The organism is Alteromonas sp. MB-3u-76, assembly GCF_002831605.1.
Lineage (GTDB): Bacteria > Pseudomonadota > Gammaproteobacteria > Enterobacterales > Alteromonadaceae > Alteromonas > Alteromonas hispanica.
In genome coordinates this window covers 2,306,856-2,768,228 of the sequence record NZ_CP025115.1, presented here as the reverse complement: position 1 = coordinate 2,768,228, position 461,373 = coordinate 2,306,856, and the positions used below count along the sequence as shown (strand labels likewise).

At 44.0% G+C, this 461,373-nt stretch carries 374 protein-coding genes, 6 tRNA genes, 1 other RNA gene and 2 pseudogenes (1 of these 383 cut by a window edge); 208 read left to right on the top strand and 175 right to left on the bottom strand.

Annotation, left to right across the window (positions count from 1 at the left end; all coding sequences use genetic code 11):
- Window positions 1-399 precede the first annotated feature (399 nt).
- From CW735_RS12270 to CW735_RS12255, 4 genes are all read left to right on the top strand, one after another.
- On the top strand, window positions 400-1,041 hold the full coding sequence (locus tag CW735_RS12270) for a hypothetical protein (RefSeq protein ID WP_100972403.1): 642 nt from the start codon (window positions 400-402) through the stop codon (window positions 1,039-1,041).
- Window positions 1,042-1,219: 178 nt separating this feature from the next.
- Complete coding sequence (locus tag CW735_RS12265) at window positions 1,220-2,065, top strand: DUF3307 domain-containing protein (protein WP_100972401.1); 846 nt, start codon at window positions 1,220-1,222, stop codon at window positions 2,063-2,065.
- Between the two features lie 113 nt (window positions 2,066-2,178).
- A complete protein-coding gene (locus CW735_RS12260) occupies window positions 2,179-4,182 on the top strand; it encodes a DNA topoisomerase III (protein WP_100972399.1) in 2,004 nt (667 codons plus the stop codon).
- A 117-nt stretch (window positions 4,183-4,299) separates the two neighbouring features.
- A complete protein-coding gene (locus CW735_RS12255; RefSeq protein ID WP_100972397.1) occupies window positions 4,300-5,775 on the top strand; it encodes a M20 family peptidase in 1,476 nt (491 codons plus the stop codon).
- Between the two features lie 55 nt (window positions 5,776-5,830).
- On the opposite strand, the gene CW735_RS12250 is transcribed toward CW735_RS12255, so the two are convergent.
- Window positions 5,831-6,415, bottom strand: coding sequence for a chemotaxis protein CheC (locus CW735_RS12250; RefSeq protein WP_100972395.1), 585 nt, complete (start codon window positions 6,413-6,415; stop codon window positions 5,831-5,833).
- Window positions 6,412-6,777 carry a response regulator gene (locus CW735_RS12245; RefSeq protein WP_071979252.1) on the bottom strand — a complete coding sequence of 122 codons (366 nt, stop codon included), beginning with the start codon at window positions 6,775-6,777 and terminating at the stop codon, window positions 6,412-6,414. The genes CW735_RS12250 and CW735_RS12245 overlap by 4 nt, the downstream gene beginning before the upstream one ends.
- Before the next feature lie 481 nt (window positions 6,778-7,258).
- Between CW735_RS12245 and CW735_RS12240 the strand changes: the two genes are divergently transcribed.
- The 3 genes from CW735_RS12240 to CW735_RS12230 all read left to right on the top strand — a co-directional run bounded on the left by CW735_RS12240 (window position 7,259) and on the right by CW735_RS12230 (window position 11,540).
- Window positions 7,259-8,038 (top strand): ferredoxin--NADP reductase, encoded by a 780-nt coding sequence (locus CW735_RS12240; RefSeq protein ID WP_100972393.1) that lies wholly within the window; start codon window positions 7,259-7,261, stop codon window positions 8,036-8,038.
- A gap of 116 nt (window positions 8,039-8,154) precedes the next feature.
- Window positions 8,155-9,447 (top strand): amidohydrolase, encoded by a 1,293-nt coding sequence (locus CW735_RS12235; RefSeq protein ID WP_442857490.1) that lies wholly within the window; start codon window positions 8,155-8,157, stop codon window positions 9,445-9,447.
- A gap of 284 nt (window positions 9,448-9,731) precedes the next feature.
- Window positions 9,732-11,540 (top strand): putative bifunctional diguanylate cyclase/phosphodiesterase, encoded by a 1,809-nt coding sequence (locus CW735_RS12230; protein ID WP_232368279.1) that lies wholly within the window; start codon window positions 9,732-9,734, stop codon window positions 11,538-11,540.
- Between the two features lie 109 nt (window positions 11,541-11,649).
- Here the strand turns inward: CW735_RS12230 and CW735_RS12225 are convergent, their stop codons facing one another.
- The 3 genes from CW735_RS12225 to CW735_RS12215 all read right to left on the bottom strand — a co-directional run bounded on the left by CW735_RS12225 (window position 11,650) and on the right by CW735_RS12215 (window position 16,482).
- On the bottom strand, window positions 11,650-13,581 hold the full coding sequence (locus tag CW735_RS12225) for an EAL domain-containing protein (protein ID WP_100972389.1): 1,932 nt from the start codon (window positions 13,579-13,581) through the stop codon (window positions 11,650-11,652).
- 292 nt (window positions 13,582-13,873) lie between these two features.
- Window positions 13,874-15,823, bottom strand: a complete 1,950-nt coding sequence (locus tag CW735_RS12220; protein WP_100972387.1) for a monovalent cation:proton antiporter-2 (CPA2) family protein — start codon at window positions 15,821-15,823, stop codon at window positions 13,874-13,876.
- A complete protein-coding gene (locus CW735_RS12215; RefSeq protein ID WP_100973255.1) occupies window positions 15,820-16,482 on the bottom strand; it encodes an NAD(P)H-dependent oxidoreductase in 663 nt (220 codons plus the stop codon). The genes CW735_RS12220 and CW735_RS12215 overlap by 4 nt, the downstream gene beginning before the upstream one ends.
- A 277-nt stretch (window positions 16,483-16,759) precedes the next feature.
- Here CW735_RS12215 and CW735_RS12210 point away from each other — a divergent pair, with 277 nt between their 5' ends.
- A complete protein-coding gene (locus CW735_RS12210; RefSeq protein WP_100972385.1) occupies window positions 16,760-18,031 on the top strand; it encodes a diguanylate cyclase in 1,272 nt (423 codons plus the stop codon).
- Window positions 18,032-18,153: 122 nt separating this feature from the next.
- On the opposite strand, the gene CW735_RS12205 is transcribed toward CW735_RS12210, so the two are convergent.
- From CW735_RS12205 to xdhA, 7 genes are all read right to left on the bottom strand, one after another.
- The gene (locus CW735_RS12205) at window positions 18,154-19,485 is read right to left on the bottom strand and encodes a urate hydroxylase PuuD (RefSeq protein WP_100972383.1); all 1,332 of its coding nucleotides are present in this window, start codon (window positions 19,483-19,485) and stop codon (window positions 18,154-18,156) included.
- On the bottom strand, window positions 19,472-20,809 hold the full coding sequence (guaD, locus tag CW735_RS12200; protein ID WP_100972381.1) for a guanine deaminase: 1,338 nt from the start codon (window positions 20,807-20,809) through the stop codon (window positions 19,472-19,474). Before guaD ends, CW735_RS12205 begins: the two co-directional genes overlap by 14 nt.
- 5 nt (window positions 20,810-20,814) lie before the next feature.
- Complete coding sequence (gene uraH, locus CW735_RS12195) at window positions 20,815-21,147, bottom strand: hydroxyisourate hydrolase (RefSeq protein ID WP_071979249.1); 333 nt, start codon at window positions 21,145-21,147, stop codon at window positions 20,815-20,817.
- Window positions 21,148-21,270: 123 nt separating this feature from the next.
- The gene (uraD, locus tag CW735_RS12190) at window positions 21,271-21,774 is read right to left on the bottom strand and encodes a 2-oxo-4-hydroxy-4-carboxy-5-ureidoimidazoline decarboxylase (protein WP_071979248.1); all 504 of its coding nucleotides are present in this window, start codon (window positions 21,772-21,774) and stop codon (window positions 21,271-21,273) included.
- Between the two features lie 3 nt (window positions 21,775-21,777).
- Window positions 21,778-22,647: a xanthine dehydrogenase accessory protein XdhC gene (gene xdhC / locus CW735_RS12185; RefSeq protein ID WP_071979247.1), complete on the bottom strand. Its 870-nt coding sequence runs from the start codon at window positions 22,645-22,647 to the stop codon at window positions 21,778-21,780.
- Window positions 22,644-25,046 (bottom strand): xanthine dehydrogenase molybdopterin binding subunit, encoded by a 2,403-nt coding sequence (gene xdhB, locus CW735_RS12180; protein WP_100972379.1) that lies wholly within the window; start codon window positions 25,044-25,046, stop codon window positions 22,644-22,646. Before xdhB ends, xdhC begins: the two co-directional genes overlap by 4 nt.
- On the bottom strand, window positions 25,039-26,478 hold the full coding sequence (gene xdhA, locus CW735_RS12175; RefSeq protein ID WP_071979246.1) for a xanthine dehydrogenase small subunit: 1,440 nt from the start codon (window positions 26,476-26,478) through the stop codon (window positions 25,039-25,041). The genes xdhB and xdhA overlap by 8 nt, the downstream gene beginning before the upstream one ends.
- A 427-nt stretch (window positions 26,479-26,905) precedes the next feature.
- Here xdhA and CW735_RS12170 point away from each other — a divergent pair, with 427 nt between their 5' ends.
- From CW735_RS12170 to CW735_RS12160, 3 genes are all read left to right on the top strand, one after another.
- Window positions 26,906-27,550: a TetR family transcriptional regulator C-terminal domain-containing protein gene (locus tag CW735_RS12170; protein ID WP_071979245.1), complete on the top strand. Its 645-nt coding sequence runs from the start codon at window positions 26,906-26,908 to the stop codon at window positions 27,548-27,550.
- Between the two features lie 3 nt (window positions 27,551-27,553).
- Window positions 27,554-28,492: an allantoinase PuuE gene (gene puuE, locus CW735_RS12165; protein ID WP_100972377.1), complete on the top strand. Its 939-nt coding sequence runs from the start codon at window positions 27,554-27,556 to the stop codon at window positions 28,490-28,492.
- A 126-nt stretch (window positions 28,493-28,618) separates the two neighbouring features.
- Window positions 28,619-28,873 carry a DUF3862 domain-containing protein gene (locus tag CW735_RS12160; RefSeq protein ID WP_071979243.1) on the top strand — a complete coding sequence of 85 codons (255 nt, stop codon included), beginning with the start codon at window positions 28,619-28,621 and terminating at the stop codon, window positions 28,871-28,873.
- A gap of 85 nt (window positions 28,874-28,958) precedes the next feature.
- On the opposite strand, the gene CW735_RS12155 is transcribed toward CW735_RS12160, so the two are convergent.
- Complete coding sequence (locus CW735_RS12155; protein ID WP_100972375.1) at window positions 28,959-30,290, bottom strand: NCS2 family permease; 1,332 nt, start codon at window positions 30,288-30,290, stop codon at window positions 28,959-28,961.
- A gap of 624 nt (window positions 30,291-30,914) precedes the next feature.
- Here CW735_RS12155 and CW735_RS12150 point away from each other — a divergent pair.
- The gene (locus CW735_RS12150) at window positions 30,915-31,916 is read left to right on the top strand and encodes an adenosine deaminase (RefSeq protein ID WP_100972373.1); all 1,002 of its coding nucleotides are present in this window, start codon (window positions 30,915-30,917) and stop codon (window positions 31,914-31,916) included.
- A gap of 110 nt (window positions 31,917-32,026) precedes the next feature.
- On the opposite strand, the gene CW735_RS12145 is transcribed toward CW735_RS12150, so the two are convergent.
- On the bottom strand, window positions 32,027-32,392 hold the full coding sequence (locus tag CW735_RS12145; RefSeq protein WP_100972371.1) for an Hpt domain-containing protein: 366 nt from the start codon (window positions 32,390-32,392) through the stop codon (window positions 32,027-32,029).
- A gap of 387 nt (window positions 32,393-32,779) precedes the next feature.
- Between CW735_RS12145 and CW735_RS12140 the strand changes: the two genes are divergently transcribed.
- Window positions 32,780-33,709 (top strand): GGDEF domain-containing response regulator, encoded by a 930-nt coding sequence (locus tag CW735_RS12140; RefSeq protein ID WP_100972369.1) that lies wholly within the window; start codon window positions 32,780-32,782, stop codon window positions 33,707-33,709.
- A 266-nt stretch (window positions 33,710-33,975) separates the two neighbouring features.
- Complete coding sequence (locus tag CW735_RS12135; RefSeq protein WP_100972367.1) at window positions 33,976-36,027, top strand: response regulator; 2,052 nt, start codon at window positions 33,976-33,978, stop codon at window positions 36,025-36,027.
- Window positions 36,028-36,051: 24 nt separating this feature from the next.
- On the opposite strand, the gene CW735_RS12130 is transcribed toward CW735_RS12135, so the two are convergent.
- The 13 genes from CW735_RS12130 to CW735_RS12070 form a co-directional block, all read right to left on the bottom strand.
- A complete protein-coding gene (locus CW735_RS12130) occupies window positions 36,052-37,269 on the bottom strand; it encodes a purine nucleoside permease (RefSeq protein WP_232368278.1) in 1,218 nt (405 codons plus the stop codon).
- A gap of 91 nt (window positions 37,270-37,360) precedes the next feature.
- A complete protein-coding gene (locus CW735_RS12125) occupies window positions 37,361-39,796 on the bottom strand; it encodes a TonB-dependent siderophore receptor (protein ID WP_100972365.1) in 2,436 nt (811 codons plus the stop codon).
- 272 nt (window positions 39,797-40,068) lie between these two features.
- A complete protein-coding gene (locus CW735_RS12120) occupies window positions 40,069-41,589 on the bottom strand; it encodes a uracil-xanthine permease family protein (protein WP_100972363.1) in 1,521 nt (506 codons plus the stop codon).
- 527 nt (window positions 41,590-42,116) lie between these two features.
- On the bottom strand, window positions 42,117-42,482 hold the full coding sequence (locus CW735_RS12115; protein WP_100972361.1) for a DUF861 domain-containing protein: 366 nt from the start codon (window positions 42,480-42,482) through the stop codon (window positions 42,117-42,119).
- Window positions 42,483-42,591: 109 nt separating this feature from the next.
- Window positions 42,592-43,827, bottom strand: a complete 1,236-nt coding sequence (locus tag CW735_RS12110) for an allantoate amidohydrolase (RefSeq protein WP_100972359.1) — start codon at window positions 43,825-43,827, stop codon at window positions 42,592-42,594.
- Entirely contained in the window at window positions 43,820-45,067 is a 1,248-nt protein-coding gene (locus CW735_RS12105; RefSeq protein ID WP_100972357.1) for a pyridoxal-phosphate-dependent aminotransferase family protein, read from the bottom strand. Before CW735_RS12105 ends, CW735_RS12110 begins: the two co-directional genes overlap by 8 nt.
- Window positions 45,068-45,079: 12 nt before the next feature.
- A complete protein-coding gene (locus CW735_RS12100) occupies window positions 45,080-45,898 on the bottom strand; it encodes a sulfite exporter TauE/SafE family protein (RefSeq protein WP_071979233.1) in 819 nt (272 codons plus the stop codon).
- 31 nt (window positions 45,899-45,929) lie between these two features.
- Window positions 45,930-47,516, bottom strand: coding sequence for a gamma-glutamyltransferase family protein (locus CW735_RS12095; protein ID WP_100972355.1), 1,587 nt, complete (start codon window positions 47,514-47,516; stop codon window positions 45,930-45,932).
- A 114-nt stretch (window positions 47,517-47,630) separates the two neighbouring features.
- Window positions 47,631-48,854 (bottom strand): amidase, encoded by a 1,224-nt coding sequence (locus CW735_RS12090; RefSeq protein WP_232368277.1) that lies wholly within the window; start codon window positions 48,852-48,854, stop codon window positions 47,631-47,633.
- Between the two features lie 128 nt (window positions 48,855-48,982).
- Complete coding sequence (locus CW735_RS12085; protein ID WP_100972351.1) at window positions 48,983-49,816, bottom strand: MurR/RpiR family transcriptional regulator; 834 nt, start codon at window positions 49,814-49,816, stop codon at window positions 48,983-48,985.
- Window positions 49,817-49,911: 95 nt separating this feature from the next.
- Complete coding sequence (locus CW735_RS12080; protein WP_232368276.1) at window positions 49,912-50,961, bottom strand: DUF3080 family protein; 1,050 nt, start codon at window positions 50,959-50,961, stop codon at window positions 49,912-49,914.
- A 120-nt stretch (window positions 50,962-51,081) separates the two neighbouring features.
- Window positions 51,082-51,831, bottom strand: coding sequence for a pteridine reductase (locus CW735_RS12075; protein WP_100972349.1), 750 nt, complete (start codon window positions 51,829-51,831; stop codon window positions 51,082-51,084).
- A gap of 22 nt (window positions 51,832-51,853) precedes the next feature.
- Window positions 51,854-52,747, bottom strand: coding sequence for a fructosamine kinase family protein (locus CW735_RS12070; RefSeq protein WP_100972347.1), 894 nt, complete (start codon window positions 52,745-52,747; stop codon window positions 51,854-51,856).
- Between the two features lie 649 nt (window positions 52,748-53,396).
- Here CW735_RS12070 and thrS point away from each other — a divergent pair.
- From thrS to CW735_RS12030, 8 genes are all read left to right on the top strand, one after another.
- Entirely contained in the window at window positions 53,397-55,313 is a 1,917-nt protein-coding gene (gene thrS, locus CW735_RS12065; RefSeq protein WP_071979228.1) for a threonine--tRNA ligase, read from the top strand.
- A gap of 114 nt (window positions 55,314-55,427) precedes the next feature.
- The gene (infC, locus tag CW735_RS12060; protein ID WP_071979227.1) at window positions 55,428-55,967 is read left to right on the top strand and encodes a translation initiation factor IF-3; all 540 of its coding nucleotides are present in this window, start codon (window positions 55,428-55,430) and stop codon (window positions 55,965-55,967) included.
- Window positions 55,968-56,084: 117 nt separating this feature from the next.
- The gene (gene rpmI / locus CW735_RS12055; RefSeq protein ID WP_071979226.1) at window positions 56,085-56,282 is read left to right on the top strand and encodes a 50S ribosomal protein L35; all 198 of its coding nucleotides are present in this window, start codon (window positions 56,085-56,087) and stop codon (window positions 56,280-56,282) included.
- A gap of 17 nt (window positions 56,283-56,299) precedes the next feature.
- On the top strand, window positions 56,300-56,656 hold the full coding sequence (gene rplT, locus CW735_RS12050) for a 50S ribosomal protein L20 (protein ID WP_071979225.1): 357 nt from the start codon (window positions 56,300-56,302) through the stop codon (window positions 56,654-56,656).
- A 315-nt stretch (window positions 56,657-56,971) separates the two neighbouring features.
- A complete protein-coding gene (gene pheS / locus CW735_RS12045; RefSeq protein ID WP_032095097.1) occupies window positions 56,972-57,952 on the top strand; it encodes a phenylalanine--tRNA ligase subunit alpha in 981 nt (326 codons plus the stop codon).
- Between the two features lie 12 nt (window positions 57,953-57,964).
- On the top strand, window positions 57,965-60,352 hold the full coding sequence (pheT, locus tag CW735_RS12040; protein WP_071979224.1) for a phenylalanine--tRNA ligase subunit beta: 2,388 nt from the start codon (window positions 57,965-57,967) through the stop codon (window positions 60,350-60,352).
- Between the two features lie 3 nt (window positions 60,353-60,355).
- Window positions 60,356-60,655 carry an integration host factor subunit alpha gene (gene ihfA / locus CW735_RS12035; protein ID WP_100972344.1) on the top strand — a complete coding sequence of 100 codons (300 nt, stop codon included), beginning with the start codon at window positions 60,356-60,358 and terminating at the stop codon, window positions 60,653-60,655.
- Window positions 60,656-60,767: 112 nt separating this feature from the next.
- Complete coding sequence (locus CW735_RS12030; RefSeq protein WP_071979223.1) at window positions 60,768-61,328, top strand: hypothetical protein; 561 nt, start codon at window positions 60,768-60,770, stop codon at window positions 61,326-61,328.
- Between the two features lie 8 nt (window positions 61,329-61,336).
- Here CW735_RS12030 and ybaK read toward each other — a convergent pair whose 3' ends face one another.
- Entirely contained in the window at window positions 61,337-61,804 is a 468-nt protein-coding gene (gene ybaK / locus CW735_RS12025) for a Cys-tRNA(Pro) deacylase (protein WP_100972342.1), read from the bottom strand.
- Window positions 61,801-64,185: a penicillin acylase family protein gene (locus tag CW735_RS12020; protein WP_100972340.1), complete on the bottom strand. Its 2,385-nt coding sequence runs from the start codon at window positions 64,183-64,185 to the stop codon at window positions 61,801-61,803. The genes ybaK and CW735_RS12020 overlap by 4 nt, the downstream gene beginning before the upstream one ends.
- 152 nt (window positions 64,186-64,337) lie before the next feature.
- Here CW735_RS12020 and nagZ point away from each other — a divergent pair, with 152 nt between their 5' ends.
- The gene (gene nagZ / locus CW735_RS12015) at window positions 64,338-65,363 is read left to right on the top strand and encodes a beta-N-acetylhexosaminidase (protein WP_100972338.1); all 1,026 of its coding nucleotides are present in this window, start codon (window positions 64,338-64,340) and stop codon (window positions 65,361-65,363) included.
- Between the two features lie 36 nt (window positions 65,364-65,399).
- On the opposite strand, the gene CW735_RS12010 is transcribed toward nagZ, so the two are convergent.
- Complete coding sequence (locus CW735_RS12010) at window positions 65,400-66,023, bottom strand: hypothetical protein (protein ID WP_157812685.1); 624 nt, start codon at window positions 66,021-66,023, stop codon at window positions 65,400-65,402.
- A complete protein-coding gene (locus CW735_RS12005; RefSeq protein ID WP_100972334.1) occupies window positions 65,974-66,339 on the bottom strand; it encodes an MBL fold metallo-hydrolase in 366 nt (121 codons plus the stop codon). The genes CW735_RS12010 and CW735_RS12005 overlap by 50 nt, the downstream gene beginning before the upstream one ends.
- A 124-nt stretch (window positions 66,340-66,463) precedes the next feature.
- On the opposite strand from CW735_RS12005, the gene CW735_RS12000 reads away from it, so the two are divergent.
- Entirely contained in the window at window positions 66,464-67,225 is a 762-nt protein-coding gene (locus CW735_RS12000; protein WP_100970740.1) for an IS5 family transposase, read from the top strand.
- A gap of 21 nt (window positions 67,226-67,246) precedes the next feature.
- Here the strand turns inward: CW735_RS12000 and CW735_RS11995 are convergent, their stop codons facing one another.
- From CW735_RS11995 to CW735_RS11965, 7 genes are all read right to left on the bottom strand, one after another.
- The gene (locus CW735_RS11995) at window positions 67,247-67,489 is read right to left on the bottom strand and encodes a hypothetical protein (protein WP_100972332.1); all 243 of its coding nucleotides are present in this window, start codon (window positions 67,487-67,489) and stop codon (window positions 67,247-67,249) included.
- Window positions 67,489-67,743 (bottom strand): hypothetical protein, encoded by a 255-nt coding sequence (locus tag CW735_RS11990; RefSeq protein WP_332249008.1) that lies wholly within the window; start codon window positions 67,741-67,743, stop codon window positions 67,489-67,491. Before CW735_RS11990 ends, CW735_RS11995 begins: the two co-directional genes overlap by 1 nt.
- Before the next feature lie 62 nt (window positions 67,744-67,805).
- Window positions 67,806-67,994 carry a hypothetical protein gene (locus CW735_RS11985; RefSeq protein WP_100972330.1) on the bottom strand — a complete coding sequence of 63 codons (189 nt, stop codon included), beginning with the start codon at window positions 67,992-67,994 and terminating at the stop codon, window positions 67,806-67,808.
- Window positions 67,995-68,107: 113 nt separating this feature from the next.
- A complete protein-coding gene (locus CW735_RS11980) occupies window positions 68,108-68,623 on the bottom strand; it encodes a cob(I)yrinic acid a,c-diamide adenosyltransferase (protein ID WP_071979217.1) in 516 nt (171 codons plus the stop codon).
- A 12-nt stretch (window positions 68,624-68,635) separates the two neighbouring features.
- Window positions 68,636-70,471, bottom strand: a complete 1,836-nt coding sequence (locus CW735_RS11975; protein WP_100972327.1) for a CsiV family protein — start codon at window positions 70,469-70,471, stop codon at window positions 68,636-68,638.
- A gap of 1 nt (window position 70,472) precedes the next feature.
- Window positions 70,473-73,976, bottom strand: a complete 3,504-nt coding sequence (mfd, locus tag CW735_RS11970; protein ID WP_100972325.1) for a transcription-repair coupling factor — start codon at window positions 73,974-73,976, stop codon at window positions 70,473-70,475.
- A gap of 70 nt (window positions 73,977-74,046) precedes the next feature.
- Window positions 74,047-74,646, bottom strand: a complete 600-nt coding sequence (locus CW735_RS11965) for a PilZ domain-containing protein (RefSeq protein ID WP_100972323.1) — start codon at window positions 74,644-74,646, stop codon at window positions 74,047-74,049.
- A gap of 261 nt (window positions 74,647-74,907) precedes the next feature.
- Here CW735_RS11965 and CW735_RS11960 point away from each other — a divergent pair, with 261 nt between their 5' ends.
- Entirely contained in the window at window positions 74,908-76,353 is a 1,446-nt protein-coding gene (locus CW735_RS11960; RefSeq protein WP_100972320.1) for an FtsX-like permease family protein, read from the top strand.
- 89 nt (window positions 76,354-76,442) lie between these two features.
- Entirely contained in the window at window positions 76,443-77,006 is a 564-nt protein-coding gene (locus CW735_RS11955) for a phosphoribosyltransferase (RefSeq protein ID WP_071979212.1), read from the top strand.
- 208 nt (window positions 77,007-77,214) lie between these two features.
- On the opposite strand, the gene CW735_RS11950 is transcribed toward CW735_RS11955, so the two are convergent.
- The 5 genes from CW735_RS11950 to CW735_RS11930 all read right to left on the bottom strand — a co-directional run bounded on the left by CW735_RS11950 (window position 77,215) and on the right by CW735_RS11930 (window position 82,483).
- Window positions 77,215-78,642 (bottom strand): ATP-binding protein, encoded by a 1,428-nt coding sequence (locus CW735_RS11950; protein WP_100972318.1) that lies wholly within the window; start codon window positions 78,640-78,642, stop codon window positions 77,215-77,217.
- 9 nt (window positions 78,643-78,651) lie between these two features.
- Window positions 78,652-79,833, bottom strand: coding sequence for an FIST signal transduction protein (locus tag CW735_RS11945; protein ID WP_100972316.1), 1,182 nt, complete (start codon window positions 79,831-79,833; stop codon window positions 78,652-78,654).
- 288 nt (window positions 79,834-80,121) lie between these two features.
- Complete coding sequence (locus CW735_RS11940; RefSeq protein WP_071979209.1) at window positions 80,122-80,766, bottom strand: energy-coupling factor ABC transporter permease; 645 nt, start codon at window positions 80,764-80,766, stop codon at window positions 80,122-80,124.
- Window positions 80,767-80,825: 59 nt separating this feature from the next.
- Window positions 80,826-81,632 (bottom strand): exodeoxyribonuclease III, encoded by an 807-nt coding sequence (gene xthA / locus CW735_RS11935; protein ID WP_071979208.1) that lies wholly within the window; start codon window positions 81,630-81,632, stop codon window positions 80,826-80,828.
- Window positions 81,633-81,826: 194 nt separating this feature from the next.
- Window positions 81,827-82,483 carry a biliverdin-producing heme oxygenase gene (locus CW735_RS11930; RefSeq protein ID WP_071979207.1) on the bottom strand — a complete coding sequence of 219 codons (657 nt, stop codon included), beginning with the start codon at window positions 82,481-82,483 and terminating at the stop codon, window positions 81,827-81,829.
- Window positions 82,484-82,689: 206 nt separating this feature from the next.
- Between CW735_RS11930 and CW735_RS11925 the strand changes: the two genes are divergently transcribed.
- Together CW735_RS11925 and CW735_RS11920 are read left to right on the top strand one after the other, a co-directional pair.
- Window positions 82,690-83,088, top strand: coding sequence for a DUF2750 domain-containing protein (locus CW735_RS11925; RefSeq protein WP_071979206.1), 399 nt, complete (start codon window positions 82,690-82,692; stop codon window positions 83,086-83,088).
- A gap of 51 nt (window positions 83,089-83,139) precedes the next feature.
- The gene (locus CW735_RS11920) at window positions 83,140-83,547 is read left to right on the top strand and encodes a SufE family protein (RefSeq protein ID WP_071979205.1); all 408 of its coding nucleotides are present in this window, start codon (window positions 83,140-83,142) and stop codon (window positions 83,545-83,547) included.
- Between the two features lie 117 nt (window positions 83,548-83,664).
- Here the strand turns inward: CW735_RS11920 and CW735_RS11915 are convergent, their stop codons facing one another.
- Window positions 83,665-85,011, bottom strand: a complete 1,347-nt coding sequence (locus CW735_RS11915) for a glycosyltransferase (protein ID WP_100972314.1) — start codon at window positions 85,009-85,011, stop codon at window positions 83,665-83,667.
- A 407-nt stretch (window positions 85,012-85,418) separates the two neighbouring features.
- Here CW735_RS11915 and CW735_RS11910 point away from each other — a divergent pair, with 407 nt between their 5' ends.
- Entirely contained in the window at window positions 85,419-86,264 is an 846-nt protein-coding gene (locus tag CW735_RS11910; RefSeq protein ID WP_071979203.1) for an HDOD domain-containing protein, read from the top strand.
- Between the two features lie 30 nt (window positions 86,265-86,294).
- On the opposite strand, the gene CW735_RS11905 is transcribed toward CW735_RS11910, so the two are convergent.
- On the bottom strand, window positions 86,295-87,110 hold the full coding sequence (locus CW735_RS11905) for an acyl-CoA thioesterase (RefSeq protein WP_071979202.1): 816 nt from the start codon (window positions 87,108-87,110) through the stop codon (window positions 86,295-86,297).
- Between the two features lie 169 nt (window positions 87,111-87,279).
- Between CW735_RS11905 and CW735_RS11900 the strand changes: the two genes are divergently transcribed.
- Both CW735_RS11900 and CW735_RS11895 read left to right on the top strand, forming a co-directional pair.
- Window positions 87,280-88,605: a spinster family MFS transporter gene (locus tag CW735_RS11900; RefSeq protein ID WP_071979201.1), complete on the top strand. Its 1,326-nt coding sequence runs from the start codon at window positions 87,280-87,282 to the stop codon at window positions 88,603-88,605.
- Window positions 88,606-88,679: 74 nt separating this feature from the next.
- Window positions 88,680-89,483: an alpha/beta fold hydrolase gene (locus CW735_RS11895; RefSeq protein ID WP_083595366.1), complete on the top strand. Its 804-nt coding sequence runs from the start codon at window positions 88,680-88,682 to the stop codon at window positions 89,481-89,483.
- 18 nt (window positions 89,484-89,501) lie between these two features.
- On the opposite strand, the gene glgC is transcribed toward CW735_RS11895, so the two are convergent.
- Both glgC and CW735_RS11885 read right to left on the bottom strand, forming a co-directional pair.
- On the bottom strand, window positions 89,502-90,767 hold the full coding sequence (gene glgC, locus CW735_RS11890; RefSeq protein WP_071979199.1) for a glucose-1-phosphate adenylyltransferase: 1,266 nt from the start codon (window positions 90,765-90,767) through the stop codon (window positions 89,502-89,504).
- A 457-nt stretch (window positions 90,768-91,224) separates the two neighbouring features.
- Window positions 91,225-92,393 (bottom strand): IS3 family transposase gene (locus CW735_RS11885; RefSeq protein ID WP_100970886.1). Its coding sequence is split into 2 segments (ribosomal slippage): window positions 91,225-92,144 and window positions 92,144-92,393, totalling 1,170 coding nucleotides; the frame shifts between segments, so codons are not numbered across the junction.
- A gap of 194 nt (window positions 92,394-92,587) precedes the next feature.
- Between CW735_RS11885 and CW735_RS11880 the strand changes: the two genes are divergently transcribed.
- Window positions 92,588-93,121 (top strand): SRPBCC family protein, encoded by a 534-nt coding sequence (locus CW735_RS11880; protein WP_071979198.1) that lies wholly within the window; start codon window positions 92,588-92,590, stop codon window positions 93,119-93,121.
- A 114-nt stretch (window positions 93,122-93,235) separates the two neighbouring features.
- Window positions 93,236-94,396 carry an MFS transporter gene (locus tag CW735_RS11875; RefSeq protein ID WP_071979197.1) on the top strand — a complete coding sequence of 387 codons (1,161 nt, stop codon included), beginning with the start codon at window positions 93,236-93,238 and terminating at the stop codon, window positions 94,394-94,396.
- Here CW735_RS11875 and CW735_RS11870 read toward each other — a convergent pair whose 3' ends face one another.
- From CW735_RS11870 to CW735_RS11840, 7 genes are all read right to left on the bottom strand, one after another.
- Window positions 94,397-95,401, bottom strand: coding sequence for a transposase (locus CW735_RS11870; protein ID WP_071979196.1), 1,005 nt, complete (start codon window positions 95,399-95,401; stop codon window positions 94,397-94,399).
- A 361-nt stretch (window positions 95,402-95,762) separates the two neighbouring features.
- Window positions 95,763-96,662, bottom strand: a complete 900-nt coding sequence (locus tag CW735_RS11865; protein WP_071979195.1) for a hydroxymethylglutaryl-CoA lyase — start codon at window positions 96,660-96,662, stop codon at window positions 95,763-95,765.
- 14 nt (window positions 96,663-96,676) lie between these two features.
- Complete coding sequence (locus CW735_RS11860) at window positions 96,677-98,695, bottom strand: acetyl/propionyl/methylcrotonyl-CoA carboxylase subunit alpha (RefSeq protein WP_071979194.1); 2,019 nt, start codon at window positions 98,693-98,695, stop codon at window positions 96,677-96,679.
- Entirely contained in the window at window positions 98,695-99,486 is a 792-nt protein-coding gene (locus tag CW735_RS11855) for an enoyl-CoA hydratase/isomerase family protein (RefSeq protein WP_100972312.1), read from the bottom strand. The genes CW735_RS11860 and CW735_RS11855 overlap by 1 nt, the downstream gene beginning before the upstream one ends.
- An 11-nt stretch (window positions 99,487-99,497) precedes the next feature.
- Window positions 99,498-101,105: a carboxyl transferase domain-containing protein gene (locus CW735_RS11850; RefSeq protein ID WP_071979192.1), complete on the bottom strand. Its 1,608-nt coding sequence runs from the start codon at window positions 101,103-101,105 to the stop codon at window positions 99,498-99,500.
- A gap of 227 nt (window positions 101,106-101,332) precedes the next feature.
- A complete protein-coding gene (locus CW735_RS11845; RefSeq protein WP_071979191.1) occupies window positions 101,333-102,502 on the bottom strand; it encodes an isovaleryl-CoA dehydrogenase in 1,170 nt (389 codons plus the stop codon).
- Entirely contained in the window at window positions 102,499-102,906 is a 408-nt protein-coding gene (locus tag CW735_RS11840; protein ID WP_100973252.1) for a MerR family transcriptional regulator, read from the bottom strand. Before CW735_RS11840 ends, CW735_RS11845 begins: the two co-directional genes overlap by 4 nt.
- A gap of 510 nt (window positions 102,907-103,416) precedes the next feature.
- On the opposite strand from CW735_RS11840, the gene CW735_RS11835 reads away from it, so the two are divergent.
- From CW735_RS11835 to CW735_RS11820, 4 genes are all read left to right on the top strand, one after another.
- Window positions 103,417-104,592, top strand: coding sequence for a thiolase family protein (locus tag CW735_RS11835; protein WP_100972310.1), 1,176 nt, complete (start codon window positions 103,417-103,419; stop codon window positions 104,590-104,592).
- A gap of 107 nt (window positions 104,593-104,699) precedes the next feature.
- Window positions 104,700-105,590: an alpha/beta hydrolase family protein gene (locus tag CW735_RS11830; RefSeq protein WP_100972308.1), complete on the top strand. Its 891-nt coding sequence runs from the start codon at window positions 104,700-104,702 to the stop codon at window positions 105,588-105,590.
- Window positions 105,583-106,818 carry a kynureninase gene (gene kynU / locus CW735_RS11825; protein WP_100972306.1) on the top strand — a complete coding sequence of 412 codons (1,236 nt, stop codon included), beginning with the start codon at window positions 105,583-105,585 and terminating at the stop codon, window positions 106,816-106,818. Before CW735_RS11830 ends, kynU begins: the two co-directional genes overlap by 8 nt.
- A gap of 108 nt (window positions 106,819-106,926) precedes the next feature.
- Window positions 106,927-108,372, top strand: a complete 1,446-nt coding sequence (locus CW735_RS11820) for a diguanylate cyclase (protein ID WP_100972296.1) — start codon at window positions 106,927-106,929, stop codon at window positions 108,370-108,372.
- Between the two features lie 85 nt (window positions 108,373-108,457).
- Here CW735_RS11820 and CW735_RS11815 read toward each other — a convergent pair whose 3' ends face one another.
- Together CW735_RS11815 and sbcB are read right to left on the bottom strand one after the other, a co-directional pair.
- Complete coding sequence (locus CW735_RS11815) at window positions 108,458-110,113, bottom strand: DUF342 domain-containing protein (RefSeq protein ID WP_071979185.1); 1,656 nt, start codon at window positions 110,111-110,113, stop codon at window positions 108,458-108,460.
- 150 nt (window positions 110,114-110,263) lie between these two features.
- Window positions 110,264-111,694: an exodeoxyribonuclease I gene (sbcB, locus tag CW735_RS11810; protein ID WP_071981197.1), complete on the bottom strand. Its 1,431-nt coding sequence runs from the start codon at window positions 111,692-111,694 to the stop codon at window positions 110,264-110,266.
- Window positions 111,695-112,112: 418 nt separating this feature from the next.
- Between sbcB and CW735_RS11805 the strand changes: the two genes are divergently transcribed.
- The 5 genes from CW735_RS11805 (at window position 112,113) to CW735_RS11785 (ending at window position 119,392) form a co-directional block, all read left to right on the top strand.
- A complete protein-coding gene (locus tag CW735_RS11805; RefSeq protein WP_071979184.1) occupies window positions 112,113-112,532 on the top strand; it encodes a CBS domain-containing protein in 420 nt (139 codons plus the stop codon).
- A 263-nt stretch (window positions 112,533-112,795) separates the two neighbouring features.
- Complete coding sequence (locus CW735_RS11800) at window positions 112,796-114,127, top strand: Na+/H+ antiporter NhaC family protein (protein ID WP_100972294.1); 1,332 nt, start codon at window positions 112,796-112,798, stop codon at window positions 114,125-114,127.
- A gap of 287 nt (window positions 114,128-114,414) precedes the next feature.
- Complete coding sequence (hrpA, locus tag CW735_RS11795) at window positions 114,415-118,320, top strand: ATP-dependent RNA helicase HrpA (protein WP_100972292.1); 3,906 nt, start codon at window positions 114,415-114,417, stop codon at window positions 118,318-118,320.
- Between the two features lie 130 nt (window positions 118,321-118,450).
- Window positions 118,451-118,753, top strand: a complete 303-nt coding sequence (locus tag CW735_RS11790) for a PilZ domain-containing protein (protein WP_071979181.1) — start codon at window positions 118,451-118,453, stop codon at window positions 118,751-118,753.
- A gap of 426 nt (window positions 118,754-119,179) precedes the next feature.
- Window positions 119,180-119,392 (top strand): DUF2061 domain-containing protein, encoded by a 213-nt coding sequence (locus CW735_RS11785; protein ID WP_071981196.1) that lies wholly within the window; start codon window positions 119,180-119,182, stop codon window positions 119,390-119,392.
- A gap of 79 nt (window positions 119,393-119,471) precedes the next feature.
- Here the strand turns inward: CW735_RS11785 and CW735_RS11780 are convergent, their stop codons facing one another.
- On the bottom strand, window positions 119,472-120,665 hold the full coding sequence (locus CW735_RS11780; protein WP_100973251.1) for a class I SAM-dependent rRNA methyltransferase: 1,194 nt from the start codon (window positions 120,663-120,665) through the stop codon (window positions 119,472-119,474).
- Window positions 120,666-120,951: 286 nt separating this feature from the next.
- Between CW735_RS11780 and CW735_RS11775 the strand changes: the two genes are divergently transcribed.
- Window positions 120,952-121,929, top strand: coding sequence for an NAD(P)H-quinone oxidoreductase (locus CW735_RS11775; RefSeq protein WP_071979180.1), 978 nt, complete (start codon window positions 120,952-120,954; stop codon window positions 121,927-121,929).
- A 19-nt stretch (window positions 121,930-121,948) separates the two neighbouring features.
- Here CW735_RS11775 and rnhA read toward each other — a convergent pair whose 3' ends face one another.
- Window positions 121,949-122,428: a ribonuclease HI gene (gene rnhA, locus CW735_RS11770; protein WP_071979179.1), complete on the bottom strand. Its 480-nt coding sequence runs from the start codon at window positions 122,426-122,428 to the stop codon at window positions 121,949-121,951.
- Window positions 122,429-122,553: 125 nt separating this feature from the next.
- On the opposite strand from rnhA, the gene dnaQ reads away from it, so the two are divergent.
- The 9 genes from dnaQ to CW735_RS11725 all read left to right on the top strand — a co-directional run bounded on the left by dnaQ (window position 122,554) and on the right by CW735_RS11725 (window position 129,523).
- Window positions 122,554-123,273 carry a DNA polymerase III subunit epsilon gene (dnaQ, locus tag CW735_RS11765; RefSeq protein ID WP_100972290.1) on the top strand — a complete coding sequence of 240 codons (720 nt, stop codon included), beginning with the start codon at window positions 122,554-122,556 and terminating at the stop codon, window positions 123,271-123,273.
- A gap of 216 nt (window positions 123,274-123,489) precedes the next feature.
- A complete protein-coding gene (locus tag CW735_RS11760; RefSeq protein WP_100973250.1) occupies window positions 123,490-124,893 on the top strand; it encodes a TIGR03503 family protein in 1,404 nt (467 codons plus the stop codon).
- 220 nt (window positions 124,894-125,113) lie between these two features.
- Window positions 125,114-125,190, top strand: a tRNA-Asp gene (locus tag CW735_RS11755).
- A gap of 28 nt (window positions 125,191-125,218) precedes the next feature.
- Window positions 125,219-125,295 (top strand) — tRNA-Asp (locus CW735_RS11750).
- Between the two features lie 43 nt (window positions 125,296-125,338).
- A tRNA-Asp gene (locus CW735_RS11745) sits at window positions 125,339-125,415 on the top strand.
- A 43-nt stretch (window positions 125,416-125,458) separates the two neighbouring features.
- A tRNA-Asp gene (locus CW735_RS11740) sits at window positions 125,459-125,535 on the top strand.
- 425 nt (window positions 125,536-125,960) lie between these two features.
- The gene (locus CW735_RS11735; RefSeq protein WP_100973249.1) at window positions 125,961-127,511 is read left to right on the top strand and encodes an EAL domain-containing protein; all 1,551 of its coding nucleotides are present in this window, start codon (window positions 125,961-125,963) and stop codon (window positions 127,509-127,511) included.
- 87 nt (window positions 127,512-127,598) lie between these two features.
- Window positions 127,599-128,291, top strand: a complete 693-nt coding sequence (lolD, locus tag CW735_RS11730; RefSeq protein ID WP_071979177.1) for a lipoprotein-releasing ABC transporter ATP-binding protein LolD — start codon at window positions 127,599-127,601, stop codon at window positions 128,289-128,291.
- Between the two features lie 5 nt (window positions 128,292-128,296).
- Complete coding sequence (locus CW735_RS11725) at window positions 128,297-129,523, top strand: lipoprotein-releasing ABC transporter permease subunit (protein ID WP_100972288.1); 1,227 nt, start codon at window positions 128,297-128,299, stop codon at window positions 129,521-129,523.
- Window positions 129,524-129,692: 169 nt separating this feature from the next.
- On the opposite strand, the gene CW735_RS11720 is transcribed toward CW735_RS11725, so the two are convergent.
- Entirely contained in the window at window positions 129,693-131,039 is a 1,347-nt protein-coding gene (locus CW735_RS11720; protein ID WP_100972286.1) for a dicarboxylate/amino acid:cation symporter, read from the bottom strand.
- Between the two features lie 115 nt (window positions 131,040-131,154).
- Here CW735_RS11720 and CW735_RS11715 point away from each other — a divergent pair, with 115 nt between their 5' ends.
- Window positions 131,155-133,704 (top strand): Ig-like domain-containing protein, encoded by a 2,550-nt coding sequence (locus tag CW735_RS11715; protein ID WP_100972284.1) that lies wholly within the window; start codon window positions 131,155-131,157, stop codon window positions 133,702-133,704.
- 170 nt (window positions 133,705-133,874) lie between these two features.
- Complete coding sequence (locus CW735_RS11710; RefSeq protein ID WP_100970794.1) at window positions 133,875-135,245, top strand: IS4-like element ISUnCu9 family transposase; 1,371 nt, start codon at window positions 133,875-133,877, stop codon at window positions 135,243-135,245.
- Between the two features lie 83 nt (window positions 135,246-135,328).
- On the opposite strand, the gene astB is transcribed toward CW735_RS11710, so the two are convergent.
- Window positions 135,329-136,669: an N-succinylarginine dihydrolase gene (gene astB / locus CW735_RS11705; protein WP_100972282.1), complete on the bottom strand. Its 1,341-nt coding sequence runs from the start codon at window positions 136,667-136,669 to the stop codon at window positions 135,329-135,331.
- Between the two features lie 377 nt (window positions 136,670-137,046).
- Between astB and topA the strand changes: the two genes are divergently transcribed.
- The 3 genes from topA (at window position 137,047) to CW735_RS11690 (ending at window position 140,819) form a co-directional block, all read left to right on the top strand.
- Window positions 137,047-139,722: a type I DNA topoisomerase gene (topA, locus tag CW735_RS11700; RefSeq protein ID WP_100972280.1), complete on the top strand. Its 2,676-nt coding sequence runs from the start codon at window positions 137,047-137,049 to the stop codon at window positions 139,720-139,722.
- A 23-nt stretch (window positions 139,723-139,745) separates the two neighbouring features.
- Window positions 139,746-140,285 carry a DUF2058 domain-containing protein gene (locus CW735_RS11695; protein ID WP_071979171.1) on the top strand — a complete coding sequence of 180 codons (540 nt, stop codon included), beginning with the start codon at window positions 139,746-139,748 and terminating at the stop codon, window positions 140,283-140,285.
- Between the two features lie 84 nt (window positions 140,286-140,369).
- Window positions 140,370-140,819: a GNAT family N-acetyltransferase gene (locus tag CW735_RS11690; RefSeq protein ID WP_100972278.1), complete on the top strand. Its 450-nt coding sequence runs from the start codon at window positions 140,370-140,372 to the stop codon at window positions 140,817-140,819.
- 88 nt (window positions 140,820-140,907) lie between these two features.
- Here the strand turns inward: CW735_RS11690 and CW735_RS11685 are convergent, their stop codons facing one another.
- On the bottom strand, window positions 140,908-141,801 hold the full coding sequence (locus CW735_RS11685) for an AraC family transcriptional regulator (RefSeq protein ID WP_071979117.1): 894 nt from the start codon (window positions 141,799-141,801) through the stop codon (window positions 140,908-140,910).
- Between the two features lie 181 nt (window positions 141,802-141,982).
- On the opposite strand from CW735_RS11685, the gene exaC reads away from it, so the two are divergent.
- Window positions 141,983-143,503: an acetaldehyde dehydrogenase ExaC gene (gene exaC / locus CW735_RS11680; RefSeq protein ID WP_071979116.1), complete on the top strand. Its 1,521-nt coding sequence runs from the start codon at window positions 141,983-141,985 to the stop codon at window positions 143,501-143,503.
- A gap of 480 nt (window positions 143,504-143,983) precedes the next feature.
- A complete protein-coding gene (locus tag CW735_RS11675; RefSeq protein ID WP_100972276.1) occupies window positions 143,984-146,317 on the top strand; it encodes a TonB-dependent receptor in 2,334 nt (777 codons plus the stop codon).
- A gap of 226 nt (window positions 146,318-146,543) precedes the next feature.
- On the opposite strand, the gene CW735_RS11670 is transcribed toward CW735_RS11675, so the two are convergent.
- The 5 genes from CW735_RS11670 to rne all read right to left on the bottom strand — a co-directional run bounded on the left by CW735_RS11670 (window position 146,544) and on the right by rne (window position 155,035).
- A complete protein-coding gene (locus CW735_RS11670; protein ID WP_100972274.1) occupies window positions 146,544-147,218 on the bottom strand; it encodes a response regulator transcription factor in 675 nt (224 codons plus the stop codon).
- The gene (locus CW735_RS11665; RefSeq protein ID WP_100972272.1) at window positions 147,218-148,846 is read right to left on the bottom strand and encodes a sensor histidine kinase; all 1,629 of its coding nucleotides are present in this window, start codon (window positions 148,844-148,846) and stop codon (window positions 147,218-147,220) included. The genes CW735_RS11670 and CW735_RS11665 overlap by 1 nt, the downstream gene beginning before the upstream one ends.
- A gap of 281 nt (window positions 148,847-149,127) precedes the next feature.
- A complete protein-coding gene (locus tag CW735_RS11660) occupies window positions 149,128-150,201 on the bottom strand; it encodes an ecdysteroid 22-kinase family protein (protein WP_232368274.1) in 1,074 nt (357 codons plus the stop codon).
- A 322-nt stretch (window positions 150,202-150,523) separates the two neighbouring features.
- The gene (locus CW735_RS11655) at window positions 150,524-151,558 is read right to left on the bottom strand and encodes an IS110 family transposase (RefSeq protein WP_100970746.1); all 1,035 of its coding nucleotides are present in this window, start codon (window positions 151,556-151,558) and stop codon (window positions 150,524-150,526) included.
- A 162-nt stretch (window positions 151,559-151,720) separates the two neighbouring features.
- Window positions 151,721-155,035: a ribonuclease E gene (rne, locus tag CW735_RS11650; protein WP_100972270.1), complete on the bottom strand. Its 3,315-nt coding sequence runs from the start codon at window positions 155,033-155,035 to the stop codon at window positions 151,721-151,723.
- Window positions 155,036-155,825: 790 nt separating this feature from the next.
- Between rne and rluC the strand changes: the two genes are divergently transcribed.
- Both rluC and CW735_RS11640 read left to right on the top strand, forming a co-directional pair.
- Window positions 155,826-156,767 (top strand): 23S rRNA pseudouridine(955/2504/2580) synthase RluC, encoded by a 942-nt coding sequence (gene rluC, locus CW735_RS11645; protein WP_071979113.1) that lies wholly within the window; start codon window positions 155,826-155,828, stop codon window positions 156,765-156,767.
- A 67-nt stretch (window positions 156,768-156,834) separates the two neighbouring features.
- Window positions 156,835-157,521 (top strand): HAD family hydrolase, encoded by a 687-nt coding sequence (locus CW735_RS11640; protein WP_100972268.1) that lies wholly within the window; start codon window positions 156,835-156,837, stop codon window positions 157,519-157,521.
- 37 nt (window positions 157,522-157,558) lie between these two features.
- Here CW735_RS11640 and CW735_RS11635 read toward each other — a convergent pair whose 3' ends face one another.
- A complete protein-coding gene (locus CW735_RS11635; protein ID WP_100972266.1) occupies window positions 157,559-158,206 on the bottom strand; it encodes a Maf family protein in 648 nt (215 codons plus the stop codon).
- A 268-nt stretch (window positions 158,207-158,474) separates the two neighbouring features.
- Here CW735_RS11635 and yceD point away from each other — a divergent pair, with 268 nt between their 5' ends.
- The 14 genes from yceD (at window position 158,475) to CW735_RS11565 (ending at window position 169,889) form a co-directional block, all read left to right on the top strand.
- A complete protein-coding gene (yceD, locus tag CW735_RS11630; protein WP_071979110.1) occupies window positions 158,475-159,008 on the top strand; it encodes a 23S rRNA accumulation protein YceD in 534 nt (177 codons plus the stop codon).
- A gap of 3 nt (window positions 159,009-159,011) precedes the next feature.
- The gene (gene rpmF / locus CW735_RS11625) at window positions 159,012-159,182 is read left to right on the top strand and encodes a 50S ribosomal protein L32 (RefSeq protein WP_071979109.1); all 171 of its coding nucleotides are present in this window, start codon (window positions 159,012-159,014) and stop codon (window positions 159,180-159,182) included.
- A gap of 15 nt (window positions 159,183-159,197) precedes the next feature.
- Window positions 159,198-160,223, top strand: a complete 1,026-nt coding sequence (gene plsX / locus CW735_RS11620; RefSeq protein WP_100972265.1) for a phosphate acyltransferase PlsX — start codon at window positions 159,198-159,200, stop codon at window positions 160,221-160,223.
- On the top strand, window positions 160,220-161,185 hold the full coding sequence (locus tag CW735_RS11615) for a beta-ketoacyl-ACP synthase III (protein ID WP_071979107.1): 966 nt from the start codon (window positions 160,220-160,222) through the stop codon (window positions 161,183-161,185). Before plsX ends, CW735_RS11615 begins: the two co-directional genes overlap by 4 nt.
- Window positions 161,186-161,287: 102 nt before the next feature.
- Complete coding sequence (gene fabD, locus CW735_RS11610) at window positions 161,288-162,217, top strand: ACP S-malonyltransferase (RefSeq protein ID WP_100972263.1); 930 nt, start codon at window positions 161,288-161,290, stop codon at window positions 162,215-162,217.
- Window positions 162,218-162,226: 9 nt separating this feature from the next.
- Window positions 162,227-162,967 carry a 3-oxoacyl-ACP reductase FabG gene (gene fabG, locus CW735_RS11605; RefSeq protein ID WP_071979105.1) on the top strand — a complete coding sequence of 247 codons (741 nt, stop codon included), beginning with the start codon at window positions 162,227-162,229 and terminating at the stop codon, window positions 162,965-162,967.
- A gap of 199 nt (window positions 162,968-163,166) precedes the next feature.
- A complete protein-coding gene (gene acpP, locus CW735_RS11600; protein WP_032095800.1) occupies window positions 163,167-163,406 on the top strand; it encodes an acyl carrier protein in 240 nt (79 codons plus the stop codon).
- An 81-nt stretch (window positions 163,407-163,487) separates the two neighbouring features.
- Window positions 163,488-164,726 (top strand): beta-ketoacyl-ACP synthase II, encoded by a 1,239-nt coding sequence (gene fabF / locus CW735_RS11595; RefSeq protein ID WP_071979104.1) that lies wholly within the window; start codon window positions 163,488-163,490, stop codon window positions 164,724-164,726.
- A 131-nt stretch (window positions 164,727-164,857) separates the two neighbouring features.
- Window positions 164,858-165,778, top strand: a complete 921-nt coding sequence (pabC, locus tag CW735_RS11590) for an aminodeoxychorismate lyase (protein ID WP_083595221.1) — start codon at window positions 164,858-164,860, stop codon at window positions 165,776-165,778.
- Window positions 165,778-166,851 (top strand): endolytic transglycosylase MltG, encoded by a 1,074-nt coding sequence (mltG, locus tag CW735_RS11585; RefSeq protein WP_100972261.1) that lies wholly within the window; start codon window positions 165,778-165,780, stop codon window positions 166,849-166,851. Before pabC ends, mltG begins: the two co-directional genes overlap by 1 nt.
- A gap of 61 nt (window positions 166,852-166,912) precedes the next feature.
- Window positions 166,913-167,536 (top strand): dTMP kinase, encoded by a 624-nt coding sequence (gene tmk, locus CW735_RS11580; protein ID WP_100972259.1) that lies wholly within the window; start codon window positions 166,913-166,915, stop codon window positions 167,534-167,536.
- Between the two features lie 3 nt (window positions 167,537-167,539).
- On the top strand, window positions 167,540-168,421 hold the full coding sequence (locus tag CW735_RS11575) for a DNA polymerase III subunit delta' (protein WP_100972257.1): 882 nt from the start codon (window positions 167,540-167,542) through the stop codon (window positions 168,419-168,421).
- A gap of 121 nt (window positions 168,422-168,542) precedes the next feature.
- Window positions 168,543-169,322, top strand: coding sequence for a TatD family hydrolase (locus CW735_RS11570; protein ID WP_071979099.1), 780 nt, complete (start codon window positions 168,543-168,545; stop codon window positions 169,320-169,322).
- A 9-nt stretch (window positions 169,323-169,331) separates the two neighbouring features.
- Complete coding sequence (locus CW735_RS11565; RefSeq protein ID WP_071979098.1) at window positions 169,332-169,889, top strand: pyridoxamine 5'-phosphate oxidase family protein; 558 nt, start codon at window positions 169,332-169,334, stop codon at window positions 169,887-169,889.
- Window positions 169,890-170,008: 119 nt separating this feature from the next.
- Here CW735_RS11565 and CW735_RS11560 read toward each other — a convergent pair whose 3' ends face one another.
- Window positions 170,009-170,644, bottom strand: coding sequence for an SDR family oxidoreductase (locus CW735_RS11560; protein ID WP_100972255.1), 636 nt, complete (start codon window positions 170,642-170,644; stop codon window positions 170,009-170,011).
- Window positions 170,645-170,746: 102 nt separating this feature from the next.
- A complete protein-coding gene (locus CW735_RS11555) occupies window positions 170,747-173,695 on the bottom strand; it encodes a ligand-binding sensor domain-containing diguanylate cyclase (protein WP_071981186.1) in 2,949 nt (982 codons plus the stop codon).
- Window positions 173,696-173,909: 214 nt separating this feature from the next.
- On the opposite strand from CW735_RS11555, the gene CW735_RS11550 reads away from it, so the two are divergent.
- Window positions 173,910-174,818, top strand: coding sequence for a substrate-binding periplasmic protein (locus CW735_RS11550; RefSeq protein WP_083595220.1), 909 nt, complete (start codon window positions 173,910-173,912; stop codon window positions 174,816-174,818).
- A 35-nt stretch (window positions 174,819-174,853) separates the two neighbouring features.
- Window positions 174,854-175,219: a DUF4870 domain-containing protein gene (locus CW735_RS11545; protein WP_071979095.1), complete on the top strand. Its 366-nt coding sequence runs from the start codon at window positions 174,854-174,856 to the stop codon at window positions 175,217-175,219.
- A 166-nt stretch (window positions 175,220-175,385) separates the two neighbouring features.
- Here CW735_RS11545 and CW735_RS11540 read toward each other — a convergent pair whose 3' ends face one another.
- Together CW735_RS11540 and CW735_RS11535 are read right to left on the bottom strand one after the other, a co-directional pair.
- A complete protein-coding gene (locus tag CW735_RS11540; protein ID WP_232368273.1) occupies window positions 175,386-175,769 on the bottom strand; it encodes a YchJ family protein in 384 nt (127 codons plus the stop codon).
- Between the two features lie 219 nt (window positions 175,770-175,988).
- Window positions 175,989-176,426, bottom strand: a complete 438-nt coding sequence (locus tag CW735_RS11535; protein ID WP_100972251.1) for a deoxyguanosinetriphosphate triphosphohydrolase — start codon at window positions 176,424-176,426, stop codon at window positions 175,989-175,991.
- 247 nt (window positions 176,427-176,673) lie between these two features.
- On the opposite strand from CW735_RS11535, the gene CW735_RS11530 reads away from it, so the two are divergent.
- The gene (locus CW735_RS11530; protein WP_232368272.1) at window positions 176,674-177,117 is read left to right on the top strand and encodes a YqaA family protein; all 444 of its coding nucleotides are present in this window, start codon (window positions 176,674-176,676) and stop codon (window positions 177,115-177,117) included.
- Here the strand turns inward: CW735_RS11530 and CW735_RS11525 are convergent.
- The 5 genes from CW735_RS11525 to CW735_RS11505 form a co-directional block, all read right to left on the bottom strand.
- Window positions 177,075-177,746, bottom strand: a complete 672-nt coding sequence (locus CW735_RS11525; RefSeq protein WP_071981184.1) for a sulfite oxidase heme-binding subunit YedZ — start codon at window positions 177,744-177,746, stop codon at window positions 177,075-177,077. The two genes, CW735_RS11530 and CW735_RS11525, sit on opposite strands and share 43 nt — an antisense overlap.
- Window positions 177,747-177,754: 8 nt before the next feature.
- The gene (gene msrP, locus CW735_RS11520) at window positions 177,755-178,762 is read right to left on the bottom strand and encodes a protein-methionine-sulfoxide reductase catalytic subunit MsrP (protein WP_100972249.1); all 1,008 of its coding nucleotides are present in this window, start codon (window positions 178,760-178,762) and stop codon (window positions 177,755-177,757) included.
- Window positions 178,763-179,439: 677 nt separating this feature from the next.
- Window positions 179,440-180,783 (bottom strand): anti-phage deoxyguanosine triphosphatase, encoded by a 1,344-nt coding sequence (locus CW735_RS11515; protein ID WP_100972247.1) that lies wholly within the window; start codon window positions 180,781-180,783, stop codon window positions 179,440-179,442.
- Between the two features lie 19 nt (window positions 180,784-180,802).
- Window positions 180,803-181,402, bottom strand: a complete 600-nt coding sequence (gene yfbR / locus CW735_RS11510; protein ID WP_100972245.1) for a 5'-deoxynucleotidase — start codon at window positions 181,400-181,402, stop codon at window positions 180,803-180,805.
- A 1-nt stretch (window position 181,403) separates the two neighbouring features.
- Window positions 181,404-182,624: a pyridoxal phosphate-dependent aminotransferase gene (locus tag CW735_RS11505; RefSeq protein WP_071979090.1), complete on the bottom strand. Its 1,221-nt coding sequence runs from the start codon at window positions 182,622-182,624 to the stop codon at window positions 181,404-181,406.
- A 269-nt stretch (window positions 182,625-182,893) separates the two neighbouring features.
- Between CW735_RS11505 and CW735_RS11500 the strand changes: the two genes are divergently transcribed.
- Window positions 182,894-183,688 carry a DUF2189 domain-containing protein gene (locus tag CW735_RS11500; protein ID WP_071979089.1) on the top strand — a complete coding sequence of 265 codons (795 nt, stop codon included), beginning with the start codon at window positions 182,894-182,896 and terminating at the stop codon, window positions 183,686-183,688.
- A gap of 362 nt (window positions 183,689-184,050) precedes the next feature.
- On the top strand, window positions 184,051-184,371 hold the full coding sequence (locus CW735_RS11495) for a DUF3718 domain-containing protein (protein WP_083595218.1): 321 nt from the start codon (window positions 184,051-184,053) through the stop codon (window positions 184,369-184,371).
- Between the two features lie 92 nt (window positions 184,372-184,463).
- Here CW735_RS11495 and CW735_RS11490 read toward each other — a convergent pair whose 3' ends face one another.
- The 5 genes from CW735_RS11490 to CW735_RS11470 form a co-directional block, all read right to left on the bottom strand.
- Window positions 184,464-187,559: an efflux RND transporter permease subunit gene (locus tag CW735_RS11490; RefSeq protein ID WP_100972243.1), complete on the bottom strand. Its 3,096-nt coding sequence runs from the start codon at window positions 187,557-187,559 to the stop codon at window positions 184,464-184,466.
- Window positions 187,556-190,948 carry an efflux RND transporter permease subunit gene (locus CW735_RS11485; protein ID WP_100972241.1) on the bottom strand — a complete coding sequence of 1,131 codons (3,393 nt, stop codon included), beginning with the start codon at window positions 190,946-190,948 and terminating at the stop codon, window positions 187,556-187,558. Before CW735_RS11485 ends, CW735_RS11490 begins: the two co-directional genes overlap by 4 nt.
- Window positions 190,949-190,974: 26 nt before the next feature.
- Window positions 190,975-192,105, bottom strand: a complete 1,131-nt coding sequence (locus tag CW735_RS11480) for an efflux RND transporter periplasmic adaptor subunit (protein ID WP_100972239.1) — start codon at window positions 192,103-192,105, stop codon at window positions 190,975-190,977.
- 239 nt (window positions 192,106-192,344) lie between these two features.
- The gene (locus tag CW735_RS11475; protein ID WP_071979085.1) at window positions 192,345-192,740 is read right to left on the bottom strand and encodes an OsmC family protein; all 396 of its coding nucleotides are present in this window, start codon (window positions 192,738-192,740) and stop codon (window positions 192,345-192,347) included.
- A 64-nt stretch (window positions 192,741-192,804) separates the two neighbouring features.
- Window positions 192,805-193,788, bottom strand: a complete 984-nt coding sequence (locus CW735_RS11470; RefSeq protein ID WP_071979084.1) for a CvfB family protein — start codon at window positions 193,786-193,788, stop codon at window positions 192,805-192,807.
- Window positions 193,789-193,853: 65 nt separating this feature from the next.
- Between CW735_RS11470 and CW735_RS11465 the strand changes: the two genes are divergently transcribed.
- Genes CW735_RS11465 through CW735_RS11450 form a run of 4 tightly spaced genes read left to right on the top strand, consistent with a single transcriptional unit; the run spans window position 193,854 to window position 197,115 of the window.
- Window positions 193,854-194,579, top strand: coding sequence for a 5-oxoprolinase subunit PxpA (locus CW735_RS11465; RefSeq protein ID WP_100972237.1), 726 nt, complete (start codon window positions 193,854-193,856; stop codon window positions 194,577-194,579).
- 19 nt (window positions 194,580-194,598) lie between these two features.
- Entirely contained in the window at window positions 194,599-195,312 is a 714-nt protein-coding gene (locus CW735_RS11460; RefSeq protein WP_100972235.1) for a 5-oxoprolinase subunit B family protein, read from the top strand.
- Window positions 195,284-196,252, top strand: coding sequence for a biotin-dependent carboxyltransferase family protein (locus CW735_RS11455; protein ID WP_232368271.1), 969 nt, complete (start codon window positions 195,284-195,286; stop codon window positions 196,250-196,252). Before CW735_RS11460 ends, CW735_RS11455 begins: the two co-directional genes overlap by 29 nt.
- Entirely contained in the window at window positions 196,249-197,115 is an 867-nt protein-coding gene (locus CW735_RS11450; protein WP_100972231.1) for a D-amino acid aminotransferase, read from the top strand. The genes CW735_RS11455 and CW735_RS11450 overlap by 4 nt, the downstream gene beginning before the upstream one ends.
- A gap of 193 nt (window positions 197,116-197,308) precedes the next feature.
- On the opposite strand, the gene fur is transcribed toward CW735_RS11450, so the two are convergent.
- Window positions 197,309-197,734: a ferric iron uptake transcriptional regulator gene (fur, locus tag CW735_RS11445; protein ID WP_071979079.1), complete on the bottom strand. Its 426-nt coding sequence runs from the start codon at window positions 197,732-197,734 to the stop codon at window positions 197,309-197,311.
- Window positions 197,735-198,046: 312 nt separating this feature from the next.
- Between fur and CW735_RS11440 the strand changes: the two genes are divergently transcribed.
- Window positions 198,047-200,044: a methyl-accepting chemotaxis protein gene (locus CW735_RS11440; RefSeq protein ID WP_100973246.1), complete on the top strand. Its 1,998-nt coding sequence runs from the start codon at window positions 198,047-198,049 to the stop codon at window positions 200,042-200,044.
- Window positions 200,045-200,099: 55 nt separating this feature from the next.
- Here the strand turns inward: CW735_RS11440 and fldA are convergent, their stop codons facing one another.
- From fldA to CW735_RS11415, 5 genes are all read right to left on the bottom strand, one after another.
- Window positions 200,100-200,624, bottom strand: coding sequence for a flavodoxin FldA (gene fldA, locus CW735_RS11435; RefSeq protein WP_071979077.1), 525 nt, complete (start codon window positions 200,622-200,624; stop codon window positions 200,100-200,102).
- A 30-nt stretch (window positions 200,625-200,654) separates the two neighbouring features.
- Entirely contained in the window at window positions 200,655-200,873 is a 219-nt protein-coding gene (locus CW735_RS11430; RefSeq protein WP_071979076.1) for a DUF2788 domain-containing protein, read from the bottom strand.
- 185 nt (window positions 200,874-201,058) lie between these two features.
- Entirely contained in the window at window positions 201,059-201,826 is a 768-nt protein-coding gene (locus tag CW735_RS11425) for an alpha/beta fold hydrolase (RefSeq protein WP_100972228.1), read from the bottom strand.
- A gap of 112 nt (window positions 201,827-201,938) precedes the next feature.
- Complete coding sequence (locus CW735_RS11420) at window positions 201,939-202,337, bottom strand: H-NS histone family protein (RefSeq protein WP_100972226.1); 399 nt, start codon at window positions 202,335-202,337, stop codon at window positions 201,939-201,941.
- A gap of 537 nt (window positions 202,338-202,874) precedes the next feature.
- On the bottom strand, window positions 202,875-204,524 hold the full coding sequence (locus CW735_RS11415; RefSeq protein WP_100972224.1) for an electron transfer flavoprotein-ubiquinone oxidoreductase: 1,650 nt from the start codon (window positions 204,522-204,524) through the stop codon (window positions 202,875-202,877).
- A 370-nt stretch (window positions 204,525-204,894) separates the two neighbouring features.
- Between CW735_RS11415 and CW735_RS11410 the strand changes: the two genes are divergently transcribed.
- Together CW735_RS11410 and CW735_RS11405 are read left to right on the top strand one after the other, a co-directional pair.
- Window positions 204,895-205,647: an electron transfer flavoprotein subunit beta/FixA family protein gene (locus CW735_RS11410; RefSeq protein ID WP_100972221.1), complete on the top strand. Its 753-nt coding sequence runs from the start codon at window positions 204,895-204,897 to the stop codon at window positions 205,645-205,647.
- Complete coding sequence (locus tag CW735_RS11405) at window positions 205,644-206,570, top strand: electron transfer flavoprotein subunit alpha/FixB family protein (protein WP_100972219.1); 927 nt, start codon at window positions 205,644-205,646, stop codon at window positions 206,568-206,570. The genes CW735_RS11410 and CW735_RS11405 overlap by 4 nt, the downstream gene beginning before the upstream one ends.
- A gap of 107 nt (window positions 206,571-206,677) precedes the next feature.
- On the opposite strand, the gene CW735_RS11400 is transcribed toward CW735_RS11405, so the two are convergent.
- Window positions 206,678-206,986 carry an isoamylase early set domain-containing protein gene (locus tag CW735_RS11400; RefSeq protein ID WP_100972217.1) on the bottom strand — a complete coding sequence of 103 codons (309 nt, stop codon included), beginning with the start codon at window positions 206,984-206,986 and terminating at the stop codon, window positions 206,678-206,680.
- Window positions 206,987-207,297: 311 nt separating this feature from the next.
- On the opposite strand from CW735_RS11400, the gene CW735_RS11395 reads away from it, so the two are divergent.
- From CW735_RS11395 to CW735_RS11380, 5 genes and pseudogenes are all read left to right on the top strand, one after another.
- Window positions 207,298-208,539: an efflux RND transporter periplasmic adaptor subunit gene (locus tag CW735_RS11395; RefSeq protein ID WP_100972215.1), complete on the top strand. Its 1,242-nt coding sequence runs from the start codon at window positions 207,298-207,300 to the stop codon at window positions 208,537-208,539.
- Complete coding sequence (locus CW735_RS11390; protein ID WP_100972213.1) at window positions 208,539-211,700, top strand: efflux RND transporter permease subunit; 3,162 nt, start codon at window positions 208,539-208,541, stop codon at window positions 211,698-211,700. The genes CW735_RS11395 and CW735_RS11390 overlap by 1 nt, the downstream gene beginning before the upstream one ends.
- A gap of 46 nt (window positions 211,701-211,746) precedes the next feature.
- A pseudogene (locus CW735_RS20140) lies at window positions 211,747-213,062 on the top strand (S9 family peptidase); the annotation flags it as partial.
- A 141-nt stretch (window positions 213,063-213,203) separates the two neighbouring features.
- On the top strand, window positions 213,204-213,944 hold the full coding sequence (locus CW735_RS20135) for a prolyl oligopeptidase family serine peptidase (protein ID WP_442857510.1): 741 nt from the start codon (window positions 213,204-213,206) through the stop codon (window positions 213,942-213,944).
- Between the two features lie 239 nt (window positions 213,945-214,183).
- On the top strand, window positions 214,184-214,540 hold the full coding sequence (locus tag CW735_RS11380) for a hypothetical protein (protein ID WP_071979066.1): 357 nt from the start codon (window positions 214,184-214,186) through the stop codon (window positions 214,538-214,540).
- Between the two features lie 112 nt (window positions 214,541-214,652).
- Here the strand turns inward: CW735_RS11380 and CW735_RS11375 are convergent, their stop codons facing one another.
- Window positions 214,653-216,929: a TonB-dependent receptor gene (locus tag CW735_RS11375; RefSeq protein WP_100972211.1), complete on the bottom strand. Its 2,277-nt coding sequence runs from the start codon at window positions 216,927-216,929 to the stop codon at window positions 214,653-214,655.
- 163 nt (window positions 216,930-217,092) lie between these two features.
- Complete coding sequence (locus tag CW735_RS11370; RefSeq protein WP_100972209.1) at window positions 217,093-218,082, bottom strand: GlxA family transcriptional regulator; 990 nt, start codon at window positions 218,080-218,082, stop codon at window positions 217,093-217,095.
- Window positions 218,083-218,219: 137 nt separating this feature from the next.
- Here CW735_RS11370 and CW735_RS11365 point away from each other — a divergent pair, with 137 nt between their 5' ends.
- The 5 genes from CW735_RS11365 (at window position 218,220) to CW735_RS11345 (ending at window position 223,218) form a co-directional block, all read left to right on the top strand.
- Entirely contained in the window at window positions 218,220-220,022 is a 1,803-nt protein-coding gene (locus CW735_RS11365) for an acyl-CoA dehydrogenase (protein WP_100972207.1), read from the top strand.
- 66 nt (window positions 220,023-220,088) lie between these two features.
- Window positions 220,089-221,096 (top strand): NADP-dependent oxidoreductase, encoded by a 1,008-nt coding sequence (locus tag CW735_RS11360; protein WP_100972205.1) that lies wholly within the window; start codon window positions 220,089-220,091, stop codon window positions 221,094-221,096.
- A complete protein-coding gene (locus CW735_RS11355; RefSeq protein ID WP_100972203.1) occupies window positions 221,093-221,860 on the top strand; it encodes an SDR family NAD(P)-dependent oxidoreductase in 768 nt (255 codons plus the stop codon). Before CW735_RS11360 ends, CW735_RS11355 begins: the two co-directional genes overlap by 4 nt.
- 52 nt (window positions 221,861-221,912) lie before the next feature.
- A complete protein-coding gene (locus tag CW735_RS11350) occupies window positions 221,913-222,674 on the top strand; it encodes an SDR family oxidoreductase (RefSeq protein WP_100972201.1) in 762 nt (253 codons plus the stop codon).
- Between the two features lie 82 nt (window positions 222,675-222,756).
- On the top strand, window positions 222,757-223,218 hold the full coding sequence (locus CW735_RS11345) for a YaiI/YqxD family protein (protein WP_071979059.1): 462 nt from the start codon (window positions 222,757-222,759) through the stop codon (window positions 223,216-223,218).
- A gap of 73 nt (window positions 223,219-223,291) precedes the next feature.
- On the opposite strand, the gene CW735_RS11340 is transcribed toward CW735_RS11345, so the two are convergent.
- Window positions 223,292-224,458, bottom strand: coding sequence for an iron-containing alcohol dehydrogenase (locus tag CW735_RS11340; RefSeq protein ID WP_100972198.1), 1,167 nt, complete (start codon window positions 224,456-224,458; stop codon window positions 223,292-223,294).
- Between the two features lie 143 nt (window positions 224,459-224,601).
- On the opposite strand from CW735_RS11340, the gene CW735_RS11335 reads away from it, so the two are divergent.
- A complete protein-coding gene (locus tag CW735_RS11335) occupies window positions 224,602-224,961 on the top strand; it encodes a hypothetical protein (protein ID WP_100972196.1) in 360 nt (119 codons plus the stop codon).
- 167 nt (window positions 224,962-225,128) lie between these two features.
- Window positions 225,129-225,416, top strand: coding sequence for a hypothetical protein (locus CW735_RS11330; protein ID WP_100972194.1), 288 nt, complete (start codon window positions 225,129-225,131; stop codon window positions 225,414-225,416).
- Here the strand turns inward: CW735_RS11330 and CW735_RS11325 are convergent.
- Window positions 225,402-226,358 (bottom strand): IS1595 family transposase, encoded by a 957-nt coding sequence (locus tag CW735_RS11325; protein ID WP_157812624.1) that lies wholly within the window; start codon window positions 226,356-226,358, stop codon window positions 225,402-225,404. The genes CW735_RS11330 and CW735_RS11325 overlap by 15 nt on opposite strands.
- 112 nt (window positions 226,359-226,470) lie before the next feature.
- Between CW735_RS11325 and CW735_RS11320 the strand changes: the two genes are divergently transcribed.
- On the top strand, window positions 226,471-227,172 hold the full coding sequence (locus tag CW735_RS11320; protein WP_232368268.1) for a serine hydrolase domain-containing protein: 702 nt from the start codon (window positions 226,471-226,473) through the stop codon (window positions 227,170-227,172).
- 36 nt (window positions 227,173-227,208) lie between these two features.
- Here CW735_RS11320 and CW735_RS11315 read toward each other — a convergent pair whose 3' ends face one another.
- Both CW735_RS11315 and CW735_RS11310 read right to left on the bottom strand, forming a co-directional pair.
- A complete protein-coding gene (locus tag CW735_RS11315) occupies window positions 227,209-227,631 on the bottom strand; it encodes a DUF4019 domain-containing protein (RefSeq protein WP_100972190.1) in 423 nt (140 codons plus the stop codon).
- Between the two features lie 263 nt (window positions 227,632-227,894).
- Window positions 227,895-228,269 carry a TonB family protein gene (locus CW735_RS11310; protein WP_100972180.1) on the bottom strand — a complete coding sequence of 125 codons (375 nt, stop codon included), beginning with the start codon at window positions 228,267-228,269 and terminating at the stop codon, window positions 227,895-227,897.
- Window positions 228,270-228,815: 546 nt separating this feature from the next.
- Here CW735_RS11310 and CW735_RS11300 point away from each other — a divergent pair.
- A complete protein-coding gene (locus CW735_RS11300) occupies window positions 228,816-228,986 on the top strand; it encodes a TA system antitoxin ParD family protein (protein ID WP_100972176.1) in 171 nt (56 codons plus the stop codon).
- 26 nt (window positions 228,987-229,012) lie between these two features.
- Entirely contained in the window at window positions 229,013-229,129 is a 117-nt protein-coding gene (locus tag CW735_RS11295) for a type II toxin-antitoxin system RelE/ParE family toxin (RefSeq protein ID WP_100972174.1), read from the top strand.
- Window positions 229,130-229,174: 45 nt separating this feature from the next.
- Here the strand turns inward: CW735_RS11295 and CW735_RS11290 are convergent, their stop codons facing one another.
- Window positions 229,175-229,831: a DUF4386 family protein gene (locus tag CW735_RS11290; RefSeq protein WP_100972172.1), complete on the bottom strand. Its 657-nt coding sequence runs from the start codon at window positions 229,829-229,831 to the stop codon at window positions 229,175-229,177.
- A gap of 135 nt (window positions 229,832-229,966) precedes the next feature.
- On the opposite strand from CW735_RS11290, the gene CW735_RS11285 reads away from it, so the two are divergent.
- A complete protein-coding gene (locus CW735_RS11285; RefSeq protein WP_100972170.1) occupies window positions 229,967-231,121 on the top strand; it encodes an IS110 family transposase in 1,155 nt (384 codons plus the stop codon).
- 470 nt (window positions 231,122-231,591) lie between these two features.
- On the opposite strand, the gene CW735_RS11280 is transcribed toward CW735_RS11285, so the two are convergent.
- Window positions 231,592-232,059 carry a YciI family protein gene (locus CW735_RS11280; RefSeq protein WP_100972168.1) on the bottom strand — a complete coding sequence of 156 codons (468 nt, stop codon included), beginning with the start codon at window positions 232,057-232,059 and terminating at the stop codon, window positions 231,592-231,594.
- 152 nt (window positions 232,060-232,211) lie between these two features.
- Entirely contained in the window at window positions 232,212-232,718 is a 507-nt protein-coding gene (locus tag CW735_RS11275) for a GNAT family N-acetyltransferase (protein WP_100972166.1), read from the bottom strand.
- A 660-nt stretch (window positions 232,719-233,378) separates the two neighbouring features.
- On the opposite strand from CW735_RS11275, the gene ltrA (CW735_RS11270) reads away from it, so the two are divergent.
- Window positions 233,379-234,728, top strand: a complete 1,350-nt coding sequence (gene ltrA / locus CW735_RS11270; RefSeq protein ID WP_100970866.1) for a group II intron reverse transcriptase/maturase — start codon at window positions 233,379-233,381, stop codon at window positions 234,726-234,728.
- Between the two features lie 76 nt (window positions 234,729-234,804).
- Here ltrA (CW735_RS11270) and CW735_RS11265 read toward each other — a convergent pair whose 3' ends face one another.
- Window positions 234,805-235,494 carry a DUF3800 domain-containing protein gene (locus CW735_RS11265; protein WP_100972163.1) on the bottom strand — a complete coding sequence of 230 codons (690 nt, stop codon included), beginning with the start codon at window positions 235,492-235,494 and terminating at the stop codon, window positions 234,805-234,807.
- Window positions 235,495-235,785: 291 nt separating this feature from the next.
- The gene (locus tag CW735_RS11260) at window positions 235,786-236,247 is read right to left on the bottom strand and encodes a hypothetical protein (protein ID WP_100972161.1); all 462 of its coding nucleotides are present in this window, start codon (window positions 236,245-236,247) and stop codon (window positions 235,786-235,788) included.
- Window positions 236,248-236,932: 685 nt separating this feature from the next.
- On the opposite strand from CW735_RS11260, the gene ltrA (CW735_RS11255) reads away from it, so the two are divergent.
- Complete coding sequence (gene ltrA, locus CW735_RS11255; RefSeq protein WP_100970866.1) at window positions 236,933-238,282, top strand: group II intron reverse transcriptase/maturase; 1,350 nt, start codon at window positions 236,933-236,935, stop codon at window positions 238,280-238,282.
- Between the two features lie 131 nt (window positions 238,283-238,413).
- On the opposite strand, the gene pyk is transcribed toward ltrA (CW735_RS11255), so the two are convergent.
- A complete protein-coding gene (pyk, locus tag CW735_RS11250; protein ID WP_071979901.1) occupies window positions 238,414-239,850 on the bottom strand; it encodes a pyruvate kinase in 1,437 nt (478 codons plus the stop codon).
- A gap of 330 nt (window positions 239,851-240,180) precedes the next feature.
- Window positions 240,181-241,032, bottom strand: coding sequence for a MurR/RpiR family transcriptional regulator (locus CW735_RS11245; RefSeq protein WP_071979900.1), 852 nt, complete (start codon window positions 241,030-241,032; stop codon window positions 240,181-240,183).
- Between the two features lie 283 nt (window positions 241,033-241,315).
- On the opposite strand from CW735_RS11245, the gene zwf reads away from it, so the two are divergent.
- The 5 genes from zwf to CW735_RS11220 are packed head-to-tail and all read left to right on the top strand — an operon-like array spanning window position 241,316 to window position 246,941.
- Window positions 241,316-242,809 carry a glucose-6-phosphate dehydrogenase gene (zwf, locus tag CW735_RS11240; RefSeq protein ID WP_100972159.1) on the top strand — a complete coding sequence of 498 codons (1,494 nt, stop codon included), beginning with the start codon at window positions 241,316-241,318 and terminating at the stop codon, window positions 242,807-242,809.
- Between the two features lies 1 nt (window position 242,810).
- A complete protein-coding gene (gene pgl, locus CW735_RS11235; protein WP_071979898.1) occupies window positions 242,811-243,503 on the top strand; it encodes a 6-phosphogluconolactonase in 693 nt (230 codons plus the stop codon).
- 10 nt (window positions 243,504-243,513) lie between these two features.
- Window positions 243,514-245,340, top strand: coding sequence for a phosphogluconate dehydratase (edd, locus tag CW735_RS11230; protein WP_071979897.1), 1,827 nt, complete (start codon window positions 243,514-243,516; stop codon window positions 245,338-245,340).
- The gene (locus tag CW735_RS11225; RefSeq protein ID WP_100972157.1) at window positions 245,340-246,293 is read left to right on the top strand and encodes a glucokinase; all 954 of its coding nucleotides are present in this window, start codon (window positions 245,340-245,342) and stop codon (window positions 246,291-246,293) included. Before edd ends, CW735_RS11225 begins: the two co-directional genes overlap by 1 nt.
- 3 nt (window positions 246,294-246,296) lie before the next feature.
- Window positions 246,297-246,941, top strand: a complete 645-nt coding sequence (locus tag CW735_RS11220) for a bifunctional 4-hydroxy-2-oxoglutarate aldolase/2-dehydro-3-deoxy-phosphogluconate aldolase (RefSeq protein WP_071979895.1) — start codon at window positions 246,297-246,299, stop codon at window positions 246,939-246,941.
- Between the two features lie 98 nt (window positions 246,942-247,039).
- Here the strand turns inward: CW735_RS11220 and CW735_RS11215 are convergent, their stop codons facing one another.
- Together CW735_RS11215 and gap are read right to left on the bottom strand one after the other, a co-directional pair.
- A complete protein-coding gene (locus CW735_RS11215; protein ID WP_100972155.1) occupies window positions 247,040-247,894 on the bottom strand; it encodes a D-hexose-6-phosphate mutarotase in 855 nt (284 codons plus the stop codon).
- A gap of 158 nt (window positions 247,895-248,052) precedes the next feature.
- A complete protein-coding gene (gene gap / locus CW735_RS11210) occupies window positions 248,053-249,048 on the bottom strand; it encodes a type I glyceraldehyde-3-phosphate dehydrogenase (RefSeq protein ID WP_100972153.1) in 996 nt (331 codons plus the stop codon).
- Window positions 249,049-249,286: 238 nt separating this feature from the next.
- Between gap and malQ the strand changes: the two genes are divergently transcribed.
- The 5 genes from malQ to msrB all read left to right on the top strand — a co-directional run bounded on the left by malQ (window position 249,287) and on the right by msrB (window position 258,295).
- A complete protein-coding gene (gene malQ, locus CW735_RS11205; protein ID WP_100972151.1) occupies window positions 249,287-251,485 on the top strand; it encodes a 4-alpha-glucanotransferase in 2,199 nt (732 codons plus the stop codon).
- A 96-nt stretch (window positions 251,486-251,581) separates the two neighbouring features.
- Window positions 251,582-253,780, top strand: a complete 2,199-nt coding sequence (gene glgB, locus CW735_RS11200) for a 1,4-alpha-glucan branching protein GlgB (protein ID WP_100972149.1) — start codon at window positions 251,582-251,584, stop codon at window positions 253,778-253,780.
- Between the two features lie 119 nt (window positions 253,781-253,899).
- The gene (gene glgX / locus CW735_RS11195) at window positions 253,900-255,996 is read left to right on the top strand and encodes a glycogen debranching protein GlgX (protein ID WP_232368267.1); all 2,097 of its coding nucleotides are present in this window, start codon (window positions 253,900-253,902) and stop codon (window positions 255,994-255,996) included.
- 123 nt (window positions 255,997-256,119) lie between these two features.
- A complete protein-coding gene (gndA, locus tag CW735_RS11190) occupies window positions 256,120-257,673 on the top strand; it encodes an NADP-dependent phosphogluconate dehydrogenase (RefSeq protein ID WP_071979890.1) in 1,554 nt (517 codons plus the stop codon).
- 223 nt (window positions 257,674-257,896) lie between these two features.
- A complete protein-coding gene (msrB, locus tag CW735_RS11185; protein WP_071979889.1) occupies window positions 257,897-258,295 on the top strand; it encodes a peptide-methionine (R)-S-oxide reductase MsrB in 399 nt (132 codons plus the stop codon).
- Window positions 258,296-258,513: 218 nt separating this feature from the next.
- On the opposite strand, the gene CW735_RS11180 is transcribed toward msrB, so the two are convergent.
- Window positions 258,514-259,224, bottom strand: coding sequence for a DUF2989 domain-containing protein (locus CW735_RS11180; protein WP_232368266.1), 711 nt, complete (start codon window positions 259,222-259,224; stop codon window positions 258,514-258,516).
- Between the two features lie 306 nt (window positions 259,225-259,530).
- Between CW735_RS11180 and CW735_RS11175 the strand changes: the two genes are divergently transcribed.
- From CW735_RS11175 to CW735_RS11145, 7 genes are all read left to right on the top strand, one after another.
- Complete coding sequence (locus tag CW735_RS11175; protein WP_071979888.1) at window positions 259,531-260,976, top strand: glyceraldehyde-3-phosphate dehydrogenase; 1,446 nt, start codon at window positions 259,531-259,533, stop codon at window positions 260,974-260,976.
- A gap of 181 nt (window positions 260,977-261,157) precedes the next feature.
- The gene (locus CW735_RS11170) at window positions 261,158-262,291 is read left to right on the top strand and encodes a M14 family metallopeptidase (RefSeq protein WP_071979887.1); all 1,134 of its coding nucleotides are present in this window, start codon (window positions 261,158-261,160) and stop codon (window positions 262,289-262,291) included.
- A gap of 105 nt (window positions 262,292-262,396) precedes the next feature.
- A complete protein-coding gene (locus tag CW735_RS11165; RefSeq protein ID WP_071979886.1) occupies window positions 262,397-264,055 on the top strand; it encodes an alanine/glycine:cation symporter family protein in 1,659 nt (552 codons plus the stop codon).
- 255 nt (window positions 264,056-264,310) lie between these two features.
- Window positions 264,311-264,637, top strand: coding sequence for a zinc ribbon domain-containing protein (locus tag CW735_RS11160; RefSeq protein WP_071979885.1), 327 nt, complete (start codon window positions 264,311-264,313; stop codon window positions 264,635-264,637).
- The gene (locus tag CW735_RS11155; protein ID WP_071979884.1) at window positions 264,638-264,931 is read left to right on the top strand and encodes a YeaC family protein; all 294 of its coding nucleotides are present in this window, start codon (window positions 264,638-264,640) and stop codon (window positions 264,929-264,931) included.
- The gene (locus CW735_RS11150; RefSeq protein WP_100972147.1) at window positions 264,921-267,764 is read left to right on the top strand and encodes a DUF349 domain-containing protein; all 2,844 of its coding nucleotides are present in this window, start codon (window positions 264,921-264,923) and stop codon (window positions 267,762-267,764) included. The genes CW735_RS11155 and CW735_RS11150 overlap by 11 nt, the downstream gene beginning before the upstream one ends.
- On the top strand, window positions 267,765-267,983 hold the full coding sequence (locus tag CW735_RS11145) for a hypothetical protein (RefSeq protein ID WP_071979882.1): 219 nt from the start codon (window positions 267,765-267,767) through the stop codon (window positions 267,981-267,983).
- Window positions 267,984-268,137: 154 nt separating this feature from the next.
- On the opposite strand, the gene CW735_RS11140 is transcribed toward CW735_RS11145, so the two are convergent.
- Together CW735_RS11140 and CW735_RS11135 are read right to left on the bottom strand one after the other, a co-directional pair.
- Window positions 268,138-268,386 (bottom strand): hypothetical protein, encoded by a 249-nt coding sequence (locus CW735_RS11140; RefSeq protein ID WP_071979881.1) that lies wholly within the window; start codon window positions 268,384-268,386, stop codon window positions 268,138-268,140.
- Window positions 268,387-268,453: 67 nt separating this feature from the next.
- Complete coding sequence (locus tag CW735_RS11135; RefSeq protein WP_071979880.1) at window positions 268,454-268,630, bottom strand: DUF1328 domain-containing protein; 177 nt, start codon at window positions 268,628-268,630, stop codon at window positions 268,454-268,456.
- Between the two features lie 260 nt (window positions 268,631-268,890).
- On the opposite strand from CW735_RS11135, the gene yfbR (CW735_RS11130) reads away from it, so the two are divergent.
- On the top strand, window positions 268,891-269,541 hold the full coding sequence (gene yfbR / locus CW735_RS11130) for a 5'-deoxynucleotidase (protein ID WP_100972138.1): 651 nt from the start codon (window positions 268,891-268,893) through the stop codon (window positions 269,539-269,541).
- 101 nt (window positions 269,542-269,642) lie between these two features.
- Here the strand turns inward: yfbR (CW735_RS11130) and CW735_RS11125 are convergent, their stop codons facing one another.
- From CW735_RS11125 to CW735_RS11070, 12 genes are all read right to left on the bottom strand, one after another.
- Window positions 269,643-270,287, bottom strand: coding sequence for a phosphoribosyl-AMP cyclohydrolase (locus CW735_RS11125; RefSeq protein ID WP_100972136.1), 645 nt, complete (start codon window positions 270,285-270,287; stop codon window positions 269,643-269,645).
- Window positions 270,288-270,507: 220 nt separating this feature from the next.
- A complete protein-coding gene (locus CW735_RS11120; protein WP_100972134.1) occupies window positions 270,508-271,086 on the bottom strand; it encodes a CC0125/CC1285 family lipoprotein in 579 nt (192 codons plus the stop codon).
- Window positions 271,087-271,111: 25 nt separating this feature from the next.
- On the bottom strand, window positions 271,112-271,396 hold the full coding sequence (locus CW735_RS11115) for a hypothetical protein (protein WP_232230476.1): 285 nt from the start codon (window positions 271,394-271,396) through the stop codon (window positions 271,112-271,114).
- An 88-nt stretch (window positions 271,397-271,484) separates the two neighbouring features.
- On the bottom strand, window positions 271,485-272,003 hold the full coding sequence (locus CW735_RS11110; RefSeq protein WP_100972132.1) for a hypothetical protein: 519 nt from the start codon (window positions 272,001-272,003) through the stop codon (window positions 271,485-271,487).
- 12 nt (window positions 272,004-272,015) lie between these two features.
- Window positions 272,016-272,348 (bottom strand): DUF883 domain-containing protein, encoded by a 333-nt coding sequence (locus CW735_RS11105; RefSeq protein WP_071979875.1) that lies wholly within the window; start codon window positions 272,346-272,348, stop codon window positions 272,016-272,018.
- A gap of 161 nt (window positions 272,349-272,509) precedes the next feature.
- Complete coding sequence (locus tag CW735_RS11100; RefSeq protein WP_100972130.1) at window positions 272,510-274,645, bottom strand: response regulator; 2,136 nt, start codon at window positions 274,643-274,645, stop codon at window positions 272,510-272,512.
- An 11-nt stretch (window positions 274,646-274,656) separates the two neighbouring features.
- Window positions 274,657-275,109, bottom strand: a complete 453-nt coding sequence (locus tag CW735_RS11095; protein WP_071979873.1) for a response regulator — start codon at window positions 275,107-275,109, stop codon at window positions 274,657-274,659.
- Window positions 275,099-276,625, bottom strand: a complete 1,527-nt coding sequence (locus CW735_RS11090; RefSeq protein WP_100972128.1) for a sensor histidine kinase — start codon at window positions 276,623-276,625, stop codon at window positions 275,099-275,101. Before CW735_RS11090 ends, CW735_RS11095 begins: the two co-directional genes overlap by 11 nt.
- Window positions 276,622-276,855: a hypothetical protein gene (locus CW735_RS11085; RefSeq protein ID WP_071979871.1), complete on the bottom strand. Its 234-nt coding sequence runs from the start codon at window positions 276,853-276,855 to the stop codon at window positions 276,622-276,624. The genes CW735_RS11090 and CW735_RS11085 overlap by 4 nt, the downstream gene beginning before the upstream one ends.
- Before the next feature lie 14 nt (window positions 276,856-276,869).
- Entirely contained in the window at window positions 276,870-278,204 is a 1,335-nt protein-coding gene (locus CW735_RS11080) for a sigma-54-dependent transcriptional regulator (RefSeq protein ID WP_071979870.1), read from the bottom strand.
- A gap of 627 nt (window positions 278,205-278,831) precedes the next feature.
- On the bottom strand, window positions 278,832-279,764 hold the full coding sequence (locus tag CW735_RS11075) for a LysR family transcriptional regulator (RefSeq protein ID WP_071979869.1): 933 nt from the start codon (window positions 279,762-279,764) through the stop codon (window positions 278,832-278,834).
- 96 nt (window positions 279,765-279,860) lie between these two features.
- Window positions 279,861-280,211 carry a rhodanese-like domain-containing protein gene (locus CW735_RS11070; protein WP_100972126.1) on the bottom strand — a complete coding sequence of 117 codons (351 nt, stop codon included), beginning with the start codon at window positions 280,209-280,211 and terminating at the stop codon, window positions 279,861-279,863.
- A gap of 174 nt (window positions 280,212-280,385) precedes the next feature.
- Here CW735_RS11070 and CW735_RS11065 point away from each other — a divergent pair, with 174 nt between their 5' ends.
- A complete protein-coding gene (locus CW735_RS11065; protein WP_100972124.1) occupies window positions 280,386-280,697 on the top strand; it encodes an ArsR/SmtB family transcription factor in 312 nt (103 codons plus the stop codon).
- A 61-nt stretch (window positions 280,698-280,758) separates the two neighbouring features.
- On the opposite strand, the gene CW735_RS11060 is transcribed toward CW735_RS11065, so the two are convergent.
- Window positions 280,759-281,502 carry a PRC-barrel domain-containing protein gene (locus CW735_RS11060; protein WP_100972117.1) on the bottom strand — a complete coding sequence of 248 codons (744 nt, stop codon included), beginning with the start codon at window positions 281,500-281,502 and terminating at the stop codon, window positions 280,759-280,761.
- A 212-nt stretch (window positions 281,503-281,714) separates the two neighbouring features.
- Window positions 281,715-282,068 (bottom strand): DUF413 domain-containing protein, encoded by a 354-nt coding sequence (gene maoP, locus CW735_RS11055; protein WP_071979865.1) that lies wholly within the window; start codon window positions 282,066-282,068, stop codon window positions 281,715-281,717.
- A gap of 363 nt (window positions 282,069-282,431) precedes the next feature.
- Between maoP and CW735_RS19760 the strand changes: the two genes are divergently transcribed.
- The 6 genes from CW735_RS19760 to CW735_RS11030 all read left to right on the top strand — a co-directional run bounded on the left by CW735_RS19760 (window position 282,432) and on the right by CW735_RS11030 (window position 291,790).
- Window positions 282,432-282,599, top strand: coding sequence for a hypothetical protein (locus CW735_RS19760; protein WP_198033554.1), 168 nt, complete (start codon window positions 282,432-282,434; stop codon window positions 282,597-282,599).
- Window positions 282,600-282,724: 125 nt separating this feature from the next.
- Window positions 282,725-283,564 (top strand): LysR family transcriptional regulator, encoded by an 840-nt coding sequence (locus CW735_RS11050; protein ID WP_071979864.1) that lies wholly within the window; start codon window positions 282,725-282,727, stop codon window positions 283,562-283,564.
- A 10-nt stretch (window positions 283,565-283,574) separates the two neighbouring features.
- Window positions 283,575-283,925 carry a DUF2750 domain-containing protein gene (locus CW735_RS11045; protein WP_100972115.1) on the top strand — a complete coding sequence of 117 codons (351 nt, stop codon included), beginning with the start codon at window positions 283,575-283,577 and terminating at the stop codon, window positions 283,923-283,925.
- A gap of 221 nt (window positions 283,926-284,146) precedes the next feature.
- Entirely contained in the window at window positions 284,147-285,520 is a 1,374-nt protein-coding gene (locus tag CW735_RS11040; protein WP_083595268.1) for a ribonuclease J, read from the top strand.
- 188 nt (window positions 285,521-285,708) lie between these two features.
- Entirely contained in the window at window positions 285,709-289,881 is a 4,173-nt protein-coding gene (locus tag CW735_RS11035; protein ID WP_100972113.1) for an EAL domain-containing protein, read from the top strand.
- A 229-nt stretch (window positions 289,882-290,110) separates the two neighbouring features.
- Window positions 290,111-291,790 carry an AMP-binding protein gene (locus CW735_RS11030; RefSeq protein ID WP_071979861.1) on the top strand — a complete coding sequence of 560 codons (1,680 nt, stop codon included), beginning with the start codon at window positions 290,111-290,113 and terminating at the stop codon, window positions 291,788-291,790.
- Window positions 291,791-292,069: 279 nt separating this feature from the next.
- On the opposite strand, the gene CW735_RS11025 is transcribed toward CW735_RS11030, so the two are convergent.
- Complete coding sequence (locus tag CW735_RS11025) at window positions 292,070-292,729, bottom strand: dUTP diphosphatase (RefSeq protein WP_071979860.1); 660 nt, start codon at window positions 292,727-292,729, stop codon at window positions 292,070-292,072.
- A 539-nt stretch (window positions 292,730-293,268) separates the two neighbouring features.
- Between CW735_RS11025 and recC the strand changes: the two genes are divergently transcribed.
- From recC to CW735_RS11000, 4 genes are all read left to right on the top strand, one after another.
- A complete protein-coding gene (gene recC, locus CW735_RS11015) occupies window positions 293,269-296,904 on the top strand; it encodes an exodeoxyribonuclease V subunit gamma (protein WP_071979858.1) in 3,636 nt (1,211 codons plus the stop codon).
- Window positions 296,901-300,785, top strand: coding sequence for an exodeoxyribonuclease V subunit beta (recB, locus tag CW735_RS11010; protein WP_100972111.1), 3,885 nt, complete (start codon window positions 296,901-296,903; stop codon window positions 300,783-300,785). Before recC ends, recB begins: the two co-directional genes overlap by 4 nt.
- A gap of 1 nt (window position 300,786) precedes the next feature.
- Window positions 300,787-302,778 (top strand): exodeoxyribonuclease V subunit alpha, encoded by a 1,992-nt coding sequence (gene recD, locus CW735_RS11005; protein ID WP_071979856.1) that lies wholly within the window; start codon window positions 300,787-300,789, stop codon window positions 302,776-302,778.
- A 65-nt stretch (window positions 302,779-302,843) separates the two neighbouring features.
- Entirely contained in the window at window positions 302,844-303,260 is a 417-nt protein-coding gene (locus CW735_RS11000; protein WP_071979855.1) for an energy transducer TonB, read from the top strand.
- Between the two features lie 89 nt (window positions 303,261-303,349).
- Here the strand turns inward: CW735_RS11000 and CW735_RS10995 are convergent, their stop codons facing one another.
- A complete protein-coding gene (locus tag CW735_RS10995; RefSeq protein WP_083595267.1) occupies window positions 303,350-303,736 on the bottom strand; it encodes a hypothetical protein in 387 nt (128 codons plus the stop codon).
- A gap of 242 nt (window positions 303,737-303,978) precedes the next feature.
- Here CW735_RS10995 and CW735_RS10990 point away from each other — a divergent pair, with 242 nt between their 5' ends.
- The 3 genes from CW735_RS10990 (at window position 303,979) to CW735_RS10980 (ending at window position 306,304) form a co-directional block, all read left to right on the top strand.
- Window positions 303,979-304,296 carry a hypothetical protein gene (locus tag CW735_RS10990; protein ID WP_071979853.1) on the top strand — a complete coding sequence of 106 codons (318 nt, stop codon included), beginning with the start codon at window positions 303,979-303,981 and terminating at the stop codon, window positions 304,294-304,296.
- 187 nt (window positions 304,297-304,483) lie between these two features.
- On the top strand, window positions 304,484-304,705 hold the full coding sequence (locus CW735_RS10985; RefSeq protein ID WP_071979852.1) for a TIGR02450 family Trp-rich protein: 222 nt from the start codon (window positions 304,484-304,486) through the stop codon (window positions 304,703-304,705).
- Between the two features lie 63 nt (window positions 304,706-304,768).
- Window positions 304,769-306,304: a BCCT family transporter gene (locus CW735_RS10980; RefSeq protein WP_071979851.1), complete on the top strand. Its 1,536-nt coding sequence runs from the start codon at window positions 304,769-304,771 to the stop codon at window positions 306,302-306,304.
- Window positions 306,305-306,411: 107 nt separating this feature from the next.
- Here CW735_RS10980 and CW735_RS10975 read toward each other — a convergent pair whose 3' ends face one another.
- Together CW735_RS10975 and CW735_RS10970 are read right to left on the bottom strand one after the other, a co-directional pair.
- Complete coding sequence (locus CW735_RS10975) at window positions 306,412-307,587, bottom strand: saccharopine dehydrogenase family protein (protein ID WP_100972109.1); 1,176 nt, start codon at window positions 307,585-307,587, stop codon at window positions 306,412-306,414.
- A gap of 168 nt (window positions 307,588-307,755) precedes the next feature.
- Window positions 307,756-308,958 (bottom strand): aminotransferase class I/II-fold pyridoxal phosphate-dependent enzyme, encoded by a 1,203-nt coding sequence (locus CW735_RS10970; RefSeq protein WP_100972107.1) that lies wholly within the window; start codon window positions 308,956-308,958, stop codon window positions 307,756-307,758.
- A 330-nt stretch (window positions 308,959-309,288) separates the two neighbouring features.
- On the opposite strand from CW735_RS10970, the gene CW735_RS10965 reads away from it, so the two are divergent.
- On the top strand, window positions 309,289-311,652 hold the full coding sequence (locus CW735_RS10965) for a zinc-dependent metalloprotease (RefSeq protein WP_232230644.1): 2,364 nt from the start codon (window positions 309,289-309,291) through the stop codon (window positions 311,650-311,652).
- 235 nt (window positions 311,653-311,887) lie between these two features.
- Here the strand turns inward: CW735_RS10965 and CW735_RS10960 are convergent, their stop codons facing one another.
- A complete protein-coding gene (locus tag CW735_RS10960; RefSeq protein ID WP_157812624.1) occupies window positions 311,888-312,844 on the bottom strand; it encodes an IS1595 family transposase in 957 nt (318 codons plus the stop codon).
- A 20-nt stretch (window positions 312,845-312,864) separates the two neighbouring features.
- Here CW735_RS10960 and CW735_RS10955 point away from each other — a divergent pair, with 20 nt between their 5' ends.
- Together CW735_RS10955 and CW735_RS10950 are read left to right on the top strand one after the other, a co-directional pair.
- Complete coding sequence (locus CW735_RS10955; RefSeq protein WP_100972105.1) at window positions 312,865-313,872, top strand: IS110 family transposase; 1,008 nt, start codon at window positions 312,865-312,867, stop codon at window positions 313,870-313,872.
- A 337-nt stretch (window positions 313,873-314,209) separates the two neighbouring features.
- Complete coding sequence (locus tag CW735_RS10950; RefSeq protein ID WP_100972103.1) at window positions 314,210-315,367, top strand: succinylglutamate desuccinylase/aspartoacylase domain-containing protein; 1,158 nt, start codon at window positions 314,210-314,212, stop codon at window positions 315,365-315,367.
- Window positions 315,368-315,524: 157 nt separating this feature from the next.
- Here CW735_RS10950 and CW735_RS10945 read toward each other — a convergent pair whose 3' ends face one another.
- Both CW735_RS10945 and CW735_RS10940 read right to left on the bottom strand, forming a co-directional pair.
- On the bottom strand, window positions 315,525-318,548 hold the full coding sequence (locus tag CW735_RS10945; RefSeq protein WP_100972101.1) for a S41 family peptidase: 3,024 nt from the start codon (window positions 318,546-318,548) through the stop codon (window positions 315,525-315,527).
- The gene (locus CW735_RS10940; protein WP_157812683.1) at window positions 318,538-318,759 is read right to left on the bottom strand and encodes a PD40 domain-containing protein; all 222 of its coding nucleotides are present in this window, start codon (window positions 318,757-318,759) and stop codon (window positions 318,538-318,540) included. The genes CW735_RS10945 and CW735_RS10940 overlap by 11 nt, the downstream gene beginning before the upstream one ends.
- 419 nt (window positions 318,760-319,178) lie before the next feature.
- Here CW735_RS10940 and CW735_RS10935 point away from each other — a divergent pair, with 419 nt between their 5' ends.
- The 3 genes from CW735_RS10935 to CW735_RS10925 all read left to right on the top strand — a co-directional run bounded on the left by CW735_RS10935 (window position 319,179) and on the right by CW735_RS10925 (window position 324,244).
- A complete protein-coding gene (locus CW735_RS10935) occupies window positions 319,179-320,213 on the top strand; it encodes an ADP-ribosylglycohydrolase family protein (protein WP_232368429.1) in 1,035 nt (344 codons plus the stop codon).
- A gap of 280 nt (window positions 320,214-320,493) precedes the next feature.
- Window positions 320,494-323,088, top strand: coding sequence for a zinc-dependent metalloprotease (locus CW735_RS10930; RefSeq protein ID WP_100973242.1), 2,595 nt, complete (start codon window positions 320,494-320,496; stop codon window positions 323,086-323,088).
- A 121-nt stretch (window positions 323,089-323,209) separates the two neighbouring features.
- On the top strand, window positions 323,210-324,244 hold the full coding sequence (locus tag CW735_RS10925) for an IS110 family transposase (RefSeq protein ID WP_100970746.1): 1,035 nt from the start codon (window positions 323,210-323,212) through the stop codon (window positions 324,242-324,244).
- Window positions 324,245-324,463: 219 nt separating this feature from the next.
- Here the strand turns inward: CW735_RS10925 and CW735_RS10920 are convergent, their stop codons facing one another.
- The gene (locus tag CW735_RS10920) at window positions 324,464-325,219 is read right to left on the bottom strand and encodes a HesA/MoeB/ThiF family protein (RefSeq protein WP_071979847.1); all 756 of its coding nucleotides are present in this window, start codon (window positions 325,217-325,219) and stop codon (window positions 324,464-324,466) included.
- Window positions 325,220-325,358: 139 nt separating this feature from the next.
- Between CW735_RS10920 and moaB the strand changes: the two genes are divergently transcribed.
- The 7 genes from moaB to CW735_RS10885 all read left to right on the top strand — a co-directional run bounded on the left by moaB (window position 325,359) and on the right by CW735_RS10885 (window position 330,393).
- Entirely contained in the window at window positions 325,359-325,865 is a 507-nt protein-coding gene (gene moaB, locus CW735_RS10915) for a molybdenum cofactor biosynthesis protein B (protein ID WP_071979846.1), read from the top strand.
- Window positions 325,862-326,350 (top strand): cyclic pyranopterin monophosphate synthase MoaC, encoded by a 489-nt coding sequence (moaC, locus tag CW735_RS10910; RefSeq protein WP_071979845.1) that lies wholly within the window; start codon window positions 325,862-325,864, stop codon window positions 326,348-326,350. The genes moaB and moaC overlap by 4 nt, the downstream gene beginning before the upstream one ends.
- An 85-nt stretch (window positions 326,351-326,435) precedes the next feature.
- Window positions 326,436-326,672: a MoaD/ThiS family protein gene (locus CW735_RS10905; protein WP_232230475.1), complete on the top strand. Its 237-nt coding sequence runs from the start codon at window positions 326,436-326,438 to the stop codon at window positions 326,670-326,672.
- A 2-nt stretch (window positions 326,673-326,674) separates the two neighbouring features.
- Window positions 326,675-327,148 carry a molybdenum cofactor biosynthesis protein MoaE gene (locus CW735_RS10900; protein ID WP_083595266.1) on the top strand — a complete coding sequence of 158 codons (474 nt, stop codon included), beginning with the start codon at window positions 326,675-326,677 and terminating at the stop codon, window positions 327,146-327,148.
- Window positions 327,149-327,158: 10 nt separating this feature from the next.
- Entirely contained in the window at window positions 327,159-328,484 is a 1,326-nt protein-coding gene (gene modA / locus CW735_RS10895) for a molybdate ABC transporter substrate-binding protein (RefSeq protein ID WP_100972097.1), read from the top strand.
- Window positions 328,472-329,179, top strand: coding sequence for a molybdate ABC transporter permease subunit (gene modB, locus CW735_RS10890; RefSeq protein ID WP_100972095.1), 708 nt, complete (start codon window positions 328,472-328,474; stop codon window positions 329,177-329,179). Before modA ends, modB begins: the two co-directional genes overlap by 13 nt.
- Complete coding sequence (locus CW735_RS10885) at window positions 329,179-330,393, top strand: ATP-binding cassette domain-containing protein (RefSeq protein WP_100972093.1); 1,215 nt, start codon at window positions 329,179-329,181, stop codon at window positions 330,391-330,393. The genes modB and CW735_RS10885 overlap by 1 nt, the downstream gene beginning before the upstream one ends.
- Here the strand turns inward: CW735_RS10885 and hemN are convergent.
- Window positions 330,380-331,789, bottom strand: a complete 1,410-nt coding sequence (gene hemN, locus CW735_RS10880; RefSeq protein ID WP_100972091.1) for an oxygen-independent coproporphyrinogen III oxidase — start codon at window positions 331,787-331,789, stop codon at window positions 330,380-330,382. The genes CW735_RS10885 and hemN overlap by 14 nt on opposite strands.
- Before the next feature lie 145 nt (window positions 331,790-331,934).
- Here hemN and CW735_RS10875 point away from each other — a divergent pair, with 145 nt between their 5' ends.
- From CW735_RS10875 to CW735_RS10845, 7 genes are all read left to right on the top strand, one after another.
- Complete coding sequence (locus tag CW735_RS10875) at window positions 331,935-332,693, top strand: SGNH/GDSL hydrolase family protein (RefSeq protein WP_157812682.1); 759 nt, start codon at window positions 331,935-331,937, stop codon at window positions 332,691-332,693.
- Window positions 332,694-332,865: 172 nt separating this feature from the next.
- Window positions 332,866-333,516, top strand: coding sequence for a DsbA family oxidoreductase (locus CW735_RS10870; RefSeq protein WP_100972087.1), 651 nt, complete (start codon window positions 332,866-332,868; stop codon window positions 333,514-333,516).
- Window positions 333,517-333,728: 212 nt separating this feature from the next.
- On the top strand, window positions 333,729-334,415 hold the full coding sequence (locus tag CW735_RS10865) for a histidine phosphatase family protein (protein ID WP_100972085.1): 687 nt from the start codon (window positions 333,729-333,731) through the stop codon (window positions 334,413-334,415).
- A gap of 11 nt (window positions 334,416-334,426) precedes the next feature.
- The gene (locus tag CW735_RS10860; RefSeq protein ID WP_071979837.1) at window positions 334,427-335,641 is read left to right on the top strand and encodes an acyl-CoA dehydrogenase family protein; all 1,215 of its coding nucleotides are present in this window, start codon (window positions 334,427-334,429) and stop codon (window positions 335,639-335,641) included.
- A 9-nt stretch (window positions 335,642-335,650) separates the two neighbouring features.
- Complete coding sequence (locus CW735_RS10855) at window positions 335,651-336,712, top strand: phosphotransferase family protein (protein WP_071979836.1); 1,062 nt, start codon at window positions 335,651-335,653, stop codon at window positions 336,710-336,712.
- A gap of 44 nt (window positions 336,713-336,756) precedes the next feature.
- On the top strand, window positions 336,757-337,731 hold the full coding sequence (locus tag CW735_RS10850; RefSeq protein WP_100972083.1) for an NADPH:quinone oxidoreductase family protein: 975 nt from the start codon (window positions 336,757-336,759) through the stop codon (window positions 337,729-337,731).
- Window positions 337,732-337,896: 165 nt separating this feature from the next.
- Entirely contained in the window at window positions 337,897-338,931 is a 1,035-nt protein-coding gene (locus CW735_RS10845) for an IS110 family transposase (RefSeq protein WP_100970746.1), read from the top strand.
- A gap of 806 nt (window positions 338,932-339,737) precedes the next feature.
- Here the strand turns inward: CW735_RS10845 and CW735_RS10840 are convergent.
- Window positions 339,738-340,502: an SDR family NAD(P)-dependent oxidoreductase gene (locus CW735_RS10840; RefSeq protein ID WP_100973241.1), complete on the bottom strand. Its 765-nt coding sequence runs from the start codon at window positions 340,500-340,502 to the stop codon at window positions 339,738-339,740.
- Window positions 340,503-340,540: 38 nt separating this feature from the next.
- Entirely contained in the window at window positions 340,541-341,449 is a 909-nt protein-coding gene (locus tag CW735_RS10835; RefSeq protein WP_071979834.1) for a haloalkane dehalogenase, read from the bottom strand.
- 244 nt (window positions 341,450-341,693) lie between these two features.
- Between CW735_RS10835 and CW735_RS10830 the strand changes: the two genes are divergently transcribed.
- From CW735_RS10830 to CW735_RS10810, 5 genes are all read left to right on the top strand, one after another.
- Window positions 341,694-343,814, top strand: a complete 2,121-nt coding sequence (locus CW735_RS10830; protein WP_071979833.1) for a 3-hydroxyacyl-CoA dehydrogenase NAD-binding domain-containing protein — start codon at window positions 341,694-341,696, stop codon at window positions 343,812-343,814.
- A gap of 11 nt (window positions 343,815-343,825) precedes the next feature.
- A complete protein-coding gene (locus tag CW735_RS10825) occupies window positions 343,826-345,007 on the top strand; it encodes an acetyl-CoA C-acyltransferase (protein WP_100972081.1) in 1,182 nt (393 codons plus the stop codon).
- A gap of 9 nt (window positions 345,008-345,016) precedes the next feature.
- Window positions 345,017-346,816: an acyl-CoA dehydrogenase C-terminal domain-containing protein gene (locus tag CW735_RS10820; protein WP_071979831.1), complete on the top strand. Its 1,800-nt coding sequence runs from the start codon at window positions 345,017-345,019 to the stop codon at window positions 346,814-346,816.
- Between the two features lie 138 nt (window positions 346,817-346,954).
- Window positions 346,955-347,989 carry an IS110 family transposase gene (locus CW735_RS10815; protein WP_100970746.1) on the top strand — a complete coding sequence of 345 codons (1,035 nt, stop codon included), beginning with the start codon at window positions 346,955-346,957 and terminating at the stop codon, window positions 347,987-347,989.
- A 229-nt stretch (window positions 347,990-348,218) separates the two neighbouring features.
- Window positions 348,219-349,133, top strand: a complete 915-nt coding sequence (locus CW735_RS10810) for an alpha/beta fold hydrolase (RefSeq protein ID WP_100972079.1) — start codon at window positions 348,219-348,221, stop codon at window positions 349,131-349,133.
- Window positions 349,134-349,215: 82 nt separating this feature from the next.
- Here the strand turns inward: CW735_RS10810 and CW735_RS10805 are convergent, their stop codons facing one another.
- Window positions 349,216-349,614, bottom strand: a complete 399-nt coding sequence (locus CW735_RS10805; RefSeq protein WP_100972077.1) for a DUF3718 domain-containing protein — start codon at window positions 349,612-349,614, stop codon at window positions 349,216-349,218.
- A gap of 294 nt (window positions 349,615-349,908) precedes the next feature.
- Window positions 349,909-350,811 (bottom strand): LysR family transcriptional regulator, encoded by a 903-nt coding sequence (locus tag CW735_RS10800; RefSeq protein ID WP_100972075.1) that lies wholly within the window; start codon window positions 350,809-350,811, stop codon window positions 349,909-349,911.
- Between the two features lie 209 nt (window positions 350,812-351,020).
- Between CW735_RS10800 and CW735_RS10795 the strand changes: the two genes are divergently transcribed.
- Window positions 351,021-351,467 (top strand): MaoC family dehydratase, encoded by a 447-nt coding sequence (locus CW735_RS10795; RefSeq protein WP_100972073.1) that lies wholly within the window; start codon window positions 351,021-351,023, stop codon window positions 351,465-351,467.
- Window positions 351,468-351,589: 122 nt separating this feature from the next.
- On the opposite strand, the gene CW735_RS10790 is transcribed toward CW735_RS10795, so the two are convergent.
- Window positions 351,590-351,748, bottom strand: a complete 159-nt coding sequence (locus CW735_RS10790) for an entericidin A/B family lipoprotein (RefSeq protein ID WP_071979827.1) — start codon at window positions 351,746-351,748, stop codon at window positions 351,590-351,592.
- 59 nt (window positions 351,749-351,807) lie between these two features.
- Window positions 351,808-352,713: pseudogene (locus CW735_RS10785) on the bottom strand (mechanosensitive ion channel family protein).
- 409 nt (window positions 352,714-353,122) lie between these two features.
- On the opposite strand from CW735_RS10785, the gene CW735_RS10780 reads away from it, so the two are divergent.
- The 5 genes from CW735_RS10780 (at window position 353,123) to CW735_RS20130 (ending at window position 357,291) form a co-directional block, all read left to right on the top strand.
- Complete coding sequence (locus tag CW735_RS10780) at window positions 353,123-355,852, top strand: TonB-dependent receptor plug domain-containing protein (protein WP_100972069.1); 2,730 nt, start codon at window positions 353,123-353,125, stop codon at window positions 355,850-355,852.
- 203 nt (window positions 355,853-356,055) lie between these two features.
- Window positions 356,056-356,358, top strand: a complete 303-nt coding sequence (locus CW735_RS10775) for a 4a-hydroxytetrahydrobiopterin dehydratase (RefSeq protein WP_071979825.1) — start codon at window positions 356,056-356,058, stop codon at window positions 356,356-356,358.
- A gap of 193 nt (window positions 356,359-356,551) precedes the next feature.
- Window positions 356,552-356,628, top strand: a tRNA-Met gene (locus tag CW735_RS10770).
- A gap of 54 nt (window positions 356,629-356,682) precedes the next feature.
- A tRNA-Met gene (locus tag CW735_RS10765) sits at window positions 356,683-356,759 on the top strand.
- Between the two features lie 346 nt (window positions 356,760-357,105).
- Entirely contained in the window at window positions 357,106-357,291 is a 186-nt protein-coding gene (locus CW735_RS20130; RefSeq protein ID WP_100972067.1) for an MHYT domain-containing protein, read from the top strand.
- Between the two features lie 30 nt (window positions 357,292-357,321).
- Here CW735_RS20130 and istB (CW735_RS10755) read toward each other — a convergent pair whose 3' ends face one another.
- Both istB (CW735_RS10755) and istA (CW735_RS10750) read right to left on the bottom strand, forming a co-directional pair.
- Window positions 357,322-358,107, bottom strand: a complete 786-nt coding sequence (istB, locus tag CW735_RS10755; RefSeq protein ID WP_269529678.1) for an IS21-like element helper ATPase IstB — start codon at window positions 358,105-358,107, stop codon at window positions 357,322-357,324.
- Window positions 358,108-358,121: 14 nt separating this feature from the next.
- A complete protein-coding gene (gene istA / locus CW735_RS10750) occupies window positions 358,122-359,648 on the bottom strand; it encodes an IS21 family transposase (protein ID WP_083595408.1) in 1,527 nt (508 codons plus the stop codon).
- A 289-nt stretch (window positions 359,649-359,937) separates the two neighbouring features.
- Here istA (CW735_RS10750) and CW735_RS10745 point away from each other — a divergent pair, with 289 nt between their 5' ends.
- The 8 genes from CW735_RS10745 to rpsO all read left to right on the top strand — a co-directional run bounded on the left by CW735_RS10745 (window position 359,938) and on the right by rpsO (window position 370,976).
- Window positions 359,938-363,162, top strand: coding sequence for an MHYT domain-containing protein (locus tag CW735_RS10745; protein ID WP_100973240.1), 3,225 nt, complete (start codon window positions 359,938-359,940; stop codon window positions 363,160-363,162).
- Between the two features lie 12 nt (window positions 363,163-363,174).
- The gene (locus CW735_RS10740; protein ID WP_100972065.1) at window positions 363,175-364,179 is read left to right on the top strand and encodes a response regulator; all 1,005 of its coding nucleotides are present in this window, start codon (window positions 363,175-363,177) and stop codon (window positions 364,177-364,179) included.
- Between the two features lie 341 nt (window positions 364,180-364,520).
- A complete protein-coding gene (gene rimP, locus CW735_RS10735) occupies window positions 364,521-364,979 on the top strand; it encodes a ribosome maturation factor RimP (protein WP_071981274.1) in 459 nt (152 codons plus the stop codon).
- A 45-nt stretch (window positions 364,980-365,024) separates the two neighbouring features.
- On the top strand, window positions 365,025-366,521 hold the full coding sequence (gene nusA / locus CW735_RS10730; RefSeq protein ID WP_071979822.1) for a transcription termination factor NusA: 1,497 nt from the start codon (window positions 365,025-365,027) through the stop codon (window positions 366,519-366,521).
- Window positions 366,522-366,545: 24 nt separating this feature from the next.
- The gene (gene infB / locus CW735_RS10725; RefSeq protein ID WP_071979821.1) at window positions 366,546-369,128 is read left to right on the top strand and encodes a translation initiation factor IF-2; all 2,583 of its coding nucleotides are present in this window, start codon (window positions 366,546-366,548) and stop codon (window positions 369,126-369,128) included.
- A gap of 90 nt (window positions 369,129-369,218) precedes the next feature.
- The gene (gene rbfA, locus CW735_RS10720) at window positions 369,219-369,620 is read left to right on the top strand and encodes a 30S ribosome-binding factor RbfA (RefSeq protein ID WP_071979820.1); all 402 of its coding nucleotides are present in this window, start codon (window positions 369,219-369,221) and stop codon (window positions 369,618-369,620) included.
- Entirely contained in the window at window positions 369,621-370,592 is a 972-nt protein-coding gene (gene truB / locus CW735_RS10715; RefSeq protein ID WP_100972063.1) for a tRNA pseudouridine(55) synthase TruB, read from the top strand.
- 114 nt (window positions 370,593-370,706) lie between these two features.
- The gene (gene rpsO / locus CW735_RS10710) at window positions 370,707-370,976 is read left to right on the top strand and encodes a 30S ribosomal protein S15 (protein WP_032096567.1); all 270 of its coding nucleotides are present in this window, start codon (window positions 370,707-370,709) and stop codon (window positions 370,974-370,976) included.
- A gap of 185 nt (window positions 370,977-371,161) precedes the next feature.
- Here the strand turns inward: rpsO and rluF are convergent, their stop codons facing one another.
- From rluF to CW735_RS10695, 3 genes are all read right to left on the bottom strand, one after another.
- The gene (rluF, locus tag CW735_RS10705; protein ID WP_100972061.1) at window positions 371,162-371,899 is read right to left on the bottom strand and encodes a 23S rRNA pseudouridine(2604) synthase RluF; all 738 of its coding nucleotides are present in this window, start codon (window positions 371,897-371,899) and stop codon (window positions 371,162-371,164) included.
- A gap of 26 nt (window positions 371,900-371,925) precedes the next feature.
- Window positions 371,926-372,741 carry a hypothetical protein gene (locus CW735_RS10700; protein ID WP_100972059.1) on the bottom strand — a complete coding sequence of 272 codons (816 nt, stop codon included), beginning with the start codon at window positions 372,739-372,741 and terminating at the stop codon, window positions 371,926-371,928.
- Between the two features lie 231 nt (window positions 372,742-372,972).
- Window positions 372,973-374,526, bottom strand: a complete 1,554-nt coding sequence (locus CW735_RS10695; protein WP_071979816.1) for a bifunctional GNAT family N-acetyltransferase/carbon-nitrogen hydrolase family protein — start codon at window positions 374,524-374,526, stop codon at window positions 372,973-372,975.
- A 215-nt stretch (window positions 374,527-374,741) separates the two neighbouring features.
- Between CW735_RS10695 and CW735_RS10690 the strand changes: the two genes are divergently transcribed.
- Both CW735_RS10690 and CW735_RS10685 read left to right on the top strand, forming a co-directional pair.
- On the top strand, window positions 374,742-375,431 hold the full coding sequence (locus CW735_RS10690) for a 2OG-Fe(II) oxygenase (protein WP_100972057.1): 690 nt from the start codon (window positions 374,742-374,744) through the stop codon (window positions 375,429-375,431).
- Between the two features lie 292 nt (window positions 375,432-375,723).
- On the top strand, window positions 375,724-377,478 hold the full coding sequence (locus CW735_RS10685) for a response regulator (protein WP_100972055.1): 1,755 nt from the start codon (window positions 375,724-375,726) through the stop codon (window positions 377,476-377,478).
- A gap of 236 nt (window positions 377,479-377,714) precedes the next feature.
- Here CW735_RS10685 and CW735_RS10680 read toward each other — a convergent pair whose 3' ends face one another.
- The 10 genes from CW735_RS10680 to CW735_RS10635 form a co-directional block, all read right to left on the bottom strand.
- Complete coding sequence (locus CW735_RS10680) at window positions 377,715-378,047, bottom strand: DUF6488 family protein (protein ID WP_071979814.1); 333 nt, start codon at window positions 378,045-378,047, stop codon at window positions 377,715-377,717.
- Window positions 378,048-378,073: 26 nt separating this feature from the next.
- Window positions 378,074-378,613 (bottom strand): hypothetical protein, encoded by a 540-nt coding sequence (locus CW735_RS10675; protein ID WP_071979813.1) that lies wholly within the window; start codon window positions 378,611-378,613, stop codon window positions 378,074-378,076.
- Window positions 378,614-378,633: 20 nt separating this feature from the next.
- Window positions 378,634-379,329, bottom strand: coding sequence for a HupE/UreJ family protein (locus tag CW735_RS10670; protein ID WP_071979812.1), 696 nt, complete (start codon window positions 379,327-379,329; stop codon window positions 378,634-378,636).
- Window positions 379,319-382,462 carry an efflux RND transporter permease subunit gene (locus CW735_RS10665; RefSeq protein WP_100972053.1) on the bottom strand — a complete coding sequence of 1,048 codons (3,144 nt, stop codon included), beginning with the start codon at window positions 382,460-382,462 and terminating at the stop codon, window positions 379,319-379,321. The genes CW735_RS10670 and CW735_RS10665 overlap by 11 nt, the downstream gene beginning before the upstream one ends.
- An 11-nt stretch (window positions 382,463-382,473) precedes the next feature.
- On the bottom strand, window positions 382,474-383,715 hold the full coding sequence (locus CW735_RS10660) for an efflux RND transporter periplasmic adaptor subunit (RefSeq protein ID WP_071979810.1): 1,242 nt from the start codon (window positions 383,713-383,715) through the stop codon (window positions 382,474-382,476).
- A gap of 8 nt (window positions 383,716-383,723) precedes the next feature.
- Complete coding sequence (locus tag CW735_RS10655; protein WP_071979809.1) at window positions 383,724-385,007, bottom strand: TolC family protein; 1,284 nt, start codon at window positions 385,005-385,007, stop codon at window positions 383,724-383,726.
- 27 nt (window positions 385,008-385,034) lie between these two features.
- Window positions 385,035-386,030, bottom strand: coding sequence for a M56 family metallopeptidase (locus tag CW735_RS10650; RefSeq protein ID WP_071979808.1), 996 nt, complete (start codon window positions 386,028-386,030; stop codon window positions 385,035-385,037).
- 5 nt (window positions 386,031-386,035) lie between these two features.
- Entirely contained in the window at window positions 386,036-386,416 is a 381-nt protein-coding gene (locus CW735_RS10645; RefSeq protein ID WP_071981273.1) for a BlaI/MecI/CopY family transcriptional regulator, read from the bottom strand.
- Window positions 386,417-386,819: 403 nt separating this feature from the next.
- Window positions 386,820-389,393, bottom strand: coding sequence for an ExeM/NucH family extracellular endonuclease (locus CW735_RS10640; RefSeq protein ID WP_071981272.1), 2,574 nt, complete (start codon window positions 389,391-389,393; stop codon window positions 386,820-386,822).
- 317 nt (window positions 389,394-389,710) lie between these two features.
- Entirely contained in the window at window positions 389,711-391,030 is a 1,320-nt protein-coding gene (locus tag CW735_RS10635) for a DUF2252 family protein (protein WP_071979807.1), read from the bottom strand.
- A gap of 280 nt (window positions 391,031-391,310) precedes the next feature.
- Here CW735_RS10635 and ahpC point away from each other — a divergent pair, with 280 nt between their 5' ends.
- From ahpC to CW735_RS10620, 3 genes are all read left to right on the top strand, one after another.
- Window positions 391,311-391,868 (top strand): alkyl hydroperoxide reductase subunit C, encoded by a 558-nt coding sequence (gene ahpC, locus CW735_RS10630; RefSeq protein ID WP_442855912.1) that lies wholly within the window; start codon window positions 391,311-391,313, stop codon window positions 391,866-391,868.
- A gap of 137 nt (window positions 391,869-392,005) precedes the next feature.
- The gene (gene ahpF / locus CW735_RS10625) at window positions 392,006-393,595 is read left to right on the top strand and encodes an alkyl hydroperoxide reductase subunit F (RefSeq protein ID WP_100972051.1); all 1,590 of its coding nucleotides are present in this window, start codon (window positions 392,006-392,008) and stop codon (window positions 393,593-393,595) included.
- A 126-nt stretch (window positions 393,596-393,721) separates the two neighbouring features.
- Window positions 393,722-394,756, top strand: a complete 1,035-nt coding sequence (locus CW735_RS10620; RefSeq protein WP_100970746.1) for an IS110 family transposase — start codon at window positions 393,722-393,724, stop codon at window positions 394,754-394,756.
- A 282-nt stretch (window positions 394,757-395,038) separates the two neighbouring features.
- Here CW735_RS10620 and efpL read toward each other — a convergent pair whose 3' ends face one another.
- The 3 genes from efpL to CW735_RS10600 all read right to left on the bottom strand — a co-directional run bounded on the left by efpL (window position 395,039) and on the right by CW735_RS10600 (window position 397,066).
- A complete protein-coding gene (efpL, locus tag CW735_RS10615; RefSeq protein WP_100973239.1) occupies window positions 395,039-395,605 on the bottom strand; it encodes an elongation factor P-like protein EfpL in 567 nt (188 codons plus the stop codon).
- Between the two features lie 442 nt (window positions 395,606-396,047).
- Window positions 396,048-396,650, bottom strand: a complete 603-nt coding sequence (locus CW735_RS10605; RefSeq protein ID WP_232230473.1) for a demethoxyubiquinone hydroxylase family protein — start codon at window positions 396,648-396,650, stop codon at window positions 396,048-396,050.
- Window positions 396,650-397,066 (bottom strand): DUF4149 domain-containing protein, encoded by a 417-nt coding sequence (locus CW735_RS10600; protein WP_071979803.1) that lies wholly within the window; start codon window positions 397,064-397,066, stop codon window positions 396,650-396,652. Before CW735_RS10600 ends, CW735_RS10605 begins: the two co-directional genes overlap by 1 nt.
- A gap of 239 nt (window positions 397,067-397,305) precedes the next feature.
- On the opposite strand from CW735_RS10600, the gene CW735_RS10595 reads away from it, so the two are divergent.
- From CW735_RS10595 to CW735_RS10585, 3 genes are all read left to right on the top strand, one after another.
- Window positions 397,306-398,391 (top strand): SMP-30/gluconolactonase/LRE family protein, encoded by a 1,086-nt coding sequence (locus CW735_RS10595; RefSeq protein WP_232368264.1) that lies wholly within the window; start codon window positions 397,306-397,308, stop codon window positions 398,389-398,391.
- A gap of 246 nt (window positions 398,392-398,637) precedes the next feature.
- Window positions 398,638-400,308 (top strand): S41 family peptidase, encoded by a 1,671-nt coding sequence (locus CW735_RS10590; RefSeq protein WP_100972047.1) that lies wholly within the window; start codon window positions 398,638-398,640, stop codon window positions 400,306-400,308.
- A gap of 164 nt (window positions 400,309-400,472) precedes the next feature.
- The gene (locus CW735_RS10585) at window positions 400,473-400,853 is read left to right on the top strand and encodes a hypothetical protein (RefSeq protein ID WP_157812681.1); all 381 of its coding nucleotides are present in this window, start codon (window positions 400,473-400,475) and stop codon (window positions 400,851-400,853) included.
- A gap of 137 nt (window positions 400,854-400,990) precedes the next feature.
- Here CW735_RS10585 and CW735_RS10580 read toward each other — a convergent pair whose 3' ends face one another.
- The gene (locus CW735_RS10580; protein ID WP_100973237.1) at window positions 400,991-403,279 is read right to left on the bottom strand and encodes a YgiQ family radical SAM protein; all 2,289 of its coding nucleotides are present in this window, start codon (window positions 403,277-403,279) and stop codon (window positions 400,991-400,993) included.
- A gap of 169 nt (window positions 403,280-403,448) precedes the next feature.
- On the opposite strand from CW735_RS10580, the gene CW735_RS10575 reads away from it, so the two are divergent.
- Entirely contained in the window at window positions 403,449-403,919 is a 471-nt protein-coding gene (locus CW735_RS10575) for an EVE domain-containing protein (RefSeq protein ID WP_071981268.1), read from the top strand.
- 14 nt (window positions 403,920-403,933) lie between these two features.
- Here the strand turns inward: CW735_RS10575 and CW735_RS10570 are convergent, their stop codons facing one another.
- Entirely contained in the window at window positions 403,934-404,401 is a 468-nt protein-coding gene (locus CW735_RS10570; protein ID WP_232368263.1) for a hypothetical protein, read from the bottom strand.
- A 155-nt stretch (window positions 404,402-404,556) separates the two neighbouring features.
- Between CW735_RS10570 and CW735_RS10565 the strand changes: the two genes are divergently transcribed.
- The 9 genes from CW735_RS10565 to CW735_RS10525 all read left to right on the top strand — a co-directional run bounded on the left by CW735_RS10565 (window position 404,557) and on the right by CW735_RS10525 (window position 416,807).
- The gene (locus CW735_RS10565; RefSeq protein WP_100972042.1) at window positions 404,557-406,917 is read left to right on the top strand and encodes a TonB-dependent receptor; all 2,361 of its coding nucleotides are present in this window, start codon (window positions 404,557-404,559) and stop codon (window positions 406,915-406,917) included.
- A gap of 19 nt (window positions 406,918-406,936) precedes the next feature.
- Window positions 406,937-409,090 (top strand): FAD-dependent oxidoreductase, encoded by a 2,154-nt coding sequence (locus tag CW735_RS10560; RefSeq protein WP_100972040.1) that lies wholly within the window; start codon window positions 406,937-406,939, stop codon window positions 409,088-409,090.
- A gap of 47 nt (window positions 409,091-409,137) precedes the next feature.
- A complete protein-coding gene (locus tag CW735_RS10555) occupies window positions 409,138-410,037 on the top strand; it encodes a DUF547 domain-containing protein (RefSeq protein WP_232368262.1) in 900 nt (299 codons plus the stop codon).
- Between the two features lie 119 nt (window positions 410,038-410,156).
- Window positions 410,157-411,281: an ABC transporter substrate-binding protein gene (locus tag CW735_RS10550; RefSeq protein ID WP_232368261.1), complete on the top strand. Its 1,125-nt coding sequence runs from the start codon at window positions 410,157-410,159 to the stop codon at window positions 411,279-411,281.
- Complete coding sequence (locus CW735_RS10545) at window positions 411,281-413,071, top strand: ABC transporter permease (protein ID WP_100972035.1); 1,791 nt, start codon at window positions 411,281-411,283, stop codon at window positions 413,069-413,071. Before CW735_RS10550 ends, CW735_RS10545 begins: the two co-directional genes overlap by 1 nt.
- Complete coding sequence (locus CW735_RS10540) at window positions 413,072-413,710, top strand: ATP-binding cassette domain-containing protein (protein WP_442855883.1); 639 nt, start codon at window positions 413,072-413,074, stop codon at window positions 413,708-413,710.
- On the top strand, window positions 413,704-414,339 hold the full coding sequence (locus CW735_RS10535) for a CDP-alcohol phosphatidyltransferase family protein (RefSeq protein WP_071979795.1): 636 nt from the start codon (window positions 413,704-413,706) through the stop codon (window positions 414,337-414,339). The genes CW735_RS10540 and CW735_RS10535 overlap by 7 nt, the downstream gene beginning before the upstream one ends.
- A gap of 44 nt (window positions 414,340-414,383) precedes the next feature.
- On the top strand, window positions 414,384-415,205 hold the full coding sequence (locus CW735_RS10530; RefSeq protein ID WP_071979794.1) for a sterol desaturase family protein: 822 nt from the start codon (window positions 414,384-414,386) through the stop codon (window positions 415,203-415,205).
- A gap of 141 nt (window positions 415,206-415,346) precedes the next feature.
- Window positions 415,347-416,807 (top strand): sensor domain-containing diguanylate cyclase, encoded by a 1,461-nt coding sequence (locus tag CW735_RS10525; RefSeq protein ID WP_100972033.1) that lies wholly within the window; start codon window positions 415,347-415,349, stop codon window positions 416,805-416,807.
- A gap of 39 nt (window positions 416,808-416,846) precedes the next feature.
- On the opposite strand, the gene CW735_RS10520 is transcribed toward CW735_RS10525, so the two are convergent.
- The 5 genes from CW735_RS10520 to CW735_RS10500 all read right to left on the bottom strand — a co-directional run bounded on the left by CW735_RS10520 (window position 416,847) and on the right by CW735_RS10500 (window position 423,808).
- The gene (locus tag CW735_RS10520) at window positions 416,847-419,033 is read right to left on the bottom strand and encodes a TonB-dependent receptor (RefSeq protein ID WP_100972031.1); all 2,187 of its coding nucleotides are present in this window, start codon (window positions 419,031-419,033) and stop codon (window positions 416,847-416,849) included.
- Between the two features lie 137 nt (window positions 419,034-419,170).
- The gene (locus CW735_RS10515) at window positions 419,171-420,364 is read right to left on the bottom strand and encodes an MFS transporter (protein WP_100972029.1); all 1,194 of its coding nucleotides are present in this window, start codon (window positions 420,362-420,364) and stop codon (window positions 419,171-419,173) included.
- Window positions 420,365-420,950: 586 nt separating this feature from the next.
- Complete coding sequence (locus tag CW735_RS10510; RefSeq protein WP_100972027.1) at window positions 420,951-421,535, bottom strand: GTPase family protein; 585 nt, start codon at window positions 421,533-421,535, stop codon at window positions 420,951-420,953.
- A complete protein-coding gene (locus CW735_RS10505) occupies window positions 421,535-422,425 on the bottom strand; it encodes a GTPase family protein (RefSeq protein WP_100972025.1) in 891 nt (296 codons plus the stop codon). The genes CW735_RS10510 and CW735_RS10505 overlap by 1 nt, the downstream gene beginning before the upstream one ends.
- A gap of 873 nt (window positions 422,426-423,298) precedes the next feature.
- Entirely contained in the window at window positions 423,299-423,808 is a 510-nt protein-coding gene (locus CW735_RS10500) for a hypothetical protein (protein WP_100972023.1), read from the bottom strand.
- A 73-nt stretch (window positions 423,809-423,881) separates the two neighbouring features.
- Between CW735_RS10500 and CW735_RS10495 the strand changes: the two genes are divergently transcribed.
- The 8 genes from CW735_RS10495 (at window position 423,882) to pglZ (ending at window position 436,888) form a co-directional block, all read left to right on the top strand.
- Window positions 423,882-424,748, top strand: a complete 867-nt coding sequence (locus tag CW735_RS10495) for a WYL domain-containing protein (protein ID WP_100972021.1) — start codon at window positions 423,882-423,884, stop codon at window positions 424,746-424,748.
- A 3-nt stretch (window positions 424,749-424,751) separates the two neighbouring features.
- On the top strand, window positions 424,752-425,513 hold the full coding sequence (locus tag CW735_RS10490) for a hypothetical protein (RefSeq protein ID WP_100972019.1): 762 nt from the start codon (window positions 424,752-424,754) through the stop codon (window positions 425,511-425,513).
- Between the two features lie 2 nt (window positions 425,514-425,515).
- Window positions 425,516-426,061 (top strand): BREX protein BrxB domain-containing protein, encoded by a 546-nt coding sequence (locus CW735_RS10485; RefSeq protein WP_100972017.1) that lies wholly within the window; start codon window positions 425,516-425,518, stop codon window positions 426,059-426,061.
- Window positions 426,062-426,070: 9 nt separating this feature from the next.
- Complete coding sequence (gene brxC / locus CW735_RS10480; RefSeq protein ID WP_100972015.1) at window positions 426,071-429,544, top strand: BREX system P-loop protein BrxC; 3,474 nt, start codon at window positions 426,071-426,073, stop codon at window positions 429,542-429,544.
- A gap of 158 nt (window positions 429,545-429,702) precedes the next feature.
- Window positions 429,703-433,053 carry an Eco57I restriction-modification methylase domain-containing protein gene (locus CW735_RS10475; RefSeq protein ID WP_232368260.1) on the top strand — a complete coding sequence of 1,117 codons (3,351 nt, stop codon included), beginning with the start codon at window positions 429,703-429,705 and terminating at the stop codon, window positions 433,051-433,053.
- Window positions 433,054-433,114: 61 nt separating this feature from the next.
- Window positions 433,115-434,167, top strand: coding sequence for an AAA family ATPase (locus CW735_RS10470; protein ID WP_232368259.1), 1,053 nt, complete (start codon window positions 433,115-433,117; stop codon window positions 434,165-434,167).
- Window positions 434,164-434,841 carry a DUF4276 family protein gene (locus CW735_RS10465; RefSeq protein WP_100972009.1) on the top strand — a complete coding sequence of 226 codons (678 nt, stop codon included), beginning with the start codon at window positions 434,164-434,166 and terminating at the stop codon, window positions 434,839-434,841. Before CW735_RS10470 ends, CW735_RS10465 begins: the two co-directional genes overlap by 4 nt.
- Entirely contained in the window at window positions 434,834-436,888 is a 2,055-nt protein-coding gene (gene pglZ, locus CW735_RS10460) for a BREX-1 system phosphatase PglZ type B (RefSeq protein WP_232368258.1), read from the top strand. Before CW735_RS10465 ends, pglZ begins: the two co-directional genes overlap by 8 nt.
- Window positions 436,889-436,970: 82 nt before the next feature.
- Here pglZ and CW735_RS10455 read toward each other — a convergent pair whose 3' ends face one another.
- The 7 genes from CW735_RS10455 to ssrA form a co-directional block, all read right to left on the bottom strand.
- A complete protein-coding gene (locus tag CW735_RS10455) occupies window positions 436,971-437,864 on the bottom strand; it encodes a hypothetical protein (protein WP_198520970.1) in 894 nt (297 codons plus the stop codon).
- Between the two features lie 72 nt (window positions 437,865-437,936).
- The gene (gene istB / locus CW735_RS10450; protein ID WP_269529678.1) at window positions 437,937-438,722 is read right to left on the bottom strand and encodes an IS21-like element helper ATPase IstB; all 786 of its coding nucleotides are present in this window, start codon (window positions 438,720-438,722) and stop codon (window positions 437,937-437,939) included.
- Between the two features lie 14 nt (window positions 438,723-438,736).
- Window positions 438,737-440,263 carry an IS21 family transposase gene (istA, locus tag CW735_RS10445; RefSeq protein WP_083595408.1) on the bottom strand — a complete coding sequence of 509 codons (1,527 nt, stop codon included), beginning with the start codon at window positions 440,261-440,263 and terminating at the stop codon, window positions 438,737-438,739.
- Between the two features lie 143 nt (window positions 440,264-440,406).
- Window positions 440,407-441,444 (bottom strand): DEAD/DEAH box helicase family protein, encoded by a 1,038-nt coding sequence (locus tag CW735_RS10440; protein WP_198520969.1) that lies wholly within the window; start codon window positions 441,442-441,444, stop codon window positions 440,407-440,409.
- Window positions 441,445-441,450: 6 nt separating this feature from the next.
- Window positions 441,451-443,433 carry a DEAD/DEAH box helicase family protein gene (locus CW735_RS10435; protein ID WP_100972005.1) on the bottom strand — a complete coding sequence of 661 codons (1,983 nt, stop codon included), beginning with the start codon at window positions 443,431-443,433 and terminating at the stop codon, window positions 441,451-441,453.
- Window positions 443,434-443,557: 124 nt separating this feature from the next.
- Window positions 443,558-443,911: a tyrosine-type recombinase/integrase gene (locus CW735_RS10430; RefSeq protein ID WP_332310076.1), complete on the bottom strand. Its 354-nt coding sequence runs from the start codon at window positions 443,909-443,911 to the stop codon at window positions 443,558-443,560.
- A gap of 166 nt (window positions 443,912-444,077) precedes the next feature.
- Window positions 444,078-444,434, bottom strand: a transfer-messenger RNA (tmRNA) gene (ssrA, locus tag CW735_RS10425).
- Between the two features lie 131 nt (window positions 444,435-444,565).
- On the opposite strand from ssrA, the gene CW735_RS10420 reads away from it, so the two are divergent.
- Window positions 444,566-445,804 (top strand): NADH:flavin oxidoreductase/NADH oxidase family protein, encoded by a 1,239-nt coding sequence (locus CW735_RS10420; protein ID WP_071979791.1) that lies wholly within the window; start codon window positions 444,566-444,568, stop codon window positions 445,802-445,804.
- A 23-nt stretch (window positions 445,805-445,827) separates the two neighbouring features.
- Here CW735_RS10420 and smpB read toward each other — a convergent pair whose 3' ends face one another.
- Window positions 445,828-446,307, bottom strand: coding sequence for an SsrA-binding protein SmpB (gene smpB / locus CW735_RS10415; protein WP_071979790.1), 480 nt, complete (start codon window positions 446,305-446,307; stop codon window positions 445,828-445,830).
- A 207-nt stretch (window positions 446,308-446,514) separates the two neighbouring features.
- On the opposite strand from smpB, the gene CW735_RS10410 reads away from it, so the two are divergent.
- Window positions 446,515-446,946 carry a type II toxin-antitoxin system RatA family toxin gene (locus tag CW735_RS10410; protein ID WP_071979789.1) on the top strand — a complete coding sequence of 144 codons (432 nt, stop codon included), beginning with the start codon at window positions 446,515-446,517 and terminating at the stop codon, window positions 446,944-446,946.
- On the top strand, window positions 446,943-447,287 hold the full coding sequence (locus CW735_RS10405) for an RnfH family protein (protein WP_071979788.1): 345 nt from the start codon (window positions 446,943-446,945) through the stop codon (window positions 447,285-447,287). The genes CW735_RS10410 and CW735_RS10405 overlap by 4 nt, the downstream gene beginning before the upstream one ends.
- Window positions 447,288-447,292: 5 nt before the next feature.
- Here the strand turns inward: CW735_RS10405 and CW735_RS10400 are convergent, their stop codons facing one another.
- Window positions 447,293-447,772, bottom strand: coding sequence for a MarR family winged helix-turn-helix transcriptional regulator (locus CW735_RS10400; protein ID WP_071979787.1), 480 nt, complete (start codon window positions 447,770-447,772; stop codon window positions 447,293-447,295).
- A 41-nt stretch (window positions 447,773-447,813) separates the two neighbouring features.
- On the bottom strand, window positions 447,814-449,781 hold the full coding sequence (locus CW735_RS10395; protein ID WP_198520968.1) for a BCCT family transporter: 1,968 nt from the start codon (window positions 449,779-449,781) through the stop codon (window positions 447,814-447,816).
- A gap of 339 nt (window positions 449,782-450,120) precedes the next feature.
- Between CW735_RS10395 and CW735_RS10390 the strand changes: the two genes are divergently transcribed.
- On the top strand, window positions 450,121-452,823 hold the full coding sequence (locus CW735_RS10390; RefSeq protein WP_100971999.1) for a TonB-dependent receptor: 2,703 nt from the start codon (window positions 450,121-450,123) through the stop codon (window positions 452,821-452,823).
- Window positions 452,824-452,926: 103 nt separating this feature from the next.
- Entirely contained in the window at window positions 452,927-454,912 is a 1,986-nt protein-coding gene (locus CW735_RS10385; RefSeq protein ID WP_100971997.1) for a tetratricopeptide repeat-containing sulfotransferase family protein, read from the top strand.
- Between the two features lie 80 nt (window positions 454,913-454,992).
- Here the strand turns inward: CW735_RS10385 and ppsR are convergent, their stop codons facing one another.
- The gene (gene ppsR / locus CW735_RS10380) at window positions 454,993-455,805 is read right to left on the bottom strand and encodes a posphoenolpyruvate synthetase regulatory kinase/phosphorylase PpsR (protein WP_100971995.1); all 813 of its coding nucleotides are present in this window, start codon (window positions 455,803-455,805) and stop codon (window positions 454,993-454,995) included.
- Between the two features lie 262 nt (window positions 455,806-456,067).
- On the opposite strand from ppsR, the gene ppsA reads away from it, so the two are divergent.
- Window positions 456,068-458,440: a phosphoenolpyruvate synthase gene (gene ppsA, locus CW735_RS10375; protein ID WP_100971993.1), complete on the top strand. Its 2,373-nt coding sequence runs from the start codon at window positions 456,068-456,070 to the stop codon at window positions 458,438-458,440.
- A gap of 126 nt (window positions 458,441-458,566) precedes the next feature.
- On the opposite strand, the gene CW735_RS10370 is transcribed toward ppsA, so the two are convergent.
- The 4 genes from CW735_RS10370 to purB form a co-directional block, all read right to left on the bottom strand.
- A complete protein-coding gene (locus CW735_RS10370; RefSeq protein WP_100971991.1) occupies window positions 458,567-458,788 on the bottom strand; it encodes a PGPGW domain-containing protein in 222 nt (73 codons plus the stop codon).
- Window positions 458,789-458,957: 169 nt separating this feature from the next.
- Window positions 458,958-459,416, bottom strand: coding sequence for a GNAT family N-acetyltransferase (locus tag CW735_RS10365; RefSeq protein WP_100971989.1), 459 nt, complete (start codon window positions 459,414-459,416; stop codon window positions 458,958-458,960).
- Between the two features lie 21 nt (window positions 459,417-459,437).
- Window positions 459,438-460,550 carry a JmjC domain-containing protein gene (locus CW735_RS10360; protein WP_100971987.1) on the bottom strand — a complete coding sequence of 371 codons (1,113 nt, stop codon included), beginning with the start codon at window positions 460,548-460,550 and terminating at the stop codon, window positions 459,438-459,440.
- 108 nt (window positions 460,551-460,658) lie between these two features.
- Window positions 460,659-461,373, bottom strand: partial view of an adenylosuccinate lyase gene (gene purB / locus CW735_RS10355; protein ID WP_100971985.1) — the 3' portion only. The gene runs 653 nt beyond the window's last position; 715 of the gene's 1,368 nt are visible here — the last part of the coding sequence; the start codon falls outside the window, past its right edge; it ends in the stop codon at window positions 460,659-460,661.

Below are 461,373 nucleotides of genomic sequence, written 5' to 3'. Positions count from 1 at the left end.
TCGCACTGGAATTTTAGCCTAGTGACATTCACTTTATCTGTAAGATAGCGAGTGTTGTGCCTGTCTTGATAGGTGCGTGCCAAGTCAGAAACCCTGTATTAAAGGTTCTTTACTCAAGCTAAGCGGGTAACTCATTGTATAAAAGTGATTGGTTATGGTAACTTTAAAAAAAGTGATTATTTATAGTCACTTTTGAAGTGAGGTAAATTAACGAGTGTACTTTGGCTTCACACTCTAGCTCGACTATATAAAGGTGAGAAAGGTATGAATTGTATCTGTATAAAAATACAGTTAATCTAAACTAAGAATATAGATTGATTCTACTTAACGTCTTTACTCACTTTCTTTCTTACTAAAAGCAAGGTGCGGAAAAGATATTAAAACGCGAAGAAGGACGATATGGAAAAGGCTCTGCAGAGTGCGGCAGTAATAACCGGTGATATTGCGAATTCACAGTCTTTAAGTGAGGCCGACTTTGCGCATGTATTAAAAGTACTCACCGCCGCCCTTAAAGAGCAAACTGCGCTTTATGAAGGGGAATTTGACGTGTTTCGCGGAGATGCTTTTCAAGCTGTTATTCCCTCACCACAACACGCCATGCAGGTGGCGGTTTGTATAAGGCTTGCGTTGAAAGCCTGCACACCCTCTATAAACGTTCGCATCAGCGTGGGGCTTGGTACCGTGAATTTTACTGGTGGTGAAGTTAAAACCGGCAATGGCGACGCATTCGTACGCTCTGGCAGGGCGCTGGATAATCTGAAATCGCAATATTTAGCGTTTACGAGTAACTCTGAAGCCCTTAACAAGCATGCATCATTATTAACTGCATTTTTAGACAGTCACATTACAAGTCTAACTCAAACCCAAGCAGAAACCTTATTAGCCTACATTAGCGCAGAAGATAAAGGGCATGAGCAGATAGCAGTTAAACTGGGTAAAACCCGCAGTAACGTTACCCGTATTTTAAATGCCAGCGAATATCACTTGGTAAGCGATTATCTTTCTTATATGGCTGCAGAAGTTAATGAGAATAGTCGCTGATGAGCGGGTATGCCGTATGGTATGCAACTAGGTATGCCACGAAATATGCTACGACGTATGCCAAGCCTCATGCCACGAGAAATACCCATATTGAACAACATGCAACAGAAGAACGGTTTGCAGAAAAGCTGCTAAAAAAGCCGCTGTGGTTAACCGAATATAAAACGGATTTCTAAGAATGGAACACATTGGTATTTTAATCGGGCTATTGGTGGCTCACGTCATTGGCGATTTCTATCTTCAGCCTGCGAGCTGGGTAAACAGCCGAAATACTAAACACCTTCAATCGCCGGCACTGTATCTTCATGCTCTATTGCATGGCGTAGTGGCATTGCTGCTATTACTCTTAATATCGTTTGTGTCGTATAAGCAGGCAGGGCAGTTGCCAAGCAAAGGCAGTATTCAGCAACTCACATCTTTGTCGATTGGCATAGGCCCGCTATGTATAGTGGCAATTGCTGTGTTATTCAGCCATTTCATAATTGATGCAATAAAGTCTTACGCAGGTTCTTCCACACTCGCATTTGCAATAGATCAAGCAGCCCATGTCGCGGTTCTCGTATTATTGTGGGCGCTGTTAACCAATCAGCTTGACGCTTTAGTAATCAGAATTTTCACCATTAATCATAATCACTTAGCTGTGTTCTTAGCGTATTTAGTAATTTTACAGCCCACCTCTATATTTATTAAGCAGCTGCTGTCGCCGTGGACAAAACAACTTGATGAACTGAATAAGCCAAAAGAAGCAGAACACCTCGTTCAGCTTCCTATTCAAACAACATTAGCAATGGCTGGGCAACGTATTGGCTACCTAGAAAGGCTGCTTATGCTTACCTTTGTGCTTATGAACCAATTTGCCGCTATAGGTTTTTTAATTGCTGCTAAATCTATTTTTAGGTTTGGTAATTTAACTAAAAGTGAAGACAAAAAATTAACCGAATATGTATTGCTAGGAACATTTACAAGCGTTGCAATAACCATAGCAATAGGGCTTTTTACTCAATGGTATATCAGCACGCCCTAGTTAACTGTCAATTAGGTTGGATTTTAGTGCTGATTTAAAAATAACTGGATATATCAACAGTGGTTATCTACCATGTACCCCTATTTTTCACTTCTCTTTGCTAAAGCGTTTTAATGAAGTTATACATTGCAGAAAAGCCTAGCTTAGGGCGTGCAATTGCAGATGCATTGCCCAAACCTCACAAAAAGCATCAAGGCTACATTGAAGTAGGAAATGGTGATGTTGTTACTTGGTGTATAGGGCATATTCTTGAACAAGCAGAGCCCGACAGCTACGATGAAAAATTCAAGAAGTGGCAGTTAGAACATTTACCTATCATTCCACAGCAATGGCAACTCAAGCCAAAATATAAAACAAAAAGCCAGCTAGCGGTTATTCGCAAATTAGTTAAACAATGTCAGCAGATTGTGCATGCAGGCGACCCTGATCGTGAAGGGCAACTGCTTGTTGACGAAGTTATCGATTTTTTAAACGTGGCGCAGCGAAAGCGCGATGCTATGCAGCGTTTGCTAGTAAGCGACTTAAACTCACCGGCAGTAAAGCGAGCATTAACGCAACTGAAGTCAAATAAACAATTTGTGCCACTGTCAGTTTCAGCACTTGCTAGAAGCCGAGCCGACTGGTTATATGGTATTAACCTAACCCGGGCATATACTATTCAGGGCGGCAAAGTAGGCTACAAAGGTGTACTTTCCGTTGGTCGTGTTCAAACCCCAATTCTTGGCTTAGTAGTAACCAGAGACAAGGAAATTAAACACTTCGTATCCAAGCCTTTTTATGAGGTGAACGCTCATGTTCAAGCCCCTAACAATCAACGATTTATTGCAAAGTGGCAACCAAGCGACGCATGTAGCGCCTATATGGATGATGAAGGGCGCGTTCTCTCTAAAGCACTTGCAGAAAATGTCGTAGCGAGAATAACCAATCAAGCTGCAAAAATTGCCGATATAAAAAAACAGCAAAAAAAGCTTAACGCTCCTTTGCCTTACAACCTGTCGTCGCTTCAAATAGATGCAGCTAAGCGGTTTTCATTAAACGCAAAGCTAGTGCTTGATGTATGCCAGTCGCTGTATGAAAAACATAAACTCATCACGTATCCACGCTCTGATTGTCGATATTTACCAAACGAACAATTTGCTTTGGCGAAATCGATTATCAACGCGCTTTCAAACGCGCAAATGCCTTTTTCTGAAGATGCTAAAAAAGCCGACGCATCAATAAAGTCTAAAGCGTGGAATAATGCAAAGGTAGGGGCTCACCATGCCATTATTCCAACTGAAAAGTCGCCAGCAAACTCGTCGTTAAGTAGTTTAGAAAAAAACGTTTATGGGCTTATTGTGCGCCAGTACCTAGCGCAGTTTTATCCGGCTTTTATTTATCAACACACTCACATTGAATTGACTATTGCTGGTGGCAAATTTAATGCAACCGCCAATGTGACAGAGCAATTAGGCTGGAAGAAACTATTTGAGAAAGGGCCCGCTGCTAATACAAACACAGGCGAACAAAACCCTTTCGAGACCGATACTGGGAAACAAAGCAACAACGAGGGCGCATTTGCCCAAGTATTATCCAACCTTAAAAAAACAGACCTGCTGCACTGTGAAAAAGGAGAGCTTCTAGAAAAGCTTACCCAGCCGCCAAAGCATTTTACCGACGCCACGCTGCTTGCTGCAATGACGGGCATTAACCGTTTCGTAAAAGACGCGAAGCTTAAATCAATATTAAAAGACACAGATGGATTAGGTACCGAAGCCACTCGTGCCGGCATTATCGAGTTATTATTTAAACGAGGCTTTTTGCAGCGTCAGGGAAAAGCAATAGTGGCTACCCCCGCTGGCGTAGGGTTAATTGAGGCGCTTCCTGAAATATGTACAACCCCAGACATGACAGCGAAGTGGGAGGCCACGTTAAATAGTATTGCCGAACAGCAAGCCAACTATAAAAGCTTTATGCAGCCGCTAGAAAGCACACTAAACAGCCTCATTAGCGCTGCCTCATCATCTTTGCCTACCTCACTAAAAGGGGTGAAAGCAGCGGGAAAGCCCGCATACAAAAAGCGAAAACGAACTAAGAAGGCTGAAGTTGGAAGCAAAAATAGAGGACAGGCGAAATAGGCAAACTATCACAGGCTGTTGAAACGCTCGAATAGGTCTGACATAACAAGACTTTACCGCACATTCGTGATAATACTATCTTTACTATTTTGCACTCTTCATTTGGGTAGATAAAAAATGAAATCCCGGCTAATAAAAATAATAAGTTTCTTAATTGTGCTGGTTGTTGTTCTTGGTGTAGGCCTTTATGTGAATACGCTAATGAGTTTTAAAGACAGCCAACTAGTTGTAGATAGCCCGCTGCTAGAGGCGCCCATCGATAGAGAATCTGCTGTAGCAAGGTTCGCTAAATCTATTCAGTTTAAGACGGTCTCTTATGACGACCCATCTCGCCTTAATGCAGAGGCCTTTTTGGGGTTACACAAGCACATTCAAAACAGTTTTCCCTTAATTCATGAGAAAGCAGAGCATTACACAATTAGTGAGTACAGCCTTGTTTATCATTTGAAAGGTAGCGATGCTTCGCTGAAGCCTGTGCTTTTTATGGGACATACAGACGTGGTGCCGGTAGATGAAGGCACCGCTGAGCAATGGGAGCAGCAGCCATTTAGTGGCGCCGTAGTCGATGATACGGTTTGGGGACGGGGCACCATTGATGACAAGGTAACAGTAATGGCGTTGCTTGAAGCCATGGAAACGCACTTAAAAAATGGTTTTGCACCTAAGCGCAGTATTTACTTTGCGTTCGGTCACGATGAGGAAATAGGCGGCAAACAGGGTGCTGCAAAAATTGCGGAGCACTTTAAACAGCAAGGGTTAAGCTTTGAGTTTGTTCTTGATGAGGGGGGCGCTATAACTCAAGGAGTAATGACAGGCATAGAGCAACCCGTTGCCATTATCGGTGTTGCCGAAAAAGGGTTCGTTAATTTACGGTTGACCGTATCGTCTGAGGGGGGCCATTCTTCCCAACCGCCAAACCATACAGCGGCAGGTATTCTAAGCCAGGCTATCGTCAATATAGAGAGTAATCAGTTCGACACCGATTTATCTCACAGCTACAACACCTTTTCTCATGTGGCGGCTTATGCGCCTTTTTCACTTCAGCTTCCTATGGCAAACCTTTGGCTGTTCTCGCCAATTGTAGAGCAAACAATGCTGGCATCGCCAAGCAGTGCTGCGGGCATTCGCACCTCTATAGCGGCTACAATGCTAGAGGGCAGCAGTAAGTCTAATATATTACCAACAGTAGCGAGTGCCGTAGTGAATGTGCGTATTTTACCTGGCGACACTATTGCTAGTGTTAAACAGCACATTACTGAGGCAATAAACGATCCTCGCGTAAAAGTTGAAACTTTTATGGAAAACGAGCCTTCTCAAGTGTCACCTACAGACAGTTTGGGGTATCGCTTGATTGAGGCCAACATTCGCCGTATGGATGACAGTATTTTAGTTGCCCCTTACTTGGTAATGGGAGGCACAGACTCAAAGCATTTTTATGATCTATCAGATAACGTGTATAGATTTATGATGGTGAGACTGGACAAGCAAAGCTTAAAACGTTTCCATGGCGTGAATGAGCAGCTTGCGGTTGATGATTATATAAAAGCGGTAAGTTATTTTTACAGTATGATTGAAGACGCCGGCACAAAGTAATCCAAGCCGGCGTGCTAACGATATTGTCTGAAACAGTATTTAAAAATCGTATCTACTACTTCAAGTACACATTCAAGGTACCAAGTATTCTCGCGAGTGACTCATCATCGAGGCAAAATATAACCCGCATGCTAAATGACGATATCGTAATTAAAAACTGCACTTCCATTGCTAAGCTATGCTGCCATGGAAGGCCGTCAAAACTGGCTTTATCAGGCTGAAAAAGTAAAGGCATGTTTAGGTTTGTGGTTAGCTTAAGTTGCTCCGAAAGTCCTGAAAGACAAGCCCCTGCAAGAATATTAGAAAGTTCTAAAATAATTTCTTGAATATCCTCCTCGCTTAATGGCTGGTCATAATCCATCAGCGCGCCAATTTCAGAGAGGCCCGAATAGGAAATGATCGATATTACCTCGCCGTGAATGTCGCGCATAAACGATTGTCGAGTGTAAGAGAGGTCGCCGGTTTCAAACAGCAAGTCGTACAGCTGATTTGGGGTTACGGCAGAAATTTCGGGAATGGAAATATCAATTCTTGTATCTAGCATAACCGCTAGGGAGTTAGCGGCCTGGCCCATTGAGATGTTCAATAACTCTTGGAGTACATCCCTTTGCTCTTCATTCAACTGTGATGACGTGTTCATAAATACCCTAACTCAGTGAGAACGTTCACCAAATCTTCTTTTTTGAGTGGTTTTCGAAGAAAGTATTTAGCCCCAAGCTCCTTTACCACCCTTTGTTTCTCTGGTTGAAAGTCAGCACTTATTACCACCACATTCGGCATTTCTGGTAGTGTTTGAAGTCGCTCGAGAACGTCAATCCCATCGAGTTTCGGCATTGTAAGATCAAGTAAAACAAGGCTGTATGTGTTATCTGCAAGTAAACTTACTGCTTCTTGCCCGTTTGTCACTTCAGTTACCGCAAAATCGACCTCTAAAGGAAGTGAGCGAACAACGTTTCGTCTTGCTAGTTTAGAGTCATCGGCAATTAGTACAGATAACGACATGTAAATCCTCCGTGAGCAGGGAAAATACCTCTTCAATACATTTTATTCTGTTGAAGAAACTTTGTACATCATAATACGACATATATGACATTTAAGTATATTAAACTTTAAATTAATACAAAAGTGGATACAACTTTAGTTTTAGTCACTTTTAACCTAGACGCGATTTAGCGAAATCGCAATTTATGCTCGGGCTAAAAATACGATTTAGTGGGGTTAAATTCTACTTTAAAATTCGACAGCGCCCGCATCATCAATACGCTCTAATCTTAATCTCAAGCTTCTCGTATCACGTAACATAATTATCCGTCGTTCTCCTTGGGAGATTGCTATTTATATTTATGGTCTGGCTGATGGTCTTAACTAATACTTGAGTAGTTTGGTGGGGTATTTACCTGAGTAAAACACTCGGGTATTATTACGGCTAATCGCGGGTGTTAATTACCAACAGCTAAATTGAAGTAACGTTATCGGGGAGAAAATGCGAAATTTAACGTCAGAAACAGTTACCCACGTCCACCATTGGAATGAGTCATTATTTTCAATTAAAACAACACGAAGCCCAAATTACACCTTTGAAAACGGGCAGTTTGTCATGCTGGGGCTGGAAATTGATAATAAGCCGCTGATGCGTGCCTACAGTATCGCGAGTGCAAATTATGAAGATGAGCTTGAGTTTTTCAGCATTAAAGTGCCAGACGGAGCCCTTACCTCTCGGCTGAAAGATATAAAAGTGGGCGAACAGCTGCTTCTATCTACCCGTCCAGCAGGTACCCTAGTGGCTGATTTCTTGATAGAGGGTAAAAACCTTTATTTACTGGCAACGGGAACGGGCCTTGCGCCTTTCATGTCGATCATAAAAGACCCTGACATTTATGAAAGGTACGAACATGTGATCTTAGTGCACAGCGTGCGCGAGAAAAGCGAGCTTGCTTATCAAGATCAGATTTGCAATGAATTGCCTAACAACGAGTACTTTGGTGATTTAGTGTCCGAAAAGCTTCTATATTTTCCTATCGTCACAAGAGAGCCGTTTAGAAGTAGCATTCATCAGCGTCGTTTAACTGAATTACTCAAGAGCGGAGAGCTGTGTAAATACTTCAATTTGCCAGAGTTAAATACCGAGGACGACAGGTTTATGCTGTGTGGAAACCAATCTATGTTAGATGACACTATGTCTATCCTGTCTGACTTCGGCTTCAAGAAAGCCACGTCTCGAGAAAAAGGCCACTTTGTTATCGAGCACGCGTTCCTAGAATAACCGCTGTGATACAAGCGGTGTTCTTTTTGTCACAAGACTTCAGTTAAGGTAAACAAATCGTATTGTGGTAGCGGTACGACATAGGCATACTGCTTATTCAAATAGAATAATGAGGAATGTTTATGAAAGCCGTTACCACCGCTTTTTCTGCGCTTGCCATGCTTGCGCTTAGTCCCACTACCCATGCTAAAGAGCCGGTCACTATTTCAGCTGAATTAGAGCAAAAAGTGATTGAATGGCGTCGCGACCTTCATCAACATCCTGAATTAAGTAATCGAGAATTTCGCACATCAAAAGTGCTTGCAGAACATTTAAATGCGCTTGGAATGGAGGTGGAGACAGGCGTTGCCCATACGGGCGTTATCGGCGTGCTCGAGGGAGCGAACCCAGGCCCTGTTATCGCTATGCGAGCCGACATGGACGCTTTACCCGTTGTCGAAAAGGCAGATGTGCCGTTTAAGTCTACCGCTGTTTCTGAATATCGAGGTGAAGAAGTTGGTGTTATGCATGCCTGTGGACATGACCTTCATATGTCTATGTTGATGGGAGCAGCAGAAAAGCTCGCGAGCATGAAAGATGAGCTTAACGGCACTGTGGTATTTATATTCCAGCCTGCTGAAGAAGGAGCGCCTAAAGGTGAAGAGGGCGGTGCCGAGCTAATGCTAAAAGAGGGCTTATTTGAGCGATATAAGCCAGAGGCTGTTTTTGGTATTCACGTATGGTCTGCAGGAACTGCAGGGCATATAGGTTACAGAGAGGGGCCATTGATGGCTTCTTCAGACCGATTTGAAATAACGGTAAAAGGCCAGCAAACTCATGGCTCAAGACCTTGGGGCGGTGTAGACCCCATAGTGGCGGCGGGCCAAATCATCAGCAACACACAAGCCATTATAAGCCGGCAGGTAGACATTACCAAAGCGCCTGCTGTGGTAAGCTTTGGTATTGTCGATGGTGGTATTCGCAACAATATTATCCCTGACGAAGTTTATTTAGAGGGGACCATCCGCAATTTCGACATGGGTAACCGCGCTCAAATTTTTGAAAATTTGACTACAACAGCTGAAATGACCGCTAAAGCCACAGGTGCAGAAGCTCATGTGCATATTGATGAAGGATACCCAGTAACAATAAATAATGTGGCGCTTACTCGTCAGATGCTGCCTACAATGGAGCGTGTCGCGGGTAAAGAAAACGTGCACGTTAATGATTTGGTGACTGGCGCAGAAGACTTTTCGTTTTTTGCTCTTGATGTCCCTGGGTTGTTCGTTTTCTTAGGTGTAACGCCAGAAGGACAGGATGCGAAAACAGCGCCAAGTAATCACTCTCCTTATTTTTATGCTGACGAGTCATCTTTGAAAGTGGGGACTGAGTTGTACGTAAATTGGGCTTTGGATTACAGCAATCTTTAGGGCATGTTGAACTTTGCTTTACAGCAAAGAGCCACATGTCTTTGGTGCGTGAGCTAATTACATTGGCTGCCTAAAAATCAGTACAAAAGGGAAAGTGCTGCTGGCACAATGCCGCAGCATTTTTTATGAGAATGTTCTTATGGTTTTTCATGGTTTTATTGTTTGACGCAAGTGGTCTGCTCTTTATTAAATTTTGAGACAAAGGAGAATTACCAACTATACTAACGAAGTGGGCGAGGATTATACGTCTACATTGCAGTAATGAATAAGCATAAGGACGTAGAATGGCTAGAGAAAGCGACTTTAGTACTTCGTCGAGAGTTTCGTCAAGCAAAGCTACATCAGATAAAGCTACATCAGATAAAGCTTCATTAAGAAAGGCGTCGTCAGAAACGATGCAGTCATTAACAGCCCGCGAGGCTGCAGAGTCACATTTCCTTCAACTCATCAGTTCACTCCCTAAAGTATCCGTTCAAGGTTATGACAAACATCGCAGAGTTATCTACTGGAATGCCTCTAGTGAAGATATCTATGGTTATTCTGCAAAAGAAGCACTAGGGCAGCGTCTTGAAGACTTAATCATTCCTGAATTTATGAGAAACGACGTAATTTCTTTTCATAACAAATGGATTGTAGAAGGAGTGCCCATTCCTAGCGGCGAGTTAGCCCTCATTCGAAAAGATGGCCAAACGGTTAATGTATTTTCATCTCACGTTATGTTGAAAGAGGGGAGCGACAGCCCTGAAATGTTTTGTGTCGATATTGATTTAAGCGATCAACACGCCGTTCGCGCAGAGCTTGAAAAAATAGCAACGACAGATTTATTAACAGGTCTACCTAACCGGCGTCACCTGGAATTAAAACTCAAAAGTCGTATTGAAGAGGCTAGTTCGGCGTCGGCAGCGATGGCGGTGTTTTTTATCGACCTTGATATGTTTAAAGATATCAACGATACACTCGGTCATACGTGGGGTGATAAGCTACTGACGGCATTTGCAGAAAGGTTGCAAGAATGTGTTGGGGATGCATTTTTCGTTGCTCGTTTCGGTGGCGATGAGTTTGTAGTTGTAAGCAACTTGATTGACGACGAATGCTCTATATCGAGCATGGCTGAGCGCATTGTTGATTGTTGCAAAGAGAGTTTTCCTTTGGGTGCTGAAAATGTTTTTGTTACCTCTAGTGTTGGCGTAAGCCTTTTTCCAGAAGATGGAAAAGAAGTTGAGACACTGCTTAAAAATGCCGACGCGGCCATGTACGAAGCAAAAGACAGCGGAAGAAATCGCTACAGTATTTTTAGCAAAGACTTAAGCTTATTTCTTCATAAACAGAGGAATATAGCCTCTCGGCTTCGGGCTTCTATTCAAAAAAATGAGTTTACGCTGCTTTATCAACCTCAAATAGATTTGCGAAATGGAAGTATCATATCTTGTGAGGCATTGCTTAGGTGGACACCTGAAGTAGCAGAGCACAGTGCACCTCCAGATGTATTTATTCCCATTGCAGAGAGAACCGATCTCATTATTTCTATTGGCAGGTGGGTACTTGAAGAGGCCTGTCGGCAAGCAAGGCAGTGGCGAAACAAAGGAATAGAAATTTGTATTCACATCAATGTGTCTAGTAGTGAATTAGAGCAAGACGATTTTTTTGAGCGTTTAACAAAGTGTCGAGAAACGTATGGCCTTCCACCTAGTGCAATAGGATTAGAGTTAACCGAAAATATATTGATCAAATCAGACGAGCAGGTGCTTGATGGTTTACAAAAGCAACGTGCATTGGGCGTTGAAATATCAATTGATGATTTTGGCACAGGGTATTCTTCGCTTAGCTATTTAAAGCGTTTTCCTGTAAGCCACTTGAAAATTGACCGCAGTTTTCTTGAAAATGCACCGGAAAGCGAATACGACGGCGCGCTGATGGAAGCTATCGTAAACCTTGGCCGCAAGCTCAACCTACAAATTGTTGTAGAAGGTATAGAAACTCAATCGCAGCTTACTTATTGCCAAAACGTGGGAATAGAGTGCGCACAAGGTTACCTTTTTGCCAAACCATTACCTGCCAAAGATATTGAAACAAGGCTGTTGGAGCAGGGCTAGTTGTTTATACAGTCGTTTCAATTTGTGCGCACAGGCTTGCCCCGAGATATGCATGTTATGGTGTATGTTACGGTAAGGGGCACGCGCACAAACTAAAGAATAAATGGCATTAATAAACCGTCCACAAAGCGGGTTTTGAGAAGTAATAGCCCTGCTGATGAATAATGTCTAAATTATTCAACGCCACCGATTCAGCCTCATGTTCTACTTTTTCAGCAATCACTTTAATATTTAAACTACGCGCAATATTAAGCAAACTGCTTACAAAAAGCTGGTTGTCTTTATTGGTATGAATACTTTCAGTTAACCGACCTGACAGCTTCACATAGGCGGGTTGTATAGCGCGAAGTCCTGACAGAGAGGCAAAGTTGTCACCAAAATGCTCTACTGTAATTCTGCAACCCAGTTGGGTAATACGCTTGCATAGCGCCACAGCCTCTTCGTTATAGTGAATCAATGCAGCGTCTTGAACTTCAAAAACGATTCGATGACAGAGACTTTCGTGCTCAGATAATTGCTTTATTAACCACTCACGAAACTCCGAGTTGGCTATAGATGCGTTAGAAAGGTTGATACCTACTTGGTGAGCAGTCACTTTGAGTTTTTTAAATACAATGCTAGTAACTAACTTGTCTACTTCAGGAATAAGGTCTAATCGCTCGGAAGCTGGGATCAGCTGAGACATAGGAATGATGTCGTTGGTTTGCTTGTCTTTAAAACGTGCAAAAGTCTCGTAGTAAGAGGGTGTATTGCGCTCTAAATTCATTACCGGTTGAATTAAAATATCGGCATACTGCTGAGAAACCACGTAATTTAAGCGCTCTCTCCACTTGGCATTGCTGTGCACTTCGGCAATATCGGAGGCAAATTGCCAGCCTTGAGGCCTCTTTGTTGCAGCCATCAGTGCACTGTCTGCACTTTCCATGATCTCTTTTAGTGACATGCTGTTAGTAAAGCGCGCCACACCTATCCATGCTGCTTTGCTTCCGTCGCGAAGAGGATTTATGGTAGTAAAGGCTTTACTCATAATCGCGAGGTTTTCTTCGTGAACGTCTTTGGGCTGCACATCACTCAGGATGGCAAAGTCGCCGCCAGATATTCTAAATACAAAAGCACTAGTAAACTGCTCTTGGCTTGCTTTTTTGATGATGTCGGCAACGCTGCATACGTAATTGTCACCCGCCAACATGCCTAACTTATGATTGATATTAGTAAGTTGGGCAAGGCGCACTAGGGTAATTGCATATTCCTTCGGGCTTGAAATGCCCCCAATTAGCGCCTTCATATGTCTATCGAAAGCATTTCTATTGGCAATTTTTGTGAGAGTATCTCTACTTGCCACCGATTTGAATTGCTCAGCCTGGCGAGTCAATTCTTGAAATTTATTTTCAAGGGAAAGAGATAGATTGTTCACTGCGCTTACGAGATAAAGAAAGTCCTTGGTAGACGTTTCTATCGAAGAAGGACTAAAGTCGTTGTTCTGAAGTTCATTCAATTTTTTGGTTACTTTACCCACTGATCTCACAGCGCGTTTACTTGTGAGTACAACCACAATCGCTGCTAAAATATAGAGAACAACACATAGCGCGCAGATTTTTAAAAGCTGTCGCCATAAATTTACATAGTGGCTATTTGGGCTGCTTTTCACCTTAACTACATTTTGTGTCGTGGGAATTTCAACTTGAGACGAAGAGTCAGAAAGCTCCACAACCGAAGCTAGTAAACTTACACCTTGAGCACTGTTTGAAGTGCGTTTTTCAATGAGCACGCTTCCATTATCGTTTTCAACACTTATGTGAGTAACGTCTTTATTTAAAAATGCTGCATCTACAATACTCTTAAGCAGTGACTTATTATTCCACTGACTTTCATTGAAGCTGGACAATTGAGCATTTAATCGAGTCGCTGTTTCTTTTGATAAGGTTTCGGTAGATTGGATAGCCTGCGCTTTTGTTTGTTCAATTTCCAGAAAGCTTGCACCGGCACCTACCATCAGAATAAGAACCAAAAGGCCTAAATTTATTTGAGTAGATAACTTCATTTTTGTTTGTTAACTCCCTATTTAACGGCTGCTCCATAGCGTTCACAGACTCAATATGCAAGAAGCTACTGACATTTTACCTACAGCTAATTTGTTTTGTAGGTAATCATTTTTAGCGACAGCTTGGTATCACGTTTACTTAAGCTCAGCCAGCAATAACCCTTGTCGCTTCAAAGGTGAGCCGCTTATCTCATTGATTCTGTTACCATGATACCAGCAAGTCTCAATATCAGGTAGTTTAATTAATGTTCAGTAGCCATTGATAAAACCTCGTACGTTTTATACACACCCTCTAATTATCTCTGACTTCTGGGTGCCCGCCCTCCTGCGCGCTAGAAAATGAATCTGCATGTCCTTTAGGCGGTGGTGTCCAGCCCTTAACTTTGGAATGGGTATCATGAAGTTCAGTGTTCAGTGCCTCACCAATTAACGATTCTAGTTCAACAAAGAGTTTTAAATAGTTGTTGTCGATACGCTCTCCGCTAGCATCATCAACCCACGCGTGGTAAAGCACGTCGTTTTGCTGATCTTCAATATCTTTGTAAGCCATTTTTTGCCGTTCAACCTGGAACGGGTGAACGTTAAGTGAGCGCAGCGCCTGAGCACCCATTTCAAGTGCGGAGTGATAAGTTTCAGATACCACGTAGTCGGCACCTAGCTGGCGCAGCCGATAGCCGTGACCGCGATCGAAAGCGCGGGCAAGAACACGCATATTTGGATACGCATGTTTCGCGTATTTCACCATGTCTGCAGCAGTTTCTCTGTTATCAATAGCAATTATGAGCAATGCGGCATCTTCGGCACCGGCTGTATGCAAGATGTCAGGTTTCGAGGCGTCGCCGAAGTAAGCTTTGGTGCCTATTTTTCTGATGAGCTCGACCTGCTCTGCGCGAATATCTAACACTACCGTATGCACATTATTGGCGACAAGTAACCGGTTTATAATTTGTCCAAAACGTCCTATGCCGGCAATGATAACGGTTCCTTTGTCATCGATAGTGTCTTCTGTACCTTGTGACCCTCTTCTTTGATAACGGGGGAGAATGACTTTATCGAAGAAAATAAACAGTCCGGGGGTGAGAAACATGGAAAGGGCTACCACCAGTGACAGTATGGCAATAATATCCTGGGGCAGTACAAAATTTTGTGACGCAAAGCTAAGTAGAACAAAGCCAAACTCACCCGCTTGAGCTAGGCTTAACGTAAGAAGCCATTTGCTACTTCCTTTAAACGAAAATATGAGGGAAATTAGAAAAAGTACCGCAGCTTTTAACCCAATTACCGACAGTGTTAACACGCCAATTAATATCGCGTTTTCGGATAACACCGAAAAGTTAATGCCAGCACCCACAGTAATAAAAAATAGCCCCAGCAGAAGGCCTTTAAACGGCTCTATATTTGCCTCTAATTCATGACGAAACTCACTATTAGCTAATACCACTCCTGCTAAAAAAGCGCCAAGGGCTGGGGATAAACCTACTAAGCCCATCAACGCAGCAATGCCAATAACGAGCATAAGCGCAGTGGCAGTAAAAATTTCCCGTAAACCTGAGGAAGAGACAAATTTAAATAAAGGGCGGCTAAGGTAATGGCCACCAATTGTGACGAAGACCACAGAGCCAATAATAACTAAACCATAGGCCCAAGGGGCCAGTTCATTCACCACGCTCAGGCTGTCTGAGTGGCTTTGTCCCTCTCCCTGAGATGCTGCGTTGCTTGCCACTAATTCCGGTAGGGCAAGAAGGGGAATAAGCGCCAGCATAGGGATAACGGCAATGTCTTGAAATAGTAAAACAGAGAAAGCTCCTTTGCCGCCTTCCGTTTTTTGCAGGCCCTTTTCCTGAAAGGTTTGTAGCACAATAGCTGTAGAGGAAAGAGCGAAAATCAGGCCAATAGTTAACGCGATGGTGAAGGGTTGATTAAATAGCATTGCGATGAGGGTTATCAGTAGGGTGGTGCCCCCTAGTTGCAATCCGCCCAAACCAATAAGGCGAGACTTCATTGCCCAAAGGGATTTAGGCTCAAGTTCTAACCCCACTAAAAATAGCATCATTACCACGCCAAATTCAGCAAAGTGCTGAATAGTGGTGGTTTCGTCACCAACTAGCCCAAGTGTTGGCCCAATAATTAACCCTGCTATTAAATAGCCCAGAACGCTGCCTAAACCGAGCTTTTTAGCCACCGGAACGGCAATCACCGCTGCGGCCAAATAAATGAAAATGTAGAGAAAGTAAGCGGTCATTTCGACTGATTCTCCGCAGGTTCTTCAAGGATGTCTAAATCTGCAAGATTCTCAATACTTCTAGCCCGCTCTATATCAAATTGCCCTGTTGCTAATACATTGAGAAGGGAGCGCCACTTCGAACGATGCTTTTCGATACGTTGCTCTCGAGAAGCAGAGCGACTGCCAAATAGTGCAAACGGAGCCAAATATGTCATGGTGGTAATGCTGGCCATTTGTTCTAGAGGTTGCAGCAACTGACGGATCGTAAAGTGATTGAAGCCGTCAGACTGGTAGGCCTCTTCTTTACCTCCGGCGCTAATGGCACAAAAAAATTGCTTACCTTTAAGTGCGCTGCCACCTTTGCCATAGGCAAAACCATACTCTAAAACGAGATCTTGATACTCTTTCAAAATCGAGGGCGTGGAATACCAGTAAAGTGGGAATTGAAAAATAATGACATCGTGGCTAACTAAACGCTGCTGTTCTCTTATCACATCGATATTAAAATCTGGATAGTGTGCATAAAGGTCAATAGCGGTGACATTCGATACGTTTTTAGCATCGTTAAATAGAAAAATATTCACCTCAGATTGCTGAGGTACTGGGTGTGCAAATAGAACGAGAATACGTTTATCTTTATTAGCTATAGACGAATTTAAAGTCTGCGAGCTTTCCATTTCAGACTTTTTTATTGCTGGCTTTTTTATTTCTGAAGACGGCAAGGTAGCGTCGGTCATTAATATTTTCCCGAAGTGGTTGTTATAAAGCTGACTAGGGCATGCCCTGAGTAAGTGTAAACGCGAAAAATAAATGTTTTCGGCTAATTGCCCGCAATTCTTTCCCCATCACTAATTTTTAGACTAAAGTATAAATTAGATATAGTCGTAAGTAAAAAACACATAATTACAGATATTAGAGGGCAAGGAATGCATTTATTGAAAAGGGGTGAAGCACATGTTCGATAAAACGTTCGAATTTTGTGCGGTAGGTTTAGCCCACGTTAGTCCAGATGGAAGCTTTATTCATGTAAACAAAAAGCTATGTGAGTTTTTAGGTTACGAGCCACATGTTCTAAAAAGTATGACTTTTCAGGAGCTTACGGTAAGTGATTATTTAAATACTGATCTCTCTAACCTTCAACAGCTTCTTGCGGGTTCTATAGATAGTTACTCTATGGAAAAGCAATACATCCGTAACGGAGGCGCAGCGGTGTGGGGTAAACTCACGGTATCTTTAGTGAGGGACAGCCGTGGCAACCCAGACTTCTTTATCTCGGTGGTTGAAGATATTGACGAAAAGAAACGTTTAGAAAGCGAGTTGTTTCAGGTTGAAGCACTGTTTAGTAAAATCGTAGATGCCTTCTCCTCCCGAACTTTCATATGGGTTGCGAGCCCAGACTTCAAAAAGCTGCATTACCTTAATGACGGCTACCATACAATTTTTGGACGCAGCGACTACGAGCTATATGCCAAACCACTGGCATTTATCAATCATGTGCACGAAGAAGATAAAATAAAGGTAATGAGTGTATTTAATCAACGTCCACTGAAAACGTGGGAACTGCAATACCGAATTTATGATGTAAACGGGAAAGTTCGCTATTTGCACGACAGAGGGAACCTTATTTTTGATGCAAAAGAGAAGCAGGCACTTATTTTAGGCACTGCAGATGATATTACCAAAGAAAAAGAGCAGCAGCAGGCATTAGAGGTCGCAATTAGTGAATTAGCCTACTTGTCTAAAACCGACCCGCTCACAGGGCTTATTAATCGCCGCGAAATATTTGAGCAACTCTCAAAAGAGATAAAGCGCATGAAGCGAGAGCAGCATGTTTCTACCTTGGTTTATATTGATTTAAACGATTTCAAACAAATAAACGACAACTACGGACATGCTGCGGGGGATCAAGCACTAAAGACCTTTGCCGAAAAAATGCAAAATAAATTGAGAGATTCCGACCGAATGGGACGTATTGGCGGTGATGAGTTTGTCGTGTTGCTTTACGGTACTCGCGCTAATGAAGTAGAGCGCTTTTTTGCGCGAATAGATAATCTTTCATTCGTACTGCACATTGATGATCACCTATCTGTTCCCATTCGTTACACAGCAGGGTGGAAAGAATGGAATGAGAGATTATCCACCGTTCAAAAATGGTTAGATGCTGCAGACCATGTAATGTATTCAATTAAAGGAGAGTCGAAACAGCGTAATAACATCAGTGAGTAGGTTATTTCGAAACTAATTCACAATAACTCATCTTCTCTAATGCTCGCGCGCCTAGACGCGCGAGCATTTTTATACACTAGCTTTTTAGTAGCGGAAAGCTTCCTACTGCAATTCCGTGCAGCCTACTGTTTCAATTGCCATTGCTTATACCACAGCGCTAAAGCGGTCCGTTCTTGCTCGGTCATACCGGTTTTATTCATAAAGGGCATATCTTTTGTTACCGAGGTACGTCTTACAATTTGAGGTGCGTAGCGCTCAATGTCTCGCCACGAGTCAAGAACCACACCCATTGGCGCAACTTTGAAGATATCATCCGTTGGGTTTCGGGAGTGGCAGCTCACACAATGTTTTTCTATTAACCCCTCGACTTGAGTATTGCTGATAAGCGTTTTTGTACCTACGGCTACAGCCTCACCCACATTCAGACCTACGCCTTTTTCACCGTTGCTTGCATCGGCAGCATTTGCATCTAAATTATCAGAGTGAGAGCCAGAGTTAGAGTCAGAGTGAGGAAGGACTTGGGAGAGTGTCGGGCTTTCTAGCGCGGCCGAATTTTGCGGCCAAGACACCCATAATGATATGGCCAGCATAGCAATTGCCCCAGAAACTAAAATACCAGGTTGTGTTTGGCCCTTGTGACGCAAATTGAAGAAGTGTCGAATCCACGCCGCAGCAGCCATAATGGCAATCAGTACCAAATAATTTTGAGGGTGTTGATACGTCATTGGGTAATGATTTGAAATCATGATAAAAAGAAGGGGTAGCGTAAAATAATTGTTGTGCAATGAACGAAGCTTGGCACTAGCGCCCCATTGTGGGTCTATGGATTGTTTAGCTGCCACCGCCGCCACCATTTTACGTTGATTGGGCATGATATTTAAAAAGACATTCCCAGCCATAATGGTGCCTATTAATGCACCAACATGGATAAATGCACCGCGCCCACTAAACCATTGCGTTGCAAAAAACGTGACTGCACAAATAAGCGCAATTAAGCAAATGCCAAAAGCGACTGGATAGTTTGCAAGTCGGCTTCTACAAGCAATTTCGTAAAGCGCTAACCCGCCAAAAATGAGGGCTAAACCTAACCCGATAGCTATATTAGGAGAAATAGCGTTTACGGTTGGGTCTATCAGATAGGCAGATGCGCCAAAATAGTAAACGATAATCAGTAGTGCAAAGCCCGAAAGCCACGTTGTATAAGCTTCCCACTTAAACCAATGAAGCGTTGTCGGCATCTGTTCAGGCCCATAGGCATATTTAGCCACCTCGTAGAAGCCGCCGCCATGAATGGCCCAAAGATCCCCTTTTATGCCTTTATCAACCTTCCACTGCGGGGGGGCTTTAAGGTTATTATCTAGCCAGATAAAATAGAACGAAGCACCAATCCAGGCGACTCCCGCAATAACGTGAAACCATCTAACAAACAAACTGAACCAGTCAAGCCATGGCATCTAAATTCTCCTTTTTGGAATAACAGCATTGGCCGCTAATCCATGTTTCTTCAATCATACGATCATCGCCTAAAATACTGAGCGCAAAAAAGACGTCTTTAAACAGAGCATCCTTATCGATACGCAGCGCAGTAAGCTCATCAAACCTGGGTTCAACAACGATGAAATCGGCAGCGGTGCCCGGGTTGAGGTTACCAATTTCGTCATCTAACTTGTGGGCCGCTGCCGCGCCTTGAGTCATTAGATAAAAGCCTTCGAGAGGGCTAATAGGAGCGTTGCGCAGTTGACTGACTTTGTAAGCATCACCATAGGTTTTAAACATATTGAATGTTGTTCCAGCGCCTACATCGGTGGCAAGAGCGACGTGAACATTACTCGCTCTAGCCTGTTCCATATTAAACAAACCACTGCCTAAAAATAAATTTGATGTAGGGCAGAAAGCAATGGTGGCCCTCGCTTCGCCTAATCGCTCCCATTCTTCTTGGTTAAGGTGAATTCCGTGCCCAAATACAGCGCGCTCGCGAACGAGGTTGTACTTATCATAAACATCCAGATAGCCATTAGCGCTCGGAAATAGAGATTTAACCCACGCAATTTCATCATGGTTTTCCGACAAATGAGTCTGAATAAACACATCAGTATATTGACTCGCTAATTCGCCAATAGCGGCAAGCTGTGCATCACTGCTCGTTGGTGCGAAGCGTGGAGTAAGTGCATATTTGTTGCGCCCTTTGTTGTGCCACTCATCAATTAAATCAGCGCTTTCTCGCTGGGCCAATGCTGGCGTATCTTGTAAGTTTGATGGGCAGTGTCTGTCCATACACACTTTGCCTGCAACAATAGCCATATTGATGTCACTTGCGGCGCGGAACAAGGCATGGCTACTCGACGCATGCACAGTGGTAAATACAAAACCGGTAGTGGTTCCATTTTTAAGAAGCTGGTTTAAAAATACTTTGGCTATATGAGCGGCATGCGCTTCATCCTCAAACGCCATCTCTGCAGGAAACGTATAGTTCTCTAGCCAGCTAAGCAGTTGGTCACCGTAATTAGCGATACTTTGAGTTTGAGGGTAGTGTAGATGACTGTCTATTAAACCCGGTAATATCCATTTGCCCGAATAATCTTTTATTACAGCATCGGGATAGCGCGTGTGCATTGACGAATAGTCACCCACGTCTTGAATGGTGTTGCCCTTAACTATTAATGCACCGTCAGTGAAAATCTCAACCTTCTCATCGAAATTCAATGTTGTAGTAGGGAAGTGTGCAATGCTTGCACGCAATAGCTGTGTTGCTTCTGCGTGCTTATTTTTTAATGGCATAAACGTTAGCTGCCTCTGTAGCTGCTGAAGCCAAAGGGCGATATAAGCAGCGGTACGTGGTAGTGGCCGCCGTTTTCCTCAAGCTCAAACGCAATATCAATATGAGGATAAAAGCTTTTGCTATGGTTATTTAAAAGGTATTCTTGGCAGTGAAAACGCAGGGTGTAAGTACCGGCTTCAAACCCCTTTGCTGAGTTTTCTGCCCAGCCGTTAAATCTGCCATCGTCGTTAGTTATTCCTTCAGCAGTGCTTCCGTCTGGATAAGTAAGCGTAAGCGCTATGCCTTTTGCAGGCCTTCCGTTTGTGGTATCGAGTACATGACTTGATAATGTGTTCATATTCGTGTCCTTAATATTGCGGCTAAAACAAAAATTTAACGCCACAACTTTCGATAATCTGTGATTCAAGTTGATAAAAAAGCGTTACGCTTGCATTTATAAAACAGTGATATAAGCACCTAATTACGAAAGCGCTTTGCGCAACCTTAACAGCGTGATTTTTAGCTGCTCACCCGCAGCAATTTTTATCTCTTCATCAGTGTTATTAACGATGCGAGATTGAAGTGCTGACAGCATGGTTTCTGCTGATAACCCTGTTGCACAAATGATAAAAATAAACTTATGCTTTAAAAGATATGCCATATTCATTTCGTGCAATTGCTTGAGAGTTTCCTCAGAAGCTTTTGACGTACCCGATTGCTCACCCGCTGCTATCGCCTTAGTATTGGCAAATTTTTCTCGTAAAGAATCTACATTGCCAATCATAGGGTGGGCTTTGAAGGCCTCTAAAATGTCTTCGTTTGTGCAGGTTTCCCAAACGTTTTCGGCTTCTTGTTCCAACGCTTCTAGGCTGGTGTAAGGGCGTGCGACTACCATTCCCTCTATCCAAGCCTGAGAGGCGCAGCACTGCTCAAACCACTGGGCAGCCATTTGAGCATCTAAATAGTTTAATTCATCAAGTGTCATGTTTTACTCGTCGTCATGCTTTACTCTGTTATCCTGGCGCTCACACCTTTCATCTTGAGATGGAGGTTTTTTATCTACTGGAATCGTCTTATTGTGCAGCATAGTAATGAGTTGCGCGCTAATAGAAACCGCCACCTCAATGGGCTGTTTGCCAGGTATTGTGGGGCTGCCTATTGGCGTGTGTAATCTTGCAAGCGCAGAATCGTCAAACCCACGATGAGTGAGCTTAGTGACAAATCGCTTCGCCTTGGTTTCAGAGCCGATTAAGCCAACAAAGGGCAGTGAGGCAAATTTAAGCGCCTGTTCGGTAATTCGAAAATCTAACTGGTGGTCGTGAGTAAGAATAACTAGCCAGCTACCCGGCGGCAATTGGCTCACCTCAGAATCTGGCTCTTCTTCTACAATCACCTTTACATTGTTCGGTACATCAGTGGGGAAAAGTGCTTCACGAGCGTCTATCCAGCTAATATTCACCGGCAGTTGCGCAATAATCGGGATCAGTGCTTTAGCGACATGACCTGCACCAAATACAGCAACATGCTGCTGGTGCACATTACACACATCGAATAATACCTTCACCGCGCCTCCACAGCATTGCCCTAACTTACTGCTTAACGGGTAGCTACAAAGTTCTGTATGCGGCTTTCCAGCAACAAGTAGCTCTCTTGCAGTGTGTATCGCGTGATGCTCTAAATGGCCGCCGCCGATAGTGTCGATACTTTCACAAGCGGTTACCACCATTTTACTGCCGCTTTCTCTCGGCGCAGAGCCTGCGACACTTACTACAGTAACTAATACATAGGCCTGGTTGCTTTGTTGGCAGTGTGCAATGCCCTCATGCCAAGTTTTTGAGCGCCATGACGGAGTATTCATGACACCTCCGGAGCCGAAAAAGCGTAACCGTATTTCGAGTGTGACGTTCTTGTTTCTGCTTCTGTGTGCATGGCGTCAGTGGTAGCAACAACTGCATTCAGCACTCTTTCCGGCGTGGCTGGCGTGTCCAGTTGCGGATCAATAGTGTAATTCGACAGACTTGAAATAGCGTCTTTTAGCGCGCACCACACAGATATTGCAAGCATAAACGGTGGCTCTCCTACTGCTTTGGAATGGTAAATACTGTCTTCGGCATTTTCCTTTCCAAACAGCTCAACATTAAAGTTAACGGGGGTGTCGCCAATAGCTGGGATCTTATAGGTAGCCATATTCTCACTGATCAGCTTGCCGCTATCATTCCATTTTAGGTCTTCGGTAGTTAGCCAGCCCATTCCCTGAATAAACGCCCCTTCAATTTGGCCAATATCTATAGCGGGGTTAAGGCTGTTACCAACATCGTGAATAATATCAACGCTATCTACCTTGTATTCACCAGTTAGGGTATCAATAGAGACTTCTGACATAGACACGCCATAAGCGAAGTAGAAAAACGGACGGCCTTCCCCCGTTTCGCGGTTATATGCGAGTTTCGGGGTTTTATAATAGCCGCTGGTAGACAGCGAGATACGCTCAAAATAGGCTGCTTGAACAAGTTCAGAGAACGCCATACTCTCGTCGTTTAAGCGCACAAGGCCATCTGTGAAGGTAACGTGATTTGCCAGCTCAGGTTTCCCAATTTTCGTGGCAAAGCAGGAAGCTAAACGAGTTTTCAATGTAATACAGGCATTTTGTACCGCTTTGCCGTTCATATCTGTACCGCTTGACGCCGCGGTAGGCGAGGTGTTCGGCACTTTGTCGGTACGCGTCGAGGTGACCTCAATCATTGATAAGTCTACCCCAAACTCGTTTGCTGCAATTTGGCCTATTTTCGTGTGTAGGCCTTGCCCCATTTCGGTTCCACCGTGGTTAACCTGAATGCTACCGTCGGTATAGATATGCACCAGAGCGCCAGCTTGATTAAGATGCTTTGAGGTAAATGAAATGCCAAACTTTACGGGAGTCAACGCCAGTCCTTTTTTAATAATAGGGCTGGTTTGGTTAAATGCTTTTATCGATTCTCGGCGTTGCCAATACTGGGCTTTTGTCTCAAGGGCTTCAATCATGTCTGGAAGTAAGTTGTGCTCTACCTCCATCCCGTAAGGTGTTTTTGTGCCAGTGGTTTTACCGTAAAGATTACGCTTTCTAACCGTTAAGGGATCTAACCCAGTATAACGCGCAATTTTATCAATCATAGCTTCTGCCATAATCATTCCCTGAGGGCCGCCGAAGCCTCTGTACGCGGTATGAGAAACCATGTTGGTTTGCAAGCGATGACCAACAATATCGCTGTCACCTAAAAAGTATCCGTTGTCCGCATGAAACATGGCTCTGTCTACAATAGCATCAGAAAGATCGGGTGAATGCCCACAAATACCATTAATTTCCATGCGAGTAGCGGTGATCTTGCCTTCAGCGTTAAAGGCCACATCAAAGGCATTACTGAAAGGATGGCGTTTTCCCGTTACGTGCATGTCGACAAAGCGGGGAAGTCGCAACTTCACCGCTTGTTGGTTTCTATGCGCAAGTAATGCAGCGATACAGGCCCATTGGGCTGCTTGCGTTTCTTTACCCCCAAAACCACCGCCCATTCGTCGCATGTCTACCAACACACGGTGTAAGCGCACATTTAATACCTCGGCCACCAACTTTTGTACTTCACTTGGGTGTTGGCTAGAGGTGTAGATATTCATTCGATCTTCTTCATCAGGTACAGCTAAACTTACCTGACCTTCAAGATACATATGTTCTTGCCCACCAATATTAAGTGAACCGCTTACCTTGTGCTCGGCGTTTTCAAGCTGGGTATCTGCGTCACCTTGTCCAAAGCGATGCATTGGTCTTACGAAAGCTTGTTGTTCATGTGCTTGCTTCGGCGTAAGGATAGCGTCTTCGCACTCAACTTCTATTTGGCCTTTAAGTGCGGCCTGTCGTGCTAAATGCGCTGATGATGCAAGAACGGCAAATACGGGTTGCCCAAAAAACTTTATTTCGCCGTCAGCAAGTAGTGGATCGCCTTTGAATACTGGCCCTATATCTTTGTGACCGGGCACATCATCAATAGTCACAACGTCAATGACGCCCTCACTGGCACACACAGCATCAAGATTAATTGCAAAAATGCGACCTCGCGCGCAGTCGCTAAGACCTACTGCTGCATGCAGTGTGCCTTGAGGCTCAGTTATATCGTCAACATAATTCGCAGCGCCTTGCACTTGGCGAATCGCGCTTTCATGTTTTTCAGAAGTGTGAACGCGCCCGGTAGATTTGTCTTGTGAAGATGGGGTTATGAGTTTACGCATGATTCACCACTCGTGTCGCGATGGTATTGTCTGTTTGATGTTCAAGCCAAAAGCGATGCCATAAATTGGCTAGAACCGTATTTCTATAGGCTGCTGTTGCTCGCACATCGTCAATAGGGGAAAAGGCTGTCGACAGTATTTTCTTGCCAGTTTCTAAACAGCCCTTGCTTGCAAAAGGTTCTCCAACAAGCCCGTCATTTAATGCCTGACAGCCTTGTGGTGTAGCCGCCACGCCACCGAAACCAGCACTTATTTTTTCAATAATTCCATCGCTAATGGTGACATTAAATACAGCACACACTGCAGAAATATCGTCCTCCGCGCGCTTAGATATTTTGTAAGCGGCAAGGCGTTGATTATCTGACAGAAACGGAATTTCGATATGGCTTATCCACTCGCCGGTATTAAGTGCGGTCTGTCTGTAGCCAACAAAAAACTCTGTGATAGGGATTCGACGTTTGTCTGCGCCATTATCTGCAATAACTACTGCATTAAGGGCTATTAAAGCAGGCGGCATATCGCCAATGGGCGAGGCGTTGGCAACGTTGCCCCCCATAGTTGCTTGATTTCTTATGGGAAGTGACGCAAAACGGGTAATCAATTCTGCCAGCTGTGGAAAGTGGGCTAACAGCTTAGGTGTGATATCCATAAACGGGTTAGCTGCACCAATAACGAGAGAATGCTGTGTTTCGGTGCAGCCTTTTAGCTCGTTAATATGAGACAAGCTTATAAGCTTATCGATATTTTTTAGCTGTTGAGTAAAACTTAGGCTTAAATCTGTACTGCCCGCCACAAGCTTAGCTTCTGGGTTTTCCCGAATGGCTTGAGCAAGCTCAACTCGGTTTTGCGGCATTAAGAGACTGGTGGTGCCTATCTCACTATCATCATTTAAGTCTTTCAATAACTCTAAGGTGCGTGACGCATTTTGTGTAAAGTGATCGTCAGCAGGCTGTTCACAGGCGGCCAGAGTGGCGTCGATAATGGGGCGATAGCCTGTGCAACGACACAAATTCCCAGATAATGCATAAAGCACATCATCTCTATTTGGCGCGCTGTTGGTGTGATAAAGCGCAAACATCGACATAATGAAGCCCGGAGTGCAAAAACCACATTGAGAGCCGTGGTTGTCTACAAGCGCTTGCTGAACAGGGTGAAGCTTTTTACCTGAACTTAAATGTTCAACCAAAATTAATTGCTTGCCGTGAACGGCGCTCATTACAGTGATGCAGCTATTAACCGTTCTGTAATGCAGCGACGTGTAATCAGCGTTAGGCTCAGCAATTACAACGGTACACGCACCGCAGTCGCCGGCAGCGCAGCCCTCTTTTGTTCCTGTCTGCTTTTTGTATTCACGTATGTATTGAAGAAGAGTGAGATCGGCCCTCGCATTATCTATTTCAACGTGCTCTTGATTAATGAGGAAGCGAATCATATACACACCCTTTCGTTTTTTTCATTTTGATATCCGCTAATATAGCTGGATTTTGAATATAAAAGTAGACCATGTGGTCAATTTTTTGCTTATAAAAAAAGCCAGTAGGTTACATGGCTGTTTTTTTGCGTTCTTAAACTCAGTTACTTATCTAAGATAAGCAACATTCATGCAAATTTGACAGCAATGGCAAAGGCTTTAGGAAAAAGCATATATTTTCCGAGCGCAGAAAAATTCATGCTAACGTAAATGGCCTAAAAAAGAATTTGCGCGTCACACTGGATTGGCACTAGAGTAGTGGCACATTTTGCAGGTTAACCGTGTGATAGCTGCGTTGTAACAGTGTTGTAAGCGAATATAAGAGAGCGTCTTACACGAATGCATTTAAAAGTTTATGCATATTATGATGTAAAGGAACGAACAAAAAATGATAAAGGCAAGAGGCTCCGAAATTGGTGTCGGGGCTGCAAATAGACGAAAAATAATTCAGGCTGCGGAAAAATGCTTTGCCCAATTTGGACTCAAAGGTACGGCAGTACAAAAAATAGCCGACGAGGCGGGCCTTCCGAAAACTAACGTACTCTACTATTTCAAATCGAAGCAAGAGCTTTATGTCGCGGTATTAGAAGAAACTCTATCGCTGTGGAACTCTCATTTTGATAAAGCAACGGTGGCTGATGATCCAGCTGATGTGCTAGCAACATATATCGCTGAAAAAATGGAAGTGTCTCGCATTCACCCTTTAGCATCTAAAATATTTGCGATGGAAATTATCAACGGTGCGCAAAATTTAAGTGGCTATTTTGATGAAGAGCACGGCCGCTGGATGGCTGGACGCGTTGCGCTGATCAACGCATGGATAAGTGAAGGTAAACTGCAGCCACTTAACCCTGAGTATCTACTTTATACTATTTGGGCAAGCACCCAGCACTATGCCGATTTCTCCGCGCAAATCACTCGCCTGCGCGGTAAAAAAATGACCAAGGCAGACTTTGAAGAAGCGACAAAAGAAGTTGTTAAGCTTGTATTGGGCGGCTGTGGTTTAGCGGTGCCATCGCAATTTATGGAGTAGGGAATGATAGATAAAAAGAGCGCTGCAAACTATCCTCGAGACCTACTGGGTTATGGCCAAAATGTGCCTCACGCCAACTGGCCTGGTAATGCCAAAATCGCACTTCAGTTTGTTATCAATTACGAAGAAGGTGGCGAGAACTGCGTACTGCACGGTGACGAGTCATCTGAAGTTTTTCTTTCTGAAATTATCGGTGCGCAGGCATATCAAGATCGTCATCTTAGTATGGAGTCGATATATGAGTACGGTAGCCGAGCCGGCTTCTGGCGTCTGCACCGCTTGTTTACTCAGCACCAAATACCAGTAACCGTTTTTGGTGTTACCATGGCAATGCAGCGACATCCTGAAGCGGTAGAAGCCATGCAAAGTGCTGGGTGGGAGATAGCCTGCCACGGTATGCGCTGGGTTCACTACCAACACATGGATGAGCAGCAAGAGCGCAAAGAAATTGATGACGCTATTGTGCTTCATGAGCAGTTAACGGGCAAAAAGCCCGTTGGATGGTATACCGGGCGCACAAGTCCCAATACGCTAAAACTTATTGCAGAGCGGGACGATATTCTTTACTGCGCAGACTCGTATGCCGATGACTTACCGTATTTTGATAACCATTACAACAAGCCCTTGCTTATGGTGCCGTACACTCTTGATACCAACGACATGCGGTTTGCTTCTCCTCAAGGATTTAACAGTGGCGACCAATTTTTTACCTATCTAAAAGATGCCTTTGATGTGTTGCTTGAAGAGGGAGAGGACTCGCCTAAAATGTTATCTATCGGTTTGCACAACAGAATCATCGGTCGTCCGGCGAGGTTGGCTGCTCTGAAGCGTTTTATCGAATACGTAAAATCTCACGATAAGGTGTGGTTCGCAACAAGAGAAGAGATTGCCCGACATTGGCTAAACGAGCATCCTGACAAAGGGGCCGACAACATTGATTAATGCTCAGTTTATGTAAACGAATAACTGTATAGGCTTTGCGTAAATAGGCTACTATTAAGCTAATTGGCTAAATGCTAAATAGCGTTTTGCTAGTAATAATTTGTAAATACAAAAAAGGATTTCAGCATGAAACTCAAAACAATCGCGATAATTGTGGGCGCATTAGCACTTACAGCATGCTCTAAACTTTCTAAAGAAAATTACGACAAGCTAGAAATGGGCATGTCACAAAATGAAGTAGAAAGCGTTCTTGGCGGTGCGGACAATTGCTCAAAAACAATGGGGACAATGGCCTGTACTTGGGGGAATGAAGAGTCTAAATACGTCAAAATTGTATTCATGGGCGATAAGGCTATTACATTTAACTACAGCGGTCTTTAACTTATCTTTCGATAACCTACTTTCAAGTCGCGGTGAGCTTAAAGCGCTAGGGCACCCTTCGCATTCACCGCGATTTTCCTAAGTCTTACTTCAAATCTAGAATATATCTGAGTATAAACACGCCAGCTAATATATAGGTTAGCCAAGTCACTTCTCGGAACTTCCCAGTACCGACTTTAATGCCCACATAGGTAATGAAACCAAGGGCTATGCCCTCACTAATGCTAAACGTCAGTGGCATGGCGATAAGGGCAACAGACGCGGTGGCTAAGGCGCCGAGGTCGTCAAAGTCAAGCTGACGAATAGACTCCATCATTAAAATACCTACCATTAACAGGGCTGGCGTAGTCGCCATTAGTGGTATTACTTTCATAAGTGGGGTGAGAAACAGCGATAATACGAAGCAGGCCGATACCACCACGGCGGTAAGCCCAGTACGTCCGCCAGCTGACACGCCTGTAGCAGACTCAACATAGCTTGTAACCGGAGACGTTCCCACCATAGCCCCTACAACACTTGCAGATGCATCTGCCGTCATTGCTGGCCCAATTTTAGGTAATCTTCCGTCTTCAGCGAGCAAATTTGCTTTTCTAGATACACCTATTAGCGTGCCAATGGTATCAAACATATTAACGAACATAAGTGCGAAAATAAGGTCCCAGGTTTGCGCGAAGTGTTCTATGGGATACCAAAGGTCCATGGCAAAAAAGGTGTTAGATATTGGCTCAGGCATACCCACAATTGCTTGCGGTGTTTGCGTTAATGTGCCCGAGTCTGTGGGAATAAACGCACCAATAACCGTAAGGGTGATAATAGAAATGAGAATGCCGCCGGTCACTTTTTTTATCATTAGCACAATAGTAAAAATTATACCTAAAAGTGCTAGCAGAACCGCGGGTTCTGAAAGGTCGCCTAATTGAACAAATGTAGCTGGATTATCAACAATAAGCTCAGCGTTTTTTAAGCCAATAAAGGCTATAAATAGGCCTATTCCACACTGCACGCCTATTTTTAGTGAGGGTGGGATAGACTCCGCAATTTTGGTTCTCACACCGGTTAACGACAAAATTAAAAACAGAATGCCGTTATAAAACACGATACCAAGTGCGGCTTCCCAGGGCACCTCTCTTCCTAAACAGATGGTAAACGCAAAAAATGCATTCAAACCCATGCCTGGTGCTAGGGCGATAGGGTAATTAGTCATAAGTGCCATTAGCAAAGTACCTAAACAGGCAGCAATGGCTGTTACGGTAATAAGGCCCTCAATAGGCATTCCGCTCAACCCTAAAATGCCAGGGTTGACTACTAAAATATACGACATAGCAGCAAAGGTAGTGAGGCCGGCAATGATTTCTGTTTTTACGGTGCTGCCGTGCTGCTGAAGTTTGAAAAGCCGCTCTATGAGGTTGTTGAACATCTAGTCATCTCTATGTGTTGAGTCAGTGATTCGTTTTAAAATAGGAGGTATCTTTCTTTTTTCGCTAACGTTGCAAGCGCAGACATTCGTTAATACGTTGTCTATCCATTATCTGTAATCGCAAAGCAAGGCTAATTTCTGAAAGTACCTGCGTTAGCCATAAGCAATTAACTGACCAAGTAGTCAACGTTTTGGCGCGTTTCATGCTACGCTTTCTCTTATTCAGTTGCTTAATGTACTTGCTGCATCGCTAAATTATCAAGCTGTCTGTAACACACCGAACCTGTTTTGGTCGCTACCGTTGATCTATAGGTGCGATCAAACGATACCTTTATAGCACTATTATGGCGCTGTGATTGCGTTGTGATGGCGCTATTGTGGTGCTATCACATGAAGCTGAGTTGCCTAACATTGTCTTACGGAAGGCATCTTTTTTCGGAGAAGCATTGTGTGAAACAGCGGCACGAAAAATAGCACTATGGAAAATATAGCGCCAATATTATTGATAAAACTGCATTTGTGGTTAAATAAGAATACGGAAAGACGCAGAAAATTATCTCCAAATTAAGAGTGTATGCACCAATGTGGTTGGCTTGCCTTTATTTGGTGCAAAAGTGAGGTGCCATGTCGCTAATCGAAACAATTAAAAATATACCGAAGGCCGAACTTCACCTTCATATTGAAGGTAGTTTAACGCCTGAACTTATGTGGCAGCTTTCAGAGAAACACAGCATAGCGCTTCCTTATAACAGTGTGGAAGAAATAGCAGATGCATATAATTTTTCAAATTTGCAAAGCTTTCTTGATCTCTATTACGCTGGCGCGGGCGTACTGATTAATGAAGATGACTTTTATCAGCTGATGTGGGCGTATCTCAGCCGCTGCTCTAATGAAAATATCGTTCATACTGAAATAATGTTCGACCCACAAACGCACACTGAGAGAGGCGTTGGTTTTGACGTTTTCATGCCTGGCTTTTTACGTGCTATTGAAGACGCAGAGCGAGAATATGGCATTTCTAGTTATCTAATTATGTCGTTTTTGCGTCATTTGCCCGAATCTGATGCTTTTGAAACACTGGCTCAAGCTCAGCCCTACGCTGACAAAATTCATGCGATAGGTTTAGACAGTTCTGAATTAGGTCACCCGCCGTCAAAGTTCCAGCGAGTCTTTAAAAAGGTGAAAGAGCAGGGCTTTAAAATAGTGGCCCACGCGGGTGAAGAGGGGCCGGCCTCTTACATTTGGGAAGCAATAAATCTGCTGGGTGTAGATAGAATTGACCATGGCGTGAGATGCCAGGAAGACCCGGCGCTCATGTCTTACTTAAAAGAAAAGCAAATACCGCTAACAGTTTGTCCACTCAGTAATTTGAAGCTTTGCGTTATTGACGATATGAAACAACATAATATCTTGTCACTTTTAGAGGAAGGGCTTTTAGTTACTGTTAACTCTGACGATCCAACTTACTTTGGCGGTTTTTTAAATGATAATTTTATCGCATTGAGCCATTCTCTAGACATGAACAAAGAGCATGTGAAAGCGTTGGCAATGAACAGTTTCAAAGCGAGCTTCTTACCACAGTCAAAAAAACAGGAGTACTGCAATCGAATTAGTGCAATGCTTTAATCCATACTTAAATGGTTTGTGTAAAGCTGCTTCAACGATAGGTGCAGGCAGTTAGTCTGCCTGTAACTACCTGCTTAGGTATTTAAGATGATTTGCTGAATAAGGCGCCCTCATTTTTTTACGCTCTTTTCCATATGACTAACAGTGGCTTCTATGACTGCATTGAGTTCAACAATTTCCTTGTTCACTTTATCCATTTGATTGCTTTTAGCGAGTAGCTCTATTTCAGAGGCTTTTTCTCTCACCGCGTCAGCGCCCACATCTCCCGACAAGCCCTTTAACGAGTGACTTTGAAGTTGAACTTCTTCCACGTTCATGGTTTGAACAGCGTTGGAAAGTTGTTGTTGTTTAAGGTGTATTTGATCAAGATACATACCCACAATTCGATTTAATAGGGTTTCATTTCCTCCTAGTCTTGTTAGGGCGGCTTCAACATTCCAAATGTCGTGCAATTGTGTGTTCTTATCTATAGACATAAACTACTCCTCAACTCGCAAAGATAGCGCCATTTAGCGCCAGTAAGCGCGCCACAGTGTTGTATTAGCTTTTTTTAAGTTCGTGTTCCATCAAATACTTAAGTGTGTCGCATGTCGCGATAGGTATTCGACAAATCACCCAACCATTAAGGTAAATGATGCGCATGACCTATTACAAGCTATACTAAAGTCTTATATAATCTCATCGTGGTGATGAAGTGTAATTAATCGGTTAGTTAATTCATGTATAGCAAGTTCCGGTGGTAATAAAGCCTTTATGGTCAAAGTAACGCGTAAACTTTTATAAGAATGAAGTAACACAGATGCTATTCACCATTCATGCTCCTTTTCAAAAGGCCATTCCTTAATTAAAGTCTTTATAAAAATATGTTAGAAAAAATCAAGTCGCTGTCACAGTGTAAAGTGCTAATTGTCGATGATGAGCATGCAAGTAGAATTCTGCTCGAGTCGGTACTAGAACCTCATGTAATTTGTGACACTGCAAGTAGCGGCAGGGACGCCATTAGAAAATGCCGTCTTGAGGTTCCAGATCTGGTTCTTCTGGATATGAATATGCCCGATAAAAATGGATTAGAAGTTTGTCAGGCGCTTCGCGTTTCTCCGGAAACAGCCAATATTCCTATTATTTTTATTACCGCCACTATGGATATACAGGTGGAAAATGCGTGTTGGGAAGTGGGCGCATCCGATTTTGTAATGAAGCCAATTAACGCTTCCACTCTCACTCATCGTATTAAAACACACTTAGAAAATAAGACGCGCTTTGAGTATTTGCAGGGTATGATTTATCACGACCAGTTAACTGGGCTCTACAATCGTACTTATCTGGCAAAAGAAACGCCTCAAACGTTAAAGCAGGTTGCCAGAGATAAAGGTAGTGTTGGTGCTATTTTAGTCGATATCGACTTTTTCAAACCATTCAACGACAACTACGGGCATTTAGAGGGTGATATTTGCTTGCAGCGCGTGGCCGAAATTATTGAAAATACAGTTAAGCGCCCGAAAGATGCCGTAATTCGTTTTGGTGGCGAAGAGTTTTTAGTGGTGTTGCCTTACTCAGATTGGGATGGCGCTAAAGTGGTGTCTCAAAATATTGTAAAAGCGGTATACGACGCCAATATTCTTCATCAATATGGTGCTGAAGGCCGAGTAACCATTAGCGCTGGCTACACAGCAAATGATGCACTGCATATTATTAGCAGCTCGCTCTCAGGTGTTATTAAAGAGGCTGATATAGCGCTTTTTGACGCAAAAGATAACGGTAAAAATCGCGCCTGCGGTTTTACTAAGCGCTAAGTGGTGATGACGCTTTTTTAAATCATTCCGGATAAAAAACATTCGCTTCTATCCTATTGTTTAATATCAAACATTTACTTTTTTAAGTAACCTATGTCGTATTAATCGTTGAATTAAAGCAGAGCTCGACACGCTTTAATTCAATACGCCTTTAAGATTTTGTTTTAGCAATTATTTTTCACCTAACACGGGAAGGTGTTTTGGGGCAACTTTTGGCATTGTCATCAGCGGAATGGGTGTTTAAAAGAGGTAGAAGGGATACTTAAATGATTTTTTATGACGAGCAGTCTAATTTAAATGCGGTGTTGGGTGAGCGGTTGCAAGGCACCTTTCATAACATTGTTAAAAGTGCTGCTAAAACAATGAGCGTTTTTCAATGTGTGCTCGTATGCCTGCACAAAGAGTCGGTAGAAGTTGTTGCTAAGGCTTCTTCAGCCCATGCTCCGTCATTTTCCGTCATTCCCTCATTCGCTGGGCATTTTTCTCTTGAGAGTAGTGCGGCTGAAAATAGCTTCATTGATAGCAGCGCCCTCATTGAGCAACATTTCCCTGAATCAAGTGCTTCAGCTTCTTCTGTGTTTAAAAAATGGTCGAAAACCTACTTTGGGGCCACTACCTTTTTACGTGGAAAAGCCCATCGACTTGAGGATAAATGCGTCTTCCTTGTTGCAATTAACGTAAACCCTGAACGCAAAGATGACGTTGATAAGTTGGGTTTACTCGATGAGTGGCTTGATACTGAGCTATCGAAATTTCAATTAGAGAAAGCCGAAAATAAGCAAAACACGCTGTATGAAAAGCTACAAAGTGTGGCCGACATTGGCACGTGGGAAGTTGAATTTGCCACCAATACCCTCACTTGGTCTTCGCAAACAAGAAAGATTCATGAGGTGGACAGTACCTTTAAGCCAACATTAGATTCGGCAATAAACTTCTACAAAGAGGGATTCGACAGAGATGAAATTGCCCGTATTGTTGCTAATACCATTGAAACTGGCGAGCCGTGGAGTTCAACTTTGCAACTTGTTTCGGCAAAGGGAAATATCGTTTGGATAGAAACCCACGGTATGGCTGAAATGCAAAACGGGAAGTGTTTGCGTTTATTTGGAACCTGTCAAAACGTAAACAAAGCCGTGAAACTGCGTATTGCTCTTGATGAGAAACGCCAGGAAGCCGAAGGTATTGCTGCCGAAAAAGGGGCCTTATTATCTCGGGTAAGTCATGAGTTGAAAACGCCGTTAAACGGTATAACAGGCATGTTAGAGGCAATTAAAGGAGAGAATGAAGAGGCTAGGCGAATTAAAAAAGCGGAGTTTGCCTTGCGCAGTGCAAAACGCCTCAGTGCATTGATTAATGATGTGGTCGATTACACTAGCATTATCAAGCGTGACTTTACCCTCGATATGGCTCCTTTTAACCTGAAACTTTTATTCGAAGATATCGTGAGCGTGCTCAAAATGCGCTGTGAAGATCAAAACAGTCGCTTAACTGCTTACTATGTTTTTGACTCTACTACTGTAATTCAGGGCGACGCTGCCAGGCTAGCACAGGTTATGAAAAATGTGGTGTCGTACCTTACTAAGTATTCGCAAGACAAAGAGATAGTGTTACATGTGGCTCTGAAGCAAAGAGAAAATGATGCCACACTTATGGCGTCAGTAAGTGGCAAAGAGGTAGTACTTGATGAAGACGCAGTTGCTCAATTATTCGAACCGCTTGCAGGTACAAGAGCTCAAGCCTCTGAAGAGCTCAACGACAATGGTTTAGCACTTACGGCGGCAAAACAACTTGTATCAAAAATGAAAGGGGAGCTTACGGTTAGCTCAAACGACGACCAAGGAACCTGTTTTGATATTGTCATCCCAGTAGAGTCGGTTAAGCAGTGTGATGGTTTAAATGAGGTAGTGTCTTTCACTCCTGAGCTATTAGAAGAAAAAATAAACATTCTTGTGGTCGACGATAACGACATAAATAGAATGGTACTTGAGTCTATGTTCGACGGATTACCGTTTACTGTAGATAGCGCTGAAAACGGCCAAATAGCAGTGGATAAGGCGCGCACAACATCTTACGACCTTATATTTATGGATTGTGCAATGCCTGTTTTAGACGGTATTGGGGCAACGAAAGTTATTCTTGCAGAAAAACTGCTTTCTGAAATTGGACGAATTGTCGCGGTAACGGCCAATACGTCAATAGAGGATAAAAAAGCCTGTTTGGGGGCTGGTATGTCGGGCTTTTTACCAAAACCTGTGGTGAAAAACGATGTACTTTCTCATGTTAAGCAAACGCTAGTGAGTAAGCTAACGTTTACTTGAGGAATGAATAGGAGGCTACCGTCACTACTCAAGTGACGGTGGTGTGTCTTTTACAGTATCCCAATGCTCAATAATGTAATTAGTGAACTGAACGCCAACAAGGTAGGCGCTTTCAATAGCGCTTCTCATAGCAGCATAGCCCTCACCAGAGCTCTCATTTTCTAAATTTTGCGCCGCAGAAAGGCCTGGAGGCTGCATAGTGAAGTTGCTTGCCGTGCGCAATATCACCATTCTGTTTTTATCTACTAAACCCGCATTGTGTAGGTAACTCATGCTCTGCAGTGTTGCAGAGTCTTCCATACCCGACGTCATGAAGTTGCCTTTAGAGCCGGTCCAATACGATACCCAGTTGTTTGCCCACTCGTTAAGTTTTTCGCCGTGCCAAAAGGTAGATGCAGAAAGGTGTGAGCCATAACTAACTGAAGGCTTTTTTAACGCATGTTCATAGCCTTGATACTTTGAGCGAAGGGTGTCCATAGCAGGAGTATTAGGCAGTTGTGTGTCTTTGGTTAAATCATATGCCCATTTTGCTAGTTGTTGATTAAGTACAAACACCTCGCCATTTGGGCTTTTTTGAGTGTTTACCTTGTCTGCATTGGCATAAGGGCTATGAGTAAATAGCGGAAAATACCCCGTATCCCAATCCTCGGGTATTTCTCGCGCGTCAATTTGATGGGCTAAATCGCCATCTACTACATAATCTGTCCACACCGCGCTGCCAATGGTGCTGTCGTAAGGATCTATGCCTGCAATGCCTGCTACAATCCAATAGGCCTGCGACAGATCGAAGCGGTTGTCTAAACCCAGCGCCATAATGGCTGCCGATGCTTTTGCTATTCCCATGCCCGTAACAATACCTATTATGCCTTTTTCTTCATTAGCAAAAATATCGTGGTGTCCGTGGGGCAATGGGTATCGAGTGTCCAGTGACTGTCGTTCACGCCAAAGTTGAAACTCTCCTGGTGTATCTTCGGTATCGTCACCAATTTCGAACATACTCACCACCACTACTTTTACCTTCATTTTGGTGAGTTGATTTGCTTTCTTGGAAAGATGCGTCTTTGTAAGTGAAGAGGTCTCGGTTGGTGAAGAAAGCTGCGTTTGTGCAGAAGATGGTTGTAACGAAGCACTAGTTAGATGGGCATTACTTGAAGAGTAAACAGCAAAAGAAGAAAAACTCAAGCTTAGTAAAAGTATTTTGGTTAGTGACGTTAACGGTTTGCAAAATATACGGAAATACATAAATGACTCCAAACAAAAAAGGTAAATCTAGCGAACCAGATTTACCTTTGATCTTAGCCTAAAGCTAGCGTAACACTAGCCTATCACTAGCCTAGAACTTGTACGCAAAGGTGGCGTTCCAGTGACGAGGTAACTCTGGTAATACAATTTGACTACCAAACAAGTCTGGGAAGTTAGCACGGAAATAACGCTCGTCGGTTAAGTTTTTAACCGTTACGTTGAACGACCAGTCTTCTGCCTGATAAGACAAACCGGCATTAACTAATGTGTACGCTGGCAGTGTTACCGCCGCAGAAAAGCCAGAAGCCACTTCTTCTACATCTACCACGCTCACGTTAGCAGCATACCCGTTTTGGAAGTCGTAGGTAGCAGTAAGGGTATAAATATTTTCAGGAATACCCGCTTTGCGACCGTCGGAGTTGGCAAATCCTTCACCAATCAAGTTAAGGCCAATGACGTTACCACCAAAAACCAATGACGGATCGGTAAGATTAACTAAATCTTCAGCGCCTAAAAATCCAAACTGGTTACCATTTTCCAGTGCGGTAAGGTTAATAACTTCAATGTTTGTGTAGCCTGCAGATACTACTAAGTTATCGTTTACTACCCAGCGAAGTTCAAATTCAATACCTTCGTTATTGGTGGTGTTGTTTGTTACCACGTTTTGAGTATTAAAGTCGGTACGCTCTTGTTCAAACGCCGATAGCGCGAAATATAAGGTGTCGTCTAATAGCGATCCCTTCACCCCGTATTCAATCAGTTCTGATGTATCAAAAGCACCGCTTGAACCTGGTTGGTTTAGCTGACCTACACCTATTTCAGCGCCCTGCCCAGCAACTAGCGTAGCTTGTTCTGCAGCGGTGAAGTAGGGGATAAGACCAAATTCAAATTCGTAAGAAATACTGGCATTCCAAGACCAACCATCAACAGTCTCCTCAGCATATACAGGCGTTTCATCACCTGTAGCGAAAAGTAATAAGTCGCTGCGCGAGGTACTTTCAATGTCAATAGTGTCGTAACGCACGCCAAGCACAAGATTTAAGCCCCAATCCCAAGTGAGATCGGTCATTGCTGCTATGCCTAAATCAAGATAATTACCCACATCGTAGTTATCGTAATTTTTACCCGAGCGGGTAGACAGCAGGCGGCGATCTAACGCAGAGGAAGGCATTGTGAGATCGCGACGGTTAAAGTATTCAAACGTAAAGTCATCGCCATGTTCAAAGTCTGTATAACGAATGGAAGGCGAGAATTGGAATTGTGCCAATAGGCTGTCTTTCTCATACTCTGTAGCGAAGATAAGTTTGTCTTCTACCACCCAACTTTCATGGAATTGAGAAAATCCGTATGCATTCTCGTTGATGTTGTCGTAATAATCGTAAAATAATTGGTTACGAATTTCCCAATCGTCAGCATAAAAAATAGTATCGAAATAAAGGGTTATAGCCTCATTACCTAGTTGGTCGTCAGGGGCAACAAGCACCTGATTGCCATTGAGTTTTGTGGTACCTACATTTTGAAGCTGCATTAACTCAGTGGCTTCATCGTCGGTAAACGCAGCGGCAGGAACGTAAAAGAAGCTATTGCCTGCAATATTCACGGCGCCATATTCTTCATGGCTAATCTGCCCATCACCGTCGGTGTCTAACGGTAATGCAGTCCCCGTAATATAAGTGCCGTCGTCAACTAAGTCCTGCGTCAAACGGTTCCAACCGGCAACTTGGTTACCGTCGAAATCATGGTACATACCGCCAAATTCAAAACGAAGGTTGTCGGTAACGTCAATGTTAAACGAGGCTTGTAGAATAGATTGGTCGGTTTGTGTATTGTCGTAGTAGCTGTCAGAGTTCTCCACCTCACCATAGAGGTAGTATCCCATCTCTTTTCCACCCACGCTGGCAGGGCCACCAACTTCAGCAGTAAGGATGCTTTTACTCCACGACCCTGTGGTGTAGGAAAGTGCACCTGTTGGAGACTCTAAGTATTGACCAGATGATGCACGTGCAGACTTTGGATTAAAGTTGAGGTAGCCACCAATTTTAGACGGGCCGTAAATAGGCGACGCTGGACCGCGAACAATATCTATACGGCTAGACGCGCCAATTGGTGTGGGGTAGTTGCCCGGGTTATCAAGTCTTTTTACACCTCTAAAGTAGTTTTCACCCGGCGTACCTCGCACATCAAGTGAGCCGGCAACACCGAAAAACGACTGTGTAAATGTACCTGGCGCGAAAGCCACTAATTCGTCAATATCCGTGACGTTAAAACGTTCCATTTGCTCTTGTGAAATAGTTGATGCCGAGCGGGGCGTCTCTAAAATTGATTTCCCAAACCCGAAAACTGACTCTACATCCTGTCCTGGCAAGCTGCCAAGAGAGCCCGTTACTTCAATTTTTTCTACATCTGCCTCTTTTGGTGTTTCTTCCTGTGCAAATGCACTGGCAGATATTGATGCCATAGTGCCGATACCTATGCCAATGGCAAGCGCCCGAGCAAGGGGGGATAAAGCGAACGTAGTGTGTTTCATGGCTTCCTCGTATTTTATATTTTTATTGCTCTATTGATGAGCATTTTCACGCAGTTCTTACTAACTTGTTTTATAGAGCAGAAAAAATGCCAATTTGTTGTCCAGTTGGTCTATTTTTTATTTTTCATAAGTGTTTGAAATTATTGATTTTAAATTGATTTTTAATTGACAGCTTTGTTACCTTGATGTTAATAAATTGTACTGCTAAATGACTTGCACCATTCCTGTGATTTATCGGCAAGCGTTGCACCAATAAATACAACTTGTGTGAGCTAGTTCACAGGCTTTGTTACTGCCTTCGCAAATAAGGGTGGTTGCGAGGGCAAGCGTGGTTTCGCGGCTGATATACAGGGCTCAGAAGGGTCTTCGCAATCCGAAGAGTCAGATGTCGTCTGAGACAAAGCTTGATGGGGTGAGGTATCTGTCATTCTCGGTAGTGTAAGGTCGAGTAGAACCGCAGTCATCCCCGCCGAGGTGACAGGAGACAGCAAAATATTTTCAAGCCAATTAGGCAGTTGAGCCAAAGCTTCAGGCACCATCATTACGCCTATGGCAATGCCAAGTGAGCAGGCGGTAACCAAGCTACTTCTTCTATCAAGGGCATGATTAGCCAGTAACTTAAGCCCCCCAACAGCAACCATAGCAAACATAACCAGCGTGGCACCGCCAAGCACTGGTTTGGGTATAGCTTGAAGCACGCCGCCCACAATGGGGAAGAAGCCAACCGTCACAAACATTCCTGCAACGTAAAACCCCACTTTTCTGCTGGCAATTCCGGTAAGCTGAATAACGCCATTATTCTGCCCAAACGTTGTATTTGGAAAAGTATTAAATGCACCGGCTATGATGGAGTTTATACCGTCGCCGAGAATTCCACCCTTAATGCGAGATAAATACAGCGGCCCGCTTATGGGCTGCTTGCAAAAAAGACTGTTTGCAGTGAGATCGCCTGCTGTTTCGATAGCGCTAAAAAGATAGATGAGCGCTATGGGCAAAAATAATGAAATGTCGAAATCTATGCCAAACGCAAAGGGCTGTGGAATCGAGAGGGTAGGTAAGGTAGATAAATGTTGAAAACTTATTCCTTTTGTCATCGCCACAAAAAAGGTACCAGCAGCCATGCCAATAAAAATGGCTGACAAGCGCAACCAGTGATTAGAGGATGCGTTCAAAAAAACAATAATTAACAAAACAACCAGCCCAACGCCAAGATTTGACACATCAGCAAACCCTTCTGCGTTAAAACCGCCGGCTAAATCGGTCATGCCTACGTTGATTAAGGATAAGCCAATAGCTGTGATCACTATTCCGGTAGTGAGCGGGGTAATTATCCGTTTTAGCCTTGAGATAAATAAACTGAAAATAACTTCTACTAAAGCTCCCGCCATGGTGAGGCCAAACAGGAGCGCTAAGATATCCTCCTCAGTGCCTCCTGAATTCTTGACATGATTTCCAGCCAGTAAAAGCGCACTGATAAAGGCGAAACTGGTTCCTTGAATAGCAACCAGTCCACTACCAACAGGGCCTATGCGTTTGGTTTGAATGGCAGTACCAATTCCGCTTACAAACAAAGCCATACTAATTAAATACGGCGTATAGTTAGTTAAACCTAACGTGGAGGCAATGATTAATGTTGGCGTGATCACACCAACAAAGCTAGCTAGCATATGTTGAAATGCGGCAGTGAGTGACCTGAACGCAGAGGGTTTATCGTTTAAATTGTACAGTAGGTCACTGCTTTGAGAATGACTAAGAGAACTGCGAGTAGGCTCACTTTGCACGTGTTTTTCCATTTCTTTTGCATTCCGTGTTGCATGTAATTCTGGGGCTGTCGATAAGTTCTAATGCATGAATAAGCCATACAAAAGAGCAGCCTTATAGAAATAAAGCAATAAGCTGACCAAGTGGTCATTAGTACTTTTTAAAAAGGTCGTAGAAGGCCAAATAAGGTACAAATAGTGTACTAATAGGCCATAAATAAGGTATTAGAAGGTCGGAAATTGACTCTGTGTGACTTTTTAACGGTTTTAATCTTTGTATGTGCTAGGCATGATGTGTTTGTAAAAGGTGTTCGTCGAGGCGCTTATATAGGAGGGAAAGGTAAGCTGTGCTCTATCAACCCTTTTTCTATGCACAATAGCTGTGCGTTTGCGATGTTAATGGTGCACTGTCGTATTTAAGACATAAAAAATGACCCGAAGGCCATTTTAAGAAGATTTGAGCTCTGTTATGTTAAAAGTGATTGTGTTAAAAGTGATTATGTTAAAAGCTTTTATTTAAATAGCTCTGACTTTAAAAGCGTGAGTTGTAAGAGCCTTTTTTAAAAATGCGTATCATCATCTAAGGTGACAAAAATAGAATGCCGCACTTCGTTATAAAGCGCTTTCGAGCAATGTCCTTGACCCTCGGTATCTTCAAGCAATAAAACGTCGCCTGCACCAAGCTCAATACTATCGCCGTTAGAAACAGTAAATTCAGCCCGACCTTTCAAAATGAATAATAGCTGACGAGCAGGTGCCGGATGCCACTTGAAGTCATAGTCGGCGGGCGTTTCCCTGAATATTATTTTATCAGCTGAAAATTTTTCCGAGAGAAGACCAATAGGGCCACCGTCCTTAAGGTTAATGGTAACCTCACCAAAATGGCTTTTACCTTCATTGTCGTTATATATCCGTTTGATTTTCATAAATATTCCGTTTGAGTGTAATCAGTAGATTTATCGTTAATCAATATGTTTTTGCTTAAGTAAGTGCCAGCAATTTGTTTATAGGTAAGCGTCACAAAGCGCAGCTGCCCTAGGTGTAACGTAAGTTTTCTATGGTTTTAAACAGCACAGATAAGCTGGCTTCAACGTCCGACTCTTTTATTGATTCGCCAGGATGGTGACTTATGCCGCCTTTACAGCGTGTGAAAAGCATTGCTACCGGGCAAATATCCGCCATAGCCATGGCGTCGTGACCTGCCCCAGAGGCTAGTACTCTAGGAGCTATGCCGCTAAGCTCTACACCGTGAACTAACGCTTGTTTTAAGTTGTCATCGCACAAAACAGCGGGCGCGCTGTGTGTTTGCTCTACACTTAAGGTCACTTTGCGTTTTGCTGCAATTTCGCCGAAGTTTTGCATAATTTCGGCCAATACCGTGTCTCGCAGTGCGTCGTCTTCACTTCGTATATCAAGAGAAAAATGCGTGCGCCCAGAAATGACATTGACGCCGTTAGGGGCGTTGTCAATTTTGCCTACGGTGGCCACTACACCAGGTCGCTGATGACTAATACGCTCTACTGCTAAAATCATTTCTGCGCTTGCGGCGAGTGCATCAAAACGCATAGACATGGGAACCGTGCCGGCGTGGCCTGCCATGCCCTCTATGGTAATTGTAAATCGCTGGGCGCCAGCAATGGCGCTAACCACACCCACGGGCAAGTTTTCTTGTTCTAAAACGGGCCCCTGTTCAATATGCAGTTCTATGTAACCTAATATATCGGTTCGGGAAATACTGGCACTGGAAACTTCGTCAAAGTTAAGACCAAAGTTTTCCATAGCCTGGGCAAGGCTAATGCCATCTTCATCTTTAAGATTGCGCCAGCTGTCTTGCCACTTGCCTGTGAGAGCACGACTGCCAAGTAAAGTAGTACCAAAGCGGGTGCCTTCTTCATCACAGAACCCGACAATATCGATATGAAATGGAAGTTTACGCTGCAGTCCGTCGAACATGGCTACCATGGAAATAGCGGCAACAACGCCTAACATGCCGTCGTATTTACCGCCGTTTGGCACGGTATCTAAGTGACTACCCAATATAAGGCGAGGAGCGTTAGGCACAGTAGATGTATATCTCCCCCAAATATTACCAACGGCGTCTTGCCATGTGGTCATTCCTGCCTCAATCATCCAGCCAGACGCAAGTTGATTTGCGAGTCGATGCTGGTCGGTTAGGTAACGCCTGTCTAAGCAGTTTGGGTTCTGGCTTAAGGTGCCTAACATCTCGCACCGCGCCATAACTTGTGTAGCCAGCTCAGCGAACTCACTCATTCGTAAACTCCGCGTTGGCCTTATTGTAAACCGCCAGTGCAGCCTCTACACCAGCACCTGCTGGGCATGAGTAACCTTGCATTCTCAAAACGGTCTCAAGAGATTGTAAGGTGTGGAGTACCGCATCTTCTCGGGCGTTGTAGCCCATTGTGCCAATGCGCCAAATCTTTCCTTTTAGCGGGCCAAAGCTGGTGCCAATTTCAATATTAAAGCGAAGTAGTAAGGTTTCTCTCACTTCTTCTCCTGCTACACCATCAGGGATATACACGCCTACTACGTTGTACATTTTGTGCTTTAGGTCGCCAAAAGGGGCTAATCCCATAGCTTTAATGCCGGCCAACATGGCATCACCAGCAACCTTGTGACGGGCGATTACTTGCTGTTGTCCTTCTTCAAGGTGCACCCTAGCGCATTCTCTTGCGCAATAAAGCATGCTCGCCGCTTCGGTATGATGGTTTAAGCGCTCGTCGCCCCAGTAATCCATGATCATGGGTAAATCGAAGTAGTTCGAGCGAATTTTAGGGCCTTTTGCCCCTTCATGATGGGCGTCGCGAATACCAGCTTCAACATGATGACGAGTGCGAACAGTGCGCACAAATTTGTCGCTAAGGGTTATAGGTGAACTTCCCGACGGGCCGCCTAAGCATTTTTGCAAACCTACCGATACAGCGTCGAGTTTCCACGCATCTACGTCTAAGGGGTTGCCGCCAATAGAAGCCGTGGCGTCGCAGTAAAACAGAACATCATGAGCCTCACAAATCTCGCCAATTTCCGCAAGAGGTTGCAGCATGGTGGTAGACGTATCGCCTTGCACTGTAGCCAGCATCTTCGGCTTAACTTCTTTAATCGCAGTTTCTATTTGCTCTGGCGTAAATACTTCGCCCCAGGGAACTTCAATGGTATGCACTTCAGCATCTGCACGTTCAGCAATTTCTGCCAGCAAATGACCAAAGCGTCCAAAGATGGGAATAAGCACTTTATCGCCAGGCTCTATTGCCGACACAAGTACTGCTTCGATGCCGGCCCGTGAAGTACCGTCAACCAAGAATGTTTGTTGGTTTTTGGTATTAAAGACGTCGCGGTATAGGGCCATCACTTCGTTCATGTAGCCGGTCATTACAGGGTCGTACTGACCCACTAATTGAGTTGCCATAGCCGACAATACGCGGGGATAGCAATTAATCGGGCCAGGGCCCATTAGTAGACGCGGCGGAGGAGAAAGCGGCGAAAAACTTTGCATAAGAGAAGACTCCTAAATGAGTACCTGCGCAAGCATGCGCAGGCCGGTGATGATAAGAACGACGGCGAATATCTTCTTGAGAAGATTGGCATCTAGCTTATTGGCAATGTTTGCACCAATAGGAGCAAAAAGAACGGTTAACGGCACAATACAGGCAAAGCCTAGCAAGTTTACATAGCCGTATGTTGCAAATGGTGCATCGGGCGGCGTGGTGCCAGCGAACAGCAGGGTAACTGCTGCAGGAAGAGAAATAATAAGCCCTACCGCTGCAGCAGTGCCCACGGCTTTATGTGCTGGGTAATTGCAAAATGTAAGCGTAGGAACGGTTAATGTTCCGCCGCCAATGCCCACCATAGAACTAAATAAACCAATGCAGGTTGCCATAAGTGACTGTCCGGTTTTACCGGGTAAGCGTTTAAACAGCGCTTCTTTTCTGCCTATCAGCATGTTTATTGCCGATAATGTGGCAATAATGCCAAACAGCAGGGTAAGGAGAGTTGGGTTAACAACGGTTACCGCATAGCTACCAACAAGCACTCCAATAAGAATAAATAGCGCCCATGCTTTAAGCAGTACAAAGTCGACATTACCTTTGCTGTGGTGGGCTTTAATCGAGCTAATTGACGTTGGAACGATAGTGGCAAGGGAGGTAGCCGTAGCAATTACCATGGCGCTTTCTGAAGATACACCTAGCGCCTGGAAGAGGAAAAACAGCACTGGCACAATGACAATACCGCCCCCTACACCAAGCAGGCCTGCTAAAAGCCCAGCAAAAATGCCGGTTCCAATTAACGATAAAATTACCGTTAGGTTGTCCATTAAAAACTGCATGAATGTTTTTTCTCTTGTTGTAATTTAACGGTTAAACATGGCCTAAAAATACCTTGCCATCACTTCTCGGGTCGCTTGCACCAGTTACATCTCCGGTTTCTTGGCGAATAATGGCACCTGCATGGCCCATTAATTCATTGCAAGGGTCTACCGTGACCAAATCGTGGCCACGGGCGACTAAGCTCTCACCCACATATTCAACTAAATCGCGCTCTGCTTTCAGATTATGGCTTTCATCGCCCCAGGTGCGTCCTAGTAGCCATCGACCTAACCATATGGCTTTATCAATAGGCTGGTTGTGATACACATGACGTGCAAATAAAGCTGCTTGAGTTTGTGGCTGGCCCTCGCCACCCATGGTGCCGTAACTCATTCGACGTCCGTCGTTAAGTTCTGCAAATGCAGGGTTAAGAGTATGAAATGGTTTCAACCCTGGCGCTAAATACTGATTGCTTGCTGGGTCTAGTGAAAATGACGTGCCTCGGTTATTCCAAACAATGCCGGTTTGCGGACTTACAATACCCGAGCCAAACTCCCAATAAAGAGACTGTATGTAGCTCACCATACGGCCTTCATTGTCACAACAGCCCATCCAAATTGTATCTCCAGGCTTTGCCACGTGAGGCCACAGCTGAGCTTTTTCTATAGAAATGTGCTGTGCCATTTCATCTAACGATTCGTCGGTAAGAAGCTGTTGTAAATCAACAGGCGTGCGAGATGGATCGGTAACATTATTATTGCGGGCAATAAAGGCTTGTTTAGTGCACTCTATCAGCAGGTGTACCATGTCGGCGTCGCTTTTGCCTAAGTGCTGCACTTTATCGTAAAGAGCCAATATTATAAGCGACGCTACGCCCTGCGTAGGAGCCGGCAAATTATAAAGCGTGCCTTTTGAAGTGGTTACGCTTAATGGTGTTACACGCTTCGCGCGGTAGTTTTCAAAATCTTCTAGGCGAATAGGAGAGCCTGCGGCTTCTAAATCTGCAGCTAACTTTTGCGCTAGCTCGCCGTGATAAAAGTCGTCTAGTCCTTTCTCTGCCAAATGAGCAAGGGTTTTAGAAAGCGCGGTAAGCTTCAGAATTTTGCCTTTTTTAAGTGCCTTCCCTTTAATCAGGAACTGCGCGAAATTCTCATCATCAGCTAAATCATCAAAGGTTTTGTTACTGGCGTCGGTTAAACTTTGGGTTACTTCAATTCCCCAGTTTGCCTGGCTAATCGCCGTATCTAGCAGTGTAGAAAGTGCTAACCCATCTTTGCCACCTTGCCATTCTTTACTTATTTTAAGTGCTTCACTCCATCCAGCAACCGCGCCGGCCATGGTTAATGCCGATTTGCCGCCACGGCTAGGTATTGCATCAAAGTCTTTGTAAAAGTTAGGTGTTGCGCCCTGTGCAGCCACGCCAGAGGCATCAATACCTATTGGCGCTTTACCAGGTTCGCTAATAAGCCAAAAGCCATCGCCACCAAGGCCGTTCATGTGAGGGTATTCAACGGCAATAGACGCCGCAGCAGCAACCATAGCTTCAATAGCGGTGCCGCCTTTTTCTAAAATATTTAGCCCCACCTGAGACGCTGCAAAATGGGGAGCTGTAAATGCGATATTGGATTTTTTTGTCATTGTTATTTCCTTTCAATCTTTTATGTAATTCTTTGCACTGAATTCTCTTTGGTAATTTTTGCTCACACACAATTAACGCATAACTTACGTACAATTCGCACAGTGAGTGCATAGTTAGCGTGTCAGTAGTCTCTTGGCTAACTCGATTAGTGCAAGATCGTTGCCTTTTTTGCCCACAAGGGATAATCCACAGGGAGCGTCGTGCAGAGTAAACAGTGGTAAATGAAGCTGCGGTAGCCCGGCTAGTCCCGCTAGCGAGGTTAATGCGAGTAGGGCATTTCTGTCGTTTGCCAAAGCAGTTTCATCGGCATCACATCGCGGAGCAATACCTGGCGTAGTGGGCATGACCAAAACGTCAATGTCTGCAAACAGGTGAGCAAGTTGTTCAATTACCTTTTGCTGCTGAGCTTTAGCGGCATCAACTTGCTGGTGTGTAATTGTTTTACACCATGACAAACGCGCCATAATGTCAGTAGCAATATCTGGCTTTTCTTGTTCAATCCACTGGCCATGTTGCAGCCAAATTTCGTTGCCTTGTAGAACTCTAAAGGTAGCGGCGCTCTCAAGCTCTGTTAAATTAAGTCTGTCAGACGAAATATCGGTGGTTTTAAACTGACGGCGAATAGTTTCATTTATCCATGCATTGCATTCTTTTGAGTGGGCGACACCCTCAAACAAAGAGGAAGCAACACCAAATCGAACAGTGTCACTAAAAGCGTGCTGCGTATGACCAGGAATGCAAATTCGGCTCACTAGCTCAAAGGTGTTTAAGTCTCTCGTCATCCAACCAACTGTGTCGAATGAAGGGGCAAGTGCTACCATATTGTCGCACTCTATAATGCCGTGAGTAGGTCTCAACCCCCACAGTCCTTGATAACTTGCTGGAACGCGAATAGAACCGCCGGTATCTGTACCTAAACCAATATCTGCTAAACCGCTGCTAACGGCAACCGCGGAGCCCGATGATGAGCCGCCGGGAATATGCGCTGGTGCGGCTGGGTTGGTTAACGCCGGAAAGTGCTTGTTTTGGCCATGTAAGCTGTAGGCAAGTTCATCGGTGATGGTTTTTCCTTTGAATATAGCACCGGCTTGTAGCAATGCGCTTACTGTGCTGTTTTGTGAGCTTTCTTCCGCAACTTGCTCGTTTTCTTGTCCGTTTTGGCGTCCTTTGTATTTATTAGAGCGAGGGTGCGTTTTCAAATAGTCAGGGTTGCCCGCACCGGTCGGTAGACCAGACATATGAAAAAGATCTTTAACGGCTAGCCCAAGGCCAGCTAATGGCGCGTGTTTGTTTTCGCAATCTGCAGAAAAAGGTGTTAATACAAAAGGAGAGTTCACAGCACACTTAGTTATTATTAATGATTACCCTATGAAACAATTGTTTCATAACAAAGTCAAGAGAAACGAACGTTGCTTAATTGTTAGGTTGAAGGTGTTCTTTAAGCGTGTTGTTAAAGAAGTGCCGACTAACGCTTTGGATCTTCCAGCTCGTCCATACGCTCGTACACATCAGTAATAGCGTCTACACGATCGGATGCGGCCTCGCCAATATGCGAATAGGTTAAATTACACAATGAAGCCACCAGGCTCATAGGCGCTGCGTAACTGTCGAAGGGAGCATCACTACCAATATGCGATACCAACAAATAGTCAACTTGTGGCTTGTAGCCCTGACCCGTGGGATCTGTGATAAGCACGGTTTTGCAGTGTTTTATATTCTCTAGCACAAATTTAAACTGGCGGGTTCGCCGTCTAAAACCAAACAAAACCACTACGTCTTTATCTGTTAAATCAATAATGTCTTCGCTTAGCGTTTGCCCAGGCTGTGGTAAAACACGTACCGAACCTCGTATTTGTTTTAACTGCTGACGAAAGTGTAATGCTATCGGGTAGGCGTTCCTAAACCCAATAAGAGTAACCTGCTCTGCGCTAGCGAGCAGTTGCGCAATTGCGTTAAGTTCCTCAGCTGAGGAGCTTTGAAGGGTGGCTGCCAGGTTTTGAACTTCGCTTTCAAAATGTTGCTTATCGCTGTGGTTAGACGCCACAGGCACGCCTTGCTCTCGCAGTGCTGCTAATGCTTCTCTTGCCTGCTGATGGGATTCGAAGCCAACTTGTCGAAAAAAACGGCTAACGGTAGCTTTAGAAGTACCCACTTTCTCTGCAATAAGCGAAGTAGACTGTGACAATACAGCAATGGGGTTTTTCTGCAGATAATGGGCAATTGCTTTGCCTGCTGGTGACAGCGCTGCATAGTGCTGCGCTATTTGTTCAGTAACGTCGTTAGGATTTTTATCTTTCATCACTTAAGCATAACACTAAAAATACAAAGTGTGCGTGTCCAGTTTACGCCTCTATTTTGCGCCTCTATTTTACGCATCTGGTTTACGCCGTTAGTTTATGCTACGGGGGACAAGTTACAGCGCCCCAGGAACTGTTGCCACATTGAAACGTGAGACTGCATAGCCTTGCTGTATTTATCAAAACCTTCAACAGACTGCTGATAAAGATAGTCTTTAAATAAGGGGTGAAGCGCAGGATTTTGCTGCCACTTTTCCCACAAAGGCGTAAGCTTATAATGATAGTTATTCACCAAGCTACCCACGGGTTGAATTTCTTCAATAAAAAATAGATAAAACACATTTCGCAATATTTTAGCCGTATCGCTTGGTCTGCCATCAACGCAGGCGATATTGTCTAGTGCTGGTGTAAGCTCTGCGGTAAGTGGTGGTAATACCGCAGCAAGGGTGTTCTGTGTTTGCCACAGGCTGGCAGGTAATCGTGCAGAAAGGATAATTTTTAGCTGGGTTTCCAACTCGCTGCTATCAACACTATCTGCAAGTGCATCGGATGATAATAAGTCGTCTAAAAAATATAAGCTGTTAATGCTAGCCTGTGCATCTTTGTTATTCTCGCGGGCAAGAAGTCTCTCAGGGCTGTTCAACCCCAAACGCATCTCTTTACTAGTTTGGATAAGGTTGGCCCAGCTTTTCATATAATCGGCGGCTTTCGCTTGCTTCCAATCGGCTAACGTGTTGGCAAGGGCCTCATCGGTTTCTCTGAGAGCTTCTTCACAGCTTGAAAACACCGACAAAAGCTTACTCTCGTACACTAAACGCTGTGACGGAAGCTGGCTTTTACCTAAAGAAGTGTTTCGCTCTGCTACTACGCGGCCAAGTTCACAGTCTTGAATAGCGTAAAACTCTCGCAGGTTAATACTTAATCCTTCAATATCGTGCTTTAACTTTGAGCCTTCAGTCAGTCTTGGAAGCGCTGCAACTCTTGGTTCAGTGAGAGGTGTTTCCAACACGCGAGATAAACGGCTTTGATAATCGTTAAGGCTATCTTTCACCGTATTTTGACCAAAGCAACCGGTTAATAAGGTTAAGGCTAATACGGCAACGCCAATAAAAAGAGTGGGGCGCTTTGTTTTACCAGCTTGGAACACGTGTTTTTTGCTGCCCACAGTTTGAGCGAAGCAATGTTGAGTGTTGCTAGTAAACCAAAACGGACATGGCATCATAGGGTGTGTTTACCTCTTCTTCGGAGTATTTTTTATACTTTTATTCTATAATTCGGCGCTGGTATACAAACTTCGCCCGCCATCGACATAAATAATTTGCCCAGTAATATACGAGGCAGAAACCAAAAAGCTCAGCGCGTCTGCTATATCTTCAGGGCTGCCCAGTTGTTGCAGCGGTACGCTGTCAATGAGTCGTTGCTTAGCTAATTCATCCATATCGCGCTCGGGCCATAAAATAGCGCCTGGCGCTATACCGTTTATACGAACCTGAGGTGCCAGCTCTATCGCCATAGAGCGGGTGAGAGAGGCGAGCCCGGCTTTCGCGAGTAAATACACACTGTGCTTTGGAAGAGGCCGGTCTAGGTGCATATCCACCATATTAATAATACAGCCACCAGTTTGCTTAAGCGCAGGCACTAACGCTTGGGATAAAAACAACGGGCCTTTTGTGTTGCTGCCAACAAGTGAAGACCAGTCGTCTTCTGTTATCTCGCCCATGGGAGTTGGGTAAAAGCTCGATGCATTATTTACTAAAACATCTAAACGCCCCCAAGCCTCTACTGATCTCTCTGCGATAGCATCAATGTGACTACTGTCACACAAATTGCCCTGCAGGCTTATCGCAGAGTTTGGACGGGAGTGATTTAGCTCGTTCACCAGTGAATTAGCTTCTTCGTATGATGAGGAATAGTGGACAACTACACGGTAGCCGTTAGCATGCAATCGCCGAGCTAATGTTGCGCCAATGCGTTTGGCTGCGCCAGTTACTAGGGCAACAGGTGCCTTGTCTTCCATAAAAAATCACTCTGATTGAACGCTATGCGTATTTTGTGCGCTTGATATCGTCAATTATCTGTTTCGCTTGAACGATATAATGAGCGCCGAATAATAACCCGTGATTTAAAATATGGTAAAGCTGATAGATTGGTTTTCTTTGTTGGTAATTTTTTTCAAGTGAGGTGTGGCTGCTGTATCCTTCAAAGAAGCTTTCGGGAAAGCCTCCAAAAAGTTCAGCCATGGCTAAGTCAGTTTCTGCATCACCAACGTAAACGGCGGGGTCGAATATCACTGGCCCCTTTTTGCTAAAGCCAATGTTGCCATGCCATAAATCGCCATGCAGCAGGGATGGGTGAGGCTGATGGAGGCTTAGTAAACGTCTTGTGTATTCAATTAAATCTTGTGCTTCGTTGTCACTAATACGCCAGATATTGTTTGCGATTAAGCGTTCTAACATAGAGCCAATGCGTTTCTCGGCGAAAAAGTCTGCCCAAGATGCCGATCTTCCATTGGTTTGAACACTGGCCCCGATAAAATTATCGTGCGGCCACCCGTAACTTGTACGCGCATTTACGGCATGTAATTTGGCAAGCATTTCACCTAGTTGAAAATAATCGGTAGGTTGAGGATCTACGAAGCGCTTATAGCAAAGCACCAAGTATTCCATGTAGGGCTCTTCATTTTTAGTTACGCCTTGGCAGATAACTTGAGGCACTTGAATGGAGTTTGTTTCCGCAAGTGCATCTAATCCTTCGGCTTCGTGTTGTAACTGTTGTGTATCATCATAACGCCGCGTTTTTACAAAATAACGGTGTGTTTCATCCCTGATAATAAAGCTTTTGTGAGTGTCGCCGCCTGAAACGGGTTCTGCTCGCTGGCAATTAAAAAATTGGCCAGTGGCTTGCGAGATATGTTCACTAATAAAATGCCACATAAAATTCCCCCCCAACCAATAGACTTTGAACTTAAATGCTAAGTCAGACCCCGAGCCAAAACGCTAAGCCAAAAATCACGGCTCAGCACTCACCGCTAAATATTAGCCGACAATGCTTTTTAAAAATCGAACGTTACGGTTAAAAAATGAACAAATTTGATAAAGTATGATTCAAATTTCGAATATTGCACATTTAGTCACTATACGTGTTCAAAAAAAGTGCTCAAAAATACGGCGAAGTAGCAATGTTTCCGCCGAAAATCAGCAATTGCCTGGGTTTATTGCTTGGATCTGATTTTCATCATTGAAGTTGCCTATACACTCGTTATAATCGCCCATCGAAAATATATACAACGTGTTTGTTTAATATTGTGTTTGTTTTTGTATTAATGACGAAAACACAGCACATTCCGGTAATTGCGCTCAAAAATGTTGTAGGTAGTTGCCGTAGCTTCGATTGAGTAGTGACATCCATTTTTCTAGCACAGCTGTTAAGTTGCGGCGCTGCTCAATTAGTGAAAGCGATTAATACACTTTATTAAAGAACGCTATTAATAAACACTGACACAAAACGAACAGCGTATTACACGCTCACTTTTTATCAATGCAAGTGGCGCAGAGTAGGCGTCACCACTGTTAAGGAACATACATGCCTGTTATAACTCTTCCTGACGGAAGCCAGCGTGCTTTCGACAACCCAGTTTCTGTATTAGACGTTGCAAACGATATTGGCCCTGGTTTAGCCAAAGCAACCATTGCAGGAAAAGTGAACGGCGAACTTGTTGACGCGGTTGACATGATAGATGCTGACGCACAGCTTCAAATAATTACCGCTAAAGACGAAGATGGTTTAGAAATTCTTCGCCACAGCTGTGCCCACCTTTTAGGTCATGCCATCAAGCAGCTTTGGCCAAATACCAAAATGGCGATTGGCCCAGTAATCGACAACGGTTTTTATTACGATGTTGATATGGAAGAAAGCCTAACTCAGGAAGATTTAGTTAAGCTTGAAAAGCGTATGCTTGAGCTAGCCAAAACAAACTACAACGTTGTAAAAAATAAAGTGAGCTGGCAAGAAGCGCGCGACGCGTTTGAAGCGCGTGGCGAAGAATACAAAATGCAGATTCTTGACGAGAACATCAGCAAAGATGATCGTCCAGCTCTGTACATTCATGAAGAATATACAGACATGTGTCGTGGCCCTCACGTTCCAAACATGAAATTTTGTCACCACTTCAAACTTATGAAAGTGGCGGGTGCATACTGGCGTGGCGACAGCGACAACAAAATGTTGCAGCGTATATACGGCACCGCATGGGCAGACAAGAAGCAATTAAAATCTTACCTACAACGCTTAGAAGAAGCTGAAAAGCGTGACCACCGTAAAATTGGTAAAGCGCTAAATTTATTCCATTGGCAAGAAGAAGCGCCGGGCATGGTATTTTGGCACAACGACGGTTGGTCGATTTACACCGAACTAGAAAGCTTTATTCGAACCAAGCTTCGTCAATATAACTATGACGAAGTAAAAGGCCCACTTATGATGGACCGTACGCTTTGGGAAAAGAGCGGACACTGGGATAAATACGCAGAAAACATGTTTACCACAGAATCGGAAAAGCGCGAGTACGCGGTTAAGCCGATGAACTGCCCGGGTCATGTTCAAATATTCAATCAGGGTCTTAAGTCGTACCGCGATTTACCGCTACGTATGGCTGAATTTGGTTGCTGCCACCGCAACGAGCCATCAGGCGCACTGCACGGCCTAATGCGCGTTCGCGGTTTCACCCAAGACGATGCACACATTTTTTGTACAGAAGAGCAGATCTTAGAAGAGGTTAGCGGCTGTATAAAAATGGTGTACGAGACTTACGCTGCGTTCGGTTTCGATAAAGTGGCAGTTAAGCTTTCTACTCGCCCAGAAAAGCGAGTAGGAGCAGACGAAATTTGGGATAAGTCGGAAGCAGCACTTGCTGAAGCACTAAAAGCCAACGATATCGAATTTGAATATCAGCCTGGCGAAGGTGCCTTCTACGGCCCTAAAATTGAATTTACATTGCACGATTGTCTAGACAGGGCGTGGCAGTGTGGTACTGTGCAGCTCGATTTCTCAATGCCTGGACGTTTGGGTTCAACTTACGTAGCCGAAGATGGTGAGCGTAAAGTACCTGTTATGATCCACCGCGCAATTTTGGGGTCGCTAGAGCGTTTCATCGGTATTCTTACCGAAGAGTTTGCTGGCTTCTACCCATTGTGGTTAGCACCACAACAGGTTGTAGTAATGAATATTACTGATAAACAAGCAGACTACGCGCAAGATTGTGTAAAAAAACTGCAGGAATTAGGGTTTAGAGCAAAGTCTGACTTGAGAAATGAGAAGATTGGCTTTAAAATCCGTGAGCACACGCTAAGGCGTATCCCGTATATGCTAGTTGTGGGCGATAAAGAAATGGAATCTGGCGAAGTGGCAGTGCGCTCACGTCGTGGAGATGACCTCGGTAAAATGACCGTGGAAAACTTTATTGCCATGGCTCAAGAAGAAGTAATGGCAAAGACCATTAAGTAGTTGAGCGAAATTTGTGTATAATGCACACCGGAGTTTGCTTTTGGTATTTAATAACTGCTGATATCCAGCACCACGAAAGCAAACGAAAGAATTAAATGTTTGGAGGAATAGCACATTAAAGGCGCTAACAATAAGGCTCAGGGCGACAAAGCCCGCATTAACGATGAGATTAAAGCCAAAGAAGTACGTTTAATTGGCAAAGACGGAGAACAGGTTGGCGTAGTTTCACTTGCTGAAGCAACGCAGCTAGCGGAAGAAGCTACCTTAGATCTTGTAGAAATCAGTCCGAATGCTGAGCCGCCAGTCTGTAAAGTTATGGACTATGGCAAGTTCCTCTTCGAAAAAAGTAAAGCTCAGAAAGAGCAGAAGAAAAAACAGAAGCAAATTCAGGTCAAGGAGATTAAATTTCGCCCTGGCACTGATGAAGGCGATTACCAGGTAAAACTGCGCAACCTGCGTCGCTTTCTTGAGAGTGGTGATAAAGCCAAAGTCACAATCCGTTTCCGCGGACGTGAAATGGCGCACCAAGACATCGGTATAGACCTGCTAAATCGCGTTAAAAACGATTTAGAAGAGATAGCAAACTGCGAATCTTTTCCACGTCGCGTGGAAGGCCGCCAGATGATTATGGTGCTCGCCCCAACTAAGAAGTAGTAACGGTCTAAAGTTTTCAGGAATCTGCACCCTGAAACACCTTGCTGCAAACATTAACCGACACTTAAGCGACTGCACGCTGAACATGTCGATACAAAACAATGCGGAGTTTTAGCAATGCCTAAAATGAAATCTGTAAGCGGTGCCGCCAAGCGTTTCAAGAAAACGGGCTCTGGTCGCTTTAAAAGCAAGCAGTCTCACTTACGTCACATTTTGACTAAGAAGAGTACTAAGCGTAAACGTCACCTACGTGGCAAAAAATTGGTTCATGATTCTGATACTAAATTAGTTCAGCGCATGTTGCCGTACGTTTAAGACTAGGAGACTAAAGAATGGCTAGAGTAAAACGCGGCACGATTGCACGTGCTCGTCACAAAAAAGTCCTCAAGCAGGCAAAAGGGTATTACGGCGCTCGTTCACGAGTTTATCGCGTAGCGGTACAAGCTGTAACTAAAGCTGGTCAATATGCTTACCGTGACCGTCGTCAGCGTAAACGTCAATTCCGTCAATTGTGGATTGCACGTATCAACGCTGCGTCACGTCAAAATGGTTTGTCTTACAGCCGTTTCATTAACGGTTTGAAGAAAGCGTCTGTTGAAATCGATCGTAAGATCCTTGCCGACATCGCAGTACATGACAAAGCAGCTTTCAGCGCACTAGTCGAAGCGGCTAAAGGCGCATTAGCTTAATTATTAACTAATTAAGTTTAAGTTCTTTCGGGAAAAGGCGAACAGGATGCTCGCCTTTTCTTTTCTGTAGTTCTATCTTTTATGCTTATTTGAAATTTTTTAAGCCACCTCTTATAAAGTCAAACTTTACCTTTCCTCTTTGTTTCTAAACAATTTAAAGTTATGGGTTAAAAATCTGCCAATATCAGCTATATAGGGTAGCGGTAATGTCTATCCCTCGTGTAAACTATCGTTTTTATTTCAAGCAAGCTTTCGCCCGCAGATTTATTCTTTTTGCGCGAAGGCCATGCAGTCATCATGCACATTGAGGAAACCATGGAGCTTGACGCGATTATCAATCAGGCGCAGAGCCAGATTGACGCTGCTGAAGATGCAGCCACATTAGACCAAGTTAGGGTCGAATTTATGGGTAAGAAAGGTAAACTTACCGACTTGCTTAAAGGCTTAGGAAAGTTATCTAACGAGGAACGTCCTGCCGCTGGCCAAAAAATTAACCAAGCGAAACAGGTTATTCAGCAGGCTATTTCTGCAAAAGGCGAGCATTTACGCACTGAAGAGCTTAACAAGAAGCTTTCGGAAGAAGCGGTAGATGTTACGCTACCTGGGCGTACTGAAAAACCTGGTAACTTGCACCCGGTTAGCCGCACCATTGCACGCATAGAGTCGTTTTTTGGTGAGTTAGGCTTTTCGGTAAAAACCGGCCCTGAAATTGAAGATGGTTTCCACAATTTCGATGCGCTAAATATTCCGGCCAATCACCCAGCGCGAGCCGATCACGATACGTTTTACTTCAACCCAGACATGATGCTTCGTACGCAAACTTCTGGCGTTCAAATTCGTACAATGGAAGCAGAAAAGCCGCCGCTACGTATTATCTCACCGGGCCGTGTGTATCGTAACGATTACGATCAAACTCACACGCCAATGTTCCACCAGGTGGAAGGTTTAATGGTAGATAAAAACGTGAGCTTTACCGAACTTAAAGGTATTTTGCACGACTTTTTACATCACTTCTTTGAAGAGTCTTTAGAAGTGCGTTTCCGCCCGTCTTACTTCCCATTTACAGAGCCATCAGCTGAAGTAGACGTTATGGGTAAAAACGGCCAGTGGCTTGAAGTGCTTGGCTGCGGCATGGTGCACCCGAATGTACTTAAGTCGGTTGGAATAGACCCAGAAGAATACACTGGTTTTGCCTTTGGTATGGGCGTAGAGCGTTTAACTATGTTGCGTTATGGCGTTAACGATTTACGCGCGTTCTTTGAAAACGATCTTCGTTTCCTCAAGCAGTTCAACTAAGGCAGAGTACACATGAAATTCAGTGAAAAATGGTTAAGAGAGTGGGTTAACCCGTCGCTGTCGGCACATGAGCTGTCTGAACAGTTGAGCATGGCTGGCCTAGAAGTAGACGGCGTAGAGCCTGTGGCGGGTGAGTTCACCGGCGTATTAGTGGGCGAGGTTGTAGAATGCGGTCAGCACCCTAATGCCGATAAGCTTCGCGTGACTAAAATTAACGTAGGTGGCGATGAGCTACTTGATATCGTTTGTGGTGCACCTAATTGCCGCCAGGGCATAAAAGTAGCGGTAGCCTGTGTGGGCGCGGTACTGCCTGGCAACTTTAAAATCAAAAAAGCCAAGTTGCGCGGCGAGCCGTCTTTCGGCATGCTGTGTAGTTTTTCTGAGCTAGGCATAAGCGATGATCACGACGGAATTATCGAGCTTCCAGTTGATGCGCCAGTAGGTACAGATATTCGTGAATACCTTGACCTAGACGATAACGCTATTGAAGTAGATTTAACGCCTAACCGCGCAGACTGTTTAGGCATTCGCGGTATTGCCCGTGAAGTTGGTGTGCTTAATAACTTAGACGTTTGCGAACCAGTAGTTGAAGACGTTGCCTCTACTATTGATGACAAACTTGCTATTACCCTTAGTGCAGACGATGCTTGCCCAAGATATTTAGGTCGTGTGGTTAAGGGCGTTGATGTAACTGCTGCATCACCACTGTGGCTTGTTGAAAAGCTTCGCCGCTGCGGTGTTCGTAGTATCGATCCCATTGTTGATGTCACTAATTTTGTATTGCTTGAGCTAGGTCAACCTATGCACGCATTCAATCTTGCTAGTATTGAAGGCAATGTAAATGTGCGTATGGCGAAAGAAGGCGAAAAGCTAACCCTGCTTGATGAAACAGAAGCAACGCTTAAAGAAAATACGCTAGTAATTGCAGACGATAACAAAGCGTTAGCAATGGCCGGTATTTTTGGTGGCCTTCACTCAGGGGTTACATCTGAAACAAAAGATATTTTGCTTGAAAGTGCGTTTTTTAGTCGCGATGCCATTATGGGCCGTGCTCGTCAGTATGGTTTACATACCGATGCATCGCACCGCTACGAGCGTGGCGTAGACCCTCTGCTTCAACGCAAAGCCATGGAGCGTGCTACTGCGCTTGTTCTAGAAATTTGCGGTGGTGAAGCGGGTCCGGTTGTTGAAGCGGTTTCAGAAGATAAATTGCCTAAGCAAGCCACGGTTACACTTCGTCGTGATCGCTTAACCCGTGTGTTAGGTATTAGTATCGACGATGCAAAAGTAACGGAGATGCTTAAACGTTTAGGTTTAGACGTTACTGCAACTGATAACGGCTGGAAAGCTGCGGCTCCAAGCTATCGCTTTGATATATCAATTGAAGAAGACTTAATTGAAGAGATAGCGCGAGTTTACGGCTACAACAATATTCCTAACGTTGCGCCAGCTGCGAAGCTGGCCATGCTGCCTTCGCAAGAGGCACAGTTGCCATTAGGTACAATGAAGTCGCTGTTGTTAAGCAAAGGCTATAACGAAGCCATTACGTATTCGTTCGTCGACCCGAAAATACAAAACGCGCTGTTTCCAGAGGTAAATGGCATGGTATTACCACACCCAATATCATCTGATATGTCGGTAATGCGCGTGAGTTTATGGCCAGGACTGCTAGGTGCAACTGCGTATAATCAGAAGCGTCAGCAACAGCGAATTCGACTGTTTGAAACCGGATTACGCTTTATACCTCAACAAGATGCGCCAAATGGTGTATTGCAACAGCAAGTAATTGGTGGTGTAGTAGCAGGGCGTCGTAACGAAGAACATTGGGATATGGGCGACAGCCCGGTCGATTTCTTCGATGCAAAGGCTGATGTAGAGGCTCTATTGGCACTAACTGGCAAAAACGGTGAGTTCCAATTTGAAGCAGCTGAACACAGTGCATTGCATCCGGGTATGACTGCAAAAATTTTGCTTAACGATGAAGAAGTTGGCTATATTGGTGCTATTCACCCGCAATTTACGAAATTGTTGGGCGTGAACGGTCGCGTTTTCGTGTTTGAGTTAGTGGTTGATGCTATTAGCGAGCGCAAGTTACCGTCTGCTGTACCAGTATCGCGCTTTCCATCTAATCGTCGTGATATAGCTATTACAGTAAAAGATGAAGTGCGTGTAGGAAATGTTCTTTCTTACATAGAAAAAATTGGCGTAAATCAACTAGTTGCTCTAAACTTGTTTGATGAATACAAAGGCAAGGGAATTGAACCTGGGTACAAGAGCCTTGCATTGTCACTTCATTTACAAGATCCAGAAAAAACCTTAGAAGAGGCTGAGATTCAGCACGCTGTCGACACTGTGGTAAAAGGTTTGGAATCTGAGTTTGGAGCCGCGTTAAGAGAGTAAACTATGGCATTGACCAAAGCCGAGATGGCTGAACACCTGTTCGAGAAACTAGGCATAAACAAGCGTGATGCAAAAGATCTGGTAGAGCTTTTTTTCGAAGAAATAAAAAGCGCTCTGGAATCTGGTGAGCAAGTAAAACTGTCAGGTTTTGGTAATTTCGACCTGCGTGATAAGAACGAACGTCCGGGAAGAAACCCTAAAACGGGTGAGGACATTCCGATTAAAGCGCGCAGGGTTGTGACTTTCCGCCCTGGTCAAAAACTCAAAAGCCGAGTTGAAAACTCGGCACCTGTCGACGAATAATTAATACGTCGCTACAATACTAAAAGAGCGAGACTCCCTCGCTCTTTTGTGTTGCCTCTTTTCTACAGTGCATCCGCACTGGATTCTTTATGCTGTTTTCTTAGGAGGAAGTGTGAAAAAAGCACTCGTCGTTCTTTCTGTTGTAGTAATAGCCATTGCAGGTTGGTTTGTGTTTTTATCGGTAGATGCTGATAACCGCGACCAAGCGGCGTCTGCTGTTCCTGTTATTACGGTAATGGAAATTCTTCACGCCAGCGATTTACAGGCGGGTATTAAGCAGGCGGTTAAACAGAATAACGATGCGCAAATTGATTATTGGCTAGAGCAAGCAAATGAAGTGGCCGAAGCTGCTAGCTTGTCTGAAGACGATTTAGAATACCTCAACTCTAAAGCTGCGAAAGATTATGTGGTGTTTAATGCCAAACGTCAGCTTTTTAATGAAGAATTTGAGCAGCATTATTATGCACTTGAAAAAATAGATGGGCTTAAAGAAAAATATCCCGAAGCAAAGGATTTGTTTGCCAGAGCCGATGCTTTATTAGAGAAGCGAGATGCCATTATTGAGCAAATTGCTATTGCGATTGCCGGCGATGATTCGCCAAGCGATGCGGTTATGAAAGAGGCGAAACAGCAGTGGTTAACGCAAGCAAAAGCCTCATCGACGAGCTCTTAGTTTAACTTTCACACCGACACATCTGCAAACTTCCCTTGAGTAAGTTCGGCCAAATCACTGGGCGACAGGGCCACTTCTAACCCTCGTTTACCCGCACTAACATACACAGTAGTAAACTGCTTGGCACTTTTGTCGATAAGTGTGGATAGTCGCTTTTTCTGAGCAATAGGGCTTACTCCACCTAATATATATCCCGTTGAGGCTACTACAGCCTCGGCTTTTGCCATGGAAACTTTCTTTGCGCCTAATGCCTTGGCTACTTTTTTCTCACTCAGTTTTGTCGCAACCGGCACAACTACCACAGCGAGTTCTTCGCGCTCTGTACTTACCACTAAGGTTTTAAATACACACTCTGCGGCTAAATCTAACTTTTCAACCGCTTCTAGGCCGAAAGAGGGGGCATTACTGTCGTGCTCGTACTTTAAAACCTCGTGATGGATCCGCTTTTTTTTAAGTAGTGTGATAGCCGGTGTCATTCTTCTTCTTTTTTGTAAAACGTGCGTGAATAAATAGGTTCACCTGGCAGTAACGGCGTGGCAGCCTGCGTTGCATAGTCATTAAAACCCGCTGTAAAAAATTCTGACAGCGGATGGCCAGACTGACCGCCAGGTAAGGTAAGGATAGCTTTCTCTAAGTGTCCAGGGCTTGCAAAAAAGCGCTGTGAAGCGCCAAAACCAGTCGACTGCACGGCTGGCATGTAAGTATCGCCAAAACCTTCAACCTCATCCATGTTTAACATGTCGCCAAAGAATGGGATTTGTGCGGAAAACGGGTGTTTTACCTTAAGCTTATTAACGCTACCCCAGCGTAGAGTATCCATATTGGCCTCAAGAGGAGAATATTTATCGAGAAGCTTATTTTTGGCGCGTCGATATGCATCTACTAATAATTCGTCGAAGGTGTCTGTTCCATGCGGTAGCCAGCTATTGGGCTGGTTGTGTATAAGTTGCCACGTGGCTGGTTCAATACCTCTAAGCAGGGAGCGACTTTGAACGCCTTGCTTATCAAGAGTTGATAATATTTCACCAAACAGCATTTGAACCACTTCTCTTCGAAAGTGCTTAACTAAGGTGTATCCAACAGAGTCTTCGCATGCACAGGCTCCCCATGTGTTGAGATAAGACAAGTCGGGTTTAAACTCTACGTTATGCATAGTAAGCAGCCCAGAGAGTAAGTTGTGCCATGGAATAAGAAATTGCGCATGGTTGTCTAGCTGAATGGCGTAAAAGTCGGTTTCTGTAAATCTGTCTTTTTCAAACAGACGCTCTCGTATTTGTTGGCCTCTTGCGCCAAGTGCGTAGCCACCATCGCCTAATCGCGGCAGGTCTTCTGCCGATATAACGCGCGCATTGGCTGTCCATATTCTTTTTGAGGATGGGTTTTTAACTACGGGCAACGACACAGCAGGTTGCGGTGTATTGTTTCTCATCTGCTCTTCGGAAATGGCGGTGTAGCTTGCTTTTTCTCTGTTAAGCACCGCGCCGCCGGGTGTCCACGCTCCGCTGCCTTTGCTATCTACCACCACTAAATTTTGTGTAGGTATTGCAATTTTTCTAGCAATGAGAAGAGCATCGTCCACTGTTTTCACTCTACCAAAATCGACTATAGCAAGGTTAGCTGCAAAATCGTGATGAGCCACCCAGTTGAGAGCATAGCGCTTACCGTTAATGGTTTTTACTGGGCCGAACTCACTCATTTCCATAGTAAATTCATGCCCAGCACTTGCATGATCAGCACTTTCACTATCAGCACTCTCATTATAAGTACCTGGCAGAGGAATTGTTTGGGTAACCGTGGTGGTAGGGGTATCGCTATTTAAAGCAACCCAGTCTACGTTGTCTAAGTTCGCATTCGTAAAGCCCCAGGCGATGTGGCCATTAGTGCCTACAACAATACCGGGTAGTCCCGGCAGCGATACGCCAGTAACCGAAATGTTTTCACCGGCCTCACTGTAATTGAGCTGCGCGCGATACCAAATAATAGGTACCCGCAGGCTTAAATGCATGTCGTTTGCTAAAAGCCCTGCGCCAGTTGCTGTTAGCTCTCCCGACACTGCATAGTTATTGCTGCCTATATCGGGAAGTTCTGTGCCATCGTACGAATAACGATTTTGGTTAATATGAGTAACTGAAACGGTGTCGTTAGCTTGAGATAAAATATTGGGGTACTCGGGTACAGGTGCATCTGACAGGGGAAGTTCACTGCCATCTAAAGCCGCTTGATAATGGCTTGGCTGGGTAATAAAACGGTAAATCTCTTCGCCAAAGGTGTCTTTAAGTGCAGTTCTTGCTAAATCGAGGTTAACTTGGCCGCCTTGCAAGTCTAAATACATACTGTAAATTACCAAGATACTGTCGGTAGGGCGCCATTGAGTTATTTCTACGCCAGCGGCAATATATTCAAAGGGCAGGGTAGTGAATTCATTTAGGGCTTCGTTAACGCCATGGGAATAACGAATAAGCAGCTCTTGTTGTTTACTTGGTAAGTTATCGAACACGGCTTGAGCGCGCTGCTCAAATTGGTGAAAGCGGGCATTTTTATCAATCTCAAGTGCCGCTTTACCTACCCAGTCTGATAAATTGCCCGATGCGGCTCTACGCTGCAGGTCCATTTGAAAAAAGCGGTCTTGGGCGTGAGCAAAGCCAAGTGCATAGGCGGCATCTAAAATTCCTTCTGCGTTTATGACCGCGTGCCCGAGAGAGTCTCTCGATAGTTGGGTAGGTTGAGCAACGTGATAAGTACTGCTGTTTCCCTCTAGTCGAGGCAGGCTTAAATAGAGTGTGGTATACGCACCTGCGGCAACCACAGCAAGTAACGCTATCGCGCCAACAACAAGCCATTTAATCCAATTTATCACGTGAATTACTCCGTTTTTTTCTCTATCCTACCCATAGAAATCAACAATGAGAAGTAATGTTTTATGACGCGTATGGCGCAATATTTTACGTCGCAGTGTTTTACGTCGCAATGTGTTAAGGGAATGAGCGAGGTAGCACAGTGGGCCCACTAATGCTCGATTGCTTGGCAGAAGAGCTTTTGCCAGAAGAAAAAGAAAAGCTAGCGCACCCCGTTGTTGGCGGCGTAATTTTGTTTACTCGTAACTACTATGATAAGCGCCAGCTTTCGGCACTCGTAAGCGACATCCGCCGCTATGCTAATAAGCCCATTCTTGTTGCAGTTGATCATGAAGGCGGGCGAGTGCAGCGTTTTCGCGAGGGCTTTACTGCAACTCCTGCTATGGGCGATATATTACGCCGCTCTAAAAGTAAGGGTGAATGTGCTAAATACGCCGAAGCCTGCGGCCTGACCCTCGCCGTTGAACTTAAAACACTAGATATTGATATTAGCTTTGCTCCTGTATTAGATATTAACGGTGTGTCGCAAGTGATTGGCGATAGGGCTTTTGCTGATAACGCTACAGATACAGTACGCATTGCTAAGTCGCTTATTCAAGGTTTAAAAGCGGCAAACATGCCAGCCATTGGAAAACACTTTCCAGGTCATGGCAGTGTAGCGCCCGATTCGCACATTGCATTGCCAGTAGATGAACGCAGTTTTGAAGAAATTAAACACACCGATATGGTGGTGTTTGAACAGCTGATAAAAAGCGAGTTGCTGGATGGCATCATGCCTGCTCACGTTATTTACAACCAAGTGTGTCAAGAGCCGGCTGGGTTTTCAGCGCGTTGGCTTCAACAAATTTTAAAGGGCGACTTAGGCTTTACTGGCGCTGTTTTCTCAGATGACTTGTCGATGCATGGTGCGTCTGTTGCTGGTGGCTATGTTGAGCGTGCCAATGCAGCCCTTGATGCAGGCTGCGACATGGTGCTTGCGTGCAACAACATAAAAGGCGCAGAGCAAATTCTTGATGGGCTGGAGCAGCGAGTTTCTCAGCAGCTAAGAGATAACGCTAATAATAAAGACAGTGCCAAAGCACTCTGCGGTGGATCATTTTACCAACGCTCACTGCCAACTGGATTAAAAGACCAATACGACAGTGCCGTGGCGCTTATTGAAAGCATGAGTGAACGCTAGCAATAGCAAGTGAGGCTGATTTTATATGTAAGTCTATTAGCCGCCGGCCTTTATCATTTGTGCTGTTGTGCAGTGATAGAGCATGTCGAACGCCGATATAACGGTTTCTTTGCCTACCACAAATGGATTGTTTGCGGCATTTTCTGAGCTATCAATTGCTATTGCTGATTTATTGATTTCAGCAAGCTTTTTGTCACTACCGTCGCGTTTAGGGTGGTTGGACAGGAAAACGTCGATATTTTCTACTAACGCCAGACGGCGCATTTTGGTGGCAGATTCAGTATACGCTTTTATGCGTTCAACATCAGGGCCGTAATTAAGGCCTGTGCCGCCCCACAATATAGCTTTGTGCGTAGCGCCATCATTGGCATCATCTTTTTCCACTGCCTTGAACATCACAGAGAGAGTTCCTGGCGTGTGGCCCGGAGTGAGGTAAAAAGTAAACGTATTATTGCCTACAGTCAGTGTAGTTTCGTCATCGACTCCAATACTAACACCTACTTTTCGAGCAGGGGCTTCGCCCCAACGCGGGCTGCTAAAGCCATCGGCACCCGCCGCTAACCAGTTCCATTCGTGATTACTCATTATAATTTTAGGCGAATAAAGCTTGCTAATAAGTGACTGTCCGCCGTAGTGACTGTCCGCCGTAGTGATCGCCATGGCCATGGCCATGAGTAATGATTAAATGAGAAATAGGCTTGTTGTCTAAACCAAGAGCAGCAAGACCGTCGATAATGTATTGTTGAGCTTGAGCCTCATTATTTAACGCATCAATTAGCACAATTGATTCGCCGGTATCGACTGCCCAGCTAGATACGTTGCCCGCACCAACAAAGTAGACATTTTCAAAAATTTGCGTAGGCGGCAGCGAGTTTTTTTTGCTTTGGCCTTTGCGTTTAGGATAATGAGAGCGTGATGGTTTGTGGTTTGCGTTTTCTTTGCGCTGTTTCGAGTGCTCACTGCGTTTAACACTCATATCTCGCAGCGGGCTATCAATGTCACATAAGCTAAGGCGTGTTGATCTTTCGTGATTAGTTTTTGAACAGCATGGTAAAGAGTTATAATTTGCTTCGCCAAAAGTAAAAGAACAACTCACTACCATGCCAAGACTAATGCTAACTGATAAGCGGTGGCAAAAGCTACTTCAAGTAATGAAGAGCACTGGCCGCATTTACAACAAACCAGAACATAGAATGACGTTTGAAGGGATATTATTCCGGCTGAGAACCGGTATTCCTTGGCGTGATTTACCGGCAGAATTTGGCAGATGGAGCGCCGTTTATCGCCGATTCAATTTATGGTCAAAGAAAGGTTTATTGAATATGTTATTCAATGAGTTAGCTAAACTAGCTGATTACGATTGGGTCTTTGCTGACGGTTCAATTATTAAAGCTCATCAGCATAGTACCGGAGCTGCTACTACTGATAATGAATGCATTGGAAAGAGCCGAGGTGGTAACTCAACAAAAATTCATCTAGCCGTGGATAGTGGCGGGCTCCCCATATATTTTGAACTGTCAGAAGGCCAGAGAAATGATATCGCTCGCGCTCAAAGTCTAGTTGATCACTTAAGAGAAGTTAACATTTTCGTCGGCGACAAAGGGTACGATAGTGATACTTTGAGGAAATATATTGAAGCTAAAGGTGGTGCTTCAGTCATACCCAAACGAAACTATGGTCAGGATATAGATAAAGACAGCGTTGATTGGTGTCTCTATAAATATCGTCACCTTGTTGAAAACGCCTTTGCTCGAATAAAGCATTATCGTTCAATATCAACGAGGTATGAAAAATTAGCAAGGAATTATGCCAGCATGGTATCACTGGCATTTTCAATGATGTGGCTACCCATGTACTGCTGAGTGAAATATGTACAGCAAAGATCAACAGACCCTAGCAAAACCAGGAAATTTATCGCTATGGCGCAGCCCTTTTTGAGCCGCGTCGTAGGCTAAGTCCATACGCGATTCTTGCTTGGATTTTTTATAAGAACTTTGTCCATAAGCGTCTGAGTCATAAAAAGCCTCAGCATAAGCTAAAGGAGACAAGCTATTAATAAGCAGCACTTTAACAATAAGCTGCACAAAATTTTTGTACGCTATGAAACGTCCTTCTAGTAAACGCATTAGAACACCCAATTAATACCTAACCACAGTCTGCGGCCGTCTTCTACGTAGCCAAATTCCTCGTAGCGCATAGTTTTATCGAGTACGTTATATAAGCCTGTTTGCAATTTTATATGTCGGGTTAGTCGCGTGTTGTAACCAATATCAAAAAGGCCTACACCGGGTGATAAAATTGAGCGTGATGATACTGAAGTAAGCGCCGTCTCTTTTCCACGCACTGTCCAGCGCGACCAAATTTCGCTTTCACCGCTCAAACGATACGTGGTATTTAAGGTGAATAAATGCTTAGGCTGCTGAACTAGCGGAAGCCCTTCATTTACACCTGTTTCTTGCTCTGAGCGGGTAAAGCTGTAAGCTGCTCAAAGCCAGACGCCGTTACCGTAATGTTTTCAATGGCACGTTTTTGTGCGGCGCTGTTTTCAACCGCATCGTCATTATTGGTTTGGGCAACAGCTGTACCGAAAAGAGCACTTATTAGTGATAAAAAAATGAAAGACCTGAACATGCATTTTAAACGATTAAGTTTGATTTAGAATGTAGATGATAATTATTTTCATTTAAAAGTAAATAAAAAAGTTAAGTTCAAGTAACGTTTAACTCATTTTAGATACGCGATTTTTATACTGTAACTTCTTCGATACCGGCTTCAATGTTTAAAAAGCGCGCAAAGGTAAAAAGAAAATCGCTTAATCGATTAAGGTAAGCGTGCACCACGTCGGGAACTTCGTAGTGCTTGGCCAAACTAATTACTGCGCGCTCTGCTCTGCGGCATACCGCACGACATACATGGGCTTGTGCTGCTTGTTTGCTGCCGCCTGGCAGTACAAATGAGGTGTTAGGCGGCATTTTATTAGTTAACTCGTCAATGAGATTTTCTAGTCGTTCAATATCACTATCTTTTAGGGTAGAGCTTGCCGAGATGGCAAATCCTGCTTGAAACAAATTACGCTGTATAGTGTGCAAATACTCATGATGATGAGTGGCAACTAATGACGCTAATAGCCCTATTTGGCTATTTAACTCGTCAATATCACCATAGCTTTGTACTACTAAGTCATCCTTGTCTACTCGCACTGCTTTGTCTGCATATATCTGAGTACTGCCTTTATCGCCTGTACGGGTATAGATTTTCATGAAACCAGCTTCCTAATCTTGTGTATCTTCTGCAATGGGGCGTTTGTATCGGCGAATTTGCACGATAAAGCCAAACAATGGATGGTCGAAATAATGCAGCTGTTCACTAATCACCCTGCGTTGCTCGGCCAGTGGGATTGACACAAGTTGATAAGCTAACTGCTGAGGTTCAGTAGGCGTTAGCTCTGCGTTCTCTTGCGTATTCTCTTGTGTAGTCTCTTGTGTGTTCCCTTCTGCATTGGCAGGTGTATCAATACCTGAGCTTAAAAACGTTTCAGGCACAGGGTGACGATAAAATAATTCGCTGTCGATATGCAGATAGGGCACGCGATTTATGTATTTCAAAAACACCTTCATGCGACCGTCAATTTCCCATATAGGCGTCTGTTCGTTGTTGCCATTTTCAGTACTTGATACTTCACCATTGTCTTCGCGTTTTAATGACTGTAATTCATGAAACGTAATGGGTGAGGGTGCTTGCAGTTTCGCATCTAACTGAGCAAAAAAATCATTGTTGGTGTTGTAAAGGCTAGATGCTGAACTTGATGCTGCGCTTGTTGACGTGCTGGAGGGTGAGCCTGAGTATAAGTTCGGCTCTGAGCTTGATACAAGGTTAGATGCTGCGTTTCGTGCCGCCTCGTTCTGTAAAAAGCCTTGAGAATTCTGCGAAGCGTTATCATCAAGCATGAACGTACTTTGCGCTGAACTCGGCTCTACTTCATTGCCGTCAACATTAAACTGATCGGCATAGTTGATACCGCCAAATAGACGGACGTTAAACGCATTGTTCTTACCGAAATTCACCGGCTGACGCCATGCTACATGAAGCAGTCGCTCTAGGGCTCGGTTAGAACGAATTTGTCGTGAAATAGACGTTAGTTCATGTGTGTCACTTGAAAGTAAATGGGACGACGCACTTAACGGCCAATCGTTACCTTCTATAACAACAGGTAACTGTTTAGGGGCTGGTAAACGATTGTCTACTACGTGCTCTTGCCATTGGTATCCATTTGCTTGTGCTTTTACGCTCAACCAAGGTTTTGACATTTCGCAATAGGTAAATGCTGGCGTAGTAACGGCTGGCAGCGAATCGACACCAAAAAATGATGCCCAATAAGACGCTATTGTTTGCGGCGTTGGTGCTGGTTCAGCGGCAGATAAATCGTAATCTGAATTTGTAGCAGCTACACCATCGATATCATCGATACTCGTTATATCTGCAGATGCTAATGTAGAGTTCGGCTGTAGCGAGTCTAACTCAGGGGAAGATAATGCGTTCTCTACTGGGCTTTGTGCTGGGTTTTCTACTAGGTTTTGTTCTGAGCTTGTTGCTGCATCGCTCTGGTTATTTATACCACTCTGGGCAGTCGTGTCGCTCTGGCTACTTATACCGCTCTGGGCAGTTATGTCGCTCTGGGCAGTGCTATCTATCAGGGCTCTTTCTTCGCTTTGGGCTTTTGTTTCGCTCTGGGCTTTTTTTCCGCTCTGGGCAATAGAAACTGGCTGCGCCAAGAAGTCTTGATCGTGTTTAGGAACAGTCAACGCCGGATATTCAGGCCATGTAATCGGCAATTCGCTCTGCGGCTGGCCGTCGGCATCGCATGTGGCCAAATTTTGTTTTATCAGGCTAATGTCTGGCATAACCACAGCGCTGATAACATCTACCTCGGTGGCTGGCGTGTCGAAGGTATCAGCGAGTTTAAACTGTTCTTCAAGTTGAGTGAGAGCGGTGTTGCGTTTAAACGCCACCACCTCCACATCAAACCACCAGTCTTCATTAGCATGAGATGGCGTGGTAGCAACTGCGGCCAATACCGCAGTAAGTGTGCACCAGCGAAATAACGTCATGTTATCGCGACTCCTTTGCAAAATCGGCAATGATATCGCTAATAAACGCAATGCGCTCTTTAGCTGTTTCGGTTTTCTTCACTAAGCGAAGTTTTTGGCTTCCCTCAAATTTAAAGGTATTCGGTTTAGTTTGAACCTGTTTAATAATGTAAGCAGGGTTAACCGTGGTATTTTCTTTAAATTCCATGGTACCGCCTTGCGCTGACAAGTCTACTTTGAGAATTCCTATGGCCGCCGCCCTTATCTTAATTTCCGCTACATCAATAAGATTTTTAGCGGGCTCTGGCAACAGCCCAAAACGGTCAATACATTCTACCTGAAACTCATCGATATCGTCTTGCGTTGTGCAGCTTGCTAAGCGTTTGTATAGCGATAAACGGGTGTTCACATCGGCAATATAATCTTCAGGCAGAAGGGCCGGTATGCGCAGCTCTACTTCTGTGTGCCCAGACATAGCATCGTCTAGCGATGGCTCTCTGCCATCTTTAAGCGCGTTTACTGCTTTATCCAGCATGTCCATATAAAGACTAAAACCGATGCTGGCGATTTGACCTGATTGGTCGTCACCTAATAGTTCACCAGCACCGCGAATTTCTAAGTCGTGGGTAGCAAGCGCAAATCCAGCGCCTAAATCTTCTAACTGAGCAATGGCGTCTAGACGCTTGCCGGCGTCTTTGGTCATGCGTTTAGGGTGAGGCGTTAGCAAATACGCATAGGCTTGGTGGTGAGAGCGACCCACACGCCCGCGCAACTGATGCAGCTGCGCTAAACCTAAATGATCGGCCCTGTCCATAATAATGGTATTTGCACTTGGCACATCAATACCAGTTTCAATAATAGTGGTACACACTAACACGTTATAACGCTGGTGATAAAAGTCGCTCATCACGCCTTCTAAGTCGCGTTCACGCATTTGACCATGGCCAACGGCAATGCGAGCCTCTGGCACTATTTCCGCTATTTCTTCTGCAGTGCGAGCAATACTTTCCACTTCGTTATGCAGGAAGTAAACCTGACCACCACGCAAAATTTCACGCATAATGGCTTCACGTATAGTGGCCTTATTACGCTGTTGAACAAAGGTTTTTATAGACAGGCGCCTAGCAGGTGGCGTAGCGATAATGGAAAGATCTCGCATGCCAGAAAGCGCCATATTAAGCGTGCGCGGAATAGGGGTTGCGGTAAGGGTAAGAATATCTACATCGGCCCTGAGTGATTTGAGTTTTTCTTTTTGACGTACACCAAAGCGATGCTCTTCGTCGATAATTACCAAGCCCAAATCTTTGTATTTTATATCGCTAGACAGCAGTTTGTGGGTTCCCACCACAATGTCTACTTTGCCTTCGCCAAGGCGCTCAACCACGTCTTTTTGAGCCTTTCCACTTACGAATCGGCTCATTACTTCTATTTCAAAAGGCCAGTCGGCAAAGCGATCTTTGAAGTTCTCGTAGTGCTGCTGAGCGAGCAGAGTAGTGGGTACGAGTATTGCCACCTGCTTGCCGTGATTAGCGGCTAAGAACGCGGCGCGCATTGCGACTTCGGTTTTGCCGAAGCCCACATCGCCACACACCAGGCGATCCATAGCCAGCGGATTGCCCATGTCATGCATAACTGCGGCAATTGCCTGCGCCTGATCGGGAGTTTCTTCAAAAGGAAAACTGTCGGAAAACTTTTGATAGTCATCCCAATTAATTTGATAAGCAAAGCCGGGCTTGGCGGCACGACGAGCGTATACATCTAATAGTTCGGCAGCGACGTCGCGTACTTTTTCAGCGGCTTTTTGCTTAGCTCTCGACCAAGCGTCTGAGCCTAATGAGTTAACCGGTGCGCTATCGGCATCGCCACCGGTATAGCGAGAAATTAAATGCAGCGACGCAACAGGCACATATAGTTTCGACTGCTTAGCATACTCTATACACAGATATTCAGTTGTTACACCGCCAGCATCTAACGTTTGCAGGCCAAGGTAGCGACCTACACCATGATCTAAATGCACTACAGGTTGCCCAATAGAAAGCTCTGCCAAGTTTCTGATAATAGCGCTTTCGTCGGTTGCGGTGCGTTTGTCGCGTAGGCGTCGTTGGCTAACCTTGTGGCCTAGCAGCTCGGTTTCAGTGATAAAGAGCAGTTCGCCTTCTTCACTCTTCCAGCGAAAGCTATGCTCTACCATGCCCACAGTAATGCCAATGGTATCGTGACTAGACAGAAAGTCGTTGAACGTATCAACGGCTTTAGGCTTTATTCCTGCTTTGGCCAGTACCGTTAATAAACCTTCTCGTCTTCCTTGCGTTTCTGCACAAAACAGTATTTTGGCGCCCTGTTTCTGTGCTTCATTAACCGTGGCAATTAAACGCTCTGCTGGAACCTTTTTTTGCGAGTTGATCGCAATGTCATCTATTTGTTCGCAATGTAAATTGAAGCTTCCTACTTTTTCTTCAATCACCCTGCTTGCAAGTGACGCTCTTGGCCACTGTTTGATATTGCCGAACAGTTCGTCGATGGGTAAGAAAAGCTCGTTAGGAGCCAGCAGTGGACGCGCTAGGTTATAACGGTACTGCTCGTAGCGCTCTTTAACATCGGCCCAGAAAAATTCGCTGGCGTCTTTTACATTGCCGTGGAGCAGTAACAAGCTTTTGGGGTGAAGATAATCGAACAAAGTTGCGGTTTGTTCAAAAAATAGCGGTAAGTAATACTCTACGCCACTTGGCATTGTGCCTTTACTTACCTGCGAGAAAATACTCTCTGAGGCATTGTTAGCGTCAAACCTTTCTAGGAAATTTTGTCGAAATAGCGTTATTGCCTCTTTGTCGGTAGGAAACTCACGAGCGGGAAGCAAACGAATTTTGTTTACCGAATCGCCGGAACGCTGGGTTTCGGTATCGAAGTATCGAATAGAGTCTATTTCATCATCAAACAGGTCTATTCTGAACGGCTGATCGCTGCCCATAGGGAAAAGATCGATAATACTACCGCGAACTGAAAATTCGCTGTGACTCATTACCTGACTGACGTGGAGGTATCCTGCTTGCTCTAGGTTGCGTCTAAATTCGTCGCGGTCTAGCGTGTCGCCTTTATTCAGCATCAACAAATATTTAGCAAGGTAATGCGTTGGCGCAAGACGCTGCATTAGCGTGTTAACGGGAACAATAAATATGCCGTCTACTTGCTGAGTAAAACGAAACAGGGTTTCTAGGCGCTGAGAAACAATATCCTGATGAGGGGAGAACGAGTCGTAGGGCAAAGTTTCCCAATCAGGAAATAACGTAATAGGGACGTCTTTGGCCGAAGGCCTGTTTGCCATAAAAAACGCGAGTTCTTTTTCTAGCTTCATTGCCGACGGCGTGTCGGCGGTAATAAGCACTATTGGGCCCTTGTACTGGGCCTGCGCTTGGCTAATACAAAGCGCGGTGCTGCTACCTTGTAATTGCCCCCATTGCTTATGATCCTGAGACGATGCGTCTTTCTTCTGCGCCGGAAGAGGCAGTGATAATAAGGTGGCTGTCATGACGTCCTATAACTGTTTAATACAATTTATACCAATGTAAGATGGCAATGAGTACTGCTAGTGGTGCCGTTTAGGATCCAGATTTTTTCTCTTTTGCTCGCTTTCTAAGCTGCTGCGTTTGAATGTGCAGGCTAGCGCGCACGAGTAATTCCTGGTCTTGCTCGCGAATGGCACTAAAAATAAACGCTATATGGTAGCTATCTTCTACGGGCTCGCAAGTAATAACTTCGCCGTAACAGAATATGGCCGCTGCTTCAGCATCTAAAAACAATTTTAGCTCGGCAAGTGCGCCTACTTCTAATGATGTGTCAGACTCGACAACAACACCGCCGCCGCCAAATTTTACCGAGCGGTAGCGCTGCTGCGGGTCGTCTTGCTGGTGCAGAACAAACGACATCATAAGGTCTATTTTTCTAGACTGATGATTAAGAAAGTCGGCGAGGGATTCAGCATGGTCGCCGAGGTTGCGAAGAGGTCGTATTGCTTGCGCTTCAATTGTGGCCATTTCGCTGGCGATACGAAATGCGTAAGGCATTGCGTCTTCTATTGCATCTTCAGCGGGCACACTTTCACCTTCGGCAAGAGGCCGAATGTTAACATTGATGTTCGAAGCGATTGAAAAATACTCTTCGAATTGGGCTTTTTTTTCTTCTAGACTAAGTGTGCTCACATCATACCTCTGCCACTAATTCTTGTGCAGCCAGTAGCTTACACGTAGTATACGCACTTTACTATTTTGGGTGAATCTCGTCATCTTGCTTTTTGATTTAACATGGTAATACGCACTGTAAAAAGCTCGAACATTTGTTAGCTTAGACAATCTCTGCCGTTTTGTGAGTAAGATTATGCTGTTTCTTGAAAAGCTGCGTGTTAGTTGTGTTGTGTTCAGTGGCGAGAGAGATTTTACTATTTATTCTAAATACAAGGCGCTATGTCCTATCTTCTTTCAGCATCTATAGCTTATCGTTATGCCAAATCGAGAAAAGCGAATCAAACTAGCTTTGTATCTTTTATCAATCGCTTTTCGGTAGCCGGTATCGCCCTTGGTTTAATGGCGCTAATTATTGTTGTTTCAGTTATGAACGGCCTTGAAGGCCAATTAAAGCAGCGCATTCTAGGCATTGTTCCCCATATTGAAATTACCTCTGATGCCAAGTCAGATATCAAGGAAACCATCACCAAAGCCCACACATCCGCGAAAACGAATACAAAGTCGAATACAAAGACACCCACGTTAAGCGAAAACCCCGTTTCAGAGACACCCACGCAAAATAGTTCACAAGTCGTCAAAGAGGCCATAACAGAGACACCCATGCAACCAGTCGCAGACGAGGGCGAAATTTTTGATACTTCAACCCCATCGTTGCTAGATCTAATCAATAGCTATCTTAGCAAGACACCCATGCAAGAGGTTCTTGCCGTAATGGCCTACAGAGAAACCGAAGCCGTTGTTCAGTCGCGCAAAGATTTGAGGGGAGTTCAACTACACGGTATCCAGCCCCTGGGCATGAAACAGCACACTATGGTGGCGAATAACATGGAGCAGGGGCGCTTCTCTGATTTAGAGTCTGGTAGCTTTAGAGTAATAGTAGGGCGCGCATTGGCACTTAAACTCGATGTGAGAGTGGGCGACAGAATGCGAGTAATGGTAGCTGGTGCCAGCGTTTACACTCCGTTTGGTCGCATGCCTAGTCAACGTTTGGTGACTGTTTCGGGAATATTCGATATGGGTTCGCAGATGGACGACAAAGTGCTGTATATGAATATTGATGATGTAAATAGACTCGTGCGCGACCCCAAAGCCAAGGGCGAGTCGGTAAGACTGTTTTTAAATGACGCGTTTAATTACCTTGCCATCGTAAATACCCTAAAAGCAGAGCTTGGTGTAAGAGCATCACACATCAAAACTTGGCGAGAAAGACAAGGGCCCTTGTTTGACGCAGTAAAAATGGAAAAAAATATGATGATGCTAATGCTGTTGCTCATTATTGCCGTTGCCGCGTTTAACATTATATCTGCCCTGGTGATGGTGGTGTCTGAGAAACAAGGGGACATTGCGGTATTGCAAACCCAAGGAATGACGCCAAAAACAATTATGCTCATTTTCATACTAAACGGCTTGTTTAATGGCGTAAAAGGCGCGGGAATAGGATTAATACTTGGGTGTCTCGTTACTAGTCAGTTAAATAACATACTCGAGCTGGTTAATTCTCCTCTTGCTCTTGCTGCAGACGGCAGCGGTTTACCAATTGAAATGGATATTTCGCAAATTGCGAGTATTACCTTGTTTTCAATGTTACTGTGCATTGCAGCGAGTATTTACCCTGCGTATAAAGCGATGCAAATTCAGCCATCGCAGGCACTGCAGAACGAATGATAAACAGCATGATTTAATGAGTTTTCCGTGCAAATTGGTGTGAAGTTCACTATACTCGCGGTCTTTTAAATTTCGCCCAGTGAGACGTTATGAACAAGAATTTTATCACCTCGCAATCGTTACTTCAGGACTCCTTTCGCTTGGCCGCTAAGGTATATGAAGACGGCTTCCGTCCAGACTTCATCATAGGAATTTGGCGAGGTGGCGCACCAATAGGTATTGCAGTGCAGGAATTCTTTGAGTTCAAAGACACTTCTACCGACCACATAGCGGTGCGCACATCGTCTTATTACGGTATTAATCAGCAATCAAAAGAGATCCGTGTGCACGGGTTACATTACCTGGTAGAAAACGCTAATGCTGGCGATAAACTTTTGATAGTTGACGATGTTTTTGACTCTGGTCGCAGCGTAGATGCGCTAATTAAGCAAATTAACAAGCTTATGCGTTTAAATATGCCGAAAGATATTCGTATAGCGTGCCCTTGGTACAAACCGCAAAATAACACCACAGATATCGTACCAGACTATTATGTTAACGAAAGTGATGAATGGTTGGTATTTCCGCATGAAATTGCAGGCTTGTCTGAAGAAGAAATTCGCGCTGGAAAAGGCGAGTTGGCAGAAGTTATGGATATTCTTTTCGATAAGTAATAGTGCTATTTGCGGTGTGGTTTGGTGTTGTTCAACATATGCAACATAATCACGTTTAAGATAATACGTTCAAGATAATTACGCTCAAGATAATTACGCTCAAGATAAGCACGTTCAACATAACTAAGCATTAACCCCGCTAACCACGAAAAGGCCGCTGTGTAAGCTTACTTAAGCTAATTTATACACCGCGGCTTTTTGTTTGCTGTTAGTCATCTAAATTAGCGCGGTTCTCATCACTTGCTACCGGAAGCGTTAGTGTAAAGGTAGTGCCTACGTTCACCTCGCTATCTACCTCTATTTTACCGCCCATAGAGTCAATAATAGAAAAAGAGATATAAAGGCCGAGTCCTGTACCTTTACCCGTTGGTTTTGTGGTATAGAAGGGGTCGAAAAGCTTCTCTAAATTGCTTTTTTCAATGCCGCTGCCTGTGTCCTTAACTTTTACAATAACATGTGAGCCATTGCTCTGGGCATCACAATACGAGCGCACCGTGAGTTTACCTCCTTCATCCATAGCTTGGGCCGCATTAACAAATAAGTTAACTAAAACCTGATTGATTTTACCGGTTTTGCCCTGAATGAGAGGAACGTCTGCCAAGTCTGTCTCAATAGTGACCTTGTGTTTCATTTCACTGTTAACAAGGCGTAACCCATTGGTGATACAGTGGTTTATATTAACAGTGTCGTCATCCGAAACATCAGAGCTATGAGAAAATGCACGCAGGCTGGTTATAATCTCTGTGACACGATTGAGCCCTTCAGCCGACTCTTCGCAAATATCAGCAATTTCATCAACAATGGGGCCAATTTTATTCCCGCTAACCCATTGCTTTGCTTTATCAGCAATGTGGGCCCGTTGTTCGTCATCCTTAGCCATTGCGAGTTCGGCAACTATCTCTTGCATGTTAGTGAGCGAGGGCAATACCTCTTTAATGAACATCATGTTGCTATTAACAAACGCAATGGGATTATTAATTTCATGTGCTACGCCCGCTGCCAGAAGGCCGAGAGAGGCCATTTTCTCTGAAGAAATAAGGCTTTTCTCTACCTGAGCTTTTTCTTCTTTTAGCTTAATTGTTTCCAAAGCCATTAATTTGGCCTGAACACTCATCGACATTTGTTGCGTAAAAGTACGGTAGCGGTTTGCCATGTCAACGTACTCTTGGGTGTAGAACCCCAGCGTTTGATGACCAAACACCATTACAGCCTGTTGATGATGCACTCTGAAAGGGCAGTACAGAGCAGATGTGATTGGCGCTTCTAGTAGGGGCAAGTGCGCTTGCCATGTAGGCTGAAGCTTAATGTTGAAAAGGGCAACCGGTGAACTTTTAATTGCCCTAGACAGTGTATCATCAACGTCCCAAAGGGTGCCTATAAGCTGCGGGTGGGTGCTGTTTGTACAGCGCATTTTCCCTTTGCTATCGTTTTCCAAAACAAAGCAGACGTCGTAGCTGTACAAACTGCGAAAAATACCAAACATTTTGGTGTACAGCTCTTGCTCGTTTCTTGCGGTGAGAAGCGCTCGGGTACCCGCTAATAAGGCATCGCTTTCTTTTTTATGTGCCTCTGCTTGCTCTTTTAGTCGATAGACAAGGGCTAAGTCTTCGAGAACGTTTTCGTAATCCTTACTCATTAAGAAAAACTACCATTTAGAAAAAACTACTGCTGATATCATCAAGTTGCCATGCCTGTTTGTACCGTCTAAAAATCGCCCCTGCTCACCAAAGGTATAGGTGCCGCAAATGGGTAAATGCCCAAAGGTCTTCTGGAGTGACTCGAGCATAGGGTGTATTTCGTCACCTACAGTTAGGCGACAGCCAGCACAATATACTAGCAGAACACCTGCCGGCTCTCTATCATCCGGTAGAAGCATTATCGCATTGTTGATCACGCGTTCAGCACGGGCGGTTAAACTGGCAATGCTGCCTTCCATTAGAACCAGTTCTTCGCCTTCGGTCACCTGTGAAAATACATTCAGGCCACCGTCTTCGCACACTTGATCTGGGTGACACAGCAGGTAATTCAATGCGCCATTTTCTAATTGAACCGGCCGACCTAATGGTGCGGTAGAGGTAAGTCCAAGTATTTGACCTCCAGACAGTTGGTTGTTAATAAGCCCGTTTGTGGCCTCGTTATAGGCTACACTCGCAGCAGTGCCATTGAGTTCTAATATGTGTCTGTTATTCGCTTTTGTGGCAATAAACTCGGTATTGGTGGGCTTGTATCCAGAGCTATAGCTTAGTCCTAGCGGTGACGAAGGATACATTACAGCCACTGCAACGCAATTTGCACCGCTGTGCTGTTGGGTGCAAATAAACCAATTGCCCTCTACTGTATTATCGGCCGCTGACCCGCCAAAAATGGGCACCTGCTCACCGACAACGCTGGTAAAGCCATTTAAGATATCCTCTTCTTCACCGGGCGGTAACGCACACCATATAAGCGATGGACTTTCAAAAGGCCTGCCTGCATTTTTAAGCGCACTTTCAAGGGCACTGGCGCCGGCGTCAAAAGCACTGACTTCTGAGCAATCAGCGCTTCCAACACCAAACGCGCCATCTTCATCAGTGATGGATAACACAGAAAGCCCAGCATCGGCTTTGGCATGGACGTCATTACATATTAAGCTGCCAAGACAAGACGAAGCGATTAAAAATGGGACTTTTGTCTCGGCGAGAGAGGCGGCAATCACTGCTGGATTGTGATGTGCATTCGTATAGGCAACCAGCAACGAGGCATTTTTGTCGTCACGGATTGAACGAGTGAGCTCGTCAGCGGCTAAAGAGGTCTCTCTTTGATCAGATGAATAGGTTTGTATTAGCATAGTGTATATCTACATAACAACCAGAAGTAGTTTTGATAGCTCTAGTGTAGAAGAAAATAAGTTAAACACTTATTAACAATTAGTTATAAATATCAATTTGTTTTTAGCACTCTGGCCTATCGATTTATACTGAAAGGCTCAGAGGAAGTGACTAAAGGGTTGATATTGAGGTTCAGCCAAAGCTTGCTGAATAGCGAAGGCAGAAGGCAGAGTGAAATAACAGTCGTTTTGAAATCGTAGCGGCGCAATTACGTTTACACAGGTACTTCAAATAAGGCGGTGCGGGGGTCATTTATTGTCGAGATAGAACTTATCGTGGAACGTGTAGACCCATGTCGGCTGATAAATTACAAGCAGTGTTATGGCCATACCGTTTAAAAGAGCCTCTGGAAACACCAGTAGGGGAATAAGAACGATGTAATTCGAGAAAATAATATCCCATGTATACACACCTTCAATAAAATAATACCCACCTAATGTGAATGTTTTTAACGCAATGCCGATTGCGGCAGGGAAAAATGCGCACACGAAAATATAAACGAAAAGCTGTCGTGGTATGCGATGGAAAGAGAGCATAAAGAAAAAATACGTTACCGCGATAGGAAGCACATTGCCAAGTAGCCCGCTAATGCCAATGCTCTGCCAGCTGCCGTAACCAATAAAATGCGCCCCTATAAGCGCGATAAAGGATGAAATAACGGCGTAGCGAAAGCCTAACATCAATGTGAGTACAGAGAGGCCCAGAAAGTGTACGTCTAATCCCTCGAATATACCGGCTTTTAGCAGCCAAAGTACAAAGAGCGCCGCGGCAGTGCCAAACACCAAATGTTGTTGATGTTTGGTTTTCGCAAAGTGACCAAGATCTACTGTTTTAAGCGATGTTAAAACGAACAGCCCGTAAACCACTAGACCTAAGGTTTGCAATGTACTCACTGTTTCTCCTACGTTTTCACTCGACTACGCCGCTCGCGTTGTACGTCGATACTGCTATGTTATTTATAGGTTGCCCAAATAGGCGCATGGTCAGAGGGCTTTTCTATGCCTCTTAACTCGTAATCAATGCCCGCATCGCTTAATTTACTGTGTAGCGATGGCGTGGCAAGTATTAAGTCAATTCTTAAACCACGGTTGTCGTTGAAGCCTTTAGAGCGATAGTCGAACCACGAAAATTCATCACTTTTTTCTGGATTAAGAGAGCGATAGCTATCTTCAAATCCCCAATCTAAAAGCGTGTTTAGCCACTCTCTTTCTTCAGGCAAAAAGCTACATTTGCCGGTGCGTAACCAGCGCTTTTTGTTTTCTTCGCCTATGCCGATGTCTAAATCGGTGTGGGAAATATTTACATCACCCATAACAATCACGTTTTCATCTGGCGTGTGACTTTGATTTAAATACGACATAAGGTCTTGATAAAACTTTCGCTTGGCAGGGTATTTTGTTTCGTGCTTTTGATTTTCGCCCTGTGGAAAATATCCATTCAGGATGGTTACGGGCTCACCATTATCATTTGTCGTTTTAAGTATGATCATTCGACGCTGTGCATCTTCGTCGTCGGTAGGAAAACCCATCTCAACAGAGGTTGGCGCTTTTTTAGCTAAAAATGCTACGCCGTAGTGGCTTTTTTGACCGTGAAAAAAGACGTGGTAACCCATCTCTTCCACCGCTTTAACCGGGAACTGTTCATTGTGCACTTTGATTTCTTGCAGGCCAATGACGTCAGGCTGGTGAGTGTCTATAAGGGCTTGAAGCTGATGAAGACGGGCACGGATACCATTAATATTAAACGAGACTACTTTCATAAAATGTTTTTATTCAGATTTAACAATAGCGTTATGATATCAGAAACTGCTGCCAGAACTCACAAACGAAGTTGTTTCGCACAATTATGCAGCCAGACGGTTGTTGCTAAATCTCTTTCCTGCGCTTATTCATTACTGACGTGAATAATATCTTATAAAAACACCTGGAATAATTAAGATAATTTATACGTTTGCTATTGAACTTCTGCTTTTTGACTGCAATGCGCTTGACCCAGCTCAATCAATAACGAAAACCATGCGTTGGCATCATCAACGATAGTGTCGATACCTACTTGTGAGTTGAGCCCAAGCTGCGGGAGCTTATCTTCAACTTCTTTTTTGAAAGACACCCATGCTTTCGCGCAATCAGCCATAGTGGCGTAATACGAGGTAGGAATATTTTCATCATGCTTCGCCAATCGTCTGAGAATGATATTCGCGCCCATAGAAGAACCAAGCCAAACGTAGGAAGCTGCTATTGCGGCTGACTTCGTGTTTGTAAATGTAAGTTTAGAAGCGTGCTGCAATGTATCAGATTGATTTGCAGATGGGTTTTTGCCATCGCAGTTGGCTGCTTTACTAATATCGTGGGTGTCTCTCTTTAATGAATTGGCCACCTTTTTCGTGTTTAACATATCAAAAATTGGCGTTAGCGTGGGTGTCTCGCTAACGGTGGCTGAAACATGCTGTGCCGTAATGCGATGAAAAATGGTCATTACGCTGAGTACACTTGCGTAGGTATTGATGTTGAAATTAGACAAGCTGTGAAAAAGAGAGAATGGAGCAGTGTTTTCTAACTGAGTGTGTTTATCGTGGGTGTCTTGCTTAAGCGCCAAAAATAAATCGTGCATATATCTCGTCTTCGTTCTTTTGATGGTAGTGAAGAGATGCTTTCGTATACTTTTTGGCGGTCGACGCGCTAAAAATCACGTAAATCATATCTATGCCAATGGTATCACGAGGAAAGCAAAGCTGCACTTTGGTGTTAATGAGAATAGCCATTGCACACTTAAATGGTGCAGGTATACTTCCCCGAAATTTTTAGACGAGAATTAATGTGTTTCCAGAAACCGTAAGTGAAAAACTATCTGACGCTGTGATTGAGCAAGCAATGAAACTTTCAGCAGAAGAAAGACAAATGCTTGTTATTAGCTATGTAGTCAAAGCGAAAGAAGTGTGTTTAGTACAAGGTACAGAGGGCTTTGTAATGCTAGAAGATGATGGTGTCATTCGGCTACCTATCTTTCCACATGCAGACCTTGCCACAGCATTTGTTACAACAAATGGTTTAGATGGTACAAGCGTTAGCACACCCCTCGATGAATTTATTTCGACCTGGCTCCCTGGCTTAGAAAAAAATGGTGTGGAATTAGTGATGTTTCCCACTCAAAGCGATGTAGAGAATTTAGTAATGACAGCGCCTGAGTTGGCTGAAGAGTTAAACGCACTTTTATAGCGTTTAATCTTAGAAGATACTTTAGTAAATGGCTTATGTTGGAGAGAGTTAATGACGAAAACGCATTCTGAGCTTCTTCCACTCGCCCTTACGCTTTCACGTGCAAAAAGTTGGGAAGACTTTACTCGCACCTTGATGCTTGCTGGTAAAGCGCTGCCAGCAATGCCGCCGCAGTTAAAACAGGATGCAACATCGGTAAAGGGGTGCGAGAGCCCGGTATGGCTAGCTTATGTTGAAACCACAAGTGAAAACGGCGCTCGGTTTTTTGCATTTTCTCCCAGTAAAGTGATTCGTGGTGTGCTTGCGGTGTTGCTCGAAAAGGCAAATAGTATGGAGCAAGCTCAGCGTAGAGATTTTGACTTCGATACTTATCTAGAGGCATGCCAACTTCAGCGCTATATGAGCGAATCTAGAGGAAACGGAATAAAAGCCGTTGTCGAAAAGCTGAAAGCCTATTAAGCAAAACGAGTATGAAATAGCGTTACGACTTTTGCTAACTCCACTAGGCTTGTTTTAACCTGTTCTTTCCAGATGCCCTAGATAAGCCAGCCGCTTTAATTCGAATATGGGTTAGGGCTATTTATTTGTTTGCTTATTTTTTTCTTCAATCCATTGCGACATGTACTTTGTCGCATTGAGACTTTGATGCCACATTAACCCCTGCAAAAATAGTGATTTGCGATGATTTTCTAACTCATTACAGAGGCAAGCTATCTGGCTTGGTAACGTTATCGTGGGTGTCTTTGTAATATAGTGTTTGAGTAGAGCTTGTGCTTTTTGGCTTTCCACTTGCCACGCTTTTTCATCTTGGTAGAGCAGGGTAGCTTTGTGGGCGATATCGTCTATCGTGCTTTGCACATTGCTTTTTATCTTCCCGTTTATTCCCTCGCCGTTGTCAGCATGAGTGCTAGTGGCTGAGACAATGGGCAAGCACAGGGCACCTGGCCATGTTGGTGTATTTTTATCTTTAAGATTTTTTGTACCTATTTTGCTCTCTGTATCTAATATGCCTTCTGCACCGACCCAGGTTGTAACACTTGGGGTACCTGCTTTCATGGCGTCTAATAATTTTCCTTTAATGCCTGCTCCAAATCGAATGGGCGCTAATAAAACTTTAGCGCTAGACATGACTTCATCAGCGCTTTCAGCCCATCCTTTGACTAAAAAACCTTGGCTAAGGTTGTGTAATTGAGATGCTTTTTTGGGTAGATATGCGCCATAAATGTGAAGCTCTGCGCGAGGAAGCTTTTTGCGAATGGCTGGCCAAATATGCTGCTTTAATTGCAGCACTGCATCCCAATTGGGGGCATGGCGAAAATTGCCAATATGCACAAAATGCTGACGACTAGCAAAGCCTGCGGGTTGTTCGTCATAATTTTCAACAATAAGAGGGTGCAGCCGAAGTTGCTTGCTGGGCACACGATAATGGTTTTCAAGTAAGTTTTTTTCGAACTCAGAAATAATTAGCGTAAGATCTGAACGCAATATGGCCGCAACTTCACGCTGTGCCAGTTCTGTGTTTAGGTTTCCGTTAGCAGCATTGCCGGTATTTTTTACAGCGTCGTGTCGCGCTTGTCGCAAACTGTGCAGGTCTTCTGTATTTAATATTCTAAGCGCATTAGGACACATCTCTTTTACTCGCCAAGAGAACTGCTCTTCTGTCATATATCGGTCGAATATAACCACGTCTGGTTTGAGTTCACTAATGCGGGTGTTAAACGAACTGCAGTTTAGTGCAATGGCTTCGCTGTTAACCCCAAGTGCCGCTAAATCTGCTTTGTGCACGCTGTCTGTGGCGGCAGTAAGAAACGTTACTTTATTACCGGCTTGTCGATTTTGCTTAATTATTGAAAGCATATTTTGACCTGCGGCAGACGAGTTAGGCTCAGGCCACACATAGCCGATAATAACGACGTTTAACATAGAATGATTTTATCCAACGATTTAAAAGCCGAGATAATATCAAACTACAATCGATGAATATATTTTTGCTGCCGAATTGTATTTATTCACACTTTTTAACATTTCTGATTATTAAACAGGAATAAATTGCACGGATGTAAAAGCAATTCAAATAAGACAACGTTATACTACGCCATGCCCTAGTTACTAGTTAACAGATAAGTATGTGAAAGGTATCCACATATTTTGCATTTCGCGTTTATTTAAGTTGGTATGGTATTTTTAAGTTGTTGAAAGTAGTAAAAATTATACTTTTTGCTTATACGACATTGGTTGACCATTGAGACAAAAGCGCCTATACCTTTAGAAGTAAGAGAGAAGGACGACTCGAACAACACCGACATAGCTGCATTGGAGTGAGTGCACAGATGAATTTAGATGAATTAGTTTCGAAAGCCGAAGACTTATTCGTATTGCCAGATTCCGTATTACGGCTAAAGCGCTGTATGGATGATGAATCGTCAAGCATTGAAGACATAGGCGAAATTATCGCTTTTGACCCATCGTTAGCGGCACAACTGTTGCGCGTTGCCAATTCTGCGTTATATCGCTTCCCAAATAGAATAGAAACCATTACCAAGGCTATTCAAGTTGTTGGTACGCGTTCAACCTACGATCTAGCGCTAGCGTATGGTGTTAGCCAAGCATTTAGCAAAGTTGATGCTCAAATTATTGATTTAGATAAATTTTGGGAGCATAGCGTGTCTTGCGGGCTTCTTGCTAAATATTTCGCAGATATGAGAAACACCAAAGAGCCGGAGCGCTTTTTTGTCGCTGGCTTGTTGCATAATATCGGCGAGTTGGTGGTAGTGTCTACGTTGCCCGAAGCTGCACAGCGGTGCTTGAATTTTAGTGAGCAAGTTACGCCTGCAGAACTTCAGTTTGGTGTATTAGGCTACACCTACAGTCAGGTGTCAGCGCGGCTCATCCAAAAGTGGGGGATCCCAGAAACAATTGCTACCCCTATTGCAAATATTCATAACATCCAAGATGACACATCGACAGACAACGATCGGATTTTGCAGCTTTCCTATGTGCTGTCGCTAGACAATGTAAACCCCGAAATATACCCAAGTTACCATAACTTGAAGCCAGAGTTACATGAGCAACTATCGCTCAACAAGGATGATTTGGAAGATGCATTGGATATAACCAATCTGCAGTGTATTTCAGTTATATCCCTATTTAATCCCAACGCTTTCATGCTTTATTGAAGCTTCGAAGCGTTGCAATAAACCGCGCAACTAGTCGAAAACTGCCACGGTTTGTCGGCTAATTGCGATAACTTCGTTGTCTTTATCCCAAATTGTTGCCTCGGTATGGCCATAGCCATCAGCCGCATGTCTGGTATGCGCTTTGTAAGCGAACCAATCTTCAGGCGAAACTGGCTTATGCGGATGAATAAACTCTAAGTTCCAGCTCACTGTGCTCGCAGGCGCAGGCAGCTTCATCATTTGAAGTAAGGTGGGCGGCCAGGCATCTATCATGGTGATAATGTGTGCGTCGGTTATTTGCGCTGGTGGTTGCTTAAACCTCATAAATCCGTTGTAAATACTGGTTTTCTTACGGGTAAATGGAATACCGCCGTCTTCAATAGCAAGGTCGAAATAGCGCAAAAATTTGGGCGTAATCTTTGGAATCTGCGGAATAAACTTGGCTTTGTTTGGCGCTGGCATATCGTGGGTGTCTTTGTTCTCAACTTGAATAGCTGACTTTCGGCCCATCCCGAAACACGCTTGAGAGAAAACGCAGCTTTTACCGTCTTGAATAGCGTGAGCGGTGAATTGAGATACATTTTTACCCACTCGCAATAGCGTGACTTCAATAGAAAAAGGAGTATCGAGCATGAGCGGGCCAACAAAGTTGGTAGTGAAAGAGCGTAATACTCTTTCATCGTTAATTTGTTGTTTAACCGCGGTGTAGAGCATACCTGCAGAAATTCCGCCAAAGGCAGTTCTGCCTTGCCCCCAGGTTTTCGGTATAACAAGCCCGTCAATTTTCCACGTGTTGTCGGAGGTTTGTTCAAGTGGTTCGATATTCAACAGTTCATCTACTGTCATAACTGCCTGTCTGGTCTGATGAGTATATGTGTAAATATCCTACCTCAAGCGATAGGGAACAAAAAGCCTGACTTACAAATTTTCGTTATGTTTACAAATAAGTAACAATTACTTGCCAAATAATTTACCTCATGCGTAGACTGCACTATCTTCATTTAAAAGGACTGTTATGGCCCACACAAGCGTTGAAGGTATACCAGCTGACCAAGCGGGTGCATCTAAAGGTTATCGAAACTACGTACTGTTTATTCTCACACTGGTTTATGCATTTAATTTCATCGATCGTCAGATCATAGGCATTCTTTCACCTTTCATCAAAGCCGATTTGGGGCTAGACGATGCTCAGTTAGGCTGGCTGAAAGGCATTTATTTCGCGCTTCTCTATACGGTAATGGGGATCCCAATTGCATGGCTTGCCGATAGGTATAATAGGGTAAATATAATCGCCATCTCACTAACGCTTTGGAGCGGCTTTACAGCGGCATCCGGTTTGGCAAGCAACTATTTTCAGCTGGCAGTGGCACGTATTGGCGTGGGTATTGGCGAGGCAGGCGGAAGCCCGCCATCACACAGTATAATTTCAGACTTGTTTCCCAAAGAAAAAAGAGCCGGCGCGTTGGCGATTTACTCCTTGGGCATACCATTTGGCATCATGCTCGCATTTTTTGCATCAGCGTTCTTTTTACAGGGCGGTTCAGCAGATTGGCGTACGGTTATGTATAGCGTGGGTATTCCAGGAGTTTTACTTGCGCTTGTTTTGAAATTTACCGTGAAGGAGCCCTCTCGCTCAGTTACTGCGCCCTCACAGGTAAATGATGTGAACAAACCAAGCGTTAAGAAATCGCTGAAGCAGCTTCTAAAAATACCTACATGGTGGGGTATGGCACTGGGTATTTCGTTTGGTTCATTTGGCAACTATGCCATTTCTACCTGGATCATTGATTACTATGTGCGTGCCTTTGCCGGGCTAGATATCACCCAACTTTTAATTGTGTTTGGCATCATCAACGGCACAGCCTACGCTCTTGGTGTGTGGCTTGGTGGCTATATTGCCGATAGATGGGGTAAGCAGAATAAAAAAGCGTATGCGCTACTGCCAGCGATTATGCTGATTATTGGTGTTCCCGCATTTTATGTTTCACTACAGGTTCAAGACCTATGGCTTTCGGTAGGGCTAATAGCGCTACTGTTGTTTACTAGTGGCTCTTACTTAGGTCCAAGTTTTGCAATGGCACAGACACTCGCGCCGATAAATGTTCGAGCTATGTCAACAGCGCTATTCTTCTTTGTGCTCAACATTATTGCACTTGGTGGCGGTCCTACTTTAACAGGAATAATCAGTCAGTCTCTCGTGCCTTCTTTAGGGGAAACTGAAGCATTAAGACAGGCTCTTATCTATCTTGTTGTTCCATATGCACTGTCGATAGGCGTATTTTTATGGACCAGTACTAAAATAGTGAAAGACTGGGAAATGGCAGAATCGAGGGGGTTATAGTACTATAAAACTATACTCACTAAGGGGCTGATTTTTAGCCCCTTTTCTTTTTCTTTAGGTTCAGGAGTGACATGGTGTCTTCTGCAGAATTAAGTTTTCATTTCGCCCACGCTAATGGGTTTCCCGCTGGGAGTTATAATACCCTTTTTTCTGCATTGCCTAGCAGTTTTAACCGCTTGCATGTGGAACGCTTTGGCCATGACCCAAAGATGCCGGTGAATGGAAACTGGCGCAATCAAGTTCAAGAGTTGATAAAGCATATTAAAGCTGAAAATAAAGATGACCGGGGGGTATTTGCCGTTGGGCATTCTTTTGGGGCTGTTATTTCCTATATGGCTGCGTGCGAAGAGCCAGAGCTATTTAGAGGTTTAATTCTTTTCGATCCTCCTTTAGTTGTTGGCCCAATGAGTCACTTTTTCAGAGTAGCTAAATTTACCCCTCTTATTAATAAGCTCACACCAGCCAAATTAGCGCAAACCCGAAATACGCGCTGGCCAGCCTCAACAGACATGGTGTCTTATTTTCATGGTAAGGCATTGTTCAGAGATATGGATAAGCGGTGCGTGAGAGACTATGTTAATGCGGTAACAACTAAAAATGCAGACAGCATTTCACTCACATTTAAAGCTGATGTAGAAGCCGCATTATTTAGAAACGTTCCACACAATTTAGGTAAATATAAAGGGAAACTTCGATGCCCTGCTATTTTAGTAACAGGGAAGAAAAGTAAAGTATGCCGACCTGAGATGTATGAACGTTTAATGCGGCATAACGCTATAGAGCACACAGAAATGGAGGGGGGGCACATGTTCCCGCTAGAGCATCCCGAAGCGGTAGCAAAATTTATTGCTACCACTTTACGGGAGTGGAACTGTTAAAAACGTTACAGACTTAGGTTAATATGAACCTGTGTGCTGGCCAAGCATTTCGCGTGTTACCAGCACCACACCCTTCTCCGATACTCGGAAACCTCTGGCTCTGTCTTCATCGTGGTCGTAACCAATCACCGTGCCCTCAGGGATAACGCATCCTCGGTCTATGATAACCTTCTTGAGCTTACAGCCGCGCATAATTTCAACGCCGGGCAAAATAACGGCATCTTCAATAAGCCCATAGGAATGAACGCGCACGTTAGAGAAACAAATAGAGTTTCTTAAGGTAGACCCTGAAATAATACAGCCACCAGACACAACCGAGTTAATGGCTTCACCACGTCTATCATCATCTTCCCAGACAAACTTTGCTGGCGGCAACTGCTCTTGGTACGTCCAAATAGGCCACTTTTTGTCATACAAATTAAGCTGTGGCACGGGTGCAACCATTTCCATGTTGGCATCCCAGAACGAATCAAGCGTGCCCACGTCTCGCCAGTAGGCATTATTCCCATCTGTTGCTTCGTATGGAAAGGCTTGAACTTTGTGTTCTTCAATAATGGCGGGAATAATGTCTTTACCAAAGTCTCGTTGAGAGCCCATGTTTTCAGAGTCTACTCGAAGTTGTTCGAATAAGAACTCTGTATCGAATACATAATTCCCCATCGACGCTAAGCAGTGTGTTTCGTCATGCGGCAGAGGTGTAGGGTGCTCTGGCTTCTCTTCAAAACCAATAATTCGGTAAGACTCATCTACTGACATGACACCGAAGGCACCGGCTGCCTCTTCAACTGGAACTGCCATGCAGGACACCGTCATTTTCGCACCTGATTCAACGTGTTTCGCCAGCATATCACCGTAGTCCATGCGATAAATATGGTCACCGGATAAAATCATTACGTATTTTGGTATTTCGTCTCGAATGATGTCGATATTTTGAAAAACCGCGTCTGCGGTGCCTTCATACCAGTTGTCTGAAAAACGTTGAGAGGCTGGCAAGATCTCAACAGACTCACCTAATTCTCTCTTAAAGTGGCCCCAGCCACGAACAAGGTGTCGAATAAGCGAGTGTGATTTGTATTGGGTAACAACACCGATGCGTTTGATACCTGAATTAACACAGTTTGACAGTGGGAAATCGATGATTCGAAATTTTCCGCCAAAGTAGAGTGCGGGTTTTGCTCGCCAGGCTGTGAGCTCGTGGAGTCTTGAGCCTTTACCACCTGCTAGTATTAACGCATAGGTATCGCGAGTAAGGTTGCTTATGTAACGAGAACTCCGATCAGTCATTCTTTAAAAACTCCTGTTAATAAGTGGTGCCGCTTGTTATGCAATTTGAAGAACTTGAATAATTTTAGCTATATGCGTTTCGTTGATGCTCTTTGTCGTTTCGAGTGAAGAATCTTTGAATACTAGTTTCATCTTACAGAACCCCTATAAAAATAATAGGTGCTGTTTGTTACTTTACGTCACTTTTTATTAACTTTAATGATATTTATGACATTAAGTGATTTGATGGCTGTATGGCGTTTAAGCAAAATGTTTTAAGCAAGACACCCATTCTAGGTGCTTTGTCGAGATGTTTTATAGAGACAACCCAAGCTTAGAACGGCACAAGGTGCTTTATCTAGACGCTTTATCTAGACATCCATGCTTACTAAGCTGCAACTCACTGTCGATACCAAGCGAAATCAGTTTCTTGCAAAAGAGCATGAGTGACGTGGTCAAGCAAATTCACACAACCCAGTTAAGCAGCTTTTCCTAAGTTAGCCATATCAGCCTCATATTGATTTGGACTTTTGTAATCCAGGTATGAGTGCATTCTTTGGCTGTTATAAAACATAGTGATGTATTGCAGGATATCCTGCTGAGCAGCGCGGCGACTCTGGTAGTAACGCCATTGCACTCGCTCTTGTTTTAATGTGCCGAAGAAGCTCTCTACAACGGCATTGTCCCAGCAATCACCTTTTCTACTCATGCTGCCTGTTACCTTGTACCGCGTCAGTAGCTGTCTAAATTGTCGGCTTGCGTATTGTGAACCACGATCCGAATGATGTATCAGGCCCGCCTTGGGCTTGCGTTGCCATAAAGCCATTGTTAAAGCATCACACACCAGTTGGGCATTCATCCGTGAAGCCATACTCCAGCCCACGACCTTGCGCGAGAACAGATCAATGACAACGGCTAGATACAGCCAGCCTTCTTGCGTCCAGATATAGGTAATATCCGAGACATACGCTTGGTCGGTTTTTTCTGTAGCAAAGTCGCGTGACAGCACGTTATCGAATACAGGTTTCTGATGGTCGCTGTCAGTCGTTACTTTGTATTTTTTACGCCTTCTGACGCTCACGTTGGCTTCGTTCATCAAGCTACGCGTCCGTTGTGTTCCAACCGGATAACCCAGCGAATTCAGTGCGCGTTTCATGCGCCTTACGCCATAAGTAAAATCACTGGCATCAGCTATTTTCTGTACCCAATCAATTAGCTCATCATGTTGTGGGTCTGGTTCAAGTTTCTCGTTTCGCCGCACGGCGCTGTAGTAATTACGGCGGCTGACTCCCAGAACCCTGCACATCAGGCTAATCGGCCAGGTCTTCTTATATTGGGTAATGAAACCGTATTTTACATGGTTTCTTTGGCAAAGAAGACCGTTGCCTTTTTTAAGATCTCTTTCTCCATTTTCAGGCGCTTATTTTCTTCTCGCAGCTGACGAATTTCTTCCTGTTCCGGCGTCAACTTGCCATTACCTCGAAATGCGTGGGTACCTTCAGATTCTTGCTCTTTAAGCCAGCGGCCTAACATGTTGGCACTAATACCAAGACTACGAGCTGCCTCAGCAACTTTGTAATTCTGCTCTGTAACCAGACTCACAGCATCTAGTTTGAATTCTTTTGAGTAGCTTTTTCGCGTTTTCATATACACTCCAGTTGAGATAATTATCTCTTAACTGGGTGTGTGAATCTATTGGAACACGTCAGAGTGTCTTTGTATTTTTTAGGTTTATATAAATCCGTTTATTGAGTTCTTTTCATTATAAATAAGAAAAATGGACGATGACTTTTGTTAATTAAATGTTATATTTTATCTGGGTAAACAAGCTGGAGTAAAACATGGGTGTGTTGAAGAAACTATTCTTTACTGTGAGTACATTAATCGTTATTGGCATCGTCGCTAGTTTTTTTATGCCTCAAAACTACACAGTAGAGAGAAGTATAATCATTGACGCAGAAACATCAGATGTTTATCCATATGTTGTCAATTTAAAGCAATGGGAGAAGTGGGGAGTGTGGTTCAAGCGTGACCCAGATATTGAGCTTTCCTATGAAGGTCCAGACCGTGCTATTGGAATGCGGCTAGAGTGGAAGAGCGAAACGCAAGGAAATGGTGAGATGGAAATTACCTTATTAGAACATAACAGTAAAGTTGGCTATTCTCTGTTCTTTCCAGAGCTTGATATGGGCTCTGATGGCGTAGTCGAAATCGAAGCTGTTGACGAAGGAAGCCGGGTAACCTGGCGCGATAAGGGAACAGTAGATAACAATCCAGTCAATAAATTTTTTATTCTCTTTATAGACGGTATTATCGGTCCTGATTTTGCGCTTGGTTTAGAAAACTTGAAAACAGTTGTTGAAAACAACGCTTAACTTACTTGATAACTCTCTATTTATTTTCTGATTATTTATAACTTGTTGATATTGAGATGATCCTTGGGGTACATCACCCGTAAAAACGACAAATAAAAAAATAGACAACCTGCCATGGTTCAAAAAAAACACCGTCTAGTTTCCGGCCTGTCTTTTAATAAGCTGGCTGATTTACTTATTTCAGCTAAAACTACGTTGCCTGCCTTGTTAATTGTTATTGGAGCCCCTGCTTGGATGGTTGGGTGGCTAGTGCCCATACGTGAGTCTGGCGCATTACTGCCTCAAGTCCTAATAAGCCTTTATCTTAGAAACAATGCCGCGAGGTATAAAGTATGGCGGATAGGTATCTGCGTTCAAATCGCATCGGTAGTTGGGATAATTTGTTCTGCGTTAATGCTTGAGGCGTTTTTTGCAGGGTGGGGGATTTTGGCATTTTTAGTTTTACTCAGTTTAGGGCGATCGGCATGTTCATTAACCGTCAAAGATATAGAAGCCGATGTAGTTCCCAAAGGTGAACGAGGCAACCTTGTGGGAATGGCGTCTACTATATCTGGCGTTATGACCTTACTCGTTGCCGTTCCGTTATTGCTTTTAGATGGCACGTTTAAAGACAACGCTTTGTTCGGTGTTCTGTTTTGTGCAGCGTTTTCTTTTATCCTCACGCTTTTTTGTATGTTCAGCTTGAAGACAAAAGTAGAGGATAATTCGAATGGAAGCGGAAATGTATTCTCTATTAAATTTGATAAAACAGTATACAAATTTGTCTTAGTTAGAGGCCTCTTTGTGCATTCAGCTCTGGTTGCCCCGTATTTTATGCTAGAGAACGGGGAAAATGCTCAAAAGCTGTTGCCCGTCTATATTGCGGCACAAGCGCTAGCTTCAATGTGTTCTTCTTTATTATGGGGGAAGGTGGCAGATTACAGCGCGAAGGTAACGCTACAAATTGCCGGTATCCTTACTATTTTATCTTGCATTGGGTTATTGGTAATTCCCAGTGAGTCGCTTCTTGTTTCTGCAACCCTTTTCTTTGTGTTATCAATTGCTCACGCTGGTGTGAGAACCGGCAGGAAAACTTACAGTCTCGATGTGAAAGAGGGGCAGGAGCGTACTGAACTCGTAGGTTTTTCAAACACTGCCATCGGGGGGATATTATTGGGATTTGGTGCGTTGTACGCTAGTCTCAGCCCTTTTTTATCATTTTCTGTTGTGTATATTATGACGGCAATGATGATTGTTGCCACTATTTCAACGCTGATATTGCCAAAGGAGAAGTAACTAAACTGCGGTATCAAAAAGCATCTTTGCCGGTGTCATTCCCACCATTCGTTTTCTCTTCGTGCTCTTTTTAAAACGAAGCATGCTTTCAGATGAGCCGATAACAAAAGAAAAGGACGTTTCGATAGTTTTACATGCCGTATCCCAGGTGTCTGCTCTAAAGCCCATTTGTTCAGGTAGACCAGAGTGGCATAGAGAGGCCTTTTTGTGTGTAGTGTCTGAGCTAGTGATAAATTCCATGTTTCTTTTAAGCAAGCTTAGGTAACTATCGAATGAAAATGGAATTGTTTTTTCACCTTCTATTCCCTCACTTTCTTTGAATTTCACTAAGCCTTTGGTTTTCCATTGCTGTTTTTTGCCTTTGTTTAAAGCCGCTTTTAGTCGTACGAGAACACTGGTGTGACTTAAGTCATATAGACTGGTCGCTATACCTGCGCGAAATGGATTTAAATCTACGTAAGCCATACATGCTAACAATGCGCGCTCGTCGAGTAGTGCTTGTGATTTGAATCTTCCCTCCCAAAATCTACCAGTACACTCGTCTTCTTTATTTGCTTTCCTGGCGATGAACTCGTTTAAGTTTCGCATGAACCAGCTAATGCTTTGCAGCCTTTCTCTGTAGATTTTCGCAGTTGAAGCTACGGTTTTGTGTTCACTATCTGTTAATTCTATCCCCATAAGATATTTTTGTGTGAGCAAAGTACCGCGGTGCATTTTATGCCACTGTATTAACGTTTTCTTAGTATCCCATCGTCTTGCAGAATGCTGATCAACGCGCAATATTACATGAACATGGTTGCTCATCACTGCATAAGAACAAATATCGATAGCGAAAACACTCGCGAGAAATAGCAAACGTTGTTCAACCCAGTCTTTACGGTGCTCGTAACTTTCTCCTGTCGCATGGTCTACTCCACATAGGAATGACTTACGTACGCAACGAGAAATACAGTGATAAAAAGGCGTATCCGCTAGGCTTATTTGTGATTTTCGACTTTGTGGCATATAGCTGCATTTTTATAGAAAAATAGACCATTAAGCTATCACCCTCATATCTCGATTAAACCTGACACAAAGACGGTTTTTGAAACCTCTTAGCTTCGAATAGCTACAAAGACACCCACGATATCGCCGACTCAGCTTCTCCCGCTTACAAAAATAATACGATGGGTGTCTTGCCTAGAATTTCTTGCTAAGAAAGCGTTAAACGGTTCGATAAAACTCTTAAATAGCGTGGGTGTCTCGCTAAAGGTTTTTCTATAAGCCCAAGATGCTTCTAACCAAATCAAATTGACGTTTAAGTGGGTGAACTTTCTGGCAACTCATCAAAGCCTGGGATGCTTATCGCAAGTTGCCAGACATAAGATTACCGAGCTAGAAGGGCATTAGCCACTTTTGATGAGGGAACTTTATTTACAACCTCAGAGATAAATTGAGTAGCAACAAGAAGCTTCTCCATATCAATTCCAGTATTTATACCCATTCCATTAAGCATATAAAGTACATCTTCCGTTGCAACGTTGCCACTGGCGCCTCTAGCGTAAGGACACCCTCCAAGACCTGCCACGGCGGAATCTATTGTTGCGACACCATACTCCAATGCCGAGTAAAGATTTACAAGAGCTTGTCCATAAGTGTCGTGAAAATGAACAGCGAGCTGTTCGATATTCACCACACTTAAAACACTATCAAGAAGTCTTTTAGTGGCAACTGGAGTTCCAGTTCCAATAGTATCGCCGAGAGATATTTCATAGCAGCCCATATCTATAAGGCGCTTGGATACATCAGCAACTGATCTTGGCGATATCCCTCCCTCGTAAGGGCAGCCCATAACACACGATACGTATCCACGTACCTTTATGTTATGGGTATTTGCTTTTGCAATAACGGGTTCAAATTTTTTCAAACTCTCTTCTATCGAACAGTTAATGTTTTTCATTGAGAACGACTCTGACGCTGCACCGAATACAGCCACCTCCTCAACTCCTGACTCAATTGCTGCATCTAACCCCTTAATGTTTGGCGTAAGCGCAGAGTAGGTGATTGAAGGGCTCTTCTCTATACCTGAAAAGATATCGCCAGAGTCTGCCATTTGTGGCACCCATTTGGGAGAAACAAAACTTCCTGCCTCAATGCGCTTGATACCGGTCTTCGAAAGCAAGTTTATAAAGTTTATCTTCTCTTCAACGCTTACTATCGATTTTTCATTCTGTAGTCCGTCTCTTGGGCCGACTTCAACAATACTTACTACTTTAGGCATGGTCATTGTTGTATAACTCCTTATGAATCCGCATTCGTGAATTCGAGAAGTAAAGCCCCGCCATCAACCAATTCACCTGGCTCAAAATAGAAGCTATTTACCACGCCATCACTAGGTGCCGTGATGCTATGTTCCATTTTCATTGCTTCCATTACTAAAATAGGTTCACCTTTTTTAACCTGTTCTCCTGGTTTGACTAAGTGCGCCACAATGGTGCCGTTCATGGGGGCATCGAAGTTTGAATTGCCATTGTTATGATCATCGTCGCCGTGTGAAGGAGCGACAACGCTGAAGTTAATATGGGTGTCTTGGTTAAACAAACCAAACTCATCATCTTTTACCGCAAAGGTATACCGTGACTCAATACCGTTTATGTTGGCACGTAATTGATGATTATTAATCGAGCCGCTCACGATGAAAGTGTTGTCTCCAACCACTACTTCCCAGGCCTCAGATGTCTCACTACCGAGTGTATGGTTTACCTTGACGTGAAACTCTTCCTCTCCAACAAGAACCGTAACCTGTTCTTTGTATGTCGAATTCGCGCGCCATGCGCCCGTAGTAAACCAAGGCGACGACTCATGCGAATGCTTACCAGAGACATCCATGCTTTTACCAAGACGACGATGAAGAATGGCTAACAACGCCATTGCGGGTAATTTTGCTTGGGTGTCTCGCTTCACTTCGGCAAAAAGTGCATCGTTGTGCTTGTCTACAAAAGTGGTAGTTAATTCAGCGGCTTGGAAAGCGGAAAAACTGGCTACGCGCTTAAGGAATTCAATATTGGTTGTAACACCGGCAATATGATAATCGCCAAGTGCATGAAGCAAGCGCTTAAGGGCGATATCACGAGACTCTCCCCATACCACAAGCTTTGCAATCATGGGGTCGTAATAAACACTCACCTCGTCGCCCTGAATAACCCCTGTATCTACTCGCACTAAACTTGACTGCTCAGGTGGCTGTAGCAAATGCAAAGTGCCGGTAGAGGGTAAAAAGTTATTGGCAGGGTCTTCAGCGTAGATACGCGCTTCGAATGAGTGTCCGTTTAGCGTGAGCTCTTGCTGAGTTTTTGGTAACGCATTTCCCTCTGCAACACTCAGTTGCCACTGAACTAAATCTTCGCCTGTTATCATTTCAGTAACGGGATGTTCTACCTGAAGGCGAGTGTTCATTTCCATGAAATAGAAGGACCCGTCTTCATCAAGTAAAAACTCGACTGTACCTGCGCCCTCATAATTAATGGCCTTCGCCGCTAATATTGCCGCCTCGCCCATACGCTCTCGTATTTCTTGCGACATGTTTGGAGCTGGGGCTTCCTCAATAATTTTTTGATGTCGGCGCTGAACCGAACAGTCGCGCTCGAAAAGATAAACGCCGTTGCCGTGGCTATCACAGAAAACCTGAATTTCAACGTGACGAGGGCGAGTGAGGTACTTTTCTACTAGCATATGGTCGTCGCCGAAGCTTGCCATAGACTCTCGTTTAGCCGCATTCAGTGCTTGAGTAAATTCACTCTCGTTCCATACCTGTCGCATACCTTTGCCGCCGCCACCTGCCGCAGCTTTCAGTAATACAGGGTAGCCCATTTCGTCGGCAGATTTTTTCAGCGTGGACTCTTGCTGATCATCACCGTGATAGCCAGGTACCAGTGGCACGCCAGCCTCTTCCATAATGCGTTTAGCCGCAGACTTAGAGCCCATAGCCTCTATTGCTGAGGCGGGAGGGCCCACAAAAATAATGTTGTTAGATTTACAGAGGTTGGCAAATTCTGCGTTTTCTGACAAGAAACCGTAGCCTGGATGAATCGCGTCTACCCCTAAGGTTTTAGCGTGCTCAATAATAAGATCGCCGCGCAAATAACTTTCCTTTGAGGGTGCAGGGCCCAGATTCACCGCCTCGTCTGCCATAGCAACATGACGAGCATTGGCGTCAGCATCAGAGTAAACCGCAACCGTTTGAATGCCTAAAAGTTTGGCTGTTTTCATTACTCTGCAGGCAATTTCGCCTCGGTTCGCTATTAAAAGTTTGTTTATCATTATTTTGTCTCCAACCAAGCCGCGCTGCGTTTTTCAAGAAAAGCGGAAAGACCCTCTTGGCCTTCTTCTGACGTTCTCACTTTTGCTATTAATTTACTGGTCTCATCGAGCATTTGAGCGTCTACTGTTTTGTGAGACACCCATTGTACTAATGCTTTTGATTGAGATACCGCTTGTGGACCGTTTTTGAGAATTTTTTCAATAATGTCATCAACGGTGCTGTCTAACTCGTCCTCGTTGACAACTTCGCTTAATAGGCCTAGGCGTCTAGCGCGGCGTGCAGAAAATACTTCAGCAGTTTGAAAATATCGTCTGCAGATCCGTGTGCCCATAGCTTCTATCACGTACGGGCTTATGGTTGCTGGTATTAGTCCGATTTTGACTTCGCTCAAGCAAAACTTGCTTAGCTTACTTCCGATGGCGATGTCGCAGCAGGCAATAAGGCCTATAGCGCCGCCAAACGCCGCGCCTTGAACTCTTGCTATGGTAGGCTTTGGAAGTGTATATAGCGTGTGAAGCATAGTAGCGAGTGCCATTGCGTCGTTGTGATTTTGCTCTTCGGTATAGCTGGCCATCTTTTTCATCCAGTTAAGATCTGCGCCGGCGCTAAAACTTTTGCCCTCGGCCTGCAAAACCACAGCACGTACTGTGTCGTCGCTACCCGCTTTCTTAAAAAGATGCTCTAGCTCTTTGATCATTTCATCATTGAAGGCGTTATGCTTTTCAGCTCTGTTCAATGTGATAACGGCGATGTTGTCATTGTTAATACGATAGGTTACTGCGTTTTCCATATGTTTAGCTCCTACATTCTGAATATGCCGAATTGAGTTTCCTCAATGGGCTTATTGAGTGCTGCAGATAGCGACAAACCAAGCACTAAACGTGTATCTGCGGGATCGATGACACCATCATCCCAAAGTCGTGCAGACGCATAGTATGGATGTCCCTGTTCCTCATATTTTTCTATAACTGGCTGCTTAAATTGCGCCTCTTCCTCATCGCTCCAACTCTCACCCGCGCGTTCTTTTTGGTCGCGTTTAACTTGCGCTAAGACGCCGGCTGCTTGTTCTCCGCCCATTACCGAAATTCGTGCGTTCGGCCACATGAACATGAAGCGTGGGTCGTAGGCTCTGCCGCACATGCCATAGTTACCGGCACCAAAACTTCCGCCAATTAGAACAGTAAGCTTCGGCACTTTGGCACAGGCTACAGCCGTCACCATTTTTGCACCGTGTTTGGCAATCCCGCCGTGTTCATATTGCTTTCCGACCATGAAACCAGTGATGTTTTGCAAGAAAACGAGTGGGATTTTTCGCTTGGCACATAATTCAACAAAATGGGCACCTTTCATGGCGCTCTCGCCAAACAAAATACCGTTGTTGGCCACTATACCAACGGGGTTTCCAAAGATTCGAGCGAATCCGCAAACCAGAGTGGTTCCATAAAGTGGTTTAAACTCATCAAAATCAGACTCATCTACAATACGAGCAATGATTTCGCGTACGTCGAAGGTTTGCCTGCTGTCTTTTGGCACGATGCCGTAAATCTCTTTAGGGTCAAATTTAGGCGGTTTGGGTTCTTTTACGTCGAGCAACTGAGGCTTTTCTCTGTTTAGTCGAGAAACAGCATTTCTTGCAAGCGAAAGGGCATGGTGATCATTATTTGCGAGTTGGTCTGCAACGCCGGATATGCGTGTGTGAACATCACCACCGCCGAGTTCTTCGGCAGTTACAACTTCGCCAGTAGCCGCTTTTACGAGTGGCGGGCCACCCAAGAAAATAGTGGCTTGCTCCTTTACGATAATACTTTCATCTGCCATAGCTGGAACATATGCGCCGCCTGCCGTACAAGACCCCATAACCACTGCAATTTGAGGGATGTTTTTGGCAGACATATTGGCCTGGTTAAAGAAGATCCGGCCAAAATGATCTCTGTCAGGAAACACTTCATCTTGACGAGGTAAATTTGCGCCACCAGAGTCGACTAAATAAATGCAAGGGAGATTATTTTGCTCGGCAATTTCTTGCGCTCTTAAATGTTTTTTCACTGTAAGAGGGTAGTAGGTGCCACCTTTTACCGTAGCGTCGTTCGCTACAATCATACATTCGGTGCCTGCTACCATTCCGATACCGGCCACTACTCCTGCACAAGGCACGTAATCATCGTACACTTCCCACGCCGCTAGCTGACCAATTTCAAGAAAAGGAGTGTCGTCGTCTAAAAGCGCGTTAATTCTGTCTCTTGGAAGAAGTTTGCCTCTTGAGATATGGCGCTCTGCCGCTTTTTCACCACCTCCAAGGGATATTTTTTGAATTTTTTCATACAAGTCATCCACTTGCGCTTGCATATGGTCGCGATTGGCGATGAAGGTTTCAGATTTGGTATTAACACTTGAACGTAGAACGGGCATACCCCCTCCTGTGTAATAGCGCTTCGATAGTGGCGCTATTGATTTGTTGTTTGAACTTTTTATATTCGTATTAAGAAGACGTGTTACGAAGACACCCATGCAAAAATTTAGCTAGCATAACGGCACCGTTGCGACTGTTATAAAGACACCCATCTAACTACTCCGGTTAGAATGGGTGTCTCTGTATTGTCTTCTCTGTGTTGTCTGTGGTGCCACTGAGGCACAAACTATTTCGATTCGTTAAATAGCTCGCGACCTATCAGCATTCTCCTAATTTCAGATGTACCTGCACCAATTTCATAAAGCTTGGCATCGCGAAGGAGTCGACCAGTAGGGTACTCGTTGATATACCCATTACCACCAAGTAACTGTATAGCGTCTAATGCTATTTTGGTCGCTAACTCTGCGGAATATAGAATTGCGCCAGCAGCGTCTTTACGCGTTGTTTCTCCGCGATCGCATGATTGGGCTACAGCGTAAACGTAGGCCCGTGAAGCGTTCATCTGGGTATACATGTCTGCCACTTTGCCCTGTACGAGTTGAAATTGCCCAATCGACTGACCGAACTGCTCTCTGTCGTGAACATAAGGCACCACAATGTCCATACAAGCCTGCATAATGCCCAGAGGGCCACCCGAAAGCACAAGGCGTTCATAGTCTAAACCACTCATAAGCACGCGCACGCCTTCGCCTTCACTGCCTAGTATATTTTCAGCTGGCACCTCGCAATCTTCAAACACAAGCTCACAAGTGTTTGAAGAGCGCATGCCTAGTTTGTCAAGTTTCTGTGCCCTGCTAAAACCTGGGAAGTCGCGTTCAACAATAAATGCTGTAATGCCACGAGGGCCTGCAGATGGGTCTGTTTTCGCATAAATAACAAAGGTGTGCGCATCTGGTCCATTGGTGATCCACATTTTATTGCCATTTAAAATGTACTTATCCCCGCGCTTTTCTGCGCGCAATTTCATGCTTACCACATCAGAGCCCGCGTTAGGCTCACTCATAGCGAGAGCACCGATGTGCTCACCAGACACTAATTTAGGAAGATACTTTTCCTTTTGAGCCTCATTACCATTTCGGTAAATTTGATTAACGCACAGGTTGGAATGAGCGCCATAGCTTAAGCCAATACCGCCAGAAGCTCTGCTCACTTCTTCCATTGCAATGGTGTGCGCTAGGTAGCCCATGCCAGAGCCACCGTATTGTTCAGAAACAGTGACACCATTTAGCCCCATGTCGCCAAGCTTTGTCCAAAGATGGTTTGGAAATTGATTGTCTTCGTCGGCCTGAGCCGCTAACGGCGCGATTTCTTTTTGCGCAAATTGATACACTTGATCACGAAGCATATCCATTTCTTCGCCAAGGCCAAAATTCATTGTAGGGTAGGAGGTGTTCATGCGATTTTTCCTCGTTTGAGTTCTGCGAGTTCTTCTCTACATCTGGTTTCAACGTCGTCCAGTTCTGTCATCAACATTTGTATATCTTCTAATTGTTGATTAAGAACCGCACGCTTTTGCTCGGACATCTCTAACATAGCTTCTAGCTGAACAGCCGAGTTCGGATTACTGTCGTACATGTCAAACAAGGTTTTCACCTCAGCAAGTGAAAAACCAAGACGCTTACCGCGTAAAATCAGCTTTAGGCGCACTCTATCTTTGTTAAAATAAACGCGGTTTTGACCGGTGCGAGTGGGCGATAAAAGACCTTGTTCCTCGTAAAAACGAATGGAACGCGGCGTAATATCGAACTCTCTCGCAAGCTCACCTATAGCGAAAGTAGTTTCATTTTCCGACTTGCTCATTACATGTACCTTGTCGTGAAGCATTTTCTTGCTGTCCAAAAAATATGTGAGTGGACTAAATATGTCCTCAACGCTGCGCATTAGCGCGTCACTTGTCACCTGTTATGCTCAATCGGTTTAACTGCCTTACCACCTAGTCCTTGCCTAGTTTTATCATTGTTCTGGAATAACATTAGGCGAAAGAACGTTTTTCTTGTGTCGATAGCGTGGGTGTCTCTGTTCTCTGTTTAGCACCTACTAACTTGTTCGGTGAGTAGAAAAGAACGCGCTGTTAGTTTTATTTTCCCCAAGTATCAAACAAGACTGTTGTGTTTGGTTGACAGAACCTTTTGACAGGTTTACGTTAACGTTAATTACATTTTACGTAAAGGTAAAGTAACATTTTGCTAACGTCAATTTTTCATGAAGACGGACTCTGTTTAGCTGGGTTGTGGGTGTTTACTTTTGTATACAAAGCGGTAATCGTTATCGCCTAAGTGATTAAATTAATTGAATATTAAAGGTAATGTTATGAGTGATAAAACAGTTGTTATCGTAGCTGCAAAACGTACTCCAATGGGTGGGTTCAACGGCAGTTTAGCACCGCTGAGTGCAACTGACTTAGGCGAGATTGCTATTAAGGCGACATGTGAAAGCATGGATGTCTCGCAAATTGATGAGGTTGTTATGGGCTGTGTACTGCCTGCCGGGTTGGGGCAATCGCCGGCCCGTCAGGCGTCTTTAGGTGCAGGTTTACCGCTCAGTGCAGGCGTAACGACCATTAACAAAGTATGCGGCTCTGGGCTAAAAGCGGTGATGATTGCACATGACCTGATAAAAGCAGGTAGCGCCGAAACCGTGGTAGCTGGCGGCATGGAAAGCATGAGCAACGCGCCTTACATGCTACCGAAAGCGCGCACGGGGTATCGTATGGGTCATGGTCAAGTACTTGATCATATGATGCTAGACGGGCTTGAAAATGCCTATGATGGCAAAGCTATGGGATGTTTTGCGCAAGACACTGCAGACAGCGAAAATATCACTCGCGAACAAATGGATGAGTTTGCGTTGAGTTCGCTTTCAAAAGCCCATGAAGCCATCAACAGCGGCACGTTTAAAGATGAAATAGTTGAAGTGACTATTTCTGGTAGAAAAGGGGATGTCGTTGTAGACACTGATGAAGGCCCTGGCTCTGCGAAGCCGGAAAAAATTCCTTCATTACGTCCAGCGTTTAAGAAAGACGGAACAGTGACTGCAGCAAACTCTAGCTCCATATCTGACGGTGCTGCAGCACTATTGGTCATGAGCGAAGATAAAGCTAAAGAAATGGGGTTAACGCCACTGGCCAAAGTGGTTGCCCACGCGACACACTCTATTGAACCTGAAAACTTCACCGTGGCACCGGTCGGTGCGATGGAAAAAGTTTTAGACAAAGCGGGCTGGTCGAAGGATGAGGTTGACCTATTTGAAATCAATGAAGCTTTCGCCATGGTCACCATGCTAGCGATGAAAAAGCTCAATCTTGATGCCAGTAAGGTTAACGTAAAAGGTGGTGCATGTGCCCTTGGTCATCCAATTGGTGCTTCTGGAGCGAGGCTGTTGGTTACTTTGCTGCACGCGCTTAAGCAACAAGATAAGAAGCGCGGTATTGCATCATTATGCATAGGCGGCGGTGAGGGTGTGGCCCTTGCAGTTGAAATGATGTAGCCTTCAGGCCAAGGTTTACATTGTTAAATAACTTTAATGCTGGCAATGGCACCCATTTGGGTGCCATTCATGTTTTAATGATAAAAGAAAAATAATAAGAACGTTCTATGGCGCTAAAAAATCTAATTTCATTATCTTGCATGGTTGCGTTTGCCTTTGGTTGCTCGACTCGTCCAGAACACCCACCTATTGGAAATGAAAGCAACCAAAGTACAAAAGTTGAACAGGTTGCCTATAGCACGTTGTCTACTCTCCCTGCGTCCGCGCCAACTAGCGTATACGCTTACGGCAATTCAGAATTACAAACAATTTCCTATTGGCGAGCAAAGGTTGAATCTTCACACAACGGACAAGTAGCCAATAAAGCGATTATTTTTATTCACGGCGGCTGCTGGTTAAATGCTTATGACTTATCTCATGGGAAAGGCTTCTACACGTCTCTGGCCAATGAGGGTATTGATACGTTTGCTGTAGAATATCGACGAAGCGGTGATGAAGGAGGAGGTTGGCCTGGCAGCCTAGAAGATGTTAAAAGCGGAGTTAGTCATTCACTTTTTGAACTCTCCAAGCTTGGCCCCAAAGAAGTGTATATTATTGGTCATTCTGCTGGTGGTCATTTGGCGCTTCTCGCTTCTCAAAATACAGCATCGATACCCGATAACATCACGATAAAATCGGTGATAGGTCTTGCTGCAATTACAGATATTGCACAATATGCTCGAGGTGAAAATAGCTGCCAAACGGCTACAACGGCGTTTATGGGGGGTACGCCGGATAACATCCCCTATGACTATAAAAAGGCTACGCCACAGTTAAGTCGAATCCAGTTTCCTGTCATTCTTATGCAAGGTAACGAGGATAATATTGTACCTACTCGTCACAGTATTGATGATAATGCACAGACGATTTCTATTCCCAACGGGGGCCACTTTGACTGGCTTCACCCTCAAACTGACTCTTACAAAGCACTTATTAAGGTAGTGACAGCAAATGATTAATAAGGTTTTTTCCGCCAAGCAATTAGACGATAAAGATCCCTTGCGCCATGTAGCGGAAAGATTTTCGTTACCACCTAATACGGTTTATCTAGACGGTAATTCGTTGGGCCCTCTCCCGAAAGCAGCACAGACAAGAGCTCAAGAAGTGGTAAATAATCAATGGGGTACAGATTTAATTAAAAGTTGGAATTGTCACGACTGGATTAATCTACCGCAAAAAGTAGGGGATAAAACTGGGGCTCTGATTGGCGCTGGAAAAGGGCAGGTAGTTTGTTGTGATTCCATCTCCATCAATTTATTTAAAGTACTGAGCGCAGCGCTTAAAATGCGTCCCGAACGCAAGGTTATCGCTACCACGCGAGATAATTTTCCTACCGATATTTACATGGTGCAGGGCCTACTCAGTCTTCTTGGTGATGAGTACAGTATTCGATACATTGATGAAGCTGATATTGAGAGCCAACTAACCGACGATATAGCCGTGTTGATGCTCACTCAAGTCAACTTTCGTTCTGGCTTTAAGCAAAATATGGAAGCTGTTACACGACAAGCGCATACAATGGGCATATTGACGCTATGGGATTTGGCACATAGCGCTGGCGCATTTGTTGTGGATTTAGACGAATGCCAAGTAGATTTTGCCGTTGGTTGCACATATAAATACTTGAATGGAGGTCCGGGTGCTCCGGCGTTTGTGTATGTTGCACAAAGGCATCAGGAGGAATACAGGCAGCCTCTATCTGGGTGGATGGGCCACAAATCGCCCTTTGCTTTCACGCCTGACTACGAGGCGCAAAATTCAGTTAATCAAAATTTGTGCGGAACACCGGCAATTTTGAGCATGAGTGTACTTGATGCGGCACTTTCTGTATTTGAGGGTGTCACCTTGAAAGCCATTGATGAGAAATCGAAAAAACTACAGGCGTTTTTTGCTGCGGAAGGTAAACGAGCTGGGTTGTGTGATTATATGGAAATAGTTAGCCCAGCAATTGAAAACCGAGGTAGCCAGCTCGCGCTCTCACATTCAGATGCCTATGCCATATGCCAGGCATGGATTGCTGAAGGTGTTATTGCCGATTTTCGTGCGCCAAATATTTTACGTATAGGTTTTGCTCCGTTGTATCTTTCTTTTGCCGACATTGAGTTGGCCGTTCATAAACTCGCCGAGATTATGCAAAATAAAACGTATGAAAACGAGGTGTTTCAGCGCAAACAGCACGTAACTTAGCCAGTTAGCGACTTAGTTGGACTTATTCGGGCCAAAGTCGTTGCAAATTGGCTTAGGTCAATGAATACTTGCCCCATTGTCGGTAGTTTCCTAATTCCAGTAAGTATGATGTCAAAGTTAGCTCGAAACATTGGGTGGGCAGCATTTACGCTCGTAAATGTTTTCTTTTGCCAAGCTTTCGCTCAGGTCGAAAATAGTATCGAAAGCGACATACTTAACAATAACGTTGAAGAAGTTACCTATTGTATCGATCCTAACTGGGCGCCTTACGAAGCAATTCGCAATAATCGCCATGTGGGCATCTCCGCGCAATACCTAGCGCTGATAGAGGATCTAGCCGACCTGTCGTTTACCCTCGTGCCAACTGAAAACTGGCAGCAGAGTTTAGAATATGTTCAGCAGGGGCGATGTCAGGTTATTCCAATGCTGAATACGTCAGACTATCGGCGCCAGTTTCTCGACTTCAGCCTCCCGTATTTCGAGGCGCCCAATGTACTAGTGGCCAAAGAGGGAACACCCATGGTCCAAGGATATTCTGGGCTTGGTAATCGTACAGTGGGTATAGTTGATGGTTACCGTCAGCTTGAATACATCTATCGTCATTACCCCAATGTTCGTATTTCTATGTTGTCCTCAGAGCAAGAGGGGTTGAAACAACTTCTCGATAATAAATTCGATGTGCTTGTAGGCTCTCTGCTGAGTATGAATATGCATATTAATAATCAAGATCTAGAGGGGTTAAGCATAGTGGGGTACGCCGAGCCTCATGATTCTCTCGCTTTTGGGGTCAATAAATCATCCAGCCATTTAATTAAAAAATTAAACTTTGCCATTGAACGCATACCTGAAGAAAAGAAAGTGGCTATTTATAAGCAATGGAACAATGTTAAAGTGCGTGAAAGCCGCAACTACTCAGTTTTGTTGTTGTGTGTAGTTTTTGTATTAATTGTACTAATAGGGCTTATATATCGCAGTCGCTACCTGCGTGAATACAAGCATGTTTTGGCTAGCAAAGACACGCGAATCGGTGAGTTGAAGGCCGCTTTATTAGAAAAGAATCGTGCTTTGGCGTACTTATCTGCTCATGACAAAATAACCGGTTTGTATAATCGAAATCACATGATCCAACGAGCAGAAGAAGAAATTTCTCGTTTCCAACGATTTCACACTACTGCAACGCTTATTATTATCTCGCTTGAACAGCGCAATAATAAAGAGAGAGCAATCGATGATTTTGTTCGCGAAGATATGCTCAAGCGCTGTGCATCAAGCTGCTTGAGCACCATCCGAGAAGTGGATGTAGTATCTAGGTTTAATGAGCAGCAATTCATTATATTGTGCCCCCAAACACAACTAGACGCCGCAGAAACATTGGCTGCTAGGTTGTTAGAGAGCATCAAAAAACAGAAAAGCCTCATGTCGATGATGAAAGTGTCAATTGGCTTAGCTGAGCTTAAAGATGAGGAAGAGTTTTCAGACTGGTATGAACGTACGTTGGCAGCCTTAAATAAAACGGATAGGTTAGGGTGCGACATCGCTGCTTCACATGATTAGCAGACAGAGTCTTGTCAATCAAAACTAAAATAGTAAGTTAGACCAGCTAATACGAGTAGCTGGCCTAGAATAAGCCAAGCACAGATTAAACGATAGGGTCGTAATGCCATTGGTGTGCATCGTAGCGAACGCGTGAGCGATTGTATTCTCTTTCAGAACGCCAGTTTCTATTATTCAACTTAGCAGTAACCCCTGCATAAAGTCGCTTGTTAGCAATAAGTTTTACGTCTGATTGATAACTTTCTTTAGCAACTTTTATCTCATAGGCTTTTGCTTCAATCCACTCGAGCAGCGCAGTTTCATTGTTAAATAGCTCAAGGGCGTCTGTCATTTTTCGCTTTAATTCTTTAGGAACCTTTTTGCTTTTTAGCAGGTCAAATTTTTCTTTATGCTTTAAATTGTTTTCGCGAATTTGCTTAAGTAGCTCATCAATGCCGTCCTTTCGTTCCAGCAATTGGTTAAAGCCGGGGCTAAAGTCAATTTTCAATGTACTACCAGATACTGCGCCTAAAGTTCCGGCTTCCACTCTGCCTTGGCTTACTATGTCACAAGCAAATAAATTGCCCATTGGGTTGTCAATTTGACCCACCACAACGGCACCGCCACAACGAACCCTACTGTAGGCAAGTTGCCTTCCAATTGTGACATCGCCTTTGCATTGCATTTCGACACCTTGGCCATGCTGCACGTGAATACTGCCAGCAGCAATAAGCTTGCATTGATATTCGCCTTCAGTGTCATTTACTTTGCCCATCGCGCCTTCGGTAATAATAATATCGCCGCCAGACTCGATATAGGCCGATTCTACAAAGCCATTGATTGTGACATCACCAGACGCTTTTATCTGCATCTTCTCGGTAACATCGCCATTAACCAAAACAGCACCTTCATAATTAACATGACCAGAGCCCACGTTTACGCCGCTACAAATGAAAGTGTCGTCTATATTCATTATCTGGTCTCGGTATTTAGGCATACCAGATATGGCAGAGATAAGCAGGTTAGAGTCGCTGTCTGATACTACAGTGCCTGTACCCATCTTAAACTCAAGCCATTCGCCAGCAACGCTTGGCAGCTTATTACCTTTAACGTCAAAACCAGAGCGGCCTTGCGTCGGTGCTGTTCGTTTAAGTACAGGTGTGTCAACCTTCACGCAGATCACTTCGCCAAGATTACGCATGTCAACGCGCTCACCGCCCTGTGATTGGGGGCGCAAAATTCTGTCCAGTGCATTGGGTACCAAGGGAACAAATTTAGAGTTCTTGCCATTTCTTGGAGGCAAACCTTTTGCAATTGTCTCTTCAAGAATTTCGCCGCTAGTAGCATTTTGGGCTCTCTTTAAAAGCGCTTTAATGCGTTTGGTACTTATTCCTTTTACAATTTTATTTTTCATTGCAAGAGACATAACTGCGGCAAAAGAGGGTAATCTGCCACCATAAGGTGTTGTAAGAACCAAATTGGCAGTCATAGAATCTTCGGGGATGCGAAACTCGACTTCCGCATTTTTTCGCTCACCAATGCGTTCTTGCACTATGGTGCCATCATCGGTTTTGAAATAATGGTTGGCAGTATCGCATGCCGATTTTAACGCTTTCTCTGAAATATAAAGACCAGATGTCTCGCCGCTTTCCAGCTGTTTGCGGATCTCACTCATATCAACGTCTGCTTCAAACTCGGTAGGGTTAAGCATTAAATTGATATAGGTTCTAGATTTGTCGAAGCTAATTGTTACGCCATTCATGAAAACATAATCCCCTGAGCGCTTATTGGTTTTATTATCGGCTGCTCATATTCTTTCTAAATAGTACTACTCACTAATGCGTTTCTGCCTTGCGAGGTAACAGTACCGCTAATCCGTTAGCTATCAATTTATTCTTATAACGGCTTTACGTCAAAGGTTTTCAGCATATTGAAATAGTGCGCGCAAAATTGCCTGTTTATCGGGGTTGTCGCTATGCTCATGAGCCAGTTGTTCAAGCTTCACCAAATAAGTATCTAATGTAATGGAGCCGTTTGACGAAGCGTCGGTTAATCGTGATTGGCGATGGCGTTGCCAGCGCGTCATCTCATCCGCTGTCAGGGTATTTGGGTAGTTTCTAGCGCGGTATCTAAAGAGTAAAGTTCGCAAGCCTTGATGTTGGGTTAAATCTGCAAGAGCCGGCAAATTTTCAGGGCTAGCCGCGACAACTTGTTCGCACCAGCGTCTGTCTGCATCGCTTAAAAAGCCTCCGCTATAGAGCGCGTGGTCGATGTCGTTCTCGTCGTGCTCGTCTTCAGCGCTGTACACAGCAATCAGCTTTTCTGCAATTTCAGGATGAGAGGCTAGTTTGCGATAGTTATCTAGGCATTTCTCGCGATCAAGTCCTAAACGCATGGCGTTTTCTTCTGACATTGCTTTTGCCGTAGTAATAAAAGGCGAGCGATTGGCGTGGATTAATTTTACACCCGGACGCTCCTTTTTATCGGCAAAGTGTTCGGATGGTGCGTAGAGCTTTTGTTTTATCTCCTCGGGTGAATCATGAATTAGGCTATCAACGTCATGAGATAAATCGACAGTAATGAATCCGTTGCCGTTTTTGGGATGTTTCGCAATAGGCATTATCCATGTACAACAACCTTGGGCAGCAGGTAACTTCGATGATATGTGCAGTAATACAGAGGGCTTCGAGAGGTCAATCTGCTCCATAACAGCGTGTTTGTTTCTTAGCGAAAATGCATAATCAAACAGTCGTGGTTGCTTCTCTTTAATTAGCTTAGCCAAGGCTATAGTGGCGTAGACATCGCTTAAAGCATCATGGGCATTACCGTGCTCTAAATTGTTGGCTTGCGTGAGTAGTTCTAATCTAAAGCTTGGTGTTCCGTCATCCCGTTCCGGCCACTCAATGCCCTCTGGACGCAGTGCATAGCATGCACGGGCAAGATCTATAATATCCCACCTGCTATTTCCGTTGCGCCATTCTCTTGCATATGGGTCGAAGAAGTTTCGATAAAAAAGAAATCTCGCCACCTCATCATCGAATCGAATACTGTTGTAACCCACACTGCACGTATTGGGGAGAGACATTTCTTCAAAGATCTTAGAGGCAAAGTCGGCCTCGTTCATGCCATCTCTTAAGGTTTGTTGAGGTGTAATACCCGTAACAAGGCAGGCCTCTGGGTGGGGAAGGTAGTCGTTTGCTATTGCAGACATTATATTGATGGGCTTTCCCACAATATTTAAGTTTTCATCTGTTCGCACTGCTGCAAACTGGCAAGGCAAATCTTTGTGCGTATTAGTGCCAAACGTTTCAAAGTCGTGCCATAAAAAGGTAGGTGTCTGCATAACCGCCAAAGTTGCTCCGTAAATAGGGTGCCATTAATTTTCGTAGAGTTTACACGGCAAGGCGTTGAGCGCCAACTTTGCATCGTATTATTGTCCTGCTCGGTTATAAGAAAGGTGATAAAAACGGCAGTAAAATGCTCCCTTCAATGGGCAAGAATTAAGCGCATAAAGAGTAAACCATATAGCTATCTAAATTTATTATTTTTGCTGGTTTTCCGCGGGCCAATAAAAGGTGTAAAAAATTTGTTAAAAGGACTGGCTTGAAAGGGGTTAGCGGTCTACGCTAAAACTGTGAGGGAAATGTCGCTTTCACCGAAATTAATAATAAATACTAAGTCGTTACGAAGACTTGTTTCATACGCTGTTTTGCAAAGTTGTTATTGTATGTAGCGGTAGGCGCAACGACAGGAGATAAGAAATGGAATCGTTGCAAGTCAGTGATTATATGAACACCCATCCCGTAAAGCTAACCGTGGAAATGCCGGTTGCACAAGCCGTCGAAGCATTGCTTTCTAGTAATCAAAGTGGCGGCCCTGTGTTGGATAAAAAAGGCAAAGTCATTGGTTTTCTTTCCGAACAAGACTGTATTGCCACAATGATTGCGTCGAGTTATTACCGTGAACAAATATGTCGCGTTGGGGACATAATGAAGTCTCCTGTGCTTTCTGTTAAACCGTATATGTCGGTAATTGAATTAGGCGAGTTGTTCTTGAAACAAAAACCAAAAGTATATCCGGTGGTTGATGACGATGGTGTTTTGTTAGGCTGCATTAATCGAACGTCGGTTTTAAGAGCAATTGATGTGCAGTTAAAAGACGGCTATCAGCACGCTGTTTAACCTGCATCGACCGAATAAATTTCAGACAAGCAGATAATTGTTGAACACGGCTTGTTTTGCAGCAAAAACATTCAAGGGGCTCTATGACCAGAGCCCCCAAGCTCTCTTACTTTCAATTATGCAAACATGAATTTAGCATTCAATCTATAAACTTATGCTTATTGCTTATGCAATATGGTTGTTCAATTTTCTTTGCAATAAAAATAAAACCTTTTATGCTTTCGTCTCATTTTTAAATAGACGCAACATAAAACGAGTTATCAGTGCATTCAACTAATTCCGTCGCGCCAAATCCTTTGGGGCTTACGCCCATACTCCTTTTTGTTATTCTGGTAGTTGTTACCGGAATAACGACTAACGATATTACCTCTATGCCAATATTGGTGGCGTTTTTCATCAGTGCAGGCTACGGACTTTGCTTAAATCCGAAGGGGAACAAAGTAAGCTTCTCTGAAAAGGTGCAAACCTTTTGCCAGGGAGGGGGAGATAAGAACATTATTCTGCTGGTACTTATCTTTCTACTCGCAGGTGCTTTTTATGCTGTGACCATTGATATAGGCGCACGAGACGCGACGGTAAACATGGCGCTGCAATTCGTTCCTTCTTCGTTGATACTCCCCGGCTTGTTTTTAATTTGTTGTTTTATCTCTTTTGCCATGGGAACTTCCATGGGCACCATTACCGCGCTATCTCCTATTGGGGCAGGTCTTGCTACTAACCTTGGTTTGCCTATTGAAATGGCGTTAGGAATTGTAGTTGGAGGTGCGATGTTCGGAGATAACCTTTCATTTGTATCAGACACCACAATAGCAGCAACAAGAACCCAAGGTGTGCAGCTTAAAGACAAGTTTAGAGCAAACCTTATGGTGGCATTGCCCGCGTGCATAGTAACCATGATTTTACTGTTGCTAGTGGATGTTGATACATCGGGCATTGTAGAGTCGAAAGATTATGACTTATGGAGAATATTGCCGTATCTATGCATTATTGGTTTCGCGCTAAGTGGCTTTAACGTGATTAGTGTATTGGCCGTAGGCATTGCAAGTGCATGTGCAGTGGGCTTGGTGCAGAGCAGTTTTACGCCACTTACCATGATGCAGAGTATCCAAAAGGGAATGGGGTGGATGCAAGATCTCGCTATGATTGCCATTACCATTGGCGGTATTGTGGCGCTAATGCATGCCAACGGTGGAATAATATGGCTAATACAGCGCTTAACAAAGCAGGTGCAAACCAAGAAAGGGGCAGAATTTAGTATTGCTGGATTAGTGAGCTTTCTTGATATTACTACCGCGAACAACACTATTGCCATTGTAACTGCGGGTCCAATTGCCAAAGATTTGAATAAGAAGTACGGGGTAGACCCACGAAGAACGGCCTCGTTATTAGATATCTTCTCCTGTAGCTTTCAGGGGCTTGTTCCTTACGGAGCACAGTTGCTTAGTGCAGCTGCAGTAGTGGGGATATCTCCGTTAGCAATTACACCTTACTGTTGGTACCCCATGCTCATTTTTGTGTTTGGTATTGCAGCCATAAGTCTTGGGTTTCCCCGTTTTAGCACTCCATTAGATGATGGGTTAACCCATACATCCTGAATCTACGTACAATTGGCCAATGCTAATTGTATTGGCCATTTGTAAGTGATTGACGTGTGTTGTAATGCGTTGCTCTAAATACACCTCTTTGATCATGATGTGTTTACCGCATTTATTTTGTTGCCGGTATTTTGGCTGATAGGTTCGCGGAGCATGTCGCTGACTTTGTCTCTTACATACGCTGACTTTGTATTTAACATACGCTGGCTTTTTCGGTGGCTATCTTCTAGGATCGACGCCCCATTTTTATTTGAAAGCTCAAACGTTATTATCTGTAGGATGTTACCTTGTCTTCACCCATAGCAATAAAACCGCTTTATCAGGAACTTGATGCGTGCCTTACAGCAGATAAGTTTCGCTTGAAACGACGAATCACCCAGCTTGCGAAATCGGCTAAAGGGGACGGTCGAAATGATGAAAAGCTGCTTCAGCAGTTTGAAAAATTAAAGCGCGACATAACACACTCCGCAGAGAAAAAAGCGCAGCGCAAAGCAAACCTTCCGGATGTTGAATATCCGCCACTTCCTGTTTCCGATAAAAAAGAAGACATAAAGGAAGCCATTGCCAATAATCAGGTTGTCATTGTTGCTGGTGAAACGGGCTCAGGAAAGACCACACAGCTGCCTAAAATTTGTTTAGAGTTAGGCCGTGGTGTAGACGGTATGATTGCTCATACACAGCCACGAAGACTTGCTGCACGCAGCGTAGCCACTCGAATAGCCGAAGAGCTCAACACGCCGCTAGGTGAAAAAGTCGGTTTCAAAATTCGGTTTACCGATCAGGTGAGCGAACGTAGCTACGTTAAATTAATGACCGACGGTATGTTACTGGCGGAAATGCAACAAGATCGGTTTTTAAATCAGTACGACACGATAATTATTGATGAAGCCCATGAACGCAGCTTAAATATCGACTTTTTACTTGGCTATTTACGTCAGCTTCTAGATAAGCGCCCTGATCTTAAACTCATAATAACGTCTGCCACTATCGACCCTGAGCGCTTTTCTAAGCACTTTAATAACGCGCCTATCATAGAAGTCAGTGGGCGAACCTATCCTGTAGAAGTCCGTTACCGAGCGGCCGAAGATAACGACGATGATATCGACCAGTCAGACGCTATCGTTCAAGCGGTAGACGAGCTTATGGGGGAGGCGCCGGGTGATATCTTGATATTTTTGAGCGGAGAGCGGGAAATTCGCGACACCCAAGATGCGCTTAGCAAGCAGCATTATCGCAATACAGAGGTAGTGCCGCTCTACGCACGCCTGTCAGCATCTGAGCAAAATCGTATTTTCCAGTCTCATAGTGGAAGACGTATCGTGCTGGCTACCAACGTGGCTGAAACCTCTCTTACCGTGCCAGGTATTAAATATGTAATCGACCCCGGTTTTGCCCGGATATCTCGCTACAGCGCGCGTAGTAAAGTTCAACGCCTGCCAATAGAGCCTATTTCACAGGCTTCTGCAAACCAGCGGGCCGGTCGATGCGGCCGTGTGTCTGACGGTATTTGTATTCGTTTGTACAGCGAAGATGATTATCTAGGTCGCCCAGAGTTCACCGACCCAGAAATACTCAGGACAAATTTAGCCTCAGTAATTCTGCAAATGCTAGCGCTGGGACTAGGCGATATCGCTGCCTTTCCGTTTGTGCAGCCGCCGGATAATCGCAACATTAATGATGGTTTTAGACTGCTTGAAGAAATTCAGGCTATTGCCAAGCGCAATGGCAAAATGCAGTTAACAAAGATGGGCAGAAATATCGCCAGGCTTCCTATAGATCCACGCTATGCTCGAATGGTGATAGAAGCTGATGCTACCAATGCGCTAAGCGAGGTTATGGTGATTGCAGCTGGGCTCTCTATTCAGGATCCGCGAGAGCGCCCGCAGGAGAAGCGCCAGCAGGCAGACGAAAGTCACAGTGAATATCAAGATAAAGATTCTGATTTTATTAGCTTACTGAATTTATGGCTTGGGTTCAGAGAACAGCAAAACAATCTTAGTCAAAACCAACTTAGAAAATGGTGCAAAACGCGTTTTATTAACTATTTGCGTATGCGGGAATGGCAGGACATTGTCAGCCAGCTTAAAAAGTCGATAGCCGAGCTAGGTTTGGGGATCTCAAATCAAGAAGCAGATTACCAAGCGATTCACCAGGCCATTGCTAGTGGGCTTCTGTCTCACCTTGGTTTTAAAGATAAAGACCGAGAGTACTTAGGCTCTAGAAATACACGCTTTATGATATTTCCCGGTTCGGGGTTATCAAAAGCTCAGCCAAAATGGATTATGGCGGCAGAGTTAGTCGAAACATCAAAGCTGTTTGCACGTATGGTGGCTAAAATTGACCCGGCTTGGGTTGAGCCATTAGCAACACACGTTACCCAGCACAGTTACTCAGAGCCTCACTGGTCGAAAAAGCGAGGGGCGGTAATCGCTTTTGAAAAGGTCACGCTTTTTGGCTTGCCCATTGTTATGAAGCGAGCCAAAGTTTACAGCCAGATAGACCCTGCTATTTGTCACGAGTTATTTATACGAGAGGCGTTGGTTGCCGGAAACACAAAAATCAACTTTGGCTTTTTACAAGAAAACCAAGCGCTATTAGAGCAGGCAGATGAGTTTGAACAAAAAACGCGACGCCGAGACTTAGTTGTAGACGATGAAGAGCTTGCCCATTTTTACGCTCAGAAAGTACCGGTAGAAGCCAACAACGAAGCCGCCTTTAAAAAATGGTTCAGGCAGCATGGTAGCAATGAAGGTCTCACCTTTACTGAAGAAGATGTGTATAGGCAGCAACCCGGTCAATCGGTAGCGAATGCATTTCCTGATGTATGGCGACAGGGAAACATTACTCTTCCTCTTCGCTATAACTTTGAGCCAAATGCGAAAGATGATGGCGTAACGGTGGTGATACCTCTACCTGTACTGAATCAGGTTGATGATGTTGGTTTCGACTGGCTTGTGCCCGGGTTAAGACACGAGCTAATTGTGGGCATGATTAAAACATTACCTAAACGTTTGCGCCGAAACTTTGTGCCAGCGCCGAATTTTGCTGATGCTTGTCTCTCGGATATAAGCGAAACCGATAAGAATAATCGCCCTGTTGCCATGATGGATGCGGTTGCGGATAAGCTGCGTAAAATGACAGGCGTAGTGATTGAGCCTGAAGAGTGGAATTTTGAGCAGTTAGACAAACACCTTAAAATGCACTTTGCAGTAGTTAATGATAACGGTGATAACATTGCCACAGGTGACGACTTACATCAGTTAAAGCAGCAGTGTGCAGGCCAGGTTCAAAAGACATTTGAAAAAGCCGCCACTCCCGAATTAGAGCGCAGTGACATTGAGCAATGGGATTTCGAGGATATCCCGGCCACCTTTGTACAAAAAGTGGGTGGATTTGAGGTGCAAGCGTTTCCCGCATTGGTGAAGCGCGGTGACAAGGTCGATATTGCGCTAGTTGATGAGGCAGATAAGGCAGTTGCTGAGCACCGTCAGGGAGTAAATGTGCTGATTAAAAATGCAATGCCGTCTCCGCTTAATTACTTGCAAAATAAGCTTCCCAATAAAGCTAAGCTCGGTTTGTATTTTAATCCTTTTGGTCAGGTAAAAGCGCTAATCGACGACTGTATATTTGCGGGGATTGACGCCCTGGTATCAGATTATTGCAAAGAGCACGATACCGATATTCGAACTAAAGCCGATTTTGAGGCCTGTTTAGACAAAGTCCGCGCAGATATCAACGATAAGGTGCTGAATATTGCTAAGCAAGTTGAGCAAGGGCTTACGTTAGCGCACCAGTGTCAAAAGCTGATGAAAGGAAATGTTCCCCTTAACATGGTAAATGCCCTGGGCGATTGTAAAGGCCATTTATCATCGCTGGTGTTTCCAGGGTTTGCTTCTTATATTGGTGAGGCAAGACTTGATGACTGGAATCGTTACATAAAGGGTCTTTCTCGCAGGTTAGAGAAGCTCCCTATAGATCCACATAAAGATAGACAGCATCAGCTTACTATAGAGAAATGTGTTAACGAGTGGGAAAAAGCGCGAAGTAAATTTCCGAAAGGTAAGGTGCCAGCGGCGCTCGACGAAGCGAGATGGATGATTGAAGAGTTAAGGGTATCGCTGTTCGCACAGCAACTTGGCACGGCTTATCCCATATCTGCAAAACGTATAAGCCTGTTTTTAAGTGATTTTTAAACCTTGCTATTAGTGAAAATTTGAACACATAATTGTATGGAATCTAGTCACGCGGTTTGACAAGTCAAAATCCTCAATCTATAACAAGATTAGGGTAGTAAGCGTGAGCTAAAAATCAGAGGAAGTAGACATGCTAGGGTACGACGATAAGCGTAATTTTTTCAGGATGATGGTTAACTCGCCGTGTCAGTTACAGGTTACCGATGATGAATCGAGCCGTACGATGCAGGCAATGTGTAGGGATATCAGCGCTACCGGTATGTCGTTAGAGGTCGATGAACCCGCTATAGAAGTTGGAACGCAGATTAGCGTGGCGATAGAGTCGTCTAGCTCACAAATACCTTCACTCGCCGCGCTTGCTAATGTAGTGCGTTGTGAACCAGAGTCGGAATCGAGTTGCATTATTGGGGTGGAAATCACCCAAATGAAGTAAGTCGGTTTAGGAAATAATTGTTTTTAGTGCTCTGCTGTCTTGACGAAGCGTCGGGTAGATAGCCATTCTCTAAAAACAATTATTTCCTTTTCGAGAGAGGGGCCTTTTGTACTTAGGCCTCTTTTAAATCGCTCCCTTTTTAATTTAAATGTTTCCCAGCGCTCTGTCGCTTGGTTGTTCTGCTTCTGCTCTTAAGCTCATCACTTTTGTACCACCTCTTTGCGCTACTGATATTTCGTTACGCCTCTTAGTTCAGAAAAATCGATTGCCTTGGTAAATTAATTCGGTTTTCATTTTGTGTTGCTTTTGATAATAATTCTCATTACGATATTTAAAGCGTACGACTTTTTGTTTTCAAATGCTGGCTTACAAGTTAAAGCTGCTATTTGCATTCGAGTTCAAAACCAACATGACAGAGGCTATTTTATGAAAAAAACGATGACATTCGCTATTATGCATTTTGCGGTTGCGTTTACCGTAGCCTACCTGCTTACCGGAAGTATGGTTGTTGGTGGGTTGGTAGCATTGGTAGAGCCTGCCATTAATACGGTAGCCTTTTATTTTCATGAGTTAGTGTGGAAAAAGTTGGAAGACAAAAAGGCGCGAGAAAGTATCGCGCCAACGCTATCTGCTTTTTAACGTAGCGCTACTGGCGTATTAACAGTGCGCTACTGGGGCAACGGTTTAAGTTTTTATCTACGGCGAAGGTACACAAATCCTAGTCGTCGGTTACTTCACACACCAAACCTTTTAGATAATAGCCCTCTGGATAACTTCCAATAATGGGATGATCTGAGGCTTGATTAAGCCGTGCGATTATTTTAATGGTTCTACCTGCGTCTAGCGCTGCATCTGCGACAATTTTTTGAAAAAGGTCGGCAGGCATAAGCCCAGAGCAACTAAAAGTAAGCAAAAGGCCGCCAGATTTCACTGCATGAATGCCATACATGTTTATATCTTTATAGCCTCTTGCTGCTCGGTTTAACGTTGCTTTGTTATCCACGAATTTTGGTGGGTCTAAAATCACCATATCAAACTGGGTACCTTCAGCGTGATATTCACGCAAAGCTTTGAACACATCTTTATTGATATAGTGAGATTTACTGCCATCGAGTTCATTAATCTCAACATGATGCTTTGCCAGGTTCAAAGCTGGTTGCGACACATCAACATTCGTTACCGACTTTGCGCCACCGGCTAATGCATAGCATGAAAAGGTGCCCGTGTAGCTAAAGCAGTTAAGTACATCTGCATCTTTGGCATATTGTCCGGCTGCCGCACGGCTATCTCTCTGGTCGAGATAAAACCCTGTTTTATGTCCGCTTTCAATATCGACAACAATATTAAGTCCGTTTTCTTTTACCGTAACTTGGTTTGGCGGTGTGCCGTGTAAAACGCCTACTACAGGCTCTAAACCTTCTTTTTTACGAACGTCTACATCACTTCGCTCGTAGATGTGAACATCGGGCAGTAATTTGGTAATAGCCCAAACAATTTTGCTTCTATGTTTTTCCCCGCCCGCACTTAGTAGTTGTAAAACTGCGACATTATCGTAAAGGTCGATAGTGATACCCGGTAAACCGTCACTTTCAGACGCCACCCATCTAAATGCATTGGTCTGCTGTGGGTCAAATAAACGTCTGCGCAGTGCTAGCGCTTTTTCTAACTTACGCATGAAAAAACCATTATCGATGCTTTCATCTTGCTTAAACGTCCACATACGAATACGTATTTTTGAATCAGGGGAGTAGGCACCGCGTCCCAGCCAGTCGCCCTGCGAATCGAAAACATCAACGGTATCACCTAGTTTTGCTCGACCTTTTACCTCACCTACAGCACTTTCAAAAACCCAAGGGTGACGGCGGCGCAGTGATTTATCTCTGTTGGGTTGTAAAATTACTTGTGCGGACATATAAGTTCTCGTATCTGATAAGGTAGGTAAAATGGAACAGCGCGGATTATAGCGAATATTCTTGTTTTGTGTGTCGGTATCTTTGTCATGCATAGCTCAAACTCGTCAGGTTCAGCGAAAATGAGCGGGCTTTCTGTCACAATATGGTGCTGAAGCGAACTATACGTTGCCCTATCGCGTAATCAAAACGCGCAATCAAAATCGATCCAAAAATAGTAAAGCAAGATGGCGTTCGGTAGGAATATACAGCTCGCTCAATTCAACTGCGCTCAACATAGGAGATGACATGTATTACGTAGATTTCGAAAAAGGGTGCTCACCCACTGAACTGAATGTTAAAGAGAGAGCGTCATACGTGCTGCCAAATGGCATGGTAAAAGTTGAAGTGAGTGCGTTTGGTATTAACCGAGCCGATACGTTACAGCGTCAGGGACACTATCCGCCACCGCCCGGGGAAAGTGCTATTTTAGGGCTTGAAGTAGCAGGGACAGTTGTAGAGGTTGCACCTGATGTGTCTAACTTTAAGCAGGGCGACCGTGTTTTTGGTTTAGTTGCTGGTGGAGGCTATGCAACAGAGGCCATTGTTAATCCGGCCCATTTAATGCCTATTCCTGAAAATATGCCTTTTTTTGAGGCCGCGGGTTTAGCAGAAGTATTTTTAACTGCGTTTCAGTGCCTGCGAACCATCGCTCATGTGAAACCCGCTCAGCGGGCACTTATCCACGGTGGGGCAAGCGGGGTGGGGCTTGCGGCTACTCAATTGTGTCGATATTGGGGAGTGCATGCAGCCGTCACAGCTTCATCATCACAGAAGCTGTCGCTGTGTGAACAAAATGGGGCAGAACAATTAGTTAACTACAAAACTCAAAGCTTTGTCGATGAACTTAAAGCAGTATGGCCCGATGGCGTTGACATGGTACTGGATATGGTTGGAGGGGATTACCTCAATAAAAACTTAAGCGTGCTCAAACAGGACGGCATAATTGTAAACTTAGCCATGCTGGCTGGGCGCTATGCTGATAAGCTCGACATGGCATTACTATTGGGCAAGCGCGCTACGTTGACCGGAACCACGCTTCGCAATCGCAGCGATGATTACAAAGCTAAGCTAATTAGTGACTTTTCTACAGTATGCTTACCGGCTTTTGCCACTGGCGAGTTAAAAGTGAACATAGACACTCACTATAAAATCGACGATATTGATAAGCCCCATGCACGATTGGAGAACAACGATACAAAGGGCAAACTCACGGTTTCGTGGTAAAAATTACACCGCAAACGTATTAACCGACAAAGCCGCTATCAGGCGTTGTCGGTTTCGATTCTGCTGCAGTTCTAGCAAGCACATCACAACGCTCGTTCTCGGGGTGGCCGGAATGACCTTTTACCCAGTGCCAATTAACCGAATGTTTTTTTACCGCCTCGTCTAAACGTTTCCAAAGGTCGGCATTTTTAACCGGCTTTTTATCTGATGTTTTCCATCCATTTTTACGCCAATTATGGATCCACTGATTGATACCATTTTTTACGTACTGGCTGTCTGTAGTGAGATCAACCTGGCAGGCTTCGGTTAGAGAGTTCAGCGCTTCAATAGGTGCAAGCAATTCCATTCGGTTGTTTGTTGTGTGCGCAAAGCCTCCGCTGAGTTCCTTGCGATGGCCCTTGTAAATAAGCACAGCGCCATAGCCGCCCGGTCCGGGATTACCTAAGCAAGAGCCATCGGTATAAATATCTATGGATTTTTGTACGTTTTCTTGAGCCACGTGGTGTCCTATCGTGTTAAGCAGTAACCTAAGTGTTATGCATTTATTTTTGGTTTTCCCTTAGCCTGCAGCAAAGGGGTTGATATACTATCAAAAAATAGAAACACAATAATAGTAGAGGATGTATGCGCCAGATTGTATTAGATACTGAAACAACCGGTATTGACCCAAAAGAAGGCCATCGAATTATTGAGATTGGTTGCGTTGAAGTGGTCAATCGCCGACTGACTGGTAATCATTTTCACGCATATATAAACCCAGGTCGTCATATTGAGCAAGAGGCTATTGAAGTTCACGGCATTACAAATGAATTTCTAAGCGACAAGCCAGTTTTTTCAACCGTTGCTAACGACTTTATTGAGTTTATAAAAGGGGCTCAGCTCGTCATTCACAACGCGCCTTTTGACGTTGGATTTATGGATCATGAGTTTGGTATGGAGCCAAGCACCAAAGGCGTGGTAACAGATCAAATTTGCGATGTACTAGATACGCTAGTGCTTGCAAGAAAAATGCATCCTGGCCAGAAAAATAATCTAGACGCTCTATGTAAGCGCTACGGCATTGATAATAGCCACCGTACTCTTCACGGAGCCTTACTTGATGCAGAGATTTTAGCCGATGTCTACCTGCTAATGACTGGCGGTCAGACAAAGTTGAGACTGGCATCAACGGGAAGCAGTGATGCCGACTCCACGGTCGTAAGACGCATCGAGCGAACGGGAAATAAATTAAAGGTTATTAAAGCTACCGCCGATGAATTAGCACAGCATGAAGCCCGTTTAGATATAGTTCAGGACGCAGGTGGTAACTGTTTGTGGCGCCCTAAATCAATAAGCGAGTCGTGAGGCGAAATAAAAAAGCTGGGTTAAGCTTTAGATAAAACATTGCCCACGAGCTTTTACAATTGGCTAAATGACGGCTTTTCATCAACCTTTGAAAGTATAATAGAAGACTTAGTGCAGGAGCATGGCTACGTGAAATTGTGGATTTATTGTGCGATCGTTATTCTGAGCGCCTGGTGTACAAACACAGCTTCGCAATCGTTGCGAGAACAGCAGGATATGCTTCAGCAGGCTGCAGACGGTGCAGTAACTGACTCACAAGAAACCACAAAATCCGTCGATACATCGGTCATTACCGAACTAGGTGATGAATACACAAATTCCATAGAACTATTAAAAAACCGCTTTCGCATCGATTACAATGTCGAAGAAATAACTATGGTATTTTTTCGAGAGTATGGCTCCGCACCGGTTGTACTTGTTCGCCCAGATGGCTCAAAATTATTTCAGGGTAGAGTGGATGAAGAGCGAGTAGAGTGGTACGACTCAGACTCTTTCGACATGATCACCATTAAAAATCCCGTACCAGGCCCTTGGCAAGCAGTCGGGCAGGCACTTCCAGAAAGTCGAATAATGGTTGTTTCTGATGTGGAGTTAACCGCCGAACCACTTCCAGACTTACTTTTTTCTGGTGAAATTCTAAAATCCACCGCGTATTTAACCAATGGAGGTAAAGCCATTGATGTTAATGAGTTCCGAAACGTGGTAGATGTTGATATCGAATTTATCAGCACAAATAACGCTAATTACGATAATTTCGGCGCCACTGACGAACTCATAGCCACGTTCAAAGATAATGGTTTGGGCATGGATGAGAAACCCGGAGACGGAATTTTTACCGGGCAATTTAACTTAAAAATTGCGCCAGGAGAGTGGAAGCCGGTCTTTAGGGTTACCACTCCTATGGTCACCCGAGAGCAAGAGGGAACGCCCATTATTTTAGAGGAGAACCCGGTTGCTATTTCAGTGCAATTAGATGACGGAAATATTGGGTATCACAACTTTATTATCGATGTAGACAGAGAGCTTGTTGAAATTCAGTCACTGTTAGTCGACGGCAAAGTGCGTTTTCCTAATGGCGATACACAAAATTTTTCGCTTACCGAAGGTGGCGATCAAGCAAGGGAATACCAAATCATAGCGTATGAAAAAGGTGTTTTTCGTGTGAAGCTAACCGCATACGGCACCACAGTTAATGGTAGAGACTTTATCTTAGACGTACCTGAATATACCTTTTTAGGTAAAGGGCCCGTAGAACCAGAAGTTGAAGATCCGCTGGTTTATGGAGAAGATCCTATCGTTGATGGCAGTGCGCCACTGCTTGGTGAGCAGCAAGAAATCGCTAAAAGTATGCCAGAGCAGACTAAAGAAGACGAAATCGACTCAGACACGTTTATACTTTTAATTGTTGCGGTTAATGGCTCTATCATCGTTCTAGGTCTTCTGGCTGCAGGTATCATCATTATTATGCGCAAGAAGAAAGCGTCGCCAGTTGCGCCCAAGGCAAAAACCAAAAAGGCTGACGTAGATGATTCTTCGTTAGTATTAGACGAGAAACCGAAAGGGCTTAAACGGTTGTTTGGGATGTTTAAAAAGAAAAAACAAAACGAAGGCGAAAAGTAATTTTTGCGAGCTTTTTAAACTCTGTCAAAATCCGTTTTTAATTTGTTCGTCTTGAGCTTTATTTCAACATAATGTTTATTTAACAGACAAACAAACTGCAGATGACAATTTTATTAAGAAAAAGCATTGACTCCACATTGGGGAATACGTATTATCTGCGCCGCAGTGAGGGCACGGGGTTACAGCAACCCAATTAACTCACTGATAACATTGAAGATGTGGAGCGGTAGTTCAGTTGGTTAGAATACCGGCCTGTCACGCCGGGGGTCGCGGGTTCGAGTCCCGTCCGCTCCGCCACTTTCAATGATATAGCTAAAAGGTCTTCGGAGCGGTAGTTCAGTTGGTTAGAATACCGGCCTGTCACGCCGGGGGTCGCGGGTTCGAGTCCCGTCCGCTCCGCCATTTAGCTATACAACAAAGCAACACAAAGCAATCTCGATTATGTGGAGCGGTAGTTCAGTTGGTTAGAATACCGGCCTGTCACGCCGGGGGTCGCGGGTTCGAGTCCCGTCCGCTCCGCCATTAATCGATAAACTGTGTCGCGTTATTATTTTACCCATTGTGTGGAGCGGTAGTTCAGTTGGTTAGAATACCGGCCTGTCACGCCGGGGGTCGCGGGTTCGAGTCCCGTCCGCTCCGCCATCAATGGTAAGCAAGTCCTCAAATTCTCCCACTCAGCTTCCTAATTTATCTTGTCTCTCACGTTTCAGCATCGTTGAGAAAGTCAATTACCAATTTCACCTGTCTAATTCACCCGCCTAGGCTTGATAAATCTTCGGATGTAACCAAGTGCCCTATATAGCATCGTGAATACGGTGAGTTTCCAAACGAATTATGTTGTCGCACTAGATAAAAGCCTCAATTCATAAAGCCCACGAAAAGTGGTTTATTTAAACAATAAAGACATTACTTTTCTTGTTTAAAGCTTAATGAAAACCATAAATCTGAAACGTTTCTAACAAATGTTTAATCTCTAAAAGCGTTTATTAGACACAAAGTTCAAGTGTTTTTTTCTGCGATTAGTCTACGATGCTCAGTTGATAATCATATTAATTTTTGCGCAAGTTATGACACGTCCGAACACAAATAATTATTTTTTGGCCGACAATGCTAAAGCAGTCTTCGCATCCTTATTGTGCGTAATTGCAGTCACTCTATTACTTGCCTTAATCACCTTCTCTTTTGTTAAAACGCAGGAGGAGGCGCGCGCTCGACAAATCTTAAATAATGTTGGCATGGTATTTCGAGATGCGGAGTTAACGCTCGACCACCTAAATAGCCTTGCGTTTAAAGTATGTAGCGATGAACACTTGTTTGAAATGAGAAAAACCTTGTTTCGCTCTCGCTTTGTGAAAGAAATTGGATTCTACGAGAACGATAAATTATCCTGCAGCACCTACCTTGGTATTCTAGATACCCCCTTTGAGGACGCAAAGCCAGACTTCGTTACAGCACTAGATGATATTTTTTGGATAAATACACCTCTTCAGCTATTCGAGCAAAGGTCTACGGGCACTGTAGTGAGAAGAGGGCGTTACAATGCGGTATTAGATATGAACAGCGTTATTGGCTTTAGTAACGCACAAGACTGGCAGCTTTTTTATAACGGAGACAAATTCTACCCGATGGCGGGCAATCCCACACTCATTAATAGAACTTTGAGTAATGAGATGCTGGCGAAGTCTCAATTCTTCTCTCTTAATTTTATTTTGTGCAATAAAACGTATTCTCATACGTGCCTAAAAGTTGTCCCAGACTACAAACGTCTTATGAACCTTCATGCTGGTAAATTGTTTTTATTTTTCCTAATCATGCTAATGACGGCAGCATTTTCCCATATGGTGACGTTTAATTTCCTTCGCCGCAGACGTTCAATAGAGTATCGAGTAAAAAAAGGGCTGCAACAGGGGAGTTTCTTCTGCGTTTATCAGCCCTTCGTCAACCTTCGTACTGGACAAGTTATTGGATGCGAGGTACTTAGCCGTTTTGAAGATGACTTTGGCGTTATATTTCCAGATGAGTTTATTCCGTACATTAAATCTCTTGATAAAACCTGGGAGTTCACCCTTGATATGATGAAAAAGTCGATGACAGAGCTTACAAGCAATCCTGATATTCCAGAGGGATTTAAAGTTTCTTTCAATCTTTTCCCAGTAGACTTCACTCGTAACGGTTGCTTAGATCTCGACTTTGTTCAAGCGCTCAACACTAAGCAGTTTAAACTTGTCTTAGAAATTACAGAAGATGAGCAAATAGCAACACAAAGCGCTGTAAAGCATATTAAGTCGCTTAAAAGTAAAGGGTTCTTATTCGCTATCGATGACTTTGGCGTAGGCTATTCTAATTTAGGACAGTTGCAAACATTGAGCTGTGATTACCTCAAAATAGATCGAAGCTTTGTGATGGAAATGGAAGAGCATAGCATTCGTTCGTCTCTCATTCCTCATATCATCAGTATAGCTGAGGGGCTCAACGTGGATCTTATTGCAGAAGGTGTGGAAAACTGTGAGCAAGCGAAAGAGTTACGTAGCTTGTCAGTAGGCTTTGGGCAGGGCTGGCTTTACGGTAAACCTCAATCGGTTGAAAATTTGGCGGAGTGCGTAAAAAGCAACGTCTAAATTATTGAATGGCTTTTATTTTCTATTTGGTGTTGCTGGTGTTTAACGGTAACATTTGCACAAAGAGAAAAAGAGCAGAAAAAACGTATGCAAGATGTGCTTCGTTGCCACAATATTCATAAAAGCTACCATGACGGTAGCAATGTTACCCCCGTTCTCCACGATGTGTCGCTGTCTATCAATGCCGGAGAGCACGTGGCTATCCTAGGAAGCTCTGGCTCGGGTAAAAGTACTTTGCTGCATTTGTTGGGCGGTCTGGATACGCCTAGCAGTGGAGAGGTTCACTTCAAGGGAAAATCTCTTAATTCTCTAAGCGCGAATGCATTGGCGACGCTTCGCAATGAAGAAATGGGTTTTATCTACCAATTTCATCATCTGTTGGGTGAGTTTTCAGCATTAGAAAATGTCGCTATGCCGCTTCGTATACGCGGTCTTTCTGCGTCAGCAGCGCAAGAAAAAGCGCGGGCTATGCTTGATGAGGTCGGTTTGTCACATCGTTTAGACCACCTTCCAGCAGAGATGTCTGGGGGCGAGCGCCAACGTACAGCGATAGCACGAGCCTTAGTGACAGAGCCTTCTGTTGTGCTTGCCGACGAGCCAACTGGTAATTTGGACGACACAACGGGCGATCAAATTTACAAACTCCTTACTGCTCTAAGCGAGCAAAAGCGAACCGCTTTTGTTGTTGTAACTCACGACATAAGCCTCGCTAAAAAGATGGATAGAGTACTGCGTATAAAAGACGGTAGGTTAGTTCAGTCTAGTGCCGAAGAGGTCTAGGGCGCATGTTTGCATTTGAACTAGCCAAACAGTTTCGTAAATCCCGCTCTCAGCAGCGATTTATTTCATTCATTTCTATGTCTTCTACCGTTGGTATCGCGCTAGGATGCTTTGTTCTCATTTTATTACTCAGTGTTATGAATGGCTTTGAAAAGGAGCTTACCAGCAGGGTCTTAAGTGTTATTCCTCATGGTGAACTATACAGTGTTGATAATAGGGGCATTGATAATTTGGAGGCCCAGCGTTACCGTTTAGAGCAGGACAATCGGATAGCACGCATTACGCCTTACACTAAACTTACCGGTATGCTGCAGTTCAAAGGTGAGCTAAAGGCCGTAGAGTTAACGGGTATTATTCCTTCAGAAAACACTTCTCAATACAAAGAGCGAGTAACAGATAAACAGTGGGCAGCGTTTACGGCTGAACCAAAGGGGGTCTTAGTTGGTCAGGGAATAGCAGAGAAGCTTCAGCTTTCCGTTGGCGACCCTATAAAGGTTTTGGTGCCAGTGACAACAAACGACTTATCGTTTAAAGCACCTAAAACTGTTTCTTTAATTGTCAGTGGTTTTTTATCAATAGGTGGCGAGCTAGACAACTTAGTAGGACTAATGCATCTTGATACAGCGTCAAATGCTGCAGAATTGCAATCTCGTGCACAAGGACTTCAATTTACATTTTATGACGCATACTCGGCCAACACCATAATGCGCGAGATAGGCTACAGCTACCCTCAAGCTGTTTATATGTCTGATTGGACACGAACCCAGGGCCACTTATATAACGACATCCAGTTGGTAAGAGCAGTCGTGTACATAGCGTTGATTTTAGTTATTGGGGTGGCGTGCTTTAATATTGTGTCTTCCCTTGTTATGGCAGTAAGAGAAAAACAAGCAGCTATCGCAATTCTCAAAACGATGGGGGCTACAGACGCATTAATACGCTCAATATTTATTTTTCAGGGCGCTATCAACGGTGTTGTAGGTATAACGGTTGGTGTGGCTTTAGCGCTACTTGTCACCCCCAATTTATCATCTATTGTGTTATTTGTTGAAAATGCGTTAGGCATTGAAGTGCTCTCAGGCGATATCTATTTTATCGACTTTTTACCCTCAGAACTTCAATGGCAAGACGTGTTAATCACAACTTTTGTGGCCTTAAGCTTGTGCATAATGGCAACCTTATATCCCGCACAAAAGGCGGCGAAGATCTCGCCCTCATCCTCGCTTCACTAATAAGCATATTACCTTTGAGCCCGATTTCTATTTAAAAATAAGGCTTCGAGGAAACAAGAAAATCGAGAAAGGGCTTTGAGATAAATGACCATAAAAAAGGTAGCAAAATAGCTACCTTTTTTCGTTTCAGTCTTCCCTGCTTATATTCTTTGCAGGGCAGAGGGACGTTTTACTTATTGCGTTCGAAATGCTCGAAGTCAACGTCTTCTTGCTTTTCGCCTGCGTTAGGGTCGTTAAATATATCCTCATCTAACGCGCCTTCGCTTTTAGCCACTACGCACGACACCATACAGTCTCCTGTGATGTTTACCGCGGTACGAGTCATATCTAGAAGTCTGTCTACACCAATAATAAGTGCAATACCTTCCACCGGTAAATTTACCTGCTGCAGTACCATAGCAAGCATTATAAGACCAACACCTGGCACACCTGCCGTGCCGATTGAGGCTAATGTGGCGGTAAGCACTACCATCATGTAATCGCCTAAACTCAAATCGACAGCGTAAACCTGAGCGATAAATACGGTTGCAACACCCTGCATAATAGCTGTGCCATCCATATTTATGGTAGCGCCTAATGGTAACGTGAAGGACGACACGGAGTTCCCTACACCTAGCTTGTTTCTGGCAGTCTCCATTGTAACAGGCAGTGTTGCACTGCTGCTTGATGTACTAAATGCAAACAAAGCAGCGTCGCGCATTTTTCTCAGTAGCGTAATAGGGTTTAGACCAGCTAGCACTTTCAGCAATACTGAATAAGTCACTAATCCGTGCAAAATAAGTACGCCAAATACCAAGAAGAAATACTTAGCTAAGCTAAGAATAGTATCGCCACCGATAGTCGAAAACAGTTTGGCCATTAGCACGTAAACGCCATAGGGTGCAAGATTCATGATAATGGTAACAAGGCGCATGATAACGGTGTTGATGTCTTCAAACACTGCGGTTAAGCGCTTGCCTGCGTTTCCCGTCATTGCCATTGCTATGCCAAATAGCACTGCAAAAACAATTATTTGCAGCATATTCCCTTGTGCCATAGAATTGATTGGGTTACTTGGGAACATATTGACAATAACATCAGACAGGCTTGGCGCTTCTTTTGCCTGAAAGGTTGTCTCTGTTGTTAAATTTAGTCCTTCGCCTGGCGCAATAATTAGGGCTATACTCATTGCCAGTGTTATCGCAATCGCGGTTGTGACAACATAAAGTCCAACTGACTTTGCACCCAAGCGACCAAGCTTACTGGGGTCAGATAAGGTACTTGTTCCGCAGATGAGCGAGACGAATACCAATGGCACTACCAGCATTTTCAGGCTGGCAATAAATATTTGGCCTAAAGTTGAAAATATACCTTCTACAAGAATGTTATACGTAGAGAGTTCTAAACCGAATATCGAAAATGTGAAATCTCCGCTATCATCAAACAATAATTGGAGAAACACGCCGGTTAAGATACCGGTTGCCATGCCGATAAAGATACGGGCGGTTAAACTATACTTGTGTGCAGATTGAGACATGAAGGTTCCCTGTGCATTATTATATTTTTTAGTCTTCCGTAGTTTGCCAGATTCATTTGATTTTTAAACATAAAAAACGACGCAATTGCCATTAATAGAGGTTCAGGAACGAATTATGCGGACATTAGCGAAGACGCTAAGCTTATTTAGCGCAATATTTATGCTAACAGCATGTGGGGGAGGCGGTTCTGTCTCAAGAAATGATACGGACAACGGTACTGGTAATGGTGGCGGTGGAACCACTACGCCAACTTATACAGTTTCTCTCGCTCTTGAGAATGCCAATGGTGAAAGCGATAGCAATTTAACAGAAGACAACAGCCTTACTGTTGTAGCCACAGTCACCGACCAAGACGGTAATGCGTTGTCTGATACCTTAGTTAGTTTTGTGCTAGATAACGCAGCGCTAGCAACCTTTGCCAATGATACAGGCACCGCCCGCACAAATGACAGCGGGGTAGCGCGTATAGGCCTTAATGCAAGCACCGCGTCGGGCGACGGTCAAATCACCGCCAGCTTAAATACTGGGGAGACGGGAACGACGACATTTTCAGCAACCGCTGCAACAACGGGCACTACAGAATCTTCCGTATCACTGATATTGCAAAATAGTGACGGTGAACAAGACAATGAGCTCTCTACAAACAATGCACTTACCGCTGTAGCGACGGTTACTGACGCAGACGGGAACCCTCAAGATGACATATTGCTAACTTTCTCACTTAGTGACAGCGACTTGGCAGAGTTTTCAAATGACACTGCAACTGCACTGACGGACGAGAATGGTATTGCGTCAATTGGTATGGCGGTAAGTGATTTGTCTGGCGATGGTGAAGTTATCGTTACTTTACCAACAGGAGAATCAGATTCTACTACGTTTAGTTCTTCAGGTCGTACTAGCGTGAGTGAGGAACCTGCTTCGCTAGAGCTATTTGCAGATAGCATTCAATTAGCATCAAGCGGAAGCGATGAAGTTGAATTAATTGCACTGGTAAAAAACGAGCAAAGTGTACTTATGGAAGGTGTGGAAGTGAGTTTTTCTGCACCTAGTCAAGATGGCGTTGAACTGCAGCTTATTCAAACTACTACAGCGGCAGATGGCACTGCACGCGCTCTTTTGTCTACGCGAAACAACGCAGCTAATCGTACAGTAACCGTTTCGGCACAAGCTGGTTCGCTCAGCCCAGAAAACGTTTCTATTGAAATCGACGGAACCGAAGTTACGGTAAATGGCGCTTCATCAGTTATTTTAAATGACACTGTTGATTACACCATTCGTGTTCAGGATTCTGACGGCATCTCAATACTCAACCAACCTGTTCAGCTTGAGGCCAGCGGAGGTACACTTGGCGCATCTGAGGTAAATACTGGCTCTACAGGCCAAGCGACAATATCATATACTGCGACTAACTCGGGTGAAAATACCATTACTGCAACCGCGTTAAACGCAAGCGCTACGTTTACTGTTCAAGTACAACAGGACGAATTCAATTTCGTAAACCTACCTACTGAAGAAGTACCTGTAGGTCAACAGCAGTCCATCACGGTGCAATGGCGCCAGAATAATTCACCGGTAGTTGGTGAAGACGTAACTTTTAGTGCTTCTCGTGGCGTGATAAGTGGTGCATCAACGGTGGCAACAGATGCAAACGGTGAGGCTACAATTAGCATAAGCTCTACCAATGCTGGCATTTCATCTATCACGGCTACCGCAACAGATGGGAATGGCGATGTGCTTGTGTCTGCGCTAACGCAAATTGAGTTTGTTGCTACCACGCCACATACACTCATTGCTGATGCGTCACCAGATTTATTGGGTCCAGATGGTCAAACTAGCACTATCAGTGCGGTAGTGAGAGACGTAGACGGAAACTTGGTGAAAGACAGTGTCATCAACTTTACTGTGTCAGATGTTTCAACTGGTTTTGTCTCACCTTCACAGGCTACCACTGACAGTAAAGGTATCGCTACTACGGTATTTACATCAGGATCTGTATCAACACCTGATGCAGTAGTTATTACGGCCTTTGTGGCTGATGATCCTGCAATAGAAGATGATGTTGTGCTGACTGTTGGTAACCGAGCGTTTGATATATCTATTGGTACCGGCAATGAGCTTGAAGAGCCAACATCTACGACCTATTTGAAACGTTTCAGCGTGTTTGTATCAGACTCTGTAGGTCAACCCGTTAGCGGTGTAGAACTTACTGCATCTGTTACTCCAGTGAAGTTCGTTGATGGCGGTGAGTATCGCACCGGCTTTTGGGTTTACAATGATGAAGAGTCGATTTGGCAGGCTATCGTGAACCAAAGGTGTGAAACAGAGGATGTTAATGACAACGGCATTTTAGACACCACGCCTCGTCTTGAAGATACCAATGGTGATGGCACGCTTACGCCAGGTTCAGTAGGAACAATCACATTTGCAGTAGACTCAGTGACAGATGAGAATGGCTACGCAGAACTTGAGTACCGATACCCAGCAAGCTATGCGGTTTGGTACGATGCCGTTATTTCTGTATTCGGTCAGTCTACGGGTAGTGAAGCTAAAGCATCAATGCATTACACATTAAGCATTTCTGCTGATGATGTAACTGATGAGGGGGCATCTCCGCCTGCCAATCCGTTTGGCGTAACAGACCAATGTACTGAGGTGACTCCATAATATCGAGGTAGTGGAATTACGATATGGATTCAACCTTTTACGCATCAACAAAGCCGGCATGAATGCCTGTCTCTTATACACAAATCCCTACTAAGTAATTAGTGGGGATTTTTTTGAACTCTTCCTTCCAACTCTGATCAGATCTTTCACTTAACTCATTGGGAAAGATTATGATTGATAATGTAGAGTGGGCTGAAAAAACGTTTGGAGAAGCAAATCTAGGAGATCCTCGTCGTACATCTCGTCTGGTAAAATTAGCTGCAACACTTGCCAATACACCAGGAAAGCCTCTTGTGAATATCACTGAATCCCCCGCCGATATGGAAGGAGCATACCGCTTCATTAGAAATGAAAGTGTAGATGCGACTTCAATCGCTGAAACTGGATTTAACGTTACAGCTGTACAAGCTGCGCAACACAAAACATTACTTGCCCTAGAAGATACTACGACCATTTCATACAGCCATAAAAGTATTCGAAACGAACTTGGACACGTGAATCAGGGTAACCGTTGCCGCGGTATGCTTGCCCATAGTGTCTTACTTTTTGCGCCGGAATCACAAGAAATAGTTGGACTGATTGAACAGTCGCGTTGGACACGAGACATAACAACGCGTGGTAAAAGAGCGAAACATGCATCGACACCATACACTGAGAAAGAAGGCTACAAGTGGGAGTCAGCATCAATCAATATGTCAGCAAGACTGGGCGCAAAGATAGATGATGTGATATCCGTCTGTGACCGAGAAGCCGATATCTACGAGTACCTACTTTATAAGCTAACAACTCAGCAGCGGTTTATTGTTCGTTCAATGCAAAGTCGGCACATTGAGGAAGGCGAAAACAAGCTATATCACTATGCCAGTCAGTTAAAAAGTGCAGGGCACAAGCAAATACATATTCCGCAAAAAGGAGGGCGCAAAGCACGAAACGTGACGTTGGATATTGTATTTGCTCCCGTTACGCTCAAGGTTCCTAGCAATAAACGTGGTGAATCACTTCCTTTATACTACGTCGGATGTGTAGAGCGCGGTAATTCAAAAGAGGCGTTATGCTGGCATTTACTGACAAATGAACCCATCACAAATCAAGCGCAAGCACAAAAAATAATTGGCTATTACGAGCATCGTTGGTTAGTAGAAGAATATCATAAGGCGTGGAAAAGTGACGGTACTAATATCGAAGCTTCGCGCTTACAAAGTAAGGAAAACGTTGAGCGTCTAGTCACAATAAACGCGTTTATTGCCGTAAGGATCCTTCAACTCAAATTCGCAAAAGACCGACCGGACGATAGTAGCTGTGAAGAAGTCCTATCACCTAAAGCATGGAAGTTATTATGGTTAAAACGAGTGAGTAAGACACCACCTGACTCAGCCCCCTCAATGAAATGGGCCTATACGGAGCTTGCAAAGCTAGGAGGGTGGAAAGATACAAAAAGAACAGGAAGAGCGTCTGTGAAAGTCATATGGCAAGGATGGTTCAAACTGCAAACCATCCTTGAAGGCTATGAGCTAGCCCTGTCTCTTGATATCGACTTGTGATCAAGAGACAGGCATGAATGCCGGCTTTGTTATATCAGATGAACGCTTTAATGATAGCTGTGTAAGCCTTTCAGATTAGGTTGTTAACCCTGCTGGAACGGATAAACCGAACCTATCTGAAGTATTTGCGTCAGCTCGTCAAGGGCAGTGCGAGATTCAATCAGTAGCTGCGGATCTCTTAAGTCATCTTCGCTTAATTCATCGCGATAATGCTTATCTATCCACGCATTTAGTCGCGCGAATTGTGCATCGTTTATCAGAGTAGACTGATTTACGCCGTTCAGCTCTTCTTCACTCATTGCCACACGCAAACGCAAACACGCCGGGCCGCCACCATTTCGCATGCTTTGTTTAACGTCAAAATAATTTACCGACTTTATTGGCGTATCCAGAGTTACAAGATTGTCTAAATAGGCTTTAACTGACTCGTTCTCAGCACAGTCGGTAGGCGCAATAATCGTCATTTCACCATTTGGCAGAGTAATAATTTGCGTATTAAACAAATAGGTTTTCACTGCGTCTTGCACAGACACTTTCGCAGTAGGCACTTCAATGAAGTGTAGTGGCTTGTCACCAAACTTACGTTGTAGCTCAGCAAACCCTTTTTCCTTTTCGTGAAACGCTTGTTCGTGGAAGAAGAGCACGTTTTGATTGCCGACAGCGATTACATCGTTGTGAAATACACCTTGGTCAATCACGTCAGGATTTTGCTGCATGTACACAACGCCTTCGTCCCTTAGACCATGTAATCTAGCCACGGCTTGGCAGGCCTCTAATGTTTGTCTTGCTGGGTATTTAGTCGGTGCAGGCTTTGACGGGTCAAAAGCATGCCGGCCATAAACAAATAACTCAACTCCTGCTTCGTTATAATCGTTGCACAAACGAGTATGGTTCGCAGCACCTTCGTCGCCAAAATGGTCATTATCTGGCAAGTGTTGGTGATGAGCAAAGTAGGTTTCATTGGCAAACGTACCGCGCAAAATGTTGCCGGTAACTTGCGGTTCCAAAGACCTGTGAAACTTGTTTGTTAAGTTTGCAGGGGTAAAATGCACTCGTCCATCTGCCGTATCGGCACTAGGAGACACAGTGGCGGCATTTGCAGTCCACATGCTACTAGCAGAGCAACATGCTAAAAATATCTCGCGAGATTGCTTTGCAGCGCTTTCTAGTACGCGTGCATCAGTGCCTGAAAAACCTAATCGACGCAGCGCGTTAATGTCAGGGCGTTCTTGCGGTGCCAATACGCCTTGCTTCATTCCCATGTCTGATAGTGCTTTCGCTTTTGCTAACCCTTGTTTGGCTGCTTGCTTTGGGCTACTTACCGCATTGGCGTTGTTGAGAGAAGCAACATTACCGAATGATAAACCGGCATAGTTGTGGGTTGGGCCAACAAGGCCATCAAAATTAACTTCAAATTGCTTCATACTTTCCCTCTATTTGGTGTTTGGGCATTTGAACGCTACGCTGTATAGTTCTAGGCATTCAGCGAGGCGTAAAACAATCGCGCTTTTTTTATCACTAGTGCTCATTTAACGATTGATAGGAGGCACCGGTGTTAGTGGAATGGCTGGCATTATACGGCTTTTAAAGGCTTTGCCAATCGCACTGGTTGTTTCTTGTACAGTTTTTGTGTGAGATTGAAGCAAGCGAAAGAATAAGTATGAAGAAGATCTTGTTTTCCATTCACTTTGTAGATATATGTTAAAAAAGAGCGCGCACCCTATATATAGTGCAAGGTTGCATCAATTTTCGGTATTTGACGTAATAAGTCATTTAAAATCAATAGGTTTAGTTCAATTATATGGCAAAATCACTGGTCATAGTCGAGTCACCAGCCAAAGCAAAAACGATAAATAAATATCTCGGTAAAGATTTTATCGTAAAAAGTTCGGTTGGCCATGTTCGGGATCTTCCAACGAAGGCGTTAGGCAATGTAGAGCCTAAAAAACCGGCAAAAGAACTCAAAACATACAGCGAAGAAGCGCGGCAAGAATATCTTCGTCGACATGAATATTTAAAGCTTGTAGACCGAATGGGTGTCGACCCTGAAAAAAACTGGCATGCGCACTACCAAGTGTTGCAGGGAAAAGAAAAAGTTGTCAGTGAGCTAAAAAAGTTAGCCAAAGATGCAGACACCATCTATCTCGCAACCGATTTGGATCGCGAGGGAGAAGCTATTGCTTGGCACTTACAAGAGTTACTAGGCAGCAAAGGTAAAACTTATCAACGTGTGGTTTTCAACGAAATCACTAAAAATGCCATTCAAGATGCATTCTCAGACCCTGGCGAACTGAATATCTCTCGTGTAAATGCGCAGCAAGCAAGACGGTTCCTCGATAGAGTCGTTGGTTTCATGGTATCGCCTCTACTTTGGAAAAAAGTAGCCCGAGGGTTATCTGCAGGTCGTGTTCAGTCTGTTGCAGTGCGTTTGGTGGTAGAGCGTGAGCGGGAAATAAAAGCTTTTGTACCGGAAGAGTTTTGGGATATTCACGCCAACCTTACCAGTCAAGAACAAGCGGCTTTAAAAATGCTGGTTGCCAAATATCAAGGCAACGCATTTAAACCCAAAAATAAAGACGAAGCCGATAAGGCATTAGCCGATTTAGAAAAGGCCGATTTTACGGTAGAAAGTCGTGAGTCTAAGCCTACTCAGAGCCGGCCGTCAGCCCCGTTTATTACGTCAACGCTTCAGCAAGCAGCAAGCACGCGCTTAGGGTTTGGCGTGAAGAAAACAATGATGATGGCGCAGCGGTTATACGAGGCGGGATATATCACCTACATGCGCACAGATTCAACAAATTTGAGCCAAGAGGCCGTTGAGAGTGCACGCAGCTATATTACGGATAACTTTGGCGACAAGTATCTGCCGGAATCGCCTATTCGCTACGGCAGTAAGGAAGGCGCACAAGAAGCTCACGAAGCTATACGTCCTTCAAATGTTACCATTAGTGCTGCAAGCCTAGGTGATATGGAACGAGATGCTCAGCGTCTTTACGAGCTAATTTGGCGTCAATTCTTAGCCTGTCAGATGACACCGGCCAAATACGATGCAACAACGATAAAGGTAGTTGCGGCTGATTATGAACTCACCGCGAAAGGGCGAGTGCTAAAATTTGACGGTTGGACACGTGTTCAGCCCCAGTTACGCAAAAAAGGTGACGATGAGCTATTGCTACCCGATGTGCAAAAAGGCGATTCACTAACGCTCAATGAATTAGATCCAAAGCAGCACTTCACCAAGCCAGTTGCGCGCTTTAACGAAGCATCTTTGGTAAAAGAGCTCGAAAAACGTGGTATTGGCCGTCCGTCTACCTACGCGAGTATTATCTCCACTATCCAAGACAGAGGCTATGTTCGCTTGGAAAACAAGCGTTTCTATGCTGAGAAAATGGGTGAGATTGTAAACGACCGTCTAATGGAAAACTTTGACGATTTAATGAGTTACGATTTCACGGCCAACATGGAGCAGCATCTCGACGATATAGCCGAAGGTAATAAAAACTGGAAAGATGTACTCAACGATTTCTACAGCGATTTTTATGGCAAATTACTCAATGCTGAAAAAGATCCTGAAGAGGGCGGTATGCGCCTCAATCAAGCAATTCCAGCTGGCATTGAGTGCGATAAGTGCGGACGAGAAATGAATGTAAGAACAGCATCCACAGGTGTGTTTTTAGGATGTTCGGGCTATAACCTTCCCCCAAAAGAGCGCTGTACAAACACCATGAACTTAACGCCTGGCGATGAGGTAGTGAAAGTTGATGATGAGGAAGAGTTAGAGACCGAAGCGCTGCGTTCAAAGAAACGCTGTCCTAAATGCGGTACAGCCATGGACAGTTACCTTGTTGATGAAACAAGAAAACTACACGTTTGTGGTAACACGCCTACCTGCGAAGGTACCGAGATTGAAACGGGCACGTTTAAAATTAAAGGCTACGACGGACCTATCATTGAATGTGACAAGTGTAGCAGTGATATGGAGCTTAAAAACGGTCGATTCGGTAAGTATTTCGGCTGTACTAACGAAGAATGTAAAAATACTCGTAAGTTACTTCGAAATGGTGAGGCTGCTCCACCGAAAGAAGATCCCGTGGATCTTCCGGAACTGCCCTGTGAAAAATCGGACGCCCACTTTATGCTACGCGACGGGGCGTCGGGTATTTTCTTAGCGGCTCACAATTTTCCAAAGTCGAGGGAAACACGTGCTCCCAAAGTTCACGAACTTGCTCGCTTTAGAGACCGAATTTCGCCTAAGTTCTATTATCTTGCTGATGCACCACAAAAAGATTCAGACGGTAACGAAACAATAGTGCGCTATAGCCGTAAAACAAAACAACAGTACGTTATGTCTGAGAATGACGCGGGCAAGGCGACTGGTTGGTCGGCATGGTACGAAAACGGCAAATGGCAAGAGCAGGCACCTAAGAAAACTGCGGCTAAGAAGCCCGCAGCTAAATCTAAAGCCAAAAAGAAGTAACTTAATAGGTAATTGAACGATATATGGCATCTCTACAAGACCAACTTTTGAAAGCGGGTTTAGCAGATAAAGGAACTGCAAAGAAAGCCCGTGCTGAGAAGCGTAAAAAGCAGAAGCAGAAAAAGCCTGTTGTTGATGAAGCTACTATAGCAGCGCAGCAGGCGGCTGAAGAGAAAAAAGCGCGCTCTCGCGAGCTAAACCAACTGCAGCAAAACGAGCGAGAAAAGCGCTCTATAGCAGCTCAGGTTAAACAGCTAATAGTCACCAATAAACAAGAACGCAAAGGCGATACCGTACTTAACTTCACTCATGATAACGTGGTGAAGCGGATGTACGTAAGTGCGGATATGCACCGTCAGGTGACAAAAGGTCGATTGACCGTAGTGTTGTTAGATGATGCCTACGAGCTGGTGCCAACGCCGGTTGCCGATAAAATTGCGCAGCGAGATGAAAGCTTTATTGTTTACCGAGCTGATTTAGATAAAAGCGGTAATGATGGTAAAGATGAAGCAGAGGATGATTGGTATGCAGACTATGAAATCCCCGATGATTTGACGTGGTAAGTTACTTTCCTCTTCATAATATGTCGCGTTGGAATTTACCTTTTTGCGTTAGCTTACACAGTCAAACAACAAAATTGAGGCTTCATGATCACCTGGATCTGCAGTAAGTTCGACGAGCTTAGTACTTACCAGCTTTTTGATTTGCTAAAACTTAGGGTAGATGTGTTTGTGGTTGAGCAAACATGTCCTTACCCAGAGCTTGATGAAAAAGACAGGCATCAAGAAACTCGTCACTTAATGGGTTTTGTCGATGGCAAGCTGATTGCGTGCGCTAGGTTATTAGCGCCTGGCGTTAGCTATCCGTCAGCAAGTATTGGGCGTATAGCTACCCATAGTGCTCACCGCAACAAGGGCGCAGGCAAGTTGTTGGTAGATAAAGCAATAAATGAATGCGATGTATTGTGGCCTGACGCGTCTATCGAGATAGGTGCACAGGAATATTTACTCGAATTCTACAAGAGCTTTGGCTTTGTCCCCACTTCGGTAATGTATCTTGAAGATGACATTCCGCACGTAGATATGAAACGAGACTGAGTAAATTTAACCAACTTTAAGCCGACTTAAGCCTTATAAACATCCTAAAAGCCCTATTGTCAAATTGGGCTTTTTTCTGTTTGGTGCATTAGTGCCGGCACTCTTTTGGCGCAATGCCAAAAGCTTGTTTAAATACTCGACTAAAATGACTTGCACTATTAAACCCTAAATCGAAACACACGGCGCTGATAGATTGACCGCTGAGCAGTTGGGCCCGTGCGCGCTTTAAACGCAATTGCTGTTGAAATAAAGCCGGTGTAGTACCAAAGGCAAGCTTAAACTGCTGATAGAATTTGCTTCTACTCATGCATGCTATCTTACACAGCTTGTTAATGTCTAAGTCTTGCGAAACATTCTCTTCTATATACCTAATTGCTTCGCTTATTTTGTTATCTAGTTTCAGCTCTTCTGAATTTGCCAAAAGAAGCTCACGACTTTGCTGCTGCAATAACCGAGTAATTAGCTCGTTCAACGATAAATCAATTAAATAGTGACGTTCGGCACCTTGTTCGCTGAATAAATGAACCATACGCTCTAGTAATTGCTGTGTTTGTACATTGTGCTGGGTATGCACGACATTTGGAACGTACTCAAACAAGGCATCGTGGGCTATCCGCTGCTTCATATTTAGCGCCTTGGAGACATCATTGATCTTGTCTCGGCTTATCTCTATAGCAAGACACGTTGTGGGCCGATTGAGAGAAGCCTGAGGAAAGTCAATAAGCACCTTATTTTGCGGAGCAACCACAAACGATTCATGTGGTAAAAATGCTTTGTGATATTGGCTGCTTTCTACGTGCATTATTTTCTTACCAGTTAGCATAGCGCAGAAAAGTAGCTCGTTTGAGTGAAGTGCAACCTTTTGAGCACTTTCGTAGGTGTCGTAAATACTCAACTCACTGCTGTCAGCAGAAAATGTAACCTTGTTTTCAATTAAGACATCAAGCTGTTGACGTTTTTTGTCTAAATTCGGAGTATGCATAGTTAGCCTTTACTGATTGTTTGGACTCTCAGGCAAATTTCTTGGACAGCAAATCAAGTTACCTTCCTATTGTTATATTAATGTAAATCAATAGTGAATATAAAGCATGGTGTTTTATCTATATTTACGACCAATAGCTATATGAATTTTTACCGCTAGACAACAAGAAGAGAGCACAAATATGATTTATGCAAATCCCGGAAGTGAAGGCGCACTTGTAAATTTTAAAGCTCAATATGGTAACTATATTGGCGGGCAGTGGGTTGAGCCTGTTAATGGTAACTATTTTGACAATATTAGCCCGGTTAACGGAAAAGTGTTTTGTAAGATACCGCGTTCAGACGCTGATGATATTAATCTTGCCCTTGATAAAGCACACGAGGCGAGGGAAGGATGGGGAACAACATCTGTCACTGAGCGTAGTAATATTCTGCTTAAAATTGCCGATCTTATAGAAGAGAATTTAGAGCTGCTGGCTGTAGCAGATACGTGGGACAATGGCAAAGCAGTACGCGAAACCTTAGCGGCTGATATTCCTCTCGCCGCCGATCATTTCAGGTATTTCGCAGGTTGCCTGCGTTCTCAAGATGGTTCTATTGGTGAAATAGACGAAACAACCGTTGCTTACCATTTTCACGAGCCACTGGGAGTTGTTGGTCAAATTATTCCGTGGAACTTCCCCATTCTTATGGCTGCATGGAAGCTTGCACCTGCATTAGCCGCAGGCAATTGTGTGGTGCTCAAACCAGCAGAACAAACGCCGGCTTCTATTCTAGTGCTTACTGAAATTATTGGCGACTTGCTACCACCTGGTGTACTAAACATTGTTAACGGTTTTGGTAAAGAGGCGGGGGAAGCGCTAGCTACGAGCAAGCGAATTGCCAAAATTGCTTTTACTGGCTCAACGCCAGTGGGCTCTCATATCCTAAAGTGTGCGGCTGATAATATCATTCCCTCGACGGTCGAATTAGGAGGTAAATCACCAAATATCTTCTTTAATGACGTTATGGATAAAGACGACGCGTTTTTATCGAAAGCGATTGAAGGTGCCGTACTTGCATACTTTAACCAAGGCGAGGTGTGTACCTGTCCGTCGAGATTGTTTATTCAAGAAGACATTTACGATCAGTTTATGGAAAAAATTCTTGAGCGCACCGCGAAAATTTTAAGAGGTAACCCCCTTGATACTGAGACCATGGTGGGGGCACAAGCATCAAAAGAACAGTTCGACAAAATACTCAACTATATTGAAATTGGTAAAAGTGAAGGTGCTGAAGTACTCACAGGGGGAAATGTTGAGCAGTTGACAGATGAACTGAATAGCGGCTTTTATATTCAGCCAACGTTGCTGAAAGGAACCAACGACATGCGTGTCTTTCAGGAGGAAATTTTCGGCCCAGTTATCTCAATGTCGACCTTTAAGGATGAAGCCGAAGCGCTCAAACTTGCCAACAGTTCCGAGTTTGGACTTGGCGCAGGCGTATGGAGCCGAAATATGAATTTGGCTTATCGCATGGGACGGAAAATTGAAGCGGGCAGGGTGTGGACCAACTGTTATCACATGTACCCAGCGCATGCTGCGTTTGGCGGTTATAAAAAGTCAGGGATTGGTAGAGAAACCCATAAGCTAGCGTTGAGCCACTATCAACAAACTAAAAATTTATTAGTCAGTTACAGCGAAGATCCACTCGGGTTCTTTTAATCTAAGTCCGTAATAGTAAAAGGTCGCAGTGCTTTCTTGCAAAAGCGCCTGCGACTTTTTACGTTGTTACGTTACCAATTAACCGCAGTTAACATCTAATACTTGAAGTCTTTCTTATGGTAGTTACTGTGTAGTTTATCTCCGCGTGTTAACTCTATCCGCTTTTCAAAATCCACAATACCCACAATTTACACAGTACTTTTAAAGTGCATTTTGCCTTTTTATGCACCTTTCAAATGCAAATCTGCGTTGCTCTAATTGCTAGTCGCCCATCGGATTAATTTTTTATCTAAAGGAAAAAGATAATAAATTTCAGTTGCTTATTTGTTTTCTCGGAGAAAGTTGTCCAATTGGTCAGTAAATTGGCATTCTTTCTGCTGCTGCCCGCAAATGAAACACCAACAATCTTCATGTCTAATAAAAATCTTAGCACTAGAGCATTTTGAATAATTCGATGTTCATTTATTTTAGGGAAAAGTAATGAATAATAAAAACGGTAATGCAAAAACAATAGCAACTGCTTTCATCATATCGGGATTAGCAAGCCAAAGTGTTTTTGCTCAGCAATCGCAAGAAAGCGACAAAAAATCTATTGAACGTGCTATTGAAAATATTACGGTAACAGCTGAGAAACGTAGCGAAAGTTTACAAGAAGTTTCTCAGGCGGTGACTGCTATATCTTCGGGCGAGCTTGATAAAAAATACATATCCTCTTTTGTCGACTTAAGTGCCGTTGCCCCAGGTGTGACAGTAGCAAAAAACGAAGGCTTTAAGTCTATTATCTCGATACGTGGTGTGGGTAACGAAGCAAACCAAAATGCCACTGCAAATCCATCTGTTTCATATCATATGGACGGGATCTATATTGCATCGCCATATGCTCTACAAACTGATTTTATCGATATTGAGCGAATAGAGGTGTTACGGGGACCGCAAGGGACGTTATTTGGACAAAACTCAACTGGCGGTGCAATTAACGTCATAAATACACTTCCCGTTTACAATGAGTTTGCTGGTAAAGCGGACGTTACAATAGGTAACTTCAACCTGAGAAAGGTTCGCGGTACGGTAAACGTTCCGGTGAGCGACTCCATAGCAATGCGAACATCAATTAGTGCAGTCAAGCAAGATGGCTACACACAGAACGTTTACAACGGCCCTAGTGTTACAGAGCGAGGTGAGACGTTCATTGGTGAAGATTTAGATAATATTGATAACCTATCGTTTAGAACCGACTGGCTTTTTTCCATCAATGACGATTTAAGTGTGCGCCTGTTAGCTCAAGTTTTTTCTGGAGAATCTAATGGTGCAGGTATAAAAGGTATAGACGACCCTACGCCAGGTGCACGAAATTTATCTCAGGACACAGAGTCATTCTACAAACTCGATTCCGAAGTGTTTGGTCTGATTGCTGAGTGGGACGCAGACTTCGCCGTAATTAAGTCGCTTAGCAGCTATCAAAAAGATGATATCACTGTAATTCGAGATAATGACCGTCATTCATTTTTGACCAATCCTGAAATTCAAATCAGTCAGTTTAACCCAGAGGTTAATGTCCAAACGACATTTACCCAAGAGCTAAACATAATTTCCAACGAACCATTATTTGGCAAGTTGGATTGGCTTGTGGGGATGTTTTATCTCGATACGGACATTGAAATTACCATACGAGAAGAACTTGACGTTGGTCGGGATGGTTTTTTAGATGGGTATGCAACAACATTTCCTGAGGTTTTTGGCGGGGACAGAGGATTTATTTCAGATTCGAATCCACAGCGAGAGTCGCTGTCATTTTATGGCCAAACAACCTACCCGTTTAATGAATCCTTCCGCCTTATCACGGGCTTGCGATATACCGATGACGAAGTTAAAAGTACCGTTTCTAATTTCTTCAGCCTAACCCCTTCATTTATCAACCCGAAAACGTCAGATTTGACAGGTCGTATTGCCCTTGAGTGGGACTTTGCCACCAGCGCAATGGCGTATGCGTCTTACACACGAGGGCTTAAGCCTGGTGGAAGTAACTTAACTTTTTCAGAAGGAGACGATGCATTGGTCCGTGAGGCTTTCGAAGATGAGACTATCAATGCCTACGAAATCGGATATAAGGCTGATTTATTCAGTAGCCTAGTACGTACTAACGTTGCAGCCTTTTACTATGACTATACCAACTTACAGTTTCAGGCATCAGATTTTAATGAGTTTGGCAGTGGCGTTTCAAATATTCCAAAATCAGAGATATACGGTTTAGAGTTTGAAATGACGGCATTGCTTGGTGACCATTTTAGCCTTGACGTAAAGTTGGGATTAACTGAATCAGAAGTGTCGGCTGATTATTTAGCACTAGACAATCGATTATTGATTGAAAGCGTTTTTTTAGCTGACGGAGTAACACCAGCAAAAGAAGAGATACACGGCGCTACACGAGACGTTGCTGGGTTCCTACAAAATTTAAATGGTAATGAATTAGCGAAAACACCGGGCTTGACCGCAGATATAACGCTTGCCTATGAAGATCAACTCTCAAGCGGAGCATATATAGTGGCGAGCTTACAATATACGCATAGAGGCGACTTTGAGCAGCGCGTGTTTAACAATCCTGAGGTAGATGACGTCGATGCGTACAATTTATTAAACGCCAATGTGTCTTACGATTCACCGGATGAAAGTTGGGGAGCCGATCTAATGGTGTACAACATCACCGACCAAGACGGCGTTAACTCATCAATGACAGACGTTTTTGGTGTAAATGAAACGGGATTTCAGTTTATTCCACCGCGTATGGTAATGGGGCGCGTAAGATTTGCATTTTAATCTTCCGTTCATCTCTTTTTAATGGAGCGTAAAAGGTTTAGTTACGTTCTTTCTCTACCATATAAAGGGTAGCAAATACTGTTGCCCTGCTGCTGAGAAAGTGGCAGGAACGTTCGCGGTGCATCTGGGTTGAGGATTTGATGTGTGTGCCATAGATAGCCCGTGTTAAACGATACAGTAGTAATCGTTACAATTATGCCCAACGCGTCCCTTCGTTGGGCTTTTTTTATGTTTTTACCGTTAGCCGGTAACCATTTCCCCGCAAAGTTTCTATCGAAATTGAGCTGTTCACACTGAGCTTTTGTCGCAAGCGACTGATGTATACATCGACAACGTTGGTCAAAGGGTCGCTATGACTTCTCCAAACTCGACTGAGTATTCGTTCTCTAGACAGCACTTTGCCTGCATTTTCTGCAAAATAGAATAAGGTGTCATACTCTAGCTTTGTAAGTGAGAGCTCTTCGCCGCAGAGAGTGACAATTCGAGAGTCTTTATCAATTTGCAAAGGGCCTACTGTAAAACTGTCGTTCACAGCCGTTTTGCCAGCTCTGCGTTTAAGTGCTGTGATACGTGCCAATAACTCGTCAAAGTCGAAAGGCTTACACAAATAGTCATCAGCACCCAGCGTTAAACCATTCACTCTTTCTTTCACATCGTCAACGGCTGTTAAAAGCAGAACCATAGGTGCATTTGGCATTGATTTTATGGTTGGAAGCAGTTCCACACTGTCCTCATCCCCAAACATTCTGTCGAGTACGGCAATAGCGGGAGACTCTTGCTTAATACGAGTGATCAAATTATGAAGCGTGCTTTCTTCAACACAATGGTAACCCTCAGCGCTCAATCCGCGAGATAGAAATCGTAGAAGTGGCGCTTCATCATCTGCAACTAAAATTTTCATTATGGCTGTCTCTCATTGTTTGGAACTTCGCTGAAAGTGGTTTCTTCAAAAGCTGCGAGCGGCTTATTGTTGTTTGCTTTTTTAATCGATAGCGTAAATGTTGAGCCTTTGCCCAGTGTTGATGTAGCCACCAGCTTTCCGCCGTGAGCCTCGGCAATTGCCTTCGCAATAGATAGCCCTAAACCCATGCCATCGCCTTTTCTTTTTAAACGCACAAAGCGCTCAAAAATGTGCTCTAAATCCGATGAGGAAATTCCCTCACTAATATCGATAACATGAATGTTTACCCAATGGTCGTTTTCATCTACGGCGAGAGTAATAGGGGCATGTTCAGTTGAATACTTACTGGCGTTCTCGATAAGTATAGTAAGCGCCTGAGTAATTCTGTCTTTATCGATAATTACGGTTTGACTTTTGTCCACGCTATCAATGTTCCACTTCAACGAAATTACACGTGGTTTCACAATTTTTTGCCATAATGCTATCTGTTCGTTAAGCAAAGACTTCAGTGAATATTCTGCAACATCTAGGGTGAACTCATGCATTTCTGCTCTAGCCAAAAGCAAAAGGTCGTCCACTAGTTTACTTAACTTCACAGACTGCTCTAAGATTGTATGAAGCGTTTCTTGGTATATCTCATTTGTCGCAGATTTTTGACGTAGTGTTACTTGGGCCTCACCCCGAATAATAGTGAGAGGCGTGCGCAATTCGTGGCTCACATCAGCCATAAACTGCCGACGCTTGGCGTCTAACTGAGTGAGTTTATTATTCACTTCTTGCAGGGCGCGAGTGCGGGTCTCAACATCATATTCTAGCTGCTTGCGGTAGGCTGATGCTTTGTCTTCGTGCTCAGCGAGTCTTGCAATCATTGAGTTCAACGCTTTAACCAAGTCAGTAAACTCATCATCCAGTGTTTCAGGTAGGCGATAATGATAGTTGCCAGATGCAATAGCATCGGTGCCTGTGCGAATAACGGTTAATGGGTGATACAAAGCATTAAACAGCCAGTAACAGCCTAATAAAATAAAAGGACAGGTAATAGCGCCTAAAATAATGGTAAACCAAACAATACTGGTGTTCAGCGTGTCTATACTTGCATTTATTCTAGATACTACTTTGCCTTGACGGACTACTGCTGCGTTTATAGCTTCTCTAAATTGATTATCAATGGTGCTTTCAAGAAGGGTGTGTAATCGCTCTTGTTCATGTAAAGGCGTGCTGTCGTTTAACTGGGCGATGTCGCGAAACTCTGAGACAATATAGGCAATCAACGCCTCAAGTTCGTCAGTATCTTCAACGCTGCCTTGAGTGGCATCAAGTCCTAATGCCTCTCGCTGGGCTAGTTCGAACTTCTTAATTCGCGTAATAGATTGATCAATTTTTTCTTGTTTGTTTCTAACATTCGCCTGATTAGCGCCCTTGCCAAAAATGAGTTCGTCAGTGAGTTGTTTAAACAATCGATAGGAAGTGCTCGAAAGCTCTTGATGCTCAGACAGAAGAGATTGAGCTAGTTGGCTTTGCTCTAAGTTTGCACGGGTGAGGTGAGCCGTAACAGCCGCACTTGCTAACGCGATAATAAGAATAAAGGTAGAGAGAAGGCCAAATAGATAGAGTTTGCGTTTATACATAATAATTTGAAATCGCGTTTATATATTTAAGTTTGTCGTCAACTTCGTCATTAATGATTCGGCATCAGTGGTGCAGGTCAACGATGCCAATAACTATCATCGCAATTATATTTGAACTCGTAACCACGAAACCTTATACGTTAGGTAATTGATATTCGGTCACTAAACTCAATACATTGCAAAGTAACTTATAAAAAACAAATCGAATATGGATAAAAATGCTATTTCATCAACTCGGGCAACGGCTAATAACCAGTTATATGAGGGGACGTGTGGGAATACTAGCCTAGTCTGTTCAGCGCTAATGACGTTTGATACTGAAGTTCGATATTAATCTTTTTATGGTTTGGGCTCCACCCTGCTAGAAAACGATGGAAATCGGCGCAGGCGAGAGAGTAAAGGCTTCTCCACTCGTTCACAATGAACGGAATGTCTTGTTCTGTGATGCTTGTTTTAGAGTTCGCACATTGGCGCTTTAAGGCACGTTCAAGCGCGGTAAAGTAAACATCTAAGCAACGGTCGCGGAACAGACGTTGATCGTTGTCGCTCAAAGCACTTCCCAAAAAATAGGCAACATCTTTAACCCCGGCGCCAAAGCCCACATATTGAAAATCTACTGCAGCGCACTGCGTATAGTGCGGTGTAAAACAGAAATTCGCCACTTTTGCGTCACCGTGAAGCAGGGTTTGGTATTTTGAGTTGGCGAGTAGGGTGCTTATCTCTTGCGCTCGCGTTTTCAACTCTGAAGAGGGCATGGCATTGTATTCATCACGTCGGGTGTTCAGATGCCAGTAGGTGCCTTCTTGCCAAACTTCAACGTTTTCGCCGTTAGGCTTTTTAAGGTTTAAAGATGGTTTCGTATCTATAAATGCGGCATGAAATTCCGCCAGCCAATGCAGTACAACCTGAGCTTGAGTAACACTAAGAGAGAGCGTGGTTTCAGAATAGCCCGCTGCTCCAAGGTCTTCCATAACTAACAGTGTTTTGTCTTCCTTGGTTTCAACAGCGATACCCCGAGGCGTTTTGCAAAACTCATTCGTGAATGGTTGAATGTGATTGTAAAAGTTATTTTCAATAGCAAATGACTTAAGCTTTCTTTGGTGGCCCGTTACTGAACTCCACCCCCTCGGGTGTTGAGCAACGTCAGTAGGCGAAGCGCACTTTACCACAACAGATAGCGGGCCTTCGGTTGTATTGGCATCGTGCTGCTCTAGAATAGCGCGGAAACAAGCACCGTAGCCACTCCACAGTGTTTGAATAAGAGATGCGCGGCTTATCGAGGCCGAGCAGACTTGCTCTACCCATGATAAAAATTGGGGATCTATTGCGCTATCAATGTTTGTATCTGCCGTCATTGTTGTTACCAATGGTCAATGTTTGAATACTTTCTAGTAGGTAATTATCTATACGGACTAATGGTATAAAATGCCATGCAATTAATACAAGTAGCGTCCACTTAACATAAAAATGTATGGTCCGCCTCGTTATTGCAATGATTAATTTCGATAACGGGGTTGGTTATGCGCTAATGTATTCGGAGTCTGTTTAGGCGCTTTCGCAACCCGCTCCACGATGAGATCCGCGCTGGATTATCCTCAAAAAACCGAAAGCTTCTGAGAGCTGTTTTTTATGTCAGGTTTTAATCCAGTGGTTCTACCGTTTTCGTCATCATATTTATCATTGCAAACCCGGTGCTAACGCTTTGCTGTTGAATGCTTTTTTTGTTTTCATCACTGCCCATGCTATTCGGGCCAGTTTGTTGGCCAGGGCAACGGTTACAACATTGAATGGCTTGGTGGCGCGTAAATTTATCAACCACTCGCCATAAATCTTTCCGGTCTTATCCGGCCTGGACATAACCGCCCTGGCGGCATGGATAAACAAGGTTCGGAGTTCTTTGTTACCCCGCTTGCTTATCCCCAGTAATTTGGGTTTACCGCCAGTTGAGTACTGCGCTGGAACTAACCCTAACCATGCAGCCATGTTTCTTCCGTTTTTAAAATCCGTAGCGCTACTGATGTTGGCAATACAAAGGCTGGCGGTCATATCGCCAATACCTGGGATGGTTTTAAGAAGCTGCCCTATCGGGTTTGTATCAACCAGTTGCTTTAGCTTTTTATCTTGTCTCTCAATGTTCCTGTTAAGGAGCAGGTAATATTCGTGCAGCTCCATGAGCTCTTCCATAAGTAACCCTGGCAAGACCTGCCGCTGCTGTGAAAGCCAGTTAAACAGTTGCTTCATTACGCTATGGCCTGTTGGAAGTGCAATGCCAAACTCCAGCAGTAAGGAGCCTATACGGGACATGCAGGCTGTTCTGTCTTTGACATACCCATGCCTTGCTTTATGAATAGCTGAAATGACCTGGGCTTCTTCTGATTTGACGCTGACAAACCGCATTTTCGGTCTTATTGATGCTTCGCATATGGCCTCTGCATCAATAAAATCATTCTTATTGCTTTTAACGAAAGGTTTTACGTATTGTGGCGGGATTAGTTTGACCGTATGCCCCATCAACTCACACTGCCTGCCAAGCCAGTGCGCACCGCCACAAGCTTCGAAGGCAATTGTGCATGGCGTTAATTGATGAAGATAGTGAATGAGTGCCGAGCGGGAAAATTTTTTGCGAATGATTTGATTATCTGAATAGTCGCGGCCTATCACGTGAAAAGATGATTTGCCTAAATCGATTCCAAGAACTTTAATAGTAGACATGATGGTTCGCCTCTTTGATTGCCTAACTCTAAGATTAGCTTAGAGGTGAGGCGGACCATCTAATTAAGCCGCTTCATAATGAAACGGCTTTTATACGGCTGCTACTGTGCTCATTCCTTAATACGACAGGAAGAGCCAGTAGGACAAGAGTGGCTTAACTCATTAATCTACACTCTCAGGCAAGGTTGCAGGAGCAGAAGCTCGTGCTGATGCTTGCGATACCAGCGCAGTTTTGCCGCAAACTGCCAAGGAAGGCCGCGCATCATCCGATTTTGAGACTAACTCAACATCGACAAACGCATCGTCAACAGAGGCAGGCGACGTCATTGGATGAGACGCTCTGCGCTTACCTAATCCGCTTGCGCCTAGAGATGATACCACCGCCGACGCTTTCTTAGCTGCTGGTTTATCCTCTACCTTTTTATCTTCCTTAGCGTTTATATCAGCGTCTATATCTTGCGCTTCCGTAGTCGCCTCTTCTGAGTGCTTATCAGTATGAGTATCTTCTTCCAAGTTAATCTCAACTTGCTTAGGCTCAACTGCTGCTGGCTGAGGTGTTTCAGCAGCTTGTGAAGAAGAAGTGTTTTGCTTAACTTCGTCTTCAGGTTGCGCTTCTTCAAACTGTAATTCATCTTGTGATGGACTTGCTTCTGCTACTTTTTCAGAGGTCTCATCGGCTACCTTTTCAACAGCCTCTTCAGCTTGCTGAGCAGGGGCTTCGGTCTCTTGTGTTTTAACAGGAGCTGGCGAAGGTGCCGCCTCTGATTGAGCTTCTGCGCTTTCTACCTTTGCTGCAGTTTCCGCGCCTGCGGCGCTGTCGACTTTAGCGTCGGTATTAGCTTCAACGTCTGGTGATAAGTTACCTGGCTGCTTCGCTTGAGTTTCATCAACGCTTACTTGTGAAGCATTATTTTGACTCTCGTTATCGACAGCATTGTTTCCTTCATCATTTTGCTGGGCTTCTTTCTTACGACGTTGACCGGCAGCACGAACATGACGCGGAGAACGACGTGAGCGTCCTCGGCTTTCACGCTTCTGGCCATTTTCGTCATTTGTTGATTCTGAAATTACCGCTGCTTCTTGAGTTTCCTCAGTAGACTCAGACGTTTCTGATGGCGAGCCGATCACTGTTTTTTCTTTAGCGTGATGCTTCTCTAAGGGCTTTCCTGCCGCATCTTCTGTTACGGGAGCAGAAGTTACTACTTGCTCTTTAGGTTGCTTATCAGCTTGGCTATCTGCTTGTTTCTCTACTTGACTTTCTACTTGATTTTGAGCGCTCTCAGGCTTTTTCGGTGCAGCTGGTTTGCTTTCCGCATTTGGTGCGCTCTGTGCGTTAACGTTTACTGAATCACCTTTGTTCACTCGAACACTGCGACGCTTATCACGACGTTTTCTGCGCTCGGCAACTTCGCGTTTCTTCTCAACTTGATTATTCTGCTGTTCAACATTGTCTTTAACAGTTTCATCTTGTTTAGGCGTGTCGTGCTTTGGCTTTTGCTGCTCGTCACGAGGCTGCTGCGCTCTGCGCGGTTTGCGGCCTTTGTTATTGTTGCGTTTATCGTCTTGCTCTGAACGAGGAGCGCGCTGCTGATCTTGCTCACCTTCTTTTGCCCCCGATGGGCCATTACGGCGCGTATTTTTACGAGGTTTACGACGGCGGTCATCATTATTGCGAGTATTACGCGGGTTTTTACCTTTGTAATTAGATGATGTCTTCTCTTCTTGTTTTTTCGTGTCTTTCGACGATGAGTCTGACTTATCATCAGAACCAAACATGTCGTTAATCCACTTACCTATGCGAGCAAATAAAGAGGGGACATCGCTAGATTGTGCTGGTTTCGCTTGTGTCTGCGGCTTTGGCTGAGACACAGGTGCTGCCGTAGTTGGCGCAACAAGCCCCTTGAGCGCAGGCTCTTCTCGTTTTACAGGAGCTGTTGTAGTAGATACTTTTTCAGTTTCCACTGCTGGCATTAACTCTACTTCGTAGCTTGCATCTTGCAGCGCATCATCTGGACGGCGGCGCTCTACCTGATAATGAGGAGTCTCAAGGTTTGCATTTGGAATAAGTAACAAATCAACACCATGACGCTTTTCAAGTAGCTGGATAGATTTTCGTTTCTCATTCAACAGATAAGTGGCTACAGAAACAGGGAGCTGTGCTTCTATTTGCCCTGTATTTTCCTTTATGCTTTCTTCTTCGAGTATACGAAGGATAGACAACGCGAGCGATTCTGTTCCACGAATGGTGCCGTGGCCTGAGCAGCGCGGGCAAACATGGTGTGCAGATTCGCCAAGAGAAGGACGTAAGCGCTGACGAGACATTTCTAATAAACCAAAACGAGAAATGCGTCCAAGCTGAACGCGTGCGCGATCGCTTCTAACCGCGTCTTTCATGCGGTTTTCGACTTCGCGTTGATGCCTAACCGGCGTCATGTCGATAAAGTCGATAACTACCAAGCCACCTAGGTCGCGTAAACGCAATTGACGGGCAATTTCATCTGCGGCTTCAAGGTTGGTGTTAAGCGCAGTTTCTTCAATGTCTCCGCCTTTTGTTGCTCGCGCAGAGTTAATATCAATTGACGTTAACGCTTCAGTAGGGTCGATGACAATCGAGCCACCTGAAGGCAGGCGAACTTCTCGTTGAAAAGCAGATTCGATCTGGCTCTCAATTTGATAATGGCTGAATAAAGGCACTTCACCGTGATATAGTTTCACGCGGCTTGCAAAGTCTGGGCGAACAAGCTCAATATGCTGCAAAGCCTGCTCATAAATACTGGTTTTATCGATCAGTATCTCGCCAATGTCGCGGCGTAAGTAGTCGCGTATAGCACGCACAATTACGTTGCTTTCTTGGTGAATTAGGAAAGGTGCTTCCCTCTCTTTTGCGACTTCGGAAATAGCTTCCCAGTGCTTAAGCAGAACTTTCAAATCCCACTCTAATTCTTCGTAAGACTTACCAACGCCCGCAGTACGAACAATTAAGCCCATACCGTCAGGAAGTTCTAATTTGCTTAACGACGCTTTTAACTCTGTGCGCTCATCGCCTTCTATACGACGAGAAATACCACCCGCACGAGGGTTGTTGGGCATCAATACTAAATAGCTTCCTGCCAAAGACAAAAACGTAGTAAGCGCAGCGCCTTTTTGGCCGCGTTCTTCTTTGTCAATTTGGATGATAACTTCTTGGCCTTCCTTGATAACATCTTTGATGTTAGGGCGGCCTTCAAATTTATAGCCTTTAGGAAAGTACGTGCGGGCAATTTCTTTTAGAGGAAGGAATCCGTGGCGGTCGGCACCATAATCGACAAATGCGGCTTCAAGGCTAGGCTCTACGCGGGTTATCTTACCTTTATATATATTTGCCTTTTTTTGTTCATGCCCTGGACTTTCTATGTCTAGGTCGTACAAGCGTTGCCCATCTACCAGTGCAACACGCAACTCTTCTTGTTGAGTTGCATTTATTAACATTCTTTTCATTGTATCTAACTCTGTTTTTGTACAGCCGTTAAGACACAAAATTAAAGTGACATGTGCAAACCCTCACCGCGCAACCTCTCGGCTGGACGGGGACTTTGTTGTTACATCGCATTATCTCCAGTGGGTAGCTTTTGCGTAAAATACGTGTCATACGCGGCTTCTATCAGAACTTCGGCTGCAAACGTTTTTGTTGTTTGCCTATGTTACCGCACTGATTCACCTTTCATAGGCTACACTGCTTTTGAGATGTCGGGAGCGACTCACCCTTATTTCTTTCTTCATTTTAACAAGCGATATCATGTGCATCGCTCATTTGTCATTTAATTCTGTTAGCAAAACGGCAAACTTATTTTATGTTCGCAAGCATGGTTTCGCTTATGTACGGCAGTGTTGTCGTTGCCTCTTAGCGAGTTCGGTATGAAATGTCTTGTTATGTTAATAACATTACCGAAACCTAACCTATGCTTTTTCGTTTGCGACTTGAACCTACGACCGAATACATCGTCGTTTTTAATTCAATATCGTCTTTATGAATTTTAGGCAGGTTGTTACGCGAAGAGTACGGATTGGCGTACGATTAAGATTCGCGATTTTAATGCCTAAAAAGCATAGTGAATTATCGCACCAAAAACTGAAATTAAGCAAGGTAAGTCGGTGAATAAATGTAACTATTAAATAGATACCTTAAAAAAACAGGCCACTCAGAATAAAAAAGACACAAATGCAATAAATTAGAGCAAATAGAAAGTTTCATAATGTTGATGGCAAAACATTGCGTTATAATGCCTGAATGAAAGAACAAGCCCCCCAAAAAGTCCGTTTTTTAACGGTCGATGCCGATCTAGCCGGTCAACGTATCGATAATTTTTTGCGTACCCAGTTAAAAGGTGTACCGAAAAGTATGATTTATCGCATTTTGCGCAAAGGCGAAGTGCGTGTAAACAAAGGCAGGGTAAAGCCTGAATATAAGTTGCAAACAGACGACATAGTTCGCGTACCTCCTGTACGTGTGTCTGAGGGCGCACCGGCACCGTCGCCCAAGTTAGATAAAATCGCCGCTCTTGAATCACATATTTTGTTTGAAGACGATCGCCTTATCGTTATGAATAAGCCATCTGGAATGGCAGTTCACGGCGGAAGTGGATTAAGCTTTGGTCTCATTGAAGGGCTTCGAGCTTTGCGCCCCGATGCAAAGTTTATGGAGTTAGTGCATCGTTTAGACAGAGATACATCTGGCTGTATGCTGATTGCAAAAAAACGCTCGGCACTGCGCCATATGCACGAGCAACTGCGCAATGGCAAAATGGACAAGCGTTATCACGCGCTTGTAGCAGGAGAGTGGCCGGTTAATCGATTTAAAGTAAAAGCGCCACTTAAAAAGAATACCCTCCAATCTGGCGAGAGAATGGTAAATGTAAGTGAAGATGGAAAACCGTCCGAAACTCGCTATCGAATTTTAACCCAATTTGAGGGGGCGACCTTAGTTGAGGCGTCGCCGATAACCGGGCGAACTCATCAAATACGCGTTCACTGCTTACATGCAGGGCATCCTATTGCCTGTGACCCTAAGTACGGCGACAACGATTTCGATGCCAGTATGAGGTCAAAAGGATTAGATCGCTTGTTCCTTCATGCGTACAGCATTGCTTTTATCCACCCTGGCACTGAAGAGAGAATGACTTTTAACGCGCCGTTAGATAGCCATTTGAATGCGGCACTAGGTGCTCTTTAACGCAATTTTTAAATCAATACCGAAGAGTAATGCAGTAGAAAGTATCAACACACGGATAAAAATATAAATGCAGAGCACGTCAAAGGCATCAAATAAACCGCGCTACAAGCTTGTCATTTTTGATTGGGACGGCACCGTCATGGATTCCGCCGACAAAATTATAAACTGCATGCAATTTGCCGCTAAGCAATGCGGTATGCCAATTCCAACAAGCGACGAAGTTGGGCATATTATCGGTATTAGCCTTAAGCCTGCCATTAAGCAACTATTCGATATTGATGATGATGCACTGGCAGAGAAATTAGTACTGGCATATAAAGAGGCGTTTTTGGCAAAAGATACCACCCCTTGTCCTCTTTTTGAGGGGGCTCAGGAAATGTTTGAAGCACTTAAATCTTCTGGTTGCACGCTGGCTGTTGCAACGGGCAAAGCAAGAAGAGGCTTGGATAGAGCGTGGAAGCAAACTAACACCGGTCATTTTTTCTCTGCCTCTCGCACAGCGGATGAAGCAGAGTCAAAGCCTTCGCCAGATATGCTACTTCAACTTGTTGATGAACTGTCGATGTCGATAGACGAGGCGGTAATGATTGGTGATACCACATACGACATGAAAATGGCGCAAGCGATAGGAATGGATAGAGTGGGGGTTTCTTATGGCGTGCACGCTCAAGTCCATTTAGAAACACTAAAGCCTAAAATAATTGTTCACTCTATCGAAGAGCTTAAGCGTTTTTTACTAAACGAGCCCGTTTAGATTAGAGTTGCTTCAAACGGGGAATATCTCTTCAACGTCAAGCGGTAGCTAATTCCAATAGGTTGACGTTGAAGTGGTTAGACAAGATGTCGTTTAACAACATGATGGGAAGCCCAATGAGGCTGTTGGCATCTCTGCATTCTATTCGTTCAAATAAAAGCACGCCCATTCCCTCACTTTTAAAACTGCCCGCACAATCGAGGGGGCGCTCTTTTTCTACGTAGCTTTTAAGAAGAGAGACAGGATTGTGGCGAAAGTACACGCGAGTTTCTTCTACTTCAACAACGGTTGTATTCCTGCTCGCTTGGTGGACGCATACCGATGTAAAAAACGACACCACTTTTCCTTGGCAGCGAGAAAGCTGCTCTACTGCGGTATCTGCATCTAAGGGCTTTCCTAGTAATAATGACGTAGCATCGGTTTCGAGGTAAGCAACCTGATCACTACCAATAATGATAGGGCTTTGATTTTTGCCTACAGTATAAGTATTAGAGTTGTTAGCGTTAAGTTGAGCACTTACCGCGCGTGCTTTTTCTTCAGCTAAGCGTTTGCTTAGCTCAAGCGCGCTCTCGCTTGGCATAGGTGTTTCATCAATGTCAGGGCTGACGGCGTCTACCTTAATACCGATATCGGCTAAGAGTTTTTTTCTATACTGAGAAGATGACGCTAGTATTAATGTAGTCACTTAATTTGGCTCCTTTTTCAATAAAAAAGCAATATTTGGTTAATCGGCCCTGAGGCTTTATTCGCCCGCGCAGCATTAAGTTTAAATGCCGTGTAGTCTGACTCTCGTTCTCCCTGGAGCATTGAAAGAAGCTTAGCGACGAAAGCTAGGCCGAAAGAAGCTAAGCGGTGAAGTAGCAACAGAAGCCCCATTTTACAGTGTTTTATACCAAGTTAAATCGCATTTTTGCTTTGACACAGGCGGGGTGAGGCTATATCATGCGCGCCCTATGCAGAAAGTGAAATTACCCCATTCGGTTGAACCGACCAAAAGTGCCACGAAACGTTCCGATTATCGGGGCGTAATTCTGGCTAAAGACATGGAACGATTGAGCGGGGCAGTTGTCCGATGCAGTGAATATGTGGACGCAGAAGTACAGTTCGAAAAAGACGCGCAGGGTCTTACTGTTTTTCACGGCCATTTATCTACTGACGTCACACTTATCTGTCAGAGGTGTAATGGTGAACTCGATTTATCCGTGAATGCGGATTTCTGCTTTACTCCAGTGCAGGGAGAAGAGCAAGAAAGTGATGACATCATTCCCGAGGCTTACGAACCGGTAGAGGTCGACGACCACGGAGAAGTTAGTCTGCTTCAGATATTTGAAGACGAATTACTATTATCATTGCCCATAGTGCCCCTTCATGCAGAGTCGGAGTGTGCTGTGAAGCGTGATGAAATGTCATTCGGAAAGATTGAACCGGAACAAGAGCGACAAAACCCTTTCGCGGTTTTGAAAGAACTTAAGCGAGACCAGGAGTAAGTTATGGCAGTACAACAAAATCGTAAAACGCGTTCAAAGCGCGGCATGCGTCGCTCACACGATGCATTGACAGGCGCGACTTTGTCTGTCGATCAAACGTCAGGCGAAACGCACCGTCGTCACCACGTGACTGCTGACGGTTACTATAAAGGCAAGAAAGTAATCGGCGCCTAAGTCGGATACTACACTTTGTCTAAGCTAACCATCGCGTTAGATATCATGGGGGGCGATCATGGTCCCCCTGTTATCCTTGCTGCAGCCGTCAAGGCCATTCAGCTACATCCCAATGTTCGCTTCACGCTTTGCGGCGACGACTCCAAAATTAAAAACGGCATAAGTTCGCTTACATCCAGCGAGAGAGAGCGTGTAGATATTGTACACTGCTCACAAACTGTCGAAATGGGCGAGGCACCCACATCAGCCTTACGAAATAAAAAAGATTCCTCCATGCGGCGCGCTGTAGAACTCGTTGAAAGCGGTGATGCTAATGCATGCGTTAGTGCCGGAAATACGGGCGCTTTGCTTACCCTGTCGTTCTACTTGCTTAAAACCTTATCGGGGATCGACAGGCCTGCTTTAATTAACATGTTACCCACCACGAGCAATCACAAGGTGTTTTTGCTAGATCTTGGTGCGAACGTAAACTGTACCCCCGAAATTCTTTTTCAATACGGTGTGATGGGCTCTGTCCTTGCACAAGAAGTTTCTGGTATTGCATCGCCTAGAGTTGCTTTGCTGAATGTGGGCGAAGAAGACATAAAAGGTAACGCACAAGTAAAGTCTGCCGACCAATTATTTAAAGACGCACCAGGGATAAACTACATCGGATTTGTGGAGGGGGATGATATATTTACCGACTATGCTGACGTTGTCGTTACCGATGGATTCACTGGTAACATTGCTTTAAAGTCCAGCGAAGGTTTAGCCAAGCTGGTGATTAATGAAGTAAAACGCCAGTCGCAGAAAAACCTCTACACTCGATTACTAGCCAAAATTGCCTTTCCATTACTGAAATCTATCTACAATAGCGTGAACCCCGACCAGTATAACGGTGCGAGTCTGATAGGATTGCGCGGCATTGTTATCAAGAGTCACGGAAATGCGCAAAAAGACGCTTTTTACTACGCCATTGTGCAAGCAATGAAAGAAGCAGAAATGCATTTGCCGGATAAGATAAAAACAAAGATAGAAACGGTATTGTTGGAGCAGCTTTGAGCAAATATTCTCGCTTTATAGGAACAGGCAGTTATTACCCCAGTGACGTGCGTACAAACGCCGATTTAGAAGTCATGGTAGACACCAGTGACGAGTGGATCACTGACAGAACGGGTATTAAAGAACGTCGAATTATTGGTGCGGATGAAACTGCCGCAACTATGGGGGCAGAGGCCAGTAAGAAAGCCATAGAAATGGCTGGCATCGACCCAAAATCCATCGACATGATTGTATGTGCCACAACAAGTGGTCGTTACGCACTTCCAAGTACCGCGTGTGAAATACAGCGTATGCTTGATTTAGACGGTATTCCCGCATTCGATGTTGCAGCGGCATGTGCTGGCTATTGCTATGCGCTTAGCGTTGCCGATCAATATATTAAGTCTGGTATGGCCAAGCGTATTTTGGTGATTGGTACCGACTGTTTAAGCCGTCTTATCGACCCAGCAGACAGAACTATGGTGATTTTATTTGGTGATGCTGCAGGTGCAACCATAATTGAAGCCAGCGAAGAGCCAGGAATATTATCAACGCATATTCACGCTGCAGGCTCATATGGTGATTTGCTTTATGTAGGTAACCCTACGCGAGGTGACGAACAGTCAGTTCATGAAAACTGGGGCGTGATGCGTGGCAACGAGGTGTTTAAAGTAGCGGTTAACAAGCTGTCGCAAGTTGTTGAACAAACCCTAGCCGCTAACGATATGCAAAAAACCGATTTAGATTGGTTAGTGCCACACCAGGCGAATTTCAGAATTATTAAAGCGACGGCGAAAAAGCTAAACATGTCGTTAGATCAGGTAGTATTGACGCTAGAACAATACGGCAATACATCGGCAGCGACAGTACCTACCGCGTTAGATACCGCTATACGCGATGGTCGAATTCAGCGTGGACAACACTTGTTGTTGGAAGCGTTTGGCGGCGGCTTTGCCTGGGCGTCTGCGTTAGTACGCTACTAATTGTTGAAAAGTGCCACAGGGCATCTTTTTGATATTAGTAGGGTAGAACACAAGATGCGCCATTTTTACTTCTAGAGGTTTATAAAATAATAAGGAAGCAGAATGACAAAAACAGCCTGTGTATTTCCAGGGCAAGGCTCACAAAGCGTGGGCATGCTAAAAGAATTGGCTGCTGATTACCCCGTTGTAGAGGCAACATTTAAAGAAGCGTCTGAGGTGTTAGGTTACGACCTCTGGAAGCTTGTTCAAAACGATGCCGATGGCCAATTAAACGAAACCCACATCACGCAGCCAGCATTGCTTACAGCAAGTGTTGCAACGTGGCGCGTTATTCGTGAACAAGGCTTAAATGTAGATTATTTAGCAGGTCATAGCTTGGGTGAATATTCAGCCCTTGTGTGTGGTGGGGCAATGAAATTCGCTGATGCGGTAAAGCTGGTTGAAGCACGAGGCAAATATATGCAAGAAGCCGTACCAGCAGGTGCGGGCGCTATGTTTGCTATTATTGGGTTAGACGATGCTTCTATTGCCAATTTATGTCAGCAAACCGCCATTGCTACTGGAGATGTTGTTGCACCGGTTAACTTTAATTCGCCAGGGCAGGTTGTTATAGCGGGCGAAAAAAGCGCCGCAGAACAAGCCGCTCAGGCGTGTAAAGAGGCGGGTGCTAAACGTGTGCTGCCACTAGCCGTAAGTGTACCGTCGCATTGCGAATTAATGCGCCCAGCCGCTGATAAGCTTGAAGATGCTCTTGCATCTCTTTCGGTCTCAGAGCCTACTATAAATATTGTTAATAATGTTGATGTGACTATTGAGACTCAAGGAGAAGCAATTAAAAACGCGCTAGTGCGCCAATTATATTGTCCTGTGCAATGGACTCGAACCGTTGAGTATTTGGCTGCTGCAGGCGTAGAGCGTGTTATCGAAGTTGGTCCAGGAAAAGTACTGACCGGCTTGAACAAACGAATTAACAAGAGTCTTGAGTCTCTTGCTGTGAATACACCTGAGGGTGTGGAAGCATTAAAACAATAAGGAAATGCGATGAGTCAATTAGACGGTAAAGTTGCCCTTGTTACTGGTGCAAGCAGAGGTATTGGGAAAGCCATTGCTACTGCTCTTGCAAATCAGGGGGCTACGGTCATTGGTACCGCAACAAGTGACAGTGGTGCTGAAGCTATATCGGCCTACCTCGGCGCTTTTGGTGGCAGAGGCCTGGCGCTAAATGTTACTGACAAAGACAGCGTTGATAGTGTGTTAAAAGATATCACCGCTGCCGAGGGCGGCATTGATATTTTAATTAATAACGCAGGCATTACTCGCGATAATCTTTTATTGCGCATGAAAGATGATGAGTGGCAAGATATCATCGACACCAACCTGACATCGATATTTACGCTATCTAAAGCCGTGCTTCGCGGTATGATGAAGAAACGATGCGGGCGAATTGTTAATGTAGGTTCGGTGGTAGGTAGTGCTGGAAATGCGGGGCAAGCGAATTATGCCGCTGCAAAAGCAGGGGTCATTGGGTTTTCGAAATCAATGGCAAGAGAAGTTGCTTCTCGCGGGATCACTGTTAATGTTGTAGCCCCTGGTTTCATCGACACAGATATGACAAAGTCATTGTCTGATGACCAAAAAGAAGCCATTTTTAAAGATATTCCAGCAAACCGTTTGGGCTCTCCTGATGAAATTGCCGCCACTGTTGCCTTTTTAGTGAGCGACGGTGCAGCGTATATTACGGGCGAGACTATCCATGTAAACGGTGGGATGTACATGGGTTAAATTCGCAAAAATTGCGAATTTTGTTGAGTTTAGGGTGGTATTTACCCAAACTTGGATGTAAAAATAGTATTTAAATAATTTCGAATGTCGCTGGTTTGACCAGAAAATTAGTTTACACTGGTGCTTGCAAGGAACGACCTAGCAAAATAAACTAGCGACACTTTTGTTATCTAGTGACGTTTAAGGGAAACCTAGAATTATGAGTAACATTGAAGAACGCGTTAAGAAAATCATCATTGAACAGCTTGGCGTTAAAGAAGAAGAAGTAAAAGCAGAAGCTTCATTCGTTGACGATTTAGGCGCTGATTCACTTGACACTGTTGAGTTGGTAATGGCTTTGGAAGAAGAATTCGATACTGAAATTCCTGACGAAGAAGCTGAAAAAATCACTACTGTACAATCAGCAGTTGATTATATTAATGCTAATAAAGACGCATAAGTCTTAATTTAGTTACGAAACGGCTCTTTTTTAGAGCCGTTTTTGTTTCTCCTACTTTTAGTTCCAAAGCGAGGACTTTTTGTGACAAAACGTCGCGTAGTGGTTACCGGAATTGGGATGCTTTCACCATTGGGTCTTAACAGTGAAGACACATGGCGCAAACTGCTCGCAGGCGAGAGCGGCATAGGTGAAATCACTCACTTCGACTGTAGTAACTATTCAACCCGTTTCGCAGGTCAAATTAACGATTTTGATCCTTTGGATTATATCGATAAAAAAGAAACCAAGAAAATGGACCGTTTTATCCAGCTGGGTGTTGCAGCGGGTAAACAAGCACTAGCCGATTCCGGATTGCCTATTAACGATGATAACGCTCACCGCGTAGGTGTCGCGATTGGTTCAGGTATTGGCGGTCTTGAGCAAATAGAGCAAAATCATAGTAAGTTGCTTAACAGCGGGCCAAAGCGAGTATCTCCTTTCTTTGTGCCTTCAACCATAACGAATATGATCTCTGGCTTCCTTTCCATTATGGAAGGATTAAAAGGGCCAAATATCAATGTTGTTACCGCGTGCACAACCGGCGTTCATAATATCGGTATTGCAGCAAGAACCATTGCTTATAACGATGCAGACGCCATGTTAGCAGGAGGGGCGGAGGCAACTATTACGCCGCTAGGTATTGCAGGTTTCGCTGCTGCTCGCGCGTTGTCGTCTCGTAACGACGATCCTAAAGCAGCTAGCCGCCCGTGGGACAAAGATCGCGATGGGTTTGTCATGGGCGAAGGCGCTGGTGTAGTGATGCTTGAAGAGTACGAATCAGCAAAAGCACGTGGTGCTACTATTTATGCTGAACTTGTCGGCTTCGGCATGAGCGGTGATGCTTATCATATGACGTCACCACCTGAGGACGGTGAGGGTGCTGCAACGTCAATGCAAAACGCATTGTTGGATGCGAAGATTGATCCAACCGAAATTGGCTACATAAACGCTCACGGTACGTCCACACCGGCAGGTGATGTCGCTGAAGTTGCAGCAGTAAAACGCGTATTCAACGAGCATGCTTACGATCTTTTAGTTAGCTCAACAAAATCTATGACGGGTCACTTACTTGGGGCTGCAGGCTCTGTAGAAGCCATATTCACGATATTGGCATTACGAGACAAGATGGCACCACCGACTATTAATTTAGACGAGCCTGGTGAGGGATGCGACCTCGATTTTGTCGCCAATAAGGCGAAAATGTTTACTGCCGACCACGCGTTGTGCAATTCATTTGGTTTTGGTGGAACCAACGGTTCACTTGTATTCAAGCGCCTTTAATACCGCGTAAAACCATATACTTGCTAAAAATACAAAGGGTGATACATGCTATGTGTCACCCTTTCTTGTTTGCCTTTGGCAACTTGGTATACTGCACCCATCCCCAATGTATTTAAGATGTTTAACAGGCAGTGAAAATAATACCTCCAAATATGCCTATACCCGCTAGTGATAGGGCGTTTAATTACGGTGACGGTGTCTTCACAACAATGTGTATCTGTAACGGACGAGCCGAATTGTTATCGTTTCACCTGTCTCGTCTGCTGCACGATGCTACAGCGATTGGTCTTGTTATCGACACTAGCGCCATTAAAAACGCAATATTGAAAGAGATAGCGAATAATTCACCTGAATCAGGCAGTGTGGATGAAAAATATGTTCTTAAAATTCACGTCTCCGGCGGTGAGGGCGGGCGTGGGTACAGTCGTAACGAGCAGAACCCACCTGTAGTAAGACTTACAAAGCATGAATATCCCTCCCATTATAACGTTCTCTACAGTACGGGGTTGAAGCTAATTTGTGCACAAACCGCACTGGCAATTCAACCAATTCTCGCGGGGGTTAAGCATGTTAACCGTCTCGAACAGGTACTGATAAAGCGTGAAGTCAGCCTTGCGAATGTAGATGATGCAATAGTGTGCGATACGCAAGGTAACGTGATTGAAAGCAGCGCCGGAAATATATTCTTTTTTACAAACAATATGTGGTGCACTCCATCGCTTCACGGTAGTGGAGTCAATGGGGTCGTACGGCAATGCTTACTTGATGCTTTTGAAAAAAATAACATTCCCCATGAAATTGGCCAATTTACTACCGATGAAATTAAGTGCGCCGAGTGCGTGGTGGTAACCAATGCGCTGATGAAAGTGATGCCGGTAAAATCTGTTAGATTCGATAACGACCAATCTACGTCTTTTCCCGTAATGGGCGAGCAAATCCAATCCATTTCAGACTTATTATCATCGCACCTTCAACAGCTATCTTATGACTTAGGTGAGGTGGAGTCAGCAAGGCAGGGCTTTGCAACGTCGCTAGAAAAGGAAATAAGGTAGTGAAACGTTTTTTAATTCTTACTATTACGTTCGTCATACTACTTTGCCTATCTGGCGTGGCAGGCGTGTTTTATGTGATTGATAAAGTGCAAGCACCGCTTCGTATTGAGCAAAATACGCTGTTTTCCATTGAAAGGGGAGGCAATGCATATCGCACGGTCAAGCGTTTGAGAAACGAAGAAGTGACGACTATTTCTCCGCTTATCGCCAAAGTATGGCTTAGATTTTTTGCCCAAAGCACTGACATAAAGTCTGGAACTTATATGCTGCAACCTGGGCAATCGTTGGCGGATGCTTTTGCTACATTTACCAATGGCGACGAATATCTTTTTTCCGTCAGTCTTGTTGAAGGGCTAACCCTTGCTCAGTGGCAAGATACCTTAAAAGGTAATGGCGAAATACAATTTGATTTGACAGAGAGAACGCTGGCGCAAACCGTTTCGCATTCAATGCTTCTCGCTGGCAATACCAGTGTTACTGCCACAACTACGAGTGGTTCAGAAAATAGCGAAGGCTGTTGTGATAGTATCAAAAACCCGGAAGGACTTTATCTGGCAGACACCTATTTTTTCACCAAAGGAACCAAAGCCAGTGAGATTTTGACGCGCGCTAATAAGGCCTTGTTTGAATTTCTAATGATAGAATGGAAAAATCGAGATATTGACTTGCCGCTTTCTACACCTTATGAGGCTTTGATTTTAGCGAGCATTATCGAAAAAGAGACCGCCGTACCCGAAGAGCGTGATTTAATTGCGGGAGTATTTGTAAACAGGCTGAATAAAAAAATGCGTCTGCAAACAGACCCTACAGTGATATACGGTATCGGTCCTACGTTTGATGGGAACATTACCCGCAAGCATTTGCGCACAGCAACGCCATACAATACCTATGTTATTAAAGGGTTGCCACCAACGCCCATAGCGATGGCCGGTAAAGCAGCAATAAAAGCTGCACTATCACCAAAAACAACCGATGCGCTATATTTCGTTGCTAAAGGTGACGGAAGTCATCAATTCTCAAATACCCTCGAGGAGCACAATGCCGCCGTACGACAATTTCAATTAAAACGTTAGAAACATAGCGTGGCGTATTGCAGCTTCAAGCAATCATCAAAACAGAGATCTTAATAAAATAATGAATGGAAAATTTATAGTCGTTGAAGGACTTGAGGGCGCGGGAAAAAGCTCGGTGATAAGTCGTATAGTTGATGAACTTAAAAGTGCCGGTAAAACTGTTGAGCAAACCCGCGAGCCTGGCGGTACCCCTATGGCAGAAGCTATTCGAGATTGCGTTAAACACGATTGGGATGAGCAGGTTGCCGAAGAAACAGAGTTATTATTAATGTACGCGGCAAGAGTGCAGCTTTTGACCAACCGTATTCATCCCGCATTAGAAAAGGGGGATTGGGTTGTAGGCGATAGACACGATCTTTCATCGCAAGCCTATCAGGGCGGTGGAAGAGGGGTTTTAGAAACGACCATGCGCTCTGTGAGCGAGATCGCACTAAAAGGCTTTAAGCCACACCTTACTGTATATTTAGACGTAGATCCCGCTGTTGGATTAGAGCGTGCTCGCGGTCGTGGTGAGCTTGATAGAATAGAGCAATCTGGACTGGCTTTTTTTGAGCGTACTCGTGAGAAGTACTTAGCGCTGGCAAAGTCTGACGACAGTATTGTGACCATAGATGCAATGCAGCCAATGGAGAAAGTTCACAGTGCTGTTTCTGCATTAATCAAGCAATATGTTATGGGTAAATAATTCATGTTTCCGTGGTTTTCTGACATTTTTCGTTCATTTAGCTCCCGTTATCTAGCGAATAAGCTTCACCACGCAGTATTGCTTAGTGGTGCCAGTGGTATTGGAAAATATCAATTGGCCCAAGAGCTTGGTAATACCTTGCTTTGTAAAGCGCCCTCGTTAGAAGGAGCCTGTAATCAATGTCAGAGCTGTTATTTGCGAATTGCGGGTAATCATCCAGATTTGTATGTATTGGAAAGCGAAAAGCAGCTAGGTGTTGATAAAATTCGTGAAGGGATTGCAAAGTTAAGTGGCACCGCTCAAATGAGTGGTAATAAGGTGTTACTTATCCCTAATGCAGATACCATGACAGAAGCGGCTGCCAATGCATTGCTCAAGACACTTGAAGAACCAACTGCAAACACCTACTTACTTCTCATAACTAATAGTGTGACTAAATTAATGCCCACTATTTTAAGCCGCTGCGAAAAACATGCTTTAGGTTTACCCAGCGTAGAATTAAGTTTGAACTACCTCAAAGATAACGGCGTAGAAGATGCTAGCGAGGCGCTGCTTGCCGCTTATGGTCATGCTCCTCTGCGAGTAGAAGCTGCTTTAAAAGGCGAAGAGGAGTTTAGCTATAGAACGTTTAATGATGACTTTCAGGCTTTGTTGGCAGGGGATGCAAACAGCCAAGCCCATAGACTGGCAAAGAAATGGCAGGATAACGCGGTTTTAGCCGCTCAGTGGTGTATGCAAAAAGCCCGTGGAGATTATATGAATAGTCAAAACTCTTCAGATTACACTCGCTATGTTAAATGTGTTGAGGTAACGAAAACATTGCAACATCCGGGAGTGAACAAATCCATGGTATTATTTGGGTTACTTAAGCAGTTTCAGCGATAGACATATGTTGTAACTAAGTGTGCCAAGAGTGCGAGGCGCGCTTTCAATTCATTATTTTTATTCACGAGCTAGGGAATACATGCTGGCTCTAAATCATGATTAACAGTATTAAAGGTTTATTTTGTTTGTAGATTCTCACTGTCATTTGGACAGATTAAAACAAGGTCCTGAAGAATTAAAAGAAACACTCAACTTTGCCCGCACTCGAGGGGTAGAGCATTTCTTATGTGTGTGTGTCTCGGTGAGTGACTATGACAGCATGCGTGATGCAGTAAGTGAATTTGATGACGTGTCTGTGTCTTGTGGTGTGCACCCTTTACATCAAGATGAGGCGTGTAGCTACGATGAGTTATTAGAAAAGGCACAACACGGCGATGTCGTTGCTATTGGAGAGACGGGGCTCGACTATTTTTATAGCCCAGAGAGTAAAGATGTTCAATTAACGTCATTTGTAGACCACATCAAGGTTGCCAATGAAACCAAAAAGCCGCTTATTATTCACACTCGTGATGCCCGAGAAGACACCATTAATTTGCTAAAAGAGCATAAAGCACCAGATACTATTGGTGTGCTGCATTGCTTTACAGAATCGTTAGAGATGGCCGAGGCGGCAATAGATATGGGCTTCTACATATCCATTTCGGGCATTGTAACGTTTAATTCGGCAGATGAATTACGAGAAGTGGTGAAGTCTATTCCTATTGAGCGGTTGCTAATTGAAACTGACTCTCCTTGGTTGGCACCCGTTCCTCATCGAGGGAAACAAAACCAACCCGGTTACGTTGTTGAGGTAGCAGAGTTTATTGCCGAGCTAAAAGGTATTTCAGTAAAAGAACTCGCACGGATTACAACGGAAAACTTTTACACGCTTTTTGCCTTAGCGAAAGATAAGGCTGCTTAGGGAGTTGTTATGCCATTATGGCGTCAGAATTTAGTTAAAAGCTTACATAAAACGCGAAGTGTCCCTGAAAGCCGGTATTTTCAGCTGGCAACGGCAAACCAAGAAGGTATTCCGTTTTGTAGAACTGTTGTGCATCGTGGGTTAACTGACGATAACAGCTTAATCGTGATATCTGATACCCGTACCGAAAAGTATCAACAGTTGGTTCAAAACAATCGATGCCATGTTGCCTGGTATTTTGCCAAAACTCGTGAGCAGTATCGCTTTCATTGTTTGGCGGATATATTCACCAAGGAAGAGTCTCCTGACCTGGTTGAAGCGCAATGGGATAAGCTGTCAGACGCAGGGAAAAAGCAATTTCTGTGGGGAACACCTGGCACGCCGAGAAACGGCGAGTCTGCGCTGCATGTTGAGGGCGATTACAACACTATTCCAGCGCACTTTTGTGTTTTAACCTTAAATATCGAAACCGTAGATTATCTGAATTTGCGTGGTAACCCTCAAAATCGCGAATGGCATGAAAAGAACGAACGTGGCGATTGGGTCAGTCAGTCATTAATTCCTTAAATCACTGTGAAAATACAATTATAAAATAACCCACGTTGCCGCTTAACGAGCTGACGTGGAGGTCGAAACGCGGGTTATTTTTAATCTGAAGAAAATACGTTTTATTTTATATAGCGTATTTACTCAAATATTTGAGATATCGGCTCTTCACCCTTAAACAGATAAGTGATCATGTTGTCTTCATTTGTGCGGCCAACACTTTCAACAATTGCAGTTGCCACATCTTCACGTGGGATCACTGCATCACTTTTGTTATTGGGCATATCGGTGCGCACCAGATGTGTACCTGGCTCATTTAACAAGGTACCGGGGCGTAAAATGATATGTTGAATACCACTGTTAATTAAGTAGTCATCAGCAACGTGTTTTGCTACCAAGTAAGGTTTTATTGTGCCGTCTACTGAATCTGGATCGCCAGCGCCTATAGAGCTGACCATTACAAACTTGGGCGTTTGGGCTTCTTTGGCATAGTTTACCGCTTTTATCGCAGCCCACAGGTCAATCATAATAGTTTTATCAGCACCGGTGTTTCCACCAGAACCTGCTGTGAAAACGACAACATCAACATTTTTAAAATGCGATGAAAAGTCTTTTTCAAGATCTTGCTCAATCACCTGTAAGTTGTCATTTTCAATGTCCGATAGTTTGTCAGGGCTTCGGACAGGGGCGAGAACATGATGGCCCCGTTTGAGAAGTTTGCCGGTTGCTTGTTTTCCAATTTGGCCCGACGCGCCAAGTACGAGTACTTTCGCCATTATTTTACCTCCATGAATTAAATGTCATTATTAATAGCCTTCACACAGATAACAGATCAGTTATTGAGACAAACAACATTTATGTAGGTTAAATAAAATGCCCTAGTTTACGACAGTGTTTCTTCCAAGGGCTTTGCCCTCGTAAAGCTTTTTATCAACGGCTTGTATGCAAGCTTCAACACTTTCATAATGTTTTATTTCTGCTACACCGCAGGTAATACTGACTGGAACTTGCTTTCCTTGAACTTTGATGGGGTGTTCGGCCACTTTTTTTCTGAGCTTATCGGCTACCCAATAGGCTTCCTGCACATTAAGTGCCGGCAAGAGGATCAAAAACTCTTCGCCGCCCCATCGCGCAACAATGTCATTAACTCTCACGTTTTCTGTCAATATTTTCGCAACATCAATAAGCACCGTGTCTCCAACGCCGTGACCATGCGTATCATTGATGGTTTTGAAAAGGTCTATATCTATAAGAATCAATGAAAAAGTATGCTTATAACGAAAAAACTGATTCCACGCTTCAGTGGCACGCTGTGAAAAATAGCGCCTATTCTTAAGGCCTGTTAACGCATCTTCGGTTGATAGCAGCGTGAGTTTTTCAACGGCGCGATTAAGATCTTCGGTCCGCTTATCTACTAACACAGACAACTCTTGCGAGCGCAATTGTAGCGTTCTGAAGCGCAACCAAAGCATTGTAGAAATAAGAGCTACTATAGTGAGTAGTATGAGCGCACGCCAAATAGGCATATCCCACCAAGGCGGAATAATGACAATTTCAATTTGAGCCTCATTGCTGCTCCATTTATTCTCTTTGTTGATTGCTTTTACGGTAAATCGATACCTGCCTGGATCTAAATTAGTATAGGTGGCAAGCTTTGATTTACTGTCTGTATAGCGCCAACCCGATTCAAAATCTGACAGTCGGTATGCATATCGGAGAGTGTCTGCATTGATAAAATCTAAAGCAGAGAAGGCGAGAGTAAAGGATATATCCTCAGGGTATAGTTCTATGCGATCGCCAACTTGATTAATTGACCGCATTTCACTGCCATTCGTCTGGTTGTTGCTAATGACTTCCATGCGAGTAATGTGTATGAGTGGCGACCAGGGTTTATCTTGAACGTCACTGGGGTTAAATCGTGTTATACCTTTTGCTCCGCCAAGAATAATGGTGTTGTCACGAGTTTGTGTGGCTGCTCCAATATAATATCCGGTATCAATGGCACCGCTTTCTGAGCCATAAAAGGAGAGCGTTTGTAAATCAGAAGCAAGGTGGGCAATCCCTTTGTCCGTGGTGATCCAAAGACCATTTTGCTCATCTTCAACAATTGCACCAATAGATAAACCTGTTATTACGCTGTCTGGCTTAATACGAGTAAGCTGTAATGTGGAAAAGTCCTGCTCAGAGATTGTCATAAAGTAAAAGCCATTGGCTTGAGTTGCCAACCAATAGCCGCCGCGACTAGATTTAGAAATCCATGTAACAACAGACACGTCTTTCAATAGAGGTGAAAAATCTCTTACGTTGATGAGTTCTCCGCTGAATTTGTTCGCGAAATACAAACCACCTACTGTGGTCAACCAAGCATTTCCATCCTGTTCATGCAAAACTCTGGTGGTTAAGGGGAGGGGCCATTGTCTTACTACCTTATCGTCTGAAGGACGATAAACAAAAACACCATCGCTGTATCCTCCATACCAAACGTCTCCGTCAGAATCTACATTCAGGCTATATCCCGACTTACCTTCAAGCGCAACGGCATTAAGGTTTTTAGTGTCGGGATTAAACTTAGACAGTCCAGAGCGTGTAGCTACCCACACATCATTTCTCACCGAGTCATAATGGACAGCCAACATTTTCTCATTAGCATTACTCGTCGTTGCATCCGTCGAATTGACTAAATAGGGGCCTTTGGAAAGGTCGTTGTTGTAATCGTAATTCCACAACCCTTTTTCGTTAACTAGCCAAACGCTATCATTGTTGGAGGAGACAGAGGTGACAATTCTTCCGCCGCCCACTTCTGTTGAGTAAAAATTAGCTAGTATTGGGTCGCTCACGGCAAAACCATCGTCCTTCATGGCAGCGATAACTAAACCTTCTGAGGTTTCAAAAAGTGCTGAAAAGCGCTCGTCTTTGGTCGACCTAGCCGTTACCGGAGTAGTAATAACAGAAATGGGGCTATGGCTTGGAAGTAGGTTTAAGCCACGCTCTGTCGCTACCCATACATCTCCATTATTTTGTACTAATATGTCGGTAACGTAATCGTCTGACAGACCTTGTTCTGTGGTGATGCAGTGCTCACTGAGGTCATACTCGCGATTAAGAGGATTAAAGATGCAAGCACCGTGATTAGTTGTTGCTATCCAAATTCTTTCGTCTTCTGTAGCGACAATTCGTGTCAGATTTTGCTTTTCTAACGCCACCAGCTGCAGTTTTTTATTCAGTGAATCTAATTTATATAAGCCCGAGGTGGAGGTAACGTAGAGCACACCGTCTACCAGCTCCACATCTGTAAGTGTGCTTGTAGGGTTAGGCAGATAAGCCATAAGCAGAACTTCGCCTAAATCGTCAGAATACTTATACAAATTTCTATCTGATATTATCCAAGTGGTATTATCTGCAGTGTTTTTTATGCGGTTAATAATAGCGTTATTGATTGCTTCTGATGCGGGTAACGTAAAGTGGGTAAACTTCTCATTATCCACATTGAGCCGACTTAAGCCGCCAAATGTCCCAACCCAGATAAATTTTCCATCAGGACTTGCCTCAACCTGAAGAGCGGTGATCGATTGAAGGCCAGAATTACTTTCGCCCTCTATCAGGCCAAAATTTCTAAAAGAATACCCATCAAATCTATCAATGCCGGCTTGTGTCGCCAACCATAAAAAGCCATCCTTATCTTGAGTTGCATCGGCTAGAGAGATATGGGCGAGACCGTCGTTGACGGTGTACTGCGAAAAGATTGGCGCTATGGGTTTAGACCAAGATAGCTGTGCGCAAGAGGCCGCAAACCAAATAAGTGAAGTTAACGCGAAAAAACGCCTCATTGAAATAACCACAAAATTCCATCTACATAATCATACATTTAACTTACGCTAAATTCATAAACAAGCAACAATACGTTAGTAGCAAAATACTGATTGATAGGAAAAAGCCGGAAAAAGTTTTGTTATTTTTGAGGTCTGCGTATTTTTATCGCCTATGTTTCACGTTTTTTCGCGCTCACTAAAAATTTGCTAAAACTCGCTAAATTTACAACAAATGTTGAATAACAAAACGGTGATGACTGCTTTATTATTAAAATCTCTTAACAATAAAGGGATGGATATGTTCAGAAATTTGTTTTCATCAATAATGCTGTGTTCAATTTCTCTTCTATTTGCTGGCTATCTTTATGCCGCTGAATCTATAAAACTCTTAACAGCTAATACACCACTATTCAGTGAGTTTGACGATGAAGGCAATGTTCGAGGGTACTCAATTGACTTCGCATCCTCTTTGCTGGATTTGGCAGGCATTAAAGCAGACATAACACCTCTGCCTTTCGCACGATTAGTGAGAGAGTTGCAACGTGGGCAATTAATGATGGCGACAGGCATTGGGCGAATAAAACAAAGAGAAGATCATTACTTTTGGATAGCGCCACTAACCGCAACCGATATAAACCTCTACGGGAAAACCTTAAAAATACCCAACTCACAACAACGCTCAGGTACTTCAAAGACTTCAGTAGCTGTAATGAGAGGAGACTACAGAGCAGAATTGGTAAAAGAAAATCCGCAGTTTGCTTTGCATGAATACAATTCTTGGGCGCAGGCTATTAATGCAGTAATAAAAGAACGAGTTGATGCGGTTTTCTTTTCAGACACAGGTATACGAATATACTGTCAAAGAAATAAGCTGGACTGCTCTCAAATTCGTAAATTGGTTCACGCTGACACAGTCTATAGTTATCTAGTAATGCCGAAAACAGAAGACAATCAAGAGCTTGCTATGACTTTAAAGGAATCGTTGAGTACCTTTTTGCAAAGCTCTAGGTATTTGGCTATTAAACAGAGATGGCAGCCAATGTTAGAAAATCATTTATCGGGAGTATGGCTAAGCAATGGTGTAATTAAATTTGGCGAAATATCAAATGAGCATTATCATTTAGCAGGCTCTTCTCAGTAGAGCCTACTCAATTATAATTACAAGAGGGAATACATATGACAACGGAAGAAAACATGTATTGGGGACTTACAGTAAGAACCTACTGTACGCTAATTCACGTGAGTCAGCTCACCAGCATAATTGTTCCAGGCTTGGGGCTTATATTACCTATTATTATGTGGATAGCTCATAAAGATCAGAATGAAGATATTGATAAACATGGAAGAGTCACTGCGAATTGGTTAATTAGCCTAGTAATATACACGGTTATATGCGGTATTTTGCTTTTGATTATAATAGGCGGCTTCGGGTTATTAATATTGGGGATTCTAAATTTGATCTTCGCGATCGTTGCGGCACTCAAGGCTAACAATGGCGAACTCTGGCATTACCCACTAAGTATCAAATTTTTTAAAGTTTAAAAACGTTTAGGCTTTCCGCTTGAGCTGACTTCTCAAGTTATGCATCTACGGCAGGGAGTTACTTAAACGCCTGGTAAGCGCCTGCCGCCCTCTATACTCTTATCGATAACCACCTTACCGATAACCGCCTTATCGATAACCACGTATTTTTCGCTAACCTGTCCGCCTATCTCACTTTTGTTGCACAACACTGCTTGAATTTTTTATTGTTTCCGCAAAGACACGGCAAGTTTCTACCATATTTTATTTTACCGCAGTCATCATGAAGGGTACCGTCGTGATAACGCCACAGTCCGCCCTCGATGATAAAGCGCGATGTCTCGTGTAACTGAAAGAGGTGCTTATTTTCAAAGTAGTAGGCAGTAAACTCGACGGTATCTGAACTAGGTTTACTGTGTGTTGAAGTATGGACTTTAAGAGCGAACCAATGAGCACCGCTAGCGCTACTTTCAAGGTTTTCTGATGTTATCCCTTGACGCTTCTCCTCTGAATACGTGTCGCGAACATAGTCGTATTGCTTGATTGCATATGCAGTAAAACGGGAGCGCATCAATTGTTCTGCCGTTTGAGGGCTATCTGTACCGCTGATGAAGGGAGCACAGCAATGCTCATATGAGCTTGTGGAGCAGCAAAAGCAACGCATAAAACTAGTTGGTATCCAAGATTAATTCAATCGTGCATATTACACCGCCCATAGTACAATACACGAGTGTAATAGCCAAAAACTTTGCTGTTATTGACTCAACTTTCTCGCTTTATATTTCTGTTTTTACCAAGGCCCTACAGCAACATTTCTGTTTTGGGTATTACTGTCCACTCTTACGTTCACTAAACTCACCGAGTAAAGCTCACAAAGCTTACGGATCATATCACTGTCAGTAGGCTGTAAATCTAAATCTATATTTTCTACATACAGTGTTTTGCACTGGCCGCCTGTAATTAGCTTACTTATCCATTCAGGCACTTTCTCCTTTTCAGGCTTTTGAATACGAATAGCGTTCATCACGTCTTTAGAAAACGAAACTGAGCTAGAGAGTAAATAATTCCACCCTTTGTCGTTATTTACTCTGTTACCTTCTCTGTTACTTTCTCTTCCTTCGCCAGGAAAACCTTCAATAGGCAACGGGAGTTGCACAACATTTTGGGCTCCAGAACCGAGAAGGGAATTACGAAGTGCATTAAGTCGACAAACTGGTGAATTACTCATAGGACATACCTTATTTTTATAAAACCACGTTAACTGTTTAAGTATACAGTGTGTATGTGTATACAGTAGTTTTATCCAGTGTGATTTGCAAGTTATACATTGTGCTTTTTTCGAACAAAATCGAACAAATATGGTAAGTGCTTTTAAAATAAAGCATTTTTTATTAGTCAAATAATGGCTATCTGATATCGTTAGTAGAATTAAAAGCACTATGTATGCTTTGGTCTATCACGAGAAAAATGGGATTATGAGCGTATTAGTCGATTGGGGTTATATAGGCATGTTTGTCTGTGCTTTTTTGGCAGCAACTATTTTGCCTTTTAGCTCTGAGGTTGTACTCACTGCTTTATATAGTAGTGGCTTTTCTGCGGGGCTTCTCTTGGTAGCTGCATCAAGTGGCAACGTGCTAGGGGCTCTTGTTAACTATTTTCTTGGCCTTAAATACGGAAAAGTGATAGCGACCAAGGTATTGAGAGTGAGCGACAGCTCATTTACTCGCGCTAGTATTCTTTTTACTCGATGGGGCAAGTGGAGTTTATTACTTTGCTGGGTGCCCATAATCGGAGATCCTATTACGTTAGTTGCAGGAGTGCTGCGTAGTAACCTTTTATTTTTCATATGTATTGTAACTGTGGCAAAAACGGCGCGTTACGCCGCATTACTCAGTTTTTTCTCTTGCAGTTTTTTCTGACGTAATTGCTTTCGCCGAAAAGTGGATAGCCCATGCTTGACTCGGGGAATTAAAATGATAATTCCGACTAGCCAATACCAAATAGGCTCTTGCCAAAAGGTTTTTTGCGACCAACTAAAATGCAATAAAGCCAGAGGCAAAATAGCGTAAATAGTATTGTGAAGCTGCTGCCAGCGCTTGCCCATTTTCCTTCTTATAAGGTTAAAAGAGGTTGCAGTTAGTGCCATTAGCAGCAAAATCGCTAGCATTCCCACAATAATATACGGCCGACTTATAATCTCACTCAGTACCAGCGTCATATCGAGCTGCAGCTCAAAAAGAACGTAGGTACTGAAATGGGCCAATGCATATACAAATACATAAATGCCTAACATGCGCCTGAACTGAATAGGCGCTGGACTTTTCAACCACTTTGCAAGGGGGCTAAGCAATAACGTAATAAACAGCAGGTGAATAGCCCAAATACCGGTTTCATTCAAAAGTGTATTTACCGGGTCTGCACCTAATGAATCTGTAATGCCTGCATAAAATAGCCACACAATATACCCTAAGGCCACACTGTGAATAATCGATTTTATACAACGTCTGGCAAACGGCGAGAGTCGTAGAAGTTTTTTATTGGCAATCATGGATACCATTAATAATATCTAGTTAAATCCATACCGGAGTAAAGTGGCGCAACTTCGTCATAGCCATTGAACATCTTTGTTTCTATTCTATTGCGAGAAAGCAGGCCGCCTGTAGTGATTCTGCGTTCACTAGCTTGGCTCCAGCGTGGATGAGATACCTTTGGATTAACATTCGCATAGAAGCCATATTCGTTTGATGCGAGGCGATTCCACGTTGTGGGTGGCTGCTTATCGGTCAGGCGAATGCGTACGATGGATTTAATGCTTTTGAATCCATATTTCCAAGGTACAACTAAGCGAATAGGCGCCCCGTTTTGCGGGGGCAGAGTTTTTCCATATAAGCCAACCGACAATAACGTTAATGGGTGCATCGCTTCATCAAGGCGCAAACCTTCCACATAAGGATATTCAATACCGCCACCTAAAAATCGATTGCTTTGCCCTGGCATCTGCTCTGGATCATAGAGCGTCTCAAGCGCCACGTATTTTGCTGACATTAGCGGGTCAGCTTGCTTGATAAGAGCCGCTAGTTCAAAGCCTATCCACGGTACTACCATAGACCAGGCTTCTACACAGCGAAGGCGATAAATGCGTTCTTCAAGGGGAAACCGCTTTGTTAGCGAGTCGTGATCGAGCACCAGTGGATTTTTCACTAAACCATCAATTTTCAACGTCCATGGGTCGGTATTGAACTCAGTGGCGTTTTCCGCTGGCGCGTCTTTTGATGTACCAAACTCATAGAAGTTGTTATACGACGTTATTTTCTTTTCTGGAGTTCGAGTTTCATTGATTTGAAATTTACTCGGTTGTGAAAAGTCCAGTGGTTTGCCTTGAAAAGGTGTATCTTCCTTCTCATCTTCCCAGAACCAATCAGCAGCGCTAGCAGACTTTGCGAGCAAGGTAGAGGCCCCTACAAATCCAAGTGACTTTAAAAGCGATCTCCGGTTCATGTAAACATGTTCATCAGTCACATCACTATCATTTAATTTAACTGACGGCTTGTAAGGTTTAGACATTATTCTACCTTCTTAACACAATATTTTTCACTCAGGTTGAAAGAGCCAAGTTTGCTCTTTCATATTCTGTCATTCGTTATTCACATCGACTCTTGCTAGCTCATTAACGCTTAACGTAAGCCCTAACTAAAACCTAATTTAAGCGGTTTCAGGATTCTGCATGTATTTGTTTACACAGAATTTGTCATAAGCTTACGTTGTGAATACGTTGAAGCAGCAAGATAGTTTCATAAATCGTCTTTACTCATTAAAGCTTATACTGCACACCTAACTACCGCACACTTAACTATTTCGCAATAGAGGTATGCTGTTACCGCAATTGACGTAAAGCGCTTGCCACAAATATTCATGACTCGACAGATATACATGACCAGACAGGCCGTGAGATAATTTCAAAAAGTCACCTAAAGAACTTTGCTAAGTAGATGGCTGACAAATAGTAACGAAGGAAATCACTAAGATACTTGCACAGGTTGTTGAATAGATAGCTAGCTAGAACGCTATGTAAATAGCTAAATAAATAGCTAAATAAATAGCTAAATAAATAGCTAAATAAATAGCTGAGTAAACAGCCAGATAATCAAGTAGCCAAATGGATAAGGCGAACCCGCAAACGGCTGACATCTGAGAGATATCTAACACACAAGCAGCGCTATCCTGTGCCGCATATTAATCAACTACATATGAAAGCTGTCTTGAATACCACCTTGTTTGGGAGAAAAAATACTGCTGTAGAGACGAGAGGCAAATTCGTCAGTCATTCCCGATATGTAGTCAGCGAGAACCCGCATACCGTTTCCGTTGTCTTGTGCTTTACGCCAGCGCTCTTGGGTATTTTCGGGCAATAGTCTGGTAGGGTCTGATGCAAAAGCTTCAAAAAGCTCCATTACAACGAGCTGTCCTTTGTATTCCAAAAGCTGAACATCGGGGCGACGTATTACCTTTCTAAAGACAAAACGCTTAAACAGCCCTAGCGCTTCGCCGAAATTATTGGGCATAGTAGCGTTATAAGCGAGAAGAGGATGAGAAAAACCTTGGATTTTGTGTATTTCAATTGCAGTAATAAAGCTGTTTACCAATGCGCCAATAGCGTTTTTGCGTTCATGGTGGGCCTGGCTAAAGAGCTTTGTAGTTAATGTCTCGATGTTTTCAGAAAGCCACGGAATAGAGAGGCCTTTCAATGGACTGGTGACTTCTTCTACAAAATGCTGCTTATTTACCATATCCATTACAATGGCATCTTCTAAATCGTGAATGCCATACGCAATGTCATCGGCTAACTCCATTATTGAACAATCAAATGATTTGTAGTCTGTTTTACCGTGTCCATTAGCATTTTCAGAAAACTGCATAAAACGCTGTTTATCTTCACTGCAAAGGGGCGCAAGCAACCAGTCAAATAATGCTTTATCACATGCAAAAAGCCCTTTAGGAGGGTGCCATTCGTCTGCTTTTACCTGTCTTAATGAAAGCGGACGCGTCGCGGTATGTGCTTTAGAGTGAAGCGTATTAATGAAATTAGGATATTTGACTAACCCTAAAATACTGCGTCTGCATAAATTCATACCATGCTCGGCAGTGTAAGGTTCGAGCTGAGTGACAATGCGAAACGTTTGACCATTGCCTTCAAACCCACCGTGCTCATGCATCATATAATTGAGGGCTATCTCTCCGCCGTGACCAAAAGGAGGGTGTCCAATATCATGTGCTAAACAGATTGTTTCAATGAGCGTAGGATCAAGCACTAGTTCCTGCGCTATTTCGGGAAACTTATTCCACAGTTGCGCTGTAATTCCTGTTCCTATTTGTGCCGCCTCTAAAGAATGGGTAAGGCGAGTGCGATAAAAATCACTTAATCCAACACCTAATACCTGCGTTTTCGCCTGTAGCCTGCGAAACGCCGCACTGTGAAGCACTCGCGCTTTATCTCTTTGATATGGGTTTCTGTGGTCTCCGTCCCTCGACTCGGTGCGTGGAAGACGACGTGCATGTAGGTCAAGTTCCCATTGAGATATTGTCACAGTAGAGTCCTTATCGGTTTTACATTTCGTCTTGGGTTATTTCATCAAGGCTCAAGGAAAAGCTAGGAACGTATTGTGTAAGAAAGTAGTCCACTTCTTCTGAGTGGTATTCTTTTAAAATTTTATCAAGCCGCTTTTTCGCTAACGTAAACTCTCTATTACCGGCTGCCAACTCTTCCAATGTCTTTAGGTACGCGCACAGCACATCAGCGGCTTTCACTATAAAGGCATCTTCGGGGTCGTGGTATTGTGAATCAATAAGCGCAGCGTAGTCTTCTCGAAATGACTCTGGCGCCATTTCAATAAGCTTGTTTTCAGCAATCTTTTCAATCTTTTTATATTCTTCTTTAATAGCGGGATTAAAGTATTTAACTGGGGTAGGTAAGTCGCCAGTGAGCACTTCAGACACATCGTGGAACAATGCCATCGTTGCAATGCGCTCAGGGTTCACATTACCTCCAAAGAACTTATTTTTAATTAACGCAAGTGCATGGGCAACCATGGCTACTTGTAAACTGTGCTCTTGCACGTTTTCTGTACGCACATTGTGCATAAGAGGCCAGCGATTGATGAGTTTCAATCGAGATAAATGTGCAAAAAAATGACTTCTGTCTGACACACTAAGCCCCTTGCTTATAAGTTCTGAAAAAGTTTCCTATTCTGTGAAGTGCCGGTACAAGAACATCACTGTGAGGTAAAAATACTAACCTGAAATAAATACCGTCATTTAAGTTAAATGCTCTGCCATGCACCAGCAGAATTTTTTCAGAGCTTAAAAGATCAAGGATCATTTGTTCATCATTGTGGATATTGAATTTTTTCTCATCGACTCGCGCGAAGCAATACATAGCACCTTTAGGTTTTACACAATGCAAGCCGTCAATACCGTTGAGCATATCTGTGGTGACATCTCTTTGAATGCGGAGCCTGCCGTTTTCTTTTACCAAATCATCTATGCTTTGATAGCCCCCAAGCGCGGTTTGAATAGCGCTTTGACATGGGACGTTCGCGCACATTCGCATAGATGAGAGGATGTTGAGCCCTTCTATATAATCAGATGCTAATCGTTTATTACCGCTAACAAGTAGCCATCCAGAGCGAAAGCCCGCTACGCGATAGTTTTTACTGAGCCCGCTAAACGTAACAAAGAAAACATCGTCAGCTAGTGAGGCAATACTGGTGTGTTTTGCATCGTCATAGAGAATTTTGTCATAAATTTCATCGCTAAATACCACCAACCCATGCTGTCTGGCTATTTCGACAACTTCTTGTAGTAATGCTTCATCGTACACCGCACCTGTGGGGTTGTTGGGGTTGATAAGCACAATAGCGCGAGTTTTACTGGTAATTTTACTCTTAATATCATCCAGGTCTGGAAACCAGCCTGCTTGTTCGTCACATCGATAGTGGACAGGGGAACCAGAAGAAAGACTGACCGCTGCGGTCCACAATGGATAATCGGGGCTGGGAATGAGTACTTCGTCTCCCTGATTCAGCAAAGCTTGCATTGCCATCATTATCAATTCGCTAACCCCATTACCGATGTATACATCGTCAACGCGAATATCTTTAATGTTTCGCTGCTGATAGTACTGCATCACTGCTACTCTCGCCGCATAAATTCCCGTGGAGTCTGAATACCCTTGAGCGGTGGGAAGGTTATGAATAACGTCTTTTACAATATCGTCCGGGGCTTCAAAACCAAATGGCGCGGGGTTACCGATATTAAGTTTTAATATGCGGTGACCTTCATCTTCCATTTTTCTTGCTTGTGCTGCTATTGGGCCTCGAATGTCATAACAAACGTTATCTAATTTATGTGAGCGAGATACAGTTTTCATGGTCTATCTGGTTGATTTACATACCCTGAGATTATCGCAAACCACAGTGATATGCGACGGCAAAATAGGAGATTAAGGCACAATATGACTATTTTTATGCGCACTTGTTCAAATTACGAACAAAAAAGATGACAGCTATCCTTAAAAGCATAAGTTTATAAAAAATATGTTAATAACTTGTGAACTTTTCAATATAAGCCTATCGTAGTAATGAGGTGTTCGTAAAAACGCCAATAAAAGACAAGTTTACCATCAGAGGTGATTTCAATATGTCGCACCATTTTAAAGAAACCCCAGAAAATGCGATTACACAAAGTGGCATTGCGCGTGTCATTCCCTGTAAAGAATTAGATGTTGGCGATCCGATAAAATGGCTTTCGCTAGGAATAAGAGACGCTATGCGGGCCCCAGGTCTTACCGCGTTTTATGGCGTACTATTTGCCGTTATACCTTGGGTAATTATGTATTTGGTGGCGATGACAGGTTGGCACCTAGTAATTCTACCCGCAATTGTCTGCTTTATGCTGGTCGGCCCGTTTTTGGCAGCAGGACTTTACGATGTGAGCTGGGAAATGGAGAAGGGGCATAAACCTACACTTCGACATTCCCTCAGAGCCATGCGTAGAAATGCAACTAATGAATGGGGTTTTGCAGTTTTACTCATGTTCATGATGATATTTTGGTTGCGGGTAGCCTCTATTATTCACGCGCTTTACCCTCCTTATATAGAAAATACATTAGAGAGTTTATTGCCATTCCTAGTGTTAGGTAGCTTAGTGGGTGCGGTATTTACGGTGGCGATGTTGTTTTTAACGGCATTCACACAACCAATTCTAATGGAGCGTAAAGTCGACTTGGCAACCGCAGTACTAACAAGCGTTAATGCTGTATGGGTGAACAAATTACCTATGCTGATATGGGGAGCGATAATTTTCTCTGCCGTCGCAATTGGCTTTGTAACCGGTTTTGTTGGGTTTATTGTTCTAATGCCTCTTGTTGCCTATGGCTCTTGGCATGCTTACATTGATGCTATCGAGACAAAGCGAGCAAGAAAATACGAGTAAAATGTAGTTTTATTACAACAAAAAATGGCATTTCAGTATGATTATTAATCTGTGATGTCATTTTTTTTGTTAAAATTTCACTTTAAATGAAAAAATGGCGATAATTAAGACTTTAGTATTAGAGTTTTTGGCGATGTTTTACTGCTTACCTATATCATTTCGGAATAAAGAAATTTATAAATCTCAACGTTTTCAGTGGCTTAACTATTTAAACAAACGTTAACATACTGATTTACCGCAAATTTACCTGCCTTACACAATAAAACAACAGAAAAAAATATTTTCTTGGTGCATAACTAATGGGCACTCAGCGATAACTGGGTTGCAACTTACATCATTAAATATGTTCAAAGGAAACTATTATGAAACTGTTTAAAACGCTTATCGCAACAGCAGCTCTGTCTTTTGCAGTTAATGCAAACGCAGCAGAGACACAAAAAGAAGTACGTTTTATTGGAGAAACTGAGTTCGCAGGCTTTTGTAAAGCCATCGTCAACGATGATATCAGAACACTCCGCTCAAGCCTTTCACGCAGTGTAGGTCGCATTGGCGATAGTCAGCGTCAAGTGCTACGTGTTATTACTTCTGACACAGGTTTAACCTGCAATGGAAGCAATTTAATCGACTTTTCCGTTGAGCGCGGCGCTGATTCGGTTCACGAATTCCTTATCTCGCGTAGTTAATTATGACTAGTGTAAAGAGGCGGGTGGTGATGTTCCTGCAAAGAACACCACACACCCAACCAGGAAGTCATAACTGGTTAATGATGCTCGGCTCAAACCCTTACCCAACGAGACACTCTGTGTCGACCGTTGATAAAGAGTCGCTGAGTGTGGAATCTCAACTTGAGGAGTAGAACATATGCTAATGGCACAAGGAACAAGCTTGTTAGCGTAGAAAATATCAAACCTCCAATAATGGCGATGGCCATTGGGGAATAGGGTGGACCATCGCCGCCTATCCGTGTAGTGCCAATTGCAAGCGGAATTAGCCCCAAGACAGTGGTAGCAACTGTCATCAAGATAGGTCGAATACGGGTTACACACCCTTCAACAACGGCTTCGTATAAAGAAAGTCCTTCATTGACCAGTTGATTTATTCTGTCTACTAAAACAATGCCATTATTCACAACAATGCCCATTAAAATAAGCATACCGATCATACCCATTACAGACATTGAGGTGCCAGTTATCATAAAGGCCCAAAATACGCCGGTAAATGAAAACAACAGCGAGGTGATAACCGAGGTAGGCAGAATTAATGATTCAAACAGAGCAGCCATAACCACATAAATCATGCATAGCGCCAAAAGCATATTCATTTGCATCACAGCATTTGCCTCGCTTTGACGAGAAAAGCTTCCATCTAACGTCCATTTGTATCCCGTGGGCAAAGCAATATTCTCAAGAGCTTTTTCTATCTTCATTCGAGCTTCTTCAACGGTAGTCTCACCCTCAAGGTTAGCGCCAATGGCCAGTGAGGTTTGACGATAGCTGCGGTTAATTTGAGACAGCTGTGGCTTAATTTCAAAATCGGCAATCATATTAAGGGTGACAGATTGGTTTTGTGAAAAGCCGATGTGGATATTTTTAAGCTCGCTCAACGAGGACTGAATATCATTTCCGTACTTGAGCTGCACATTAACTTCACCCGTATCCCCGTATCTAAAAGTTCTTAGATTGTTGCCGCGCAATGCGGTAGCCACTGCGTTTGCAACGTCATTAATGCCAATGCCAAAACGGTTTGCTTTTTCCCTATTAATACGAATTTGTACTTCGTCTCGGGTAGACCCCGTATCTGCTTTTACGTCTTTTAATCCCTCAATTTTTGCGATTATCGGCACAAGCTCTTTCGAAATAGTCATAAGCTGCTCTGACGATTCACCTAAAAGCGTAACCTGAATACCCCCCCCGCTGCCGCTGTCCCACTGAAATGTAGGTCTGGCTCTTACAAATGACGGCATAGATTCTCTTATGTCCTGTTTTATTGCGCTTACAGGCACAGGAAGTTCGTCATTCAATGTTAAGCCGCTTATTGCGTAGCCCGGTGTGAAATAGGTATACACCTGCTTAATATGAAAGCGCTCTTGGTTGTCATATAAATAGGCTTCCATTTTTTCTACTGTGCTCTCAACTTCAGATAGCGTGTAGTTTTGGGTCATGTGGTAGTTGAGCCAAATGCGCTCTTGGTTGTTACTACCGTCGTCGTCTGAGGTAACGGCCTGCATGGGAATAACTGTTGAGGCGAGGATCGCGATGGCAATAAGCGATGTTTTTCCCTGATTGTTTAACACCCACGATAATACTTTACCGTAGCGTCTAATATACCCTGCGGGTGCCGAATGCCTTACAACTGGAATTTTTACCTTGGTCGTTAAGAGAGGAATAAGCGTTTTTGCAATAAACAAAGAGGCGAATAGTGATATACAGATCGCAACAGCCACGTGCTCTAAAAATATAGTGACATCAATTTTAACGCCAATTATATTCGGCAAAAAGACAATGGCCGTTGTAGCGGTACCCGCAATTACGGCTAAACTCACTTTGTTTACGCCAGTTTGGGTGGCATAGGAAACATCACTGCTTTGCTGACGTTCTTGAAAGATACTCTCGGTAATCACTACTGCATTGTCAACTAACATGCCTACGGCTAACATCAGGCCCATCAAAGAAAGAATGTTAAGTGTGTAACCTAATAGATACATCACACCTAGCGCTATGCAGATAGAAAAAGGCACAGACATCACCACTATGATAGTGGTGACAAACTGCCGTAAAAACATAAACAGAACAATTACCGAGAGCAGGGCACCTAATAATCCCGCACTTAGCAAGTCACTCAAAGATGACGTCACGCTTTTAGCCGTATCATCCATAACAAAAAGGTTGATTCCCGCAAACTCTGGGTCACTTTTTGCCAGTTCTATCACCTTCATTACAGCATTAGATACTTCAACGAGGTTACTACCTGATTCTCTAAAAACGTTGAAACCTACGGCAAAGCTTCTATCTAAATGACGACCTTCGTTTCGCAGGGGCAATTCGTAGCGCACCTCTGCAACATCCGATAAGCGAATATTTGGTTGGATCCACATTTGTTCAAAGTCGCTGATGTCATCAAATTCACCCTTCGGGTTAACCAATATCTTTTCGCCCTCATTATTCATATAGCCAGCCGTGAGGGAAAAGTTTGCGCTTTGCAGCTTTTGCACTAATTCAGTATTGTTAATGCGATATGCGGCCAACTTTTTTGGGTCAAGCCTTATACTAATTTGGCGCTTCATAGTGCCATAAAGCTCAACCCTAGAAACCCCAGCCACTCGCTCCAAAGGTCGCTTTAGATTGCGTTCTAATAGGTCGTAGGCGTTTGACAGATCTCGATCGCTGGAGACGCGAAGCTGAAAAATGGGCATATCATTAGTATTGAATTTGTAAACCATGATGCGTTCGATATCAGCGGGAAGCTCATCTCTAATTGCATCCACTTTTTCTCTCGCTTCAATACTTTTCGCTTTGAGATTTTCATCCCAATCAAACTCAACCACGATTTCTGCTTTATTATCATAAGAGCGTGCCCGCAAACGTTTAATGCCAGACATGGTAGCTATGGCAGCTTCAACGGGGCGGGTGATCATGGTTTCTACCTCGATGGGCGTTGCATCGGGGTAGGGGATCTCAATTACCATCTCAGGAATATCAATGCCTGGGAACTTCTCAAGGGGTAAGAGTCTTGATGATACCAACCCAAAAAGAAGCATTGAGAAAAACAGCATACCTATAGTAACTGGCTTGTTAAGCGCAAATCGCGCCAGTGCGGCACCTAAACCCTGTACTTTACCTTGTTGAGCAGGATGTTGTTTGGAGTGCTTCATAGCGAGCCTCCATCCAAGACTTCCTGGGTGTTTTGCGGTGTAGTTTTTACGCTAGAAAGTGTCTCTTTGTTATCGAACAAGCTGTAAAGCACCGGTAATAGAATTAAGGTCAGTAAACTGGCGAATAGTAAGCCAAAAATAACGGTAATTGCCATGGGTGTTCTTATTTCAGCACCCTCACCATAGCCTAAGGCCATAGGGAGCAAACCCAAGACGGTGGTGAGTGTGGTCATAACAATTGGACGTAATCGGGTTTTCGCTGCCTCAATAATTGCTGCGTGTTTGTCTATACCGTTGCGTCGAAGCTGATTAATACGGTCGACCAATACAATGGCGTTATTAACCACAATGCCACAAAGCATAATTAGCCCGATAAAAACCACCACACTCAAGGGCGTGTCGGTTAACCACAATCCGTAAACTGAACCTGCTCCTGCAAGGGGAACTGCAAACAAAATAAGCAGCGGGTGTAGCAAAGATTCAAACTGTGACGCCATAACCAAATACACCATGAAAACAGCGAGTGCGAGGGCAAATTGCAACGAGCGGAAGCTGTTCTGCATATCTTCACTTTGACCAGCGATAGTAGCACTTAGCGATAAGGGCAATTGAGTATCGTTAAGCACAGATTCGGCTACGAACACTGCCTCATCCAATTTACCTTCGGCGACATTCGCTGTTACTAATGCCACGCGCTGTTGACCTACGCGAGTAATTTCGCTTGGCCCTACACTCATAAATACATCGGCAACCGCGCTGAGAGGTATTGGCTGAGTAGAGCGGGGATTAATCACTATGGCTCGTATTCCGGCGATATTATTGCGCTGGCTCTCTTTTGTTCTAACCAGAACATCTACTTTTCTGTCTTCAATACTGTATTGAGTCGCCACGCTGCCACCCACTTTCGCTGCAATTAACTGAGATACAGAAGCGGCATCTAAGTTGAGGCGGGCAAGTTTAGCGTGATCAAACTCTATTTTAAGCTCAGGATTACCATCGCGAATGCTAGTGGTGATATCTGCAAAATTGCTGAAGCTCGCCAGCTTAATAGCAATCGCATCGCCATACTCTTTAAGTTGATTTAAATCATAACCGGTTATTTCAATTTGAACGGGAGATGAAAAACTAAACAGTTCAGGCTCTGAAAATACAGACTCTATGTTAGGACGGGTAGTCAAGTAGCTACGCAGAGACTCTTGAACGTTTTGCATATCTGCACTTGTCGCATCGGCTCGCATGACGACATTTAATCGGCCCCAGTGGTCTCCACCCTGATTAGGCGCTGCACTTACCAAGCTGCCGGTGCCAGACATAGCGTAGGTGCGAAGCACCTTGGTATTATTTTCGTTATCGTCAGCAGTTCCGCCAGTGCTTTTTAACGCAGCGGCGGCTAGCATATTCAGTTCTTCGTCGGTTTTATACAAAGGCGTACCTGCAGGAAGGGCAATCTCAACAGAAAATTCGCCCTGTGACATAGTAGGAATGAGTTCCATGCCTAATTGAGGTACGAGTAATGCGCCACCAGCGGCTACTGCCAGAGTAACGCCTAATATGGCTGAGCGAGCGCGCAAGCTTGCATGAAGCACCACCTCATACGCTCTAGCAATGCCATCGAACCCTTTTGAGAACACCCATATTAAGGGCTTAAATAACACTGACAAAAGCTTACTAGCAATGTGCCACGCACCAATTAATAACGTAACCAAAGCAGCAGGTAAAAACACAAAAATGAATTTTACTAGCGCATTGATAGGCCATGTTACATAGAAAAATAGTTTTCCTAAAAAGCTAACAGGTGGGGTTTTTGGCTTTTTAGTTGGTGCATCAAAGGTGTCCTGGTGACTGAGCTGTTGCTGCTTTTTACGACGGGCCATTGCTGGAATTATCGTAAGCGCTACTACAAGAGATGCCGCTAGCGCAAATGACACCGTAAGAGCCTGGTCTCGAAAAAGCTGACCAGCGATACCCTCAACAAAAATGAGAGGAACAAATACCGCCATTGTGGTTAATGTAGAAGCGATGATAGCGCCAGAAACTTCTTTTGTACCCGTTGAAGCCGGCTCTAGTAGTGACTCATTTTGCTGTGAAATTGCGTTGCCCGGCGCATCATCGAGTTCGCTATCTAAAGCGCGTTTATGGCGACGGTGACGGTCTATATTTTCGAGCACTACAATACTGTTATCAACTAACAAACCAACAGCCAGCGCAATGCCGCCCAAGCTCATCATATTAAGGCTTATATCGTTTGCATACATCAAGTTAAAGGTAGCGATAACAGACACAGGAATGGATACCGAAATAATTACAGTGGCCCAAAAATCTTTAAGAAATAAATAAAGTACGAGCATTGCTAATATTCCGCCAGCAACGGCAGCTGATTTTACGTTGTCTATGGCTTGCTTTATGAAAATGCTTTGGTCGTAAGTTTGTGTGAGTGCGTAGTTCGGCGGAAGGGCGTCTTGAATTTCTGCGATGCGGCTGGCCACCTTTGCAGCAACGTCTACAGAATTGGCGTCACCTTCTTTATAAATGGCTACTTCTACGCCTTCTGTACCGTTAAAACGCGTAATTACGTCTCTGTCTTTATAAGCGCTTCGAACAAGGGCAATGTCTTTAAGCTGAATATTACGTCCTTCAGACCGGCCCACAAAAAGGTTATTTATTTCGTCTAAACTTTCAAACTGATTGAGAGTTCTCACCAAAAACGCCTGCGAGGCATTGTCAATTCTTCCTCCCGCAGCATTTACGTTTTCAGCTTTTATTCGCGCAATTACATCCGTAATAGGTATAGACAGTTGGCTGGCTTTACGCTGATCGATAAGAATATGAATTTCATTTTCCAAGCCACCGCCTAAACGCACAGCCGCAATGCCTTCTACAGACTCTAACTCTCTTTTTACCTGCTGCTCTGCATATAAACGTAAGCGTTTCATTTCGTTTTCAGATAAATTCTCTGAATCTGTGGTTAGCCCCAATTTTATAACGGGATCTAAGCTAGGGTTAAAACGCAAAAGCCTTGGCTTTTCAATGTCTAGTGGAAGCCTTAATACATCTAACTTTTCTCGAACCTCTAAACTGGCAAAGTCCATTTCGGTGCCCCACGCGAAGGACAAAACAACATCAGATTGTCCCGCACGAGATGTGGACGTGATTTTACGTACGCCTTTCACAACACCAACGGCCTCTTCAATGGGTTTAGATACCAGTTGCTCAATTTCAGCGGGCGCGGCCCCATCGTAATCGGTACGAATGGTTAAAGTGGGATAGGATAAATCTGGCAGCAAGTTTACCGACAACCGGCCTAGCGACACCATGCCAAATAGCAATACAGCAAAGGTGAACATAGACACGGCAACAGGGCGTTTAACAGCAATATCGACGATGCGCATAATAATATTTCCTTATTTTCGCAAATTTAGCTGTTAACAACTTCAACAGGCGCACTATCTTTCAGGTTTTGATGACCAGCGGTAACAACCTGCTCGTTCCCCAATAACCCGTCGGTAACCTCGACAACGTCGTTGTTTTCAAACCCGGTAGTTACATTTACTTTTTTTACAACGCCGTTGTCGACGACAAAAACACTGTGGCTATTATCGATAGTAACCAGAGCACGACGAGGAACAAGTGTGGTATTGGCATGAGTGGCATATTCTAATGATACGTCGGTGAACATGCCTGCTTTCAACGCATTGTCGCCATTTGGGACTCTTAGCGTCACTTTGAATGTGCCGGTGGCAGAGTCGATAACCGGACTAATTCTTTCTACGTGTGCCGTTATCTGTTGGTCTTTCAGAGCAGAGACAGTAAGTTTTGCCACCTGTCCTTGAGACACATTAGTAAGCTCGTTTTCTGGTAGATAAACTACGCCCTGCAAGTCTTTTTGCCGCACTATATGAAACATTCTTTCACGTTGAAAAGACTCGGTTAAATTGCCTACTTTTGCATTTCTAGAGGCAATAAAACCACTGATGGGCGCAACAATCGTGGTTTCTTTTAAATCGAGTTCCGCTATAGATACCGAAGCTTTGACCGATTCATACTGGGCATTAAGCTTGTCGTAGGTATCGTCGCTTATAAGTTTCTGAGAGTAGACTTTATTCACCCGTTCAAGCTCGCTCTCAATGCCGGCTAAATCTGCTTTCGCTTTGGATAGATTTAGCTCGTAGCGGCGTTTGTCGAGCTGAGCTAACGCTTGTCCTTTTTCTACGTAATCACCTTCTTCAACAAAAATTGATTCAATAATTCCAGACGCTCGTGCAGACACAAAGGCTTCTTCTCTAGCCTCTAAAATAGCAGTGGTATCATAAGTAGAAGTGATGTTGCCTGTTTTTAAATGAGTCGCTTCAACAGGTACCGCAAAGACGGTCTCTTCTACCTTTTCGGCGTTTGCCTTTGTATCAACGGCATCCGCTTCTGAGCAACCCGTTGCCAGTAATGCCAGTGCAATTAATGTGCTGCCGATGAGCGTATAGCGTAAAGAAAACGAGGGGGTAGCTGAATAGTTAGATGTGGGGGTAGATGAAAAGTCGTGTGTGTGTTCCATGGTCAATGCCCTAACGTTGTTGTCGTTATGTCGTAATGACCGGTTAGAGCAGTTAACGTGCCAGTAAGTATTTGTCTTTATTTATCAATATTTTACTGTTATTTGAGCGGTGAAATTAAAAAGGCCAACTCTTTAAGTTAGCCCTTTTTTAAATTTGTTAGTCAATATTGCTAAACTAAGGCGTATTACACCAAAGTATATGTTGATGATATGCCTAGAGAGGAGCGTACAACTGATTTCTATTCTACCAGTGAATAGCTGGTGGTGATATTGACACTGTCTTTAAGCATTAGCATGACTGAACAATATTTTTCTGCAGAAAGTTGAACTGCTCTCGCTAGAGCTTTATCGGTAATGCCTTTACCCGATACAACATAATGTGCGTGAACTTTTTCGAATACACGAGGAGCCTCATCTGCGCGTTTTGCTTCTAGCTTGCACTCGCAAGCGGTAATATCAAAACGGCCTTTTTTTAATATTTCGACAACATCTACGCTAGAGCAAGCTCCCATAGCTACCAAAACTGACTCCATTGGAGAGACAGCGTTACCACTGCCGTCCATAACCGTACTGTAGCCACTGTCCGTTGTGCCGGTAAATGTTAGGTCTTTATCCCATGAAACATGTGCTTTCATTATCGATCCTAAATGTTGTAATTAACGCGGTGCGTGCAAAATTATTTGCTATTAGCACTGATGCTTAGTCGTTTTTGTTTAACCGTATTGCATCAGCACTGATCGTTATTTTCTTTTGTTTATACAAAGCGCCTAAGGCCTTTTTGTATGCAGCTTTGCTTACGTTGAAATGACTGTAAATATCATTAGGCGCGCTTTTATCGGTAAGGGTTGAAATACCACCATGAGCGTCTAGATCATCAAGAATGGCCTGCTGCAGTTCATCACGTGCGCTTTTATCTATGCGCTGAAGAACAACATCAATTTTTCCATCTTCGCGAATAGTTTTTATAACGCCTGATGTTGCTTGTCCCACCTTCAATGGTTTGAACGCATCGCTGTGGAAGATAAGCCCCAAGTTTTTCTCGTTTATAACAACTTTGAACCCTAAATCGGTTTTCGCATAAACAAGACACTCTACGCTGTCGCCTTCATTTAAGTAGGCACTGCTTTCTTTGAGAAAATAATGCAGCTTTGTTGCACCCAAGATGCGCTGTGTTTTGTTGTCAAAAAACGTGTGAACAACGTAGTTCATTCCCGCGCTAACCGGCTCTGCCTGGTAATCATCTGGCACAAGTAGGTCGTTATCTAAGCCCCAATCAAAGAATGCACCAAAATTAGTTGCCGACACAGCCTTTAACACTTTTACTTCGCCAACCTGAATCAATGGTTTTTTTACCGTAGCGTAAGCTTCGCCCCGTTGATCTGTAGCAACAAATACCTCTATTTCAGCATTGGTCTCTAAAGGTGTTGTTACCTCATCAAGAGGAAGGGTTACCGTATCGTTAGCACCTAGTGTGTAAGCTTGCGAGTCAAAATTAGCCGCCGACGATATACTGTCATGACGGTCGCTCTCATAACCATTATCTTGAGCGCCATTATCTTGAAATACTTTGCTTTCTGCTTCATCGGCAACGGTATTTTCACTGCGCTCTAGCGCTGCTAACGCATACCCAAAAGGGTACTGTGCAACGACGCGCAATGTATTTATTTTTCCAATATTTATCATTAACACTGACTTTTTTAATAGAACAGGTAACATGATATCGGATTGAGGTTAAGAGCTAAACCATTATGAAGTTAAATTGCGATTTAGGTGAAAGTTTTGGCGCGTGGTCGATGCCGGTTGAGCGCGATATTATGTCTGAAATAGACCAGGCAAATATAGCTTGCGGCTTTCACGCGGGTGACCCCTTGGTAATGAAAGCTGCGTTAGACATTGCTAAAGCACATAATGTAAGTGTAGGAGCTCATCCATCCTACCCAGATTTACAAGGCTTCGGTCGTCGAAGTATGGCTATGCAAGCTAATGAACTCACGGCCTGTATTCAATATCAGGTGAGCGCTCTCATTGGTATGGCAGATATTGTTGGCACTACTGTAGATTATGTAAAGCCCCACGGTGCTTTATACAACGACATGATGAAAGATGCCGACGTACGCAAAACGGTCATGAAGAGCGTTGTTGTTATAGGGCAGGGTAAAATTCCTCTCATGGTTCAGGCAACCTCACAAAACGATTTGATTTATGATGAAGCGCAGGCGCTTGGCTTGAGTCTTTTGTTTGAAGCATTTTCAGATAGACGCTACACAGACGACGGGCTTCTGCAGTCTCGTCACATACCCGGTGCAGTGTTGCATGAACAAGAAGCATTAGAACAAGCTAAACAACTCATCGAACATCGCTCAGTCACTACCGCATCGGGAGCGACACTGCATTTACAGGCCGATAGCTTGTGCGTGCATGGCGATACCGCCGGTGCTGTAGATATAGCTCGGCAAATAAGAGCCTTTCTTTGAGCAAAATAAGGATATCTTCATGCAACCCTTTGGCAGTATAAGGCAGCTTGTTCCGGTAGGTGCAGATGCCATTATGTTGTATTTTTCCGGTGACTCTCTAGAGCAGGCAAACTCTGCCTGTCAGCAGTGGTTGCACATGTTGGACAGCTTTGCATCAAAAGCGAGTAACTCTTGGGTTGTTGAATGCGTGCCTTCCTACGACAGTTTGCTTATTGTTTTCGATATAGAACAGGTTGATAGCCATTTTGTTTATAGTTCACTTCAACAGTGGCAAACGCGATTACATAACGAAAAAAATGACGGTTATCAAAAAGCGATTAAGCGACATACACTGCCAGTTTGGTATGGCGCCAAGGCAGCGAACGACTTAGACGAAGTGAGTCGTAAAACATCACTTCAGAAAGAGGATATCATAGCGCTCCACACCAGCATGGAGTTCAAAGTCTATACTGTTGGGTTCGCACCTGGTTTTGCGTATATGGGAGAACTTCCAAAAGCGTTACAATGTGCAAGACTAGCTTCACCAAGAAAGAAAGTTCCCAAAGGGGCTGTAGCAATTGCCGACCGTCAAACGGCCGTATATCCCAGTGATTCTCCTGGCGGGTGGAATTTATTGGGCTTATGCCCTGTACCCATGGTTGGCGAGAATAATATTCCCTTACTCAGTGCGGGCGATATCGTTACTTTTAGCTCTATAACAGAAAGTGAGTTTGTTAATTATCATGCAGGTTGAAGTTATCTCTAAGGGCCTTTTCAGCCTCATTGTTGATGAAGGAAGAAAAGGCAAGCAGCGCCAGGGCTTTTCTCAGTCGGGTCCAATGGATACGATTGCTTTTTATTGGGCAAATTTTCTCGCTCACAATGAAGATAATACGCCCTGTTTAGAGATTATGGGAAACATGTCTTTGCGTTTCAGCGAGGCCTGCGTGATCGCTGCCACAGGTAGGCAAGTAAAGCTGAAGGTAAACGGTAGCGAACAGCCCGTCTACAGAACCACATTTGTGGAAAAAAATGACATTGTTGATGTATCTAGTGAGTGTTTGGGCTGCAAAGTTTATTTGAGTATTTTAGGCCAATGGCAAGTATCTAAAAGTGCTGGCAGTGCCTGCACAGTGGTACGTGAGTCGCTTGGTGGTATTCATAGAAATGGACAAGTGCTGCAAGATTCAGATGTTATTGAAATTGTTTCAATCGCAGAACTAAATTTTAAAAACCTCAATTTAAGACAGCTACCGGTAGAAAAGCGTTTCAATTACCAATCAAACACTCCTTTTAAAGTAATAAAGGGTTATCAAGAAGCCTTTTTTAGCGACGTATGTAAACGGATTTTCACTAATAGTATCTATACGGTTAGCCCGTCGATAGATAGAATGGGGTATCGATTAACGGGAGAGGGTGTAGCGTCATCTTTAAGCACCATGCGCTCTGAAGCTATTCATATCGGTGCTATACAAGTGCCTCCCGATGGGCAACCAATAATTATGATGCGAGATAGACAGACGTTGGGAGGATATCCAAAACTAGGCTGTTTAAACCCGCTTGACGTAAGTCGCTTGGCACAGCAAGTGCCCGGCGAGCAAATCTCTTTTGTTTTTCAAGATAACGAAGAGGCTAGGGCATCGGTGTTGTTGTTCCAACGGCAACTGCATCAATTAAAAAGAGAATTAGCATGACAATTGCATTTTTAAATGGTGAATACCTTCCCCTCAGCGAAGCCAGAATTTCCCCAATGGACAGAGGCTTCTTATTCGGTGACGGTATTTACGAAGTCATTCCTACCTATGCCGGGCAGCCGGTTGGCTTGAGCGGACATCTTACCCGACTGGCCAATGGTTTATCTGCTATCGAGATTGAAAACCCGTTCGATAATGTGCAATGGAAAGCTATTGTTCTTGAGTTAGCAGGAAAGAACGCTGATTTTATAGAGAGTAAGAATATTGGCGTGTACTTTCACGTGAGCCGTGGCACAGACGCTAAACGCCATCATGCTTATGCTAGCAATATCTTGCCTACCGTATTTGCATTTGCCTTTGAGATACCGCCACCACAACCCGAAGCTAAAGGTGATGTAAAAGGCTTTAAGGTAGCGCTAGAGGAAGACAAGCGGTGGCAGCGTTGCCATATAAAGTCTACGTCTTTACTAGGCAACGTTATGCATTACCAGACAGGCGTTAAGGCTGGGGTGGATGAAACTATCTTATTTAACCAGCAAGGGCTGATAACCGAGGCCAGTTCATGCAACGTTTTTATGGTAAAAAATGGCATTATCACTACACCACCTTTAAATAACGAGTTACTACCGGGTATCACTCGACAAATCGCAATTGAGGCTTTTAAGCGCGCTCAACTGCCCGTGGAAGAAGAGTGGTTTTCCAAGGAAGCGTTGTTAGAAGCCGACGAAGTTTGGCTTACGTCGTCTAGTAAAGAAGTTGCCCCAGTTATAGAAGTAGGTGGACAGATTATTGGCGAAGGTAATGCAGGCGACATGTGGGAAAAAGCGATTAAGGCTTATCATGCCTATAAGTTTATTGTCTGACATGCTTCTATATCAAGTATACCTTCATGTAAGCAGCTGCGACCTTTTGAACAGCCTGTATGAGGTTTGAATAAAAGAGCTGAGCACTAAAACACAAAAAAAACCTGCCAATCAGCAGGTTTTTTTGTAATTATTCTCTAGTGCTTTAGCGCTCTGGCCAATTAGTACTGTAGCCGCGACTGAAGGGGGACGCTTAATCTACAGCGTCACAATTTCCGTCTGTACATTCGCCATACAGATAAAGACTATGGTGCGTAAGTTTGATGTTGTGCTGCTTTGCAACCATCTCTTGTCGCTGCTCTATAACGTCGTCTTCAAACTCAATGACTTTTCCACACTTCAAGCACACTAGATGATCGTGATGGTCTTTGTGGCTTATTTCAAAAACCGATTTTCCGCCTTCGAAGTGATGTCTATTGAGAATACCTGCATCGTCGAACTGATTGAGAACTCGGTACACAGTGGCAAGACCAATCTCTTCGTCTTGATCTATCAAAATCTTGTACACATCTTCCGCACTTATGTGTTGATTATTTGGGTCTTGCAGAATTTGTAAAATTTTAAGGCGAGGTAGGGTGACTTTTAGCCCAGCTCTTTTCAATTCTTTGTTTTGATCCATTACAACCTACTGAGAAAGTGTGAAAAACATTTGCACGTATTATAGGTAACTTGATGGGATTTTAAAGTAAAACTACGGTTTCTTTAAGTCAGCGAACGATTTTTGCACAGTAGGGAAATAAAAGTAATTCTCAGGATGAACCACGAGGGGATAAACCTTGTTGAGATCATGAAATAAGTGTCGGATAAAAAACGCAAATATGTAAAAAAGATATAAACTTTTGGTGCATTGAATTTACATGCTGTTAAACTAGAATTGTAAGACTATTGTGACACTCCTTGCTTTTGTAGGGGGTATTCGTTGGATTCTATTATGCAGTTGACAATAATAAATAAAATAACATTAGGCTTTGGTCTTTTTGGGTGCTTACTCTTATTCACCAGTGTCTTATCCTACTTCGGACTCAACGATATACGCAAATCTGCAGAAGATGTTGTTGAGCGCAAAATGCCAGAGCAAACTAGTATGGTGAGGGTAAAGACGGAAATTCTATCTTTATCTGTTATTACCGCTAACGGTTTTTACGTTGAAAACGCAACCGCATTTGAAAAAAATAAAGCGTTGTTCGATGAGTTATCTGTAGAGTTCACAGAAGATCTCAATAACCTCAAAGCACTGATGCCGTCTAATAAAGACGCCCAGAAAGCCATAGCAGACAGTCTTTATTATGTAGAAAGCAGCAACAACATGTATGCCGCTATAAAATCACGCATTCAAATCGAGTCTCAGCTTCAAAATCAACTTGAGCAAGTTCTTATGACGGCCGATGAGGCAAGTGCACTCATGTTAGATTTGTCGTATATAGATTCTGACGACCCTGGAATTGACACTCTTATTGGCGCTGGTACTGCAATCGATAACAAGCTCCTGACAATGAACGACTCATTTATCGAGTTAGCGGGGTCAAATCGCTCTGAGGAAAGCTTGGGAATCATTGATGACTTGAACTATCAGCTTAGTAACCTGCAGGTAGATAAAGATTATATTAATCGCTTAGCCTCTAGCATTGACGATGGCGGTACGGTAAGCGCATTTAACGAGCAATATGAAGCCTTGCTTGTAGCGGTAGACAAGCTTACCGATTTGCAAAAACAGAAGCTCGGCAGCATTGAAAAAACCATCTCCGAAAGGGCCAACGCCAATGCATCGCTCAATACAGCACTAGAAGACATAAATAACTTATTTAAGCGGGTTCAGTCTCAAGCGCTAAGCGGACAAAATGACATTTTAGAATCGGTTCAAACCAATCTTGTTAAAAATACCGTTGTGGCTATTTTTGGATTGATAACAGCAATAGTGCTTGCGGTGGTAGTGACGCGCAGCATATCAAAGCCTTTGGGGCGCATTAATCGCGGTTTGAGTTTGTTGAGCAAAGGCGATCTAAGTCAAAAGTTATCAGAAGAGGGTAACGATGAGTTTTCCGCACTATCTGCCAAAGTAAATAGCCTTACAGATAGCTTGAGAGAGCTGGTTGGCAATATTTTAGAGCAGGAAAAGGGCTTAATTGAAATAGCCAAAGAGAGCGTAGAGCTTGGAGACAAGAGCCTTGCCGACGTTGATGAACAAAGAGAGCAGGTAACGGTAACGTCTACCAATACGCTTAACGTTCAAGATAAAAGCCGTAGTAACCTGAAGCAAATCAATCAGGCCATGGAAGCGTTACGCAATATTACAAAGCAAAGCCAGGATATTGGACACTTGGTAGAGCGCAACCGTCTGCAAGTGGATAATCAAGCGAAACAGGCAGAGTCGTCAGCACAAATCATTGGGCGTCTAGATGAGAACTCCCGTTCTATCGGTAGCATTCTTGATGTTATTAAAACCATTGCAGAACAAACAAATTTGTTGGCGCTCAATGCTGCTATTGAAGCGGCAAGGGCGGGGGAGCAAGGTCGCGGATTCGCCGTTGTTGCTGATGAGGTCAGAACGTTGGCAAATAGAACCCATGATTCAACAGAAGAAATTGAGCAGATGATTGGGAATTTACAAAAAGATGCTGCTGAAGCCGTTAAAGCCATCAAGTTTGGAAGAGAGCAAGCCAGAGATGGCGTTGAAATAACCCATCAGGTTGCTGAGCAGGTAAGAAATATTCGCGAAATAATAGAGCAGTTGAGCAATATTAACGAGCATATTGTCACCGACACAGAGCAACAAGACGTGCTGCTTGCCGATGTTGCAGAAAGCCTGAATACCATAGTGAACTTAGCCGACTCCAGTGCTCAAAGTACAAGGCAGTCTAACGAGTCTACAATGAAGCTCGATGCACAAACAGAAAGTTTACGAAAAGCGGTAGAGAGCTTTCAGCTGTAACAAAAAACCGCTCAAATGAGCGGTTTTAGTATCTTGAAGGGCGTTATTGTAAACGTTATGCAAGCTCTGCTAGACAAAGCTCATCGTGTATTTGTTTACACCAAGCCTTAACGCGTGAGTCTGTTAACTCAGGCTGTCTATCTTCATCAATGCCTAGACCGACAAAATGATTGTCGTCTGCTAAGCCCTTTGATGCTTCAAAGTCATAGCCATCGGTAGACCATTGACCAACAAGGATAGCCCCTTTCGCTTCTACTATATCGCGAACCATGCCCATGGCATCAAGGAAATACTCAGCGTAATCTTCTTGATCGCCGCAGCCAAAAATAGCTACAAGCTTGTCGTTAAAGTCGATATTTTCAAGCTCTGGGAAGAAGTCATCCCAGTCGCATTGCGCTTCACCGTAATACCAAGTTGGTATGCCAAAAATCAGTAGATCAAATTCGGCAATGTCCTCTTTGCTACTTTTAGCAATATCTTTAACGTCAATGAGTTGCTTACCTAATTCTTTTTGAATCATCTTCGCGACATGCTCGGTGTTACCCGTGTCGCTACCAAAAAATAGGCCAACGCTCGCCATATCAAACCTCTATTAATCGTTACTGTCTATTTAAACGCCTGAATTAAGCCAGAACCATTCGATGATACCCTTGGCTAGAAACCCAATAGCACCTAAACCAAGCACACCGTAGGTTACTACTCTGCCAATGAGAGGAACATCGTTCTTACGCAGCACATCGTGAACGGCAAACCCCATTAACCCAAAAAGAATTGCAAGGCCGCCATACAACATAATGGACTCAATTAGTTCGTAGTTTTCTGCAAGCATAGTGTCGTTTATCAAAAATTTCTGGCGCAACTATACCACAGTATCTAAGTGTGTGAGAGACCCAAATATTCAAAAAAATGTAATAGTGCGCAATGCTTTAACCGCTGTAAGTTGTCTTAGCGATGTTTTGGAAACTGTGTTTCAAAAATCCAACGATTCTGTGACATTGATTTTACAAGGCCACTCTATAAAACCCTTTCTACCACGGCGTTAAAAACAGAGGGCTTCTCTGCGTGTAGCCAGTGCCCAACACCATCAATGATGTGCGCTTTTGCGTTCGGAAAATAGCGAGCTATATCGTCTTTATATTCGCTGATAATATAGTCGGATTTCGCTCCTTTGATAAATAATGTTGTGCCTTTAAACTGACTGTCTACCGGTTGCCAGTTGATTATCTTAGGGTAACTCTGAATTAGGCCTTTTAGGTTAAACTTCCACGCCCAATCGCCATTCTCTTTTCGATATAAACTTTTAAGCAGAAACTGTCTCACCCCAGCTTCTTTGATAACCGTAGCCATGGCGCTATCAGCATCTTTTCTAGTGGTTAAGGAAGTGAGATCTACCGCATTTAACCCGTCGAATATAGTTTGATGTCTGTGGGAGTAGGCTACCGGTGCAATATCAGCAACAATTAAATGACTCACACAAGTAGGGTATTTGAGCGCTAATTTCATAGCCACTTTGCCCCCAAGGGAGTGGCCTAGAATTGCAAATGTTTTCACCGATATTTGATCGGCTATTTGTTTTACCGCCTCGGCTGCCGTTTCAATATCAAAGCCGTCTGTCCATTCAGATTCACCGTGATCTGGCAAATCAATGCTCACAATATTATGTTTGGCTTCGAAATGACGCTTAACAATGGCTAAATTGTCAGCGCTTCCAAACAGGCCGTGAATTAAAAAAAGCCATGAGTCTGAATGTTCGCAAGGAGTTAGTTTAAAGTTAAGTTCCACACAGTTTCCAATGTTACGAATATAGTCTAAATTATCAACGGGCCATAATTGCAAGTAGGCCGAGATATTAAAAAGATAAAAGCCTGCAGAGCAGGCTAAAATTGATAACGTTTTAATTTATCGAAAAGTTGTCGAGGCTTTGACCACCATCGAGTGCCTCTTTATACACTCTGGGCATTCTACCAATGCCTGTCCAAGGGTGCTCTACACCATTGCTGTCCACAAGCTTGTATTTGATGGGACGCTTTTTACCTGTCTTTTTACCTGAGTCTTCTGTTAAAGCCTTTAGGTCATCAAAATCAAGACCGGCTTCTTCCATCTGCCGTTGTATTGCAGCCAGTTTTTCTCTTTTTTCTTGGGCTTCTTTTTCTTCTTCAAGGGCTTTTTCTTTACGCTTATCTATAATATTGGATAACTTTTCTTGAACTGATTCAAGCTCACCAATACTTAATTCCTTAATCGCGCCTTGTAAACGTCTTCCGTGGGTTAAAATATCTAAAAATTCACTCATTTATTAACCTTAATACGTTGAAGATAATATGTAGAATATACGTTATGAATTTAGTTCACTAAACATTGTATTTTGACAGCGGTATTTTGCATATTCTTTGTAAAGTATACTACGAAAATTAAAATGAGCAGATTAGAATTCTCAAAATTAAGCGGTTTTCTGTAAATGAAATGCCTATAAAAATAGGTGTGTAGCAGGAAAAGTAGAGTAAAAAGTAGAGTGAAAATTAATTGGGAACGGCTGTCTTATAAAGTAATGAAAATAGAAATCGCAAATTCAGCGTGCAAATTTGGTCTTAAAATGTCCGTACATTTTGTCGTGTCACCTTGATGTAAAACCACTATACCTGCGGTAACACGCTGCGATTACGAACATTTTAAGTTTCGCTGAGTGGGTAAGTATCTATGCGCAATGGTATTGATTAAAAAAAGCGGGCGCTTATAAAAAAGCTGCCCACTTTTATTGCTATTTCGTTTGTTAAGCAATAGTGGCTTTCATTCAAACAAAGACTAAAGCCACCCATGCATATTTCAGCCTTTACATATTGGGGTAATTTGGTCCACCTGCACCTTCTGGTACTACCCATCTAATGTTTTGACTAGGATCCTTGATGTCACACGTTTTACAGTGTACGCAGTTTTGTGCGTTAATTTGAAAACGCTTTTCACCCTCATCCTCAATTACTTCATAAACGCCGGCAGGGCAGTAACGCTGAGCAGGCTCCGCATATTTCGGTAAGTTTATTTGGATAGGAATTGAAGGATCTTTTAACTGTAAATGACAGGGCTGATCTTCTTCATGATTCGTGTTAGATAAGAATACAGAAGAGAGTTTATCAAAGCTTAGTACGCCATCGGGTTTGGGGTAATTAATTTCCTGCGTGTTACTCGCTTCTTTTAACTGAGCATAATCTTTATGCTCATCTTTCATGGTAAAGAATAAATTACCGTTGAAGAAGTTTTGCTCTAGGGTATTGAATGCACCACCCCAGAAATTACCCAGCTTATGAATAGCAGGACCAAAGTTTCGAGAACGGAACAGTTCGTCGTAAACCCAAGAAGATTTAAATTTCTCGGTGAAGCTATTTAGCTCTTTTACCGGAGATTCGCTGTTTTTCTGAATCGCCTCAAAAATGCTTTCTGCTGCAAGCATGCCCGACTTCATCGCAGTATGATTACCCTTAATTTTTGCAAAATTGAGAGTACCTGCGTTACATCCAACCAGCAAACCACCTGGGAAGGTCATTTTAGGTAATGAGTTAAAACCGCCTTTTGCAATTGCGCGAGCACCATAAGATACCCTTTTACCGCCTTCCAAATATTGCTTAAAGACAGGGTGATGTTTAAGTCTTTGGAATTCGTCAAATGGACTTAGATACGGATTGTCGTAATTTAAATCTACAATGAGCCCCACGAACACCTGATTATCTTCGGCGTGATACATATAGCTTCCGCCAGTAGCCTCATCGAGTGGCCACCCTGCGCTGTGAACAACGAGTCCAGGCTGGTGTTTCGCTGGGTCTATATCCCAAATTTCTTTAAAGCCTATTGCATAGTGCTGCGGGGAGCTGTCTTTATCCAAGTTGAATTTAGAAATGAGCTCTTTGCCGAGGTGTCCTCTGCAGCCCTCTGCGAAAACAGTGTACTTTGCTCTTAGCTCCATACCTGGCATGTAGCCATCTTTTTGCTCACCATTTTCACCAACTCCCATATCGCCGGTAATAACACCGCCAACACTGCCGTCTTCGTTATAGATAACATCTGCAGCCGCAAAGCCAGGGAATACTTCAACACCTAGCTGTTCGGCTTGTTCTGCAAGCCATCGACAAACATTACCCATAGACACAATGTAATTACCGTCGTTGTGCATAGTTTTAGGTGTAATACCGTTGGGTAGCTTTTTAGCCGAGTTCTCATCATTTAAAAGATAAATGTGGTCTTCGGTAACTGGGGTGTTGAGCGGTGCACCCTTTTCCTTCCAATCAGGAAACAGTTCATTAATAGCGCGAGGTTCAAAAACGGCGCCGGAGAGAATATGTGCACCCACCTCGGAGCCTTTTTCGACTACGCAAACCATCAGTTCTTGGTCGTTCTCGTTGGCAAGCTGCATTAGCTTGCAAGCAGTTGATAATCCAGCTGGGCCGGCACCGACGATGACTACGTCAAACTCCATCGATTCTCGTTCCACGGGAGGCTCCTTATGTTTGTATTTTTATAGTGCACTATTGATGAAACAAATAATGCTTTGTGTCAAAAACATGTAAATTAAATGTCGTTCTGCAAGGTAATCTAGGTTGACGTTTACGTCAACAGTAAGTACATTGCACAGCAGTTTACGTTAACGTTAAGTGAAAACGCATTTTATGTGATCGTAAACGTAGTGTTAACGTCTTTTTCAAGCTAGCCTTGTAAAAACGGACGTTCCACGGTTTCTTTTTTAACGTAAAACACGTATTAAAGTTTCAAAAAGCGTGGTGAAGTAATACGTTTTTAATTTTTAATAGATAATTATTAGTGAAACGTAATAGACACCGACGAACTCTATAATTGAGGTAATTATGAAAATACTCGTACCGGTCAAACGCGCGATCGATTACAACGTTAAGGTAAGAGTGAAGGCCGACGAATCTGGCGTAGACCTTACAAATGCAAAAATGGCCATAAACCCATTTTGCGAAATAGCGGTTGAAGAAGCGGTTAGACTTAAAGAAAAAGGCGTAGCCACTGAAATTGTTGTTGTCTCAATAGGTGACAAGAGCTGCCAAGAACAAATTCGTACTGCGCTAGCACTCGGTGCTGATCGCGGTATTCAAATAGACACCGACCAAAACCTTGATTCATTGCAAGTTGCTAAGCTTCTAGCGAAAGTGGTCGAAGAAGAAGCACCTCAACTTGTTATCTTAGGTAAGCAGAGTATCGACTCTGACAACAATCAGACTGGACAAATGCTCGCGGCATTAACCGGCATGCCTCAAGGAACATTCGCATCTGAGGTTGCTGTTGATGGCGAGAAGGTGAATGTTACCCGTGAAATCGACGGCGGCCTTCAAACAATTGCACTTTCTCTCCCAGCAGTTGTTACTACCGATTTGCGCCTGAATGAACCTCGCTATGCATCGCTTCCAAATATTATGAAAGCGAAACGCAAGCCACTAGACGTGAAAGCTGCAGCAGATTTTGGCGTCGAATTGGCGTCTAATGTGAAAGTACTTAAAGTAACGCCTCCACCTCAGCGCGAGGGCGGTATTAAAGTAGCAGACGTTGCCGAGTTAGTAGACAAACTTAAAAATGAAGCGAAGGTGATCTCATGACAGTACTTGTATACGCAGAACACGACAATGCGAGCCTAAAAACCGAAACTAACAAGCTTGTACACGCTGCAAAGCAAATGGGTGGCGACATTCATGTATTGGTTGCTGGTGAAGGCTGTCAGGCTGTTGCTGATGCAGCGGCGCAAGTAGATGGCGTTACCAAAGTATTGCTTGCCGATAACGCTGTTTATAAATACCAGTTAGCAGAAAATGTTGCTGACTTAGTTTTAGAACTATCTGGCGATTATTCACACGTGATTGCAGCAGCAACGACGACGGGTAAAAACTTTATGCCTCGTGTTGCAGCTTTATTAGATGTTGCGCAAATTTCGGATATTATTGGCGTGGAAAGTGAAGACACTTTCATCCGTCCAATTTATGCGGGTAATGCTATAGCTACAGTACAATCAAGCGACGCAACAAAGGTTATCACAGTGCGTGCGGCCTCTTTTGATGCTGCGCCAACTGGCAACAGTGCCGACGTTGCTGGTATCGACGTAGTTAAAGCGAACGATAAGTCAGATTTTGTTTCAGAAGAGCTGACAGAGTCAGAGCGCCCAGAGTTAACTGCTGCTGAAGTGGTAATTTCTGGCGGGCGCGGAATGCAAAATGGCGAGAACTTTAAACTTCTTGAAGGTATTGCAGATAAGCTGGGCGCAGCAATGGGCGCGTCTCGCGCCGCGGTTGACGCTGGCTTTGTACCTAACGACATGCAAGTTGGACAGACGGGTAAAATTGTTGCTCCTCAATTGTACATTGCGGTAGGTATATCTGGTGCAATCCAACATCTTGCTGGTATGAAAGACTCAAAAGTTATTGTTGCTATCAACAAAGATGAAGAAGCGCCTATTTTCCAAGTTGCCGATTACGGCTTAGTAGGTGATTTGTTTGACGTGCTCCCAGAATTGGAAGGTGCGATTTAAAAATTAAATCGACGTTTGAAACAACGCGATAAATAAAAAGGGCTGCCAATAGGCAGCCCTTTTTGTAGGGAATCTGTAATTATTTTTTTAGGTGTTTTAGCCGTGGCCTAAACGCGAACAACTGAATTTTCTTCAAAACTTACGGGCGAGCGCTTGTATGCGTCAGCTTCCCAGTCGTTTTCCCAAGTTTCGCCATCTAGAAGGTAGCGGAATTGGTATTCAGCATCTTTTTCTAGATTAACGGTAAGGGTGAAGTCTCCACTTTTTAGCTTTTTCATTGAAAGGGGTTTGTCGTCCCAACCAGTAAAATCACCGTAAAGCTCAGCGTTTTTCGCTTCTCCTGCTGCTTCCGCATTCAGTCGAAATGTCACTTTGCACACAGGCTTCGATTTAAGGTATTGTTTCTTAAGACTCATGATGTGTTTCTCTTCAACGTAGCGAAAATATTATTTTTTAGAAGAAATTGATTTCTTCTAAGCTCATTCTCTCTTGAGCGAATAAATAATCACCGATATTTGAAACTTTTTCAATCATACTTTTTGTCACCTGGGCTGGATTTTTACTGCTTTTGATTAGTGGGGAAGAGAAAGTTTTTATAAGAAATACATAAAATCTAACAATCTAAATGGAGCAAAATCGTCGAAAAATCAGTACACTTGGATTTACAAAATAATAAATAAAATGGCTTGATTCAAAAGCCTGAAAATAGTTTTCCTAGGGATAGTAAATGAAAGACTCTGTGTTGAAAAAAAGTGGTATACCACTTGCCATAGTGTGTGTTGCCGTCGTTGCTGCTGTAATAATGATAAGTGCTAAGAAACCGCCTGAACAAGTTCCTGTTGAAATACCGGCCTTCCTTGTTGACGCGAAAGAAGTGTCTTCCGAATCAATCAGCTTTGTTGTTGAGTCTCAGGGTAACGTGGTTCCCAAACATCAAACTTCATTGAGTGCACAGGTCAGTGGGCAGGTAGTTAGCTTGTCAGATAACTTTGTTGTAGGCGGAACCTTCAATAAGGGCGACGTACTAGCGGTTTTAGAACAGGAAGATTACAAAACTGATGTGAAACTTGCCGAGGCCGAACTTGCGCAAGCGCAAGCTGCTTTGCAAGAAGAGATTGCGCGGGGTAAGGTTGCGGAACAGGAGTACCGCTCAGTTCGAAACTCAACACCGCCGGAGCTGGGTTTACGCAAGCCTCAACTCGCAAAAGAGCAAGCGAATGTTAAAGCCGCTGAAGCAAAGTTAGAGCGCGCAAAGCGTAACCTTGAGCGCACGAATATTAAAGCGCCTTACAATGGTATCGTTGTTGAACGAAGTATCGATTTGGGGCAGTTCGTTGCAATGGGAACGCCTATCGGCATGATATATTCAACCGATACTGCAGAGGTTAGGTTGCCTATCACCGATGGCGATCTCAGATTTATCGATATCGCAAACCAATTTTCTGATGGCGGTGAAGTAACCCTACAAGCCATAGCAGGAGGTATTAAGCGCACTTGGACAGGGCGCTTGGTGAGAACCGAAGGTATTTTAGACACCGGAAGCCGTGTGGTATTTGCTGTAGTAGAAGTAGAAAAGCCTTATCAATTAATTGAAAACCGCGATGCGCCTTTGCGCTTCGGTCAATTTGTTGAGGCTCAAATTACGTCAGGTAAAAAAGAAGCATTAATTGCTTTACCGCGAAATATTCTTCGCCTCGATAATACGGTACTCACGGTAAACGAAAACCGAGAGATAGAAATTGTGCCCGTTGATGTTACCAGAACAACCGCAGAAGAAGTTTATATAGATGGCGGATTGCGCGAGGGGGCATTGGTAGTTACTAGTGCGGTTCCAAATCCCTATAACGGTATGAAGGTAAGGCTGCCGGGTGATGAGGTTGAGCTGGCTGAAGAAGCTACGTCAGATCGAGGCAAAGATACAAAAGAAATCGGTTCCGATTCTGCTAATTCTTCTAAAGGTGACAACTAATGAGTCGCATAGATACAAATAGCGGTTTAATCGCGTGGTTTGCACGCAACAATGTGGCATCAAATTTATTGATGTGGCTACTAATTGTTGGAGGATTATTCAGCGCATTTAGCATACAAAAACAAGTATTCCCCAGTTTTGAAATAGATGTCGTCAATGTTCGAGTGCCTTATTTGGGGGCAGCGCCTCAAGAAGTTGAAGAGGGCGTGCTGCTAAAAATAGAAGAGGCTGTGAAAGAGCTTGAGGGAATAAAACAACTCAATGCCACTGCTGTAGAGGGAATGGGTACAGTTAGCATTCAAGTTGAAGAAGGCTATGACGTTAAGTCGCTCCTCGATGAAGTAAAAGTGCAGGTTGATGCTATTCCTAGTTTTCCTGCCGATACTGAAAAACCAGTCATCTACAGACAAAAAATTCAACAAGACGTCATTTGGGTTTCAGTATACGGCGATGCCACAGAGCGTGAGTTAAAAGAATTTGCAAAAGACTTGCGCGACGATATCGCTAACCTACCAGGTATCTCAAGCGTACAAGTTGTGGGCGCCAGAGATTACGAAATATCAATAGAGTTGTCTGAATCAGATTTACAAAAGTACAACCTTACTTTTTCTGATGTTGTTGCCCGACTTAGTCAGTCGAGTGTGGATTTGCCGGGCGGTTCAATTCGCACAGAAAACGGCGATATTCTTCTAAGAACCAAAGGACAAGCCTACACCGGTTGGGACTTTTCACAAATTATACTGGTATCAAACAGCAACGGCACGCGTGTAACACTTGGCGACGTTGCCTATATCAACGATGGTTTTATTGAAAACAATCAATATGCACTGTTTGATGGAAAAGACGCAGTAAGTTTGCGCGTAAGAGCAGTGGGCGATCAAAATGCCTTAGAAATTTCTGAACAAGTTAATCGGTATATCGACAAAGAAAAAGAGACATTTCCAGCGCACATTACAGCAGACACTTGGGGAGACAGTTCTTTTTACCTCGCTGATAGATTGAACATGATGCTGGAGAATATGTTTTTCGGTGCGTTGTTAGTGTTTTTGGTCTTATCACTGTTTCTGAAAATTAAACTGGCGTTTTGGGTGATTGTAGGTTTGCCAGTGTGCTTTTTAGGCACCTTACTAGTAATGCCCCTTGATATGGTTGGCGTGTCAATCAACATGTTAAGTTTGTTTGCCTTTATTCTTGTTCTGGGAATTGTAGTAGATGACGCTATTATTATGGGCGAATCGGCCTATTCGGAGATAGACGCTAAGGGCCATAGCGCCGACAACGTAATAGCAGGTGTTAAGAAAGTAGCTATGCCTGCGACCTTTGGTGTTTTAACCACTATTGCCGCATTTTCACCAATGCTGATGGTGTCTGGACCCTTTGGTATTATATGGAAATCCATTGGCATGGTGGTTGTTGTATGCCTGATTTTCTCCCTCATTGAGTCTAAGCTTATTTTGCCTGCGCACTTGGTGCATATGAAGTTAAAGCCGTACGACCCAGCAAAAGCTAATAAATTCCAACGCTTTAGAGATTTTTTTAGCGAAGGCATTAAGAAGTTTATCCATAACACTTACGCGCCATTTTTAGCGAAAGCAGTAAAAAATCGCTACACAACCGTGGCTATATTCTTAGCTATGCTCATCTTAACCATCGGGTTATTCGGCGGTGGTATTGTCAGGTTTGTATTTTTCCCAAGTATTCCAAGCGACTTTATGTCAGCAAGTTTTGAATTAGAGCCTGGCTCTTCGCTTGCGCAGCGAGACCGTGTTCTTGACACGCTTCGCGATGCAATGCAGCGAATGGATGAAAAAGTGGCAGAGGAAACCGGCGGTAATGTAATTAAACATGCCATGACCTTTAATAATGGTAACCTTGGCGGTGAGATATTCGCTGAGCTAACAAAAGGCGAAACCCGCAGTCTCTCAGACTTTGATATTCAAGAGCGCTGGCGGGAAGAGATTCCTGAAATTCCAGGCGTGAAAACCTTTAGCATAAGCTCTCCAGGAGGCCCTGGTGGGGGAGCCGACCTAAGCTTCGAATTTAGCTCTAGCGATATTAATGCGCTTCGCGCCATTACCGATGAAATAAAAGAAGTTCTTGATACCTACGAAGGTGTTACCGACATCAACGATACCTTCTCTGGTGGTAGCGATGAAATACAGCTGGCACTTAAGCCACAAGCAGATGCGTTGGGAATTTCGCTTCAACAGTTAGGACAACAAGTTCGTTTTGGATTTTACGGCGCTCAGGTACAGCGTATCCAGCGCGATGATGAAGAAATCAAAGTCATGGTGCGTTATCCAAAATCTGAACGCAGCTCTATTGAGCACCTTGAAAATATGCGCGTAAGAGCGCCTAACGGACAAGAGATCCCCTTCGAACAGGTTGCAACTTTTAGTTTGGGGCAAGGCTTTGATTCAATCATAAGGGTAGACGGAAAACGCTCAGTAACCATTACCGGAGTGGTAGATAAGGCGCTAATGGACCCGTCAGAGGTTACCTATGACGTGATAGACAATGTTATGCCAGACTTACTTGCTCGCTATCCCAACGTTGAATTTAAACTACAGGGCAACTCCAAAGAGCAGGCTGATGCTATGTTTAGCTTTATGCAAGGCTTACTGTTTGCATTATTTGCCATATACACCCTGCTGGCTATTCCACTTCGCTCTTATAGCCAGCCTCTTATCATTATGTCGGTGATACCTTTTGGTGTAGTAGGTGCCATTGTAGGTCACTTAGTACTTGGCATGGCCGTCAGCGTATTGTCTATTTGCGGAATCATTGCGCTGTCGGGTGTTGTGGTTAACGACAGCCTCATTATGGTTGATTTTGTAAACCGAGCGAGAAGGGAGGGCCTATCACTGATGGATGCTGCAATAAGTGCCGGTACACAGCGTTTTAGGGCCATCATTCTTACATCACTCACTACCTTTATGGGGCTAATGCCAATTGTATTTGAACGTAGCCTACAGGCGCAGCTCGTCATACCCATGGCGATTTCACTGGCGTTTGGTATTTTGTTTGCTACTGTTATTACACTGCTTCTTGTGCCAGCGCTTTACTTAATTCTTAACGATATAAAGACGGTCTTTACAAACAAAAGTAAAGATATGAATAACGCGACAAGCAGTAATTCTGAAATTGAAAATGCAGGCTGATGTGAGGTTTTGAGTTTCTAAGGAGAGTAATTTGAAAACTAAAATAATGCGTTCGTTCGTTCTGATACTAGCTACTAGTGCTGTTGTTGCATGTAATTCAGCTTATAAAACCGATACGGCAAGCGATTCAAAAGCGTCAGGTTCAAGCATACAAGAAGCACGCCCTAGTTCAAGTGCAGTGCTCCCTGCTATATCGGCTTACCCTGCTACGAGAACGGTTGATCAGGTTGATAACTATCACGGGGTGAGTGTTAGCGACCCTTACCGTTGGTTAGAAGCTCAAAATGAGCCTGAAGTGAAAGAGTGGGTTGATGCACAAAATGCGTTAGCGAAACCGCTATTGAGTGAGTTACCCTCTCACGAACGCTATACAGAGCGCTTAACTGCACTGGGAGATTACGAAAGTACTCTACGCCTTTCATGGTCAACTCTAGGATATTTTATACCTACAATAATGGGCTACAAAATCAGTATGTAATGTATGTGTCGAGCGAAGAGAAAAGAGAAGGAAACTTTGAAGTACTTATCGACCCTAACACCTTAAGTGATGATGGCACAGTTTCTATGGCGTATACCGAGGTGAGTCCTAAAGCAGGCTATCTTGCCTATATGCTTTCTGATGGTGGTAGTGACTGGAGCACAGTTCACGTACGTGACGTAAACACAAAGCAAGATACTAACGATATTTTAAGCGGTGTGAAGTTTACTAATATCGCTTGGCTGCCCGACGAAACGGGTTTTTACTATTCTCGCTATCCAAAAGATGAAAACGGCGAGTATGACGATAGCAAAACGGTATCGATTTACTTTCATCAATTAGGTACTGAACAGCGCGAAGATAAACTTGTTTTTAAATTTGACGATAAACCAACGTGGGAGCCATATCCAGCGGTTATACAAGATGGTGAAACACTGCTTATTTCTGTGTTTGAAGGATATGAGTCGAATGGCGTCTATGCAAAATCGTTGACTGAACAGGGGCCTCTATTACCTATTTTTGATAAATGGGATGGCTTGTATGAACTTATTGGTGAAGAGGATAATAAACTCTTCTTCTCATCTACTCAAAACGCGCCTACTGGTAAGGTAATTCAGGTAACGCTAAACGATAGCCCTGATAGCAAAAATGGTGTTATCGATATTAGTACAATTATCGAAAGTAGCGATGCAACGCTTCGCGAAGCCTCCCTGCTTGACGGTAAACTTTTCGTGCAGTACTTAAAAGATGTAAAAGCTAACGTGGTTGTGTTTGATACCAAAGGAAACAAGCTTAAAGAGCTGGCGTTTTCAGACGTTGGTAACGTGTCAGGATTCAATGGCAGTAAAAATGCCAGCTCAACATTCTACAAGGTTACTGGATTTACTAATCCGGGGCAGGTTTTTAAATATGATTTAGATAGCGGAACAAGCACGGTTTTTAAAACCATCGATACGGGAATAAATTACGATAACTACGTAACAAAGCAAGTATTTTATACCAGTAAAGATGGCACTAACGTACCCATGTTTATTGTGCACAAAAAAGGCATAAAATTAGACGGAAGTAACAAAACGCTATTGTACGGTTATGGCGGTTTCAATGTTTCTCTTCTGCCTAGCTATTCTATATCTCATATGGTGTGGGTAGAGCAGGGCAACGTGCTTGCAATAGCAAATATTCGTGGTGGTGGTGAGTACGGTGAGAAATGGCATCAAGCGGGTACTAAATTAAACAAGCAGAACGTATTTGATGACTTTATTTCTGGTGCAAATTTCCTGATTGAAAAGGGATACACATCGAGCGGTAAACTAGCGGTACAGGGCGCCTCAAACGGAGGACTATTGGTTGGTGCGGTCATCACCCAACGACCAGATTTGTTCGCTGCGGCCTTACCAGCGGTAGGTGTGCTAGACATGCTGCGCTATCACACTCCAAGTGCCAATGCTCGTGGATGGTCTTCAGACTATGGTTTGAGCGAAGATAAAGAGCAGTTTGAAGCCCTTTATGCATATTCACCATTGCATAACACTCGCCCTGGTACATGCTATCCAGCCACATTAATAACAACAGGTGATCACGACGATAGGGTTGTGCCCTGGCATAGTTATAAATTTGCAGCTCAGCTGCAAGCATCACAAGGCTGCGACAACCCAATTTTACTCAAGGTAGAGACAAGAGCGGGCCACGGAGCAGGTACACCAACCTGGATGCGTATTCAAGGCTATGCCGAGCAGTGGGCATTTTTAGAGGCAGCATTACAGTAAGTTTAACGTATTAAAAAATGCAGGGTGAGATACCGCTTGTAAAAATTTAACTTAATAAAAGCCGCTTTTTAAAAGCGGCTTTTTTGTTTGCATTTTGAACAAACAGTATTATACTGTGCAAATAAACAGTATGGTTTAAAATGGTTCGAGTTAATTTGGTGGTAATGCTCGATTATAAAAAAATTTGTCAGTAAGCGGTGGTTCAAGTTTAAGAAGCGCAAACTGCTAGGAGAGAATATATGCAAACAGGTAATAAGTCGGTTGATCAACTCATTGCAAAGTACGGTATTTTATCTACTCCAGGAGTGAACGAGTTCCAACGGCGGGTAAGGTTAACCGGTGGCGATGAGCGCGCAAACAACCTTCCTTTTTGTATGTACCAAAAGGTGGCCTATGCTCCTCTATCTCAATTCTTCAGTGTGCACCACTTCTATTTGCCTTCGCATAAGGGAAAGCTGGCAAGTTTTTTGTTTGATGAAAAGGGTAATTTGATAGAGCAGGTTTACTACCAACGCGTTGCGCGTTGGGTAAAGGTATGCAGAAAGTTAGAGCAGTTAGTAAAACGAAGTAAACAAGATATTCAGCTAGCGGCATAATCTTTGAGCTATTGGTATTACAACCGCCCAATATTTTAACCCCATATATAAAAATGGTAGCCAACTGGCTACCATTTCTATTTAATAAAAAAGCTATTTGTTAATAAATGGCTTAGTAATACGTGTATTTAAACTCTACACCCCAGATGCGAGGCTGGTTAACAATACCGGTCAGGTTATTGAAGTCGATAGCGCCTTTAACGTTATCTTCGTCAGTAATGTTGCGACCAAATAGGGCTACTGTGTAGTTATGAGCGAAGTTTTCGTAACCTACGCGTAAGCCACCTTCAAAGTTATTGTCGGTAGTAAACTCAACGGCTTCGTATAAGAAGATGTTGGTTTCACCTTGGAATGCCCAGTCGGTAAATACGAAGAACTCACCGTCGTCGCCCATAGGAATGGCGTAGCGAGCAGTGAAGTTAAAGATTGACTCTGGCGCCTGTGGGAACGGATTGCCATCAATAGACGCAACAAAACCATCAGGACGTGGGTCGGTCACTGTACAGTTGCCAGTAAAGCCCGAACCTGCGTTTGTACCACAAGGCGAAATAGTTAGAGAGTCGTCTTTAATTTCTGTGTGATTGTAGCTGTAACCTGCTGTGAAGCTAAGCTCATCAGTAGCAAGCCATTGGGCATCAACTTCAAAACCATACGCTTCACCTTGGTCTGCGTTTACTAGTGCAGTGAAGTTATTTCCACCACCAATAGCAGAGAACTGCATATCGTCAACAGTGTAGTAGAAAGCAGCCGCGTTTAAGCGCAAAGAGTCATCAAGTAGGTCAGACTTAAAACCAATTTCGAATGAATTAATGGTTTCAGCGTCTGCCACAGAAGGTGAGGCTTCAAATGCTACGTCACGACCTTGAATAGTTTGAGCTCTAAAGCCGTTGGCATAACGTGCGAAAACAGACATGTCGTCAGTAATACGGTAGTTTGCGCTTAGCTCGTAGCTTGCTTGGCCGTCACTTACATTAACGTCGTCATAGTCTTGAACGCTAGCAGCGCCAATGACCAACGCAAAGCCGTTTACGTTTTGCTCGCCCACAGCAAGGCTCTTAGAATCGTGTGTGTAGCGAATACCAGCGGTTACATTTAGCTTTTCGTTTACTTGGTAAGAACTTTGACCAAATAGTGCCCAGGTTTGGTTTTCGTGGAAAACCGTTGTAGCGCCGAAGAAACCGTCGATACTGGTAACGTTAAATGATGCATCGTAATAGAATGCACCTAGTTGCCAGTTCATAGGGTCGTTAGTGTTACTAGAGATACGGAACTCTTGCGTGTATTGCTCAAGGTCATTCAGCTCGTCTTTAGTTACCGCAGAGAAAGGAATAAAGCCAGGGCCTGATGTGCCGTCTGCATTATTAAAGCCACCATCAATGTCACCAAGGCTTGAACCTTCTGCTGTTTCTAATGCAGAAATAGAGGTGAACGTCACTGTGTCCATGTCATATTCAAGTTTAAGTGATGTACCAAAACCTTCGTATGCTTGTGGGTTGTTATCGATGCCGTCACCTTCAAGGTCACCGTCGTAGAATACTGTTTCACGATCGTAGTTAGCGTTTAAGTCGTTGCTACCTTTGTCGAAAACGTTAGCGCGGAAAATAGACGCTGTACCTTCAAGGTCGCGACCATGCACGTTAAGAAGTGCTGAAAAGTCTGCAGACGGTTCCCAAAGAAGCTGTAAACGGTATGCTTTTTCGTCATAGCCACCAATTGCATCATCTTCGCCCGTGAATGCGTTATCAATGTAGTCATCGCGATCTTGCGATAAAACAGATAACCGAGCAGAAAGGTCGTCGGTTAAACCTCCGCTGATAGCACCCTCAAAGTTCATTGTACCAAAAGTGCCGAAGCCTGCTTTGGCATAACCTTCAAGGTCTTGAGTTGGCTTAACAGTGTCAAATTTAATAATACCTGCAGTGGTGTTACGACCGAACAGTGTGCCTTGTGGACCGCGGAGTACTTCTACTTGTTGAACGTCAAAAAGTGGGAAGCTTTTAAGAACCACGTTTTCCATTACCACTTCATCCATGATAATAGAAACAGGTTGTGAAGCGGCAAGGTCGAAGTCGGTGTTACCTAAACCACGAATATAAAAACGTGGTGCTACGCGACCATTTGATGATTCAGCGTAAAGACCCGGAACGCGAACAGCTAGTGCAAGAATATCTTCGCCGCCTGAGAAAATGCTTTCGAACTTCTCGCCGCTTAATGTAGCAACAGAAATAGGAACTTCCTGAATAGACTGCGTACGCTTTTGTGCTGTTACAGTAATTTTTTCAAGTGCTGATTCTTTCTTTTCAGTCGTTGTAGTTTCTTGACTAAGTGCAGATGTACTAAAAGCAGCGCTTACCGCTAACGCCAATGAAGCGATTTTATATGAACTCATGTTTTCACCAAGATGATTGTGTCAGTTACTTTGTAGTGTTGTGCGCTTATTGTTTTTTTTGAAATGCGCAGCGGGCGGCAGTTTACCTAAATTTATGGGACAATGCTGTAGTTTTTGACGTTTTTTTGAAGAATTTACGAAAATCGAAGGGGTAAGAAAAACATCAATTTCGCTTGAATTTTGTTCTGTATTGAGAAGGAGAAAGTCCTGTTATTTTTTTGAATAATCGGGTGAACGAACTCAAATCCTCGTATCCCACGGCGTTAATGATTTTTTCTATTGAAAAAGCTGTTGTCTCCAATAATTTGCGGGCTTGTTCTATACGCAAGGCTTGTAAATACTGTATTGGAGTTGTGCCACAGGCTTGTTTAAAACGTCTGTTCAGCGTGCGCTCAGTCATATTATGGGTTGTCGCAAGGGTGTTTACCGTAATGCTGTAAGAAAGATTTTCTTCTATGAACGACTGCACTGCCATAATATCTTTATCTGAATGAAAATGTCGCTGCCGGCTGCTTGCATACGCTGTCTGATTGGTTCTTGAAAAATCGAGCACGTGTGATTTTGCGGTATCACTGGCAATTTGATGACCACAGTAACGTTCTATTAGCAAAACAGCGAGATCTATCCAAGCCATACCGCCACCTGCACAATAGATATTATCTTGTTCGGTTACCATTTTATCCGGTTGCAGATCTATTTGATGATAGCGTTGTGAGAATTTATCTGCATAGCCCCAATGTGTAGTAGCGACTTTATTATCGAGTAAACCTGACTCTGCAAGCAAAAACGTTCCGGTACAATTGGCGGCAATATCTGCCCCCACTTTCTGCAACCTTTTTATATGAACTAACTGCGATTGATTTTCGCTTAGGACAGTGTCGATATCACCTCCAATGGTTGGAATTAGGAGGATATCTGTGTGACTGACATCTTCAATGGCAATGTTTGGCGTAAGGGTAAGTTGATTAGAACAGTGAAAGGGAAGGCCATGAGCACTGGCCAGTTGCACTTTAAATTTCTGAGACGTAGGCAGGTTATGAATTCGCTGCCAACTAATACCTGCAAATGCAAATACATCTAAAGCTCCTGTGATGGCAGATGCGAGCGCCTGATTAAATCCAAAAACGGTGACAGTAAAGGGAGCTTCATTCATGTAAATAATACAGCTTATGTTATCTAATTAGTTTTGATGATTGATGGCAGTTATGACCATTATTGTGTCATTAATGACAATAATGGCATGATAACGAATATGACACAATGCGTTAACAATTATTCGTGGAGACGAACATGGCCGATCAAATTATTCCCCGCAGAGAAATGCAATTTCAGTTATACGAAGTGCTAGACACAGAAGCACTTTGCTCAAAGCCGCGCTTTGAAGATCATAACGTTGAGACATTCAATGCTGTTGTCGATATGGCAGAAAAAATGGCAGAAGAACTTTTCTTACCGCATAACGCGCTTGCCGATAAAAATGAGCCTACCTTCGACGGTAAAAAAGTGACCATGATTGACGATGTTAAAGTTGCTTTTGATACCTATCGCGAGTCGGGCTTTATTGCTGGACACTTTGACTATGAAGATGGCGGCATGCAATTACCCGTTACCGTAATGAACGCCTGTGCGGGCTATTTTCTTGCTGCAAACCCATCTACAACATCCTATCCATTTTTAACTGCCGCAGCGGCAAACGTGATAAAGCACTTCGCTTCTGACGATATCAAAAATGCGTTTTTGCCCAAAATGCTTACCGGTGACTTTACCGGCACAATGGCATTAACCGAGCCCCATGCAGGCTCTGCACTAGCAGATATTCGCACCACAGCTAAGCCACAGGAAGATGGTTCCTATCGTGTAAAGGGCAGTAAAATTTATATTTCGGGTGGCGAACACGAGCTTTCAGACAACATTGTACATTTGGTACTAGCAAAAATTCCTGGTGGCCCAGCCGGCGTTAAAGGGATATCACTTATTGCAGTGCCTAAGTTCCGATTAGACGCAGAAGGCAACCCGAGTGAGCGAAACGATGTGTCACTCGCTGGCCTAATTCACAAAATGGGCTATCGCGGTACTACATCAACGGCGCTTACCTTTGGCGACAACGACGATTGTCACGGTTACCTTATTGGTGAGCCGCACCAAGGTTTACGTTACATGTTTATGATGATGAACGAAGCGCGAATTGGTGTGGGTTATGGTGCTGCTATGATTGGCTATAGAGGATATCGCTACTCGCTAGACTACGCAAAAGATAGAACTCAAGGCAGAGCAGCACCAAACCTTGCTCCAGAGGACGACCCTACACCTATTATCAATCATGGCGATGTGCGTCGTATGCTGCTTGCGCAAAAATCTTATTGTGAAGGTGGCATGTCGCTATGTTTATACGGCAGCATGCTGATTGATGAGATGGAAACCGAGCAAGATAAAGATAAGCGCACAGAGTTGTCTCAATTACTCGATTTATTAACACCTGTATTTAAAGCGTGGCCATCTGAATTTGGGCCCAAAGCCAATGATCTTGCTATTCAAGTGCTTGGTGGAGCGGGCTACACCCGAGAGTATCCTGTTGAGCAATGCTGGCGCGATAACCGCCTTAACCCAATCCACGAGGGGACAAACGGCATTCAGGCGCTCGATCTACTTGGTAGAAAGTTGTGGCAACACGACGGCAAAGGGCTTCAAGCACTACTTGCACGAGTTACTGCAGACATGAAGCGGGCTGAGACTCCTCGTGCACAGGCTCTCGCGGGCAAACTTAAGCCCTATTTAGACAAATTGGGTGCACTTATTCAGCAGGCTGGGGCAGATTTACGTTCAGACAAACAGAGTGTGCTTTTAACTAACGCAAGCTGCTTCCTTAATGTGTTTTCTAGCTGTGTGGTGAGCTGGATATGGTTACGTCAGGCTAATGTTGCCGAGCAAGCTCTGGTTCAAGGAGCAACAGGGCAGGATGTCGACTTTTATGAAGGTAAACTTGCGGCAGCCGAGTATTTTCTTAACTGGGAATTACCGTTAGTCCAAAGAGACATCGAAGTATTGTCGTCTCAAGATACAACGTGCAACAGCGTAAAAGCGTCCTATTTTTAGGGCTGTGGCCTTAGCTCCACCGCTTAGTAGGACGAGAAAACGTAATTCACAAAAGAGAACAGATTTATGGAATATAAACAATGGCAGTTGGCCAAACGTCCGGTTGGCGAGCCAACCAGTGAGAATTGGCATTTTGCAACGGTCACTTTGCCCGTTGTAGAGCAAGGTCAAATAGCGGTAAAAATCAAATATATTTCGTTAGACCCTGCCATGCGTGGCTGGATGAATGACGGTAAAAGCTATATTGAGCCAGTTCAAATTGGTGAAGTAATGCGCGCCGGCACTGTAGGGGAAGTTATCGAATCAAAATCTTCTCAATTTGCAGTGGGCGACCACGTTTACGGCCATTTCGGCGTGCAAGAATACGCAGTGGTAAGCGAAGAGGGTGTGCACAAGGTTGATCCTAACTTAGCACCACTTGAACGCTATTTGGGCGTATTAGGCATGCCGGGAATGACGGCTTACTTCGGGTTGTTAAAAACAGGACTTCCTCAACCTGGTGAAACTGTTGTTGTTTCTGGCGCAGCAGGTGCAGTAGGTACTGTGGTTGGACAAATCGCCAAAATAAAAGGCTGTCGCGTTGTAGGGATAGCAGGTGGAAAAGACAAATGCGATTACCTAACTAACGAATTAGGCTTTGATGCTGCGGTAGATTACAAAGCCGATGATTTACCCAAAGCCTTAAAAGCGGCATGCCCCAAGGGCATTGATGTGTACTTTGATAATGTGGGGGGCGACATTCTCGATGTGGTGCTAACTCGTATTAACATTCGTGCACGCATAGTTATTTGCGGTGCAATCAGTCAATACAACAATACCACACCAGTAAAAGGCCCTTCGAACTACTTGTCACTGCTTGTTAACAGAGCTCGCATGGAGGGAATTGTGGTATTCGATAATGTAAAAGAGTACCCAATGGCAGCGAAAGACATGGCAACGTGGATAGGCGAAGGAAAGCTTAAGGCAAAGGAGCACGTTGAAGTAGGTTTAGAAAACTTCCCTGACACATTAATGATGCTGTTTAAGGGAGAGAACTTCGGAAAACTCGTATTAAAAGTGGAGCACAACGCATGAACGTAGCGGCTAATGTACAAGGTAAGCATATTCTCATCACTGGCGGTGGCTCAGGCATAGGCGCAGCGTCTGCAAAAGTGCTGTGTGAGCGCGGTGCACTGGTTGGTGTTGCAGACTTAAATGAAGAAAACGCTAAAGCACTTATTGAGACGTTAACCAATGCAGGTGGTAAAGCATATTCGGTTGCGGTTGATGTGACAGACCCAGAACAAGTGAAAGCAATGTTCGATACTGCATATTCCCATCAAGAAAAAGTAGATGTAGTTATTAACAATGCCGGTATTGACCACTTTCCAGCACCGCTTACCGAAGTGGACGACGCTATGTTTATGAAAAACATTCAGGTAAACCTTGCCGGTGTATGGTACTGCATGAAGAATGCACTTAAACACATGAGTGCAAATGGTGGTGGTCATATAATTAATATTGCTTCGGTGGCAGGTCTGCGCTCTGCACCTATGGTCAGTGCCTACAGTGCGTCAAAACATGGTGTCATCGGTCTTACTAAATCTGCGGCGGTGGAATATGCAAGAGCGAATATTCGCATTAACGCGGTGTGCCCAAGTTTTGTTGATACACCTATGGTGCAAGGGGTGTTGTCAAAGTTAGATGAACGTGGCCAGAAAGGCTTGGTTGGCGCTAACCCAATGAAACGTTTAGGCAAGCCTGAAGAAATAGCCAATGCTATTGCATGGTTGTGTAGCGAAGAGTCTTCGTTTATGACCGGTCAATCTGTTGTGCTTGATGGCGGTATGTTGGCTTAAAAATTAATACAGAAAAAATACAGCACAGAATGTAAAAATAAGGATTATAACAATGAAAGATTTGTTCGATTTAACTGGAAAAGTGGCACTTGTTACAGGTGCAAGTCGTGGTATTGGTGAGTCTATTGCCCGCTTGCTGGCGCAGTACGGCGCACATGTTATCGTTTCAAGCCGAAAAATAGATGGCTGTGAAGCGGTTGCTTCATCTATCCGAGATGCAGGTGGCAAGGCGACTGCACTAGCTTGCCATGTAGGGGAGATGGACCAAATTACTAACGCGTTTGCCACTATTAAGCAAGATTTTGGAAAACTAGACATACTGGTAAACAACGCTGCTGCAAACCCCTATTTTGGTCACATACTCGATACTGACTTAGGCGCATACAATAAAACGGTAGATGTTAATATTCGTGGCTACTTTTTCATGTCTATTGAAGCGGGCAAAATAATGAAAGAGCAGGGCGGCGGTGTAATTTTAAATACCGCATCGGTGAATGGTGTAACGCCAGGCGACATGCAGGGTATTTACTCAATTACCAAAGCAGCAGTGATTAGTATGACTAAGTCGTTTGCTAAAGAATGCGGTAGCTTAAACATACGCGTTAATGCTCTACTACCAGGCTTAACAGATACCAAGTTTGCATCTGCACTAACAACAAATGAGCAAATTTTAAAACATGCGCTTAAGGTAATTCCGCTTGGAAGAGTGGCAGATCCTGACGAGATGGCAGGCACGGTGCTATATCTTGTTTCTGATGCGTCTAGTTATACTACAGGCACGACAGTAGTGGTTGATGGTGGTATGCTTGCGTAAAATTGTTGTACGCGTGCGTAGCTCAACGTCATGCACGAATAAGTACAATAGCGCAAGTTAGAACCACGTTAGAGAGAAAATTATGCATATATGGGTAGACGCAGATGCGTGTCCCGGTGCAATAAAAGAAATACTTTTTAAGGCAGCCCGACGCACAGGTCTGCCTTTATCTTTAGTTGCCAACCATTCTATGTCTGTTCCGCCAGACAAGCACATAACTCTTACCGTTGTTCCCTCAGGATTTGACGCGGCAGATGATTACATTGTCGAAAAAATTGAAGCGGGAGACTTGGCCATCACCAACGATATACCGTTAGCGGCAGATATACTCGCAAAAGGTGCAAGTGCGCTTAATACTCGCGGTGATGAATTTGATAAGTCGTCAATTCGCGCGGCACTCACCATGCGAGACTTTATGGAGACTATGCGCTCAAGTGGAGAACACACAGGCGGGCCCAAAGCATTTTCCCAACGAGATAAACAGAATTTTGCTAACGCCCTCGACAGACTGCTTATGCAGGGTATAAGAGCGGCAAAAAACTAGCTTTAATCGACTTATCTACAATGTGCTTGCAACCTTTGTTTAGCGTCAGCATGAACGTGCTACACAGCAGCCGCTATGCATAAGCATCTCGATAAAGTTGCACGAGCTCTTCATGTGCAGGTACTTTAGGGTTGTTACCCGGTGAGCCAGAAGCTATGGCTTGCGTAGCCATCAATTCGATAATATCATCATAAGGCGCCTTTTGTATACCAAACGAAGACATAGTAGGTACGTCTAGCTCTTGATTTAGATGGTGCAAAAATTCAATAAGTCTCTCATGGGAGTCAGCAATGTTGGTTATGTTGCTCTCGTCAACTAAACCAAGATAGTGGGCCACCTCGGCATATTTTTCTGAGTTACCTGTTAATGAGTACTGAGTAACCAGTGGTAGAAGCATAGCGTTACTCATGCCATGAGGTACGTGAAAATGTACGCCTAAAGGCCTGCTCATGCCATGCACTAATGCTACCGACGCATTTGAAAATGCGAGACCTGCCAAACTTGCACCTAGCATCATAGCCTCTTTGGCTGCTTTATCTTGTGGTGTTTTACAGGCTTTTATAATATTGGGAGCTATTAACCGCATAGCGGCAATAGCCTGCTGGTCGCTAAAGGGGTTTGATTTTTTACTAACGTAAGCCTCAATAGCATGGGTTAAAGCGTCTAACCCCGTATCTGCTGCTACACGATAGGGAACAGATAGCGTGAGTTCATAATCTAAAATGGCCGCCTTCGGCATTAAGCCTGGCCCCATACAAAGCATCTTTTCTGCCGACTGAGAATCGCTTATTACGGTAACGCGCGTGCATTCTGAACCTGTACCGGCAGTGGTGGGAATGGCAATAATAGGAATGCTTTGCTGTGTTACTACTTGGGGGACTTTATAGTCGCGCATTTGCCCCCCGTGGCTCGCTAATAATGCAATAGCTTTTGCACTATCAATAGCGCTACCACCTCCAAGAGCAATAAGGCCGTCACACTGACTTTGTTTAACCAGAGACACTGCGCCGTTTATCGATTTATCATCTGGCTCTGGCATTACATCGCTGAAGACCTCGATGTTACTGGCATAGGATGCTAGCATTGAAGTGATACTTTCAACTTTTCCCAACGATACCATTACAGGATCTGCAATAATGCAGGGGTTTTTTATTCCCAAAGTAAGAAGCATATCTTGAAGCTCTGATATCGCTCCTCCACCAACTTTCATAATGCTGGGTAAATGAATATCTACTGCCATAATTGTCTACTTAAAATTGTTTTTTAATATATCATTAACAGTAGCATAACAATTGTCTGTAATGCACTTAAGACTTATTCTGTTTAAGACTTAGCACGGCTAGCTATTTTAACGATGTAAAAAGTCAATAAAGGAGAGAAAGAGTGGAGCATTCTGAGCGCGTATTTCTATCCCTAAAACATATTCTTGTTCCTTACGCTTGTAGTTTAGTCGTTGTGACAGATGAGCCTGATCATTTTTATATAAACACTCATCACGTTATGCCAAACAACCAACCCATGTATTTTGGGTCATGCAAGATAGGCAAGCGCTACGTGAGCTACCATCTCATGCCCGTGTATGTGTTTCCTGAGTTGCTAGAAGATATTTCGCCCGCCCTTAAAAAGCGCATGCAGGGTAAATCTTGTTTTAATTTTACTAAAGTAGATACCGAGCTTTTTGATGAACTGAAAACGCTTACTCAAGCGGGTTACAAAGCGTACGAAAAAGCTGGCTATTTATAGCGCGTTAATAGAGCAAAATGTGTGACGATTAAATGAAACCCTCCATAAAAGTAGACTCAAAAGTAGTCGTTGATATAAATTGTCGTTGATAAGGTGACTTAGCTGTTACTGTAGAACTGGATACTGTCAGCCTGCTCAGTTTATCGAGCTAAGAAAATAATAAAATAATGAAACCGCATAACATTAATATTCTAAGAGCAATGGCCGTGCTGGTTACTTTGACCAGTATTTATCTTTTTGCGCCTTGGCAATATGGTTTGTACTACTTAAAACCTTTACCTAGCACTCTCCAGCAGGAGTTAGATCAATTTATTGACGAGGGTATCGACGGTGTAGTGGTCTACGTTGATAGAAAAGATCATGAACCAGTTTTTTATACCAGTGGCCATATAAACCGCGATACGCCAACACCAATTCACTCCGATGCATTATTTAAAAGGCTATGTTCGGATTAACTGTTGTTGAATCGAAAAGAGCCTGTTTTCGTTAAGGTTTTCTGGATTATCCATAAACCTGAACCAACCCAGGTAGTGTTCCAAGTATTTTGTGGCTACTCCGTTAAACCGTTTTATCCACGCTTTCAGACGGCTGTGATAGGCGTTAACATTTTGAATGTGAAAGACTTTATCTATCACCTTAATTCCTCCTGCCACATCTAAGCGCTTGTGTATTAAATCATTTTTCTCAGAAAGAGCTATGTAGGGCTTATAGCCATCACTACACAACACACTGTCTTTCTCTAATTTTCCTGCTAGCTCCTGATGCAAAGCTTCCGATGTAACACTTGGCACAACGGCTTCATACGTACTCTTAGCTCGGTCTCTGACCGTTAAAACTGGCACCCAATCATCCTTTGAACGCCCTCGTTTTTTCGCTTTCACCCCTCTTTTACGGGGCTGACGAGTCATCCGTTTTGAGCCTTTCTCTGAGTAGGGAAAAAGTGTTTCGTCTGCCTCGATAATGCCTTCTAATTTGCTCGCTTTCAGTGCTGATGGTAGCGCCAAGAATCGGTGCCGCCACCTGAACGATGTTTCAAGGTGGAGGCCACATTCTTCGGCACATTTACGCAATGGCTTACTGTCCAGCATACAGCGAATATATTCTAACCAAAGCTCTTTGTACCTCAGTCGAGCTAGCGGTGTCGCCGTTGTCGCTACAAAGGTTTTGCCGCAGTTCTTGCAGCGATAACGCTGCATCTTGTTTACCTTGCCGTGCCGATTGATCAGTGAGCTATGGCAGTGCGGACATTCAGGGTTTTCAACCATCCGCTCCTCAAGCTCTGTTATCAACTGTGAGACGCTATCAGTGCCTTTCAGCAGCTTCTCAACATAACGGGTTTGACTATCTGTTAAGTGTTCTAACTCGGCTATAAGCTTTGTAAATTGTGCTGGGATCATGATCAACCCTCAATAACTGTATTCATATACAGTATAGCAACAATTTAGCAGAACATAGCCATTTAAAATTGCCAGTATCGCAAAACTGTACGACGCAGCTGCAATTATAAAATTGGTTGGCGAGGGCAGGGTGAAACTCGGCGGATATTTATCAGACTATTTACCTGAAACAAGAGGTCGTATAGCCAACGCTGATCAAATTACAGTTCAAATGTTGCTTCAACATCGAAGTGGTATTCCAAATTTTACAGATCACGAACTTTTTCACTGGGGCGAGTTAGAAATCGACGTTATCGACCTAATTTACGACCAGCCAGCTAACTTTAAACCCGGCATCGATTACCAATACTCAAATAGCAATTACTTTCTTCTGCAAAAAATAATAGCCCAGATAACGGGAGCGCCTCATGGTGAGTATATAAAGCGCACACTACTAAAGCCTTTAGGGCTATCGAACACTTACTTTTCGACAAATGAGGTTGATAAAAAACACTTAGTTAGCGGTTATCACCTTGGCTATGATGACGACTTACGTCATTTAGAGCACGGTTATGTTTCTACGGCGAAAGAGCTGGCAATATTTATAAGAGCGTTGAACGAGGGTACATTTTTCAGTGATTATGAAGCTCAACTCTATAGTGCGAATTATCAATATGGCCACACGGGATGGGTGCTTGGCTATCAAAGCGTGGCGCGATATTTCGAACAAGAGGATATGGTTGTTGTTCAATTTGTTAGTACCACGGGTAACGATTTAGCTATTCTAAACAATATTCTCTACGAACGAGTAATTGAAATTATTCGCTCCATTTAGCTAAATAGAGCGAGGGCAGAATGTATATTTAATGGCCTATCTAATAAAGTAGCCGATAGGCAACCAGGTCTCTTCCGTTTTGCTCAGAGTAAGTGTTTCAGTGACGTTCTTTTTATTTTTAAAGTCAGTTTGAAACTGAATGATCAAATACTCGCCATCGTCTACGCCGGGTAGGGAAGAATACGCTTTTGATGACAGTTTAATGCGGGAGACTACAGCACCTAATGGCGAGCGCGCTTTGGTTAGGGCAGAATCCCAATTAGCTTGAGAAAGTTGAGACTGAAAAAAAGGGGCGGCTTTTTCCCAGCTTTCGGAGTAATTGCCCGCATCTATAACTTGCAGCCAAGTTTTTGCATGAGAAATTGCAAGAGATTCAGGCTGTGAATTTGTCTGCGATGCGAAAGCAAATAATTGAAAGCTAAAAAGAGTAAGTGCGATTGATAAAAGTGTTATTTTCATTGCGTTAAATTCCATTTTTACTATACAAAACAGATACGAATTCAAGTTGGTGGTATGCCATAAATGCATTCTTGATGTGAGTTATTTGCGCAACTTCATCCCTGAATTACGTTACTAATATCCATCCGCCGTTTATGGGGGTAGACGGTTATGATAGTAAACAAAAAGCGTTTAAAACTTCAACTCTTTAGTAGAAAGTTTTGACCTTTTTTTCTCCTTTTTCACGGGGCCTTGTGAGAGAGGAGAGCGGACTTACCGATGTGTTATTCGCTGATACCAAAATGAAATTGTGTTGTCGTATACACAGGGTTTCTACTGGTGTTGGAATCTGAGGGTTGATAATTCATATGTTTGACAGCTTTAAGCCCTTGGTCATCCCAAACGCCTTCAGGTACCGATTCCACTATTTTTGGGTTAAATACCTCGCCGTTAGAATCAATCAAATACCTAACCTTTACATGGCCTTTGGGTCGTTTTGCTACATTCATTGGCGATGAGAAACTAAAAGATTGTGATTTCATCTCCCAATATTGATTTAGATTTTCGGATTGAACTTCCACTGCCTCTGCCGAAAGGTTTGGCGTTGAAGCGCAGCCAAAAAGAAGTGTAGCAACAATAATTACAATAACATTTTTCATTAATATCCTTATTTTCAAATCTTAAGTTTTAAATAACCTCGATAACGAGCCACATGAACACTAATGACGAAGTCGTTCTGCGTGTGCGAGTTCCATTGAGCAGCGCGAGTGTTAATAAGATTGTTAGGTGCGTAGCTTGAAACTAATAAAATGTTTCTGCCTATCTAGCGTTATAAAGCTCATAAATACAAATGTGGGCAATAGGACAAGCCATACGCCTTCTAAGAAAAAGACTAGCGGCAAATATAATACAGTTGAGAATATTAGTTTTTTAGGGCGTGACCAAGTGACGTAGCTAATTTGAATCCATTTAGGCTCAAGTATCATTATCGCCGCTATACCTAAGCATACAGAGATAACGACAAGTGTGCCTGTAGTGATGATATCCATTTCTATCTCCGCATAGTCTATAAGTTGTATGGTAATCAATCGATTTGATTTGTCAATTAACGGGAAGTTAGGTGCCTTTAATGGTTTGTGATACGCAATTTGCCACACTTGTGGCGCATTACTACAGTGTGATAGCGAACCGATAGGAGACATATTATGGCAACCGCGAGCGTAAGACTAGACCGAGATCTAGTTGAGAAAGCTACGATTATGGGCAAAGCACTAAACCGAACTATGCCAAAACAGATTAAGCATTGGGCAAAGATAGGTGAAATGATGGAAGCTAACCCTGATTTGCCCTACGAATTCGTGAAAAACGCGATCTAGTCTTTCTTCGCGTGTACAAATTCAAGATGGTCAAGCAGTTAACTTTACTTGGTTACAGCTACGAGGATGGCACTGTAATACTTGAGTTGATTGCACTTTGCTCTCATAAAAACTTTTATGGCGATGTTAAAAAGTTATTCTGACCAATTGCGTATAACGTCTCAATCAGCCGACGCGTTAGCGGTCGGCTAGATTGATTTATCATCATTTTTTTTGGTTAGTAAATATACCCCCAACCAAATAAACCAAACAATTTGGGATACACCAAATATTTCCGTGAGGAGATCGTCAGGATAAATAGTTGCAATGCCCGCAACACCTACAAAACAACCAAGAGAATTCAGTGCGCGAGGCAGCCAGCCCTCTTTCATAGCTGCAATGCTAATCAATAGAACCCAAAGCCCACCAACTATTTCATTCCCTCCACCTAAACTTCTAGTAATTACTGAAACGGTTGTCCACATATCCAGAGCTTTCTCTGGACTTTTATCCATTAGCTCGATTGCATGAGAAAGTCCAATATTCGAGATCATGCCACTCGCAATTACAAGACCAACCCAAATGACACCAAATAAAGAGCCAATTGTAACTGCTGGGTTATTTGTGTGTTTGAGTTTTTCGTGTAAGCCAACAACGAGTACGGCGAGAATAACTCCGAAGACAACGTAGATTAGGAAATAGATCATTGAAAATGGAAGCTGGATTTCTGCTAGGTAAGTCATCTGCTCTACCGGAGTACCATCCGCGGGGTAGGACAAAAATGCACCAAAGTATACGAAAGCTACTATATAGATTAGCCCTTCAGAAATAGCTGCGATTCCTGCTAATTTTTGTAGACGATTCATTCGATAAAACTCCGTTTATTGTAATGCTAGACACAATGACTCCCTGTGAAATGCTAGCCTCCGCATTTTCGTGGGTTAGCTGAAAGCCAGAGCCATAATTAGTTTGTTCAATACTAAATCAATTTGTAGGCTAGCATGAACAAACATAGCATGATTTTTATCGGGTTGGATACGCATAAAGAGTTTCATGAGGTTGCTTATTGTGAAGAACAGCGTGGAGCGAAACCGGTTCATTATGGGCGTATCCCCTCATCAAAGATTAGTGTCAAAAAGCTGCTCCGCCAGTTTGAATCTAAATATCCTGATGCAACACTTCACGTTGTTTACGAAGCAGGGCCATGTGGCTACTGGATATATCGTCTCATTACCAGTCTTGGGCATTGTTGCTATGTAGTGGCTCCGTCTCTTATTCCCAAAAAGCCAGGAGAGCGAATTAAAACCGACCGCCGAGATGCGCTTAAACTCGTTAGGTCACTTAAGTCTGAAGAGCTCACGCCCATATATGTGCCCGAGCCGGAGGATGAAGCCGTTCGGGATTTATCCCGAGCCCGTGAAGCGGCAATGAAAGATTTAAAAGAAGCCAAGTATCAGCTTAAAGCCCTACTTTTGCGCAACAACATACGTTATGAAGGCACTACCAACTGGTTGAAGAAGCACCTGCGCTGGCTCACCGAACTGATTTTACCTCATCCAGCCCAGCAAATTGTCTTGCAGGAACAACTGCAAACCATTGAGGAACGTATCCGGCGACTGGAAAGGCTCGACAATGAGTTAACCCATCATGTACACCAATGGTGTTATTACCCAGTAGTGAAAGCCGTTCAGGCGATGCGAGGCGTTCGACTGCTCGTTGCTGTTGGCGTGGTAGCAGAACTCGGCGATTTACACCGCTTCGACCATCCAAGGAAACTCATGGCGTATTTAGGTTTAGTGCCCAGTGAACAATCATCAGGCGGTAAACGTCACTTAGGTGCTATTACTAAAGCGGGAAATGGCAGAGCAAGGTGTTTACTGATTGAAGGAGCGCACAGCTATCGGTATCCAGCAAATGTCTCTACCGAATTGCAGTTAAGACAGGAAGGCTTACCCAAAGACATCATCGATATTGCCTGGAAGGCCCAGCTACGTCTGTGCAAACGCTATCAGCGCATGAGTAAAAAAGGTACACACTACAATTTAATCATTACTGCGATAGCTAGGGAAATGGCCGCATACATCTGGGCTATCGCCAAAGAAGTGGTACTTACGCCAGTTAATCCAAAGCTGAGACTAAGCCGAGTACCTGCATGATAAACGAGTTTGAGCTAACGCATTCGGATCGGGCCGCGGAATGTGGCACAACCTACGAAAAAGTTATGATGGCAATTACTTAACGGTTATTAACCCACGAGTATAGACTGATGAGAAAGGCTGAGCGGTCACCGGGCTACGGCGGAACATGTAAGGTCAGCTCTCCTTATTTATTGGATAAGTAACCTACGAATACCAGCATAACAACCGACGACATTACTGCCTCATCCGGTGCGTTAGCTCAATTTATTATGAGTGAGAAACAAAGCTAATTATGGGCTGAAAGAATGTCAGGGATGCACTCGCTCAGGGTTGACAAAGGGAGTCATACCAACGTCCCAATAAGGGGCTTTTAAATAGTTGGCTAAAATGTGAAGCGGAGCGAAACCTAGCCAACAGTTAAAAGTCCAGCTTGATTGGCTTGTTAGATGTGCGATTCACACGATCATGAAAAGTAGATTTAGAATAGCTTACGGACTAATTTTCCAGATTCTATCTGATGATTCAAGATACTCTGATAATGCCGCAGACCCATACCATTTGTATAGTTCAGCGCTTAAATACTCTTCTTTAATTGCGGGATCTGTTTGCAGCAGTGCATTAGCCTCCCTTATAGTGGCAACATCTAGAATAAAAAGCCCTCTGAAGTCATTATCATTTTTTCCAAATGGACCAGCTACAATTAATGTTTTTTCGTCAACCAGGCGATTAATATTTTTAAGGTGCCCAGCAAAAGCTTTCTTTTTCTTCTCTTCATCTTTTGCGTTATTTGTTCCTGTTTTCAGAATAACAAATATAAAGCTTTTCATACCGTAATCATCAGCGCCTAGCTTTGCAGCTAATTTCGGATCGTAATTAGGGTTTGATGTCTGAGCTAAAACTTTTAAATTAGTAGAACCGAGACAAAAAATTAGTGCAATGGTTAAAATCACTCGCATGATGAATGTCACCTCTATTTATAATTCAATTTCTGGAGAAAAACTCCAGAGCTTCAGAACATATAACGCCTCAAATACCGGCTTGGTGAAGTTGGCGACTTTTTTGGAACAAAAAAGGTGACAGCTTTACCGAGTCAGCGTGCTTTGACTTGTTAACCCCTTGCAGAAAAGGATTCATGATAAGTTACGATTCCTTGAGGTAAATCTCCTTGAATTAACAAGGCTTGAAAATACTCCGGCGGCACATCTGGAAGAACCAAGCCCTCTTTAGGCTTGAAGCCAAAACGATGATAGTAGTTTGGGTCTCCGAGCAATACACAACCTTTAGCTTCTATATTCTTTAGCTCTTGGATAGCAGCATTCATAAGCTTCGAACCAATACCTTTACTCTGATTATTGTGAAGAACTGAGATTGGACCCAGACCATACCAACTATCTGTAGCATCAGAAATAGTTACAGGAGAAAGCGCCACATGGCCAACGATATTGCCTTCATCTTCAGCAACAAGAGAAATTGATAATGCTCCAGATTCACGAAGTTCTTTAACTATAAACTCCTCCGTATGATCGGTGTGTGGTGCTTCAAGAAATGCGGCTACAGTAATTTCATGGATACTTTGAACATCGCTCGATTGTTCTTTCCGGATACTAATACTCAATCGGATATCTCCTTGAGGGTTAACGCTAAGCTTTGGGGCGCTAGCACGTGGGCTAAAATCCGAACGAAGTGAGTCAGCCCACGTGTTAGCGTCCCAGCGACCGAAGGGAGTGCCAACAGCGTTTTGTGTACGCCCAGCATGGGCATGAACTAATGAGGTGAAAGTCCTCTGTAGGAAGATCACCGTTGTTTAACACACTGTTATTCAACGCGAACTACTAGCGAATGGCAAGGGCTAAATCGTGAGAGATAGTCTGGAGGAAGCCGCTAGCAAATCTGCGAGCTGATGGACAAGAACATCATATGAGGCGTAGGCTGAAGGTGAGTTGGCACAAGACAACGAAACCATGTGATCTAACGGCCACCGTAAATGATGCAGCAGTGCAGAGACAGTCCATGCTCTTATCTGGGGAGATCTGCTCTAAGAGCGATCGGTGAATACCAGTAAGGCTCTGGTATACAAGTGCCTTGGCGCAGAGGAAACGCATCACCCACTGCGAGCGAATTCGATGCAAACCGATAGCGCTGTTACAGGTAACTGTGGCGGTGATAAAGCAGAAGTCAGCAGACGGCATAGTAGCCAAATGCCCAGCGTAATGGCTGGGACACGGCCAAGTTGCTGCACAACGCGCCAAGAAACATTTAGAATAAAGGAGGAGCCTTGTCAGACTTGAACACACGAATGCCGTCCGGTAGTGACGTGACTCAGCGTACTGATGAGCAGCCAGCCTTTAGCGCAGATCTACTCGAACTTTTTCTCCAGCCTTCCAATCTTGTGTCGGCATGGAAGCAGGTTCGAGCCAACAAAGGGGCCGCTGGCATTGATGGCATGACCATTGATGACTTCCCCGCTTGGGCAAACGCCGGAAACTGGAAACGTGTTATGACTGAGCTTCGCTCAGGCCAATACCAACCTTCACCGGTGAAACGCGTTGAGATTGACAAACCTGATGGCGGAAAACGTCAATTAGGGATCCCAACTATCGTTGACCGTGTTATCCAACAAGCGATTGCCCAAGTCCTTACGCCTATTTTCGACCCAACCTTCTCAGATAATAGTTTTGGGTTCAGGCCACATCGAAATGGGCAGCAAGCAGTGAAGCAGGTAAACAGCATTATCAAAACGGGACGCCGTTTTGCCGTAGATGTTGATCTGTCTAAGTTCTTTGACCGCGTTAATCACGATTTACTCATGACCTACCTTGGCTATAAAGTGAAAGATAAGCGACTGCTTAAACTGATTAAACGATACTTACGAGCTGGGATTCTCTGCAAAACCAAAGGGGATAACCAGTTTTATAGTGAGAGTCGAGAAGGTGTTCCTCAGGGCGGGCCATTATCGCCGCTGTTGGCAAACATCATGCTAGACCCATTGGACAAAGAGCTTGAGAAACGGGGTCACGAATTTGCACGATATGCGGACGATTTTACCATACTGGTAAAGACGCCCCGTTCGGGTGAACGCGTGCTCAACAGTATCAGCAGATTCCTGTGCCACCGCTTGAAGTTAGTTGTTAATACAACCAAAAGCCACGTCGTTAAAACCAATGAAAGCAAATTCCTTGGATTCACCTTCAAGGCAGGCCGCATTCAATGGCATCCGAAGACCCTGATGAAGTTTAAGCAACAGGTTCGACGATTAACGAACCGCAACTGGGGCGTATCGATGCAATACCAACTCTTTAAACTCAGTCAGTATTTACGAGGCTGGATAAATTACTTTGGTATCGCCAGTGGATATCAGCGCTGCGTAGAACTGGATCACTGGATCCGGCGCAGAGTGAGAATGGCTTACTGGCGTCAGTGGCGAAAACCACGCACTAAGGTACGAAACTTAATGAGACTGGGCGTGCATGTTCAAGCTGCGGTAGCGTGTGGTATCACCAGCAAAGGGCCATGGCGTAGTGCAAAATCTCCGGGGATCAATCAAGCATTATCACTTGATTACCTAAAATCCGAAGGGCTTTATTCACTACGTGATGGATGGGTTGCGCTTCACTATCCTAAATGAAACGCCCTGTGCGGAGCCGCATGCAGGGTGTTGTGGGGGCTGGAGGCTAGATACCTCCGGCTACCCGATTATTTTTTTATACGGCAGTGTGCAAGCCATGTTGAACACCACCAAAATAATCGAATTTTCGTTCAATTATGTCTGAAAATTGAGTATCACCTTTTTCAAACTTTCTGAATAATGCATAAGCAACCAAATCTGCAAGCTGTATTAATCGAGTTGCTTCAGAATCTACAAAAACAGGCACTTCAGCCATATTTCTAAGATTGCCCCATTCATGCCCATCTACTTTAAAGGATGTAGCAAGAGCTTGAATTGGAGCCTCCTTACTACTTTTGTCAAAAATGACAACGCCCCTTTGTGTATTGTTGAAATGAAAATGTTCTCGAGATAAAAAGTGATCAAAACGTGTGATAAGTTGTTGAAATGTATAGTGTACGGGATCTTCAGGAGATATTGTGGATTTCTTGACGACTGAAGCTATTATTCTGTAGTGCCTACCATCAATAAGTTTTAGCGCATCTTTGATTGCTGTTAGTCTGTCTTCTTTTGGTACCTTTCTCCAGAATTTTCTCCCAGCCAGCATTGGAGCACCGTGTAATTCTACAGAGTTAGGTTCTTGAGGATTAAATCTAGAAGCAATTTTATCGAGTTCTAATGATAACCAGTGAGCTTTGCGTTCAAAAACAGTTATTCCGGCAAGAATAAAATGCTCTTGGTCAGAGCCACCAGGGGTACCAGATTCGTCAGCATAAAGAAGAAACATCAATCACCTAGAAAATATTTTATATATTTTGATGATAACTGATTGAAGAGAAAAGCAAAATAGAAAGGCGGCGGAAAGATTTAATTAATCAGTGCACCACAATAAGGCAGCCCACCAGTTAGTTGTTTCCAACCGCATATGCAATATTAATTAAAAAGACCTCAAGACTCAAGTAAAATATAACTTCCAAATATGGGGCGCTGACACGTGTGCAATAATGGCGAAGCCGCGCACGTGTATGCGTCCCAGCGAGCGGCAGCGAGTGCCATAATTTGTTTGTTATGTGCGTCTCTAAACATCCTGCAAAGTACATTCAAGTACTTCATTATTTTCATATTTTACCCTTTGCGTTGCACCATCCTGATAAATAATTTCACCAGAAATAGAGGTTCCGACCTCTGGAAGCAAAGCTTGTGCACGACCTTCAGACAACAGATTTAACTCGTCAGTAACTACCTCTAAATCTGCTGATAGGAGAGTCATTTTGATTTTCTTACCTGAGTCTTCTCGACTGAAAGTTAACTCGCTTTTCAGTTCAGACTTTTTGTTTAGCGCGGTATTTTGAATTGTCACGATACCTGATGACTTTGCTGTTTGTGGAGTTGAGTAAACAACAGTACTCTTTTGTGAAGCAATTAACTCTGGGCTAATTTGGTTTTCCTGTAAGCAATGCCAAGTTTCTTCGTTTGGTGCTCCCTCGCATCCGATGAGAAAAAACAATGTCGAAACGCTTAGTAGAATTTTTTCTCTCATTTCGATATTTCCATAATTGAGAAGTGCGTAGATCTTAAATTTCCTTCACGCACATAACTTTTAAATATGGGGCACAAACATGCAGGCTATAATGGCGAAGCCGCCTGCGTGTTTGTGTCCCAGCCCGCCTGCGGGCGACATAATTTTTTTGTGTACGCCCAGCATGGGCATGAACTAATGAGGTGAAAGTCCTCTGTAGGAAGATCACCGTTGTTTAACACACTGTTATTCAACGCGAACTACTAGCGAATGGCAAGGGCTAAATCGTGAGAGATAGTCTGGAGGAAGCCGCTAGCAAATCTGCGAGCTGATGGACAAGAACATCATATGAGGCGTAGGCTGAAGGTGAGTTGGCACAAGACAACGAAACCATGTGATCTAACGGCCACCGTAAATGATGCAGCAGTGCAGAGACAGTCCATGCTCTTATCTGGGGAGATCTGCTCTAAGAGCGATCGGTGAATACCAGTAAGGCTCTGGTATACAAGTGCCTTGGCGCAGAGGAAACGCATCACCCACTGCGAGCGAATTCGATGCAAACCGATAGCGCTGTTACAGGTAACTGTGGCGGTGATAAAGCAGAAGTCAGCAGACGGCATAGTAGCCAAATGCCCAGCGTAATGGCTGGGACACGGCCAAGTTGCTGCACAACGCGCCAAGAAACATTTAGAATAAAGGAGGAGCCTTGTCAGACTTGAACACACGAATGCCGTCCGGTAGTGACGTGACTCAGCGTACTGATGAGCAGCCAGCCTTTAGCGCAGATCTACTCGAACTTTTTCTCCAGCCTTCCAATCTTGTGTCGGCATGGAAGCAGGTTCGAGCCAACAAAGGGGCCGCTGGCATTGATGGCATGACCATTGATGACTTCCCCGCTTGGGCAAACGCCGGAAACTGGAAACGTGTTATGACTGAGCTTCGCTCAGGCCAATACCAACCTTCACCGGTGAAACGCGTTGAGATTGACAAACCTGATGGCGGAAAACGTCAATTAGGGATCCCAACTATCGTTGACCGTGTTATCCAACAAGCGATTGCCCAAGTCCTTACGCCTATTTTCGACCCAACCTTCTCAGATAATAGTTTTGGGTTCAGGCCACATCGAAATGGGCAGCAAGCAGTGAAGCAGGTAAACAGCATTATCAAAACGGGACGCCGTTTTGCCGTAGATGTTGATCTGTCTAAGTTCTTTGACCGCGTTAATCACGATTTACTCATGACCTACCTTGGCTATAAAGTGAAAGATAAGCGACTGCTTAAACTGATTAAACGATACTTACGAGCTGGGATTCTCTGCAAAACCAAAGGGGATAACCAGTTTTATAGTGAGAGTCGAGAAGGTGTTCCTCAGGGCGGGCCATTATCGCCGCTGTTGGCAAACATCATGCTAGACCCATTGGACAAAGAGCTTGAGAAACGGGGTCACGAATTTGCACGATATGCGGACGATTTTACCATACTGGTAAAGACGCCCCGTTCGGGTGAACGCGTGCTCAACAGTATCAGCAGATTCCTGTGCCACCGCTTGAAGTTAGTTGTTAATACAACCAAAAGCCACGTCGTTAAAACCAATGAAAGCAAATTCCTTGGATTCACCTTCAAGGCAGGCCGCATTCAATGGCATCCGAAGACCCTGATGAAGTTTAAGCAACAGGTTCGACGATTAACGAACCGCAACTGGGGCGTATCGATGCAATACCAACTCTTTAAACTCAGTCAGTATTTACGAGGCTGGATAAATTACTTTGGTATCGCCAGTGGATATCAGCGCTGCGTAGAACTGGATCACTGGATCCGGCGCAGAGTGAGAATGGCTTACTGGCGTCAGTGGCGAAAACCACGCACTAAGGTACGAAACTTAATGAGACTGGGCGTGCATGTTCAAGCTGCGGTAGCGTGTGGTATCACCAGCAAAGGGCCATGGCGTAGTGCAAAATCTCCGGGGATCAATCAAGCATTATCACTTGATTACCTAAAATCCGAAGGGCTTTATTCACTACGTGATGGATGGGTTGCGCTTCACTATCCTAAATGAAACGCCCTGTGCGGAGCCGCATGCAGGGTGTTGTGGGGGCTGGAGGCTAGATACCTCCGGCTACCCGATTGGTCTGAGTTGCTAGCACGTCTTTTGCAAAAACGTGACTGCATCAACTGCAAGATAGCTGGTTATTCTACGTCAACCACCTTCAGCGTGTTTGTAGCGCCCACTTTTTCCATCTCATCACCGTAAGTCAGAATAATACTGTCGCCACTTTCAACAAGTCCTTTTTCTTTTAAACACGCCACTACATCGTGTTTAAGCTGACCTGGTTCGCTGTTAGATGAATCGAAAAATATTGGCTTAACGCCACGGTAAAGTGCCATGGCATTCAGTGTAGATTCGTGACGTGACATTGCGATAATAGGAAGTGATGTTGTAATACGCGACATAAGTTTGGGGGTATTACCACTTTCTGTTAACCCAACAATGGCCTTTATGCTTGGCAAGTGGTTAGCAGCATATACCGCAGACAGGGCGATGGATTCACTGGTAGATGAAAACTGCTGATCCATGCGGTGCTTTGAAATTTTAACGCTTGGATGTGTCTCTGCACCCTCACATACTCTAGCCATGGCTTCAACAGTTTCAATAGGGAAGCTACCCGCAGCAGTTTCTGCTGACAGCATAACCGCATCGGTACCATCAAGTACGGCATTGGCTACGTCCATTACCTCAGCACGAGTTGGCATTGGGCTATCTATCATCGATTCCATCATTTGCGTTGCTGTAATAACAACTTTGTTCAACTGGCGAGAGCGCGCAATAAGCTTTTTCTGTACGCCGACGAGTTCAGCGTCACCAATTTCAACACCCAGATCGCCGCGTGCTACCATAACTGCGTCAGACGCACTGATAATGTCGGTAATCGCTTCATCTGTTGCTACTGTTTCGGCACGCTCAACTTTTGCACAAATTTTCGCGTGACAGCCTGCTGCTTCTGCAAGTTCACGGGCATAATTTAGGTCTGCGCCACTTCTTGGGAATGATACCGCTAGATAATCTACGCCAATGAGCGCCGCTGTTTTTATGTCTTGTTTATCTTTCTCTGTAAGAGCTTCAGCCGATAGACCGCCGCCCTGACGGTTGATTCCTTTATTGTTAGACAGCTTGCCACCAACGGTGACTTCAGTAATGACTTTTCGACCTTCTACACCTGTGACCTTTAATTGAATTCGGCCGTCGTCCAGCAGCAAAATGTCGCCTGCAGAGACATCGTCGGGAAGGGCTTTATAATCTATACCTACTTTATCTACAGTGCCGGCATCTCTTTCTAGTTCTGCGTCGAGCACGAAGGTTGCGCCGATATTTAAGTGAACAGCACCATCAACAAATCTTGCTACACGAATTTTTGGTCCTTGCAAATCACCTAAAATAGCAACGTACTTACCCAAGCTTTTAGCAGCTTCGCGAACGCGTTTAGCACGCTCAATGTGGTCCTCTGCTTGGCCGTGAGAAAAGTTCATGCGAACCGTATTTGCTCCGGCTGCAATAAGTGCTTTAATTTTTTCAAGTGAATCTGTTGAGGGGCCTAATGTGGCAAGAATTTTGGTTCTTCTAGTCATGGGGTTCCGTCGCTGCTTCTTTTATAGAAAAGATAAGTAAGTCGAATACGCCAACACACTGATGCTGTAATCGCTTTACGTAATTTTATTACAGAATAGTAGTTTATTTTGACAAAAATGTGAATGAAAGAAAGAAAAACGCTGCACTGGCTCGACCAGTTGTAGTGAAATTACTGACAATTTTTGACCAAAATGGATAAATAAGGCGAGAAAATGCTAAATAATCGCAACGTTTTCAATGTAGAGACTTTTTTAAATTATAGGGCACAGACGCCGTTAAGCAAGCTCACTGAAATGCAATATCACTGAGTAGGGCTTGCATTTCTAACGCTACCCATCTCGCTTTTCGTATCGAGAGCCGCGCAGAGTATCTTTTACCCGTTTTAAATTCTCTCTAAATTTGTTGCCTCTGCGAAGTGTGAAACCGGTTGCGAGCACATCGATTAGCGTTAATTGCGCAATACGTGATGCCATGGGCATATACATGTCGGTGTCTTCTGGTACTTCAAGAGAAAGCACATAACTACATTCTTGTGCTAACGGACTATCTGCAGAGGTTATACCCACCACAGTTGCGTCGTTCATGCGAGAGATTTGGGCAATCTCGACCAAACTTTTGGTTCTGCCGGTGTGACTAATGAGAACAACGACATCGCCAGCCGAGCAATTCATACAGCTCATTCGCTGCATTAAGATATCTTCAAAATAAACCACTGGAACATTGAAGCGAAAGAATTTGTTTAATGCATCGTGGGCGACAGATGCAGAGGCGCCAAGGCCAAAGAATGAAATCTTCTGCGCTTGTGTCAACAGATCAACAACTCGGTTTACCACGTTTACGTCTATCGACTGTCTCGCCACTTCAAGAGACGCCATGGTCGATTCGAAAATCTTATTGGTATACTCATCTGGGCTGTCGTTCTCATCGACATGACGGTTTACGTATGGAGTACCGTTGGCTAAACTTTGTGCTAAATGCAATTTAAAATCTGGAAAGCCCTTAGTGTCTAGCCTGCGGCAAAAACGATTTACGGTAGGCTCACTCACATCCGACATTTTCGCCAGCGTTGCTATACTTGAATGAATGGCGGTCTGGGGGTTGGCAAGTATGATCTCGGCAACCTTCTTTTCTGATTTGCTAAATGCGGCTTTATTTTGTGTGATTTTTTCTAAAATGTTCATACAGATACGACAAGTAAATGGCCCAGATTGTTCTAATGTACATCGTAATACTACTCAATGTGAAACCTATGACAAGGAAAATGTAATTTTTTGACATTTTTTATGTTTTGTTTGCCATTGAGATACCCTAAAATCCATCGATAACGAAAGAATTTCATCTTGTAGTTTGTTGAAGTTGTAATTTTACTACATTTGGTGTTAACTATACGGTAATAATAGTCGTTAGTGTTGTAAATAAAGAACCAGCACGACACGTACATACACATAAAAAAGGTCGACGAATATGGTATTGGAGAATTCCTACGAGCCCTGCGATTTTGTACTTTTCGGTACATTGGGCGATCTTTCACGACGCAAGCTGTTGCCATCACTTTATCAGCTTGAAAAAGCGAATTTAATGCATCCTGAAACGACAATTGTAGGTGTAGCTCGCCACGATATGTCGCTAGAGGACTACGTTGATGAAGTTCATTCAAACCTGGTGAAATTCGGCGAGCAAGACTTGTGCGAAGCAACATGGGAAAGAATGAAGGCTCGACTTCACTATGCCTGTGTTGATATGAAAAACGTTGATAGCTATTGCGTTTTAGACGATCACGTAGATCCTACGCGCACCATGGTTTGCTACTTAGCAACGCCTCCTGCCATTTACGGGGATATTTGCCGCGGTTTACACAGCTGTAAAATCATCGATTCAAGCGTTCGCGTAGTGCTTGAAAAGCCGATTGGTCACGACCTTGCGTCCTCAAAAGTGATTAACGAGCAAGTTGCTGAATATTTTGATGAGAAGCAGATTTATCGTATCGACCATTACCTGGGCAAAGAAACTGTTCTTAACCTAGTGTCTCTTCGTTTTGCTAACTCAATTTTTGCGACTAACTGGGATCACAACTGCATTGACCACGTTCAAATATCAGTTGCTGAGTCTGTAGGTATTGAAGGCCGTTGGGGTTATTTCGATGACGCCGGACAAATGCGCGACATGGTTCAAAACCACTTGCTTCAAATTTTGAGCTTGGTTGCCATGGAGCCGCCTACCACACTAGACGCAGACAGCATTCGTGATGAAAAGTTGAAGGTACTTAAAGCACTGCGTCCTATTAATGCTTCTAACATTAATGAAAGCATTGTTCGCGGCCAATATACCGCTGGGTTTGTAAAAGGTGAAGAAGTACCTGGTTACCTAGAGGAAGAAGGCGCGAACACGCAAAGTAAAACAGAAACATTCGTTGCTATTAAAGCGGAAATTGACAACTGGCGTTGGGCGGGTGTGCCTTTTTACCTTCGCACGGGTAAACGCATGCCAAACAAGGTAAGTGAAGTTGTTATTTACTTTAAGCGTCAGCCTCATAACTTATTTGGCGATAGCTTTAAGAATCTACCGCCTAATAAACTGGTTATACGTCTGCAGCCAGATGAGGGTGTTGAGATAACCGTAATGAATAAGGTTCCTGGTCTTACCAACTCTGGTTCTATGGACCTTCAAAAGTCGAAGCTAAACCTAAGTTTTTCTGAGGCATTTGCCGATGAGCGCATTCCTGACGCCTATGAAAAATTATTGCTTGAGGTGATGTTAGGCAACCAGGCGCTGTTTGTTCGTCGCGACGAAATAGAGCAAGCGTGGACATGGGTAGACTCAATACTCGACGCATGGAAAACATCAAGTGAGCCACCAGAACCTTATCAAGCAGGCACCTGGGGACCAGTCGACTCTATTGGTTTGTTAGCAAGAGCAAACCGTAGTTGGTATGAAAGCAAGACGGTGAAGAAGAAGTAATATGGCATTAACTACATTATCATTCGAAAGTCCTGATGCACTTACCAATGCATTTGCAGAAGACCTAGTTAGTATTTTAGAAACCGGAATTAAAACACGCGGTAGAGCCTCTTTGGTTGTCAGCGGTGGACGTACGCCCTTAGCGTTGTTCAAGCAGTTGAGCAATACTGACTTACCGTGGGATAAAGTGGACATTACCCTTGCCGACGAGCGTTGGGTGAGTGAAGACCACGAAGCAAGTAACACTAGCTTGGTTAAAAACAACCTGATCCAAAATAAGGCTGCAGCAGCCCGTTTTGTGGAGTTAAGAAGCGATGTTGAAGATGCTAATGACGGCATTAACCTTGCCGAGCGTCACTTAGCCAGTATGTCTCAACCATTCGATGCACTTATTCTTGGAATGGGTGAAGATGGTCACACTGCCTCGCTTTTTCCGTGTTCTGAACAGGTTAAAGACGGCCTGGACATGAGTAGCGGTCGCACATGTATCGCTGTTCAACCAACAACAGCACCTCATCAACGCATATCGTTGACACTCCCCGCACTACTTAATAGCAGACATATTTTCTTGCACCTTACAGGTGAGAAGAAAAAACAGGTACTACTCGATGCTATCGACAATGCCACCGAAGCGCAAAAGCCTATCACTGCGGTTGTAAACAGAGCACCGGTTACACTGATGTGGGCGCCATAGGAGACGAAAAATGAATCCACAAATTGCAGAAGTTACGCAACGTATTATCGAGCGTAGTAAAGAAACGCGAAAAGCATATTTAGAAAAAATTGAAAAGGCGCGCCGTCAGGGGCCTCATCGTGGCGTATTATCGTGCGGTAACCTTGCTCACGGTTTCGCAGCATGCGGGACAGAAGAAAAAAGTGACTTGCGTTCGATGACCAAAGCCAATGTCGCTATCATTTCGTCATATAACGATATGCTTTCGGCTCATCAGCCATACGAGACATACCCTGCGATAATAAAACAGGCCATTAAAGAAGTAGGCAGTGTTGCTCAGTTCGCAGGTGGTGTTCCGGCTATGTGTGACGGTGTCACGCAAGGTCAGGCGGGCATGGATCTGAGCCTAATGAGTCGCGATAATATCGCTCAAGCAGCAGCGGTAGCGCTATCTCACAACATGTTCGACAGTGCCATGATGCTAGGTATTTGTGACAAAATCGTACCTGGGCTGCTTATGGGGGCGTTAACCTTTGGTCACTTACCAACGGTATTTGTTCCGGCTGGCCCTATGCCCTCTGGCTTACCTAACAAAGAGAAAGCCCGTGTTCGTCAGGAATTTGCCGAGGGTAAAGTTGGTCGTGACGCATTGTTAGAAGCGGAATCTCAGTCTTATCATTCAGCGGGGACCTGTACTTTCTACGGTACTGCTAACTCTAATCAGTTAGTCGTTGAAATGATGGGGCTTCACTTGCCGGGTTCATCGTTTGTCAATCCTGGTACACCGCTTCGCGAGGCGCTTACAAAAGCTGCAGCAGTACAGGCGACGCGTCTTACTGACTTAGGTGAAAATTACACGCCTATTGGTCATATTGTTGATGCCAAGGCGATTGTGAATGGTCTTGTCGGCTTGCTGGCAACAGGTGGTTCTACTAACCACACTATGCATTTAATTGCAGTTGCACGCTCAGCAGGTTACATCGTCAATTGGGATGACTTCTCAGATATCTCAAATGCAGTGCCGCTTCTTACTCGAATTTACCCTAATGGCTCTGCAGATATTAACCATTTTGTTGCTGCTGGTGGTATGTCGTTACTTATGAAGCAGTTGCTTGATGCTGGCTTGCTTCACAACGACGTTAAAACTATTTGTGGTGAAGGCTTAGACTTTTACACCAAAGAGCCAAGACTGATTGACGGTGAACTAGAATGGCGAGATGGCGCAAGCGAATCTCACGATAAAGAAGTACTCGCTAGCGTGGATGCACCGTTTAAGCCAGATGGTGGTTTAAGTGTACTAGACGGCAACTTGGGCCGCGGGGTGATTAAAACCTCAGCGCTACGCACGCCACACTGCACCTTAAAAGCGCCTGCGGTAGTTTTTGAAGATCAGTTTGAACTAGATGCTGCGTTTAAAGAAGGCAAATTGGACAAAGACTGTATCGTTGTAGTGCGTTTCCAAGGGCCTTCAGCCATTGGTATGCCTGAGTTACACCGTTTAACTCCGCCGCTAGGTGTTTTGCAAGATAAAGGATTTAAGGTTGCCTTGGTAACCGACGGTCGTATGTCTGGAGCGTCGGGTAAAGTGCCCGCTGCTATTCATGTTACCCCTGAAGCATATAAAGGTGGCTTGCTAGCTAAGGTTCAAAACGACGATATCATTGAGCTAAACACACAAACAGGTGCGCTTACGCTGCACGTTGACGAAGAGACATTAGCAGCTCGTGAAGCAGCGCCTGCTAACTTAGCAAATCACCATGTTGGTATGGGACGTGAAATGTTCGCAGGCATGCGCGCTATTCTCACGGGGGCAGAAGAAGGAGCATGCTCTTTATTCTATACCCAGGAGCAAGCGTAATGAGCCAGAGATTTGTGGCTGACGTTGGTGGAACGAACATTCGTCTGGCTCGGGTTACCGAGTCGGGCGTCACCGACATAAAAAAGTACATGTGCGAAGAGTTTGCAAGTATTGATCTCGCCATAGCGCAGTATTTTTCAGACATGCCAGAGGTTAGTTTTAGCGAAGGTTGCATAGCCATTGCCTGCCCAGTATTAGGCGATAAGGTTGAGATGACCAATCACAGTTGGGCATTCTCGCAAAATGCGCTAAAAGCACAGCTGAAGTTAGATGCGCTTTTTGTTATCAATGATTTTACGGCTGTGGCGCACTCACTTCCGGTACTGAGCAGTGAGCAAGTAGTTCAAGTGGGTGAAGGTACAGCTATAGAAAACGGCAATATTGCAGTTTTTGGTCCGGGAACCGGTCTTGGTGTTGAACATATCACTATGACCGATTCGGGCTGGCAAACGCTAGACGGCGAAGGCGGACATGTAGACTTCGCACCGGTCGATGAGACCGATATAGTGGTGTGGAGACATTTGCAGGCCACTTTCTCACGAGCTTCAGCTGAAGAGGTGATGTCAGGGCGAGGTATTCTTAATATCTATACTGCGCTTGCCAATGATGCAAAAAAGCCGGTTGAGTTTAATGAGCCAGCACAAATCACTGAGGCTGCATTAGCAGGAACTTGCGCAATTGCAGAAGCCGCTCTGCATCAATTCTGCCGAATTATGGGCAGTTTTGCGGGCAATCTAGCGCTTAATATGGCAACTACCGGTGGTATCTTCATTGGTGGTGGCATAGCAAATCGATTCCCAGAATTTATAAAGAATAGTGACTTCAGAGCTCGTTTCGAAGCTAAAGGTCAAATGAAGCACTATGTAAAAGATATCCCTACCTATTTGATAGCAGAACCCGATCATGGCCTTTTGGGAGCAGCTGCTTATTTGAATCAAAACACAGCGAGTTAAATTATGACGACAAAATGGAAATACTCTCCAGAGGAAATTTTTGCGGCAGGGCCAGTGGTACCCGTACTGGTTATCAATGACGTAGAAAAAGCCGTTCCTTTGGCAAAAGCGCTGATGGCTGGTGGGATCAAAGTTCTTGAAGTAACGCTTCGTACACCAGCAGCAATAGATGTTATTAGGCGTATTGCGGAAGAAGTGCCAGATTCACTTATTGGTGCAGGAACAGTAACCAACGCTCAACAGCTTAAAGCCGTTGTGGATGCAGGTGCAAAGTTCGCAATAAGCCCAGGTATGACTGCCGACTTATTAAAAGCGGGTATGGAAGCTGAAATTCCTCTTATTCCTGGTATTTCTTCAACTTCAGACCTGATGAAAGGAAAAGACGCTGGATACACCCACATGAAATTCTTCCCTGCGGAAGCGTCTGGTGGGGTGAAAGCGATAAAATCAATCAGTGGTCCTTTCCCTGATGTAACCTTTTGCCCAACAGGTGGTATTGGCCCTAACAACTACAATGATTACCTGTCATTGAACAATGTGAAATGTGTAGGTGGTTCGTGGTTAGCGCCTGATGATGCCATTGAATCAGGAGATTGGGACCGTATTACACAATTAGCGAAAGAGGCTGTTGCAGGCGCAAACGTCTAACATCCTTGTTGTAAGTCACTTATATAAAAACCTGCCTCTCGGCAGGTTTTTTGTTTGCAGATATGCAAGTGGTGTACGAGGCATCGATTTTTTTTAATTTAAGTGATTGGGCACACGGTTTGCACCAGTTCAGCTTTTTCACCTGGTGCAAGCTCAAGACCTTTGGTCACCGATGATTCAACGCACACCATATGGTTGTATCCAAACGGGTCCATATCTGAAATAGACGCGGCACTTTGCCACGGATTCCAGACAACCAACGAATCGTTGCCCTGTGAAAGCACCTCAGTAAAGTCTTTATCGTCAACTGCAATGGTTGTCTGTTTTACAGCAGATAAATGAATACGGTCTGTTTCAGCGTCGATGGTGTAGGGAGCCGGTGTCGGTTTTACGGCCCAGTCGTCTAACTTATCTTTATAATCGCCAGAAATGCCTTTTAACTCTGTGTGTTTTATATTCTCGACATGGAAATAGGTGTGAAGCGCCGTATTAAAAGAAAACGGAATGACGCCTGTGTTTTCAGTCTCAAGACTCACTTGCAAGTTTTCGCCTACATGCACACGAAGGGTCACGCTACAATCGTACTCGAAGCCCTCTGCTCGTGTAAATGAGGGCGCAAGTTCTACCGTTGTTCCCTTACTATCTTCTGTTGAATTAACCAGTTTCCATACCTGAGTGCGCAAAAATCCGTGTGAGGGAAGCTCACCGTCACCTCTACCGTGGTCGTTGGCAAACCAAGGCCAGCAGATTGGAATTCCTCCACGAATAGGTCGCTCTCCGTTTAGATAGGCATGAGGGCTAACCCATAAACGTTCTTTGTTATCTGCAGCTGGAATGAAAGACAATACGTGGCCGCCAAATAAACTAATTTTTGCTGACGCGAATGCATTTTCAATATTAACGAAAGAGAGTCCATTTGACTCGCTTAGGGAGACCGAAGCTACCGGCGACATGTGTCCTCCGAGAATGATAAAAAGTATGAAAAGTCTGTGTGACCAAAAATGAAAAATCACGCAAACAAAAAAGGCGTAGATCTGAATTCTACGCCTTTAGATTACCTTAACTATCAGACAAATAAAGCGTTAATGTTGCATTATTTGTCGCTAGTTAATTATTTTGAAATGTGTGCAACCAAATCAAGTACTTTAGATGAATAGCCCCACTCATTGTCGTACCATGATACAACTTTTACAAAAGTATCAGTAAGCGCAATGCCGGCAGTCGCGTCGAAGATAGACGTATTAGGGTTGCCTACAAAGTCATTAGACACTACTGCGTCTTCAGTGTAACTCATGATGCCTTTAAGCTCGCCTTCAGACGCTTCTTTCATTGCTGCACAAATGTTGTTGTAGCTGGTAGGCGTTGCTAGGTTTACAGTTAAGTCTACTACTGATACGTTTGGAGTTGGCACGCGGAACGCCATACCAGTAAGTTTGCCATTAAGCTCAGGGATAACTTTACCTACCGCTTTTGCAGCACCTGTTGATGATGGAATGATGTTCTGGCCTGCACCGCGACCGCCGCGCCAATCTTTCATTGAAGGGCCATCTACAGTTTTTTGCGTAGCCGTTGTTGCGTGAACTGTTGTCATCAGGCCATCAACAATACCAAACTTGTCGTTTAGTACTTTTGCCAGCGGCGCTAAGCAGTTTGTTGTGCAAGATGCATTAGAAACGATGTTTTCGCCAGCATAGCTTTCGTGGTTAACGCCCATCACGAACATTGGCGTATCGTCTTTTGAAGGTGCAGACATTACAACTTTCTTCGCACCAGCTTCGATGTGTTTCGCCGCAGTTTCTTTTGTTAGGAATAGACCCGTAGATTCAACAACAACGTCTACGTTAACTTCGTCCCATTTAAGTGATGCCGGATCTTTTTCAGAGGTGATTCGAATAGATTTGCCGTTTACGACAAGGCTATCATTGTCTACTGTTACTTCACCATCGAACATACCGTGAGTAGAGTCATATTTTAATAAGTAAGCAATGTAGTCTGTGTCTAGCAAGTCGTTTATTGCCACAACTTCGATGTCTTGACGCTCTGCTGCTGCGCGCATTACTAGGCGACCAATACGGCCAAAACCATTGATACCGATGCGAATTGTCATAACGTACCTCGAAAATTTAAAATAAATTGAAAATAAATTACGTAAAGTATGGATCAAAATGCCATAATTAGCAAAATAAAAACGCAAAGTGTTGCAAAATTACGAAGAAATACTTATGCAATCGTATTCAGTTTCGTCAACGCGTAGTTTCTAGAATAATGTTAAAAAATTGTTTGTAGGCGCTTTTTAGAATTAACTCATGCCAGCGTCTTCTGCCGAATAACAGGAATGACACACAATGACACAACAACTTCTGCAACAACTGGTTGAAATGCGTGGAATTGAAACCCACTATGTCGACGCATGGGGGAAACCAACAACCATCGCAGAGCCAAGTAAAGCTAAATTATTAAACGCTCTTGGTTATGACACGTCGAGTGATGAAAAAATTCAATCTCAAATCACTCAAGATATTAACGCTGTGTGGTTATCACCATTAAATCCTGTTCAGGTAATTAGATCGTCTCACGATGTGTATCTGCCATTGCGCTTGCCAATAGAATTGGTTAACGATGAACACCTTGTTGATATTACGTTTGAAGACGGTACACAGCACGAGTATTCATTTGTCCCGGTAGACCAAGAAATGTCATCCATGGCCCACATCGATGATGTAGAGTTTCATGAATATCTTGTGAAACTGCCCATCGATTTTCCGCTGGGATATCACAACATTGTCTTGAAAGCAGATGACGATCAGCTTGCAACATCGCGCATGATTGTTGCGCCAGAAGCTTGCTATACGCCTGATGAAATAAAAGCGGGCAAGAAGATTTGGGGATTAAGCGTTCAGTTATACTGCGTGCGCAGTGAGAAAAACTGGGGGATTGGCGATTTTTCAGACTTGGCGCAGTTAATCGATAAAGCGGCAGGCGTTGGAGCAGACTTTATTGGTTTGAATCCTATACATGCTCTTTATCCTGCTAACCCGAATGCGTGCTCACCTTATGGACCTAGCTCTCGCCGCTGGCTAAATTATTTGTACATCGATGTGACGGCTGTCGAGGGCTACGACGATAAAGCGGTTCAAGATGTGGTAAGTACCAAAGAGTTTAAAGCGTTACTTCAACAAGCTCGTGATGCCGAACACGTAGATTATGAAGCGGTAGCACACCTTAAACTATCTGCGTTATACGCACTCTTTAACGTTTATAACGATACCTTCTTAAAAGGTAAAACGCCGCAAAATAAAGCGTTTAATGCTTTTGTTGAAGCCGGTGGTGAGAGCCTGGATATGCTTGCCGTGTACGATGCGCTGCAGTCAAAATTAAAAGCCGACGGTAAGGAAAGCTGGGGGTGGCCGGTATTCCCTAAAGCCTATAAGGACTACCACAATAGTGCAGTGGCGAAATTTAAGAAAGACAATGCTCACGACGTAAAATTCTATTTGTTTTTGCAATGGATAGCAGCGCAGCAGTTAGAGTTGGCTAGCAGCCGAGCTGATGCCGCTAATATGACAATTGGATTGTATCGAGACCTTGCAGTAGGTGTGAGTGAAGGAAGCGCCGAAATATGGGGTAACAAAGATCTATACTGCATTGACGCAAGCGTAGGCGCCCCACCTGACATTCTCGGGCCGCTAGGACAGAACTGGGGACTTCCTCCAATGGTCCCTCAAAAACTGTACGAGCAGCGCTATCAACCTATTATCGATTTGTTTGCCTCTAATATGGCATCCTCGGGTTCGCTGCGTATTGATCACGTTATGGCACTTCTGCGTTTGTGGTGGGTGTCGAAAGGCGATAGCGCCAAAGAGGGCGGGTATGTGTATTACCCTGTTGATGACTTACTAGGCATATTGGCGCTTGAAAGCCATCGCAATAAAAGCCTTGTTATAGGCGAAGACCTCGGAACAGTGCCAGAAGAAATTCGTAGTAAGCTTGCACAAAATGGCGTTTATTCCTATCGTGTATTTTTCTTCGAACAGGCAGAAGACGGTGGTTTTTATTCACCAAGCCATTACCCAGAGCAGTCTATGAGCACCCTTACTACTCATGACATGCCAACACTAATAGGGTACTGGCACTGTTTGGATTTAGAGTTGGGTAAAGAAATTGGCTTATACCCTACAGAGGAAATTTTACAGACCCTCTACGCCGACAGGCATGAGAATAAGCAGGAAATTCTCAATACGCTTCACGGCCATAATTCCATTGCGGACCATGTTGGCCATGATGTGAATGTGACGGGTATGAATCGAGAATTGAACAATGGTATGCAGGTTCATATGGCAGGCGGCTCAAGTGCATTGCTGAGTCTGCAACTAGAAGACTGGTTAGAAATGGACAAGCCAGTCAATATACCGGGAACATTTAACGAGTATCCGAATTGGCGACGAAAGTTGACACAGAATATTGAGTCAATCTTCGAAAGTCATGATATAAATACGTTAGCGTCTAAACTTACTGCTGCAAGGAAACAGGCAAGCCAACGCTAGTTTGCAGAGTAAATAAATGAGGTGGCATGTATGCCGCCTCACACCAAGAATTGGTAGTTAGACCCGCGTGAAGCGGGTTTTTAATAGGAGTAGCAAATGCAACAAGAGCCTCAAATAGTGCAGCAATTTGAACAGGCAAAATGTTCACAACCGTTTTCCCAGTTGGGTGTTATCGAGAGTGAAGGAGAGTTACTGCTTCGCGTTTGGCGGCCAAAGGCAGCATCGATAACCATTACGTGGGAAAATCCTGCATTTGATGAGATTTCGCTGCTCCCAGTGTCTGCTTCAGGGTTATTTCAAGCGGCTATCCCAAGAGAGTGCGTTAACCATGTTTATCGCGTTAATGTGACGGAAGGCGAGCATAAGTACAAGTATATCGACCCGTATCAATTTAGAGAGCAGGCTTATCATGCCGTGCATTTTATTGATAGTACGCCATTCAATTTGTTTCAGCAGGCAGGTGCCCAACTTGTTACTGTTGAGGCGCAAAATGGCGAATCGATAGACGGCGTTCGATATTGTGTTTTTGCACCTAACGCTTCTGCAGTATCTGTCATTGGCGATTTCAACCAATGGGATGGAAGAGTTCATCCCATGGAGAAAACGTCTATGGGCTACTGGGTCTTATTTATTCCTGGAATGGCTGAAGGCGAGCGCTATAAATATCAGGTAAAGGATAGCCGGGGTTACGACCTTCCTCACAAAGCTGATCCCTTAGGTTTTAGTGCCGAACAATATCCTTCTCACGCATCAAAAGTGTATAACCACGAAAATTATACGTGGGGAGACAGCGACTGGTTAGAGAAGCGCAAAGCCAATAAATACACTACACCAATGAGTATTTATGAAGTGCACCTAGGCTCTTGGAAGCGTCCTAATGATGAAAATGCTGCACGGTACCTAAGTTATAAAGAGTTAGCTGACAACTTAATCGATTATGTTAGTGATATGGGGTATACCCATGTGGAATTGCTACCCATTTCAGAATTTCCATTTGACGGATCTTGGGGCTACCAACCTGTAGGTATGTTCGCGCCAACCAGTCGGTTTGGTGATCCTGATGACTTCAAATACTTTGTAGACCGTTGTCACCAGGCCGGTATCGGCGTGATTATCGACTGGGTGCCTGCTCATTTCCCTGAAGATGGTCATGGATTGGCGCGTTTTGATGGTACCTGTGTTTACGAATATGAAGATCCTAAAAAAGGGTGGCATCCTGATTGGAACTCGTGCATTTACGACTTTGGTAAAGACACAGTTCGTCAGTTCCTAGTGTCTAATGCATTATATTGGCTGGACAAATTCCATATCGATGGGCTTCGGGTAGACGCCGTTGCGTCTATGCTTTACTTAGACTATTCGCGCAACGATGGCGAATGGATACCCAATGTAGATGGTGGTAATGAGAATTACGAAGCTATCAGTTTACTGCGCTGGATGAACGAAGAAGTTTATAAGCATTTCCCTGATGCAATGACGATTGCTGAAGAGTCGACCTCTTTCCCTAAAGTGTCACGACCGCTCTTTGATGGCGGCCTTGGGTTTGGCTTTAAGTGGAATATGGGTTGGATGCACGATTCTTTGCATTATATTGCCAAAGATCCGGCCTACAGAAACTATCATCACGGTGATATTACTTTCAGCATGGTGTATGCATTTGACGAAAATTTTGTACTGCCTATTTCCCATGACGAAGTGGTTCACGGCAAAGGTAGCATGCTGCAAAAAATGCCGGGTGATGAGTGGCAACAAACAGCAAACTTACGCTGCTACGCTGGTTTTATGTATGGTCACCCTGGTAAAAAGCTTAACTTTATGGGGATTGAACTCGGTCAATCAGCAGAGTGGAATCACGACAGTGAGTTAGATTGGGGACTATTAAAATTCGATCGTCACGCAGGTGTGCAGTCGGTATACAAGGCGCTAAACCATCTTTATCGAGATACGCCAGCGCTTTATGAGCAAGACCACAGCGCCGACGGATTTGCATGGATAGACCACGGTAATGCCGAGCAAAGCATTGTTTCATTTGTCCGTAACGCAAAATCGATAAAGCAAAAGGTGTATGTAATCTCTAATTTCACTCCGGTACCACGAGAGAACTTTAGAGTAGGTGTAGACTCAGCACAAACCTTAACGCTGGCCCTCAATACCGATGATGAAGCGTTTTGGGGAAGCGGCATGCCGGTTATCGCTGAAGCCAATCCGCAAAAAACGCCTTGGAATGACAGAGAGTATTCGGTTGAGCTGACTATACCGCCTCTTGCGACAATCTTTTATGTTGTAAATGGATAGCATTAGGCCAAGTGGCTTTTAAGTAAGGGAGCTGTTGAGTTTCTTATTTGGGGCGAGAGCGTAGGGCTTTCGCCAAAGTCGATTCTTTTTTCATATCTTGGCAACGAGTGATATCTGCGGTGAATAAAAACGTAAACGTAAATCAAGTCAATAAGATAAATCATATCGAGGCAGGCAGCTCATCTCCATTAGGGGCAACCCTAGTCGAAGGCGGAAGTAATTTTGCAGTTTATGCCCCTGGGGCAAAAGCTGTGTACTTGTGCCTTTTCGATAGCGATACCGAACAAACTACACACGAGCAAATGCTGCCGGAGAAAACCGGAAATGTATGGCATGGATTTGTGCCTGGTATTAAAGCTGGGCAGCTATATGGCTACCGAGTAGAACGGTGTAAAGGTGAACTTGAAACGGTGACTCGCGATAGGCTTCTTATCGACCCCTATGCAAAAAAACTAAACCGTCCGATAAAATGGAACCGTCGCCAATATGAAAGCGACTCACAGTTTATGGTGCCTAAGGGATTGGTTATAGATGAAGACGCCTATGCTTCTACCTCTGTCTCTCGCCCTAAAGTTAATAAGCAAGAACGCATTATTTACGAAGCGCATATTAAAGGTTTAACTAAATTACACCCAGACGTCCCCCTAGAGCATAGAGGGAAGTTTCTCGGTGCGGCTCACCCCAGTGTCATTGGTCATATTAAGGCTTTGGGTGTAACTACTGTTCAATTTATGCCGCTGTGTTCGTTTATGCCAGAACCCTTTATTACTGACAAAGGCCTAACGAATTACTGGGGATACAATCCGGTTAACTTCTTTGCTCCAGAACCCCGGTATGGCGTTCGTGATGCTTTAGCTGAACTTAAAGAGATGGTTGTCAGCTATCACGAGGCGGGAATCGAAGTAATTGTTGATGTTGTCTTTAACCATACTGCTGAAGCAGGCTTTGGCGGCCCTATTTTATCCTATAAGGGCTTATGTCCTTATGAAGCCTATTTGCTAGAACAAAGCGATACGGGAGAGGTGTTCTATTCCAATCATTCAGGGTGTGGAAATACCATCAACACCGCCCAGCCGTTTATGATGGGACTCATACTTGATGCTATGCGTCATTGGGTAACCACCATTGGCGTTGATGGTTTTAGGTTTGACCTTGCTGTATCTCTTGGTCGTGAACCCCAGCAATATAACAGTCAGTCTGGACTATTACGTGCTATTAGCGCCGATCCAGTTTTGCGTGATAAAGTGTTGTTGGCTGAGCCATGGGATATAGGTCCAGATGGTTATCAGGTAGGTAATTTCGAATCACCATGGTTAGAAGTTAACGATAAATATCGCGATACCATTCGCGCATTCTGGCGCGGAGATGATGGGTGTACGCCAGATTTCGCGACTCGACTAATGGGGTCGAGAGATATCTTTCACAAAGGCCAACGACATATTTCTACGTCGGTCAATAACATAAGTTACCACGACGGCTTCACCTTACACGATATGGTGACTTATGCTGAGCGTCATAACCTCGATAACTTAGAAGATAACCGTGATGGTCATGGCCACAACTTGTCAGCTAATTATGGCGTTGAAGGCGAAACGAAGGATAAGGCAATACTTGCCATTCGTGAGCGCCAGAAGCGAAACTTGTTTGCTACGCTTATTTTCTCACAAGGTACGCCACATATTCTTGGTGGCGACGAACTAAGCCGCACACAAAACGGAAATAACAACGCTTATTGTCAAGACAACCCAATAAGCTGGTTCAATTGGGAAATGGACAAGAGCAAGCAAGACTTTTTACAATTCTGCCAATACGTAATTAGCTTGCGTCAGTCATCGGCGTTATTAAGCGAGCTAAAGCTTCAAGATGATGGCTTCACACTTTCACGAAACGTGAAAGCCATCAACTGGTTTAAACCCGATGGCTCTGATAAAGCGTCAGAAGATTGGAATGCGTATCACAACAAAGCTTTCGGTGTAGAAATAATGGGCTATCGCAGCGGTAATAAGAAGCCCGAACACTGGTTCTTGTGTGTAAACGCCAGTGAAAATGACATGAGGTTTCATTTGCCCACTGCAAAACGGAAGGGGGGGTGGACACTGCAACTTGACACAAGGTATGCATCTCTCAACGAGCAGCCCTGTATTTGTATACAAAAAGTTTTTCTTCAGGCGAGCCGATCACTCACGCTATTTAGTTTCTCGGAATTAGAAGGTTAATATCTTATTAACCTTTACTGCCGGTGGTAAATACGGCAGTCCGTACTAAATTTTAGATGTTTGACTGTTCTTTATATCATCAGGTGGTAACATGCTCTCCCATCTGAATGTGAGGGTTTTCCTATGCAAAATAATGGTGGTAGTGCGCACGTTGAGACAACGTGTGATATCGGTTTTATCGGTTTAGGGGTAATGGGCAATAACCTTACCATGAACCTTGTAGATCATGGTTATCGAGTAGCGTGTTTCGATTTAGACCAAAACAAAGTTGATGCTATCTTAGCTAAAGACGCAAGCGAGCGAGCAAAAGATGCTGCTCCACGTGTCGAAGGCTGTAGCTCCTACACGGAATTACTCAGTAAGCTCAAAGCACCACACCTCATCATTCTTTCTGTGCCAGCCGGCGACCCTGTAGACCACGTATGTAATCATCTGATAGATGCGGGAATACAGGCAGACGATATCGTGGTTGATACTGGCAACAGCTTATGGACAGACTCTGTCGCTCGTGAAGAGCAATACAAAGGCAAGTTTATTTTCTTCTCTACAGCGGTGTCTGGTGGTGAAGTAGGGGCTCGTTTTGGTCCGTCGCTTATGCCATCGGGCAATCCCTATGCATGGACACGCATCGAGCCGGTATTAAAGTCAATTGCCGCCAAAGTCGATGCGAAAACCGGTAAGCCAATCGAAAGTTTTGTGCCAGGCAAGCCTGTACTTGAAGGTGAGCCTTGTGCCACTTACATAGGGCCTGTGGGAGCTGGGCATTATGTGAAAATGGTGCACAACGGTATTGAGTATGCCGATATGCAGCTTATCTGCGAAGCTTATCAGATAATGCGCGATGCACTTCATATGGCCCCAGCTGAAATAGCAGAAGTGTTCCGCCGTTGGAACAATGGCAAACTAAACAGCTATTTGATAGAAATCAGCGCCGAAGTTCTTGAGCAGCTAGACCCAGAAACTAACCAGCCCCTGGTCGATGTGATATTAGATAAAGCAGGCCAAAAGGGAACTGGACTTTGGACTGCAGTCAGCGCTCTACAAGTTGGAAGCCCGGCTCAAACTATTACGGCGGCAGTGTTCGCTCGCAGTATTTCAAGTTTGAAAGAAGAACGCGTAGCCGCAAGCTCAGTACTAGCAGGTCCTGAAGCATCGGTTTTCGATGATGAGCAAAAAGTATCGATCATCAACAAGCTAGAGCAGGCGCTGTATTGCTCAAAAATTTGTGCTTACGCGCAAGGCTTTCAGCTCATGGCCATGGCGGGTAAAGAGCACGGTTGGACACTTGATTTTGGTGAAATTGCGAAAATTTGGCGAGCTGGGTGTATTATTCGCGCTGTTTTCTTGCAGTCTATTTCAAAAGCTTATGAAAACAACGAAGAGCTTGCAAACCTGCTGATGGACCCCTATTTTGCTGAGCAAATTACCGAATATCAGGGTGACTGGCGAGAGTCGATTGCGCAAGCGGCATTAGCGGGTATACCTTGTCCGGCAATGATGTCTGCACTGAGTTACTACGATTCTTATCGCTCTGCTGTATTGCCAGCTAATTTACTTCAAGGTCAGCGAGATTATTTTGGGGCGCATACCTATCAGCGACTCGATAAGCCTGCGGGTAAAAAATACCACATTGAGTGGAGTGATCCAGCAAGACCACAGACCGCTATAAAACGCTAGCCAAGAGTTAATAATATCTATGCGAATACGCTAGTAAAAAAACATTAAACGAGGGTGTATTTGGCAACGAATACACCCTCTTTTGTTAGGTGTGATTGCACTAGTATAGAAGGCCAAAGTGCCTTCAATACGGTTGAACCGAACAAGTGCTGTATGCAGTGAAAAAGAACACGCATGATCCAAAGGCTCGTGCCAAAGACTCTTAAAAGTTAGAGAGGTAGCAATGTCAGACGATAAATGGAAACAAGAACTGAGCGAAGAAGAGTATCTGGTTTGTCGGCAGGCCCATACTGAACGTCCCTTTACAGGTGCTCTTCTTGATGAAACACGAGATGGTATTTACGTGTGTAAATGCTGTAACGCGCCTTTATTTCCCTCTGATACTAAATTTGATGCAGGTTGTGGATGGCCATCTTTTTACAAACAGCTTGATGATGGAAACGTAGATTATAGAGAAGATGTGTCTCATGGTATGCGACGAGTTGAAATTATCTGCAAACAATGTGACTCGCATTTAGGACACGTTTTCCCAGATGGTCCCGAGCCCACCGGTCAGCGATACTGTGTGAATTCAGTGTCAATGACATTCAAGAGCGACAATGACGAGGTGGTAAAAGGCTAAGGCTTGAAAGGCTGAGGTTTAGAAGGCTAAGGTTCGAGAGGCTGAGCTTCAAAAAATAGTGCGAGAGGTTGATACTATGAGAAAGGTAAACAGCTGGTCAAAAAATAACCTCGTTTCGTTATGGCTTTCAAAACCAACAAAAAAACCGCCTTCAAATGGCGGTTTTTTTATGCTTTTTAGCATTTTTTTAAACATCTAACTGTAATTATATTTCATATTTATAACTTGTTCAGCTTTAGCTTTTCCGCATTAAACGTACTGCTATCTAGTGCGCTGACAATATCGCCGGTGACTGCATCTAAAATATCGGTAGGTAGACTAAACTTTTCTCCCAACTGAATACGCTGAATGTCAGGTAAGCGGTCGTCATATTTTTCTGCTACGCCATACCATACATAGGCCATTCGGTAGTTTTCTACGTCAAGACCAATTGAAGCAAGAGAATGGTAGATGCTCACGTCTATATCTGCGCTATCGGTGTATAAGCTCAATGCACGGTAAAGCGTATCAACGGTGCGGTTTTGGTCTGACTTAATTTGCACAGAAGCTAGAGACACAAGTAACTCAGGATCACTCACTCGGTCGCTTGCAACATAGCGCTCAAAGCGATGGAAAGCTTCTTTGTCATTGAAACGAGTCCAATGATAGTAGCTAAGGTAAGGGTCTAAGGAAGCTTTAGTTTCACGGGCTAAGCGTTCTAGTTCTCGTCTTGCGGTAATAACGCCTTTTAGGCGAGTCGCTTCTTTGCCTTTTCGTTTGACGTGCTCGATGTGCTGAACTTCTTGAACACACTCAAGATACGATTCAAAAGCAAGTAGAAGGGGGTACTTGAAGGCGTCGTTATCCGGTTCTTGGTTGTAATAACGCAGTCGTATGATTTCTGCTCGCTGAGGTGTGCATCGTGCATCAAGGCTTAAGTCTGTACACATCTCACTCTTTTCACTGCATATTTCTTTTATGGTGGGCTCGAACCAATCACTACAGCTTGGTACAAACAATATCAGTAAAGTAAAAAAGCAAGCTTTAGGTAAGAGTGTTGGAAATTTACTAAATAATGGGTGTCTATTCATATAAAGTACTGCAATTTTGAAATTTATCGACAATTTGGTCTTCCCTGCGTGATTAATTAAGATATGCGCCATCATCGTCAGACAGAACCTCACCTACGTGTACCCTAAGAATAATAAAAAGCTGACGTGAAACCAACGTTAATTTATATCGATGAAGGCTTAAGAATGAATCAACAGTACGAGCAGGAATTACAAAGTAGCTGGCAAGAGCGTCAAGAATACGCGGAAATCATGTTGCCATTAGTAGGGAAGCTTTACCGCAACAAAGCGGTGGAAATTTCTGTATATGGTCGCTCTCTTCTTAATGCGAGCGCTATCGACATTATAAAGGCACACCGTAAAGTGCGCTTACACGAGGGTATTAAACTTCGTTTGCGTGAAAGTTATCCCATATTAGAAGCCTTAAGCGAGATGGAGATTGCGCCAGCGCAAATCGACATCGGCAAACTGGCTTTCGATTTTCATTATGGCTCTGCGGTAGATAATGACGACCTTAAAAGCTACTTGACCGAAAAGCTCAGCGAAGTTGTTAATAAAGAAGACAACCAGCAGCCTCAAGACGTCGTGCTTTATGGTTTTGGTCGCATTGGTCGTTTACTTGCTCGCCTTCTTATCGAGCGCCAGGGTAAAAATAATAAGCTTCGCCTGAGAGCGATCGTTGTGCGCGGTGGACGCGACGGCGACCTAGAGAAGCGCGCCAGCCTGCTTCGTAGAGACTCGGTACACGGACCTTTTAACGGCAGCATTACGATTGATCATGAACGCAATGCACTTAAAGCCAATGGTTCTTTTATTCAAGTTATCTATGCCAACAGCCCGGATGAAGTGGATTACACACAGTATGGCATTGATAACGCTATTATTATCGACAACACGGGGATTTGGCGTGACCGCGAAGGTCTAGGTCTTCACCTCAAGGCAAAAGGAGCGGCTAAAGCGATTCTTACTGCACCTGGCAAGGGCGACATCAAGAATATCGTTCACGGTGTTAACGATAGTGAAGTGACGTTAGACGATACTATCGTTTCAGCTGCGAGCTGCACTACAAACGCTATTACCCCGGTGTTAAAGGCGTTAGACGAAGAGTACGGTATTAAAAACGGCCATGTCGAAACCGTTCACTCTTATACTAACGATCAAAACCTTATTGATAACTACCACAAAGGTGACCGTCGCGGTCGCAGCGCGCCACTCAACATGGTTATTACGGAGACGGGAGCAGCAAAAGCGGTTGCCAAAGCATATCCTAAGCTAGGTGGAAAACTTACGGGTAATGCTATTCGTGTTCCTACACCTAACGTTTCCATGGCAATATTGAACCTGAACTTAGAAAAGGCTACAGACAAGCTTTCAGTGAACGAGTTTTTGCGCGACACCGCGCTGTTCTCTAAGCTTCAGCACCAAATTGACTACACAGCCAGCAAAGAAATCGTGTCTACCGATTTGGTAGGCTCTAGAGCCGCGTCGGTTGTTGATTCGCAGGCCACAATCGTGTCTGAAGACCGCTTAACGCTTTATGTTTGGTACGACAACGAGTTCGGCTATAGCTGTCAGGTACTTCGCGTTGTTCGTGATATGGCAAACTTGAGCTTTCCAACGCTGCCGCTTTAACACTTGATGTCGTAAGCGTTCAAATACGGCACTAAAAATGTATAAAAACCGACCTATGGGTCGGTTTATAAGCGTAAAGAAAATCTATACTGTAGCGCTGGTAAAACCAGCCTATTCACATGGTATTTGTGTTAATGACTATGCTAAATTAGCGCACAAATAATAAGGGAAACGACAGTCTATGCATATTTCCAGTCAGTTCGACAGTGGCAACATTAACGTTGTTCACGCCAAATCTCCTGAAGACATTCTTCTTAGCATCCCTAAAGACAACCAATCAGAGTTTGCTCAATGGTTTCATTTTCGTTTGATGGGTGAAACCTTTGTAACGCATAAAGTGACAATTCAGGGGCTAGCAACATCTGCATACCCAGAAGGTTGGAAGGATTATAAGGTATTGGCTTCTTACGATAGGCAAACCTGGTTTCGAGTGCCAACCTCTTTCGACGGTGACAACTTAACTTTCTCACTAACGCTCGAGCAATCGAGCGTTTACTTTGCCTACTTCATTCCGTACAGCTATGAACGTCATCTAGACCTTATCTGCGATGCGCAGATGTCATTATTATGTGAGCATCGTTTTCTTGGACTCACGCTAGACGGTCGCGATATGTCCTTGTTGGTTATAGGTGAAGAAGCACCTAATAAAAAGAAAGTGTGGATCACGGCAAGACAACACCCTGGTGAAACCATGGCAGAGTGGTGCGCTGAAGGTATCATTTACCGGTTACTTGATGAGCAAGACGGTTTGGCGCGACAGTTGCTTGATAATGCCGTGTTTTACATTGTTCCGAATATGAATCCAGATGGTGGTGCGAGAGGACATTTGCGTACTAACGCTGTGGGTACCAACTTGAATCGAGAGTGGGCGACACCTTCAGCAGAAAAAAGCCCTGAAGTACTTTACGTGCTAAATGCGATGGAAGAGACAGGTGTCGACATGTACTTAGATTTGCACGGTGATGAGGCGCTTCCGTACAATTTTGTGGCAGGCGGTGAAGGAAACCCCAGTTACAATGATGAAATTAAAGATTTAGAAAACACCTTTAAGACAGCGCTATTGAATGCTACCCCTGAATTTCAGGATGAATTTGGTTACGACAAAGATGCACCCGGTGAAGCAAATCTAACCGTAGCGTCAAACGCTGTAGGTGAAAAGTTTACCTGCATGGCGTACACCGTTGAAATGCCATTTAAAGACAACGCGAATGTGCCAGATGACGTTTATGGTTGGTCTGTTCAGCGCAGTCGCCAATTTGGTGAAGATATACTTATTGCTGTAAATGCAGTGGTAAATAAGCAAAATAATAAGTAAAACGACAAGTTCGATTTTACACATTAGACCTCGCCTGGATGAGGTCTTGGCCATACATTGTTAGCAACACATTACAAAACAACAAAATAATAAAGGGGAATTACCTTGGAAGGGTTATACGGTTTACTTATCACGCTTGATAGCTTTTTAGGAGGAGCGCGCTGGTTTCCTTTCGTGCTTCTTGGCGTGGGCTTATTTTTCACGATTTATTTAAAATTTCCGCAAATTCGCTTCTTTAAGCACGCGTGGCAGGTAATAACAGGAAAGTTCGACAAAGAAAGCGATCCTGGTGACACCACTCACTTTAGGGCGCTTACCACTGCACTTTCTGGAACTGTAGGAACGGGTAACATATCTGGGGTGGCATTCGCTATCTTTTTGGGTGGTCCGGCGGCCTTATTTTGGATGTGGGTGACCGCATTTTTAGGTATGACGACTAAATTCGTCGAGGTTACGCTTTCACATAAATATCGCGTAAAAACCGAAGACGGTACTATGGCGGGTGGCCCCATGTATTACATGGATCGTCGCCTTAACATGAAATGGTTAGCCGTAGCGTTTGCTATTGCAACAGTTGTTAGCTCTTTTGGCACAGGTAACTTGCCGCAAAGTAACGGTATTGCACAGAGTATTGAAGCGACATTTGGATTTGAACCATGGCTAGTGGGTAGTGTACTTGGCATATTGCTGGCACTGGTTATATTAGGCGGAATTCAACGTATCGCTGCTTTCACGGCCCGCGTTGTGCCAATTATGGCGGTAATTTACCTCATTGGGGCAATGGCCGTAATATTCGCTAACTTAGAGAATATTATACCGTCTTTTATGTCTGTTATTGGTGATGCCTTTACTGGTTCGGCAGCGGCTGGCGGGTTTTTAGGAGCGTCGCTTGCGTACGCCTTCAACCGTGGCGTAAACAGGGGCTTATTTTCAAACGAGGCGGGGCAAGGTTCTGCGCCTATCGCTCACGCGGCAGCGAAAACAAAGGAGCCGGCTTCGGAGGGAATGGTGTCGTTGCTAGAACCCTTCATCGACACAATTTTGATTTGTACTATTACCGGGCTTGTTATCCTCTCTTCTGGTGTTTGGAAAGAGAAGCATGAAAATGTTTTCGACCGCTCAGATATGTTCTTCGTAGACGGCCAGTACGACGATAGCGAGAAGAAAGATGTGGAATCGCTGTATGGCTTTTTGAACGATGTCGAAGGTAATGAGATTAAGCCTTACACGGGTACAATCACAGTGGTAAACGGAACGGCAGTAAGCGGTGATTTTACGCTTATTAACTCGCGCTCTGTGGCGGAAGACGTTAAATATTCTGTGGGCAGCGAAGATCTCTTTACTGGCACACTGAAAATAGAAGACGGAAAACCACTTAAAGATAACTTAGAAGTAAGTGGTAAGTCGTTAGTACATTCAGCCGCACTTACCACTATTGCATTCACGCGAGGCTTCTTCGGTGACTTTGGGCAGTACATTGTTTCTATTGGTCTGTTGTTGTTTGCGTTCTCAACCGCTATTGCGTGGTCTTATTACGGTGACCGTGCTATGACCTACCTTTTAGGCCCCCGTTCTGTTATGCCTTATCGTGTAATCTACGTTGCCGGTTTCGTATGGGCTGCTTTCTCAGATACAACCCTTGTATGGGCGCTGTCGGCGGTAGCAATTGTGGTTATGACACTGCCTAACTTGTTTGGCATATTGCTATTGAGCAAAGAAATGAAAGAAACGGTCAATGACTACTGGTCGAGGGCCAAGAAATAATTCGATGCAACTACTTCAGGATTAATTATTATTTAGGTAATGGATTAGTCTTAATACTGTTGCAATAAGTAAAAAGTGCGAGCGCAGGCATTGCTTGGTTGGTGGCAATGCAACGCTCGCATTTTTTGTTTGTGAAGTAGGTAATCCGACTTCATTGTTGCAACCAACTTCAGTATGATACCCGTCCGCGAGACAGAGAGGCTAAGACGTATTCTCTGTTGTTTTTTACTCGCAGCGTATTAACAGGAGCAACGCATGGCATTAGTTGACTGCCCGTCGTGTAAGAAAAAAACCTCTGACAAGGCGAAAGAGTGTCCTCATTGTGGATTTAAGGTGGGTGACGCAACGTCTGAAGACGTTGAAAGAAAGCAAAGCCTACACAGATTTCAAAAACTCCAAAGCATTCAAAATCAGTCTTTACTTGCTATGCTAATTTTCGTGGCGAGTTTTGGTTTTATGTATTGGGGAGGGACTAGGCCAGGAGACCTTCAGCACAACCTTGCTATTTTAGGAGCGGTTGTCGGGCTTGTTTGGTACCTAGTAAATAGAGCACGTATTGTAATGATAAAGCGTTTTTCTTAGATGAATATAGATGCATTAGTAAGCAGTATGACGCCAGAGGTTTATGAACGCTTGCGTCAAGCAGTAGAGACAGGTAAGTGGATAGATGGAACGCCACTTAACGAAGAGCAAAAAGCCAGCAGTATGCAGGCGGTTATGTTGTATCAGGCGAAAATAGAAAAATCCTCTGAACACATGACAGTAGGCGAGAGCGGTGAAATTGTGCATAAAAGCAAAGCCGATTTTAAACGCTCTCTTTCGGACCAAAATAATGATAACAACACGATAGCGCGGTTCAAACAGGATGATATTTAGTCGTATATTTGCTCCTTCTCACACCAGTCCAAAGTCAGAAAAAAGACTGGAAGCCATTAAAAATCTCTCACCGGAAAAACAACAAGAAAAAACAATACTGCACGAGTTGGCCTTCAATGATGAAAGCGCTGATGTGAGCCTTGCTGCGCTAGAGAAACTTAATAGCTTTGTTCTTTGGCTTAAAATGGCGCAGATTGCAAAAGCATCAAACGTGAAAAAAGCCGCGCAGCAGCGTGTAAATGACGCTATTGCTGGAAAAGGCTCACTAGCGTTATCTTGCGAAGAAAAAGCGACTTTTCTATCAGAAACCGCAAGCCCAGACTTAATCATTGAAGTAGTGCAACAAGATGTGGCCAATCAGGATTTCGCGCTACTCAGTGAACCTTCACTTGCGCACACTTTACTGGAGAAGGTCGATAAACCGTCTTTTACCCAGTTTGTATTTTTAAACTGTAATAACCCTCTATTACAGCAGCAACTGATTAATGCACAGTCGCAGGTCTCATTGTTGCAGAAGTGGGCTAAAAAGGCAGGTGATGACAAACTATTAGCCGACTTAAATGCACGTATAGATGCAATCAGAGAGGCTGAGCAAAAACCTGTCGAGCTGAAAAAGCAGCTTACGTTGTGTTTGTCAAAATACCGCGCTTTGTTAGACAAAACAGATGTGGAGCAAATTGTAGATTTGCAATCTGTGTATGAAAGTGAGTTAACCGGCTTATTTGCCAACGTTGAAATTCTCAACGCTGATGATCGCGAGGAATACCAGGAAAAACACAGTAAGATAGCGGAGCAAGTTTCTCGCTATCTAGATAGAATTCGTCCGGCGTGGGAAGAAAAACAACAGCAGTCGCTACTTGCCAATACGCAAGCCCTATGCGAGCAGCAACTAACCCATGCCAAGCAGCAAGTTAACTGGCTTTATAATACCCGTCTTTGTGAGGCGACATTAGCAGATGTCGCTACAGTCAACGAGAGCGTGCGTGGTGTTGAAGCCACTATTGAGCATTTAAATCAGCTCGATAATAGCAACAAAAGAATGAAAGAAGTTCAGCTAGCTGTTGACGAACTCAACGCAAAGCTAGAGGCCTTTTCTCTTCAGCAGCAGTATGGGCAGAAGCTGTTATCTCGCTTGCACACTGTTGAAGATATCGCGCAAAAGCTCACTGATGATGCGTTAGAGGAAGTAGAGCGGCGAGACATTAGAAGTGCTTTTGATACGGCGGTGGAGGAATACACCGAGCTTAGCAAAGAGCTCATTATGCAACCGCAGGTTATTTTACAACGTTTTAAAGCCGCGACTAAACAAGTTAGAGCAGAGCAAAAGGCATTAAAATCGAAGCATCTCGATGAGTTACGTCAAGTAAGAAAGCAAATCAGCATTGTCGATAACCTGGTGTCTCAAGGTAAATTTCGCGCTGCAATGTCAAAGTTTAAAAAGCTTTCAGAAGAGGTACAAGGCCTACCTGCTGATATAAAAAGAGACATTGAAAAGCGCTATCAAAAAACCGCTGATGATATTGCTCGCCTTGAAGGTTGGCAGAGCTACATTGCAGAACCGCGTAAGCCCGCGCTTGTTGAAGAAGCACAAACTCTTGCAGCGACGCCAGCCGAAAACATCAAGCAGCGCAGCGAAACCATTAAATATCTCCGCAGCCAATGGCTGTCATTGAGTGCACCTGCACTGTCTGACTCACAAAATAGTACTGGCGAGCAGACAGAGGAGCTACAGAAAGCTTTTGATACTGCGCTTGAAAAGGCCTTTGGGCCATGCAGAGAGCATTATGCCAAACTTGATGCAGAGCGAGCTGCAGCACTAGAGCTGCGTCGCTCAATTATTGTCAAAGCAAAAGATATCGACCCAGACACGCCGCCATCGGAGCTAAGCAAAATACTCGACAGGCTTGCCAAGCAGTGGCGAGCCTGTGGTCAAGTTGAAAAGCAAGACTACGAGCAGCTAAAGCAAGAGTGGAAGGCCGTAAACTCACCACTTCAAAAAACTGTTCGCGAATGGCAGAGTCAAAATCAAGCGCTTAAGCAAGCCTTGGTAGATAAGGTAGATGCATTGCAAAATGCTGAAGATATGGAAGCTGCTGCCCAATCCGCTCAGACATTACAGCAAGAGTGGAAGCAAATTGGACATGCAGGAAAACGCGAAGAAAGCAGATTATGGGCAGAATTTAAAAAGCGCAATGACGAAGTATTTGAACGTATTAAAGGTCAGCGCAAAGCCCAAAATAATGCTTTTGCTCAGCGTGCGGAAGCACTGGTTGCTATTTTAGCCTCCATTTCCGTAGAGGCTGATGAAGATACGTATAGCAGCGCTCTCAAACCAGTGGAAGATGGGTTAGCAGAACTTACAGGTGCCAATCGCACAAAAGTTGAACGCAAAATCAGTGAGCTAAATCGAAAGAGAGAAAATTATCTGCGCGAAAACCTCAATGAGCGGAAAACTGCACGTGCGCAGGCGTTAATATCACTATTACAAAATAATGAACCCGGTGAGCGAGAAGCGCATCTAGAAATTTTAGGTAAGCGCTGGTCGAGTATATACACCAATGCAAGCAACTCTGACACTTCGCGCCATGATAGGCAATGGCTAACCGTGGCACTTGAAGTAGCGTGTGAGATGCCAAGTCCAGAAGCAGATTCGTCAACTCGTTCAAGCGTACAGCTTCAAATGATGACCGCGAAGCTGGAAAGTGGCGAGGCTCCGTCTCCTGCCGACATTCTGGGAGATTGGTTATCTCATGGTGAGGTGAAAAGTAGTGAGCACGGGTTACTGCAGCGAGTTATCAGTGTTATCGATAACAAACCAGGTGTGCTTGCGTAGATGGAAAATAGTGTTGAGTTTGAATTTGGTTCCGAGATGTCAGCCTATCGGTTTCTCAATACTGTGAAGCATATTGATGCTGAAGGTCTTCGGGTTAAGTTTGGGCAGACAGATCACCATGTGAGCGTCAAATACACGTATATCGTGGGAGAGTTTGATCAAACTCTCTCAACGCTAGACGATTTAGCGCGAGAAATGGGCGGTATTGAAGTGTCTTAACCGATCGTAATTGGCGTTGTATCGCTAGGTGACAAAAGTAAAAAAATAGCCGGTAACTTCTACCGGCTATTTTTTATTTTTTCATATAGCGATTCTCATGTGGCGAGAGAGAGTTGTTAATAACAATCCATCCCGCTAGTGAGTCACCTATTGGTTAGCAATCGTCGTCTTCTGCATCTACGCCTTCTTTGACATCTTCACAAGCGTCTTCAACGGCGTTTCCTGCGTCATCGGCCATATCACCGATTTCTTCGCCACCGTCTTCGAGAGCGTTACCTGCGTCGGTAACCATTTCATCAAGTTCTTCACCTGCGCTTTCAGCGTCGTTTTCACTACATGCTGCTACAGACAATACAAATATTGATGCCGCTGCTACCTTTGCTAAATCTTTAAATGAAATCATATCCTTACTCATTTTCTTTAACTATCTAATTTAACTGCTTAATTTAACTGCTTAATTTGAGAGCGTGTTACGCTTTTGGCGCTTTGCCACGAAGAGCGTTTGCGATTAGCGAGATGACAAGAAACGCTACAAATACGAAAAATAATATTTGTGCAATTCCTGTTGCCGCACCTGCTATGCCCGAGAAGCCAAAAACTGCTGCAATAATGGCGATAATAAAAAATGTGATTGCCCAGCCTAACATAGTAAGTTCCTCTTGTTGCTTCCGTTTCGTTCAGTAAAGGTGATGCTATGTTAGTGCCATATTTTTAAGTGCATGTTATTAATGATAAAAATTAAATTTTTATCATTCTGGACAGTAATTATTGGGCGTCTCAACAATAATAATTACAGGTGATTTGCAGTTTTTACAATCGACAAACTGCGAGAGAGATAATTTACATTGTGTTAATGGGCAGCCAAAAGGTAAGATCGGAAACTTAAAATATGTGAAGGAACAGACTAATGGCAAATACACACTCGGCGTTTATCGGACTAATGCAGCGGGCTCGTAACGTAAAGCGATGGCCATTAATGGCTCAGTTTCAAGACGAAATGCTTTCTACTCACATTTACGAGGCTTCTGTTGTTGGACATATGCTAGGCGCTATAGCGTGCGATATCTTTAAAGAAGATATTGATCCAGATAGGGTGGCCGCCATGGCGATTTTCCACGAGGGTAGTGAAATTGCAGGGATGAGCGATATACCTAGCCCGGTAAAGTATCACGATCCCGAGACAACATCGGCAATCAAGAAGCTTGAACGCCGTTTTGAGGCCATGTTAATCAAAACGTTACCTGAAGCGTTGCAGCAGCGCTATCAATCATTAATAGAGCAAGACAAGGAAGACGCACATGTGACCCTTGCGAAAGCGGCCGACGTTCTTTGCGCTTATCTAAAATGTGATTATGAGCTATCCAAATCAAATTCTGAGTTTGCTAATGCGATGCAGGAAATGGAAGTGCAATTAAAACGCTACAAAGAAAAGCTGCCCGCTGTGAGCTATTTTTGCCAGATTTTTCTTGAAGATGCTAAAGGTACTCTTGATGAACAAACAAAAGATTTAGAGTGGATAGAGCGAGCTAATACGCTTCATTTAGATAGTGATGATTAGATAATTTGCGCTAAAAAAGCCGGGGTAAAACACGAGTTGTTGTTTTACCCTAGCTGGCTATCTAGTTTGCTTCTTGAGCTATATAGGTCACTGGCTCTTAATTAGCTGCCCGAGGGGTTGTAGGGCAGCGAAGATTGGTGAGCGACAATGCGTAAGTTATTATCACTGTCTTTTACGTAAGCAAAGGTATATTCCACTTTGGTTTCATCGCCTTTTGTGTCAGTAAAATAATAGTTTCCCATTGCCACAGCCATCCTGCAGCTATTGTTGATAATGCCCACGTTATCAAACTTCACATTTGTGTAAGGCTTAATGGCAAAGCCTTTATCTTCTGCATAAGCATCATTTCCGCCAACAAAGTAAGACAGAGCAGCATCAAAACTAGATCTAAACTGATCGTTGGCTGCAAGTGTGGGTTTGAAAAGCACACTGCTCAAATCGTACCCATACATGTCTTGGATGAAGTCGGCAGCTTCATTAGAATAATCGCCGTTATTGGAATATACCGAGCCTATTTCAACAATACCGTCGCCCCACATTTTTTGTGCAGCAATAACTTCGCGCTCAGTAATACATGAGTTTGAATAGAGTAGCGAATTATCCAGTGCTTGTGCTGTAAGGGAAGGCGATGCGCTTGTTGTGCTACCTGCTTTCTGAGGGTTTGCAACCGCACTGCATCCCGAAGCAAGTAGTATCACTGCTGTTGTAGCGATAGTTTTTGAGCTAATGACGTTTAATTTATTCATCTCATAAATCCTTCTTCTTGTGTCAGTGAGTCACAATTGCAATTTCAGGTTTATTGCATTGCTTACTGTTAAGCATATAGCGAAGTGATTACGGCTACTTTTGTAGCAGATTAAAAACAGATGAACATGGAATTAAGAGCAGATTCACGAGGAATAAAGTAAGTTTACGCCTCGTAAAGACGGTGTTTTAGTTAAGCCAATATCGGCTTAACCGTTTGTATTAATAGTTCTGATTTTTTTCTTCTAGGGGTTGTGCAAGCAACTCGCTAACCGAAAATGCGTTATTGCCAAGACTAACTTTGTCATTCGACATCTCGGCGACAATTGAAAAATAAATATCTTTCATCGCTTTCTTTTCAATATCGCTGGGATTTGGCAATGTTGAAGGTTGTGCAACGTTTGAACATCCAGACATGGTGCACTGTTTATCAGAGGGAAAAGTGACCTGGTCGTTTTTGGTCATTGATATTTCGCGGGCTATAACCCGTTTCTTTTCAATGTTTGTAGATGCGACAGCAACAAAATCAAATCCATTAGTCTGCGCGATTTCTGCTGCTCTTCTCAGTGCATACTGCTGCACCTTATCAGCAGGCGTCTTGTCAGAAGCTTTAAACAGAATTCGGTATTCTGCGTCGCTTATTTTTTCACTTGAATAACCGTAGCTTTGCTCTGATTTGGCCGATTTATAAGGTGTAGGCGATGCTACTGGAACCGACGCACAACCGGCTAAAATGTTGCTTGTGATAATTGCGGCACCTACGACAGCGTGAATATTTCTTATTTTAAATTTATGACGCATCAATAACTTCCTTTTGCCATATTAATTACATTTTAAATAGCGATAGCAACGCGGTTCTGCCTATCGTTGTTAGTGCTGTTTTACGATTCTTTTTCACTTTTGGTTTCGCGTCAGATGCACCTTTATAGGCGCCTAAACCCACAATAGAAAGAATAACTTCAGGTTTGCCAAATAAAAACCTGCACTTCAATTTGGCGTTTTCTTCCGCTAACGATGCGTGATGCTTTTGGGCATAAAGATCTCTTTCTTTTTTCTCAATATCAAGCAACTGTTCTTTCAGTAAAACGATTTTCATCAGTGCGTTAATCATAACGTTTATCCTTTACTATAGCGTAGTTTCAGACTAATGACGTCTTATGGGAGTCTTATGAAAATATTATGCAAATTTTATGCAAATTTTATGTAAGAAGGCTGCGTTTTATTAACCCTATCACCCTTTCAAAGCTAACTAGTTGAGATGCATTTTTTGCCAGTCTAAACAACAATATTGCTGCAGCTACATTAATGCACAGAAGGATGCAAATAATGACAAACACGCTGAGGTTTACAGAATACAGCGCTATGCTCAAGCCAACATTGAGAATTACCCAGCACACCATAGATATGACGAAAACAGCCATCGAGGCCACTACAGTAATAAGAAGAGAGCGCTTGATGAGCATTAATTCACTGTTGAAAAGGCTTAAAAAGGCTGTCCCTTGCTTTGTACGCTGCTTAACGGCATTTTTTAGCGCGTCGAAAATGTCTTCATATTCAGGGTTGGGGTAGGGAGGGGACGCGCTACGGCCCGATGATGCCCTCTTACTGGCGTCTGCAACATTATCGAAGTTCGCCTGATCCCTTGGGGGAGTCAGGCGAAACGGATTTTCATCGCTCACGGTAAAATGAGCATGCCGAAAATCAGGTAATTCACTCATAGTGGCGAGTTACTACTTTTTACGAAATAGCGAAGTCACTAACACTCCCGCTGCAAAAGCGAGTCCCGCTGTTGCCACTGGATTTTCAATCGCGTAATTACGCACTTTTGATGATTGCCACTTTTGTTCGGCAAGACGCTTGCGTTCTGACATGTTTTCTGCAGACGCTGTTGCTGTGCGACGTATATTTTCCTCAGCCACGCTAGCATTATCTGCAAGCTTATCTACAGACTCATGGAGTGATTCTTTTAGTTGGTCCGTAACGGGGTGGCTAGGTTCTGATGTTGCTTTACCATTTGCCGATGTATTTTTCGCCGCTGTGGTTTTCGCAGTTTGTGTAGCCATAGTAGTCTCCTTGATTTTACTAGGTTCAAATAGATAGGAGCAACTGTTATGCCATAGGTTAGGTATTTGATTTTGCTGGCTTTTAGATATTTTGATTTAGAATGTTAAGTAGAATGCACACAGATTTGTGAGCACTCTGTAAGAATTGCGCAGTTGGTCAGTTATACTAGTATGCTCTCTAGATCGTTTTTAGTAACCGGTTTAAGCAAAGCACTGTCTATACCAATAGACCGCATAGTGCTTTCATCAGCTTGGTGGCCACTGACTATGGTTAATTTACATGATGTCTGCTGCAGTTTAATTTTTTTGGCCAATTCATAACCATCGTAGTCCGGTAGGGTTAAATCCATCAGAATATGATCGAAACTTTGTTCATCAACAGCGTCTAGTGCATCACTACCACATAAACTCTTCACTACCTCGCATCCCAAGTGAGTAAGAAATAATTGCAGTAACTCCGCAGCATCTTCATCATCCTCAACAACAAGCACTCTTTTGGCACTCGGCTGAGTTTGCTTTTCCTCATGTTCAGCGCTCTTAACCTCTGAGGTAGGTAGTTTTTCTTGCTGAGGCTTCAGCGGGCTAGGCACATCTAGCTTAACCCTAGTCTCTGGCCGCTCAGGTGCAAAAGGTTTGTTGATTGGCATACCTGAAACTTGCGTCTCGACATTTGAAAAAGTCACTGGGCTATCTTCAGGTAAATAAAGTGTCAATAAGCTTGCCAGGGCAAACCTATCAATGGGTTTCCCAATAACGTCGTTAAAACCTTCGCGAATGAGAGATTCTTTTAATCCTTTACGGCTCGCCGCAGTAACTGCAATAACGGGTAGGTCTTTGCCGTGTCGCCTTATGGCATGTAGTGCCTCTATGCCATTCATAACTGGCATATGGATATCCATGAGAACTAGGTTAAAAGGAGCATTTTGTTCATCTGCTTGTAATACTGCCTCGAGGGCTTTTACGCCATTCTCGGCGTAACTGATATCGGCTTTAGACTGGCTCACTAAGTGTCCGGTAAGCCTTCTGATTTCGCGCAAGTCATCCACAATGAGTACTTTGCCGGTGAGCTGCATGTTCAGGTTACTGGGCTCAACAGGAGCAACTTGCCCAAGTGAGAGCTCATCAAATGTTTGATCGCTGAGATTTCCAGGGTTGATGAAAAAACTAAAGCTGCTGCCTTCACCCATTTTAGAAGAGACAGATATATCGCCTTCCAGCTTACAAACCAGTTCTTTACATATGGCAAGCCCAAGACCCGCGCCACCATGATTAGCACGCATAACATCTTCAATTTGTTCAAACGGGTGGAAGATGTTGTCCAACTTATCCGGCGCCATCCCAATACCAGTATCATCAACAGTAAATCTTAACACGCTCTCTAGCGCTTTAGACTCTGCGTAGCTTTCGCTCTGCTGACTTACCTTCGATGGCTCCATTTCTATGGTAAGCGTAATGCTGCCTTTGTCTGTGAATTTCACAGCGTTGGTTATCAAATTGATTAAAATTTGACGCAGACGAGTGGGATCGGTTCGAATAAACTCTGGCAACTTCGTCTTAGGCACGACATTTAAACTCAGTCCCTTATCCTTAGCATTCAATTGCATCAACGAGTGTATATCAGTAAGAAACGCAGCTAAGTTAACTTCTTTCATATTCAACTCAAGCTTATCGGCCATTATGCGCGACATGTCGAGCAAGTCATTTAGCAGACTCAACAGGTGTTTACCGTTTGAATGAATGATAGAAAGTTCTTGTTGAAACGGGCTATTTCTGGCGTCGTCTATCAATAGTTCCGTATATCCTAGAATGGAGGTGAGCGGCGTTCTTAATTCGTGTCCCAAATGAGCAAGAAATTTATCCTTCGCCTTGTTTTTTTGTTCTACCTTATTGCGTTCCATTCGTTCGTTTTCGATATCTCGACGAACGAGTGCGTAACGAATAGTTCGCATGAAACGCGGCGATTCAATTTCAGATTTTTGAAGATAATCGGCAGCGCCTGCGCGCATCACCATCTCATCGACAGTTGAGTCAGATTGACCTGTAAGGATCACAACGGGTAAGTTGTACTGATTTGCTTTTAATTTGTCTATGACGTCAAGGGCGTTTTCGGCGCCCAGCAAAAAGTCTAGAAGGCACAAGTCAAATGTATCTTGTTTTAAAGCCTCGATGGCCGAGTCACTGTCGGTAGCCCACGTGAGCAGGAACTTAGGAGAGTCGCAACGCTCTAGATAATCAGAGGTAAGGAAGTAGTCATCTTCATCATCCTCTATTAATAGAATTTTTATTACCTCTGTCATCTAGTACTCCGCTACTCGTGTGGTAGTTCTACAAATTCAATCCAATACCGACCGAGTGCCCGCATTAGGTCTACTAAACCTTCAAAGTTAACAGGTTTAGTAATATAAGAAGCGCAACCCAAGTCGTAGCCTCGAAGCATGTCTTCTTCTTCCTTTGAAGTGGTTAAAATAACCACAGGAATGCTGCGCAATTTCGGATCATTTTTTAATTCTTGAAGCGCTTCACGACCGTCTTTACGAGGCATGTTGAGGTCTAGCAAAATAAGACTGGGGCGAGGGTATTTTTCAGCATCGCTATATTTTCCCTCGTGACGAAGAAATTCGAGCAACTCAACACCGTCTTCGACGCAAAAAAGCGTATTTAAAACCCGCGACTCTTTCAGCGCGTCAACAGTGAGTAAACGATCATCCTCATCGTCATCGGCCATTAAAATATTAATTGATTGTGCTTGCTTACGCGTCATGCGAAGGATCTCCATTATCGTTATTAGAGCCGAAAGGCTCGCTATCTAGGGGCAAAATAATTTCAAACTTAGCGCCATTGCCGGGCTCACTGCTTGCGGCTATTGTACCGTTATGTCGCTCTACAATGCGCCGGCATACGGCAAGACCAATCCCTGTGCCTTTGTATTCGCTTCTGCCGTGCAATCGTTGAAACGGCGCAAATATTTTCTCAGAGAAGGTTTGATCAAAACCGATACCGTTATCTTCAACGGTAATTTTTATCCATTGGTATTCATCAGACTTGAGTATGTTTTCAAGCTCCACGCTATCTGAATCTGGGTCCATCCTAGAGCAATTTACCTGCACTTTTGGCACGAGATCCGCTGGCTGAAACTTCAGTGCATTAGACAGTAGATTCAAAAACAACTGTTCTAACTGTGATTTATCACCGCGTATCTTTGGCATATCTGAAACGGTTATTTCAGCTGATTTCTCTTCAATGGCAATTTCTAAATCGCTCAATACTGAGTTGAGTACTGAGTTTAGCTCTACCTCGGAAAAATCTTTTCCACGGGTCGATACACGAGAGAAAGAGAGCAAATCAGAAATTAGCATCGACATTCGCTCTGCTGCATTTAGCATGCGGGCAAGAAAGTCTTTACCTCTTTCATCTATCACATCACCATAGCCAGATTCTATTCTGTTGCCGAAGGCGCGAATTTTTCTAAGTGGTTCTTGAAGGTCGTGGGAGGCGACAAATGCAAAGTCTTCTAACTCTCTATTACTCCTAGCAAGTTCATCAGAATACACACTTAACTCTTGAGTACGCTCTTCAATTTTCGCTTCTAATTCTTCATTGATTGCCTCAAGCTCGGCCTGGTGTTTTTCGTTTTCTCTGGTATTGATTTTAAGTAACAGAAAAATAGTAACGATGAGCAGAAGGGTGGTCGCCGATGAAATGATCAGGGTATTCACCGAGTCGCGGCGTAGCTTCATCAAGTTTGCTAAATGGGTACCCTGTATATTCCGTTCTGAACTATCTACCTCTTCGAAAATCTTCTCGAATTGGTTGTATAACTCAAGACCTCGGTCAGATTTAAGTAAGCTTAATGCTTCTCTTTTATTGTTTTCGCGAGCGAGTTCTACAACTTCGACCATGCGGTTTATTTTTTCTTTTGTCAGTGCCAGCAAGTCGTTGACGCGTTTGCTTTGCTCTGGCGAATCTGATGCAAATACACTTACCTCCACTTCATCTGCAAGGGCGGCAAACGTATTCAGGGTTTGCGTATATTCGTTTAAGTAGGCTTCGTCTTCTGTCAACAAATAACCCCGTTGCCCAGATTCAGCGCGCAATAGCGCAACATGGAGTTTGTTTACCGCACCAATAATACGATTTGTGCTAAACAGTTTAGCTTCTAACGCAGACAGCTCATCTAGTGTATCTACAACGTAAAAAGAGTTGGCTGTGATAACTACGATCACAAGCACGACCATCAGGATCCAGCTGTAAAGCGAAGATAAAATTTTATTTATCATTTAGCTGAATCCGATACTGTCTCGCTCAACTCTGAAGTCATTTCAGAAAGGGTGTTACTGCAATCTTTAGAGCTCGCAATAATTTTTTCCAATGCATCCACAGCTTTTTGTGTAGGAATATCGCCGTTCAAAGCCATTTTTACCAACTCAGCTTGCATGGATATTCTATTTAACGGTTTACGTGCATCGTGAACATACACACTCATTTTTGAAAATTCTTCATTGGTCATAACTTCGCCTTTAATTACTGCTCGTCTTTACTTAAATCGCCATAGGCATGAAGACGGTTGTAAAGCGTTTTTGTGCTAATCCCTAGCATCTCAGCAGCCATGGTTTTATTACCGTTCACTTTTTCAAGAGTTGCATAAATAAGCTCTTTCTCTACATCTTCTATTGTGCGGCCTGCTTGAAGAGAAGGTGTTGTACTCTGCTTTTGAGCGAATGGCGATTCGATAGTTTTAGGAAGCTCTAACGCGTTGCTTTCCGGATCGCTCATAATTGCCGCGCGGTGAACGAAATGACGGAGTTCCCGCACATTCCCTGGCCAGTCATATGCTTTTAAGGTTTCAAGTTGTGCTTCATCCCACTCAAAACTGGCGTTATTGTCTTTATTAAACTCTTCAATAAACGTCTTTGCTAATAAAGTAATATCTTCTTTTCTATCGCGAAGGGGAGGAATAGTGATAGGAAAAACGGCTAGTCGAAAGTATATGTCTTCCCGTAATACTTTGCTTTGAGCGATTTCTTCCATTGTTCTGTTTGTAGCAGATACCACACGGCAGTTAACAGGAATTGTTTTGGTACCGCCTACTCGAATTACCACTTTGTTTTCGAGCACCCGCAGCAGGTTAGGCTGCATATCGATGGGCATCTCTGTAATTTCGTCTAAAAAGAGCGTACCGCTTTCGGCTTGCTCAAATACGCCTTCTTTACGTCCAACAGCGCCGGTAAATGCCCCTTTTTCGTGGCCAAATAGTTCGCTGGCAATTAATTCTTTCGAGAAAGCACCGCAGTTTGTCGCAATATAATTACCTTCGCTGTCTGAGGCTTTATGAATAGCCGCAGCTACGACTTCTTTACCAACTCCGCTTTCGCCCAATAACATGACGTTGGCACTGGTTTTACTCACTCGAGAAATTAATTTATACAGCTCCTGCATGGCAGGCGACTCACCAATAAGTGAGTCAAAGTGCTTTTCAATTTTGTCTCGCTTAGGGGCTGCTTTTTCGGTTTTTCTGCTAAGAACGGCTTCAATATCTTCTCGTTGAATAGGTTTAACAAGATAGTCTATATTCGGTCCGCACAATCCTTTGATGACACTTTTCACTGATGGGTGGCCGGTAATAAGCGTCACCCGAGGACGCTTTGGCAACATGTCTAGCTCATCGAACAAGTGAGCTCCACTACCGTCTGGCAGCATAAAATCAAGCAGAATATGATCAAAAGTTTCTTTTTGTAACCAGTCTCTCGCCTCTTGAAGTGTGGCGGCTGTTAAAACGTCGTGCCCTAAAAATTCAATAATGGTACAAGCTACTTCAGTAAATTCAGCATCGTCGTCGACAAGTAATACGGTAAGCACGTGGGATTCCTTCTCTATCTAATCCGTTGATATAAAAATTATAACAATATCAATAATATAAATTCTTACTTATACAAAAGTCTATCATTAAGTTGTGCAAATGTAGCTTTTATATTTCTACTTTTTTAAGCGTGTTCAAATCTTGAAAACTATACAGGGGCTGTGGTGATGAATTTTAACCTGCGTTAATTCAGCATTCTTTCAGTGCTTATCCAATATTTATATAAGCGCATAGAATTAATCATTACTCAGGCCACAAGTGTTAAACGTTAACATGTTGCGCCTTTTTTCTTATGGTCTGTATAGCCTGTTTATGTTTTCGCGCCGTAGAGTATTGGAAAAGCCGTTGCAAAATTCATTCCTTCAATTTGCCGGCTTTTTTCTGCGCAATTGGCTTCCATTCACTCCTTGCAATACGAGCCAGAGAGAGAGGATCGCAATCTTTAGCGGATGCAATACGCGCTGTCTTAGCAACATCATATTTTGCGTTGTCATGACAAATTTACTTGATTGTCTGCAAATATTACTCGGTGGGTACTTTTTATGACTTGTACTTTACTCTCATATTACCCGCTCGCATCGGGAAATATTTTACTTAATAGGGTTTGTGAAGCACTAAGGAGAACTTTAGGGATCACATGCACCATTTTCCATGGCGATGAAGTCAGAAGACGGTAAGCTCATCGCCTGATAGCGAAGCTCCCCAATAAATGAACGTGCTGCTGGGCCGAGTGCGTCACCATCTTCAAAAGACAAATAAAGTAAGGTTTTTCGTAGCGCTGCATTATTATTTAGCGGGAGTGGTTTTAATGTGCCGCTTTCCAATTCTTTTTTGATAATGGCAATGGGGAGCCACGCGAAGCCAAGCCCTTGAGCGATAATATCGAGGGACGTTCTTACATGGCTGACAGTCCAGCGCTGGTCAGCACCTAACCAACCTGCATCGGCTTTACGTTCAGCAGACGAATCCCTTACTACAATTTGTCTGTGAGATTTTAAATCTTCCAACGTAAGCACTCTGTCAAGTTGATGCAGAGGGTGATCTTTATGGGCGACAGCTGCAAATTCTATTTCACATAGGTCTTCGCTAAATCCACTGGGATAAGGGAAGGGAGAAATGCCGATATCAACATTGCCGCTTGAAAGCATAGAGTTTGTTCCGCTCAGCACGGTCTCTTCAAGCTCTACCCGTAATAAAGGAAACTCTTGAGATACTTTGTTGAGAACATTATAAAGAAGCTGAGAGGGGAATATAATATCTGCCGCTACTCTAAGCGTTGTTTCTGTGCCATACCGAAGACTATTGGCCACCGATTCTAATTTTTGGGCCTCGTCGAGCAAAAATGACGCTCGACGGTACATGAGCTCTCCTTGCGGCGATAGCTTTACCTTGCGGCCACTATTTTCAAACAGCACCACGCCAATCGCATTCTCGAGCTTCTGTACGGCATGATGAACGCTAGACTGGCTTTTATGGACGACTGCCGACGCCTGATTAAAACCTCCAGCGTCTACTACCGCTTTAAACATTCTCCATTGTTCTAATGTAGATTTCAGCATATATCGTCCACTGTAATTTCAAGACTAACCTAACCGAATAAACGATTTAGTAATATGGAATGAGAGCTAACGCTACAGTGCGTAGGTCGCATTTTGCTAAGCTCGATGAACTTGCTTTATGGTTGCCAATGAACACGTTACTACAGAAACATTCTCATAACCCATCTTTATAAGTTGTTCGGCGGACAGTTTCGCTCTTGCACCAGAAGCACAGTGCAGATAAATCGGTGTGGATGGATCTTTTGCCTTTTCAAGCATCTGCATCTCCAATACGCCTCTTGGAATATGCAGCGAGGCTTCGACATGATTTTCTGCTACCTCTGCTGGCTCTCTCACGTCAATCAACATACCCTGATTGCTTTCAATTTCTTGTGCAGCTTGCTTTGCTGACACTGTTCTAATATCCACGTCGATATTTTCTAGGCGTCTTTTTAAATCAATAAGCATATGATTATTCCAAATTTTATAATATAAGTTTAAACTAATGTATATTTGTGATTATTCAAACGCAAGATAATATAACTCATCGAATCCTGATTTTAGGTAATTTATGAAAAAACTCTTATACTTTAGTATAATATTGAAGTACTTTGTCACTTTCAGCAAAAGCAGGGATTCATAATGTCTGAGGAAATGTTACTAAGCCCCACCGAAATGATGGAGCATTCTGCAGAAGCAGAGTTCTTTTTAAAGCAGTTTGCTAACAAAACGCGACTTATGATTCTTTGCTCTTTGTTAAAGCAAGAAAAGTCGGTTTCTGAGCTGTTGCAAGTAGTTACCGTCTCACAGCCTGTGATTTCGCAACATTTAGCCCTTTTGCGAGAGTCGAATATGGTTGCAACACGAAGGGAAGGGCAAACCATTTATTATCGGCTATCCGATGAGAGGGTAAAGCGGCTAATTGGATTAATGTATGAGTTTTTCTGTGAGTAAATAAAAACGTCCGCAGAGGTGCGGACGTTCTCATTAAACCTTTGTCTCAATTAGCATTGAGCTACATATCATTGATTTGGGCGGCTAGGGCCGCAATGTAATGGCCATCGCCCAATCGCTCTTCATCCACTTCTGGTCGCTTCATAAGGGCATCGTGACTTAAATTCACGGCTATATGATGAGCAGCCCAATCAATTTCTTTTATGTCAGTAGGTAGAAGTGCTAAATGCTTTCCTCCAGGTAGCCAATTATTTGTATCTACCACGAGCATTACCAATTTCCATGTTTCTGTATCAATCAGAAAATCACTAATATGACCTACATTGTCATCGGTAGTTGCAACTTCGTAACCATCAATTTCACCGCAGGCCCGTAAATGGTTAGTTGACTCTGGCGGTAAATCACCTTCTTTGGCTTCATCGGTAGGTACGCTTACTAATTCGTTCGGATAGGCATATTCACCCCAGGCCCCTGGACCTATCCAATAATATCCGTAACCAAAATACTTAAAAAGATGCTCTTCATATTCACGGGATACGGGTTTGTGTTCGTCGATAGAGGGGCTGTTTTTAAGCGTTTCTACTGTCATGTCCACATGAACAGAACTATCGTCTACATCAACGTGCGTTACCGAGACAGGTGAAATAACCACTTTTCGGCTAAGCGGAAGCCACGTATTCGTATCGGCCACTAAATAACGCGTAGTGTAGGTTTCATCGTCAAAGAGTATGTCTTTAACACCACCAATTTTGTCGTCTGTGGCGTGGATTGAATACTGTGTGAGTTTCTTTGAACTTAAAATCATCTTTGCGCCTCCTTTGCTTGGCAGATAGTGATAAAAAGTCTAAGCCAACGTAATGTTAGTTTAGGCTTATTACCTTGCATTAAGTGTAGTTCCTAAATGCTAAAAAACATCATGTTTTCAATTTGTTCTGCCTATAGATTGATTGAGATCAGTTCAGAATAAACAAAAAAGTCCGCATTCAGCGGGCCTGTTTCTAAATAGACTGTAACCTGTTAAGCCACGTCAAATTCGTCGTCTGAATAGGAATCGTCGTAATCTGCCTGGTTACTCGCGCTGCTATGCAGGGTGTAAAAATGTTTTTTTCCCCTAGCAAGGTGAACGTACTTCGACCACGCTTTTTCGATACTTGAAGATGCTTCTGCCTTGCCTTTAGTGAAGTCGACAAAATGCATCTCTTCAGCATTTTCAGGGTCTAAATCTCCACGCTCTAGTGATAATAATGTGAGGCCGTATGTGGTAAGTAGATTTGCTTCGGAAATACTAAAGTCTCCCGACTTTTTAAAGCCATAAGGAAATTTTTGGCGATCAATAAATGGTTTTGTTGACGGACGAATCGTTGTGCTCATAAGGAAATTTCCAACGTTGTTTATTCCACGTCGCACTTTTAAATGAAGTTTGCGTTTAGATAAAGCAAAAGATTTTTTTCTTATCAATAAAAAAAATTTATCTAATTATTCATAGACCTGTTACATACCTATGTTTTTAAACCGTCTTTCACTGAGTGTTTAGTTTTATCCGCGCAACGCGGTGTAGCGGCGGCTTTCAGTACTGAAATGCTTCCATTTAGCCCGAAATTCGCAAAGCAAAGATCACCACGCCCTAAAGTAAAAATTATTATCGATACGATAATTAAATTTCATTTCCAATTCCCCCCACTCAAGCAATAATCAAAGGGTGGTTATACTTTCTAGAAAATTTTTGAGATTGTAATGAGTAAAGATTATCGTTTTCAAAGTGAGGAGTGGGATGCGTCGGATGACGGAGAGTTTCACTCTAAGAAACCGAATTCACTGAGAGAAAAAAGTGTAAAAGCGATGCGAAAACGCGCTATGTTGCGCCGAGACAAGCAGCGTCGCTCGCACGAAGAAGCTCACTAAAACAAGCTTTCGGTTAAAAAATCATCGTGCGCTATCTATTGATAGCGCATTGCTGTGCTTTTTGCTGCAATTGACGTATTATTTAAGCCTCTCAGATCTTAAATTACGCTGGTTGTACTGCAAGTATGGATATACGCTTTCTCACCACATTCATTGAGGTGACTAAAACTCGTCATTTCGGCAAAGCCGCTGAAAATCTTTATCTTACGCAATCGGCGGTGAGCGCCAGAATTAAACTTCTTGAAGAATATTTTCATACTACGCTATTCATCCGTCAGCGAAATAGTATTCAGCTTACTCAGTCCGGTGAGAAGCTGCTGCCTTACGCGCGTCAGTTATGTAACACACTGAGCGATGCAAAGCAGGAACTCCAAGTGCAAAGCTCTGAATACGCGGTTTGTGGTGCCACGCAACTAGCCAGCGATCTTTTTTTACCCCATGCACTGGCATACTTGCACACGCATTTTCCAGATTGGTCTGTAAAAGCCGATGTTTTAACACTCGACACCCTTTCGCGGCAGCTTCACGAGCGTGTTACTGACCTTGCATTTTCTACTGAACCATTGAAGTCTGAAGACGTAAACAGTGTCGTTCTATTCGAGCAACCACTGGGGTTGTACAGAGTCGGCAAATCATCTGACTCTATTAATGCTGAAGAGTTTGTTGCTATTGATTGGGGGGCAAAGGCAAGAGATTGGTTACTCACGGCCTACCCACAGCTTAGAGATGCAAAATTGAGAACAAACTCTTTGTCGCTTGCACTCAATAACTTGTGCGAGGAAGGCGGAATCGCGGTTTTACCGGCAAATATAGAGACACAATTACGCGGGCGTGCAGAAGTCACTCTCATCGCTTCTATCGATAATACGTCGTTGAAAGTATATCTTCACACCATGAAACAAATTAGACGGGTAGGGTTAGCTGACATCATAGCGAGTGTCTCTTCCATCGCCTCAATTACATAGCGAGAAAAAAATGTCATCAATACACCCAATGTTAGAGAAAAATACATTTCAACGGTTGGAGACAAGCCTTGCTTCCATAAAAGAACAAAAGAAACTTTTCATTCTCACCGACGAGCATGGCTGCGTCATGCTAACTACCGATGAGGACGACGGCGTGCCAGTATGGCCAGAGGCTGAACTAGCACTTCTTTGGGCCACAGACGATTGGTCGCATTGTGAGGCTATGGCGCTGACTACTGATGAATTTTTGACAAAATGGGTACCAGGCATGTCTCAAGACAACTTAATGGTAATTGTATGTCCAGTGCCAGAGGAAGAAGGAGAGGTGATAACACCGCAAGAGTTCGCTCAGTCTCTGTAGAGTGATCTAAGCATTGAGAACTGCGTTTACAAGATATCATCTGCATGCGGGTACAAATGTGGTTATTCAGGGCTTATTCCAGTACAAACGAGCTCGCCTCAGCACCTAAGACGTGCCAGCAGCACATACTCGTAGCGAGTTGTTAAATAAGCCATCCTTTGTCAGGCTGAGCTTAAATGGGTCGTATATTATAATAGCGTTACATTATTGAGGTAAATAACGTGTTAGAGCCGGGCATTGATGATCTGTGGTTTGCTCCGCTAGGAGGAACCGGTGAGATAGGAATGAACCTAAACTTATATGGTCATAATGGACAGTGGCTGATGGTTGATTGTGGCGTTTCTTTTGACGAACCTCTCGTTGCTCCCTATAAAAAAAATTCGACTCAGTCTAGCAAGACAACCCACAGAGTTGTGGCACCAGATCCCTCTTTTATTGCCGGCCAAAAAGACGCACTGGCGGGAATTGTTATTACTCATGCACATGAAGATCATGTGGGTGCAATTCCCTATTTGTGGCAACGCTTTAGAAAGCCAATTTATACCACGTCTTTTACTGCGGAAGTGCTAAGACGCAAATTATCAAGAAGTAAGCTCGCAAATAAAATACCTATTGTTGAAGTTTCTGCGGGCGATTCAGTGAACATTGGTGTGTTTACAGTGAAGTGGTTAGAAATAACCCATTCATTACCCGAGCCTTTCGCATTAAAAATAGAAACCCCGGCAGGCGCTGTTCTGCACACCGCTGACTGGAAAATAGATGCCGCGCCGATAACAGGGAAGCCTTTCGAACCTAAACTTTATAAACAACTTGGAAAGGAGAATATTCTCGCGTTAGTTGGTGACTCAACGAATGCGAACAAGCCAGGGTTTTCTGTTTCTGAGCGCAATTGTTACGACGGTCTTCTCAGCACAATTCTACCGCTAAAAGGACGTGTGGTAGTTGGGTGTTTTGCCAGCAATATAGCGCGACTTATCACTCTTGCTAAAATTGCACGAAAAACCGGTCGTTACATGGGACTTTACGGAAGGTCATTAATGAACATGTATGGCATTGCTCGTCAGCAAGGCATCTGGCCCGATGATTTGCCTGTAGCAGATGCTCATCACCTCGGTTATCTTCCTCCCAAGGAAGTTTTGGTGGTAGCCACAGGAAGCCAAGGAGAGAAAAACGCCGCTCTTGCTCGCTTTGCCCATGATTCGCATCCACATTTACAACTAGAAAAAGGCGATACGGTTATTTTTTCTAGTATCGTTATACCGGGTAATGAAGAGACGGTAGCGCGCCTAGACAAAGCATTTAAAGGAAAAGGAATATCAACTGTTCACAGTGAGTCCAGTCCACTGCCAATTCACGCGAGTGGCCACCCTTGCGCGGAAGAGCTGAAATTAATGTATAGTTGGGTAAAGCCTCAAATAGCCATTCCAGTTCACGGAGAGCAGACTCATTTACTGGCACACGCTGAAATTGCAAAGTCTGTCGGTGTTATGAAAACTTATGTTGGCGAAAACGGTGATCTTTATCGATTGGCACCACAGCCGAGTATACGTAGAAATGTTATTCCTGTTGGACGAGTACCGGTTCAACAAGATTGACGATTAGTAACCGGCCAAAGTTATCGCGCATTTGGCTAAAAAAATAATGCCGCTAATAAAACTCTGCGGTGAATCAAAGGCTTAACTTTTATATACTTTATTACTAATGTATATTTTATGGTCTGCCCAAAAGACTTTTCTTCTGTTACACTCCTCCAGAATCATTTCTGCCTACAACGACCTCGGGTATGCATCGGTATATATACATCAGTTTATGTTTCGTTTTGTTCAGCACGCTAGCTGCGGCTGAGCCGAAAATACAAAACCCGGTTTTCCAACCGCTGTCCACAAAAAATGGCCTTCCTCAGGATGTGGTTAACGACATTGTAGTCGATAACGAGGGCTTTGTTTGGATTGCGACAGACGGAGGATTAGTTCGATGGGATGGTGTAGAGACAAAAGAAATTGATAATAGCGACAATCTTTTTTCAAACAGCTACATCTCACGCCTAACCATTCAAGAGGGGGAGGCGCTCTTTGTTAGTGTGTACGGCAAAGGAATTTATCGCGTCGACCTTGATACCCAAGCGATTGAGCAGTTAACGCCTACGCCCTATAAATATTACCAAGACTACATACAATTTGCCGATGCCTTTCACTGGCAAGACAGCACACACCTTATTATTACCCTATCGGAAAACGTTCAGCGTCTGAATACGCAAACCGGTGAGATTGAAAACCTAGCCACGCTTCCGGATGACCTCATCCAGCTTTCTCAAGGTATTCGTTATGCCATCACTGTTGACGAGATACTTTTAGTGGCAACTTCGGCGGGCGTTTTCACTCTGGACACATCCAAAACCTCTGCGACGCTTGAAAAGCTTGACTACCTAAACGGTATCGCTGCCACCGAAGATAACCAAAACGCAAAGTTTCTTATGCAAGACGATAGCGATAGAGTTTGGATTGCCACAGTTAACGGCGTTTTTACAACTGATAAAGAGAGTTTTCTGGCGCAGGTTCGCGAAGGAAAAAATAGCCGGTTTGAACAAGCCATATCAGGCCCTAACGTATGGACGATGGAGCAGTCGAAGGAGAATGCGTTCTGGCTAGGTACAAACAGGGGCTTGTACGAGCTGAGTAAAAAAGAAGGCAGGTGGACTTACGAGCATATTCTTGAGCCCAACAACGGTCGCTCGGCATTGTCAGATAAGAAAATTGCTGCAATAGCAACAACCAGTGATGGGAACCTTTGGCTTAGCAGCATATTTGGTGGAGCTTTGCATTTTGTAGTGCAAAGCTCTGAGATTTACACTATTCAAAATGAAAGACAAGCCAAGACCGATAAGCTTAGCGACAATGTGGTATGGGCGCTTGCAGAAACCACACCAGGTAAACTGTGGATTGGAACTGCTAACGGCCTAACTCACCATGATTTGTCTACGGGAACGTCTACGCATTATTTTAAAAAGGCCGTTGAAGATTCTTTGCTTGGATTGAATAACATCGACCGAATAGCTCCTGCGCCTAACGATAAACTTGTTATCCAAAGATATGAAGGCATGAGTTTATTTGATCCAAAAACCGGCCTGGCGAGCTCATTACCGACAAAGGATAGCAGTGATAAAAGTTTACTGGATGCGTGGGACGCGGGCTTCTCGATAACCTCTGATGGGCAACTGTATTTCATCGGAGAAAACGAGTTTTACAAGTATGATTTTGCTAGTCAGACGCTGACAGCACTGCCCTTTGATCCCGCCATCTTAGATGTAAAATTTGCGAGTAGGTTTCTGGGAGAATCTGAATATCACAACAATGATATGTTTTTGGCTATGGAAGGTGGGCTCTGGTTAATCAACAGGAAAACCAACGAGCCAAAACTTGTATATCGGTTTTCTGAAGGTGACCGATTGAATGAACAGTCTGTAAATTCTTGGGTAATTGATAATACCGGTGTTTTATGGCTAGCCCACAGCGGGATTGGTTTAATTGGGCTTGATGCTGATACGTTTGAACCTTTGTATAAGTTGAACGATACCAATCTGTTAAAGACCAATATTGCCTATGGGTTGCAAAAAGATCGCGACGGTAATATTTGGTTTAGCTCTCACAAGGGTCTTCATCGCTACTACCCTTATGCCGGTAAAATACAGAATTTTATCTATGGAAGAGAACTGTCGGTATCAGAATTTAACGAGGGGGCATCCATTCTCTTAGAAGATGGGCGTTTGGCGTTTGGTTCTACCAGTGGGGTTATTATATTTGCTCCAGAGCAATTAGACACTGCCGAGGCTGGGCGAAGTTTATCGGCGCGGCAAACCGCTATTACAGAAGTTTCTCTTGGTCAGCGCCAACTGCCCCAAGCGCTTAAAAATTTAGATGGCCAGCATTTTGAGTTGGCCCATGATGATTATGGCTTAACCATTCACTTCTCATCGCTGGTTACATCAGGTGTCGGCGAGATAGAGTACTATTACAAACTCCTCAGTGGTAACAAACTTATCTCAGAGGGTATCACCGAGGACGCTAAGATAACCTTAGCCAATTTAGATCCAGGAAAGTACAGTTTCTCAGTCGCACCCACGCCCAGCAGTTTTGAAACTAGCTACCGACCAGCGCAAATAACACTGACTGTTCCTTATGCACCGTATCGCTCCCCAGCAGCCTACACTGTGTATGCTGTCTTGATTTTAGCGTTGGTGGCGTCGTATTTATTCTCTCGTCACAAGGCATTGGTTACGCTACGCAAAGCGCAGCAGCAAGTATCACTCTTTAGTGACGCATTTAAGCAAACGCGTGATTGGGTTCTTATCTTTGATGAAAACAAAGAACTTGTAGCTGCCAACCCGGCCTTTGAGCAGGTGTTTGGATTTAATCAAAAAGAACCGTTGAAGAAGCAGTTAAATCGACTTTATCTTCGTTACCCAAATTTAGCTCGGCAGCTCTCTGACAAACTGGTCAACATGCAGGGTGGAGATTTTTGGAAGGATAAAGGCGTCATCGACGGAGCCGACGGCAAACGTTACGACGTCCTCATAGACATCAGTGCCATAAGCAGAAGCGGTCATGTGCCAGGACACTATTTAATTGTTATTTCAGATATTTCAGAACAAAAGCAAGCTGAGCGGAAGCTTCTGAAAATTGCAACCTACGACAGTTTGACCGGCTTGGTGAATAGAACACTATTGCTCGACCGTCTAGAGCACGCCATTGCCCTTGCTCGTCATCACGGCCATCGAGTGTCTGTCATGTTTGTTGATCTAGATAGGTTTAAAGGAATAAACGACTCTTTAGGGCACGACTATGGTGATAAGCTACTTCGCATTGTGGCCAATAGAATGCGCAATTTGGTTGCAGATTCCGGCACAGTTGCCCGCTTAGGGGGGGACGAATTTGTTATTGTTATTGAAGAAGTAGACAACGATGATGATTTAAGCCCATTTGTTGGGCAGATTATCGAAGCCGTGGAAACCCCTATATCCCTATCAAGTGAGGTACTGCGAGTGTCTTGCAGTATCGGAGTTGCGTTTTACCCTGACGATGCTCATGAGCCTGCGGAACTCATCAAGCAGGCTGACGTAGCAATGTATACGGCGAAAAAAGACACCCTCAATGGTTTTGCTTATTTCACCAATGATATGAATGAAAAGGCGAAATCACGGCTGCTGTTAGAGAATAGGGTAAAACGCGCCTATTCTGATGATTGTTTCTTCAACTACTATCAACCCATTACAAATGCGCAAACCAACCAAACCGTTGGCGTGGAGCTGCTGCTGCGAGGAAAGTTAGACGACAAGCCTTTGTTCCCAGACCAGTTCATTCCTGTGCTAGAAGAGCTAAGATACATTATAGAAGTCACGCGAAAGGCAATGCGTAGAGCGGCGTCGGATTTGTCTGAATGGTATCAAGACGGATTTACTGGATATGTTTCTATAAACCTTTCTGCTCTGCATTTTAAAACTGAATTTGACCTAAACAGTGTCTTTGATCTGCTAAAGGAGTTCGATTTACCTGAACACGCATTCCGTTTTGAAATTACGGAAGGGGTATTGATAGATGATACAGACAATGCACTTCGCCAAATTCAACGTTTTGTCGATGCCGGATTTGTACTGGCCCTTGATGATTTTGGTACAGGTTTTTCGTCTTTGAGTTACCTTAAGCGTTATCCTCTCTCGGTACTAAAAATTGATAAGAGTTTTGTGAATGAAATGGCGCCTGGAAATGCCAACGAGGCTTTGGTGTCTACCACTATTTCACTTGCCAGCAATCTGAAGATGAAATGCATAGCAGAGGGGGTAGAAACAGGCGCTCAAGCTACGGCATTACTCAATAGAGGATGTATATTCCACCAGGGCTATTATTATGCGAAACCGGCATCTGCTAAAGAGATAAAACCGTTATTATTTAAACAGTGGTAACAAACTTTGAGGTTAATGATTTCGCTCAATGTTTCAGCAATCCCTTCATAATAAAACTATAGCGGCGACTATAAAAAAACTAAATTGTGCTCGCCATCCCACGGTCTGTGCAGGTTGTAAAGTAAACGCCTGTTTAAAAAGCTTGTCATTCTATAAAAAATAAGGCTTATTATACTTCTGTGAAATCATTGTAAAAATGAGCTACATTATAACAACAAATGAGTGAACTATGCCGCTAGATATGACAGCAAATGCAAAAAGCACGGAAGTAATCGAATCGCCATTAAGTATGTTGTACCACTGGGAAAAGAGCCGTGGGGATGACGTATTCCTTACTCAGCCTATCAAGGGCGAATACCATGATTTTACATGGAAGCAAGTAGCCAATCTTGCAAGACGAGTGGCCACCAGACTCTGCGAAATGTCGCTACCACCAGGTAGTCGAATTGGCATATTTTCTAAAAACTGTGCCGAATGGTTTATCACAGATTTAGGTATCATGATGGCAGGGCATATTTCGGTGCCTATATTTTCTACCGCGGGTCCAGATACCGTTCAGTACGTACTTCAGCATGCTGACGTACAGCTTCTGTTTGTCGGTAAATTGGATAATACAGAGCAACAGGTGGCTTCTATTCCGTCAACCTATAAAACGGTGGCGTTCCCATATCCTAATATCCCAGCGACTCAGCAGTGGAACGAATTTATTGATTGTGAGCCGTTGCAAGCTTCACCGGTGCACGACATGAACGATGTAATGACTATCATTTACACGTCTGGCAGTACGGGGCAGCCGAAAGGGGTTGTTCACAGTTACAATACAGCCTGTTGGGCAGCGAGACGCTCGCTAGATCAGCTAGGTATTAATGAAAACGATAGAACACTCAGCTACCTTCCTCTTGCCCATATTACAGAGCGGGTGTTGGTTGAATTGTCGAGCTATTACAGCGGTGGAAAAATCCACTTTGTAGAAGACCTGGCGACGTTTCAGCGCGATGTGGCACATTGTCAGCCTACGCTGTTTATCTCGGTGCCTCGTTTGTGGACTAAGTTCCAAATGGGCGTGCTCGCTAAAATGCCACAGAAGAAACTCGATACACTTCTCAAAATTCCTATCTTAAATAAAATCGTGGCGAAGAAAATTCGCAATGGACTAGGTATTAATAATGCTAGGCTGTGGGCAAGTGGTTCCGCACCGTTAGCCCCTGCTGTTATCGAATGGTTTGCAAAAATCGGCATCAATATCTCCGAAGGGTGGGGCATGACCGAAAATAGCGCTTACGGTACGGGCAGTGTGCCTTTCAGGCACGACAAAATTGGCTGTATTGGCAAGCCCTATGAAGGCGTAGACATTCGAACGTCAGACGAAGGTGAAATTCAGGTTCTGTCGCCGTGCAATATGATTGAGTACTACCGAGAGCCAGAGAAAACTGCAGAGGTATTTACCGAAGACGGGTACCTGCGTACCGGGGATAAGGGCGTGATAGATAGCGATGGTTACGTGAAAATCACCGGTCGTCTCAAAGATATCTTCAAAACAGCGAAAGGGAAGTATGTAACGCCAGCGCCTATTGAAGCTAAGTTTATGGAAAACCCTGTGGTAGAACAGGTGTGTGTGACCGGTACAAACCTCCCTCAACCTGTTGCGCTTCTTGTGCTTAGTGAAGAGGCGCAGAAAAAAGACAAAGCGGCTATTGAAGCAAGCCTGACAAAAACCTTCGAGAATATTAACGCCAAGCTAGAAAGCCACCAAGTTATGGACAGGGTGGTGATTATGAGTAATGAGTGGAGCATTGAAAACGACCTTCTTACACCGACACTCAAGGTGAAACGTCATGTTCTAGAAGAACGTTTTGTTGATGTAATTCAAGGCAATTACACTAAAAAGTTAGTTTGGGTAGATGCTTAGCGCAAAGTGCAAAGTAAAGAGCGGCTAAATTAGGGTTTAGCCCTCGACTAAAAGTTGTAAGAGAAAAGCAAAGTATAAAACGAAAAAGAAACGGGGCTTCTTATCAAAAGAGCCCCGTTTTTATATGCAGTGTTTGTCTAATAAGCTTGCAGGTGGCAGTGCTAATGCCTTGCAGGTGGCAGTGCTAATGCCTTGCAGGTGGCAGTGCTAATGCCTTGCAGGTGGCAGTGCTAATGCATAGCTAATTGTGTACTTATAATGTCAAAATATTGGATATGATTACTGCGTTTCTTCGTAGCGCTGCTGAAGACCTTGATACACTAAATCGCTGAAATTGGGTTTTGATAAATCAAGCGAGTTCATTACTTCTACCAAGTGTTCGTTATCTTCTCTACCGCCCCATAATTTAATATAGGTACCCTCTTTGTATCCGTTATCTTGTCGGAAAAAGTTAAGTACATTTTTTCCAACGTATTGCCGATAAAGTTCATCAGGCGACATCTCGCATTGCGCAACAATATGCATAAATAGCGGTACGCTAAATCGCTTGGCGGCACACAAACCCGTCATTAGTTCTAAATTGTCTAATAACGACTGGTTGGCGACGTCGTAGTTGGTATTGTCGAAGGTTACATTAAGATTGCTGGCTGCTAACTCTGCCGCAATGCTCTCTGCCGACGCAGAAATATCGCCTTTAAAATCGATAATGCAGGCGCTTAGCGCAAAATGCCAAATATCGACTAATTCCATTTGCAGCTGTGGCAGGTCTTTTTGCTGTGCTTTCCACCATTTCCAGCCGTGATGTTCTATGGCTTCTACCGATTCGACCATAGCAGCTCTTAAATAACCGTAGCCAGCATTCAGCCAGTCGGGATTTACTTTTGCATTCATTTTATCTTGAAGTGAAAGCATGGTGGCTAGCTGTTGTGCGCTTAACATTGAGGCTCCTGTTAATCAGTTTTTGCGATAGGAATCGCCATTCGTCTATTGCGGTAATTACGTGGTTGTGAAGTTTACTGGAAGGGCGCCTTGGTATAAATACTTTTTGCATATCAATGGTGCACTTGCACCAAAGAAAAACTAGGGTTTCATTCATTATCGATTGCAAAATTTTTATGTTGTTGATAATTATAGGTTTTAAAGTTGGCATCTTACCTGCTAAAGCTATTGTGTTAACTGAGCTGCGTAATTGCAGAAAATCTGACTGGGTGCCAGGCAACACGCATTCAGATGGTAATTATGTGGTCCGTAAACCTTACCCATACAGAATTTTCGTGTCCTGAGGTCTGTATGGGTTTTTTTTTAATTTCTGCACATTTTCCCTCCTTTCGTCTTCATATCTAGCCGTTGCCATAAAAAATAAATCACTTAACACCGAGTTGAATTGCGATACACTAAAATATCACTACAAAAAGGGCTCAGTCATTTTATGCTCTGCATGAAATGGACTAAATGCTGATAACAAAAGGATTTTTAGAGTGCTTGCGCTATATCCATCAAACAAATTAGAGCATCTTAGCTTTCTGCTAACGTCCCTGCTAAAACAACAGCCTTCAGGTGTTTTTTCTCCTGAAACCATTCTTGTTGAAAGTCCCGGAATGCAACACTGGATTAGTATGCAGCTTGCCCGTGAGCAGGGCATAGCCATGAACCTCGATTTTCCTCTGCCTGTAAGATTTATGTGGAACACTGCAAGAGTGGTGCTAGGCAGCGAAAAGGTTCCTCGTCAGTCTCCTTATCGACGTGAAGTTCTCACGTGGCGAATCGATAACATTTTGCAAGATGATGAGCTGATGCAGTCCGATGCGTTCGAGCAGGTTCGTCGTTATTGGATCGGTGCAGGTAGTGAACAAGAACAGGGTGTCCAGCGATTACAACTCGCAACTGCGCTTGCAGACGTTTATGAACAATATTTGCTTTATCGACCAGACTGGCTATTTGCTTGGGAGCAAAGTGAGCGAATTGTGTTTGACGATATGGAGTTGTGGCAAAGCGAAATATGGCGAATGCTTACAAAAAATCAGCCGCTGCATCCCGCTAGACTTCACAAAATGACGCTTGAGGCGCTTGAAGCCGGTCAGATACCTGCTGACTTACCGTTGCGTATTGTCGTGTTCGCCATTAATACCATGGCGCCGCAGCTAATTGCGTTTTTTGATGCGTTGGCTCAGCATATCGATATCCACATCTTCCATTTGAATCCTAGCGTCAATTACTGGGGAGACGCAAAAAGTGACAATGAACTTGCTAGACAGCTTCGTATGGAAGGGCTTGAAAAGTGGATGTCACAAGAACAAAGCAACCCCTTGCTTGGTAATTTGGGTAAGCAAGGTAGAGAGCTGTTTAATTTACTTACCGATTTAGACACTTTCGAGATAAGTGCTTTTGATGCTCCTGAACTAGACGACTTAGGCGCTAACATACTAGGCGATACCTTACTAGGCGATAACACAGACGCAAACGGTGAAAAAGCACGTAATGCGTCTAATTTGCTCACCCGCATTCACAACGACATATTGCACGCTGCGCCTGCAGAGCCTATAAACGAGTTCGAAGTCGCAGAGCAAGACGATAGCGTGACTATTATGTGCACTCACTCAGCCCTACGTGAGGTGCAGGTGCTGCACGACCACCTTTTACACTGGCTTTCTCAAGACAGTGCGCGTACTCCGTCAGATATTTTAGTTATGTGCCCTGCTATAGAAAACTACGCACCCTTTGTAGATGCTGTTTTTCATAGAGTGGGAACTAAGCCGCAACGCAGGGAGGGAACCACACGCTTACCCTGTTCGATAGCAGATAGAAGCCCTATGGACACCGAGCCGTTAATTGCAGCCTACATGGCGCTATTGCAGCTGCCAGATAGTCGGTTTGGCGTGTCGGATATTATGGACTATTTACAGCTAGACTCTGTGCAAAAGCGCTTTAACGTTTCCCAAAGTGATATTGATCAAATGATCGTGTGGTTAGAGCAGGCGCATATTCACTGGGGGCTTAACGCTAAGCATAAATCTGCCGTTTCCGAAGGTGTCACAACAGAAAATACGTACAGCTGGTGGTGGGGCATTCGCCGTTTATTGATGGGAATGTTAGCTCCAGACAGTGAAGTAGTGATTGATGAAACACTCACAATTCCTGATGTAGAGGGCCAAAGTGCGTTGATCCTAGGCAAATTAGTGCAAGTTATCGAGTTACTTGGACGGTTCGCCAATGAGCTCACCACTCCACGCACACCTAAAAAATGGGCCGAGGATTTATTAACACTGCGAGACGCGTGTTTCGTATCTACTAAAGAGCAGGAGCAAAGTTGGGATTTAATCGCCAAAGTATCAGCCGATTTATACGCACGCTGCCAAGAAGCGGGTTACGAGCATGCACTGAGTCTGCGCCAAATTAAAGATCTGTTGCTTAGCCGCTTCTCCTCACCTGATGCGGGAAATCACTTTATGACGGGGCAGGTAACGGTTTGCTCCATGCTTCCCATGCGCAGCATACCGTTTAAGAAAGTATGTATTTTAGGTTTGAACGACAGTGAGTTTCCGCGAAAAGCAACCCCGCTAGGACTCGATTTAATGGCGGGGCCAGCGAGACGATTGGGCGATCGCTCTCGACGTTTAGAAGACAGGTACCTTTTCCTAGAAGCCATTATCTCTACTAGAGACAGCCTATACTTGAGCTATCAAGGTAATGACGTAAAAAATAACAGCGAGCGTCAGCCCAGCTTAGTGCTGGCTGAATTTATAGATATGTTAGAGAACGGCTATGAACTCGATGTATCTCTGTACACAAAATTTGCACCGCTGCACCCCTTTAGTGAGTCTGCATTTACGGGGGCTTTACCCAGTTATGAAACCGGTTGGTTACGCTTGGCAGATGCATTACAGCAAGCAAAGATAGCAGCAGACGAAAAGAGTAAAGCATCAGAAGAGAACGCAAATTCATCAGCTAACGAAAACAGCGCAATTGCGCAGAATAGTGCTTCTGAACTTAGTGCTACGTTAGATGACGCTCATAGTGCTACAGACACCCGGCTGTCCACAATGCAGGTTGCAAGGGCATTTAAAGATCCTTTGGAGTACTTTTCACAGCAACGTTTGGGTGTCAATCTTTCGCATTCTTTTACATTACTTGAAAATAGTGAACCCTTCGAAACTAACGCTCTTGTGCGATACCAAGTGCTAGACGCTATTTTCTCGGTGCCCACAAGTCAGGAGCAGCCAACAAGCTATGATAATGTCGGCGAGCAAATAGCGAAATTTGCAATGTTGCGTGGCGATATTCCAAATAACCCGGTAGCCCACGAAGAACTTCAAATGTGGAAGGACGGTGCGCTGGCCCTGAACCAAGCCATTGGGCCCCATGACGCTGAAGCCAAAACGGCCTCTTTTACAGGTCAATATATCACCTTCACAACAACTGCTTTTGAGGCTGCTGATAGCCTAGTTCAGCGTTGTGCAGGTAAAATTAATGATACAAGAGCGCTGTCGTATTTCATGTCTCAGCTGGTTTTTAGTGCCAATACCGACACTCATACCTATAGCGGCTACCCACTGGATATTTATTATTGCAGTTGGGAAAAGGGTGAAACCACATTAATTAAGCGACGGTATGCTCCGTTTGATACCAGCACAGCGCAGAATATTCTGCTGTTTATTGAGCAACTGTACATTTCAATTTTCACGGCTCCCACACCGCTTTATGCCAGTCAGTTTAATGATTTGGTGCCAGGAAAGCGAAACTCTGAAAGTAAAGCATTGGTAAGTGATATTACGCCGGCAATATTTAATGAAGTTGTTCAAGCGCTACAGCGCTACTCACAAATACCTGGAGCACGTTTACGCGTTAAGAATGGTTGTGCATGTGAAGAAGACATAGGCTCAGAGAAACCTGAGCAGATAATACAACGCACAATCGATTTGTTTGAAAGTTCAACGGCGCAGCGGTTGTTGCGAGGCTGGGAACAGTCTACGTCTCAGTACGGACCAAAAATGGCTGACGATCCCTACTTAAAATGGCTATTCCCCGATGGTATATCGTGGCAAAGTTTGCCCTGTGTTGAGGGGTTTATTTTGTTTGCCATGGTGGCCAATTCTGCTGAGGAGGAAAAGCTATGAGCAATGCAAATCACAACGGTACAGTATCTCAACTTCTCGATGTACCAAACATGCCGCTCTACGGGCGTCACCTCATTGAAGCCAGTGCAGGAACCGGTAAAACATTCAATATCACTCGCTTGTATTTACGGCTGCTGCTAGAGAAAAAGCTTACGGTAAAAGAAATTTTGGTCATGACTTTTACCAAAGCGGCAACCGAAGAAATTAAGGGTAGAGTTGCAGCCACGCTTCGCGATGCAACGGCTGTGTTTCAGCAGGTGAGTAGCAACGAAGGTGATATTCCCGAAGGACTCGATCCCGTCTATGAGCATCTTCTAAAACTCGGTGATATAGAAGAGAGTTTAGGTCGCTTAAAAGCAGCACAGCTCGAACTCGACGAAGCCTCGGTGTTTACAATACACGGATTCTGTCAGCATGTTATTGGCCAACTAGCCTTTAACAGCGGCTTTGCGATGTCGCTAAACTTGAGTAAAGACACGAGTGAGCTTTACCTGCAGGCATGTGAGGACTGGATACGAAAAGTAAGTAGTGGTATTGATAATTATACAGAGAATGATTTTTTGCTATTAGCCTCGTCGGGCTGGCATGTGCCTGAACGTTTACTCAGTGAGTTCTACACCAGTTTACACAGTAATTTAACCCCGCTGTTGCTTGATGAGGAGTCCGTCGAGACTTCGTTTCAACATAATTTAAATAGTCACCCTGATACGCATCAGGCTCAATTCAGCGTATTTTTAAACAGTATTGAAGAAAACGAGTCACTCATTTATCAAGAACTGATAAAAACGCCTGCGCATAAAAAGACACGACCGACTGAACTTGAGGCTCTCAAAGTATGGTTGAGAGGAGGGGAGTTTACAGACGCTCCAGATGAGGCGAAGGCGTTTCTAGATAAGAGACGCTATTCACGCAATTCATCGGGCGTAAAAGACATTCTCAGTCCGATAAAAGATTTCACTAAAGCAATTGAGCTAGAGATTGCTGAAAGAGATAAAACGTTGGCTCAGCTACCGGTTTTCACGCTCATTAATGAAGCTATTTCATTTGTTAAGTCAACGGTAGAAAAACAGAAAAAACAGCGCGGTATTATTGATTTCGATGACCTTATCAATATGTTAGCGGCAGAAGTTGCTAGGCCAGGCAACTCGTTGGTAGGTGAACTTCGCAAAAAATTTCCAGTGGCGCTGATTGATGAGTTCCAGGATACGGATGCCAATCAATATGCCATCTTAGATGCGGTTTACCCAAATATCCGTAAGCAGAAAGACGCCATAGAGCCAAATGCAGAGCCAACTATTGAAGGCGATTATGTCAATGAGAGAAATACTTATGCGCTGTTGATGATTGGTGATCCAAAACAGGCAATCTATCGCTTTCGAGGAGGCGATATCTTTACCTATTTAAAAGCAGGCAAACAAGCAGACTTTCGCTGGGTAATGAATACAAATTGGCGTTCTGTCGAAGGTATGGTGAGTGCTTATAATCGCCTATTTTACGGTGCTCCCCTTGCCTCTGAAGAGCCAACCGATGTTTTTGGCTTCGGCATTAACTATACGCAGGTTGAATTTACGCAAAAAGCCGCCGCGGCTAAACATCCGCTGTATGATCCCTGTGAGCATCGCCGTGCGATGAATTACGTAAGCATGTTTTTAGATGACAAACAGGATGCCGACACCATGCGTTGTCAAATGGCACTGTGGATTGCACAAGAAATTTATCGTTTATTGAATGAGGCGAAGTTTGACGAGGCGTCGTCCCGTCGTCCCGTGAAACCAGCAGATATAGCGATTTTGGTGAAAGACCGAAACGAAGCAAGTGTTATAAAATACGTGCTACAACAGCACGGGTTAGCCTGCGTTTATTTAAGCGACAGAAGTAACTTATTTCTTACTCCAGAGGCAAAAGACGTACTGCGTTTACTCAACGGTATTTGGCACGCCAGTGATAGTGACAAAGTTGCGGCGTGTCTAGCGTCGCCATTATGGGGCTACACCCCCAAGCTTTTAGTTGATTTACTGTTTCACGAAGATGACGGCCTGTGGGATATGGCGTATGACCGCGTGCTTACATTGCGTGAGCTATGGCTGCAAAAGGGGTGTATGAGTGTATTACTGCAGCTAATGCAAGAGAGTTATACGCCCTTTGGAAACGACGTAGAGAGAGCGCTCACAAATTACCAGCATCTTGCTGAAGTACTTGAAAAAGCAAGTACCACGCATCAAAGGCCAGAACAGTTGCTCGATTGGCTAAATAAACAAATCCATCAGCCTGAATCTGACGAGGAAATGACCCTTCGCTTAGAAAGCGACAGTGAACTTATTCGCCTTATCACCCAGCACGGCTCTAAAGGATTAGAATATCCCATTGTATTTGTTCCTTTTGCAACCGGATATAAAGATCCTGGTAAAAATGGCAAATCCATATCTCAAATTTTCACCTATTACGATGAAGACAAGCAAGGGCTGCAGCTGCAACTAGGTCAAACCAAACAAGCCATTGCGAGAGTGCGAGATGAAGGGGCTGCCGAAGATATGCGACTGGCCTATGTGGCTGTTACTCGAGCAGCCCATCGCTGTTACATGGGCGTGATCCCGCTAGATGGAAATGAGAAAAGCGCATTAGCGCGTGCTCTTGGTATTACTAAAGAAACTGACGCAAAAGATAATACTGCTGCGTCAGAGGGCGACAACGCATGGATAAACGCGCTTAACAGTGTGAGCGCGGAGACGGATGCTCACAGCTGCCATATTAGCGCGGATGAAATTGATATTACGTATTCCAGTTTCAATCACGAAGACACTGTACCTCAGCTTTACACGCTTCAATTCACTGGTACTGAAAGCGAAAACTGGCGACTGTATTCCTTTTCAGCGTTGAGCCGACTTACTACTCAGGGCAATATTCCTATAGCCAATAATAACGTGCAAACGATTCCCGTTATTCAAACCGCCCGTGACGAAGAGTTTTCTACTTTTGCTGACGGTCGCAGTGAAAGTTCAGATTTGAATCAATACGATGCTGCTAATGCCGCGTTGACCAATCACGTTGAGGCGGCTAACCAGTTGCGATTTACGCTTACTAAAGGGGCAAGTGCGGGCAACTTGTTACATGATCTGCTAGAGCTCAATGACTTTAGCGCACCAGAATGGGAAGAGCATGGCCCTGAATTACTAAATCGATTTGGTCTTGAGGAAGACAAAGCCGACTTTTTATATGAGTGGTTAAATGAAGCGCTTGAAACGCCGCTTTATCCTCAAGAGAATTTGACCTTGAGCACTCTTCAACTGGGGCAAACGCTTAGAGAAGCTGAGTTCTATTTTCCTATGAATGAGAGTAAGTGGTCGAAGCTAAGCCGAGTTTTACAAGAGCACAGAGCAGAGCTTGCCAGCCACTTTAATGGGCAAGCTCTCACGGTCCCCCGGCTTATGACAGCAAGTCTGGCGGGCATGATGCACGGCTTTATCGATTTATTGTTCGAGCATGAAGGTAAATATTATGTGGCAGATTATAAATCTACTTGGTTAGGTGACGAGATTGCCAATTATAATCCTGGTGCACTTTTTGAGAACAATCAGCATCATTTGTACGACTTGCAGTACCTTATTTATAGTCTTGCACTGCATCGCTATTTGAAAAATACGCTAGTGGGCTACCAACCAGAGCAACATTTTGGCGGCGTGTATTACTTATATTTGCGAGGAATGCACCCAGAGAATCGAGAGGGAGAAGGGGTATTTTTCACGCCAATTTCAAAGCATGCTTTGCACGCGTTAGATAGTCTTTTTGATGGCGAAGATTTTCAGTCTACCCCATCACCCCAGACATCAGACGCAGGGCATCAGCATTCCTTTGGCTTTTCTGACGAAGAAGGGGAAGAGTGATATGGACTCAACCTTAACCAGCACCGACTCTGTGGTAATTGACAAGAACGCTTTGTTCGAACAACTGCACGGTATTGAAGCCATTGATAAATTTATTGCTTCAGAGTTTTCTCCACTACCTGCACTAAGTGAAAAAGAAAACATTGTTTGGCTGCACGTGCTTGTGGCGCTTTCGTTTATGCAAAGGCATGGCCACAGCTGTATTTTGCTCAGTGATATAGCCAGCAAGCTTCTTTTCAACCGCTCAGAACCGACGTTAGACAGTTCAGATACTGCAAAAAAAGGTTATATGTTCGATGAGCTAACTCCGCTTATTGGTGTGGTGAAGAAGGCGTTGAAAGACGAACGAATTGCTCAGCTTTTTGTGTATAGCAATGGGCTCTTTTACAGCCGCAGATACTATGAATTTGAACAAGAAATTGCCCATGGCATTGTGGCTAGAACAGCGTTTTCTCCCCTTAATGACGAGGCGTCTTTGAAGGTTAAAGCCTTGTGGCCCGCGATGTTCCAATTAGCACCTGCAAACACCGTTCACAACCAGACCAGCGGAGTGCAAGACTGGCAGCAGATAGCGGTGGCAAAAAGTCTTGTACAACGATTTAGCGTAATTAACGGCGGGCCTGGCACCGGGAAGACTTACACGGTTTTGCGCTTGCTACTGGCCCTTCAGGCCTGTGAAGAGAATGTCAATATTGTACTTGCCGCTCCGACGGGTAAAGCGCAGCAGAGAATGACAGAATCTATTTCAGACAGTATTTCTGCCCTTAGAGGTAAAATCGATGATGCGTTGCTAAACCGGGTTCCTACCCATGCGGTGACAATTCATCGACTGTTAGGTTTACGGGAACACACAGTTTCAACTAAGTACAACACGCAGAATCAACTCGCCCTTGATGTGTTAATAGTAGATGAAGCCAGCATGGTAGATCTAGCGCTTATGGCACGAATAATACGAGCGCTTCCACCTCATGCTAGGCTGTATTTCATTGGCGATGCTGAGCAGCTACCCGCGGTAGAGCTTGGCAATGTACTAGAGCAACTGGTAGACACCAGTGATGAACTCGATGGTTTTGATGAGGAAAGAATAGGGGCTGTACCCAGTGCTTTGCGACAGCATATTGCGACCTTATGTCCGCACCTTCCGCTGTTACCTGTGGATGAAGAGGCAAAAACATGGGTACATACGTTACAAGCACCACAGCGATTTAAAGGTCAAGTGGCAGATGTGGCAAGTGCCATTCAAAAGGGTGAGGCAACGACTGCGTTAAGTGTTATCAATAAAGAAGATCATAAAGAAATTGCAGAGCAAGAGCCTGATATTAAGACATTGCGAGAGGGCGTTTATTTGTGGTCTGAAAATAGCGTGTCCGAAAAGTTATTACGTAAAATGGCAACTCAGTGCTTTGCACTCATTTTTGATGCATCAGATGCAAAATCAGCATTAAAGCAATTAAACGCAGTGCGATGGTTAACGCCAGTACGTAAAGGTAATATGGGTGTTGAACGATTAAACGCGCTTGTCTTCGACGCTATCAAAAGCAAAATAACACGTCGAGAAGGAGCATTTTATCAGGGCCAGCCAATTATGATTGTGAAGAACAATCATCCTCAACGATTATCAAATGGTGAGGTAGGCATTATCTGGCCAGATAGTAACGGAAAACTATTTGCTTGGTTTGAAGCTTCTAACGGAGAGTTACGTCATATCTCGTTATCTAGGGTCCCGCAGTTTGACACTGTTTATGCCATGACAATTCACAAGTCTCAGGGTTCTGAATTCTCTCATGTTGTATTGATACTTCCAAAACCAGAAACAGAAAAGTCGGCAGCACTATTTCATAGAGGGTTAGTGTATACGGGCTTAACAAGAGCCAAAAAAGGCTGCTTGATTGTGTCAAATACCACCACCTTTAGTGACATGGTTTCTAAAGTAGACAGGCGCTACTCAGGCTTATCCGGTGCCATTCGCGATGCCGCTATCGATAGTATGTGAACATTATTTATATTTGTTGTGACATGCAACCCACAAATTCGAGTCATTAAAATTTAAGGAAGAATATGAGAAAAATACTTTTATTTGCAAGCACTATGCTTGTGATAGGTTGTTCATCGACAGACAAGAATGCTATCGCTCCACTAGATTTAAGAACCAGTGAAGAGTTGGTCAAAGATTATTGGGTCCTATCGGAGAGAGCTTATCCAAGTTACCCCGTATCAGCCGCAAAGCGAAAGTTAAATGGTTGTGTTGTTTTTCAATATGTAATAAACAGCGAAGGTGAACCACAAAATATAAAAACGATTAAATTTTTACCCGATAATACTTTTGTACCTGAAGGCAAGAAAGCGCTTAAAAAACTCCGTTGGAAACCATCAGAATCAAATACATCAGCTCAGCCTGTGTTAACCACCGTAGAATGGAGCTTTACCCTAGATGATGTAGCGGGGACACCTGACTGTAAGCTTGAAAGCTTATAAAAAGCGGCTTGTAAGTTGAGGTGCCACGTTAGTATGTCCAGTTGTTTTTAGTGTTGGCAAGACACTATCAAAAATTATCAGTCACACACTCACATTGGTGTGAAATAAAAGGCGCCGTGTTTGAGAGCCTCAGATGAGGTCTTTGCTATTGGATAAAAGCGTGTTGGTGTATTAACCCGTAAAATCCCGCCGTCACAGTGTAAAAACTGAGACGGTAGAAAAGGCGGCGCTGTCTCATCCTGGGTGAACTGAATACCCTCTTCAACGCACAAATAGGCAAGCCCCCCTAGATCTAGCCAACCAATTACGCTAACTGGGTTGGCAATAAAGCTTGCATGCTCGATAATGTCACTGTGTAGGGTAACATTGGCACCGAAAACAGGTTTTGTTTGAATAGCCAAGTTTACCGACGGTTTTAACGTAAGCTTGTAAAGGCCATGCACCATGGGTGTAATAGCGTTGCTTGGCTTATTCATCGTTTTTAACGTATGCATTCTCATTAACGCGACAAAGTGTGATTAATTGTAGTGTGGCGTATCGTTGAAGAAGATGCGTTGATGTGGATCAACGGGATGTTTTGTTAGTAAATCATTGGCTAATAGTCATTTCAGTAATACAACTTTGAGAGTTCTGTGAGTGAATTAAATACCAACCCGTTTAGTGCAAATGATGCAAGTTAATGCACGACGGCCAGCTTTAGATTTTTACACTAGATAAAATGCAAGCATATACGCTTAAAAGAGAAATCGCGGAAGCATCGTTTTACGAAAACACCGACACCGGTGATTTTGTAGGGCTGGTGCCGCTAAAAGAGCCTGTTTTCGATGCGTTAAACGACTACTTAATTCGTCAGCAAATCAGTTATGACGCGTGTGATCTTTTTGTACAGACTAAACTAGCAAGCGTGGGCGCTGAGGTTAGTTCAGGGGCCAGAACACTCTGTAAATCAGAGCACAAACCAGAAGTTAGTATTCCTCGTGAAGTGAATAAAATTCTGAAATATATTGATTGTAGAATTACCGTTGCTGTTCAATAGCATTACAGATAAACAACTACTACATATCGACAAACGAGATTCTGCCGCATTTATTATCTGAATTTGTGCCAAACAGCTATTTTTTCAAGCCGTTATTTAACTAAGCTTTTATTAAACAAGCTGTTATTAAACAAGTGCAATGCTGTGGCATTCACGACTTACAACCCCATCAAGTAAGAGTTCTCTTATGTCATCACATCAAATCAATCCAAAAAAGTTACATCATAGTAAGTGGACATCAACATCGCCCGTGAACAAAGAAAAGCATTTTATGGTCACAGAAGTTAACTTTGACGAAGACGGTTTAATTACTGCATGCCTATTAGAATCGATGATGTCAAAAATTGAGTATTCAATTGACTGGCGAGAGCTAAAAGACACAACAAAGTGGCGACAGGGCTGGAAGTAGCTCGAGTAAAACTGTTGGCACACCGTCTAAATTTTAAAACGCAAAAGGCGCTTCACAGATAGCATGAATTTTGAAAATGATGTAAACCCTAAACCTAAAATAAACATTCCGCTTTTCGCTATTACTGCAGGCTTTATTACCCTGTTTTGTCTAATGGCATTGATAGATGTTAAAACACTCGCTCAATGGGTAGACAGCAGTTTTGATTGGTCGGTAAGGCATTTTGGGCTGTACTGGCAGTTGCTTTTACTTGCCACGTTTTTAATTGGCATTGTAATGGCCTGCATGCCTGGGGCTCACTCAGTCATGGGGAATATAGACAAGCCCGAGTTCTCAAACTTTCAGTGGGGCTCCATGATCATGTGTACGCTGCTAGCCGGCGGCGGTGTATTTTGGGCTGCGGGCGAGCCCATGGCCCATTTCTTGAGCGTTCCTCCGGTATTTGGCGATGTCAAAGCGGGTACTGAAGAGGCCACCGTCTATGCGTTGGCGCAATCTTATCTTCATTGGGGTTTTCTCGCGTGGGCTATTTTAGGCAGTCTTACTACCATCATGTTAATGCACTATCACTATGAAAAAGGTTTACCATTAGCCCCTAGAACTCTGCTTTATCCGGTGTTTAAGCACCGAGCAATCGAAGGACCTATTGGCACAGTCACAGATGCGGTATGCATTATCGCTGTGGTTGCAGGAACCGTTGGGCCAATTGGCTTTCTGGGGTTACAAGTAAGCTATGGTTTAAACTCCTTGTTTGATATAGCCGATAATGCCACTACACAAACTATTGTGATTGGTGTACTTACGGTAATTTACGTTGCCTCGGCCATAACAGGTGTTACCAAAGGAATACAATTATTGAGTCGGCTAAATATGATTTTAGCGGTGGTTTTGCTGGCCTTTTTAATGATCTCCACCAGTGCGTTGGTAATTCTATCTAGCTTTTTCGATGCCTTAGCGATTCACGTTACCAACTTTTTTCAAATGGCGCTATACCGAGGAGACGCTGGCGTTTTTGGTGATGCAGGCTGGCTTGGCTCGTGGACAGTGTTTTTTTGGGGGTGGTTTATTGGCTACGGCCCTATGATGGCTATTTTCATTGCGCGTATAAGTAAGGGCCGTTCTATCCGCGCTATTATTTTCATGCTGTCTATCATTGCACCGCTTATTACTATGTTCTGGTTTACCATTGTTGGGGGAACTGGGCTGTCTTTAGAGTTATCTTCACCCGGCACTATCTCAACGGCATTTGAGGGCTTTAATCTGCCTGCGGCGTTGCTTGCTATTACACAGGCGCTGCCTCTAGGTGCTATTGTGTCGTTCATGTTTTTATTACTTACCATGACCTTTGTAGCCACCACAGGTGACTCTATGACTTATGTGTTGTCTGTATCTATGTCGAATTCCGACCAGCCAGCCACCTTTGTAAGGGTATTTTGGGGCATTGCAATGGGACTAATGGCAGCCATTCTTATCATGATTGGCTCTGGCGGTATCGATGAACTGCAGGCATTTATTGTGGTGAGCGCTGTACCTGTATCGCTTATTTTACTTCCTTCGCTGTGGGATGCTCCGAGAATTGTAAAATCTAAAAAGCCGTGAAAACGGCTTGCGCCTTTCTCACGGCTTTAATGTATTTATGTTTCAGCGCCAGCGATATTGCTAATGCAAGTCGCTAGCACATCAGTGGTCGCAAATGCGAGAAAACGTTACTTTTCAATGGTAAACGTAAGGCCTGCATTTGCTTCCAACCTGCTTGTAAGGTGATCACCTAGCGCAGAGGCTGGCGTGAAAAAACCGCCTGAAAGGCTAACGTCTTTACACAAGCACAGTGCAGATTCAGAAATCATTTTACTGGTAGAACCATAGCCTGGGTCTTTGTCCCCCTTAACTGATACAGCAAGCATATCGCCACTGGTTGCAGTGCCTACAAACATAACGTCATAAAAGCCGTTTTCACGCTCTTCTTTACTTGGGCCTTCTCCGGGTTTTGGGCCATCATCACTGGCTAACGATTTATCATTGGCTACGTGTTTGGCCATCGCTTCACCTTTTTCACCCGGTCCGGTCATTAGCATTTCATCGTATTTGAAAGCTTTGCCATATGCATAGTTGCTAAGATAGTTAGCGCGGTGAACATTTTTCGTATTGATGGCAGCCATGATAAAAGGTGCTACCCAGGTCCCTAACTCTTCATCGAAATAGGGCTTATTGCCATCTGGCTGCTCTGTAGCCACATTGGTGTCGGCGAGTGAAAAAGGATTGATAAGTGCAGCCATTATTGATTTGTCTTTTTTCGCTGCAACCATGGTGGCCTTTAGGCTAGCAGCAGTGCCGCCAGAAAAGGTTCCCTGCATCTTGCGTACTCGGCCTTTCACATATTCAATCGGGTTACCAGTTTGTTTTTTAGCGTGTTGCTGAAGGTAATGCACACCAAGGTCGAAAGGTACAGAGTCGAAGCCACATGAAAAGACGATGTTTGCGCCTGTCTCTTTTGCTTTATCATTGTACTTATTGATCATTTGGTGCATCCACGCTGGTTCACCGCATAAGTCTGTATATCCGGTGCCGTTATCAACACAGGCAGAGAGCAGCTTTTCACCGTAAATTTGATATGGGCCAACAGTGGTAAGTACAACTTGTGTTCTTTGTGCAAGGGCGTTTAATGCCGTTTCGTCATCGCCGTCTGCAACAATGGTTTCAATTTCATCACTAATACCTAACTCTTGCTTTACATCGTTGAGTTTTTGCTCGTTTCGACCCGCAATGGCCCACTTAACGCTACTGTCGCTTCCGTATTGTGACTGGAAATATTCTGCAACTAACTTTCCTGTAAACCCTGTGGCACCAAAAATAACCACATCAAAATCTCGTTCAATACTCATAATTGCGTCCTGTTGTCTGATAGTTCTAATTTCTGTAACTCAAATATACCTATCTCGTACTCGTACCATTATTTTTTTGCATAATATTTGTATATTCATGAAACCGCTGAACCGTTTTCGTACCAATTTAGCGACAGCTTATTAAGCGAAAGATTCTTTAGCAAAAGATCATTCAGCAGCAGAGCATTCAGCGACAAATTGCGCGAGTCTCTCAAGCCCCTTTATTAAGTCACTTTCATTAGTGGCAAACGATAAACGAACATAGTTGTCTGCGTTATGCTCTCCAAAATCGTTACCCGGAGTTAGAGCGACATGGTATTTCTCTAATAATTTGTCGCAAAACTCGATAGCTGTAAGACCGGTTTTTTGAATGTTGATATACGCATAAAAGGCACCGTCTGGATTAGCATCAACAGGTAGTCCCATAGTGGTTAATGCTGAAAATACCAAGCTGGCCCGTTTGCTCAGTGTTTGTCTATTTTCCTCACATTGCGCCAGTGCCTGTGGCGTAAAGCACGCAAGTGCTGCCTTTTGAGAGAGTGTAGATGGGCATATAAAAAGATTTTGAGCTAGTCGCTCTACAATGGCGGTCATTTCTGCTGGCACTACACACCAGCCTAGGCGCCAACCCGTCATACCAAAATATTTAGAAAAGCTATTTATCACAATGACGGTATCTTGTAACTGCGCATTTTTCAGCACAGTGGTGGCTGCGTTGATGTCACTGTTATCATCATTGTTTAAAAGTAAATCTAAATAGATTTCATCGACAATTAAAAAGCCATTGCGCTGCTTACACAGCTGACCAATTGCAAGCAGTTCAGCAGCATCAATTGCCGTTCCAGTGGGGTTTGCCGGCGTAGCAATGAGTACGCCCTTAGTATTTTGTGACCAGTGCTTTTCAACATTTTTGGCGGTAAGTTGAAAATTATGTTCGCTCACCGTTGGCACTAAACTTACGTCGGCACCAAAGGCATTAAGGAAGCGTCGGTTACAAGGGTAAGAAGGGTCTCCCAAAATTACGTTATCGCCAGGCTCAACTAATGCCGCGCTAGCTAACAGCAACGCGGCGCTTGCGCCTGCGGTTACAACAATACGGCTAGGCTCAATATCGACATTGTGTTTTTGGTGATAAAAATTTGCGATGGCGGCGCGCAACTCTGGTGTGCCTAATGCCGAAGTGTACGGATAGTGTGGGGCGTCTAATGAAGATTTCATCGCTTCTATAACTGGTTTAGGGGCACCAAAATCGGGTTCTCCTAAGTTAAGGCGTATAACATCGTGGCCATTCTCTAGCAGAGCCGTTGCTTTTTCACCGTAAGCCATGGCGAGGAAGGGGGAAATGGCAGTCGCTCGATTAGTAAATTTCAAAATACAAACCTTAGTGTGGGAAGCAATAAGCTATTGCTTGAAAAAAATTCCATACTATACCAGCACGTTACCAAAAGCTGACAATCTCTTACAGTCTTTTGCTTATTCCCGCAGTGTGATGGGGTGTGATTTCAGTCTATTCAACAAATCGTCGTATTTTTGCGACCGCGATGATAGGCAAAGATAGGCAAACAGGATTGCTTGGGGTAGGCTAACCTAAAGCACCCACTCAGAAGGAATTTACAAATGCAGCGTTCCACTTGGTTTAAAAAGTACAAGCAACGCGTACTTTCTATCAGACAGCCCCTCACAATTTTGTTTGCGCTTTTAATGACAAGCTCTTCACTGGCTTGGGCTGCTGTGCCTAGTATTAGTGAATTTTCTCAGGGGATGACGAAAAAAAGTGGTTTAATACCCATGTATTATGATGATACTGCGGGAAAGGTATTCTTGGCTATTCCGGCATCTGATGAACAATATCTGTTCCAGAGTAGTCTGCCTTACGGTGTTGGTTCCAACGATATTGGGTTAGATAGAGGGCAGCTAGGCCGCACGCGACTCGTTTCTTTTGAGCGCTTTGGTAATAAGTTAATGCTTACCCAGCACAATACTAAATACCGTGCTGCACATGGCTCTGCTGCTGAAAAGCAAAGTATCAACGAAGCCTTTGCAAGTTCTGTTATCGCGGGTTTTACTATAGTGGCAAAAAACGATGCCACGAACCTGATTGATTACACCGATTATTTGCTAAGTGATGTTCACGGCATAGGCAATCGTTTGTCTGGGCGTGATCAAGGCAGCTATAGCGTTGATAAAATGCGAAGTGGCGTTTACCTGCCTCGCACAAAAGGTTTTGAAAAAAACACAGAGCTTGAAGCACTGGTAACCTTTAAAGGGAAGAACCCGGGGGGCTATGTTCAGCAGGTCACTCCAGATGCAGAAAGCTTAAGTGTTCATTTACATCATTCATTTGTAGCTCTGCCTGAACCAGGGTATACCCCTCGCGTTTATCACCCGTACTCGGGCTATTGGAAATTCAATTATTACGATTATTCCACTGCTATTACGGAGGCAACAGAGCAGCGATTTATTACTCGCCACCGCTTAGAAAAGAAAACTCCCCACGCAGCAATGAGCGAGGCGATAGAGCCTATTGTTTACTATTTAGATCCGGGTATTCCCGAGCCGGTAATGTCTTCGCTTAAAGAAGGAGCAAGTTGGTGGAATCAGGCTTTCGAAGCTGCCGGTTTTAAAAACGCATTTCAGGTTAAAGTGTTGCCTGAAGGTGCAGACCCCATGGACGTGCGCTATAACGTTATAAACTGGGTCCACAGAGCAACACGAGGATGGTCTTATGGTTCATCTGTCGTTGACCCAAGAACTGGCGAAATTATAAAAGGCCACGTTACGCTAGGCTCGCTTAGGGTGCGACAAGACTATTTAATAGCGCTTGGACTCACCAGCCCGTTTACTGACGGCAATGCCGACACAAGCGCCCAGCAAGAAATGGCGCTAGACAGAATAAAACAGCTTTCAGCTCATGAAGTAGGGCATACATTGGGAATTGCTCATAACTTTGCAGCCAGTGAAAACAACCGCGCCTCGGTTATGGACTATCCACACCCGCGCATAACGCTAGTCGATGGTAATATAAGTTTGGAAAACGCCTATGACAAAGGAATAGGTGATTGGGATAAACATGCAGTAACCTATGGCTACGCCACCTTTGCAAACGATAAGGAAGAGGTCGAGGCGTTATCAAAAATTATTGTTAAGGCTAGAAACGCTGGCTTAGCCTTTAAATCTGATTCAGATACACGCAGCTCTCGTCATGGTTCAGCAAATGGGCACATGTGGGAAAATGGTGACGACCCGCTAGATGCTTTCGATGATATTTCTAATATTCGCAATGTGGCGCTGAAAAACCTCGGCATCAACACGCTAGCGGAGAATGCCAGTTTATCCTCACTTGAAAATAGCTTAGTGCCTATTTATTTGCTTCACAGGTACCAGCTAGAAGCTGTTGCTAAGCAGGTAGGTGGTTTGCATTATGAATATGAGCGAAAGGGGGATTATGTCACACCACAAGGCCAGACATTTGTGGCGCCTCAGGTACAACAGCGTGCAATGCAGCAGTTAATTAAAGCCTCTACTACAAGCTACTTGGCGATGCCAGATAGCGTGTTATCGCTTATTCCTCCTACGGCTTATGGTGATGATGTTACCCGAGAGCAGTTTAAGGGCAAGATGGGACTAATGTTAGATCCGGTTTCAGCTGCTGCTTCGGCTGCTGACTTTTCGCTGTCACTTTTGCTTCACCCAGAGCGTTTAAACCGTTTAGAGTGGCAAGCAACAAGTAGCAAAGACAGACGCAAAAAAGTAGGTGTTAAGTTACTGCTTAAACAAATACTCAATGTTCATTGGTACAAAAACGACAGCGACGGCCCATTAGCTAAACGCCTGCAATTAGTTGCGCTTAATGCCATCATGAAGGCAGTAACTAACGACAGTCTTGCCCCTGAAGTTAAATTGGCGGCTGACGAAACTCTTTTGGAGTTTGCTGAGTGGCTAGACGACAACGCAGACGATGATAAGTATGAAATTCTGCATGGCTATTTTGATACTTACTTCGCTAGTGGCACTTGGCCTGCAGCGTTTGAAGTAATGCCATTGCCGCCGGGGTCTCCTATTTAAGCAAGGTGCTAAACTGAGACGGCGAAAAATCGGCCGCACACACTATTATGTAATTGCACAGGTTAAAACCGCTTTTGTTATCAAGGGCGGTTTAATTAGATGGTCCGCCTCACCTCTAAGCTAATCTTAGAGTTAGGCAATCAAAGAGGCGAACCATCATGTCTACTATTAAAGTTCTTGGAATCGATTTAGGCAAATCATCTTTTCACGTGATAGGCCGCGACTATTCAGATGGCTATGTTCGGATTAACTGTTGTTGAATCGAAAAGAGCCTGTTTTCGTTAAGGTTTTCTGGATTATCCATAAACCTGAACCAACCCAGGTAGTGTTCCAAGTATTTTGTGGCTACTCCGTTAAACCGTTTTATCCACGCTTTCAGACGGCTGTGATAGGCGTTAACATTTTGAATGTGAAAGACTTTATCTATCACCTTAATTCCTCCTGCCACATCTAAGCGCTTGTGTATTAAATCATTTTTCTCAGAAAGAGCTATGTAGGGCTTATAGCCATCACTACACAACACACTGTCTTTCTCTAATTTTCCTGCTAGCTCCTGATGCAAAGCTTCCGATGTAACACTTGGCACAACGGCTTCATACGTACTCTTAGCTCGGTCTCTGACCGTTAAAACTGGCACCCAATCATCCTTTGAACGCCCTCGTTTTTTCGCTTTCACCCCTCTTTTACGGGGCTGACGAGTCATCCGTTTTGAGCCTTTCTCTGAGTAGGGAAAAAGTGTTTCGTCTGCCTCGATAATGCCTTCTAATTTGCTCGCTTTCAGTGCTGATGGTAGCGCCAAGAATCGGTGCCGCCACCTGAACGATGTTTCAAGGTGGAGGCCACATTCTTCGGCACATTTACGCAATGGCTTACTGTCCAGCATACAGCGAATATATTCTAACCAAAGCTCTTTGTACCTCAGTCGAGCTAGCGGTGTCGCCGTTGTCGCTACAAAGGTTTTGCCGCAGTTCTTGCAGCGATAACGCTGCATCTTGTTTACCTTGCCGTGCCGATTGATCAGTGAGCTATGGCAGTGCGGACATTCAGGGTTTTCAACCATCCGCTCCTCAAGCTCTGTTATCAACTGTGAGACGCTATCAGTGCCTTTCAGCAGCTTCTCAACATAACGGGTTTGACTATCTGTTAAGTGTTCTAACTCGGCTATAAGCTTTGTAAATTGTGCTGGGATCATGATCAACCCTCAATAACTGTATTCATATACAGTATAGCAACAATTTAGCAGAACATAGCCATTCAGATAATCAAATCATTCGCAAAAAATTTTCCCGCTCGGCACTCATTCACTATCTTCATCAATTAACGCCATGCACAATTGCCTTCGAAGCTTGTGGCGGTGCGCACTGGCTTGGCAGGCAGTGTGAGTTGATGGGGCATACGGTCAAACTAATCCCGCCACAATACGTAAAACCTTTCGTTAAAAGCAATAAGAATGATTTTATTGATGCAGAGGCCATATGCGAAGCATCAATAAGACCGAAAATGCGGTTTGTCAGCGTCAAATCAGAAGAAGCCCAGGTCATTTCAGCTATTCATAAAGCAAGGCATGGGTATGTCAAAGACAGAACAGCCTGCATGTCCCGTATAGGCTCCTTACTGCTGGAGTTTGGCATTGCACTTCCAACAGGCCATAGCGTAATGAAGCAACTGTTTAACTGGCTTTCACAGCAGCGGCAGGTCTTGCCAGGGTTACTTATGGAAGAGCTCATGGAGCTGCACGAATATTACCTGCTCCTTAACAGGAACATTGAGAGACAAGATAAAAAGCTAAAGCAACTGGTTGATACAAACCCGATAGGGCAGCTTCTTAAAACCATCCCAGGTATTGGCGATATGACCGCCAGCCTTTGTATTGCCAACATCAGTAGCGCTACGGATTTTAAAAACGGAAGAAACATGGCTGCATGGTTAGGGTTAGTTCCAGCGCAGTACTCAACTGGCGGTAAACCCAAATTACTGGGGATAAGCAAGCGGGGTAACAAAGAACTCCGAACCTTGTTTATCCATGCCGCCAGGGCGGTTATGTCCAGGCCGGATAAGACCGGAAAGATTTATGGCGAGTGGTTGATAAATTTACGCGCCACCAAGCCATTCAATGTTGTAACCGTTGCCCTGGCCAACAAACTGGCCCGAATAGCATGGGCAGTGATGAAAACAAAAAAAGCATTCAACAGCAAAGCGTTAGCACCGGGTTTGCAATGATAAATATGATGACGAAAACGGTAGAACCACTGGATTAAAACCTGACATAAAAAACAGCTCTCAGAAGCTTTCGGTTTTTTGAGGATAATCCAGCGCGGATCTCATCGTGGAGCGGGTTGCGAAAGCGCCTAAACAGACTCCGAATACATTAGCGCATAACCAACCCCGTTATCGAAATTAATCATTGCAATAACGAGGCGGACCATACATTTTTATACCTGTGCGGACGGGCATAAAGCCAGTTTAGGTACAGTCGCAATAGCAACAATGTATATAGTTGAAAAATACTGCTTTGTTGATACTCTTCGTCCCATATTATTAAGTTATAGAAGTGAATATGTCGCTTAACCAATTTCATTCAACAAAGCATCAGTCTGAAAAAGTACAGCTAAAAAAAGATTATTTAGTTGTGGCTCAAAATGCGTCAGGCCGTAATTTAAACGTACCTATTTATACGTTTACCGGCAGCAAACCGGGACCTACGGTTTACATACAGTCTTCTATCCACGGGGCCGAGGTTCAAGGCAATGTAGTGATTTATCACTTAATAAAAACGCTTAAAGACACTGAAATAAAGGGTAAAGTAATACTTGTACCCAACTGTAATCCCGTAGGAACGAATATAAAGTCTGGCGAGTACACTCTTGGTCGCTTTGACCCAGTAAACGGCACTAATTGGAACCGCGGTTACTTTTATGACCAGCAGGCCGTAGAACAATTCGCTAAAACCGTGACCCCGGAAGAGCCTGTTGAGGTTATTAAACAGCGGTTTCGCGCTCATTTATTGGCGTCTATTGCTAACAAACTGGCTGAGCCTTGGGGGCTTGGACTTGCACAACAGCTGAATTTGAAACTTCAGCAGCTAGCGGTAAATGCAGACTACGTGTTGGACTTACACAATGGCCCCGTGTCTACTAGACACATCTATGTTCCTGAATATGCCAAAGATAGCGCCCGTTTGTTTAATATTCCGCACAATATTTTTATTCCAAATGTGTTCGCGGGTGCCTTAGACGAAGCAACGTTTTGCCCGTGGTGGAGATTACACGACTCAGTAAAGCAGCATCTTGGCCGCGACATACAGTTTAATGTAGAAGCATTTACTCTTGAAATGGGCAGCCAAGAGGTTATTAACTTTGATGAGGGGCGTGTAGACGCTATCAGCATTTTAAGTTATCTCAATCAAAAAGGTGTGTTGTTAAATAGCGATTTTTCACCAGCTGAAATGGTGCGTTTAGGCGTATATTTGAAAGATTATAAGACGTTATATACTGATTTTGGCGGAATGGTGGAATACATCGCCAAACCGGGACAAAAAGTAAAGAAAGGCGAGGCACTGGCACAGGTCCTTGATATTGACGAGTTAGACAACAGTAATGGAAGTAGGGTGCTTTATGCTCCGTGCGACCTTATTCCTATGCTTAACTTCCCATCTGCATCGGTTCTAAGCGGTACTCAACTATTTAAATGTTTTACTAACTACTTTGAGCTTTAGCGAAAGACCTGACGGGTTTGCTCGGTAAAAAAACCCGTTGGGAGGCGCACAAACATTTAAAAGTTAGACTGCAAAAAAAGCTACTATTGCAGCACTATAAAAGGCTGGCGAAATAAAGCCCGCGAATTGCGGGCTTTATACAATAGGTTGATGACCTTTACTTATGTACTGGAACCCGCACCGGTGCTTTGGGTTGCGGCTTAATGGGAGATTTATACCCTTTTAGCTCAGCCAAGCCCACTTCAATGGCTTTGTCGAGTTGAGGGTCTTCGCCTTTTGCTGTTTTGTTGGTCCATTGCTCCACATTAATGTCTGGCGCCACACCGTAATTTTCAACTTGCCAATGTCCCTCTGTGTCATAAAAGCCTGAGCGTGGTGCTGTCATCATACCGCCGTCAATGAAGTCCGGAACTCCCCATATACCCACAAGACCTCCCCAAGTTCGCTTGCCCACTAGCTTTCCTAGGTCGTAGTAGTTGAACATGTATGGCAACATATCACCGCCAGAGCCTGATACCTCGTTTATCAACATAACTTTGCTCCCCCAGGTGCCTGCTGCGGGGCTAGTGACGGGTTGTTCAGGGGCAAACGGATTATTGAAGAATCCATTCAGTTCACGGCGCAGAACGTTGATGATGTAGTCAGCAATAAAGCCACCATGATTAAACCGTTCGTCAATAATTAATCCGGGTTTATTGGCCTGCGGATAATAATAGCGATTAAAGCTGTTAAATCCATCTTCAGCCGTGTCGGGCACCCAAATATAGGCCAACCTGCCGTTAGATTTTTCTTCAACATACTTACGATTCTGTTCTACCCAATGTTGTTTGCGCAACTCATTCTCGTTACCAATAGTTTTGACGACAAAATCTTGAGCACTGCTTAAATCGCCCGGCTCGCCTATTGTTACCGTGATCACTTGTCCCAGAGTGCCTTCAAACTGCGAATAAACATTTTTTGCCTTATCAAGTGGCTTACCGTTCACTGCCAGCAGATAACTGCCATCCTCGATTAGATGCGCGACAGCGCCTAAAGGCGCCATTAAATTTGCTCCAGCCACAAAGCTTTCACCCGTATAGATGTGTTTGAGCGCGACACCTTTGTCATTAATTTCGAAGTCAACTCCCAACAAGCCCACGCGTGGCTTTGCTGTTTTTGGTTTGTCACCAGTTGCTGTATATGAATGGCCAATAGCAATCTCACCGCCCAGAGTATCGAGTAAGTAAGTTAAATCCACAGGGTGGCGCACTGAAGCAACTAGCGGTTTATAGACATCGTATATTTCATCCCAGTCAGCACCATGAAAATTATCTACATATAAGAAATCTCTTTGAAATCGCCAAGCCTCTCGAAAAATTTGCTGCCATTCTTTGGCGTAATCTACCCGTTTGGATAATGCTAATTTTATGGCCTTGTCGTCTTCGCCTGACCCCATTTCTGCATTTATCAAGCGATACGCTGTGCCGCTTTTTACCATTATGAAGTCACCACTGGCAGCAATCTTGAAATCACTTATTTTATCGGCCAGCTTTTTGATTTCTCTTTCCTTTGCGTTGAACATCATAAGGCTGGTTTGTTCATCGCCTTTGTTATCCATGTGTTTACTCAGAAAATACAAATTTCCCTCTGAATCACCGGATAAATGGCTAAACTGTCCAGATTTCCCGCTAACAGGCATAATGCGTTCGGCAAATGCTTCCACCTCGACTACGGACTTTTTGGTGGTTACCGATTCGTCATCTTCATCGTTCTTGTTAGTATTCTTATCGTCAGTGTCCTTGTCATCAGCATTTGGTGCAGGCTCCTCGTCGGAGCGCTGGGGAAATAACGGAGCTGCTTCTGAGTTTAAAAGCCCATAATAAATTTGATATTTCGGGGTAAAACTAAGGGAAGACATATCCAGCCATGGAGCTTTAGGGCCAAAGTCTACGCTACCAAGAAAGTACAGTACCTCATTGCTATCACCCCAAGTTGGCCATGTAACTTCTACCATACCATCGGTTAATTGAGAGGTTTTACGTTGGCTAATGGAGTACAAGTGAAGTTCGCGGAAAGAATTAACGCCCTGTTTGGTGTAGGCAACGTATTGGCTATCAGGCGACCAGCTTGCCATCATATGCCACTCAGGGTTGACTCGCTTATTGGCATCAATGATTTTTGTGGTCTGGTTTTTTCGGTTAGCAACCCAAAGCTGCTGTTCGGAGTCGGTAAAAATCAGGCGGTTACTATCTGGTGACCAGCTGAGCTCATCGTAGAAGCCTTTTCCTGCCAACGTTATCGTCGCTTGCTCTTTTCCTAATTGGTTAGCAATAATCAGCTCGTACTCTCCGGAACGATCACTAAACCAAGCAATAAACTGCCCGTCTGGCGACCATGTGGCGGCGTGTTCTCTTGCACCAGAAGAATCGGTGAGCGCTCTGGGTGAGCCATGCTCCACTGGTATAGACCACACATCACCTCGGGCAGTAAAAAGCGCTCTCTGAGCACTGGATGATACATCGAAACCGGTAATTCGTTTGTGTGCGTCTACATAATTAGAGCGAGCCCAATAGAGGTCAGCAACCACCTCGATATTAAGCTTGCGGGCCTTTGCACTCTCATTTTGCAGATACAAATCGCCAAGATGCTCATAGACAACCCGGTCTCCGTCTACCGCGAAGCCCATTACATCAAATTTGTCGTGTTGGGTTATTTGGCTAATCGATTTTGATTGAGGCGAATATTTAAAGACATTGGTCACTTTGGAGCGATTAGATAAATAATAGATGTCACCGTTAGACGACCATTCTGGATCTACTTCAAAGTCATTGTTAAAAGGAAGGTCGTACTCCTTTAGGCTGTTTATATTGATAACGCGAAGCGCCTGATTTTGGCCGCCCCTATAGTTTCGCCAGCCACGATCCCAGAATCCAGAGCGGCGAAAAACCAAATTGTTGCCACTGCTATCGTAGGCACCATCGAAAGCTCGTTGCATGGGAAGTTGTTTCGGATTACCGCCTGCAATATTCACCGTGAATAATTGCTGCCAATTTCGTGGTGCAGAAAAACGCGGTGAACTGAACAGCACTTGCTGACTATCCGGCGTCCAGCCTATCGCAGCATCGGGGCCTGGGTGAAAGGTTAATCGCTGTGGTTCTCCACCATCAATGCTTACTACAAAAACGTCTCGATTACCTTCCATATTCACCGGTAAACGCTATGTATTTCCCGTCGGGGGAAATAATTGGTTGGGACTCACTGCCTTGAAAGCTAGTTAATCGGGTGGCTTTGCCTCCCTCTGTGGTGCTTTTGTAAATATCATTTGCGTAAGTAAATACGAGTGTGTTGCCGTGTAAATCTGGTTGCCTAAGCAATTGAGTGGCGGCGGAAACGACTGGCAGAATCGCCAGCATAATGGTGAGGGAAATTCCTTTTAATCGCATAAGGTGAGCCTATATTTGTTGATTTGATTGAGGGACATCGATATTTAGCTTAGTTCAATTAATGCACAATGACAGCAAACGCCTCAATTCATTCGAAGTGAGTGAAATTGGACATCTATTTGTGTCGTCGGAACCCACAGCGATCATTCTCTTTTACTCTGGCGTATATATTTCAAATTTAAAAACCGTTCATTCCCCATACTTTCTTGCAATCATTTGAGCAAACGACAAAGAAAGTAGGGGTAAAAGGAGAATACGCCTTGAGTTCACATTTATCGAATTTTGAAACTGGATGCAGTTCGCACGGCGAGGCAGCTAAAAGCCATGCGCCAAAGCATACGGAAAGCCATGTAGAAAAACGTGCTGAAGCGGCATTAAAAAATGCATTTATTGCCGACGCTTTAGCCATGCCCGTGCATTGGTACTACAACCCGGCAGATATCTACAAAGCGTTTAAAGGCGGGATTACACAGTTTGAGGATGCGCCGTCTTTCCATCCCTCCTCCATTATGTCCCTGCACTCGACAAGCGAAGGGGGACGAGCACGGTCGTCGAACAGCAATAAAAAGGAAATTGTTGGCGATGTTATCCTTAAGGGCAAACGCCAGTATTGGACAGGGGCCAACCAGCATTATCATCAGGGCATGAAAGCAGGAGAAAACACGCTTAATGCACATTGCGCAAGAGTGATGTTGAGATGTTTGTCTGAGGGTTATCAGCGAGATGATTTCTTAGATAGCTATATCAGATTGCTTTGTGCATCAACACCTGCCCATCCTGACACCTATGCTGAATCGTATCATCGTGGATTTTTTGCCAACCTTGAGGCGGGAAGGCCTGCCCACAAATGCGGAGCAGTTACCCATGATACTGCCTCTATAGGTGGTTTTGTCACCATTGGTCCGCTGGCGCTTTGTTGTGCTAAACGAGGCGATGCACTAGAAGAGATACAAAAACTTTGCAGAGACCATCTAATGTTGACTCATCCAGATGATTCTCTGGCCATGGTGTGCGATTTCTATGTGGAACTTTTGTTTCGACTGCTGCATCGAGATGGTAAGCACCCCATAGACAGTGCAAAAGAAATATTAGAAGACATCGCCAGTCGCTCGATGGGGTTATCTTTACCCAAGCTTGTAGCCAAGAAAAAAAGCGATATAGAAGTAGTGGGACATCAGTATTCCCCCGCTTGCTACATATCTGGCGCGTGGCCAAGTATTTTGTACTTCGCATATCGCTATGCAGAAGACGGTAGAAAAGCATTGATAGCCAATACTAATGTAGGTGGAGATAACGTCCATCGTGGGTTTGTGCTAAGCACAATAATAGGGCTGATTACCGAAACGCCAATTTCTGCCCTCTATAGCAAATTATGCGATGAAAAGGAGTTAACTGCAGAAATTTCTAATGCGCTAAAACCATGAGCGTTAAAACCATTTGACTAAGTCACAACGGTTCGCTTTTTTTTTTAATCTAAAGCATTGGACATGCCGGTTTTGTCTTTGCTTAGTTCTCACTTCAAACATTATCGAAGACACAATTTGCAACATTTTGCGCGTTAAACATACGGTTAAACAAGATAACTAGCAGAAATAACACCGCTTAATGTTACACACTATGAATGTTAAAAATTTGAAAACCCAAAATAAAAATAATAACTCAGGCAGTCGCTCTTGCAATAGAGCACTAACAACAGGAAAAGTTATGAGATTCAACAAAATCAAAAAGGCCTTAATGATGGGCCTGCTCGGCGTGTCTGTAATAAGTGTGCAGGTTCACGCTCAAGACGAGAAGCAAGATGCGAGTGAAGCATCAAAAGCTGAAGCATCTAAAGAAGAAAAAACACTTTCTCAGTTATTAGAAGATAAAACCCCATTTGAGGGTTATCTGCCGGTCTACCAAAATAGTGAAGATGGCTCGGCCCTTATGGTGATTGATGAAAGCCAGCTTAATAAACCTTTTTTATATTTTGCTAAAACCGTTGACGGGGTTGTAGACGCGGGTCATTACCGCGGTAGTTTTCGTCAGCATAGACTCATTGAAATGCGTCGGGTTTTTGATCGCATCGAAATTGTTGCTATGACTCCGCGATATTACTTCGACCCAGATACAGCAATTAGTAAGGCGGCAGACGCCAATATCAGCGAAGCGGTGTTGGTTTCGGCGAAAATTGTTAACGAGGAAGGCTCGCGCGTCGCTATAAAGCTTGATGAAGTAGTTGAGAATGAAAAACTTCATCGCATAGCGCCTATGCCTGCAACAAAGCCAGAAGTAGAGAAAAAGCGTTACAAATTAGGTAAGCTCAGCGCCGATAAAACTAAAATTGCGGCCATTGACAACTTTCCGGCTAATACCCACATTGTTGTAGATTACGTGTTTGAGAATGATACGCCGAAAGTACGCGGCGGTAACTACATCACCGACCCGCGATACACAACAATAAGTTTACAGCACGCTTTCATTGAATTGCCAGAAAATGACTTTAAGCCCCGTCGCGACGACCCGCGCATTGGCTACTTTGGTAAGCAATTTGACGATTTAACCACCGACCAAACCTTTATTGGCCGCGACGTAATCAACCGCTGGCACTTGGAAAAGAAAGATCCTACGGCAGAAGTATCTGATCCCGTTGAGCCTATTGTTTGGTGGATTGAAAATACAACTCCGTTAGAGTGGCGAGATACTATTCGTGACGCTACGTTGAGCTGGAATTCCGCATTTGAGAAAGCCGGTATTAGCAATGCTATTGAAGTGAAAATTCAGCCTGACGATGCAGATTGGAAAGCAGAAGATGTGCGTTACAACGTATTGCGTTGGACCTCTTCACCTCGACCACCGTTTGGTGGCTATGGGCCAAGCGTAGCTAACCCGTTAACGGGTCAAATCATCGCGTCAGACATTATGCTTGAGTACAGCTTTATGAAAGGGCGCTGGATAGCGGGAGAAATGTTCACTGATGGCGCAACGTCACTTGCGTCAGCAATGCCTGAATCCTTAAGTGATGAAGAAGCGCAGTATTGTTCGTTGGGGCATCAATTAAATGCAGGTCTGCTGTTTGGTCAATATGCTTCTTTAGCAAAGGGGATGGGGGATGTTGAAAAAGACAAGCTACTCCGTCAAGCAATGCATTACCTGATTTTACACGAAGTGGGCCACACACTAGGGCTTAATCACAATATGAAAGCTTCGCAATTGCATGGTCATGACGAAGCGCACGATGTTGAGGTTACTCAAGGGATCTTGGCTGGCTCTGTTATGGATTATCCGGCAGTTAACTTTGCGCCAGATGGTGTTGAGCAAGGGGACTTTTACACTGAAAAGCCAGGCCCCTACGACGATTGGGCTATTGAGTACGGTTACTCCATTGCATTAGACAATCCGGAAGCTGAAGAAGAGCGCTTGCAGGCTATTTTATCGCGTAGTGCCGAACCAGAGTTAGCATTTGGCAACGACGCAGATGACATGCGTGCACCAGGGCGTCACCTCGACCCTCGTATCAATATATTTGATATGTCTGGCGATGCGGTTGAGTATGCACGAGATCGTTTCGATCTGGTTAAATCCACAGCAACTGAAATAAAGGATAAAACGCTGGCGGATAATCGCTCGCATAACGACCTGGCAGTTGGTGTTAACGCTGTGTTTGGTGAATTTGCACGTCAGGCTAGCGTGGTATCACGGTATGTAGGCGGCGTTTATGTCGACCGTACTTTTGTTGGGCAAGAGGGGTATGAGCAACCTTTTACACCGGTCCCTAAAGCGCTTCAGCGTAGAGCCATGGAAACCCTTAATGAGTATGTATTTGCACCAGATGCCATTGATACAATGGAACCTTTGTTCGCGTACATTCAGCGCCAGCGTCGTGGCTTCGACAACTTTGGTAAGAACGAAGATCCTAAACCCCATAAAATGCTTCTTGGGGCGCAGAAAAATGTGCTGAGTCACTTACTCCATCCTGCAGTTCAAATGCGTATGAGCGATACGGCATTGTATGGCAATGAATATAGCCTTGAGCAAATGATGGGAGAGTTAACCAAAGGTATTTTTGAAGCCGATATCAAGCGCGATGTAAATAGCTATCGTCGCAACTTGCAAACAGAATATGTTGAGCAGTTGATAAAAATTAGCGGCCTAGAAAAAGCCAGTGCTTATGATCACCTTGCCAAGGCTGCAGCGCTGTATGAGTTGAACAGGATTAAAGACATGGTAGATAACTCAAGAGGCGACAGAGCCAGTAAGGTACACAAATTTTATCTTACCGATAGAATTGAGCGAGCATTTTACAAAAGTAAAAGTTAAGCCTTCGCTATTTTAACGAAAAACAAACCGGTATTGTTGATTAACATTACCGGTTTAATTAGATGGTCCGCCTCACCTCTAAGCTAATCTTAGAGTTAGGCAATCAAAGAGGCGAACCATCATGTCTACTATTAAAGTTCTTGGAATCGATTTAGGCAAATCATCTTTTCACGTGATAGGCCGCGACTATTCAGATAATCAAATCATTCGCAAAAAATTTTCCCGCTCGGCACTCATTCACTATCTTCATCAATTAACGCCATGCACAATTGCTTTCGAAGCTTGTGGCGGTGCGCACTGGCTTGGCAGGCAGTGTGAGTTGATGGGGCATACGGTCAAACTAATCCCGCCACAATACGTAAAACCTTTCGTTAAAAGCAATAAGAATGATTTTATTGATGCAGAGGCCATATGCGAAGCATCAATAAGACCGAAAATGCGGTTTGTCAGCGTCAAATCAGAAGAAGCCCAGGTCATTTCAGCTATTCATAAAGCAAGGCATGGGTATGTCAAAGACAGAACAGCCTGCATGTCCCGTATAGGCTCCTTACTGCTGGAGTTTGGCATTGCACTTCCAACAGGCCATAGCGTAATGAAGCAACTGTTTAACTGGCTTTCACAGCAGCGGCAGGTCTTGCCAGGGTTACTTATGGAAGAGCTCATGGAGCTGCACGAATATTACCTGCTCCTTAACAGGAACATTGAGAGACAAGATAAAAAGCTAAAGCAACTGGTTGATACAAACCCGATAGGGCAGCTTCTTAAAACCATCCCAGGTATTGGCGATATGACCGCCAGCCTTTGTATTGCCAACATCAGTAGCGCTACGGATTTTAAAAACGGAAGAAACATGGCTGCATGGTTAGGGTTAGTTCCAGCGCAGTACTCAACTGGCGGTAAACCCAAATTACTGGGGATAAGCAAGCGGGGTAACAAAGAACTCCGAACCTTGTTTATCCATGCCGCCAGGGCGGTTATGTCCAGGCCGGATAAGACCGGAAAGATTTATGGCGAGTGGTTGATAAATTTACGCGCCACCAAGCCATTCAATGTTGTAACCGTTGCCCTGGCCAACAAACTGGCCCGAATAGCATGGGCAGTGATGAAAACAAAAAAAGCATTCAACAGCAAAGCGTTAGCACCGGGTTTGCAATGATAAATATGATGACGAAAACGGTAGAACCACTGGATTAAAACCTGACATAAAAAACAGCTCTCAGAAGCTTTCGGTTTTTTGAGGATAATCCAGCGCGGATCTCATCGTGGAGCGGGTTGCGAAAGCGCCTAAACAGACTCCGAATACATTAGCGCATAACCAACCCCGTTATCGAAATTAATCATTGCAATAACGAGGCGGACCATACATTTTTATGCCCTAGTTACAAATTTCGCAGGTCTTATTATTGGGAAGTTGCCAGCGTTGCCATTCGTGGGTAAGTGCATCAAACGTGAGAAGTGTATTTAAGGGAATATCTTTGAATTCCATCATTATTTGCATTGCCAGCATCGCTTGGTAAGTGCCAATGATATTAGCAACGGGCGAAAATATCCCAGATTCAAGGCAGCTTAAGTCAGGGGCAGTAAATAACTTTCTCAAGCATCCATAGCATTTGCTTTTACCCGGAATGGCCACAAACAATTGCCCTTCAAAGCGAATGGCAGCACCGGATACCAAGGGGGTGTTATTGGCATAGCACAAGGTGTTAATAAGGTCACGAGAGTCGGCATTATCAGTACAATCTAGCACAATGTCACAGCGTTTGATTAACGCCTCATGTTCTAAAGAAAATGCTTCTTCTATGGCATTAATAGCGCAATGAGAGTTCATTTTTACCAATTGCTCACGGGCTGCTTTCACCTTGCTTGAACCTGCCGAGGTTTCGTTAAACAGGGTTTGGCGATGCAGATTAGTCACGTCTACTTTATCAAAATCAACCAGCGTAATTTCGCCCACACCGCTCGCACATAGGCTCGTTGCCGCCGCGTTACCTAAACCGCCCATTCCAACAATAAGTACACGTGCGTTTAACAGTGACTCTTGTCCACCCAAGTCGATATTTGGGAGCACAATATGGCGGTTGTATCGCATAGCATCTTCGTTGGAAATTGTGTTACGGCTAATTTTAGGCATTGGTTAAGTTAACTTAAGTGTTGAATTCATGGCGCACACCCTTATAAAGTGTCTACTCATAAAATGATTGTACTAGTTGCACGTAATTCTACACTTTATCAAAACCAGACGAGATGTCGCACGCAAAATAGGATTTTATATGTCTGTTGTTAGCCAGCCGCTAAACATTGCCGTACTCACTATTTCAGATACCAGGTCGCTGGATAATGACAAATCTGGAGATTTTTTAACTCAGGCTCTCACTCAAGCGGGCCATTCGCTTGCCGACCGCGCTATAGTAAAAGACGATATCTATCAGCAGCGTGCAGTTGTGTCTGGTTGGATTGCCGATGCAAATATTCATGCAGTGTTGATAACCGGTGGTACGGGCTTTACTCATAGAGACTCAACGCCTGAAGCAATAAGCGTATTGTTTGATAAAGAAGTCGATGGCTTTGGTGAGCTATTTCGTCAGCTTAGCTATGAGGAGATAGGAACCTCTACTATCCAGTCGAGAGCGCTTGCAGGCTTTGCAAATAATACCGTAATATTTTGTTTACCGGGCTCTACTGGGGCTTGTCGTACCGGGTGGGAGAAAATTATTGCCAGCCAACTTAACGCAGACTTTAAACCCTGTAATTTTGTTAAACACCTGGTACAAGCATGACTAAATCTGAAAATAAATTTAGCCATATCGATGCTGGCGGCCAGGCAAATATGGTTGATGTAAGTGACAAAAGTGAAACTAAGCGAGAAGCCGTTGCCGAAGGCTTTTTGTATGTAAACGATAGCGTTATTAAGCAAATCAGCGAAGCGAAGATAGCCAAAGGCGACGTGTTTGCTGTAGCACGGGTAGCCGGTATCCAGGGTGCAAAACGCTGTAGCGACCTCATTCCACTATGTCACCCGTTAGCTCTGTCGAAAGTTGACGTAGACTTCGAAATTCAAGCTTCGCAACAACGTATAAGGGCAAGCTGTTACTGTAAGCTCAGTGGAAAAACAGGCGTTGAAATGGAGGCGCTTACTGGCGTGAACGTTGCTCTACTCACCTTATTTGACATGTGTAAGGCCATCGATCCTGCCATGTATATGAATGGCGTGCGAGTTGTTGAGAAAAAAGGCGGAAAAACCGGTCATTGGACCTATCCATGATAAAAGCACTTCATGGTCTCGTGTTGAGCTTTTCGCTCAGTACTACTTTGCAATTTTTAGAGATAGCTCACTCATGCAGATAACAGTGAAAACATTCGCACAGACTCGCGAACTTTCAAAAACTCCTAGCTTACATCTTGAAATTGAAGAGGGCGAAACGGTAGCTAACGTTACATCGCGTTTAAAAAATATGGACAGCAACTGGGCGCTTGCCTTAGAGGGAAGTGTTTTGACCGCCCGAAATCAGCAGCTATGCGACAGTAAAACAGTACTGGGTGCCAACGATGAATTGGCCTACTTTCCGCCCGTCACGGGAGGCTAGGGGTGTTTTCTTTTATTCAAGAGCACGATTTCAACCAAGCTGAACTTTACACAAAACTTCAGCAAGATGCTCAGCACCGAGCACCAGGTAACACAGGCGCAATCGTAACGTTTACTGGTTTGGTTCGAGACTTTAATATGGCTGGGGACATTGATGGTATTACGCTGGAGCATTACCCAGAAATGACAGAGAAAGCGCTTGGTCTGTTAGTAGAAAAAGCAGTTACTCGATTTTCTTTAACAAGTGCCGCGGCTGTTCACAGAGTGGGGCGAATTTATAATAACGAGCAAATAGTTTGGGTGGGTTGTGCTGGAGCTCACCGACAAGAGGCGTTCGATGGGGCGTGTTTTTTGATGGATATGCTAAAACAATCGGTTCCTCTTTGGAAAAAAGAGTTCAAGGGCAATACATCAAAATGGGTAGAGGCAAAGAGCTCTGACGATGCTGCCGCTTTAAAATGGATGACTAAACCTTGATACAAGTACGATGAAGTATTTCAACATTCACCTCATCGGTATCTTACTCTTACAGGTAATGCTGATAGCGCCCTCAACGAATGCCGCTGCCTTGGCTCAAAATAAAGCAGCTGCAAATGCACGCCGAAACATGGAAAAGAGCACGGAAAACGGTACTGAAAAAGGCACCGAAAACAGCCTCAGCAACGATAAACATTCACTCAGCACAACTGATTTGTTAAATACATTGCGAATGAGGTTTTCCGAATCACCGCCGTTAAAAATTGCTGTAGCCGCTAACTTTTCAGAGCCATTGCATGCTCTTACATCTTCGTTTACCGAGCTCACAGGTATTCAAGTATCGATTACCACCTCCTCTAGCGGTACTCTTTATGCGCAAATGCTTCACGGCGCAGGTTTTGATATTTTTATGTCTGCAGATTCAGCAAGACCAGCAGCTCTAGCTGAGAATGAAAAAGTGCATATAAATAATGTAGTGAACTATGCACAAGGACGGTTAGCATTGGTCTCCTCAGTTTTATCTGCTGAAAACAAGGCGTTTAATGCAGCTGCCATTCAACTAATTCTAGATAAGCCAAATGAAAAGCTTGCTATCGCTAACCCTAAACTTGCACCCTACGGGGTGGCGGCAAAACAAGTGTTGCAGAGTTTATCGCTGTATAGCGCAATAGAGGGTCGATTAGTGAAAGGGAAAAACGTATTGCAGACTTATCAATATTTAAGCTCTGGTAATGTCAGCCACGCCCTAGTTGCCTATTCTACAGTGCTTTCCCAACACGGAGGGCTTGAGCAAGAACTTTTAAATCAGAAGCCACAAAAACAGGAGCTTCTCAAACAAGGGCGACAGTTACAACACGGTGATTTTTCAAAGCAACCAACTGGAGAAGCTGGCAAAGGTAGCAATAACGCTGGAAATTGGGTGCTAATAGATAAATCGCTACATGAACCTATCATTCAGTCTCTTGTTATCAACAGCAAAAAAGCGGCATCACTGAGTCCCAATCTGTTCGATAACGAAGCCGTTTATAACACGCCCTTTAATTATAAAAACGCTAAAAGCGAAAGCCGAGAAAATAACGTAAGTCGAAAAGATAGCATAGCTCACGTAGATCACGTAGATCTTGAGCAGGTAATGTTAGCGAAGCTAACCACGGCGAGTGTGTTTGTTCAGTACCTAATGTCGAGTAATGTGCAGATGTCTCTTAAACACTGGGGTTATGAACCGGCGATAAATGCTAAAAATAAAAGTTTTTCGGAAACAGCCGTGTATATAAATAAGGCAAATGAGGCGAATTGTGCAAATGGAGCAAATGGAGCAAACGCATGGAGTATGTGAATACTGATATGCTAAATGCGGTGTCTATAACGTTTAAACTTGCGCTAGTAACGAGCGTATTGCTTTTGCTCATCGTAATGCCATTAGCCTGGTTCTTAGCAAATTGGCGTCATAGCGCTAAATCATTCGTTCTTTCTATTTTTGCACTACCTTTGGTGCTGCCACCCACGGTGCTTGGCTTTTATTTGCTCATCGCTTTTTCGCCTGAAAGTGCGCTAGGTGCGTGGTGGTTGGACTTGTTTGGAAGCACGTTGGCGTTCAGTTTTGAAGGCCTTGTGCTGGGGTCGCTTATCTATTCTCTGCCATTCGCATTGCAACCACTTTACAGTGGCTTTACTCAGCTCAATAAGGGCTATTTAGAAGTAGCAACTTCTCTTGGTTTTTCACCTTTAGAAACCTTTTTTCGCATTGTATTACCTCAGTGCAAGGCCGCTGTTATTGTCGCGTTTGGTTTAAGCTTCGCTCATACTGTTGGTGAGTTCGGTGTTGTGCTTATGATTGGCGGTAATATTCCCAGCGAAACTCAGGTGCTTTCTATTGCATTATATGAGCAGGTGGAGGCGCTAGAATATGAACGCGCGCACGTTATGTCATTAGGGTTGCTCGTGTTTTCATTCGTCGCGCTGGCGCTGTTATATCGATTTGATGGAAATAAGCGCCACTCTGCGGTATCCCAGCATCGGGTGAGGTCTTGATGAGTTTGTCGTTGAATGTGGCTTTACATGGCAGAATAGAAGGCGAAGCGACGTTTTGTGCAACTTCACGCTTTATTGGCATAACAGGGCCTTCAGGGGCAGGCAAAAGCAGCTTCTTGCGCTGTATTGCTGGCTTTGAAAAAGAGGCAAAGGTTCGGGCTTCGTGGCCAAGCCAGATAGCCTCAAAAGAAGCACAGCTAAAAATTGGGATCGTTTTCCAACAGCCCTTATTGTTTCCCCATGTTAATGTGCAAGGTAATTTAGGGCTTGCTCGACGCCATGCAAGTAAAAATGCTATTTCTATTGAAGAAGCGCTGACTGGATGCTGTTGCTCGCACTTAGTCCATAAATCGATAGATTCCCTATCAGGCGGGGAGGCACAGCGAGTAGCTATTGCTAGAGCCTTGGTGAACGGGCCAGATATTCTTTTACTCGATGAGTCGTTAAGCGCTATTGATAGCCAAAGCCGTCGAAAAATCTATAGGTTTTTGCATAAACTTTGCGCATCGAGTTTACTCACCTGTTTAGTTGTTTCTCACGATATTGATGATCTTTTACTGTTTAGCGATGAACTTGTTTACATTCACAACGGCAACATTGCAGCGGTAGGCGAGGTCAATAATGTGATACAAGCCATGTTCCGATATGGTGGCATGGAAAGTATGGAAACACCCTCTGCGGTTATAGACGCTGTTGTGGAGCATTTGATTGAGCCAGAGGTTGGCAAAGTCGCTGAGCCAGATTCTTCGCTAAACATAGCCAACAGGATTTATAGCGTAATGGCACTCGGGCAGCGCCTGTATGTTTCAGAAAAAACGCTTACTCCTGTCTCTGCATATTCACACACAAGCCCAGAAAGTAAAGACGCCGAAAATAAGCCCCTCACAAATGGCCAGCCAGTGCGAATATCGATAAAAGCTAGTGATGTGAGTATAGACACAAACGTTTCTGAGACCAGCGAACAAACCACGTCGAGTATTTTAAATGCACTGACATGCCATATTGAAGATATAACATTCTTTGATAGGCATCAGCAGGGAAGAGTGTTGCTAACGCTAGGTATTCAAGACACTAGCGCACAGGGATCAGATAATGACAAAAACGGTTCCCAAATACACCAGGAACCGCTTTATGCTGTTATTAGCGCATTATCTTTTCATCGATTAGCGCTAGAGCGCAACATGCCAGTAGTTGCGCGCTTTAAATTGCTTTAGAGAAACGCGGTATTGTTTTGTTGTCTTTTGCCTGAGCGTTTGAATGAGCTTCCATATGGCCGTCTAAATAAGCGTCGAAGGTTGCACATATCGCTCTAATAAATATTCTTGCATGTTCTGGAACCACAATGCCATGTTCCATATGCAAAACTAATCCGTCTTTTTGTAATAAGCGAAGCGCGTTAAGTTCATTGGTAAAATAATCATTAAAGATAATATTGTGCTTTCTCTCGATGTTATTTATGTCCAGCGATAAATTACACATTAAGCTTGATATTACGTCTCTTCTAATGAGGTCGTCACTGGTTAACGACAGCCCAATTGTGGCAACAGGTTCGTTGTTATCTATCTTAGTGTAATAGTCTTTTAATTGTTTAGGGTTTTGCGCGAAGGCATTTCCTATTGTGCTTATTGCAGACACGCCAAAACCGATTAAATCGGTGTTGCCATGCAGCGTGTAGCCCTGAAAATTTCTATGTAGTTTGCCAGCTTTTTTTGCCAACGCCAGGTTATCTGATTTTTTAGCAAAATGATCTAGCCCTATCATTTCATATCCAATCTTTTTGAATTCTTTTACCGCCAAGTCATAAAGTTCTGCTTTAAGCTCCGCATTAGGTAAAATGTCGTCGGCGAACTTACGTTGCGCGGCAAAACGCTCCGGTAAATGTGCATAACTAAATAGCGATATTCTGTCTGGTGAAATCGCTTTTGTTGCAGCTATGGTTGTCCTGAACGTGTGGATAGACTGGTGCGGGAGGCCGTAAATAAGGTCCAAGTTAATAGAGTTGAACCCTAGATTTCGGGCTTCGAACACTAAATCTGAAATATGCAGCGTACTTTGCACACGGTTTATGGTTTGCTGAACTTTAAAGTCTGTATCTTGTAGCCCAAAGCTTAGCCTGTTGTAACCTAAGTCTTTTAGCGTATTGAGGTAATGCAAATCTACATTGCGCGGATCGAGTTCAATAGACATTTCAGCGTCTTCATCAAACGATATGTATTTTTTTAGCAATGCCATTAAGGTAGTTTGTTGCTCAGCACTGAGAAAGCTTGGCGACCCGCCGCCAAGGTGCAGCGATACAGCCATTTTACCCTTATACAAGTTTGATTTAGCGACTATCTCTTTTTCAATATACGCGAGATACTCATCTGCTTTGCTGTTGTGTCGAGTCACAATTTTGTTACAACCGCAGTAATAGCAAAGAGTTTTACAAAAAGGGATGTGAATATACAGGCTTATGCTATCAGCTTTAGTCGCTTTATTTGCAATGCTAAGAATGTCATTGTTTACTGGCGAAAAGTTTAGAGCAGTAGGGTAGGAAGTATACCGTGGCGCATGCTTGGCGTATTTCTCAATGGTAGTGGTGCGAGCTTGGCTCACCTGTTTCACTGTCATGACATTTCTTCTTGTTGAGGGTTTTGAGTAGACATGGGTATGTTATCGAGTAACAAAGGATGATGAGTTGATCTGGTTCAATATTTTGTATTTTTACTGCTGTTTTTTTACGCTTTTTCCAGTGATTTCTTTTCAGGCACTTTGGGTGAGAAAAAAGGCACTTAGGCTGCCCGAACCCGTGGGTGCACGAGAAATACTTACCGAAGTAGAGGTAGAGAGTGAGAAGCAAGAAGCTGAACAAGAAGCCGTACAAGAGGCTATACAAAAACCCATAAAAATACTACTTACAGGTGATTCAGCAGCGGCAGGCGTAGGAGTTGAGACACAAAACGATGCTTTGCTAGGCAAACTTCAACAGCAGCTATTAAGTGAAGATAATACCGCGGCATCTATCTGTTTATTAGCAAAAGCGGGGCTTGCTAGCCAGGGGTTACTGGAGTTGCTTCAAAAAGAAAACCCGCGGCGTTTCGACATTGCCGTAGTTTCTATTGGTGTTAATGATGTAACTCGGTTTACGTCACTGAAAGCGTGGAATACTAACGTGAGTCTTATCTACCAATTGCTCGTACAAAAGTTTGGGTGCAAATTAGTGATTTTCTCGGGTTTACCCCCGATGGCTGAATTTCCTGCGATACCTCAACCTTTGCGATATGTATTGGGGCTGCGTGCGGCTATGCTCAATAACGCACTAGAAAAAAGCCTGATTACACTGCCGTTTGGCCGTTTATTGACAGTGAATTTATTGAACAATAATTTTCACACTTATAGTCATTCAGTTAAAAGAAAACCTCTGCTAAATGCAAACATGATGGCCATTGATGGTTTTCATCCGTCATCTGCAGGCTATGCAATTTGGGCAAAGCAAATTGTTACTCTTATCAAAGAAAATAACACGCCCTGGTAAAGAAATATGAACTGTTCGTTGTCTCGCTAATTTGCATACCTGGTATAAACCATTTACGGTTATTGTGGTCAATAAACAGTGTTAAATAATATTCGGGGCGATAAATTTTGGTTTGTAGCCCCAAAAATTCTTTTTTTATTGCGTTTATTTTACGAACGTTAAACGAGGCCAAATGCGAACAATAACAATTGATATGGTGTCTGACGTAGTGTGCCCTTGGTGCATTGTAGGTTATAAACATTTACAGCAGGCCATCGATTCACTGGCGCAGGAAAATATAACGGTTGACGTAAAGTTTCACCCTTTTGAACTAAACCCTGCTATGACAGAAGAAGGCCAAAATTTACGTGAGCACGTGATGGAAAAATATGGCATCACCGAGCAGCAAAGTAGTGCGAACAGACAGAGGTTAGTAGAGGCAGGTAAAGCCATTGGGTTTGAGTTTAAACTTGCCGATGATGCAACAATGCAAAACACCTTTAAAGCTCACCAACTTATCCACTATGCAGAGGAAGCAGGGTTGGCGCTAGCAATGAAGATGCGTTTATTCGAAGCTTATTTTTCAGAGGGAAAAAACATTAATAATTTAGATGTTTTAGTTCAGGAAGGCGGTATTGTCGGTTTAGATAAGCTGGGCATTACAGAGGCGCTTGAGAGTGAACGCTATGCCGATATTGTTCGGCAAAAGGAGTCGGCTTGGATGCAGCGTGGTATTCAGAGCGTGCCAACATTCGTTATTGGAAATCAGGGAGTTGCTGGTGCGCAAGAACCCGTAACGTTAGCAGCATTTATAAAGGACGCTGCAAATAGCGCTAACGCCTAGCTTTCCTCTGCTAGTTTTACCAACCCCGGCTTACACCAGCTCTAACGCTGCTGCAGCTTCTCTGCTTACAGCCTTGCTTATTTTGGGAGAGTCAGCATCACTGACATTCTCCCAATAGCTTCACATGATGAACCCCCATTCAAAATATCAATTAAACTTATGCAAGTAGTTTTCTTAGTATGTTTAACATATTAGTAACATACGAGCATGAAATGACAGATATCTATTTAGTTCGTCACGGACAAGCGTCTTTTGGCAAGGCTAATTACGACAAACTAAGCGAGCTTGGGGCACAGCAAGCCATATGGCTGGGCGACTATTTTCATCATCGCGATATACATTTCGATTCTGTATTTATGGGAGACATGGTAAGGCATCGAGAAACTAACGAGGGGATTGCAAAAGGATTGTCTGCAGGGGGGAAATCACTTCCTAAGGCGACACGAGATAGCTCACTCAATGAATTCAACTTCCAAGCGGTTGCCGCTGCCTATCTCAATCTCTTTCCCGAGGACAGAGTTCCTGAGGGATCGTCACCCGCCGAATTTTATCGTTTATTAAAAAAAGCCATGCTTGCTTGGTCGCAAGACAAACTTCCTCATGAACTTCTAGACGAAACATGGGCACAGTTCGAGGGACGGGTAAGTAATATGCTCACGCACCTGCAAAATATGGATGCCAAACGTGTATTGGTTGTAAGCTCGGGCGGAGCCATTGCCATGATGCTAAAACACATTTTGGGCTACGACTCCGCCACAGTTATCAATATGAATTTGCAGATACGCAATGCCAGCTTTTCACAATGCTTCGCCAACAAGCGGGGTGTTCATCTAAATAACTTCAACAGCGTACCTCACCTGGATGTGATCGACAGGTTGCACGCCATTACCTACAGCTAAACGGGACAGCTATGAACTTTGAATATAATGAAAAAACGCAGGCGCTTTTGGAAAAATTAAGAGCCTTCATGAAAGAAGAAGTGTACCCCATAGAACAGGAGTACATTCACGCGGTAGAAAATGGTGAGAACCGATGGAAGACACCAGAGTTGATGCAAACGCTCAAGCAAAAGGCTCGAGATGCAGGCTTGTGGAATCTGTTTTTGCCAGAAGAATACAAGCCTTACGGCGCAGGGCTTACTAATGCCGAGTATGCGCCATTGTGTGAAGAGATGGGGCGAGTACTATTTAGTTCTGAAATATTCAACTGCAGCGCGCCAGATACAGGCAATATGGAAGTGTTGGCAAAATACGGAAACGAAGAACAAAAAGAAAAGTGGTTGGTTCCGCTGTTAAACGGCGAAATTCGTTCTGCTTTTGCAATGACCGAGCCAGCGGTAGCATCTAGCGATGCAACAAATATTGAGACGTCTATCACACGCGACGGTGATGAATACGTTATTAACGGTAAAAAGTGGTATACCAGTGGTGCCATGAATGAAAACTGCAAAATCATGATAGTGATGGGGAAAACCGATTTTGATGCTCCTCGTCATCAGCAACAATCGCAGATATTAGTTCCTGTCGATACTAAAGGCGTGACGATTGTAAGACCTATGGCAGCGATGGGCTTTTATGATGAGCCTATTGGTCACGCTGAAGTTCTGTTTGAGAATGTTAGAGTGCCTGCCGAAAACTTGCTTGTGGGCGAGGGTAAAGGCTTTGAAATTGCCCAAGGTCGCCTTGGCCCAGGCAGAATACATCACTGCATGCGTTTAATTGGTTGTGCTCAACGCGCCCTCGATATGGCGTGCGAGCGTGTGGAAGCACGTGTAGCCTTTGGCAAGCCTCTAGCAAAACAGCAGTCGGTTCGCGAAAGCATTGCTAAAATGCATTGTGACATTGAGCAAGCTCGATTACTCACATTGAAAGCTGCGGACAAAATGGACAGGTATGGAAATAAAGTATCTAGAGATCTTATCGCAGCCATAAAAATTGTTGCACCTACTATGGCATGTAACGTTATTGACGAGTCTATTCAAATGCACGGTGCGGCCGGGACTAGCCAAGATTTCGTGCTATCGGCAATGTATGCCTACGCGCGTACAATTAAGCTAGCAGACGGTCCAGATCAAGTGCATATGATGCAGCTGGGCCGCAATTTAATTGCTGATAAAAACGCATAGGGAATTAGTGTGAGTGAAGAAAAAGCAACAGCGCCTCATGCGTTAGATTTAGAAGTTCTTAATCACTATTTAGCCGCTGCATGCCCCGAAATTGGGCATGTAAGCAGCGCTGATAAGTTTTCCGGTGGTCAGTCAAATCCAACCTTTAAGCTGAGTTCTGAAAAGGGAACGTTTGTACTGCGAAGACAGCCGCCTGGCAAATTATTAAAATCTGCCCATGCAGTAGATAGAGAATTTAGAGTTATAAACGCCTTGCAGGAAAGCAACGTGCCGGTTCCTAAAGCATACCACCTGTGCGAAGACACCAGCGTAATAGGCAGTATGTTTTACATTATGGCTTACGTAGAGGGTGAGATATTTTGGAACAGTGCGTTACCTGAAATAGCGTCGGCAAAAACTCGCGGTGCAATGTACGACGAAATGAACAGAGTGTTAGCGTCTTTGCACAGCGTGGACATTCAAGCGGCGGGTCTAAGCGATTACGGTAAACCTGGCAGTTATTTCGAGCGACAATTGAGCCGGTGGACCAAGCAGTATCGCGCGTCAGAGCTAGAGCATATCGAAGAAATTGAACAGCTTATTAGTTATCTTGAAGCAAATTTACCGGAGGATGATGGTCAGACATCACTAGTTCATGGAGATTTCAGGCTCGACAATATGATGTTTGATATGAGTGATAGCGACAACCCAAGAGTGATTGCGGTGCTCGACTGGGAGTTATCGACTTTAGGGCACCCCTATGCAGACTTAGCTTATCAATGTATGCAGCTTAGACTACCCTCTGATATTGCACACGCGGCAGGATTAGGCGGGCTAGATCGGGAAGCCTTGGGTATTCCGTCAGAGCAGGCCTATGTGAATGCCTACTGTCAGCGTCGAAATATTGAGAAAATAAACAATTGGACCTTCTATCTAGCTTTTAGCTTTTTCCGCTTAGCAGCTATTTTGCAGGGCGTGGTAAAACGTGCTCACGACGGCAATGCGTCGAGCGAAAAAGCAATGCAGTTAGGCGCCATGGTGCGTCCATTAGCACAAATAGCTAACCAAACCATACATCAAGATAGCGAATAAAATGCAAAACGAGCGTTTGGTGTAAAACAGAATACGGAGTAAACATGAAAGCCATAGTATGCGAAGCCTTTGGGCCTGTAGAGGATTTACGAGTACAAGACGTTGCTGACCCGGTAGCGAAACCCGGCTATGTAGTGGTTGACGTTCAAGCCGCAGGAGTGAATTTCCCCGATGGACTTTTGGTTCAGGGATTATATCAAATGCAGCCAGATTTTCCGTTTATTCCAGGGAACGAGGTAGCTGGTGTGATTTGTGAAGTGGGTGAGGGTGTTAGTCACGTTAAGAAAGGGCAGCGAGTCATTGCACTGTCTAACTTAGGTGGTTACGCAGAAAAAGTTGCGGTACAAGCTAGCCATGTTATGCCACTGCCAGACTCGATTGATGTGAATGAAGGAGCGGCGCTAGTGACCGCCCACGCCACTGCACATCACGCCTTAAAACAGCGTGCTAAGTTGCAGCCCGGTGAGACACTAGTTGTTACGGGGGCTGCGGGGGGTACTGGTCTGGCGGCGGTACAAATTGGCAAAACCATGGGGGCTAAGGTTATTGCTGTGTGCTCAACAGACGAAAAGCTTGCCTTAGCTAAAGAGCACGGCGCTGATATTCTTATTAACTATAAAGAGAAAGACTTAAAAGAAACGTTGAAAGAAGTGACTGAAGGTAAAGGTGCTGACGTCATTTATGAGTGCGTCGGTGGTGATACTTTTCACGCATGTAGCAGAAGTATGGCGTGGGAAGGTCGGTTGTTAGTTGTCGGGTTTGCTGGTGGCGAGATACCAAAGTTCCCTGTTAATTTAGCGTTGGTAAAAGGCTACTCGGTAATGGGCGTATTTTGGGGGTCCTTCACCCAGCACGATCCAAAAGGGTTTGCAGCAAATATGCAAGAGCTTCTCACTTGGTATGTTCAGGGTAAAGTGAAGGTGGTGGTCGATGAAGCTCTTCCGTTAGAACAAGCGACAAAGGCAATGACCAAAGTGATGAATAGAGAAGTTAAAGGCAAAATGGTGATTGTTCCTTAATTCAGGCTTCTTTCAAGAGAAGTAAACTTTTGTGCTGAAAAGTGCCTAAGGTTCTAGAGTGCAAAAACCAAGAGCCGCATAATGAAACGTTATGCGGTTTAATTAGATGGTCCGCCTCACCTCTAAGCTAGACTTAGAGTTAGGCAATCAAAGAGGCGAACCATCATGTCTACTATTAAAGTTCTTGGAATCGATTTAGGCAAATCATCTTTTCACGTGATAGGCCGCGACTATTCAGATAATCAAATCATTCGCAAAAAATTTTCCCGCTCGGCACTCATTCACTATCTTCATCAATTAACGCCATGCACAATTGCTTTCGAAGCTTGTGGCGGTGCGCACTGGCTTGGCAGGCAGTGTGAGTTGATGGGGCATACGGTCAAACTAATCCCGCCACAATACGTAAAACCTTTCGTTAAAAGCAATAAGAATGATTTTATTGATGCAGAGGCCATATGCGAAGCATCAATAAGACCGAAAATGCGGTTTGTCAGCGTCAAATCTGAAGAAGCCCAGGTCATTTCAGCTATTCATAAAGCAAGGCATGGGTATGTCAAAGACAGAACAGCCTGCATGTCCCGTATAGGCTCCTTACTGCTGGAGTTTGGCATTGCACTTCCAACAGGCCATAGCGTAATGAAGCAACTGTTTAACTGGCTTTCACAGCAGCGGCAGGTCTTGCCAGGGTTACTTATGGAAGAGCTCATGGAGCTGCACGAATATTACCTGCTCCTTAACAGGAACATTGAGAGACAAGATAAAAAGCTAAAGCAACTGGTTGATACAAACCCGATAGGGCAGCTTCTTAAAACCATCCCAGGTATTGGCGATATGACCGCCAGCCTTTGTATTGCCAACATCAGTAGCGCTACGGATTTTAAAAACGGAAGAAACATGGCTGCATGGTTAGGGTTAGTTCCAGCGCAGTACTCAACTGGCGGTAAACCCAAATTACTGGGGATAAGCAAGCGGGGTAACAAAGAACTCCGAACCTTGTTTATCCATGCCGCCAGGGCGGTTATGTCCAGGCCGGATAAGACCGGAAAGATTTATGGCGAGTGGTTGATAAATTTACGCGCCACCAAGCCATTCAATGTTGTAACCGTTGCCCTGGCCAACAAACTGGCCCGAATAGCATGGGCAGTGATGAAAACAAAAAAAGCATTCAACAGCAAAGCGTTAGCACCGGGTTTGCAATGATAAATATGATGACGAAAACGGTAGAACCACTGGATTAAAACCTGACATAAAAAACAGCTCTCAGAAGCTTTCGGTTTTTTGAGGATAATCCAGCGCGGATCTCATCGTGGAGCGGGTTGCGAAAGCGCCTAAACAGACTCCGAATACATTAGCGCATAACCAACCCCGTTATCGAAATTAATCATTGCAATAACGAGGCGGACCATACATTTTTTATGGATGGTATTCGCTTCTATTCAGAATGGGCGCTATGTCGACTAATGGTATAAAGAGCGAGTAAAGAGTCAAAAACGAACTTACAGGTGAGATTATCAAGAGAGCGCTTTCACGTCTCATTTGTCCATAGCTTTTAGCCCAAAAACAGTTAATCAGACTTTTGATTGTCGTTTTGAAGTAAAGGATGGATAAACGGTGTGCTATGGTTTTTTTGACCGCTTCTTGCCGTGACCGATAACAGTTTCAATATGGTACTTGGCGATGTTTGGGTAATACGGCGCACTTTCTTAGTGGTCGAATGCGCTTGCAACGTCGACACCCCAGCCGAAACGCTAGCCTTATTTTCAGCAGCGTGGGCGTTCAAAGGGGAAACTAAAGTAACGAAGCAAAATACAGAGCAAATAGTAGATATGTTGTACACGAACCGTGTTGTCATAAGTTGCTGTCTCTGCGATACGAAAGGAGAGGAACGTCGGAGGCGGTTGCACGCGCCTCGTCAGTCACACTTTGTTTGTTCATCTCTATTAAAACTAAAGCCCTAACAAAACAAAACAGATAAGCTTATACCTAGGTATAAAAAGCTATACTCATTACCAGGCAGTTACACCACCGTCTACGGCAACTGTTTGTCCGTTCATATAGCTGTTGCCTGGAGACAGCATCAACAGAATGGTATTTACTATTTCCTGAGGTTCGCCCAAACGCTTCATTGGGCTGCCTTGCCCCAGCTGAGCTTGGGCCTCTGGCGTATTGTAGCCATCAACATTTAGAATGTTTGTGGGGCTGTAAAACGGGCAAATGGCATTTACACGTACATTTTTCCTTCCATATTCAACAGCAGCGGTGCGCGTAACGCCTGCAACGGCGTGTTTGGCGGCGGCATAGGCAGCGCCTTTAGGGGCTCCACCAAGCCCTGCGAGAGAACTCACATTCAGCACATGTCCCTTCTTTTGCGACAGCATGGCTGGAATTTGGTATTTCATACCAAACATCACTCCTTTAACGTTTACTGCAAACTGACTGTCCATAATTGCTTCTGTCATTTCATGAACTGGCGCAGGGGTATGGGCAATACCGGCATTATTTACGGCAATATCTAGGCGTCCAAATTTCTCTATGGCTAATTCTACCAGCGCCTTATTTAGTGTCTCCTCCGCAATGTTACCCGCTATCACTTCTACAGCAGTCAGCGGCTGCAATTCAGTTTGCACTTCCTCAAGGGCCGTTTCATTTATGTCACTTAGTACTAATTTTGCTCCTCGCTCAGCTAGCCCTTTTGCTAAAAGACGTCCAAAACCGCTTGCTGCGCCAGTTATAAGTGCCACTTGTCCGGTGAAATTAAGAAGTGGATCCATAGTCATGTTATTTTCCTTTTATAATTTGTTTGATTTAGTTATTGGTAGCTGCGTATGAAAGAGATAAGCAACTGAGCCAACTCTTCCCCTTTGTCCTCTTGCACAAAGTGCCCTCCGGATTTTATCGAAGCGTGTTTGATTCCTTTGCAGCCAGGTATTTGCTTTTGTAAATACTTTTCGCCGCCAGCAGTGACAGGGTCTCCGTCACTAAATGCCGTCATAAAGGGTTTATTAAACTGTTTTAAAGACTGCCATGCGTTTCGGTTAGCCTGTGAATCTGGGCTATCTGGTTCGGTAGGTACAAGTAGCGGAAACATTCGCGCGCCCATTTTATAACTCTCATCGGGAAAGGGCGCGTCGTAAGCCGCCAAGGCATGTTCATCTATGTCGGAAAGGGTACCGTTGTTAATAATGGTTGAGGTTGGGAACTCTTCAACATCTTGTGAAAAGCGACGCCAACGTGTGAATGCTTCCGTTGGCTTCACATCGCCAGTGGGTAGCCCAGTATTTGATGCCATCACACCCGCGAAACGTGTCGGCATATCTGCCACCATTCTAAGGCCTAAGAGGCCGCCCCAATCTTGACAAAACAAGGTTGCAGGCCCTTTGACTACCTGATTGAACCAGTCTTTTAGCCAAATTAAATGCCTGCCATAGGTGTAGTCGCTTTTCAATGTCGGTTTATCTGAGCGACCAAAACCAATTAAGTCAGGGACAAAAACACAAAAACCCGCATCGGCAAGTAGCGGCATCATTTTTCTATACAAATATGCCCACGTGGGTTCTCCATGCAGAAGTACAACGGGATGACCTTCTGTTGGCCCCAGTTGATAATAAGCCATACACAGTTCACTACTCACCGTATCGGTAACTTCAACAAAATGTGCCGGATAGGGAAAATCAGAAATATCGGCAAAGGCATTTTCGGGTGTTTTAAGTACTTTCATGACATAACGCTCCTTGTAAAAATGATGATCAAAGCATTAACGTTAGTGTAACAAAAGCACTCGCAGATAATTCTGTCAATCGATCTGTATCTAGCGCGATACGTGCTCTTTAGCCAAATGTGAAGAAGAAAAAGGCTTTCAACCCCGTATTCAATATTGTGATAAATGTCTATAACACCAATAAACTTGGATGATTGACAACACTGCAATAACATCCGATTAACGTGATAAACAGGAAATGGTTATGACTCAGACGGAAAATAACGCAGTAGCGTATGAAGTAACGCAGGGTGTTGCCACTCTCACGATGCAAAGCGCGCCGGTAAATGCACTATCAAGAGCGCTTCGCATAGGCCTGATTGAGGGTGTCGACAATGCGATTAAAGACGACAGCGTAAGTGCAATCGTTATCACTTCATCGCTTCCCATATTCTCAGGCGGTGCTGACATCAGCGAATTCTCTGGTGGCGACTTATCACCAATGCTACCTGAAGTTCTCGACAAAATTGAGAACGCATCGAAACCCGTTATTGCAGTTCTTCCTGGGCCGGCTTTTGGCGGCGGTTTGGAAGTTGCACTTGCATGTCACCATCGGGTGACATTTGCCGATAACAAAGTTGGTCTCCCAGAAGTCAATCTTGGTATCTTACCTGGGGCAGGTGGCACACAGCGCCTACCTAGACTTGCCGACGCTCAAACAGCTCTTACCATGATAGTTACGGGTAAACCCACATCGGTACTCAAGTTACCGGGTGTATTCGATAAAATATCAGACAAACCTGAACACCTTTTAGAAGACACTAAAGCCTATTTAGCATCGCTTAGCGGACCAAACGCCGTTAAGCGTACTTGTGACATTACACTTTCCATGTCTGAGGAAACTCAGGGAGTGTTTGAAGCAGTCACTGCTCAGACCAAAAAAGCATCAAAAGGCTTTTTCGCACCGCTTAAATGTATAGAAGCGGTTCGTGGCGCTTATACCTTATCGTTTGAGGATGGCCTTAAAAACGAAGGCAAGCTATTTATGGAGTGTATGAATACACCCCAGGCGAGAGCTCAGCAGCACTTCTTCTTTGCAGAGCGCGCAGCCGGCCACGTAAAAGACTTCGATAAAACAACGCCAGAACGCAATATCGAGAAAGTTGCAATCATTGGTGCAGGCACTATGGGCGGTGGTATAGCGATGAACTTCGCCAACGCCGGTATTCCAGTAACTATGCTTGAGCTAAAAGAGGAAGCACTGGAAAAGGGCTTGGCACTTATTCGTAAGAATTACGAAAACAGCGCTAGAAAGGGTAAGCTGACTCAAGAGCAAGTAGAAACGCGAATGGCATTGCTTTCAGGCACTACCACTTACGACGATTTAAGCGACGTAGATTTAGTGATTGAAGCCGTTTTTGAAAAAATGGAAGTCAAGAAGACCGTTTTTTCAACCCTCGACAAAGTATGTAAGCCAGGTGCCATATTAGCGTCTAATACATCGACACTTGATATTGATGAAATTGCGACAGCAACGTCTCGTCCTGAAGACGTCATTGGCCTTCATTTCTTCTCTCCAGCAAACGTTATGCGTCTGCTAGAAGTTGTTAAGGCCGATAAGACATCACCTGAAGTAATCAAAACCTGCATGAAAATGGCCAAGCGTATTAAAAAGGTCGCCGTGTTAGTGGGTGTATGTTTTGGATTCGTTGGTAATCGAATGATTGAGCCATATGGTCGCGAGGCTAATCGTTTGCTATTAGAAGGGGCGTCACCTGAGCAAGTAGACAAAGTGCTTACTGACTTTGGTATGCCAATGGGGCCATTTACGATGGGTGATATGGCTGGGTTAGATATTGGCTACTATGTTCGCCAGTCTCGTCAAGAGCACATTGCTCATGATCCAGCCTATGGCGCTGTTGCCGACCGTCTTGTTGAAATGGGACGGAATGGTCTTAAAACAGGCCGCGGTACTTACAACTACGAACCCGGTAGTCGAGTTCCCATTCCAGATCCCGAAGTGTTAGAGATTGCCAAAAAAGAAGCCGAACGTTTAGGGGTTCAGCAACGTTCAGACATAAGCGATGAAGAGATTTTAGTTCGCGTGATGTTTTCTCTGATAAACGAAGGCGCGATTATTCTTGAAGAAGGCATTGCGGCTAAATCAAGCGATATTGACGTGATTTACGTCTATGGTTACGGCTTCCCAGTGTTCCGTGGTGGCCCTATGCAATATGCAGATGAAGTGGGATTGAAAACCATATTAGACAAGCTGACAACGTATCGTGACCAGCTTGGCGATTACGGCAAAATGTGGTTAGAGCCAAGCGATCTACTAGTCAAACTGGCGCAAGAAGGCGGCAGTTTCAAAAGTTACAAAAAATAAGGAACAATACAATGCGTGATGCAGTAATTGTTAGCACAGCAAGAACGCCTATAGGGCGTGCCTACAAAGGCGTCTTAAATAACTTGCCTGCGCCTTCGCTTGGTGGCCACGCCATCAAAAATGCGGTTGAGCGTGCAGGTATAAATCCAGCGTCTGTTGATGATGTCATTATGGGCTCTGCGCTCACCCAAGGGAGTGGCGGAATGAACATCGGTCGTTTAGCAGCACTTGCTGGCGATTTACCTGTTTCGGTTGCGGGAATGACCCTCGACAGGCAGTGCAGCTCGGGGATGTATGCCATTGCTACCGCGGCTAATACTATCCGCTCCGGCGAAACAAACATTATGGTTGCGGGTGGGCTAGATTCAATCTCGTTAGTGCAGAATAAAAATATGAACACCTACCGTGCGGTAGACCCAGCACTAGTGGCTAAACACAACGATATTTACATGCCAATGCTGCAAACAGCAGAAGTGGTGGCTAAGCGCTATAACATTAGCCGCGATGCACAAGACGAATACGGATATCAAAGTCAGATGCGTACTGCGGCAGCGCAATCTGCAGGCAAATTTGATGATGAAATTGTACCTATCACTGCCACACAGCAACTGTTCAACAAAGAAACAGGCGAGATCAGTGAAAGGGAAGCTACGTTGTCGAAAGATGAAGGTAACCGTCCTGAAACTTCATTAGAAGGGCTGCAAGGCCTTAAACCGGTCATTGAAGGCGGTTGCATAACAGCGGGTAACGCCAGTCAGTTGTCTGACGGTGCCAGCGCTACCGTAATTATGGATGAAAACACAGCCGTAAAAGGAAGCACACAGCCTCTTGGCGTTTATCGCGGCATTGAGGTTGCGGGTTGTGAACCTGATGAAATGGGAATAGGTCCTGTTTTTGCCATTCCTAAGCTATTAAAGCAGCATGGATTGACCATGGACGATATAGGTCTATGGGAACTCAACGAGGCGTTTGCGGTACAAGTTTTATACTGTCGCGATAAATTGGGCATTCCAGACGAATTATTAAATGTAAACGGCGGTGCCATTTCTATTGGTCACCCCTATGGCATGAGCGGTGCTCGTATGGTGGGTCACGCACTCATCGAAGGTAAAAGACGTGGTGCGAAATTTGTTGTTTGCACTATGTGTATCGGTGGCGGCATGGGCGCTGCTGGTTTATTTGAAGTTCTATAGGTATTTAGTATGGAAGGTTATAAAGCTCCACAACGCGACGCCATGTTTGTAACACATGAGCTACTCGATTTTCAAAGTCACTATCAAAAGTTAGGTTTCGACGAAGCCTCCGAAGACTTGGTTTCAGCAATCTTTGCAGAGGCGGCTAAGTTTTCAGAAAACACGCTTGCACCTATTAACCAATCTGGTGATGAAGAAGGTTGTAAGTGGGACAACGGTGTGGTTACTACACCTAAAGGTTTCAAAGAAGCTTATCAGACCTATGTTGAAGGCGGATGGCCAAGTATGGCGCACCCAGAAGAGTTTGGCGGACAAAACCTTCCTTACTCACTTGCTTCAATAATTGCTGAATGGTTTTCTGGTGCAAACCACTCGTGGGCTATGTATCCAGGTCTAAGCCAAGGCTGTATGGAAACACTTAAAGCGCACGGCACGAAAGAACAGCAAGATATGTTTCTTCATAAGCTAATCAGCGGAGAATGGACAGGCACAATGTGTTTAACAGAGGCACACTGTGGATCTGACCTTGGTATGCTGAAATGCCGCGCAGAACCGCAAGAAGATGGTAGTTACAGCCTAACCGGCACGAAGATCTTTATCTCTGCCGGTGAGCATGACATGTCTGAAAACATCGTGCATATCGTATTGGCTCGCCTGCCTGACGCGCCTGAGGGCACCAAAGGTATTTCTCTGTTTGTTGTACCAAAATACAACGTGTCGCAAAACGGTGAGAAGCAAGATCGCAATGCGGTAAATTGCGGCAGTATAGAACACAAGATGGGTATCAAAGCTAGCGCAACTTGCGTAATTAACTTTGATGGCGCTAAAGGGTTCCTTATTGGTCCTCCTAACCGCGGCCTTAACTGTATGTTTACCTTTATGAACACTGCACGGATAGGCACTGGCCTTGAAGGTCTGGCAGCGTCAGAAACGGCATTCCAAGGTGCGCTTAAGTACGCGAAAGACCGAGTGCAGTTTCGCTCAATGACAGGGCGTAAGAACCCAGACGGTCCTGCTGATCCCATTATTGTGCACCCAGACGTGCGTCGTATGTTGTTAACGCAAAAAGCATTTGCCGAGGGCAATCGTGCATTAGCCGCGTACTGTATGCAAATGGTAGATGTAACCTTATATGGCGACGATGAAGTTGCTAAGCAAACAGCAGAAGCAAAACTTGCATTCTTGACGCCGATTGTTAAAGCGTTTTTGACTGAAACTGCTCAAGAAACCACAAGCTACGGTATGCAGGTATACGGCGGCCACGGTTTCATTAAAGAGTGGGGCATGGAGCAGCTTGCACGTGATACACGTATTTGTACCATGTACGAAGGCACTACGGGTATTCAGGCAGTGGATTTACTTGGCCGTAAGGTGATGGGATCTAACGGTGAATTGCTCAATGTATTTGTGCAGGAAGTTCGCGATTACTGTAACTCTCTTCGCGACAATGCACAGTTTAGCGCATGGACAAATGCACTAAACTCGCATTTAGATGAGTGGCAGCAAGTAACCATGGATATTGGCAAAGCGGCTGCGTCTAACCCAGACGAAATCGGTGCGGCTTCCGTTGATTACCTTATGTACTCAGGTTATGTGACTGTTGCATATTTCTGGTTACGTATGGCAGTTAAGGCACAAGAACAGCTTGATGCCGGAAGCACAGAAACGGAATTCTACAAGAGTAAAATACTGACTACAGGGTTCTACTTTGATCGTTTGCTTACGCGCACGCGTTCACTGGTTTCTGCAATGCAGTCTGGTTCGGACAACCTGATGTCTATGCCTGAAAGTATGTTTGCTGTTGAATAATTAGCTTTTAGCAAACCTAGTGTGCCGGGTAACGAGAGTGTGTGAATCAATCGCCACTTTTGTTACTCGGCTTAATTAGATGGTCCGCCTCACCTCTAAGCTAATCTTAGAGTTAGGCAATCAAAGAGGCGAACCATCATGTCTACTATTAAAGTTCTTGGAATCGATTTAGGCAAATCATCTTTTCACGTGATAGGCCGCGACTATTCAGATAATCAAATCATTCGCAAAAAATTTTCCCGCTCGGCACTCATTCACTATCTTCATCAATTAACGCCATGCACAATTGCTTTCGAAGCTTGTGGCGGTGCGCACTGGCTTGGCAGGCAGTGTGAGTTGATGGGGCATACGGTCAAACTAATCCCGCCACAATACGTAAAACCTTTCGTTAAAAGCAATAAGAATGATTTTATTGATGCAGAGGCCATATGCGAAGCATCAATAAGACCGAAAATGCGGTTTGTCAGCGTCAAATCTGAAGAAGCCCAGGTCATTTCAGCTATTCATAAAGCAAGGCATGGGTATGTCAAAGACAGAACAGCCTGCATGTCCCGTATAGGCTCCTTACTGCTGGAGTTTGGCATTGCACTTCCAACAGGCCATAGCGTAATGAAGCAACTGTTTAACTGGCTTTCACAGCAGCGGCAGGTCTTGCCAGGGTTACTTATGGAAGAGCTCATGGAGCTGCACGAATATTACCTGCTCCTTAACAGGAACATTGAGAGACAAGATAAAAAGCTAAAGCAACTGGTTGATACAAACCCGATAGGGCAGCTTCTTAAAACCATCCCAGGTATTGGCGATATGACCGCCAGCCTTTGTATTGCCAACATCAGTAGCGCTACGGATTTTAAAAACGGAAGAAACATGGCTGCATGGTTAGGGTTAGTTCCAGCGCAGTACTCAACTGGCGGTAAACCCAAATTACTGGGGATAAGCAAGCGGGGTAACAAAGAACTCCGAACCTTGTTTATCCATGCCGCCAGGGCGGTTATGTCCAGGCCGGATAAGACCGGAAAGATTTATGGCGAGTGGTTGATAAATTTACGCGCCACCAAGCCATTCAATGTTGTAACCGTTGCCCTGGCCAACAAACTGGCCCGAATAGCATGGGCAGTGATGAAAACAAAAAAAGCATTCAACAGCAAAGCGTTAGCACCGGGTTTGCAATGATAAATATGATGACGAAAACGGTAGAACCACTGGATTAAAACCTGACATAAAAAACAGCTCTCAGAAGCTTTCGGTTTTTTGAGGATAATCCAGCGCGGATCTCATCGTGGAGCGGGTTGCGAAAGCGCCTAAACAGACTCCGAATACATTAGCGCATAACCAACCCCGTTATCGAAATTAATCATTGCAATAACGAGGCGGACCATACATTTTTATTGGTGCTTACATAATGTTAGATTCACGATATGTCTCCATTGATGGCAAGAAAATTCATTATCTCAGCCGAGAATCACAGCGCGGAACTAACGCGCCTGAGTCTGAAGGTGACGAACAAAAAACACTGTTAATTTTGTTTCACGGCTTCCCTGAAAATTCTCACGCATGGGAGCCGTTTATACGCTGCACTCCCGAACATGTTGATGTTATTGCCCCTGACTTACCCGGTTATCATTTGTCTGAGGTATTGCCCTCCCAGCGAGACTATGAAGTGCCTGCGTTGATAAAGCGCATGGTTTTATTTATTGAATCAGTTAAACAGGGCAGAAAAATTGTGTTAATAGGGCACGACTGGGGCGGTGCTATTGCATGGCCACTTGCGGCTTTTCACAGTGAGTTAATTGATAAACTTGTTATTCTCAATGCTGCGCACCCTTCAACATTTACACAGTCGTTAATAATGAGCAAAACCCAGCGTGAAAAGAGTCAATATATTGATGCGCTTCGAGATAACGGCGCTGAGAACATGTTGGCAGACACAAATTTTAGCCTATTAAGGGAAATGCTGGGCGCCAGCTTTTTCAAACGAGAACATGAATATGCGAACTCACTTTTAAATGACTGGCAAGATAAAACTAAACTCAATGCTATGTTGAGTTACTACAGAAATATGCCACAAAAAATACCTGGTATTAACGCATCGCCAGATGAGTTAGCGAACATACACGTTCCCAATATCAACATTTCTCTGGAAACTTTGGTTCTGTGGGGTAGAGAAGATAAAGCTTTTGATACTGCTGTACTTCAAGGTATTGAACACTATGTTCCGCACTGCAAGGTGATTTACCTCGATACGGCAAGCCACTGGATCCACAGAGAATATTCAGACTGGGCAGCTATAAACGTCATCGAATTTATAGAGGCGTAAAAAGCGTTAGAGGCATTCAGAAATAGCAGAGGCTCCATAAAAGAGCCTCAGATATTAAGATAGTAATGGTGTGCTATTGAAATTAAATACGGCTGGCTAGCTCTTCAGATATCGGTGAGTTCTGTAGCCCTTTTTCAGCAATCCAAGCTTGCAGTGTTTTACCATCTGCCTCTGGCTGCTTTAGATCCCTACTTGGCATTTTTTTTACCAAAAGCGTGCCCACTTCCACAGCATTACTTTCAAGCGCGGTACGAATTAAGCTCTGCCCACCACAAGACACACCAGCGTAATAATCTCTAAGCTTTAATCTGAAGTCAGACTGTACGCGACGCATTTTCTTGCGCAATTCACCTTTGTCATCTGCCTGAACTATAGTGCAGATATTCGCAAGTGCATCGTTGATGTCGTCTGCTTGCGCTGCATGTGAGAACGCTAGTGTAGATGCAGCAATAACTAACGAAGATTTAACTATTTTCAACATGGTTAAAGTTCCCGATAAGTTTGATTGGTGTTTTTGTGTTCGGTTTTATTAAACGCATTACATTGGGCATCAAAAACATGCTGAAAAATAACTTAGTATGAATATGCATACGTTAGACTAAAGTTTAGTCTGTTGTTTAATCAAAATTAGTCTTTTGTATTAGGTGCTTGCATGGAGATTTAGAAAATTTTTGTGCATTTGTCACGGCTACAAAAAAAGTCTCAATGTACCGTGCTCGGGCATATTGAGACTTCAAAAGTTGGTTAACGTTTACTGAAGATGTGCGCAGGCGCGCTAATGAGGTTTGAAATTGCTCGCCACTTCCATAATTTGTTCGCGCATCCACATATGTGCATAGTCATGATCGGCACTCACATGCCAATACAGGTAATACTCTACTGGAGGTAAGTCAAAAGGCACTTCGTATATAGCTAAATCGTAATGTTTAGCTAGGTGAAATGGTAAACAAGCAATAAGGTCGGTTTTTACGATAGTGCTTGGAACTGTGAGAAAGTGTTGGCCGCGCATGACCTCTTTTCTGCGTTTTCCCATTTTGTCTAAAGCAATATCAATGGGCCCAGCCCCTGACTTTCTTTGCGATACATTGATATGACCTAGGCGTAAAAATGTTTCTAAATCGAGTCCGTTCTTTAGTGCAGGGTGATTCTTTCTCGCCAGCACAACAAAACGGTCTTGCGCTATTTTCTCTTTGCACAAATGAGGGTCGGTAAAGGTAGACGCGTCTGCAAAGAAATCAAGAGTGCCGCTCGCCATCGCGGACACAACCTGACTGCGCGGAATTTCGTAGTTTGTTATGCCAATGTTTGGTGCCAAATTCTGAAGGCGAGCAACAAGGCGAGGCATAATACTGGCCTCTAGCAAATCTCTACTTGCAAAGTTAAATGACTTCTCTGCGGTAAGTGGATCGAAGGTGTGACTTTCTTGAACACTCTTGCGCAGTAAAGCCAGTGCTTGCCTTGCAGGAACAATAATATTTTGCGCCACGGGAGTGGGCGTCATGCTATGACCGGTGCGAACAAATAGAGGGTCGTTCAGCATTTCTCTTAGCCTGGCAAGTGAATTACTTACCGCAGGCTGCGTAATACATAGAACATCGGCGGCTTTCGTTAAGCTGCCTGCGGTATAAATAGCATCAAACACCGCGAAAAGGTTCAAGTCGACTCTATTGAGATTCATAATTAATCCTTCAGTGGGGCGAGTACCCAGAAAAAGCCAATAGATAATAACAGGCTACGATGTCACAATTGTGTACATAGTAACCACGCATTGTTAACGATAGTGTAACAAGAATACTTATAAATACCTATTATTAAAAGTTAATTGAAACATTCAGATTGCTAATAGTAGTGTAGTAAAATTAATAATAAGTCAGGGAATTTAGAAAAATGAAATCACTCATTGATTTAGCTGTAGGTGACACGCTTGAGCAGGCCGACTGGACGACCGTTTCTCAAGATATGATAAACCGGTTTGCCGATGCCACGGGTGACCATCAGTGGATTCACTTAGATGAAGAACGGTGTGCTAAAGAGAGCCCTTTTAAAACCACTATTGCCCATGGCTTTTTATCGGCGTCACTTATGCCTCAAGCGTTCTCACAAGTTATTGCTGCCAGCGAAAAAGTGGCTTCCACAATTAATTATGGAATAGATAAACTTCGCTTTTTAGAGCCTGTGAAAAGTGGCGATGCTATTCGATATCAATTCAAGGTTATTGATGTGACAGACAAGCCTCAAGGGAAACTTTACAAAGTAGAAGCCAGCTGCATGTTGCAGTCGAGTGGGAACCCCGCACTGGTAGGAAGCTTTCTAATGCTTGCTGTAATTGTCTAAGGCCGAGCTTTCCCTATTGTGAAAAGAAGGTAATTCATTGCAAAACAAATAAACCCTTTCGACGCGAGTTTGCACTTGCGTGGAAAGGGTGTTTTGTTTTTAACAGCTATGTGGTTTAACGATTAATTTGACGCATCTTCAGCGGTATCTTCAATAGCATCGCCCGCACTTTCAATGTCTTCGCCTGCGCCTTCAATTGTAGCGCAGCCACCGAGCGAAGCGCCCATTACCAATGCAACAAATAGGGCTCTTACTGTTTTTGACTCTATTAAAGTGTTCATAGATTTCTCCATTTTCTGTGATGAATATTGCAACGTTTACTTATTTAAACGGCAACGGTTTACTGCGTTTCTTTGGTATCTTTTAACATCGTGTTTAAGTTATCGCTTCCTTTCGAGTTGAAATCGAGAGTGCGAATAGGGAACGGTATGAGAATATCATTATCTTCAAGTACCGTTTTAACTGTACTTACTGCGTCGTGACGCACTTGCATAAATGAATGTTCGCCAGGATATTTAATCCAAAACCATAAAAGTAAGTTAATACTCGAGTCGCCGAAGGACTCTGCATACACAGCGGTATCTTCCTTCATGATTACCTAATCTTTTTCTTTCATCGCATCGACAATGACTGACACTGCTTTTTCGATATCGTCTGCATATGAAATTCCGACTGGCACTTCAATTCGTCGATGTCCGAGTGTGGAATAATTTGTAAGAATATTTCTAAACAAAATCTTATTTGGAATAACTTCCAGTTGGCCGTAAAAAGTTTCTACAAGCGTATTGCGCAGGTTGATGCCTTTTACGTTGCCAAACACACCTTCTGCTTCAATAACATCACCAATCTCAAAGGGCTTGCGAATACCCATCGCGATACCGGCAATTAAGTTTTCGGTCATATCCTGAAATGCAAAGCCTATGGCCAAGCCCACGATCCCCGCTCCGGCTAATAAAGAGGTGACCGTACCCTTCAAGCCAACAAAATCGAGGGCTATAAATATGCCGGCTATTAATACCAGTGACTTAACAATTGAAGTGAGTAACCCTGCTATTTGGCGAGATTCAAACGTGCGGCGCATTACCCTGCCAACCACATTGCCCACAACACGAGCTAAAACGCCAAATGCAATGGCAATTAAAATTGCGACGACGATATTAGGGAGGATGGTTATTGCACCTTCCATCCATGACTCAAGTTTATCGCTTAATAGTTTATAGATATCGTCAATTTGCGGTATTTCCATGGCGAATAGTGCAACTCTCGTTTGTTTTGTAATTGACTTGGGAGTTACAAGAAATGTTCCGTTTTGTGAATTTTTTAAAATATTGAAAGATAAAAGCTTTTTATTTTCTGAGGTTTCGGAGCAACAAGGTTTGTGAATCAATTTCACAGGTGATCAGCAATTTATACTCACAAGCGTCTGAGCTAAACAAATAATACTTTAGTATAACTGGTAAGACCATGTGTAAAATTAATGTAAACATATTATTCACAATAAATTTACAAACTTAGGATTCAGGCATAGTATCAAATTGTGGCCATAGGTTGTTTATGGTTGCACACAAAAATAACAGAAAATCGAATAGCAGGTCGCTAGCGGAAAGCGAGAATACACATACCGGTAGTGAAACGCCCAGATTTGGAATCACACTATGAAATTGAACACGCGTAAAACGGCAGTTGCCGCCTTTGTAGGCGCTGCATTGCTTTGCTCACCAATTATTGCATCAGCTCAAGAAACTCAAGAAACTGAGGCCGAAAGCGAGAAAGAAGCAAAAAGGGATGTTGAGCTAATTCTTGTTACAGGTAGTTTTGTACGCCGAAGCGAAAACTTCGAATCTCCTTCTCCGCTAGCAGTAGTCGATAGTGTGGCAATCGATTCGATTGGCGCAAAAAATATTGCTGATATCACGCAGACTCTTACTATCAACTCGGGCGCAGAAAATAACCCAGACGCGTTCACCCAAAATGCTACGGCAGGTACCTCAAACATAAATTTAAGAGGTCTGGGTGTTGCTTCTACTTTGGTAATGCTTAACAGTCGACGTCAAGTCGTGAACTCGCAGCAAACTAATGAAGGTCTAAATTTTGTAGACACCAGCTCATTAGTGCCGATGATAGCTATCGACCGCGTTGAAATAATAAAAGATGGTGCCTCTGCACTTTATGGCTCTGATGCCGTTGCTGGTGTTGTTAACTTTATTACAAAGCGCAATTATGAGGGAGCTAAAATAACAGCAGATTATCAAGATGGTGCTCATGGTGATAATTCTGAGTACGTTTTGCAGGGGCTTTGGGGAACTAGTTCCGATAGAGGAAATGTGATGGCTGCTGTTAGCTACACAAGTCGCGATCCTCTGTTTTTATCAGATAGACGTCTATCTCGCCCACAAGACGATAGCAGTAACTTAGGTAATCCAGGTTCGTACTTTGGAGTACCCGGAATTCCCCCGGGTGTTCCTGTTATCGATCCAACCGGTTGTGCAGAATTTGGCGGTAACGCAAATATTGCCGCTACTGTTCCTTATCCTGGCTTCGGCTCATTAGATTTAGGAACGTGCCAATTCGATTTTGGGCCCGGTTATTCGTATGTTCCAGAAGAAAGTAGGCTGAACATTTTCGTGAAGTCTGATTTTGAATTAACAGATACAATTACGTGGGCAACCGAGTTCGGCATGGCTCGCAATCGGGCTGAACGTGGCGGTGCACCAAGCTTTCCAAACCTACGTGGGCCGATCGTTCCGGCAACACACCCCGACAATCCTTTTGGTACAGCGGTCCAATTTCTCGGAAGAGCGGAAGGTAATGGTTTTGAGGCAGACCCTGCAAACACTGAGTCAGAAACATTTAGATTCAATACAAGTCTAACAGGCGAGCTTGAAAGTGGTTTCTGGGAGATTAGTTATACCAATGCAAAAAATGAGTTTTTGTTTAGTGTTGAAGACGTACTTAATACAGAGTTTAATCTCGCTTTAGCAGGGTTTGGTGGAGCAAATTGTGATCCAAGTAGTCCAGCTTCGGTGCCGGGCCAAGGTTCTTGCGAATACTTTAATCCGTTTGCTACGTCATTTACGACGTCACCGAACTCACAATACGTTATCGATTCGTTCTCCGCCGACCAAGTCATTGACTCCGAGTCAAAACTGCAAGTGTTCGAGGGATTCGCTTCATTTGATGTCTTTGAGATGGGCGGTGGGTTTGCAGGTCTCGCCGTCGGCATGCAATACCGTGAAGAAGAACTAAGTCAGGATTATGATCAGTTATCTAACCAAGACAGCTTCTCCTTTGTTATCGGTAATCCAGACTTTAGCGGCACGCTAGATGTTTGGGCCGCCTTTGCTGAAATGGCATTACCAGTAAATGATCAATTAGATGTTCAATTGGCTTTGCGGTATGAAAATTATGGCGGGAGCATTGGTGACACCATAGATCCAAAAGTTGCATTTAATTATCGATTCTCCGATGATCTGTCTCTGAGAGGGTCTATTTCTACGTCATTTAGAGCACCGTCAATATTTATGCGAAACGGCGGGGCCACGAGCCTACAGCAGCTGACAGATTCAGTAGTGCAAGGCAACGCGTTTGCAGCAGTGCGCACAGTGGGTAATGAAGATTTGACACCTGAAGAGTCTACGGCGTATAACTTTGGTTTGACCTTTGAGCCTTTTAAAGATCTATCGATTGAAGTGGACTACTGGAATTTCGAGTTTGAAGACTTGATAATTCAAGAGAGTGCACAGGCACTGTTAAACCAAAATCCAACGGACACTTCTCGTATCATACGAGCGGGCGATCCGCTGACAGGTCCAGTTCTGCAGGTAAATAATACATTTGTAAACGCCAGTTCTTTGGAGACTGATGGATTAGATTTCGTCGCTAGCTATAAAGTTGAAACTGAAATAGGTACGTTCGTTCCCAATATATCGGCAACATATGTTCTGGGTTATGACTTGAATGATCCACAAGCGGGTCAGGTTGACGGAGTCGGTCGAAGAAACTTCACTAATATCGGAGTATCTTCGCCAGAGTTACGAGCTAACCTTGGTTTAACTTGGAGAAAAGATGCCTATAGCGCAAACCTTTTCGTTCGGTATATTAGTAGTTACGACGATGATCAAAACTGTGCCGACGGCAGCATCATATCACAGGGCTGTGGCAGTGCTGGTTTGAAAGAAATTGATAGCCATGTAACTTTCGATGCTCAATTTAATGTAGATCTTAGTGCGCTGATTGATACACAGACATCTTATCTATTAACTGTCGGAGGTATCAATTTAACAGACGAAAATCCTCCTCAGGTTTTCACAAACAGTGGTTTCGACTCGAAGGTTCATGACCCAAGAGGACGTCAGATATACGCAAGACTGGCGGTTGAGTTCTAATTGCGTTTGACGTAAAAGAATTATACTAGCACCTGACAGCCGGCCCTTATTTTTAAGGGCCGGCTTTTTTGTAAACATATATCACCACTAAAGAGTGGGCCTTCTTTGCCTAATTGCAGCAACAGCTTTTCATTATTGCTCAAACTTCTTTAAAGTCTTCTATGTTGTCGATAGTGAATGATAGATAAATCAGGAGTTCGATTATGACCACTAAGTTAGATGATAATGCCATTGAGACCAAACTAACCGCACTAAACGAGTTAGTTGTTGATGGTGACTCTTGGGTTAGAGAAGGCGATGCCATTACCAAAACGTTTTCTTTTAAGAGTTTTATTCGTGCATTTGGCTGGATGTCGCAAATCGCCATCTGGGCTGAGAAACTTAAACATCACCCTGAATGGTTCAATGTTTATAACAAAGTGGAAGTGAAGTTAACTACCCACGATGTTGACGGATTGAGTGAATTGGACTTTTCGCTTGCCGAAAAAATGGAAAAATTTAAATAAAATAAAGAGATATTGACGTTAAAAGCATGCGCTTTGTATTAAGTTTGCACAATTTGTTTAATTAACCTGCGAACGATAAGAAAAATGCAATATTTCGATGATAGGGACTTGTGTTAGTAAAGTCCCTATGTATAATACGCACCACGTTGAGGCGAGGAAGAAAAGCCAAGTAATCTCAACGGATATTTTCTGGCGCGGGATGGAGCAGTCTGGTAGCTCGTCGGGCTCATAACCCGAAGGTCGTAGGTTCAAATCCTGCTCCCGCAACCACAGAAAATAGTCCAGAATTTAAAATTGTGACGCAGTCATGATTTACCGTACAGACGCGGGATGGAGCAGTCTGGTAGCTCGTCGGGCTCATAACCCGAAGGTCGTAGGTTCAAATCCTGCTCCCGCAACCACTTTAAAAAGCCTAGCATTTGCTAGGCTTTTTTGTTTGTTCCGCCTTTTCATCGTTATTGTAAAAAACTCGCTCTTAATTAAGCGCTTAATCAGTACAACACGCCTACATTTTGCTTCGTAAAGTATCCCTATATTCTCAACTGGCTTTGTTAAACAGTATTTCATTTGAGCTGTTAAGCATTTTTCATGTCTTACATTAAATTGATACTAAAGATATGGATTTTGTTGTGGTTAGACCTATTTGGGACATCAATTAGTCTAGTTTTTTGCAATGTGCGTCACGGGCATTTCAAGATGTGCTATTTTGCAGAAGTAGTAACATGACTTTGCGGTTTAATTTTTTATATGTCGTTTTTTAATATTTTCGCTTTTGACAATGATGCCTCATTGCTTGAAAGCTCATATCACTTTCCTCTTATTCTTTTATCTCTGCTGATTGCAGTGTTTGCGTCTTTTATGGCTTTCAACGTAGCAAGTGTTAATTTGCACCCTAAAGGCGCCACCCATTTGCGGCGTAATGGAGCCACCTGAACATGCTCTTTTTGCCCTCAAACAAGTTGATTATTGACCGCTTTTTGGAGCGAGTCCAGTTTTGTTGTTTTTGATGTTGTTTTCAGGTCTTAATTTTCGATAGCTTTCCCCTTCTAATATTAGTCGATAGGCATTGTGGCGAAGTCGGTCAAGTGTGGCCGCGCCAAGTAGTTTATTCGGGAAGGCATCTCCCCATTCTGTAAAGTCTAAGTTGCTGGTAATAATGGTGGCGTGTTGTTCATAACGCTCATCAATTAAGTCGTGCAGGTCTTCGTCTTGTGGCGATTTCAATGGCTTTAAACCGAAGTCGTCAATGATGAGAAGCGGTACTTTAGCTAAGGTTTGGAAGCGCTTTTCATAGCTGTTGGTGGCGCGTGCGGCATACAGATTTGCCAGTAGTTTGGCTTGGGTAAAGAACAGTACATCCACGCCTTTTTGCACCGCGCAGTGCCCGATGGCTTGCGCTAAATGACTTTTACCGGTGCCACATGGCCCTGCTATTAATACAGGCACTTTTTCATCAATAAAGCCGCAGGTTGCCAGCTCTTGCACATAGGCGCGATTCAGTGTGGGGTTGGTGCTTAAGTCGAAGCTCTCTAGTGTTTTATTGGATTTGAAGCCTGCACGGCGCAGCCGTGTAGCGTATTTCTTTTGGTCTCGCCTTGCCACTTCATCTTGCACGAGTAAGGCTAAGAACTCAGGATACGTCATTTGGTGTTCAATGGCTTCGCGGTTACGCTGGGCCAGTGAATCCGTCATGCCTGATAGGCGTAGTTGTTTGAGTAAGGGTGATAATTCTGGAATAGGGTTAATCATGGTTGTTCCTTTTTTTAATGTGGGATGAGTTTGTTAGGGTCGCGATTGAAGCGACCTTTACCGGTATAACTGTCGCTTAAACTATCAAACGCATTGGTTTCATGGGGCAGCTCATCTAAGCCTTTTTCGAGTATCTGTTTAATGGCGCTGTAGCGCACATTGTCGAAGGTTAACGCACGGCAACAGGCCCTTTCTAAGCGAGTAGGCCCATAGCGTTTGGCGAAGCCGACCACACCTTGTGCTGCGCGCAGGTTATCTAGCACGCGACTCGCAAACAATCTTTCAACAAACAGATGGCAGTATTCCCCGACCTTCTTTGCTTGGGTTAAACAGTATTGAGGATCTTGCATGTTGTAGGCTTGCGCCGCAGGTGGTTGATGCTCTGGCACCGTTGAACGACCGCCTTGGTGGCGTAATCTACCGTGAGTAGCTTTGAGTTCGTGTTGCTGATAAATACGCACGGTGGAATCGCCCGCGCGTATCCATACCGTTTGGCGAATGAGTGTATAAGGCACCGAGTAACGGCAGAGTTCGAACTGTACATGCCCATCACCGTGGACTTTTGCTTGCGCCCATACTGCTTCCTCCGGGGGCACTTCAGGCAAGGGCTTAAGTAATTCCTGTTCAACTTCTTTGAACTGCGTTAAAGGGTAAAGACGCGTCGTACCGTGCTTGCGGTTACCCGCCACACTCACCAGCCACTCTTTTAATTGTGCATTGGCATCGCTTAAACTGCGGAACTCCTTCAGTGGCACGAAGGCATTCTTGATGTACTTCACATTGGATTCAACACGCCCTTTCTTTTGCGGGTCGCGCACCGGACATGGCGCAATTAAGAAACCATAACCTTCCGCGCATTCAGCATAAGCACGCTGTACATCGGGGTCGTGATAACACGCTTTCGTGATGGCACATTTTGGATTGTCGATTACCACGCGCTTGGGTACACCGTTGAACCACTCAAACGCACGGCGATGGCAAGATAGCCATGTGGCAACACTTTGGTCCCAGATAAATTCACCGTACATATGGCGACTCCACGCTAGCGTCATCACAAACACCCATGTTTTACGCAGCTCGCCTGTGCGGGTATCCACCATCAACGGACCAGACCCGAAGTCCACTTGCACCGCATCACCAGGGTCGAACTCCATCACTGTCGAGACCTTGCCTGGCTCACTGGCAATCACACTTTTGATATAACGATTTACCGCCCAATAGCTTCCTGTGAAACCATAACTGTCTACCAGCTTTTGATGGATAGTGCTGCCTTGCACGCCGCTTTCAATCCACTTGTTGACCTTCCCAGCATGGGGTAACACGGAAGACACGCTAGATGATGGTGTATGCACGGTAACATTTAGCACGGTCGCCAATTGGGCGTTGTCAGGCAAGGGATTGAGTTTATCTAACCAGCCATGCTCAAGTGCGGTATCCCTCAACTTCTGTGCCTTTTTGCGTCCCATTAACCCGCTTTGGGCAATAGCACGATTAGATTCACCCATTCGCATCCGAACGAGTATTTGTCGATATTGGTACATTTCAAACCTCTTGTTTGCCATGCGCATCTCCTTGTCTAAAAAGTAGACATAAAGATACGCTATTTACAATGAAGTTTGAGGGTAAAAAGGGTGACTAAAGTGGCGCCATTAACCGCAAATCAGGTGGCGCCATTAGGTGCAAATTAGGTGGCGCCATTACGCCGCAAGTGTAATGGCTCCATAGCGGTGCAAATTAACAGCAAGCCAAGCTGCGGTAACCAAACACAAATTAAGAAAAAATATTTTGCTCGCCACCGGAAGCTTTGCCCTAGGAGGCGGTGTGTGGTCTATGCACTTCCTAGGCATGTTGGCTTTAGAGCTTTGTACGCAAGTAAATTACGACGTCTCAATAACTATGGTATCTGCTATACCCGGGGTGGCGGCGTCTTGGGTTGCATTACATCTGTTAACAAAGAGGAAGGTTTCTGCTGTTGAAATTATGCAGGGCGGAGTGTTAATGGGCTCGGGTATTGGTAGTATGCACTACATTGGCATGGGGGCGATGGATATGGCGCCCTTGTTACGTTATGACCTACCTATGTTTCTATTTTCCATTGTTGTAGCCGTTGTCTTGGCAATGCTCTCTTTGTGGATAAAGTTTGGCATTCGAGCCAGCGTCAACACCAAACGGGTATCATTGAGGCATGTCAGTTTGGCCAGTGTTGTTATGGGGTTTGCTATTGCGGGTATGCATTACACTGGCATGGCTGCAGCACGGTTTGTACTACCACCTGGGTTTGAACTGACTTCTCAGCCATCGGGTATCACAACATATTTAGCTGTGGCAACCGCGGTAGTGACTATTGTGCTGATTGCATCGGCGCTAGGCGTGAGTCTATTGTTTAAATATCGAGATACAATGACGCGAGCTATTGAAAGTGAGCGAGTACAGAGAGCTATTACAGACACTGCCGTAGATGCCATTATTACCTTTGGCGACGACGGGATTATTCGCACTGCTAATCCTGCGACAGAGAACGTTTACGGATATAAAGTCTCAGAGCTAATTGGCATGCACGCTAATGAGTTAGTTACGCCGGAGCGCAGACATCTCTACGGGCCAGACTTTTTCAAAAAAACTTCCTTTGAAGAAGAGCGGGCAATTGGCAGAGGGATTGAGGCTGAGGTGCTGAGAAAAAGTGGAGAAAGGATCCCTATAAGAGCAGGGATTGGACACACTCGAATTAATGGGCGCGCCATCTTTGTCTCCCTTGCCTCAGACTTGAGAAAGCGAAAAGCGATTGAGAACAAGTTAAGAGAGAGTGAGGCTAAATTTAGAAGTTTAATTGCTAACATACCCGGTATGGCCTATCGCAAACTCGCGGGTCCAAAACGGCAGATGATTTTCTTAAGCGACGCTGTAAAAGATCTCACAGGATATGGTGCAGAAGAGTTTATGCTACCTGACCCTAAGCGCACCTTCGCTTCTCTTTATCATCCAGAGGATAGAAAATATATTGAAGAAAAAAGAGCAGGCGAAGGCACTTTTACTCTTGAGTATCGAATAATTACCAAATGTGAAGAGGTTAAATGGGTTATTGAGCAGGGGGTCTTTGTTGATAACGAGCATGATGAAGTGAAATATATAGATGGGTTTATTTCAGATATCACGCCTAGAAAAAATATGGAGAACGCGCTTAAGGCTGCTCGGGATAAGGCGCAAGGAGCTGCAGCTGCTAGAGCTGCGTTCCTCGCCAACATGAGTCACGAAATTCGAACCCCCATGAACGCCATAATTGGTTTTAGTGACTTGATGTTGAGCGAAGCTACAAATCAAGATCAAAAAGGACATCTTACTACTATCAATCGCTCTGCTCGGTCTTTGTTGCATTTACTCAACGACATTCTTGATAGCGCCAAACTCGATAAAGGCAAGCTCGATATTGAGCTCAGAGAGTTTTCTTTACGAGAGGAGTTAGACCTGGTTGTTTCCACCTTTTGGTTAGAGGCAAAGCGAAAGCAAGTTGATCTGCGCTTATCGGTAGATGCTCAAATAGGTGACGCTTTTATTGGCGCCCCAGAGCGAATAAGACAAGTACTCAATAATCTCATTGGCAATGCAGTTAAGTTCACGCATGAAGGAGAGGTTGTCATCTCTGTTTATGAGCATGGTAAAGATATTATTTTTGAAGTGAGTGATACCGGTATCGGTATGACCAAAGAGCAAGTAGAGCGTGTGTTCGATCCTTTTTCTCAGGCAGATGCCTCAATGAGCAGAAAATATGGAGGCACTGGGCTTGGTACAACAATATCAAAACAGTTGGTTGAGTTAATGGGAGGTTCAATATCTGTTTCTAGTGAAAAGAACGAAGGATCTTCTTTCATTTTTTCTTTGCCACTTAAGCCTGCTGATGTTTCGGTAAAGACAAATTCTTCGCGCACCTCTCATTCGAACATAATACGGGCTTTGAAAGTTTTGGTTGCCGATGATGTCCAACAAAATATAGAGCTTCTTACTCTATTCCTTACTCGCGCTGGTCATGACGTAACGTCAGCTGAGGACGGAGAGGAAGCGCTGAAAAAGATGAAGGAGCATGATTTCGATATTGTGCTTATGGACTTACAAGTGCCTAAGTTAGATGGGCTTAGTGCAGCAAAACAGCGTCGTCAATTTGAAAAAGATAACAAATTAGACCATGTACCCATGATAGCACTCACCGCTAGCGTTCTCGTACAGGATAAATTGGCAGCTGAACATGCTGGCATGGAAGGTTTTGCGAACAAGCCTGTCGACTTTACTTCACTAATGCACGAGGTAGCGAGAGTTCTAAAAGCAGACACTAAAGACGTTCTTTCAAAAGCGTTTGATAACGCATTGTTGTCAGATGCAAAAGAACCACTGGTTAGTGAGGTTTTGTCCAGTCGAACAATTGGCGTTCTTCAAAATCGAGACATTATTGATTTGGAGCGAGCTACCTTAATGTGGGGTGACGAAAAGATTGTACTCTCTGAATTAACCAAATTTTTAAATCTTGCGCGTAGTAAATTAATTGCGCTTGGTAATGCTGTATCAAACAATCACACAAACGATGCGATTGCCGCTTTACATGCGCTAAAGGGAACCTCTGGAAACCTATGTTTAACTACGTTCTATCGGCATGTTAAAACCATCGAATCGCAAGCGCTTAAGCAGCAAATAGACGACCACCAATTAGCGTTGTTGAAGCACGATCTAGACGATGTCGCTTCTTTCATAGCTGCCCTAAATAATGCAGAAAAACACGTTCACACCTTTTCTGAAGGTTCAAATAATGGCACCAAGGCAGATAGCCTTAAAGATAAAAGCGCAGACAGCATCATGGCAAACAATGCAGTGCTGACTGAGCATCTTGTTAAGTTAAAGCAAAGCCTGCTTCAAAACATGATAGATGAGAGTGAGTTGGTTTTTCTGCGTAACGAGGCCGTCTCTCTACACGAGGACGCCATATCTCAAGTGCTGCTCCATATTGATAACTTCGATTTCAAATCGGCGTTAAAATATGTGGATGAACTGCTAAAAACGTTAGAAACATAGTAGAGGCTGACTATGCTTGATACTAAAATTGCGGATCCGGTTTTGTTACTTGTTGATGATGAACCTGCTAATTTGCGGGTTCTAAAGCAACTTCTATCTAGTCAATATCAATTAGTGTTTGCTCGTGATGGTCATGAGGCACTTGAGATTGCCTCATCTCGTAGGCCCGACCTCATTTTACTGGATGTCATGATGCCTGGAATGACGGGATTCGAGGTTTGTGAGTCACTTAAAAACAATGAAGTTACTGAACATATTCCTGTTATCTTTGTTACCGCTCTCAACGACGATATGGATGAAGCGAGGGGCTTTGAAGTTGGTGCAGTAGATTACATTACTAAACCTATATCACCTGCTGTGGTTAAAGCACGAGTAAAAACCCATTTAAGTTTGGTTCGTGCTGAGGCGCTTATGGAGAGTCGACTGCATGTGGTTCAGCGGCTTGGCCGCGCAGCTGAGTATAAAGACAACGAGACTGGCATGCACGTAATGCGTATGAGTCATTTCTCAAAAGAGTTAGCGTTGGCTTATGGGTTATCTGAAGAGCAAGCCACAACTTTACTCCATGCTGCTCCTATGCACGATATAGGGAAAATAGGTATTGCTGATAGCATTATGCTCAAACCTGGAAAGCTGACGGGGGAAGAATTTAAAGATATGCAGCGACATCCGGAGATTGGGGCAGAAATTATTGGTGATTGCGGCGATTCATTACTTTTGAAGGTTGCCAAATCCGTTTCAATGACGCACCACGAAAAATGGGATGGCACGGGTTATCCAAAAGGTTTGAAGGGGGAAGAGATTCCTATAGAGGGTCGCATCTGTGCGCTTGCTGATGTTTTCGATGCTTTAACAAGTAAAAGGCCTTATAAAGAGGCGTGGAGCATAGAAAAGGCGGTAGAGTTTATTCAAAGTCAGAAAGGCAAACACTTTGAACCAAAGCTTGTCGATCTTCTTATTGCAATGCTGCCAAAGATTATTGAAATTAAAGAGACGTTTAAAGAAGAAGGGGAGTAATACCACTTTGCATAGATACTTAGCCACACAGCGAGACTTAAAATGTTGTCCCGCTGTTGCTAAATGAGGCAGCTGCCAGTATAATGCTTGTATAAAGTAATAAGAGCGGGCTCCCTCACATTTTCAGGAAAGTAACGCACTTATTCATAGTAAGCTATCACCTAACGGTGTTTTTACCTACATAGATGTCGCTTTCTAAGACGTTATGTATGGGTTCAGAATTACAACAAAAAGCCCCGCTAGTCCGGGGCTTTTTGTTGTATTAAAACCTAGAGAAATTCGTTTTTCCTAGGTGATGACAGGTGGGCTTTATGCCCTTTTTTTGTTTTTGGAGGTTTGGATTGGCAAAACTTGAAGATAAGCTGACCGAAATGCTTAACCCTGGTGTTGAGGCCTTGGGTTTTGAATTGGTTGGTGTCGAGTTTGTACGTGCGGGGAAACATTCGATTCTTCGCGTTTTTATTGATCACGAAAACGGTATAACCGTAGATGATTGTGCAGATGTTAGTCATCAAGTGAGCGCAATATTAGACGTAGAAGATCCGATCAGCACCGAATATAACTTAGAAGTGTCATCACCAGGAATGGATAGACCGCTTTTCAAGGAAAAGCACTATCAAGATTCTGTAGGTGAAGTAATTCAAGTTCGTTTGTCTATGCCAATGGATGACAGACGTAATTTCAAAGGCAAATTACTTGCGTGCGAAGACGGCATGGTAAGTATTGAAGTGGATGGCCAGCAGTTCCAGTTAGCTGTGGCGAATATCGAAAAAGGTAACGTTGTTCCCACGTTCGATTAACGGAACAGCTCTGCTTTCATCGAAGAAAGCAAAAGTGAGGCGAAAATGAATAAAGAAATTTTGTTAGTGGCGGAAGCCGTTTCAAATGAAAAACAAGTGCCTAGAGAAAAGATTTTTGAAGCGCTGGAATTCGCAATTGCAAGCGCAACAAAAAAGAAAAACGAAGGCGAAATTGAAGTTCGTGTAAGCATTGACAGAACGTCAGGCGACTTCGATACATTTAGACGCTGGCTAGTAATTCCTGATGATCAAGAACAGGAAAATCCTTATGCCGAAATTACGATTTCTGCGGCGCAAGTCGACGAGCCAGAAATCGAACTTGGTGAATTTGTTGAAGAACAAATTGAATCTATTAAGTTCGACCGCATAACAACGCAGACGGCGAAGCAAGTTATCGTACAAAAAGTTCGCGAGGCAGAACGTCAGCAAATGATTGCTGAGTACGAAGATAGAGTCGGCGAGTTGGTAACGGGTACAGTTAAGAAAGTTAACCGCGACAATATTATTATTGACCTAGGTAATAACGCAGAAGGTGTTATCTACCGTGACGATATGCTCCCAAGAGAGACATTCCGTCCAGGAGATAGAGTGCGTGGTCTACTTTATGTTATTCGTCCTGAGGCTCGTGGTGCACAGTTATTTATCAGCCGTACGCACCCAGATATGCTTGTTGAGTTGTTTAGACTAGAAGTTCCAGAAATTGCGGAAGAGACTTTAGAAATAAAGTCTGCGGCACGAGATCCAGGTTCACGCGCAAAGATTGCCGTTAAGACTAACGACAAGCGTTTAGACCCAGTAGGTGCCTGTGTTGGTATGCGTGGTTCACGCGTACAAGCAGTATCTGGTGAATTAGGCGGTGAGCGTGTTGATATTGTGCTTTGGGATGAAAACCCAGCTCAATTTGTTATCAATGCCATGGCACCAGCAGAGGTTGCATCGATTGTTGTTGATGAAGATAACAATACGATGGATGTGGCGGTTGAGGCTGATAACCTTGCGCAAGCAATTGGAAGAAGCGGCCAAAACGTACGCCTAGCCAGCCAATTAAGTGGCTGGGAACTTAACGTGATGACGGTTGACGATCTCAACAAGAAGCACGAAGAAGAAAATGCGAAGGTACTTAACCTATTCACAACTGGATTGGATATTGACGAAGATTTTGCGTTAGTACTTGTCGATGAAGGCTTTACCACACTAGAAGAGGTAGCCTACGTTCCAGTGAGTGAACTTTTAGCGGTTGAAGGATTAGACGAAGACACCGTTGAAGAATTGCGCACAAGAGCGCGTGCCTTCCTAACAACGCGAGCACTTGCAGACGAAGAGTCTCTTGAAGGTGCAGAACCAACAGAAGCCTTATTAAATCTTGAAGGTATGAGTAAACACGTGGCTTATGTGTTGGCCAGCCGCGGTATTACCGACCTAGAAGAGTTAGCAGAACAAGGTACCGATGATATCAATGATATCGATGAACTTAACGATGAATCGGCGGGTGCATTAATCATGGCTGCTCGAAATATCGTTTGGTTCAGTGAAGAAGAGTAAGGTCAACAGGGGGATAATTACGTAATGGCAGATGTATCTATAGAAAAGCTCGCCAGCGACATTGGTACGACCGTTGACCGATTGGTTGGCCAATTTAAAGACGCGGGTATTGTTAAAAGTGCCGGCGCTCAAATTAACGAAGAAGAGAAACAAAAACTGTTGGATCATTTAAGTAAGCAACACGGTAGCTCCGCAGAGCCCACGCGCATGACATTAAAGCGCAAGACGACCAGTACACTAAGCGTTGGAAAGTCGAAAGAAGTAAAAGTTGAAGTACGCAAAAAACGTACTTACATAAAACGTACTGACGTTGAAGAAGAAGCGAAGCGTCAGGAAGAAGAACGTCTGAAGCGCGAAGCTGAAGAAAAAGCGGCTGCAGAAGCGAAGAAAGCAGCAGAAGAGAAAGCGCGAAAAGCCGCAGAAGCAAAGAAAGCGGCTGATGAAGAGCGTGCTCGTCGAGCGGAACAAGCGAAGAAAGAAGCTGAAGCGCGCAAGAAGAACGAGCCTGAGTTATCTGAAGCTGAAAAAGCTAAGCAAGAAGAAGCGCGCCAAGAAGAAGAGCGTTTGCGTAAGGCTCAAGAAGAAGAGTCTCAGAAAAAGCTTGAAGAAGATGCTAAGAAAGCAGCTGAAGAAGCGCGTAAGCTAGCTGAAGAAAATGAGCGTCGCTGGAAGGAAGAAGAAGAGCGTCGCAAGAAAGCTGAGGCTGAAGAAGTTCACTTGCACTCAAATCGTTATGCTCAAGAAGCAGAAGACGAAGAAGACATGCAAGTAGAGCGCTCGTCACGCCGTCGTCGCAAGTCTAAAAAGCATGCTGGCGAACATCTTAAGCAAGGCTTTAACAAGCCGGCACAACCTGTGGAGCGCGTAGTTAAACTTGGCGCAACCATTACGGTTGGTGAGTTAGCGAGCAAACTTGCAATAAAATCTAACGAAGTTATCAAAGCCATGATGAAAATGGGTGAGATGGCTACAATTAACCAAGTACTTGACCAAGATACAGCAGTTCTCGTTGTTGAAGAAATGGGTCACAAGTACGAGCTAGTTAACGACAATGCGTTAGAAGATGAATTACTAGCAGAAGGCATGGACGGGGTTAAAACCACTCGTGCTCCAGTAGTGACTATCATGGGTCACGTTGACCATGGTAAAACATCATTACTAGATTTCATTCGTCGTGCGAAAGTTGCTGACGGAGAAGCAGGTGGTATTACTCAGCATATCGGTGCATACAAAGTAGAAACTGATAACGGCGAGATTACGTTCCTTGATACACCAGGACACGCGGCATTTACAGCAATGCGTGCACGTGGTGCAACTGCTACTGATATTGTTATCTTGGTTGTTGCTGCAGATGACGGCGTTATGCCGCAAACAAAAGAAGCGGTTCAGCATGCTAAAGCGGCTGGCGTACCTTTGATTGTTGCAGTGAACAAAATGGATAAAGAGTCTGCAGACCCTGATCGCGTTAAGAGCGAACTTCTACAACTTGAAGTTATTCCTGAAGAATACGGCGGTGATCACCAGTTCTGTAACGTATCAGCGAAAACTGGTATGGGTGTTGAAGAGTTACTAGAAGCCATCGTGCTTCAAGCAGAACTACTTGACCTGAAAGCAGTGCCAGAAGGTCCATGTCGCGGTATCGTTATTGAATCACGTCTAGATAAGGGCCGTGGTCCTGTTGCGTCTGTATTGGTTCAAGAAGGCCAACTTCGCCCAGGTGATATTTTGCTATGTGGTGAAGAGTACGGTCGTGTTCGTGCAATGCGCGACGAAAACGCCAAAGAAATGAAATTTGCTGGTCCATCAACACCTGTTGAAGTACTCGGTTTATCTGGTGTACCGGTTGCTGGTGAAGATGCGGCGGTCGTTCAAGACGAGCGTAAAGCTCGTGAAGTAGCGGCTAAGCGTCATCAGAAGAAACGTGAGCTTAAACTAGCACGTCAGCAAAAAGCGAAACTTGAAAACATGTTTGCGAACATGGCATCAGGGGACGTGAGCGAATTGAACATCGTACTAAAAGCTGATGTACAGGGCTCTGTCGAAGCGATTGCTGAATCACTGATTAAACTTTCTACATCAGAAGTAAAAGTGAATATCGTTGGTAGCGGTGTTGGTGGTATTACTGAAACTGACGCTACACTTGCAGCGGCATCTGGTGCAATTGTTGTTGGCTTTAACGTTCGTGCCGATGCATCTGCCCGTAAAGTGCTAGAAGCGGAAGAAATTGATTTGCGCTACTACAGCGTAATCTACAGTCTTATCGACGAAGTGAAAGCGGCTATGAGCGGTATGCTTGCACCTGAGTTCAAACAAGAAATTATTGGTTTGGCTGAAGTGCGCGACGTATTCAAATCGCCTAAGTTGGGTGCGATTGCAGGTTGTATGGTTACCGAAGGTAACATCAAGCGCAGCAATCCAATCCGCGTTCTACGTGATAACGTCGTGATATACGAAGGCGAACTAGAATCGCTACGTCGCTTTAAAGATGACGTCCAAGAAGTTCGTAACGGCATGGAATGTGGTATCGGCGTGAAAAACTACAACGATGTGAAAGTAGGTGACCAAATTGAGGTCTTCGAAGTCGTTGAGGTTAAACGCGAAATTTAATTGCCTGTTCTAATTGGCATTTAAAAAGCGGGGGCCGAGTGCTCCCGCTTTTGTCTATACGCTATTTATAATTAGGTTAAGGAGTTTACAATGGCTCGTGAATTTTCACGTACCGATAGGGTTGCTCAGCAAGTTCATAAAGAAGTAGCGAGTATCCTTCAAAACGAATACAAACACAGAGTAGGCGACATGCCGCTTATTACGGTGTCTGAAGTTGAGGTGTCACGAGATTTAGCTCATGCAAAAATCTACGTCACTATTTACAACAGCACTGAAGAAGAAGGTAAAGCACAGGTTAAGCAACTTAAAGAATTAAAAGGCTTCATTCGCAGCATTTTAGCTAAGCGCTTACGCATGCGTTCTGTGCCTGATCTTCACTTCTTTGAAGATAAGTCGATTATCGAAGGTATGCGCATTTCAAATTTGGTCTCACAGACCATTGCTACCGATGAGTCAAAGCGCGACCTTGATGACGAACAAGAGTCGGAGTAAATGGCAAGACGACGTAAAGGCCGTGATATTAACGGCATAGTATTACTTGATAAGCCGCTGGGCGGGTCATCTAACCAGCTGCTTCAAAAGGTTAGATGGCTGTATAAAGCGGTGAAAGCAGGGCACACCGGGGCACTAGACCCTCTAGCTAGCGGTATGTTGCCATTGTGTCTAGGCGAAGCAACTAAGTTTTCTCAGTTCCTACTCGACGCCGAAAAAACCTATGAAGTCACTGCTAAGCTTGGTGTTCGCACCACCACTTCAGATGCCGATGGTGAGGTAGTAGAAGAAAAGCCCGTTGACGTTACTGATGCGCAGGTAAACGAAGCTTGCCTCGCCTTTTTAGGGAAAAGTAAGCAAATTCCTTCCATGTTTTCAGCGCTTAAGCATCAAGGAAAACCGCTTTATCACTACGCCCGTCAGGGTATAGAAATAGAGCGAGAACCCCGCGACATAGAAGTTTATGAGCTAGAGGTTTTACGCATCGAATTGCCTTACGTGGATATGCGGATAAAGTGCAGCAAAGGAACCTACATACGTTCTATTGTTGACGACTTAGGTCAAAACTTGGGTTGCGGCGCGTATGTAACACGTCTGCATCGCACCGAGGTTGCAGATTATCCGACGGATAAAATGGTGTCACTAGATACCCTTATCAGCACGCAAGAATCACTTGCTGAGGGCGATTTTGCAGCGCTAGACGCTTTTCTCATACCTATGGATACGGCTGTAAGCCGCTTGCCTCGCGTCGTGATTAATGATGAAGAGCGCAGTCGCTTCGACCATGGACAAAGCGTTAAAGGGGTATGTGAAGCAGAGCTTATCGCTGGAGTTTCCTATCGCGTTTATCATCAGCAGGCAGACGACTGTTTGTTTTTAGGCGTAGGTGAGGGGGTAAAAGACCCAAGAGATCAGGGGCAGCCAAAGAACGAAATCTTTGTTAATCCCAAGCGACGCGTGGTTTATTCGTAAATTGGCCAAATTACTGCGTTCGACCCTTGCTAACTGAGCAAACGTCATTATAATACGCGCTTCATTCCGTTCTGCTGAATTAGTGATCGGCGGGACATAATTTAGGAGAATGTTATGTCACTAACTAAAGAACAAACTGCAAAAATCATTGCTGAGTACGGCGTTAAAGAAGGCGACACTGGTTCACCAGAAGTTCAAGTAGCTTTGCTTACTCACAACATCAACAAGCTTCAAGGTCACTTTGCTGATCATAAGAAAGATCACCACTCACGTCGTGGTCTTCTTCGTATGGTTAGCCAGCGTCGTAAGCTTCTAGACTACCTTAAAGGCAAGAACGCTCAGCGTTACCTTGACCTAATCAAGCGTCTAGGCCTTCGTCGATAAGACTTGGGTTAAACGAAAAAAGCGTCCTCTGGACGCTTTTTTTGTGCCTTGAATTTGCCGACGTTTAATACAGGGGTAGAGTGCACTTAGTCGCAAAATGCACTCGGCCGGAAAATGAACGAAAGAAGAGCGAGGTCACGCCTCGAACTCACTCGAAATCATCTGGTACCAAGGCTTTATTTCTCTTACGATGTTTTTGTTGAGTGTTTTACCGCATTATTTAGCGTTGTTAGTTCGCGAGCTGTAAGTTCTCGCCATTGCCCAGGGCGAAGGTTACTCAACGCTAAGTGCATAATTCTTGTGCGCTTTAACTTTGTTACTTCATAACCCAAAAATTCACACATTCTGCGAATTTGTCTATTTAAGCCCTGAGTTAAGATAATTGTGAATTTATTTCTACCGGTTTGCTTTACGGTACATGGTTTTGTGACAGTACCTAGAATAGGCACACCACGGGCCATTTTGTTTAAGAATTTATCGCTAACAGGCTGGTCTACAGTAACTTCGTACTCTTTATCATGGGCATTTTCAGCGCGCAATATTTTATTCACAATATCACCGTCGCTGGTTAAGATAATAAGCCCTTCTGATGGTTTATCTAGGCGACCAACAGGGAAAATACGCTCTTTGTGACCAATGGCATCAATGATGTTTCCTCTAACATGACGTTCGGTGGTACACGTAATACCTATGGGTTTGTTGTAAACAATGTAGACCCGATCAGACTTGTCTTTTGCCACAGCGCCAATACGTGTTCCATCAACTTCAACGGTGTCGTTAGGGGCAACTTTGGTGCCCAGTTCAGGCACTTTACCGTTAATAGTGACCCGATTTTGCTCAATCAGTTTGTCTGCTTCTCGACGAGAGCAGAGCCCGGTATCGCTAATAAATTTATTTAAGCGTTTAAGCGTCTGCTCGCTCATTTAACTAACTTTCCTTTGCTTTTATATTAGCCTGCGTTAGGAGCTGCTGCTGAGCTTGAACCCACATTTGGTGTAGAGCTTGTGGTATTAGCGCTACCACCAGAGACCACTTTAGTTGCAATCTCTCTAATTTCGTCTTCAAGATTATTAATTCTGCCAGACAGGGAAGCGTTGCGCTTTTCAAGCACAGACAGTGTATCCGCTAAGTTTTTTACCTGCTGTTGGGCGCTAGCCTTTTCTTCTGATGTCTGTTCTAACCGAACATTAACTGCAAGTAGCTCGTCGGCCACCGAGGCTAACTGGTTTTTTAACGAGCCTAATGTGGCAGACTGTGCGTCAACGTCTTCAGATACCGCGTTGATATCTTTGTTAACACTGGATTGCACTTTTCCAACACGTTCGCCTAAATCTGCAATTTCTTTTTGATTACGACGCCACGCAGAAGCCCAAAGCTTATCCATCTGCTCCCAAAGTTCACTGGTTTTATCATTTAACTCATTCACTTTAACTTGAAGCGCAACGGTAGATTCGCCCATTTCTTCGCCCGTAGCAGATAGCTTATTCTCAAGAGACATAATTCGTTGTTCTGCTCTTTCGGCTATATTTTTTTGTTGTTCTAATAAGGTGAACAAGTAATAGCAACCGCCACATGCTGCTAGCGCAATAAGTGCAATCAGGGTTATCCACAGTCCGTTGCCGCCAGAATTCGATGAAGGAGCGGAAGAAGAGGTTGGTGCTGATGTTGGACCAGAAGAAGGTTGTCGCTTAGTTTGATAATCGCGACGGTCCTCATCATCTAACCGGATAGTTGGAAATTCATCATTCTTAGAGTTGTTAGACATAATTTAATTACATTCTCATACTGATTGTTTTTTGGCACCTATGCCAAACCTAACCCAATAAACTACCTAACCCAATAAACTGGGGTGCCGTATAGGTCAACACGTTGTTGGCATGTTATCGCTAATTTAAAAAAATTGCCATGGCTTATGGGGTTAACAGCTTTATAAGAAAAGGAAATCTAAGACTGGCGAGCAATCCCTTGCTCGCCCTACGAGAACTGTAGTGTGAGACTAGGTATCGCCCATCCATTCAACGCGGTAAAGATCTCTGCGTCTATCTAGATAATTTCTCACTGAGCCTTCGTTTTGCAGCTTGGTGAGCTTGTCTAAATCTAGGTCGACAATGAGGGTCATTTCCGTGTTAGGTGTTGTCTCAGACACAATGGCATCGTGAGGAAACGCGAAGTCACTAGGAGAGAAGACGGCAGTTTGGCCGTACTGAATGTCAACATTATCTACTTTCGGTAAATTACCTACGCTGCCTGCAATAGCCACGTAACACTCGTTTTCGATTGCCCTTGCCTGGGCACAGCGTCTCACTCGAAGGTAGCCGTTCTTTGTGTCTGTCCAAAATGGCACGAATAAGATTTGCATTTCTTGGTCCGCAAGAATGCGCGCCAACTCTGGAAACTCAACGTCGTAACAAATTAATACGCCAATCTTACCAAAGTCGGTATCAAATGTTTTTAGGCTGTTTCCACCCTTCATGATCCAGTCTTCTTTCTCATGAGGGGTGGGGTGCAGTTTGTACTGGCTTTCAATGGTGCCATCACGCTTACAGATGTAGCTTACGTTGTACAGTAAGTCATCTTCCACCACGGGCATGGAACCTGCAATAATCGTGATGTTGTAAGATACGGCTAAATGTGACACAGAAGTCAGGATCTCATCGGTATAGGTAGCAAGATGCCATATTGCATCAATAGATGACTCTGTAGGGCATAAACCCATTAGCGGTGCATTGAAAAATTCTGGGAAAAGCGCCACATCACAGGAGTAATCAGAAAGCGCATCGACAAAGTATTCTACTTGTTGAAGTAATTCTTCCACGTTATTGAAGTAGCGCATCTGCCACTGTATGCAGCCAATTCGAGCACTCGACTTTCTGCTTGCGATTAATGATGGCGTATTTGGCTCATAGTATATGTTGTGCCACTGAAGCAAGGTGGCATAACCCTGAGAGGCTTCGTCTTCAGGTAGATAAGCGGTCATTACTTGCTTAACTTCAAAGCCGTTAGATAGCTGGAAAGTTAAAATAGGATCGTAAATATCTTTCAGTTTTACCTGCTCGATATACTCATAGGGCGTTAATTCATGTGCATAGTTACGATAGTTGGGAATACGACCACCGGCCATAATCGACTTTAAGTTTAGATTGCGGCACAGTTCTTTTCGTGCTTCGTATAAACGTCTACCGAGACGTAAACCCCTGTACTCAGGACATACAATAACTTCTACGCCGTAAAGTACATCGCCGTTTGGATCGTGGGTAGTAAGATAGGCGTCGCCTGTTATTTCATCGTAGCTATGCTTATCGCCAAACTGGTCGTAATCAACGATGACAGATATCGCGAAAGCGACTACCTTACCCTTATCTTCAATACAAATCTGGCCGTCAGGAAAGGTAGTTACCTGTGCTTTGTAATTAGAATAAGGCCAAGCACCACCTACGTTAGCGTAAACTTTATCCATAAGGTCTTTAACGTCACTATAATCGTCCAACCTTAAATTTCGTAGGTCGAGATGGTGTTCGGTCTCTTCTATTTGCGTTTGATCTTGACTCATTAACTACTCTCTTTTGCGTAACATCTCATTAAGGGTCTTCCTTAGCGTATTCAATCATACATTTAAATAGAAATAAGCAAAAATTGTGCTTTTAGTTTGTCCATGAAAAATTTTATTTTCACAACAAAAATATAGCGTACCCACATGACGCATTATTAGTTGCCTACCCAGTAAAAAGCCCTTATAAACCCATTTTATTTTTAGCCGCTAACATTATGAACATTACACCTGTTAATGAAGCGTCACCTCTTATCACCCTAGATGACGCCATTTTTGAATCTGTTGTTAACGACCTCGTCAAACAGGGCTTTAGTATTAAGCCCAATAGACTACCAGTTGCAGTAGTAGACGCATTATTAACTTGTCAGCGCTCGATGAAAGATAGCGAATACCAAAAAGCAGGAATAGGGCGGGCTACTCAATTTCAGCAGAAAGACGATATACGCAGTGATGAAATTAGCTGGATTACAGGTAGCACAGTAGAAGGGCAAATTTGGCTGTCATGGTGTGATGCATTAAAAACGTATATCAATAGAAGTTTATTTATGGGGCTTTTCTCGTTTGAAAGTCATTTTGCTTGTTATGACGTGGGGGCATTTTATAAGCGCCATCTAGACGCTTTTAAAGAACAGCGAGTTTTAAAAAACCAAACCAACAGAGTATTGTCGCTAGTAGCCTACCTGAACGAGGACTGGAAAGAAGGCGACGGCGGTGAACTGGTGTTGTATCAAAATAATGAGGATACAAAAGGGTTAAAAATTGAGCCCACACGAGGCACATTTGTTGTGTTTTTAAGTGAGGAGTTTCCCCACGAAGTGCTAACGTCAAACCGCGAGCGTCATTCAGTGGCGGGTTGGTTTAGAGTTAACGGTAGCATAAATGCACAAATAGACCCGCCGATATAAGCCTTGCTAGCGTTTTGTGTGGTGTAAGTGCTAATATTCGTTGAGGTGATGTCTGCTGCTACGAGTATTGCGCTATCAGCAACCTATTTTCTAGCTGCTGCATTCAATTTTGATGCATTCTTCTGCCGTAATCTGGTATCGACATCACTTATACATATGCAATATTATGCATGCTAGCCCACAGAGTCGATATTTAAGGTGTTTTACGTTGTGCTTTAAACCGTGCTCTAAACCGTAAGTTCATGCTCAATACTGTGTTGCTTAAGGAAAAGACGTGAGAAGTGATTGCTAAATGTTGGAAAAAATTCCTGCCCCCGTACCAAGAGAAGAACTTCATGTATTGGTTATCGACAACCAAGGATTGGTACACGACGTAGTAGCGTCTGCGCTGCATGACGTGGGAATTAAGCACGTCAGTAGCGCATTTAATGCGTTTCATGCTAAACGCCTTTGTGAAAAAAGACAGTTTGACTTTGTTTTACTTGCTTTTAACGTTAGTCACGACAAAGACGGCTTTCATCTTTTTGAAGAATTAAAACACCTCAACTATATCAACGACACGACAACAGTTATCTTTTTAAGCGCTGAGACGTCCTCCGAACTGGTAAACTGTATAGTTGAACTGCAACCCGATGATTTCTGGGTAAAGCCCCTTCAGCGTACAGCCGTTATTGGGCGTCTTCAGTATCTCCTTCAAATTCGTTACAAGTTGCATAAAATGCTGCATTGTATGCAGCTAGGTGACTATTCCACCGCGATGTACTACGCAGAGCGCCAATTAAAAGACGCATCCTTGGCTGAATATCACACTAGAATTAAACGCTTAATTGGTGATTGCCTGTTACAGCTGCGGGACTTTGAAACGGCAGAAAATTATTTTCGCGAGCTGCTGCAAAGTATGGATCACGCCTGGGTACACATTGGTTTAACACGCGCTCTGCTACGACAGGATGAGTTAGAAGAGGCACAACTTATTGTTGATGATTTACTTCAGCGTGCAGATACACGATTTTTAACCTTCGATTTGCTAGCACAATATTTTATTGAAAAAGAACAGTTCGACATTGCTTACGAACAGATGAAAGAAGCGAGTCGATTGGCACCCAGGAATATTGAGCGCAATAAACGCCTGTGGGACTTGGCGAGATTAAATCATGACAAAGTTGGCCAACTCTCTGCTGTGCAGAATATGGCAAAGTTTGCCAAGAACTCTATTCACGACTCTCCACAGCTCTCACTTAACGTCATTCGTAGCACTATTGACCTCGCTACCAGCCTTACTGGTCCCGAGGCTACTAAGTATATTCAGCGGGCCGAGCACGATATTGATGCTGTGTCGCAACAAAAGGGCGTTCAATCTGCACTTAACGATCAGGTTGATGTTATTAAAGTTCGGGTGCTTTGTCTTAAAGACGATAAAAAAGGCGCAGAGCAGGTAATGAAGCGAAGCTCTGTAGACATTGAAGGTCTATCGATGGAAGACAGCCTTGACAAGATGAAGGCATTTCATGAGCTTGGTATGCGTGAACATTGTGTCAAAATTCTAGACAAGTTAAGAAAGCAAATTGAGGGTGATACCTTCTCTTCTCAGGTCGTTGACGAATACTTGAAGCAAGAGTCAATTGAGCGCAACGAAATTCAGTTTACGCCGAAAGAGCTGAAACATATGGCTGCGGTGAACTACAAAGAAAATAGGTTATTGCCCGCTTACAACAACCTAAGACAAGCCCTCACAATATCTCCTAGCGATAAGCAGGTTGCGCTTAGCCTGTTAAAAATAGTGTCGCAAATACACGTGGGTGAAGATTTAAGCGATGAGCAGATGGAAGTCGCTCACAAAGCGGCAAAGCTTCTTCTTGAAGGGAAATTATCGCCTACTCAAATGGAGAAGCGCGATATGTATATTCAACGACTCGGGTTGGAAGTTGACGATGTAAGCGCCTCAGATTTTGTGGGCGTAGTGGCCAAGGAGAGCGCAAAGGAAGGCGCAAAAAATGATGCCAAAGGCAGCACCACAAACGCTGAAGAAATAACAGAGAAAGGCTAAAATGGATTAGTTATCAACTTGTCTGGCATTTTCAAGAACAGAATGCGACCAAGGCGGGCTGTTTCTTATTTACTTAAGGCAGAGGTTGGTTTATTGCGATTTTTTGGTAATGACGAGTGATTAGGGGATGTGTGAGTTAACAGTGTTAAGTTGGCGCAGTATGAATTAACTCTTATTACTAAAATGATAATGGAGCACTAAGCATTAACGCTAAGTGCCCATCAACATTTTCGTATTTAAAAGTCGTTCGTAGCATTTACATCCAATAACTGACCGTTGTTGGCTATCTTGAAAAAGATTTGCTTGGCAGCTTCAGAATTAGAAGCACTTACCACATAGAACTCTTCTTCGACGCTAACGATACTGAACTTTTCAGACGGCAAGCCTTTCCACGACTCATCTAGCTTGCCCACCTCAAAACCAAAATCTTTGAAGGTCATTTGCTTCACATATTTAGCTGTAATGCTGATGGCGTTCTGGCCGCTGATGACGCCATGTTCGCCATGTGCAAGAGTACTACCACTGATTAATGTGCAGCAGAGTACCGCTGCGGTAAGTGCTTTTTTCATACATTCTCCAATTTTAATAAGTTGAATTATTGCTTCAGGCCAATGACTTGGTATTCGCCCTTTACCAAAAGCTGCACAGCAATAGGCTTGTCCGATTTGTTTTTCCAATACCAGCCGTGTGAACCTGCAAAAGGAGCTGTAAAGCTGCCTTTAATCTCATTGGCGGTCGCTATGGTATAACTTTCGAAATACCCAGTGGTATCGCCTTCCGGTTCACCATGTAAGTCGAAATACAGCGCTTCACCGTCGGTCAGCCATTCATACGTCATCTTGGAATATTGCTGCATGGCAAATTTGTATTCGACACCGCGTCCCGCAGGCACTAGCACTTCAATAGTCTTAAAATCGCTGCTGCCTGACACTTCAGTAACAGTTTCATCGGCAGAATCAACAGTTTTAGATTCAGCCACTTGTGCAAGGGTCGTCAGCCCCAGTTTATGCCCAATTCCGGTTGGGTCGATGTTGTATTCCGCTGGAAGAATAAAAGTCACCAAAGCAATTGCCGCCACAACCGTTGCGGTGATACTGGCTTTGACTAAGGTTTTTGTACTGACAGTGTGTTGCATAATATTCTCTTGTTATGAGTTTAATTAACGAAGTAGCCGGTAAGCTGATATCCCACCAACATAACGCCAGCACTTATGAGCGCCGTGTTGGTCATGGTAGAGAAACGCTGGAATGAAGGCAGCTTTCGCCAAGCGTTGATGGCTATCAGAATAAACACGAGTGCTGCAAACTGGCCCAGTTCAACACCGATGTTAAAGGCAATCAGATTGGTTATGAGTCCATCTGCCGGTAAATGGAATTCCTGTAATTTGGTTGCCAATCCAAAACCGTGAAATAAGCCAAAGATCAGTACCGCCCATTGCGTATTGGGTTGCCAGTTAAAACATCGCTTGAAACCACCTAAGTTATCAAAGCCTTTATAGACGACAGACAAACCAATAATGGCATCAATTAAATAGGCGTTAACCTGAATATCGCTCAGCACACCGAACAGTAAGGTTGCGCTGTGACCAATAGTAAACATACTCACGTACAGAAGTACTTCCTTGCTTCGGTACAGGAAGAAGATGACACCCACTAAGAACAACAAATGGTCATAGCCAGTGATCATATGCTTAGCCCCGATGTACAAAAACGGAATAAACTGTACACCTTGGTTTTGTTCCAGAAATGCGCGGGTATCGTCATCCACGCCATGTGCGAATACATCAATGCTAATTAGAGCTAATGCGCCCATCAGCAGAGTTAGGCTAATTTTAATAAGACTACTTGGCATTAGACGATTCCAATACTTCTACGTCAGTCAAAAATGACTCCTTCTCTTTGTGTAAAATTCGATATAAGGCCGGAATAACGAACAGAGTGAGCAAGGTGGATGAAATGATCCCGCCAATAACCACTGTAGCCAATGGACGCTGAACTTCAGAGCCAATGCCGGTATTGAGTGCCATAGGGATAAATCCCAGCGATGCCACTAATGCGGTAGTTAATACTGGGCGCAACCGAGTTAGCGCACCGTCAAAGATGGCCTGATTCAGATTCACGCCATCTTTGCGTAATTCACGGATAAAGGACACCATTACCAAACCATTTAAAATGGCGATACCAGACAAGGCGATAAAACCTACCGCAGCCGAGATGGAAAATGGGATATCACGCAATAGTAGCGCAGCAATTCCCCCGGTTAATGCCAGTGGCACACCCGTGAAGATGATCATCGCGTCTTTAAACGAGTTCAGTGCCAGAATCAGCAAACCGATGATCATTAGCAAGGTAACTGGCACAACAATACTGAGGCGCTTGGAGGCCGACTGAAGCTTCTGGTAAGTGCCACCGTATTCAACCCAGTAACCTGCCGGCGTTTCGACTTTTTCCGCTACAGCTTGCTGAATGTCAGCCACAAAGCTACCTAAATCACGTCCTCGCACATTGGCGGTGACCACCACCCGGCGTTTGCCATTTTCCCGGTTTATCTGGTTGGCCCCGGACACCAGCTCCAGCGACACCAATTCTTGTAGCGGAATGCTGTGACCATCTGGCAGCGTTATGGGCAGGTAATTGAGCGCATCAATATCCTGTCTGCGTGATTCGCCTAAACGCACGACAATGTCTGAGCGCACATCACCCTGATAAAACTTCCCAGCAACTGCGCCGCCCATAGCGGTAGCCACGTGCGATTGCACATCTCCAATACTGATCCCGTGCTGCATGAGTTTTTGATGGTCAGGCACAATATTCAGCATGGGTAAGCCGGTAGTCTGTTCAACCTGAATATCGGCAATGCCTTCTACCTGAGAAATGGCAGATTCAATTTCAGCGCCTAAACCTGTGAGAGTATCGAAGTCGTCTCCAAATACCTTAATGGCCAGCTCTGCCCGAACGCCAGCCAGTAACTCGTTAAAGCGCATCTGAATGGGTTGCAGAAATTCGTAGCGGTTGCCGGGTATGGACGCAACCAGAGCAGCGAGTTCTTCGACGATTTGCTCTTTCGTCTTGTCAGGATCAGGCCACTGCTCACGGGGTTTTAAAATAATGAAGTTATCCGCCACACTAGGTGGAACAGCATCGGTAGCCACATCAGCGGTGCCGATTTTGGCAAACACCCGCTCTACTTCCGGCATCTGCTTAATTTTGTCTTCCAGCGTTTCCTGTAGTGCAATAGCCTGACTCAGTGACGTACCCGGAATGCGCAGAGCATGCATAGCAATGTCCCCTTCATCAAGATTGGGGGCAAATTCGCTTCCTAGTTTGGTTACCTGATAGCCAAATACCACCACCAGTAGTGACGCAGCGAATACAACTATCCAGCGACCTTCCAACACCAAGCTTAACGCCGGGCGGTATAAGGCCTCGGCTCCACGAATAAGTGGACTGTGTTTTTCTTTGACTGGCTTTTTAAACAACAACGCAATGGTGGCGGGAACAAAGGTGACAGAGAGCAACATCGCACTTAATAAAGCTATAACGACAGTAATAGCCATCGGATGGAACATTTTGCCTTCTACACCTTCCAGCGCAAAAATGGGCAGGTAAACGGCTGTGATGATAAACACACCAAACAATGCCGGGCGGATCACCTCACGGGTAGCTTCAAACACCAACTCCATGCGCTCTTTAAGTAGCAATGGTCTATTTCCACTTTGGCTGAGTCTGCGCAAACAGTTCTCAACAATAATAATCGCTCCATCAACCAACAAGCCGAAATCCAGTGCGCCAAGGCTCATGAGATTAGCACTCACGCGGGCCTGAACCATTCCGGTAACGGTCATTAACATGGCAAAAGGGATCACCAGAGCGGTTAAAAAGGCCGCTCGAAAGTTTCCTAACAGCACAAAAATCACCACAATGACCAGAAGCGCACCTTCCAATAGGTTGGTTTGTACGGTCTGTAATGTCTTATCCACTAGCTTAGTGCGGTCATATACAGCGGTAGCGACAATGCCTTCAGGCAGGCTGGCGTTGATTGCTTTCAGCTTCTCACCCACGGCATGAGCCACGGTACGACTGTTCTCTCCAATCAACATGAACACAGTACTCATAACCACTTCGCGGCCATTTTGCGTTGCAGCGCCGGTACGTAAACCCTGACCATTTTTGATATCCGCTACGTCCTTAATGGTTAGCGCAGAACCTTTGGTCGATTTCAGTGGAATACGGCCTATTGCTGCAATATCTTCGGCCTGTCCGGGAACTCTCAACAGCCACTGCGCACCGTTTTGTTCAATAAATCCTGCGCCTTTATTCTGGTTGTTGCTGGCAATGGCATCGACTACATCCGCTTGGGTTAAACCAAAAGCCAGCAGCTTTTCAGGCTTGAAAGCAATCAAAATTTCACGTTCAAATCCACCTATGGGGTTTACTTCCACCACACCCGGCACTCGCATTAACTGTGGTCTGATAGTCCAGTCGTGAACGGTACGTAAATCCATCGGTGTGATAGGCGAACCATCTGCATGGGTAGCATCAGGTTCGGCATCAACGGTGAACATGAATATTTCACCTAAGCCCGTAGCAATGGGGCCAAGCTGAGGCTCCAATCCTGTCGGCAACTCGGAACGGGCGGCGGATAATCGTTCATTCACCAACTGGCGAGCAAAGTACACATCCGTGTCGTCACTGAATATCGCGACTACCTGAGATAACCCATAGCGCGAGACCGAGCGAGTATAGGTCAGCCCAGGCAAGCCTGCCAGAGCGGTTTCCAATGGAAATGTGACCCGTTGCTCTATCTCAAGAGGGGTATAACCCGCTGCTTCGGTGTTGATCATCACTTGTACATTAGTGATATCTGGTACCGCATCAATCGGCAGCTTAGTGAAATTCCATACCCCTAGTCCGGCAACAGCTAATACCATCACCAGCACGAGAAACTTTCGCTTTATCGAAAAGCGTAAAATCGACTCCAACATGATTTACGCTCCTAGTGGTCGTGAGATGCGCCGGACTTTTCAATGTCGGCTTTTAAGATGTAACTGTTCTCGGTGACATACTCGGTGCCCGGATTTAATCCGCCGAGCACTTCAACCCATTCTCCGCCTTCACGCCCTAACTCCAGCATACGTACTTCATACTGTTCACCGACTTTGGCATAAACCACCGTAAAATCGCGAAATCCCTGTAAACCAATACGTTTAACTGCCAGTGGTACGTCTATGGTAGCAACTTCAATTTGCGCCTGAACGAAGCTGCCTGTGGTCAATTCACCTTTTTCGTTAGATAAGTTTACCCACACGATGCGAGCCTGATCATCCCGCACCTTGGGTTCGATAAACGAAATGGTGCCTTGGTAGTTTTTATCCACACCTTCAACCTGCAAGGTCACCACCGAACCTTTGCGGACTTTTTGATAGTCCCTTGGATACACAGCCAGCTTCGCAATGTATTGGCTGCTATCCGTTATGCTCAGTAAGTTTCGGCTGGCAGTTTGTTCTCCGGCGTTAGCAAACTGCTCTGTGATAACGCCATCCGACGGCGCTTTAACTTGATAAGGCTTCAGGCTCTCATTACTTTCTACCGTTAACAGCGTTTGCCCTTTCTTCACCTCTTCACCGAAACCCACATGCAATTTGGTAATTTCCCCATCAAAACGAGCCGAAACAAAACGTTGCGCCCCTACAGGTAGTGCCAATGTGCCGTAGGCAGGGATAGTCTGATGCAGGGTCGCAGGTCCTGCGATAGCCGTTTGAATATCCATTGCCTCTGCCACAGCTTGCTCAATAGTGGTACGCCCTTCGAAGTTGTCGTATTGCCAGCGGTAGGATTTACCCTGATGTTTGGCTTCGATGGTTACCACAAAAGAATGGGGTTCATAGATTTCCATATCACCACGCAGGAAATCACCTTGAACATAGAAATTAATGTCATCAACAACATTACCCAAGCGGGTCAATTTAACGTTTAATTCTACCGACTTTGGATCGATAGGTTGGCCTTCTTTGGTGAGCCAAACGCGAAATTCAGGTGGAACGCCCGTTTCGAAAATTGACAATTCCAAAGCGAAATCACCGTCACGCAACATACGTCCTCGATGCGGGCCTTTTTCTGGTTCAGCCTGTTCAGCAGCAGGCACAGATGATGCCGTTACGGGTAGGCTGATTAAGCCTAAGCTGAGATTCATTAACATCGCCAAACTCAATGACGAAAAGATTTTATTGTTTTTCATAATTTGTCTCACTGAGATAGGGATGTACCGGTCAGGCGTTGAATTTCAATATGCTGCAAATGCAGGCTTTCAAACGCTTCAAGCAACTGTGTTTGCGCACTGAGTAATTCACGGCGCACGCCACTGTATTGGTTGTAACTGAGTTGACCTCTATCAAAGGCATTACCTGCTTCAAATAAGGCAGTTTCTAATGTGGGTATAATGTTCGTTTGTACGATTTGTATCACGTGCTGTGAATGCGCTATTTCCTGTAGCAGTACATAAAGTTGTGCATCCAGTGACTGCATCAACGCACTTTGTTCGCTGGCTACTACATCCTGCTCTGCTTGCAATGCGGAGATCGTCCCGGCATTGCGGTTGCTATCGCCCCACGGAATGGAAATCCCAGCAACCAAACCAAAATCGTCTGTCGCTTCATAGCGGCGTAACCCTGCGGTAAACTGCCATTGGGGTTTAGCTTCGATGCGTGCCAGTTCCATTTGCGATTGAGCGATACGCTGGGCACTAACGAACTGTTGTAAGCGAGGGTTTCGCTTGAGCAGTGCTAGTTGGCTTTCAAACGGTGGAACAGGCGGTAAAGTGTGCAAATTTCCGTTCAGTTGATAGTTCTCAGCAGGTTTACCCCACAGAGAGGCCAGTTGATACTGACTGGCTTTGAGTTCATGTTCTATGTCTTCTACGGCCAATTCCCTGCGTATCAGCTCCGCTTTTGCCAGTTGCACTTCAAAACTTGAACTCTTACCGGCTTTCACTCGCTTGGCTATAGCTTCTACCACTTCTTCTGCCTGAGTTTCAGCCATCCGATTGATTTTGAGACGCTCTTGTTTAACTAAAATATCAATATAATGTTTGGCCACCAATGCAGATAAATCCAGTGCTTTAATTTGCTTTTCAAGCGTCAGTTTCGCAGCTTCGCTTTTTGCGGCACTTACCCGACTATCGATTTGCTCCTGTTGTAACAACCAAGAATAGGTCAAAGTTGATTCCATACTCTTAATACCACTGACCTCACCCGTACCCATCACATCTTCAACCATCAGTCCAATTTGGGGACGTTCACCTACACCAGCTTGCTGAATACGTCCCTGCCAAACCTGCTCCTGTGACACTAAAGCCTTTAATTCTGGGTGGTAATTTAAGGTCATCATTACAGCCTTAGGTAGGCTTATAATCTGAGGAGTATCCTCTGATGTAGCTTTCGCCGATAAAAGTAAACCAACTCCGGCAAGTACGACGGAAAACCGATAGCCAATCGGTTTTTTAATCTTGCGTTTACAAAGAATATCTTTCATTCCCAGTCCTTATCTTGTGGGTAAAAGCTAATGGGTGAAAAAGGTTTCGATAATGTGGTGGATACTATCAACCGTAGAAGCGGTTAATAGAGGCGCAGAAGCAAACAATATGATTGCAAAACCCATTGCTAGTCGGGACGAAGACATCACCGGGCTAATAAGGCATTGCACACGCACCGTGGTTTGATCATTGCCGAAGTAGCTCGTTTGCAAGCCATCGCAGCCCATGTTGTTGTGCATGGAGTCTACACTTCGTTGCATGCGTGCGACATTAATCAGGGTTTGAGCGACATCTAAGTTGTCATATTCCTTGGTCACCGCACTATCCGCTATCTGCTCGGTCAATAAAGTAAATTGCTTGATTAGTTCTCGCGTCGCAGAAGCAGGGAAAAAAGCCGCAAATGTTGCAAAGACAACTTTGTACATGGGATCACGCGCTTCAACATGCGCCATTTCATGGCGGATGATGATATCCAACTCCTGCTCATTAACCCGTTCTTTAAGCGCAGTTGTAACATAGATTTTCGGAGACAGCAGCCCTGTGGTAAAGGCTGCCGGTATTGGCATCGGTAACGAATAATACCCCTGCTTACCGTTGATATGCTGTAATTTGATATCAGATAAGCCAATCAAATCTGCCATCGCAGATGATTGCTTTCTACGAATATAAACGGTTCTTGTCACTGACCAGAGCAAATATGCAGAGGCTGATAACAAGGTAACAGCATGCCAACTGGTGAAACTAAAAATATCGACGTGGTGCCAGTGCGCAAAGTCGTTTAGCCAAGCTGCGGGGAATACGTCTTGCTGCCTCGGCCAGAAAAAGCCTACACAACTAATTGCGATCCACCACGGCGCAGTCACTAATGACCACAAGGTGACTTTGCGAATCCCAAAGGTGAATTGTGATATCTGGTGAAGAGTGAATGGTGAAATAACCGCAATGAAAGCCACACTGATCGCAAATGCCAGCACAGCAATGCTCAGTAAATTCAGTGTTATTGCCAGATTTCCCACCAACATGTTCGTTAGTTCCTTTTGCGCAACTTGCGTTGTTGTTCTATCAACTGTTCCAGCTTATCAAGTTGGGCATCATCCAGATTGGCAGAAGCTGAGCTGAATGCTGCAATCAAGCTATGCTCACCGTCTTCAATAAAATCGCTGGTCACGTTGGTGATAAGCGTTGCAATCAATGCTTCCCTGTCTACTTTTGCTCGGTAACAGTAGGCGTGCCCCTGTTTGGTTCGGCTCAACAAACCTTTTTTAAACAAGCGATCTAAGGTGCTCTGAATGGTATTGAGTGAATTCCCACGAGACTGCCCAAGCACGGCATGTACTTGTTTCGCGTCAGCTTCAGAAGCATTCCACAGATACTGCAACACCTGTTTTTCCAATTCACCTAACTGCATATCATTATTCTCTCGCATTAATGATGCTATAGTGACAAAATAAAAACCGATAGGCAATCGGTTTTTTGGGGCGAGCGATATAGGTTGGTTAATAATAAAGTATTTGGTGACTGCGGTAATCGTTGTCGCTGCTTCTTAAGTTGCCAAGCGCAGTAAGTAGTTTGGCATTAATCCAGCATTTTTATTTGCTTTTAGCAATACCAGAAATACGGTGATGCAAAATTGACCGTGCGTAACTTGTCTAAAGCTGCCTATCAGATGGTATCTAAATCTATGGATAAAAATGTCAGTTCAAGGATAAGCTTCTACAGCTAAAAAAAACTAATAAACAATAAAAATAAGGCCCTTTAAGTGATTAAAGGACCTTTATTTATCGGTAAATCCAACTTACTAGTGACGTTTTTTACGCCTTATTAGTATCCACGCGAGAGAAGCGGCGAAAACCAACCATTGCAGCAAGCAATGTTAATAAACCTCCCATAGAGCCGCCCGAGCTATCTTCCTCTTCAACAGGCACTGGTAGTGGAGCAGGATCGTCTGCAACCAAGTTAAACGTAGCAATGAACGGGTCGTGGTCTGAGCTTCTAAACGGACCTACATCGGTAAACGCATAACCTTCTTCGTCTGGATAGAAGCGAAGAGCTTGGTTGTATTGCAGTTGATAAGCTTCAACAGAGTTGATATTCCAATGCGTCCCATCTACAGCATCTGCAAGCATGGCATCACTAGCTAAAACATGGTCTAGGCTTCCCACTTGTTCTGTACCAAAGAACCAGTAAGAGAAACCGTCTTCGTCGAATGTTTCTGCAAGATTATGGTATCCATAGCTTGTATCTACTTCTACCGATTCACCCTCATCCATTCCAGTGCTGACCGCAGTTTTAATGGTGTATCCGCGCTCTTCTGGCGTATAGTGAGTCAGTACCGCAACAGGGTCTTCTGCGCTGTATGCGTTCAAATCACCTAGTATAATTTTACGTTCAGGCAGAGTTTCATCGTTAAGAGCGTTGCCCAGCGTAATAGCAGCTGACACTCTAAGCGCGTTACAGCTACCCTGAATGGTATCTATTTCTGATGGCGCCTCAGCGATGTCTTCCGCACACTGCGATCCCTTCGATTTGAAGTGGTTCACAGCAACCGCAAAGGTCTCACCGCTTTCGATGTGTTCAAATGTTTGCACCAATGACGGACGCATTCTCGCAAGTCTATCTTCAGATATCTGTTGTTCAGGCATTGCCACTGTCACTGCATCGCCTTGTGGTGTAACAACAGTGCCGCGGTACAATAATCCAACGGTGATAGCATCAGTGCCGATTTGAGTGTTATCAGCCGTGCTGATAAACGCGTACTGCTCTGCCTCGCCAAGCTGTGCATTAATTGCGTTGAGTAATGACTGAATGGCACTGTCATTACCAAATCCATCGTTTTCGATCTCCATTAGGCCAACAACATCGGCATTTAAATCAACGATAGCTTCAACTATTCGACCTTCCTGGAGTGCGAATGCCTCTTCACTGTCAGCACCACGATTATTGTCGTAGTCGAAAGTCAGCTCACCATTCTCATCTTCATCACCGTTGAAGTAGTTCAAAACGTTGAACGTAGCAACCGACAAATTGCCCTCACTTACCACAGGTGTATCTTCACGGGTTGAAGTAACGGTAATCACCTCGGTAGGATTGATACGGTAAGTTCCAAAGCTGAAATTCAGTGGGCCCGAAGCAGACACAGTGTCGCCAATTCGGATGGCGTTTGCGTAGTTAAAATTAGGGAAAAAGCTTATAGCGTCTGGGTATTGTGAACCGCTGTTATCTTCAATCGTTAAAAGACTGGCTTCGCTTTCTGCTTGTGCAGCTGCGTAGGCTTCAGATAATGGGGCGGCTACATCGCTTGGTTGGCGTTTTACACTATCACTCACCACAACTTCACCGAAACGCCAAAGAGAGTTAGTACTGGTTACTGTGGCATCGGTAACGCTTACTAACATACCTTCATAGGCTTCTAAGTCCTCTTCGTAAGGCATAGATATATTAATAGTAGTGATATCATCGCTTGTACCGCAATCAGCAGGTACGACGTCACTATCCATCTCTAAGGTTGTCATACCGAAGTTCTCGGCTACATTTCCATACAAACGAACAATGTTGCCAACGGCGATGTCGGTTTCGCCTTCCACAATAATTGCCTCAGACGTCATTGCGTCATTGTCGCTATCAGCGTTTTCTTCTTGAATAAAGAAACCACCTTGGCGTTTACCGGTAATGATGGCTTCGACAATATGATTGTTACCCACTTCTTCAGATGCGGTGCCAGCGCCTTGAATTGTGCTTAAAAGTGTTGCATCGTCGCCACAAACGCCTAAAGCAACTGGAGGTTCTACAGGTGGCTGCTCTACATCACCACCGCCTTCTGTGGTAAATGTGCCTAAAGGGAACGGGGTAGACGCTTCGTCGTTTGTATTTGCGCCGTCAAGTGCATTAGCTCCGCTATAAGCCCAATTTTCGTCATTGAAAGCGCCAGCGTTTGCGGTTTGTCCATTAGTGCGATATGCCCAACCATCAAGGTATTCCCAAGCAGTGCCATTGCCATCAACATTAATGTCGCCAAACGTATCTACCACATTGCCGTCTTTAAAAAGCTCTACGGCATCGTCGCCATTTATTGCCATTGCCGAGCTGTCAAAATCGGGTGCATTACCAAAAAATGCGGTAAAGCCATCGATGTCTGATGCAACATACAGATAGGTACCTGCTGAAACACTTTGAGATGGAAAAGTGAACTCTTCACCGTCGCTTCCGCCTCCGTTATTGGCACTTCCAATACCATAGGTAGATAGATCTGCTACATCATTAATCACATAGAGCTCAACAGCCTTTGGCACACCGCCTGAAAGAGGGCCATCAATAACGCCGCTAATAACAATGTCGTTGGCATATACAGCATGACTTGCCGCAGCAAGCGATAGTGCGGAAAGAATGCCGGCACTGAGTTTAGAGAGTTATGTTCTCACGTGTTTTTTCCCTTTTGTAGTAATCTTTTTTTATCATTAAGTGCCTGTAAAGGCCGCAACTTTTGTGTTGCTATGATTACCGTATAGGGCTTTTGTTAGCGTAAATATGACTAGTTCTTATTCAACCTGATTTTAAAAATATACAGTAAAATCAGTTGTTAAGGTGGTTTGAGTAAGTTTACTTAAAAGATTAATTGCGTAATATGAGGCGCGTTACCCGTATAAGTAACGCTATCGTGAATATCTTTTGGTGGTTTTATCCTCCAAGTGAGCTTAAACCCAGTCTAGGCTTTAGCGATTGTTTCGCAAAACCATGTGTAGTCGCTTTGAACTAGTTCTGCATATTGATTAGCAATTGCGACAAGGTTGTCACGTTCTTCTGTTAGCACGCTAGCTGCAGCATTGGCAAACCGAGTACTGCGTCTGTCTCCCCGACAGTGGGCTAGGGCAAGCGTGTATCCACAGAGCTCGGCAACATAGTTAAAGCCTCCATTTACCGCTTTATTGCCCATAGCGACATCTTCAGGGGTAATGCCTACTTTTGCATGATGGCGAGAGCGAATGAGAAAATGTTTATCATTGTAAATGGCTTCATCGAGAATAAGGTCGGCGTGACGCTGCATTCTTCGTTGGCTTCGTGCCGTTAGATGCGCAGGGTTAAGCAGGTTGACCGGGCAAAGAGATTTAAAGTGATGTAGCGGGGCAGCTTCGCGCTGCTGTTTTACTTCAACAATGTGACATTGAGAAAAGCTTTCTGCGGTATGCGGCTTTCTGGGGCCGACTAAAAAATAAAATCGGTCCATATTCACAGAACCCGTGCCCGCGTTCTCTCTTTTAACTATATCTACAACAGTATCATCCATAAAAGGCGCAAATGCATTATAGAGTTCTTGATACTCCTTAGCGTTTAAAGGTGTGAATTTACCTCTATTGGCTTTAAATGTTAGGGGGTCGTCGTTGAAGGTTACCGCCCTAGCCAAAGCGCTTTTAGTGGTAAACGCATCGCCACCAGCGCTTCGCATAGCAGCCTTGTCGTATAATTTAGCAATTTTAGATGGGCTTTTATCTGGGCGGTAATCAACAGCATCGTAGATAACGCTAGCATCTGCTGTTACATTCTCGCAGGTGTTAATATAAGTAGATAGCAACGTTTGCTGCGCCTCAGTAACAGCATTTTTGCTTATAACTGGTTTACTAGTATCAATGTCGTCAAAACGATAGGTACCGTTTGCAACTCCCTCGCAGTGAACTTGTGTTAGAGACAGCGAGGTAAGTAAACGCAAAATATCCCATTCAGCTCGCCCAACACAGGCGTCGTCAAAATCGTTGGGAGAAAAAATGACTGTATCGCCATGAGAGCCTTCCTCGGTAAGAAAACCAAAATTGGATAGGTGGCAGTCGCCAACAACACTGGTCAAAGGAATATTTTGTAGGTTGTCTGGCGTCGATATGACCCCATTATAGACGTCGGAGTAAAATAGCTGGGCAGTGCCACGGAAAAAAACAAATGGACTAGACGCCATTTTGAGGTGTTTTCCAATTGACCTTGATGGAGATGAACCATCAACTCTGGCTATTTCTTTTGCTAATTGCGAATGTCGCATCAGGCTACTCCACTGTTATCGCGTTGTTTTTAAACAAATTTGATAAATTTTAGTCGTTCGATTCAATATCTTGATTAGGCGATTCACATTTACCAATTAGTAATTTATAAAATGGCGCGTTATTCTTTACACCAAGTTGAAGGGCACCTGCAAAAAGCCATTAAGCGGTAAAACCAAGTGCTCGATATATACGTAAAGATTACTCTCGTATGCCATAGGCCTACGAATCTAATTTAAAACCACTCTTATTTAAAAAGACAATGGAGAATGTAACATGGCAATGATTAATACTGCTATAAAGCCTTTTAAAGCAACTGCGTTTAAAGACGGTGAATTTATTGACGTAAGTAGTGAAGACATCAAAGGTAAATGGGCAGTTTTCGTATTTTATCCAGCGGACTTCACATTTGTATGCCCAACTGAACTTGGTGACATCGCTGATAAATATGAAGAGCTTCAAGCTCGCGGTGTAGAAGTATTCTCAGTATCTACTGATACTCACTTCACACATAAAGCATGGCACGATTCTTCAGACACTATCAACAAGATCAAGTTTGCTATGATTGGCGACCCAACAGGTGAAATCACTCGCAACTTCGATTGTATGCGTGAAACAATGGGCCTAGCTGACCGTGCAACATTCGTTGTTGACCCAGAAGGTATCGTACAAGCAATGGAAATCACGTCTGAAGGTATTGGCCGTGACGCTGACGACCTAGTGCGCAAAATCAAAGCCGCACAATACGTTGCTGCTAACCCAGGTGAAGTTTGCCCAGCTAAATGGAAAGAAGGCGAAGCAACACTAGCTCCTTCTCTAGACTTAGTAGGCAAAATCTAAGCATCAGCGCTACTTTTTAAGTAGTCGTAAGGGAGCGAACTCTCGCTCCCTCTATTTAACTTACCCATTTCCGCTCACGTGTTAGTCATAAATTTGATTAGCGGGGATCGGCGTGTCGAAAATAAGGCAGGATAACCGTGTTAACTAAAGAAATTTTACAAGCATTGAAGGGGTACACCGAATCAATGCAGAAAAACGTAACCTTCGTCGTACAGACCGGTGAACATAGCAAGCGCGAAGAGCTTGTTAGCTTTCTGTCCGACATTGCAGGTGTAAGCGAAAAATTAAGCGTTGAAGAACGCGAAACCAATGGCGAGCTTCGTAGTTCAATCAGCTTTTTACTAGAGGCTGACGGCGAAGACACCGGGATCAGGTTTTCAGGAATTCCTGGCGGCCATGAGTTTAACTCACTGATCCTAGCAATGCTTCATGCATCAGGCACTGCATTAAAGCTAGATGACAGTGTGGTTTCAATTGTAAAAGCAGTAGATGAGCCACTGAACTTTGAAGTGTTTATAAGCTTAAGCTGTCACAACTGTCCAGACGTTGTACAGGCACTTAACCAGTTTGCTTTGATTAATCCCAATATCACATCAGAAATGATTGATGGCGGACTGTATCAGAACATTATTGAAGAGCGTGACATTCAAGGCGTACCTAGCGTTTATTTAAACGGTGAATTGTTTGCCAACGGCAAGGTAGATGCGTCGGTTCTTATCGATAAGCTGCTTGAGCGTAACCCCGGTCTAAAAGAGGCGAATAAAGGGGAAACCTTACCGTTACAAGACGTAACCGTGATCGGTGGCGGCCCGGCAGGCGTTGCTTCGGCAATATACAGCGCTCGCAAAGGCTTGAAAGTAGCTGTTGTTGCAGAGACGTTCGGCGGACAGGTTAAAGATACTATGGGTATTGAGAACCTTATCTCAGTGCCAAAAACCACAGGACCAGAGCTGGTTGGTAACCTGATGGAACACGTACGCGATTATGATATTACGTTAAAAGAGCACGTGCGTGTAGATAACATCGAAAAGGGCAATGTTAAAACCATTACCTTGTCCTCTGGAGAGCAAATTCGCACTCGCAGTATTATTGTTGCCACAGGCGCACGCTGGAGAGAGCTTGGAGTGCCAGGCGAAAGAGAAAATGTAGGTAATGGCGTGGCATATTGCCCGCATTGCGACGGCCCGTTCTTTAAGGGCAAAGACGTAGCAGTGATTGGCGGTGGTAACTCTGGTATAGAGGCTGCGTTAGACTTGGCGGGCATCGTTAAATCGGTAACGGTATTTGAATTTATGCCAGAGTTAAAGGCCGACCAAGTACTTGTAGATCAAGCAAACAAGCGCGATAACATCAACATTATTAAAAACGCTGCAACGCGACAAATTACTGCGGAAAATGGCAAAGTAAACGCCATCGAGTATCAGGATCGTAGCACGAACGAAATCCATACTCAGGAGTTGTCGGGCGTCTTTGTTCAAATTGGTCTAGTGCCAAACAGCCAGTTTATGAAAGATACGGTAGAAATGTCACAATATGGCGAAATTGTTATTGACGACAAATGCCATACGTCTGAGCCAGGCATTTTTGCTGCGGGCGATGTAACAACTGTGCCTTACAAGCAAATTGTTATCTCGATGGGCGAGGGCGCAAAAGCATCACTAGCGGCTTTTGAATATCTGCTTAGCCACGAGGTGGTAGAAACTGAAGAAGAGAGTGCAGCAGCTTAAAAACTGAGTTTTCTCAATCGATAGAACGTCAAAACCGGATAAGCAATCGCTTATCCGGTTTAATTAGATGGTCCGCCTCACCTCTAAGCTAATCTTAGAGTTAGGCAATCAAAGAGGCGAACCATCATGTCTACTATTAAAGTTCTTGGAATCGATTTAGGCAAATCATCTTTTCACGTGATAGGCCGCGACTATTCAGATAATCAAATCATTCGCAAAAAATTTTCCCGCTCGGCACTCATTCACTATCTTCATCAATTAACGCCATGCACAATTGCTTTCGAAGCTTGTGGCGGTGCGCACTGGCTTGGCAGGCAGTGTGAGTTGATGGGGCATACGGTCAAACTAATCCCGCCACAATACGTAAAACCTTTCGTTAAAAGCAATAAGAATGATTTTATTGATGCAGAGGCCATATGCGAAGCATCAATAAGACCGAAAATGCGGTTTGTCAGCGTCAAATCTGAAGAAGCCCAGGTCATTTCAGCTATTCATAAAGCAAGGCATGGTTATGTCAAAGACAGAACAGCCTGCATGTCCCGTATAGGCTCCTTACTGCTGGAGTTTGGCATTGCACTTCCAACAGGCCATAGCGTAATGAAGCAACTGTTTAACTGGCTTTCACAGCAGCGGCAGGTCTTGCCAGGGTTACTTATGGAAGAGCTCATGGAGCTGCACGAATATTACCTGCTCCTTAACAGGAACATTGAGAGACAAGATAAAAAGCTAAAGCAACTGGTTGATACAAACCCGATAGGGCAGCTTCTTAAAACCATCCCAGGTATTGGCGATATGACCGCCAGCCTTTGTATTGCCAACATCAGTAGCGCTACGGATTTTAAAAACGGAAGAAACATGGCTGCATGGTTAGGGTTAGTTCCAGCGCAGTACTCAACTGGCGGTAAACCCAAATTACTGGGGATAAGCAAGCGGGGTAACAAAGAACTCCGAACCTTGTTTATCCATGCCGCCAGGGCGGTTATGTCCAGGCCGGATAAGACCGGAAAGATTTATGGCGAGTGGTTGATAAATTTACGCGCCACCAAGCCATTCAATGTTGTAACCGTTGCCCTGGCCAACAAACTGGCCCGAATAGCATGGGCAGTGATGAAAACAAAAAAAGCATTCAACAGCAAAGCGTTAGCACCGGGTTTGCAATGATAAATATGATGACGAAAACGGTAGAACCACTGGATTAAAACCTGACATAAAAAACAGCTCTCAGAAGCTTTCGGTTTTTTGAGGATAATCCAGCGCGGATCTCATCGTGGAGCGGGTTGCGAAAGCGCCTAAACAGACTCCGAATACATTAGCGCATAACCAACCCCGTTATCGAAATTAATCATTGCAATAACGAGGCGGACCATACATTTTTATGCCTTTCATCTATAATTTTCAGCCATGATGGATTTAGGCTGACCAGAGAATAGTTTTACTCAAACGTTAGGCGCGACTTTGAAATTTACGCTCTTCCGTGTTTACCTTTATGCACTCACCTGTGCTGATGTACTCGGGAACTTGCACAACAAGACCTGTTGATAAGGTGGCAGGTTTAGTTCGCGATGTTGCAGACGCCCCTTTGATTGACGGGTCTGTTTCCACCACTTCAAGCTCTACACTCATAGGTAGGTCGAGGGCCACGGGAACGTCGCTTACAATTAAGACTTGGATAGATTCAGTCTTTTCATTAATAAACAACGCTTCATCGGCAATGCTTTCTTTATTTAAGTGGTAAGGAGTGTAATCTTCATTATCAAGAAAAACATACTCATCGCCATCCATGTAAGAGAACATCACCGGACGGCGCACTAAGTCAGCCATTTCTAGCATATCTGAATCTTTAAAAGTTTCGTCGAATTTAGCGCCGCTTACCACGTCATACATGCGCATGCGGTAAATACTGCCGCCGGCTCTGCCTTGGGGAACAGAGCGTTCAATATCTCTCACAATACATGTTTTGCCACCATAAACGATGGTGTGATTTTTTTTAATTTCACTTGCCTTTGGCATTGTCTTACCTTGTTTTCGATGGCCTTCAAGCAAAAACTGATATAAGCGTGTTTGGGCCATGTTGCGTTATGCGTATATCTTCCGCTATTTTCATTCTTTGCGGAAGTACAATTAGTCGAAAAGTGGCAAGAGTGTGTAAATTAAACATCTTACTTGGTTGATAAAGCTGGTCGGTAAAGATGGTCGGTAACGCTAGAAGGCATATTTAGCAGGCATAGCTAATTTGCTATCAATGTCGCTTTTTACGTTTCCATGTACCGCCATACATGTAATCAGATGCATCAGAAGCTTCCAGCTGACACTGTTTACATACAATGTGCCATTTGTCTTCAAACCAAACACGAAATTGAATGTCGGCTTCAACACCGCACTTATCACATTGTCTTGGTTCTCGTACCCTATTTCGCTTTCCCATGCCTACCGTGTATTAATACTGTTCAAATTAGATGAGTTTTGCGACAGCGACTGCCGCTGCCGAGCCTTTACCCACAATCTTACCCCACAGCTTCATCGTAAAGGAAGGTGTTGATGTCATTGCTTGATAGGCCTCGTCTCGATGACTTTGTTCGTCTTGTTGGCAATGCCTGAATTTTCGTAGTACTTCCCTTGGCAAAGGGTCAACATTCTCAAGTAAACAGCACTGCGCCTCGTAATGCTGGTCGACAAAATATTCAACACAGTAAATTGTGTAGAAGAACCAGTTACGCCCCAATATGCGAGGAATAATTCCGGTTAGGAAACCCGCAACCATCCATAGCAACAGCATATAACTGCCGCGAAACGCGGGCATTTCGTTCTCGAATATGCTTAGGTGCGTTTTCTCTGTTTGCAGATGTTCGTTGGCAAATGCCTTAACGCTAAGCGCTTTGTTATTTTTATGGGGGGAGCGAGAGAAACTCACCAAACTAACCAGAAATTCTGCGGTTAGGGCGCCGCGATAAATCCACACCGCACCTGTTTCTCCGGCGTGGCTGGCTCGCAATTCTTTATCTACCTTTGCGCTAGTGCGAGATAACACGCTTTTACTGATTGACGACATAATCATTACCCTCCATACGCGAGCTGCGACGGAATGAGCCAGTACATACACAGCGCTAGCGCAACAAGTTGCACCGTGTTAATCAACACAGTTAAACGATGATAAAGCTGAAATTTACTGTTTTGTTGACTATCAGTGGCTTCGTTTGCCAACGGCATGAGTATTTGCCGGCTTATAACAAAACCCAGTGTAACTGGAACAAGAATGAATACCTGTTCCCATCGTGTATCAACCGCAGCGGCAACGGTCGCTATAGCGGAAAGTGCGCCGAAGTATAAATAGTAAAACGGAAAAAATTTTCGTATGAAGGGACGTGCTACATCACTCGGTAATTTGATAAACACAAGAGGGGCGAAAAGTGCCTGAAAGGTCACCATTCCCCCCAATGTAACTACAAGGGTGCTAAACAGTAAGAAATACATATAGAACTACACAAACCTTTCGACACAGATTATGGTTAGTGTTAATACATAGCTTGGTACTGCAAAAGTTTGATACTTAATGAATTGTAATTTTACTTGCGATTTCTATGCGTAGCCATCTAAACGCGGGTTAAACTTAAGGCAAAGAGTGGGCTTAGTGAATAACAGCTTATAATCAAAAAAAAGCGGTTACTGTTGATTAAGTTGATAAGCTCTAAAAAAACAGTCGGAGAAACCTTTTGCGCGCATTATTTTTATTGTTTCTTTTTTTATTACTTTTCACTGTGGTTTACCTTTTGTTTTGGCCGGTTTCAATTGACCCGGTTTCTTGGCAGGCGCCCTCAAGTCAAGGGTCGGTTAAAACACTCAAGGCTAACAATAAACTCGATAAAGTTCAGCGTATTGACATGGGAAGCGATTATGGACCTGAGGACTTTGCCATCAATAGCAAAGGAGTTATTGCTGTTTCCAGTCACTCAGGGAATATTTTGCTCAAGGGACCAAGCGATACAGTGTTTAAACCATGGGTAAATACTGGCGGCAGACCACTTGGGCTGGCCTATGATAGTGCCGACAATTTGTATGTGGCAGATGCTCATATGGGGTTGCTAAAAATAGATAAAACAGGAAAAGTTACCGTTGAACTAGGCGAGCAAGAAAGCGCAGATATTGTTTATGCAGACGACGTCGATGTAGCCGAAAATGGCGTAATTTATTTAACGGATGCCACCACAAAGTTTTCTGCCCAGCGCTTCGAGGGCACCTTAAATGCAAGCTTGCTGGAAATTATGGAGCATAGAGGTCACGGAAAGCTTATTGAATTTAACCCGGCAACCAAAGTGAGCCGGGTACTTATAAGCGGGCTTGTTTTTGCCAATGGCGTAGCGGTGTCGAATAATGGAGATTGCGTATTTGTTAATGAGACCGGAAGTTACCGTATTCTGCGTTATTGGTTGCAAGGTCCCAAAGCCGGTTCGGTTGAAACTTTAGTCGATAACTTGCCAGGTTTTCCCGACAATCTGAGTATTACCAGCGAGGGAAATCTCTGGGTTGGGCTGGCAACACCCCGAAATAAGTTAATCGATTACCTGTCAAACAAACCCTTCTTGCGAACTATCATCCAGAGGTTTCCTGCCGCACTTAGGCCAAACGCAGTCAAATACGGTCACGTTATAAAAGTAGGCCCAACAGGACAAATAATAGAAAGCCTTCAATCACCTTCTGGAGAATACTCTTTTACCACAGGAGTACTTCAAACAGCCGAGGGACTTTATCTTTCAAGCTTAACCGAGACAGATGTGGGCTTTTTACCCATTAGAAAATGATTTTCTCGCTTATGCTTGCTTTGCATTTGTTTACAAAAATTTAAACTCAATAAATGTTAAACACGAAAGCCTTGTGGCAATATCTTGGTAATAGGTAATGTTAGAACGAGTGCGAACAAGGCGTGTTGAGCAAACCTCTCGGTTAAATCAGTGGTTTGATACTGAGCTATACAATCAATGCCGAGTTAACATGGTCTCGTAAAACTCATGAGCAGATATAGCTGCTTTATAGAAGGAAGCGAATTAATGAAAGTCGTAGATGTAAAGAGCTGGTTTTCTCTCGCCTGTATTGCCACCGCACTCTCTGCCTGTGGTGGAAGTGGCTCATCCTCAACTACACCAGATCCCATATCCGTTGCTCCTCCTGCAGCAGAAACTCCCAGCGAGCCTGTTTGGCAAGCTGGAGTTTATGAACCTGAGTCTGAGTTTATCAATCAATGCGTAGCACCTAGAAGTGGTATCGATCCTTTTTCTGGAAACGCGTATCCAGATGAACAGGGCACAGCTATGGATGAAAAGCTGTGGATGCGTTCATGGACCAATGACACTTACCTCTGGTATGACGAAGTTGAAGATAACGACCCGGCAAATTTCACAATTGCGGGTTACTTCGATCAACTTAAAACAACGGAGTTAACCCCAACCGGAACACTCAAAGATAATTTTCACTTCTCTCGGGCAACAGATGAATATAATACGCTTACCCAAACCGGCGTTTCATCGGGTTATGGTTTTGAATGGGAATTTGTCAGTTTAGTGACCCCGCGCGAGCTTATTGTGCAGTACACAGAACCCAATTCACCTGCTGCTCAGGCAGGTATTCCACGTGGCGCATCATTAAAAACTGTGGATGGTGTTGATTTTGTTAACGCGAATACGCAAGAAGCGGTTGATGTGATAAACGCAGGCTTGTTTCCTTCTGAAAGTGGAAAAACAACTAACTTTACCTTCGACTTAGTTGATGGCAGTGAACTGACAGTGAGCGTTACCTCGGCAAATATTGAAGTCTCTCCGGTGCAAAATGTTCGGATCCTCGATACTGACATAGGCAAGGTAGGGTACTTCCAATTTAATACTTTCATTCGCACAGCCCAAGATTCATTAATTTCCACCTTCGAGCAATTTATTGATAATAACGTGACTGAGCTGGTCATTGACTTGCGTTACAACGGAGGAGGGCTGTTAGCGTTAGCGTCACAGCTGTCTTATATGGTGGCGGGGCCAAACCAGACGAACAATGCAATATTTGAAACATTGCAATTTAATGATAAATACCCAACAACCAACCCCGTTACTGGCGGCACCATTAGACCAACGCCATTTTATTCAAACGAAATAGATTATAACGAGGGAGTCCTCACTAATACGTTACTACCTAGCTTGTCGGTGAGTACGGTTTACGTCATTACTACCGGCTCGACTTGCTCAGCGAGCGAAGCTGTTATCAACTCATTACGAGGCATTGATGTTGAGGTGGTACAAATAGGCTCTCCTACTTGCGGTAAACCGTATGGTTTCTATCCTACCGACAACTGCGGCACTACGTATTTTACTATTCAATTTCAAGGCGTAAATAATAAAGGGTTCGGTGATTTTGCAGATGGATTCATTCCTACTTCTACACCCAACTTTGCCTTTGAGTTACCAGGCTGCTCAGTGGCAGATGACTTCACGAATCCGTTAGGTGACGCCAATGAAGGTATGTTAGCCGCGGCCCTTGCGTATGCTCAAACTGGTTCATGTCCAGCAAGTGCAGCTGGTACAGAAGGCACAGCATTTGCAGAACAAAGTCAGCAAGTGCAGTCGAGTTTCGGTACAGCGAAAACATCGTTGGCAATTAAAGCTCCTCATAAAGAACGCGATGCGTTAATTTTGCACAATAAAATTAACGAACCTATTTTAAGAGAAAAACAATAATGGTTATGAGGCAAAGGGGGCTGGGACTGTGCTATCGGGGACGATGGTGTCTTGGGCGATTAAATCTTGGGCAAGGCAGGACAATTACTGCAACGTTTATAGTGGGCACGGTTTTGCTTATCGCTGGTTGCGCGGAGCTTTCAGCGAAATCAGAGCAAACACAAATGCCAAGCACCGATTTGCCATTTCAGCCTGCGCTGTTGTCAAAAACTTCTGCCAAGCAAGTGTCAAAACAACTGGCTGAAATAAAAGCAGCGATGAGTGCGCAATTTAGCGGGCAATCAATAACCCTGGCTAGTAACGCTTTTACTACATCGTCCACGGTAACTATTGAGCGCAAAGCTATGCAAGACAATCGAGGGCTACCCATTCAGGGACGGCATAATAATCCCGCTTTTGTATTTACCCTGTTAAAACAGGGCGATAGTTGCTTTCTTCGCTATGAAAACAATGTAAGTAAAGTGAGTGCTAGTGATGAGGCGAGTGACACAAGCACAAACTTAACTGCCCTTGCTGGTGTTACGTGTGTCGTCTCTGCAGAATAGGGTTGCAGCATAAAGGCCTCTTACTGCTCTAATTAGCATTTAAGAGTAAGAGGCCTCCTCATTTTTATTACGCTTTCTTCGTATTCAGCGTTATTCGCTTGTTAAGAGCAATTCACTACGCTTTGACAAAGGTGCAGTTAACGTTTGCTGGTTGGTTGCTGACGCTGACCGCGAGACTTTGGTGGTCTGTTACCTGATGCCTTTCCTGCGTTACTTTTTGTAGTATCGCCGCCGCTTTTGCCTTGGCTATTCACACGGTTAGACTTTTTGCCATTAGATTCGCGCTGGAATGATGGTGGCAAACCTGTGTGTTTAGTTAACGCGCGCTCTCCGCGACGGCCTTTTTGGGCTTTCTGGCGTTTTTCGTTGGCGCTCTCAGGTGGCACAAGGTGCTGTGGTCCTCTACCAATCAAATCCTCTCTACCCATTTTGACTAGCGCTTGGCGAATTTGAGCAAAGTTCTTAGGGTCGTGATAACGCAGCATAGCCTTGTGCAGGCGGCGGTGAATTTCACCTTTTGCTGATGGCACCTCTTCGCTGTCTTTCGTCACTTTACGCAGAGAATTTACCTCTGTGTGATACATGGTTGTTGCAGTAGCCATGGGTGACGGGTAAAAGTTTTGCACTTGATCTAGCTTAAATTTATTTTCTTTAAGCCATATTGCAAGACTAAGCATGTCTTCGTCGGTAGTACCCGGGTGCGAGGCAATAAAATACGGAATTAAGTACTGTTTTTTGCCCGCTTCTTCAGAGTACTTGTCAAAAAGCGCTTTAAACCTGTCGTATGTGCCCATGCCCGGCTTCATCATTTTGGACAAAGGGCCTTCTTCGGTATGCTCAGGAGCAATTTTTAGATAGCCACCTACATGGTGTAAGGCCAGCTCTTTAATGTACTCAGGATCTTCAATGGCTAAGTCGTAACGAACACCTGAAGCAATAAGTATTTTTTTTATGCCCGGTAAATTACGCGCCCGGCGATATAAATCGATAGTGGGTTTGTGATCGGTATCCATATGGGCACAAATACTCGGGTACACGCAAGAGGGGCGACGACAGGTTGCCTCAGCTTTAGGGCTTTTACAGCGCAGACGATACATGTTGGCGGTGGGGCCACCTAAATCGGATATCACACCGGTAAAGCCTGGAACGGTATCGCGAATCTGCTCTATTTCTCGAATGATGGAGTCTTCTGAGCGGCTTTGTATAATTCGGCCTTCGTGCTCGGTGATAGAGCAAAAAGTGCAGCCGCCGTAACAACCACGCATAATGTTAATACTAAAACGTATCATGTCGTAGGCAGGAATTTTCGCATCGCCGTACGCCGGGTGAGGAACTCGTTGATAGGGCAAATCGAAAACCGCATCCATCTCCTCAGTTTCAAGAGGCATTGCGGGTGGGTTTATCCAAATGTGTCTGTCGCCGTGTCGCTGCATGAGCGCACGAGCACAACCAGGGTTAGTTTCTTGGTGAAGAATACGGGATGTATGCGCATACAACGTTTTGTTATCTTTTACTGTTTCATATGCCGGTAGTTTTACGTACACATTTTCCCAAGGTTTGCGCTTTTCCTTTTCCTTTTGCGGCGGCTGAATAACAATCGGTGATGCATCGGGCGCTTCACTGCTTTTACTGTCCTTCTCCTGTGAATCGCATTCTGGCTCCATTATGTAGGGGCTTGGAATTGGGTCTATTTTTCCCGGGCGATCAAGTGAGGTGGAGTCGACGCCTTGCCATTCTGGTAACGCCTCTTTAACGATAATAGCGGTACCGCGAATATCGCGCATGTCTGCAATGCTCTCTCCAGCCGCTAAACGGTGAGTAACCTCAACAAGCGGGCGCTCAGCATTTCCAAAGAAAAGCATGTCGGCTTTTGAGTCAAAAAGCACAGAGCGACGTACTTTTTCACTCCAGTAATCATAATGAGCAATTCGACGTAAGCTTGCTTCAATACCACCAGCGATAACTGGTACGCCTTTAAACGCTTCTCTACAGCGCTGTGCATATACGGTTACCGCTCTGTCGGGGCGCTTACCGCCAACATTGCCGGGTGTGTAAGCATCGTCGTGGCGTAGCTTTTTATCTGAGGTGTAGCGGTTGATCATGGAATCCATGTTGCCCGCAGTGACACCGAAATACAGATTGGGCTTGCCCAACTTCATAAAGTCGTCTTTGCTCTTCCAATCTGGCTGGGCAATGATCCCTACGCGAAATCCGTGGGCTTCTAAAACACGCCCAATAACAGCCATACCAAAGCTTGGGTGATCAACATAAGCATCGCCGGTTACTAATATAACGTCACAGCTGTCCCATCCTAGTGCGTCCATCTCTTCTCTCGACATAGGAAGAAACGGCGCTGTACCAAGACAGTGGGGCCAGTATTTAGGGTAGGAAAACAGACTGCGGTCGGCTTTAATGGTGGCTTGCATAATGATCACATTTTGAATAAACAGAATTTGCCTGAAAAGCGCTTAGGCAAATTTTCAGAATTGAGCGGCGATTATAGCAGTGTTGGGGCATGGGCGGTATAGCGCTGTCATTAAATAAGCGAGCTTTGTATACTCAACTTCATAGTTCCATAGCAATGAGATGTTCACCATGGCCTTCTGGTTATTTAAAACCGAACCCGACGCATTTTCCATTAGTGATTTAGCCCGCCGACCTCAGCAAACTGAGCCTTGGGACGGCGTGAGAAACTTTCAAGCAAGAAACTTTTTACGTGACGGCGTAAAGCGAGGAGATAAGGTATTCATATACCATTCAAGCTGCAAATCTGTAGGCATTGCTGGCGTTGCTGAAGTGGTAAAAGAGGGCTATCCAGACGTTAGTCAGTTTAACCCTGAATCTCCGTATTACGATGCTAAGTCAACATTGGAAAACCCTAAATGGTTTTGTGTTGACGTAAAATATGTTGAGGCTTTCGACAAGGTTTTGTCGCTAGCGAAGATAAAAGCTATGCCTGATATCACTGAAATTGCGTTGGTTAAAAAAGGTGGGCGGCTTTCAATTATGCCAGTTACAGAACAAGAGTGGCAGCACCTTTACCGAGCTGCCACAGCTCAATCTTAAAATTAAACCCTCGATCAAGACGCCTGAGTTTTTCCGAGGGTAAATTTAGTGTCTGCATCACGCAATAAATAAAGTGCAAAGCATGCTCCCCACATTGGCCAAGCAGCGAAGAAAAGCAGGTGATTGAACGCGTCAATGTACTGTGGAAACGACGATAACGTAGAGCCGCCGTGGAGTAGAAAAATAAGTCCGTACGTGTAGCGTTTTGCTAAACCAAAAACAAAGGCAAAAACAAGGACTAACTGAAAAGCTCCCATGATATATACTGCAAGCTCCGGCACGCCACCTATGCCGTAAAATTTTTCGAATATCGCCATGCCATGGGCAGGATTCAAAAATTTATCCAAGGTCCACACAAACATTACGATAAACACGGTAATACGCAGGGATAGCAGTACCCAAGGCAGTCGAGTAGCAATAACATCGCCAGCGGTTGAGGCAGACGCGGTTGAGGTAGAGGGAGTAACGCTAGATAGACCCATTGATGGTCTCCAAGGATAAAATTAAAAGTATGGCTAATGAAGAACGGCATTTGCGGGGAAATATTTCAAAACTAATAAAAAAGAAAATGTGCTCTGAAATTTTTTTAATATCGTATCGGTCTTGTCACATAATATAAAAACATCGGAAAACAGACATGAAAATTGTAGTAAACCTCGCCATCAGTGCCCTCGCTTTAGCAGTTAGTCAGGGCGTATATGGGCAACAATCTCAAGAACAAGATATGCAAGAAAAAGACATAGAGGTTGTAGAGGTTAAAGGAAACGCATCGTTAATAGGCAATTTAAATCCCGGCGATAATCAGCTAAAAGGTATTTTTGGTGCTGGCATGTCTGTGGCTGACACTCCTCGCTCTGTAACATCTTTGTCTAGTGAGGCACTAGAAACATTTAATATTGATGATTTACACGATATTGTAAAAGCTGCGCCTAATGCCTACGCATCTAGTGGCTTTGGTACGCCAAGTCTGCCAAGTATTAGAGGCCAATTAGGTGAACTTTTTCAAGATGGTATTCGTCGTCAGGCAGGGAACAATGGTTTTGGCCTGCCGCTGTCATTTAATGGCGTAGAGCAAGTAGACGTGGTGAAAGGTCCATCGCCGGTATTGTTTGGCAGTACGCAGCGCAATGGCGGATTTGTTAATTTACAAACCAAGGTGGCATCTACCGACGAAACAAGAGGTAAGGCTACCGTGCGTGCTGGTCGCTGGGATCAATATTCTGCGCAGCTAGACGTAAGCACTGCCATTGACGAGGGCGTTAGCGGTATTCGCGTGAGTGCAGAGTATTTAGACCACGGTAGTTTTTACGATTTTGCCGAACGCGACAGCGTTAATTTGTTTATTGCCTACCGATACACACCAAGTGATGCCTTAACGTGGGATATAAGCGCGGAATATTACGACACAGACTATCCAGACAACGCGGGTATAAATAGGCCCACGCAGGCGCTTATCGACGAAGGGCTTTATATTACAGGGCAGGGCACACAGCCTAACGGCAGCACAGTGCCTGGAGCCGGAGCCGTTATTTCACCAACCGGCGAAGTAGTGATCCCTCGCAATAGAGTATTTACCAACCCAAACGACATTAACGGTGCAAAAACTACGGTTATTCGAAGTGGTCTTGAATATCAATACGCCGAAAATATCGCTATTAGAAACCTGTCGTATTATCAATATCTTGAGCGTGAAGAAACTGCTCAAAATAGTTTTGTAGAAATCATTGATGGTGCAGATACTTTTGAAAACAGAACTGAAGTTGACGTAGCTTGGTCCGATACGCAAACCACTACGTTTGGCCTGGCAATTCGATACAACGATGTGCTCGGTTACAGCCAGTTTACCACCGAAGCCGACAACCCAATTGATTTAACTGGGCCTATTTCTAACCGTGTTATTCCCCTTACCGATGAACAAAAAGCAAGACTGGTTCAATTGCGCCCCGGGCTATTTGTTTCTCCCGGTGCACAATACGATGTAGACGGTGACGGGGCTGGTGATTTTAATTTATCTGATACCACCGACTCGACGTCATGGCAAACCGGTTTGGCGGTTCAGCAGCAGTCTACATGGACCGACAAGCTCACCACCATTGCAGGTTTGCGCGTAGACTACTACGACGTTGAAGCCCGAGACCCATTGGCTCCACAGGGTGTTGATGCTGCCTCAGATACTTACAGCGATACCTTAACCAGCTATCAATTTAGCGCTGTGTATAAATTAACAAACGCAATAAATGCCTATGGCGCGTTTTCGCAAAACGACGCTACGTCTAACAGCATGGCTGGCGGTACGGTACTTGGTGGCAACAATCAAATAGATCCACAAAATTTTGCAACAGAAAATACTTTGTACGAAATAGGTTTGAAGTATGCGCCAAGCGAGGCATGGTATGCCGAGGCGTCTGTGTTTGACCAAACCCGCAGCTTGCGCAACCGGGACGGCAGCAACAGCGGCGTTAAAACCAAGGGTGCGGAATTACAAGTGTTCTATCAGTTAGATGATGTTTGGGTAAATGCAGCTTACAGCTATCTAGATGCAAGGTTTGATAACTCGGCCGCGTTTCAGGGCACAGCACAGGTCATTGATGCCTTTGATAACAGCCGTCCAGATATTATCAACGGCACAGGCGTTGGCTCTCCCTCATTTGCAGCTTTCGCACCATCAGATAGTCGGGTGCAGGGAATCCCCCCACAAATGGTGTCGCTGAATGCAGGCTGGCAGGTTAATGACAAATTTGCCGTTGGCGCTAGCGCACTTTATACAAAATCGTTTCCACTCGATTTTTTGCAAACCGTTAAAATTCGAGATCAATACACCCTCGATCTGAATGCAGATTATCAAATTAACGAGCAGCTGAGATTACGTGCCGACGTAATTAACGTTACCGACCAAGAGAATTGGCAGCCACTGTTCGAAGGCGGCTTCTTTGGCGCAACACTCGTGATGCCAAATGTACCCCGTCACGTTCAGTTCACCATGCAATATGCGTTTTAAGCGCAAATAAGGAATTACGATGTTTAAGAAAATTGCGCTGCTTGCGCTTATGGCTGCGGCTGCTTATGGTTTTTTCTATTTCGATTTGAACACGTACTTGACGCTTGAGGGAATGAAAGGGGCGTTAGACACGTTTAAAACACAAATAGCAGAAAACCCAGTGCTCAGCATTGCTATTTTCTTTGCTGTGTATGTAGCGGTAACGGCACTTTCGTTACCGGGAGCCGCTATTCTTACGCTGGCTGCCGGAGCACTTTTTGGGTTGTTTCAGGGGCTTGTTATTGTCTCGTTTGCGTCAAGCATTGGTGCAACGCTAGCCTTTCTCGTAGCCCGTTTTGTGCTTCGTGACACGGTGCGAAATAAGTTTAAAGAAAAGCTCAAGAAAATTGATGAAGGCGTTGAAAAGCAAGGGGCTTTTTATCTATTTACCCTAAGGTTAGTTCCGGTATTTCCTTTTTTTCTGATTAACTTATTGATGGGGCTAACCGCATTAAAAACGTGGACATTCTACTGGGTCAGTCAGATAGGGATGCTTGCTGGCACTATTGTATATGTTAACGCTGGTACCCAGCTTGCACAAATTGATAGCCTTTCCGGAATTTTATCGCCTGGGCTGCTTTTATCTTTTGTTTTGCTTGGCGTCTTCCCTTGGATTGCCAAAGGTATTGTTGCTGTTGTAAATAGACGCCGCGTCTATAAAGGCTACACCAAACCTTCTAGCTTCGATCGAAATCTTGTGGTGATTGGAGCTGGCGCTGGTGGTCTGGTAACCAGCTATATTGCCGCGGCAGTGAAAGCCAAAGTAACCCTTGTCGAAGCCGGTGAAATGGGTGGTGACTGCCTTAATTACGGTTGTGTTCCAAGTAAAGCCATAATAAAAACTGCGAAAGTGGCCCACCAAATGCGCAATGCAGATAATTACGGACTAGATAGCGTTACACCCACCATGTCGTTTAAACGCGTGATTAAGCGGGTACATGAAATCATAGCCACAATCGCCCCGAACGACAGTGTTGAACGTTACACTAATTTAGGTGTAGACGTAGTAAAGGGCTATGCCACTATCATCGACCCGTGGACAGTAGAAATAAAAACCAATGACGGTGAAACACAGCGTCTTACGACAAAGACGATTGTTGTTGCCACTGGGGCCCGACCTTTTGTTCCGCCACTGCCGGGTATTGAAGAAAGTGGTTACGTTACCTCAGACACCCTTTGGACAAAATTTGCTGACCTAGATGAAGCCCCCAAAAGGCTAATCGTCCTTGGCGGAGGGCCCATTGGCTGTGAGTTATCACAGGCGTATGCCCGTTTGGGAAGCCGCGTGACTCAGGTTGAAAAGGCACCTAGTTTAATGGGGCGCGAAGATAGCGATGTGGCCGAATATGTCGAGTCTGTGTTGAAAGACAGCGATGTCAATGTATTAACTGAGCATGATGCGTTGCGTTTTGAAAAGCGCGGTGTAGAAAAAGTGTTAGTTGTTGCCAAAAATGGTACCGAAATAGACATCGCTTATGACGAAGTAATTATTGCAGTGGGACGCAAAGCGAGACTTAACGGCTTCGGTTTAGAAAATCTAGGCATACAGTTTGATAAAACCATAGACACCGATGAGTACCTACAAACGCTAATGCCCAACATTTTTGCAGCGGGGGACGTCGTTGGTCCATACCAGTTCACCCACGTGGCGGCTCATCAGGCGTGGTATGCCGCGGTAAATGCTTTATTCGGCACATTTAAAAAGTTTAAAGTGGACTATAGCGTGATCCCTTGGACCACCTTTGTCGACCCCGAAGTAGCCCGAGTAGGGCTAAGTGAAAGGGACGCCAGTGAGCAAGATATTGATGTAGAGGTAACCCGCTACGAGTTTGCTGAGTTAGACAGAGCGGTAACAGAGAGCTCGCGCAAAGGGTTTATTAAAGTACTAACACCGCCGGGTAAAGATAAAATACTGGGCGTCACCATAGTATCTGAACACGCGGGTGATTTATTGGCAGAGTTCGTTATTGCTATGAAGCACGATTTAGGGCTTAACAAAATCTTGGGCACTATTCATACGTATCCAACATGGGCTGAAGGAGCAAAGTATGCAGCGGGTAACTGGAAAAGAGCGAATGCGCCAGAAAAGCTGCTTAGCTATGTTGAAAAATTCCATACTTGGCGCAGAGGTTAATACCCGTTTCTACATTTTTTGCGGCTAATAAAACCATGGTGAATAAAATGAAGAGTTTATTAATGAGTGCGTTTATTACACGGGTTTGCGGCAATTATGTTGCGGCCTTAATTAACGCGAGAAACAGCGTTTTGCGTTTAGGGTGTAAGCTACTATGTAAGTTACTAATTGGTATTCTCGCCGTTACTTCAGTACAGGCATTGGCCGACAGTAAATTACACGATAAATATAATTCGTTGCTCAACACGCATGTTGTCACTATAAACGACGGCGCCAGTACTCAAGTTAACTATGAAGGTTTTAAGCGCGATCAGAAAGCACTGAGCGACTATCTTAATCAGCTCGCTGCCGTGCCGCCTAAAACCTTTGGCAGTTGGGATGAGAACACTCAGCTTGCCTTTCTAATCAACGCGTACAACGCCTACACCATAAACCTGATCCTTACTGAGTACCCGTCTCTTGACTCTATTCGCGACCTAGGTGGTTTCTTTTCTTCCCCTTGGAAAAAAGACATAGCCCCGCTTTTAGGCAAGTCGCGCTCTTTAGATGATATAGAGCACAACCTTATCCGGGGTGACAATAAATACAGCGAGCCACGAATTCACTTTGCAGTAAATTGCGCAAGTGTCGGTTGCCCAGCACTTCGGGAAGAGGCATATATTGGCGAGCAACTTGATAAACAACTTGAAGATCAAACCAAACGTTTTCTGGGTGACAGCACGAGAAACACTATGAAAGACAAAACCCTTTACCTGTCGAAAATTTTCACTTGGTACGAAGGCGATTTCGAAAAAAATTGGAAAGGAACATCAACGGTAAAAGAGTTTATTGTTTTATATCGTGAAGCAATGTCTTTAAATCAGTCGCAAGTTGACGCTATAACTAGCGGTGAAGTAGAAGTGGACTATCTTGATTACGACTGGTCACTGAACGATGTTAAACCTTAAATAAATAGGTAAGAGAGTGTATTAGTGACTTTTGCAGTGAATATACAATCAATATGCGCATAAAAACGTGCCTTTACGCTTTCGCGGTATTTATAGGTATTTTTACCAGTAGATATGCCATGTCAGAGGCAGTAGTGCGACTGCACGCATGGGGAGGTAGTGCACAGGTAAACAGCTATTTGCAATGGGTAGCTCAACAAGTTGAAAGCAAATACGGTATTCGGTTGCAGCACGTGAAGTTGGCAGATACCAGTGATGCCGTCTCTCGGGTACTTGCTGAAAAAGCGGCGGGAAATAACACTAATGGCAGTGTTGATTTAATTTGGATTAATGGCGAGAACTTTGCGGCCATGAAAAAGCACGGCCTGCTTGTTCAAAATTGGGTAAACGATATCGATAATTTCGCCCTCACCAATCCAGAAGATAACCCCGCGATGATAACTGACTTTGGCGAGCCAACCGAGGGTATGGAGGCTCCGTGGGGCAAGGCGTCGATGGTGTTTTATTATCGTAAGACGCACCTTGAAAAGCTCAATCTCACTGTTCCGAAGAATATTCATGAGCTGATGCAGTTCGCTCAACAAGCCCCAGGACGGTTCACCTATCCGGTACCCACAGATTACCTGGGTATAAGTTTTGTTAAGTATGTTGCTATTGCACTAAACCAAGCGCAAAGCGAACTCTTTTATGCGCCGGTAACGCCATCGGCTCTGAGCCAAATTACCCCCGCATTATGGCAGTACCTCGATCAGTTACACCCTAACTTATGGCAAAAGGGGGAATATTTTGTGCGCCAAGCGTCGAAGCTGCAAAGAATGGTTGGCAGCGGCGAGTTATCGTTAGCGTTTTCATTTACTGCGGCTGAAATTCCAAGTGCCGTTGAACGATTCGACTTGCCATTAGATATCCGCACCTATTCAATGTCGGATGGAAGTTTGGCCAATGTTCATTTTATTGGGTTAACGTTTAATTCTGCCAACAAAGCAGAGGCAAAAGCTGTGGTCAATTTTCTTTTGTCGCCAGAAGCTCAGGCAAAAAAGCAGCGTGTGCAGGTGTGGGGCGATGACACAGTATTAGCGATGTCTAAGCTCTCGCAAGCAGAACAGGCACTGTTTAGTACTACGCAATCGCACCCCTCCGCATTGGATAAAACCCAGTCCACTTTGCTCTTTGCTGAGCCGCATACCAGCTGGACAGATGCCCTTAGACAGGCCTGGGAAGAACGATATGGTGCGCGTTACTAATGATAGGTTATAGCAATTACTTTTATCGTGTAACAATACTAGCAAGGTGGTTGCTACTGATATTGCTAACCGTGCCGGTACTGGCCGGGGTAGTAGGTGTGGTATTGCCCGCATTTGGGTATTTTCCCGCCATTGGTGCCAATGCAGTAAGTATGGATGTGTTTGCACAATTGTTTGCGCTCAATGATGCAGCAGAAATGATCGCGCTGTCTTTAATTACTGGGGTGGCATCTACGCTTATTGCATGCTTGTGCGCGTTTAGCCTGTTAGCGGTATTTTATCGCACAAGAGTATTGTCTTGGTTGCAGGGGGTATTTAGTCCGTTTTTGGTGCTACCACATGCTGCGGCGGCCATTTCACTTCTGTTTTTACTCAGTCCGTCGGGCTTTTTCGCTCGACTCTTTACCTTTGATTCTGATGCAATTCCCTCTTCAAGTCAGTCATATTTTCTCTTTGATGAACTGGGCTTGGGCATTGTACTGGCTTTGATAGTAAAGGAAGTGCCATTTATATTGCTTATGGCGCTTAGTGTTATGTCTCAGCCGCTAATTAAAGAAAAAATAAACGGGTATTTCAATGTGGGTGTTTCACTTGGCTACTCGTCAATATCTGTCTTTTTCAAACTGATTTTACCCGTGCTGTACCCGCAAATTCGACTTCCACTGCTTGCTGTTTTAGTTTTTGCCGTATCAAACGTAGAAATTCCTTTAATACTTGGCCCCAATAACCCAAGTACGTTGGCGGTAGCTGTACTGCATTGGTTTAATCATATCGATTTATCTATGCGCTTAATGGCTTCTGCTGCGGCAGTTGTGCAGGTGGGCGTTGCAGCCGTTGCTATTGGGTTAGTAATACTTATCGAGAACATCTTAGCCTGGTTAGGTGAGCGCAGTTGGCTTTCGGGAAAGCGAACTTTTGGCGATGATGGGCTAAAACTACTTTCGTTATTCGTTGTTGCTGGCTATGCCGTGCTTGTTGCGGGCACGCTTTTTAATTTGGTGTTGTTTTCTGTTGCACAACACTGGCCTTTCCCCCAAGTGCTTCCCTCTGGGTTTACGGTACTTCACTGGCAAAGTGTTCTTGAAGCGGCGTTAGAACCTATCATTAATACTTTAATACTAGGAGGCATGGTAAGCTTGACTGCATTGGTGTTAGTGCTACTAGCATTAGAAAATGAGGTGCTTGGTTCTTTTAATCGAGCTCCTGATAAAGCACATTCCTACCAATCAAACGCTGGAGCGCTGTTGAATATTGCCTTATTTCTGCCTTTACTTGTACCCGGTGTGGCGTTTTTGTATGGGTTAGTGTGGTTTCAACAAATTGCGCTTAAAAATGCCGTGTGGTTTCACGTCTACATTGCACATATCGTTTACGTCATGCCTTATGTGTTCTTATCGCTGGCTATAGCCTATCGTAAGCTAGATAGCCGCTACGCAATGGTGGCGCAGAGCCTTGGTAAGTCGCCTATACGCGTTTTTTTATCTATTAAATTGCCGCTGTTGGCTGGACCAATAATGGTGGCATTTGCCTTGGGGTTAGCCATTAGCTTTAGTCAATATTTACCGACATTACTTGCTACCGGCGGCGCTATATCCACAGTGACTACTGAGGCTGTTGCAGCAGCATCGGGTAGCAGTATGCGGCTTAGTGCTGCCTATGTCATTATTCAAGCTGTATTGCCACTTGTCGGATTTTTACTCGCATGGTGGTTGCCCGGTGTGCTTTTCACGCCTCGGAAAGTACAAATCAATAATAAAACCACTTCACCGCAACCATTTAGGGGGTCTTAATTGGCACTTCATCTAAAGCAGCTCAATATTTTTAAAGACGGCTCGCTTATGCTTTCTCTTGACGCAACTGTTAATAAAGGGGAAGTGTTATCGGTGATGGGCCCAAGTGGTTCGGGCAAGTCGACGCTGCTTCAAGCCATTGCCGGTCACCTTGCTACACCATTTTCCATGACAGGAAAGATACTGATAGATAATCAATCTATAGACGATAAGCCGCCTCATTTAAGAGGTATCGGCATTATGTTTCAAGATGCGCTTTTGTTTGAACATATGACGGTAGAACAAAACATTATTTTTGCTATGCCTAAGACCAAAAGATATTCGGTAAGTAAGAAGCGGGAGTCGGTATCGAACATGCTCGAGGCCGTAGGTTTAGAAGGGATGCAAAATAGAGCGGTAACGACACTCTCTGGCGGACAACAAGCCCGCATTTCTTTGTTGCGTTCGTTGGCTGCAGAGTCACGAGCGGTGTTGCTCGACGAGCCATTTAGCAAGCTTGATACCGCGCTGCGGGATCAAATTCGTACGTGGACGCTTGAGCAGCTGCGCTGTCGAGGAATTCCAGCACTATTAGTCACTCACGATAGTGACGACGCTGTAGCGGCTGGCGGACAAACCTTTGAGTTATTGCCATGCTAGACGCCAAAGTTACCCCATTCATAAAACCACTCCTTAAGCCTATTGTTCGAGCATTAGATAAACGCTGTATTACGCCAAATCACGTTACCGTAGCGGGTTTCTTGATAGGTTTATTAGCGGTGCCTTTAATAATTCTTAACTGGTGGATGGCTGCGCTGGCATGCATTATTGCAAATAGAATTTGTGATGGAATTGATGGCGAATTTGCTCGTTATCAGAAAAGCAGCAGTAGCGCGGGCGGGTATTTGGATATCTGTCTGGATTTTCTTTTTTATGCGGCGGTTCCCCTTGCTTTTGGTATTGCTAACACCGCAGAGTGGGGCATCCCTGCCATGGTGCTTATGGCTACATTCATTGGTACTGGCAGCAGCTTTTTAGCCTTCGCGGTAGCCGCAGAAAAGTTTCAAATTGAGCGCCCGCAATTTTCCAATAAAAGTTTCTACTACATGCAGGGGCTTACTGAGGGGACAGAAACTATTCTGGTTTTCCTTGCGTTTTGTATATGGCCACAGCATTTTGCTGTTATTGCGTATTGTTTTGCCGCTGCGTGTGCTGTCACCGTGGTGACAAGAGTAGCGGGTGGTTTTACGACTTTGCAAAACGAAGAACTTCGACAAAAAAATACATAGCGTATGAGACTAAATAATCTAACAAAATGTGAAGGCATACTTTGATGGAAAACGAATCAATCATCAGAGTTTCAGTGTTCTTGACTATTTTTGTTGTCATGGCCACGCTGGAAGCACTTCTCCCAGCGAGAAAAGCCGTGTTAGCGCGCAAAGAAAGGTGGGTTGGCAACCTAAGCATGGTTGTTCTCGGTGCAGTGGTTTCTCGTCTTCTAGTACCTGCCTCATTGGCCGGAATTTCGCTGTGGGCGAGTGCAAATAATGTTGGCCTTTTCAACATGGTCTCGGCAAACGAGAGTGCTGTTGCAGTGTTTGTCGCTGTAGCGACCAGCGTTGTGTTATTCGACATCATCATTTACTGGCAGCACAGGCTTTTTCATACCGTTCCTATACTGTGGAAAGTTCACAAGATGCATCATGCAGACAGTCATGTAGACACGACTACAGGGTTGCGATTTCACCCAATCGAAATTGTCATTAGCTTAGCAGTTAAAGCGGCAGCTGTAGCAATACTTGGGGCCCCGGTAATGGCAATCGTGATATTTGAAGTAGCACTAAACGGTTTTTCATTATTCAACCACGCTAACATTCGAATTCCTCAAAAATGGGATGACAAGTTGTCTTGGTTCATTATTACCCAGCGCCTGCATAGAATTCATCACAGTCAGGCAAAAGATGAATCTAACTCAAATTTTGGTTTTAGCGTTTCATGGTGGGACAAAATATTCAGAAGCTTTAAAGCGCGAGCCAGCGACAGTGATGAAAATCTGCTTATTGGGCAAAGTGATGTGCCGCCTACCAAAAAAAATGCCAGCGTGCTATCGCTGCTTTTACAGCCTTTTTCAAAAGCGCAGTCTGTAAACGAATAACTTCGCCTTTTTCGTGCACTGATCTTATTTGCCCAAGTTTCCGTTTTATAAAAAATTATCCACTTACTGGTTTGCTCTGCTAAAGTAATAGAGAAGACCATGGTTCCAAGTTAGCGTATTACTTACTAAAGGGCTTTCTATTTGCAGAGTATCAAAGGATTGGCATTGCTACAGCAACTGCCCACTGCACTTATGTACAGGCGTCGAGGTGAAGAGCACTTTCATTTAAATGACGCGTTTATAAAGTTGTTTGGTATAAGTAGCGAACAACTCAATGGTGTGCGCAACTTTTCTTTTTTTGACCCTATCAACAAATCACAGCTTACCGATACTCAGTGTCCCTTCGAAAAAATAGAGAAAGAGGCTTTTCCTACCGCCTGGGTAAGACTTCAAACTCCAGTTCGTTCATTGCATTGCTTTATTACTGGCAGTGTCATTGCCGATGGCGATGATGAGTGGCTCATTATCAATGTAGAGAACAATGCGCATTATGCAATGGCTGAGAGCGAGGAAGGAGCGCATGCTCAGCGTCATATTACTTTTAATCAGCTGCTGACTAAGTTTTCATCAAAGTTGATTAAGGCAAGTGCAGACGAACTAGACGTAATTATTGACCAGAGCTTAGCCGCGTTTGGCGAATTTTGTGATGTAGACAGATGTTATTTATTTGAATTTAGTCAGGAACTTTCATTAATGTCGAACACCCATGAATGGGTTGCTGCCGGCGTTACACCTTACATCGATGACTTGCAGAATATGCCTACCAGTGACATGCCTTTTTTGATGGAACACATTACCGAGGGGATGTTTAAAGTCGACGATGTAAAAGACATCCCTGATTCCGCTACGGCAGAAAGAGAAGAGTTTCAAAAAGAGGGGATATGTTCAATTCTGTGCGTCCGAATAATGGTTGACGGTACAACATACGGTTTTATCGGTTGCGATATAATTGGAAGTCCTTATACCTGGTGTGCGTCAGACATAGAGTATCTCAAACGAATAGGCGATATGCTGGGTAATACTCTGCAAAATATTTATAACCGCAGGGCAATTCATGCCATGCAACAAGAGTTGGTAGAGGCGAATAAGCAGTTACAGAAGCTTGCCAATATCGATGGATTAACGGGAATCGCTAACAGACGACTATTTAATACAACGCTAGAAAAGGACCTGTCGCAAAGCTGCCGAAGAAATGAATCATTATCGCTTCTTCTTATCGATGTGGATTTTTTCAAATTATACAACGATAACTATGGTCACGTTGCCGGAGACCATGTTTTACAACAGGTAGCTCTGACAATATCTGAAAGCTGTATTGGTACCGACGATTTAGTAGCGCGTTATGGAGGTGAGGAGTTCGCCATAATTCTGCCGGCCACCACCACTGACGAAGCAGAAGCTTTGGCAAAACGTATTCTCGACAATGTTGAGCGGCTTGGCATCGAACATGAGCGATCTCCCCACAATAAATTGCTCACCGTAAGTGTTGGTGTAGCCACTCAAGACTTACCGTGCGATGAAACCTGTTCCGATTTGGTCAATAAAGCAGACCAAGCGCTCTATCGCGCTAAATCAGCAGGTAGAAACTGCGTTAGTCAGTAACGCAGCTTCTAGCCCCTAGAAGGTTACCGACACTTTCTGTTAAAACTCATAGGATACCGTTGCACCAAACGTTCTAGGTTGGTTAGGGTAAGCGTTAAAACTGCCGCTTTGAATAGGGGGTGGGAATGCAGATAAGAAATATTCATCGTTATTCAAGTTACGCACCCATATCTTCACGCTTACACCATTATCCATAGATAAGCCCGCGCTTGCGTTCAGTGTACCTACTTCTCGTGTTAACTCCGGCGGAACGTTTTCAACAATTTGCGCTTCACTTTCGTAAATATAGTCGGTACGGATGAAGCCATACATTCCTTCGCCAAGATCAACATTATAGGTTAACCCACCCACAAAGCTCCGCTCGTGAATACCGGCAGGCATTGTGCCAGATAAATCTACTGGGCCATCCACGCCATTAGCACCTACGAAAGAGTCATAAACGGGGTCTAATATGGTTCCGCCAAACGATAGCACTAAGTTATCGGTTAAGTTGAAACTTGAGTCGAATTCAATACCCTGCGTGGACTGTTCACCAGCGTTAGCTAGCACAAATCCGGTACCCACAAATATACTCGATTGAAAACCTTCGATAGTTTGGTCGAACAAAGTGATATTAAATGCACCGCGTTTAAACCTGGCTTTTACACCTAGCTCGTAAACTGTCGACTCTTCTGGGCCTGCGTATCGTGTTCCATAACTTTGATTTGCCCGTGTAAGGTTGGCAGTTTCAAGCGCGCTTTGATCGCTAGCAAAAGGGCGTGTATCTCGTGATAAATTCCATGAAGACGCTTTAAAGCCTGTTGCGGCAGTAGCGAAAATATTAAAGTTTTGGTTTACCTCGTAAGCTAATCTTACGCTCCACGTTGTTTTGCTATCGCTAGTATTGCCACTTTCAACTTCATTCGGAAAGACTAGTTGGGGGGGAAGAAACTGCACGCCTTTCAGTGTTGGTACAAACGGCTGTAAGTCTGGAATAAAAGACAAGGGCACACCAAATACAGTAGGGTCGGTGTCGAAATCAATAGCCGATAGTGTTTCATTATGAATTTGAGCCACAGATACGTCTTTTTCGTCGTCGGTATAAGAAAGGCCAACGGTGGCGGTTAACCTATCGCTAAGGTCGTAATCTACAGTGGCAAAAAGGCTAAACGCATCGTTTTCTTGCAAGAAATCGGTGGCCAGAAAGTTATTAGCTGCAAAGAACGCATTGCGAGGGAACGCATATGAATCTTCGGCGGTTTCAAGCAAGGGCTGCAAACCTAACAGGTTGAAGAAAGGTCGTGTTCCGTCTCCATAATAGAGCACATCGCCAGTGTCTACTTCTTCAGAAAAGTAAAAGCCCCCAATCATCCAGTCAAATTCATTATCACCGGAAGAGGTTAATCGAAACTCTTGCGTAAAGGTTTCAATGTCAGTCGCGCCGGTTTCTGTCAGAATATCTAGCGACGTGTAATCAACATCAGAGTCGTAACTGCTGGTGTTTTTTCTAAACGCGGTAATAGAGGTTAAGGCAAATGAGTCGTAGTCGACATCAACTTGAACCGAAATGCCGCCATCCTCAACCGTGTTATTAGGATCTTGATTTAGAGCAGATTTAAATTCAAATTGGTCTTCAACGTCTAATACCGTTCCGCCCAGTGCTCTAACAGCGGCTGTAGTAGGGCCGTTTATAACATCGGCAACGGTACAGCAGCGTTCATCAATTTCGCTGTAATCGGCAATGAGTCTAATGCTGGTATCTTCGGTAGGTTGGTATAAAGCTTGACCGCGAATGTTCCAGCGATCCCGGTTGTTCATGTCGTCAAGCCCAACCACACTCTCGGTATAACCATCTCGTTTGTTTAAACCGCCAGAGACGCTAAAAGCAAGTTCTTCGGTAATGCTGTTGGTGTAGTAACCTTTAAGTAAACGCTGATTAAAATTACCAATACCTAGTTCTACTTTGGCCTGCTCAACAAACGATGGGCCCGCGGTTCTTACGCTTATTACACCCGCAGACGCGTTTTTACCAAACAAGGTGCTTTGCGGACCGCTTAATACTTCAACCTGTTGAAGGCGAGGTAAATCACCTATTTGAGCAGCTGCGCGGGAGCGATAGACGCCATCAATAAACACGCCTACTGAGGGTTCGATGCCGGTGTTGTTGCTACCGTTGCCAAAGCCTCTAATAGAAAAGTTGGTATTTGTAGAGCGCTGCAGTGGGGTAACGCGCAATGTAAACGTCATGTTATCATTTAGTTAAATAATATTGCTTCTTAGGTTTGGGTGATATTTGTACAATGAGCAAAAGAGTACGATAAAAACGCGCCACACATAGCCCTGGCGCGTTTTTGTGTAGTTGGGAACGAGTATGCTGGAAAAAGTTACGAGGTGGCGGGTACCAGCGCCTTGTGCCGCATTTGTATGTAACTTAACGCCCACATGATAAATCCGCCGAAAAACAGCATGGCAGACGCATAGCCGGTTTGATTAAAACTTGCACCGCTGGCCAACATTGCTCCTCCAACCATAGGACCTATCGCGTTAGCCGTATTAAACGCACATTGAACAAGTGCCCCTATCATGGCATGACCTGTGGGTGAAACATCAAGCAGCATCGATTGAATAACTGCCGCTAGACCCACGCTTGCACCGAGTAAGAAAACTGTTATGTAAAGCCACCAAATGTTGCTCGCTGCAAACACATACATAATAGATACACCAACGCTGCACATAAGTGCGATACCTGTAGTGCTGAGAGGTGACTTATCGGCCAGTTTGCTTATCAACCAATTGCCAATAGTGGTACCGATACCAAACATCATCATGGCTATAGATATAGTGACTTCAGGCGTTTGCGTGACGTTAATTATGGTGTCGGCGAGGTAAGTGTAAATACAAAATACACCGCCAAAACCCACAAATATGATGCCTGATATTGACCACACTAATTTGTTTTTTAGCACCCCAAATTCTTCACGCAATTTCGACGGCTGGGTAACTGGGCAGCTTGGTACTAAAAAGTAAATAAGTAGGATAGTAAGAAGGGCAAGGGCAGCGACTATGCCCATACACACTCGCCAACTCATGTTCTGACCAATCAGTGTAGCCATTGGCACGCCGACAATAGTGGCTATAGTTAGGCCGGCAAATACCATTGACATATAACTTGCTCGTTTGCCCTCTGGCGCCATACTGGCTGCAACTAACAGCGCGGTGCCGAAATATGCACCATGGGGTAAACCCGATAAAACGCGATAAAAAACAAGCTCTGGCAGACTAGATGCGATAGCGCTCAAGCCGTTGGCTACAAAAATCATAGCCACAAAAATAATGAGCGAAGTTCGCCTATTTGTTTTATTGGTTAGCAGCATAAACAGGGGCGCGCCTATTACTACACCAATGGCATAGCCGCTTATAACATTGCCGGCCATAGAAGGTGATACGCTATAGGTTTCAGCAATAAGGGGCAGCATCGACATAGATGAAAATTCTGTTAGCCCTAACACAAATGTGCCAAGTGCCATAACCAAAATGGGCCAAACTACCGCGCCTCGGTGAGATTGTGAAGCAGACATAAAAAACCTTATCAATTTGATGAAGCCATACTCCTTGGCGTCATCACCAAAAAATACGTTACGTAAAACCGTTTACTCAATAACAGCAAACACGATTAAAGCAACGTAGACGAAAATAACTGTTTGTAGGAGATGCAGACATTTGAAACAAAGGAGGCCTAGATAATGAATAACCGGACGCTACGCTAGGCGCAAATATTGAACAATGTTCTATTATTTGAGCCATAACTATACGCTACATGTAGCCTATAGTTCTATTGTTAACGCCACGGGAGGCTGAATTTTATCGATTAAGGGTTAACGTTTACCCAATGTTTGCGTTTCGTTTACTTCATGCAACATTTCAACTGCTGTAATAGGCATTAGATGTGCTTAATTGACTGAAGTCAGTGCATATGAATTGAAAGCTTAAAATGCAAAAAGCCCCTAAAAAGGGGCTTTTTGCGAATTGGTGGAGCTGGCGGGATTTGGTTTTAATATTTGTCTGTCTGAATTATAGAGATTTTTGCAATTTATTACTGTGTGTCTTACTCCAATAATTTCTTGCTAAAAAAGCATCCGAATCGGCGTCTTAAGTTGGTACAACTTAACTCATTTGTTGACTTAAAACCTGTAAAAGCTCATCTACTCGCGTAAGTCCGTATCCTGTTGATGCAGAATAGCAAGTAGGCATTGGAACTGAAATTCCGGTGTTCTCTTTGATGCGATTTTGTGTGCTTTTGGCTTTTTGGTCTAGATGTTGTAGTAATTCCGGCGCTGGTTCGTTTCGCTCGCTATTCCAAAACCTTCCATTTAATGCTCTATCAGCTTGATTTATTAAAACAGTGACATTGTTAGAAAAACTGGGGGAAACAATTTCGTCGAATACCTTATAAACCGTTCCAAAGTCTCGTTTGTTGGCTTCAATAATTAGAAAAACGTGTTTGAAATTATAATTTGTTTGGCGCTTGATTAAACCATTAATCATCTTTATGTGATTGGCGTCTTCTGAAATACCTTCACCCAGCCCAGGAGTGTCCCAAAGAACATAACTCTTAGCACGATAGCCCATGAGGGTTCTAGTTTTAGGTTCAGAACCATAGCCAACTTTAGCCATGTTTTTTTGAGTTAGTGCATTTATCGTTGAGGATTTCCCGACACCAGTCCCACCTAATATAAGAAAATGTTGCATCAGAAAAGACCCAAGAAGAAGCCGATAACGCTGCCGACGATTTTTCCCAAGCCAAAAGACTCTTTAGTTTCTTTGGCATAGTCCTTACGTCCATCGGAGTTTTTCCAACTTTCTTTTTTTTTCGACAGGTTAGTTCTTAGTGCTAGACGTTTATTGGTTGGCGACTTTTTAACGAGCAAATAAAGCAGTTTCGAAAGGTTAAAGGGGGCCTGATTCCCCAATTTATCTTGGTAACCTGCTGAATAATATATGGGTTCAACTTCTACAGAAGTTGAATCAAATATGCGCTTCTTAACATTCTGCCGCTTTTCCTCCAAAAATTGATAGCCAACTGGAGTTGGAGAGTTCTTTTCGAAGTCCCAACCACCATACCCTTTATAAGCGATATCAGCCTGATTAATCGCTACAAGAATTTTTTTTGAGGGTTTTTCCCCTAGGTTGGGTAAAATTACATTGTTTATTAAGTCAAAAGAAGTGCCCATGTCGCGAGAGCTTCCATCTAACACCACTAAGACCAAATCAATGATATGAGCATCATTGTTATCTTTAAGCAGAAGCTGGTGAATGATTTTTTTTGTGTGTTCCTGATCCTTTGCTACTCCGTCTCCAAGCCCCGGCGTATCCCATAAAATAAGGTTTCCCATATCATATCGAGTTATATCCATAGTCATGGGGTCAGCACCTAAGCCTACTTTTGCTTGTTCAACGTTAAATAAGGCATTGATTGTTGAACTCTTCCCTGCACCGGTTGCGCCCACAATTAATATATTTAGTGACTGCTTTTCAAGGTGATTAATCACTTTTTGTTTCTGCTTTTCCGAAAGGTAATTGTGTTCACTTTCAAGTAAAGCCTGCAGTCTTTCTCGAGTATCTTTCTTAAGTATGTCCATTTTCAACTTCTAAAATCAAAGGTCGATGTTGATGTTTGTTTTTTTATTTTTTGCTTTGTTATCTGGGCTGTTCAGCCTCTTTGATTGGCTTTGAATACATGATGAAGAGCGGCTTGACGTTGGATTTTAGGACGTGTGTTGAAATGTAAGCTGACTAATTATCCGTGTCATTGAAGCGTTTCCGTAGTAAATACAAGAATAACATAATGCGTTGTTTTGTTTAATATATTTTTTCAATGCAAAAGTTTTCAAAGGAAACAAAGCATATCTAAACAAGTGTTAGGTCAAATAGTCATCCGTTCGAGCAAATTTGGTTGCTCAGCGGCCCCCGCGATTCATTTGGATTATTGCGCCTAGCCTAACTTAGCTCTGCAGTAAAACTTGCACCGAGTTGAAAGGACGCCCGTGACTCTTCCATCTGACTGCATGTTGCCACGCCGCGCTGAAGCCTCAAAGGGCCGATTTATTAAGCCGTTCCGCTTATGGCAGCCACAGGAAAGAGCGTAACCCAGTGTCGGAATATTTAACCTCTCATGTCAACCTTGTATACTTTAGCCACTAGCTCTCCAAAATTACGTCAATGAAGAGCGCAAATGGTATTTATATTGCACTGCATATCTAATTGTGAAGCTTTACGGCGTGAATAAAAGTATGCAAACGGTGCATTGAGTAAAATCATTGCGACAATGAAAGGGGCAGGAGTTGCAAAGGCTTTACTTGATTTATTAAAAGCTGATTGCCTGTCCCAACAGTAAGCATTAGCTGGCGCGTCACGAAATAGCCAAACGGTGAGGTTATGCCGGAAACTCATCGTTGAAATAATTCAGTAGACAAAGTGTTTTTGGGTATGACAAAAGCCCTTGTAAATGATCATTAACGCTGAGGGGATACCTTACAACTTACATTGTTGCTTAACTCTTCAGTTGAATAATAATCAACAAGGAACTCATGCAGCCTTTCTTCAGCTGCATATCCACGCTCATTACTACTGTGTATTACAGCTTCCACGACATTCCGAACAAAAATTGCATTACCTTTGAGGACACAAAGCTCATCGTAAAGCCAATCGTTCCAAAATTTGATGTATTCATTTGATTCCTCTTTAACGTTTTCGAACAGGTCGAGCTGCTTAATATTTTGATTTTTATAACGGAAAGCAGCAGCGATGGTATCGTGTGCGCTTTGAAGCACTCTATGGTCAAAAAATTCCATTTTGATTAGCAACGGAATGTAGGGATGCTTTGCTTCAAGGATAGAGTCAGCGGTTATGTACTGCTCCCTTGCAACTTGAAAAATTACGCTAACACTCTGTCCATATAATTTTTCTTGTATATTTTTCAATGCTCCATTGTTGTCATTTTGAAATTCATCTCCGACTATCACTTCAGTTCCCTATGGTTTACACGTGTCTTAAAATAAACCATACTATGCAAAAGTATTAAAATAAACAGGGACTATGCTCGACTCTATCAGCTTTGCTCAAAAACAACGCCTTGCCTACATAGATTTCTGCCTGTTGTTCAAGGGGGCGATTTACCGTCAGGATTTAATTAATCGTTTCCAGGTTGGTTTGTCGGCAGGTTCACGCGATTTTAGTATTTACAAAGAGCTTGCGCCGGCTAACTTGTCATACGATTCGCGAGAGAAACGTTACTTCCAGACTCCTCAGTTCAAACCTGTGTTCGAACATGATGCAAGGCGGACCTTAACTAAACTGGCTAACGACATATCTGACGGGTTTGATGCAATAGGTGATATTCACTTCCCGGTAGAAGCACCGTCCAGTCTAAATGTACCAGACATCTTTGTCGTTGCTCGCCTTGTTCAGGCCATTATCAATAACAAAGCGGTTAGCGTTATCTATACGTCACTTTCTAGCGGTTCCAATGCCAGAGAACTTGTTCCTCACTCTATAGTCGACAATGGCTTACGCTGGCACGTTCGCGCCTTTGACCGTAAAAGCGGTAGCTTCCGAGACTTCGTGTTAACGCGCATTAGCAAAGTAACAATTAAAGACACGCCGAATGAAGAAGAGAGCGCCCAGTCTGATTCTGAATGGCAGCACCTGATTCCGCTTCAGCTCGTGCCTCATCCTAAGAATATTGAGCACCCTAAGGCTATTGAGATGGACTACGGCATGGAAAATAGTCAATTGCTAATTAACGTGAGGGCTGCGATGGCAGGCTACCTGTTAAGGCGTTGGAATGTGGATTGTAGTGAGCGCGGCACACTCGAAGGGGCAGAATACCAACTTTGGCTTCAAAATCGTTTTACGCTAAACGATGTTCGAAACTTAGCAATAGCACCAGGATATTTAAAGTAAATCATGTTCACACAAGAACAACTTACCAAACTAGGATTTAAGTTTGGAAAAAATGGCGCTCACTCTGCGCGCAGCATGATGATAGAGGAGCTAAAGCATCTTCTTTTTTCTCGTGATAAATCTGCTCAGCTTAATGAATACGAAGACGACGTCATTAATTTCAATTTATTGCATAAACCAACTGAGAAATCGCGTAGATTAACCTTCAGGCATTTGAATGACCTTTATGGCTTGGATCCAGCAATTCCCTTATTTAAAGTTTTTCGTGACTGGTGGGAGTTGCATGAAGACTCACAAGAAATCCTAGCTTTACAACTTTCGCTCGCTAGGGATCCCTTACTGAGAGCGTCTGCTGAAATTATCATTAAGCTAGAGCCAGGAGAGCACCTTGCGCGAGAAACAATGGAAGAGTTTTTAGCTAAAGATGATCCTGATCGATTTAGCGCGGCCTCTTTAAAGTCCTTCTCTCAAAATATAAATGGAACCTGGACTCAAGCTGGTTTTTTAAGTGGTAAAGCGAAAAAGTATAGAGAAATACCCAAGTGCAGCTACGTCAATGTGGCGTATGCATTGTTTCTTGCTCATTGCCACGGGCTAAGTGGAATGAGACTTTTTGACAGCTTCTGGTGCCGCACACTCGTACAGGACAAAGAAACTTTGTTTGACTTGGCTCACAGAGCATCAATGCGTGGACTTATTAACTTCAAACAAGCGAGCGAAGTGGTAGAAGTGACATTTCCTCACATCGAATTACCAGAGATATAACTATGTCAGACCGATTATCAAAATTACTCTTTAGTTTCGAAAGCCATATAAGCATTCCATGGCCAGCGGCAGTTTCAGCAGATGAGCGAACAATCTTTTTGGTCTATCACAAAGAAGATGAGCTTAAGCTAAGAGCGCGAGTAGAAGAATTTGAATACGCCTGTACTAACAATAATCACCCATGGATGCTTTTAGATTTAACTCAAAGCTTCGAAACATGGATGGCAGAACAAGATTATAAAGAAACCTACTTTGAAGACCCAGAATACCTCAAGGGGCTATTTGGTGACTTCGCCGATGAGTTGGTCGGCAACCTGATCGCTAAAGTAGAAAACAATCAAGACAGCAACGGGGTAGTAGCCCTTTTAGGCTGTGGAACATTATTTGGGTTCGCTTCAGTGTCGGGGTTGGTAGAATCCTTGGCAGAAAAAATAACAGGAAGGCTAGTTGTCTTTTTCCCAGGTGAAGTACACGAAAACAATTATCAATTATTAGACGCTAAGGACGGCTGGGGCTATCACGCCACCGCCATTTCAGCAAATACGTAAGGAATAACAATGTTAAATAAAGATATCTTTGTTAATAATCCAGTAGAAAGCAGATTGGCCAACAATGGTGTTGCTCAAGTTAAGGATGACACATCTCAAGGAGCACTTGAAACACTCGAATATGAGTTAAGAACTTTCGTTTGTGATGGTGCTTACGCTAAAGGTATGGATAGAATCTTATCCAACTACTTATCAGCGCTTAAAACAAAAAGTGAACAACCAGGTGTTTGGATTAGTGGCTTTTTTGGCTCAGGTAAATCTCATCTCGCGAAAATGCTTCGCACACTATGGACAAACCAAACGCTCAATGATGGCTCTCATGCTCGTTCCGTTGCGGATTTACCTCAAGATATTGTAGCTCTATTTGATGAACTTTCTACTCAGTCGTTATCTAATGGTGGTCTCCATGCCGCGTCAGGAACACTTGGTGCTGGCGCTGGAGATAAAGTTCGCCTTGCGTTCCTAGGAATCATATTTAAATCTGCTGGCTTACCAGAGCAATACCACCTAGCGCGTTTTGTCATGTGGTTAAAATCTGAAGGTGTATTCGATAAGGTAAAATCATTTGTCGAATCTAAAGCCAAAGCAAAGGAAGGCATTGATACTTGGACTAAAGAGCTCAAGAACTTACATGTATCACCTATTATGGCAGACGCTATTCTTCAATCTATCCCTGGTATTGGGGCTGATATTAAAGAAGTGCGAGAAATGCTTCGTGCTCAATACAAGATTGTTGATGATGTAACCAACGATGAAATGGTTACCGCTATCGTGGATGCCATTTCAAACGATGGTGAGCTTCCATTAACGTTAGTCGTACTCGACGAAGTACAGCAGTACATTGGCGATAATGTTCAAAAAGCTTTTGATGTTCAAGAAGTTGTTGAGACATGTAGTGGTGCTGGTGCACTTAAATCAAAGCTACTATTTGTTGCTACTGGCCAAAGTGCTTTATCAGGCATGGCCAATTTGCAGCGTCTTATGGGGCGTTTCCAGGTTCCAGTACAACTTGAAGATACCGATGTAGATTCTGTAATTCGTAAAGTCATATTACAGAAAAAAGAAACGGCTAAACCATTAGTTAAAACAGTCGTAGACGACAACCTTGGTGAAATCTCTCGACATTTACGTGGCAGTACCATCGAACACAATCAAGATGACGAGAAGTGGATGGTGCCAGATTACCCATTATTGCCAGTTCGTCGTAGGTTCTGGGAGCGTATTTTACCCGCATTAGACAGAACGGGAACGGGCTCTCAGCTACGAAATCAGCTTCGCGTCGTGCATGAAGCACTAAAGACAACAGCGGATAAAGAGCTTGGTTATGTAGTACCTGCTGACTACCTGTACGATCAAATTTCAACAAACCTACTTCAAACGGGTGTTATTTCAAAAGACATTTATGAAACTATTAGCCGTAAACGTGGTGGTAATGAAGACGAACAATTGCAAGGTCGCTTATTGGCGCTAATTCTTTTAATCAGCAAATTACCAGCTGAAATGGAGTATGGTATTCACGCTACTGTCGACTCACTCTCGGATTTGCTCCTCGAAGACTTACAGAACGACAAACATAAGCTTCGTGCACTAGTGCCGAAAATGCTAGCGGTGTTAGAAGATGAGCATCTCATCATGGCTCGTGATTCAGAAAATGGTCGAGAATTCAGCTTACAAACAGTTGAAAGCCAAGCATGGTATGACGAATTTAGACGTCAAGAAAGCGACTTAATGGGGAACCCTCAAACCCTTGAGTCTTTTCGAGCAAAAGAAATTCAAAGCTATATCCGTAAACAAGTCGCTCAAGCCAGAATCACTCAAGGTGAAGTAGCAGAGCCTAGACCTATTACGGTCTATTTCGAACCTGAGCTACCGGAGGAAGCAAAAAACAGAATTAGTGCATGGGCACCAGAGCTTACGGAGAAGCAGTTTAACGATCAGTCTCGCGGTGATGACCCTGACAATGCAACTATCTATATTTATGTTCCTTCTAGCCACAGAAGTGAGTTACAAAAAGCAATTGTAGAGTATAAAGCGGCAGAAAATACCTTAGAAGTTCGAGGAAGAGCAACCACCGAGGCTGGTAAAGACGCTATGCAAGCCATGGAAACGCGTTTAAACGAAGCCGAGAGAGCCAGGAAGAATCTACTTAATGATATTTTTTCTGGCATTCAAGTTCGCTTAGCGGGTGGCCAAGAAGTTGAAGGTGACACGCTTTCTGAACAAATTCAAAACGGTGGTGAGCTAGCCTGCCAACGCTTGTTCCACAAGTTTAAAATGGCAGACAACAGAGGTTGGGCAAAAGTTTATGATGCAGCAAGCCGTATTGCTGACCCCAATGCACTTGAAAAAGTAGAATATAATGGTGAAGCAGACAAGCACCCAGTGTGTGCTGAAATTCACCGCTACATTGGTGCAATGAAGCTAGGGAAGGATATACGTGATAACTTCAAAGGTGCGCCATACGGTTGGAGTAATGATGTTATAGACGGAGCGCTATACGCAATGCTCGCAGCAGGTGTATTGAAAGCGTCTGACACTCAGGAACGCGCAATAGATGCCAAAAGCTTAGATCGAAGCTCAGTAACACAAACTAAGTTCAGACCAGAAAAGGTCACTTTATCAAAAGTACAGCTCATTAAAGTACGTGGTGTTGTTTCTACTTTATTGGAAGATGCGTGTAACTCAGGTGAGGAGGTAACAAAGCTTCCATTAGCCATTATTAACGCTAAACAAATAGCTAACCTAGCGGGTGGTAGCGCGCCACTGCCGATAGCGCCTAGTACAAAATTGTTATCTGACTTAGAAATGTATGCGGGCAACGACCAGCTACAAAAAGCTTTTGAGCATAGGGATGAGCTACTAGCTGATTTTGAAAATTGGAAGCGACTCGCCGATAAAGCCCAACAAAGAAATAAGCTATGGCAAAAACTGCTAAGCGCAATGGATTACTGTAAAGGCTTAGCGGTATTTAATGACCTAGAAAAAGAGCAAGAAGCTATTCTTGCCAATCGCAGTTTGTTGGACGATCCATGTCCAGTTGAACCATTAATCAAGAAAGCGACCAATGCGTTGAGAGATGGTATTACCGCTCACAGAGCAAATTACGAAGAAGAATACCAAACATGTATGTCTGAGCTGTTAGATGACGAAAACTGGCAGCTGCTTGATGAAGCCAAACGTGATGCGTTTCTCGCTAATCGCAACCTTGCAGATATCCCGAGTATCAATGTAAGTGAATTAGACGAGGTACTGAACTCATTAGACGAGATAAGCTTTAACCAATGGAATGATAAAACGGCCGCATTACCTGGCATTTTTAGCCAAGTACTAAAAGATGCAATTTCAGAACTTCAGCCCAAAACCCAATACTGTCGTTTAAATAAGCCAATTATAAAAACAGAACAGGACTTACAAAACTGGTTGAAATATGTGGAGTCTGAATTACGTACTCAGATGGAAAAAGGACCTGTAATGCCGTCTTAATATGCAGCATTTACAGCAACTGCCACATAAAATTTTGATAGTTAGCGACAGAGATAATAAAAAGTTAGAGACGAAATATGAGACAGCCACTGGATAAAGCGCTAAGAAAGAAGCTTGAAGATACAGTAATTAAGGCCCGAGACATTGTAGAAGCCGCTGTGAAGGAAAGCTTGCAGCGTTTGGGGGTTGCTGATAGCCAAGCGCCAAGCTATTTAAAAGACAACGAAAAAGCACTGCGGAATAAACTACGTGCACACGCTCGCCAGCTTGGAGATCGTCTATTAGATGGTAAACAAGAAGTAACGCGTTTGACTAATGAAATGGCATACGAGCATTGGCATCGCATGTTATTTGCTCGATTTTTAGAGCAAAGTAACTTGTTAATGTACGACCCTCAAACGCCCGTTACGTTAGATGAATGTTTTGAGCTTGCTGAAGAGGAAGATGATTGTAAAGACGGCTGGGAACTCGCAGGACGTTTAGCTCAAAAAATGCTGCCGCAAATCTTCCGCGCTGACTCGCCCGTGTTTGAAGTAAAACTTTCTATGAACCGCGTTGAGGAACTAGAGAGTTTAATATCAAAGCTCGATCCACAAACCTACCAAGCACAAGACAGCCTTGGCTGGTGTTACCAATTCTGGCAAACCAAAAAGAAAGAAGAAGTAAATAAATCAGGTGTAAAAATTGGCGCACAAGAACTAAGCCCTGTTACCCAGTTATTTACCGAACCATACATGGTGAGTTTTTTACTCGATAACGCATTGGGAGCTTGGTGGGCTAATAAACGCCTTTCTCAAGATGATTTGATTCGTGCTAATAATGAACAAGAACTGCGAGAGCTTGCCTCTGTTCCAGGTGTACCTCTTGAATATTTGCGCTTTACTCAAGATGAAGATGAGTCAGGCAATAAAAGTGAATGGAAGCTAGCAGCTGGTGGGTTTGAAAAATGGCCTGAGCACTTATCAGAATTGAAAACACTTGATCCATGTTGTGGTTCTGGTCACTTCCTCGTCGCTATATTCTTAATGTTGGTTCCTATGCGTATGCGATTGGAAGGACTAACAGAGAAGCAAGCAGTTGATGCTGTGTTGCGTGATAACATTCATGGCTTAGAGCTAGACCAACGCTGCGTTGAATTAGCTGCTTTTGCTCTAGCTTTAGAGGCCTGGCGCTATCCAAATGCTGGCGGTTATCGTCAATTGCCTGAGCTTCAATTAGCCTGTTCAGGTATGTCGATTGCTGAAGCACAAAAAGAGTGGAAAGATTTAGCGAAAGGTGATGAAGCTTTAACGGATGCTATTACTTGGATGCAACATACCTTCAAAGATGCTCCAACTTTGGGGAGCTTGATCAATCCAACTAAAGCATTGAAGGTAGGGCAAACTCCGCCGTGGACAATACTAGAAAGTGCATCACGTGATAAAAAAGATTTCAGCGAAGAAGCTAAGGCTACAGCACAAGGTCTAGTGAGTGCAGCTTCATTGTTAGCATCCCAGTATAGTTGGGTGGCTACTAACCCCCCGTATCTGGGTGAAAAAAAACAATCACCAAAACTAATAGGCTTCATACGAGAACACTTTATTGATGGTCGTGCGGACTTGGCTACCGCTTTCATCTTAAGAATCGAGAAGCTCTTACAACCAAATGGAGAGCAGTCCTTAGTAATTCCTCAGAACTGGTTATATCAACGATCTTACTTAGACTTTAGACTTCGGTTACTTTCAGATAAAAAAATCTCATTTATTAATCAACTAGGTTCAAATGCTTTCGAACAACAAGTTGGGGCTGATGTTCTATTGATTAATCTATCGAAAAGCAAGAAAGAGCTAGGTTATTTCGTTGGTGTGGATCTGACAAATCTAAAAGATTTTAATCAAAAACGATTAGCTAGCTCTTCTACTGAAATGGTTAATGTTAGCTACTCGAACACTCTTGAACATGGTGACTCAAGGATTGTGTTGTCACAAAGAGACTTAACTGTAGGGCCACTGGATTCTGTATCTAGTTGTTATGCGGGTATCCTCAATGGGGATACCCCGCGTTTTGTCGGAGTCTTTTGGGAAGTATTCGAGAAGTTTGGAGTTACATGGGAGCTTTTACAAAGAAGTGTTTCAGAACAGGTTCATTTTGGTGGACGTTCAGCAGCAATCTTGTGGGAAAATGGTAATGGACAACTGAGACAATTAGCCATAGAACTGAAAGAAAGGTTGCATGATGCTGACAGAAGAGGGAATCAAGCTTGGGGAAAGAAAGGGGTAGTTATTAGTCAAATGGGTGATTTGCCTTCAACCAACTATTCAGGAAACCTATTTGATCAATCTGTCGGTGTAATACATCCAAAGTCAGAATTAGATCTTATGTCTATTTTTGCATATTGTGAATCTGATGAATACGTAAACGAAGTGCGAAAGATAGACAAAAAGAAAAATGTAACTAACGCGACCTTGGTTAAAGTTCCTTTTGATATTGATAAATGGAAAGCTGTGGCGCAAAAAAAATATCCTAATGGCCTTCCTTCCCCATATTCAGATGACCCAACCCAATGGATTTTCCATGGCCATCCTTGTGCATCTGTTGTTTGGGATGAGGAAATTAAAACTACTACTATAGGAAGTTCGCGCCAAGATGATACCGTACTTCAAGTTGTTATAGCTCGCTTACTTGGTTATCGATGGCCAGCGGAACTAGATACTGAAATGGAACTTGCGCCAGAAATGCGTGACGTGATGAAGAAGAATGCTGACTTTGCCGATTTAGTGGATGATGACGGCATTGTTTGTATCCCTGCCGTTCGTGGTGAAAAATCGGCTGCTAAACGACTAGAAGCCATGTTGTTAAAAGCTTATGGCGACAAGTGGGGTAGCTCGGTAGAAACCAACTTATTGAAAGCAGTAAAAGCAAAAGATCTAGAGAGTTGGCTGCGTGATAAATTCTTTGAACAACATTGTAAGCTTTTTCAACACCGCCCGTTTATTTGGCACATTTGGGATGGTTTAAAAGATGGTTTCTCGGCATTAGTTAACTATCATCAGCTTGATTACAAAGGATTAGAGCGACTTATTTATACATATTTAGATGATTGGATAAGTAATCAAAAGCGTCAGCTCGCAGAGGGTACTGACGGTGCTGATATTCGTTTAACCGCAGCGGAAAATTTAAAAGTTCAACTGGAAGCGATACTAGAAGGTGAGAAAGGGCTAGACATTTTTGTTCGCTGGAAATCACTTGAAGAGCAACCTATCGGCTGGAACCCAGATTTAAATGATGGTGTTCGCTTAAACATCCGTCCATTTATGCTTGCCAAAGATGTTGGCAAGAAGGGGGCAGGTGTATTACGTGCGAAGCCTAATATTCATTGGAAAAAAGACCGAGGCACAGACGTCGAATCAGCTCCTTGGTATAACCTGGGACTAGAATATGGCGGCAAGCATGGCGACCGTATTAACGAGCATCATTTATCTTTGTCTGTAAAGCGAGAGGCTCGAATGAAACTAAAAGAGGCTGATTAGCATGGGTACCGTAAACCCTATCAATGAGTTAAGTATTGATGGCTTTAAATCAATACGCTCAATGAAGAACCTTGAGTTAAATAGTCTTAATGTTTTAATTGGTGCAAATGGTGTTGGTAAAAGTAACTTTGTTTCATATTTCAAGTTACTTGGAGAGATGCTGGATACTCGTTTACAAGTTTGGAGTCAAAAACAAGGTAAAGCCGAAAGAGTGTTAAGTTTTGGAGTTAAAGAGACTTCAAAATTCTCTTCATTCGTTAAGTTTGGTATTAATGGCTATAAATTTGTCTTAGAGCCAACTATAGATGGTGGCTTTACGTTCGCTCAAGAGTCTTTGTACTTTAATGGCCCTTACTACGGTGAAAAGTGGATCTCATTAGGTTCTGGGCATAGCGAAGCTAAATTAAAAGTAGAGTTCGAAAGTAGCAAAAAGGGAACTGAGGCCGATTATTGTTATAGCTCTATTTCTAGTTGGAGGGTTTACCACTTTCACGACACAAGTGATACAGCAGGCGTTAAGCGCACTTGTTCTGTTCATGACAACGAATACTTAAGAACAGATGCAGCTAACTTAGCTGCTTATTTGTATCACCTAAAGGGCACCGCTCCTGATGTCTACAGCCAGATAAGAAAAACTGTTCGACTTGCTGTTCCATTTTTTAATGATTTCGTATTGAAGCCTACTAAATTAGATAGTGAAGAAGAACAAATTAGGTTGTTGTGGACACAGTTGGATAGTGATTACGCGCTATGGCCTAGCCAATTATCAGATGGCTCTATTCGCTTTATTTGCTTAGTAACAGCTTTAATGCAGCCCTCAGCACCATCTACCATTATCATTGATGAACCAGAGTTGGGATTACATCCTTATGCAATCACCTTGTTAGGTGCATTGTTGCGCTCGGCCTCACAACGTATGCAGGTCATTATTTCTACACAGTCTGTTCCTCTGCTCAACGAATTTGATATTGATGATTTGATTGTTGTAGAGCGGGTTCAAGGAGCTTCCGTTTTTAAGCGGTTAGATGAGTCTGAATTTGAAAACTGGCTTGAAGATTATTCTGTAGGTGAGCTTTGGCAGAAAAACATTTTAGGTGGGAGACCATCAAAATGATAAGAGTTCATGTTATATGTGAAGGGCAAAGTGAGGAAGCTTTTGTAAATGAAATCTTATGTCCTAATTTTTACCCATTAGGCATTCAGTTGTTACCTGCACTAATTGGAAGACCTGGTCATAAAGGTGGCAACTTTAAAATTGAAAGACTCTTGCCGGAAGTAAAAAATAGGCTGTTGAGTGATAGAGCTTGCTATTGCACAACATTTTTTGATTTCTATGGGCTACCAGAATCATTCCCTGGAAAAGCAGACACCAATGAAAACGACTCAATTCAAAGAAAATCTGAAATAGTGAATAATGCTTTAATTCAAAAGTTAACTGATAAAATTGGTCAGGATGCAATGCGTCGCTTCATTCCATTTATTCAAATGTATGAATTTGAAGGGTTATTGTTTAGTGCTCCTGAAAAAATGGCAGCTGGAATGGATAGAGAAGATTTAGTTCCAAGATTTCAACGAATAGCAGATAGCTTTGAGTCTCCTGAACATATCAACAACAGTCCTCAAACGTCACCAAGTAAACGAATATTAAGTTTGATTAGAGGATATCAAAAGCCTTTAATGGGGGCTTTAGCCGCTATAGAAGTTGGTTTGGAAAACATGCGAAGTGAGTGTGAATTATTTAACGATTGGCTCAGCCGTATTGAAAATATAGAAAGAGCTAATGCCTAGTATGTTGTTGATAAATTACTTAATTGAGCAACTCAGAAATTCTGCAAACTATAATAGGTCAGTACAAGTTGCTCCAGCGGCTATATTGTGGACTGATATTGATAAACAATGGCAGACAGCCATGCCGTTTATCAAACAGCATCTGCCTGAGTTAATCGAACTCGGGGACTATAAACCTGAAGAAAGGATTGGCCCGGCAATATGGGTAAAATGTGCTATTGCAGGAAAACTAGATGACTGTAATTTGCCTGAAGATAGAACTCCTATTATCTATCTACCTGGAGTAGGTAGGAAAGAGCTCAGGGCCATAGAATCTTGTCCTGAGTTTCTGAAGCCTTTAGCAGAACTTCAATATAGAGGATGTTGGTGGGCTTATAATACTGCTGGTAGGGACTGGACTGTTTCTTCGTTTCTGACAAACCCAAAAGTCGGTATTGAACTTGACCTTGGTAAAGACAAGAATACTCAACAAGCAATATTGAATGTATTACCCGACCTACTTGAAACACCAGACTCTAACCTGAGAGGAAAGAAATTAGAATCTGAAGATTTTATTTCTTTGGTGCTGGATGACCCAACCAAAGATATTCTAGGCTGGTTAAATGATCCAAGTGAGAAACGCGCTCAATGGAAGGATTCTAAATGGGATATTTTTCTACAGTCATGCCAATCACAATTTTCTTTTACTCCAGACGAAAAGGGTATTCCAGCAGTTCTAAAACTGTTATGTGCCGCACAAGGACAGTGGGAAGCAGTTTGGCAACGGTTTGAAGATACTGCTACAAACTTACCATTGTTAGTCGAAAAGCTTAAAACTATTGAAGCGGATGATTTAGCGATTGTAAATCCTGAAAATTACCTTTCTGAAAACATGAAAGACGAGGCGGCTATCGAGTCGTACTTTTTCAATGTAGGGGAGAAGCCAAGAGACACAATCAGCCTAGAGTTAATGGCGCTATGGGAAAAGCAGAAGGATAGGAAAAGTTGGATTTGGTATAACCTTGGGCATAGCGGTTGGTTACAAATTCTTGAATACGTTATTGGGGCAATTGAGCACACTGAAATTGTATATTCGGGCGCTACACCTGAAATGATGGCAAATCATTATCAAGAACGTTTTTGGCAGGCTGATAGATGTGTTATCAAGGCAATGTCTTTAGCTAAGGATATTCATCAGCAAGAAGTTGTAGCTAGGCTTTTAGGTTCAGTTTATACACCTTGGCTTGAGCAAACGACGCTGCGCTTTCAGCAATTAGTAGAGCAACATGGCTACCCTGGTAATAAGATCAAAGTTAAAGAGAGTACTGCAAACTACAGTGTTGGTGGCCAGGTCGTATTTTTTGTTGATGGATTAAGATTTGATACAGCAAAAATATTAGAAGATAAATTAAGGGATAGGGGCCTTACAACAGAGTTAATCTCTAAATGGGCAGCCATTCCTTCGCTAACTGCAACAGCAAAAGCTGCTGTAACGCCGATAGCTAATTTGCTCACAGGTATTGAAGAGAACGATGATTTTATTCCTTCAGTTAGTTTGACTAAGTCTTCATTTAGTAGCCATCATTTAAAACAATTACTCAATGAAAAAGGGTGGCAGTACCTTGATGGTTTGGAAACAGGTGACCCCAAAGGGTTTGCATGGGTTCAGACCGGTGATTTAGATCATATGGGTCATGAACAGCAGAGAAAGATGCCCTTGTTTATCGATCAAATACTAGATGATGTGGTTGCAAGAGTTGTAAGCCTATTTGATGCAGGGTGGATGAACTTAAAAATAGTGACGGACCACGGTTGGCTCTGGGTCCCTGATGGGCTTCCTAAAGGTAATTTACACAAATCTCTAGGCAAAAATCGCCAGCGTCGATGCGCTATTTTAAAGGATAATGTTCAACACGATGGCATAGTTATGCCGTGGTATTGGAACCCTACAGTATCTGTAGCGCTAGCCCCAGGTATATCAGCCTTTGTAAGAGGTGACCACTACAATCATGGTGGCCTTTCAATTCAAGAATGCTTGACACCTGAATTGCTATTAAGGAAAACCTAACGGAAAAGTTGTGAACAGCCGTGTGGTATAACACGGCCTTTATCAAGTTCAGTAAACAAGTTGGGCTTTAAATGTACGCGCTTTAAAATACCGAGTTATTTTTAATTCTCGTTCTTTCTATACTAAGGTTCTGCTTTTCTTGGCTTAGGGCTTCTGAATAGTCACCGCGTACATACAACAGTATTACGGTATTATCTAATTCTACATTCAGCAACTGGCTAATCTCTTCCATGTCATCCATATCCATTGCCCGTTTGAAAGCATTCATTTGACCAGATAGGTTAAACGTGCTGAATATACTAGCCATAACGCGTTTATCCTCTGTTTTTTCACCGCCCCCCGGATTTACAATTTCGTTAAATTCAACAGGCTCACCCTGACTCAATTTTGATGTGAAATATAGGGCCCTTGATTTAGCGCAACTAGCAGTACCATCATCATAGGTAGCACCATTCACCCATTGAGCTTTGATCCAGTTTTGGTGTGTTCCTCTTAATGCCCTTCCTCTTTTCCGATAAGGGCCACCATCATGTAGTAATTCTTCCCTTATAAGCGCAATAGCTTCCAAAACGTCTTTTTCAACAGTAAATGCCGAGTAATCAAAATCAGGTAAATCTAATTTTCCAGGTACAACGATAAAATTAGAGGTAAGATAAGTCTGGCTATCATCTAGCTTTCTAGAAACATAATGGTTAGGTTCATTGGCGACGGTTGTTCCTCTATCAAAGCCTTTAACATCGTATCTCGTACAGATATGTTCAAAGATCTCCTGTAAGCCCTTAAAATCATTACCTTCGTCTCTAGATTCAAGGTGATCGAGTAATTCACTATACGCCCTGACAGCAGCTAAATTGGTATAGTGTTTAGCCGTTTTGTTATGGTGATAACCACAAGCTCTACCAATATTAGCCTGAACAACAGCGGCAATATTTGCAATGGTACTGTCCCAGGTACTTATAAGCGTGTTAATTTGCACCCTAAAGGCGCCACCCATTTGCGGCGTAATGGAGCCACCTGAACATGCTCTTTTTGCCCTCAAACAAGTTGATTATTGACCGCTTTTTGGAGCGAGTCCAGTTTTGTTGTTTTTGATGTTGTTTTCAGGTCTTAATTTTCGATAGCTTTCCCCTTCTAATATTAGTCGATAGGCATTGTGGCGAAGTCGGTCAAGTGTGGCCGCGCCAAGTAGTTTATTCGGGAAGGCATCTCCCCATTCTGTAAAGTCTAAGTTGCTGGTAATAATGGTGGCGTGTTGTTCATAACGCTCATCAATTAAGTCGTGCAGGTCTTCGTCTTGTGGCGATTTCAATGGCTTTAAACCGAAGTCGTCAATGATGAGAAGCGGTACTTTAGCTAAGGTTTGGAAGCGCTTTTCATAGCTGTTGGTGGCGCGTGCGGCATACAGATTTGCCAGTAGTTTGGCTTGGGTAAAGAACAGTACATCCACGCCTTTTTGCACCGCGCAGTGCCCGATGGCTTGCGCTAAATGACTTTTACCGGTGCCACATGGCCCTGCTATTAATACAGGCACTTTTTCATCAATAAAGCCGCAGGTTGCCAGCTCTTGCACATAGGCGCGATTCAGTGTGGGGTTGGTGCTTAAGTCGAAGCTCTCTAGTGTTTTATTGGATTTGAAGCCTGCACGGCGCAGCCGTGTAGCGTATTTCTTTTGGTCTCGCCTTGCCACTTCATCTTGCACGAGTAAGGCTAAGAACTCAGGATACGTCATTTGGTGTTCAATGGCTTCGCGGTTACGCTGGGCCAGTGAATCCGTCATGCCTGATAGGCGTAGTTGTTTGAGTAAGGGTGATAATTCTGGAATAGGGTTAATCATGGTTGTTCCTTTTTTTAATGTGGGATGAGTTTGTTAGGGTCGCGATTGAAGCGACCTTTACCGGTATAACTGTCGCTTAAACTATCAAACGCATTGGTTTCATGGGGCAGCTCATCTAAGCCTTTTTCGAGTATCTGTTTAATGGCGCTGTAGCGCACATTGTCGAAGGTTAACGCACGGCAACAGGCCCTTTCTAAGCGAGTAGGCCCATAGCGTTTGGCGAAGCCGACCACACCTTGTGCTGCGCGCAGGTTATCTAGCACGCGACTCGCAAACAATCTTTCAACAAACAGATGGCAGTATTCCCCGACCTTCTTTGCTTGGGTTAAACAGTATTGAGGATCTTGCATGTTGTAGGCTTGCGCCGCAGGTGGTTGATGCTCTGGCACCGTTGAACGACCGCCTTGGTGGCGTAATCTACCGTGAGTAGCTTTGAGTTCGTGTTGCTGATAAATACGCACGGTGGAATCGCCCGCGCGTATCCATACCGTTTGGCGAATGAGTGTATAAGGCACCGAGTAACGGCAGAGTTCGAACTGTACATGCCCATCACCGTGGACTTTTGCTTGCGCCCATACTGCTTCCTCCGGGGGCACTTCAGGCAAGGGCTTAAGTAATTCCTGTTCAACTTCTTTGAACTGCGTTAAAGGGTAAAGACGCGTCGTACCGTGCTTGCGGTTACCCGCCACACTCACCAGCCACTCTTTTAATTGTGCATTGGCATCGCTTAAACTGCGGAACTCCTTCAGTGGCACGAAGGCATTCTTGATGTACTTCACATTGGATTCAACACGCCCTTTCTTTTGCGGGTCGCGCACCGGACATGGCGCAATTAAGAAACCATAACCTTCCGCGCATTCAGCATAAGCACGCTGTACATCGGGGTCGTGATAACACGCTTTCGTGATGGCACATTTTGGATTGTCGATTACCACGCGCTTGGGTACACCGTTGAACCACTCAAACGCACGGCGATGGCAAGATAGCCATGTGGCAACACTTTGGTCCCAGATAAATTCACCGTACATATGGCGACTCCACGCTAGCGTCATCACAAACACCCATGTTTTACGCAGCTCGCCTGTGCGGGTATCCACCATCAACGGACCAGACCCGAAGTCCACTTGCACCGCATCACCAGGGTCGAACTCCATCACTGTCGAGACCTTGCCTGGCTCACTGGCAATCACACTTTTGATATAACGATTTACCGCCCAATAGCTTCCTGTGAAACCATAACTGTCTACCAGCTTTTGATGGATAGTGCTGCCTTGCACGCCGCTTTCAATCCACTTGTTGACCTTCCCAGCATGGGGTAACACGGAAGACACGCTAGATGATGGTGTATGCACGGTAACATTTAGCACGGTCGCCAATTGGGCGTTGTCAGGCAAGGGATTGAGTTTATCTAACCAGCCATGCTCAAGTGCGGTATCCCTCAACTTCTGTGCCTTTTTGCGTCCCATTAACCCGCTTTGGGCAATAGCACGATTAGATTCACCCATTCGCATCCGAACGAGTATTTGTCGATATTGGTACATTTCAAACCTCTTGTTTGCCATGCGCATCTCCTTGTCTAAAAAGTAGACATAAAGATACGCTATTTACAATGAAGTTTGAGGGTAAAAAGGGTGACTAAAGTGGCGCCATTAACCGCAAATCAGGTGGCGCCATTAGGTGCAAATTAGGTGGCGCCATTACGCCGCAAGTGTAATGGCTCCATAGCGGTGCAAATTAACATAAGCGTGTCTTTCATCTCTTGTCCAAAATTAACGCCTGCTCGAAACCCTGCTACAGTTATGGCTATCAGCTTGTCATCGAAAAGCTTGGCAGTCTCAAATTCATGTTTGAAGTCGTCAAGTGAACAAACTTCGTGCTCCTCTAAGCCGTTTAGTTTTTGACCTATAACATGTATTTGTGTTTCGTCTATTCCCTTATCTACGAGTAAATCCCTTGCGACTTTTGCTTGACTGCTGGGGACTCTCACTAATGACCAGCCGAATCCTTCGTGTTCTTGGAATTGTCTAATGAATCGATTGCGTAAAAGTGATTCTTCACAAAAATCCCTGTGATTTTCATCCAATTTCACAATCTGGTTGTTGTGGTGCATTTGCCGGATTCCATGGTATTCAGCACTCGTTTTATGAAAAACTAATGATGTATGGAAATTATGGCGAAGAATAGAACTTTCACCCGCAGCATATAACGCGCTGAAGGGAGTTGCAGATACAAATGCAACTTTACAGTCTTGATTTTCCTTTTCCAGGTAATTAAAAATTCGATCGTACCGGACACTTTCGTTTCCAGAACCAAAGTGACACTCATCGATAATGATGAGTTTAGGCGGTCGATGCTTAAAATAAGCTTTTAATGCTGTTTCATAGTTAGTGAAATTGCTGATGACAACATTTTTAGCTGCCTCTAGATCTGTTTTTGCTTGGTTTTGGAGCGCCACATCCCCCATCGTCACTAAGTAGAGTGTATCTTTTAAGAGCTTTCTATTAACAATATCAATATCAGCAAGTGATTTACGTTGATAACACGCTAAAGCCAACGCAATACCTGATTTTCCAGACTGCATTTCTGCAGCAATTACGACAGCTCGACTACCACCTGCAAATTTAGCATGTGCTTTAGATGCGGCACTTCTTTGATGCTCAAATGTGTTAGCATCTAATATTTCATCAATAATCAAACGGTGTTGTTCAGCGTTTAAACTCATCGTCTTTTAAACCGCTGAAAACTGAGATTCATCACTCAGCGTTCCAGTATTTTCTGGTAATTCATTATGTGCTTTTTTCGCTAAACTTCGTTCAGCGTTATATTCACCACGTTTGTATAAAACGAACATGGTATCGTCCCTTGGTATCCCAAAATGGTCGCACATGTCCCAAACATCGTGCTCTGTCATTATAGTTTTAATAACTTTTCGGCGAGAGATGTTGTAGACGCTAAACACCGTTGCAGTGACTAGCTTGTCTTCTGTCAATTCACCTGAACCAGGTGCTACCACGCGATTAAATTCTACATCCTCTCCATTATCTATTTTGCTAGTCAGCATGATAGTTCTTTCTTTCTGTGGCCCGTCAACACCTGCTTTTTCTGGGTTATCGTAGCTATCACCATTAACCCATTGGGCTTTTATCCAGTTTTTCTTCTTACCTCTCATTGCTCGGTTTCCCTTAACAGAGGGGGCGCCATTCTTAGTGAACTCTTCTCGTAAAATAGAAATGGCGGAAAGCAATGTTTTGTCTTTGGTATAGAAAGTGAAATCGAAATCTGGCTCTAATAACTTCGCTGGAACAGCGATGTATCCATCGGTTGAGTAAGTCTCTACATCGCCAATAGGGCGGCGTCTTTTATATTTGATGGTTAGGCCAACATCTAATCCATTTACATGATATTCCTGACAAATATCTTCAAAAAACTCTTTTAAGCCCTCAAAATCTGAGGCTGCATGATCTGAACATGTTCGCTCTAAATAATCTAATGTAGCTCCATAAGCTTCAGCAGCATTGCCATTGGTGAAGTGAAGTGATGTATTGTTGCCGTGATAACCACATGCTCGACCGACGTTAGCCTGAACTACTGCAGCTACACTGGCAACTGTGCTATCCCATGTTGAAATAAGATTATTTTTCATCATCGCACCGAAATTAATACCCGCGCGACAGCCCGCAACCGTTATTGCAACCAATTTATCCCCGAATAGTTGAGCATCTTCAAAGTCTTTTTTAAATCTATCGATTGTAGATAATTGATCTTCCGGAACACCGGAAAGGGAGTTACCCAAAATAAAGATGTTGTGCTCATCAATTCCTTGTGAGATTAAGAACTGCTTTGCGTCCATCGCGTTGCCCGCAGGTACGCGAATAAGAGACCACCCCATGCCTTCATGCCGCTTAAATTGTTCCATAAACCTTGAGCGTTGATTTGATTCAACCAAGAAGTTCCTACATTCATCATCTAAATCGATAAGGCGCCCATTTTTAAGCATTTCTCTTACGCCATAATATTCATCACTGGTTTTGTGGAATACCAGGCGCGTTCCAAAGTCACGACGCAGTATAGAATCCTTTAGGGCTTTATTAGCTGCTTCGCGAGACTCTTCGAGTAATTCCTCATCGTCTTCCTTCTCTGCTGCCGAGCCTATCTCTATAGCTTCTTCATATTCAGTTTCTGCCCCGTAGAGCGCCCCGAATGGTGTAGCAGATATGAAAACAACTTTGCAGCTATCGTTTTCTTTTTCAAGATAATCAAAAATTCTGCTATAGCGAATACCAGTTATGTTGGAGCCATAATGGCACTCGTCGATTATTATTAATTTTGGAGGGTTACCCTTAAAGTCGTTTTCAAGCGCTTTCTCAAAATTAACAAAATTACTCACTACAACATTCTTTGCTAATTTCAAATCGTCTTCAGCCTGGTCTCGTAGAGCCGTATCAGGCATTGTGACAAGATAGAGAGTATCTTTCAGTTGTTTACGATCACAGATATCTGTGTCGGAAAGGCTTAATCTCTGAAAGCAACAAAGCGCAAGAGCAATACCCGATTTACCTGCTTGCATTTCAGCAGCTGTGACTACGGCTCTAATATTTTCATTGTCGAATGCAGAGAAGGTCTTTTCAGCAGCATTAATTTGATGCTGGTGAAGGGGGCCATTATTAAGAATTTGTTCAATTTTCTTGCGGTGAGTGGAAGGCGAATTCATCTTGATAGTTCCTTTATCTTACTCAATAACACGGTTCATTCGTTGTTAATTGTATTAACCTGGGATACTAAAGTATACCTGCAAGTGCTAAAAACATAAGTCACTAGTTTAGATATAATTTTTATCACCTGCAGCTTTGACTTTTTAATACTGCCGCAATGCTTGCCTCAGCGATATAATCACTCCACCATTGCATCATTTCCCGTCTTTGTTCAAGGTACGTTGCTCGGTTGTAGGCAGCTCGCACTTCATTTGAGTCGGAATGGGCGAGTGCAGCTTCTACTACATCATAATTAAAATTATTTTCATTCAATGTGGTGCTAGCTAATGCCCTCAAACCATGGGAAACCAGTCGTTTTTCAAATCCCATTCTCTTGAGCGCAGAGTTAGCGGTTTGAGCATTGGTATGTTTTCTTCTATCTCTGTCTGCAGGGAAAATATATTCAAGTGAACCGCTAATCGGCTTGATTTCCTCCAAGAGTGTAAGCATTTGGGAAGAGAGTGACTTTCGAATACAAGTTCACGACACTTTTGAGCCCTTTTTAGACCCTCAGAGACCGATTGCGTAGAAAGTGATGGTTCGCTGGAAGCAGCGTTGTTAGAAGGATAGAGCGGTCTAGAAGGTTCTAGACCGCATCTGCAATTGGTGGAGCTGGCGGGATTTGAACCCGCGTCCAGAAAATGTCTACCTTTGGTACTACATGCTTAGTTTGTCTTTTCTTTAACTACTTTAGACCCCGACAAACAGGGTTCCTGGTAGCTGTCCTAATACTATTTCGCGGTTCAACCTTAGGAAAGTTTCCCTCGCTAGTTTGCTTATATGACCTTCCAAACCCACGCTAGCAAACTAAGCTGTGGTGGAAGGGCCTATACCGGTTATTAAGCGGCTAGTGCGTAGTTTTCGTCGTTTGCGACTATTTAAAGCGGCTTTTTTAAGAGGCCAGCCGCACCTCTGCATGCACCTCCGGCTTCCTAGATCCTGTCGAATCCTAATCAGCCCCGAGTGTGATTGCAGAGTATAACATAACTAGAATGAGGTTAAACGCTTCTTTTATAAAATCGCTTTCAAAAGATGCATTTATAATCGATAAGCTTTAATATGCCAGTCTAATAATCTTCATTTGTGTTGTGCATGCCTTCAAACTCAATTCTATATTCACCTTATACATTGCCCTGCGGTAAAACAGTTAGAAATAGACTGGTTAAAGCAGCAATGGAAGAAAATATGTCGAGCTATGGTTGTCTTCCGGGGGAATCGCTGTTTTCTCTTTACCGCTATTGGGCTCACGGCGACTTGGGAATGGTCATAACCGGCAATGTTATGGTAGACAAAGAAGCCATGACCGGCCCTGGTGGCGTAGTATTAGAAAAAGATACGCCCTTAGCACCGTTTGAGAGATGGGCAAAGATTATAAAGTCCAATGGTGCCCTGGCTGTTATGCAAATTAATCATCCTGGGCGACAAGTATTTAAAGCAATGCAGGGCAAAGCAATTGCTCCATCTGCTATTCCTTTAGATATGGGTAAGCATTCCAAGCTTTTTGCCGAGCCTAGAGAAATGACGTGCCAAGATATCCACGACGTATGCAAGCGCTTCGTTGAAACCGCAAAACAAGCTGAAAAAGCTGGCTTCGATGGGGTTGAGGTGCATGCGGCGCACGGCTATTTACTTACTCAGTTTCTTTCACCGCTCACAAATCAACGACAAGACGAGTGGGGTGGGTCTATTATTAACCGTGCTCGTCTGCTTATTAATATAGTGAGCCAAATTAGAGCGGTGTGCGCCAAAGACTTTATTGTGATGGTGAAGCTTAATTCAGCAGATTTCCAAAAAAATGGATTTTCTTTCGATGATGCCAGCGAAGTGGTAAACCGATTAGAAGCGCTGGGTGTGGATGTTGTTGAGCTATCAGGGGGCAGTTACGAAGCTCCCGCTATGCAGGGACAAACAAAAGACAATACAACACTCGCGCGAGAGGCCTATTTTTTAGAGTTTGCCAAAACCCTTGAAAGCCAAACTCAGATTCCTTTGATGACAACAGGTGGTATTAAGCGAGCGGAAATTGCCGAACGAGTTATTCAAGAAGGATGTGAGCTTGTTGGGTTGGCCAGTGCGTTAGCTATCACGCCCAATTTGGCGAAAAAGTGGCAGCAAGAGTGGACTTACTCTGGCGTTATTCCACACTGTACGTGGAAAGATAAATCATTAGCAAGCTTGGCTAATATGGCTATTGTTAGGCGTCAATTGCGCCGGCTGGGTAACGATTTAACCACGTTAAGAAGTCCGTCACCGTTGTGGAGCTTAGTGTTAGATTTAGTACATCGCAAGAAAATGACTAAGCGAGATGTGGCTTATAGAAGTGAAAAGTAACTGATGAAATGAAAAACACAGCGTTAAACGCTGTGTTTCATCATTCTTTCTTTCTGGCGCTGCCAATCTTTGTCTTTCAATGAGTCGCGCTTATCGTGAGCATGTTTACCTTTCGCAAGGTGAATCTCTAATTTTACCCAGCACTTTTTCCAGTACATAGATGTAGCGACAATAGAGTACCCCTGCCTATCTCTCGCGCCCATTAAGCGATCTATTTCTCGTTTGTTCAGCAACAGCTTACGCGCTCTTTCAGGCGCAGCAATAACGTGGGTAGACGCTTGGCTTAGTGGACTTATTCTACACCCAACAAGATATGCCTCTGCATTTTGAATAATGATGTAGGCATCGGTAATATTCACCTTACCAGCGCGTATACTCTTTATCTCCCATCCCTGAAGCTCTAAGCCGGCTTCAAATTTGTCCTCTAAAAAGTAGTCGTGACGCGCTTTTTTGTTCTGCGCGATATTTCCGGTGGTATTTTTGTTTGCTTTATTCTTTTTCATGAGCGCTATTATACTGATAGTGTGAATAAATGTCTTTAAATGTGTCGCACAAATTTGCGCTTGGTGCGTTTTAGATTTCAACGCTACAAACAATGAATACGAACAAAATTATAAGTAAGACTTAATGGGAAATGTGATTTGGGATCTAAAAAGATAGAAAATAACTGTGATATAATTTTTAAATTAATCATAGTGTCAGATAAATAAATGCCAAGTATTCACCGAAGCGCGCTGGTAGCACATAGCGCAGAAGCCATGTTTGAACTTGTGAATGACGTTGAATCTTATCCAGCGTTTTTACCAGGTTGTGCAGACAGCAAAATTCTAAACAGTGACGAACAAGCCATGAGCGCGTCGTTGCTGGTATCAAAAGCGGGTATTAAACAGTGGTTCACCACTGAAAACACCTTGTTTCCTAATGAGCGTATTGAAATGCGGCTGGTAGATGGACCATTTCGCTCACTCTCCGGCGGTTGGACGTTTTCTGCGCTTTCGGATGAGGCGTGTAAGATCGAATTGAATCTACAGTTTGAGTTTGCCAACAAGCTAGCAGAGATGGCGTTTGGAAAAGTGTTTAATAGTTTAGCCTCTAGCATGGTTTCAGCGTTTACCGAGCGAGCAAGGACTGTTTACGCATGAGCAACTCGCTAATCACTATAGAAGTTGCTTACGCACTACCTACTAAGCAATCGTTAGTCAGTATTGCGATAGACAAAGATGCAACAGTGGAGGAGGCAATTCACGCCTCTAACATCCTAAATGAATACCCTGATATTGATTTAACAAAAACCAAAGTAGGAGTGTGGAGCCGCGTTGTTAGGCTAAAAGACACCTTAATAGATGGCGATAGAATTGAAATTTACAGACCGTTAATTGCCGACCCGAAAGAAATTAGAAAACGACGTGCAGAAAAAGCTAAGGAAGAGGGAAGAGCGGACAAAATTACCGGCGGTAAACCCAACCCTCTCAAAGCAAAGTAACGCTGTTACAAGGTTTTATCTGAAATGCTTCCCAATTCAAGAAATGGTGAAGCATCAATGTTTTCAGCATCCATCATGGTTGCTATGCGTTGCATAGTGGCTACCATCTGGCTTTGTTCCCACTCTTTTAGCTGAGAGAAGCGCTCAACGAAATGCTCTTGCAGAGGACGTGGTGCGTCTTTTACCGCCTCTTTGCCACGCTCGGTAAGAAACACGCCCACTTTGCGCTTATCTTTGGTGCTTCTAATTCTCGTAGCAAGATCACGAGATTCTAGTCTGTCTAAGATATTCGTGATGGTGGCTGGGCTTAAATTAATGTTTTCTGCAATCTCGCGAACCATAATACCAGGCCGCTCTTCTATATTTTGCATAACAAGCAACTGTGGACCTGTTAGGCCCACGTGCTTGCTAAGTTGTTTACTACGCAAGTCAACGGCGCGTATAACGCGCCGCAGTGCAACAAGCAATTCTTCTTCTTTTCGCATATTTTTTCCAACAAATGCGTAACCTCAGTGATTAACTGATGTTACTTAAGCAAATGAATAAAGTGCTGGTGTTTGTGATAGTGATCGATAACGTCATTAATGACGGACAGCTTCGACCAACCCATAATATCGTAGTTCTGACCGCCTTCACTAAGGTGAACTTCCGCGCGATAATACGTTTGTTGTGCCCTACCGTCTACTTCTTCTTCTGACGGTGCAAACTCAGGCTGCTCTGTAGATGTGGGATAAACCGCATAAATAAAGTCTGGATCATTACCCATAGTCACTCTAAGAATAAGTGCTTCATCGGTATCTTCCAAAACTACATCAAAGTGCTGTTCTTTAAACTCTTTACCAACTTCTTCCATTGCAGGCTTGGCAACTTTTCGAAGGAAGCGGCGAACAACTTCTTCATCAGGAAACGACACGATATTTTCTAGACGCTCTTTCCAGTTTTTATCACCGTCGCTGTGTTGCGGTGTTCCCGCGAGAACTTGCAAGCTTTCTCGCTTGTACCCTTCAACTCGAAGCGCTTTGAGCAATCCAAACATTGCAATAAGAAGCACAATAGCAAAAGGCAATGCGGCAGCAATCGTCATGGTTTGCAGTGCACCAAGACCGCCAGCGTAAAGTAATACCGCACTTACTACTCCCACGCCTATGGCCCAATAGATACGTTGCCAAATGGGCGTGTCGTTACGGCCGTGAGAGCAAAGCATATCAACAACCATTGCGCCGGAGTCGCAAGAGGTTACGAAGAACACAATTACCATGAGTACGGCAATAAAGTTAAGCACAGCAGAGTATGGGAATTGCTCTAAGAACACAAACAGTGCAACGGCACTATCTTCGTTCACCATAGTCGCCAGTACTTCTTGACCCTGCGACATAACTTGGTCTATCGCGCTGTTGCCAAACACCGTCATCCAAAACAGAGTGAATGCCGAAGGGATAAGAAGCACACCTAAGATGAATTCTCGAATTGTTCTACCGTAAGAAATTCGGGCAATAAATAGTCCCACAAACGGAGCCCATGCTAGCCACCAGCCCCAATAGAAAATAGTCCAACCACCAATCCAGTCGGTTTTGTCATAGGCAAACAAATTAAATGTATTTCTTACAATGTCTGCAAGATAAGCGCCGGTGTTTTGCATGAAGGCTTGTAGCAAGAACACGGTCGGCCCTAGGATAAGCACTATCAATAACAGCGCTATCGCTAAAACCATGTTGGTTTCTGACAGTCTGCGAATTCCTTTATCGAGACCGGTTGTAACGGATATAACAGCTAAGCCAACTACACCCGCCATAATGGCAATTTGAACACCTGTATTCGAGGGAAGACCAAACAGATAGTTAAAACCAGCATTTACCTGCGAAGCACCTAAGCCTAGAGAGGTCGATACACCGAACACTGTCGATGTAACAGCAAAGATATCTACAATGTGACCGGGCCAGCCGTAAATCTTGTCGCCAATTATTGGGTATAATGCAGAACGAAGAGTAAGTGGTAAATTTTGTCTGTACGCAAAGTAGCCTAGGATCAAAGCAACAATGGCATAAATAGCCCAAGCGTGAATACCCCAATGGAAGAAAGTCATTTTCATCGACTCTCTCACCGCATCTATTGTACCCGGATCTGCCGTTGGTGGGGCGAGGTAGTGCATGAGAGGTTCGGCAACGCCAAAGAACATCAACCCTATCCCCATACCCGCTGCAAAAAGCATACTGAGCCACGTTGGGAATCCAAACTCAGGCACAGCATGGTCTGGGCCTAGTTTTATTTCTCCATAGCGTGACATACCTAGATAAACCACAAAGATAACAATAACAGCTACCGCAAAAACGTAAAACCAACTGCCGTTGGACACGATCAGCGCTTGAGTCGCTTGGAATACTGTATCTGCAAGAGAAGGCGCCAATGCCGCGAATGCTAAGAGGCAAAGTATTATCGCAGACGATGAGTAGAACACCGCTTTGTTTAAGGGAGATTTGTTTTCATCTTCAATCACGCAGATTTCATCCTTCCACATCTAGTTAAATAATGACTATTAGCTGCAAATATACCGTAAACCACGCTTATGATAAACATGTGTTTAAATTATTAGCTTTGAATGCACTATGCTTCCTCGTCTTCACTTTACACTGTCTGTTTATCCGCAATAGTCTGCTGAAAGCCGTATTTTATTAGCCATTAGTTTATATTTGCCGTGTTTTTGCGTGAAACTTAATCGTTAGAGTAGAAATTATTTGCCGTTTGTGGGTTAATAGATGTGATCTTTTTGATATGTGTTTCAAGTAAACACTATCCGAAGAAAAAAAACCAATATACTCAAAGGGAAAACACAAATATGCGAAAAACTCAGCTTAGCTGTGCGATCGTCGCTGCATTGGCATCAACATCTATAGCCGCGCAGGAGTCGGAAGCACCCGCAAAACTCGAAACTATTGAAGTAACGGCAACGAAACGAGCGGAGTCTATTCAAGACGTGCCAGTAGCGGTGTCTGCACTTAATGGTAAAGCGCTTGAAAATTTAGGCATCGACAACTTCCAAGAGTACGTTGAGTTCTTACCTAACGTCGTGTTCCAAGGCACAGGTCCTGGACAAAACGAAATATATATTCGCGGTGCAGCGACAACACAATCAAACATCATGTTGTCTTCAGTACAAGCACTGCAACCATCTGTAGCGTTTTATTTAGACGAAATGCCGGTTTCAATGGCTGGTCGTAACCTTGATGTGTACGCTACTGACGTAGAGCGTGTAGAGGTTCTTCCTGGGCCACAAGGCACACTATTTGGTGCTAGCTCACAGGCTGGTACTATTCGACTTATCACTAATAAACCAGATCACGCAGGCTTTGCTGCGGGTTTTGACACCAACATCGGTTTCACCAAAGACGGTGAAATGAGTAACTCTGTTGAAGCCTACTTCAACATGTCACTTACCGACGATTTAGCGGTTCGCGTAGCTGCATACAACGACCAGCAAGGTGGTTGGATCGATAACGTGAGAAACGTTCCAGGCGAGGGTGGCTATATTGGAAGTGCGGTAGTTGTTGACCGTATTTCAGGTGGCGTACTTGCCGATCCAGTTGGCATGGATGCGAATCGCATCACCAATCCAAATATCAATTCAAGCTCTGAAGCGGCGGTTGTCTCTCCGCAAAACGAAGCGCTTGTTGAAGAAGACTTCAACGACGCAGTTTATTCCGGTGCGCGTTTTGGTCTGTCATACCACATTAATGACGACTGGGATTTATTGGTACAACACACTCAACAAACACTAGATACTGAAGGTGTTTTTGCTTACGACCCAACGCTTGAAGGCGAAACGTCTGCTATTCGCTTCCAGCCAGACGAAAACAGAGACGAGTTTGGCCTTACAACGTGGACAGTTGAGGGGCGTTTAGACAAGCTAGACGTGGTTTATACCGGCGGCTATTTAGACCGTGAAATCGACACGCTAGCTGACTACACTGGCTATACAAACGGCGGTTTGTTCTCGGCATATTACCTGTGTAACCACTACGATACACCTGACAACGCTGCTGACGAGCGTTGTTTAGACCCTACTAAGTATTACAAAGAAGATACGTCTTCAACTCGTAATACGCATGAGCTGCGCTTCAACACTACCATGGACACTCCATGGCGCGTAACTGCTGGTTTATTTTACGACGAACAAGAAGTAGCGACTGTTGGCCAGTTTAAAATTGCTAACACGGAAATGAGCACATTTGGTTTTGATAATCTTCAGCGTACGTTAGTAGGTAACGAAGGTATCAACAGTGACGGTGGTCCATTCCCATCTGAAGTAAGCTTTGTAAACGACATCACTCACACGATTGAACAAATCGCTGTGTTTGGACAAGTTGAGTACGACCTTACTGAAAAGCTAACGGCCAGCCTAGGTGCTCGCTGGTATCAAATTGATGACATCTACGTGGGCTCAACGTCTACTGTTGACGTGACACGCCGAATTCGCGCTTTTGGTACACAAAACCCTGATGAACTTGCTGCTGTTGGCTTAGATCCTGAAGCGGTTAACGCAGCAATTCAGAGCGGTCAGTTAGAAACAGATCTTCTTGATGACAACGGTGTGCTTACTGTTGACGATACTATCTTCAAGTTTTCACTAGATTACAAAGTGAATAAAGATGTGCTTGTTTTTGCAAACTACTCTGAAGGTTTCCGTCCGCCAGTTACCAACCGTGTTGGTGGTGGTTTGTCAACAAACCAAGAAGGCAAGTTTAACAACTTCCGTATTCCAGTTTACTCAACTACGGATACGCTAGATAACTACGAACTTGGTCTGAAAGGCGACTTCTTCGATGGTCTATTCCGTGTTAATGCTACTGCGTATTACTCAGAAATTACTGACCTTCAAACATCTCGTTACGACCCCACTAACATCTCATTCTTGGTATTCACCGACAACGTTGGTGATGCAGAGATTAAAGGTCTAGATGCAGATTTAACATGGCTTGCCACTGACGACTTAGTGATTAATGCTGCATTTAGCTTACTAGATACAGAATTAACAAGCGTTAACTCTGAGCTTGAGGGCATTGCTGCAGGTGTAGGTTCACAATTACCTTACTCTTCGGAGTTCTCTGGTAACATTAACGCGCGATATTTCTTCGAGTTAGAAGGCGGTAAACGTGGTTATGTTAACGGCTCTGTAAGCTACACAGGTGATCGTTATGCGGGTATGGTAATGGACGCTTTTGTAATGGAAGACGCTACTCAAAACATTTATGGCACGGGTTCTGGTCTTAAAATAGAACAAGAAGCAGCCGTATATGAAGGTGTAACATACGCAGATTCAAACGGCGAAACCTTCCGTGGCGGCCGCTATGTTCAAGAGTCTTACTTCCTTGCTAACTTGGCAGTTGGTGTAACTAACGATGTTTGGAAAGCTGAACTGTACATTGATAATCTATTCGATGAGCGAGCAGTGTTAAACATTGATACACAACAATTTACGCCGAAAGTAGTAACGAATAGACCTCGTACTATCGGAATGCGTTTCTCATACGACTATTATTAAGATAGTTAGCGTTTGATACATTGGTTGCAAAACCATAGGTAAAATTTAAAACGGCAAACTTTTTGAGTTTGCCGTTTTTTGCGTTTTTAGGCATGCTGTATAAATGAAAATAGAAGAACAACAATTATTCTCCAACATTAAAAAAAGCCTGATGCAGTCACAGCATCAGTCTGTAATCACTCAGTGCAGCAGTTTACTCAGCCCCAGCGCAGACGAAAACGGTGCAAATTCAGACACTGGCTTGAGTGCTGAGGCAAAGCGTGAGGCGTTGTATCTACTTGCCGTGGCTTATCGATTGTCTGGAAGTACTCAAAATGCTATTTCGACACTTGATAACTTAGTGGCTTTATTCCCAGATTACGGAAGGGCATTCCAAGAGTTGGGTTACTGTTATTTAAAGGTTGATGATAAAAAAGCTGCTCATAGCTTTTATCAAGCAACGCGTTTTAACCCCGCGCTACTTGCGTCGTGGCAGCAGCTAGAAAAGGTGTACAAAAAAGACAAGCAAGAACAAGCGCTTTTACTCTGTCAGCAGCAAATTCAATTTTTGTCCTCATTACCCAAGCCGCTGCTTGGTGCTACCGATTTAATGCATGAAGGCCAGCTTCACAAAGCTGAGCAAGTATGCCGTCAATTTCTTTCAGCCAACAAACATCATCCAGAAGCAATGATGCTGCTAGCAGAGTTAGGTATTCAGTTAAAAGTGTATAGCGATGCAGAATTCTTATTAGAAAGCTGTGTAGAGATGTACCCAGAAAATGATAGAGCAGCCGCTTCGTTTCAAAGTCTTTTGTCTAAACTTGGTAAGTTTCCAGAAGCCGTTGAACTTGCTAAGAAACGCCTAGCCCAAAGCCCTGATAACTTTACTGTACAGGTATCGCTAGCCCATGCGTTAGTAGGTGTAGGTAAGTTAGATGATGCGATAGCAATATATCGGGAATTATTGGCTAAAAATGACGACCGCCCCGCATTATGGGTGGCACTAGGCCATGCATTTAAGGCAAAAGGCGATATGCAAGAGGCTGTTTCAGCTTACGAAAAATCTACTCGCTATGCGGCAGATTTTGGCGATGCCTATTGGAGTTTAGCAAATACCAAAACCTATCGTTTCGATGATGAAACTATAGAGAAAATGGTGGGCCAAGAGTCTTTAGAGTCAACTAAACTGGATGATAAAATTCATTTATGTTTTGCCCTTGGCAAAGGCTATGAAGACAGAAAGGACGCGAAAACTGCTTTTCATTATTACCAAAAAGGTAACTCACTCAAAAAGCGCACCATTCAGTTTGATATAGGCAGAACCGAGGCCGCATTAGACGCTCAGAAGCGCGCGTTTTCTCAAAGTAGCTTCAACAATACTCAGGGGTGCCAAGCCCAAGATCCTATTTTTATCGTCGGCCTTCCTCGTGCAGGTTCAACCTTACTTGAACAAATATTTGCGTCGCATTCCATGGTAGATGGCACTATGGAGCTTCACGATATCTTAGGAATAGCGTCGTCGTTGAGTCACAAGAAAACGCCTTATCCGTTTAATGTCACAGAATTAGACGATGATGCCTGCAGAGACTTAGGGCAGAAGTACATAGAACAGACACGTGCTTACCGACAGGGAGCGCCGTTCTTTATTGATAAAATGCCGAATAACTTTATTCATATCGGGCTAATCAAAAAGATTCTGCCTAATGCGAAGATTATTGATGCGCGCAGAGCGCCAATGGACTGCTGTTTTAGCGGCTTTAAACAGCTATTTGGCGAAGGTCAGGAGTTTAGTTACGGTCAAGAAGATATCGGTCGTTATTACGTGGCTTACGAATCGTTAATGGACCATTGGAAAGCAGTATTGCCTAATCAGGTTTTAACGGTTCAACATGAGGATGTACTTGAAGATTTGGAAGGGCAAGTAAAAAGGCTGCTATCGTTTTGTGGGCTGCCCTTTGAAGAAGCGTGTCTATCGTTTTACGAGACAAAACGTGTGATAAAAACTCCAAGTTCTGAGCAAGTTCGTCAGCCAATCTACAAAACTGGAATGCAGCAGTGGAAGCCTTTCGAACCTTATCTTGATGAGCTTAAGCAGGCGCTTTCGAGTTAACCTTTTAGGCTTGCGTTTGTCGGTTAACGCATTAGATAACAGAATAAGTAACCGCGTTAACCGACGATAAAAACCTTATATTAATATTTACGACGTTTTAATCCTGTCTCGGCCAAGATTTTGGCCGAGATTTCTTCTATTGAATACTTTGTACTATTGAGAAACGGGATCTTTTCTTTCCGGTACAAGTTTTCAACTTCTCTTAGTTCCATACGGCATTGCTGCATTGATGCGTATTTACTATTCGCTCTTCGCTCAGAACGTATTTGGTGTAATCGCTCGGGCTGTATAGTTAAACCAAATAGCTTGTTTTTATATCGTCTTAAAGCGGACGGTAACTTAAGCATATCCCCCATATCCTCTTCGGTAAAAGGGTAATTGGCAGCTTTTATCCCAAACTGAAGGGCTAAATACAAACTTGTGGGCGTTTTACCCGAGCGAGATACGCCGGTAAGAATAATATCGGCTTCATCATAATCTTTTAAATTAGAGCCATCGTCGTTAGCAAGTGCATAATTTACCGCTTCGATACGAATATCGTAGGTGGTTTCATGAATACTGTGGGTGCGATGTTTTTCCGGTTTAGACGGTACTCCGAGAACTTTTTCGAGCGGCGCGACAAATTGGTCTAGAAAATTGTAATTGATACCCACTGATTTCGAGATGATTTTGCGAATATCTACATTCACAATTGTATAAAAAACGAGCGGCCTTTCTCCGGTATCTTGAAAACTTTCAGAAATTTTATCTAAAACTTTGTAAGCGTGTTCCTCAGTTTCAACGAATGGAATGGTGTTGTGGTTAAACTCGACCGGAAATAATGAGAGCAGGGCGTGTCCAAACACCTCTGACGTTATGGCTGTACCATCTGAAATATAAAAAGCTGTTCGCACAACATATCCTTAACATTGTCGTAATTTAATTACAGAATTAATAAAGAGTTTACATTCTTAATAACCCCATTCTATGATGATTTCATCGAAAAGCCAGATGCTTATCGCGAATGACGTTTATAAGTTGAATATATCTGTCGGCGCGTTTATTACTCTGCCAATTAACTTTCGATTAACGAATTAATTCATTCCAGATAATAAAAGCAATAAAGTCTGGAATTAACCTCATACCCTACACAAAAAAAAGCGGGAGGCTTGGGCTGTGCAAGATTACGTACTTTGGTATCAAGAACTGGGCATGCACGATGTGGGTCGCGTAGGCGGCAAAAATGCATCATTGGGCGAGATGATTTCAAACCTTTCAAACGCCGGTGTGCAGGTGCCAGGTGGCTTTGCAACAACCGCTGAAGCATTTAATGCATTTTTAGAACAAAGTGGATTGGAAGCGAGAATACACGAAACGCTTGATGCGTTAGATGTAGATGACATTGGTGCACTTACTGAAGCTGGCAAGAATATTCGCCAGTGGATTATCGATACGCCGTTCCAACCTGAACTGGAAGAAGCAATTCGCGAAGCCTTCGTTACGCTCCAAGGCGATGCGGGTGACGAAGCCTCTTTTGCAGTGCGTTCATCTGCAACAGCAGAAGATATGCCAGACGCTTCGTTTGCGGGTCAGCAAGAAACCTTCCTAAACGTGAAAGGTTACGACTCGGTAATGATAGCGATAAAGCATGTATTTGCCTCGCTATTCAACGACCGTGCTATTTCTTATCGCGTTCACCAAGGCTACGATCACAAGGGCGTTGCGCTCTCTGCGGGTATCCAACGCATGGTGCGCAGTGACATAGCTTCTTCAGGCGTTATGTTCACCATCGATACCGAGTCTGGTTTTGAAGACGTTGTATTTATCACAAGCTCTTATGGCTTAGGTGAAATGGTAGTGCAGGGTGCGGTTAACCCAGACGAGTTCTATGTTCACAAGCCAACCCTTGATAAAGGATTGCCTGCCATTGTGCGTCGTAACATTGGTAGCAAACTGACTAAAATGATCTATTCCGATGACGAAGCTCACGGTAAACAAGTCTCAATCGTCGATATCGAGCCAAGCCAAAGCAAAACATTTTCTTTGTCAGACGGCGAAGTGATGGAGCTTGCAAAACAAGCGCAAATTATTGAAAAGCATTACAAACGTCCTATGGATATTGAGTGGGCCAAAGACGGTGTTGACGGAAAGCTGTATATCGTTCAAGCACGTCCGGAGACTGTTCGTAGCCGCGAAGACTCTCAAAGCATTGAGCGTTTCCAACTCAAGGGGCAAAGCAATATCGTTTGTGAGGGCCGAGCCATTGGTCATAAAATAGGCGCAGGCGTTGCCAAGGTACTTGGCTCTATAGAAGAAATGGATAAGATCCAGGCCGGAGACGTTTTAGTTACCGACATGACTGACCCAGACTGGGAGCCAATCATGAAAAAAGCCTCGGCCATTGTAACCAATCGCGGTGGACGTACATGTCACGCAGCTATTATTGCCCGAGAGCTTGGTATTCCTGCTGTTGTAGGCTGTACTAATGCAACAGATAGCATTGCTAACGGAGACAAAATTACAGTGTCTTGCGCCGAAGGCGATACAGGATACATCTACGGTGATGAGCTTGAGTTCGATGTAGTGACTTCACGTATCGATTCAATGCCAGATTTACCGCTTAAGGTGATGATGAATGTGGGTAATCCAGATCGTGCCTTTGATTTTGCACGTCTTCCTCACGCAGGTGTTGGTCTTGCTCGTTTAGAGTTTATTATTAACCGCATGATTGGTGTACACCCTAAGGCACTGCTGAATTTTGACAGCCAGCCTGAAGAGTTGAAAGAAGAAATAACCGACATGATTGCGGGTTATGAATCACCTACTGAATATTATATCGAAAAACTAGTTGAAGGGATTTCTTCGATTGGTGCCGCTTTTGCACCTGAAAAAGTAATTGTACGCATGTCAGACTTTAAGTCGAATGAGTATTTCAACCTTGTGGGCGGTTATCAATATGAGCCAGATGAAGAAAACCCAATGCTTGGTTTCCGTGGCGCTAGCCGTTATATATCTGAAGACTTCAGAGATTGCTTCGCACTGGAGTGTGAAGCGATAAAACGCGTTCGAGACAAAATGGACCTAACAAATGTGGAAATTATGATCCCATTTGTGAGAACGGTGGAAGAGGGGCGTAAAGTTATTGAGTTGCTTGAAGAGCAGGGGCTTAAGAAAGGCGATAAAGGCCTACGCATTATCATGATGTGCGAATTACCCTCTAATGCACTTCTTGCCGACCAGTTCTTGGATATTTTTGATGGCTTCTCTATCGGTTCCAACGACCTTACACAGTTAACGTTAGGTCTCGACCGTGACAGTGGACTTATTGCTCATTTATTTGATGAACGCGATGAAGCAGTAAAAGCCTTGCTATCAATGGCCATAAGAGCTGCCAAGAAACGTGGCAAATACGTCGGAATTTGTGGCCAAGGGCCATCAGATCACGAAGATTTTGCCGCATGGCTAGTGGCCGAAGGCATTGACTCTGTATCACTAAACCCAGATTCAGTTGTTGAAACCTGGCTATACCTTGCTGAGAAGCATGGTTAAAAGCACATCTACAAAAGTATTTGCTTAATACGTTATGAAAGCCGCTCTGAAAGAGCGGCTTTTTTGATTGTTCTATTTTTGACCCCATTAAGCAAAGCTCAGTATCCACTAGCTGACTTTAGTGTTTTAAAACTTTTTGAGTTTTCTCATAAGCATAAAGCGGTCTAGTTTTTTGGCACCATAGGTCATCGACTTCTGACTTATTTTCAGCCAACCTCGTGCTCGACGCCAATCGTAACTTAGAAGAACCAGCCCTGAAATCACTAGGAGTATAGAGCCTGGCAATAGTGTAAGGATAATGCCACTGATGAGTAGCAAGGCACCAAATGTGAGACGTAAAGCTTTCATTTTTGCGATGTCCTCAAGAAAACGCGCATGTGAATGCGCCAAGCTTATATATTGTGTCTATTCGAATCAGTTGCCAAGGCTTAAAATGTAACCATTTGTACGTGATGCATACGATGCGCAAGAAATGCATGAGTGTAAACGTGTGGCTAATGCAATCAGTGAATTGTATTCAGTGTATTTGTTCTACGTCGGGAAATGGGAATTGCTTTGCTTCGCATTGCAGACGCTGGCGGGGAACGCCGGCGTCCATAAAAACTCTACCGTATGGCTTGAACCCTAGGGAGCGGTGGTAGGAAACACTGTCGAGGTTACACACTACGTTTATCTTCGGAAAAGACTGCTTTTTAGCACAGTCAATTAATGTTGCAAACAAGGTTTTATATACCAGCAGTGTACGATGGCTGCGATTTACCGCTATTCTTCCAAGCTCTCCAGTTTGAGTAAGCCTGCCGGTAGCTATTGCCTTGTCGGTATCATCAAAAATAACGACATGCGTAGCAGTTTCGTCCTGCGAATCAAATTCATTGGTTTGCGGAATTCGCCACTCTACAACAAAAACGCTTTCTCGCAGTGATTGAACAAGTATCTTTCCTTGTTCCCAATCGACGGTTCGTACCGTAAATGTCATAGCTTAGAGTGCCTCGTGTGGCTATTCCCAATATCCATTATTAATAAGTGTAGCCAATGTCTGTAAAAACGCAAAAGAGGGGGCATCTTGGCACGAACTGGCGTTGAAATTGCCACCCGACGCTAATAGCCGATACCACTCTGCATCATTCTCACCAATATCAAAACGACTGCCGTTCACGTAAAGGGCATAGGGCAAACCGTCTTTTCCGTCACATAGAAGTGCTCTTACGCCGGGTGCTGGTTGAAAGCCAATTCCCGATGCGAGGTCGTTTGATACTTGTTCTATGGTTACTTCTTGTTCCAAAGGAAACTCAGGTATACCTTGCTCACTCATAGCTTCCAATAACGCTTGGGTAAAATGATCAGATTGAATTGCATCGATAAGCTGTTGCTTCAATGCTTTTACGTCTGAAGATGCTACGACTGCTGGAGATGAAGCCGCTAACCTACTTGGATCGCTGAAGCGATGGTTTGCAAAGCCTTTATCTAACATCATGGCGAGACTTTCCGCCAACTGCAGGTTGTCAGGGGCACGATACCCAACGGAGTAGGTGAGGCTATCTTCTATTGTCATACCGTCGTGAGGCCAGCCTGGTGGAACATAAAGCACATCGCCCGGCATAAGGACTTCATCGATGATGGGCGAAAAGCCCTCTATTTGCCTAAGTTTCGGGTGGGGCAGTACTTCTGCGTAGTCGCCCGGCTCGCCCACTCGCCACCGTCTAGAGCCTTTACCTTGTATTAAGAATACATCGTATTGGTCTATGTGGGCACCAACCCCTGCACCTTGAGTGGCAAAGCTCACCATAAGATCATCTAAACGCCAGTGGGGAATAAATGAGAAAGGAGAGAGCAGTGGTTGAACATCGGCGATGTATTTATCAACGCTCTGTACCAGAAGAGTCCACTGGCCTTGGCACGCTTTTTCAAAATCGGCAATTGGGCCGGTCTCTACCTGCCATTTGTTGTTCTTGCGACTTATTACTCTACTGTCTATCTCACTTTCTTGAGCAAGCCCAGCCAGGTCGTTCTCATCGATAGGATCGACAAACTCAGTAAAAAAGCCTTTTAAAACGACAGGCTTTTTCTGCCAGTATTCGCTAAGAAACGTGTCGATATTGAATGATTGCATTGCGGCCTAACCTTAAAAAAAGAAAGAATATGAAAAATAAAGCACAAGAAAAGCAAAGAAAAAAGCGCGGTAAATGACCGCGCTTGTTTTCAAACTATTAAAGAGAAACTACAGCTGTTCAACAAGTCTTATGGCATCACCAATGTAGTTGGCAGGCGTTAAGGCTTTCAACTCATCTTTTGCAGACTCTGGCATATCAAGGTTGTCAATGAAGGCAGCTATACCTTGTGCATCTACCTTTTTGCCGCGAGTAAGCTCTTTTAGCTTTTCATAAGGCTTTTCGATGCCGTAACGACGCATAACAGTTTGAATTGGCTCTGCAAGCAATTCCCAGTTATTGTCTAGCTCATTAGCAAGGCTCTTTTCATTCACTTCTAGCTTGCTAATACCTTTTAGTGTGGCCTGATATGCGATAACTGCATAACCTACGCCTACGCCAAGGTTGCGAAGTACTGTAGAGTCTGTCAGGTCACGCTGCCAACGTGAAATAGGAAGCTTTGCTGCTAAGTGATCGAAAATAGCATTAGCCAGGCCTAAATTGCCCTCTGAATTTTCGAAGTCAATAGGGTTAACTTTGTGAGGCATTGTGGACGAGCCAATTTCGCCGGCTACTGTTTTCTGTTTAAAGTGACCAAGAGCAATATAACCCCATACGTCGCGATCGAAATCGATAAGAATAGTGTTGAAGCGAGCAACGGCGTCAAACATTTCGGCAATGTAGTCGTGAGGTTCAATTTGTGTGGTAAACGAGTTCCACGACAAGCCTAGCGAGGTTACAAACTGCTCTGACACATTGTGCCAGTCAACGTCTTTGTAAGCCGAC

Bases quoted from the DNA above. Each gene is read 5' to 3' on its own strand.
- guaD (WP_100972381.1), bottom strand. From the start codon at position 20,809: ATGCCATTAAAAAATAAGCACGCAGAAGCAACACAGCTATTGCGTGCA.
- CW735_RS11245 (WP_071979900.1), bottom strand. From the start codon at position 241,032: ATGAACATTTTAGAAAAAATCACACAAAATAAAGCCGCATTTAGCAAA.
- CW735_RS11265 (WP_100972163.1), bottom strand. From the start codon at position 235,494: ATGTTTCTTCTTTATGCTGACGAATCTGGTACCCCTGGTGGCTCTGAC.
- istA (WP_083595408.1), bottom strand. From the start codon at position 440,263: ATGTACCAATATCGACAAATACTCGTTCGGATGCGAATGGGTGAATCT.
- CW735_RS11945 (WP_100972316.1), bottom strand. From the start codon at position 79,833: ATGCTAATACAAACCTATTCATCTGATCAAAGAGAGACCTCTTTAGCC.
- xdhB (WP_100972379.1), bottom strand. From the start codon at position 25,046: ATGCGTAAACTCATAACCCCATCTTCACAAGACAAATCTACCGGGCGC.
- CW735_RS12145 (WP_100972371.1), bottom strand. From the start codon at position 32,392: ATGTCTATAGATAAGAACACACAATTGCACGACATTTGGAATGTTGAA.
- CW735_RS11995 (WP_100972332.1), bottom strand. From the start codon at position 67,489: ATGCGTTTACTAGAAGGACGTTTCATAGCGTACAAAAATTTTGTGCAG.
- CW735_RS10410 (WP_071979789.1), top strand. From the start codon at position 446,515: ATGCCAAGTATTCACCGAAGCGCGCTGGTAGCACATAGCGCAGAAGCC.
- CW735_RS12115 (WP_100972361.1), bottom strand. From the start codon at position 42,482: ATGAAAATCAAACGGATATATAACGACAATGAAGGTAAAAGCCATTTT.
- edd (WP_071979897.1), top strand. From the start codon at position 243,514: ATGAATCCACAAATTGCAGAAGTTACGCAACGTATTATCGAGCGTAGT.
- CW735_RS10530 (WP_071979794.1), top strand. From the start codon at position 414,384: ATGGAAAACGAATCAATCATCAGAGTTTCAGTGTTCTTGACTATTTTT.
- msrB (WP_071979889.1), top strand. From the start codon at position 257,897: ATGTCAGACGATAAATGGAAACAAGAACTGAGCGAAGAAGAGTATCTG.
- CW735_RS11525 (WP_071981184.1), bottom strand. From the start codon at position 177,746: ATGATTGCCAATAAAAAACTTCTACGACTCTCGCCGTTTGCCAGACGT.
- CW735_RS11790 (WP_071979181.1), top strand. From the start codon at position 118,451: ATGCTAGGGTACGACGATAAGCGTAATTTTTTCAGGATGATGGTTAAC.
- CW735_RS10995 (WP_083595267.1), bottom strand. From the start codon at position 303,736: ATGAATAAGCCAAGCAACGCTATTACACCCATGGTGCATGGCCTTTAC.
- CW735_RS10400 (WP_071979787.1), bottom strand. From the start codon at position 447,772: ATGCGAAAAGAAGAAGAATTGCTTGTTGCACTGCGGCGCGTTATACGC.
- CW735_RS11830 (WP_100972308.1), top strand. From the start codon at position 104,700: ATGGCGCTAAAAAATCTAATTTCATTATCTTGCATGGTTGCGTTTGCC.
- CW735_RS11140 (WP_071979881.1), bottom strand. From the start codon at position 268,386: ATGATTTCATTTAAAGATTTAGCAAAGGTAGCAGCGGCATCAATATTT.
- CW735_RS11820 (WP_100972296.1), top strand. From the start codon at position 106,927: ATGTCAAAGTTAGCTCGAAACATTGGGTGGGCAGCATTTACGCTCGTA.
- CW735_RS11550 (WP_083595220.1), top strand. From the start codon at position 173,910: ATGTTGAATAACAAAACGGTGATGACTGCTTTATTATTAAAATCTCTT.
- CW735_RS10830 (WP_071979833.1), top strand. From the start codon at position 341,694: ATGACTCAGACGGAAAATAACGCAGTAGCGTATGAAGTAACGCAGGGT.
- CW735_RS10620 (WP_100970746.1), top strand. From the start codon at position 393,722: ATGTCTACTATTAAAGTTCTTGGAATCGATTTAGGCAAATCATCTTTT.
- CW735_RS11880 (WP_071979198.1), top strand. From the start codon at position 92,588: ATGGGTGTGTTGAAGAAACTATTCTTTACTGTGAGTACATTAATCGTT.
- CW735_RS11805 (WP_071979184.1), top strand. From the start codon at position 112,113: ATGGAATCGTTGCAAGTCAGTGATTATATGAACACCCATCCCGTAAAG.
- CW735_RS10780 (WP_100972069.1), top strand. From the start codon at position 353,123: ATGAAATTGAACACGCGTAAAACGGCAGTTGCCGCCTTTGTAGGCGCT.
- CW735_RS10985 (WP_071979852.1), top strand. From the start codon at position 304,484: ATGTCATCACATCAAATCAATCCAAAAAAGTTACATCATAGTAAGTGG.
- CW735_RS11860 (WP_071979194.1), bottom strand. From the start codon at position 98,695: ATGATAAACAAACTTTTAATAGCGAACCGAGGCGAAATTGCCTGCAGA.
- CW735_RS11215 (WP_100972155.1), bottom strand. From the start codon at position 247,894: ATGTCGCCGGTAGCTTCGGTCTCCCTAAGCGAGTCAAATGGACTCTCT.
- CW735_RS11485 (WP_100972241.1), bottom strand. From the start codon at position 190,948: ATGCGCATCGTCGATATTGCTGTTAAACGCCCTGTTGCCGTGTCTATG.
- CW735_RS11545 (WP_071979095.1), top strand. From the start codon at position 174,854: ATGACAACGGAAGAAAACATGTATTGGGGACTTACAGTAAGAACCTAC.
- rluF (WP_100972061.1), bottom strand. From the start codon at position 371,899: ATGAGCGAGCAGACGCTTAAACGCTTAAATAAATTTATTAGCGATACC.
- CW735_RS11955 (WP_071979212.1), top strand. From the start codon at position 76,443: ATGAACAAGAATTTTATCACCTCGCAATCGTTACTTCAGGACTCCTTT.
- CW735_RS10695 (WP_071979816.1), bottom strand. From the start codon at position 374,526: ATGAGTCAAGATCAAACGCAAATAGAAGAGACCGAACACCATCTCGAC.
- CW735_RS12135 (WP_100972367.1), top strand. From the start codon at position 33,976: ATGATTTTTTATGACGAGCAGTCTAATTTAAATGCGGTGTTGGGTGAG.
- ihfA (WP_100972344.1), top strand. From the start codon at position 60,356: ATGGCATTGACCAAAGCCGAGATGGCTGAACACCTGTTCGAGAAACTA.
- CW735_RS10520 (WP_100972031.1), bottom strand. From the start codon at position 419,033: ATGACGTTTACATTGCGCGTTACCCCACTGCAGCGCTCTACAAATACC.
- CW735_RS10435 (WP_100972005.1), bottom strand. From the start codon at position 443,433: ATGAATTCGCCTTCCACTCACCGCAAGAAAATTGAACAAATTCTTAAT.
- CW735_RS11345 (WP_071979059.1), top strand. From the start codon at position 222,757: ATGCATATATGGGTAGACGCAGATGCGTGTCCCGGTGCAATAAAAGAA.
- pyk (WP_071979901.1), bottom strand. From the start codon at position 239,850: ATGACTAGAAGAACCAAAATTCTTGCCACATTAGGCCCCTCAACAGAT.
- gndA (WP_071979890.1), top strand. From the start codon at position 256,120: ATGCAAAATAATGGTGGTAGTGCGCACGTTGAGACAACGTGTGATATC.
- CW735_RS11050 (WP_071979864.1), top strand. From the start codon at position 282,725: ATGGATATACGCTTTCTCACCACATTCATTGAGGTGACTAAAACTCGT.
- CW735_RS11900 (WP_071979201.1), top strand. From the start codon at position 87,280: ATGGCCCACACAAGCGTTGAAGGTATACCAGCTGACCAAGCGGGTGCA.
- xdhA (WP_071979246.1), bottom strand. From the start codon at position 26,478: ATGATTCGCTTCCTCATTAATCAAGAGCACGTTGAAATAGATAATGCG.
- CW735_RS10555 (WP_232368262.1), top strand. From the start codon at position 409,138: ATGAAGAGTTTATTAATGAGTGCGTTTATTACACGGGTTTGCGGCAAT.
- CW735_RS12215 (WP_100973255.1), bottom strand. From the start codon at position 16,482: ATGGAAAGCTCGCAGACTTTAAATTCGTCTATAGCTAATAAAGATAAA.
- CW735_RS12245 (WP_071979252.1), bottom strand. From the start codon at position 6,777: ATGTCGTTATCTGTACTAATTGCCGATGACTCTAAACTAGCAAGACGA.
- CW735_RS11975 (WP_100972327.1), bottom strand. From the start codon at position 70,471: ATGACGTTATTTCGCTGGTGCACACTTACTGCGGTATTGGCCGCAGTT.
- CW735_RS11690 (WP_100972278.1), top strand. From the start codon at position 140,370: ATGATCACCTGGATCTGCAGTAAGTTCGACGAGCTTAGTACTTACCAG.
- CW735_RS11375 (WP_100972211.1), bottom strand. From the start codon at position 216,929: ATGAGTTCATATAAAATCGCTTCATTGGCGTTAGCGGTAAGCGCTGCT.
- CW735_RS11175 (WP_071979888.1), top strand. From the start codon at position 259,531: ATGAATCAACAGTACGAGCAGGAATTACAAAGTAGCTGGCAAGAGCGT.
- CW735_RS11540 (WP_232368273.1), bottom strand. From the start codon at position 175,769: ATGCGCTCCCGTTTTACTGCATATGCAATCAAGCAATACGACTATGTT.
- CW735_RS10810 (WP_100972079.1), top strand. From the start codon at position 348,219: ATGTTAGATTCACGATATGTCTCCATTGATGGCAAGAAAATTCATTAT.
- CW735_RS10490 (WP_100972019.1), top strand. From the start codon at position 424,752: ATGTTCACACAAGAACAACTTACCAAACTAGGATTTAAGTTTGGAAAA.
- CW735_RS12110 (WP_100972359.1), bottom strand. From the start codon at position 43,827: ATGAGTGAGTTCGCTGAGCTGGCTACACAAGTTATGGCGCGGTGCGAG.
- CW735_RS11560 (WP_100972255.1), bottom strand. From the start codon at position 170,644: ATGGCGAAAGTACTCGTACTTGGCGCGTCGGGCCAAATTGGAAAACAA.
- CW735_RS10950 (WP_100972103.1), top strand. From the start codon at position 314,210: ATGTCGCTTAACCAATTTCATTCAACAAAGCATCAGTCTGAAAAAGTA.
- CW735_RS11665 (WP_100972272.1), bottom strand. From the start codon at position 148,846: ATGTATAAACGCAAACTCTATCTATTTGGCCTTCTCTCTACCTTTATT.
- CW735_RS10575 (WP_071981268.1), top strand. From the start codon at position 403,449: ATGGCCTTCTGGTTATTTAAAACCGAACCCGACGCATTTTCCATTAGT.
- CW735_RS11930 (WP_071979207.1), bottom strand. From the start codon at position 82,483: ATGCACGATTTATTTTTGGCGCTTAAGCAAGACACCCACGATAAACAC.
- CW735_RS11410 (WP_100972221.1), top strand. From the start codon at position 204,895: ATGAAAATACTCGTACCGGTCAAACGCGCGATCGATTACAACGTTAAG.
- CW735_RS11110 (WP_100972132.1), bottom strand. From the start codon at position 272,003: ATGAGTGAATTACCTGATTTTCGGCATGCTCATTTTACCGTGAGCGAT.
- CW735_RS10465 (WP_100972009.1), top strand. From the start codon at position 434,164: ATGATAAGAGTTCATGTTATATGTGAAGGGCAAAGTGAGGAAGCTTTT.
- CW735_RS10660 (WP_071979810.1), bottom strand. From the start codon at position 383,715: ATGAAAAACAATAAAATCTTTTCGTCATTGAGTTTGGCGATGTTAATG.
- CW735_RS12235 (WP_442857490.1), top strand. From the start codon at position 8,155: ATGTTTATGAAAGCCGTTACCACCGCTTTTTCTGCGCTTGCCATGCTT.
- xthA (WP_071979208.1), bottom strand. From the start codon at position 81,632: ATGAAAGTAGTCTCGTTTAATATTAATGGTATCCGTGCCCGTCTTCAT.
- CW735_RS11285 (WP_100972170.1), top strand. From the start codon at position 229,967: ATGAACAAACATAGCATGATTTTTATCGGGTTGGATACGCATAAAGAG.
- xdhC (WP_071979247.1), bottom strand. From the start codon at position 22,647: ATGAATACTCCGTCATGGCGCTCAAAAACTTGGCATGAGGGCATTGCA.
- fur (WP_071979079.1), bottom strand. From the start codon at position 197,734: ATGGATCAAAACAAAGAATTGAAAAGAGCTGGGCTAAAAGTCACCCTA.
- tmk (WP_100972259.1), top strand. From the start codon at position 166,913: ATGAATGGAAAATTTATAGTCGTTGAAGGACTTGAGGGCGCGGGAAAA.
- istB (WP_269529678.1), bottom strand. From the start codon at position 438,722: ATGATTAACCCTATTCCAGAATTATCACCCTTACTCAAACAACTACGC.
- CW735_RS11430 (WP_071979076.1), bottom strand. From the start codon at position 200,873: ATGCTTGCAGAAAACTACGAACTAATTGAGTCCATTATGTTGTATGGC.
- moaC (WP_071979845.1), top strand. From the start codon at position 325,862: ATGACTAAATCTGAAAATAAATTTAGCCATATCGATGCTGGCGGCCAG.
- CW735_RS10440 (WP_198520969.1), bottom strand. From the start codon at position 441,444: ATGAGTTTAAACGCTGAACAACACCGTTTGATTATTGATGAAATATTA.
- CW735_RS11950 (WP_100972318.1), bottom strand. From the start codon at position 78,642: ATGAGTAAGGATTACGAAAACGTTCTCGAAGACTTAGCCCTTGTCTAT.
- CW735_RS11985 (WP_100972330.1), bottom strand. From the start codon at position 67,994: ATGTTCAGGTCTTTCATTTTTTTATCACTAATAAGTGCTCTTTTCGGT.
- rbfA (WP_071979820.1), top strand. From the start codon at position 369,219: ATGGCTCGTGAATTTTCACGTACCGATAGGGTTGCTCAGCAAGTTCAT.
- CW735_RS11840 (WP_100973252.1), bottom strand. From the start codon at position 102,906: ATGAGCAAGTCGGAAAATGAAACTACTTTCGCTATAGGTGAGCTTGCG.
- CW735_RS11660 (WP_232368274.1), bottom strand. From the start codon at position 150,201: ATGACGGCAGATACAAACATTGATAGCGCAATAGATCCCCAATTTTTA.
- CW735_RS11070 (WP_100972126.1), bottom strand. From the start codon at position 280,211: ATGCTTATTGATTTAAAAAGACGCCTAGAAAATATCGACGTGGATATT.
- CW735_RS11095 (WP_071979873.1), bottom strand. From the start codon at position 275,109: ATGACGCGTAAGCAAGCACAATCAATTAATATTTTAATGGCCGATGAC.
- CW735_RS10635 (WP_071979807.1), bottom strand. From the start codon at position 391,030: ATGCGACATTCGCAATTAGCAAAAGAAATAGCCAGAGTTGATGGTTCA.
- CW735_RS20135 (WP_442857510.1), top strand. From the start codon at position 213,204: ATGTTTATTGTGCACAAAAAAGGCATAAAATTAGACGGAAGTAACAAA.
- istA (WP_083595408.1), bottom strand. From the start codon at position 359,648: ATGTACCAATATCGACAAATACTCGTTCGGATGCGAATGGGTGAATCT.
- CW735_RS12125 (WP_100972365.1), bottom strand. From the start codon at position 39,796: ATGAAACACACTACGTTCGCTTTATCCCCCCTTGCTCGGGCGCTTGCC.
- CW735_RS11220 (WP_071979895.1), top strand. From the start codon at position 246,297: ATGACGACAAAATGGAAATACTCTCCAGAGGAAATTTTTGCGGCAGGG.
- CW735_RS11505 (WP_071979090.1), bottom strand. From the start codon at position 182,624: ATGAAAACTGTATCTCGCTCACATAAATTAGATAACGTTTGTTATGAC.
- topA (WP_100972280.1), top strand. From the start codon at position 137,047: ATGGCAAAATCACTGGTCATAGTCGAGTCACCAGCCAAAGCAAAAACG.
- glgB (WP_100972149.1), top strand. From the start codon at position 251,582: ATGCAACAAGAGCCTCAAATAGTGCAGCAATTTGAACAGGCAAAATGT.
- CW735_RS11475 (WP_071979085.1), bottom strand. From the start codon at position 192,740: ATGAAAGCACATGTTTCATGGGATAAAGACCTAACATTTACCGGCACA.
- CW735_RS10850 (WP_100972083.1), top strand. From the start codon at position 336,757: ATGAAAGCCATAGTATGCGAAGCCTTTGGGCCTGTAGAGGATTTACGA.
- CW735_RS12070 (WP_100972347.1), bottom strand. From the start codon at position 52,747: ATGTGGCATTTTATTAGTGAACATATCTCGCAAGCCACTGGCCAATTT.
- pheT (WP_071979224.1), top strand. From the start codon at position 57,965: ATGAAATTCAGTGAAAAATGGTTAAGAGAGTGGGTTAACCCGTCGCTG.
- CW735_RS11720 (WP_100972286.1), bottom strand. From the start codon at position 131,039: ATGTCTCAATCTGCACACAAGTATAGTTTAACCGCCCGTATCTTTATC.
- CW735_RS11865 (WP_071979195.1), bottom strand. From the start codon at position 96,662: ATGACCATGCCTAAAGTAGTAAGTATTGTTGAAGTCGGCCCAAGAGAC.
- CW735_RS11905 (WP_071979202.1), bottom strand. From the start codon at position 87,110: ATGACAGTAGATGAACTGTTGAATATCGAACCACTTGAACAAACCTCC.
- CW735_RS11725 (WP_100972288.1), top strand. From the start codon at position 128,297: ATGTTTGCATTTGAACTAGCCAAACAGTTTCGTAAATCCCGCTCTCAG.
- efpL (WP_100973239.1), bottom strand. From the start codon at position 395,605: ATGCCAAAGGCAAGTGAAATTAAAAAAAATCACACCATCGTTTATGGT.
- rpmI (WP_071979226.1), top strand. From the start codon at position 56,085: ATGCCTAAAATGAAATCTGTAAGCGGTGCCGCCAAGCGTTTCAAGAAA.
- CW735_RS12120 (WP_100972363.1), bottom strand. From the start codon at position 41,589: ATGGAAAAACACGTGCAAAGTGAGCCTACTCGCAGTTCTCTTAGTCAT.
- CW735_RS12105 (WP_100972357.1), bottom strand. From the start codon at position 45,067: ATGCAAAGTTTTTCGCCGCTTTCTCCTCCGCCGCGTCTACTAATGGGC.
- CW735_RS10960 (WP_157812624.1), bottom strand. From the start codon at position 312,844: ATGATCCCAGCACAATTTACAAAGCTTATAGCCGAGTTAGAACACTTA.
- CW735_RS10510 (WP_100972027.1), bottom strand. From the start codon at position 421,535: ATGCAACATTTTCTTATATTAGGTGGGACTGGTGTCGGGAAATCCTCA.
- brxC (WP_100972015.1), top strand. From the start codon at position 426,071: ATGTTAAATAAAGATATCTTTGTTAATAATCCAGTAGAAAGCAGATTG.
- dnaQ (WP_100972290.1), top strand. From the start codon at position 122,554: ATGCGCCAGATTGTATTAGATACTGAAACAACCGGTATTGACCCAAAA.
- CW735_RS10845 (WP_100970746.1), top strand. From the start codon at position 337,897: ATGTCTACTATTAAAGTTCTTGGAATCGATTTAGGCAAATCATCTTTT.
- CW735_RS12010 (WP_157812685.1), bottom strand. From the start codon at position 66,023: ATGGCGATCACTACGGCGGACAGTCACTACGGCGGACAGTCACTTATT.
- CW735_RS12160 (WP_071979243.1), top strand. From the start codon at position 28,619: ATGAAACTCAAAACAATCGCGATAATTGTGGGCGCATTAGCACTTACA.
- CW735_RS10670 (WP_071979812.1), bottom strand. From the start codon at position 379,329: ATGCCAAGTAGTCTTATTAAAATTAGCCTAACTCTGCTGATGGGCGCA.
- exaC (WP_071979116.1), top strand. From the start codon at position 141,983: ATGATTTATGCAAATCCCGGAAGTGAAGGCGCACTTGTAAATTTTAAA.
- CW735_RS10655 (WP_071979809.1), bottom strand. From the start codon at position 385,007: ATGAAAGATATTCTTTGTAAACGCAAGATTAAAAAACCGATTGGCTAT.
- CW735_RS11420 (WP_100972226.1), bottom strand. From the start codon at position 202,337: ATGAGTGAATTTTTAGATATTTTAACCCACGGAAGACGTTTACAAGGC.
- CW735_RS10650 (WP_071979808.1), bottom strand. From the start codon at position 386,030: ATGTTGGTGGGAAATCTGGCAATAACACTGAATTTACTGAGCATTGCT.
- CW735_RS11555 (WP_071981186.1), bottom strand. From the start codon at position 173,695: ATGAGGCGTTTTTTCGCGTTAACTTCACTTATTTGGTTTGCGGCCTCT.
- CW735_RS11170 (WP_071979887.1), top strand. From the start codon at position 261,158: ATGCATATTTCCAGTCAGTTCGACAGTGGCAACATTAACGTTGTTCAC.
- CW735_RS10385 (WP_100971997.1), top strand. From the start codon at position 452,927: ATGAAAATAGAAGAACAACAATTATTCTCCAACATTAAAAAAAGCCTG.
- CW735_RS11120 (WP_100972134.1), bottom strand. From the start codon at position 271,086: ATGCGTCATAAATTTAAAATAAGAAATATTCACGCTGTCGTAGGTGCC.
- CW735_RS11465 (WP_100972237.1), top strand. From the start codon at position 193,854: ATGAAGTTAAATTGCGATTTAGGTGAAAGTTTTGGCGCGTGGTCGATG.
- CW735_RS12240 (WP_100972393.1), top strand. From the start codon at position 7,259: ATGCGAAATTTAACGTCAGAAACAGTTACCCACGTCCACCATTGGAAT.
- CW735_RS10685 (WP_100972055.1), top strand. From the start codon at position 375,724: ATGTTGGAAAAAATTCCTGCCCCCGTACCAAGAGAAGAACTTCATGTA.
- CW735_RS11330 (WP_100972194.1), top strand. From the start codon at position 225,129: ATGAAACCGCATAACATTAATATTCTAAGAGCAATGGCCGTGCTGGTT.
- puuE (WP_100972377.1), top strand. From the start codon at position 27,554: ATGATAGATAAAAAGAGCGCTGCAAACTATCCTCGAGACCTACTGGGT.
- CW735_RS12270 (WP_100972403.1), top strand. From the start codon at position 400: ATGGAAAAGGCTCTGCAGAGTGCGGCAGTAATAACCGGTGATATTGCG.
- CW735_RS10570 (WP_232368263.1), bottom strand. From the start codon at position 404,401: ATGGGTCTATCTAGCGTTACTCCCTCTACCTCAACCGCGTCTGCCTCA.
- CW735_RS10795 (WP_100972073.1), top strand. From the start codon at position 351,021: ATGAAATCACTCATTGATTTAGCTGTAGGTGACACGCTTGAGCAGGCC.
- rluC (WP_071979113.1), top strand. From the start codon at position 155,826: ATGAAAGAACAAGCCCCCCAAAAAGTCCGTTTTTTAACGGTCGATGCC.
- CW735_RS10560 (WP_100972040.1), top strand. From the start codon at position 406,937: ATGTTTAAGAAAATTGCGCTGCTTGCGCTTATGGCTGCGGCTGCTTAT.
- CW735_RS11980 (WP_071979217.1), bottom strand. From the start codon at position 68,623: ATGAAAATCTATACCCGTACAGGCGATAAAGGCAGTACTCAGATATAT.
- CW735_RS10675 (WP_071979813.1), bottom strand. From the start codon at position 378,613: ATGCAACACACTGTCAGTACAAAAACCTTAGTCAAAGCCAGTATCACC.
- CW735_RS11045 (WP_100972115.1), top strand. From the start codon at position 283,575: ATGTCATCAATACACCCAATGTTAGAGAAAAATACATTTCAACGGTTG.
- CW735_RS12150 (WP_100972373.1), top strand. From the start codon at position 30,915: ATGTCGCTAATCGAAACAATTAAAAATATACCGAAGGCCGAACTTCAC.
- CW735_RS11685 (WP_071979117.1), bottom strand. From the start codon at position 141,801: ATGCATACTCCGAATTTAGACAAAAAACGTCAACAGCTTGATGTCTTA.
- CW735_RS19760 (WP_198033554.1), top strand. From the start codon at position 282,432: ATGAGTAAAGATTATCGTTTTCAAAGTGAGGAGTGGGATGCGTCGGAT.
- CW735_RS11075 (WP_071979869.1), bottom strand. From the start codon at position 279,764: ATGCTGAAATCTACATTAGAACAATGGAGAATGTTTAAAGCGGTAGTA.
- CW735_RS12205 (WP_100972383.1), bottom strand. From the start codon at position 19,485: ATGCCATGGCTTGACTGGTTCAGTTTGTTTGTTAGATGGTTTCACGTT.
- ybaK (WP_100972342.1), bottom strand. From the start codon at position 61,804: ATGACACCGGCTATCACACTACTTAAAAAAAAGCGGATCCATCACGAG.
- CW735_RS11400 (WP_100972217.1), bottom strand. From the start codon at position 206,986: ATGAGTCTTAAGAAACAATACCTTAAATCGAAGCCTGTGTGCAAAGTG.
- CW735_RS10470 (WP_232368259.1), top strand. From the start codon at position 433,115: ATGAAGAACCTTGAGTTAAATAGTCTTAATGTTTTAATTGGTGCAAAT.
- CW735_RS11315 (WP_100972190.1), bottom strand. From the start codon at position 227,631: ATGAAAATAACACTTTTATCAATCGCACTTACTCTTTTTAGCTTTCAA.
- CW735_RS10925 (WP_100970746.1), top strand. From the start codon at position 323,210: ATGTCTACTATTAAAGTTCTTGGAATCGATTTAGGCAAATCATCTTTT.
- CW735_RS12130 (WP_232368278.1), bottom strand. From the start codon at position 37,269: ATGTATTTCCGTATATTTTGCAAACCGTTAACGTCACTAACCAAAATA.
- CW735_RS10920 (WP_071979847.1), bottom strand. From the start codon at position 325,219: ATGCCTAAAATTAGCCGTAACACAATTTCCAACGAAGATGCTATGCGA.
- CW735_RS11535 (WP_100972251.1), bottom strand. From the start codon at position 176,426: ATGAGTAATTCACCAGTTTGTCGACTTAATGCACTTCGTAATTCCCTT.
- glgC (WP_071979199.1), bottom strand. From the start codon at position 90,767: ATGACTGATCGGAGTTCTCGTTACATAAGCAACCTTACTCGCGATACC.
- CW735_RS11640 (WP_100972268.1), top strand. From the start codon at position 156,835: ATGCAGAGCACGTCAAAGGCATCAAATAAACCGCGCTACAAGCTTGTC.
- CW735_RS11675 (WP_100972276.1), top strand. From the start codon at position 143,984: ATGAATAATAAAAACGGTAATGCAAAAACAATAGCAACTGCTTTCATC.
- CW735_RS10645 (WP_071981273.1), bottom strand. From the start codon at position 386,416: ATGCAGTTAGGTGAATTGGAAAAACAGGTGTTGCAGTATCTGTGGAAT.
- CW735_RS12220 (WP_100972387.1), bottom strand. From the start codon at position 15,823: ATGACCGCTTACTTTCTCTACATTTTCATTTATTTGGCCGCAGCGGTG.
- uraH (WP_071979249.1), bottom strand. From the start codon at position 21,147: ATGAACACATTATCAAGTCATGTACTCGATACCACAAACGGAAGGCCT.
- CW735_RS10550 (WP_232368261.1), top strand. From the start codon at position 410,157: ATGTCAGAGGCAGTAGTGCGACTGCACGCATGGGGAGGTAGTGCACAG.
- CW735_RS11835 (WP_100972310.1), top strand. From the start codon at position 103,417: ATGAGTGATAAAACAGTTGTTATCGTAGCTGCAAAACGTACTCCAATG.
- CW735_RS10565 (WP_100972042.1), top strand. From the start codon at position 404,557: ATGAAAATTGTAGTAAACCTCGCCATCAGTGCCCTCGCTTTAGCAGTT.
- CW735_RS11480 (WP_100972239.1), bottom strand. From the start codon at position 192,105: ATGGAACACACACACGACTTTTCATCTACCCCCACATCTAACTATTCA.
- infB (WP_071979821.1), top strand. From the start codon at position 366,546: ATGGCAGATGTATCTATAGAAAAGCTCGCCAGCGACATTGGTACGACC.
- CW735_RS11395 (WP_100972215.1), top strand. From the start codon at position 207,298: ATGAAAGACTCTGTGTTGAAAAAAAGTGGTATACCACTTGCCATAGTG.
- rpmF (WP_071979109.1), top strand. From the start codon at position 159,012: ATGGCAGTACAACAAAATCGTAAAACGCGTTCAAAGCGCGGCATGCGT.
- CW735_RS10805 (WP_100972077.1), bottom strand. From the start codon at position 349,614: ATGTTGAAAATAGTTAAATCTTCGTTAGTTATTGCTGCATCTACACTA.
- CW735_RS10775 (WP_071979825.1), top strand. From the start codon at position 356,056: ATGACCACTAAGTTAGATGATAATGCCATTGAGACCAAACTAACCGCA.
- CW735_RS11280 (WP_100972168.1), bottom strand. From the start codon at position 232,059: ATGCGAGTGATTTTAACCATTGCACTAATTTTTTGTCTCGGTTCTACT.
- CW735_RS11390 (WP_100972213.1), top strand. From the start codon at position 208,539: ATGAGTCGCATAGATACAAATAGCGGTTTAATCGCGTGGTTTGCACGC.
- CW735_RS11785 (WP_071981196.1), top strand. From the start codon at position 119,180: ATGAAAAAAACGATGACATTCGCTATTATGCATTTTGCGGTTGCGTTT.
- CW735_RS10590 (WP_100972047.1), top strand. From the start codon at position 398,638: ATGAAAGTCGTAGATGTAAAGAGCTGGTTTTCTCTCGCCTGTATTGCC.
- CW735_RS11850 (WP_071979192.1), bottom strand. From the start codon at position 101,105: ATGCCCGTTCTACGTTCAAGTGTTAATACCAAATCTGAAACCTTCATC.
- modB (WP_100972095.1), top strand. From the start codon at position 328,472: ATGGAGTATGTGAATACTGATATGCTAAATGCGGTGTCTATAACGTTT.
- CW735_RS12000 (WP_100970740.1), top strand. From the start codon at position 66,464: ATGCCAAGACTAATGCTAACTGATAAGCGGTGGCAAAAGCTACTTCAA.
- CW735_RS11760 (WP_100973250.1), top strand. From the start codon at position 123,490: ATGCTTCAGCAGGCTGCAGACGGTGCAGTAACTGACTCACAAGAAACC.
- smpB (WP_071979790.1), bottom strand. From the start codon at position 446,307: ATGAAAAAGAATAAAGCAAACAAAAATACCACCGGAAATATCGCGCAG.
- CW735_RS11155 (WP_071979884.1), top strand. From the start codon at position 264,638: ATGAATATAGATGCATTAGTAAGCAGTATGACGCCAGAGGTTTATGAA.
- CW735_RS11405 (WP_100972219.1), top strand. From the start codon at position 205,644: ATGACAGTACTTGTATACGCAGAACACGACAATGCGAGCCTAAAAACC.
- CW735_RS11715 (WP_100972284.1), top strand. From the start codon at position 131,155: ATGCGGACATTAGCGAAGACGCTAAGCTTATTTAGCGCAATATTTATG.
- CW735_RS11875 (WP_071979197.1), top strand. From the start codon at position 93,236: ATGGTTCAAAAAAAACACCGTCTAGTTTCCGGCCTGTCTTTTAATAAG.
- CW735_RS10585 (WP_157812681.1), top strand. From the start codon at position 400,473: ATGCCAAGCACCGATTTGCCATTTCAGCCTGCGCTGTTGTCAAAAACT.
- CW735_RS11910 (WP_071979203.1), top strand. From the start codon at position 85,419: ATGAATTTAGATGAATTAGTTTCGAAAGCCGAAGACTTATTCGTATTG.
- CW735_RS11370 (WP_100972209.1), bottom strand. From the start codon at position 218,082: ATGAATGAAGCTCCCTTTACTGTCACCGTTTTTGGATTTAATCAGGCG.
- CW735_RS10495 (WP_100972021.1), top strand. From the start codon at position 423,882: ATGCTCGACTCTATCAGCTTTGCTCAAAAACAACGCCTTGCCTACATA.
- CW735_RS11135 (WP_071979880.1), bottom strand. From the start codon at position 268,630: ATGTTAGGCTGGGCAATCACATTTTTTATTATCGCCATTATTGCAGCA.
- CW735_RS12085 (WP_100972351.1), bottom strand. From the start codon at position 49,816: ATGAAAGATAAAAATCCTAACGACGTTACTGAACAAATAGCGCAGCAC.
- CW735_RS11300 (WP_100972176.1), top strand. From the start codon at position 228,816: ATGGCAACCGCGAGCGTAAGACTAGACCGAGATCTAGTTGAGAAAGCT.
- CW735_RS10745 (WP_100973240.1), top strand. From the start codon at position 359,938: ATGCACTTCCTAGGCATGTTGGCTTTAGAGCTTTGTACGCAAGTAAAT.
- CW735_RS11105 (WP_071979875.1), bottom strand. From the start codon at position 272,348: ATGGCTACACAAACTGCGAAAACCACAGCGGCGAAAAATACATCGGCA.
- pgl (WP_071979898.1), top strand. From the start codon at position 242,811: ATGGCATTAACTACATTATCATTCGAAAGTCCTGATGCACTTACCAAT.
- CW735_RS10930 (WP_100973242.1), top strand. From the start codon at position 320,494: ATGAGATTCAACAAAATCAAAAAGGCCTTAATGATGGGCCTGCTCGGC.
- CW735_RS10370 (WP_100971991.1), bottom strand. From the start codon at position 458,788: ATGAAAGCTTTACGTCTCACATTTGGTGCCTTGCTACTCATCAGTGGC.
- recD (WP_071979856.1), top strand. From the start codon at position 300,787: ATGGACTCAACCTTAACCAGCACCGACTCTGTGGTAATTGACAAGAAC.
- fabD (WP_100972263.1), top strand. From the start codon at position 161,288: ATGACAAAAACAGCCTGTGTATTTCCAGGGCAAGGCTCACAAAGCGTG.
- CW735_RS11855 (WP_100972312.1), bottom strand. From the start codon at position 99,486: ATGGAAAACGCAGTAACCTATCGTATTAACAATGACAACATCGCCGTT.
- CW735_RS11470 (WP_071979084.1), bottom strand. From the start codon at position 193,788: ATGATAAATATTGGAAAAATAAATACATTGCGCGTCGTTGCACAGTAC.
- CW735_RS12155 (WP_100972375.1), bottom strand. From the start codon at position 30,290: ATGTTCAACAACCTCATAGAGCGGCTTTTCAAACTTCAGCAGCACGGC.
- CW735_RS12100 (WP_071979233.1), bottom strand. From the start codon at position 45,898: ATGCAGTTTTTAATGGACAACCTAACGGTAATTTTATCGTTAATTGGA.
- mfd (WP_100972325.1), bottom strand. From the start codon at position 73,976: ATGACAGCCACCTTATTATCACTGCCTCTTCCGGCGCAGAAGAAAGAC.
- CW735_RS11460 (WP_100972235.1), top strand. From the start codon at position 194,599: ATGCAACCCTTTGGCAGTATAAGGCAGCTTGTTCCGGTAGGTGCAGAT.
- CW735_RS11655 (WP_100970746.1), bottom strand. From the start codon at position 151,558: ATGTCTACTATTAAAGTTCTTGGAATCGATTTAGGCAAATCATCTTTT.
- CW735_RS10980 (WP_071979851.1), top strand. From the start codon at position 304,769: ATGAATTTTGAAAATGATGTAAACCCTAAACCTAAAATAAACATTCCG.
- msrP (WP_100972249.1), bottom strand. From the start codon at position 178,762: ATGTCTAAACCTTACAAGCCGTCAGTTAAATTAAATGATAGTGATGTG.
- CW735_RS11845 (WP_071979191.1), bottom strand. From the start codon at position 102,502: ATGAACACCTCCTACCCTACAATGAATTTTGGCCTTGGCGAAGAAATG.
- CW735_RS11495 (WP_083595218.1), top strand. From the start codon at position 184,051: ATGAAACTGTTTAAAACGCTTATCGCAACAGCAGCTCTGTCTTTTGCA.
- CW735_RS11065 (WP_100972124.1), top strand. From the start codon at position 280,386: ATGTCTGAGGAAATGTTACTAAGCCCCACCGAAATGATGGAGCATTCT.
- CW735_RS11915 (WP_100972314.1), bottom strand. From the start codon at position 85,011: ATGTTAAACGTCGTTATTATCGGCTATGTGTGGCCTGAGCCTAACTCG.
- CW735_RS12265 (WP_100972401.1), top strand. From the start codon at position 1,220: ATGGAACACATTGGTATTTTAATCGGGCTATTGGTGGCTCACGTCATT.
- CW735_RS10965 (WP_232230644.1), top strand. From the start codon at position 309,289: ATGACAAGCTCTTCACTGGCTTGGGCTGCTGTGCCTAGTATTAGTGAA.
- CW735_RS10800 (WP_100972075.1), bottom strand. From the start codon at position 350,811: ATGAATCTCAATAGAGTCGACTTGAACCTTTTCGCGGTGTTTGATGCT.
- CW735_RS11030 (WP_071979861.1), top strand. From the start codon at position 290,111: ATGCCGCTAGATATGACAGCAAATGCAAAAAGCACGGAAGTAATCGAA.
- CW735_RS10865 (WP_100972085.1), top strand. From the start codon at position 333,729: ATGACAGATATCTATTTAGTTCGTCACGGACAAGCGTCTTTTGGCAAG.
- gap (WP_100972153.1), bottom strand. From the start codon at position 249,048: ATGACAATTCGCATCGGTATCAATGGTTTTGGCCGTATTGGTCGCCTA.
- CW735_RS10360 (WP_100971987.1), bottom strand. From the start codon at position 460,550: ATGCAATCATTCAATATCGACACGTTTCTTAGCGAATACTGGCAGAAA.
- CW735_RS11490 (WP_100972243.1), bottom strand. From the start codon at position 187,559: ATGAAGCACTCCAAACAACATCCTGCTCAACAAGGTAAAGTACAGGGT.
- CW735_RS12170 (WP_071979245.1), top strand. From the start codon at position 26,906: ATGATAAAGGCAAGAGGCTCCGAAATTGGTGTCGGGGCTGCAAATAGA.
- CW735_RS10665 (WP_100972053.1), bottom strand. From the start codon at position 382,462: ATGTTGGAGTCGATTTTACGCTTTTCGATAAAGCGAAAGTTTCTCGTG.
- uraD (WP_071979248.1), bottom strand. From the start codon at position 21,774: ATGACACTTGATGAATTAAACTATTTAGATGCTCAAATGGCTGCCCAG.
- CW735_RS12260 (WP_100972399.1), top strand. From the start codon at position 2,179: ATGAAGTTATACATTGCAGAAAAGCCTAGCTTAGGGCGTGCAATTGCA.
- CW735_RS11160 (WP_071979885.1), top strand. From the start codon at position 264,311: ATGGCATTAGTTGACTGCCCGTCGTGTAAGAAAAAAACCTCTGACAAG.
- rpsO (WP_032096567.1), top strand. From the start codon at position 370,707: ATGTCACTAACTAAAGAACAAACTGCAAAAATCATTGCTGAGTACGGC.
- hemN (WP_100972091.1), bottom strand. From the start codon at position 331,789: ATGACAGTGAAACAGGTGAGCCAAGCTCGCACCACTACCATTGAGAAA.
- CW735_RS11355 (WP_100972203.1), top strand. From the start codon at position 221,093: ATGAACGTAGCGGCTAATGTACAAGGTAAGCATATTCTCATCACTGGC.
- CW735_RS11180 (WP_232368266.1), bottom strand. From the start codon at position 259,224: ATGTGTACAGACTTAAGCCTTGATGCACGATGCACACCTCAGCGAGCA.
- CW735_RS10485 (WP_100972017.1), top strand. From the start codon at position 425,516: ATGTCAGACCGATTATCAAAATTACTCTTTAGTTTCGAAAGCCATATA.
- CW735_RS10420 (WP_071979791.1), top strand. From the start codon at position 444,566: ATGCCTTCAAACTCAATTCTATATTCACCTTATACATTGCCCTGCGGT.
- sbcB (WP_071981197.1), bottom strand. From the start codon at position 111,694: ATGCAGACACCTACCTTTTTATGGCACGACTTTGAAACGTTTGGCACT.
- fabG (WP_071979105.1), top strand. From the start codon at position 162,227: ATGAGTCAATTAGACGGTAAAGTTGCCCTTGTTACTGGTGCAAGCAGA.
- CW735_RS10870 (WP_100972087.1), top strand. From the start codon at position 332,866: ATGCGAACAATAACAATTGATATGGTGTCTGACGTAGTGTGCCCTTGG.
- CW735_RS10835 (WP_071979834.1), bottom strand. From the start codon at position 341,449: ATGAAAGTACTTAAAACACCCGAAAATGCCTTTGCCGATATTTCTGAT.
- yfbR (WP_100972138.1), top strand. From the start codon at position 268,891: ATGGCAAATACACACTCGGCGTTTATCGGACTAATGCAGCGGGCTCGT.
- CW735_RS12225 (WP_100972389.1), bottom strand. From the start codon at position 13,581: ATGAAGTTATCTACTCAAATAAATTTAGGCCTTTTGGTTCTTATTCTG.
- CW735_RS10825 (WP_100972081.1), top strand. From the start codon at position 343,826: ATGCGTGATGCAGTAATTGTTAGCACAGCAAGAACGCCTATAGGGCGT.
- CW735_RS10680 (WP_071979814.1), bottom strand. From the start codon at position 378,047: ATGAAAAAAGCACTTACCGCAGCGGTACTCTGCTGCACATTAATCAGT.
- CW735_RS12140 (WP_100972369.1), top strand. From the start codon at position 32,780: ATGTTAGAAAAAATCAAGTCGCTGTCACAGTGTAAAGTGCTAATTGTC.
- CW735_RS12075 (WP_100972349.1), bottom strand. From the start codon at position 51,831: ATGGAAGACAAGGCACCTGTTGCCCTAGTAACTGGCGCAGCCAAACGC.
- CW735_RS11060 (WP_100972117.1), bottom strand. From the start codon at position 281,502: ATGATTTTAAGTTCAAAGAAACTCACACAGTATTCAATCCACGCCACA.
- CW735_RS10940 (WP_157812683.1), bottom strand. From the start codon at position 318,759: ATGCTGGCGATTCTGCCAGTCGTTTCCGCCGCCACTCAATTGCTTAGG.
- CW735_RS11565 (WP_071979098.1), top strand. From the start codon at position 169,332: ATGCCATTATGGCGTCAGAATTTAGTTAAAAGCTTACATAAAACGCGA.
- CW735_RS11325 (WP_157812624.1), bottom strand. From the start codon at position 226,358: ATGATCCCAGCACAATTTACAAAGCTTATAGCCGAGTTAGAACACTTA.
- recB (WP_100972111.1), top strand. From the start codon at position 296,901: ATGAGCAATGCAAATCACAACGGTACAGTATCTCAACTTCTCGATGTA.
- CW735_RS11710 (WP_100970794.1), top strand. From the start codon at position 133,875: ATGATTGATAATGTAGAGTGGGCTGAAAAAACGTTTGGAGAAGCAAAT.
- thrS (WP_071979228.1), top strand. From the start codon at position 53,397: ATGCCTGTTATAACTCTTCCTGACGGAAGCCAGCGTGCTTTCGACAAC.
- CW735_RS11340 (WP_100972198.1), bottom strand. From the start codon at position 224,458: ATGGCAGTAGATATTCATTTACCCAGCATTATGAAAGTTGGTGGAGGA.
- modA (WP_100972097.1), top strand. From the start codon at position 327,159: ATGAAGTATTTCAACATTCACCTCATCGGTATCTTACTCTTACAGGTA.
- CW735_RS10700 (WP_100972059.1), bottom strand. From the start codon at position 372,741: ATGTCTAACAACTCTAAGAATGATGAATTTCCAACTATCCGGTTAGAT.
- CW735_RS11440 (WP_100973246.1), top strand. From the start codon at position 198,047: ATGCAGTTGACAATAATAAATAAAATAACATTAGGCTTTGGTCTTTTT.
- CW735_RS11780 (WP_100973251.1), bottom strand. From the start codon at position 120,665: ATGTCCGCACAAGTAATTTTACAACCCAACAGAGATAAATCACTGCGC.
- kynU (WP_100972306.1), top strand. From the start codon at position 105,583: ATGATTAATAAGGTTTTTTCCGCCAAGCAATTAGACGATAAAGATCCC.
- CW735_RS10605 (WP_232230473.1), bottom strand. From the start codon at position 396,650: ATGATTATGTCGTCAATCAGTAAAAGCGTGTTATCTCGCACTAGCGCA.
- CW735_RS11695 (WP_071979171.1), top strand. From the start codon at position 139,746: ATGGCATCTCTACAAGACCAACTTTTGAAAGCGGGTTTAGCAGATAAA.
- CW735_RS11530 (WP_232368272.1), top strand. From the start codon at position 176,674: ATGAGCGTATTAGTCGATTGGGGTTATATAGGCATGTTTGTCTGTGCT.
- CW735_RS10945 (WP_100972101.1), bottom strand. From the start codon at position 318,548: ATGGAAGGTAATCGAGACGTTTTTGTAGTAAGCATTGATGGTGGAGAA.
- CW735_RS11100 (WP_100972130.1), bottom strand. From the start codon at position 274,645: ATGACAGAGGTAATAAAAATTCTATTAATAGAGGATGATGAAGATGAC.
- CW735_RS12095 (WP_100972355.1), bottom strand. From the start codon at position 47,516: ATGACAAAAAAATCCAATATCGCATTTACAGCTCCCCATTTTGCAGCG.
- CW735_RS10405 (WP_071979788.1), top strand. From the start codon at position 446,943: ATGAGCAACTCGCTAATCACTATAGAAGTTGCTTACGCACTACCTACT.
- nusA (WP_071979822.1), top strand. From the start codon at position 365,025: ATGAATAAAGAAATTTTGTTAGTGGCGGAAGCCGTTTCAAATGAAAAA.
- CW735_RS11025 (WP_071979860.1), bottom strand. From the start codon at position 292,729: ATGTTAAGCGCACAACAGCTAGCCACCATGCTTTCACTTCAAGATAAA.
- CW735_RS12005 (WP_100972334.1), bottom strand. From the start codon at position 66,339: ATGAGTGTTAAACGCAGTGAGCACTCGAAACAGCGCAAAGAAAACGCA.
- CW735_RS11145 (WP_071979882.1), top strand. From the start codon at position 267,765: ATGGAAAATAGTGTTGAGTTTGAATTTGGTTCCGAGATGTCAGCCTAT.
- CW735_RS20130 (WP_100972067.1), top strand. From the start codon at position 357,106: ATGTCGTTTTTTAATATTTTCGCTTTTGACAATGATGCCTCATTGCTT.
- CW735_RS11365 (WP_100972207.1), top strand. From the start codon at position 218,220: ATGGCCGATCAAATTATTCCCCGCAGAGAAATGCAATTTCAGTTATAC.
- ahpC (WP_442855912.1), top strand. From the start codon at position 391,311: ATGATTAATACTGCTATAAAGCCTTTTAAAGCAACTGCGTTTAAAGAC.
- CW735_RS12250 (WP_100972395.1), bottom strand. From the start codon at position 6,415: ATGAACACGTCATCACAGTTGAATGAAGAGCAAAGGGATGTACTCCAA.
- CW735_RS11085 (WP_071979871.1), bottom strand. From the start codon at position 276,855: ATGACCAATGAAGAATTTTCAAAAATGAGTGTGTATGTTCACGATGCA.
- CW735_RS10690 (WP_100972057.1), top strand. From the start codon at position 374,742: ATGAACATTACACCTGTTAATGAAGCGTCACCTCTTATCACCCTAGAT.
- CW735_RS12255 (WP_100972397.1), top strand. From the start codon at position 4,300: ATGAAATCCCGGCTAATAAAAATAATAAGTTTCTTAATTGTGCTGGTT.
- acpP (WP_032095800.1), top strand. From the start codon at position 163,167: ATGAGTAACATTGAAGAACGCGTTAAGAAAATCATCATTGAACAGCTT.
- CW735_RS11670 (WP_100972274.1), bottom strand. From the start codon at position 147,218: ATGAAAATTTTAGTTGCAGATGATGAAGCGCCACTTCTACGATTTCTA.
- CW735_RS11815 (WP_071979185.1), bottom strand. From the start codon at position 110,113: ATGAATGGCGTAACAATTAGCTTCGACAAATCTAGAACCTATATCAAT.
- CW735_RS11735 (WP_100973249.1), top strand. From the start codon at position 125,961: ATGACACGTCCGAACACAAATAATTATTTTTTGGCCGACAATGCTAAA.
- truB (WP_100972063.1), top strand. From the start codon at position 369,621: ATGGCAAGACGACGTAAAGGCCGTGATATTAACGGCATAGTATTACTT.
- astB (WP_100972282.1), bottom strand. From the start codon at position 136,669: ATGAAGCAATTTGAAGTTAATTTTGATGGCCTTGTTGGCCCAACCCAC.
- CW735_RS12230 (WP_232368279.1), top strand. From the start codon at position 9,732: ATGGCTAGAGAAAGCGACTTTAGTACTTCGTCGAGAGTTTCGTCAAGC.
- CW735_RS10885 (WP_100972093.1), top strand. From the start codon at position 329,179: ATGAGTTTGTCGTTGAATGTGGCTTTACATGGCAGAATAGAAGGCGAA.
- CW735_RS11090 (WP_100972128.1), bottom strand. From the start codon at position 276,625: ATGATAAATAAAATTTTATCTTCGCTTTACAGCTGGATCCTGATGGTC.
- pheS (WP_032095097.1), top strand. From the start codon at position 56,972: ATGGAGCTTGACGCGATTATCAATCAGGCGCAGAGCCAGATTGACGCT.
- moaB (WP_071979846.1), top strand. From the start codon at position 325,359: ATGTCTGTTGTTAGCCAGCCGCTAAACATTGCCGTACTCACTATTTCA.
- CW735_RS11035 (WP_100972113.1), top strand. From the start codon at position 285,709: ATGCATCGGTATATATACATCAGTTTATGTTTCGTTTTGTTCAGCACG.
- lolD (WP_071979177.1), top strand. From the start codon at position 127,599: ATGCAAGATGTGCTTCGTTGCCACAATATTCATAAAAGCTACCATGAC.
- CW735_RS10860 (WP_071979837.1), top strand. From the start codon at position 334,427: ATGAACTTTGAATATAATGAAAAAACGCAGGCGCTTTTGGAAAAATTA.
- CW735_RS10820 (WP_071979831.1), top strand. From the start codon at position 345,017: ATGGAAGGTTATAAAGCTCCACAACGCGACGCCATGTTTGTAACACAT.
- CW735_RS11350 (WP_100972201.1), top strand. From the start codon at position 221,913: ATGAAAGATTTGTTCGATTTAACTGGAAAAGTGGCACTTGTTACAGGT.
- CW735_RS10840 (WP_100973241.1), bottom strand. From the start codon at position 340,502: ATGGATCCACTTCTTAATTTCACCGGACAAGTGGCACTTATAACTGGC.
- yceD (WP_071979110.1), top strand. From the start codon at position 158,475: ATGCAGAAAGTGAAATTACCCCATTCGGTTGAACCGACCAAAAGTGCC.
- CW735_RS11380 (WP_071979066.1), top strand. From the start codon at position 214,184: ATGCAAACAGGTAATAAGTCGGTTGATCAACTCATTGCAAAGTACGGT.
- CW735_RS11920 (WP_071979205.1), top strand. From the start codon at position 83,140: ATGACGAAAACGCATTCTGAGCTTCTTCCACTCGCCCTTACGCTTTCA.
- CW735_RS11000 (WP_071979855.1), top strand. From the start codon at position 302,844: ATGAGAAAAATACTTTTATTTGCAAGCACTATGCTTGTGATAGGTTGT.
- CW735_RS10990 (WP_071979853.1), top strand. From the start codon at position 303,979: ATGCAAGCATATACGCTTAAAAGAGAAATCGCGGAAGCATCGTTTTAC.
- CW735_RS11150 (WP_100972147.1), top strand. From the start codon at position 264,921: ATGATATTTAGTCGTATATTTGCTCCTTCTCACACCAGTCCAAAGTCA.
- maoP (WP_071979865.1), bottom strand. From the start codon at position 282,068: ATGAGCACAACGATTCGTCCGTCAACAAAACCATTTATTGATCGCCAA.
- CW735_RS12210 (WP_100972385.1), top strand. From the start codon at position 16,760: ATGTTCGATAAAACGTTCGAATTTTGTGCGGTAGGTTTAGCCCACGTT.
- CW735_RS11870 (WP_071979196.1), bottom strand. From the start codon at position 95,401: ATGCCACAAAGTCGAAAATCACAAATAAGCCTAGCGGATACGCCTTTT.
- zwf (WP_100972159.1), top strand. From the start codon at position 241,316: ATGGTATTGGAGAATTCCTACGAGCCCTGCGATTTTGTACTTTTCGGT.
- CW735_RS10740 (WP_100972065.1), top strand. From the start codon at position 363,175: ATGCTTGATACTAAAATTGCGGATCCGGTTTTGTTACTTGTTGATGAT.
- CW735_RS11310 (WP_100972180.1), bottom strand. From the start codon at position 228,269: ATGAAAAATGTTATTGTAATTATTGTTGCTACACTTCTTTTTGGCTGC.
- CW735_RS11960 (WP_100972320.1), top strand. From the start codon at position 74,908: ATGTCCTATCTTCTTTCAGCATCTATAGCTTATCGTTATGCCAAATCG.
- rplT (WP_071979225.1), top strand. From the start codon at position 56,300: ATGGCTAGAGTAAAACGCGGCACGATTGCACGTGCTCGTCACAAAAAA.
- CW735_RS11360 (WP_100972205.1), top strand. From the start codon at position 220,089: ATGGAATATAAACAATGGCAGTTGGCCAAACGTCCGGTTGGCGAGCCA.
- CW735_RS11260 (WP_100972161.1), bottom strand. From the start codon at position 236,247: ATGAGAGAAAAAATTCTACTAAGCGTTTCGACATTGTTTTTTCTCATC.
- CW735_RS11115 (WP_232230476.1), bottom strand. From the start codon at position 271,396: ATGATTAACGCACTGATGAAAATCGTTTTACTGAAAGAACAGTTGCTT.
- CW735_RS10790 (WP_071979827.1), bottom strand. From the start codon at position 351,748: ATGAACACTTTAATAGAGTCAAAAACAGTAAGAGCCCTATTTGTTGCA.
- CW735_RS10815 (WP_100970746.1), top strand. From the start codon at position 346,955: ATGTCTACTATTAAAGTTCTTGGAATCGATTTAGGCAAATCATCTTTT.
- CW735_RS10975 (WP_100972109.1), bottom strand. From the start codon at position 307,587: ATGAGTATTGAACGAGATTTTGATGTGGTTATTTTTGGTGCCACAGGG.
- pglZ (WP_232368258.1), top strand. From the start codon at position 434,834: ATGCCTAGTATGTTGTTGATAAATTACTTAATTGAGCAACTCAGAAAT.
- CW735_RS11290 (WP_100972172.1), bottom strand. From the start codon at position 229,831: ATGAATCGTCTACAAAAATTAGCAGGAATCGCAGCTATTTCTGAAGGG.
- CW735_RS11775 (WP_071979180.1), top strand. From the start codon at position 120,952: ATGTATTACGTAGATTTCGAAAAAGGGTGCTCACCCACTGAACTGAAT.
- malQ (WP_100972151.1), top strand. From the start codon at position 249,287: ATGACACAACAACTTCTGCAACAACTGGTTGAAATGCGTGGAATTGAA.
- CW735_RS10600 (WP_071979803.1), bottom strand. From the start codon at position 397,066: ATGTATTTCTTACTGTTTAGCACCCTTGTAGTTACATTGGGGGGAATG.
- CW735_RS10515 (WP_100972029.1), bottom strand. From the start codon at position 420,364: ATGTCTGCTTCACAATCTCACCGAGGCGCGGTAGTTTGGCCCATTTTG.
- CW735_RS10365 (WP_100971989.1), bottom strand. From the start codon at position 459,416: ATGACATTTACGGTACGAACCGTCGATTGGGAACAAGGAAAGATACTT.
- fldA (WP_071979077.1), bottom strand. From the start codon at position 200,624: ATGGCGAGCGTTGGCCTATTTTTTGGTAGCGACACGGGTAACACCGAG.
- CW735_RS10545 (WP_100972035.1), top strand. From the start codon at position 411,281: ATGATAGGTTATAGCAATTACTTTTATCGTGTAACAATACTAGCAAGG.
- istB (WP_269529678.1), bottom strand. From the start codon at position 358,107: ATGATTAACCCTATTCCAGAATTATCACCCTTACTCAAACAACTACGC.
- nagZ (WP_100972338.1), top strand. From the start codon at position 64,338: ATGCTCGATTGCTTGGCAGAAGAGCTTTTGCCAGAAGAAAAAGAAAAG.
- CW735_RS11575 (WP_100972257.1), top strand. From the start codon at position 167,540: ATGTTTCCGTGGTTTTCTGACATTTTTCGTTCATTTAGCTCCCGTTAT.
- CW735_RS11500 (WP_071979089.1), top strand. From the start codon at position 182,894: ATGTCGCACCATTTTAAAGAAACCCCAGAAAATGCGATTACACAAAGT.
- CW735_RS10390 (WP_100971999.1), top strand. From the start codon at position 450,121: ATGCGAAAAACTCAGCTTAGCTGTGCGATCGTCGCTGCATTGGCATCA.
- CW735_RS10535 (WP_071979795.1), top strand. From the start codon at position 413,704: ATGCTAGACGCCAAAGTTACCCCATTCATAAAACCACTCCTTAAGCCT.
- CW735_RS11295 (WP_100972174.1), top strand. From the start codon at position 229,013: ATGGTCAAGCAGTTAACTTTACTTGGTTACAGCTACGAGGATGGCACT.
- CW735_RS10505 (WP_100972025.1), bottom strand. From the start codon at position 422,425: ATGGACATACTTAAGAAAGATACTCGAGAAAGACTGCAGGCTTTACTT.
- rne (WP_100972270.1), bottom strand. From the start codon at position 155,035: ATGAAAAGAATGTTAATAAATGCAACTCAACAAGAAGAGTTGCGTGTT.
- CW735_RS11125 (WP_100972136.1), bottom strand. From the start codon at position 270,287: ATGAATAAATTAAACGTCATTAGCTCAAAAACTATCGCTACAACAGCA.
- CW735_RS11225 (WP_100972157.1), top strand. From the start codon at position 245,340: ATGAGCCAGAGATTTGTGGCTGACGTTGGTGGAACGAACATTCGTCTG.
- CW735_RS10580 (WP_100973237.1), bottom strand. From the start codon at position 403,279: ATGCAAGCCACCATTAAAGCCGACCGCAGTCTGTTTTCCTACCCTAAA.
- CW735_RS11450 (WP_100972231.1), top strand. From the start codon at position 196,249: ATGACAATTGCATTTTTAAATGGTGAATACCTTCCCCTCAGCGAAGCC.